At 62.6% G+C, this 429,078-nt stretch carries 362 protein-coding genes, 2 pseudogenes and 1 riboswitch (1 of these 365 cut by a window edge); of the genes and pseudogenes, 200 read left to right on the top strand and 164 right to left on the bottom strand.

The features are described 5' to 3' along the window. From ctaD (NP945_RS17725) to NP945_RS17760, 8 genes are all read right to left on the bottom strand, one after another. Positions 1 to 177, bottom strand: the 5' end (the start) of a protein-coding gene (gene ctaD, locus NP945_RS17725) for a cytochrome c oxidase subunit I (protein WP_256747093.1). Its footprint begins 1,794 nt before the window's first position; only the first 177 of its 1,971 coding nucleotides appear in the window; its start codon is at positions 175 to 177; its stop codon lies beyond the left edge, outside the window. Then, entirely contained in the window at positions 174 to 1,166 is a 993-nt protein-coding gene (gene coxB / locus NP945_RS17730) for a cytochrome c oxidase subunit II (RefSeq protein ID WP_127331652.1), read from the bottom strand. The genes ctaD (NP945_RS17725) and coxB (NP945_RS17730) overlap by 4 nt, the downstream gene beginning before the upstream one ends. 14 nt (positions 1,167 to 1,180) lie before the next feature. Beyond that, positions 1,181 to 1,714 carry a c-type cytochrome gene (locus tag NP945_RS17735; RefSeq protein WP_127268117.1) on the bottom strand — a complete coding sequence of 178 codons (534 nt, stop codon included), beginning with the start codon at positions 1,712 to 1,714 and terminating at the stop codon, positions 1,181 to 1,183. Then, a complete protein-coding gene (locus tag NP945_RS17740; protein ID WP_256747094.1) occupies positions 1,711 to 2,502 on the bottom strand; it encodes a substrate-binding domain-containing protein in 792 nt (263 codons plus the stop codon). The genes NP945_RS17735 and NP945_RS17740 overlap by 4 nt, the downstream gene beginning before the upstream one ends. Positions 2,503 to 2,560: 58 nt before the next feature. After that, the gene (locus NP945_RS17745) at positions 2,561 to 4,441 is read right to left on the bottom strand and encodes a methanol/ethanol family PQQ-dependent dehydrogenase (RefSeq protein WP_306283211.1); all 1,881 of its coding nucleotides are present in this window, start codon (positions 4,439 to 4,441) and stop codon (positions 2,561 to 2,563) included. Continuing rightward, positions 4,438 to 5,382 (bottom strand): heme-binding protein, encoded by a 945-nt coding sequence (locus NP945_RS17750; RefSeq protein WP_372337977.1) that lies wholly within the window; start codon positions 5,380 to 5,382, stop codon positions 4,438 to 4,440. The genes NP945_RS17745 and NP945_RS17750 overlap by 4 nt, the downstream gene beginning before the upstream one ends. Before the next feature lie 562 nt (positions 5,383 to 5,944). After that, positions 5,945 to 6,937: an IS481 family transposase gene (locus NP945_RS17755; protein WP_256747095.1), complete on the bottom strand. Its 993-nt coding sequence runs from the start codon at positions 6,935 to 6,937 to the stop codon at positions 5,945 to 5,947. Between the two features lie 239 nt (positions 6,938 to 7,176). Next, entirely contained in the window at positions 7,177 to 7,851 is a 675-nt protein-coding gene (locus tag NP945_RS17760) for a GntR family transcriptional regulator (protein WP_127323185.1), read from the bottom strand. Between the two features lie 288 nt (positions 7,852 to 8,139). Here NP945_RS17760 and NP945_RS17765 point away from each other — a divergent pair, with 288 nt between their 5' ends. From NP945_RS17765 to atzF, 8 genes are read left to right on the top strand one after another with little or no spacing between them, the layout of a single operon-like run. Next, a complete protein-coding gene (locus NP945_RS17765; RefSeq protein ID WP_127395360.1) occupies positions 8,140 to 9,267 on the top strand; it encodes a BMP family ABC transporter substrate-binding protein in 1,128 nt (375 codons plus the stop codon). Positions 9,268 to 9,296: 29 nt separating this feature from the next. Next, the gene (locus NP945_RS17770; protein WP_256747277.1) at positions 9,297 to 10,427 is read left to right on the top strand and encodes an ABC transporter permease; all 1,131 of its coding nucleotides are present in this window, start codon (positions 9,297 to 9,299) and stop codon (positions 10,425 to 10,427) included. Then, positions 10,427 to 11,353, top strand: coding sequence for an ABC transporter permease (locus tag NP945_RS17775; protein WP_127321988.1), 927 nt, complete (start codon positions 10,427 to 10,429; stop codon positions 11,351 to 11,353). Before NP945_RS17770 ends, NP945_RS17775 begins: the two co-directional genes overlap by 1 nt. A gap of 14 nt (positions 11,354 to 11,367) precedes the next feature. After that, positions 11,368 to 12,069, top strand: coding sequence for a cysteine hydrolase family protein (locus NP945_RS17780; protein WP_127321989.1), 702 nt, complete (start codon positions 11,368 to 11,370; stop codon positions 12,067 to 12,069). A gap of 10 nt (positions 12,070 to 12,079) precedes the next feature. Continuing rightward, entirely contained in the window at positions 12,080 to 13,603 is a 1,524-nt protein-coding gene (locus NP945_RS17785) for an ABC transporter ATP-binding protein (RefSeq protein ID WP_127321990.1), read from the top strand. Then, positions 13,603 to 14,271, top strand: coding sequence for a cysteine hydrolase family protein (locus NP945_RS17790; RefSeq protein ID WP_127330531.1), 669 nt, complete (start codon positions 13,603 to 13,605; stop codon positions 14,269 to 14,271). Before NP945_RS17785 ends, NP945_RS17790 begins: the two co-directional genes overlap by 1 nt. Beyond that, positions 14,264 to 14,614, top strand: coding sequence for a cupin domain-containing protein (locus NP945_RS17795; RefSeq protein WP_127330529.1), 351 nt, complete (start codon positions 14,264 to 14,266; stop codon positions 14,612 to 14,614). The genes NP945_RS17790 and NP945_RS17795 overlap by 8 nt, the downstream gene beginning before the upstream one ends. Then, positions 14,611 to 16,473 carry an allophanate hydrolase gene (atzF, locus tag NP945_RS17800; protein WP_236383264.1) on the top strand — a complete coding sequence of 621 codons (1,863 nt, stop codon included), beginning with the start codon at positions 14,611 to 14,613 and terminating at the stop codon, positions 16,471 to 16,473. The genes NP945_RS17795 and atzF overlap by 4 nt, the downstream gene beginning before the upstream one ends. Positions 16,474 to 16,700: 227 nt before the next feature. Here the strand turns inward: atzF and NP945_RS17805 are convergent, their stop codons facing one another. Beyond that, complete coding sequence (locus tag NP945_RS17805; RefSeq protein ID WP_256747096.1) at positions 16,701 to 18,425, bottom strand: hypothetical protein; 1,725 nt, start codon at positions 18,423 to 18,425, stop codon at positions 16,701 to 16,703. Between the two features lie 438 nt (positions 18,426 to 18,863). On the opposite strand from NP945_RS17805, the gene NP945_RS17810 reads away from it, so the two are divergent. The 5 genes from NP945_RS17810 to NP945_RS17835 all read left to right on the top strand — a co-directional run bounded on the left by NP945_RS17810 (position 18,864) and on the right by NP945_RS17835 (position 22,987). Next, a complete protein-coding gene (locus tag NP945_RS17810) occupies positions 18,864 to 19,052 on the top strand; it encodes a hypothetical protein (RefSeq protein WP_127322616.1) in 189 nt (62 codons plus the stop codon). A 275-nt stretch (positions 19,053 to 19,327) separates the two neighbouring features. After that, positions 19,328 to 19,756 (top strand): hypothetical protein, encoded by a 429-nt coding sequence (locus tag NP945_RS17815; protein WP_245466439.1) that lies wholly within the window; start codon positions 19,328 to 19,330, stop codon positions 19,754 to 19,756. Positions 19,757 to 20,233: 477 nt separating this feature from the next. Continuing rightward, complete coding sequence (locus NP945_RS17820) at positions 20,234 to 20,416, top strand: hypothetical protein (RefSeq protein ID WP_256747097.1); 183 nt, start codon at positions 20,234 to 20,236, stop codon at positions 20,414 to 20,416. 15 nt (positions 20,417 to 20,431) lie between these two features. Beyond that, positions 20,432 to 21,340, top strand: a complete 909-nt coding sequence (locus tag NP945_RS17825; RefSeq protein ID WP_127322614.1) for a LysR family transcriptional regulator — start codon at positions 20,432 to 20,434, stop codon at positions 21,338 to 21,340. Positions 21,341 to 22,153: 813 nt separating this feature from the next. Further along, complete coding sequence (locus NP945_RS17835) at positions 22,154 to 22,987, top strand: NAD-dependent epimerase/dehydratase family protein (RefSeq protein WP_256747098.1); 834 nt, start codon at positions 22,154 to 22,156, stop codon at positions 22,985 to 22,987. Here NP945_RS17835 and NP945_RS17840 read toward each other — a convergent pair. Both NP945_RS17840 and NP945_RS17845 read right to left on the bottom strand, forming a co-directional pair. Then, positions 22,943 to 23,806, bottom strand: coding sequence for an ATP-dependent DNA ligase (locus NP945_RS17840; RefSeq protein ID WP_256747099.1), 864 nt, complete (start codon positions 23,804 to 23,806; stop codon positions 22,943 to 22,945). The genes NP945_RS17835 and NP945_RS17840 overlap by 45 nt on opposite strands. Before the next feature lie 347 nt (positions 23,807 to 24,153). Continuing rightward, the gene (locus NP945_RS17845) at positions 24,154 to 24,297 is read right to left on the bottom strand and encodes a hypothetical protein (RefSeq protein WP_164762814.1); all 144 of its coding nucleotides are present in this window, start codon (positions 24,295 to 24,297) and stop codon (positions 24,154 to 24,156) included. Between the two features lie 455 nt (positions 24,298 to 24,752). Here NP945_RS17845 and NP945_RS17850 point away from each other — a divergent pair, with 455 nt between their 5' ends. Beyond that, positions 24,753 to 29,777: an autotransporter domain-containing protein gene (locus NP945_RS17850; protein WP_256747100.1), complete on the top strand. Its 5,025-nt coding sequence runs from the start codon at positions 24,753 to 24,755 to the stop codon at positions 29,775 to 29,777. A gap of 312 nt (positions 29,778 to 30,089) precedes the next feature. On the opposite strand, the gene NP945_RS17855 is transcribed toward NP945_RS17850, so the two are convergent. Both NP945_RS17855 and NP945_RS17860 read right to left on the bottom strand, forming a co-directional pair. After that, entirely contained in the window at positions 30,090 to 31,883 is a 1,794-nt protein-coding gene (locus NP945_RS17855; protein WP_256747101.1) for a PAS domain S-box protein, read from the bottom strand. Positions 31,884 to 32,341: 458 nt separating this feature from the next. Further along, positions 32,342 to 33,403 (bottom strand): aromatic ring-hydroxylating dioxygenase subunit alpha, encoded by a 1,062-nt coding sequence (locus NP945_RS17860; protein WP_256747102.1) that lies wholly within the window; start codon positions 33,401 to 33,403, stop codon positions 32,342 to 32,344. Between the two features lie 797 nt (positions 33,404 to 34,200). Here NP945_RS17860 and NP945_RS17865 point away from each other — a divergent pair. The 7 genes from NP945_RS17865 to NP945_RS17900 all read left to right on the top strand — a co-directional run bounded on the left by NP945_RS17865 (position 34,201) and on the right by NP945_RS17900 (position 42,478). Beyond that, the gene (locus NP945_RS17865) at positions 34,201 to 35,388 is read left to right on the top strand and encodes a magnesium transporter (RefSeq protein WP_127332122.1); all 1,188 of its coding nucleotides are present in this window, start codon (positions 34,201 to 34,203) and stop codon (positions 35,386 to 35,388) included. Positions 35,389 to 35,914: 526 nt separating this feature from the next. Next, a complete protein-coding gene (locus NP945_RS17870; protein WP_164781824.1) occupies positions 35,915 to 37,129 on the top strand; it encodes a M48 family metallopeptidase in 1,215 nt (404 codons plus the stop codon). An 89-nt stretch (positions 37,130 to 37,218) separates the two neighbouring features. After that, a complete protein-coding gene (locus NP945_RS17875) occupies positions 37,219 to 37,944 on the top strand; it encodes a FecR domain-containing protein (RefSeq protein ID WP_189526157.1) in 726 nt (241 codons plus the stop codon). Between the two features lie 87 nt (positions 37,945 to 38,031). Beyond that, positions 38,032 to 39,975, top strand: coding sequence for an adenylate/guanylate cyclase domain-containing protein (locus tag NP945_RS17880; protein ID WP_256747103.1), 1,944 nt, complete (start codon positions 38,032 to 38,034; stop codon positions 39,973 to 39,975). Between the two features lie 644 nt (positions 39,976 to 40,619). After that, on the top strand, positions 40,620 to 41,123 hold the full coding sequence (locus NP945_RS17890; protein ID WP_128308788.1) for a hypothetical protein: 504 nt from the start codon (positions 40,620 to 40,622) through the stop codon (positions 41,121 to 41,123). A 172-nt stretch (positions 41,124 to 41,295) separates the two neighbouring features. After that, positions 41,296 to 41,955, top strand: a complete 660-nt coding sequence (locus tag NP945_RS17895) for a L,D-transpeptidase (RefSeq protein WP_127807741.1) — start codon at positions 41,296 to 41,298, stop codon at positions 41,953 to 41,955. A gap of 10 nt (positions 41,956 to 41,965) precedes the next feature. Continuing rightward, a complete protein-coding gene (locus NP945_RS17900) occupies positions 41,966 to 42,478 on the top strand; it encodes an OmpA family protein (RefSeq protein ID WP_127807740.1) in 513 nt (170 codons plus the stop codon). On the opposite strand, the gene NP945_RS32005 is transcribed toward NP945_RS17900, so the two are convergent. Together NP945_RS32005 and NP945_RS17905 are read right to left on the bottom strand one after the other, a co-directional pair. Further along, on the bottom strand, positions 42,376 to 43,350 hold the full coding sequence (locus NP945_RS32005; RefSeq protein ID WP_372337978.1) for an NAD-dependent epimerase/dehydratase family protein: 975 nt from the start codon (positions 43,348 to 43,350) through the stop codon (positions 42,376 to 42,378). The two genes, NP945_RS17900 and NP945_RS32005, sit on opposite strands and share 103 nt — an antisense overlap. Before the next feature lie 1,235 nt (positions 43,351 to 44,585). Further along, positions 44,586 to 45,815: an acetyl-CoA C-acetyltransferase gene (locus NP945_RS17905; protein ID WP_306283212.1), complete on the bottom strand. Its 1,230-nt coding sequence runs from the start codon at positions 45,813 to 45,815 to the stop codon at positions 44,586 to 44,588. Positions 45,816 to 45,896: 81 nt separating this feature from the next. Here NP945_RS17905 and NP945_RS17910 point away from each other — a divergent pair, with 81 nt between their 5' ends. The 14 genes from NP945_RS17910 to NP945_RS17975 all read left to right on the top strand — a co-directional run bounded on the left by NP945_RS17910 (position 45,897) and on the right by NP945_RS17975 (position 60,102). Continuing rightward, positions 45,897 to 47,834, top strand: coding sequence for an acetoacetate--CoA ligase (locus NP945_RS17910; RefSeq protein WP_256747105.1), 1,938 nt, complete (start codon positions 45,897 to 45,899; stop codon positions 47,832 to 47,834). Then, a complete protein-coding gene (locus NP945_RS17915; RefSeq protein WP_127330595.1) occupies positions 47,831 to 48,982 on the top strand; it encodes a thiolase family protein in 1,152 nt (383 codons plus the stop codon). Before NP945_RS17910 ends, NP945_RS17915 begins: the two co-directional genes overlap by 4 nt. Next, positions 48,982 to 49,422 carry a Zn-ribbon domain-containing OB-fold protein gene (locus NP945_RS17920; RefSeq protein ID WP_256747106.1) on the top strand — a complete coding sequence of 147 codons (441 nt, stop codon included), beginning with the start codon at positions 48,982 to 48,984 and terminating at the stop codon, positions 49,420 to 49,422. The genes NP945_RS17915 and NP945_RS17920 overlap by 1 nt, the downstream gene beginning before the upstream one ends. Next, entirely contained in the window at positions 49,419 to 49,871 is a 453-nt protein-coding gene (locus tag NP945_RS17925) for a MaoC family dehydratase (RefSeq protein WP_127330591.1), read from the top strand. Before NP945_RS17920 ends, NP945_RS17925 begins: the two co-directional genes overlap by 4 nt. Before the next feature lie 5 nt (positions 49,872 to 49,876). Next, positions 49,877 to 51,112, top strand: a complete 1,236-nt coding sequence (locus NP945_RS17930; RefSeq protein WP_245466443.1) for a nitrate/nitrite transporter — start codon at positions 49,877 to 49,879, stop codon at positions 51,110 to 51,112. Positions 51,113 to 51,184: 72 nt separating this feature from the next. Beyond that, positions 51,185 to 52,021: a GntR family transcriptional regulator gene (locus tag NP945_RS17935; protein ID WP_127330589.1), complete on the top strand. Its 837-nt coding sequence runs from the start codon at positions 51,185 to 51,187 to the stop codon at positions 52,019 to 52,021. Positions 52,022 to 52,218: 197 nt separating this feature from the next. Continuing rightward, complete coding sequence (locus tag NP945_RS17940; protein ID WP_127330587.1) at positions 52,219 to 52,995, top strand: SDR family NAD(P)-dependent oxidoreductase; 777 nt, start codon at positions 52,219 to 52,221, stop codon at positions 52,993 to 52,995. A gap of 27 nt (positions 52,996 to 53,022) precedes the next feature. Beyond that, positions 53,023 to 53,682, top strand: a complete 660-nt coding sequence (locus NP945_RS17945) for an L-fuculose-phosphate aldolase (protein WP_127330585.1) — start codon at positions 53,023 to 53,025, stop codon at positions 53,680 to 53,682. 63 nt (positions 53,683 to 53,745) lie between these two features. Further along, entirely contained in the window at positions 53,746 to 54,747 is a 1,002-nt protein-coding gene (locus NP945_RS17950) for a sugar ABC transporter substrate-binding protein (protein WP_027035479.1), read from the top strand. A 102-nt stretch (positions 54,748 to 54,849) separates the two neighbouring features. Further along, entirely contained in the window at positions 54,850 to 56,343 is a 1,494-nt protein-coding gene (locus NP945_RS17955; protein WP_128306845.1) for a sugar ABC transporter ATP-binding protein, read from the top strand. Then, positions 56,340 to 57,371 carry an ABC transporter permease gene (locus tag NP945_RS17960; protein ID WP_256747107.1) on the top strand — a complete coding sequence of 344 codons (1,032 nt, stop codon included), beginning with the start codon at positions 56,340 to 56,342 and terminating at the stop codon, positions 57,369 to 57,371. The genes NP945_RS17955 and NP945_RS17960 overlap by 4 nt, the downstream gene beginning before the upstream one ends. Further along, positions 57,368 to 58,351, top strand: coding sequence for an ABC transporter permease (locus tag NP945_RS17965; RefSeq protein WP_256747108.1), 984 nt, complete (start codon positions 57,368 to 57,370; stop codon positions 58,349 to 58,351). The genes NP945_RS17960 and NP945_RS17965 overlap by 4 nt, the downstream gene beginning before the upstream one ends. A gap of 21 nt (positions 58,352 to 58,372) precedes the next feature. After that, complete coding sequence (locus NP945_RS17970; protein WP_256747109.1) at positions 58,373 to 59,338, top strand: carbohydrate kinase family protein; 966 nt, start codon at positions 58,373 to 58,375, stop codon at positions 59,336 to 59,338. Further along, complete coding sequence (locus tag NP945_RS17975; RefSeq protein WP_127330579.1) at positions 59,335 to 60,102, top strand: SDR family NAD(P)-dependent oxidoreductase; 768 nt, start codon at positions 59,335 to 59,337, stop codon at positions 60,100 to 60,102. Before NP945_RS17970 ends, NP945_RS17975 begins: the two co-directional genes overlap by 4 nt. 334 nt (positions 60,103 to 60,436) lie before the next feature. Here NP945_RS17975 and NP945_RS17980 read toward each other — a convergent pair whose 3' ends face one another. Then, entirely contained in the window at positions 60,437 to 61,867 is a 1,431-nt protein-coding gene (locus tag NP945_RS17980) for an NAD-dependent succinate-semialdehyde dehydrogenase (protein WP_256747110.1), read from the bottom strand. A 112-nt stretch (positions 61,868 to 61,979) separates the two neighbouring features. Here NP945_RS17980 and NP945_RS17985 point away from each other — a divergent pair, with 112 nt between their 5' ends. The 9 genes from NP945_RS17985 to NP945_RS18025 all read left to right on the top strand — a co-directional run bounded on the left by NP945_RS17985 (position 61,980) and on the right by NP945_RS18025 (position 71,469). Next, positions 61,980 to 62,660 carry a GntR family transcriptional regulator gene (locus tag NP945_RS17985; RefSeq protein ID WP_256747111.1) on the top strand — a complete coding sequence of 227 codons (681 nt, stop codon included), beginning with the start codon at positions 61,980 to 61,982 and terminating at the stop codon, positions 62,658 to 62,660. A 3-nt stretch (positions 62,661 to 62,663) separates the two neighbouring features. After that, the gene (locus NP945_RS17990) at positions 62,664 to 63,656 is read left to right on the top strand and encodes a proline racemase family protein (RefSeq protein WP_256747112.1); all 993 of its coding nucleotides are present in this window, start codon (positions 62,664 to 62,666) and stop codon (positions 63,654 to 63,656) included. 28 nt (positions 63,657 to 63,684) lie between these two features. Then, complete coding sequence (locus tag NP945_RS17995; RefSeq protein WP_256747113.1) at positions 63,685 to 64,527, top strand: transporter substrate-binding domain-containing protein; 843 nt, start codon at positions 63,685 to 63,687, stop codon at positions 64,525 to 64,527. Positions 64,528 to 64,601: 74 nt separating this feature from the next. Beyond that, complete coding sequence (locus NP945_RS18000; protein ID WP_256747114.1) at positions 64,602 to 65,258, top strand: amino acid ABC transporter permease; 657 nt, start codon at positions 64,602 to 64,604, stop codon at positions 65,256 to 65,258. Next, complete coding sequence (locus tag NP945_RS18005) at positions 65,255 to 66,115, top strand: amino acid ABC transporter ATP-binding protein (RefSeq protein WP_306283213.1); 861 nt, start codon at positions 65,255 to 65,257, stop codon at positions 66,113 to 66,115. Before NP945_RS18000 ends, NP945_RS18005 begins: the two co-directional genes overlap by 4 nt. A gap of 84 nt (positions 66,116 to 66,199) precedes the next feature. Then, a complete protein-coding gene (locus tag NP945_RS18010; protein WP_256747115.1) occupies positions 66,200 to 67,675 on the top strand; it encodes an aldehyde dehydrogenase in 1,476 nt (491 codons plus the stop codon). A 14-nt stretch (positions 67,676 to 67,689) separates the two neighbouring features. Beyond that, on the top strand, positions 67,690 to 69,381 hold the full coding sequence (locus NP945_RS18015) for a GMC family oxidoreductase (protein ID WP_256747116.1): 1,692 nt from the start codon (positions 67,690 to 67,692) through the stop codon (positions 69,379 to 69,381). A gap of 19 nt (positions 69,382 to 69,400) precedes the next feature. Then, a complete protein-coding gene (locus tag NP945_RS18020) occupies positions 69,401 to 70,183 on the top strand; it encodes an HpcH/HpaI aldolase/citrate lyase family protein (protein WP_256747117.1) in 783 nt (260 codons plus the stop codon). A gap of 20 nt (positions 70,184 to 70,203) precedes the next feature. After that, on the top strand, positions 70,204 to 71,469 hold the full coding sequence (locus NP945_RS18025) for an FAD-binding oxidoreductase (protein ID WP_256747118.1): 1,266 nt from the start codon (positions 70,204 to 70,206) through the stop codon (positions 71,467 to 71,469). Between the two features lie 604 nt (positions 71,470 to 72,073). Here the strand turns inward: NP945_RS18025 and NP945_RS18035 are convergent. From NP945_RS18035 to NP945_RS18055, 5 genes are all read right to left on the bottom strand, one after another. After that, positions 72,074 to 73,384, bottom strand: a complete 1,311-nt coding sequence (locus NP945_RS18035; RefSeq protein ID WP_256747119.1) for an HlyD family type I secretion periplasmic adaptor subunit — start codon at positions 73,382 to 73,384, stop codon at positions 72,074 to 72,076. Further along, a complete protein-coding gene (locus NP945_RS18040; RefSeq protein WP_256747120.1) occupies positions 73,384 to 75,129 on the bottom strand; it encodes a type I secretion system permease/ATPase in 1,746 nt (581 codons plus the stop codon). Before NP945_RS18040 ends, NP945_RS18035 begins: the two co-directional genes overlap by 1 nt. A gap of 101 nt (positions 75,130 to 75,230) precedes the next feature. Continuing rightward, positions 75,231 to 76,622 carry a family 16 glycosylhydrolase gene (locus NP945_RS18045; RefSeq protein WP_256747121.1) on the bottom strand — a complete coding sequence of 464 codons (1,392 nt, stop codon included), beginning with the start codon at positions 76,620 to 76,622 and terminating at the stop codon, positions 75,231 to 75,233. Positions 76,623 to 77,218: 596 nt separating this feature from the next. Beyond that, entirely contained in the window at positions 77,219 to 77,482 is a 264-nt protein-coding gene (locus NP945_RS18050) for a hypothetical protein (protein ID WP_127396655.1), read from the bottom strand. Next, complete coding sequence (locus NP945_RS18055; protein WP_256747122.1) at positions 77,466 to 77,729, bottom strand: hypothetical protein; 264 nt, start codon at positions 77,727 to 77,729, stop codon at positions 77,466 to 77,468. Before NP945_RS18055 ends, NP945_RS18050 begins: the two co-directional genes overlap by 17 nt. Positions 77,730 to 78,298: 569 nt before the next feature. Here NP945_RS18055 and NP945_RS18060 point away from each other — a divergent pair. Beyond that, entirely contained in the window at positions 78,299 to 79,381 is a 1,083-nt protein-coding gene (locus NP945_RS18060) for a RelA/SpoT domain-containing protein (protein ID WP_256747123.1), read from the top strand. Here the strand turns inward: NP945_RS18060 and NP945_RS18065 are convergent. Both NP945_RS18065 and NP945_RS18070 read right to left on the bottom strand, forming a co-directional pair. Next, positions 79,378 to 79,595 (bottom strand): annotated as a pseudogene (locus NP945_RS18065) (IS1595 family transposase); the annotation flags it as partial. The gene NP945_RS18060 and the pseudogene NP945_RS18065 overlap by 4 nt on opposite strands. A gap of 157 nt (positions 79,596 to 79,752) precedes the next feature. Further along, positions 79,753 to 82,659, bottom strand: coding sequence for a trifunctional glycosyltransferase/class I SAM-dependent methyltransferase/polysaccharide deacetylase (locus NP945_RS18070; protein WP_256747124.1), 2,907 nt, complete (start codon positions 82,657 to 82,659; stop codon positions 79,753 to 79,755). A 903-nt stretch (positions 82,660 to 83,562) separates the two neighbouring features. On the opposite strand from NP945_RS18070, the gene NP945_RS18075 reads away from it, so the two are divergent. From NP945_RS18075 to NP945_RS18090, 4 genes are read left to right on the top strand one after another with little or no spacing between them, the layout of a single operon-like run. Beyond that, positions 83,563 to 84,237, top strand: coding sequence for a hypothetical protein (locus NP945_RS18075; protein ID WP_031212622.1), 675 nt, complete (start codon positions 83,563 to 83,565; stop codon positions 84,235 to 84,237). A gap of 7 nt (positions 84,238 to 84,244) precedes the next feature. Then, on the top strand, positions 84,245 to 86,923 hold the full coding sequence (locus NP945_RS18080) for an OmpA family protein (RefSeq protein WP_256747125.1): 2,679 nt from the start codon (positions 84,245 to 84,247) through the stop codon (positions 86,921 to 86,923). A 13-nt stretch (positions 86,924 to 86,936) separates the two neighbouring features. Then, a complete protein-coding gene (locus NP945_RS18085; RefSeq protein ID WP_023809564.1) occupies positions 86,937 to 87,431 on the top strand; it encodes a Rab family GTPase in 495 nt (164 codons plus the stop codon). A 3-nt stretch (positions 87,432 to 87,434) separates the two neighbouring features. Next, entirely contained in the window at positions 87,435 to 88,505 is a 1,071-nt protein-coding gene (locus NP945_RS18090; RefSeq protein WP_256747126.1) for an adenylate/guanylate cyclase domain-containing protein, read from the top strand. A 77-nt stretch (positions 88,506 to 88,582) separates the two neighbouring features. On the opposite strand, the gene NP945_RS18095 is transcribed toward NP945_RS18090, so the two are convergent. The 5 genes from NP945_RS18095 to NP945_RS18115 all read right to left on the bottom strand — a co-directional run bounded on the left by NP945_RS18095 (position 88,583) and on the right by NP945_RS18115 (position 96,270). Beyond that, positions 88,583 to 89,263 carry a peroxiredoxin-like family protein gene (locus NP945_RS18095; RefSeq protein WP_256747279.1) on the bottom strand — a complete coding sequence of 227 codons (681 nt, stop codon included), beginning with the start codon at positions 89,261 to 89,263 and terminating at the stop codon, positions 88,583 to 88,585. Positions 89,264 to 89,282: 19 nt separating this feature from the next. Continuing rightward, positions 89,283 to 92,579, bottom strand: a complete 3,297-nt coding sequence (locus NP945_RS18100) for an adenylate/guanylate cyclase domain-containing protein (RefSeq protein ID WP_256747127.1) — start codon at positions 92,577 to 92,579, stop codon at positions 89,283 to 89,285. Between the two features lie 687 nt (positions 92,580 to 93,266). Continuing rightward, positions 93,267 to 94,646: a hypothetical protein gene (locus tag NP945_RS18105; protein ID WP_128308238.1), complete on the bottom strand. Its 1,380-nt coding sequence runs from the start codon at positions 94,644 to 94,646 to the stop codon at positions 93,267 to 93,269. Then, positions 94,646 to 95,170: a GNAT family N-acetyltransferase gene (locus NP945_RS18110; protein ID WP_256747128.1), complete on the bottom strand. Its 525-nt coding sequence runs from the start codon at positions 95,168 to 95,170 to the stop codon at positions 94,646 to 94,648. Before NP945_RS18110 ends, NP945_RS18105 begins: the two co-directional genes overlap by 1 nt. A 74-nt stretch (positions 95,171 to 95,244) precedes the next feature. Continuing rightward, complete coding sequence (locus NP945_RS18115) at positions 95,245 to 96,270, bottom strand: hypothetical protein (protein WP_256747129.1); 1,026 nt, start codon at positions 96,268 to 96,270, stop codon at positions 95,245 to 95,247. A gap of 1 nt (position 96,271) precedes the next feature. Between NP945_RS18115 and NP945_RS18120 the strand changes: the two genes are divergently transcribed. After that, positions 96,272 to 97,687: an adenylate/guanylate cyclase domain-containing protein gene (locus tag NP945_RS18120; RefSeq protein WP_256747130.1), complete on the top strand. Its 1,416-nt coding sequence runs from the start codon at positions 96,272 to 96,274 to the stop codon at positions 97,685 to 97,687. A gap of 129 nt (positions 97,688 to 97,816) precedes the next feature. Here NP945_RS18120 and NP945_RS18125 read toward each other — a convergent pair whose 3' ends face one another. The 7 genes from NP945_RS18125 to NP945_RS18155 all read right to left on the bottom strand — a co-directional run bounded on the left by NP945_RS18125 (position 97,817) and on the right by NP945_RS18155 (position 107,682). Then, entirely contained in the window at positions 97,817 to 98,296 is a 480-nt protein-coding gene (locus NP945_RS18125; RefSeq protein WP_127380495.1) for a class I SAM-dependent methyltransferase, read from the bottom strand. A gap of 208 nt (positions 98,297 to 98,504) precedes the next feature. Then, positions 98,505 to 99,686, bottom strand: coding sequence for an ABC transporter permease (locus NP945_RS18130; RefSeq protein WP_127319624.1), 1,182 nt, complete (start codon positions 99,684 to 99,686; stop codon positions 98,505 to 98,507). Continuing rightward, complete coding sequence (locus tag NP945_RS18135) at positions 99,683 to 100,681, bottom strand: ABC transporter permease (protein ID WP_127326880.1); 999 nt, start codon at positions 100,679 to 100,681, stop codon at positions 99,683 to 99,685. Before NP945_RS18135 ends, NP945_RS18130 begins: the two co-directional genes overlap by 4 nt. A 2-nt stretch (positions 100,682 to 100,683) precedes the next feature. After that, complete coding sequence (locus NP945_RS18140) at positions 100,684 to 102,582, bottom strand: ABC transporter substrate-binding protein (protein WP_256747131.1); 1,899 nt, start codon at positions 102,580 to 102,582, stop codon at positions 100,684 to 100,686. Continuing rightward, positions 102,579 to 104,474: an ABC transporter ATP-binding protein gene (locus NP945_RS18145; RefSeq protein WP_127320273.1), complete on the bottom strand. Its 1,896-nt coding sequence runs from the start codon at positions 104,472 to 104,474 to the stop codon at positions 102,579 to 102,581. Before NP945_RS18145 ends, NP945_RS18140 begins: the two co-directional genes overlap by 4 nt. Positions 104,475 to 104,631: 157 nt before the next feature. Next, the gene (locus NP945_RS18150; RefSeq protein ID WP_256747132.1) at positions 104,632 to 105,966 is read right to left on the bottom strand and encodes an adenylate/guanylate cyclase domain-containing protein; all 1,335 of its coding nucleotides are present in this window, start codon (positions 105,964 to 105,966) and stop codon (positions 104,632 to 104,634) included. A 552-nt stretch (positions 105,967 to 106,518) separates the two neighbouring features. Beyond that, positions 106,519 to 107,682: a DUF3095 domain-containing protein gene (locus NP945_RS18155; RefSeq protein ID WP_245463554.1), complete on the bottom strand. Its 1,164-nt coding sequence runs from the start codon at positions 107,680 to 107,682 to the stop codon at positions 106,519 to 106,521. Positions 107,683 to 107,774: 92 nt separating this feature from the next. Here NP945_RS18155 and NP945_RS18160 point away from each other — a divergent pair, with 92 nt between their 5' ends. Further along, complete coding sequence (locus NP945_RS18160) at positions 107,775 to 108,863, top strand: glycosyltransferase family 4 protein (RefSeq protein WP_256747133.1); 1,089 nt, start codon at positions 107,775 to 107,777, stop codon at positions 108,861 to 108,863. After that, positions 108,860 to 109,621 (top strand): polysaccharide deacetylase family protein, encoded by a 762-nt coding sequence (locus tag NP945_RS18165; protein WP_256747134.1) that lies wholly within the window; start codon positions 108,860 to 108,862, stop codon positions 109,619 to 109,621. The genes NP945_RS18160 and NP945_RS18165 overlap by 4 nt, the downstream gene beginning before the upstream one ends. 1 nt (position 109,622) lies before the next feature. On the opposite strand, the gene NP945_RS18170 is transcribed toward NP945_RS18165, so the two are convergent. The 3 genes from NP945_RS18170 to NP945_RS18180 are packed head-to-tail and all read right to left on the bottom strand — an operon-like array spanning position 109,623 to position 113,696. Further along, the gene (locus tag NP945_RS18170; RefSeq protein WP_127320283.1) at positions 109,623 to 110,477 is read right to left on the bottom strand and encodes an MBL fold metallo-hydrolase; all 855 of its coding nucleotides are present in this window, start codon (positions 110,475 to 110,477) and stop codon (positions 109,623 to 109,625) included. 23 nt (positions 110,478 to 110,500) lie between these two features. Beyond that, positions 110,501 to 110,947 carry a cyclic nucleotide-binding domain-containing protein gene (locus tag NP945_RS18175; protein ID WP_127292062.1) on the bottom strand — a complete coding sequence of 149 codons (447 nt, stop codon included), beginning with the start codon at positions 110,945 to 110,947 and terminating at the stop codon, positions 110,501 to 110,503. A gap of 34 nt (positions 110,948 to 110,981) precedes the next feature. Further along, on the bottom strand, positions 110,982 to 113,696 hold the full coding sequence (locus tag NP945_RS18180; RefSeq protein ID WP_236383182.1) for an ABC transporter ATP-binding protein: 2,715 nt from the start codon (positions 113,694 to 113,696) through the stop codon (positions 110,982 to 110,984). Between the two features lie 230 nt (positions 113,697 to 113,926). Here NP945_RS18180 and NP945_RS18185 point away from each other — a divergent pair, with 230 nt between their 5' ends. Then, the gene (locus NP945_RS18185; protein WP_164762521.1) at positions 113,927 to 114,601 is read left to right on the top strand and encodes a class I SAM-dependent methyltransferase; all 675 of its coding nucleotides are present in this window, start codon (positions 113,927 to 113,929) and stop codon (positions 114,599 to 114,601) included. A gap of 37 nt (positions 114,602 to 114,638) precedes the next feature. On the opposite strand, the gene NP945_RS18190 is transcribed toward NP945_RS18185, so the two are convergent. From NP945_RS18190 to NP945_RS18240, 11 genes are all read right to left on the bottom strand, one after another. Then, positions 114,639 to 115,790 carry a glycosyltransferase family protein gene (locus tag NP945_RS18190; protein ID WP_256747135.1) on the bottom strand — a complete coding sequence of 384 codons (1,152 nt, stop codon included), beginning with the start codon at positions 115,788 to 115,790 and terminating at the stop codon, positions 114,639 to 114,641. Continuing rightward, positions 115,787 to 117,031, bottom strand: a complete 1,245-nt coding sequence (locus NP945_RS18195; RefSeq protein WP_256747136.1) for a glycosyltransferase — start codon at positions 117,029 to 117,031, stop codon at positions 115,787 to 115,789. Before NP945_RS18195 ends, NP945_RS18190 begins: the two co-directional genes overlap by 4 nt. 1 nt (position 117,032) lies before the next feature. Continuing rightward, positions 117,033 to 118,247 carry a glycosyltransferase family protein gene (locus tag NP945_RS18200; protein WP_127396319.1) on the bottom strand — a complete coding sequence of 405 codons (1,215 nt, stop codon included), beginning with the start codon at positions 118,245 to 118,247 and terminating at the stop codon, positions 117,033 to 117,035. Positions 118,248 to 119,306: 1,059 nt separating this feature from the next. After that, the gene (locus NP945_RS18205; protein ID WP_256747137.1) at positions 119,307 to 120,407 is read right to left on the bottom strand and encodes a class II histone deacetylase; all 1,101 of its coding nucleotides are present in this window, start codon (positions 120,405 to 120,407) and stop codon (positions 119,307 to 119,309) included. Between the two features lie 10 nt (positions 120,408 to 120,417). Continuing rightward, positions 120,418 to 122,001: a GMC family oxidoreductase gene (locus tag NP945_RS18210; protein ID WP_236383179.1), complete on the bottom strand. Its 1,584-nt coding sequence runs from the start codon at positions 121,999 to 122,001 to the stop codon at positions 120,418 to 120,420. A gap of 10 nt (positions 122,002 to 122,011) precedes the next feature. Beyond that, positions 122,012 to 123,079: a branched-chain amino acid ABC transporter permease gene (locus NP945_RS18215; protein WP_236383177.1), complete on the bottom strand. Its 1,068-nt coding sequence runs from the start codon at positions 123,077 to 123,079 to the stop codon at positions 122,012 to 122,014. Positions 123,080 to 123,104: 25 nt separating this feature from the next. Continuing rightward, entirely contained in the window at positions 123,105 to 123,992 is an 888-nt protein-coding gene (locus tag NP945_RS18220) for a branched-chain amino acid ABC transporter permease (protein ID WP_256747138.1), read from the bottom strand. A gap of 4 nt (positions 123,993 to 123,996) precedes the next feature. Continuing rightward, a complete protein-coding gene (locus NP945_RS18225) occupies positions 123,997 to 124,725 on the bottom strand; it encodes an ABC transporter ATP-binding protein (RefSeq protein WP_256747139.1) in 729 nt (242 codons plus the stop codon). After that, on the bottom strand, positions 124,722 to 125,546 hold the full coding sequence (locus NP945_RS18230) for an ABC transporter ATP-binding protein (protein WP_127317773.1): 825 nt from the start codon (positions 125,544 to 125,546) through the stop codon (positions 124,722 to 124,724). The genes NP945_RS18225 and NP945_RS18230 overlap by 4 nt, the downstream gene beginning before the upstream one ends. 70 nt (positions 125,547 to 125,616) lie before the next feature. Further along, positions 125,617 to 126,915: an ABC transporter substrate-binding protein gene (locus tag NP945_RS18235; protein ID WP_256747140.1), complete on the bottom strand. Its 1,299-nt coding sequence runs from the start codon at positions 126,913 to 126,915 to the stop codon at positions 125,617 to 125,619. Positions 126,916 to 126,970: 55 nt separating this feature from the next. Beyond that, entirely contained in the window at positions 126,971 to 128,404 is a 1,434-nt protein-coding gene (locus tag NP945_RS18240; RefSeq protein ID WP_256747141.1) for an amidase, read from the bottom strand. A 131-nt stretch (positions 128,405 to 128,535) separates the two neighbouring features. Between NP945_RS18240 and NP945_RS18245 the strand changes: the two genes are divergently transcribed. From NP945_RS18245 to NP945_RS31855, 16 genes are all read left to right on the top strand, one after another. Then, the gene (locus NP945_RS18245) at positions 128,536 to 129,504 is read left to right on the top strand and encodes a LysR family transcriptional regulator (RefSeq protein WP_127317779.1); all 969 of its coding nucleotides are present in this window, start codon (positions 128,536 to 128,538) and stop codon (positions 129,502 to 129,504) included. 498 nt (positions 129,505 to 130,002) lie between these two features. Then, positions 130,003 to 130,980 carry a cytochrome c oxidase subunit II gene (gene coxB, locus NP945_RS18250; protein WP_236383171.1) on the top strand — a complete coding sequence of 326 codons (978 nt, stop codon included), beginning with the start codon at positions 130,003 to 130,005 and terminating at the stop codon, positions 130,978 to 130,980. After that, complete coding sequence (gene ctaD, locus NP945_RS18255) at positions 130,977 to 133,505, top strand: cytochrome c oxidase subunit I (RefSeq protein WP_256747142.1); 2,529 nt, start codon at positions 130,977 to 130,979, stop codon at positions 133,503 to 133,505. Before coxB (NP945_RS18250) ends, ctaD (NP945_RS18255) begins: the two co-directional genes overlap by 4 nt. A gap of 7 nt (positions 133,506 to 133,512) precedes the next feature. Then, positions 133,513 to 133,887, top strand: a complete 375-nt coding sequence (locus NP945_RS18260; protein WP_236383169.1) for a hypothetical protein — start codon at positions 133,513 to 133,515, stop codon at positions 133,885 to 133,887. After that, a complete protein-coding gene (locus tag NP945_RS18265) occupies positions 133,884 to 134,504 on the top strand; it encodes a cytochrome c oxidase assembly protein (RefSeq protein ID WP_256747143.1) in 621 nt (206 codons plus the stop codon). The genes NP945_RS18260 and NP945_RS18265 overlap by 4 nt, the downstream gene beginning before the upstream one ends. Further along, positions 134,504 to 135,586: a c-type cytochrome gene (locus tag NP945_RS18270; protein WP_256747144.1), complete on the top strand. Its 1,083-nt coding sequence runs from the start codon at positions 134,504 to 134,506 to the stop codon at positions 135,584 to 135,586. Before NP945_RS18265 ends, NP945_RS18270 begins: the two co-directional genes overlap by 1 nt. Before the next feature lie 38 nt (positions 135,587 to 135,624). Further along, entirely contained in the window at positions 135,625 to 136,959 is a 1,335-nt protein-coding gene (locus NP945_RS18275) for a sorbosone dehydrogenase family protein (protein ID WP_256747145.1), read from the top strand. Between the two features lie 226 nt (positions 136,960 to 137,185). Beyond that, positions 137,186 to 138,382, top strand: a complete 1,197-nt coding sequence (locus tag NP945_RS18280) for a helix-turn-helix domain-containing protein (protein WP_236383165.1) — start codon at positions 137,186 to 137,188, stop codon at positions 138,380 to 138,382. Positions 138,383 to 138,485: 103 nt separating this feature from the next. Continuing rightward, positions 138,486 to 140,513, top strand: a complete 2,028-nt coding sequence (locus tag NP945_RS18285) for a hydantoinase/oxoprolinase family protein (protein ID WP_256747146.1) — start codon at positions 138,486 to 138,488, stop codon at positions 140,511 to 140,513. Positions 140,514 to 140,516: 3 nt separating this feature from the next. Then, a complete protein-coding gene (locus NP945_RS18290) occupies positions 140,517 to 142,484 on the top strand; it encodes a hydantoinase B/oxoprolinase family protein (protein ID WP_127380462.1) in 1,968 nt (655 codons plus the stop codon). 162 nt (positions 142,485 to 142,646) lie between these two features. After that, a complete protein-coding gene (locus NP945_RS18295; RefSeq protein ID WP_256747147.1) occupies positions 142,647 to 143,498 on the top strand; it encodes a xanthine dehydrogenase family protein subunit M in 852 nt (283 codons plus the stop codon). Further along, positions 143,495 to 143,992, top strand: a complete 498-nt coding sequence (locus NP945_RS18300; RefSeq protein ID WP_256747148.1) for a (2Fe-2S)-binding protein — start codon at positions 143,495 to 143,497, stop codon at positions 143,990 to 143,992. The genes NP945_RS18295 and NP945_RS18300 overlap by 4 nt, the downstream gene beginning before the upstream one ends. After that, on the top strand, positions 143,985 to 146,333 hold the full coding sequence (locus tag NP945_RS18305; RefSeq protein WP_256747149.1) for a xanthine dehydrogenase family protein molybdopterin-binding subunit: 2,349 nt from the start codon (positions 143,985 to 143,987) through the stop codon (positions 146,331 to 146,333). The genes NP945_RS18300 and NP945_RS18305 overlap by 8 nt, the downstream gene beginning before the upstream one ends. Before the next feature lie 12 nt (positions 146,334 to 146,345). Further along, positions 146,346 to 147,077: a LamB/YcsF family protein gene (locus NP945_RS18310; protein ID WP_256747150.1), complete on the top strand. Its 732-nt coding sequence runs from the start codon at positions 146,346 to 146,348 to the stop codon at positions 147,075 to 147,077. Between the two features lie 94 nt (positions 147,078 to 147,171). Then, a complete protein-coding gene (locus tag NP945_RS18315) occupies positions 147,172 to 148,554 on the top strand; it encodes an aspartate aminotransferase family protein (RefSeq protein WP_256747151.1) in 1,383 nt (460 codons plus the stop codon). Then, the gene (locus tag NP945_RS31855; RefSeq protein ID WP_306283214.1) at positions 148,551 to 149,219 is read left to right on the top strand and encodes a nuclear transport factor 2 family protein; all 669 of its coding nucleotides are present in this window, start codon (positions 148,551 to 148,553) and stop codon (positions 149,217 to 149,219) included. Before NP945_RS18315 ends, NP945_RS31855 begins: the two co-directional genes overlap by 4 nt. Positions 149,220 to 149,375: 156 nt before the next feature. Here the strand turns inward: NP945_RS31855 and NP945_RS18330 are convergent, their stop codons facing one another. The 10 genes from NP945_RS18330 to pxpA all read right to left on the bottom strand — a co-directional run bounded on the left by NP945_RS18330 (position 149,376) and on the right by pxpA (position 158,581). Then, the gene (locus NP945_RS18330; RefSeq protein ID WP_256747152.1) at positions 149,376 to 150,569 is read right to left on the bottom strand and encodes an ABC transporter substrate-binding protein; all 1,194 of its coding nucleotides are present in this window, start codon (positions 150,567 to 150,569) and stop codon (positions 149,376 to 149,378) included. A 43-nt stretch (positions 150,570 to 150,612) separates the two neighbouring features. After that, a complete protein-coding gene (locus NP945_RS18335; RefSeq protein ID WP_256747153.1) occupies positions 150,613 to 151,704 on the bottom strand; it encodes a branched-chain amino acid ABC transporter permease in 1,092 nt (363 codons plus the stop codon). Between the two features lie 4 nt (positions 151,705 to 151,708). Continuing rightward, positions 151,709 to 152,614 (bottom strand): branched-chain amino acid ABC transporter permease, encoded by a 906-nt coding sequence (locus NP945_RS18340; RefSeq protein ID WP_027036291.1) that lies wholly within the window; start codon positions 152,612 to 152,614, stop codon positions 151,709 to 151,711. Position 152,615: 1 nt separating this feature from the next. Further along, positions 152,616 to 153,350 (bottom strand): ABC transporter ATP-binding protein, encoded by a 735-nt coding sequence (locus NP945_RS18345; RefSeq protein WP_027036290.1) that lies wholly within the window; start codon positions 153,348 to 153,350, stop codon positions 152,616 to 152,618. Beyond that, a complete protein-coding gene (locus tag NP945_RS18350; protein WP_027163992.1) occupies positions 153,347 to 154,099 on the bottom strand; it encodes an ABC transporter ATP-binding protein in 753 nt (250 codons plus the stop codon). The genes NP945_RS18345 and NP945_RS18350 overlap by 4 nt, the downstream gene beginning before the upstream one ends. Before the next feature lie 249 nt (positions 154,100 to 154,348). After that, on the bottom strand, positions 154,349 to 155,320 hold the full coding sequence (locus NP945_RS18355; RefSeq protein WP_256747154.1) for a biotin-dependent carboxyltransferase family protein: 972 nt from the start codon (positions 155,318 to 155,320) through the stop codon (positions 154,349 to 154,351). Continuing rightward, positions 155,310 to 156,185 (bottom strand): allophanate hydrolase subunit 1, encoded by an 876-nt coding sequence (locus tag NP945_RS18360; protein ID WP_256747155.1) that lies wholly within the window; start codon positions 156,183 to 156,185, stop codon positions 155,310 to 155,312. The genes NP945_RS18355 and NP945_RS18360 overlap by 11 nt, the downstream gene beginning before the upstream one ends. A gap of 9 nt (positions 156,186 to 156,194) precedes the next feature. Then, complete coding sequence (locus NP945_RS18365; protein ID WP_256747156.1) at positions 156,195 to 157,559, bottom strand: acetyl-CoA carboxylase biotin carboxylase subunit; 1,365 nt, start codon at positions 157,557 to 157,559, stop codon at positions 156,195 to 156,197. Next, the gene (locus tag NP945_RS18370) at positions 157,559 to 157,792 is read right to left on the bottom strand and encodes an acetyl-CoA carboxylase (protein ID WP_013533152.1); all 234 of its coding nucleotides are present in this window, start codon (positions 157,790 to 157,792) and stop codon (positions 157,559 to 157,561) included. The genes NP945_RS18365 and NP945_RS18370 overlap by 1 nt, the downstream gene beginning before the upstream one ends. A gap of 66 nt (positions 157,793 to 157,858) precedes the next feature. Further along, the gene (pxpA, locus tag NP945_RS18375; RefSeq protein WP_236383150.1) at positions 157,859 to 158,581 is read right to left on the bottom strand and encodes a 5-oxoprolinase subunit PxpA; all 723 of its coding nucleotides are present in this window, start codon (positions 158,579 to 158,581) and stop codon (positions 157,859 to 157,861) included. A 135-nt stretch (positions 158,582 to 158,716) separates the two neighbouring features. Here pxpA and NP945_RS18380 point away from each other — a divergent pair, with 135 nt between their 5' ends. Next, on the top strand, positions 158,717 to 159,622 hold the full coding sequence (locus NP945_RS18380) for a LysR family transcriptional regulator (protein WP_023808975.1): 906 nt from the start codon (positions 158,717 to 158,719) through the stop codon (positions 159,620 to 159,622). Positions 159,623 to 159,872: 250 nt separating this feature from the next. Here the strand turns inward: NP945_RS18380 and NP945_RS18385 are convergent, their stop codons facing one another. After that, entirely contained in the window at positions 159,873 to 160,613 is a 741-nt protein-coding gene (locus tag NP945_RS18385) for an NADPH-dependent F420 reductase (RefSeq protein WP_256747157.1), read from the bottom strand. Between the two features lie 209 nt (positions 160,614 to 160,822). On the opposite strand from NP945_RS18385, the gene NP945_RS18390 reads away from it, so the two are divergent. Next, on the top strand, positions 160,823 to 161,572 hold the full coding sequence (locus NP945_RS18390; protein ID WP_256747158.1) for a TetR/AcrR family transcriptional regulator: 750 nt from the start codon (positions 160,823 to 160,825) through the stop codon (positions 161,570 to 161,572). A 193-nt stretch (positions 161,573 to 161,765) separates the two neighbouring features. On the opposite strand, the gene NP945_RS18395 is transcribed toward NP945_RS18390, so the two are convergent. The 3 genes from NP945_RS18395 to NP945_RS18405 form a co-directional block, all read right to left on the bottom strand. Beyond that, the gene (locus NP945_RS18395) at positions 161,766 to 162,905 is read right to left on the bottom strand and encodes an alpha-hydroxy acid oxidase (protein WP_256747159.1); all 1,140 of its coding nucleotides are present in this window, start codon (positions 162,903 to 162,905) and stop codon (positions 161,766 to 161,768) included. Positions 162,906 to 163,008: 103 nt separating this feature from the next. Further along, positions 163,009 to 164,106: an isocitrate/isopropylmalate dehydrogenase family protein gene (locus NP945_RS18400; RefSeq protein ID WP_127319961.1), complete on the bottom strand. Its 1,098-nt coding sequence runs from the start codon at positions 164,104 to 164,106 to the stop codon at positions 163,009 to 163,011. A 25-nt stretch (positions 164,107 to 164,131) separates the two neighbouring features. Then, the gene (locus NP945_RS18405; protein ID WP_256747160.1) at positions 164,132 to 164,875 is read right to left on the bottom strand and encodes a glucose 1-dehydrogenase; all 744 of its coding nucleotides are present in this window, start codon (positions 164,873 to 164,875) and stop codon (positions 164,132 to 164,134) included. Between the two features lie 141 nt (positions 164,876 to 165,016). On the opposite strand from NP945_RS18405, the gene NP945_RS18410 reads away from it, so the two are divergent. After that, positions 165,017 to 166,513, top strand: a complete 1,497-nt coding sequence (locus NP945_RS18410) for an aldehyde dehydrogenase (protein ID WP_256747161.1) — start codon at positions 165,017 to 165,019, stop codon at positions 166,511 to 166,513. A gap of 97 nt (positions 166,514 to 166,610) precedes the next feature. Here NP945_RS18410 and NP945_RS18415 read toward each other — a convergent pair whose 3' ends face one another. The 9 genes from NP945_RS18415 to NP945_RS18455 all read right to left on the bottom strand — a co-directional run bounded on the left by NP945_RS18415 (position 166,611) and on the right by NP945_RS18455 (position 178,314). Then, positions 166,611 to 167,507 carry a LysR family transcriptional regulator gene (locus tag NP945_RS18415; RefSeq protein WP_027036279.1) on the bottom strand — a complete coding sequence of 299 codons (897 nt, stop codon included), beginning with the start codon at positions 167,505 to 167,507 and terminating at the stop codon, positions 166,611 to 166,613. Positions 167,508 to 167,631: 124 nt separating this feature from the next. Continuing rightward, complete coding sequence (locus NP945_RS18420) at positions 167,632 to 169,131, bottom strand: sugar ABC transporter ATP-binding protein (protein ID WP_256747162.1); 1,500 nt, start codon at positions 169,129 to 169,131, stop codon at positions 167,632 to 167,634. 3 nt (positions 169,132 to 169,134) lie between these two features. Beyond that, a complete protein-coding gene (locus tag NP945_RS18425; protein WP_256747163.1) occupies positions 169,135 to 170,229 on the bottom strand; it encodes a strictosidine synthase in 1,095 nt (364 codons plus the stop codon). Continuing rightward, positions 170,226 to 172,343 carry an SMP-30/gluconolactonase/LRE family protein gene (locus NP945_RS18430; RefSeq protein WP_256747164.1) on the bottom strand — a complete coding sequence of 706 codons (2,118 nt, stop codon included), beginning with the start codon at positions 172,341 to 172,343 and terminating at the stop codon, positions 170,226 to 170,228. The genes NP945_RS18425 and NP945_RS18430 overlap by 4 nt, the downstream gene beginning before the upstream one ends. 12 nt (positions 172,344 to 172,355) lie before the next feature. After that, a complete protein-coding gene (locus tag NP945_RS18435; RefSeq protein WP_127320431.1) occupies positions 172,356 to 173,372 on the bottom strand; it encodes a sugar ABC transporter substrate-binding protein in 1,017 nt (338 codons plus the stop codon). 35 nt (positions 173,373 to 173,407) lie between these two features. Continuing rightward, on the bottom strand, positions 173,408 to 174,361 hold the full coding sequence (locus tag NP945_RS18440) for an ABC transporter permease (protein WP_245491240.1): 954 nt from the start codon (positions 174,359 to 174,361) through the stop codon (positions 173,408 to 173,410). 393 nt (positions 174,362 to 174,754) lie between these two features. Then, positions 174,755 to 175,579, bottom strand: a complete 825-nt coding sequence (locus NP945_RS18445; protein WP_256747281.1) for an alpha/beta hydrolase — start codon at positions 175,577 to 175,579, stop codon at positions 174,755 to 174,757. Positions 175,580 to 175,589: 10 nt separating this feature from the next. Beyond that, positions 175,590 to 177,071: an NAD-dependent succinate-semialdehyde dehydrogenase gene (locus tag NP945_RS18450; RefSeq protein ID WP_256747165.1), complete on the bottom strand. Its 1,482-nt coding sequence runs from the start codon at positions 177,069 to 177,071 to the stop codon at positions 175,590 to 175,592. A 16-nt stretch (positions 177,072 to 177,087) separates the two neighbouring features. Further along, entirely contained in the window at positions 177,088 to 178,314 is a 1,227-nt protein-coding gene (locus NP945_RS18455) for an iron-containing alcohol dehydrogenase (RefSeq protein WP_128302544.1), read from the bottom strand. Between the two features lie 176 nt (positions 178,315 to 178,490). Between NP945_RS18455 and NP945_RS18460 the strand changes: the two genes are divergently transcribed. The 10 genes from NP945_RS18460 (at position 178,491) to NP945_RS18505 (ending at position 192,332) form a co-directional block, all read left to right on the top strand. Continuing rightward, the gene (locus tag NP945_RS18460; protein ID WP_127267874.1) at positions 178,491 to 179,192 is read left to right on the top strand and encodes a GntR family transcriptional regulator; all 702 of its coding nucleotides are present in this window, start codon (positions 178,491 to 178,493) and stop codon (positions 179,190 to 179,192) included. A gap of 11 nt (positions 179,193 to 179,203) precedes the next feature. Continuing rightward, complete coding sequence (locus NP945_RS18465) at positions 179,204 to 180,796, top strand: sugar ABC transporter ATP-binding protein (protein WP_256747166.1); 1,593 nt, start codon at positions 179,204 to 179,206, stop codon at positions 180,794 to 180,796. Further along, positions 180,793 to 181,782 (top strand): ABC transporter permease, encoded by a 990-nt coding sequence (locus NP945_RS18470; RefSeq protein WP_245469691.1) that lies wholly within the window; start codon positions 180,793 to 180,795, stop codon positions 181,780 to 181,782. Before NP945_RS18465 ends, NP945_RS18470 begins: the two co-directional genes overlap by 4 nt. 54 nt (positions 181,783 to 181,836) lie before the next feature. Further along, positions 181,837 to 182,787 carry a substrate-binding domain-containing protein gene (locus NP945_RS18475; protein ID WP_023808960.1) on the top strand — a complete coding sequence of 317 codons (951 nt, stop codon included), beginning with the start codon at positions 181,837 to 181,839 and terminating at the stop codon, positions 182,785 to 182,787. Between the two features lie 72 nt (positions 182,788 to 182,859). Continuing rightward, positions 182,860 to 183,453: a DJ-1/PfpI family protein gene (locus tag NP945_RS18480; RefSeq protein ID WP_013533129.1), complete on the top strand. Its 594-nt coding sequence runs from the start codon at positions 182,860 to 182,862 to the stop codon at positions 183,451 to 183,453. A 1,282-nt stretch (positions 183,454 to 184,735) separates the two neighbouring features. After that, positions 184,736 to 187,471 carry an AMP-binding protein gene (locus NP945_RS18485; protein WP_372337979.1) on the top strand — a complete coding sequence of 912 codons (2,736 nt, stop codon included), beginning with the start codon at positions 184,736 to 184,738 and terminating at the stop codon, positions 187,469 to 187,471. Beyond that, positions 187,468 to 188,451, top strand: coding sequence for an NAD(+) synthase (gene nadE / locus NP945_RS18490; protein ID WP_256747283.1), 984 nt, complete (start codon positions 187,468 to 187,470; stop codon positions 188,449 to 188,451). Before NP945_RS18485 ends, nadE begins: the two co-directional genes overlap by 4 nt. Before the next feature lie 3 nt (positions 188,452 to 188,454). Beyond that, entirely contained in the window at positions 188,455 to 190,476 is a 2,022-nt protein-coding gene (asnB, locus tag NP945_RS18495) for an asparagine synthase (glutamine-hydrolyzing) (RefSeq protein ID WP_256747167.1), read from the top strand. Beyond that, entirely contained in the window at positions 190,473 to 192,026 is a 1,554-nt protein-coding gene (locus NP945_RS18500) for a class I adenylate-forming enzyme family protein (protein WP_164762524.1), read from the top strand. The genes asnB (NP945_RS18495) and NP945_RS18500 overlap by 4 nt, the downstream gene beginning before the upstream one ends. Positions 192,027 to 192,065: 39 nt before the next feature. Next, positions 192,066 to 192,332 (top strand): acyl carrier protein, encoded by a 267-nt coding sequence (locus NP945_RS18505; protein ID WP_027036262.1) that lies wholly within the window; start codon positions 192,066 to 192,068, stop codon positions 192,330 to 192,332. A gap of 57 nt (positions 192,333 to 192,389) precedes the next feature. On the opposite strand, the gene NP945_RS18510 is transcribed toward NP945_RS18505, so the two are convergent. From NP945_RS18510 to NP945_RS18540, 7 genes are all read right to left on the bottom strand, one after another. Continuing rightward, positions 192,390 to 193,082 (bottom strand): class I SAM-dependent methyltransferase, encoded by a 693-nt coding sequence (locus NP945_RS18510; protein ID WP_164898619.1) that lies wholly within the window; start codon positions 193,080 to 193,082, stop codon positions 192,390 to 192,392. 114 nt (positions 193,083 to 193,196) lie between these two features. Then, positions 193,197 to 194,459: a polysaccharide biosynthesis/export family protein gene (locus tag NP945_RS18515; protein WP_256747168.1), complete on the bottom strand. Its 1,263-nt coding sequence runs from the start codon at positions 194,457 to 194,459 to the stop codon at positions 193,197 to 193,199. Next, complete coding sequence (locus NP945_RS18520; protein ID WP_256747169.1) at positions 194,446 to 195,705, bottom strand: hypothetical protein; 1,260 nt, start codon at positions 195,703 to 195,705, stop codon at positions 194,446 to 194,448. The genes NP945_RS18515 and NP945_RS18520 overlap by 14 nt, the downstream gene beginning before the upstream one ends. Continuing rightward, on the bottom strand, positions 195,702 to 196,706 hold the full coding sequence (locus NP945_RS18525) for an SDR family NAD(P)-dependent oxidoreductase (protein WP_256747170.1): 1,005 nt from the start codon (positions 196,704 to 196,706) through the stop codon (positions 195,702 to 195,704). Before NP945_RS18525 ends, NP945_RS18520 begins: the two co-directional genes overlap by 4 nt. A gap of 85 nt (positions 196,707 to 196,791) precedes the next feature. Next, positions 196,792 to 197,466: a sugar transferase gene (locus tag NP945_RS18530; protein WP_256747171.1), complete on the bottom strand. Its 675-nt coding sequence runs from the start codon at positions 197,464 to 197,466 to the stop codon at positions 196,792 to 196,794. Beyond that, complete coding sequence (locus NP945_RS18535) at positions 197,463 to 198,599, bottom strand: DegT/DnrJ/EryC1/StrS aminotransferase family protein (protein WP_256747172.1); 1,137 nt, start codon at positions 198,597 to 198,599, stop codon at positions 197,463 to 197,465. The genes NP945_RS18530 and NP945_RS18535 overlap by 4 nt, the downstream gene beginning before the upstream one ends. 39 nt (positions 198,600 to 198,638) lie before the next feature. Continuing rightward, positions 198,639 to 199,361, bottom strand: coding sequence for a sugar phosphate nucleotidyltransferase (locus NP945_RS18540; RefSeq protein WP_128302539.1), 723 nt, complete (start codon positions 199,359 to 199,361; stop codon positions 198,639 to 198,641). 510 nt (positions 199,362 to 199,871) lie between these two features. Between NP945_RS18540 and NP945_RS18545 the strand changes: the two genes are divergently transcribed. Then, positions 199,872 to 200,546, top strand: a complete 675-nt coding sequence (locus NP945_RS18545; protein WP_256747173.1) for a response regulator transcription factor — start codon at positions 199,872 to 199,874, stop codon at positions 200,544 to 200,546. Here NP945_RS18545 and NP945_RS18550 read toward each other — a convergent pair. Further along, positions 200,539 to 202,281 carry a PAS domain-containing protein gene (locus NP945_RS18550; protein WP_256747174.1) on the bottom strand — a complete coding sequence of 581 codons (1,743 nt, stop codon included), beginning with the start codon at positions 202,279 to 202,281 and terminating at the stop codon, positions 200,539 to 200,541. The two genes, NP945_RS18545 and NP945_RS18550, sit on opposite strands and share 8 nt — an antisense overlap. A 213-nt stretch (positions 202,282 to 202,494) precedes the next feature. Here NP945_RS18550 and NP945_RS18555 point away from each other — a divergent pair, with 213 nt between their 5' ends. Next, the gene (locus NP945_RS18555; RefSeq protein WP_127267495.1) at positions 202,495 to 203,202 is read left to right on the top strand and encodes a helix-turn-helix transcriptional regulator; all 708 of its coding nucleotides are present in this window, start codon (positions 202,495 to 202,497) and stop codon (positions 203,200 to 203,202) included. An 82-nt stretch (positions 203,203 to 203,284) separates the two neighbouring features. Here NP945_RS18555 and NP945_RS18560 read toward each other — a convergent pair whose 3' ends face one another. From NP945_RS18560 to NP945_RS18590, 7 genes are all read right to left on the bottom strand, one after another. Next, positions 203,285 to 204,325 (bottom strand): glycosyltransferase family 2 protein, encoded by a 1,041-nt coding sequence (locus NP945_RS18560; RefSeq protein ID WP_127267494.1) that lies wholly within the window; start codon positions 204,323 to 204,325, stop codon positions 203,285 to 203,287. After that, positions 204,322 to 205,689: a lipopolysaccharide biosynthesis protein gene (locus NP945_RS18565; protein WP_128307787.1), complete on the bottom strand. Its 1,368-nt coding sequence runs from the start codon at positions 205,687 to 205,689 to the stop codon at positions 204,322 to 204,324. The genes NP945_RS18560 and NP945_RS18565 overlap by 4 nt, the downstream gene beginning before the upstream one ends. A gap of 183 nt (positions 205,690 to 205,872) precedes the next feature. Further along, complete coding sequence (locus NP945_RS18570; protein WP_256747175.1) at positions 205,873 to 208,104, bottom strand: exopolysaccharide transport family protein; 2,232 nt, start codon at positions 208,102 to 208,104, stop codon at positions 205,873 to 205,875. A gap of 1 nt (position 208,105) precedes the next feature. Continuing rightward, the gene (asnB, locus tag NP945_RS18575; RefSeq protein ID WP_256747176.1) at positions 208,106 to 210,103 is read right to left on the bottom strand and encodes an asparagine synthase (glutamine-hydrolyzing); all 1,998 of its coding nucleotides are present in this window, start codon (positions 210,101 to 210,103) and stop codon (positions 208,106 to 208,108) included. Next, complete coding sequence (locus NP945_RS18580) at positions 210,103 to 211,362, bottom strand: O-antigen ligase (RefSeq protein ID WP_256747177.1); 1,260 nt, start codon at positions 211,360 to 211,362, stop codon at positions 210,103 to 210,105. Before NP945_RS18580 ends, asnB (NP945_RS18575) begins: the two co-directional genes overlap by 1 nt. Beyond that, positions 211,359 to 212,567 carry a glycosyltransferase family 4 protein gene (locus NP945_RS18585; RefSeq protein ID WP_256747178.1) on the bottom strand — a complete coding sequence of 403 codons (1,209 nt, stop codon included), beginning with the start codon at positions 212,565 to 212,567 and terminating at the stop codon, positions 211,359 to 211,361. Before NP945_RS18585 ends, NP945_RS18580 begins: the two co-directional genes overlap by 4 nt. Before the next feature lie 490 nt (positions 212,568 to 213,057). After that, the gene (locus NP945_RS18590; RefSeq protein WP_256747179.1) at positions 213,058 to 214,821 is read right to left on the bottom strand and encodes a calcium-binding protein; all 1,764 of its coding nucleotides are present in this window, start codon (positions 214,819 to 214,821) and stop codon (positions 213,058 to 213,060) included. A 455-nt stretch (positions 214,822 to 215,276) separates the two neighbouring features. On the opposite strand from NP945_RS18590, the gene NP945_RS18595 reads away from it, so the two are divergent. Next, complete coding sequence (locus NP945_RS18595; RefSeq protein ID WP_256747284.1) at positions 215,277 to 217,028, top strand: type I secretion system permease/ATPase; 1,752 nt, start codon at positions 215,277 to 215,279, stop codon at positions 217,026 to 217,028. Then, a complete protein-coding gene (locus NP945_RS18600; protein ID WP_256747180.1) occupies positions 217,021 to 218,397 on the top strand; it encodes an HlyD family type I secretion periplasmic adaptor subunit in 1,377 nt (458 codons plus the stop codon). Before NP945_RS18595 ends, NP945_RS18600 begins: the two co-directional genes overlap by 8 nt. Before the next feature lie 174 nt (positions 218,398 to 218,571). On the opposite strand, the gene NP945_RS18605 is transcribed toward NP945_RS18600, so the two are convergent. Then, a complete protein-coding gene (locus tag NP945_RS18605) occupies positions 218,572 to 219,522 on the bottom strand; it encodes a LysR family transcriptional regulator (protein ID WP_023808937.1) in 951 nt (316 codons plus the stop codon). 93 nt (positions 219,523 to 219,615) lie between these two features. Between NP945_RS18605 and NP945_RS18610 the strand changes: the two genes are divergently transcribed. From NP945_RS18610 to NP945_RS18775, 34 genes are all read left to right on the top strand, one after another. Beyond that, positions 219,616 to 220,521, top strand: a complete 906-nt coding sequence (locus NP945_RS18610) for a dioxygenase (protein WP_256747285.1) — start codon at positions 219,616 to 219,618, stop codon at positions 220,519 to 220,521. 3 nt (positions 220,522 to 220,524) lie between these two features. Continuing rightward, the gene (locus NP945_RS18615) at positions 220,525 to 221,484 is read left to right on the top strand and encodes a VOC family protein (RefSeq protein WP_127266441.1); all 960 of its coding nucleotides are present in this window, start codon (positions 220,525 to 220,527) and stop codon (positions 221,482 to 221,484) included. Further along, the gene (locus NP945_RS18620; RefSeq protein ID WP_023808934.1) at positions 221,481 to 222,140 is read left to right on the top strand and encodes an alpha/beta hydrolase; all 660 of its coding nucleotides are present in this window, start codon (positions 221,481 to 221,483) and stop codon (positions 222,138 to 222,140) included. Before NP945_RS18615 ends, NP945_RS18620 begins: the two co-directional genes overlap by 4 nt. Further along, positions 222,137 to 223,201 carry a maleylacetate reductase gene (locus NP945_RS18625; RefSeq protein WP_372337980.1) on the top strand — a complete coding sequence of 355 codons (1,065 nt, stop codon included), beginning with the start codon at positions 222,137 to 222,139 and terminating at the stop codon, positions 223,199 to 223,201. Before NP945_RS18620 ends, NP945_RS18625 begins: the two co-directional genes overlap by 4 nt. Before the next feature lie 26 nt (positions 223,202 to 223,227). After that, positions 223,228 to 224,502 (top strand): ABC transporter substrate-binding protein, encoded by a 1,275-nt coding sequence (locus NP945_RS18630; RefSeq protein ID WP_127318886.1) that lies wholly within the window; start codon positions 223,228 to 223,230, stop codon positions 224,500 to 224,502. Between the two features lie 59 nt (positions 224,503 to 224,561). Beyond that, positions 224,562 to 225,278, top strand: coding sequence for an ABC transporter ATP-binding protein (locus NP945_RS18635; protein WP_127266437.1), 717 nt, complete (start codon positions 224,562 to 224,564; stop codon positions 225,276 to 225,278). Then, a complete protein-coding gene (locus NP945_RS18640) occupies positions 225,278 to 225,979 on the top strand; it encodes an ABC transporter ATP-binding protein (protein ID WP_256747181.1) in 702 nt (233 codons plus the stop codon). The genes NP945_RS18635 and NP945_RS18640 overlap by 1 nt, the downstream gene beginning before the upstream one ends. 67 nt (positions 225,980 to 226,046) lie before the next feature. Next, entirely contained in the window at positions 226,047 to 226,910 is an 864-nt protein-coding gene (locus NP945_RS18645; RefSeq protein ID WP_127266435.1) for a branched-chain amino acid ABC transporter permease, read from the top strand. 8 nt (positions 226,911 to 226,918) lie between these two features. Further along, positions 226,919 to 227,968, top strand: coding sequence for a branched-chain amino acid ABC transporter permease (locus NP945_RS18650; protein ID WP_127318880.1), 1,050 nt, complete (start codon positions 226,919 to 226,921; stop codon positions 227,966 to 227,968). After that, positions 227,968 to 229,722 (top strand): FAD-dependent monooxygenase, encoded by a 1,755-nt coding sequence (locus NP945_RS18655; protein ID WP_127326953.1) that lies wholly within the window; start codon positions 227,968 to 227,970, stop codon positions 229,720 to 229,722. The genes NP945_RS18650 and NP945_RS18655 overlap by 1 nt, the downstream gene beginning before the upstream one ends. 10 nt (positions 229,723 to 229,732) lie before the next feature. Beyond that, positions 229,733 to 230,623, top strand: coding sequence for an intradiol ring-cleavage dioxygenase (locus tag NP945_RS18660; protein WP_256747182.1), 891 nt, complete (start codon positions 229,733 to 229,735; stop codon positions 230,621 to 230,623). Beyond that, positions 230,623 to 231,441 carry an SDR family NAD(P)-dependent oxidoreductase gene (locus NP945_RS18665; RefSeq protein WP_256747183.1) on the top strand — a complete coding sequence of 273 codons (819 nt, stop codon included), beginning with the start codon at positions 230,623 to 230,625 and terminating at the stop codon, positions 231,439 to 231,441. The genes NP945_RS18660 and NP945_RS18665 overlap by 1 nt, the downstream gene beginning before the upstream one ends. A 74-nt stretch (positions 231,442 to 231,515) precedes the next feature. After that, on the top strand, positions 231,516 to 232,823 hold the full coding sequence (locus tag NP945_RS18670; RefSeq protein WP_256747184.1) for an ABC transporter substrate-binding protein: 1,308 nt from the start codon (positions 231,516 to 231,518) through the stop codon (positions 232,821 to 232,823). A 25-nt stretch (positions 232,824 to 232,848) separates the two neighbouring features. Then, a complete protein-coding gene (locus NP945_RS18675) occupies positions 232,849 to 233,577 on the top strand; it encodes an ABC transporter ATP-binding protein (protein WP_127266429.1) in 729 nt (242 codons plus the stop codon). Then, positions 233,574 to 234,302, top strand: a complete 729-nt coding sequence (locus tag NP945_RS18680) for an ABC transporter ATP-binding protein (protein ID WP_127266428.1) — start codon at positions 233,574 to 233,576, stop codon at positions 234,300 to 234,302. Before NP945_RS18675 ends, NP945_RS18680 begins: the two co-directional genes overlap by 4 nt. Further along, entirely contained in the window at positions 234,289 to 235,152 is an 864-nt protein-coding gene (locus tag NP945_RS18685) for a branched-chain amino acid ABC transporter permease (RefSeq protein ID WP_256747185.1), read from the top strand. Before NP945_RS18680 ends, NP945_RS18685 begins: the two co-directional genes overlap by 14 nt. Beyond that, positions 235,149 to 236,174 (top strand): branched-chain amino acid ABC transporter permease, encoded by a 1,026-nt coding sequence (locus NP945_RS18690; protein WP_256747186.1) that lies wholly within the window; start codon positions 235,149 to 235,151, stop codon positions 236,172 to 236,174. Before NP945_RS18685 ends, NP945_RS18690 begins: the two co-directional genes overlap by 4 nt. 12 nt (positions 236,175 to 236,186) lie before the next feature. Further along, positions 236,187 to 237,203 carry a zinc-binding dehydrogenase gene (locus tag NP945_RS18695; RefSeq protein WP_128287377.1) on the top strand — a complete coding sequence of 339 codons (1,017 nt, stop codon included), beginning with the start codon at positions 236,187 to 236,189 and terminating at the stop codon, positions 237,201 to 237,203. 27 nt (positions 237,204 to 237,230) lie between these two features. Beyond that, positions 237,231 to 238,019, top strand: a complete 789-nt coding sequence (locus NP945_RS18700) for an alpha/beta fold hydrolase (RefSeq protein WP_128309786.1) — start codon at positions 237,231 to 237,233, stop codon at positions 238,017 to 238,019. A gap of 25 nt (positions 238,020 to 238,044) precedes the next feature. Beyond that, entirely contained in the window at positions 238,045 to 239,265 is a 1,221-nt protein-coding gene (locus NP945_RS18705; protein WP_256747187.1) for an acyl-CoA dehydrogenase family protein, read from the top strand. 63 nt (positions 239,266 to 239,328) lie between these two features. Beyond that, positions 239,329 to 239,877 (top strand): flavin reductase family protein, encoded by a 549-nt coding sequence (locus tag NP945_RS18710; protein ID WP_127319879.1) that lies wholly within the window; start codon positions 239,329 to 239,331, stop codon positions 239,875 to 239,877. A 387-nt stretch (positions 239,878 to 240,264) separates the two neighbouring features. Beyond that, the gene (locus tag NP945_RS18715) at positions 240,265 to 241,800 is read left to right on the top strand and encodes an FGGY-family carbohydrate kinase (protein ID WP_256747188.1); all 1,536 of its coding nucleotides are present in this window, start codon (positions 240,265 to 240,267) and stop codon (positions 241,798 to 241,800) included. Continuing rightward, positions 241,797 to 242,573, top strand: a complete 777-nt coding sequence (locus NP945_RS18720; protein ID WP_127269804.1) for a DeoR/GlpR family DNA-binding transcription regulator — start codon at positions 241,797 to 241,799, stop codon at positions 242,571 to 242,573. The genes NP945_RS18715 and NP945_RS18720 overlap by 4 nt, the downstream gene beginning before the upstream one ends. Further along, complete coding sequence (locus NP945_RS18725; RefSeq protein ID WP_372337981.1) at positions 242,570 to 244,282, top strand: glycerol-3-phosphate dehydrogenase/oxidase; 1,713 nt, start codon at positions 242,570 to 242,572, stop codon at positions 244,280 to 244,282. Before NP945_RS18720 ends, NP945_RS18725 begins: the two co-directional genes overlap by 4 nt. Before the next feature lie 423 nt (positions 244,283 to 244,705). Further along, complete coding sequence (locus NP945_RS18730; RefSeq protein ID WP_127269800.1) at positions 244,706 to 245,716, top strand: sugar-binding transcriptional regulator; 1,011 nt, start codon at positions 244,706 to 244,708, stop codon at positions 245,714 to 245,716. 33 nt (positions 245,717 to 245,749) lie between these two features. After that, positions 245,750 to 246,406: a DUF2291 domain-containing protein gene (locus NP945_RS18735; RefSeq protein WP_127269798.1), complete on the top strand. Its 657-nt coding sequence runs from the start codon at positions 245,750 to 245,752 to the stop codon at positions 246,404 to 246,406. After that, positions 246,403 to 247,944 carry a sugar ABC transporter ATP-binding protein gene (locus NP945_RS18740; protein ID WP_127318214.1) on the top strand — a complete coding sequence of 514 codons (1,542 nt, stop codon included), beginning with the start codon at positions 246,403 to 246,405 and terminating at the stop codon, positions 247,942 to 247,944. The genes NP945_RS18735 and NP945_RS18740 overlap by 4 nt, the downstream gene beginning before the upstream one ends. A 26-nt stretch (positions 247,945 to 247,970) precedes the next feature. Then, positions 247,971 to 249,101, top strand: a complete 1,131-nt coding sequence (locus NP945_RS18745; RefSeq protein WP_127382043.1) for an ABC transporter permease — start codon at positions 247,971 to 247,973, stop codon at positions 249,099 to 249,101. Between the two features lie 38 nt (positions 249,102 to 249,139). Next, positions 249,140 to 250,081 carry a D-ribose ABC transporter substrate-binding protein gene (locus tag NP945_RS18750; protein WP_013533072.1) on the top strand — a complete coding sequence of 314 codons (942 nt, stop codon included), beginning with the start codon at positions 249,140 to 249,142 and terminating at the stop codon, positions 250,079 to 250,081. 96 nt (positions 250,082 to 250,177) lie between these two features. Further along, positions 250,178 to 251,737 (top strand): FGGY-family carbohydrate kinase, encoded by a 1,560-nt coding sequence (locus NP945_RS18755; protein WP_256747189.1) that lies wholly within the window; start codon positions 250,178 to 250,180, stop codon positions 251,735 to 251,737. Next, complete coding sequence (locus tag NP945_RS18760; protein WP_256747190.1) at positions 251,734 to 253,251, top strand: glycerol-3-phosphate dehydrogenase; 1,518 nt, start codon at positions 251,734 to 251,736, stop codon at positions 253,249 to 253,251. Before NP945_RS18755 ends, NP945_RS18760 begins: the two co-directional genes overlap by 4 nt. Next, entirely contained in the window at positions 253,251 to 254,189 is a 939-nt protein-coding gene (locus tag NP945_RS18765; protein ID WP_127318206.1) for a sugar phosphate isomerase/epimerase, read from the top strand. Before NP945_RS18760 ends, NP945_RS18765 begins: the two co-directional genes overlap by 1 nt. A gap of 57 nt (positions 254,190 to 254,246) precedes the next feature. After that, entirely contained in the window at positions 254,247 to 255,014 is a 768-nt protein-coding gene (locus NP945_RS18770; protein ID WP_127269794.1) for a triose-phosphate isomerase, read from the top strand. Positions 255,015 to 255,047: 33 nt separating this feature from the next. After that, positions 255,048 to 255,485: an RpiB/LacA/LacB family sugar-phosphate isomerase gene (locus NP945_RS18775; protein ID WP_013533067.1), complete on the top strand. Its 438-nt coding sequence runs from the start codon at positions 255,048 to 255,050 to the stop codon at positions 255,483 to 255,485. Positions 255,486 to 255,510: 25 nt separating this feature from the next. Here NP945_RS18775 and dhaL read toward each other — a convergent pair whose 3' ends face one another. From dhaL to oiaX, 4 genes are all read right to left on the bottom strand, one after another. Further along, positions 255,511 to 256,152 carry a dihydroxyacetone kinase subunit DhaL gene (gene dhaL / locus NP945_RS18780; RefSeq protein ID WP_127269792.1) on the bottom strand — a complete coding sequence of 214 codons (642 nt, stop codon included), beginning with the start codon at positions 256,150 to 256,152 and terminating at the stop codon, positions 255,511 to 255,513. A gap of 27 nt (positions 256,153 to 256,179) precedes the next feature. Continuing rightward, a complete protein-coding gene (locus tag NP945_RS18785) occupies positions 256,180 to 257,187 on the bottom strand; it encodes a dihydroxyacetone kinase subunit DhaK (protein ID WP_256747191.1) in 1,008 nt (335 codons plus the stop codon). Positions 257,188 to 257,317: 130 nt separating this feature from the next. Next, complete coding sequence (locus NP945_RS18790) at positions 257,318 to 258,652, bottom strand: four-carbon acid sugar kinase family protein (protein WP_256747192.1); 1,335 nt, start codon at positions 258,650 to 258,652, stop codon at positions 257,318 to 257,320. 4 nt (positions 258,653 to 258,656) lie between these two features. Further along, positions 258,657 to 259,907, bottom strand: a complete 1,251-nt coding sequence (gene oiaX / locus NP945_RS18795; protein ID WP_256747193.1) for a 3-oxo-isoapionate-4-phosphate decarboxylase OiaX — start codon at positions 259,905 to 259,907, stop codon at positions 258,657 to 258,659. Positions 259,908 to 260,081: 174 nt separating this feature from the next. On the opposite strand from oiaX, the gene NP945_RS18800 reads away from it, so the two are divergent. Beyond that, positions 260,082 to 260,795: a transcriptional regulator NanR gene (locus NP945_RS18800; RefSeq protein WP_127318194.1), complete on the top strand. Its 714-nt coding sequence runs from the start codon at positions 260,082 to 260,084 to the stop codon at positions 260,793 to 260,795. A gap of 10 nt (positions 260,796 to 260,805) precedes the next feature. Here NP945_RS18800 and NP945_RS18805 read toward each other — a convergent pair whose 3' ends face one another. From NP945_RS18805 to NP945_RS18840, 8 genes are all read right to left on the bottom strand, one after another. Then, positions 260,806 to 262,644, bottom strand: coding sequence for a hypothetical protein (locus NP945_RS18805; RefSeq protein WP_256747194.1), 1,839 nt, complete (start codon positions 262,642 to 262,644; stop codon positions 260,806 to 260,808). Beyond that, positions 262,641 to 263,675, bottom strand: a complete 1,035-nt coding sequence (locus NP945_RS18810) for a Gfo/Idh/MocA family protein (RefSeq protein WP_256747195.1) — start codon at positions 263,673 to 263,675, stop codon at positions 262,641 to 262,643. The genes NP945_RS18805 and NP945_RS18810 overlap by 4 nt, the downstream gene beginning before the upstream one ends. Before the next feature lie 2 nt (positions 263,676 to 263,677). Continuing rightward, on the bottom strand, positions 263,678 to 264,742 hold the full coding sequence (locus NP945_RS18815; protein WP_027036223.1) for an ABC transporter permease: 1,065 nt from the start codon (positions 264,740 to 264,742) through the stop codon (positions 263,678 to 263,680). Further along, a complete protein-coding gene (locus tag NP945_RS18820; RefSeq protein ID WP_256747196.1) occupies positions 264,735 to 266,291 on the bottom strand; it encodes a sugar ABC transporter ATP-binding protein in 1,557 nt (518 codons plus the stop codon). Before NP945_RS18820 ends, NP945_RS18815 begins: the two co-directional genes overlap by 8 nt. Continuing rightward, positions 266,288 to 266,932 (bottom strand): DUF2291 family protein, encoded by a 645-nt coding sequence (locus NP945_RS18825; protein ID WP_127398397.1) that lies wholly within the window; start codon positions 266,930 to 266,932, stop codon positions 266,288 to 266,290. The genes NP945_RS18820 and NP945_RS18825 overlap by 4 nt, the downstream gene beginning before the upstream one ends. 95 nt (positions 266,933 to 267,027) lie before the next feature. Then, positions 267,028 to 267,969 (bottom strand): D-ribose ABC transporter substrate-binding protein, encoded by a 942-nt coding sequence (locus NP945_RS18830; protein WP_128308740.1) that lies wholly within the window; start codon positions 267,967 to 267,969, stop codon positions 267,028 to 267,030. A gap of 325 nt (positions 267,970 to 268,294) precedes the next feature. Further along, the gene (locus tag NP945_RS18835) at positions 268,295 to 269,122 is read right to left on the bottom strand and encodes a phosphogluconate dehydrogenase C-terminal domain-containing protein (protein WP_127269048.1); all 828 of its coding nucleotides are present in this window, start codon (positions 269,120 to 269,122) and stop codon (positions 268,295 to 268,297) included. A gap of 279 nt (positions 269,123 to 269,401) precedes the next feature. Next, positions 269,402 to 270,076 carry a GntR family transcriptional regulator gene (locus NP945_RS18840; RefSeq protein WP_013533053.1) on the bottom strand — a complete coding sequence of 225 codons (675 nt, stop codon included), beginning with the start codon at positions 270,074 to 270,076 and terminating at the stop codon, positions 269,402 to 269,404. Positions 270,077 to 270,295: 219 nt separating this feature from the next. Here NP945_RS18840 and NP945_RS18845 point away from each other — a divergent pair, with 219 nt between their 5' ends. The 7 genes from NP945_RS18845 (at position 270,296) to NP945_RS18875 (ending at position 278,781) form a co-directional block, all read left to right on the top strand. Continuing rightward, positions 270,296 to 271,423 carry a sugar ABC transporter substrate-binding protein gene (locus NP945_RS18845; protein ID WP_256747197.1) on the top strand — a complete coding sequence of 376 codons (1,128 nt, stop codon included), beginning with the start codon at positions 270,296 to 270,298 and terminating at the stop codon, positions 271,421 to 271,423. 80 nt (positions 271,424 to 271,503) lie between these two features. Next, on the top strand, positions 271,504 to 273,036 hold the full coding sequence (locus NP945_RS18850; RefSeq protein WP_256747198.1) for a sugar ABC transporter ATP-binding protein: 1,533 nt from the start codon (positions 271,504 to 271,506) through the stop codon (positions 273,034 to 273,036). Beyond that, positions 273,033 to 275,117 carry an ABC transporter permease gene (locus tag NP945_RS18855; protein WP_256747199.1) on the top strand — a complete coding sequence of 695 codons (2,085 nt, stop codon included), beginning with the start codon at positions 273,033 to 273,035 and terminating at the stop codon, positions 275,115 to 275,117. The genes NP945_RS18850 and NP945_RS18855 overlap by 4 nt, the downstream gene beginning before the upstream one ends. 13 nt (positions 275,118 to 275,130) lie before the next feature. Next, positions 275,131 to 275,937 carry an SDR family oxidoreductase gene (locus NP945_RS18860; RefSeq protein ID WP_027036215.1) on the top strand — a complete coding sequence of 269 codons (807 nt, stop codon included), beginning with the start codon at positions 275,131 to 275,133 and terminating at the stop codon, positions 275,935 to 275,937. Positions 275,938 to 275,948: 11 nt separating this feature from the next. Further along, positions 275,949 to 276,896 carry a 3-hydroxyacyl-CoA dehydrogenase gene (locus NP945_RS18865; RefSeq protein WP_256747200.1) on the top strand — a complete coding sequence of 316 codons (948 nt, stop codon included), beginning with the start codon at positions 275,949 to 275,951 and terminating at the stop codon, positions 276,894 to 276,896. After that, on the top strand, positions 276,893 to 277,855 hold the full coding sequence (locus NP945_RS18870; protein WP_256747201.1) for a 3-keto-5-aminohexanoate cleavage protein: 963 nt from the start codon (positions 276,893 to 276,895) through the stop codon (positions 277,853 to 277,855). The genes NP945_RS18865 and NP945_RS18870 overlap by 4 nt, the downstream gene beginning before the upstream one ends. Before the next feature lie 47 nt (positions 277,856 to 277,902). Further along, positions 277,903 to 278,781, top strand: coding sequence for an SMP-30/gluconolactonase/LRE family protein (locus NP945_RS18875; RefSeq protein WP_127319829.1), 879 nt, complete (start codon positions 277,903 to 277,905; stop codon positions 278,779 to 278,781). A gap of 129 nt (positions 278,782 to 278,910) precedes the next feature. On the opposite strand, the gene NP945_RS18880 is transcribed toward NP945_RS18875, so the two are convergent. Then, positions 278,911 to 279,672, bottom strand: a complete 762-nt coding sequence (locus tag NP945_RS18880) for a GntR family transcriptional regulator (protein WP_081738640.1) — start codon at positions 279,670 to 279,672, stop codon at positions 278,911 to 278,913. Positions 279,673 to 279,821: 149 nt separating this feature from the next. On the opposite strand from NP945_RS18880, the gene NP945_RS18885 reads away from it, so the two are divergent. From NP945_RS18885 to NP945_RS18910, 6 genes are all read left to right on the top strand, one after another. Then, a complete protein-coding gene (locus NP945_RS18885) occupies positions 279,822 to 281,069 on the top strand; it encodes an enolase C-terminal domain-like protein (protein ID WP_256747202.1) in 1,248 nt (415 codons plus the stop codon). Positions 281,070 to 281,131: 62 nt separating this feature from the next. Then, entirely contained in the window at positions 281,132 to 282,208 is a 1,077-nt protein-coding gene (locus NP945_RS18890; RefSeq protein WP_128364341.1) for an ABC transporter substrate-binding protein, read from the top strand. 13 nt (positions 282,209 to 282,221) lie between these two features. Further along, positions 282,222 to 283,712 (top strand): sugar ABC transporter ATP-binding protein, encoded by a 1,491-nt coding sequence (locus tag NP945_RS18895; protein ID WP_256747203.1) that lies wholly within the window; start codon positions 282,222 to 282,224, stop codon positions 283,710 to 283,712. A 97-nt stretch (positions 283,713 to 283,809) separates the two neighbouring features. Next, on the top strand, positions 283,810 to 284,679 hold the full coding sequence (locus tag NP945_RS18900; protein WP_372337982.1) for an ABC transporter permease: 870 nt from the start codon (positions 283,810 to 283,812) through the stop codon (positions 284,677 to 284,679). Beyond that, positions 284,676 to 285,614: an ABC transporter permease gene (locus NP945_RS18905; RefSeq protein ID WP_256747204.1), complete on the top strand. Its 939-nt coding sequence runs from the start codon at positions 284,676 to 284,678 to the stop codon at positions 285,612 to 285,614. The genes NP945_RS18900 and NP945_RS18905 overlap by 4 nt, the downstream gene beginning before the upstream one ends. After that, positions 285,611 to 286,315 (top strand): cyclase family protein, encoded by a 705-nt coding sequence (locus NP945_RS18910; RefSeq protein ID WP_256747205.1) that lies wholly within the window; start codon positions 285,611 to 285,613, stop codon positions 286,313 to 286,315. The genes NP945_RS18905 and NP945_RS18910 overlap by 4 nt, the downstream gene beginning before the upstream one ends. 7 nt (positions 286,316 to 286,322) lie before the next feature. Here the strand turns inward: NP945_RS18910 and NP945_RS18915 are convergent, their stop codons facing one another. After that, positions 286,323 to 287,339: a Zn-dependent oxidoreductase gene (locus NP945_RS18915; protein ID WP_256747206.1), complete on the bottom strand. Its 1,017-nt coding sequence runs from the start codon at positions 287,337 to 287,339 to the stop codon at positions 286,323 to 286,325. Between the two features lie 374 nt (positions 287,340 to 287,713). On the opposite strand from NP945_RS18915, the gene NP945_RS18920 reads away from it, so the two are divergent. Then, the gene (locus tag NP945_RS18920; RefSeq protein WP_256747207.1) at positions 287,714 to 289,153 is read left to right on the top strand and encodes a DHA2 family efflux MFS transporter permease subunit; all 1,440 of its coding nucleotides are present in this window, start codon (positions 287,714 to 287,716) and stop codon (positions 289,151 to 289,153) included. 107 nt (positions 289,154 to 289,260) lie between these two features. Here NP945_RS18920 and NP945_RS18925 read toward each other — a convergent pair whose 3' ends face one another. Genes NP945_RS18925 through NP945_RS18935 form a run of 3 tightly spaced genes read right to left on the bottom strand, consistent with a single transcriptional unit; the run spans position 289,261 to position 292,983 of the window. After that, a complete protein-coding gene (locus tag NP945_RS18925; RefSeq protein WP_256747208.1) occupies positions 289,261 to 290,523 on the bottom strand; it encodes a RhtX/FptX family siderophore transporter in 1,263 nt (420 codons plus the stop codon). Beyond that, positions 290,520 to 290,900 (bottom strand): hypothetical protein, encoded by a 381-nt coding sequence (locus tag NP945_RS18930; protein ID WP_127272286.1) that lies wholly within the window; start codon positions 290,898 to 290,900, stop codon positions 290,520 to 290,522. The genes NP945_RS18925 and NP945_RS18930 overlap by 4 nt, the downstream gene beginning before the upstream one ends. A 1-nt stretch (position 290,901) precedes the next feature. Then, on the bottom strand, positions 290,902 to 292,983 hold the full coding sequence (locus tag NP945_RS18935; RefSeq protein WP_245466257.1) for a TonB-dependent receptor: 2,082 nt from the start codon (positions 292,981 to 292,983) through the stop codon (positions 290,902 to 290,904). A gap of 356 nt (positions 292,984 to 293,339) precedes the next feature. On the opposite strand from NP945_RS18935, the gene NP945_RS32010 reads away from it, so the two are divergent. The 4 genes from NP945_RS32010 (at position 293,340) to NP945_RS18955 (ending at position 298,501) form a co-directional block, all read left to right on the top strand. Then, positions 293,340 to 294,269 (top strand): AraC family transcriptional regulator, encoded by a 930-nt coding sequence (locus tag NP945_RS32010; RefSeq protein ID WP_164748649.1) that lies wholly within the window; start codon positions 293,340 to 293,342, stop codon positions 294,267 to 294,269. Between the two features lie 149 nt (positions 294,270 to 294,418). After that, the gene (locus NP945_RS18945) at positions 294,419 to 295,075 is read left to right on the top strand and encodes a GntR family transcriptional regulator (RefSeq protein WP_127266983.1); all 657 of its coding nucleotides are present in this window, start codon (positions 294,419 to 294,421) and stop codon (positions 295,073 to 295,075) included. An 80-nt stretch (positions 295,076 to 295,155) separates the two neighbouring features. Continuing rightward, entirely contained in the window at positions 295,156 to 295,944 is a 789-nt protein-coding gene (locus NP945_RS18950) for a DeoR/GlpR family DNA-binding transcription regulator (protein WP_127266984.1), read from the top strand. Positions 295,945 to 296,026: 82 nt separating this feature from the next. Next, the gene (locus NP945_RS18955) at positions 296,027 to 298,501 is read left to right on the top strand and encodes an FAD-dependent oxidoreductase (RefSeq protein WP_256747209.1); all 2,475 of its coding nucleotides are present in this window, start codon (positions 296,027 to 296,029) and stop codon (positions 298,499 to 298,501) included. On the opposite strand, the gene NP945_RS18960 is transcribed toward NP945_RS18955, so the two are convergent. Beyond that, on the bottom strand, positions 298,498 to 299,367 hold the full coding sequence (locus tag NP945_RS18960) for a LysR substrate-binding domain-containing protein (protein WP_128308101.1): 870 nt from the start codon (positions 299,365 to 299,367) through the stop codon (positions 298,498 to 298,500). The two genes, NP945_RS18955 and NP945_RS18960, sit on opposite strands and share 4 nt — an antisense overlap. A gap of 152 nt (positions 299,368 to 299,519) precedes the next feature. Here NP945_RS18960 and NP945_RS18965 point away from each other — a divergent pair, with 152 nt between their 5' ends. The 9 genes from NP945_RS18965 to NP945_RS19005 all read left to right on the top strand — a co-directional run bounded on the left by NP945_RS18965 (position 299,520) and on the right by NP945_RS19005 (position 311,666). Continuing rightward, the gene (locus NP945_RS18965) at positions 299,520 to 301,226 is read left to right on the top strand and encodes a Na/Pi cotransporter family protein (protein ID WP_256747210.1); all 1,707 of its coding nucleotides are present in this window, start codon (positions 299,520 to 299,522) and stop codon (positions 301,224 to 301,226) included. 139 nt (positions 301,227 to 301,365) lie between these two features. Continuing rightward, positions 301,366 to 302,565: a 2-aminoethylphosphonate--pyruvate transaminase gene (locus tag NP945_RS18970; protein ID WP_256747211.1), complete on the top strand. Its 1,200-nt coding sequence runs from the start codon at positions 301,366 to 301,368 to the stop codon at positions 302,563 to 302,565. 24 nt (positions 302,566 to 302,589) lie between these two features. After that, positions 302,590 to 303,849, top strand: a complete 1,260-nt coding sequence (phnA, locus tag NP945_RS18975) for a phosphonoacetate hydrolase (RefSeq protein ID WP_256747212.1) — start codon at positions 302,590 to 302,592, stop codon at positions 303,847 to 303,849. 262 nt (positions 303,850 to 304,111) lie between these two features. Beyond that, positions 304,112 to 305,569, top strand: coding sequence for a phosphonoacetaldehyde dehydrogenase (gene phnY, locus NP945_RS18980; protein WP_127811141.1), 1,458 nt, complete (start codon positions 304,112 to 304,114; stop codon positions 305,567 to 305,569). A gap of 72 nt (positions 305,570 to 305,641) precedes the next feature. Beyond that, positions 305,642 to 307,000 (top strand): aspartate aminotransferase family protein, encoded by a 1,359-nt coding sequence (locus tag NP945_RS18985; protein WP_256747213.1) that lies wholly within the window; start codon positions 305,642 to 305,644, stop codon positions 306,998 to 307,000. A gap of 2 nt (positions 307,001 to 307,002) precedes the next feature. Next, complete coding sequence (locus NP945_RS18990; RefSeq protein ID WP_256747214.1) at positions 307,003 to 307,146, top strand: hypothetical protein; 144 nt, start codon at positions 307,003 to 307,005, stop codon at positions 307,144 to 307,146. Positions 307,147 to 307,388: 242 nt separating this feature from the next. Next, positions 307,389 to 308,414 carry a putative 2-aminoethylphosphonate ABC transporter substrate-binding protein gene (locus NP945_RS18995; protein ID WP_127266991.1) on the top strand — a complete coding sequence of 342 codons (1,026 nt, stop codon included), beginning with the start codon at positions 307,389 to 307,391 and terminating at the stop codon, positions 308,412 to 308,414. Between the two features lie 122 nt (positions 308,415 to 308,536). Further along, positions 308,537 to 309,670, top strand: a complete 1,134-nt coding sequence (locus tag NP945_RS19000; RefSeq protein ID WP_127270136.1) for a putative 2-aminoethylphosphonate ABC transporter ATP-binding protein — start codon at positions 308,537 to 308,539, stop codon at positions 309,668 to 309,670. Continuing rightward, the gene (locus tag NP945_RS19005; protein WP_127320015.1) at positions 309,654 to 311,666 is read left to right on the top strand and encodes a putative 2-aminoethylphosphonate ABC transporter permease subunit; all 2,013 of its coding nucleotides are present in this window, start codon (positions 309,654 to 309,656) and stop codon (positions 311,664 to 311,666) included. The genes NP945_RS19000 and NP945_RS19005 overlap by 17 nt, the downstream gene beginning before the upstream one ends. Positions 311,667 to 311,693: 27 nt before the next feature. Here NP945_RS19005 and NP945_RS19010 read toward each other — a convergent pair whose 3' ends face one another. From NP945_RS19010 to NP945_RS19045, 8 genes are all read right to left on the bottom strand, one after another. After that, complete coding sequence (locus NP945_RS19010) at positions 311,694 to 312,149, bottom strand: MaoC/PaaZ C-terminal domain-containing protein (RefSeq protein WP_256747288.1); 456 nt, start codon at positions 312,147 to 312,149, stop codon at positions 311,694 to 311,696. Continuing rightward, positions 312,146 to 313,219: a Gfo/Idh/MocA family protein gene (locus NP945_RS19015; protein ID WP_256747289.1), complete on the bottom strand. Its 1,074-nt coding sequence runs from the start codon at positions 313,217 to 313,219 to the stop codon at positions 312,146 to 312,148. Before NP945_RS19015 ends, NP945_RS19010 begins: the two co-directional genes overlap by 4 nt. Beyond that, a complete protein-coding gene (locus tag NP945_RS19020; protein ID WP_127269444.1) occupies positions 313,215 to 313,544 on the bottom strand; it encodes an L-rhamnose mutarotase in 330 nt (109 codons plus the stop codon). The genes NP945_RS19015 and NP945_RS19020 overlap by 5 nt, the downstream gene beginning before the upstream one ends. A gap of 9 nt (positions 313,545 to 313,553) precedes the next feature. Beyond that, complete coding sequence (locus NP945_RS19025) at positions 313,554 to 314,666, bottom strand: mandelate racemase/muconate lactonizing enzyme family protein (RefSeq protein ID WP_256747215.1); 1,113 nt, start codon at positions 314,664 to 314,666, stop codon at positions 313,554 to 313,556. A 5-nt stretch (positions 314,667 to 314,671) separates the two neighbouring features. Further along, positions 314,672 to 315,769 (bottom strand): ABC transporter ATP-binding protein, encoded by a 1,098-nt coding sequence (locus NP945_RS19030; RefSeq protein ID WP_127811136.1) that lies wholly within the window; start codon positions 315,767 to 315,769, stop codon positions 314,672 to 314,674. A 4-nt stretch (positions 315,770 to 315,773) separates the two neighbouring features. Then, positions 315,774 to 316,640, bottom strand: a complete 867-nt coding sequence (locus NP945_RS19035) for a carbohydrate ABC transporter permease (RefSeq protein ID WP_127267476.1) — start codon at positions 316,638 to 316,640, stop codon at positions 315,774 to 315,776. A gap of 2 nt (positions 316,641 to 316,642) precedes the next feature. Further along, a complete protein-coding gene (locus NP945_RS19040) occupies positions 316,643 to 317,539 on the bottom strand; it encodes a carbohydrate ABC transporter permease (protein WP_023808865.1) in 897 nt (298 codons plus the stop codon). A gap of 134 nt (positions 317,540 to 317,673) precedes the next feature. Further along, complete coding sequence (locus NP945_RS19045; RefSeq protein WP_127267477.1) at positions 317,674 to 318,993, bottom strand: sugar ABC transporter substrate-binding protein; 1,320 nt, start codon at positions 318,991 to 318,993, stop codon at positions 317,674 to 317,676. A gap of 169 nt (positions 318,994 to 319,162) precedes the next feature. Between NP945_RS19045 and NP945_RS19050 the strand changes: the two genes are divergently transcribed. Both NP945_RS19050 and NP945_RS19055 read left to right on the top strand, forming a co-directional pair. Then, positions 319,163 to 319,948, top strand: coding sequence for an IclR family transcriptional regulator (locus tag NP945_RS19050; RefSeq protein ID WP_127267478.1), 786 nt, complete (start codon positions 319,163 to 319,165; stop codon positions 319,946 to 319,948). Positions 319,949 to 320,013: 65 nt separating this feature from the next. After that, positions 320,014 to 320,853, top strand: coding sequence for an amidohydrolase (locus tag NP945_RS19055; RefSeq protein ID WP_256747216.1), 840 nt, complete (start codon positions 320,014 to 320,016; stop codon positions 320,851 to 320,853). A 9-nt stretch (positions 320,854 to 320,862) separates the two neighbouring features. On the opposite strand, the gene NP945_RS19060 is transcribed toward NP945_RS19055, so the two are convergent. From NP945_RS19060 to NP945_RS19095, 8 genes are all read right to left on the bottom strand, one after another. Beyond that, complete coding sequence (locus tag NP945_RS19060; protein ID WP_256747217.1) at positions 320,863 to 321,834, bottom strand: ABC transporter permease; 972 nt, start codon at positions 321,832 to 321,834, stop codon at positions 320,863 to 320,865. A gap of 1 nt (position 321,835) precedes the next feature. Continuing rightward, entirely contained in the window at positions 321,836 to 322,786 is a 951-nt protein-coding gene (locus NP945_RS19065) for an ABC transporter permease (RefSeq protein ID WP_256747218.1), read from the bottom strand. Beyond that, positions 322,783 to 323,541 carry an ATP-binding cassette domain-containing protein gene (locus NP945_RS19070; RefSeq protein ID WP_256747219.1) on the bottom strand — a complete coding sequence of 253 codons (759 nt, stop codon included), beginning with the start codon at positions 323,539 to 323,541 and terminating at the stop codon, positions 322,783 to 322,785. Before NP945_RS19070 ends, NP945_RS19065 begins: the two co-directional genes overlap by 4 nt. Further along, positions 323,534 to 324,271 (bottom strand): ATP-binding cassette domain-containing protein, encoded by a 738-nt coding sequence (locus tag NP945_RS19075; protein ID WP_256747220.1) that lies wholly within the window; start codon positions 324,269 to 324,271, stop codon positions 323,534 to 323,536. Before NP945_RS19075 ends, NP945_RS19070 begins: the two co-directional genes overlap by 8 nt. 72 nt (positions 324,272 to 324,343) lie before the next feature. Continuing rightward, positions 324,344 to 325,531, bottom strand: a complete 1,188-nt coding sequence (locus NP945_RS19080) for an ABC transporter substrate-binding protein (protein WP_256747221.1) — start codon at positions 325,529 to 325,531, stop codon at positions 324,344 to 324,346. Between the two features lie 26 nt (positions 325,532 to 325,557). Continuing rightward, positions 325,558 to 326,727 carry an extracellular solute-binding protein gene (locus tag NP945_RS19085; protein WP_256747222.1) on the bottom strand — a complete coding sequence of 390 codons (1,170 nt, stop codon included), beginning with the start codon at positions 326,725 to 326,727 and terminating at the stop codon, positions 325,558 to 325,560. Then, positions 326,724 to 327,884 (bottom strand): CaiB/BaiF CoA-transferase family protein, encoded by a 1,161-nt coding sequence (locus NP945_RS19090; RefSeq protein ID WP_256747223.1) that lies wholly within the window; start codon positions 327,882 to 327,884, stop codon positions 326,724 to 326,726. Before NP945_RS19090 ends, NP945_RS19085 begins: the two co-directional genes overlap by 4 nt. Before the next feature lie 2 nt (positions 327,885 to 327,886). Then, a complete protein-coding gene (locus tag NP945_RS19095; RefSeq protein ID WP_127270127.1) occupies positions 327,887 to 328,438 on the bottom strand; it encodes a MaoC family dehydratase in 552 nt (183 codons plus the stop codon). 199 nt (positions 328,439 to 328,637) lie between these two features. Here NP945_RS19095 and NP945_RS19100 point away from each other — a divergent pair, with 199 nt between their 5' ends. Further along, entirely contained in the window at positions 328,638 to 329,735 is a 1,098-nt protein-coding gene (locus NP945_RS19100) for a lactonase family protein (RefSeq protein ID WP_256747224.1), read from the top strand. A 41-nt stretch (positions 329,736 to 329,776) separates the two neighbouring features. Here the strand turns inward: NP945_RS19100 and NP945_RS19105 are convergent, their stop codons facing one another. From NP945_RS19105 to NP945_RS19115, 3 genes are all read right to left on the bottom strand, one after another. Continuing rightward, positions 329,777 to 330,763, bottom strand: a complete 987-nt coding sequence (locus NP945_RS19105; RefSeq protein WP_256747225.1) for a Tim44 domain-containing protein — start codon at positions 330,761 to 330,763, stop codon at positions 329,777 to 329,779. 67 nt (positions 330,764 to 330,830) lie between these two features. Beyond that, entirely contained in the window at positions 330,831 to 331,133 is a 303-nt protein-coding gene (locus NP945_RS19110) for a zf-TFIIB domain-containing protein (RefSeq protein WP_127270121.1), read from the bottom strand. Between the two features lie 233 nt (positions 331,134 to 331,366). Then, the gene (locus tag NP945_RS19115) at positions 331,367 to 332,356 is read right to left on the bottom strand and encodes a zinc-dependent alcohol dehydrogenase family protein (protein ID WP_256747226.1); all 990 of its coding nucleotides are present in this window, start codon (positions 332,354 to 332,356) and stop codon (positions 331,367 to 331,369) included. A 102-nt stretch (positions 332,357 to 332,458) separates the two neighbouring features. Between NP945_RS19115 and NP945_RS19120 the strand changes: the two genes are divergently transcribed. Further along, a complete protein-coding gene (locus tag NP945_RS19120; protein ID WP_256747227.1) occupies positions 332,459 to 333,361 on the top strand; it encodes a LysR family transcriptional regulator in 903 nt (300 codons plus the stop codon). Between the two features lie 20 nt (positions 333,362 to 333,381). Here the strand turns inward: NP945_RS19120 and NP945_RS19125 are convergent, their stop codons facing one another. The 7 genes from NP945_RS19125 to NP945_RS19155 form a co-directional block, all read right to left on the bottom strand. Then, positions 333,382 to 335,409 (bottom strand): CocE/NonD family hydrolase, encoded by a 2,028-nt coding sequence (locus tag NP945_RS19125; RefSeq protein ID WP_256747228.1) that lies wholly within the window; start codon positions 335,407 to 335,409, stop codon positions 333,382 to 333,384. 48 nt (positions 335,410 to 335,457) lie between these two features. After that, positions 335,458 to 336,435: an ABC transporter ATP-binding protein gene (locus NP945_RS19130; RefSeq protein WP_128307266.1), complete on the bottom strand. Its 978-nt coding sequence runs from the start codon at positions 336,433 to 336,435 to the stop codon at positions 335,458 to 335,460. After that, positions 336,432 to 337,415, bottom strand: coding sequence for an ABC transporter ATP-binding protein (locus NP945_RS19135; RefSeq protein WP_256747229.1), 984 nt, complete (start codon positions 337,413 to 337,415; stop codon positions 336,432 to 336,434). Before NP945_RS19135 ends, NP945_RS19130 begins: the two co-directional genes overlap by 4 nt. Continuing rightward, positions 337,412 to 338,251, bottom strand: coding sequence for an ABC transporter permease (locus NP945_RS19140; protein WP_127395805.1), 840 nt, complete (start codon positions 338,249 to 338,251; stop codon positions 337,412 to 337,414). The genes NP945_RS19135 and NP945_RS19140 overlap by 4 nt, the downstream gene beginning before the upstream one ends. 28 nt (positions 338,252 to 338,279) lie before the next feature. Further along, positions 338,280 to 339,227, bottom strand: coding sequence for an ABC transporter permease (locus tag NP945_RS19145; protein ID WP_127327013.1), 948 nt, complete (start codon positions 339,225 to 339,227; stop codon positions 338,280 to 338,282). Between the two features lie 52 nt (positions 339,228 to 339,279). Continuing rightward, the gene (locus NP945_RS19150) at positions 339,280 to 340,839 is read right to left on the bottom strand and encodes an ABC transporter substrate-binding protein (RefSeq protein WP_256747230.1); all 1,560 of its coding nucleotides are present in this window, start codon (positions 340,837 to 340,839) and stop codon (positions 339,280 to 339,282) included. A gap of 312 nt (positions 340,840 to 341,151) precedes the next feature. Continuing rightward, complete coding sequence (locus tag NP945_RS19155; RefSeq protein WP_256747231.1) at positions 341,152 to 342,144, bottom strand: membrane dipeptidase; 993 nt, start codon at positions 342,142 to 342,144, stop codon at positions 341,152 to 341,154. 195 nt (positions 342,145 to 342,339) lie between these two features. Between NP945_RS19155 and NP945_RS19160 the strand changes: the two genes are divergently transcribed. After that, on the top strand, positions 342,340 to 343,611 hold the full coding sequence (locus NP945_RS19160) for an FAD-binding oxidoreductase (protein ID WP_256747232.1): 1,272 nt from the start codon (positions 342,340 to 342,342) through the stop codon (positions 343,609 to 343,611). 4 nt (positions 343,612 to 343,615) lie between these two features. Here NP945_RS19160 and NP945_RS19165 read toward each other — a convergent pair whose 3' ends face one another. Beyond that, positions 343,616 to 344,533: a LysR family transcriptional regulator gene (locus tag NP945_RS19165; RefSeq protein ID WP_256747233.1), complete on the bottom strand. Its 918-nt coding sequence runs from the start codon at positions 344,531 to 344,533 to the stop codon at positions 343,616 to 343,618. A gap of 128 nt (positions 344,534 to 344,661) precedes the next feature. Between NP945_RS19165 and NP945_RS19170 the strand changes: the two genes are divergently transcribed. After that, positions 344,662 to 345,999 carry an aromatic ring-hydroxylating dioxygenase subunit alpha gene (locus NP945_RS19170; RefSeq protein WP_256747234.1) on the top strand — a complete coding sequence of 446 codons (1,338 nt, stop codon included), beginning with the start codon at positions 344,662 to 344,664 and terminating at the stop codon, positions 345,997 to 345,999. Positions 346,000 to 346,084: 85 nt separating this feature from the next. Beyond that, entirely contained in the window at positions 346,085 to 347,731 is a 1,647-nt protein-coding gene (locus NP945_RS19175; RefSeq protein ID WP_256747235.1) for an acetolactate synthase large subunit, read from the top strand. Between the two features lie 43 nt (positions 347,732 to 347,774). Here NP945_RS19175 and NP945_RS19180 read toward each other — a convergent pair whose 3' ends face one another. The 8 genes from NP945_RS19180 to NP945_RS19215 all read right to left on the bottom strand — a co-directional run bounded on the left by NP945_RS19180 (position 347,775) and on the right by NP945_RS19215 (position 356,905). After that, positions 347,775 to 348,944 carry a substrate-binding protein gene (locus tag NP945_RS19180; RefSeq protein ID WP_127327020.1) on the bottom strand — a complete coding sequence of 390 codons (1,170 nt, stop codon included), beginning with the start codon at positions 348,942 to 348,944 and terminating at the stop codon, positions 347,775 to 347,777. Positions 348,945 to 349,026: 82 nt separating this feature from the next. Then, on the bottom strand, positions 349,027 to 349,728 hold the full coding sequence (locus tag NP945_RS19185; RefSeq protein ID WP_256747236.1) for an ABC transporter ATP-binding protein: 702 nt from the start codon (positions 349,726 to 349,728) through the stop codon (positions 349,027 to 349,029). 2 nt (positions 349,729 to 349,730) lie between these two features. Next, positions 349,731 to 350,435, bottom strand: coding sequence for an ATP-binding cassette domain-containing protein (locus tag NP945_RS19190; RefSeq protein ID WP_127327022.1), 705 nt, complete (start codon positions 350,433 to 350,435; stop codon positions 349,731 to 349,733). Continuing rightward, positions 350,432 to 351,418, bottom strand: coding sequence for a branched-chain amino acid ABC transporter permease (locus NP945_RS19195; RefSeq protein ID WP_127320913.1), 987 nt, complete (start codon positions 351,416 to 351,418; stop codon positions 350,432 to 350,434). Before NP945_RS19195 ends, NP945_RS19190 begins: the two co-directional genes overlap by 4 nt. Further along, entirely contained in the window at positions 351,415 to 352,272 is an 858-nt protein-coding gene (gene urtB, locus NP945_RS19200; RefSeq protein ID WP_256747237.1) for an urea ABC transporter permease subunit UrtB, read from the bottom strand. Before urtB ends, NP945_RS19195 begins: the two co-directional genes overlap by 4 nt. Before the next feature lie 4 nt (positions 352,273 to 352,276). Then, entirely contained in the window at positions 352,277 to 353,398 is a 1,122-nt protein-coding gene (locus NP945_RS19205; RefSeq protein WP_256747238.1) for a class II histone deacetylase, read from the bottom strand. A gap of 84 nt (positions 353,399 to 353,482) precedes the next feature. After that, entirely contained in the window at positions 353,483 to 356,206 is a 2,724-nt protein-coding gene (locus NP945_RS19210; protein WP_256747239.1) for a LuxR C-terminal-related transcriptional regulator, read from the bottom strand. Further along, complete coding sequence (locus tag NP945_RS19215) at positions 356,207 to 356,905, bottom strand: GNAT family N-acetyltransferase (protein WP_256747240.1); 699 nt, start codon at positions 356,903 to 356,905, stop codon at positions 356,207 to 356,209. A 169-nt stretch (positions 356,906 to 357,074) separates the two neighbouring features. Here NP945_RS19215 and NP945_RS19220 point away from each other — a divergent pair, with 169 nt between their 5' ends. Genes NP945_RS19220 through NP945_RS19235 form a run of 4 tightly spaced genes read left to right on the top strand, consistent with a single transcriptional unit; the run spans position 357,075 to position 361,406 of the window. Continuing rightward, positions 357,075 to 358,370: an ArgE/DapE family deacylase gene (locus NP945_RS19220; RefSeq protein ID WP_256747290.1), complete on the top strand. Its 1,296-nt coding sequence runs from the start codon at positions 357,075 to 357,077 to the stop codon at positions 358,368 to 358,370. Then, positions 358,367 to 359,425, top strand: a complete 1,059-nt coding sequence (locus NP945_RS19225) for a phosphotransferase (RefSeq protein ID WP_256747241.1) — start codon at positions 358,367 to 358,369, stop codon at positions 359,423 to 359,425. The genes NP945_RS19220 and NP945_RS19225 overlap by 4 nt, the downstream gene beginning before the upstream one ends. Further along, positions 359,426 to 360,736: an aspartate aminotransferase family protein gene (locus NP945_RS19230; RefSeq protein WP_256747242.1), complete on the top strand. Its 1,311-nt coding sequence runs from the start codon at positions 359,426 to 359,428 to the stop codon at positions 360,734 to 360,736. A 13-nt stretch (positions 360,737 to 360,749) separates the two neighbouring features. After that, entirely contained in the window at positions 360,750 to 361,406 is a 657-nt protein-coding gene (locus tag NP945_RS19235) for a GntR family transcriptional regulator (protein ID WP_127327028.1), read from the top strand. An 8-nt stretch (positions 361,407 to 361,414) separates the two neighbouring features. Here NP945_RS19235 and NP945_RS19240 read toward each other — a convergent pair whose 3' ends face one another. The 5 genes from NP945_RS19240 to NP945_RS19260 are packed head-to-tail and all read right to left on the bottom strand — an operon-like array spanning position 361,415 to position 366,144. Beyond that, positions 361,415 to 362,719, bottom strand: coding sequence for an FAD-binding oxidoreductase (locus NP945_RS19240; protein WP_127276523.1), 1,305 nt, complete (start codon positions 362,717 to 362,719; stop codon positions 361,415 to 361,417). Next, on the bottom strand, positions 362,716 to 363,699 hold the full coding sequence (locus tag NP945_RS19245) for a branched-chain amino acid ABC transporter permease (RefSeq protein WP_256747291.1): 984 nt from the start codon (positions 363,697 to 363,699) through the stop codon (positions 362,716 to 362,718). Before NP945_RS19245 ends, NP945_RS19240 begins: the two co-directional genes overlap by 4 nt. Continuing rightward, on the bottom strand, positions 363,696 to 364,604 hold the full coding sequence (locus NP945_RS19250; protein ID WP_127327031.1) for a branched-chain amino acid ABC transporter permease: 909 nt from the start codon (positions 364,602 to 364,604) through the stop codon (positions 363,696 to 363,698). The genes NP945_RS19245 and NP945_RS19250 overlap by 4 nt, the downstream gene beginning before the upstream one ends. Next, complete coding sequence (locus tag NP945_RS19255; RefSeq protein WP_127381440.1) at positions 364,601 to 365,350, bottom strand: ABC transporter ATP-binding protein; 750 nt, start codon at positions 365,348 to 365,350, stop codon at positions 364,601 to 364,603. The genes NP945_RS19250 and NP945_RS19255 overlap by 4 nt, the downstream gene beginning before the upstream one ends. Beyond that, positions 365,347 to 366,144, bottom strand: a complete 798-nt coding sequence (locus NP945_RS19260; protein WP_256747243.1) for an ABC transporter ATP-binding protein — start codon at positions 366,142 to 366,144, stop codon at positions 365,347 to 365,349. The genes NP945_RS19255 and NP945_RS19260 overlap by 4 nt, the downstream gene beginning before the upstream one ends. 126 nt (positions 366,145 to 366,270) lie before the next feature. Between NP945_RS19260 and NP945_RS19265 the strand changes: the two genes are divergently transcribed. The 7 genes and pseudogenes from NP945_RS19265 to NP945_RS19295 form a co-directional block, all read left to right on the top strand. Further along, entirely contained in the window at positions 366,271 to 367,005 is a 735-nt protein-coding gene (locus NP945_RS19265; protein ID WP_127270675.1) for a GntR family transcriptional regulator, read from the top strand. Continuing rightward, positions 367,002 to 367,484, top strand: coding sequence for a DUF3830 family protein (locus NP945_RS19270; protein ID WP_127270673.1), 483 nt, complete (start codon positions 367,002 to 367,004; stop codon positions 367,482 to 367,484). Before NP945_RS19265 ends, NP945_RS19270 begins: the two co-directional genes overlap by 4 nt. Then, positions 367,485 to 367,838, top strand: coding sequence for a TIGR04076 family protein (locus tag NP945_RS19275; RefSeq protein WP_127270671.1), 354 nt, complete (start codon positions 367,485 to 367,487; stop codon positions 367,836 to 367,838). Further along, complete coding sequence (locus NP945_RS19280; protein ID WP_127811104.1) at positions 367,835 to 368,890, top strand: aldo/keto reductase; 1,056 nt, start codon at positions 367,835 to 367,837, stop codon at positions 368,888 to 368,890. Before NP945_RS19275 ends, NP945_RS19280 begins: the two co-directional genes overlap by 4 nt. Further along, positions 368,887 to 369,315, top strand: coding sequence for a DUF4440 domain-containing protein (locus NP945_RS19285; protein WP_127266587.1), 429 nt, complete (start codon positions 368,887 to 368,889; stop codon positions 369,313 to 369,315). Before NP945_RS19280 ends, NP945_RS19285 begins: the two co-directional genes overlap by 4 nt. 48 nt (positions 369,316 to 369,363) lie before the next feature. Then, complete coding sequence (locus tag NP945_RS19290) at positions 369,364 to 370,623, top strand: ABC transporter substrate-binding protein (protein ID WP_013532975.1); 1,260 nt, start codon at positions 369,364 to 369,366, stop codon at positions 370,621 to 370,623. Positions 370,624 to 370,740: 117 nt separating this feature from the next. Further along, positions 370,741 to 370,914 (top strand): annotated as a pseudogene (locus NP945_RS19295) (FAD-linked oxidase C-terminal domain-containing protein); the annotation flags it as partial. 22 nt (positions 370,915 to 370,936) lie between these two features. On the opposite strand, the gene pcaQ reads toward NP945_RS19295, so the two are convergent. Continuing rightward, a complete protein-coding gene (pcaQ, locus tag NP945_RS19300) occupies positions 370,937 to 371,854 on the bottom strand; it encodes a pca operon transcription factor PcaQ (RefSeq protein WP_127266585.1) in 918 nt (305 codons plus the stop codon). Positions 371,855 to 371,946: 92 nt separating this feature from the next. On the opposite strand from pcaQ, the gene pcaD reads away from it, so the two are divergent. The 6 genes from pcaD to pobA are packed head-to-tail and all read left to right on the top strand — an operon-like array spanning position 371,947 to position 376,760. Then, positions 371,947 to 372,756 (top strand): 3-oxoadipate enol-lactonase, encoded by an 810-nt coding sequence (gene pcaD, locus NP945_RS19305; RefSeq protein WP_256747244.1) that lies wholly within the window; start codon positions 371,947 to 371,949, stop codon positions 372,754 to 372,756. Beyond that, positions 372,749 to 373,156, top strand: a complete 408-nt coding sequence (gene pcaC, locus NP945_RS19310; RefSeq protein ID WP_256747245.1) for a 4-carboxymuconolactone decarboxylase — start codon at positions 372,749 to 372,751, stop codon at positions 373,154 to 373,156. Before pcaD ends, pcaC begins: the two co-directional genes overlap by 8 nt. Further along, positions 373,146 to 373,901 carry a protocatechuate 3,4-dioxygenase subunit beta gene (gene pcaH / locus NP945_RS19315; RefSeq protein WP_256747246.1) on the top strand — a complete coding sequence of 252 codons (756 nt, stop codon included), beginning with the start codon at positions 373,146 to 373,148 and terminating at the stop codon, positions 373,899 to 373,901. The genes pcaC and pcaH overlap by 11 nt, the downstream gene beginning before the upstream one ends. Next, on the top strand, positions 373,902 to 374,516 hold the full coding sequence (pcaG, locus tag NP945_RS19320) for a protocatechuate 3,4-dioxygenase subunit alpha (protein WP_256747247.1): 615 nt from the start codon (positions 373,902 to 373,904) through the stop codon (positions 374,514 to 374,516). A gap of 19 nt (positions 374,517 to 374,535) precedes the next feature. Next, on the top strand, positions 374,536 to 375,588 hold the full coding sequence (locus tag NP945_RS19325) for a 3-carboxy-cis,cis-muconate cycloisomerase (RefSeq protein WP_256747248.1): 1,053 nt from the start codon (positions 374,536 to 374,538) through the stop codon (positions 375,586 to 375,588). Continuing rightward, positions 375,588 to 376,760, top strand: a complete 1,173-nt coding sequence (gene pobA, locus NP945_RS19330; protein ID WP_256747249.1) for a 4-hydroxybenzoate 3-monooxygenase — start codon at positions 375,588 to 375,590, stop codon at positions 376,758 to 376,760. The genes NP945_RS19325 and pobA overlap by 1 nt, the downstream gene beginning before the upstream one ends. Positions 376,761 to 376,770: 10 nt before the next feature. Here pobA and NP945_RS19335 read toward each other — a convergent pair whose 3' ends face one another. Next, positions 376,771 to 377,241, bottom strand: a complete 471-nt coding sequence (locus NP945_RS19335; protein WP_127266578.1) for an NUDIX domain-containing protein — start codon at positions 377,239 to 377,241, stop codon at positions 376,771 to 376,773. Positions 377,242 to 377,414: 173 nt separating this feature from the next. Here NP945_RS19335 and NP945_RS19340 point away from each other — a divergent pair, with 173 nt between their 5' ends. Further along, the gene (locus tag NP945_RS19340; RefSeq protein WP_127266577.1) at positions 377,415 to 377,948 is read left to right on the top strand and encodes a sterol desaturase family protein; all 534 of its coding nucleotides are present in this window, start codon (positions 377,415 to 377,417) and stop codon (positions 377,946 to 377,948) included. A gap of 21 nt (positions 377,949 to 377,969) precedes the next feature. Here the strand turns inward: NP945_RS19340 and rsgA are convergent, their stop codons facing one another. After that, on the bottom strand, positions 377,970 to 378,980 hold the full coding sequence (rsgA, locus tag NP945_RS19345; protein WP_164898490.1) for a ribosome small subunit-dependent GTPase A: 1,011 nt from the start codon (positions 378,978 to 378,980) through the stop codon (positions 377,970 to 377,972). On the opposite strand from rsgA, the gene NP945_RS19350 reads away from it, so the two are divergent. Together NP945_RS19350 and NP945_RS19355 are read left to right on the top strand one after the other, a co-directional pair. Beyond that, positions 378,979 to 379,299, top strand: coding sequence for a hypothetical protein (locus tag NP945_RS19350; RefSeq protein ID WP_256747250.1), 321 nt, complete (start codon positions 378,979 to 378,981; stop codon positions 379,297 to 379,299). The genes rsgA and NP945_RS19350 overlap by 2 nt on opposite strands. Positions 379,300 to 379,390: 91 nt before the next feature. Continuing rightward, positions 379,391 to 380,425: a LacI family DNA-binding transcriptional regulator gene (locus tag NP945_RS19355; RefSeq protein WP_127266575.1), complete on the top strand. Its 1,035-nt coding sequence runs from the start codon at positions 379,391 to 379,393 to the stop codon at positions 380,423 to 380,425. Here NP945_RS19355 and NP945_RS19360 read toward each other — a convergent pair. The 3 genes from NP945_RS19360 to NP945_RS19370 form a co-directional block, all read right to left on the bottom strand. Beyond that, the gene (locus NP945_RS19360) at positions 380,413 to 381,372 is read right to left on the bottom strand and encodes an alpha/beta hydrolase (protein ID WP_127266574.1); all 960 of its coding nucleotides are present in this window, start codon (positions 381,370 to 381,372) and stop codon (positions 380,413 to 380,415) included. The genes NP945_RS19355 and NP945_RS19360 overlap by 13 nt on opposite strands. A gap of 10 nt (positions 381,373 to 381,382) precedes the next feature. Further along, positions 381,383 to 382,531, bottom strand: coding sequence for a Gfo/Idh/MocA family protein (locus NP945_RS19365; RefSeq protein WP_256747251.1), 1,149 nt, complete (start codon positions 382,529 to 382,531; stop codon positions 381,383 to 381,385). A gap of 259 nt (positions 382,532 to 382,790) precedes the next feature. After that, positions 382,791 to 383,552 carry a DeoR/GlpR family DNA-binding transcription regulator gene (locus tag NP945_RS19370; protein WP_127319228.1) on the bottom strand — a complete coding sequence of 254 codons (762 nt, stop codon included), beginning with the start codon at positions 383,550 to 383,552 and terminating at the stop codon, positions 382,791 to 382,793. 162 nt (positions 383,553 to 383,714) lie between these two features. On the opposite strand from NP945_RS19370, the gene NP945_RS19375 reads away from it, so the two are divergent. From NP945_RS19375 to NP945_RS19430, 12 genes are all read left to right on the top strand, one after another. After that, positions 383,715 to 384,515, top strand: a complete 801-nt coding sequence (locus NP945_RS19375; RefSeq protein ID WP_023756676.1) for a class I fructose-bisphosphate aldolase — start codon at positions 383,715 to 383,717, stop codon at positions 384,513 to 384,515. 3 nt (positions 384,516 to 384,518) lie between these two features. Further along, positions 384,519 to 385,472 (top strand): PfkB family carbohydrate kinase, encoded by a 954-nt coding sequence (locus tag NP945_RS19380; protein WP_256747252.1) that lies wholly within the window; start codon positions 384,519 to 384,521, stop codon positions 385,470 to 385,472. A gap of 88 nt (positions 385,473 to 385,560) precedes the next feature. Continuing rightward, positions 385,561 to 386,706 carry an ABC transporter ATP-binding protein gene (locus NP945_RS19385; protein WP_127319222.1) on the top strand — a complete coding sequence of 382 codons (1,146 nt, stop codon included), beginning with the start codon at positions 385,561 to 385,563 and terminating at the stop codon, positions 386,704 to 386,706. Between the two features lie 108 nt (positions 386,707 to 386,814). Continuing rightward, on the top strand, positions 386,815 to 388,062 hold the full coding sequence (locus NP945_RS19390) for a sugar ABC transporter substrate-binding protein (protein ID WP_127266568.1): 1,248 nt from the start codon (positions 386,815 to 386,817) through the stop codon (positions 388,060 to 388,062). Positions 388,063 to 388,199: 137 nt separating this feature from the next. Further along, a complete protein-coding gene (locus NP945_RS19395) occupies positions 388,200 to 389,096 on the top strand; it encodes a carbohydrate ABC transporter permease (protein WP_023808791.1) in 897 nt (298 codons plus the stop codon). Positions 389,097 to 389,101: 5 nt separating this feature from the next. Further along, the gene (locus NP945_RS19400; RefSeq protein WP_027036113.1) at positions 389,102 to 389,944 is read left to right on the top strand and encodes a carbohydrate ABC transporter permease; all 843 of its coding nucleotides are present in this window, start codon (positions 389,102 to 389,104) and stop codon (positions 389,942 to 389,944) included. Between the two features lie 63 nt (positions 389,945 to 390,007). After that, positions 390,008 to 390,829 (top strand): sugar phosphate isomerase/epimerase, encoded by an 822-nt coding sequence (locus NP945_RS19405; RefSeq protein ID WP_256747253.1) that lies wholly within the window; start codon positions 390,008 to 390,010, stop codon positions 390,827 to 390,829. A gap of 11 nt (positions 390,830 to 390,840) precedes the next feature. Then, positions 390,841 to 391,917 carry a Gfo/Idh/MocA family protein gene (locus NP945_RS19410; protein WP_256747254.1) on the top strand — a complete coding sequence of 359 codons (1,077 nt, stop codon included), beginning with the start codon at positions 390,841 to 390,843 and terminating at the stop codon, positions 391,915 to 391,917. Beyond that, positions 391,917 to 392,735, top strand: a complete 819-nt coding sequence (locus tag NP945_RS19415; protein WP_256747255.1) for a sugar phosphate isomerase/epimerase — start codon at positions 391,917 to 391,919, stop codon at positions 392,733 to 392,735. The genes NP945_RS19410 and NP945_RS19415 overlap by 1 nt, the downstream gene beginning before the upstream one ends. Continuing rightward, positions 392,735 to 393,568: an alpha/beta fold hydrolase gene (locus NP945_RS19420; protein ID WP_256747256.1), complete on the top strand. Its 834-nt coding sequence runs from the start codon at positions 392,735 to 392,737 to the stop codon at positions 393,566 to 393,568. The genes NP945_RS19415 and NP945_RS19420 overlap by 1 nt, the downstream gene beginning before the upstream one ends. After that, positions 393,565 to 394,287, top strand: coding sequence for a ribulose-phosphate 3-epimerase (locus NP945_RS19425; RefSeq protein WP_127319210.1), 723 nt, complete (start codon positions 393,565 to 393,567; stop codon positions 394,285 to 394,287). Before NP945_RS19420 ends, NP945_RS19425 begins: the two co-directional genes overlap by 4 nt. Then, positions 394,284 to 395,312 (top strand): ROK family protein, encoded by a 1,029-nt coding sequence (locus NP945_RS19430; protein WP_128364476.1) that lies wholly within the window; start codon positions 394,284 to 394,286, stop codon positions 395,310 to 395,312. Before NP945_RS19425 ends, NP945_RS19430 begins: the two co-directional genes overlap by 4 nt. A 69-nt stretch (positions 395,313 to 395,381) precedes the next feature. Here NP945_RS19430 and NP945_RS19435 read toward each other — a convergent pair whose 3' ends face one another. Further along, a complete protein-coding gene (locus NP945_RS19435) occupies positions 395,382 to 396,710 on the bottom strand; it encodes a dicarboxylate/amino acid:cation symporter (RefSeq protein WP_256747257.1) in 1,329 nt (442 codons plus the stop codon). A gap of 167 nt (positions 396,711 to 396,877) precedes the next feature. Between NP945_RS19435 and NP945_RS19440 the strand changes: the two genes are divergently transcribed. From NP945_RS19440 to NP945_RS19450, 3 genes are read left to right on the top strand one after another with little or no spacing between them, the layout of a single operon-like run. Next, on the top strand, positions 396,878 to 398,836 hold the full coding sequence (locus tag NP945_RS19440; RefSeq protein WP_256747292.1) for a sensor histidine kinase: 1,959 nt from the start codon (positions 396,878 to 396,880) through the stop codon (positions 398,834 to 398,836). Beyond that, positions 398,833 to 400,236, top strand: a complete 1,404-nt coding sequence (locus NP945_RS19445) for a sigma-54 dependent transcriptional regulator (RefSeq protein ID WP_256747258.1) — start codon at positions 398,833 to 398,835, stop codon at positions 400,234 to 400,236. Before NP945_RS19440 ends, NP945_RS19445 begins: the two co-directional genes overlap by 4 nt. Continuing rightward, positions 400,220 to 400,648 carry an N-acetyltransferase gene (locus NP945_RS19450; RefSeq protein ID WP_128309491.1) on the top strand — a complete coding sequence of 143 codons (429 nt, stop codon included), beginning with the start codon at positions 400,220 to 400,222 and terminating at the stop codon, positions 400,646 to 400,648. The genes NP945_RS19445 and NP945_RS19450 overlap by 17 nt, the downstream gene beginning before the upstream one ends. Positions 400,649 to 400,729: 81 nt before the next feature. Here NP945_RS19450 and NP945_RS19455 read toward each other — a convergent pair whose 3' ends face one another. The 3 genes from NP945_RS19455 to NP945_RS19465 all read right to left on the bottom strand — a co-directional run bounded on the left by NP945_RS19455 (position 400,730) and on the right by NP945_RS19465 (position 405,009). Then, entirely contained in the window at positions 400,730 to 402,454 is a 1,725-nt protein-coding gene (locus tag NP945_RS19455) for a Na/Pi cotransporter family protein (protein ID WP_127272615.1), read from the bottom strand. A 78-nt stretch (positions 402,455 to 402,532) separates the two neighbouring features. After that, positions 402,533 to 403,681, bottom strand: a complete 1,149-nt coding sequence (pstS, locus tag NP945_RS19460) for a phosphate ABC transporter substrate-binding protein PstS (protein WP_256747259.1) — start codon at positions 403,679 to 403,681, stop codon at positions 402,533 to 402,535. 212 nt (positions 403,682 to 403,893) lie between these two features. Next, positions 403,894 to 405,009, bottom strand: a complete 1,116-nt coding sequence (locus NP945_RS19465) for an anhydro-N-acetylmuramic acid kinase (protein WP_256747260.1) — start codon at positions 405,007 to 405,009, stop codon at positions 403,894 to 403,896. Between the two features lie 371 nt (positions 405,010 to 405,380). Between NP945_RS19465 and NP945_RS19470 the strand changes: the two genes are divergently transcribed. The 4 genes from NP945_RS19470 (at position 405,381) to NP945_RS19485 (ending at position 409,256) form a co-directional block, all read left to right on the top strand. Next, entirely contained in the window at positions 405,381 to 406,073 is a 693-nt protein-coding gene (locus NP945_RS19470) for an SDR family NAD(P)-dependent oxidoreductase (protein ID WP_127268226.1), read from the top strand. Positions 406,074 to 406,259: 186 nt separating this feature from the next. Beyond that, on the top strand, positions 406,260 to 407,099 hold the full coding sequence (locus tag NP945_RS19475; RefSeq protein WP_256747261.1) for an ABC transporter substrate-binding protein: 840 nt from the start codon (positions 406,260 to 406,262) through the stop codon (positions 407,097 to 407,099). Between the two features lies 1 nt (position 407,100). Next, positions 407,101 to 408,462: a dicarboxylate/amino acid:cation symporter gene (locus tag NP945_RS19480; protein WP_128288129.1), complete on the top strand. Its 1,362-nt coding sequence runs from the start codon at positions 407,101 to 407,103 to the stop codon at positions 408,460 to 408,462. Then, on the top strand, positions 408,459 to 409,256 hold the full coding sequence (locus tag NP945_RS19485) for an aspartate/glutamate racemase family protein (protein WP_128363788.1): 798 nt from the start codon (positions 408,459 to 408,461) through the stop codon (positions 409,254 to 409,256). Before NP945_RS19480 ends, NP945_RS19485 begins: the two co-directional genes overlap by 4 nt. Positions 409,257 to 409,292: 36 nt before the next feature. Here NP945_RS19485 and fhuB read toward each other — a convergent pair whose 3' ends face one another. The 6 genes from fhuB to NP945_RS19515 all read right to left on the bottom strand — a co-directional run bounded on the left by fhuB (position 409,293) and on the right by NP945_RS19515 (position 417,844). Then, positions 409,293 to 411,299, bottom strand: a complete 2,007-nt coding sequence (gene fhuB / locus NP945_RS19490) for a Fe(3+)-hydroxamate ABC transporter permease FhuB (RefSeq protein ID WP_256747262.1) — start codon at positions 411,297 to 411,299, stop codon at positions 409,293 to 409,295. Next, on the bottom strand, positions 411,292 to 412,170 hold the full coding sequence (locus NP945_RS19495) for an ABC transporter substrate-binding protein (protein WP_256747293.1): 879 nt from the start codon (positions 412,168 to 412,170) through the stop codon (positions 411,292 to 411,294). The genes fhuB and NP945_RS19495 overlap by 8 nt, the downstream gene beginning before the upstream one ends. Positions 412,171 to 412,204: 34 nt before the next feature. Then, positions 412,205 to 414,394, bottom strand: coding sequence for a TonB-dependent siderophore receptor (locus NP945_RS19500; RefSeq protein ID WP_256747263.1), 2,190 nt, complete (start codon positions 414,392 to 414,394; stop codon positions 412,205 to 412,207). A gap of 136 nt (positions 414,395 to 414,530) precedes the next feature. After that, on the bottom strand, positions 414,531 to 415,415 hold the full coding sequence (locus tag NP945_RS19505; protein WP_256747264.1) for an AraC family transcriptional regulator: 885 nt from the start codon (positions 415,413 to 415,415) through the stop codon (positions 414,531 to 414,533). A 127-nt stretch (positions 415,416 to 415,542) separates the two neighbouring features. Further along, positions 415,543 to 416,898, bottom strand: coding sequence for a glutamine synthetase family protein (locus tag NP945_RS19510; protein ID WP_127321330.1), 1,356 nt, complete (start codon positions 416,896 to 416,898; stop codon positions 415,543 to 415,545). A gap of 247 nt (positions 416,899 to 417,145) precedes the next feature. Beyond that, a complete protein-coding gene (locus NP945_RS19515; RefSeq protein ID WP_256747265.1) occupies positions 417,146 to 417,844 on the bottom strand; it encodes a GntR family transcriptional regulator in 699 nt (232 codons plus the stop codon). A gap of 385 nt (positions 417,845 to 418,229) precedes the next feature. On the opposite strand from NP945_RS19515, the gene ftsZ reads away from it, so the two are divergent. The 6 genes from ftsZ to NP945_RS19545 all read left to right on the top strand — a co-directional run bounded on the left by ftsZ (position 418,230) and on the right by NP945_RS19545 (position 426,877). Beyond that, complete coding sequence (gene ftsZ, locus NP945_RS19520) at positions 418,230 to 419,264, top strand: cell division protein FtsZ (protein WP_256747266.1); 1,035 nt, start codon at positions 418,230 to 418,232, stop codon at positions 419,262 to 419,264. A 219-nt stretch (positions 419,265 to 419,483) separates the two neighbouring features. Continuing rightward, positions 419,484 to 420,869 (top strand): SWIM zinc finger family protein, encoded by a 1,386-nt coding sequence (locus NP945_RS19525; protein ID WP_256747267.1) that lies wholly within the window; start codon positions 419,484 to 419,486, stop codon positions 420,867 to 420,869. Next, positions 420,866 to 422,293, top strand: a complete 1,428-nt coding sequence (locus NP945_RS19530; protein ID WP_256747268.1) for a DUF5691 domain-containing protein — start codon at positions 420,866 to 420,868, stop codon at positions 422,291 to 422,293. The genes NP945_RS19525 and NP945_RS19530 overlap by 4 nt, the downstream gene beginning before the upstream one ends. A 31-nt stretch (positions 422,294 to 422,324) precedes the next feature. Next, positions 422,325 to 423,404 carry an AAA family ATPase gene (locus tag NP945_RS19535; protein WP_027036087.1) on the top strand — a complete coding sequence of 360 codons (1,080 nt, stop codon included), beginning with the start codon at positions 422,325 to 422,327 and terminating at the stop codon, positions 423,402 to 423,404. Positions 423,405 to 423,408: 4 nt separating this feature from the next. Further along, the gene (locus tag NP945_RS19540) at positions 423,409 to 425,658 is read left to right on the top strand and encodes a DUF5682 family protein (RefSeq protein ID WP_256747269.1); all 2,250 of its coding nucleotides are present in this window, start codon (positions 423,409 to 423,411) and stop codon (positions 425,656 to 425,658) included. Further along, on the top strand, positions 425,651 to 426,877 hold the full coding sequence (locus NP945_RS19545; protein ID WP_256747270.1) for a VWA domain-containing protein: 1,227 nt from the start codon (positions 425,651 to 425,653) through the stop codon (positions 426,875 to 426,877). The genes NP945_RS19540 and NP945_RS19545 overlap by 8 nt, the downstream gene beginning before the upstream one ends. Before the next feature lie 60 nt (positions 426,878 to 426,937). Here NP945_RS19545 and fba read toward each other — a convergent pair whose 3' ends face one another. Both fba and NP945_RS19555 read right to left on the bottom strand, forming a co-directional pair. Next, the gene (gene fba / locus NP945_RS19550; protein WP_013532928.1) at positions 426,938 to 428,002 is read right to left on the bottom strand and encodes a class II fructose-bisphosphate aldolase; all 1,065 of its coding nucleotides are present in this window, start codon (positions 428,000 to 428,002) and stop codon (positions 426,938 to 426,940) included. A gap of 162 nt (positions 428,003 to 428,164) precedes the next feature. Further along, positions 428,165 to 428,632 (bottom strand): 6,7-dimethyl-8-ribityllumazine synthase, encoded by a 468-nt coding sequence (locus tag NP945_RS19555; RefSeq protein ID WP_256747271.1) that lies wholly within the window; start codon positions 428,630 to 428,632, stop codon positions 428,165 to 428,167. Positions 428,633 to 428,709: 77 nt separating this feature from the next. After that, positions 428,710 to 428,854: riboswitch (FMN riboswitch) on the bottom strand. Positions 428,855 to 429,078 lie beyond the last annotated feature (224 nt).

The raw sequence follows: 429,078 nt of genomic DNA on the forward strand, positions 1-429,078 counted from the left end.
GCTCGAGAGCGCTCCGACGATGCCGGACGGCGTCCGCCAGGTGCGCTCGAGCCAGCGATGCAGGCTGGCATCATCCATGCCGGTATCGCGGGGGCCGTCACGTTCGGGAGCAAGGTCGCCCTTGGCGGGGTCTGGTTCCGGGATGTGGCGGTCGCCTGTGACATCGGCGCTGCTCATTTCAGCCCCTCGAGATAAGCGACGATTGCGTTGAGCTCGTCGCCGTTGAGATCTGCCACTGGCATGTGGGAACCCGGCTTGATGCCTTGCGGGTCGGCTATCCAGGCGGCGAGATTGCCGCGGCTCATCGTCAGCGTTCCGGCCGCCAATGTTTTCCGGCTGGCGATGTGGGTGAGGTCGGGAGCCACCGTTCCGCCGGCCGGCGTTCCCCCGATCCTATGGCACATCACGCAGGGGCGTTTGAGGAACAGGTCCGCGCCGGCCTTGGCTTCGCCGCTCGCCGGCGCGCCGGCCGGCTGCAACTGGTCGTTCAGCCAGGCATCGAATTTCGGGCGCGGCTCGGCGATGATGAAGGTGCCCATATTGGCGTGCTGCGCACCGCAGAATTCAGCGCATTGACCGCGGTAGACGCCCGGCTTGTCCGCCTTGATATCCAGCACGTTCATGTGGCCGGGGATAAGATCGAGTTTGCCGGCCAAGCTCGGGATCCAGAAGGAATGGATCACATCGGTCGAGGTCAATAGCAGCCGCACCGGCTCGCCGGCAGGGATATGGATCTCGTTTGCCGTCGTCAGGATGCGGCTCGGCGTAGCATCCTCGTAGCGCAACTCCCACCACCACTGGTGCCCGGTCACCCTGATTGTCAGCACAGCCTCCGAGCCGATCGCAGCCAGCGTCCTGTTGGCGAAAAAGCTTAGCAGCGTCAGTCCGATCAGGATGATGGCGGTCAGTCCGACGGCGGACGCGACCACGCGCATCTTGCGGCGTTCGGCCGCTTCGTCGAGTAAGAGGGGTTCATCGCCGGGACGCGATCGCATAACCAGCGGTGCTGCGAGCGCGATCATCACCAGCACCCACACAACCGCGCAAAGCGCGGTGAAGAACCAGATCAGCCAAGCCAACTCGTCGGCTGCGGGGCCTTTCGGATCCAGCGCCGACTGCCAGCCTGCGCATCCCTGCAGAAGCAGGAGACAGAGAGCGAAGGTCATCGAAGCCGGGCGCCTCACGGTGATTTGCCCAGTGTCGCGGCATCCGGCAGGCGGTTTTCCGAGGGATGCACCATCATGCCGTCATTGCGTTGCGGCGCGGCGGAGGAGGGCGCGTTGCCGCCCAGTGCACGCACATATGCCGCCAGCTCCCATATCTGGTCATCGGGTATCTTCTGGCCGAAGCTCGGCATCCCGTTCGGCCTGCCGTCGCGGATCGTGGCGTGGATGCTTTCGATCGAGCTGCCGTAGAGCCACTTCTCGTCCATGAGTGCCGGGCCCATGCCGCCACCGCCATTGGCATGGCAGCCCGAGCAGTTGAACCAGCCGAACAGGCGTTTGCCCTCGCTCATGTGGAAGGCGTTGGCCTCGAAGCTCGCCGCCTTGTTATCGGTGGGGGAGGGTCGCTGTCCGCCCGGCTCCAACGTGGTCACGGGCGTCGGCTGCTCACCTGAGCCGAGCGCCGATTGCGGTCGCGTGTCGCGCTCCTCGCGCTGGCAGGCGACCAGGGCCAGCGTCAAGGGCAGTAACATCGCCAGAGCCTGCCTCATCGCGCCGGACTCCCGGCCATGTCCAGACGCGGTACGCCGTATTGCGCCAGAACCGCGTCGATCTCGGCCTTGTGTCTGGCAAGCGCGCTATTCACATCGCCACGCAGCGCATCGTCCTCGCGCCGAACACCCATTGAGATGTCGTACATTAGCGGCAGTTGCGGTCCGTCGATGCGAGGCGTGACCGGCGTGATCCGGAGCGACACCTTTTGCCTCTGGGCGAAATAGCCGGCGAGCGGACCCCAAACCACGGCAAGATCGATCTCGCCGTTCGCAACAGCTTCGACGATGCGCGCCGGAGGGTTGGGAGCGGAGTAGTCGCCATAGACGGGGTAGCCGATGAGGTGCCCGACGATGCCGCGGCGGCCGAGCGCCTGGACAGGCGGCGAGTTGGCGCCATCGTCGCCGATGAGCTGAACACCGATACGCAATCCTGGCAACCGCGGGTCGTTGAAGGAGGCCACGTCCGGGCCGTCCTGGCGGGTCACGAAGACATAGGACGAACGGTAATAAGGCGTGGTCGTGCGCAGCATTTCGAGATTGGCAGGCGTGCCGGGCACGAGATCGCAAAGGCCTGCCTTCAGCGTGTTGCGGATGAAGCCACGGCGCTGCGCCCACCAAGTATACGTCAGCTTGGCGCCGAGATCAGTGGCGATAATTTCCGCGATCCTGTTCTCGAAGCCTTGACCGGCCGCGTTGGAAAACGGCATGTTGTTCGGGTCGGCGCACACTCTCAACTCACGTGGACTAGCAATAGCCGGCAAGAGCAACAAGGCGAGCCCGGCCATGCCGATCGCCACCCGTTGGAACGCCTTTCGCGCCGGACGTACGGTCAAGTCCAATCCATCAAGGCAGCCGGAACACATAAAGCGTGCCTCCCACCGTGGTAGCGTTCTTTAGATCCTTCATCGCGTTGACGAAGCCAAGTGCCGCGGTGGCATCGCGTGGGTCGAGGTCGCCGGAAACGATGGCACCGGCCCAGCCACCGACGCCTGACAGAATTGCGACATATTGGTGCCCATCGGGGCCGCGATAGGTTATCGGCTGGCCGATGATGCCGGACGATGTCTTGAATTGCCAAAGGAGATCGCCAGTCCTGGCGCTGACCGCCTTGAACCAGCCTTCCATGGTGCCGTAAAAGACGACATCGCCGGCAGTGACGACGGTGCCGCTCCACACCGGAAAGTTCTCCTTCAGGACCCAGGCCGGCTTGGCGGCGGCAATATCCCAGGCGGTGAAGGCACCACGATTGCCGCCCGGCCCGGGGATCATGCGTACGTTCATGCCGACATAGGGCGTGCCTGCGATGTAGTTTACCTCGACGCCTTCTTCATCCATGCAGAGATTGTTGTGGGGGATGTAGAGCAGGCCGGTCCTCGGCGAAAAGGCCGATGGCTGCCAGTCCTTGAGGCCGGACGCTGTCGGGCAAATGTCTCGCACCACCTTGCCGGTGCCGGTTCTCTTGTCGGGGTTTGCAATCAGGCGGCCGGTCTTCAGGTCGACGCCTTTGCTGGAATTAACCGGACCGTAGGCTGTGGCGGACAACACCTCGCCAGTGGTTCGATCAAGGATATAGAGGTAGCCGTTGCGTTCCGGTCGGACGAGGACCTTGCGCGGCTTGCCTTGCCAGGTCATGTCCAGAAGGATCTGCTCGTTGATCCCGTCATAGTCATGGAGGTCATGCGGGCTCCACTGATAGAACCACTTCGCCGCTCCGGTATCGGGATCACGCGCGAAAATACCGGACGTCCATTTGTTGTCGCCGGGCCGCAAATCCGGATTCCACGGTCCTGGATTGCCTGTGCCGTGGAAGATCAAGTTCAAGGCCGGATCGTAGGAGATCCAGCCCCACATATTGCCGCCGCCGATCTTCCAGGCTTCCGGCGGCCATGTCGTCACGCCAAGGTCTGTGCCCTTGTCCATGTCATAGTGGGGCTTGAAGTCCGGGCCGATCAGCACATCCTTGTCGGGTCCAGTGCCATAAGCCGTCCAGACAATATGCCCGTCTCCGGCATCCAGCGCCTTGACCCAGCCGCGGACGCCCATTTCGCCGCCGGAATTGCCGACCAAAACTTTGCCCTTCACCACCAGCGGAGCCATGGTGATGGTCTCGCCGATGTTGATGTTGCCGATATGAGCGTTCCAGATTGGTTTGCCTGTGTTGGCGTCGAGGGCGATCGTGTGGCCGTCCAGCGTGTTGAAGAAGATGCGCCCGTCGGCGAAGGCCGCGCCGCGGTTGACGACATCGCAGCAGGCCACCCCTTGTGCCGCCGGCTCGGGGTTGGGCTCGTACTTCCACTTCATCGGCGCGCCGGGCCTGGAAAGGTCGAGCGCGTAGACGATGTTGGGAAAGGGCGTGACGATATACATGATGTTGCCGACAACCAGCGGCGCTGCTTCCTGGCCCTTGTTCACGCCGGTGGAGAAGGTGAAGGCGACCTGCAGGTTCTTGACGTTGCCTTCGTTGATCTCGGTCAGGTCGCTGAAGCGGGTCGACGCGTAGTTCTTGGCCGGCATAGTCCATTGCCCGTCATCGGGTGGCGCGGCGGCGGCGGGCGGCGCAATAGCCGCCGCCGATGGCGGCTCCGAGGCACCGCTCAGGAATGGGCCGCATGCCAGCAGCATCACCGAGAGTATGCAGGTGCGAAAAGAATTCTCGGTCGCCGATGCGCGGGCGCCTCGTCCTTCGTTAACGCGCGCCTGTGCCGGGTGCAGCATGCCTTTCATTTGTGGATCGAGCCTCCCACCCCGGCGCCGAGCGCCGCCGCGATGTCAGCCTCGGTGCCGGCACAAAGCGGATGGCCCCAGCCCGAGGCGCTTTTGCCGCCGGGATCCAGATCGTAGACGATGGCGTCCTTGCGATTGGGATTGACTCCGGCGGGAACCTTGTCGAGGCCGAGCGCCGCGCGAACACGCCAGGCGACATTGTGATCGGCGCATGAGGAATCTCCGGAGACCCCGATGCCTCCGACGATGCTCTTTCCGTCATAGAGGGCAAGCCCGCCGCCAAACACAACGACGCCTCCAATCGGCTTGCCGACGAGCGGATCGCTGGCGCTTCCGAACGTTTTGGGATCGCCCGCATAGGCTGCGGCCTGGTTGACCGGATTGGTCTCCTGCAAGCCGAAAAGCGGCCCGCCAGGTTGCGCCCCCGCGTAGAGATTGGCCGTCGATAGGGCCATTTGCGCCAAGCTGAGCCCATTGGCCGTATTGGCCTTCTCTGCCGCGACGAGGCGACTGCCCGGCCATTGGGAATCGGCGGTGGGACCGCTGAAAGCGATCGCGCACACGGCGCCGTCGCGGGCAACGACAGCCGCCCATTCGTTGGTCTCAAAGCCTCCGTTGGCAGGTCCGCCGCTCGCTTTCACATTGGCCTTGAGGACAGCGAGCAGCTTATCGTGGTGGGCCGGGCAGGGCGCCTGTGCCATGGCTTGGCCCTGTGGGGACAGGCCACCCGCCAACACCAGGCCAAAGGCAGATAAGAAAAGCTGACAGCGGTACATTGTCCTGCCCATTGGTTCGAGCATCAAAGAATCATGGAGCACTCTGTCAGACTGGAGAATGCGAGAAAGAATCCGTGATCCAATGCCGTCGACGTCTAACTTGGGCGATGCAGGTATGTTCCTGCTTTTGGAAAAAATGCACAGTTCCCGTCCGGTGAATGGCAAGGGTTGCCGTCTGTCCCGCCGGCGGCCGGCTCATCGCACCTAGTAAGCACTTGGCATTATCGGAGAAGCGGAGCGGTTGCGGGACCATACGGACGATCCACCCGGACTCGCGACAACGGCTCATTTTGCGATGAAAAATGCCTTAGTTGAGAAAGCGACGGTACTTTTTGAGGCGACTTGGGCACGCTGGTGGACGTCATAAAATTCGAAAATCGCCCGGATAGTCCCGATAGTTGGTGAAACCTCGAAATATTTTTTGTGGCGATTTTCCCTTTAGAATCAAGAGCGTAATTTTTGACGGTTCTAATGTCGGAATTTTAGCAGTTCTGGAAAATATTTGACAGCGATTTCAAAGGGTTATACGCTGGTTAAACAATCGAGTGGGAGTGAGGGTACAAACGGCGGCAATAGCGTAGTTTCGGCGGCGAATTTCGCCGTCGCGCAGTGTTGTTGCAGTCCGTACCTTACTCCGCAGAGCTGGCGTTCTCCGTTTCTGCCTCGGTGGTTCGATCTGCGCCCAGTTTCCGGATGATGTAAAATCGCTTTAGAGGGCGGGAGTGCTCTAGCTGTTTAGTCCCGGCATTTGCTGGAGCGGATCGAGTTTGAAGCGTTCCGGTTGTGACGCCCACGCCTTGCAGATGAACTCGTAGGGCGTAAGGCCTTTGAGGGTCTTGAGCCTGCGACCGAAGTTGTAGGCCGAGATGAAGTCGGCAAGGTGCTGGCGGAGTTGGTCGGGGCTCTCGTAATAGAAACGCCTGACGGTTGCATCCTTGATAGTCCGGTTCATCCTCTCGACCTGGCCGTTGGTCCACGGATGCCTTGCCTTGGTCGTTCGGTGCTCGATGTCGTTCGTGGCGCAAGCGTATTCGAAGGCATGGGCCCAGAAGCGTTCGCCGTTTGCGATGGCCTCCTTGATCAATGGCACGGCCGAACCGCCGGCGCCGGGCGTCGTGAACTGGATACCGTTGTCGGTGAGGACAGTGTGGACCTTGTAGGGCACGGCCGCGATCAGGCGCAGTAGGAAGTCTCTCGATATGGCGGTGGTGGCCTTCTCATGCAGTTCGACGAAGGCGAATTTCGAGGTGCGGTCGATAGCGACGAACATGTGCAGCTTGCCCTGTTCTGTGCGCACCTCGGCGACGTCGATGTGGAAGTAGCCGATCGGATAGCTCTTGAACTTCTTCTTCGCCGGCTTGTCGCCTTCTACGTCCGGCAGGCGGCTGATGCCGTGGCGCTGCAGGCAGCGATGCAGTGATGAGCGCGTCAGGTGTGGGATCGTCGGTTGTAAGGCATAGAGGCAGTCATCGAGTGGCAACAGAGTGTAGCGCCGGAAGGCGACTATGACGGCCTCCTCCTCGGGCAAGAGCACTGTCGATCTAGGCTCTCTCGGACCGGTCGGCAAATCTGCCACCGAGGTCCGTTCCCGCCATTTGGCAACAGTCTTTTGGTTGACCCCGTAGCGCTTCGCCAGCGCCCTCAGGCTCTCTTGACTATGCTGTATCGCTCGACGGACCGCCTCTGTCGTCGTGGCGCTCCCATGAAGAACCTGGCCCATAGCGCATCCCTTGATTCGGAGGACAAGGATGCCCATCAAAATCTGGGATCAAACATCTAGTCCCTCATCGCTCACGCCTCGACGTAGAATACCAACTGGGGCACGTATATCGGTCTGGTTGACCATGCTGCTTCAAAGCCTTGCTGCCGAGCAGCGTAGCGCCTCATATCAGCCGTTGCGCGATACTGTGCGCCGCCTGGAAGCAGACATCGTCCCGAGATTCGGGATGTTCGGAATTTTCAGGCCACGTCCCGCCGAACTGGCTTGCCGCCATCAGCCGCGAACACCGCGCTCGCCTCGCTGACGATAGAGACATGATCCCTGGCGGCCTTGCCCGCAGCAGCGCCGTCTCCGCGCATGATTGCGGTGACGATTAGCTCGTGTTCCTGCCAGGATTTGGCCAACCGTCCGGGCAGCATGAACTGAGCGCGCCGGAAGGGTGCCAACCGGCTGCGGGTCATCACGGTGAGATCGTGGATATGCGGGTTGTGGGCACCACGATAGAGCCGGGTGTGGAACTCGGTATTGAAATACTCGTAGTCCTCCTCGGCGCCCAGTTGCACCATCCGCGCCGAAGCCTGATGCTCGATTTCGAGCGAGCGGCGCTCGGCACTGGTCATGCGCTCGGCCGAGAAGCGCGCGCAGATCGCCTCCAGTTCGGCCATGCTCTCGAACATCGAGGCGAGATGCTCTTGCGTCACGACAGCCACGATAGCACCCCGGTTGGGCCGCCTTTCGACCAGCCCCATGGCGCTGAGGTGGCCGAGCGCCTCCCGGACCGGGGTGCGTGATACGTCGAAGCGGGCGGCGAGGGAGGTCTCGTCGAGCTTTTCGCCGGGGCGTAGGTAGCCGGTGACGATCCGGTCCCCGATCGCCCTCACCATCTGATCCACGGTCTTGCCCGACCTGATCAAGTTGCGCTTCCCCGACAAATCTCCTCCGCCCCGTCTTCTTGTGGAGGGTCGACGCAGCGGCCCATCGACTCAACATACCCCTGTATGCCTCTATTTTAATCTGCCTGTCAAATTGGCTGTTTTCAAGGCAAGAAGTGCATGCAATTGCCCGCTACATAAGCAGGCTCTTTTAAAGGTACGATTGATTCCATTAATTAATTTCGCCAAAGAAACTGGCATGGCGATTGCATGCACTTTGTTGACGGCATGTTAACCGGCCCGGAAAGGGTCTACAGGGGAGCATTCACAATGACCGCGAGATTCACGCTTAACCGCCGCGAGCTACTCAAGACCTCCGCCGCTGGAGCCGCACTCGGGCTTGCGTCCGCTGCCTTCCCCATCAGCAGGGCCTTTGCCGCTGCCGCCACCGTCGGCTTCATCTATGTCGGGCCGAAGGACGACTACGGCTACAACCAGGCGCATGCCGAAGGGGCGGCGGCGTTGAAGGGTATCGAGGGCATCTCCATCGTCGAGGAGGAGAACGTGCCGGAGACGGTCGACGTCCAGAAGACGATGGAATCGATGATCAATCTCGACGGCGCCTCGCTGATCTTCCCGACCTCGTTCGGCTATTTCGACCCCCACATGCTGGCCATGTGCACGAAATTCCCCGACGTGCAGTTCCGCCATTGCGGTGGCATGTGGGACAAGGCCAAGCACCCGATGAATGCCGGCTCCTATTTCGGCTATATCGGTATGGGCCAGTATCTCAACGGCGTTGTCGCCGGCCACACCTCCAAGACGAAGAAGCTCGGCTTCGTCGCCGCCAAGCCGATCCCGCAGGTGCTGCTCAACATCAATTCCTTCCTGCTCGGCGCGCGCTCGGTTGATCCGACCATCACTTGCCAAGTCATTTTCACCGGCGAATGGTCGCTGGCGGTCAAGGAAGCGGAAGCCACCAACGCACTGGTCGACCAGGGCGCCGACGTTATTAGCTGCCATGTCGATAGCCCGAAAGTGGTGGTCGAGACGACCGCCGGCCGTGGGGCCTTCGTGTGCGGCTATCACGCCAACCAGAGCCCGCTGGCGCCGGAAAAATACCTCACCGGGGCCGAGTGGAACTGGGCCAAGGTCTACAAGATGTTCGTCGACGACCTCGTCGCCGGCACGCCACTGCCCAACTTCACGCGCGGTGGCCTGGCCGACGGCTTCGTCAAGATGAGCCCGCTCGGTCCCGCCGTCGGCGAGCCGGCGCGCAAGCAGTTCGACGCCACGCTGGCCGAAATGATGAACGGCGGCTTCGCCGTCATCAAGGGACCGCTGAAGAGCAACAAGGGGGCTGTCGTCGCCACCGCGAGCCAAGCATTCCCGGAGACCGCGATCGAGCTCGAAAGCATGGATTATCTGGTCGAGGGCGTCGTCGGTTCGACCGCCTGATCTGAGGGGGTGGGGCGATGACGGACACGATGACAGGGGCCGGCATGCCGGCACTCTTCAGCGCCAAGGCCTATTCGGCGGCGGTGGAATGGATTGCGCGGCGGGCGGAGGCTTTGGTCATTCCGCTCGCGGCGCTGATCGTCGGCATGGCGCTGTTCAGCCTGTTCATTGTGCTCGTCGGCAAGTCGCCGATCCTGCTCTACGAGACCATGTGGCGCGGCGGCTTCGGCTCCTGGTTCTCGGTCCAGAACTCGCTGTCGCGCGCCGCTCCCCTGCTGCTGGCCGCGCTCTGCGTGGCCCTGCCGGCCCGGCTCGGCCTCGTCGTCATCGGCGGCGAGGGTGCAATCGTGCTCGGCGGCGTCGCCGCTGCGGCAGCCGGCACTGCGCTCAGCGGCGGGCCATCGTCAATCGTCATTCTTGCCATGGGCGTGGCGGGCATGGCCGCCGGCGGCATCTGGATCGGTGCCGTCGGCGCGCTGCGCCATTATCGGGCCGTCAACGAAACCATTTCCAGCCTGCTGATGGCCTACATCGCCATCGCGCTGATGAACCAGCTGGTGGAAGGGCCGTTGCGCGACCCGGCCTCGCTCAACAAGCCGTCAACGCAGCCGCTGGCGGACATCTACCGCATCGGCAACATTCCGGGCATGGACGTGCATTGGGGGCTGGTTGTCGGTGTCGTCGCCTGCATCCTCTCCTGGTTGCTCATCGAAAAGACCCGCTGGGGTTTTGCCGCGCGCATCGCCGGCGGCAATGTGCGGGCAGCACAGGTACAGGGGCTGGCCGTCGGGCCGCTGATCGTCGGCTTCACCGCGCTCGCTGGCGGCTTTGCCGGGCTTGCCGGCATGCTGGAGGTCGCCGCCGTGCAGGGGAGCGCCAACGCCTCGCTTTCCGCCGGCTATGGTTACACCGGCATCCTTGTCGCCTTCCTGGCCCGCCACAATCCGCTGGCCATCATTCCGTTCGCCATCCTGCTTGGCGGCATCGACGCCTCGGGCGGGCTGATACAGCGCCGCATGGACCTGCCCGACGCCACGGTGCTGGTGCTGCAAGGCATGATCTTCATCGTCATCCTGTTCAGCGAAACCCTCTACGGCCGCTTCAAGGCCTTCAATCCCGATCTTTGGAAAAGACCCGATCTCGTGAAGGGAGCCGCCTGATGGACGCGACCGAGATCGGCCTCTGGGGCGTGCCGCTGGCCGTGCTCGGCGGCGCCATCCGCGTGTCGACGCCCTTCATCTTCGTCTCGCTGGGCGAGGCGATCACCGAGCGTTCGGGTCGCATCAATCTGGGGCTCGAAGGCACGCTGGTCTTCGGTGCGATGACCGCCTATGCGGTGGCGGTGATGACGGGCTCGCCATGGCTCGGCCTCATCGCCGCCGCCTTCGCCGGCCTGTGCTTCGGCCTGTTCCATGGCTGGATCTGCAGATTCCCGAAAGTCAACGACATCGCCGTCGGCATCGCGCTGATGCTGTTCGGCTCGGGTCTCGCCTTCTTCTTCGGCAAGCCGTTTATCAAGCCGAAGGCGCCCAATCTGCCGGCCATTCCCTTCGGCGGCTGGTCCGACATTCCGCAGGTGCAAGCCGCACTCGACGTCAACGTGCTGTTCCTGATCGGCGCGGTGCTGTCGGTCATCCTGTGGTGGGCGTTCCGCAACACCCGCGCCGGCCTCATCGTGCGCGTCGTCGGCGACAGTTCGGACGCGGCACGCGCCATGGGCCTCAACCCCGATACGGTGCGGCTGCTCGCCACCGGTGTCGGTGGCGCGCTGGCCGGCATCGGCGGCGCCTACCTGTCGCTCTACTATCCCGGCAGCTGGACCGAACGCATCTCGTCGGGCCAGGGCCTGATGGCGGTGGCGCTGGTCATCTTCGCGCGCTGGAACCCGCTCGGCTGCTTTGCTGCAGCGCTTTTGTTCGGCGGGGCGGGAGCTCTCGGCCCGGCGCTTCAATCGGTCGGCGTCACGCAGGGCTACTACATGTTCTACGCCGCTCCCTACATCCTCACCCTCATCATCATGATCGCCACCTCGTCGCCGACACGAACGCTTGCGGGCGCGCCGGGCGAATTGTCGATCACCAAATGACTGGAGTTTTGCCGATGAACGCCAGAGCCGAAGTCACTCAGCATACGATCGACGCCGAGCCTTATCCTTGGCCCTACAATGGCGACCTGCGGCCCGACAACACGGCGCTGATCATCATCGACATGCAGACCGATTTCTGCGGGCCGGGCGGCTATGTCGACCATATGGGCTACGATCTGTCGCTGGTGCGCGCACCGATCGAGCCGATCAAGTTGGTGCTGTCGACGATGCGAGCCAAGGGCTACACCATCATCCACACGCGCGAGGGGCACAGGCCCGATCTCGCCGACCTGCCGGCCAACAAGCGCTGGCGCTCGCGCCGCATCAATGCCGGCATCGGCGACCCTGGCCCGTGCGGGCGCATCCTGGTGCGCGGCGAGCCGGGCTGGGACATCATCCCCGACCTTTACCCGACCGAGGGCGAGCCGATCATCGATAAGCCCGGCAAGGGCTCGTTCTGCGCCACCGACCTGGAGCTCATCCTCAATCAGCGCGGCATCGAGAACATCGTGCTGACCGGCATCACCACGGATGTCTGCGTGCACACCACCATGCGCGAGGCCAACGACCGCGGCTATGAATGCATGATGCTGGAGGATTGCTGCGGGGCGACCGACTACGACAACCATCTGGCGGCGATCAAGATGATCAAGATGCAGGGCGGCGTCTTCGGCACGGTGTCGAATTCCAAGGCGCTTGTCGCGCAGTTGCCATGAGGAGGCCGCGATGAATGACAGGAAAGCGGTCGGCGTCGAGACCATCGGCATGACCATGCGCTTCGGCGCCTTCACGGCGCTGGATGCCGTGTCGGTGAAGGTGCCGGCGGGCTCCTTCCACGCGCTGCTCGGCGAGAACGGCGCCGGCAAGTCGACGCTGGTCAAATGCATGATGGGTTTTTATCACCCGACATCAGGCGACCTGCTGGTCGATGGCCGCGAGGTGGCGATCGCTAGTCCGCGCGACGCCTCGGCGCTCGGGCTCGGTATGGTCTATCAGCATTTTACGCTGGTGCCGTCGCTGACCGGTGCGGAAAACCTCGTCATCTCGCGCGAGAAGGTTCCGGGCATTATCGATTGGCGTAGGGAACGAGCCGACCTTGCCGTGTTCATGGAGCGCATGCCGTTCAAGCTGCCGCTCGACGTTAAGGTGGCGGAACTCGCCGCCGGCGAAAAGCAGAAGCTCGAAATCATCAAGCAGCTCTATCTTGGCCGCAGCTTTCTAGTGCTGGACGAGCCAACCTCGGTGCTGACGCCCGGTGAGGCGCAGGAGGTGCTGGGGCTGGTGCGCGACATGACCAAGGCCGGCGACCTCACCGTGCTGATGATTTCGCACAAATTCCATGAGGTCACCGCCTTCGCCGACGATGTCAGCGTGCTGCGCAAGGGCAGGCTGACGGGAACCGGCCGCGTCGCCGATCTCGACCACAAGGCGATGGCGGCGATGATGATCGGCGACCAGCCGATCGCCGCGCTCGACAGTCGCGCGGCGCCGAAACCCGATGCCGAGATCGTGCTCAAGGTCAAATCGCTGAAGGCGCCGGACCGCACCGGGCTGAAGTCGATCCGCATCGAGAATCTCGGCGTGCGTTCGGGCGAGATCGTCGGCATCGCCGGCATTTCCGGCAATGGCCAGAAGGAATTCCTCGAGGTCCTGGCCGGCCAGCGGCCGCGCGACGGTGGCGAGGTGCTGGTACGCGGCTCCGCCTATGCGGCGACGCGGGCCGAGGCGCGCGCGCTCAATGTGCGGCTCATCCCGGAAGAGCCGCTGAAGAATGCCTGCGCGCCAAAAATGACGGTGGCCGAGAACATCTCCTTCCGCACCTTCGACATCGACGGCAACGGCAGGCCGGTGAACTGGATCAGCGCCAGCGCCATACGCGCGTTCAGCGCCAAGCTGGTCGAGCAGTTCAAGGTCAAGACCGCCTCGCTATCCTCGCCCATCGCCTCGCTGTCGGGCGGCAATGTGCAGCGCGCCGTGCTGGCGCGCGAACTGACCGGCGAGGTCGACCTGCTGATCGTCTCCAACCCGTGCTTCGGCCTCGACTTCTCGGCGGTGGCCGAAATCCGCGCCCGCATCATGAAGGCGCGCAATGCGGGTGCGGCAGTGCTGCTGATGTCGGAGGACCTCGACGAGCTTTTGGAACTGTCCGACCGCATTTTCGTCATGTCGGACGGCGCGCTGGTCTACGAGACGCCGATCGCGCAAGCGAGCGTGCAGACCATCGGCGAGCATATGGCGGGACATCACTGATGGCGGAGATTGATGCGCAGCCGTTCGCCTTCTCCTTCAAGCCGCAGACGATGGCGCTGGTCGTCATCGACATGCAGCGCGATTTCGCCGAGCCCGGCGGCTTCGGCGCCAGCCTTGGCAACGACGTCAGCCGGGTGGCCGCGATCGTGCCGACGGTGAAGAAACTGATCGAAGGTTTTCGCGCCGCCGGCCTGCCGGTGATCCACACCATGGAGTGCCACCGCGCCGACCTGTCGGACCTGCCGCCGGCCAAGCGCAATCGCGGCAATCCGGCGATCCGCATCGGCGATGTCGGGCCGATGGGCCGCGTGCTGATCGTCGGAGAGCCGGGCACCGCAATCCTCGACGAGCTTGCGCCGCTGCCGGGCGAGATCGTCATCGAAAAGCCCGGCAAGGGCGCCTTCTACGCGACCAGCTTCGGTGGCGAGCTGAAGCGGCTCGGCGCACAGCAGCTGGTTTTCGCCGGCGTCACCACCGAGGTCTGCGTGCAGACGACGATGCGCGAGGCCAATGATCGCGGCTATGAGTGCCTGCTCGCCGAAGACGCGACGGAAAGCTATTTTCCCGAATTCAAGGCGGCGGCACTAGCCATGATCCGGGCGCAGAGCGCCATCGTCGGCTGGACGGCAACGACCGACCAGGTGCTCGAGGGAATTGCCAATGCCTAATTTTGCCTTTGCCGGCCTGCTCGACGGCGGCTGGCGCGATCTCGCGTTCGAATATTTCCGCGACGGCATCAGCGTGCACTGGCTGCTGAAGGGCGGGCCGGTCGAGCCGTCGGTCGCGATCCTGAAATACCGGTCCGGCGCCAGCGTGCCGCGACACCGACATGTCGGGCTGGAAACCATCGTCGTGCTGGAAGGCACCCAGAGCGACGAGAACGGCGACTATCCCGCCGGCAGCGTCATCCTGAACCCGGTCGGCACCGAGCATTCGGTGTGGACGAAGGACGGTTGCGTCGTGCTGATCCAGTGGGACCTGCCGGTGATCATTCTGGAGGAGACGAAATGAGCGATATCCATTTCGACATAGCGAGCCTTCACGCAGCCTATCGGGGAGGCCTCGCCGTTGGCGATGTGATCGCGACGATCTTTACCCGCATCGAAGCGGCCGACGACCCGGGCATCTTCATCCATCTCGCCGCCAAGGCGGATTTCCTAGCCCAGGCCGCGGCACTCGGTCCGTTCGACCCGGCGACAAAGCCGCTCTGGGGCATTCCCTTCGCCGTCAAGGACAACATCGACGTCGCCGGCATGCCCACGACGGCCGCCTGCGCCGAATACACCTATTGGCCCGAGAAAGACGCCACCGTTGTGGCGCGGCTGAAAGCGGCCGGTGCGCTGGTCGTCGGCAAGACTAATCTCGACCAGTTCGCCACCGGCCTAGTCGGCGTGCGCACGCCCTGGCCGATCCCGCGCAATGCCATCGACGAGGCGCTTGTGCCAGGCGGCTCCTCCTCGGGGTCGGCGGTGGCGACGGCGCGCGGCATCGTCTCCTTCGCGCTTGGCACCGACACCGCCGGCTCCGGCCGCATTCCGGCCGGCCTCAACAACATCGTCGGGCTGAAGCCGACGGTCGGCGCGTTGTCGGCCGCCGGCGTCGTGCCGGCCTGCCGCACGCTCGATTGCGTCTCGGTGTTCGCGCTGACCGTCGATGATGCGTATAGGGTGTTCTCCGTTGCCGCCGCGCGCGACGCTGCCGATCCTTATTCGCGTGACATCGCCGTCCAGCCGCTCGCCGCGCGCCAACCGGTGCTGACCGTCGGCGTGCCTGTAAAAGCGGAGCTCAAATTCTTCGGCGATACGGCCATGCAGACTGGTTTCGAAGCTTCGCTTGCCATTCTGTCGCGGCTTGGCTGCCGGCTGGTCGAAATCCCCTTCGGCGATTTCTACGCCACCGCCAACCTACTCTATGAGGGTGCCTGGGTGGCCGAGCGCTATGCGGCGATCCGCGATTTCATGGAAGCCAACGAAGCCGCCTTGCATCCGGTGACGCGCAAGATCATCGGCGGCGCCAGTAACCTGTCGGCGGCAGACGCCTTCCGCGGCCTCTACGCCTTGCAGGCCTACAAGGCGAAGCTCGCCCCGGTCATCGCCTCGGTCGACCTGTTCTGCGTGCCGACCGCCCCAACGCACTATACCACTGCTACCGTGCTCACCGATCCCGTCGAGACCAACAGCCGGCTCGGCACCTACACCAATTTCGTCAATCTTCTGGACATGTGCGGCATCGCCGTGCCGACCGGCAAGCGCGACGACGGGCTGCCGATGAGCGTGACGCTGCTTGCGGCCGCCGGAGCGGACGGCCTTGTAGCATCCGTCGCGCGCGATCTCCATGCCGCGAGCAGTCTCACCCTCGGCGCGACTGGCTGGCGGCAGCCGAGCGCGCAGCCTGTCGGCGCATCAGTCGAAGATGGCACTATCGAGTTGGTGGTGGTCGGCGCTCACCTCTCGGGAATGCCGCTCAATGGCCATCTCAAGGAGGCTGGTGCCCGGTTCTGCCGGGCAATGAGGACGGCATCTTCATACAAGCTATATGAGCTCGCGGGCCAGACCACGCCCAAGCCGGGACTGGTCCGTGTTGAAAACGGCGGCACTGCGATCGAGGTAGAGGTTTGGCGGCTACCTGCCGACGCATTCGGCCACTTTGTGGCCGCCATCCCGTCGCCCCTGGGCATTGGCAATATAGAGCTTGATGATGGCAGCACCGCCAAAGGTTTTCTAGTGGAATCCGTGGGCTTGCTAGGCGCTTTTGATATCTCGTCATTTGGGGGCTGGCGCCGCTTTCTGTCAGATCGTTCCCGCTTGAACACTTCGTCAACGGAATATGCGGAGGCAAGAGCAGGTGGCGACACCGCCCGCGGCGGTTAAACTTGTGATATCCTTGATCGCGAAGCCGGAAGCTGCCGTTTCGCTATCGGCCCCGCTTCTGCCTTCACCTCTCGTTTCTCGAGTGCCCAATCAAAACCGAGGAGTAACACGATGGGTTACTCGATTTGATCCCGCCACACACGGTCGCGCACCATGGAATATCGGAAAGACCGGTAGGACGAAGCGGCTAGCTCTGCCCGCGAAGATTCTTCGTCCCGTTTCGGCGATCAATCCCGGCGTGGGTCGTAAGGCTTGGCGGCCCGTTGAGCGACGCGCTCGCGGTACCTCGCGTCGGTTCCACTTCGGTTTTCCGGCTTGGTAAGCGTTTCGACAGGCTTCCCGAGGACGACCAGCAGCGTGTCCCATTCTTCCTGGCCGAGCGTCTTGTAGCCGTACTTCAGACCCGGCGAAGCCAAGAGCTGCTCGATCTCAGGCCGCGCGAAAGAGGCCGCAGGGCCAATGCGGCGAAAGCCGCTTCGCACGGCATCGGTAGCCGCGGTCAGGTCGCTGAAACCATACTTGTCCGGATCGTAGACGGAGTACTCGCGCAGCAGCCGCAACAGGTCGGGCACGGCATCGACGCCGCGGTCCCCCTGGCGCTTGATCAGGCCGGTGGCAAAGCGGCTGACCTCCGGATCTGCGAGAATCGCGCGCTCTTCGGGCAGAGGATCGGTGTATGCACCCACAGGGAGGCCGGCCAGGGCATTGATCCAGTGGCGCGCCTCCTCCTTGTCGGTGGCCGCGAGGTAGCGGCGGGCGGCGAGCCGCCGCAGATCGGCGGAGTCGCCATCGACCTGTTTGATGATCGCCCACAGCCCGTCTGGGGATCGCACCCGTGGGTCCTCCAAGACGCGAACCAGCAGGCGCCGGTCGCTTTCGCCGAGCGGCTGGTCGTTCGCGCGGAACGAGTCCATCCATTGATTGGCGAGCGCGAACACGGGACCGCTCACCGGCTTACGCGGATCGTCGAGCGCTCTGGCAAGTTCCTCGCGCGTTCTCGCTTTCGCCGCTTCCATATTCACGCCGCGCGAAACGCTGGTGTGGTCGAGCAGCAGCCGGTTGACCGGAACCTCGGCGTACATCCTTCCGTCACCGAGCCGCAGACGCGCCCAGCCGAACCGGAAGTTCTCGATCCCGCCCGAAGTCCCGATCAGCAACGGCGCCGCCGGGGCAAAGATCGACAGGATCGACTGCCGCAGCAGCACCTGTTCACCGGCGTCGGTGATGGTGAGCGCCTTGCGGTGGGGTGCGGAGGGTTCGAGCGACCAATCCACCCGTCCCGATCGGGGCTTGGAATCGGGCGCGGCAGGGCCGTCCTCGATAGCGATGGTGAAGTCGGGTTCGGGGGCGTCGTCGCTTTGCAGCAGCGCCTTGCCCTCTGACATCATCAGGTTCCATTCGGATTCCAGCGCGCGCTGAGGGGCGAGCGGATCGGAGGCATCGTAGCGCCGCTCTTCCAGCAGGCCATGCCCGATGACGGTGCTTCGTTTTCCGGGCGTCGAGTCTGGCACGACGCGGTAGGTATAGGAATGACCGCGAAGGGTCTGGACGCGGACCGAAGTGACGCCCGGGGTCTTGAGCAAGGCCGCGCACAATGCATCGCAACGGCCCTCGAACGGGCGGGCGAGGAGAATATCGCCCTTGAGCGCAATCGGTGCGTTCGACTGAATGTCCGGCTCCTCCAGGCTGGCCAGCATGCCCCTCGCCCAGGTGAGGCCTGGCTGGGGGATGGTCCAAAACAGTGCCAGCGTCGCGGCGCCCGACATGACGTTCAGAGGAACGCCTGAAAGGAAACTTCCGAGCAGCAAGCAGAACAGCGCGAAAGCGATGCCATACATGAAGGCCGTTGGCATCGACCCGAGGATGAGCCCCGGGATGATCAGGAAACTGCCGATGATGACCAGCCATGGCATTGTCAGCGCCACGAACGCGCCGACGCCGGTGATGATCAAGTAAGTCTTCAACCACATGCGCGGAACCTTACCGCGCAGAATTCAAAAAAATGATAAAGCTACTGATCTCGGGTCGGTGCCGTCTTTCGGCATCCACCCGTTGACGGGATCTCGTTACGCTCACCTCAAAAGGCTGTCGACCGTCCGCCTTTGGGGGTTCTGGCGCCCACATCACATGACCGACTCGGGTCGCAAGGGGAACGCCAGCTTCTAGCCCATCGCGCCCAAACCGGAAGGACAGCAGACGGCCCCAAAGCTGCCGGACTCCAATGCGCCTCATGTCGGCCGTTGAAGTCCAACTTTGCCACGACCTGAAATGCCCAGGGTCGGAGGACGCGAAGACCGAAATCGCCTTTGGGCGGCAGCGGTCCGATGGCCGATTGTCCCGGAACCTCAGGCCGATCGAAGAGTTGCCATTGCTTCACAAAGGAGAGGCTGATGGTGGAAAAATCGGTCGACAAGAAAGTTGGCAAGCGCCCCGGCAAGGAGCTTGAAGCAGACGCGCGAGGCCAATCAGAAGAGCACCACAAAGGCGGAAAGAACGACGGTGTCTCAAGCGCCAATCCGCGCGTTTTATCAGGCGAGAAGGATGGCGACGCCACATTTCCTCTAAAGCGGGAACAGTGACAGCAGCGTCATTCCAGCGCTGACCGAACCAAATCTCGCCCACGGTTGTCTGCGACTGATTGCGCCCCAGCTGGCCTCGGGAACGAGGCTGGACCAGATAGCTCTGATGTCGCAGCCGATTCAGGGTACAATTTCCGCAATACAGAAACTCTGGCGCTGAAACCAGTGGTTCCAGGCCTAATGAAGAGGACGTCTCATCTCTGGCCTAAACGCGTTGTCGCGCGAAGGTGTTTGGGTGGTGATTATGTTGTTTTCTGTGGAAGAGGCCACCCTCAGTGGCGGTCGTTTTTGTGTGGATAAGACGTGCATGGCCTATTGGTTCTGCGCGTCATGCCGCGCACTCTCACGCAATGAAGGCGGAGTATGTTGAACTGGTTTTGTTCGAGCAGTCTTTCGCCAATATCAATCGGCCGTTTGCCGATCGAGTGGCTGACGTCGCGGAAAAGACTGGTGGCTCTGTTCTGTTCGATATTCGCGTCGAGGACGACACTCGCATTCAAAGGATGGCAGCTATCGGTTATGGCGCAAACGGAACCGTAGCGATCATGATGAACAAGCAGGGACAACTTAGCACCACGCCGGTGAATGGGAACGACGACATTCTCGTTGCCGAACTTACTGCTTGGTGTTCGCTACCGATGGCTAAACAGGTCTGCGTTAGTTACCATGGTGCAGCCGCGCGCCTGCTTGCTAACCTTCTTTGAAACGAAACGTGTTGGCGCGTTTGACACAAGGAGCCACCTCAATGGGCGGGCCAGGCGCCGGGGCCTCAGCGTAAGGGTGTGGCCCTACGATATCTCCAGCGCACGTATGCGGGTTGGTACCCTACTCCGGCGCAATTTCAAATGTCGGGTTTCTTTACTAGCGAATCGTCATTGCCGCACCAAAGACGCAGTTCCAAGAACAGATTTTGTACTCTTGGCGACAGTCTCTACCCCTGCTGGTATTACAAAGACTGTAGACTTGCGCACAATCCGAACCGCAGCTTTTATGCTCGCCTACGTCCGCTAGAGCGCTTTCATCGATGCTGTCCTTAGAGGTCACACCACATTGATGATTATAACCTGGCAGGCCAGATGACGCGGTCGCGTCGCCACATTGTTCGACGGCGATCGCCGATACATTTGCAAGGGCGACAAGACCGAGAGAAGCTAATATTACAATTGATATGTGGCGCATGATTGCTCCATTCGATCGATGAATTAGTTGAAGAAAGTGGAACAAACATTATTCCATCTTTCATTGCCTTTAAAAAATCAATGTCGCTTGAAGATGCTTCTTCGACAGGATTAATTATCCTCGATGACGGCGCTGCTGTCTTGTGCTATGTTTTGTTCAGCCTGCTGCAAGAATTGCAGCGGTGATGCCGGGGGCTGCCGATGCGTTACCTGAACTCCGCTCACTATATCGATGTGGTGGCCAAGACCGGTTCGATCCGCGCCGCCGCGGAATTGCTCGCCATAACCTCGACGGCGCTCAATCGGCGTATATTGGCGATGGAGGCCGAACTCGGCGTTGCCATTTTCGAGCGACTGCCTCACGGCGTGCGATTGTCCAGCGCCGGCGAACTTCTAGTGCAGCACATGCGCAACCAGTTATCCGATATGGAGCACGTGAAATCGCAGATTGCAGACCTTGCTGGCGCCCGGCGCGGCCATGTGGCGATCGCCTGCAGCCAGGCGCTATTGCCCTACCATCTGCCGATGCAGATCTCACTCTACCGCAAGGAACATCCGAATGTGACCTTCGGAGTGCACCTGCGCGACCGGGAGGAGGCCGAGCGTGCCTTGGTCGATCACACGGCCGACATTGCCATCGTCTACGAGCCAACCCGGCTGGCTGCCTTCATGACACTAATACGGGTGCACCAGCCGGTGCATGCGGTTATGCGGCCCCATCATCCGCTGGCTTCTCACGAGACGGTGCGCTTGCGCGCTTGCCTCGACTATCCAATCGCGCTTCCCACATCAAGTTACGGTGTGCGCTACCTGCTCGACATCGGGGCGCAATCGTCATCGCTGCAGCTGGAGCCGGTGATTCAGTCAGACAGCTTCGAATTCCTGCGCAACCACGCTATCTCAGAGGATATCATCACCTTCCATTTCCCGATTGGCCTATCCCACCAGACGATGACCGGTGACATGATCTCCCGGCCGCTCGACTTGCGCGACGTGCCCGCTGGCATGCTCTATGTCGGCCAACTCAAGGGCCGCACCCTACCGGTGGCCGCTGCACGTTTCGCCGACCAGCTTTCCGCTTCGCTGGCGCAGCAGTATGAGGTCTCGTGATGGCGCCTATTAGGGGTCAGAACAAGAGCAGTGCCGGGCATCTTGCATCCTATCAAATGAATGCAATCGAAGGACGACCTATTCCCGGAACGCTCGGTGAACCTGGCCCGACAAGGCTTCAGCACGTAGGACCAAACGTTGCGATCGCCTGTCTGAATGTGGACCTCCGCAGGCATGCCAGGCTGTAGCCGCCTTCCACGCGGGCATGCTTTTGGTCGTCGAGCGTCGTCCTCCCACGAAATAGGAAATCTTGCGCTGTTGGTCCTTGATCAGATCGGCTGAGACTCTCTGCACGGTCCCCTTGCATTCCGGGGTCGTATTTGCGTCGCACGCGGAGAAGCGCATGGAAACCGGCTGTCCGGGTTCGACGTCATCGATGCTGGCGGGCGCGACCATGCCTGTCGACCACGAACCTGTCCTGTTCAGGAACAATCAGCATGATGGTCTCGCGGGGACTGATCACGCCGCCGACGTATGGACGGCACGCTCCTGGACAAGTCCTGACTGGGGAGCGCGGATTTCGGTCCGCGCAAGCTGGTCCTGCGCCACTGTCTTCCGCTCGACGAGTTCGGCCTCCTTGCCATCGAGTTCGCGCAGTTCCTCGTTTGCCTCCGGTCTGGTGCTGCACCTTTTTGGGGTTGCTTTCGACGACCACGGTGCCCGATGCGATCACGGCCCCGGCGAGCGAGGTCGTTGCGGCCAAAGCGCCGACGCGCCGACAAGCACAACGCAGACTGTCAGCCACAGCAGGGCTTTGCCCGGATGCCTTCGCCGGATTTCTCCGGAGCGCACACCGAGCCGGAACCTGGAAGTTTGAACGGCGAGATCATTTCGGCCAAGGAAGACAGCATGTCTTCCAGCTATATGAGATTGTGCTTTTCCGGGGAGAGGACCAAGTTATCGGGAAAGGGCGTGGTCGGCTATCGAATCAGTGCTCAAACTGCGATGGAAATCCCGCAACTTCAGATGCCGATGATCAGACCTCTCAAACGTTCTACGCAATCCCAACAAGTGCTGGTTACGGGAGGTTCCGGCTTCCTCGGTATGTACTGTATTTTGCAGCTGCTCGATCTTGGATACCGGGTTAGATGCACTGTACGCTCGCTGACACGCGAACCAGAAGTTCGTCGTACACTCGAGCAGATGGGCGCATCATCAATTGGCGCTTCTCTTTCCTTCATCGAGGCAGATTTGAGTGCCGATCCCGGCTGGGATGATGCCGCCGCCGGTAGCTCCTACGTGCTACATGTCGCCTCTCCATTTGCCGTTGGACAAAAGGATGGCAATATTGACACCATCGGCATCGCCAGATCTGGCACACTACGAGTGTTGCGAGCAGCACATGAAGCGAAGGTTAAACGGCTGGTGATCACATCGTCATTCGTTGCCATGAGTTACGCTCGCGATATGGACACCGCTGAATTCACTGAGGCCGATTGGAGTGACTTGAGCATTCCCACTCTTACCGCCTACGTCAGATCGAAGACGTTAGCCGAAAAAGATGCCTGGGATGATCGCTACATCCCGACAGTCGAACCCGCCACAGGCGCCGGCCACCCCTCGCACCGGTCGATTCCCGAGATGTGCATCGTGGGCGATGCGTCATGCCTTTGCCTCCCGGATCGCCCGCAGCGTGGCGTGGCGTAGTTTATTTTCGCGCTTAAGGGTCTTCACGCGTCCGACAAGGCCAGGTTTGATCCATTCGGCATCGGGCTTGTCGGCGCCCCTCGGTGGCGAGCCTTTCCCCTCTTGCACCTTGGCATAGAGGCGTTCCCGCATGGCTTTGGTCAGGGCGATGTTTGCCGAGCCGACGTAGCGGCGTTCCGCATCGCGGGTTGCCATCAAGGCGAGTGGAGCCGAACCGGGCGTTCGCTGCACGCCTGCAACTTCAAAGTCGACTTCCTCACAGCATTTCGTTTTCACCCAGGCTTCGGTGTCGCCTGACCGATAGCTGCTCTCTTCCCGCTTCGACACCATGCCCTCTAGGCCAATCCGATCAACCGCGGCATAAAAGTCAGCCCCGCCGCCATGCACATGGTGGCTGTACTGGATCACGCCTTTAGCGGTGCCGACGAGTTCGAGCAGCTTTTCCCGACGTGCCAGCAACGGTTCGCGACGCAGATCGATGCCGTCATGGTGCAGCAGATCGAAGGCAACGAAGATGATCCGATCCGGCGCCCATCGCATCGCCGACCGCAGCGAATGGAAATCCGACACGCCTTTCTCGTTAAGGACGATTGCCTCGCTGTCGATGATTGCCGACTTCGGAATGGTTGCCGCCGCCTCGACAATCGTCTTGTACGTCGATGACCAGTCGTAGCCCCTTCGCGTGATCGCTCTGGCCTTGCCGTCCTCAACAATCACCTGGGTACGATAGCCGTCATATTTGATTTCGTGAATCCAGTTGTCCCCTGTCGGCGGCACCTCGACAAGCGTGGGGAACATCGGCCGGATGAACTTCAACATACGCAAACTCCGACTGACCGAGTTTAAATTAGATTAAACTAAAATGGTTGCAAAGGAACGCACCAGACGCTTGGGCAGCTCCGGGGCACATTGAGGAGCGTCATCTTGATCCAGCGGCTGCAATCGCTGGAGCGCCACCTGGCCGGCGTCAAGGAACGATTCCGCCCTCCCGGTGTTTCAATCTCATGACAAACATCACGAAAAGCCGAATCGCGATGGCGGCCGAAGTCGCAAGTGTCAAGCAGCGCCTCAAACGGGACGAACTCGCGATTGAGCGCTCGGAAAAGATGGTGGCCCAAAACATCGAGCGGTCCGGCAGGATTCGGCGTCGAGCGCCGCCACCTAGATTAGCATCGTGTTAAAGCCACTCGAATGTGGCCAAGCACCACTTCGCCGATCTCGCTTTTGTCGGTCTTCTTCAACGTCAGCGCGAAGACCACGGTCTCGCGCGCTGGCATGTGCGGGTAGAGCGCATGGTTCGGGAACACCATGGCGAGGTCGCGCGACTTCGGCGCAACGTCGACGGGCCGACCAGGATGACGAATTCACCTGACCTCATGTCGACTGACACGCCATGAATAACTCGGACCGTGCCATAGGCTTTCTCGATACCTGATGCGGTGAGCGCACTCATGCGCCTTTGGCCTTAGAAAGAGACCTTGTCGCTGCCTTTCAGCCTCAAGAGACAGCATTGCAAGCCTTCGGCAGAGCAGAATCAGCTTGGGCAACGGATCGGTCCGTTGGCAAATTCGGGTCCGATGTCGGCCTCGCGCGGACCTTTGACCAAATCGGCGCTCGCCGTAGTCGCAACGGTTGCGCCGAGGTGCTTGGCAAGCTGGATCGCGACACCTCCCCGCCGCTAAATTGAGCCATGTTGTGCCCTGTGGCCTGGGTTGTGTTGGCCATGCGAACGTGTAAGTTGTAGCTAATTTAGGGGTAGGGTGAAATGGAATACGGTTCCAGGAAGGTCACCCTGTTGGGCGGCCTGGCATCGACCAGGCGGATCCGGATGCTTCTGGCTTCCACGGCGGTCGCGACCAGTCTCGCAACGCTGGCGACAGGCATTCCCGCTTCGGCCCAATCCGTGTCGATCTCCGGCGACGTGGATCCGACCCCCGCCGCATCGCCCAATTGGAACGTAGGGGGCCAGCTGTTTGTCGGCAAATCCGGCACCGGCACGCTGGACATCGAAGCCGGCGGCACGGTCGCCAGCACATTCGGCTTTGTCGGTCGTGACCCTGGCTCCATCGGCACGGCGACTGTGACGGGCACCGGCTCCACCTGGACAAACAGCGGCGAGCTCACTGTCGGCCTTTTCGGCAACGGCACGCTGAACGTCGAGGACGGAGGCAAGGTCACCGACTTTAACGGCTACATCGGATATCACTCGGGTTCTACCGGCACGGTGACGGTAACCGGCGCGGGCTCCACCTGGACGAACAGCGGCTGGCTCTTTATCGGCTATGCCGGTGGCGCCGGCACACTGACCATCGCGGCCGGCGGCGTGGTCACCAACACGGCGGGCTCCATCGACTCCGGCACGGCGACGGTGACGGGCGCCGGCTCCACCTGGACGAGCAGCCTCGATCTTACTGTCAACGGCACGCTGAACGTCGCGGCCGGTGGTGCCGTAACCAACAAGCAGGGCTTTATCGGCAATGGCTCGGACTTCTCCGGCACGGCGACGGTGACGGGCACCGGCTCCACCTGGACGAACAGCGGCGAACTTTATGTCGGCTTTAACGGCGGCGCGACGCTGAGCGTCGAGGACGGCGGCGCTGTCAGCAACACGAATGGCTATATCGGTACTTTCGCAAGCTTCACCGGCACGGCGACGGCGACGGTGACGGGCGCGGACTCCACCTGGACGAACAGCGGTGCACTTTATGTCGGCAGTTCCGGCACCGCGACGCTGAACGTGGAGGCCGGCGGCGCTGTCAGCAACACGGACGGCTACATCGGGGTTTTCGCAAGCTCTACCGGCACGGCGACGGCGACGGTGACGGGCGCGGACTCCAGCTGGACGAACAGCGGCGACCTTTATGTCGGCCGTTCCGGCACCGGCACGCTCGACGTCGAGGAGGGCGGCGCCGTCACCAACGCGGTCGGCTACATCGGATACGACGCTGGCTCCACCGGCACGGCGACGGTGACGGGCGCGGACTCCGCCTGGACGAACAGCAGCGAACTTTATGTCGGCCGTTCCGGCACCGGCACGCTCAACGTCGAGGATGGCGGCGCCGTCACCAACACGGTTGCCTACATCGGATTTAACGCAGGTTCCACCGGCACGGCGACTGTGACGGGTACCGGCTCCACATGGTCGAATAGCGGCGTACTCTACATAGGCAGTAGCGGTGATGGTACGCTCAACGTCGAGCACGGCGGCGCCGTGACCAACACGGTCGGCTACATCGGATACCTCGCTGGCTCCACCGGCACGGTGACTGTGACGGGCGCTGGCTCCACCTGGGCGAACAGCAGCGAGCTTCTTATCGGTCGTTCCGGCAACGGGACGCTGAACGTCGAGGATGGCGGCGCCGTCACCAACACGGTCGGCCGCCTCGGATTTCAGCCGGGTTCCACGGGCACGGCCACGGTAACGGGCGCGAACTCCACCTGGACCAACAGCGGCGACCTTTATGTCGGCGATTTCGCCACCGGCACGCTGACCGTCGCGAACGGTGGCCTGGTCAGCGATGCTACAGGGGCTATCGGAGTGACCTCGAGCGGCACGGCCATTGTAACGGGCGCCGGCTCCACCTGGAAGAACAACGGCACGTTCTATGTCGGTTATGGGGGCACTGGCACGCTGACCGTCGCGGATGGTGGCGCAGTGAGCACCGGCAATGGGGCAGGCATTGCCCATATCGCCGTTCAGAGTAGCTCGACTGGCACCCTCAACATCGGTGCGGCCGCTGGGCTGCCGGCCGTCGCGCCAGGCACGCTGCAGGCTGCGGAGGTTCGCTTCGGCGCGGGAGCGGGAACTCTCACCTTCAACCATACCGGGACGGGCTACACGTTCTCTCCGGCGATCACCGGCGCGGGGGCCATCGGACAGGTCGCGGGCACGACGATCCTGACCGGAAACAGTTCCGGATTCACCGGGACGACGACGATTTCGGGCGGCGTGCTGCTGGTAAACGGAACGCTTGGCGATTCGAGTTCCTCGATCGACGTCCTGACGGGCGGCACGCTCGGCGGCTCGGGCACGGTGGGCACGACGACAGTCGCTTCGGGTGGCACGATCGCACCGGGCACCTCGATCGGGACGATGACGGTGAACGGCGACATGACCCTGCAGCAGGGCAGTCGTCTGGCCTACGAGGCGGCAGCACCGGGCGCGGATTTTACGACCGGTCAGGCGGATAGCGTCATGGTCAACGGAAACGTGACGCTCAACGGAGCCGTGCTCGATGTCGCCAATGCTGGCGGCTTCGGCCCCGGTCTTTACCGTATCGTCGACTACACGGGCACACTCACCGAGAGCAACGGCGGACTCACTCTGGGCGCCGTTCCGCCCGCATCGACGCTGTCGATCCAAATGCTGACGGCCGACAAGCAGATCAATCTCATCAACACCACCGGCCTGACGCTGAACCTTTGGAACGCCAACGGCCAGGCCGACGCCACCCACATGGGCGGCGGCGCTGGCAGTTGGTCGAACATGGCGCCGAATTGGACCGATGCGACGGGTGCGCTCACGGCGGCCATGCAGCCGCAGCCCGGTTTCGCCGTCTTCGGCGGCGAGGCAGGCACCGTAACGGTGGACGGCAGCGCCGGCGCAGTCCAGACGACCGGCATGCAGTTCGCGTCGGGCGGCTACGTGCTCACCGGCGACACGCTGACGCTGGTGGCAGACGCCGATCATCCGGCGCCGGTCGAAGTGCGCGTCGGCGATGGCAGCGCCGCAAGCAACGGTTATGTGTCGACCATCTCCAATGTGATCGCGGGCACCGATGGATTGCGCAAGACCGGCGCGGGCACGCTGGTGCTTTCCGGAACCAACATCTATTCGGGCGGCACTACCATCGAGGCCGGCACGCTTGCGCTCTCGGGAGCGGGCTCGATCGGACCGGGTTCGCTGCAGATCGATGCCGGCGTATTCGACATCAGTGGTATTGGCGCTCTCGACATGACGATCCACAATCTTAGCGGCTCCGGCGGCACTGTCCAACTGGGCACCAAGGCCTTGACGATTGTCCAGGACCAGGATGGCAGCTATGGCGGCATCCTTTCGGGCACCGGCACGTTCATCAAGACGGGTGCGACATTTTCCTATGATGGCGACGGTTCCGGCTTCACCGGCACCACTTCCGTGGCCGGCGGCACCCTCCTCATCGGATCGGACGACGTACATTCCGGGGCAAGGCTCGGCGGCAACCTTGATGTGACGAATGGTGCCGTGCTTGGCGGCCACGGGACGGTCGGCTCCGGGGCTGGCAGCGTGGTGACTGTTCAAAGTGGCGGCACACTGGCGCCAGGCGCCTCTATCGGCACACTAACGGTTGACGGGGATCTCGTCTTCAACGCTGGCGCCAGCTTGCAGGTCGAGGTCGACCCGGCCAGCAGTTCCAGCGATCTGGTTCACGTAACCGGCGCGGCGACCATCGGCGGCGGCTCTGTCGCCCATATTGGTGTCGACGGCGGCTACAAGCCGTCTTCGACCTATACGATCCTCACCGCCGACGGTGGCGTTTCGGGTCAGTTCGACAGCGTGACTTCGGACTTTGCCTTCCTTGATCCGTTCCTGGCCTATGATGGCGACGACGTGAATCTGACCCTAAATCGCAACAACGTTGCCTTCACCGACTTTGCCCAGACATTCAACCAGAAGAGCACGGCCGGCGTGCTCGAGACGCTCGGATCGCTGAGCGCGCTCTACCAGGCCGTCGTTGTTCTAGCCAATGACGACGAAACGGTACGCCAGATCTTCGACCAGTTGTCGGGCGATGGATATCCCAGTGCCAATGGCGTCCTGGTGGAGGATAGCCAGCACGTTGCCGAGGCCGTCAATGCGCGCATCCGTTCGGCCTTCGGCACGGTCGCGGCCAGCGATGCGCCTGTCATCGCCTATGGCGAGGTGGCGCAGGGAGGCAGCAAATCCAATGAAGCCATCCATGGCATGCTGTTGCCGGCCACCACGGATCGCGCCGCCGCCTGGGCAACCGCCTTCGGCTCATGGCGCGACAATGACGGCGATGGCAATGCTGCGCCGATCTCGTCTTCCACCGGCGGTTTCCTCACCGGCATCGACAGCGCCTTCGGCGATAACTGGCGGGCAGGCGTCATCGCCGGCTTCAGCCATTCGAGCTTCAATGTCGATGATCGCGCGTTCTCGGGCGACAGCCAGAACTGGCATCTCGGCCTCTATGGCGGTGGCCAATGGGGCGCTTTTGGCCTTCGCGCCGGCGCGGCCTACACCTGGCACGACATCTCAATGGGCCGCCACGTCGCCTTCGCCGGCTTGGATAACAGTCTGAGCGCCGATTATGATGCCGCCACCGCACAGGCCTTTGCTGAGATCGCCTATGACCTGAAGGCCGGGCAGTTCGGTTTCGAACCATTCGCCGGACTTTCTTACGTGACACTCCACACCGACGGCTTCAGCGAGACAGGCGGTGCCGCGGCCCTGACGGCGTCCAGCACCAACACCGATGTGACGTTCACCACCCTCGGCCTTAGGGCATCCAGCAACTTCGATCTCGGCGGCACCGCTGTCACGGCGCGCGGTACACTTGCCTGGCGCCATGCATTTGGCGACGTTACACCGATCTCCACCTTCGCCTTCGCTGGCTCCGACACGTTTGCCATCGCCGGCGCCCCGATCGCAAGGAATGCAGCGTTGATCGAGGCCGGCATCGACGTCGCACTCAGCCCCTATGCGAAGCTTGGCTTCGCCTATCAGGGCCAGTTCGCATCGGCCATGAAGCAAAACGGCTTCGATGCAAATCTGATGGTCAAGTTTTGAGGGACCTAAGGCGAGGCAGAGATCCATTCGCCTGCCTGCGATAACAGGTCACTTTCTAGTAAGCAAGAAGCTGACCGTCAGCCCGCGGCCCATGACAACGAGCTCAGGTGACTGATCTAACATCGGAAGTGACGCCGGCTTTTTGTGACAAGTCGCCTCAGGCATGGGACGACATGACCGATTTGAAGGTCAGGGCGGCAACACTGGGGTTTCCCGCCTCGATAAAGGTCGCAGCAAGCGAATCTACTGGTGACCGCCCGACCAGGGCGCCACAGATGAAGGCAAAGGCGGCCGAGGTCGAAACGTTGACGGCTAGCCCCTGTTTGCAACGGCCGGCTCCACGGCGGTCAACGGGGCTTCCAAGCTCCAGGTGACCCCATGCGGGCCGTGCTCAAGCTTTCCCTGTCCCCCCACTGCCGCAGGTGCCACCCGCTTCAATACCACGGTTCCAAAGCCGCCCTGTCCGATGCTCTGAACTTCCGGCCCATCGGTTTCAGCCCAGGTGAGATGGAGGAGCCTCGAAGCACCGGACCCGGTAATGGTCCATATGACTGAGATCTGGCCCTTATCCGCTGAGAGGACGCCATATTTGGCCGAGTTGGTAGCCAGTTCATGGAAAGCGATCCCGAGATACTGCACCGCATTGGCATTGAGGACTAACAATGGGCCCGACATGGCGATAACGTCTCCCCGTGGGAATGGCTGGGCTTGCGCCGCCAAAAGGTCACTGATCGTGGCGCCCTTCCAGTCCGCCGCAACCAGCAGGTCGTGGGAGCGCGACAGCGCCATGATGCGCTCGCGCACCTGGTATTCAAATTGCTTTGGCGTCTCCGATCGCTTGTTGGTCTCACGGATCATCGACAGGATGACTGAATACTGGTTTTTCACCCGGTGATTGACCTCGCGCATCAGCATGTGGATGCGTTGCTCGCTTTCCCTCGCCAACGTGATGTCCCGGGCAATCTTCGACGCGCCGACGATTTGCCCGGCTGCGTTACGCACGGGCGATATCGCCAGCGAAACCGGAACCAGGCTGCCATCCCTGCGCTGCCGTGTGGTTTCGAACGGTTCGACGCGTTCGCCACGCCGAATGCGTTCGAGGATACGAGGTTCCTCGTCCTGGTGGTTATCCGGAATCAGCATCGTCACCGACTGACCGATCGCTTCGTCAGCGGTATAGCCGAACAGCCGTTCGGCGCCCTGGTTCCAGCTCTTGATGATGGTGTTGAGATCCTTGCTGACAATAGCGTCGAACGAGGATTCCACAATCGCTGACAGATGCTGCTTGGCCTCTTCGGCACGTTGGCGGTCCGTCAGGTCCAATAGCATGTTCACGGCACCTATCAGGGTGCCGTGCTCATCCCGCAGCGGCGTGGGATAGGGCAGGAACGGGAAAAAAGATCCGTCCGGTCGCTGCGCCACGGCCTCCTGGTTGCGGACCGGCCGGTTTTCGTTGAGAGCGATCGCCATTGGGCACTCGTCGTGGGGCAGTTCCTTGCCGTCGGCAGTGAACAGCTTGAACGTCACGCACCATTTGTCCTTGCCGACGTTAGGCTCCCGTCCTGCCAGCTCGGCAGCAGCGCGATTATAATAGGTTATCGTACCGTCTTGGTCAGTTGTGTAGATGGCGACCGGAAGGGCGTCGAGGATCTGGTGATAAGTATTGTCTTGATGCCTCAGTTCGGTGCGGGCTCGCTCCAAGTCGGTCACATCGACTGTGAAGCATCTGGTGTTGATTAGCTTGCCGTCACGAAAATGGCCGCTCGAGGTGATTTCGACATGCTTGATGGCTCCGTCGCGGGCTCTCAGACGCGCCAGATATCTCGCGATCTTTTCGCCCTTGGTGAGGCGTTCCAGAATGTCCTCGATGACCGGCCGGTCGGGGTAGAAGTCGGCGATGTGCCGGCCGACATAGTCTTCTGCGGGATAACCGAGGAGGTCGAGCTCAGCTGTGTTGGCGTGCAGAATGATGCCATCCTCGCTCACCAGATGGAGAGCAACCGCGCCGTTCTCGAAAAAATCCTGATAATCAAAATTCGGACTGTCAGTGCCGGACATTTCCGGGTTCTTGAAGGCGACAACGTTCGCCTGCGGCAGTTCATTCATATTTCTGGCCCCGATATCAATTCAACCAGCTGTAACGTAGCTTGTGCCGGTATCGTTCCAAAGTCGCCGTTTTCGGGTGTGTTGCACGGCCGGCCAGCTTACCATTCTTATCGCACGCGACTTCATGCCAAGTCCTTGGTCGCTTACCACGAAACCTTGATCGCCCGGGCCAGAAGATCACCGGATAGCTGTGCTCGGCCGGCCGTGCGACTGGTTTAACGCAGGGGTTGCCGGAGCAGCAGCCGCGCCTCACGGAATCGGTGCCGATCGGGCCAATCAGCTCCAGCCCGCTAAACTTGGTCGTCAAAGCCGCGTGCGCCGATCTGCTCTCCGCATTGAGCGAGCTCCGATTGCCACGACGCTCGTAACTCGTCTTACCGTGCCCGCCCTATTCGACTGGGCCGGAGGGCTCTCGTGCCGGCGCCGAGCTATCCGGCGGACAAGGACGCCAGGGGCGCTCACAGCCCCAGTGCCGCAGCGACACGTTCCTGGAAATACTGCACTCCCCGCTCATGCCGCCCCGAGAGCGGGCCGGAGCTATAGGCCCCTGCGGCATAGTTGCGATGCGTATCGGCGCAGATGGCGTAGTCCTCGAGTACCACGGCCAGAGTGCCTTGCACAGATTTCGCCCTGCTCTCGGATGCTTCTGCAGCGATATCGGCAAAGAAGAAATGGTAATGCTGGTCTGTGTGATGCGGTGAGGTCGGGTTGATCCGGCTAACGTTCATGCCGCCATCGAAAAGCGATAGCGTCCAATTCGGCCACATCCAAAGCCATTTGCCGCGATAGAACAGACCGTCTTTCGGCGGTGCGGTCATCCGGACATAACCGGGATGGGCGGTGGTCTGGAAAGCTTCGAAGTCGATGGCAGCGTAGAACGAGGGATGTGTGCCAGGGATGTGGTAGCCTTCGACGAAATTGTCGGTGTAGATCTTCCAGTTCGCCGTAAAGCTGACGGTGGCCTGATCGGTGGCGGCATAGGTCTCCAACGGCTCGTCCGCCAGTTCGTCGGGCAGAGAGCCAAGTTGATCCAGAAGACTTTCCTTCGGGTCGAGTGCCGCGAAGAGCAGCCCGCGCCATTCCGACAACTGCACCGTCTCCAGCGGCCAGTCTTCGGCGATGATCGCGGGATCCTTGCCATACCATGGGGCCTGCACCAGCCGTCCGGTGTCGGCGAAGGACCATTTGTGATAGGGACAAACGATCAGCCCACATTTGCCCGCGCCATCGGCCAGAAGTTTCGCCCCCCGGTGGCGGCAGACGTTCTTAAATCCGCGCAAGGTCCCGTCCCGGCCCCGGATGGCAAAGATCGGCGTGCCGGCGATGTCGATGGCAAGGTATTGACCGGACGTCGCGACCGAGGCGACAGGCCCCATGAACTGCCAGGTGTGCGCGAAGATGCTGCACCGTTCCTGCTGCCAGATATCATCGCGTACATAAAGCGACGGGTCCAGGTTCAGGTATTGCACAGGCGGAGTGTCGAGTGGCAGCTGGTCGGGCCGCAAGGGGTCTGGCGTCATAGGCTAACCTCCAGTTGCGGCAATCCTGTCGTAAGCGGGGCGGCATCGCAAGAGAATTGGCTCTGCTGCGCACAGCCTGTAAGCCGGCGTGCAATTTTGCTCTAAAGCAGATTTGCTGGAGTGGCGGTCGTTTCCAATTCGCCGACCTAGTTGTCGACCGCGATCATCACGTGGGATGCTTAACCGCAGCACAGGTCCCAGGTCGACTTCGAGCCCAGTTGGTCGTCCGCCTGGTGGACGGCGGGTATCAGAATAGTGCCGTTCGCTCGCGAACGACGGGGGATGGAGTCGTGAGCTGACGAGAGAAACTTTGCCCGAGGACGCCAAGCTAGAACGGCAGCTTACCGCCGAGCGTTCGGCACGCCGAATCCTGATGTTGGCTTAAGCGTATCTCAGACATTCAGTCTGACCAGACTTTTGCGAATGGCGTCTTTGCGCTTCGTCTCGGTCATTGAGATATTAGCAGCCGCTTCCAAGAAGCAGACATCACAGTGACCGCGCCATAGCTCTCGATGCGCAACGATATCAGACTCTCCAACCCGCCATTGCCCACATGCATTTCCCAGGACGGCCATTGATCGCTCAGGCAGGAATTCCGGACCGGTCCGGATCACCCAGGTGAGATGGCGTCTGCCGGGTCGACGCTTGCGTCAGGCGGCGTATCTCAACTCGTTTTAGGCCGCAGTAACTTCGAGAGCCAAGGCGGACTGCTGGGGCAGGAAGAAGCTGGGTATTTCCACACTGGTGCGATCCGGTACTTAACATATTATGTGACCTTCAACTGGGGGTTATAGCGAATGAAAGATGAGACCGGCGTTCAGAAGTTGGTGCGCACACTGCGTGCCCGAGCACCCGACGACGCAGCTGAATTGCTGGCCAGAGAGTCTCCCGAGTTCATCCGCGACACACTAGAGCTGTTGCCAGAGGGGCACGCCCGCAAGGTGGCCGAGCATTTGCCATCGCATATGCGGCCCATCAGGCCCCCTGACGATGGCGAGGATTTCGCGATCCCCGAGTCGCTTGTCGAGGTAATGGACCCGATTTCCGCCAGCGTTCCTGTCGGGACGACGGTTGCTGCCTCGGTGGAAGCTGTCAGACGCGCCCAGGTGCCGACCGAACTCACTTATCTCTACGTCACGGACGAGGGCAATAAACTGGTTGGCCTGGTGGTCCTGCGCGATCTGATGCTGAGCGAACCGGACGCCATTGTCGACCAGATCATGCTGCCCAAGCCGTTCGCTCTTGATGTAGGTCTCTCTTTGAGCAACGCCTGCAAGGCAGCGGTACGGCGTCACTACCCTGTCTATCCGGTGGTGGACGCGGAGAACCGGCTGCTCGGGCAGGTTCGCGGCTGGCGCTTGTTCGAGCAGCAAGTCATTGAGATTTCCGCTCAGTCTGGCCAAATGGTAGGTGTCCAGAAGGAGGAGCGCTCTTTCACGCCGCTGTTTTCAGCCTTCTTGAAGCGTCATCCGTGGCTGCAGTTGAACCTCCTGACGGCCTTCATGGCCGCATTCGTGGTCAGTTCGTTCACAGGAACCATCGAGAAGATCGTCACGCTGGCGGCATTCCTCCCGGTCTTGGCCGGGCAGAGCGGAAACACGGGCTGCCAAGCACTGGCTATGACGCTGCGTGGCCTTGCGCTGGGGGATGTGGACAAACGACCGAAGCTGCACTTGGTGGTGAGAGAGGGCGCGCTCGGGATCGCCAACGGCTTGCTTGTCGGCCTTCTTGCGGCTGCGGCGATGTGGTTCTACGCCTCGAGGCAACCGGAGTCGGCGGCCCAAGCGCCCATGTTAGCACTTGTGATCCTGCTTGCCATGTCCGGATCGTGCCTCATGTCTGGAATCTCCGGCGTGCTGATCCCGTTGGGCCTGCGCCGGGTCGGCGCCGACCCGGCGGTCGCTTCGGCGATCTTCCTCACCACCTTGACCGATATTGTAGGCATGGGCCTGATGCTGGGGCTGGCCACCATACTCGTGCTGTAGCGAGGTACGTTCCTGGGAAATTGGGGCAACAAGCTGATCTCGTCGCGTTCAGCGAATTGCGAGAGCCAGGCCGCATCGCGCAATCGTGAGAAGCACCCTCCGGCAGCTCTCTGACCCCTTGCGCAACGCGCCGGAAGACCTTTGGATAGGCCGTGGATGACCTTGAAGCCTATTCAGTGACCAGAACACGCGCAGAATCGCGCAAGCAATATTAACCTCGTCGGTTTGCGATCCGCCACTCAGGATCTGGTTGTTTGCTACTGGTGCCGAATCCTTCAATTACGTCCAGCAACTCCAAGCAGACGTTTTTGCGACCAGCGCAGCCAAAAATAGGAATAAGCCTGTTAGCTTGTTGCGCAGCTGCAACAGCTGCTGAGGCTCGCGTGATCTGGTGGCAGTTCAGTCGCCTTTTTTCTTGTAGTCATGCGATTCCTTCGCACTAGTCCGGTCGGGGTGGGTTCTCGGCATGCAATCTTCGTCTCGCACGATTTTCGGCTTCGCCGCAGCGCTGCTTTTTAGCGGGGTATTGCCGGCCGGCGCACAAGGTCTTTTTACGGCCTATGACGATGCGTTTTCGGCCCGCATCGCCAGTCCGGCCGACAATGGAACGCTCGCCCAATTCGTCACGGTTGCGGTCAACGCGGGCCAATACGATCAGGCGATCTCCTCAATCGAGCAGTATCTGATCCAATACCCCCGCGATGCGCGCGCCCGGCTTGCCGCCAGCCGGTTGTACTATCATGTCGGCTCCTATGAATTGGCCCGGCGGCAGGTGCAGTACGGCATCGAAGTCGGCGGTCTGACCGCGGGTGAGCAGCAGGAAGCTGTTCGCCTCCTCGGCCGGATCGATCGTGCGTTGCGTGGCGTCACCTGGGAACTCGCCCTGACCGGCGGCGTATTCAGCGCATTCACCAATTTTGCGCCGGGCGGGGCGCAGGACGAGGAAAGCTTCGTCTCGCCCTACGGGCGGGCGGAAGGCTTTGTCCGGTGGGACCTCGGCACGCCAAGTGCCGACGCGCTGGTGCTTTCAGGGTCGTTGACGGCGACAGAGCGTTTTTTCACGGAAGACCTGTCGGTTCCGGGTAGCGATAAGACTTTTGTCCACGGCAACGCAGCGATTACCTGGGACAAGGGGCTGCCCAATAGTGGGATCGATTCGCTTCGCCTGCTGCTCTCCGCGTTTACCGTTACAGACCGTTTCGACAGCGATATTCAGGAAACCGGCATTGGCCTTGGTGGACGTTTCCTCGTTCGACCGACGGTCGAAACGACGCTCTTCGCCGGTGGCGGCTACATCGATCTAAGCGCCTCGCAAGGCATTTTCGCCGACAGCAGGGTCTTCTATGAGGCAGGCGGCAGCTACCGCTTCCGCAATGGCCAGGCGCTCGGACTGCGCTTTGTCGGCTCGAACGACTTCGCTTCCGGATCTGGAGAAATCGGCCGCAGCTACTCAGGCGAGGTCCGCTATGGCGGCCTGTTGATGAACGTACCGGATCTTTTCGCATGGTCACACCAGATCGCCTTCTCGGCCGGCCACAGCGACATTCCCGATCTCTCGGTCGGCATCGGCACAAATATTAAGAGCGACTTCTGGCGCATTGCCTCGGAAAGCGATTTTCAGCTGACTGAAGCCCAGAAGATCAGCGTTGATCTCGCCTATCGAGAAACCACTTTCGCCATCGCCAACCGCGACCGAAAATCGTTCGAAATGCTCATGAGCTATACGTTGACGCTCAATTGAAAGAGGCCTCGATGAGGTACCGTCAGATCGCTCTTTTTATCGCCTGCCTTGCTTTCACGGTACCATCCGCCGCTGAGACAGTCGGGTCGATGACAGCCTATCAGACCAACATCGTCCGCAACAACGGTGGGACAATGAACGTTGGTGCTGGCGTCGAACTCGGCGACCAGTTGCGCAGTGACCCCACCGGTCTTGGAATGCTGGTGTTCCGGGATGAATCGAGCGCCAAGATTGGTCCGAACACCAGCCTGACAATCGATGAATTCGTCTACAATCCGGGCTCCGGTTCCGGAAAGATCGATATCGGGATGAACAGCGGCCTGGCACGTTTTTATGGCGGCCAAGTTTCTAAAGGGGGCGTCATGCAGGTTGCGACGCCGCACATGGTGCTCGGGGCGAGAGGCGGCATCATCGAAGTGCTGGTGGCAGCCGGCCAGACTGTCGGCATATTGCGCGCCGGCCGCATGACCTGCACGATCAGTGGCAAACGGCTGGTCATCACAAACCCGGGCTACGCCTGCACGTCGGCAGATGGCAAGCTGCTGACCGGCTACGGTGGCATCGACACCTTCCCGATATTGGACAGTATTGACCGGATAGCGGGCACCGGCCTGCCAGGGGCACCGGGTCCTGGGTTGGACGTAAGCGCAATTTGTGCATCGGCACTCGGCGGCTCGCTCGAAGTCTGCGGGTCCACGGACGGCGCATTGCCAGGAGTGGTCTTGGAATTCCCTGACAGCCCAATGCCACCTGCGGGCAGCGGGGGGCGGAGGGGCGAGTGTGAGGGTGAGCGTTGCTGTTACTACTGCGATTAGACTGGCCCCACGATGAGCCGCTTGGTCGGTAGTCCCTGGGCTGATTGGCGGCAAGCTGGCAGGCGCAAAATATCCGGCCTTGTGGTCGTGCTCCTGCTGCTCGCTTGCCATTTGGCTTTTGACGCACCGTTGTCGCGTCTGCGTGAGCGGACGTACGACTTCTATCAGTTTCTCGCCCCACGCCAGACGACGAGCAATCCTGTCGTGATCGTCTCGATAGATGACGCCAGCCTCAAGGCACATGGGCGATGGCCCTGGAATCGTGGCCTCTTGGCCGATCTGGTCGATGGCATCACCGAATCCGGCGCGGCGGTGGTCGGGCTTGCGCTGGTACTCCCCGAGGCCGACAACTCGCCTGAAGGCATCGCCGGAGACAAGCACTTAGCAGCGGCGCTGGCCAAAAATCGAACGGCGCTTGCCGTCAGCCTAGGCAATGAGGCGACAGTTTCAGAAGCAGAACCCAAAGCCGGCTGGTCGATCGTCGGGCAAGTACCCGATACACTTCCCGGCTTCACCGGCTTGACCGGCTCGCTTGCCGAATTCTCGAACACTGCCGCGGGCCTCGGCGTGATTCGCACCTTGCCTGATCCCGACGGCGTACTGCGCCATGTGCCGCTGCTCTGGCTTCGCAACACCGCTCAAGGCGTGCAGTTGTGGCCGTCCTTCGCACTCGAGCTCCTGCGCCTTTACGCTGGACAGGACGGGTACATAGCCCGGATGAATGCAGCCGGGTTCGACGCACTCAGGATGGCCGGCGCCATTGTGCCGCTCGAGCCGGAGGGGAGCATCCGCCTCTGGCAAACCGCCACCGATGCGCCCCGCCTGTCTGCCAGCACTATCCTCTCGGGCCATGGCGATCCGCGGCTGCGCGACGCCATCGCCATTGTCGACCTGTCGGCTGTGGGACTGACGCAGTACCTGCCCACGCCAAGGAGTCCAGCACGATCAGGAGCGGACATCCACGCCGATGCGGTTGGCCAGATGCTTGCCGGGCGCTACCTGGCCGAGCCAACGCACGCGCGTATGCTTGAGCGGCTCTGGTTTCTCCTCAGTGCCGTCGTTTTCATCGGGCTGTCCGGAGTGCTCGCCGGGCGTGTCGTGCTTGGCGCCCTCGCACTGGCGCTGCTGGCCGTCACGCCGTTTGTGTTCGGCGCTCTCGAGTACAGCATGCAGGGTGCACTCTATGACCCGCTGCAGCCGGCGCTTGCAACGATCATGGTTGCGGGCTTCGAAGGCTATGTCCTCTACAGGCGCAGCGAGCAGCGCCGGTCCACCTTGGCGCGACAGTTCTCCCAATATCTGTCGCCCTCCGTGGTGCAGCGCCTCGCAAGCTCGGACACCGAGGCAATCCTGTCTGGCGAGAAGCGCGAGATCACAATCCTGATCAGCGACATACGCGGCTTCACGACGATGAGCGAACAGCTCGATACCCATGAGATCGCCAAGGTAGTCAACCATTTCCTTGGTATTGCGACCGATGAGATACTCAAGCGCGACGGCACCATCGACAAGTTCATGGGCGATGCGGTGCTGGCCTTCTGGAACGCGCCGCTTGATCAACCCGATCATCGCGAGCGTGCGCTCGACGCGGGTCTTGCCCTGATCGAGCGGGTGAAGCGCGAAGATGCCGCCTTCACTGCGGATGGCCATCGCTCGATCGAAATCGGCGTCGCCATCGAGACCGGCATCTGCTCGGTAGGCAATTTCGGCTCCGAACGACGCTTCGATTACACCGCAATCGGCTCCCCGGTGAACCGCGTGGCACGTCTCGAGTCCACGACCAAGAAGCTGGGCATCCCCCTGGTGCTCGGACCCGGCTTTGCGGCAGGAGCATCGATGCCGGTCGTCCAGGCGGGCGCCTTTGAGCTCCAGGGTTTCAAGGGCGAGGTGCCGGTTTTCACTGTTCCGGAGATGCAAGCTGCTCACCAAGGTGTGAGCCGCGAAGTAGAGATCCAACAATCTGGCGCCCCTGGCGCGGTGGTTGGTTCGCCGCCATCCGTGCAAATGACACCGCCTGATGTTGCGCCCTGAACCCGAAGCACACGCTGACCGGATTCAGCCGATCGCAGGGGTGCCGTCCTGCATCGTGAACTAAGACCGCTGGGGAGGGCCTAGGTGCCATCAGGCGGCATCCGGCCTGCGCAGCCGTTGTTTTTGACGGCGGGCGTCTCGCACGCCTGCAGGATTAGGCCAATTTGGTCGGCCGCAAAATACCGGAGCTGAAAGTAGCCCATCTATTCCTGAAAGCTGCCATTCTAGTTGCGGCCCCACGCTCATCAACCGTCTGCCGGCGCGCAGCGGTCATCCAACAGAACACCGGCCGACCTGTTCAGTTCGAGTTGATGAGCGACGCACGCTCCAGCCTTCTCGCATGGCTGGAGCGACGCGGTAGAAGATGCCCTGGAACTGCTGAGGCTACGGAAACCTACAGATGCAGCTCCATTTCCGAGTGGAGCCGCGTATGCTAAGCGCCTTGTTTCGGTCGTTGAGGCGAACTCCTGCGATCCCATATGTGGACATAGTTGCTGAAGACGCTTTGAACCAGACTCGCGTGGGAGTGAGGTTGCAAAACGCCTCCTCCGGGTGAGAACTCCCCGCAGAGAGCCGCTTCTTCAGACAGGCTCCGACCAGGCCGCAGGATAGGCGAGGCAGCCCCAGAATTTGGAGACCAGAACATGGCAAGCGGGGAGCAGCAAGACAAATCAGCGGCGGAAAAGGCAGTATGGCCGCTTCTCTTTCTAACGGCGGCGCTGCAGGCGTATCTGGGTCTGTCGTTGGTAGCCTATGTGTTCATGGGCGTGTCAAACCCGGGCTCCGGGATGGCCGGATGGACAGCGGCCATGACAGGCGGGCTCCAGACGATTGCGGCCATGGCGGCCTTTGTGCTGGCTCTTCGAGGCGATCTTCGCGGCACTAACCTGGCGTTAGCCGGCAGCATCATGCTGGGCTGGTTTTCGATGCTGCCTTCGGTCGCTGAGCAAGGGCTCGACTTTGGCGGTGACGACTGGGGTACCCCGGTCTATTTCGTGGTCTCCCCCATCATCGCGATCGTTACGGCAACGCTAGCTTGGCGCAACCTATACCTGGTCCCGGCAGCTTTCATCGTAACAGCACCGACCTTCATCGGCATTTTGGTCGTCATCGTCTTCGGAATCGCCATCGCTTTATACGGCTTCTGAATGCGTGGCAGGTTCGAGGCTCGAAGTCGCAAGGATTGGCTTCGGCCCGTGAATCCGAGGCGTATCGAAGGTCCGGCTTCGGGTCGCATCCGGCCCGCTGCAGCATTTTCCACTTTGAGGCGAAATCATTCTCGACTATGGTCTGCCAGACTTAAGGCATGGGGGATTGCCGATGGTTTTATCACGCAGGGGAGTCGTGATCGGCGGCCTGGCGCTGGTCGCGGTCGGTGCAACCGGCAATATTGTTCTAGCCGCGACGGCAAAATCCTTTTTCGCCGGTGACGCCAGCGACAACAATTTTGTCTATCGCAAGACCAACTTCGCCAAGATCGACAAGAGATGGCATCGCCAGATCGTGAAGTATTTCAGCAGCGAGCCGGTCGGCACTGTCGTGGTCGATACCCGCCACCACTTCCTCTACCTCATCATGGAAAACAAGACCGCCATCCGCTACGGCGTCGGCGTAGGCAAGGACGGCTTCAAATGGTACGGCCGCGCGACGATCGACCGCCGCGCGCTGTGGCCACGATGGGTCCCGCCCCCCGAAATGCGTAAGCGCAAGCCGGACCTACCGCCGATGGTCGCAGGCGGCGCGTCCAACAATCCGCTCGGGCCGCGCGCGCTCTATCTGTACCGCGACGGCGCCGACATCGGCTACCGCCTGCATGGCACCCTGGAGCCATGGAGCATCGGCACCGACGCTTCCAGCGGCTGCATCCGCATGTTCCCGGAAGACATCATCGACCTCTACCAGCGGTGCCCGATCGGCACCGCGGTGGAGGTGCTGCCGCACATCGCCGACCAGGCGCCCGCTTCCACAACTGTCGAATGATTGGCGCCTGATGAACCGCATGATTGAAAACACGCGCCGGCTGCTCGCTGCCAGCCTGCTGGTGTTTGTCGCATCCTGCTCGACCAGCAACACGCTGGCCCCTTCCACGCCAGACGTCACCAACGCCGAGATTGCCGGCTTCCAGAACGTGCAGCCGGGCAGCGAGGAGGATTTTATCCTCAATGTCGGCCGCCGCACCTATTTCACACAAGGTTCGGTTGCGCTCGATTCTGTCGCCAAGGCCACCCTCGACACCCAGATCGCCTGGTTAGCAAAGCATCCGCGCTGGCTGCTCAAGCTGCAGGGTTTCGCCGACGATCCCGGCGCAAGTGAAACGGCGCTGTCGCAGCAGCGCGCCGATGCGGTGATGGACTACCTCGCCGCGGGCGGCATAGACCGCAATCGCATGTGGGCCAAGGGCTACGGCAAGGAGAGGCTCGTCCGCGACTGCCCCGACGCCGCCTGCAGGTCGCAGAACCGCCGCGTTGTGTCTAATTTGCGCGATGAGAGGGACGAGTCGTAGGTGGCAGCAGTTTTGCTTGTCATCGGAGGCCGTAGGCAGCTTTGTCCCCGTAAAGCAGACATGCCGGCGATAGCACTTGCCGCAGGACTGACCAAAGCGAGAAGTCGCATCGCCCAGTTTGGCATCTCAAATCGCGGCGCTTTTGCTCCATGAGCACCCAGCCGCGACCTGAGCACCCGGGCTATCTCGTATATGCTCATTGTTTCACCCGCTATTGCAACGAACCGCTCGCCATTTGCTGCAGGATCGGTCATAGCGCGAATGTGTAGATCGGCGACGTCGCGGACGTCCACGATCCCGTAGGAAAGCTTCGGAGCTAACGGCAGATTTCCGTCCAGCATACGTTGGATGAGTGAAATTGACGGAGAATAGTCGGGGCACATGACCGGCCCCAATATCACCGTCGGGTTTACTGCTGTAAGCTCTGGCCCACCTTTTCGCCTCACAAAATCCCAGGCATCTTTTTCGGCTAACGTCTTCGATCTGACGTAGGCGGTAAGAGTGGGAATGCTCAAGTCACTCCAATCGGCCTCAGTGAATTCAGCGGTGTCCATATCGCGAGCGTAACTCAAGGCAACGAATGACGATGTGATCACCAGCCGTTTAACCTTCGCTTCATGTGCTGCTCGCAACACTCGTAGTGTGCCAGATCTGGCGATGCCGATGGTGTCAATATTGCCACCCTTTTGTCCAACGGCAAATGGAGAGGCGACATGTAGCACATAGGAGCTACCGGCGGCGGCATCATCCCAACCGGGATCGGCACTCAAATCTGCCTCGATGAAGGAAAGAGAAGCGCCAATTGATGATGCGCCCATCTGCTCGAGTGTACGACGACTTCTGGTTCGCGTGTCAGCGAGCGTACAGTGCATCTAACCCGGTATCCAAGATCGAGCAGCTGCAAAATACAGTACATACCGAGGAAGCCGGAACCTCCCGTAACCAGCACTTGTTGGGATTGCGTAGAACGTTTGAGAGGTCTGATCATCGGCCATCTGAAGTTGCGGGATTTCCATCGCAGTTTGAGCACTGATTCGATAGCCGACCACGCCCTTTCCCGATAGCTTGGGCCTCTCCCCGGAAAAGTACAATCTCATATAGCGGGAAGACATGCTGCCCGACGACTATGCAGAGTGGGTCAAACCACGTCCACCTCCTCCCCATCTGAGAGCAAACCGACCGGCGCTATTTCCTCAAGCTGATCAAATGCAGGCGCGCCGAATCATCGCACCGCGCGGGCGCAAAGCGGCTGGAATGCTTGGACCGCTTCAAATGCCCGCACTCAATCGCTTTTCCGGACCTTCGCGTAACGACAGTTCGGTTCGAGCCATGATAGGCTTTGCGCCTCGAGAATGGTGGCGTCATCGCGCGGCGAACGGCCTTCTTGCGTATCCGGCGAAGGGTGACAAAGTGGGCAGTCGAACTTTTTGAGAGGGTGACGATGGCGTGAGGGGCGCTGATGGCAAGCGCAGGCGCTTTGCTCGACACAACACGGCCGCCCGTCAGGCGATGTATCTTAGTGCCAGCGGGGTAGTTGGAGCGCTAGCATGCCTGGTCATCGGGCAAGTTTCCGTTCACTTGAACCCGGCGGGTGCTCCCGCAATAGCGGGTTGGCGATGCATATTCTCGCCATCGTGATTGTGTTCGCTGTGCGCGAACCGTTCCGTTTGCCATCTTGCAGCACTTCTCGCCCGCTCGCCAAGATGATTGCCGTTGGCTGCGTCCTCGTTCTCGCAGCCGCTCTTTATGTCATCGCGCTGGCAGACTTCCCCCACAGGGTTGATGGAGATGCAGCGGCGCAGGCGAACAACGCTATGGAATTTTTGGGCGCTTCGCCGCCACCCATTGTGGGTGTGGGCTGGTTTGGCCGCGCGAATCTCTACTACTTCCTTGACTCGATAGCATTAGCCATGTTCGGCCCCACGCTGTTCGGCATGCGCATTTTCGGTGCAATCGGAGGTATCCTCGCGGTTCTTTTTACCTTTCTATTTGCGCGATCAGTGATTGGCTTCCGCTACGCAATCCTCGCGCCGGGTCGAAATCTTGGAGGTGGCGTGGCCAGGCCATTGTGCACCGCTTTCACACGACAGCTGCTTAGAGTCTCGGATCACCGCTCCAGGCAGATCGCCACGCCTTGGCCGCCGCCGATGCAAAGTGAGGCCAGGCCTTTGCGGGCCTTGCGCCTCGTCATCTCGTGGAGCAGCGTCACTACGATGCGGCAGCCGGACCCGGCCAACGGATGGCCGAGCGCGATGGCGCCGCCGCTGATGTTGATGATCTCCTCGTTCCAGCCCATCTCGCGATTGACCGCGATGGCCTGTGCGGCGAAGGCTTCGTTGATCTCCATGGCGTCGAGGTCGGCCGCCTGCCAGCCGGCCTTCTGCAGCGCAAGGCGTGAGGCAGCGACTGGTCCCAGCCCCATATCCATCGGCTCGACCCCCGCTGAAGCATAGGACGCAACTCGGGCGAGGGGCGTTAGCCCGAGTTCGTTCATCCGTGTCTCCGACATAACCAACACGGCGGCAGCACCATCGTTGAGCCCGGAGGCGTTGCCGGCGGTGATTGTCCCCGCCGGATCGAAGACCGGCTTCAGCCGGCCAAGTCCTTCGAGGGTGGTCGAGGGGTTTGGATGCTCGTCACGGTCGATGACGACATCACCCTGCCTTGTCTTTACCGAGACAGGGACAATCTCATCGTCGAACCTTCCCGAGCGGATAGCGGCGTCGGCCTTCTCCTGCGAACGCAACGCGAAACGGTCCTGCTCATCGCGCGTGATCTGGCAACGCTGCGCCAGGGACTCGACCGTGACGCCCATATGGACCTGATGGAAGGCGTCCCACAGCCCGTCGGTGATCATCGAATCCTTGACGATCTGGTCGCCCATGCGCACGCCGCCGCGAATGCCTGGAATAAAATGCGGCGCGGACGTCATCGAGTCCTGGCCGCCGGCGATGATGCAATCGGCGTCGCCGCAGCGAATGGCCTGCGCGGCAAGATGGATCGATTTCTGGCCAGCGCCGCACACCTTGTTGATCGTCATCGCGGGTACGCTGACCGGCAGGCCGGCCCTGAGCGATGCCTGTCTTGCCGGGTTCTGCCCGGCGCCGCCGGTCAGCACCTGGCCCATGATCACCTCGCCGACGGCATCAGGCGCAAGCCCGGTTTCGGCCAGCATCGCTTGAATCAGCTGCCCACCCAGTTCCGCGGCGGAGAGGCCGGCGAGCGCGCCGTTGAGCTTGCCGATCGGCGTGCGTTTGGCGGCGACGATGTACACTGCATCCGGCAATTTCCTGTCCTCCATTGGTGCGGCACAGAGGGCGTGTTCGCCGCTTGACATTCTGGTTATAACCAATAATCTGAAAGTGACTTGCAGACAAGATGACGGCTTCGCGCCGGCCTGCATTCCGGGAGGAAATTCATGTCATCCGTGCTTTGGACGCCGGCGCCGGCCGCGTTCCAATTCTCGAATCTTGCGCGCTTCGCGACAGCCAACGGCTTCAGCCCGCACGACTACGAGACGATGCATCGCTGGTCGATCAGTGACCTTGGCGCGTTCTGGCGGGCGGTGTGGGACTTTGCCGGCGTGACCGGCGATCCGGGCACGCGATCTTTCCTGCGCGACGACCAGGCGCCGATGACGCGGAGCCAATTCTTTCCCGACGCATCGCTTAATCTCGCGGAGAATCTGTTGCGGGGCGACGATGATCGGGTCGCGGTCATCGAGGCCGACGAGAGCGGCCATTTCCGCACCGTCACCCTCTGTGAGTTGCGCGGGCGCGTCGCCAGGATAGCGCATGGCCTGCGCGCGGCCGGCGTGGCGAGGGGCGACAGCGTCGGCGGTATACTGCCCAACCGTCTCGAAGGTCTCGTGGCGCTTCTGGCGACTCTTTCGGTCGGCGCCGTCTGGTCGTCCTGCTCGCCGGATTTCGGCGCGGCGGCGATCGTCGACCGTCTCGGCCAGATCGGCGTCAAGGTGCTGTTTGCAGCATCCCGCTACCGATACGCGGGCAAGCAACACGACATTTCCGACCGGCTGGCCGAGATCGTTGCGGCGATGCCGACGGTGACCAAGCTGGTACTGATCGGCGACGATAAACCCGTCATGCGGACGGCTGTCGCTTTCGAGGATTTCGGCGCAGACGCTCCGCTGGCCTTCGAACGCGTGCCCTTCGATCATCCGGCCTATGTGCTCTACACTTCAGGCACCACGGGTGCGCCGAAGGCGATCGTCCATCGCACCGGGGGCGTGCTGCTCCAACATCTGAAGGAGCATCTGCTGCATGGCGACGTCCGCCCCGGCGACGTGATGAGCTGGTACACCAACACGGCCTGGATGATGTACCATTGGTTGATCTCGGGCCTCGCCTGCGGCGCGGCTGTTGTGCTCTATGACGGCGCGCCGATCCTGAAGACCGCTGATGGCCTCGACGCCAGCCCGCTGTGGACAATGGCGGAGCGCGCACGCGTCACCCATTTCGGCACCAGCCCGAAATATCTGGCGACACTTGCCGCCGAAGGCTACGCGCCTGGGCGCTTGCACGACCTGTCATCGCTGCGCTCGCTGCTTTCGGCCGGCGCGCCGGTCTCTCCCGGCCAGTTCGACTGGGTCTACGAGAATGTGAAGCACGACATGATCTTCGCCTCGATCTCGGGCGGCACCGAGATCATCGGCTGTTTCCTGCTCGGTTCGCCGCTCCACGCCGTTCGCCGTGGCGAACTGACGGTGAAGGGGCTTGGCCTTGCGGTGGCGGTGATGGACGAGCGTAACGCGCCGGTCATCGGCCGGCAGGGCGATCTCGTCTGCACCGAACCGTTCCCGTCCATGCCGCTGACCTTCTGGGGCAAGGACGGCGACGCGCGCTACCACGCCACCTATTTCGCCGCACGCCGGGAAATCTGGACGCATGGCGATGTCGCCGAGATGAGCCTGCATGGCTCGGGGATCATCCATGGCCGCTCGGACACGACGTTGAAGCCCGGCGGCGTGCGCATCGGCACGGCCGAAATCTACGCCGCCTGCGAAACCTTTGCCGAGATCGAGGATTGCCTGGTGTTCGGCGCGCCGGTCGAAGGCGATGAGGAGATCGTGCTTTGCGTCAAGCTCAGCGACGGTTTTGAGCTGACGCCTGAGTTCGCTGGGCAGATCCGCCGCGCCATTCGTGCGGGCGCATCGCCGCGCCACGTGCCGCACCGCATCCATGCGGTGCAGGCCGTGCCCTACACGCTCAACGGCAAGAGGGTGGAAGGGGCCGCCCGCACCACACTCGAGGGCAAGCCGGTGAAGAATATGGCTTCGCTCGCCAATCCCGCATGCCTCGAGGAATACCGCGCGCTCGACCGGAGCAAGGCGGCATGATCCGGGCCAAGGGAGCGATCGTCGGCATCGGCGAATTGAAACCGCAACGCCTGACCAGCGGCGTGGCGACGCTGGAGATGATCGCCGAGGTCTCCCGTCTGGCCGTGCTCGATGCCGGGCTGGAGCCGGCGGCGATCGATGGGCTGCTGGTCGGGCCGCAGGTCGGCGAGACGCCGCAGCATGTTCCGGCGACCGTCGCTGAGTATCTCGGGCTGGCGCCGGCCATGGCCAATGTCGTCGACCTCGGCGGCGCTTCGGGTGCCGGCATGGTCTGGCGCGCAGCGGCGGCGATCGAGGCCGGCATGTGCGAGACAGTGCTGTGCGTCCTCGCCAACAACCGCGAAGAGGTTGCACCGCGATCGCCCAACCGCAATCCGATCCGCGAGTTCGACGTGCCGTTCGGCGCTTCGGGCGCCAATATCTCCTACGCGCTGCTGATGCAGGCGCATATGGCGGCGCATGGCTCGACCGCCAGGGATTTCGCGCTGATTGCCGCGGCGGCACGGGCCAACGCACAGCTCAACCCAGACGCGATCTTCTTCGGCAAGCCGGCGGATGTGGAGATGGTGCTGGCCTCGCCGATGATCTCTTCGCCGCTGCATCTCTATGAAATCGTCATGCCAGTCGCCGGCGGCGAGGCAGTTGTCGTCACCTCGGCCGAGCGCGCGCGTTCGCTGCGCAAGCGTCCCGTGCATTTGCTGGGGGCCGGCGAGAAGGTCACGCATCGCGCGGTCAGCCAGGCGCCCTGCCTCACCTCCGGTCCGCTGAAGAGCGCCATGGCGCGGGCCTTCGCGCAGTCCGGCACCAGGGCCGATGACATGGATCTCCTGTCGCTCTACGACTGCTACACGATCATGGTCGCCACGACGATCGAGGACGCCGGTCTCTGTGCGCCGGGCCAGTTTGGCGCGTGGCTGCGCGACCACGATCTTTCGCACCAAGGCGACAAGCCGCTCAACACGCATGGCGGCCAGCTCGGCTTCGGCCAGCCCGACCTTGCCGGCGGCATGACGCATGTCGTCGAGGCCGTGCGTCAGCTGCGCGGTGAGGCGGGCGAACGCCAGATCGGCAAGGCCGAGCTCGCGCTGGTCACCGGCAATGGCGCGACGATGAGCGAGGCGACCGCGCTCGTGCTGGGAGCCGCCTGATGTCCGTCGATCTCAATGGCTTGAAAACCCCCGGTCCGACGATCACCGCGTTGACCCAGCCATTCTGGGATGCGGCGGCACAAGGCCAGCTGAAAATCCAGCACTGCGAGGACTGCGGCAAGCCCGTATTTTACCCGCGGCCGATCTGCCCGCATTGCTGGAGCAAGCGCCTGGTCTGGAAAGAGGCGTCGGGCAAGGGCCGACTGAAATCCTTTTCGCAAGTGGGCAAGCCGGGCCATCCCGGCTGGCTGCCGGCCGCTCCCTATGTGGTCGGGCTGGTCGAATTGGCCGAAGGCCCGACCATGCTGAGCTTCATCCTGGCCGGCGCGCAGCCACCACACGTCGGAGACGCGCTGCTGCTCGCACCGACAGCCATCGGCGGTCGCGTCCTGCCAGCCTTCAAATCAGTGGAAACCGCAACAGAGGAGAAGCCGCAATGAGCACCGAGACGAAAGATGGCTGGGTAGGTGTGGTCAAGGGTCGTCCGGAAGTCGGCGCCTTGGCCGAGCGCACGCGCCGCACGCGCGCCAGCGATATCGAGGCCTTCACCGATATCACCGGCGACCGCAATCCGCTGCACTATGACCGCGCGCTGGCCGAGAAATCGGTGTTCGGCAAATTGATCGTCCAGGGCGGCGTCACCTCAGGCATCCTCAATGCGCTGGTCGCCGAAGACCTGCCTGGACCAGGGACCGTGTTCCTTGAAGTCGCCTGGAAGTTCGTCAAGGCCGTAGGCGTTGACGAGGAGATCACCGGACGCGTCGAGGTCAAAGAGGTGCGCCCTGACAAGCCGATCTGCAAGATCGAGACATCAGTGCGCAACGGCCAGGGCGAGCTTTGTCTCACCGGCACGGCCACGGTGTTCACCGTTCCGCTGCTAGGCGCGTGAGTGCGGTGGACGACAGCCGTCCTGGCATGGCGGCCGACAGCGAACGCTGGCGCGTGCTGTCGCTGCTTTGCCTGGCTGTCGTTCTGTCGCTGACCACCTGGTTTTCGGCGACCGCCATCCTGCCCGAGCTGAAGCAGGAACTGGCTATCGGTTCTGGCGCCGAGGCGTGGCTGACCAACGGCGTCCAGGTCGGCTTCGTGATCGGCGCGCTGGCGGCGAGCCTGGTCAACCTTCCCGACCTGGTGCGGCTCAGCCGCCTTATGGCCGCCGCAGCTTTTGTTGCCGCGCTCGCCAATGCCAGCCTGCTGTTTCATCCCGACCCGGGCGGTGCCATCGCCGCGCGCATCGTCACCGGCGCAGCACTTGCCGGGGTCTATCCGCCGGCGTTGAAGCTGGTCGCAACCTGGTTCACGCGCGACAGGGGGCTGGCGCTCGGCGCGGTCATTGGCGCGCTGACCATTGGCTCGGCACTGCCACATCTCTTCCGCGCCGCCTTGAGCGCGCTCGACTGGCGGCCGGTGGTCGCCGCAGCCAGCCTGGCGACGGCGATCGGCGCACTGCTGTTCCTGCAGTTCGCCAGGGAAGGGCCTTATCCCTTCGGCAAGGCGGTGTTCGAGCCGTCGCGCATCGGCCAGGTGTTTCGCGAAAAGCCGCTGCTGCTCGCCAATCTCGGCTATCTCGGACACATGTGGGAACTCTATGCCATGTGGGCGTGGCTGCTTGCCTATACGCGTGCCGCCTTCGAGGCGCAGGCCGTTGGGACGACGGCAGCCGCGTCGCTATCGACCTTCTTCATCATTGCGTCCGGAATTCTCGGCTGCCTGCTCGGAGGCTATCTGTCGGACCGGATCGGCCGAACGGCGACCACAGCCGGCATGATGATCGTCTCGGGAAGCTGCGCACTGCTCATGGGCTTCCTGTTCACCGGGCCGCTCTGGCTGTTCATGCTGGTTGCCATCGTCTGGGGCATTTCGGTGGTCGGCGATTCCGCGCAGTTTTCAGCTGCCGTCACCGAGCTTGCCGACCGCCGCTTCGTCGGCACGGCGCTGTCGGTGCAGCTCGGCGCCGGCTTCGCGCTGACGGTGCTGGCCATCTGGTTGACGCCGCGCTTCGCCGACCTTGTCGGCGGCTGGCGCTGGGCCTTCCTGCTGCTGGTTCCCGGGCCGCTTCTTGGAGCCGTGGCCATGCTGTGGTTGCGAAACTTGCCGGAGAGCGTGAATATGGCTGGCGGGCTCCGTTAGGGAGGACGCTGCCGCTTCTTGAGTCGCGGCAAATCATTTTGCGGCGGGACCGAAATGGAACAAACGACCAGAATGCGTGGGCGTCCTCGCTACGACCAGGAAGATGCCGGAGCGGCCGAGGCGTTCCGCTCGATCGGCTCCAAGGTCGAGCTCAACCGCGACGAGGCGGCACCGCTGTGGGTGCAATTGCGCAACCAGGTCGAGGAAGCCATCAACACCGGTCTGCTGGCGGCCAATTCGCGCATCCCTTCCGAGCAGGCGCTGTGCGACTTCTTCGGCGTCTCGCGTCCGGTCGTGCGTGCCGCGATCGGCTCGCTGTCCAGCGAAGGCCGCATCATCAAGATGCCGCGCAAGGGCATGTTCGTCGCCGCACCGCGCGAGCATGTCGACTTCATGACCGCCAATCTCGGCGTGTTCGACGACCTGACGGCGAAGGGCCACAAGGTCTCGACGCGCACGCTCGAAATCTACCGGTGCCCGCCGAGCGAGAAAGAGTCCAAAGTCTTCGGCATTCCCGCCAATGGCAGCGTGGTCCGCATCAGCCGCGTCTACATGACCGACGGCGCGCCGATCACCATGACACGCATCAGCCTGCCGGGGCACAGGGTGCCGGGGCTCGAAAACATCCTTTCGGAAAACCAGTCGATTTTCGGCACCATCCGCGCGGTGTTCGGCCTGACGGTGAAGCGCGCCGACCGTTGGCTGCGCGCGGCATTGCCCACCAAGGAAGAGGCCGAGGAGATGGGCGTCGCCGCCAACACACCGCTGATCGAAATCGAGTCGATCGCCTATGATGCCGACGGTGCGGCGCTCGAATATTACGAGGCCTTCTACAACTCTTCCGTCGCCCGCATCCACATGGCGGTCGAGCAGCCGTCGGCGACAGTGAACGGCGTCGATCGCACCTGAATATGATCCGTCAAAACATTCTGTTTTCTGGTTATAACCAGATTGACGAACCCGGGAAGCTTCTGTAACGTCCTTGCCATGGGTCGGGAGGAGCCTGACCCCTAACGCATTATCAGGATCGATCGGCTTGCGACGCCACGTTGGTGTCGAGGGGAAGGTTTTGCCCGCGTTCAAGCCTCGCCTGATGGAGGATTAGCATGGACTACCGGTCGCAATTCGACCTGACGGGCGAGGTTGCCGTCGTCACCGGCGGTGCCAGCGGCATCGGTCTGGAGGCCGCCAAGGCGCTCGGCACCTGCGGCGCGCGCATCGTCCTGCTCGACATGAATATGCAAGGCCTGGATGCAGCCGCCGAGGCGCTTAAGGGGGCCGGTGTCGCAAGCGTCGATGGCCGCGTGCTCGACGTCACCGATCCACGTGCCGTCGAGGCGATAGCCGCCCGGATCGTCAGCGATTTCGGCCAGGTCGACATACTGGTCAACAGCGCCGGCATCGCCCGCCTCAACACCGCGCTCGACACATCCGACGAGGAATGGCGCCAGGTGATGGATGTCAACGTCAACGGCGTCTACTGGGCCTCGCGTGCCTTCGGCCGCTCCATGGTCGCCCGCAAGAAGGGCTCGATCGTCAATCTCGGCTCGATGTCGGGCCTGATCATCAACCGTCCGCAGACCGCGCCCTCCTACATGGTGAGCAAGGGCGCCGTGCACATGATGACCAAGGCGCTTGCCGTCGAATGGGCAAAATCAGGTGTGCGCGTCAACGCGCTCGCGCCAGGTTATGTCGGGACGGAGATGACGCTGAAAATGCGCGAGCGCCCCGAACTCTTCAACACCTGGATCGACATGACGCCGATGGGCCGGCTCGGCGAGCCGCACGAGATCGCTTCGGCGATCCTGTTTCTCGCCTCGCCGGCGTCGAGCTACGTCACCGGCGCGATCCTGTCGATCGATGGCGGCTACACGGCCTGGTGACGGGCCGAGCAAGGATTGGAATATCGCATGATCGTTTCGGACCTAGAGGCACGCCAGGCAATCATCGACGCCTGCCTCGAGATGAATGCGCTGGGCATCAATCAGGGTACGTCAGGCAATGTCAGCCGGCGCCATGGCGAAGGCATGCTGATCTCGCCGACCAGCACGCCTTACGAGACACTGGTGCCCGAGGACATCGTCTTCATGGCCTGGGACGGCGAGGTCGACGGGCGCCTGCCGCCCTCGAGCGAATGGCGCTTCCATCTCGACATCATGAAGGCGCGGCCCGAGGTCAACGCGGTCGTCCACGCGCATCCGACCTACTGCACGACCATCGCCATCATGGGCCGGAAGATACCGGCGATCCACTACATGGTCGCGGTCGCCGGCGGCAGCGACATTCGCTGTGCGCCCTACGCCACCTTCGGCACGGCGGAGCTCTCGGCGCATGCGGTGGAGGCGCTGCGCGACCGCAAGGCCTGCCTGCTTGCACAGCACGGCATGATTTCGGTCGGCTCCAGCCTCAGCCAGGCGATGTGGCTGGCGGTCGAGGTGGAAACGCTGGCGCGCCAGTATCACGGCGCCCTTCAGATCGGCGAGCCGCCGATCCTGTCCGAGGAAGAGATCGAAAACGTCATCAGCCGCATGGCCAGCTACGGCCTGCGCGACAAGGAGGCTGCTGCCTGAGCGGCGGTCATCTGACAGAATCCTCCGGGAAGGTCCGGAGCGATCAACAAGGGAGGAAATGAAATGACCGGATCAATGAAAGGCCTCGTCAAAGCGCTCGCTTTGGGGTTGGCGGCGGCTTGCAGCCTGGCTGCCATCTCGAGCGTGAGTGCCGAGGAACTGTCGCTGAAGGGCAAGCGCATCGGCGTTTCCGCCATCGGCACGGACCATTACTGGGACCTGATGGCGTTTCGCGGCATCCAGGACCGCGTGAAGGAGCTCGGCGGCGAAGTCATCGCGCTCGATGCCGGCCGCAAGGACCAGCAGCAAATCGCGCAGCTGCAGACGCTGATCGCGCAGAAGCCCGACGCCATCATCGAGCAGCTCGGCAACCTCGAAGTGCTGAACCCGTGGCTGCAGAAGATCCGCGACGCCGGCATCCCGCTGTTCACCGTCGACACCGCGACGCCGCACGCGATCAACAACACCACGTCCAACAACTACAATATCGGCGCCGAGATCGCTCTGCAGATGGTCGCCGACATGGGCGGCAAGGGCAATGTGCTGGTCTTCAACGGCTTCTACAGCGTGCCGGTCTGCAAGATCCGCTACGACCAGCTGAAATATGTGCTGACCTCGTTCCCCGATGTGAAGATCGTCGAGCCGGAACTGCGCGACGTCATCCCGAACACCGTGCAGAGCGCCTATTCCAACGTCACCGACATGCTGACCAAGTCGCCCGAGAAGGGCTCGATCGGCGCGGTCTGGGCCTGCTGGGACGTGCCGCAGATCGGCGCCACGCAGGCGGTCGAAGCCGCCGGCCGCAACGAGGTCAAGACCTATGGCATCGACGGCAGCCCGGAAGTCATCAAGATGGTGATGGATCCGAAGTCGTCCGCCGGTGCCGTGGCAGCGCAGCAGCCCTATGAAATCGGCAAGACATCGGTCGACAATGCCGCCAGATATCTTGCCGGCCAGAAGGTCGCGCCCTTCACCTTCGTGCCCGCGGTGCTGATCAACAAGGAAAATGCCGCCGAAAAGGGAAAACCGTTCCTCGACGCGGCCGAGAAGGCTGGCGTTAAATAGGCTGAGCGAAACGGCGGGCGGGCATCCAGCGAAATGGCTGCCCGCCACCATCAACCAGGGTTGACGGCCATGCAGACAGCAAAGCGTGAAATTGCTGTATCGATGAGCAATATATCGAAGCGGTTCGGTCCGGTGCGAGCGCTGGAGAACGCGAACCTCGAGATCGTGCGCGGTTCGATCCTCGGCCTTGTCGGCCAGAACGGCGCCGGCAAGTCGACGATCATCAAGGTGCTGGCCGGTATCATCAAACCGGACAGCGGAACTATTGTCATCAATGGCGAGACCGTTACCGCCCTTTCGCCGGCATCGGTCGAAAAACTCGGCGTGCATTTCATCCATCAGGACAGGCTGCTGGTGCCGACCGCAACCGTCGGCGAGGCGGTGTTCCTCGGCCACGAAATCGGCTTCGGCCCCTTCGTCAGCCGCCGCGCCATGGAGCGCAAGGCAGCCGATCTGTTGCAGCGGTTCTTCGGCATGGAATTGCCGGCGGGAACCCTGGTCAAGGACCTGACGACGGCACAGCAGAAAGTGGTGCAGATCACGCGGGCGCTGGCGCAGAAAGCCTCGGTGCTGGTGCTCGACGAACCGACGGCGGCCCTGGTCAAGCGCGAGGTGGACAGTCTGTTCGACGTGCTGCGGCGGCTGCGCGACGACGGCATCGCGGTGGTCTTCATTTCCCACTACATGCAGGAAATCGAGAAGCTCTGCGACCGCGTCACCGTGATGCGCAATGGCACCGACGTCGGCATGGTCGACCCGCGCGAGACATCGATCGACGAGATCATCTCGATGATGATCGCCCGCGATGTCGGCGAGATGTTTCCCAAGCGTTCCGTCGTCTTGGGCGCGCCGGTGCTCGAAGTCGCCAATCTGCGTCTCGGCGGCGGTTTCGAAAACATCGGCTTCAACATTCGCGCCGGCGAGATCGTCGGCCTCACCGGCCTGCTCGGATCCGGCGCCAAGGAAATCGTGCAGTGCCTGTTCGGCCTCAAGACCGCCGAGGGCGGCTCGATCAAGGTCGAGGGGAAGGCGCTGTCGCTGTCGACGCCGGTCAAGGCGGTGCGCAGCGGCATCGCCATGCTGCCCGAGGATCGCCGCGCCCATGGCGTGGCGCTCGGCCTGTCGGTGCGCGAGAATGTTTCGCTGGCCAGCCTGCGCCGCTATTCGAGAAACGGTCTGGTCAGCCGCGGCAACGAGAACCAGGCGGTCGATGGGCTGATCAAGGAGCTGTCGATCAAGACGCCGCATCGCGATGCGCTGGTGCGCGAACTCTCCGGGGGCAACCAGCAGAAGGTGGCGATCGCCAAGTGGCTCAGCTGTCAGTCGCGGGTCTATGTGCTGGACGAGCCGACGGTGGCCGTCGATGTCGGCGCCAAGGTCGAGATTTACAATCTGTTGAACCGGCTGGCGGGCGAGGGTGCGGCGATCCTACTTCTATCGTCCGACCTGCTCGAGCTGGTCGGCGTCTGCGACCGCGCGCTGGTCGTCTATCGCGGCCGGCTTGCCGGCACCTTCTCCGGCCCGTCAATGAACAGCGACGCGCTGCTCGCGGCCTCGTCAGGCGCCCGCTCGAATGCTGATGGGTTGGCGGCATGAGCGCGACAACTCTCCACACCGAGGCCGGCGCGTCCGACGAAACCCGCGCCACCGGCAAAAGTGCTGGCCGGCGCTTCGCCACCATCGTCGTGCGTCTCGGCGCGATTGCCGCCTTTGCTGCGATCATGGCCTATTTCGTCGTCTTCGCGCCGGGCTTCACCTCGACCTTCAACCTCATCAACGTGGTCGAGCAGTCGGCGATCCTGGGCGTACTCGCCTATGGCATGACGACCGTCATCATCGGCGGCGGCTCCGATGTCACCGAAGGCGGTATCGACCTGTCGATCGCCGCCAATATGGGGCTGTGCGCCGCCGTCTACGCGACGCTGCTGTCGACGGGCCATGGCGACTTCATCTCGGTGCTCGCGGCCATTGCCGTCGGCATGACGGTCGGGGCGCTGAACGCCCTTGCCGTGGTCGGCCTCGGCATCCTGCCGCTGCTGGCGACGCTTGCCGTACTCAATGTCGCGGCCGGCATGGAACTCACGCTCACCCAGAACACGGTTGTCGGCGCATCCTCCCCGCTGCTCGGCTTCCTGGTCTCTGGCAGCTTTTTCGGCATCTCGGCGCTCGCCTGGGCGTTGATCGTCTTCTCCGCGATCATCATCGCCATCATCCATGGCACGGCGTTCGGGCTGCGGCTTTACGCGGTCGGCGGCCATCCGGAAGCGGCGCGGGCGGCAGGTCTCAGCGTTCCGGTCTATGTCTCCTTCACCTATGTCCTGAGCGGCTTCTGCGCGGCGGTGGCGAGCATCCTTACCGTTTCGCGGCTCTCGGCCAGCACACCTGGTTCCGGCGAACTGCTTTTGTCGGTGCTGGCGGCCGCCCTGCTCGGCACTGTCTTCTCCCGCCGCTTCGTGCCGACCATGGGCGGCACGCTGCTCAGCGTGCTGTTCATCGGCCTGCTCGCCAACGGCTTCCAACTGCTCAACGTTTCAAGTTACTGGGTAAACGGCGTGCAGGGCGCGCTGATCCTGCTGGTGGTGGCCATCACATCCTTTGCCCGCGGCTCGGAGGGTTCACGATGAGCAACTCGGCCAATGACCGCGCCAAGATGGGCCTGCGCGCCTTCCTTGCCAAATACAGCATGCTCGTCGCTTTCGCGGCGATCGTCGTCTTCTTCGCGGTGGCGAGCCCGACCTTCCTGACGCCGGCGAACCTCTTCAACGTGCTGGTCAACAATGTCGTCATGCTGGCGATCGTGGCGCTCGGGCTCACCATTGTCATCTCGTCCGGCGGCATCGATCTGTCCATCGGCGTGTCCGTCGACATGGCAAGCATGGTCTTCGTCATGCTGCTCGCCGCCGGCTATGGCGGGGTGGTCGGCGTCGGCGGCGGGCTGGGTGCAGCGCTCATCGTCGGCATCCTCAACGCAATTCTCATCACCAGGCTCAACATCAGCCCGTTCCTGGCGACGCTTGGCGTGCTGTTCATCGGCCAGAGCACGCAGCAGCTTGCCACCAGCGGCGGCCAGCCGATCTACCTCACCAGCGGCTATGCCGGCGACCAGTTCAACGCCATCGCCCGCACCGCTCTGTTCGGCGTGCCGACACCGGTGATCGTGCTGATCTTATCAGCCATCGCGGTCCACGTGCTGCTGCACCGCTCCGTTTTCGGCCGCTATGTGCAGGCGATGGGCGCGCAGCCCGGCGTCGCCTGGTATTCCGGCATCCGCGTGCCGCGCGAATTGTCGATGGTGCATGTGCTTTGTGCGCTGCTCGCCGGCGTCACCGGCATCCTGCTATCGGCGACGGTGAAGTCCTACGTGCCGCTCTCCGGCAACGCCTTCCTGCTTGACGCGATCGGCGCCACCTTCATCGGCACGACCCTCAGCCGCGAACGCAAGCCTTCGGTGGTCGGTACGCTGCTCGGCGTGTTGCTGCTCGCTATCGTCAAGAACGGGCTGCTGCTCATCGGCTGGAATTTCTACTGGCAGCAGGTCGGCATCGGCGTGCTGGTCTTCCTGGTGCTGGCCGTGAGCTTCGGCCTGCGCCGCGCCACCCATTGAGTTCGAAAGGTCAAGTCAGCCATGCCACAATTCGACATCAGCTCGATCGGCTTCTATGTCCTCGACATTCTGGGACGCCCGGTTTCGCGCATCCCCGAAGGTGGCCGCGCCGACTATATCGAGGAGATCCGCATGACCGTCGCCGGCACGGCCGGCGCGACCGGCATGGACTGCGCCATCCTTGGCCTGAAGACGCGGGCCGTCACCACGCTCGGCACCGACGACATGGGCGACTGGTTCCTCGCCAAGCTCAAGAAATATGGCCTCGAGTGCGGCCTCGTGCGCCGTGACGGCAGCGTGCAGACGTCCTCCACCATCCTGCCGGTGCGGCCGAACGGCGAGCGTCCGGCATTGCATGTGCCGGGCACCGCCACTTTGTTCGAAGTCGCCGACGCCGATCTCGACGCTGCCTTGGATGCAACCGTCGTCCATGTCGGTGGCACCGGCCTGTTGAAGCGTTTCGACGGCGAGCCGACGGTCAAGCTGTTGAAGCGCGCCAAGGAGCTTGGCCGCATCACCACCTTCGATCTCATCCAGGCGACGCCAGAGACCTGGGAACTGGTCGAACCGTGCCTGCCCTATATCGACTATTTCGTGCCCAGCATCGACGAGGCCGGCGAGATGGCGCATGACCGCGATCCGGACCGCGTCGCCGCCTTCTTCAAGGCAAGGGGCGTCAAGAATTGCATCCTCACCCTTGGCGCCGACGGCGTCCATGTCTCGCCCGAGCATGGCGAGGATTTTCATCTGCCGGCCTTCGAGGTCGAGGTCTTCGACACCACGGGCTGCGGCGACTCCTTCACCGCGGGCATCATCGTCGGCATCGTCAAGGGTTGGGACCTCAAGCAATCCGCGCGTTTTGCGAGCGCCGTCGCCGCCAAGGTGGCGATGGGACTCGGTTCCGACGGCAAACTCGTTTCATTCGACGACACGGTGGCGGCGATGAACTCGCTCCCCGTCAAGACATCAAAGGTGGAAGCAGCATGACCATTCTTCCTGAGGCCAAGGGCAAGACGGCCCTCGTCACCGGCGCGAGCCGCGGCATCGGCAGGGCGCTCGCGAAGGGGCTCTCCGAAGCGGGTTTCGATGTTGCCATCACCGATTTGCCGTCGCAGGCGGCGGAACTCGACGTGACCAGGGGCGAGATCGAGGCGGCCGGCCGCAAGGCCTATGTCTACACGATGGATGTCAGCAAGAAAAAGGAGATCGAAGCGACGGCGCAGGCGTTGCTTAAGGCCGCTGGCAGCATCGACGTGCTGGTCAACAATGCCGGCATCCTGAAGCCCAGCCTGCTCCAGGACCTCGACGAGGCCAACTGGGACGCGCATTTCGATATCAACGCCAAGGGCGTGCTGATGATGTGCCAGGCGGTGCTGCCGCATATGCGCGCCAAGAAATCGGGCCGGGTGATCAACATCGCCTCGATCGCCGGCCGCCAAGGCGTGCCGACGCAGGGCCACTACGCGGCGACCAAGGCGGTGGTGATTACGCTCACCCGCGTGCTCGCACAGGAAGTCGGCATGGACGGCGTCACCGTCAATGCGATTTGCCCTGGCATCATCCTGACCGAGATGGGCAAGAACAATCTGGGCAGCGAGGCCGCGATCCGCCACTGGGAAGAGGTCGCGGCGCTGAAGCGTCTCGGCGCGCCAGAGGATGTCGTCGGGCCGGTACTGTTCTTCGCTTCGGACCTGTCGGCGTTCGTCACCGGACAATCGCTCAATGTCGACGGTGGCATCTACTACCACTGATCCTCGCAGGGCTGGCCCACGTGATCGCCATGACGGCCCGGCGTGACGCGAACGAGACTATGCTGATGCAAAGGTCGGTTTTCTGCCAGATCATCCTGGAGGCTGCCAGTCCGCTCCCGGCCCAATGCCGCCGCGCTCGCAGCGTTGTGGGAAATGATTGACCTTCGTTGTGGATTGATTGAGGCACCCCTCTTACCGAACCAGTCGTCTTCCTGCCCTTTGGTTCGCCAGCCCATACGAGAGAATACGACGGAAACGGTTTGGCGAGCCACCCGTTAACATATTGATTTCATATAGAAAAACGGTAACGAGGACTGCCATCGAATGCTGCACGCTACATCTCGGTCACGAACTTCGTCCGCAGATAGGCGTCGAGGCCTTCGATGCCGCTTTCCGACCCATAGCCGGATTCATTGACGCCGCCGAACGGCGTTTCCGGTGTCGACACCATCATATGGTTGACGCCGACCATTCCGGCTTCCAACGCCGCCTCGGTCTTTTGGGCAAGAGTGAGATTGCGGGTGAAGACAAAGGAAGCCAGTCCGTAAGGCAGCGAATTTGCCCGCTCGATCATGTCTTCGAAAGTCGAGAAGGTGGTCGTTGGCGCGATCGGCCCGAACGGCTCCTCGGACATGATACGCGCCGTGTCGGGCACCTCTTTGAGCAATGTCGGAGCATAAAAATAGCCTTTGTTGCCGACACGTTTGCCGCCAGTGACGATAGTCGCGCCTTTCGCCGTTGCATCGCTGACGAAAGCGTCCATGGCGTCGAGTCGTCGCGGCGCAATCATCGGCCCCATCTGCACAGAGCTGTCGAGACCGTCGCCAATCCTGAGCTTTTCGGTGCGGGCGGCAAAGCCTTCGATGAAGCGGTCGTAGACAGCCTCATGCACGTAGAAACGGGTCGGTGAGGTACACACCTGGCCGGCATTGCGGAACTTGAACGTGACAACCGTATCGAGTGTCTTGTCCAGGTCGGCATCCTCATAGACGATGACGGGAGCATGGCCGCCAAGCTCCATGGTACAGCGCTTCAATGTGTCGGCGGCCTGTTTCTGCAGCAGCTTTCCAACCGCGGTCGAGCCGGTCAGCGAGACCTTCTTGGGGATCGGCGAGGCGATCAGGTAGGATGAGATCCGGGCAGGCTCGCCGAACACGATGTTGAGCACGCCCGCCGGAAGTCCGGCGTCCTGAAAGCAGCGGGCGATCGCCACGGCAGTTCCGGGCGTTTCCTCGGCCGGCTTCAGAATGATCGAGCAGCCGGCGCCAAGCGCGCCCGAAATCTTGCGGATGACATTGCTGGCCGGAAAGTTCCAAGCGGCGAAGGCAACGACCGGCCCGACCGGCTCCTTGAACGCCATCTGCCGCACGCCTGGCAGCCGGGCAGGGACGATGCGGCCATAGGCGCGCTTGCCTTCCTCGGCATACCAGCGGGTCGCGTCCGCTGCGAACTGCACCTCGCCCGTGGCCTCGGCCAGCGCCTTGCCATTTTCCATCGTCAGCGTGCGGGCAATGGTGTCCTTGCGCTGCTCGATCAAGTCGGCAGCCTTGCTCATGATGGCCCAGCGCTGCATTGCGGTCATGAACTTCCACAGCTTGAAACCTTTGGCCGAGGCGGCAAGAGCGCGGTCGAGATCGGCCTCCGTGGCGTGCGGCACGCCTGCCAGCACCTCTTCGGTGGCGGGGTTGATCAAGTCTTCCGTCTTGCCGTCCGATCCCTGGCACCACACGCCGTCAATCAGCAACTCGATCTTTTCTGGATACATGTCCTCGCCCTTTCAGCCCGGTGGTCTGCGGAAAATCCACCGGCAGATTGCATGTCACAAGAAAAATTCCGCGATGGCTTGACCTGTACATTGTATACAGTATGGTGTCGACATGATTTTAGCGCGCATCCAGAAATTATCGGTTGCCATCCCGGAGAACCTTGCCGAGATGCTGGAGGAGGAGATCATCTTCGGCCGCCTTAAGTCCCGGGAGCGATTGACCGAGGAAATGGTGGCCGCGCGCTACGGCGTCAGCCGGTCGCCGGTGCGCGAGGCGCTGAGGCTGCTTGAGCGGGACGGCCTGGTGATGCGCGAGGCCAGGCGTGGCATCTGGGTCTCGCCGATGTCGCAGCGCGATTTCGACGAGGTCTACACCTGCCGTATCGAACTTGAAGGGCTAGTCGCCAAGCAAGCCGCCGAATCCGCAGACATTGAGAAGAAGGCCGAGTTCAAGAGCCTGTTGTCGGAGCTGAAGCAGGCCCAGGCCAGGAACGATGCGCGGCAGTTCTTCATCGTCGACGTGCGCGGCTCCTTCCTGACCTACACGCTGGCCGGCAACAAGACGCTGACACGCCTGCTTGGCGGGCTGGAAAAGCAGGCCTTGCGTTACCGCTATCACGCCTACGAGCAGGATCCGAAGATCATCCAGCTGTCGCTTGACGACACGGCCCGCATCTATGATGCGATCACCGCCGGCGACGGCGAAAGCGCCAAGGCGATGACCGAAAACCTCATTCGGGAAATCTGGCAGAGCATGCGGGCCGGCATTCGCGACGCCTTCGGAGAGGGCTAGGTTGTGTCCAGCTTCTCGTCAGCGTTCAGCGTCATCGATTCCCATACCGCCGGCCATCCCACACGCGTCATCCTGAGCGGCGTTCCGAAACTCTCCGGTTCGAGCGTGCGGGAGAAGCGCGACCATTTCCGCGATCGCTTCGACCATCTACGCCCGGCACTGCTGCACGAGCCTCGCGGCCATGCCGCCATGGTCGGTCTCGTGCCGGTCGCCTCGGATGTTGCCGACTATGGCGCGTTCTTCATCTCGTCTTACGTCTATCTCGACATGTGTGGTCACGGCACGATCGGCTTTGCCAGGACGCTGGCCTTCACCGGGCAGATCACGGCTGAAACCGGTGACAGCTTCACCCTGGAAACGCCGGCGGGGATCGTCACGGTCCATTTGATCTGGAACGAAGACGGCTCGCTGGACCGCGTGCGCATAGCCAACGTGCCGAGCTATGTCGGGCTCGACCATCTCAGCGTGACCGTCGAGGGTGTCGGCAACGTCGATGCCGCGATCGTCTACGCCGGCATGTGGTACGCGCTGGTGGACGCGGCCGCACTCGGTTTCAAACTGCTTTCGGATAATGCATCGGCCTTGATGCGGGCCGGCGCCGGCATCAAGGACGCGATCAAGGCGGCAACGAAGGACCTGCCGCTGCTGGCGGGCGCTGCCGCGCCGAGCGTGCTTTTCTACGATGCCGACAGCGAGAGTTCGGCAACGCACTTCCTGGTTCTGGAATCAAACAAGTTCGACCGCTCACCCTGCGGCACCGGGACCTCGGCGCGTCTGACATATCTGCTGCAGAATGGGCTGATCGGCCCCGACCAGACCTACCGTGCCAGTAACATATTCGGCGTCCCGTTCGAGGCACGCCTGCAAGAGCGCCTCCAGGCCGAGGGCCGGGACGCGATGATTGTCGAAATCGAAGGCGCCGCCTTCATCACCTCGACCCAGACCATCTTCTTCGAGAAAGGCGATCCTCTCTCGCAGGGATTTCTATGCCGCTAACAACCAATAATCAGAAAAGGGGAATGAAATGAAACTCACAGTCATTCGTACGTTCATGGCCGCCTTGACCATCGGCCTTGGTCTGCTCTCGGCACCCATCGCGGCTTCGGCCGAAGACAATCCCTCCGCCGTCATCGAACAGATCCGCGCCAGCGGCGTGCTGAAAGTGCCGGTGATGACCGGCGAGGAGCCGGGTTATATCAAGGACCCGGCGACGGGCCAATGGAGCGGCTTCTACTACGAATTCCTCGGCGAGATCGCGACCCAGCTCGGCGTCAAGCTCGAGCCGGTCGAGACGACGTGGGGCAATCTGGCCGCCGACTTCCAGTCCAACAAGATCGATATCGCCATCGGCGTCAACCCGAACCCGAAGCGTGGCCTTGTCGTAGACTATCTGTGGGAGCCGCTGTTCACCGACGCTTGGGCCGTGCTGACGCCTCCCGGCAAGCCGGTCAAAACGTGGGCCGAGCTCAATTCGCCCGACAAGACCGTCGTCGTGCAGAAGGGCAGCACCATGCAGGTCGTTGCCGAGGCCTTGTTGCCGAAGGCCAAGATCACGCCGGTGGAAGATCGCGGCCTGGCGCTGATGGAACTCCAGGCTGGCCGTGCCGATGGCGTCGTCTTGTCCGTTTTCGACGCCTTGCAGATCACCAACCAGAAGATCGGCAATGTCTCGCTTCCCGAACCGATCCTGCGCAATCCGGCAACGCTTGCCGTGGCGCGCAAGCCCGGCAATGCCGGCTACATCAACTTCCTGACGAACTGGATTTTGCAGGAGCGTTCGCTCGGCCTCGCCCAAGGGAAACTTGCCCGCGCCTGGGAAGCCCGTGGCATCGATCTGTCGATCCTTCCGGCAGGCTTCTCCTTCTGATCGCAACAGCCTGGCCGCCGCATAGCGCAGCGGTCAGGCCACCACTGGACGTGCATCGAACCAGTGAGGGCGCCATGTTCGACTATACAGTCATAACCAACAACATCGGGTTGCTCTGGCAGGGCCTCCTGATGACGCTCTACTTTACCGTGATCACGATCGGCGCGGGCATGCTGATTGGCCTTTTCATCGGGTTGATCCAGCTGAGCACCTTCCGACCGCTGGTCATCCTCGGCCAGATTTATGTCGAGTTCTTCCGCAACATCCCGCTGCTCGTCACGCTGCTCTGGGTCTACTACGCCTTCCCGATCTTCGCTGGCATCAATGTCACGAAATTCTGGGCTGGATTCATCGGGCTGAGCTGCTACGTCGGCTCCTTCTACGCCGAAATCCTGCGTGCAGGCGTCCAATCGGTCGATCCCGGCCAGACAGATGCGGCGACCGCGATCGGCATGTCCTATGGCCAGCGCATGCGCCGGATCATCCTGCCGCAGGCCTTCCGCAAGATGATCCCGCCGCTAGCCGGGCAGTCGATCATCCAGATGAAGAACACGACGCTGCTATCGACGATAACGGTTCCCGACCTTCTCTATCAGGCGAGCTACATCTCGAGTTTCACCTATCGGCCGATGGAGGTTTACACTGCCGTAGGCGTCATCTTCCTGATCATCCTGGTTCCGCTGACGCTGCTGTCCCGGAAACTCGAGAAGAGCGGGGCGAGCATAAAATGAGCATCACTCAATCGAATGTTCCCATGCCGGCGAAGAGCGACAAGCCGGTTCTGCGGCTGGACAGCATCTGCCTGAAGTTCGGCGACAAGCGTGTGTTGAACGGCATCGATCTCTCGGTCGTCGAAGGCGAGGTGGTTGTGCTGATCGGCGCCAGCGGATCGGGAAAGACCTCGCTGCTGCGCTGCATCAACCTGCTCAATGTTCCGAGCAGCGGCAGCATTGTCATCGATGACGAGACGCTGTTCAGCAGGCAGGCCGATGGCAAAGACGCCCCGGTGCCGGCCCAGGAGGTCAACCGCATTCGCTCCAAGACCGGCATGGTCTTCCAGCAGTTCAATCTCTTCCCGCATATGACGGCGCTCGAAAACGTCATGGAAGGCCCGGTGATCGTCAAGAAGGAGCCGAAGCAGCAGGCGCGCCAGACGGCCCTGAAGCTTCTCGATCTCATGGGGCTGGCACAGCACGTGGAAAAGTATCCGCGCCAGCTTTCTGGCGGCCAGCAACAGCGCGTGGCCATCGCCAGAGCCATGGCGATGCAGCCGAAGGTGATGCTGTTCGACGAGCCGACCTCGGCACTCGATCCCGAACTCGTTGGCGAAGTGATGAAGGCGATGGTCGAGCTGGCCAGGAGCGGCATGACCATGGTGATCGTCACCCACGAGCTCGGCTTTGCTTTCGAGGTCGCCGATCGGGTCGTCTTTCTCGATCAGGGGCTGGTCGCCGAGGAAGGGCCACCCTCCAAGGTGCTGCTGCATCCCGAACATCCGCGTCTGAAGAGTTTTGTTGGACGCTTCCATGAATCGGCGGATCTGCTTCGCCCGTTCCTGGAGGCGCGTGAGGCCGAGAAGGCGTGTTGAAGGCAGCCCTCCTCACGCACAGCAGTCAAGCGGACAGCGTCGAATCCGCCCCTTTCGAGTTGGCCGCATAAGGAAATTTCAGTGATGTTGAGTTTTGATCCCGGCACGATCGCCGTCCCCAGGGGCCATCATATCGGCGGGCAGTTCATTGAACTGCCTGGCGCGGAGATCGAGGTTCTGCGCCCGTCCGATCTCCAGCCCATGGGGATGATCACCGATGGCGGCGAGGCAGTGGTGCAGCAAGCCGTCGATGCCGCGAAAAAGGCGCTGGCGCAGAGCCGTTGGGCGAAGATCGCGCCGCGCGATCGCGCCGCCGTGCTCATGCGGTTCGCGGCCCTGATCGAGGAGAACGCGACCTATCTCGGACAGCTGGAAGCGATGGGGTCGAGCCGGCTGATCTCGATGACCATTGCGCGTGACGCGGTGCGTACCGCTGGCGTTGTGCGCTATTACGCCGAGTTTTGCGACAAGATCGAGGGCACGGTCACCGCGACCGAGGCGAATGCGCTGAGCATCGTCAAGCACGAGCCCTACGGCATTGTCGGCGCGATCGTTCCCTGGAACTTTCCGATGATCACCGCAGCCTGGAAATTCGCCCCGGCGCTGGCCGCCGGCAATGCCGTGGTGATGAAGACATCGGAACTGACGCCGCATAGCCTTTTGGCGCTGGCGGAGTTTGCCGCGAAGGCCGGGCTTCCGGCAGGCCTGTTCAATGTCGTTAACGGCTATGGTCATACGACCGGGGCGGCGATCGTTCGCCATCCCGATATACTGAAAATCTCCTTCACCGGCTCGACGCAGACCGGGGCGGCGATCATGATCCTGGCCGCCCAGTCCGGCATCAAGCCCGTCACGCTCGAACTCGGCGGCAAGAGCCCGCAGCTGGTGCTGGCCGATGCCGGCGACATCGATGTGGTGGCTGGCCGTGTCGCCGCGGCCTTCATGGACAATGCGGGCCAGGTCTGCACGGCTGGTTCGCGACTGATCGTCGAGGACAAGATCGCGGACCAGCTTATCGAGCGCGTCATCGCCCGGACCAAGGCGATCAAGGCGGGGCCGACCTGGGACGAGACGACGACCTTCGCGCCGATCATCAGCCGCAAGCAGCTCGAGCGCATCGATGCGATGGTCCGCGCCAGCGTCAGTGAGGGTGCCGCGGTCGTCACAGGCGGCACGGTGCTGGAAGGGCGCAACGAAGGCAGTTTTTTCGCGCCGACGATCCTGGAGAACGTCACCGACGACAATGTCGGTTTCAAGGAGGAGTTTTTCGGCCCGGTGCTGACGGTACGCAGTTTCACCGAGCTGGAAGAAGGCCTCGCCCAGGCGGCGCACCCGGTCTACGGGCTTGCCGCCAGCGTCCACACCACGGATTTGAAGAAGGCGCTCAAGGCGGCGGATTCGATCGAGGCCGGCATGGTCTGGATCAACCAGCATGGACGCGGGCCGGAGTTCACCCACCCGGCCGGCGGCTACAAGAGCTCCGGTTTCGGCAAGGATATGGGCCGTGCCGGTATCGAGGCGTTCCTGCGCCAGAAGGCCATCTGGGCCAATTACGCTTGAGCGAGCGCAAGCACATGCAATTCGATTACATCATTGTCGGCGGCGGCTCGGCGGGCGCCGTGCTTGCCAGCCGCCTCTCGGAGAACGGCACCAAGCAGGTGGCGCTTTTCGAAGCCGGTCCCGACACGCCGCCGGACGATGTTCCCGAAGTGATCGCTGACAGCTACCCCGGCCTGTCCTATTTCGACCCGAAATACCATTGGACGGAACTGCGCGTCTTCAACCGCTCGCCGAAGCAGAATGCGCAGTTGGTCAAGACGGCCAAGCTCGAACAGGCCAAGGTGATGGGCGGTGGCTCCAGCATCAACGGCCAGTTCGCCGTGCGCGGTATGCCGCACGACTATGATGAATGGGAAGGTCTCGGCCTGCCCGGCTGGGGATGGGACGGCATGCTGCCCTATCTCAAGAAGCTCGAGCGCGATCTCGATTTCGATGGCGAGCTTCACAACAAGACCGGCCGCATTCCGATCCGCCGTGTCTTTCCAAAGGATTGGGCCGGCTTCACCAAATCAGTGCTCAAGCAGACGGAAAGGGAATATCCCTACCGGCCGGACTATAATGGCAGTTTCGAGGACGGCTCGTTCCCGCTGCCGCTGTCGAACGAGAACGATCGACGCGTGTCGACAGCGATCGGCTATCTCGACCCCGAGGCGCGCGCCCGGAAGAACCTGCACATCTTCGCCAATGCCTTCGTTGAGAGGCTGGTGACCAGGGGGACGCGTATCACCGGCGTCGAGGTCACGATCGCTGGCCGCACAAAGATCTACAACGCCAACGAGACGATCGTTTCAGCCGGCGCCCTGCATTCGCCGGCCATCCTGCTTCGTGCCGGCATCGGGCCGGCGGCGCAGCTGAAGCGGCTGGGCATCGAAGTGGTCGCCGATCGCCCCGGTGTAGGCGAGAACCTGACCGATCATCCGCATATAGCCGTCGGCGCGCATTTCAAGAAATCCGCGCGGCTCAAGCCCGGTCAGCGGCGCCACATCTTTCTGGGTGTCAGATATTCCTCGAACCATGCCGATTGCCATCCCGGTGACATGCTCCTGATGCCGGTCAACCGCGCCGGCTGGCATCCGCTCGGCAAGGCCATGGGCGCGCTCAATGTCTGCGTCAACAAATCCTATTCGCGCGGCACCGTCACTCTGAAGTCCCCCGTGCAGACCGATGAGCCGGTCGTCGATCTCAACATGGCCTCCGACGGCCGCGACCTGATGCGCCTGGTCGATGGCTTCAAGCGAATCTGCAAAATCATGCAGTCGCCCGATGTCCAGCAGCACGTCAACACCTGGTTCCTGGCCGGCTACAGCGATGAGGCGCGAGCGCTCAGTGTCCGCAAGCCGTCGAATTGGGTCAAGACCGCGACCGCGGCCTACCTTTTCGACTATGCGCCGTTCTTCCGCGAGACCTTGCTCAGGCGCAAGTTTGGCACCACCGACCGCATTCAGGCAATGATGAAGAATGAAGATCTGATCGTCGATTGGGTCAAGCAGTCCGTCTGGTCGGGCTGGCATGTCTCCGGCACCTGCAAGATGGGCGCAGACAACGATCCGCTGGCGGTGCTCGACGCCGAATGCCGCGTCCGCGGCGTTGAGGGGCTGCGGGTCGTTGACGCTTCGATCATGCCGACGATCATTGCCGCCAACACCAACATCACGACGATCGCCATCGCCGAAAAAGCGGCGGACTTGATTTTGCATTCCCGATAATCGAAAGGACATCAATTCTATGCGCAAGAACAAGGTGAAGGACATCTGGGCCGCCGGCGGCGAAGTGGTGACGGGCTGGCTCGGCATTCCATCGTCGATCTCGGCGGAACTGATGGCCAATCAAGGCTGGGATGCCCTGACGGTCGACCTCCAGCATGGTGCGACCGATTATGCCGACGCTGTGCCGATGCTGCAGGCGATCTCGACCACGGAGACAACGCCGATGGTGCGGGTGCCGTGGAACGATCCGGCGATCATCGGCAAAGTGCTCGACGCCGGCGCCTATGGCGTGATCTGCCCGATGGTCAACACCGCCGAGGAAGCGGATGCCTTCGTCAAGGCCTGCCGTTATTTCCCCAAAGGCGGTCGCAGCGTCGGCCCGCTGCGCGCCTCGCTCTATGCCGGCGCGGATTACTTCCAGCACGCCAACGACACCATCATCACCATGGCGATGATCGAGAGCGAGCAGGCGGTGAAGAACCTGGAAGACATCCTGAAGACGCCTAACCTCGACGCTATCTTCGTTGGACCGTCGGATCTGGCCGTGACCATGGGCGAGGCGCCGGGCTTCGATCCGCGCTATCCCGCCGTCTACGAGGCGATCGAATACATCGCAGCGAAATGCAAGGAAGCCGGGGTCATTCCCGGTATCCATTGCGGTTCGGTCGCCTATGGCGTCGACATGCGCAAGCTGGGCTATCGTTTCATGGCCTATCTCTCCGACTTCCGCATGCTGCAGCAAATGGTGGCGCGCTCGCTTCCCGCCTTTCGTGCAGGCACGCCGACCGCAGTAGCACCCTGATCGACACCGGATCGACCGCCATGACATCGACGAGCGTGCGGGGCAGCAAGGTGACGGTCATCGGTGCCGGCATCATCGGTGTCTGCACCGCGAATTACCTGCTTGAGCAGGGCTTTGCCGTCGAGGTGATCGATCCTGTCTTGCCGGGCTCGGAGGAGCAGTGCTCCTTCGGCAATGCCGGTGGCATCTGCCCGGGATCGTGCATTCCGAATTCGATGCCGGGCGTGCTCGGCAACGTGCCGAAATGGCTGATGGATCCCGAGGGGCCTCTGATCGTGCGGCTGGCCTACCTGCCGCACGCGCTGCCCTGGCTGCTGCGCTTCCTCGCCGCCAGCCGCAAGCCGCGTGTCGAAGAAATATCGGCGGCGATGCGCTCGCTGCACCGCTATACATTCGAGTGCTACGAGCCGCTGATCAAGGCCGCCGGGTGCGAGGATCTTCTGCAGAAACGCGGCCAGCTCTTTGTCCATGAAACGGCCGACGGTCCATCGAAGGGCGCCTATGGCCTCGGGCTGCGTCGCGAGCATGGCGTCAAGGTCGACATCCTCGATGCCGACGAAATCCGGCAGCTCGAACCGGCCCTGGCGCCGATCTTCAAGAGCGCTGTCTACCTGCCCGAACAGGGACAGTGCCCAAATCCTGGCCGGCTTGTTGCAAAGCTCGCCGAACATGCGGCGCGTCAGGGCGTCCGCTTCATCAGGGCGAAGGTGATCGGCTTCGACATGGCGGCTAACGGTCCATCGGCGCTGCGGCTGGAAGGCGGCGAGCGCATGCCGGTCGAGACCGTGGTGCTTTGCGCCGGCGCCTGGTCGGGCGATCTTGCCGGGAAGCTCGGCGACCGCATTCCGCTCGAGAGCGAACGCGGCTACCACGTTGTGGTCAAGGGCGCCGACACCGGCCTGCGCATCCAGACGATCTCGGCCGACCGCAAATTCGTTGCCTCGCCGATGGAGGATGGCCTGCGGATCGCCGGCAATGTCGAGTTCGCCGGCCTGAAGGCGCCGGCGAACTTGAGCCGGGCGGATGTTCTCCTGAAGCAGGCGAGGCCAATGTTCCGGAGACTGGAGGTCGGCGAGGTCACGCGCTGGATGGGGCACCGGCCGGGAACCCCCGACAGCATTCCGGTCATCGACCGGGCGTCGCGGGCGAAGAACGTCATCTATGCCTTCGGTCACGGCCATCAGGGCCTCATCGGCGGTGCCGTCACTGGCAAGATCGTGTCGGAACTTGCTGCCGGTTTCCCGCCTGCGATCGATCTGACGCCCTTCCGGGCGGATAGGTTCTGATCCAGAGCGTGCCGCTGTACCGGCAAGCCTTTCCGTTTTTGCATGGGGAAACGACGTGACCGCGAACACCAATACACAGGCCGCGAACCCGATCGATCCGCAACGCGCCTACGCCGTGCTGATCTGCGACCTGGTTGACCTGCGCTTCGGCCCTGACGGCAAGCCCGAACCGGGCGAAGTGCGTGCGCATATCGAAGCCAAGGGCGGCCGCTTCCACGCAGGCGCGCTTGGCGACAAAGCGGATCTTGAGCATGGCCGCGTGCATTTCTTCTACCTACCGGACCTCAGCCCCCGCGAAGAGCTGATCGAGGCCGCCGGCGACGGACGCTATGACGCTGTCATCGCCGCAGCGACTTTCCTTCCCGCGGAAACTGTTTTTCCGCTGGCCGGCGTGCGGATCGGTGCCGGCACCGGCAATATGGGCTCGCGCTCCTGGGGCGGCGGCAGCGGCGAGGGCGGCACGGCAGTGCTGATGAACACGCCCGGCATGGTGGTCATCGATTTCGGTTGTGACACCCGAGCCCGCCGGCAGCATCACGCAGGCGGCAGGCCCAATGAAGAGCTCGAGACGGGGAGCGGCCGGTCGTTGCAGCCCGGGCGCGTTTCACTCCTCCCGGAATGCTCGCTGGATCTGATCGGCCAAGGGCTTGACGAGATAGGACAGCATCGTGCGGCTGCTGGTCGAGAAGAACACCTCGACCGGCATGCCGGGCGCCAGGGTCAGTCTTTTGAGTCTGGCAAGTTCCGTGCGCGGCAAAACGATATGCACGGTGTAATAACCGGCGCCGGTGCGCTCGTCGGTGCTGAGATCGGCGGAGATCTTGCTGACGGTTCCGTTGAGTTCAGGCGTTGTGCGCTGATTGAAGGCCGAAAGCCGCAGCGTCGCCTCCTGCCCCTGTTTCAGCTGATCGATGTCCTGTGGCGCGACACGGGCTTCGACGGTCAGTTGGTCCGCGACCGGCACGATGAGCATGACCGGTTCGCCCGCAGTGATGACACCCCCAATCGTATGTACGGCAAGCTGAAGGACGACGCCGGCCTGCGGGCTGCGAATGTCGATGCGCTTGAGCTGGTCTTCGGCCGATACCTTGCGTTCGACGAGTTCCGAGAGTTTTGCCTGGACCTCACGCAGTTCGGTGGCGACTTCGCTGCGCAGATACTGATCGATCTGGATGATTTGCAGGCGGATTTCCGACGTGTGGCCTTTCGACTGCGCTATCGCGGCGGTCAGCTGCCCATGTTCAGCCTCCAGCCGCACGGCCTCGCGCTCGAGAGCGGTGATGCGATCGATCGAGACCAGCTTGCGCTGCCATAGTGTGCGCATGCCCGCGAGCTCGGTTCCGATCAGCTTGATTTCCTGGCTCTTGGCGTCCTTTTGCTCGGTCAGGCCGGAGACTTCTTCGGCGAGCTGGGAGATACGTTCCGCCAACTGCGCCTTCTGGCCAGCGCGTGCCTGCCGGCGGAACTCGAAGAGCGACTGCTCTCCGGCCATTGTGCCGCTGACATCCGGATCGTCCCGCCGAGACATCAGCGACGGCGGAAAACCGATGGCGTCCGCACCGTCGCGCTCGGCCTTGAGACGTGCCAGGCGGGCATCGAGTTCATCCGCGCTCTTGGTGACAATGGCCAGATTGGCGCGGGTGACGGTTTCATCGAGATGAATCAAAACCTGTCCCGCTTGCACGGCATCGCCTTCGCGCACGAAGATCTGGCCGACCACGCCGCCGGTTGGATGCTGCACCTTTTTGACGCTGGAATCGACAACCAGCTTTCCCGAGGCAATGACTGCGCCGGAGAGGTCGGTCACCGCTGCAAGGCTGCCCGCTCCACCGACCAGAAGGATGGAGGTCGCAACGCCGCCGAGCAGATAACGTCGAATGGTCCGATCGATCACCGATGTCGCCCTCTCCGCCATCAGAGCGCCGCCTCTTCAGGACTTGAGACAACTTTTAACGGAACACTGATGGGGCGGGTCACCTTGGTCATGATCTCATTCTTCGGGCCAAAGGCCTGGATACTGCCGTTCGTCATGACAAGGATCTGGTCAAGGCTTTGCAATGCACTCGGGCGATGCGCCACCACGATGGCCATGCCGCCTCTGTCGCGCACGCCCTGGATCGCCGCCGTCAAGGCGGCTTCGCCGTCGGCATCGAGATTGGAATTCGGCTCGTCGAGTATGACAAGAAACGGATCGCCATAGAGGGCACGCGCCAAGGCGACCCTCTGTCGCTGGCCCGCCGAAAGCGCCGACCCGGCCTCGCCGATACGCGTTTCATAACCTTCAGGCAGGTGAACCACCAGATCATGAACACCGGCGGCGCGCGCGGCGGCCAGTATCTTGTCCGAGGGGGGCTGGGGTTCGAAGCGAGCTATGTTCTCGGCAATGGTGCCATCGAACAACTCGACATCCTGCGGCAGATAACCGACATGCTTGCCGAGTTCTTCCGACGACCACTGGTCGAGCGTCGCACCGTCGAGCCTGACGGTACCGAGCACTGGCAGCCAGACACCGGCGATCGCTCTGACGAGCGAGGATTTCCCCGAAGCGCTCGGACCAATGATGCCGAGGCCGGCGCCCTTCTGCAGCACGAAGCCCGCATCCTGGACGACAAGGCGACGCTCGCCCGGCGGCGCCACACTGATGCCCTCTACCGAGAGGCGAAACGACGGTGGCGGAAGCGAGACACTTGTTGCTGCCTCGGGCAGCAGCCCCAGAAGCTGAGTCAGGCGCGCCCAGGCCTGTCGGGCGCTGACAAAGCTCTTCCAATGCGCGATCGCGAGTTCGATCGGCGCCAGCGCCCGGCTCATCATGATCGAACTGGCGATCATGATGCCGCCCGTCGCCTCCTGATGGATGACGAGCCAGGCGCCAATCGCCAGGATGCCGGATTGAAGCATCATGCGCACGACTTTCGATGTCGTTCCGAGCGTCCCCGCCAAATCGCTCGCCTTGGCATTGGTGCTGAGATAGTCGGCGTTGATGCCTGACCAGCGCTCGGCGATGCGTGGGCCAAAACCCATTGCCTGAAGCACCTCGACATTGCGGCGCGTCGCCTCCGCCAGCGTGTTGCGCGCAGCGGCCTGTGTGTTGGCACGTTTCGCGGGCTGCCTGGTGCGCACCTCCGCAAGCAAGGTCAGGCCAAACAGAATGACGGCGCCGAGCAGCGCGGTCATGCCGATCCAGAAATGGAACAGGAAACAGATTGCGAGGTAAAGCGGCATCCAAGGCAGGTCGAACAGCGCGGTCGGCCCAGCGCTCGACAGGAACGACCGGACCTGATCGAGGTCCCGCAATGATTGCAAGCCATCGCCGGTGAGCTTCGTGCGCAACGGCAGACGCATCAGTGCGATGTACACCTGCCCGCTGAGCCTCGCATCGAGCGCCATGCCGATACGCACCAGCAGCCGCGATCGGATCAGTTCGAGGACGCCCTGAAAGACGAACAGCGTGCCCGCAAACACGCAAAGGCCGACCAACGTCGGCACGCTGCGGCCGGGAATGACGCGATCGTAGACCTGCAGCATGAAGAACGAGCCGGTCAGCGCCAGGACGTTGACGACCCCGCTCATCAAGGCGATGCCGGCGAATGCCCGGCGAAAGGAAGCGAATATCGCCGTGAGCGTCGTTCGCGGCGGCTCAGATGGGTGGATGTGAGACATCTTCCTTCACCTCGGGTCCAGCGCGGGCGCAAGCGGCAATGAACGCGTCCAAGACCGGTTGGCGAAGGGTGTCGGTTTCACTCCATCTTCCAGCATGGCACCTAGATGAACCAATCATTCAGCGCGTAGGCATGGACATAGTCGACGTGCATTTCAGAAGGGGTGGCAAGCCCGTCGGCGGGCGCTCCCGCCATGCCGCCGACAGCCTGGTTGACCAGCATATACATTGGCTTGTGCATGTCGGCAGGCGTTGGTGCGCGGGCAACTTCGACATCGTCGAAATACCAGACCAGCTCGCTCGGGGTCCAAAGCACCCCATATTTGTGGAACCCTTCGGTATCCGCTGCATATACGGTCGATGTCACTTTCGTATGCGACCCCGTCGCGTTCGAGTGGCTGGTCAGGGTGAGCTTGTTGGGATCCTGGCCGACCATCTCCACTGCGTCCAGTTCCGGCGGCCAGGAGCCATCCGCCGGAAGAAGCCAGAAGGCCGGCCATGCACCCTGCTTTTCGGGCATGTCGGCTCGAATTTCGAAATAACCGTAGGTCTGTGCGAAGGAATGGTAGGTCGTCAACAGACCTGACGTGTAATCATAGTTGTTTATGTAGGGCTTGATCGCGTCGGGAGCCCGGGCGGCCGTAATGGTGAGAACACCGTCCTGGACGCTGAACGGGTTGACCGAACTCGTGGGGGCGTAGCTGGTGTCGATATACCACTGAAGCTCACTGTTGGTGGTGAGCGAGCTGCCGTTCGGAGCACCCCACCAGAAGTTCGTGTCCCAGGTCCCGCTAGAACCGCTGTGCAGGTTCAAAGTATTGAACTCGTCCGAGAAGGTGAGCGTCAGATGCGACTTGTCCAGGGCGAGATCGAACTGGTTGGCGCTGAACTGGTCGATGGTCTTGTTGGCGAAGACGAGAAACTCGGTTGGCGACAGGGTGAGTCGGACGTTCGATCCCGACTGCACCATGTTGGCGTGCACCTGGTCGAAGGAGGTGAAGCCGTAGCCTTCGACGCGCACAATATCGTCGGCGCCGAAGTCGAGAATGAGGTCGCTGCCATTGCCCGGTTTGACGACAAAAATGTCAGCGCCGTAGCCACCCTTGAGAACATCGTCGCCTTTCAAGCCGTCGAGCGTCTGCTGGCCGGAACCGCCGACGATGATATTGTTCAGAGCGTTTCCGAAGGCATATTGTTTATCGCCCGTGACCGTCAGATTCTCAAAATTCGCCGGCAGCCTGTAGCTCATCCAGGTCGAGATCGTATCGATGCCCTCGTTGGGCAGCTCCACCGCTTTGTTTTTCGCGGAGTACAGGTAGTAAATATCGTCGCCCTTGCCGCCATACATCGTGACGCTGACGCTGCCGTCGCCATACAGCGAATCGTTATAGATGCTGCCGTAGAGGGCCGGGCCCGAATTCGTTGCCGAGTACCACTTTGCGGAGGACCCACTATAGGGGAGCGGAACACCCTTGGCGTTGGTTACGGTGGCCATTTTACTCACAGCTCCGTTGGTTTGTTCCAAGCCCTAACACGATGGAAGGCAAAAGGAGCCGATACGTTTTGTCTTCCGACTTCGGAGGGTTACCAAAGAGTAAATGCGGGGGGGCCGACGCGTCCGTCAGGCCGTCGGTGGGGAACTTGAGACTGTTTTCGACGGCGCACTCAAACCACAATTAAGGCGTCCGAAAGGGCGGCGAACTTGCGCCAGCAACGCCGGCGTTAGCGGGCGCCGGCGATGGGGGTCGCTCCGGGTTGACGGTTGCACCACCGTCTCGCAGAAGTCGATTTGGGGCGGGTGATGCGGACTACGCGAAGCTGCGCCGGAACCAGTCGAGCGTTTCGATGACGTAGGCGGTCGCGCCGCAATCAGTTCCCTTCGGTTTCCTCTCGGGCCACCAAAGGCCGACGAGAATGGAAATCGGTATTCACTATGATGCCGCATTCGCGGCCGCTGCCTCGAAATGCGGGAAAGACCGTCTGGACCGCTCGCCGATCCAAATAATGCAGAAAGCTACATTGATGCTCCGAGACGCCCAAGCGGGCGCAGGCGACCCTAGCTGCCCAAACACTGGCGTCATTCATCGCAGTTCAGAGCCCAAGGGTCTGGCCTGTTTCCATCTGAAGGAAATCTGCCGACGAATTCCGGAACACCGCGTCTTGGAACGCATCGACGGCAGAGCCGTGGGTGACATCGACCAGCACGGCCGCTGCGGCTTCAACCTTGTCGGCCGCTTCGTCAACCTTGTTGAAACGCATCAGCATTCGATCGTGGAGCATCGACAACCGCGTGGCGTGATAAAGCACGCTGCGCTTGTGGTAATCCGAGTCCAGCGGCTCAAACAGTATTGTCATGACGGCAACTCCTCGCCATTTCATGTCCATTCGGGGTGATTTGGAGGCCGCCCACGTATAGATATTGGTCTGGCGCTCCCGGGGCCTCCGTCACGCGCTGTTGAGCTGCCCGGATCCTGCAGCACAGGGCGATATTCACCACGCCATTTTTCCTGTCCGTTTCTTCCTCTGCGCGCTTCAACGATTTCTCGGCGCGTTTGACGCGCAATCTTGAACTGCCAAGTTCGAAATCAAGAATTTCAGCCATCGTTCCGCTTCCTATGCGGTTGCGGTCCCTCGGCTGATAATTACGGCTGTTCTGTTTGGTTCCGGCCAATTGCGACTCGGCTCCAGATTTTACAGGAGCCAGGCCGATCTGGCCCTGCCGATTTAAATCTCTCCGGCAATGGGCTTGAGCGCATCTTCTGTCGCAGGCTCCAGCGGGACGTCGGCGACGTTCCGGAGCATCAAAGCGGCGCGCCGAAGGACGATCTGAAATCCGCCCCGTTCGAGGTCTTGCCGGAGATTGCCAGTGACATAGTTCGCCTGCGCCAAATGGCCGACCTTGTGGTCGTGTGCGGTGGCGATGGTTCGGTGTCGGCGGCGGCGATGCCTGTAGTGGAAAGCCGCCTGAGCGTGGCGGCATGTAAGTCCGCGTCATGTCCAGGGGCGCGATCTAGGCAGATACGGCCGAGACGGTATCTCGCTCGCGGAGATCCGATGTCGCGCGCTATGGTACTTCGCTTACCCAAACGGATATGACTCTTGGGATCTGATTCCCCTGCGATAGTCCCGCCAGTCCAGAATGAGGCGGGCTACCATGACTTCTTGGCTCCAATGACTGAGTACCCGCGCCTTGCCTACAGCATGAAAGCCGTTCGCAAGGCAGGCGACCGGCTGGCAAAACCTATTCAGTTCGGACGAGACATCACTGTCGGCCAGTATGTGGACGCACTCGAAATCTTCTCAATAGCCAATAGCTGGCGCGACTCGCACTTTCTGCCGATGCGCAGCGTTCGGTTCTCTGTCCGTCATCACATAAGAGCCCTGCGACTGGAGGGCGACATGGCATCCCGGCCAAAGCGCATGGCATCCATTCGTCGGAAGCTTCGAGAGTCCACCACCAATTTGGACACCATGAACGACATCGGCGGTTGCCGGGCGATCATGGCCGATATCAAAGGTGTTCGCTCGCTTCTCGCATCGATGCGAGACAAGTTCCCCCATGAGATCCACTCTAGGGAGTTTAACTATATCGATGAGCCGAAGCCGGACGGGTATCGAAGTCACCATGTTGTTTTCAAATACCGATCCCGAGATGCCGACACCGAGGCTTTCGACGGACGACGCATCGAGTTGCAAGTTCGTACCAAGCTTCAGCACTCATGGGCAACTGCGGTTGAGGCTGTCGGGCTATTCCGGGGCCAGGATTTGAAGCACGGAGAGGGCGACCAAGATTGGCTTCGCCTTTTCCAGCTTATGTCGGCGGAATTCGCGCACGTTGAGCAGTGCCCCGTTCATGTAAGTATTCCGGATCACAATGACCGGGTTCGAGAATTGCGGGATCTCAACAAGCGTATAGATGCGATCGGCATACTAAAAAAAATCAAGAATACTACCAGATGCCATGAGAATTTTATAAAGCAATCGGAAAAAACTAGATACTATTTGCTTCAATATGGGAAAGATAATATACTGACTATCGATCATTTCAGGTCAATTATATCCGGCGCGCGAAAATTGAAAGGGATCGAACAAAAAATCGAGCTAAGGGGCAGTGAGGTGAAGGCTGTCTTGGTCGAGGTGGATAAGAAAGAAAAGCTTGCTGAAATGTATCCGAACTACTTCGGAGACGTTTACTTATTTGCTCGTAATCTGAAATCCATCTGCTCGGGAAAAGCGGCTACCGAATACAGTTAGCCTGCACTGGGTCGGCTTAAGCGGCGTCGCTTCCGTATGAAGTAACCCGAGCGTTTGCCGACGATACCATCAAGGCTGCGACCGGCCCACGCATCGTCGTTCATGCCAGGGGCTGCGCGTGAATTATGGCGGAAGCCATACTCGGAGAGGTAGCGGTGCAGATGCTTTCTGCGCAGGGCTGATAGGTGCCACGCATGCCACGCTTGAATATGCTGATGCGCCGGGTATTTTGGCAATGTTTACTCAGCCGCCGGGGCAGGTCATTCCGATCTCGGGGTGACATCGAGCGATCGCGGCAGTCTGGCGAGTGCGGAGCGTTTCGTCGATCTTGCGCACGTGAGCGGGACCGATGACCGTGACAAATTCACCGTTTAATCGAGCATGGCCTCGACGGTGGCGACAAACTCGTCGAGCGAGCGATCCCCGCGAATCTCGATGCGTGGGAGGTCGATGGGATCGCAATTAAGGTCCGCCGGCCCGTGTCTGCTGCCGAAGCCGATCCGATAGCCGGACTCCTTGGCCAGTCTGCCGAGCCGTCGGTCGGTGACAGAGAAGGGTGCCGCGAACGCCGAGATTGGCCGACCGGTCCAACGTTCGATGAACATACGAGAGCGCAGCAGTTCGGCGGCCAAGTCAGAACTCGACAGACCATCGATCGCGCGATGCGTCGCGAGATGGCTTCCGAAGAACGCACCTTCGGCGGCGAGCCGCCGCACCGTCCCGGCATCCATAAGCTGCGTCGGCGGACCGTTTACGGAATCCCACTGCGCGCTTTCACCCACCAGGTCAGTCACCAGGAACACTTCCGCGGTCAGGTCGTTCGCGCGCAAGGTTGGCCAGGCATGGTCGGCAAAATTCTGGAAGCCGTCATCGAAGGTGATGAGCACTGGGCGGCCAGCGAAAGGCTGACGGTTGGCGATGGACCGTTCCAGTTGCTCGGATGTGGTTGCGTGAAAGCCATTGGCGCGCAGCCATGCCATCTGGCTGGCGAATGCGGCGGGCGTTAGCCGAAAACGGGCGAGGGCGGCCGGACCTTCTTCGGCGACGCTGTGGTACATGAGGACAGGGATACGTGGCCGCCGCTCGCTGCGCGCGACGTCGCGGCGCAAGGCCCGCGCCCCGCCCCAGACGATATTTCGGGCGACCCCGAGTCCGATAGGCGCGCGGATCGGCGCATGATCAATCCTCGGTTCCGTCACCACATCGTCCGGTGACAGGCGGCGGAATCGGTCTATGCGATAGAGCTCGGTCTGGATCGACTGCTCGAGGACGAGACCTTCGGTCGCTGCGAGCGCCTCTGAGATCGCTTGTGCCCCGAATGTGTTCCAGTCGAAGCCCGTCCTTTCAACATTGTCACGCAGCACGAATGCGTGGGCGCTGATGAAACTGCCGCCAGGCGCCAACGCCTCTGCGAATTTTTTGGCAATGCGCCGCAACTCGGCGAGATCATCCAGATAGTAGAGCACTTCCGAACAGAAGATCAGATCCATCTCACCCGGCAGCGTGTCGGCGGAGAAATCCAGTACGCCGAATTCAATATTCGGCTGATCGCTGCATCGCGCGCGGGCCCGTCCGACGGCTATGGCGGAGATGTCGGTTGCGGTCAGATGGCCCACTCGCGGCGCCAGCTGCCGCGTGAAGTGGCCCTCCGCGCAGGCCAGCTCAAGCGCCCGTCCGATGGGACCCGCAGGCAGAATCTCGAGCTGCCGCTCATATTTTTCCTGCTCATAGGACGAACCGTAGTTCCAGGGATCCTCGGTCGCGAAATAGCCATTCCAGAACGACGTGCGATCCTTGTCGTGCCTGTGCCGTGCGCGGCGCGGCGCCGCGGGAGGCTCCGCTGGTTCGGCGCTCGACCGGACCAATTCCCGCGCTTGCGCAGCCAATCGCGCGAGTTTGCCGAAGTGGCTGTCCGGATCAGGCCCGCGTTCGGCTGTGCCTGACAATGCCCCGGCTGGAAGCGTGTTCGGAGTGTTGGCGCCAGCCTCCTTTTGCGGTGCGAAATACCGGATCAGTTCAATCCAATGATCCCTTGTCACTGTCCCGAGCACGCCGAATTGTACGACGGCCTCGATGTGGCCATCCATCATCAGGTAGGCATAGATTTGGTCGATTCCTTCCGGCAGTTCGGTCGAGGTCGGATTTCGAGCGTCGACGCGGATTCCAAGTGTTCGCGCCAGCCTGCGCGGCGCGCCAAGATCGTCGGCGTCGAGAAGCATTTGCTCAAGCTGGTACTGGATGCGGCGAGCCGCCGCGGGATTGGCCCAGACCTTGCCGAGTTCGGTAATCAACTCGGTGATGGCGCGGCCGAACCTTCCCCACCTGGCAGCCAGTTGCGCCGGCACAGACAGGCTTCCCACCGCAAGGCCGTTGACGGCTACCTTGGCGATCTCACTCGCCCACTTGCGTCCGGCCGGAAGCGCGCGCAGTGACTGCGGGTTGATCGAGCCCGAGCCGCCGCCGCAATCCGACGCGGCGTTCCACAATGCGAACCACGCGAGTGCTTCGGAAGCGGTGCGGCCATCCGCCGAGTTCGCTCCGTTGGAGTGGATAGTCACCGGGTGTTTGACTCTGGAGTCGGCAGAGAAGCCACGGGCGATCACGATTTCCGCGTCGGCCAGCATCTGAGATGAATTGCGGGTGAGCGAGTTGGAGCTAGCCCGGTAAAAGGCGAGCGGCTCGTCGACCATTACCCAATTTCTGCCGAGACGGGCGAGGCGCTGCCACAGATCCCAGTCGTCGCATGTGCGCAGCGACACATCGAAACCGCCTAACTCGACGATTGTCTCCCGGTCGACCAGCAGCGCGTGAGTGGCGATGGCACACCGGCGGGCAAATGTTTCAAAGGGCTGGATCGCAACCTCTGACGAGATGCTCAACGGAATAAGTTCGCCATCGGGCATCACGCACTGAGAGCCGCAATAGGCGGCCACTGAATCGGGCGCGGCCTCCAGTGCGGCTAGCATTTTCGCGAGGAAGCTGGCGTCTACCCAATCGTGTGCATCCAGAAACATGAGCCAGTGGCCGCGCGCCGCCGAAATCCCGCTATTGCGCGCGCCGGCGGGGCCATGCGCGCAAGAACTCAACGTCCGAAATCGGGCATCTTGCTCCACATAACCGGCAATGATCGCGGGGGTGCGGTCCGTGGAGGCGTCGTCGACGATGATCGCCTCCCAATCCACGATTTCCTGATCGAGGAGGCAATCGAGTGCGCGCGCCAGCGTTACCTCTGCGTTGTGCGCAGGAACCACGATTGAAACCAATGGATTATGCGCCATGCCGTCTTACCCACGCCTGGTTCGAAGGTACAAGAGTCCCAAGACATAGCCGGCGATTTCCCGCCAAAGGAAACGGTCATCGATGATGCTGCGTCCAAACAGTCTCCCGTGAACTCTTCCGAGCCGTCGCGCCGCCATTTGGCTGCAGGGCGAGCTTGCTCCTGTCCTGCTAGCGACGATAGAAGCCTGGCGCAGCATTTCATCCGTGCCGCCGAGATCGGGCGCCGGCTGTCGCAGATGCACGTCAAAACCAAGCATGCCGCATACTCATGTCGATCCCTGAAATCGGCACCATGACCACAAGCTGCGGTCCCTGGCACTTGGCTATGGCAAACTGGCGTCCTTTGCAATCGACGACGCAACAATGCAAGCCCACTGAAGCTTTGGTTGAATGACTGCCAGCTATTGGGGCCTATTGCTCTCTCCTATCGACCGAAACACCGCGATTCCGGGCTGCATTCTCGATCGGCGATTCCTCGTGTGAAAAGAAGATGCTCCTTCTACTGTTGAGCTCGCGCCGGAAGCTGATGGTGGCAGTATATAGCGGAGCGAGAGGCAATATGCTGCCCGCTGGAATAGCTATTTTAGCAATTTCTAATAAAAACTTGTTACTTAAATCTGCCTAAATAGATATACATAATCCCATTGTATCACTCGGCTTCATAGTAGATTTCGCCCGATAGCCAATTAGGTTAAATGGCTATGGTTGCTATCACAGAGAGGGGTGAGAGCAACACCTAGCGGTACTGGTGCTTTTTCTGCCAGTGCAAGAGGTGTAAAAAGAGCACCCAAATTGGCTTGCGCCAAGAAGATTCCGGCTTGCAGGTCGCGGATTTTGCTGGCATCTTCATCTGTTTATGGGTCTCTGCACTGTGGCAGGTGTTCAAATAGAGGGGTATAAGGATGGCCAAGGAATCTTCGAGTACTTCGAGTGCCGTTTCCTCCGCAAACAAGGCGGACGCAAATTTGATTGGTAATGCAGACGGAAGCGGGCTGAACTTCATGGCGGCCCAGGTTCGCGAAAACGGGGGCGCCGGCGACGCCGTAGGTGTCGACAAGATACGCGATCTGCTGTTCGGCAACCAGATGCAGGACTATGACCGCCGTTTTTCCAAGCTTGAAGAACGGGTGTTGCAACGCTTCAAGGATGTCGAATCCGAAGCCAAGCGCAATCTTGAGATGTACGAGTCAAATGCAAAGAAGCAGATCGATTCGCTCGCGGCGCAATTGCGGAACGAAAAAGACTCACGAGCCGATGCCGACAAGGAGATTGACCGGAATCTTCGCGAGCAAAACCAGGCACTTGAAAAGCAGGTGCGTGCGTTGTCGGATCAATTGAGCGCGCTTGAGCGGGACGTTTCGGACCGGATAAATCGAAACGATCATTTGCTGCGTGAGGAAATCAAGCAGAAGAATGAAGGCGTTCAGATGCTGATTGAGAAAATGTTTGCCGATCTCAGCAACGTTAAGACCGACCGAAATCTTTTGGCTGGCCTGTTTGTAGAGGTTGCGAAATGTCTGAATCAGGATCCCGTCGGCAGCAAGGGCAACTCGGATCGTAGCTGGAAAGTGAGTTGATGGGACCTTGACGTCAACCGTCGACCCAATCAGTCTTCCACAAAGAACAGCCTCGAACGATACAGAAATTGATCGCGAGGCTCTGGCTCGTCTTTTGGTCGAAATTGCCCGGAACGTTGATCCGGACTATCGTGCGCGTTTCGACGGAGTCCCAACCGCCGATCCTCGCATGGAAACGCTGCGCCAGTTGCTGGTCAGCCGCGAAATTTCGGAGCTTTCACGAGTTACGCATCTGCTGGACGAACCCGAGCAGCTTGCGGCAGCAGTGGGCGACATTCTTCCCAGTGCGGCCGCGCGAGCGCCTCATGCGCAGCTCGGCGAGGCGCTTGCGCCTGCTGTCGAAAGGGCTGTGCAACGGTCAATCCAGAAGAGCCCGCGCACACTAACGGATATATTATACCCGGTGTTTCTGCCGGCAATTCGCAAGTCGATCGGGGAAAAGATCGACCAGACCTTTCAGTCGCTGAACGAAACTCTAAGACATATATTTACCTGGCATGGGCTAAAGTGGAGACTTGAATCTTGGAGGACAGGAGCAAGCTTTTCGGAAGTTGTTCTTAAACACTCTCTTGTTTATCGTATAGAGCATGCCTTTCTCATTCACCGCAATTCCGGTCTTTTGATAGCGCATGTAACCGCCGATAATGCAACGAGCGAAGATCCTCAGCTCATCTCTTCGATGCTTAGTGCAATTCAGGATTTTGTGAAGGACTCGTTTAACGAGAAAGAGCAGAGCGGCCTGGACACAATTCGTTTTGGCGACCTTCGTCTCTGGTCAGAAGTTGGACCGTTTGCGACCCTGGTTTCGGTGATCCGGGGAAATCCGCCAGAGGGATTGCATGAAATAGTTCGCGATGTATTGCTTCGCATCCATGAGGAATCCTCACAGGCTTTAGAGCAGTTTGACGGCGACGGTTCGCAGTTGGCCAGCGTAGAGGCGCAGTTGCAGACCTGCGTCGAGCTCAAGCAGGAGGAATCAAATGAGGGATTTCCGTGGCTGGTGGCGGCCGTTGCCCTGCTGCTTTTGAATCTGGCAGGCGGTTGGTACTTTCTTTCCTGGCAATCAGCGCAGCGCTGGCAAGCTTATGTATCGCGCTGGCAGGCTTACGTGACGCGGCTGGAGGCCCAGCCGGGCATCATCGTTGCCGAACAACAGGCGCGCGATGGCCAATTCTATATTGCCGGCCTGAGAGACCCGCTTGCCGCCGACCCGCAGTCGCTGTTGTCTGGAACGCAGGTCGATCCCGCACGGGTGCATTCGCAGTGGCAATTCTATCAGAGCCTTGAACCGGAGTTCGTGCTGAAACGGCTGACGGCGTCGCTGGCTCCGCCGGATTCAGTACGACTATCAATCGACAATGAGCGCATCGTTGCCGAGGGTGAGGCCCCCGACACCTGGATAGATCGGGCGCGTGCAGCGGCCCGACAGCTTTCGGCAGGCGGACCGGAATTCGACATCTCCAAGGTTCGTGACGTAAGCCCCGAAGTACTCGAGGCGAAGCGCTGGCAGGCCTATGTGTCGCGACTGGAGGCCCAGCCGGGCATCATCGTTGCACAACAAAAGATACGCGACGGCCAATTCTATATTGCCGGCCTGAGAGACCCGCTTGCCGACGACCCTCAGTCGCTGTTGTCTGGAACGCAGGTCGATCCCGCCCGGGTTCATTCACAATGGCAATTCTATCAGAGCCTTGAGCCGGAGTTCGTGTTGAAACGGCTGACGGCGTCGCTGTATCCGCCAGATACAGTACGACTTTCGATCGTCAATGATCGCATCATTGCCGAGGGCGAGGCTCCCGACACCTGGATAGATCGGGCGCGCGCAGCGGCCCGACAGCTTTCGGCAGGCGGACCGGAATTCGACATCTCCAAGGTTCGTGATGTGAGCCCCGAAGCACGCGCGGCGGAGCACTGGCAGTATTATGTGTCGCGACTTGAGGCCCAACCGGGAATTGTCGTCGCCCAACAATCGGCCAGGGGTGGACATTTCTATATTTCCGGCCTGCGAGACCCGCTTGCCGCCGACCCGCAAGCTCTGCTGTCCGGAACGGAGGTCGATCCTGCCCGCGTTCATTCACAGTGGCAATTCTACCAGAGCCTTGATCCGAAGTTTGTGGTGAAGCGGCTGACGGCGTCGCTGACGCCGCCGAAATCGGTCCGACTTTCGATCATCCAGGGTCGCATCGTTGTCGTGGGCGAGGCTCCTGCCGCCTGGATCAACCGGGCGCAGGCCGCCGCTGAACAACTTTCGGCGGACGGAGTGGTTCTGGATGTCTCGCAGCTGCGTGAACTGGACCTTGCAGAGCTCAATCATTTGAGAGAGGCCATCCAGACGACCGATATTTTCTTCTCTTCCGGCAAAGTTGTGCCGGGACCAGAGCAGACGCCGGTTCTCGACAGATTGGCGGATCAAATAAAGGAATTCGCCCAAAGTGCCCGCAAGTCAGGCGTAACTGCGCGGTTCATGTTGACCGGCCATTCGGACACCACGGGCCGTGAGACGGCCAACGCGTCGATCAGCGCCGCCCGTGCCGAGACAGTTCGTGCGCTTCTCAAAAAGCGCGGCGTCGCTCCGGAACTGCTGCTGGTTCGGGGTGCGGGTACCTTTGAACCGGCGGTGCCTGAAAATAGTCAGGCTGGTAGCTCCACCAATCGCCGGGTTTCGGTTACGGTAAACCTGGACTAGGGCGGAGCCCAAGATGTTGCAAAAAAAGATCTGTATGCTGGGCGGGTTCTCTGTCGGAAAGACGAGCCTGGTCCGCAGGTTTGTGAAAAGCATCTTTTCAGAAACCTACTTGACCACGGTGGGAGTGAAGATCGACAAAAAGAGTGTCGCACTCCCGGACAAAACAGTGGATCTGATTTTATGGGATTTGGCCGGCGAAGATGATATCGGCTCATTCCGCGTCAGCCATGTGCGAGGTGCGACAGGCCTCGTGCTTGTCGTCGATGGAACCCGCGCCGCTACCCTTACCGCCGCGCTCACGCTGCGCGAGCGGGTCGAGGCTGAATTCGGTGCTATGCCGTTCGTATTGCTTTTCAACAAATCAGATCTGGCCGATCGGTGGGTAATACCGGATAGAGAAATCGACGAACTGAGGCAACGTGGATGGCAGGTCTATCTGACAAGTGCGCTCTCGGGTGAGCATGTCGATGATGCGTTTCTAAAACTCGCTTCGATGGTCACCAAATAGACCATGCAAAGATTGCCAAGAGAGATCGGAAACTGGATTTACGATTTCTTCTACAACGAGCGTGCTATTGCGTATGTGAAAATTGACGCCCAGCTGCGGACAGCGGCGAAGGGCGGTAACGTTGAACATTACGGGCTCTCATCCCTTCGCATCGGTAAGCCTGTTGCCGATCAGCTTGAATTCATGGAAGGTTTGCTGCCTTGCCCGGAGCTTCCATTTCATATGCCTATGGTCGAACTGCCCAGCGGGCGTGTCGCGGACCTTCATCTTTTTGCTGATGATGACCGCGTGTGGCTGCTCTTTCTTGATGCCACTGCCGAACGCGACAACAAGCAGCGGCTTCAACAGAAGGCTTATGAAATGACTCTTCTGCAAGAGAGGGAGCGCCAACTCAACGAGAAGTTACATTCGGCCAATGAGGCGTTGAGGAAGAGTCAGGAGGGATTGTCGCGTGAATACCAGCGCGCCGAAGCCCTGCTCCTCAACATTCTTCCGGCATCGATCGCGGAGCGGTTGAAAGCGCACAAGAAAATTGCAGACAACCACGCAGAGGTGAGTGTGCTTTTTGCCGACATCGTCGGTTTTACGGAAAGAGCGCGCAGCGTCGGAGCGGTGACGACGCTCGCTATCTTGAATTACTTCTTCAAGGCGGCGGATCGACTCGCGGAACGACACGGCTGCGAAAAGATCAAGACAATCGGCGATTGTGTGATGGTGGTCGCGGGCCTGCCCACCGCGCGATCCGATCATGCACAAGCCCTGGCGCACTACGCAGTTGAACTGCGCAAGGCGGTCAAACGCGAGAGCTTCGCAGGAGAACCGATAAGACTGAGAATTGGAATTCACTCGGGACCGATCGTCGCTGGCGTCATAGGCAAAAGACGGTTCGCCTATGACTTGTGGGGCGAGACCGTTAATCTCGCCTCGCGTATTCAAACGTCCGCGGAGCCCAGTGAAATCCGTATTTCCGATGCAACGCGCCAACTGCTGGGACCAAAATTTGCTTGCGATCCACTTGAGGAAACGGAATTGCGTGGTGCAGGTCGTGTACGAATGTGGCGGCTCCCAGCCTGATTGTCGCTCGCCGACGCTGGAGCGCACTGAATCTCATGCCGCAAATTATTAACGTGAAGATTTGACCCAACGGGACCTCATTGGGCGACTTGCGACACAGCTGACATCAGTTCCTTCGGGTTGGGCGCCCCAAACATGTATCGCCCCCCCTCCGGAACCTCCGTGAAACTCCAGCGGACAATTCCCTGCCTGTCCAGCAGGAATTGACCGACCAATTGTCCGTGTCCTGTTGCGATCATCTGTTCGTCGGCTTCGGTCACTTCGTAAGGGTCCTTCCTATCGAGGATTTCGCTCGCTGCAAAAGGATTCATGGGACCGGGCAACTCGCCTGGTATGTCGACCCGCATATCCTTTGCTGCTGCCATCGAGACCTTGTACGGCCAGTTCGTCTCGTTTTGGGTGAATTCGAGATTGGGTAGTCCAAAAGCACGATGTGAAGCGCGTTCAGGGTCGGAGGCCGCAAGCAGGTTCGGCATCGGGTGGTAGCGGAAATAGAGACGCGCCCGTTCGATCGGCGTGTTGACCACCGTCAGGCTCTCCACGCCCCTTTCGCGCAGCTCCGGATCAAGCCGCGCCTGGGCGGCGATGTGGCGCCGGCAGAAGGCACAATGCAGACCTCGAAACAGGCCGACCAGCACTGGTTTTTGCCCGCGAAAGTCGTCGAGCGCGATCTTGCCTTCCTGGGTAATGGCGTCAAGCACCAGGTTCGGCGCACGGTCGCCCGGTTGAAGCGGTACCAAGTCACTAGGCGCGGACATTTCCAACCCCTAACCCCGGCTAGTCGAGAAAAGGCAGCACCACAAGCGCTTCCGGGTCGAGCCCGTGCTGGGCGCATATACCCTGCGCCAGGGAAAAGTAGCGTTCGGCCTCGGCCAGATTGTCGAGGTCCAGATTAAGCGTTGCGAGACCATCATAGCACGGAAAGAGCAGTTGGGGCTCGCCCATTTCGCGGGCGACGTCCAGTGCTTCGTGGAACAGGCCAACCGCCAGTTCAGGACGGCCGTTGCACTGGTGGATCTGCCCAAGCACGATCAACGGCACCGGCAGGTGCTCGCGCTGGTCGAGCGCCCGGTCGATCTCGATAGCCTTCTCGGCGGCAGGCACGCCCTCCGTTGGACAGCGATCCGTGAAAGTACAACAAGCGACCGCCAGATTGGCGAGGAGGCGGGCCTGGAAACCCAGATCACCAATATGGCGCGCCACGTCCAGACCGCGCCGACAGACCTCCATTGCCTTTGCCGGATCGATAGTCGTGTAAAGCACGCCGAGATTGGTGTAGCCGCGGCAGGCCGCACCCAGCAGACCGGCGGCTTCGGCCAATTCAATGCTGCGCTCGACCTGGCCAACGGCTTCACGGTTTCGTCCGAGGCGAGCCAGCGCAACAGCCTTGGTATTAAGTGCCTCGGCGGTCACAAGAGTGGCATCGCGTCCTACGTCGGAAACATGCTCCGTCGTCAAAGTGCGTACGCAATCCAGCGCCGCGTCCGCCCATTTTGCCGCGAGGGAGTGATCTCCGCTCCGGAACGCCTGTCGGCCACGTTCTTGCCAGAGATGCGCCTGCTCGATCGGGGCATCCGCTCCATCGAGGAGCGCTGCCGCTTCAGCATAGCGGGATTCTGCGCTGTCCCGCTTGCCGACGTCCCAGAGCAGCCGACCGACCTTACGCAAAACTCGCGCCGAAGCGACACGATCTGCCAACTGGCGGTATGCCAGCAACACCGCCTCGTAGTGGTGGTGCGCGACCTGGCGGCGGCCTGCCGGGCCGCTCAGATCGGCAATGCGCTCTGCAATTGCCAGTTTGAGCGGTGTTTGCCCGATCGCACCCAATGCGGTCAGTGCTCGCTCATAGAAACGAAGGGCGTCATCGTTGGCGTATATCATGCGAGCGCGATCACCCGCCGCCTGCAGGTAATGCGCGCCCCTCTCCCGCTCGGCGCTCTGTGCGAAATGATGACCGAGCACGGCCAAATCCTCGAGCCGTTCCGGCTTGTCGCCGCACAGTTGCTCCAAGGCAGCACCGACCCGTCCGTGGATGTCGGTCCGGCGTTGCAGGAGCAGATTCTGGTAGATCACGTCCTGCAGCAATGTTTGCGTAAAGCGGTAGCTTTGCGACGAGCCCGAACCAGATCCGGCAACTTCCTCGATGATTTCCGCATCGCAAAGCAGTTCGCAGCCGGCTTCTAGCCGGCCGGGGTCGGATGTAACGGTTTTCAGAAGGGTGGCATCGAAGCGCGGGCCAATTACCGCGGCTTCCTGGGCCAACCGGCGCACCTCTTGGGGCAACCGGTCGACCCGAGCAAGCAACATTGCCTGGATCGTGGCGGGAATGCCGGTTGCGACTTCGCCTGCCACAGTCCGCCATTGCTGGCCCTCGCGCATCAATACACCGCGATCGATAAGGCCGCGAACGATCTCCTCTAAAAAAAGCGGGTTGCCGCCCGAGCGATCGAGGATCTGGCCGAGAAGCCCTCCTGCGGAGTTTACCCAGCCCTCGCCAAAAAGCGCCGCCAGCAGACTGCGTCCGTCATCATTGTTGAGCGGCGAAAGCCTGAGCGCCGTGTGACTGACCCGATTTGAATCGAGCTGGTCATTGTCCGGCGCTGGACGATGGGTGACCAGCAACATCAACCGTGTGCGTTCCAACCTGTCCATCACGAAACGCAGTGCCTCAAGTGACGCGGCGTCGGCCCAGTGCAGGTCTTCCACGACAATCAACAGCGGCGACAACGCAAGCCGCCGCTCGATGATTGTGCGGACTGCGTAAAGAATTTGCCGCCGCAGCTGCTCGGGTTCGACATGCTGCAAGGTGGCATCGGGGTCGCCAAGGCCAAGCACATGGTAAAGCAAAGGCATCAGTCGCTTCGCCTCTTCGCCCTGCAGGCCGAGATCGGTAAGCAAGGCTGCGAGCTTCCCCCTTATTTCATCCCCATTTTCGTTCTGCATCATCCCCGCAGCGCTGCGCACAACTGCGTCCAAGGCGCCAAATGATTGTTCGCCCAGCGGTGAGCACGCGGCCTGCCGCACGGCGACGTTGCGAAAACGATCCTCGTCGCCGACGCGGGCGACGAACTCCTTCACCAGCCGCGATTTCCCGATACCGGCTTCTCCGACGAGGCGGACAAGTTGGGCCGAGCCGTCGCACGCCTGGTCAAGGCTCGCCAACATTCTATGAAGCTCCGCACCGCGACCAATCATCGGCGCGCTGAGGCCGAGCGCCTCGAGCCCACGTGCTGCACGCGGGGCCGCAAGCGGTGCATCCAGTCGATGGACGAGCACACTGCCGGCCTTGCCGCGAAGCACGACATCGCCCAGCGACTCGTAAGAAAAGGCATGCCGGGTCAGCCTGTGAGTGAGTTCGCCTACCAGCACCTCACCCGGTGCGGCCAGCGATTGCAGGCGCTGCGCCGTATTCACGGTGTCGCCGGTCACCGAATAGGATTTGGCGGTGCCGATGCCCAATCCGCCAGTAACCACCGGACCGGTGTTTATGCCGATGTGGAGTAACAGAGGCGAGCCGGAGTGGGGGGTGCCTTCACCGAGCCGCGCCGTCCGGGCGATCATGTCGAGAGCGGCGCAAAGCGCACGTTCCGGGTCGTCTTCATGCGCCACCGGCGCACCGAACAAAGCGAGCAGCGCATCGCCGATGAATTTGTCGACGAAACCGCCAAAGTTCCGCACGGCCGCCGTCAATTCCTTGAACAGCGCGTTCTGCAAACATTGCATCACCTCGGGGTCGAGCTGTTCGCTGAGTGTCGTGAAGCCGCAAAGGTCGGCGAACAGGACCGTTACCGTCCGGCGATCGGCGTCAGAGACGGGATGCAGCCCATAGCTTTCGATGTTCGGAGGCAGCGACAGGATTCGAGAAGGCGGCACGATGGTCCCGCTTGGTTTCGGAACAGGCCGTTCGGCGGCTTTTGCGGACGCACCAAGGCTTGCCCCACATTTCGGACAGAACTCGAAATCAGGTGCGCAGGGGTAGCCGCAGCTGGCGCATGGCACAGGCTGGCGCCTGCCACACTTCGGACAGAAGGCGTAACCGCCCTCAATCTCGAAACCGCAGCCCGAGCAGTCCATGGAAACCTCACCCGAGCATGATGCCGAAAAGTGTGAAGCGGTTTTCGGACCACATCCTGCTCTGTCTCTTTGACCTAGAGATGGATTCAGATTTCAGGTCGATTCGGCCTGCAATCATCCGGCTCTTGGGGCCATGACTCGTGATCTCGCCACGCCCTTCACGGCCAGGGTATTCACAATGATGAACCGATAGCCGTCAACCGGCAAGCGGCAGCAAATGGGCATCCGTGGGTCCGGTGGCGGAGCGTTGCCGATTCGGACGGCTGCTTGGCCGTCGTTGCGAAGTTCTCTCTTAGCCCTCCGTCTTCCTGCTATCATGGAGATAAGGAGACGGACCTTGAGCGAGAATCGCAGACTAGTCGCAATCCTGGCTCCAGATGTGGTTGGATACAGCCGGTCGCCAGCGCGGACGAAGATTCGCCTCGCGTCTGGAGGGCGTCGCGGCGCCCGGCGCCATCTGCCTGTCCGAGGACGCCTATCGCTAGGTCAAGGCGAGGCTCGACCTCTCGGTCAGCGATCTCGGCACGCGTGGGCGGCATGGCAGGAACTGCTCGCGTCAATCCTGACTATTCGCTGGAATACCGTCGCAAAGTCTTGCCTTACAAGAACCATGCCGATTTCGAACTCATGATCGACGGCTCCGCAAGGCCGGAATAGTGCAATGACAAATGAGGGCATGCGGTCGGATCAGACGCCAAAGGCTCGGCCGATCTTGCGCCATCGGGCGTTTTCACGAACCAGTTTCAGGTCGTCGGTCGTCTCGGCAAAGGTGTGCGAACGGTAGTGCCCGAGCAGGTCAGGAAACAGCCTCCCTGCCGGCAGGCCGGCAACCTGTTCGCGGACCGACATTTTTTCATCGATGACCCGGGTGCCCCAGGCATTTTCCCGAACCTGCAACTCGGCAGCCAGACCGCGCTCTTCCGGCGCGGTTTCATCCAGCGCAGCCAGCAGGATCGAGTGGAAAAGCGCTACATAACCGATCTGCCTCAGCCCGCCCACCACCCGCACGCGAGGCAATATGGCAAGAACGAGGAACGTCAGGAACAAGTTCGGCAGCAGCACGCCGTCCAGCAGCGCCTGCTTGAGATGCGCCCGCTCGAACGGGATGGAAAGACCATTCGGCCTTTCAGGCTCGATCAGGTGCCCGTTCTCGAAAACAAGCTTGCGCACGCGCTCCTCGCGAATGCCCCAGAAATAGGCCGTGGCATTGGGCAGGAATCGGCCAAATGGGCCCGATTCGGTCTCTTGCAGGGTACGTTCGAGACGCTGACGCCTTGCGGGCTCAAGGAGCAGCTTGGAAAGAAGGCTGCCGTCATGGTCCAGATGCCGCGCCACGACGGAAGCCGCGAGCCGGTCATCGATGAACACCGGCCGAGCCATGCCGGAACGATCCCAATCGGCGACCAGATCCTCGTTGAGGTCTGTCAGTGCATCGGCGGCGGTTCCAAACACCTTGTCCTGGCTGGCGAGCAGTGTGCCCAGCCAGCGGCTGGCATCCGTTTCGTCGCCCACCGCTTCGAGCGCCCGCTTGTTGAGGGTGACCGGGCCGGCCGCGCAGGCGCTTTTGCGGCATAGTTTGTGGCGCCCCATGCCAAACAAGTTGACCTTGTCGTCGCCGACATCGAGCCATCCCGGCCCCTCCCGGCCAATTGTCTCCATGGTCATCGTCGTTCCCATGAAGCCGACGAACGCCGACAGCCCGTTTTCGACCGCGCCGAGCCAGGCAAACAGGAGGGCATCGAAGGTGATCCTGTCCATCAGCAGCAGGCAGTGGAGGCCGGACTGAATCACCGGTCTGTGGTCGAATTCTTCAAGGGCCTTGCCGACCTCTTCAGGCTGCATGATCAAATCAAGGCGCTGATGCAGTACATCAAGCAGGATCGAACGGGCAGCGATCGCCGGACCCGAAGCAGGCCTTGCCACCGGCCGCCACAGATGGCGGGCGTATTCGGAAACCGGTGCATTCCAGTTCTGCTCGATGTCACGCACGACTTCCGGGCAGAGCAGTGACAGCACTGCCAGAACATCCACCGGAGCCTTAAGGGTCGGATCAAAGTCCCTGGTCATCAGAACCGCAGCCGGGCCATGCTCAGAAGGTCGTGATACCGTCCTTCGGTAAAGCCGGCCTTCACATGCCGGCCTTCGACCTCGAAGCCGTGGCTTGTGTAGAGGCGGATGGCCGGTTCATTGTCGGCATAGACGGTCAATTCGACTCGCTTCAGGGCGCGCCAGTTGTCGGCCACGTCAAGCAGCGCGCCAAGTATGGCAGAGCCGATACCCTTGCCGACAAAGCCATCGTCAAGGCCGATATTGATCTCGCCGATGTGCGAACGGCGCGGCGAACCCTGCACGATAAGGCTGCCATGGCCGACGACCTTGCCGTCCAGCTCGGCAACGATCCAGGTGGTTTCCTGGCCGGACTTGGTGATACGCCGTTCTACCTGCTCCACCATCTCGAATGGCACCCTGAGCGTGCCCCAGCGGAAGCCCGGCATGTTGAAGATGGCGCAAAGCGCCTCCGCATCGCTTGGCCGAATGGCCCGGAGTTGCGGCTGGATTTTCTTTGGGAATGGCGAGGTCGTGCTGGTCATGGCTTTCCCGGCAAAGGCAATAGGCCCGGCACGATGCACCGGACATCATCTGAAAATCCAGCCATCTCATCATCCTATGATGCCGATTGCGCGCTGAAGTACCGGGAGACGGCGTAGAGTTTGAAGATGCCGCTGATTCCGATCCAGCCGAAAAGGGCGAGCCAGCACAATGTTCCCGTCGCCGTCCAGTCGATCCGGTGCACTGCGGCCTCGGTGATGACAAGGCCAAGGATGGCAAACAAGCCGACCAGAAACTGCGCCAGACCGAGCACCAGCAGCTCTTCGCGCGGCGCGCTTTTCCAGACGAGATATGTGCCGCCCGCTCCGGCGAGGAAGATGGCGCTGTAAACCTGAGCGTGGAAGGCGTCGATCGGCCACGGCCAAAAGCCGCCGAATGTCAGGGGAAACAGCAACAGACCGACGCCATAGAGCCCGAGGATCGCCATTTCCATCGACATATAGCCGCGCCATGCAGAGTTTAAGGTCACGCCCTTTGCGGAAGGACGGCCCCCGGCCCGTAACAGGAACAGCCCGGATACCGCGACCGAAGCAAGATAGACCAAGAACCAGAGCCAGGGCGCTTTCCGCTCGAAGTTGAAATAGCCGAGATTGATGAACGAAGCCGCCGAAACGATGACGGTGAAGATGAAGGCCATGACAAGCACTAGCCTGCCTGGCGACCAGCGATTCCAGACCAGCAGCGCCGCCATCACGGCCATTTCGGCGGTGTAGAAGCCGCCGAGGAAGCGGGCGTTGAACGGCGTGACGGCCCAAGGCCAGCGCGGCCTGACCAGCGCAGGCGCGAAAAAAAGGCCGGCGCCGACAATCAGGACGATGATGACCCCCGCCGAGAAAAGCCGCAAGGCCGCGGGAAATGGCGGGTTGTCGGGTGTCGGCGCGGGAGAAAGTCCCAAAGATGAATACCCCATGGCCCCACCATAGTACCGCTTGCGATCGGTGAAAATCCCGACGGAATTGACACGTCGGCGGGCTTTTCCATTCGAATGGCCGTACGATCCGTTTCGAAGTAAGATGGAGCGCTCGGAACGAAGACCGGTTCCGGTCAACCACCTCGGGGGTGCATTTTCCGGAGCCTGCACGATGACCGAAATTCAGGATCTGTTCTCGCTTTTGCGGCAATCGACCGATGTCGATCCCCAGGCAATCGACGCGATCCGGCGGACCATCGCGGAAGGCAAGGATTATGAACTTTGCCGCATCAATGTGCCGGCTTTCGCCAGCAAGCATGGCCTCGACGAGGAACGCGCCATCAGCGCCTTCCTCCATGCGGCGCGGGTAGGCATCTTCGACATTTCATGGAATGTTCTGTGCCCCGGCTGTGGCGGCGTGCTCGACACCAACGCTACGCTGAAAACCCTGCAGAAGGACGAATACACCTGCGCGCTATGCTCCGAAGGCTATTCGCCGACCCTCGATGAGATGGTCGAGGTGACATTCACCGTCAGCCCTCGCGTGCGCAGGATTGCCGCCCACAATCCACACGAACTGCCGTTGGTGGAATATTTTCGCCAGATTTACTGGGGATCCGGCGTCGATCTGCCGGAAGAGGATTTGGCGAAAAACATAGAAGCGTTCTCGCTGGAGGATATCGAATTGGCGCCGGGTGAAAAGGCGGTTCTGCCCATACAGCTTCCGTCCGAATTCATCATCGTCTTCGAGCCGGTCACCCATTCAGCGCAGTTCATCGACGCGAAGGGCGAACCAACAAAAGAGCGGCGAAGCCTGTCGTTGGCTTTCGACCGCGACCATGTCCAGAACCAGACACTGGAAATGCAACCCGGTCCGCTGCGTATTTCGCTGGAAAACAGGACCGACACCCGCGTGCTGCCGGCAGTCTTCATCGCCGGCGAGGCATTGCATAATCTCCTGGGCAAACGCCGGCCTTTTCTGACCGCCAAGCGCCTGCTCACCAACCAGACGTTCCGCGACCTCTATCGTACGGATACGCTCGACATCAACCAGCGCCTGAAGATCACCAGCCTCACCTTCCTGTTCACCGACCTGCGCGGATCGACCGCGCTTTACGAGCGGGTGGGCGACCTTTCAGCCTTCGATCTCGTGCGCGTGCATTTCCAGGTTCTGCACGAGATCGTCGCGGCGGAGGCAGGCGCGGTGGTGAAGACCATCGGTGATGCGGTGATGGCGACATTCGCGACGCCTGATCGCGCGATGGCTGCGGCCCTCAGGATGCGTGATGCCATGCGTGCGCTCAATGACAGAAGCGGGCGCGAGGATCTGCTGCTCAAGATCGGTGTCCATGCCGGCCCCTGCATCGCCGTGTCCATGAACGAGCGACAGGACTATTTCGGCCAGACGGTCAACATTGCTTCACGAGTCCAGAACCTGGCCAACGCACAGGCTATCTTCGCAACCCGCGCGGTGGTCGACGACAATCTCACCGCCGATCTGTTGCGCAGGAACGCTCTGACGCCCGTGCCTCACGAAGTCTCGCTGCGCGGCATCGAGCGGGAGATCGCGGTGTATACAATCCCCTGAGCAATTGGGCCGTCCAGAGCAATCCCAGGGAAAGTGTAAACGGTTTTTCGGGAAAAACGCGTAGCACTTTCCCTTGGAATTGCAGTAGAGCAGCGTTTGCGTGAAAAGATGAGGCGCGCTCTCGGCCGCTCACACGCGCTTGCAGAGGAAATAACGATCGGCGGGCTCTGAAGTCGGCGCCGGGAGGCGTTGCAGCAGCGGGTGATCGAGCGGCGTGCCACTGACCGCGAAGCCGCCGACCCGAAGCAGGCTCGCAATCAGATCGGGAAGCCAGGTAGCAGTCACTGCATCCCGATCGTCATAGCCGGTGCCGATGTCGGCATGAACAAGGGCGGCTTCGATGCCAATGAACTTGCGGGCCGTCTCGCGTATTTCGCCGAGCACGAGGTTTTCGGCTTCGGGAATTGAGCTGGCATGTGCGCCGACTTCGCGGTCGAACACCACGATCCGGCGCCCGGGCAGGCGCTCTCGCAGATGGTGGAACGTCCGACCGTTGCCGAGGCCGAGCTCGAATACAAGCCCCTCCATCTTCGCCACCTCGACGCAGACTTGGTCGAGAATGTCGCGCTGTGCGGTCATCCTGCTGATGAAATTCTCGAGGCGACTCATATGCTTTTGTGTGTCCTGAACCAGCAAGAGATCGTCAATGCCGCCGACAAGAACTGTTCACGGGTGAATCCCGAAGGCGCAGTGCCAAACTCGATCACGTGTCGGCACATATAGAGGCGGACCATGAACACTGCAACAACCGTACAGGCAGCCGGCAAGGATCATACCGGGTGGAATAGGCGGCACGGCGCGCGGCAAAATAACAACCTCACTTGTAGGGATCTGCGGCGTCCCGCAAGCCGTCACCGAGGAAGTTAAACGCCATGATGACGAGAATGACGGGAAGCATCGGCAAAAGCAGCCATGGATAGAATGCGATCACGCTGACGCTGCGCGCCTCGGTGAGCAGGATGCCCCAGCTGGTTATCGGCGCTCTCAGGCCGAGCCCGAGGAAGCTCAGCGCCGTTTCGCCCAGGATCATGCCGGGAATGGAGAGCGTCGCCGTCGCGATCAGATGCGACATGAAGCCGGGAATGAGATGCCGGCCGATGATGCGGCTGCTCCCGGCGCCCATCAACTGCGCGGCCAGAACGTAATCCTCCTCGCGCAAGGCCAGAAGCTTTGAACGCACGGCCCGCGCCAGTCCGGTCCAGTCGAGCACTCCGAGGATCACGGTGATGCCGAAATAGATCAGGATCGGACTCCAGGTTATCGGCATGATCGCCGCCAGGGCCAGCCATAGCGGAATGCTGGGAATCGATTGCAGAACTTCGATTATCCGTTGAACGATCAGGTCGAAGATACCGCCGTGATAACCGGCCAGTCCGCCGATGACGATGCCGAGCAGGAAGCTGAAACTGATGCCGACGAGGCCGATTGTCAGTGAAATGCGTGCGCCATAGATCATGCGCGAGAGCACGTCGCGCCCCAGCCTGTCGGTGCCGGCCAGAAAGAGCTGGCCGTTTTCGGCAGCGCAGACAAAATGCCTGTCACCTTCGATCAGGCCCCAGAACCGGTAACTGTCGCCCTTGCAGAAGAAACGGAGCCGCTGAACATCGCCCTGGTCGTCGATGTAGTTCCGCTTGAGCGTGTCCATGTCCAGCGTCATCTGGCGGCCATAGACGAACGGCCCGACGAACTCGCCGTTGTGGAACAGGTGCACCTGCTGCGGCGGCGAATAGATATAGTCCATGTTGCGCGTGTGCAGATTGTACGGCGCCAGAAACTCGCAGATCAATATCCCGAAATAAAGCACTATCAGGAATATGCCGGATACAAGGGCAAGCCGGTGCATGCGGAATTTCCACCACATCAACCGCAACTGCGACGCCTGAAAGACCTTCGACTGCTCCGCCGTCATCGCCTCGACCGACTGCAGGTCAAAGGGCGCGCTGGAAACGTAGTGTTCTAGTGGAGCACCCGGAGCGGGGAGCGGCGAATCCGTCTTCATTTGGTGCTGCCGCCCTGCAAACGAATTCGTGGATCAAGCACCGCCAGCGCCAGGTCGGAAATCAGGACACCGATGACTGTCAGGAAGGCCAGGAACATCAGGAACGACCCCGCCAGATACATGTCCTGGCTTTGCAAGGCCTTGATCAGCATCGGCCCGGTCGTTTCCAAAGACAGCACGATCGCCGTGATTTCGGCGCCGGAGATGATGGCCGGCAGGATAGAGCCGATGTCAGAAATGAAGAAATTGAGCGCCATGCGCAGCGGATATTTGACCAGCGCCTTGAACGGATGAAGGCCTTTGGCGCGCGCGGTCACCACATATTGCTTGTGTAGCTCATCGAGCAGATTGGCGCGCAGCCGCCGGATCATGCTTGCCGTGCCCCCGGTGCCGATGATCAAGACCGGGATCCAGAGATGGGCGAGTATCGACTTCGCCTTGGCCCAGCTCATCGGCTCGCTGAGATATTGCGGGTCCATGAGATGGCCGAGGGACGTGCCGAACCAGATGTTGGCGAAATACATCAGGATCAGCGCCAGCATGAAGTTCGGAATGGCAAGGCCCAGGAGGCCGAAAAAGGTCAGGCCGTAATCGCCCCAACTGTATTGATGCGTCGCGGAGTACATGCCGATCGGAAAGGCGATGAGCCAGGTGAAGATGATCGTGACGAAGGAAACCAGCACGGTCAGCCACATTCGGTCCCCGACGACGTCGCGAACCGGCAGCTCATATTCGAAGGAATAGCCGAAATCGCCGTGCAGCATCCCGCCGACCCAGTAGAAGTAGCGAATGATCGGCGGCTTGTCGAAACCATATTCCTTCCGCATCATCTCGATGCGATCGGAATCCACCCCTTCGCCCTGCGCCCGAAGCTCGGCGACATAGCTGTCGAAATAGTCGCCGGGGGGAAGTTCGATGATCGTGAACACCAGCGCTGATATCACCAGCAGCGTTGGAACCATCACAGTAATGCGCCAGACAATATATCGAAGCACGCTCAGGACTCTCCAAGCCAGAATGTATCCGGCATGTAGACACCGAAATAGGCGGTCGGATCGTAGCCGAAGAGCGCCTTGTCAGGCAGATTGCGCAGCCGTGAGGACACCAGAATCGGCTGATGCGTTCCGTTCACGGTCCCGATCGAAAACACCTGATCGGTGTAGATCGACAGCATCGAATTCCAGATTTCGGCGCGCTCTGTCGCTTCGGTCGATGCGTTCCAGCGCTTGAGCAAAGCCATCAACTCGATCACTTCAGGAAGATCGGGCGCCTCGCCCATCTTGCCGTGAGACAAGTAGTGAGCACCCCAGAGCGGCCATTGCAGTTGATCGTCGATGGTGGGGGCCAGCTGGCTCGGGTTCATGTCGGCGGTCGGCACGCCATTGTCGATGCCCGACCACATCGACATCATGACCTGGCCGCCAAGCGCGCGGCTGCGGAAGATGTCGCGCTGCGAAGTCCGGATGAACAGGGCGATGCCGATCTTTCGCCAGTGATCGGTGATGAGTTCGAGCGCGTCGGTTTCCAGTGTGCTTTCGCCGGCGGTTTCCACGATTATCTGGGCAGAGCGTCCATCGGGAAGTATCCGCAAGCCGTCATCGTCACGTGCCAGAAGCCCGACCTCGTCGAGCAGTGCATTGGCCTGCTCGGGATCATGGGCAACCCAAGCTTTAGCGAATTCCGGCCGGTAGAGCGGGCTCTCGGACAATACGGTATCGGCGCTTTCCTGCGCCAATCCGTAGAACACGGCCATATTGATCTCGCGCCTGTCCACGGCGAGCGAAAGTGCGCGGCGCACGCGCACGTCACGCAGAAGGCCACGCCACACCTGGTCGGCGCAATTCAGATTCGGCAGCAGCGCCAGCCGAGAACCCTGTGTACGTTTCCACAGGTGCATCTTCACCGGATAGCGCTTCTCCGCGTCTTTCAGGAAGGAGTAGTCGCTGAAGTCAATTCCCATGCATTGCAGGTCGCTCTCGCCCGCACCGGCCTTGGCGGAGATGATCGCCGATGAGCTGACATTCATGATGATCCGGTCAACATAGGGCAGTTGCCGGCCGTTCTCGTCTATTCGATGAAAGAACGGGTTGCGCTCGAAGATGAATTGCTCGGCCGGCGGCTTGGTCCGGTTCTGCCAGGGGTCGAGCGTCGGCAGTTCCGGGTTCTCCGGGCGATACTGCCGCGACATGCGAATATGCAGGAGCGTCCATTTCTGGGTCCGGTTCTCCTTCATCAGGCCGGCGAGCCGGAATGAATCCTGATATTTCTTGTGGAACTGCTTGAGATAGGCGGCCGGCAGGACAAGCGATAGCGGCGAAGCGGCAGCGAGCTTGGGCAGGAAGTCTGGATTGGGCGCATCCCAGCTGTAGCGGACCGTCAACGGATCGACGATCTCGAAGCGTGGCGGCTTGCCGTCCGCCAGCAGGGCGGGGGCGAGCCCGCCTTGCGAAAGCTCGTCGTTCAGCCAGACATCTTCCCAACAATAGCGAAAATCCTCCGTCGTCAGCAGGCTGCCGTCAGACCATTTGTGCCCTTCCCGTATCTTGAAGGTGAAGACGCGATCATCCGCTACGTCGAAACGTTCGAGAATGTCGGGTTGCATGTTGAGCTTTTCGTCATAGCCGACCAGGCGAGAATACCCGTAGATCGTCATCATCCGGATATCTTTCTGGCTGCCGATGATTGTCCGCAGCGTGCCGCCATACTGGCCGGGCAGCCGGCCCATTGCAGCGAGATTCAGCGCGCGCGGACTCTTGGGCAGGCGCTCAGCGAGTGCCGGCAGCGCCTTGACCGTCAGTTGTTGCCGAAGAAATTCCGGCTCCAGATCGCCGGCGCGCGACGTCCCTGGCAGAAAGGCCGAAGCCATGAGACCAAGGACGGTGCGCCGGCTGATCAATGGCGTAACTCACTGATATCGGCCGAATGTCTCGCCAGCACGAGGTGGCCACCGCCAAGATCGAGTGGTGACAGCCTATCTTCGTCGCCCTCGTCGCGGAATTGCGGTCCCCATGCGCTGGTGTCGGAAGCTCCGCTGAGCTTCAGCGTCTTGAAATCCATCGGCCTGTCGAGATCGGGGAAAGGTACCGCGGCGACCAGGGAGCGCGTGTAGGGGTGGATTGGTTTCCTGAGCAGAATTTCGCGCGGCGCAAGCTCGACGATACGCCCGCCGCACATCACCGCGATGCGGTCTGCCATGTAGTCCACCACCGCCAGATTGTGGGATATGAACAGGTAGGTCAGGCCCAGTTCTTTTTGCAGGTCCTTCAGAAGATTCAGGATCTGCGCCTGGACAGAGACATCGAGCGCCGAAACCGGCTCGTCGCAGATCAGGAGTTCGGGCCCTAGCGCCAACGCACGCGCGATGCCGATGCGCTGACGTTGCCCGCCGGAGAAACTGTGCGGATAGCGCTTTATGAAGCGCGGATCGAGCCCGATTGCCTGCATCAGGCTCTTGACCGTGGCGAGTCGGGACGCCGCATTGCCACGTTGATGGATCTCCAGCGGCTCGCTCAAGATGTTCTCCACCGTCATGCGAGGTGAAAGCGACGAAACCGGGTCCTGGAAGACCATCTGGATTTTCGCGCGCAATATGCGCAGGGCATCTCCCTCTGCGCCCAGGACGTCGGTCGGTCCATCGCGGCCGTTGAAGATCACAGAACCGCCGCTGGGGGTGATGGCCCGCATGAGGATCTTGCTGACGGTTGTTTTGCCACAGCCGCTTTCGCCGACCAGACCCAGACACTCACCCCGCCTGATGTCGAAGCTCACGCCGTCCACGGCGCGAACAGAGGTTTGATGACCCCCGCTGAACCATCCGGACTTGCGGGTGGTGAAGGTCTTTGTCAGATCCCTCACCGAAAGCAGAATGTCCTCCGGCCCCTTCGATGCCGGCGCAGTCTGCTTGCCGAGCAGGTTCCCAACGTTCACCGGCACCTCGCGGAGCGCCTTTAGCCTTTCACCAGGCTTCAGGTCGAAATGCGGAACGGCTGCCATCAGGCCCTTCAGGTAAGGGTGGCCCGGCCGGCGGAATATCGCCTCGACAGGCCCCATTTCCATGATCTCGCCATGGTACATGACCACCACCTCGTCGGCGACATTGGCGACCACGCCAAGGTCGTGCGTGATCAGCAGCATCGCCATGTTCAGCTTGGTCTGAAGCCCGCGCAGCAAATGCAGGATTTGCGCCTGGATGGTGACGTCCAACGCCGTCGTCGGCTCGTCGGCGATCAACAAAGCAGGCCGGCAGATGAGCGCCATGGCGATCATGGCGCGTTGCCGCAATCCTCCCGAAAGTTCAAAGGGATACATGTCATAGGCGCGTTTGGGATTGGGGAAGCCGACAAGGCCGAGCATTTCCTCGGTCCGCGCCTTGCGCTCCGCCCGAGCCATAGGCGTATGAATCTGCAAGGATTCGCTGACCTGGTTGCCGATCGTGTGCAGCGGCGACAGCGATGTCATTGGCTCCTGAAAGATTTTGCCGATGCGGCTGCCTCTCAACGCCCGGATTTCGGTTCCGTCACGCTGCATCTGCAGGATATCCTGCGTCGTTCCGGGCTTTTCAGGATCGGAAAACAGGATACGGCCGCGAACATGGGCCGTATTCGGCAAAATGCCCATCACTGCCTGGCTGAGAACCGATTTTCCGGAACCGGACTCTCCCACAAGCGCGGTGACCTTGCCGGGCAGGACGCGGAGATTTGCGCGCCTGACGGCATGCAACGGTCCCCCGATTATGGCAAAAGAGATGCCAAGATCCTCGATCCGCAGCAGATCAATGCCCGAATTCATCCTCACACCAGCCCCACTCTGGCAGTCTGCCGGGCGGCAGACCCAAAAAACGAGACTAGCGTATTGCCAGCCTAGAGCAACTTGGATTCGAATCGAATTCCGCGACGGAACCGGCGACCGGGCTGCACACCAAGGCTTTCGGACCGGATCGTGTCGGTTACTGAAGCTTTCTCCGGTCGCTTGCCGACAACCGCGCGGCATCGCGATGAAGCAGCATGACCTGCTCGGCGTCCGATATCCGGTCGTGAATCGGCGCAGCGTCTTCATCGAGAGCGAGAGCACCCGACAAATCGGGTGAAAGCACCGTCAGCTTCTGCTTGCTACCCGCCAGTTCCTCCGTGCCGAGTGTCAGCCAACTGTTGTCGCCGCAATAGCTGGCGAAGTCCTTGCTGGCGAGAACGCTGTGCGGATATTTCTTGGTCAGGGTCTGGAGACGCTGGACCTCGTTTACAGCCGAGCCGAAGACAGAGAATGTCAGCCGGTCGGTAAGTCCGACGTTGCCGAACATCACATTGCCGACATGCAGGCCGATACCAAACTTAATGTCGCCCAACCCCTGCTCCTTTCTGCGCAGATTGAGCTCCATCATGCGCGCGCTGGCCTTGTGCGCTGCCGCAAGAGCAGCTTGGCAGGCGATCTCGGACTGCGAGCGATGCCTTTCGCAGGGGTAGACGGCGATGAAGCCATCACCCAGGAAACTCATGATCTGCCCGCCTTTGCGATTGAAAGGCGCAGCGATGGCATCGAAAAACTGGTTCAGCGTATCGATGTAGATTTCGCGACCGGAGGTTTCGGCAAGCCTTGTCGACCCGCGCATATCGCCCATGACCAGTGCGGCCCGGATTGTGTCACCTTCGCCGCGCTTGATCTGGCCATCCAGCACACGCCTGCCGGCGTCGCCGCCAAGATAGGTGGTCATCATGTTGTCGGCGAGCTTGGTGAGCACCGCCATCTTGGTGGCGATAGCGAGATAGTTCTGGATCCGCAATAGCGCCGAAATCATGCCGTCGCTGAAGCCTGAAGCACTGTCGGTCGACCAAGACCCCATCATGCCCTGACTGGTATCGCCGTTGAAGGGATGCACGAAAGCCATGTAGTCGGTGACGCCTATACGCCCGAGGTCATCGAAAACAGGAAACTCCGACCGCACCGACGGGTCGAGCCGGCGCCGCAGGTGGTCGAGCTTGTTGCTGAGCAGATGGTAGTATGGGCTGGTCAGGAATCTGTCGGAATGAACGCCGTTCTCACTGCGGAAGCCTTCCACTTCCAGGCCCTGGCCGCGAAGCCAGGTAAAGCCAAGCGCGTCATAAAGCGGATGAAGCATCGAAAAGCTCAAATGCACCCGCTTCAGCGGCAGGCCGGCAGCAGCCAGCCGTTCACAAAAGCCCTTTACCAATGTTTCCAGGTCGTTGCCCGCCAGCGCCGATTGGCTCAGCCAGTCGGCAACTTTATCCATGAGAATGGTGGAAATTTCTGCTTGCGCTGTGCTCATGCCATCTCAAACCCGTCGAAGACGAGCCATCTCCTTTGATCCGCCACACAATCGAAGTCAGTGAAGCCGGCTTCGGCGACGAAAGCCGGCGAAGAATTTCCTAAATAACTCCTTGCAGGAAGGAAGCAGGCGTAAAACAGCATCTATCACCTGGAACCCTATGTGGCGAGGCTTCCGGCGGAGTGCAATCTCGATCCTGACATCGGGCAAAGAATTCGCCGTCTCAGACACCGTCGGGCCTCGTCACTGCCTCAAGTAGGATTGGCCGTTGTTCAGGCTCTCGACCTTCCGGGTTTCGATGTCGAAGCTGGAAAACCGGGGACCCGGCACGTGCGATCGCAACCGACAGCGGCAACCCGACATAGCCAGCCCGATCACGCTGACATGCGCGGCGCGCCTCGAAATCCGGTTAAGAAGACGGTCATAGCGTGAGGCGTCCAAAAAATCTGCTTTCCCGTCAATTCGGACAGGTTACCCGCTCCCATGGCGAGGCTCACCGGTGCCAAGAACCATGAGTGAGGGCATATTGCGGAACTCGAATTCCGCAAGCAGTCAGCAGACCTGCGCCTTCGCCTTCAGGCTTGCGGCAGCCATCGCGTAGCCGCCGGCGGCGCCATCGATGAAGTGAACGTGATCGCGCTGCAGCGGCGAGATGACGAGGCAGGTCATCAAGGCGGACTTCTGGCGGTGCAGGCCATAATTGCAGATGCCCGCTTCTTCCGCCTGCTTCAGCCGGTCTTGGATCCGATGCAGCACATCCGCGTCAACGTCGATGGTCATCTTCAAGCCGTCGTCGAACTTTCGGAAATCCGAATTGCTGGCCACCTCGCGTTTGTAGACCTTCGGATCGAAACGGCCAATCGTCCAGCCAAATCGATCGGTTGCAGCCGTAAGCGTCATCAGGAACACGATCCACAGCTTCGACCGCCACCGCCATCCTGCCGGGGCCATCGCCCGCGCCTCGACATCCAGGCCGGCGGGCAGCAGACTGTAGCCCGGGCCGTCCACCGGCACCGGGTGGCCATCGCGCTCTTGCCTGCCGGCGAGGGCGATGATGTCGGAAGCCAGAAACTGAAACCCGCGCAAGTCGCGCGACGCCCCCGGTGTGGCTATGATCGAGACGATTTCGCCATGCCGGGCCTCGATCGGGTTCCAACGGCAGGAGAGGCCGGTCAGATCCGGCCGCGCGCCGGCCGGCGCAGGATCGATGCGGTAGCGCCCCGCTTTCATCTCAGCTTCCGCCCAACTGCCGCCACCGCCGGCGAACATGGCATAGAAGGCCGCTTCGGAAGCCCGGAACCTCGCCACGCGAACGTCGAGGCCATGCGCCCTTATGTCCCCTATCGGCACGATCGCGGCGCGCAAGGTAAGGCCCAGTTCGTCCGCCACCCACCTTTGGACGGCCGCCAGCGCGTTGCGGGCGATCTCCAGCGCCGAGCCGGGAAACGCCACGAGCGCGCCGTCGCCGCCGAAGACAAAGGGGAGGTCTTGCCGACCCAGCGCATTGAGCAGCGCCGAAATGACGCTTGCGCCGGCCATATTGACGGTTTTATAGCGCCCCGCCTCGATCGCCTTGGTCGAGCCGACAATGTCGGCAGTGGCCAGCGCCCAGCCATCGGGGAGGGGCCGATAGTTATCGATGTCGGCAACGCTTTCGAACTTTGCGAAGACCGGCAAAGAAGCGACAAACGGGTCGGACGCGACAGCTGTTTCCATGGCCATTAGATAGCATATTCCACGGCTTGAAGGTGAAGTCGATTACGCTTGGAAATTGACTTGCGCAGGCTTTCCGGTGATAGGGTCGCGCGATGCGAATTGCCTTCTACGCGCCGCTGAAGTCACCCAATCATCCCGTTGTTTCCGGCGACCGCCAGATGGCACGGATGCTTGTCAAAGCGCTGGAGTACGGAGGGCATAGCGTCGAACTGGCATCTGAGTTGCGCTTCTATCTACGCCAGCCGGAGTCGAAAAGTTTCGAGGCACTAAAGATCGAGGCCGCAGAGGAAGCCGTGCGGCTGACCAAGCTTTGGGATCGTGACGGCAAGCCCGATCTCTGGTTCACCTACCATCCTTATTACAAGGCGCCCGACTTGATCGGGCCGGAGCTGGCGTCGGCCTTTGCTGTCCCCTATGTGACAGCGGAAGCCTCCTATTCCAGGCGACGCGATGCCGGCTTGTGGGCCGATAGCCAAGCATTGGTGGCGCGAGCCATCGAACAGGCGGCGATGAACATCTGCTTCACCCAAAGGGATCGTCAGGGACTGGCGGATGCTATTCCCAAGGCCGCTTTCGGTATGCTTTCGCCCTTCATCGACACATCGGCATTCCGGGAAATCCCGGCACGGGGTTGTCCGACGCGCCTCATTGCCGTCGCCATGATGCGCCCGGGCGACAAACTGGGCAGCTATCGCATGCTGGCGCAAGCGCTCGGCTTGATAGGTCATCTGCCCTGGACCATGTCGGTCGTCGGAGACGGCCCAGCCCGCGACGAGGTCGAAGCGCAATTCGCCGGCCTGCCCGCCGATCGTATCGAATGGATTGGCTCGATCGAGCCGGCCGCCGTGCCAGATGTCCTTTACACCGGGGGAATCTATGTCTGGCCGGGTTATGGCGAGGCCTACGGCGTTGCCTATCTTGAAGCACAGGCCGCCGGCCTTCCGGTGGTGGCCCAGGACATCGCCGGCGTGCCGGAGGTCGTGCGGGATGGCCAGACCGGGTTTCTAACCCCGCCGGGCGATGTCGCGGCGTTCGCTTCCGCCATTGAAAGGCTTCTGGCCCGTGACGACGAAAGAACCATCATGGCCGCGGAAGCCAGGCGTTTCGTTCTCGAAGAACGTTCCCTCGGTGGCGCAGCTGCGCGTCTGGCCGGACTTATTGCGAAGGTCCCGGTCTCATGACGTCCGATCCGATCTGGCAGCCCTTGGTGGAAGAGCTGGCGCGCCTGCAACGGGCGGGCCGCAAGGCGGAGTTCTGGCTGCGCGACGACGACGCCGTGGATCCGACGCCTGCGCTTAATCGGCTGCTCGACCTCACCGGTGAATTCGCGGTTCCGGTCACTCTGGCCGTCATTCCGGCCCTGACCGACGCGAAGCTTGTCGCCCGGCTTGACGAGGCCCCGCATGCCACGGTCGCGATCCATGGCTGGGCGCACCGAAATCATGCGCCCGAGGACCAGAAAAAGCAGGAGCTCGGCGCGCATCGGCCACGCGAGGCGGTGCTCGATGATCTGGCTCGCGGACTGTCGCGAGTAACCGGCCTGCACGGCGCACGTGCCGTTCCGATGCTGGTGCCGCCATGGAACAGGATCGACGCCGGCGTGGTATCCGACCTTGGATCGATAGGTTTTGCGGCCTTGTCAGTCTATGGGCCGCCGAAGCCGGCTTCATTGGCGGTCATCAACAGCAATGTCGACATCATGGATTGGCATGGCACGCGCGGCTGCCTCGATCATGGTCTATTGGTCCAGGCTATCATCACACACTTGCAGCATGCATCCGACGGCGAGCCGATCGGCCTGCTCACCCACCATCTTGTACATGATGAATCGGCCTGGCTTTTCCTCGAACGATTGTTCACAGTCACCGTTCAGGCTGAACCCTGTGCATGGCTTCCGATCAGGACATTGATCGGGCGCCGCGCGGGTAAAGGAAAATAGCTCAGCGCTTTCTGTGCGATGAGACCGGGAATTTGAGCATCTGGCCATCCCGCGCGGCAAAAGCGCCGGCAAACCTGTCCTTGGCCAGCTTCTCCATCTCGTCCAGTTGCTCGTCGGTGCGTGTCGGATCGTGGTGAAACAGCGCAAGCGCCCGTGCACCAGCAGCCTCACAGAGCTTGACGCCCTGTTGCCATGTCGAGTGCCCGTTACCGCGTCGGCGTTCCATTTCCTTCTCGGTGTAGGTGCAATCGTAAATGACGAGGTCGGCATCTTCGATCAGGTCGAGCACCGACTGATCAAGTTTGTCCGGCTCGTGCTCGGTGTCGGTGATCACCGCCACGACGCGGCCGCCCCATTCGATCCGGTAGCCTATGCAGCCTCCCGGATGGGTGAGACTGCCGGTCCGAACCACCACCCCTTCGCGCGGCCGAAGCACGTCTCCGGATACAAAATCGCGGCAGTCGAGATTTGCCTTGCAGACGTTCATTTTCACCGGAAACCACGGCGGCCGTATGAACTCATCGATAATCTGCCGGGTCGTCATGCGTCCTGCAAGATGCCCGGACCAAAGCGTAAGCTTGACGCTCGGGTCGAAGATAGGCGCAAAAGCCGGCAGCCCGATGATGTGATCGTAATGGCAATGGGTGAAAAGCAGGTCGAAATCGGTCACATCCGACGCCTGAAGCGCCCTACCGGCAGGCCGCAGGCCAGAACCTGCGTCGAACAGAAGCGTATGCTTGCCGCATCGCATCTCAATGCAGATTGTGTTGCCGCCATAGCGAGCGAATTCTGGCCCGGATACAGCAATGCTGCCGCGCACGCCCCAAAATCTGACCAGGAAAAAATCGTCGTCCATGCTACCTTTCGCTCATCATAGCTCTAGGCGCTTCGTGCGTCGATCAGATCCGCGGTCGTATGGCTTAGCCGATCGGCAAGAACCCGCAATATCTCGATGGTCATTTCCGGGAACTCCTTCATAAGCCTCAGGAAATGATCCTTGCGGATTCTCAAGGCCTCCAGATCACTTGCCGCGCTGACGGTGGCAGTGCGGGAGCTGTTGCACAATATGGCGATCTCGCCGACGATCGAATTTGGCAGCAGTTCGGCAACCTTTATCGGCCCGCTGTCGGAATCGACCAGAATATCCGCCCTGCCTGAAAGGATGACATAGGCAGCGTCTGCCTCGTCGCCCTGCCGGAAAAGAATCTGGCCGGCGCTGTAATTCACGCGATCGGATGTGAACGCGAGCAGCTTGAGCTTTGCCGGCTCAATGCCGGAGAACAAGGGAACGCGTTGCAGCATTCCAACTTCATCCTTGAGCAGCATTGTCGCAAACCTTCCTAAATTCGCGTCTGCCAGACTATGACAGAAGTTCCTTGAAGATACCGTTCTCTGCCAAAAGTGTCTCGTGTGTACCGTCTTCCACCAATTGCCCCGAGTCAAAGACGATAACGCGATCGAACATCATCGCCATTGCCGGACTCGTCACGACCCACACAATTGCCGGCGAATGGCCGTCGCGTCTGGCTTCCTCGAGCACGTTTCGCAGCACCTTGTCCTGAACGCGCTGGTCGAGCGCCGACAGCGGCCGGTTGAGAATGAGAAAATCGGGACGCTTGAGCAGAGCCCGGGCAACATCGAGCTTCTGTCGCTGTCCGCTGGTCAGCCGCCTTCCACCGGCGCCGACGTTGAAGTCCAGGCCGACATCCAGAAGCTCGGCATAAAGCCCCAGCTCGTCAAGAATGTCATAGACGATGGAGCGTATGCGGTCCGGCGCGTCGGGATGGTTGTTTCCCACACGGCCGAATAGGACATTGTCCATGACGGTGGCCGCGGCAATGTATTTGGCAGGATCATACCGTTCGATCGCGTTGTGCAGCTCGGGCGGCAGGTTTTCATAGAACCGGTTGCGTGCGGCGACGATCTTGCTCATCAACTCGTCGGTCAGCAGGCCGAAGCGGTGCCGGGGCTCGATATAGGCAAAGCTCAAGGTGATGATCATGGCGCGGTCGGCCTCCGAAACCGCCTCGTAGGGGCGGTTCTTGAGCCGCTGCAGCAAGGTCTCGTAGGCGGGGATCTCCTCGGCGCTCATGAAGGCGAGCTGCTGGAAGAACTGGTGATCTGGCGGCAGGTCGGCAAACAGCTCGATCGCCTGTTCGGCGATCTCCATGCCCATCTCGTAGAGCGTGCTGTCGAGGCCGGCCTGCTTCAGCACGGAAGCAAAGTAGGGATTGGCCGCCAGAGCCTTGTCGGCCAGTTCGGGGCCGGCGGCGGCGCCGAAAAGCAGGTTCTGGCCGATCGTCGCTTCCGTGTTGTAAGCGCCCGGCTCGAAAGGAACCACCAGTTCGCGCAGCCCTTCCTGTTCGAGCCGGGTTCGCAGCGCTGCACGCAGTTCGACGATCCGCCCGGCGAGCTTCGTGTGACGCGTGAGGTCGGCCGAAGAGCGCAAGCCAAGATCCAGAATGTCGCGCGACAGAAGAACCGCGTCGAGCACCCGGCGCACCGCTTCAAAGAGGTCGTGCGGGCCGGTAGCACCGGCGGAAGCATAGTCGATCCAGTCGCTGTGGACGTCGAAATCCGGATTGCCCGACCGGCGCGCCTCGTCCATGTTCCAGCGCTGCTGGTCTGCCGCGGTGCCGTCATAAGTCACCGATGTCAGCGGTGCATGCTTCAACCCGTAGAGCAAGTTATCGCGCAGGCTTGCTTGGAACAGGAAAACATCCGACGAGGCGTAGGACATGCGCCGGCCGGTCACGGCTTCGGGGAGTTCAAGCAGGTCATCGGCGCCCAAAGCGACCTTTCCACTCTCTGGCCAGTTCAGACGCGCGAAGGCTTCTGCTAGCGCCTCTGCTCCGCCTGTCGGGGTGCTGACCAGCGCAACCGTCTCAGCCGGCTTGACCTGCATGGAGACACGGTTGAGGAGCATTGCACCGCCATCGTCTGCCATGGACAGACCGACCGCCGACAGCGGGTTTGTCATCGGACCGGGATCGTCGATCGCCAGTGCCGCGATTCCCGGCGCAATGATATCCTCGACGGTGAACTGTTCAACGACCTGCTGATATTTGACCTGGACATCCTGCCGATCCTGATCCCAGTCGATCAGTTCCTTCATCGGTCCGGGCAGGTCCTTGTAGGCTCCGATCACCGCCACGAGCTGACCGACGTCCAGCCGGCCCCCTATGACCAGATACCCGCCGATCATGTAGAACAGAAAGGGCGTGAGCTGTGCGAGAAAATTGTTGAGGAACTTTACCATGAATTTCCATTGGTAAAGATCGAAGCGGATCTTGAAGATGAGCCCTAGCCTAGCAGCTATGTCGGCGCGCTCGTAGTTCGACGTGTCGTGGACGTGAACCGCGCCGATACCGTCGACGATTTCGCCAACCCGGCCGGAAAGCGCGCGCGCCGTCAACTGCCGTTGGCGCCCAAGCACGAGGAGCCGCCGCCGCATCCGCGGGATGAGTACGATCTGGATGATCACGATCACCATCGCTATCATTCCGAGCCAGACGTTCTGGACCATGATGAACAGCATGGCCGTCAGCGCCTGGCCGCCGAGCAGCACCGGCTGCAGGAAGGCATCGCCGATAAAGCCGCCCAGCGGCTCCACCTCATCCTTCACCATGGTCGCCACTTCGGCGGATTTCACCCGCTTGAAGTAAATCGGCGGAAACCGCAGCACACGATCGATCAGATCGAAGCGAATACGCCGCAGCATGCGTTCGCCGAGGCGGCCCTTGTAGGTGTTGATGTAGAGTTTGAACAGGCCGTTGATGACGACCAGCAAGAGGAACACAAGGCTCAGGGCAAGCAGCGTCTCCTTGCGGTCCAGCTGAAAACCGGAGAAGAACTGGACCTCGCCAATGAACGGCAGGTTATAGTGCAATTTCATGAAGGGCAGGGTCGCGCCGGGTTGCTCGAACCCCTTCCCCTGGATCGGGCCGTTGACGATCAGCTTCGGCAGGTCGAAGGACATGAAATATGGGATCATCGAAAGCACGACGATCATCAATATCCAGATCTGCTGCTTCCGGGTGTGCGTCCAGATATAGCGGGCTAGGCTGGGTTCCATATGCGGCTGTCAGTTTGGAGGAAGCAGGCGGTGAAAGCACCTGCTGGCAAACGATGTATCGGCAATGTCTTCGCGGATGGACGCCGCTGGTCCGGACAGACGCAACCGGCCCCCTTCGTGACCGTGCAACGGCGAAACGGCTGGTGGCATAGTCTCATCCGCAAGTCGAACAGCCTTGGGTGAGGCAATATTGCGTTGTGTAGCCCGAAATCCCAACATAGAAGACGAATATGATGGATGTCACGCAAGCACGCAATGCCGGCATTGACGGGCACGAACAAGCCTTGGACCTCGCCCGGGGAATTGCCGCCTATGTCGACCACCCTCTTGTCGCCGGGCTGGCGCGGGTCATCGCCAAGCATCCGACGGCCGATATCGCCAACGCCTTCAACCACAAGCAGGTCGCCTGCAAGATGTGGGCGCTCGACAAGCTGTTCGAAAACGACGGCGGCCGGTTCGGGCGCATATGGGTTCTGGGCGGATGGTACGGCGTATTGCCGGCAATGCTTTTCAACGACGCCCGTTTCGACATTGCGGCGATCGACAGCATCGACATCGATCCTGAAGTCGGGCCGGTCGCCCGGACCCTGAACCGGGAAGCCGGCGACCGCTTCCGGGCGCTGACGGAAGATATGTACGCACTCGACTATGCGGCCGGTCGGCCCGACCTGGTGGTCAATACGAGCTGCGAACACATAGCCGACCTGGGTGCCTGGCTTGCCCTGCTTCCGCGGGGCACGAAGGTGCTACTGCAATCGAACGATTACTTCAGCGAGCCGACGCACATCAACTGCGTGGCTTCGCTTGCAGCCTTCGAAGCAATGGTGGCGCTACGGGAGATCAGGTTCTCCGGCGAACTGCCGACAAAAAAATATACCCGCTTCATGCTGATTGGAACAGTTTGAAGCGCGTTGCGCGAATCCAACCGAGATATGACCTGCGCTAGGATTTCGAGGACCAGGCTCGATGCCGCTCGCGCAGGATTTGCGCCGAGTGACGGGCGCCTTCCAGATCGAGACGATGCGCGGCTGGCGTCGGTCCCGCAAGCGCCTGTTCGATCGCTTGCGCCAGACACTCAGGCGTCAGGTCGTTTTCCCTCAGAACCGTCGCCAAACCCAGTTCTTCGAGCATCAGGGCTCGAACCGTCTGTTCCGTTTCCCCGCCGGCTGCAAAGGGAACGAGCAGCGAGCGACAGCGCGCGCGCAGGACATCGCAGACAGTGTTGTAACCCGCCTGCGAGACCGACAGGCGGGCGCCGGTCAGCAAGCTGGCGAAATCCTCGCGAAACCGAAAGATGGACAGGCCCGGCGTGGCATCGCGTGTAATCGCGTCAAACTCGTCCTTCGGCAGGTTTGGGCCGGTGATCAGACACCATTTCCAGGCGTTGTTGGCATTCCGCGCTGATGCGATGGTGGACCGGACAAGGCTCTTTCCGGCGGCCCCGCCGCCAACCGACACCACAACGTCGAAACGCTCGGAGGCCGCGGGCGCTGGTGGCGCGGCAACGAGCCCCGTGTACGCAACCTCGGCCCTGATCGCTCCCGCCAGTGGAAATGTCTTGTCTAGGGTTGCGAAAGCCGGATCGCCATGGACCATGACAAGGTCAAAATGCCTGTTAACGAGATCGACCGTTTCCTCGTTTCGGCCCGGCTTGACGCGCTCCTGAAGGATATCACGGACGGACGTCACCAGCAGCGGTCTGGGCGACGCCGCGTCGATGGCCTCGATCAGCGGCAAGAGTTCGAAACGCATCTGCCGGCGCCCAAATGGAAACGCCTCGACAATGACGATATCAGGCCTGCAATCCCGGAATGCCTGCAGCAGCATCTCTGAACGCCGTTTCTTGAAATCATCGTCAATGGGCTTGCCCTGCAGGTCGACAAGGCCGGAAAATCCTTCATCACCGGAGGTAACAGATGGCAGGGTTACAGATATTGCCCCCAATCCCGGAAACCCCGCGACCGGCGCTCCGCCAGTGACGATGGTTACGTCAAACCCGTCATCGACCAGAGCCGCCGCGACGCGGCTGGAGCGCGCGAGATGGCCGATGCCGAGCAGGTGCTGGACATAGAAGAAAGCGCGCAGCCGCTTCATTCGGCGGCCCGCCACTCCCGTTCGAACAGCTCCTTGAGCTGTCCAATGCTTGCCATGTGATCGAAATTGCCGCGCACGCGCGCCTCTGCGGTGTCGCCGAGGCGGGCACGCAGCACGGGATCACGGATCAGTCGCTCCAGCGCCTGTGCCAGGGCAATTGGGTTTTCCGTCGGAACCAGTAGCCCGGTTTCATCCGGCGATAAAAGCTCCGGCACGCCGGAAATATCGGTCGACACGCAGGCAAGCCGCTGGCTGGCCGCCTCCACCAGAACATTCGGCAGACCATCGCGGTCACCATTTGCGGTGATCCTGCAGGCCAGGGCGAAGATATCGGCGCGGCGGTAGTGCTCAAGCACCTCTTCCTGCGCGAGCGCGCCTTTCCAAGAGATGCGACCATCCAGTCCGAGTTTTTGCGCCAACGCCTTGAGCCGCTCCAATTCCTCGCCGCCGCCAATATGCTCGAAACGCCACGCTAAATCACCGGGCAAGAGGGCAAGGGCCTCCAGCAAGGTGTCGTAACCTTTCTTTGCAACGGCGCGCCCGACACTCAGAACGATAACCGGTTTGTCCGGCGCCGAGCCGTCATGCTGTTTTCGTGCCTCGCCGAAAATGCCGAAGCGATCAAGGTCGAGCCCATGATAGCTCAAATGCACTGACGAGTTGCCGTCGGCGAGTTTTTTCAGACGGTCGAAGCCCGTTTTCGTGCAAGTTACCGTCCAGCGCGCCGAGGAAAGCTTGCTGGCCAGATCCCAATCCGCCGAAGTCCAGATATCCTTGGCATGGGCCGAGCAGCTCCAGGGCAGACCAAGAAGCTGGCTGGCATAGCGCGTCACCGATGCCGGCGTGTGCGCGAAATGCGCATGCAGCCATACCGCGTCTTCGGGCCATTCGGCCGCTAGCACGAGCGCTTGCCCGAAACGGCGCGCGCGATTGCGCGTAAAGTCGCGCGGCATATCGACGGCCAGCGATCCCAGTGCACGCCAGAAGCCCGGCCGCTGCAAACAAGCAGAAAGCGAGCGAACCACGCGCAGCGGCTCTTCATGCAGATATTCCGGCAGATAATGGACGGGCGCTTTGATCTCGTCATGCACGGGGTGGCGTTTTGCGTCGGTCGGCCGCCTGAGCGCAACGAGTATCAGATCGAACCCCGCACGCTCCAGTCCGAGCAGTTCCTGCGCGATGAAGGTTTCCGACAGCCGCGGATAACCCTTCAGAACCACGACGATCTTGCGATGTTGCAACTCAGTTCATGCCTTCAATAACCGAAAGGTGAGGGCCAGCCTGCCGGTCGAGCAGTTCCGCGACGATTTCGGAAATATGAGGGAGCCCTTCCAGGGTCAGATGTGGATTACTCTGGGATGGACGAGGCCGATTCGGCAGCGCCACCAGTGCATCGGCAAACCGCTGGGAGTCCTTGGCTTCCTCCGGCAAAAGCATTTCGATGAGGCCCAGTTCGGCCGCGCGCCGCGCGCGGATCAGTTGTTCCTGGCGGGGTTCGATGCGCGGCACGATGAGCGCCGGCTTGTCGAAAGAAAGTATCTCGCAATAGGTATTGTAACCGCCCATCGCCACTACCGCCTTGGCGCCGGCAATCAGGTCTTCCATGCGGTTGTCGAACTCGATAATCTTGATGTAGGGGATCGTGGCCCCCTTCTTCAGCAACTTGTTGCGCTTGCGAGCCGGCATGTAAGGCCCAAGCACGATCAGCGCCTTGTGCTGCAATTTCGGATCCTGCTGATAAGCGTCGATGACGTCGTGAATCAATTCGGCCCCGTCGCCGCCGCCACCGGTGGTAACCAGGATATAGTCGCCCTCTGGCCGGTGGCCGGGCAACTGGTTCCGCTGCAGGCTCCGTTGCAGGAAACCGACGAATCTCATTTTTGCCCTGACAGCCGGCGGCACATCCAAACCGGTCAATGGGTCGTAGAAATCCGGCGGGCCATAGGCCCAGACCTTGTCGTAGAACAGGCCTATCTTGCGCATCACATCCCTGCGCGCCCACTCTGCTTCGAGCAGATGCGGTGCATCCATCACCTCGCGCAGGCCAAGCACCAGCGTGGTGCCCCGCGTCTTGAGGTAGGACAGCGTGTCCTCAATCTCACCGCGCAGGCCGAGCGGTTCCTTGTCGACGATGAAGATATCCGGCCGGAAGGTCTCGGCTGTGTGGCGGATGATCGACTGACGCATCCTTAGCGTCTCATGCAGATCGATGTCCTTTTCCAACGAGGTGTATTCGCCGTTGCGCAACTTGATGACGCTGGGGATCTTCACGAAGTCGACACGGGCGCGGTAGTCGAAGGCGCCGGCGATAGTCGCACCCGAAATGATAAGCACCTGAAGCCCACGGAAATCCTCGACTAGCGAATGCGCAATAGTCCGGCAGCGCTGCAAGTGGCCGAGCCCGAACGTGTCGTGGCTGTACATGAGAATTCGAGCGTTTTCTGCGTGCTGGGTCATTCTTGAACGTCTCTTAAAATTCTCGCCTTGAGACCGTGAGCGCCCCCCGGCTTCGAAACCATCCCGGGTGTGAAACACATGGCCGCAATTTCAATTTATATCGCTTCTATGGAATGCCGTTCAGATCTGCTTTCTGATCGCCAGTCCGGAACTAGGTGGGTTGGCGAATATCGCCGCGAGGAGTGAGCAGAGACTTCCTGTTGTATTGTGGGATGGATCGAGGAGGAAAACGATGTCAAAAAAATCGGCAGAAGTCATCCCTCTTGATTCCAATCCGGACTGCTAAAAACGATTTCCCCTATCTTGCCCATATAGCCAATTGCTTGATCGGTATACGAAAGGACAAGGTCGCTGGGCGTCGCACGGCGCATTGTTGTAGAGCTCATTCGTGCGCCATTGCACTCGCCTTAGACCAAAGGTGCTGCCCATTATTCTCTTGACGGGCGGTCTGATTGTGATTCACCGACCAGAAATTGAGCCATCTGTCGCCAAGCTAGCCGGAATTTTAGCAATAATCGAGTGGATGCCAGCGCGGTCGCGCCACACCGCCCGCAGCAGGGTGTGTGCGACACCGGTTGCTTGTCGATCATTATGACCCATGCCAATGCCCTATTGGAGCGGTGACGGTACTTTTTTTAAACGGCTTGGGCAGGCGGTCGAACGTCTTGAGGTACAAAAATCGCCCAATTGGTCCCCGATAGTTGGTGAACCCTCGAAAAATTCTTTGCGGCGATTTCCCTTTAGGACCAAGGTGTAATTTTTTGACGGCTCTGGTGTCGGTCTCTTATGGGGCAATAGAAACATTCTAGTGTAATTTCAATTAGTTATAGGCTGTTTGAACAATCGAGTGGGAGTAGGGGTTAGCGTAGTCTGGAGTGCTCCGGCGTAGTTTCTCGCAAAAAACGACGCGCTTTAAGTCTTTGTTTTCGTGCATGTCGTTGTCCCAAACCGGAACTTTGGGCGACATGCATTAGCCTACCGTCAGCGCATGCCCGCATTTGCGAGATTGGCCGCCGGTGTGTCTTGAGATCGCCTCATTGGCTGACCGCAATCAGAATTCTAGGCGATGCCGCCCAAAAGTTCCTCCGCCCTGGAAACAGCGGCCGCCTGATGTGGCTGCAAGGGTTGGCCGGCATAGCTTTCGAAGACCGGCAGGAACGGGTCGTCGATATGCGTCCTGATGCCGGACAACTGCTCCATCACCGCCAGGCCGCAATAGGGAACGTAGGAGGCGGAATAGCCGCCTTCGTGCGACATCATCAGGCGCCCGCCGCAGAGGTCGTCCGCTGCCTGCATCAGCATCCGCGTCATGTCGCGGTAGCTGCCGCTATGCAGCATCATGCGCCCCAGCGGATCGGCCGCCGAGGCGTCGAAGCCCGACGGCACGACGATAAGATCAGGCTTGTAGCGATTGAGCGCCGGCAGCACGACGCGTTCGAAGACGGACATGTAAACGCCGTGGCCGCAGCCGGCCGGCAGCGGTACATTGATGTTGTAGCCTTCGCCCTTGCCCTCGCCGCGTTCGTTGTGAAGACCGCTGTCATGTGGATAAAGCCCGTCCTGATGGATCGAGATGGTCAGTACCGACGGGTCCGAATAGAAGGCGGACTGGGTGCCGTTGCCGTGATGGACATCCCAGTCGACGCTGGCGACCCGCTCGAAGCCATGTTTGGCCCGGTTCTTCAGGATAGCGACCGGAACGTTGCCGAACAGGCAAAAGCCCATGCCTTGCCCGCGCTCGGCATGATGGCCGGGCGGTCGTACCAGCGCATAGCCATTGTCGACATCGCCGCTCAACACCGCATCCATCACCGCTGCCGTGCCGCCGGCGGCCAGACAGGCGATCTCGTAGCTGCCATGGCCGAAGGGGGTGAGATAGCTCGCATCGCCGCCGCGCCCATCACTAAGCAGCTTGATGCGGCTGATGTAGTCGCGGTCGTGAAACAGGGCGAGGTCATCCTCGCTCACCGCGATGGAGGCGATTTTGGACAGTTTCTCGGTCAGGCCCGAAACCTCCATCAGATTGCGGAATCGGCGTTTCGTGTCGGCATTCTCCGCATGCTCGCCCGGCTCGATGGTCAGGCTCGGCTGAAAGAACTGCGCGGCATTGCCGGTCTCGTGCCAGAGATAGAGTTCGTGGAAATTCCAGCCTGTCGTCATGTTTTGTCTCCTAGCCCGCCAGGATCATTGACGCGGCGCGTTCGGCGATCATGATCGTCGGCGCGTTCGTGTTGCCCGACACCATTTTCGGAAAGACCGAGGCGTCGGCGATGTAAAGCCCGTCCAGCCCATGAACCTTCATCGACGTCGGATCGACGACGGCCATCGCATCTGAACCCATGCGGCAGGTGCTGGTCGGGTGATAGAGCGTCGTGCAGTGGCCGCGTATATAGTCGGCGATCTCGGCGTCGCTCTCGCATTCGGCGCTCGGCGTGATTTCGCCGGCGAGCATTTCGGCAAGCGGCGACTGCGCCGCGATGCGCCGGCTGATGCGGATGCCTTCGACCAGCGTCGCGATGTCCGAGCCATCCTCGTCGCTGATGAAGTAACGTGGGTCGATCGCCGGATATTCGATCGGATTGGCCGAGCGCAGGCGAATCTCGCCGCGGCTGTCTGGCCGCTGCAGCGTGGTGTGCAGCGTGATGCCGGGTCTGGACGAAAGGAACCGAACATAGTCTCGATGCGGGCTGATGGCGCCGTAAAGCTGCAGGTCCGGCTCGATATCGGGCCGGCTCTTGACGAAGCCGCCCGCCGCCACCCAGGGTGAGGAACGCGGGCCGCTGCGCGATGTCTGCCATTCGGCGAAGTCGCGCTGCAGCGTCTCGTCGGTCCAGGCGCCGACGCCGATCTTGTCCTTGGTATAGAAGGTGATCGGAATGTTGATGTGGTCCTGCAGATCCTTGCCCACGCCCGGCAGGTCGTGCACGGGAGCAACGCCGACCTGGGCGAGTTCGTCGGCCGGCCCGATGCCCGAAAGCAGCATCAGCTGGCAACTGCCGATCGAGCCCGAGGACAGCACCACCTCGCTGTCGGCGAAAGCGGTCTCAGGTTCGCCATTGACGAGATAGCGGATGCCCTTGACCCGGCCCTTCTCGACGATCAGGCCCGTCGCCAGCACACCGGTTTTCACGGTCAGGTTGGGTCGTTCCCGCGCCGGGCGCAGATAGGCCTTGCCGGTGCCCCAGCGTTCGCCATTCTTGATGGTGAACTGGAACAGGCCGACGCCTTCCTGCTCGACGCCGTTGAAGTCGCGGTTCTGCTTGTAGCCTGCGGCCTTGCAGGCCTCGATCCAGGCAAGCTCGTTGGGATCGACATGTCCGACATTGCCGATATGCAGCGGCCCGTCGGCGCCGTGCAGCGGGTCGTTGCCGAGTTCGGCATTGCTTTCACTGGCCTTGAACACCGGCAGCACGTCAGCCCACGCCCAGCCGGGGCAGCCCATCGCCGCCCAGCCATCATAGTCGGACGGCAGGCCGCGAATATAGATCATGGCGTTCAGCGCGCCGGAGCCGCCGATCATCTTGCCGCGCGGCCAGAACACCCGCCTGCCGCGGCAGCCGGCCTGCGGCTCGGTGTAGTAGCCCCAGTCGACTTCCGTGTTGAACATGGTCGGCCAGTCCGACGGCACGTCCGAGGCGAGCGGCGCCTCGCGCCCGGCCTCCAGCAGCAGCACCTTGCGGGCAGGATCGGCGCTGAGCCGGTTTGCCAGCACGCAGCCGGCCGAGCCGGCGCCCACTATGATCGTATCGAACATCGTCAGTCTCTCACTTTCCGGCCGGGGTCGGGCTTTGCACAATGCTGCTTGCTGCTGGCTTGCTGTCGGGGCTGGCGCGACGGCGCCCGAGCCAGTCGATGACATCGCCAAAACGGCCGACCAGCCCCTTGGGCATCAGCACCACCGACAGGGCGATGATCAGGCCGAGCCCGAGCGTGCGGAACTCGCCGCTCTCTCGCATCAATTCGTCAGCCAGCACCAGCACCACCGTCCCGACCAGCGGTCCCCAGAACGTGCCGACGCCGCCGACCACGACGATGGCGATGATGAACATAAGTTGCGACATCGACAGCACACCGGGGCCGATCGCCTGGAAATGCGCGGCATAGAAACCGCCGGCCAGCCCGGTGAAGAAGGCGGAGATGCCGAACACCAGAAGCTGCGCCTGGAAGCGGTTGACGCCGCGGGCCACCGCATAGCCCGGATTGTCCTTCAGCGCCCGGAAGGCAAGGCCGATCGGGCTTTTGACGATCGCGTAGGTGAAGACCATGGTGAGCGCGAACAGCACCGCGATGATGGCGTAATTGCCGACCAGCCACTGCGCTCGGAGCAAGGCCCTGGTGCCGAGGTCGCCGAAGCGGGCAAAGCCGACGGCGCCGCCGGTGAACTGGCGGCAGACGGAGCCGACCATGACGAAACATTCGGTATCGGTGACGATCAGCAGATACATCGTCTGGGCGATCGCCAGCGTCAGCAGCGCCACATAGACGCCGGTCAGGCGAAGGCAGGCGAGGCCGACGACCAGCGAGAACAGCACGGCGCCCAGCGCGCCAGGCACAAGTGCTGCCCAGACGTTCCAGCCGAAATAGAAGCAGAGCATCGCCGTCGCATAGCCGCCGAAGGCAAAGATCGCCATTTGCGCCAGCGAGAAGATGCCCGAGAAGCCGAACAGGAGGTTCCACTGCGAGGCGATCGTCGCATAGAACAGCGCCAGCACGATCTGGCCAAGGATGTAGCGGCTGTCGACCAGGAACGGCAGCGCGATCGCAGCCGCGATCAGCATCAAGCTGATGGCAAGATCAGTCCTGGCCGAGCGGGACATGGAGGAACGGGACATGGGACGTGTCTCTGTCATGATGCCCTCACATGCGCCGGATTTCGGCGTGGCCGAAAAGGCCGGACGGCCGCCAGATCAGCACGCCAATGACGACGAACAGCAGCGATGGAAAGCCCCACCTGGCGCCCAAGGCGTACTGGACGAAGGATTCGAGCAACGCCAGCCCAAGTGCTGCTGCGATGGCGCCCGGCAGATTGCCGAGACCGGCGACCACGCACATGATGAAGGCCTTCAGCATCGGGTCGTTGCCGAGTGGCGGCGACAATTGCGTCATCGACGAGACCATGACGCCGCAGATGCCGGCGAGCGCGCCCGACAGCATCAGCACCTGCAGGTAGACGCGGTTGACGGCGACGCCCATGAGTTGCGCCGCGTCGCGGTTCTGCGCCGTCGCTCGGATCGCACGGCCCATCCGCGTGCGGCCGAGCGCCGCCGAGACGACCACCATCATCACGACCACCACAGCGATGATCAGAAGGTTCTGCCAGGGCAGCGTCAGCGGCCCCAGGCGTAAGGCACCGGCGATCGAGACCGGCTGCTTCAGCGGCTGCCCGCCATAGGTCAGGAGGATGGCATTCTCGAGGGCGATGCCGATGCCGACCGTGGCGATCATGACGTTGGCTTCGAATGTCGATTTGTCGTTCTGCAGGAGATTGCGAACGATCGCGAAATAGAGGATGGCGCCGGCCAAAGCACCGGCGACGATAGCACCGGCGAAACCGACCGCGACCGGCAGGCCGAGCGAGGTGATCACCGTGAAGGCGACGTAGCCGCCAAGCGTCAGCATCGCCGCATGGGCCATATTGAGCATGCCCATCGAACCCCAGACCAGCGACAGCCCGACCGTCGCCAGCGCATAGAGCGCGCCCGAGGTGAAGCCGGCGACGAGAATGGCCATGAGAACGTCGGTCATGGCGTCAGCCTCCGAGATAGGTAGCGAGGAGTTCGTCGCGCGCCATCAGTTCGGCGGGCTTGCCTGACCAGACGATGGCGCCGTCGTCGAGCAGATGCAGGCGGTCGGCGAGGTCCTCGACCCGGGCCGGGTTCTCCTCCACCAGCAGGATCGTGCGCCCAGCCTTGCTCAGTTGCGAAATGACGTCGTAGACCTGATCGATGATCAGTGGCGCGAGGCCAAGCGACGGCTCGTCGATCAAAAGGATACGCCCGCCCATCATCAGGCCGCGGCCTATGCCGACCATGCGCCGTTCGCCGCCCGACAGGCTCGAGGCGATCTGGTTGCGACGGTCGGCAAGCTTCGGCAGAAGCGCGTAGACCTCGTCCAGCCGACGCGCGATCTCGGCCTTGTCCGGCGCGAGATAGCCGCCCATCAAAAGGTTTTCGAGCACGCTCATCTGCGCGAACAGCATATCGCCCTGCGGCACGTGGGCGACGCCCAGCATCGCCGTCTCATGCGGCTTGCCGGACAGGCGCCGGCCGGCGATGCTGATCTGACCACCGCGCAGCGGCACCAGGCCGGAAATGGTCTTGAGCAATGTCGACTTGCCATGGCCGTTCGGGCCGACGACGGTGACGAATTCACCGGCATGAACGGTCAGCGAAATGCCCTTGAGCACGTCGAGTCCGTCATAGCCGCAGACGATGCCGTCGAGTTGCAGGACAGGTGGTTTTGCGGCTGCGCCCGTCATGGCGTTCCCCCCACCGCCGGATTCGTCGCGGCAGCTTGCTCATCGAAGAATTTCTTCAGCCGTTTCTGCGTGCCCTGGCCGAGATAGGTTTCGACAACGGTCTGGTCCTCGGCGACCTTGTCCGGCCGGCCTTCGAATATCACCTTGCCATGGTGCATGATGATCACGCGGCTGGAGAGCGCCAGGAGAAAGCGCATGACGTGCTCGATCAGGACGATGGTCAGTCCCTGGTCGCGCAGTTTCAGCACCATCGCCATGATCTGGTCGATCTCGGCGACGTTGAGCCCGCCCACCGGCTCGTCGAGGAAGAGCATTTTCGGCCGGGTGGCGATGGCGCCGGCAATCATCAGCAGCTTGCGGTCGAGCACCGGCAGCCGCGCCACGGTCTCGTCGGCCTTGGCCGCAAGCCCGACGAAGTCCAGCGCTTCGATCGTTGCCTGCCGGACATCCTCGCCGAGGCGGAAGCCGGCCAGCCTTCGCCGCTGCCGGCCGAAATAGGCGGCGATCTCGATGTTTTCGCGAACGGTCAAGCTGTCGAAGGCGGCATTGAGCTGGAAGGTGCGGGCGATGCCGAGTTGGCAGATGCGGTCGGCCGGAAGCGCCGAAATGTCGGTGTCGCCGAAATGCACCCGGCCGCCACTGGCCGGCGTGATCCCGGTCACCACGTCGAAGAAAGTTGTCTTGCCGGCGCCGTTTGGCCCACCAATGCCAACGATCTCGCCCGCATTGACCACCATCGACACGCCGTCGACGGCGGCCAGCGAGCCGAACCGTTTGACCACACTGTCACAAACCAGCATCGGACCGGCGGCCTCAGTCATATTTCTCACCCAATGGAGCCGGTCGGGCAAACGGCCCGGCCGGTGTCGTTGGTTTCATTTCCGCGTCCGGTCACTTGATCCATGGCGGCAGGATGAAGCTGTCCGTGGCATAGAGCACCGGCGCGATCAGCTTCGGATCGGTTTTGTAATCCTGATGCTGCAGGAACTGGTGCGGCATGCCAAGCGACGGATCGGCTACCTGCGTAGGATAGCAGAAGGCCGATTGGCCGGCCGGATCGGCCCGGTAGGTGCCGTTGACCCCGCGATAGACCAGGCGCTTCATCGCATTGGCCACCTTGGTGGTCTGCGCCTTGTCCATCGGTTCGCCTGGACCACCGGCGATTGCCGCGGCAAGCGCCCACATCCACAGGCCGTCATAGGTCTGCGATCCCGTGATGTAGGCCGAGTTCGGACCGAATTTGGCCCGGTAGCTCTCGCGGAACGGCTTGGAGAAATCGTCCGGCAGGCAGCCGATCACCGTCGAATAGACGACGCCGTTGACCGCCTCGCCGCCGATCTCGCGGAAAGCCGGCAGCGATGGTCCGTACTGCATGTAGATCAGGCTGTTGATCGGCTCGGCGAGGAACTGGACCATGAACTGCGCCAGGTCCTGCGGCAGGAAGTGCGTGACCAGGATCGCCGCCGGCGGGTCCTGGCGGAGTTTCGCCAGCGTCGGTCCCCATTGGTTGGTCGGGAACGGAACGGTCTCGAACAGACTAACCTCGAAGCCGTATTCGGCGGCCTTGTCGCGGATCGCGTTGGCGATGACGATCGAATATTCGTTGGCAGACGGGATGATGGCGATCTTCTTGTTGGGCGCCTTCCATTTGCCGTCCGCGGCAAGCGTCTTGAGGAAGTTCAGGCAGCCCGGTCCATACCAGAACTCCGGCGGATCGCCCTGGAAGGAGCTGTAATAGCGGGCAGGGTCGGTCTTGAACTTCTCATTGTGCGAAATCAGCGTGTTGTAGTGCATCATGATGACGTCGTTGTCGGCGGCGACGTCCATCTCGATCATGTTGGTGCCGAGATTGTAGCCATTGATGATGACCGGCGCCTCGAAGCGGTCGATCAGGCGCTGCATCGACTGGCTGACGAGGTCGGCGCCCATTTCCTTGGTGTCTTCGATGTGGATCTCGAGAGGCCGGCCGAGAATGCCGCCCGCCGCATTGATCTCCTCGGCGGCAAGTTCGAGACCGTTCTTGAACTCGATGCCGTCGGCGGCGGCGATGCCGGACATCGGCAGGGCCGAGCCGACCGGAATGGGCTTGGTGTCCTGGGCGATCGCCGCAGTGTTCATATCGGCAAGAAGCGCGGCACCGGCCGCACCCGCGCCGACCGCGCCCTGCAGCATTGCACGTCTGTTCATCATGGCAAAGTTCCCCTTTTTTGGCGTTGGTTAGAGTCTTTTCTTCATGCGAAATCTTTCACACCAGATCTTTCTGGCGAAACGCGTGGGTCATGGGCACGAAAGCGGCTTCCAGGTCGGCTGCCGCCGAAAGCACGCGGGCATCGTCGCCGCGCGCGCCGATGATCTGGAAGCCGACGGGCAGGCCCGCCTCGGTCATGCCGCAAGGGATGACGCAGGCGGGTTGCTGGCTGAGATTGATCGGGTAGCTGAACGCCGCCCATTCGATCCATCGCGAGAGGCCGCTGCCCAGAGGCACTTCAAGGCCAACGTCGAAGGCTGGAATCGATGTCCCCGGCGAAACGATGAAATCATAGTCGTCCAGCAGCCGGTCCATGGCGGCGCCGAATTCGGCGCGCTCCAACTGTGCGGCGACGAGCGTATGGACGTCGAACGCCGCCCCAGCCTGTGCGATCTCCAGGAAGCCCGGATCGATGCCCGCCCGTTCGCTCGGCGGAACCAGCGCCAGCCGCGCCGCGGCGCCGGTGAACCAGTGATGCTGGAACAGATCGAGGAGATCGCCACCGGGAAGATCAATCGGCTCGACCGTCGCGCCGAAGGCGTCGAAACACGTCAAGGCGTGGGAGACGACGGCGGCGATCCCGGAATCCAGCGCTCCTGAAGGCGGCTTCGACCAGTAGCCGATCCGGGCGCCCCGCAAAACTTCTTCGATCCGGCCAAGCGGCGCCAGCGTTCCCACGCCTTGCTGCCAGTCGCTGATATCGCGGCCGGACATGGCGCCGGCCATGACGGAAAGATCGAGTGCTGTCCGCGCCATCGGTCCGATATGGGCGACGGTTCCGAACGCGCTGGACGGATAGGCGGGCACGCGGCCGAAGGTCGGCTTCAATCCGGCGATGCCGGTGAACGAGGCCGGAATGCGGATCGAGCCGCCGCCATCGGTACCGAGATGGAAGACGCCGGCGCCGGTGGCGGCGGCCACCGCCGCTCCGCCGGAGGAACCGCCGGGCGTCTTTTGCGCATTCCAGGGATTGCGCGTGATGCCGCAGAGGCCGCTGTCGGTAATCGCCTTCCAGCCGAATTCGGGCGTCGTCGTCTGTCCGATGAAGACGGTGCCGGCTCTGCGCAGCAGGGCAACGGCGGGGGCATCCTTGTCATAGGCGGCGGAAGTCGTCGTCCTGCTGCCGTAACGCACGCTCCAGCCCTCGACCCAGACGATGTCCTTCAGCGTCGTCGGTATGCCGTCGGCCGCCGACAGCGGCTCGCCTGCCCGCCATCGTTTCTCGGAAGCACCTGCGGCCTCGATCGCACCCTTGCGGTCGATCATGGTGAAAGCGTTGAAAAGCGGATTGATCGCTTCGGCGCGATCCAGCGCCGCCAGCGTCACCTCGACGGGCGACAGCGATCCAGCGCGGTAGGCGGCGCTAAGCTCCGCAGCAGCCAGGCGGCACAGATCATCGGCGTCGGCAATGGGAGACAGCCCATTCGGCATGCAGTTCGAACCCCTCACTTCATGGCCGCTCTTCCGGCAGCCTTGTCAGCCCAGGCAATCTGGCGGGTTTTTTCATCACCATAAAATGTATTGTTGTGGGGAATATTCGCTATTTAATGTAACAAAGAGCCATGAATCTGACCATTCGGCAATTGCGCTATGTCTGCGAAGTCGCCCGCCTTGGCAGCGTGCTGGCGGCCTCCAGATCGCTCTACATCTCGCAATCCTCCATCCTCGCGGCGATCACTCTGGCCGAGGCCGGGATGGGGGCGCGCATTTTCGACAGGCGGCCGGCGCGCGGCGTCTCCATCACGCCGGCCGGCCAACGCTTCGTCGCCGCCGCCCGCATCATGCTGGCGGCGGAGACGGAGTTCAACCGGTCGATCGGAGACCTCAACGGGCGCGTGCCGAAGGTCCTGCGCATCGGCTGCTTCGAGCCGTTCGGCGCGCTGTTCATGCCGGAGATGCTGCGCAGCTACCTCGACAACGTCGGCGATGTCGAGATCGACCTTGTCGAGGCCGACCAGGTCCAGTTGCAGGAACGGCTTGTCGCCGGCCAGATCGATCTGGCCATTCTCTACGACATCGGTCCAATCGGTATCGACAGCGTCACCCGCATCTGCAAGGTACCGGCGCATGCCGTGCTCAATGCAGACGATCCCCTTGCCGCGCGCGACGGCATCTGGCTGGCGGAACTGGCGGCACGGCCGCTGGTGCTGCTCGACCTGCCGCACACGGCGACCTATCTCCTGACCCTGTTCGACGTGCTGGCGAAACGACCGGAGGTGCGCTTTCGCACGCGCTCTTATGAAACGGTGCGCTCGGCCGTCGCATCCGGCTTCGGCATGGCCGTCCTCAACATGCGGCCGATCGGTCGCGCCACCGCCGATGGCGAGGAGATCGTTCGAAGACCAATCCTCGATGAACTGCCGCCACCCACGCTAATCGTCGCCGACATGTACGGGTCGGCAAAGCCACTCTTCGTGCGTGTCTTCATCGACATGTTCCATCGCTTTTTCAGCGCGGTGGGCCCTTCGGGCTTTTCGGTGACGACGCCGGAGCGCGAACCTTTTCTACTGGTCGCCAGGGACGATGGCTGAGCCGCCCCCCTGGCGTTGCGGACATTTACAGGACCGGCATTGCAACCGCGCCGGAGGCGCGGGTTCCTGATCGAGATGTTCGAGATCGACGGGCGGCTCGGCGACAACTCTTCGGTGCGCGCCCACGTTTCACCCAACACCAATGCTCGGTCGCCTGCTCGCAGGTTGGAGCGGAGACGGTACTTTTCGAGACGGCTTGGGCACGCCGTCGAACGCCGCAAAGTGCAAGAAATCGCTCGATTGGTCCCGATAGTTGGTGAACCTTAAAATAGGTGGCTGCCTGCTGAGACGTACAAAGGATCGCCGGAATCGAGCCTACCGGCGCGACAAATGACGAAACCGGCGCACAGATTGCATGAGCACTGGCCATTGCCGCTAAACTGAAATTTCGGCGCAACCACTCGGTTGCGGGCGCGTTTGTGAGCAAGGGCATCGATCGGAGGGATAGATTCGTCAACAGTTCCAAGCACAAGCGCCCGGATTACGAAACTCGCTGCGGTGCGCTGGCTCGCGCTGTGGTTATGCTTGGGAACCTGTTCCAGCTGCTCGGGGGCCCAGTCGGCGCTTGATCCGGCCGGAGAGGAAGCGCGCCAGATCGCTGACCTTTTCTGGCTCATGGCCATTGCTGGCGGTTTTATCTGGCTGACGGTCATCGGTCTTCTGGCCCACGCGACACGTCATGAGCGCACTCCCATAGACGAGCGTGTTGCAAGCCGGCTGATTTTCTGGGGCGGGGCAGCCATTCCTTCGCTACTCCTCTTTCTCTTGCTAGGCTATGCGCTTTGGTTGATGCCTGGACTGAGACCTTTCGCACGAGCCGGCGAAGCCAATGGTCTCAGGATCGAAGTGACCGGTGAGCAATTCTGGTGGCGGGTCGCCTACCACCCGGCTGACGGCGGAGTTCCTATTCTTTCCGCCAACGAGATCAGGCTGCCGGTTGGCGAGCGCGTCGAGTTCTTGCTGAAAAGCACCGACGTCATCCATTCCTTCTGGATTCCCGCGCTCGGTGGCAAGATGGACATGATCCCGGGTCGCGTGAATCGGCTCTCGTTGCTGGCGACCAAACCTGGCACCTACCGCGGCCCTTGCGCGGAATATTGCGGGACCTCGCACGCGCTGATGACCTTCACGGCCGTCGCCATGCAGCCCGCTGCCTTCCGGGAATGGCTGGCTGTGCGGGCGAACCCTTCGCCCGGCGCATCCTTGCCCGGACGCGACATATTCCTTCGCAACGGCTGCGGCGCGTGCCACCGCGTTGCGGGCACACAAGCTGAGGGTGGTGTCGGCCCGGATCTCTCGCATATGGGTTCGCGGGGAACGATTGGTGCCGGCGTATTGCCCACCGACGATGAGGCCGTTCGTAGCTTCATCGCCCATCCGCATTTGATCAAGCCGGGTTCGAAGATGCCCGACTTCAACATGCTGCCCCAACAGGACATCGCCGAAATCGCCGCCTGGCTGAAGGGGCTCGAATGACAACCCTCAAAGCCCGCATCAAGCGAAACGCCTTGCCCTCCGCAGAGAAGATCGAGGAAGAACAGCTGCGCCTCGTCTGGAAGACGCCGATCGGCTGGCGTTACTGGACTTCGGTCAACAATACGCAGGTTGGCCTCTGGTACGGGGGTGCGGCCTTTGCCTTCATGCTGTTTGGCGGCGTTCTGGCGCTTCTTGTGCGCACGCAACTCGCGGTTCCGGGAAACAATTTCCTCTCTGCCGACTTCTATAACCAGGCCTTTACGCTGCATGGCACCGTGATGATGTTCCTGTTTGCCGTGCCTATCTTCGAGGCCGTCGCCATCTTTCTGCTGCCGCCAATGCTCGGTGCGCGTGAACTGCCATTTCCCCGTCTCGGCGCCTTCGGCTTCTGGAGCTTTCTGATCGGCGGTGTCTTCGTTTGCGGTTCGATCTTCTTCGACGCCGCTCCCTCTTCAGGCTGGTTCATGTATCCGCCTCTTGCCACTGACAAGGCATATTCCGGCATTGGTGCCGACATCTGGCTGCTGGGCCTCTCCTTTATCGAAGTCGCCTCCATTGCTGCGGCGGTCGAACTGATCGTCGGCATCATGAAGTGCCGTGCGCCGGGCATGCGCATCAACCTAATGCCACTGTTCGCCTGGTACCTGCTGATCGTCGCGGGCATGATACTATTCGCTTTTCCGCCGCTGATCGCCGGCGACATCCTGTTTGAGATGCAGCGCATGTTCGACTGGCCGTTCTTCGACCCGACGCGGGGCGGCGACCCACTGCTGTGGCAACACCTGTTCTGGATCTTCGGGCACCCCGAGGTCTACATCATCTTCTTGCCCGCCATCGCGCTGATGGCGATGATCGTGCCAACCTTTTCGCAACGTCCGATCGTCGGCTATTCCTGGATCGTGCTTGCCGCTGTCGGCACCGGCTTCCTATCGTTCGGCCTCTGGATCCACCACATGTTCGCGACCGGCCTGCCGCAGATCTCGCTGGCATTCTTCTCGGCCGCCTCGGAAGCGGTCGCGATTCCAACCGGCGTGCAGATCTTCGTCTTCATCGCCACCATGCTGGCCGGACGTGTCATCTTCTCGGTGCCGATGCTGTTCGGCGCCGGCGGGCTCGCTATCTTCGTCATCGGCGGGCTGACCGGCGTGATGGTCGCGCTCGTGCCGTTCGACTGGCAGGCGCACGATACCTATTTTATCGTCGCACATCTGCATTACGTGCTGATCGGTGGAATGCTGTTCCCGCTGGTCGCCGGCGTTTACTATTATTACCCGCTGATCAATGCGCGGATGCTCTCGCCCCGTCTCGGGCGCACCGCCTTCTGGCTGATGTTTGCCGGCTTCAACGTCGCGTTCTTTCCGATGCATCTCAGCGGCCTGCGCGGGATGCCGCGCCGCGTCTTCACCTACCCCGAGGGGATCGGTTGGGACTGGCTGAATCTCATCTCCACGATCGGCGCCTATGTTTTCGCGGCAGGGGTGCTGGTGGTTGTCTTCGATGTTGTACGGCCGAAGCATCGCGAACCCCGCAGCGAGCAGAATCCGTGGAAGGCGGGCACGCTCGAATGGCTGAACGAGCCCGAGGAGAACTGGGGCGTTCGATCCATTCCGATCATCGAGAGCCGGTATCCGCTTTGGGACCAGGCGGATCTGATGCAAAAGGTCAATGAGGGCGCCTATTATCTTCGCAGTGCCAAGGAGAATCGCCGCGAGACGCTCATCACCTCGGTGCTCGACGCCCATCCGCTACAGTGCCAGCGCGTGGCGACATCAACCACGATCACAATAATCTCGGCCGCATTGCTCGGCGGCGTCTTCGTCGCGCTCACCTTCGAACTCTGGATCCTCGCCCTGTTGTCGGGCATCGGTACGCTCTCTGCCGTTCTGTGGTGGCTCTGGACCGGCACCGGCGAAACCCCGGAAAAGAAGACCAAGGATGTCGGCCTTGGATTGCGCTTGCCGCTCTATGCCTCCGGTCCGGATTCTGTTGGCTGGTGGGCGATGTTCATTACGATGGTTGGCGACGGAACTGCCTTCGCCAGCCTCATCTTCGGCTATTTCTTTTACTGGACCATCCATCCCGACTTCACTCTGGGGCAGCCGGGTCCCGGTATGCGGTGGCCGATGATCGCGCTGTCTCTCTTCGTCGCCGCATGGGTCGCGATGCTTGGTGCGCGCCGACTGAACGCAAGCGGGTGGATCGACGGCGCACGCGTTGCGCTTGTTGCCGCGTTTCTGCTGACGCTTGCTGCCTCTGCAGCCGGTTTTGCCGGACCCTGGCAGCATGACATGCAGCCGACCGCGCATGTCTATCCGGCGATCGTCTGGATTCTCGTCATCTGGGCGCTTGCTCATGCCGCGGTCGGATCCGTCATGCAGCTCTATTGCCTTGCGCGCAGCCTCGCCGGTCGCCTGACGCGGGAGCACGACATGGAACTGCACAACGTCGCGCTCTACTGGCATTTTATGGCGATCACCGCTGTCATCACCTTCGCCGTCATCGGTCTTTTCCCGGAAGCGATGTGAGACGGTGATGCGCATCATTCCCAAAGAGGTCGAAACGCTCTGGACGCTCTTCACCGCGCCCGTGATCTGGGCCGGACATTTCCTCGCCTGTTACGCACTGGCCGCAATCTGGTGTGCCAAGCGCGGTGACCTCGGTTTCGCTGTCGTCCAGGCTGGCATAGTGGCTATGACGCTGGGGGCACTCGCGATGATCGTCTTGTCCGGGTGGCTCGCCTGGAGGCAGTGGGGCTTCGGCACGAACGACCCGCCGCACGACGATCCCACAGCGACGGACCGCAACCTCTTCCAGGGGTTTGCCACGCTACTGCTTTGCGGCCTGAGCTTCGTCGCCGTGCTTTACGTGGCGCTGCCGCTGCTCTTCATCGACGGATGCTCCTCATGAGGACGGCAAGCCTGTTGCTGGGCTTCGTCACCCTCGCGCTGGTCTGGGCGGGACCGCTGCTCGATGCGTGGCGTGGCTCGTTCGCGGCTCACATGCTTGTCCACATGGGCGTCGTCGCGATCGCGGCGCCGCTGATAGCAATCGGTATTGCCAGGACGATACGCTCCGTGGCCACCGCCGCTCCCCTTATCGCCTCTCTCGTCGAACTGATTGTCGTCTGGGGCTGGCATGCGCCGGCTGCGCGCCAGTGGGCCGAGACATCGACCATCGCCACCATGATCGAGCAGGTGTCCTTCCTTGGCGCCGGGCTGTTCCTGTGGCTGACGTGCATGGCGCCGCGCAATGCCGATGCGCCGGCTAGGGACGCTGCCGGCGCCTTCGCGTTGCTCCTGACCTCCATCCACATGACGTTGCTTGGCGCGCTGCTCTCGCTCGCCTCGCGACCGCTCTATGGCCTCGGCGAAGTGACGTGCTTCGGCCTCGTGCTCGGGGCGGGGCAGGACCAGGCGCTCGGCGGCATCATCATGTTGATGATCGGCGCTGCCGTTTACCTCGCTGGAGGCGTCTTCCTGCTTGCCAGGCTCCTAGGCGGCAAAACCGAGAGGCTGGCTGGCTGATGCACGTCAACTGGAAACACTTGGCGAGAGGCCTGGCGGTTTTACCCGTCGCGGTGCTTTTCGCGACCTGGATCGGCTTCTTCAACGTTGGCGCCTCGACCGGCCACTGGAAGGTGACCGAGTGGTTCCTGCACTTCGCCATGCGCTCGGCCGTACGGACATACGCACTCACGGTCAAGGTGCCGGACGAGCTGCCGCGCTACGCTATTCAGCCGGCTGCCGGCCATTTCGCCCGCGGCTGCGCCATCTGCCACGGCGCGCCCGGCGAACCGCGCTCGCCCGCCGTCCTTGCGATGCTGCCGCAGCCGCCGGACCTTGTCGGCAAGGTTGGCGAATGGACGAACGCCGAACTCTTCCGCATCGTCCAGCACGGCGTGCGCTTCACCGGCATGCCGGCCTGGCCGACGCAGCAGCGCGACGATGAAGTCTGGGCGATGGTCGCCTTCCTGCGCGAACTGCCGACGCTGGACGAGGCGCGGTGGCGCGACCTTGCTTATGGCAGTAGCGAACCGTCGACTGGCCAAACACAAGGCCTCGAACGCGCACTCGCCGACTGTACCCGCTGCCACGGCACGGACGGGCTCGGCCGGAGCCCCGCAACGCCCGTCTTGGCCTCTCAGCGCGAAACCTATCTTCTTGAAAGTTTGAGAGCCTACGCTGCCGGCCACCGCCAGAGCGGTGTCATGGGAATTTCTGTCACCGCTGTCGACCCTGCACTCCTCGCCGATCTCGCGCGGCATTTTTCCGCGCTGCCTGCGCCTGCAACGTCGACGCAACCGGACCGTGCCCGGATCGCGCGTGCAGATGAGATCGCGCGACGCGGCATCCCGGAGCGCGACGTTCCGGCATGCCTGGGTTGCCACGGTCGTCCGGACCGCAACCCCATCTATCCGGAACTGTCCGGACAGCCCGCCAAATACATTGCGACCCAGCTCGAGCTTTTCCGGGAGGAAAAGCGCGGCGGCACGCGCTTCGCCCATCTGATGCGCAACGCTGCTAAAAACCTCTCGGACGAAGATATTGCCGCACTGGCCGCCTATTTCGCGCAAATGTCGCGTGCCGCCGCAACCGGAACGCCCTGATGGCGTTACGTCACTGTCCCAATCCTCGGGAATATCCAATGCGAAAAATTCTGGGCGTCTTACTCGTCATTGTCGCCTTCGTCGTAATCGCGGGGGCGGGCTTGTTCTTCTTCTCGCGCGAACAGGCCACCGTTCCGATCGAGCAGACCTACGGTCCAAACCCGACGCTTGCCGAACCCAATCCGACCTGGATACCCACTGTCCACGTTGCCGAGGCGACCCCTTGGCCCCAAGGCAAGATGCCGGTCGCCGCCAAAGGCTTCGCCGTCAACGAATTCGCTGGCGGCCTCGACCATCCGCGCTGGCTGCACGTGCTGCCCAATGGCGACGTGCTGGTCGCCGAAAGCAATGCGCCGCCAAAACCTGACGAAGGTTTTTCCATACGTGGCTGGTTCATGAAACTGTTCCAGAGCCGGGCTGGCGCCGAGGTGCGGAGCGCCAACCGTATCTCGTTGTTACGCGACGAGAACGGCGATGGCGTGGCTGAGACCAGGACAGTCCTCCTCAGCAGCCTCTTCTCGCCCTTCGGCATGACGCTGCTCGACGGCAAGCTCTATGTCGCCAATGCCGACGCGGTCGTCGCTTTCCCCTATCGCGATGGCGCCACCGAGATCACTGCTCCGTCCGAGAAGATCGTCGAGCTTCCAGCCGGCCGCAATCACCATTGGACCAAGGACGTCATTGCCAGTCCGGACGGAACGAAGCTCTATGCCACCGTGGGCTCCAACTCCAATGTCGGCGAAAATGGCATGGAGGAGGAAGAAGGCCGCGCCGCCGTGCACGAAATCGACCTCGCGACGCGGCAGACGCGGCTCTTTGCGTCGGGTCTGCGCAACCCGAACGGCCTGTCCTGGAACCCTGAAAGCGGGGAACTCTGGGCGGTCGTCAACGAGCGGGACGAGATCGGCAGCGACCTCGTTCCCGACTACATGACATCGGTCAGGGATGGCGCCTTCTACGGCTGGCCCTACAGCTATTTCGGCCAACACATCGATGTCAGGGCGGAGCCACCGCGTCCGGACCTCGTTGGCAAGGCGATCGTGCCCGACTACGCACTCGGGGCGCACACCGGGTCGCTTGGGCTCACCTTCAACACCGCCGACCTGTTCGGCCCGCACATGAAGAATGGCGCCTTTGTCGGCCAGCATGGTTCATGGAATCGCATGCCGCGAAGCGGCTACAAGGTGATCTTCGTGCCGTTTGCCGACGGCAAGCCGTCGGGGCCGCCGCAGGACGTGCTTACCGGATTTCTGAGCAACGATGACAAGGCATTCGGCCGTCCGGTCGGCGTCGCCATCGACCGAACTGGCGCATTGCTGATCGCGGATGATGTGGGCAACAAGATTTGGCGGGTGATCCCGGCGGCCGACTAGGCCGCCGCATTGCTTCGCGCGTGGAAGGGTTTGGGCTCATGCCAAAACGACCGAGGAGCCGAGCGGATCGGCGCCATTTTTGGCGGAACAGGGTTTCTCGGCCGCGGGCTCGTGCAAAGTTGCCTGGCGAAGAAGTTTCGGATGCGCGCTGTGTCCCGCCATCCTCATCGCGCGAAACCAAACACGGCGACGACCGCGCCTAAGGTGCACGAGCCGGTCGAGGCCGATGTATGGTTCCAATTTGGCTTGCGGTTTGCGCGCCCAAGGCTGGTTTGATCAACTGCACACCAGGACCGTGACGATAACTGAAACCGTCGCGAGCTCCGGCTCTTGGGCCAACGGCCACATAAGTTTATTCGTTTTTGACCAATACGCGCCGGCGGATTCCTGTAATCTTCAGAAAAACACCGGGCTAACCGGGGCCAACCAGAAAGGTCGGGGAATGAAATACGTCGTCGATACGATCGGCGGTCCCACAGGCGGTGATGCCTGGCAAGCCGCTGTTACCGAAGCCTATTTTCCGCTCGACACCGAGTATCGGAACCGTCGTGAATTTTCGGGCACGCTGGAAACCTTCTCGCTTGGGCTCGTCAGCGTGTCTAAAATGCGCTGCGATGCCGTAAGCTATCGCCGCCATCGCCGCCACTTCCTCAACGAACGTGACGCCAGCCTGCTCATCACCATCCCGGAGATGTCGGAGGTGAATTTCTCGCAAGGGTCGAGGACCGTCAATTGCGGTCCGGGGGGCTTCCTCGTTGAGAGGGGAGACGCGCCTTACGAATTCTGGCACGGCAAGCCAAACGCGCTGTGGGTCCTGAAGGTGCCATCGTCGAGCGTTCGGGCGCGGATCGGGTCTGCCGAACGGCTCAGTGCGCTCAGTTTCGACGCGACCCAGGGCGTCGCCGCGCTCTTCCTCGACACGGTGCGAACCACGATCGGCCATGTCGATGAGATCACTGAAGTCGCTCGTGAGATGATGGGCAGGCACATCCTGGAAATGCTGTGCCTGTCGATCGTGAGCGACGATCGCGTGCTGGACAGCAGCATCTCGTCGATCCGGGCCGGCCATTTGCATCGTGCCGAGCAGTATATTCGCGACAATCTGAAGAATTCCGGCCTCGGCCCGCAGGCGGTGGCCGATGCCTGCGGGATTTCCCTGCGTTACCTGCAGGTTCTTTTTCAGGACAGCAACCAGTCGATCAACGGCTTCATCCGCGACGCCCGGCTTGAACTTTGCGCCGAGGAACTGATGTCGGTGACCAACATCAGCAGCGTTGCCGAGATTGCTTACCGCTGGGGCTTTGCCGACCAGTCTCAATTCTGCAAGCATTACCGGACGCGGTTCGGTTGCGCACCGACCGATACCCGTCGCGAAGCAGCGAACCGGGCAGGCCGCGCTTCGACCTCAAGAGAGCGGCACTAGACCCGGCGAAATCCGGGCCAATTCCATAATCTATTGCGACGCCGCCCCGGCAAGGGCGGCGAAAGCCGGGCCTTGCCCGCAAATATCCCGCGAAGGAACTGTCATGAGCAGAATAAGAGTTGCCGTCGATGTCGGAGGGACTTTCACCGACATCTGCATCATGGACGAAGACAGCGGCGCGATCCGCATCGAGAAGACCGCCTCCACGCCTGACGATCCCATGCAGGCGATCATGAATGGCGTGGAGCAGGGCCGCATCGATCTTTCGGAGGTGACGCTGTTCTCTCATGGTACGACGGTCGCCACCAATGCGCTGATCACCCGCCGCCTGCCACGCACCGCAATGGTCTGCACCGAGGGTTTCCGTGATGTTGTCGAGATCCGCCGCGCCAACAAGGAAGACCTCTGGGACACCTACAAGGATGTCGCCAAGCCGTATATCCCGCGCCGCGACCGGCTGACAGTCCGGGAACGGGTCAGTGCCGAGGGCACGATCCTGGAAGCACTGGACGAAGAGGCCGCTCATCGCGTCGCGGAAATTCTCGTCAAACGGCAGGTCAAGTCCATCGCCGTCTGCTTCATGAACTCCTATGTCAACGGCGCCAATGAGCGCCGCATGCGTGAGATTCTGAAGGAGGCCATGCCGGATCTGCCGGTCTCGATCTCCTCGGAGGTGATGCCGGAAATCTTCGAGCACGAACGTTTTTCCACCACCATGGCCAACGCCGTCTGCGCCCCGGTCGTCGTCGATTACGTGTCGCGTCTCGGAGAAAAGCTTGCCGCCGCCGGATACAAACGAGATCTCCTGTTGCTGCACAGCGGTGGCGGGGTCATGACGCCCGCGAGCGTCAGGGATTTCTCGGCCCGGCTCGCGGGATCCGGCATCGCCGCCGGCGCGATCGCAAGCCGCTTCATCGGAAATCTCTGTGGCTTCCCGAACTCGATCGGCTTCGACATGGGCGGCACCAGCACCGACGTCTCGCTCGCATGGAACGGGGAGTCGCGCATCACAAAAGACTGGTACATCGAATTCGGATATCCGATCCGCTTCCCCTCCATCGAGGTGCTGACCATAGGTGCTGGCGGCGGGTCGTTGGCATGGCAGGACGAGGGCGGCAGCTTGCGCAACGGACCGCAGTCCGCCGGCGCCTTTCCGGGCCCGGCCTGCTACAAGAATGGCAACCGCACCGCCACCAACACCGATGCCAATGTCGTGCTCGGTCGTCTCGGCACCAGCCTTGCGGGCGGCAAGATCACGCTCGACCCCGCTCTGGCCACCCGAGCGGTTCAGGAGACGGTGGCGGAACCCTTCGGCATGGAACTCCACCAGGCGGCCGAGGCGATCATCGCCGTCGCCAACGCCAATATGGGCAATGCCGTCCGGCTTCTCTCCATCAGCCGAGGCTATGACCCGCGCGACTTTGCACTGGTCGCATTCGGCGGTGCTGGCGCTTTGCACGGAGCGGCCGTGGCCAAGGAGCTGTCGATTCCAACCGTGATCGTACCGCCCAATCCCGGCGTCACCTCCGCGCTCGGTTGCCTTCTCGTCGACGTGCAGCATGATTTCTCCGAAAGCTTCATGGCCGATGCTTCGACGGTCTCGCCCGCCGAGATGCAGACGGCCTTTGTTCTGATGGAAGAACAGGCCGTTGAGCGCCTGACCCATGAGGGCGTGGCGCGCGAAGACATGGCGCTGCAGCGTACGGTCGAGATGATGTACCAGGGCCAGTGGCGCTCGCTCGCGGTGTCAGCCCCGGCGCGGATCGAGAGCATCTGCTCGCTGATCGAGGCATTCCACAACGAACACGAACGCGAGTTCAACTACCGCCGCGAAGAGGCGCCGGTGTCGATCTTCCGCATCGCGGTCAAGGCGATCGGCATCGTCCCGAAAGCCGAGATACCGCGGCATGAAGTCTTGCCTCATGTGCCCGAGCCCCTCGGCCGCCGCGGCGTCTGGTTCGACGGCGTATCTCATGACGCGGCTGTCTATGAACGCGACCAACTCAGCGCCGGCGCTGCCTTTGCGGGACCGGCCATCGTCGAACAGTTCGATTCCACCACCGTGGTCCCGCCGGGAATGAGCGCGACTGTCGACGGCTTCCTGAACATTCTCATCGTGACGAAAGGCTGAGACATGACAAAGCTGATTGAAACGAGCCCTGGCCTCGATCCGGTAACGTTCGAGGTGCTGAAGAACTCCTTCATCACCACCGTCGACCAGATGGCCGAACAGATGCTTCGCACCTGCTATTCCTTCGTCATCTACAACCGAGACTTTTCGAACGCCCTGCACGACGCCGATGGCAACTCCGTCGCCCAGGGCAACTACGACATCGCGGTCCATGTCGGCACACTGCACAACACGTGCAAGGAGGTGATCCGGGTCTTCGAAGGCGATATGGCACCCGGTGACGTCTACGCAATCAACGATCCCTATGCCGGCGGTACGCATTTCAGCGATGTTAGGCTCGTCCGGCCGATCTTCGATGAAGACAAACTGATCGGCTTCTCCCAGTCGAACGGCCACTGGTCGGATCTCGGCGGCTCGGTGCCGGGTTCCTTCGACGTCACCGCCCGCGACATGTTCCGCGAAGGCCTGCGGATCACGCCGTTGCGCCTTTTCCAGCGCGGCCGCTTCTGCTCCGACGTCGCCAACATGATCGCGGCCAACACGCGCGATCCCGCATCGATCATTGGCGACATCCATTCCCAGGCGCAGGCGACGCAGGCCGCCGAGCGCGAACTGTTGCGGCTGGTCAAGAAGTACGGACGCGGCCAGGTCATGCGCGGGATGGAGGAGGTTCAGGACTACGTCGAACGTGCCGTGCGAAAGCGTCTCGCGGAGTTGCCCGACGGCACCTGGGAGACGGTCGACTACATCGACCGGGATCTCGGTGCCGGCGAAGGCATGATCCCGATCCGCATCAAGATGACGATCAAGGGCGACACGATCCACTACGATTTTACGGGAAGCCATTCGACCATTGCCTCGATGTACAATTCCGCCCCGGGCGCGACCTTCTCGGCCGTGGTCGCCGGCATGAAGACCTTCTTTCCGGACCTCCCGCTCAACAGCGGGTTTTACCGGATGATCGAGGTAACCGCGCCAAAGAACAGCATCGTCAGCGCGGAATGGCCGGTGGCGGTGACCGGGTTCCTGATGCCGTTCGAAAAGATCATGAACGCGATCTTCGAGATGTGGTCGAAGATCATGCCCGAACGCGCTATCGCCTGCGCCTTCAACCTCGAATATCTGCTGGCCGGGGGACGGGACGCGCGCAAACCCGAAAAGCCGATCTTCATGTTCTACGAATGGCTGCCCGGCGGTTGGGGCGGGCGCAACGGCAAGGATGGTGCCGATGTCACCACCGCCTGCTTCGGAACCGGGCTGATGTCGCAGCCGAACGAAGGCAACGAGCGGGTGAATCCCACTCGGACACTCGAGTTCCAGATCAAGCAGGATTCAGCCGGGCCCGGCAAATGGCGGGGCGGCGTCGGCGTGCAGAAGACTTCGTTGCTGCTTGAGGCTGAAAATGCCGTCATGTCCTATATTTGCGACCGCGAGCGCGCTGTCGTCTGGGGTGTCGAAGGAGGCCTGCCGTCGATGCCCCACGGCTTGACCATGAAGCGCGCCGGAGAAGAGACCGAGATTTGGCTCGGCTCCGTATTCTCCGATTACTCCGTCCACACAGGCGACCAGTTCGCTCGTCCGACGGCCGGCGGCGGCGGTTTCGGCGATCCATTGGAGCGCGAGCCCCGCAAGGTGATGGAGGACGTGATCGACGACTACGTTTCCCTGGAGCGCGCCAGGACTGATTACGGCGTGGTGATCCGCGAAATCGACCGCGACCTGTGCCAGTACGAAATCGACGGGACAGCAACCGAAGCCTGCCGTGCCGACATCCGGGCGAAACGGAAGGACTGGGCACGCATGGATCCCGAGGAGGTCGCGCGCAAATACCGCTCCGGCGAGATCGATACGCTCGATGCGGTTCGGCACTATGCCGTGATCCTCGACTGGGAGACTGGCGAGCTGCTCCCCAAAACCACCGCCCAGTTCCGGGAAAGTTTTGAGAAACGGACCGTCGCCCACTGGGTCTGAGCACTAACGAGCGCGCCGCAATCTTGCGGGCGCTCGCGGGATGCCCGAGTTATCTGTTTTTTCGATACGATATTCAAAGAATTACTATTTCACAGGAGCCTAAAGCTGGAGCAACAATGCTGCAGCGCCGCGAAAGTTGGCTGCTTCCGAGGGGTATGACAGATGGCACCAAGCGTGGAACGATCGTTCACCGCAGCCAGCACGATTGAAGAGGCAATGGCCGCACGCCGACAAGGCGCGGCGGTGCTTGCCGGCGGCACCTGGATGATGCGTGATCCACGGCGCGGGGTCGATCTTCCCGAGGCGTTGGTCGCACTCCACCGAATACCCGCCTTGTCCAAGGTCGAAATCGCACCGGACCATGTCGTGATCGGCGCAGCCGTTAGCCATGCAGTCCTTGGCCGCGCGTTGCACGGGGCGGTGGGCTTCGAAGGTCTGGTTGCCGCGGCGGAGACTGCGGCCAATCCCGGCATCCGAAGGGTCGCCACCGTGGGCGGCAACCTTTGTGCCCTGGACTTTGCCGCCGCCGATCTCCCCCCTGCGCTTCTCGTCTGTGAGGCGACGGTGGAACTGGAGACGTTCGAAGGCCCAAAACTCATCGGTATTTCGGATTTCCTCAAAGACAGGCACGCGCTGCTGGCCGAAGCGATTGTGACGAGAATTCATCTGCGCCGCGACCTTGTCGCCAGTGCTCATATCCGCCTGCCGCTTCGGAAAGCCGGCGACTATCCGGTCGCCATCGTCTCGCTTGCGGTAGACAAGGACAAACGATGTCGCATCGCCGTCGGCTCGGTGGAGCCGGTAGCGCGGCGCTGGACGGCGCTCGAACAGGCCATGGCGGCGGACTCTGCCTCTGCGTTCGATCCGGAACGCACCGCCGAGCTTGCGCTGGAGCACAATGATTTTCAGGGCCGCGACGGCAAGGAAGCGGAGGGTTGGTACCGGCGCCAGGTTCTTGCGCCGCTGGTCAAGCGCGGTGTTGCCGCACTTCTCAAGACCGGGCGCCTGGTATGACCGTGATATTCCAACTGAATGGCGAGGACTGCCGCTTTGATGGCGATCCGATGACGCCGCTCGTCGACATCCTGCGGCAGGAACGATTCCTGACGGGGACCAAAGCCGTGTGCCGCGAAGGCTTCTGCGGCGCGTGCACCGTGCATGTTGACGATGAGGCGGTGCCGTCCTGCCTGAAGCCGATTGGCCTGGTCCAGGGATGCGCGGTGACGACCATCGAGGGATTGAGTTACGGAAACCAGGCGCTGCACCCGCTCCAGGCCAATTTCGAGGCCGCCGATGCCGTGCAATGCGGCATGTGTTTCCCGGGAATGGTCATGAGCCTTTCGGCGTTCGTGCGTGACAATCCGCATGCGAGCCGTCCCGAAATCAAGGCGGCGATGGTCGGCAACATCTGCCGCTGCACCGGATATGAGCGGATCGTCGACGCCGTGGCCGACTGCCTCGACCAAGCGCGGAAGGCTGGCCAGTCGGTGGGAGGCATCCATGTCTGAGCTGTCCGCCACCGTGATGAATCTTCCCCGCCGGGATGCGCAGGACAAGCTGCGCGGGCGCACGAAATACACCAACGACCGGGTTCGCCCCGACATGTTGCATGCCGTGCTGCTGCGGTCGACCGTTCCCGCTGGGCGTATCCGCAAGCTCGATGTTTCGGCGGCACTTCGCTGTCCTGGTGTGCGCGCGGTGGCGACCGGCGCCGACGCGCCAGGGCTCTACGGCATCGGCATTGCCGACCATCCGCTCCTGGCCATCGACACCATCCGCTATCATGGCGAGCCAATCGCCGTCGTCGCCGCCGAAACGGAGAAGCAGGCGCGGGCGGCGCTTGCTGTCATCGTGCTCGAGGTCGAGCCGATGGCACCGGTGTCCACCATGGCCGAAGCGCTCCAGCCCGCCGCCCGTCTCGTTCACGAGGGCTGGCGCGGCTATGAGGTGATCACCGAGGGCGGTGCACGTGCCGGCAACATCGCATGGGAGGCAAAATCCAGCCGCGGTGACGTCGATGCGGCCTTCGCCCGTCCCGACATACGCATTGTCGAGAGCAGCTTTACCGTCGGCCGGCAGAGCCATGTGCCCTTCGAACCGCGCGTTGCCATCGGCTCCTGGGAGGACGGTCGTGCTCACATCCAGACCTCGACGCAGGTGCCTTGGACCGTGCGCAACGTCACCGGAAGGGTCATGCAGCTTGCGCCCGGGCGCGTGCGGGTCACCGTGCCGCCTGTCGGCGGCGGGTTCGGCCTGAAATTCGATGCGTCCATCGAGCCGATCACGGCACTTCTGGCGCGGATGACCGGGCGCACGGTGGTCTTGGAAAACACCCGGCAGGAAGAGATGGCAACCTGCCTTTGCCGCGAGAATGCGGAAATCCGCATTCGCTCCGCGGTCACCGCCGAAGGATACATCGCCGGGCGCGAGGCGGTCGTGCTGATGGATTGCGGTGCGTATGGCGGCGAACAGGTTTTTCTGACGACGATGACGGCGCACACGCTGGGCGGCAATTACAGGGTCGGCGCGATGCGGCTCGTCAGCCGCGCCGTGTACACCAACACACCGCCCAACGGCGCTTTCCGAGCTTGCAACGGCGTCTACAACACATTCGCATTGGAGCGGCACACCGACGAAATCTGCGATGCGCTAGGCTTCGACCCAATGGAGTTCCGGAAGAAAAACGTCCTGGGAGATGGCGATCTCGGTGCCACGGGCCAGGTTTTCGAGGCCGACGTGCTGGGTCCGATGCTCGATCGCATGGAGGCGTTACGCGCCAGTACCGGTACATCAGAGGCCGAGGCCGACGGCAGGCTCTATGGAATTGCGACCACGGTCGGCACATGGTTCGTTTTCGTCGGGCCTTCGGCGGCGACGGTGAATTTGAACGCCGACGGTAGCGCAACGCTGGTCACCTCGGGTGTGGAGATCGGATCGGGCACGATGGTGCAATCCCTGCCGCAAATCGTGGCCGGGCAACTCGGCCTCGCTCCCGACCAGGTGATCGTGCGCGAAGCCGATACGGATGCCGCCGGTCTCGATGTCGGCGTTGGCGGTGGGCGCACCACCGTCTCCATCGGTGCGGCAAGTGTGGCTGCCTGCGCGGAAGTGCGGGAGAAGCTGCTGCGGACCGCCGGTGAGATGCTCCAGACCCGACCGGAAGACTTGGTGCTGCGGGATGGTCGTGTCGAGATCACGGGACGTCCCGGTTCCGGCATGTCGATCCCCGCTGTCGTCGCCCATGCGCAGGCAACCACCGGCCCGGTCACCGGAAGCGGAGCTTTTACCGCCAGGAACACTCCGGCAATGTCCGGCTGCGCGATGGGGCACTTCATCGATGCACTCGACATCCCCGTCTTCGTCGTTCACGAGGCCGAGGTGGCGGTTGATCCGGATACCGGTCATGTCGAGGTGCTGGCCTATCGCGTGGTGCAGGATGTCGGCCGCGCACTCAACCCGCGCGCGGTCATGGGCCAGATACAGGGTGGTGTCGTGCAGGGTCTCGGCTACGCCCTGCATGAGGAGGTGACGTTCACCGCTGACGGACGCATCGCGCAGGACGATTTCGAGACCTATCGCCTGCCGCTGGCGCAGGACGTGGTTCCGGTCGCCGCCGACCTCTACGAGGGCGCACCGTCGATCGGGCCTCTAGGCACCAAGGGCGCGGGCGAGGTCCCGATCCTGGCCGTGGGCGCGGCGATCGGCTGCGCTGTGGCACGCGCTATCGGCAAGCCGGTGCGGCAGCTACCACTGACGCCGCCGCGCGTGCTTCGACTGCTGCACGAGCGCGAACCGCCGCCGGAATTCCCGCACATCGCCCCCGGCTGGGCGTCGAACACTCTGGGCTGAGGCAAGCAAACCATGGTCACCCTGAACTGCGACATGGGGGAAAGTTACGGCAACTGGCGTTTCGGCGACGATGCTGGCATCATGCCTCACATCGATTGCGCCAACATCGCATGCGGCTTCCACGCCTCCGATCCATGGACGATGCTGAAGACCGTGCGGCTCGCGCTTTCGCACGGAAAGAAGGTTGGCGCGCATCCGTCCCTTCCCGATCGCGAGGGATTCGGCCGGCGCGAGATGAAACTTCAACCGGAGGAACTGACAGCCGCCTTCCTCTACCAGATCGGTGCGCTGACAGGAATGCTGGCCACCGAGGGCGGGCAGCTCAGCCATGTCAAGCCGCATGGCATCATCTACGGCATGGCCGCGTACGACATGGACACTGCCCAGGCAATTGCCGCGGCGGTCAAGCCGTTCGGCGTCCCGCTCTTCGGCCTGGCGGGAACCTGTCACGAGACGGCGGCAGCCGAGCTCGGCGTTGCCTTCGTGGGCGAGTTCTTTCCCGATCTTGCCTACGCTCCCGGCGGCAGCCTGATCATCCCGCGCGTCCAGTCGGCCATCGACCTGACGCTTGCCGAGCATCGCATGGTGGGGGCGCTTACCCGACGCGAACTCGTCACGACAGACGGTACGATCCGCCCGGTCGACTTCGACACCGTCTGCATCCACTCCGATCCTCCGAATGCGCGCGACGTCGCCGCGCTGATGCGGCGGATCATCGACACCCATTCCAACAGCCTGCCATGATTCGTTTCCCGAATCGTGAAAGCTCCACGCATGGGATCGAGGACTATCTCGAACTCACCGCCCGAACCATTTCCCCAAGCCGCTGAGGACTTCCATGGATGCGCTTTCCAACTCTCTCGCCGCCGCCGACATCGCCACCTCCATGCACCCCTACACAAACCTGCGTCAGCACGAAGAAACCGGGCCGCTGATCATCAGCCGCGGCGACGGCATCCGTGTGTATGACGAACGCGGCAAGGAATACATCGAAGGGCTCGCCGGGCTGTGGTCAGTGGGCGTCGGCTTTTCGGAAAAGCGGTTGGCCGATGCTGCCTATCAGCAAATGCTGAAGCTGCCCTACTATCACACCTTCTCCTCCAAGGCGCATGAACCGTCCATCCGGCTCGCGGAGAAACTCGTGGAGATGACGCCGGAAAACCTGACGCGTGTCTTCTTCACGTCGTCGGGCTCGGAAGCCAACGACACCATCGTCAAGATGATGTGGTTCATGAACAACGCGCTGGGCCGGCCAAAAAAGAAGAAATTCCTGGCACGGACCAAGGGCTACCACGGCATCACCGTCGCCTCCGGTAGCCTGACAGGCCTGCCGGTCAACCATCGCGACTTCGATCTGCCGGCGATTCCCGTTCGCCACCTGACCTGCCCGCACTTCTATCGCTTCGGCATGGAAGGCGAAGACGAAGCCGCCTTCACGGCGCGCCTGCTCGCCGAGCTGGAAGCGGTGATCGCGGAAGAAGGGGCTGACACCATCGCAGCCTTCATAGGCGAGCCGCTCATGGCAGCCGGGGGCGTTCTGCCACCGCCGGTCGGGTACTGGGAAGGCGTGGAGAAAATCTGCCGGGCAAATGATATCATTCTGATAGCAGACGAGGTGATCTGTGGTTTCGGGCGGCTTGGTACGCCCTTCGGCGCTCAGAAATACGGCTTCACGCCTGATATCATGACGGTCTCCAAGCAAATCACGTCGTCTTATATGCCGCTTGCCGCCGTCATTTTCTCCGATGCGATCTATCAAGCGATCGCCGACAACACCGCAACGATCGGCAATTTCGGCCACGGCTTCACTGCGTCGGGTCATCCGGTCGCGACGGCGGTGGGTCTCGAAAACCTCGCCATCTTCGAGGAGCGGGACTTGATCGGAAACGCGGCCCGCCTTGAGACGTCGTTCCAGGCCGGCATCCGCTCATTCGCCGATCACCCGCTTGTCGGCGAAGCGCGGGGCACCGGTCTTATCGGCGCCGTGGAGCTGGTGGCAGACAAGGCGACGAAACGCCCTTTCGCCAAGGTTGGGCGCGCAGGGAGTATCGCAGCAGGGATCGGCCACGAGGAAGGCCTCATCTTCCGCGCCATCGGCGATCAGCTCGCGCTCTGCCCGCCGATGATCTCGACAGAAGACGATGTGAAGGAAATCATGACGCGCATGGGCCGGACGCTTGAGCGCCTGACCGGTGCGGTTGCCAAGGAGGGGCTTGAATGACCCGCATGAAAGCCGAACCGGTTGTTCATATCGACGACGAACGCTTTCGGGTCACCGAATGGCGCTTTGCCACCGGGGCCGAGACCGGCTGGCACATCCACGGACATGACTACGTCATCGTGCCGCTTACGGACGGCAAGCTCGGTCTCGAAGGCCCGGACGGCGCGCAGTCGCAAGCCGCTCTCACCCAAGGTGTGCCCTATTCGCGGCGGACGGGTGTGGCCCACAACGTCATCAATGCCGGCGATGCGCCGCTCGCCTTTCTGGAGGTCGAGGTCGTTGAGGCTGGCGACCTCGCAGCCAGGCGGCTCGCCGTGCTCGACCGGTTCCTCGCGGCATGGAACGCCCGCGATGTGGGCGCGCTGATGGACTGCATGGCTGAGAATTGCGCTTTCCACGGCTCGGCTGGACCCGATGCCGAAGGCCGCAAGCATGTGGGGCGTGACGCCGTGCGCGCCGCCTATGCAGCGCTGTTCGATGCCTTCCCGAAAGCCGCGTGGACCAAGGGAAGGCACGTCGTGACGGGCGACACCGGACTTTCATCATGGCGCTTCGTCGGCACCACGGCAGCGGGGCAGCAAATCGAAGTCGACGGCTGCGATATCTTCGCTTTCTCGGGGGAACTCATAGCGCTCAAGGATTCCTACCGCAAAGCGCGAGGGTAGCGAAAATCTGAATTCATCGGGCGACAAGGGCGGTCCAAGCGGGCCGCCCTCATTTTTTGTCCAAAGGCAAGATCCTCAAAGACGAAAAGCCCGGTCGTCCCAGAGGAACAGGGCCTTTCGTAGATGAAGGGCCGGACTTATCCGGCCCATCTTCTCCTACTTGAGCAAGGCTTCCATCGGTACCGGCTCGGAAATCGTCCAGTTGCCTACAACACCCGGCTTGCCGGCCTTGGTCTCGACGATCAGGTACCGCGTCTGGTTCTGGTGATGCAGTTCCGGCGAGAAGGTACGAGGCCCGAACAGCGTCGGCTCATTCTTCATCTTTTCCAGTTCCGCGACGACCGCGTCGGCATCGGCCGTGCCTGCACGCTCCACCGCCTTGGCCCAGACGTCGACCATGACGTAACCCGGAAAGACATACTGGCTCGAGGGATCGGCGCCTGTCTTCGCCTTGTAGGTGGCATTGAACTTCAGCACGGCCGGATTGGGATCGTCGCCATAGATCGATCCCTGAACGGGGACGTAGAAGTTCGTCAGATCGGGCACAGCCGAGAGCCAATAGCTACCGTCGACGCCCGATCCATTCAGGATCATGGAGTTGATACCCGCGGCGCGAAGCTGCTTGATGGCCGAGACAGCGCCCGGCATCATCGTGCAAAGCATGATCGCATCCGGCTCCTTCGGCAGAGACTTGATGCGGGTGATCTGCGCGGCGATGGAGGCGTCCTCGTTCTTGAAGGTGTCTTCACCGACAAGCTTCGCGCCCTGGGCTTCGAGCTTCGGCATCATCCAGTCGAAGCCGTCGCAGATGCCCTTGTTGTAGGCCGTCCAGGTATCGAGCAGACGGTAGAAGTCCTTTGCGCCCTTTTCCTTGAATGCCCACTCGGCCATGGTTGCGCCCTGCACGGCCGCCAGCACCGACGCGGAGAAGCTGTGCGGGCCGACACCCTGGATACCGGCCTTGACCGATTCCGCGCACAGGAAGAAGGAGATACGGCCCGCGTCCTCGGCCGCGAGCGCAGCCGGCGATCCGAAGTCGTAGTCGCAGGACACGACCACGAGATCCGCACCCTGGTCGAGCACGGAGAGGCCCGCCTTGGCGCCTTCGGCCCGGTCGGACTTGGTGTCGGTCTTGACAACCTTGATCTGCTTTCCAAGCAGGCCGCCAGCCGCATTGATCTCGTCGATGCGGATCAAGGCCGCCTCCTGCGCAGGCTTGTCATAAGCTTCCATGAAGCCCGACTCCGCAGTGGCGAAGCCGATGACGATAGTCTTGTCATCGGCCAGCGCCGGATATGCGATGGACATCGAGGCCAGAGCGGTTGCGACAATTCTCATTTTGTATGTCATGCACGTCTCCTTTTTTGTTTTCCGGTCGGGCTTGTGCCGCCGGTCACTTGTTGCGACTGCTGCGAGGTAAGGTGAGCTCGCGGTTGCCCATGAGTCCGGATGGGCGAAGCGCGAGGATCACGATCATGATGACGCCGAGGGCTATTTCCTGAACCCCTTTCGGGAGGGCGAAAGTGGACTCGCCGAGCGATACGCCTGCCTCCAGCCAGCGCAGCGCCTGGATGAGGGCGGACAGCAGGACGACACCCACCACACCCCCCGACAGGCTGCCCATGCCGCCGACGACGAGCATGGAAAGGGTGATGAAGGTGAGACCGAGATAGAATGTATCGGGTGTGACCACGCCGATTGAATGAGCCATGAGCGCACCGCCCAGCCCCATCACCGCGCCCGATACGACGAACGCCACCAGTCTTTCCCTGGGAATGTCGATACCGGAAGCCGCGGCGGCGGTGGGCTCGTCGCGGGCAGCACGAAGGGCCAGGCCGGACCGGGAGATCGCGTGCGCCCAGGCGATGAAGATTGCGGCCACGGCGCCGATGAGATACGGCCAGATCATGCGCACGATCGGAATGCCGACGACCGATGAGGTCGCTCCGGTCACGCTCTCCCAGTTGGAATAAATTGTGTTGATCATGGCGAGCATCGCGAAGGTCGCGATCGAAGCCGCGATGCCCGATAGCCGCATCAGCACCCGCCCGAAGATGAGAGCGGCGAGGGCGGCGAACAATGCCGCCAGCACGGCCGATTGCCAGTACGGCAAACGGGTCGCCAGCAGCCATTCGGGCAATCCCGGCAGCGAACCGCGTTTCATCATCGGATTGATGGTGAGCCATGCGGCCGCGTAGGCGCCAAGGCAGGTGAAGCCGATATGCCCGAAGCTGAGAACGCCCGAATTTCCGATAAAGATGTATAGGCCCACGACGAGGATGACACGGACGAACACGTCGATCACCGTCTGGTTGAAGGGCCGCGATCCGGTCATCACCGTGATCAGCGCGATGGCCAGCAGCAGCAGAGAAAGCAGGACCGGCGTCAGGATTGTGCGGCGGGCAAGCGCGAAGCGGGCGGGCTTTCGCTCGGCAGCCGCGGCACCGGCAGCGGTAGAGTTGGTGAGGGAGGCGGCGACACCCATGAAATCAGACCCTTTCCTTGGTGCCGCGCGCGGCAATAAGCCCTTGCGGGCGGAAGAGGAGAACGAGGATGACCGCTCCATAGACAAAGGCATCGCGGAACGGCCGGGCGTCGATGGGCAGCATGACCTGCATGATCACCGAGGCGGCACCCAGCAGGAAGCCGGCGAGCACGGCTCCCCCGAGGCTGCCGAGGCCGCCAATGACGGTGGCGATGAAGGCCATCAACATGATCGAGGCGCCCATCTGGATGTCCAGCGTGCCTGTCTGGGCGCCAAAGATCAGTGCAATGGCGGCGGCCAACGCGCCGGAGAGGGCGAACGCGCCCATGATAACCCGGTTCGCACGCACACCCAGCATGCGGGCCATCGAGAAGTTCTCGGCCGCCGCCCGCATCTCCAGGCCGAAGCGGGTTTGACGCAGGAACAGTGTCAGGCCGATCAGGATGACCATCGTGGCGACGATCGTTATGAGCTGGAGGAGGGGAAGCCTGGCACCGAGGATCTCCACCGGCTGGGACAGTTCGGGCAGCAGCGAGATCGATTTCGGCCGACTGGAGAAAAGCATGAGCAGGAAGTAGCGAATGACGAAACCGAGCGCGAAGGAGGCGATCATCATGGTTGCCGGATTTGCTTGGCGGAACCGCCTGAAGACAACGATTTCGCACAGCACCGACAGCCCGGCCCCGCAAAGGAGCACGAAGGGCACCAGCAGGTACCACGGCAATTGGCCAGCGAAGACGATGGCCATGGCGTCTGTTGACGGCCATAGCAGCGCGAAGACGCAGAAGGCGATGACGTCGCCATGCGCGAAGTTCACCAGCCGCATGACGCCGAAGATGAGGGCAATGCCAAGCGCCCCAAGCGCGTAGAGCGAACCAAGCGAGAGTGCGTCGAACAGGATCTGGAGCATCTCAGTGGTCCTCGTAACCGAAATAGGCAGCCTGGATCGCCTCGCCATTGCCGAGCGTCCGCGCGTCGCCATCGAGCACGATCTGTCCGCCACGCATCAGGATCATCCGCCCGCCCACCATCATCGCCCGGGCCGAGCTCTGCTCAACGATCAGGAGCGTGAGCTGGCGCTGCGCACGCAGCGCGATCAGCCGCTCATAGACCTGGTCGTTGATGTTGGGGGCGAGGCCCAGCGAAGGCTCGTCGATGGCTACAAGCCGCGGATTGGTCATCAACGCGCGTCCGATGACCAGCATTTGCTGCTGCCCGCCGGACAGCAATCCCGCCTGCCCATGCCGCCTCTCTTTCAGCATCGGGAAGGTTGCGTAGACGGCTTCGAGTTCGTCGGCCGCTCGGCTGCGCCAGCCGCGTTCGCGGGCGTGCATGCCGGTTCCGACCAGAAGGTTCTCTTCGGTCGTCAGCGAGCCGAAGACATCGCGCCCCTCCGGCACCATGGAGAATCCGAGCCGGGCGATGTTCTCCGGCGCCTGGCCGGTGATCTCATGACCTGCAAGGTCGATCCGGCCGCCCGCCACTGGCGTAACACCGGCGATCGCGCGCAGCAGCGAAGACTTCCCGGCTCCGTTCGGGCCGGTGATGAACAGGATTTCTCCCTCGTCCATGGAGAAGGAGACATTGCGGACCGCCGTGAGACGGCTGTAGCGGATAGTGATATCGGAAAGGGCGAGCAGGCTCATTCCATCGCCTCCAGCACAGGCAGGTCGGTGTTCGCGGCCGTGCCCATATAGGCGTGGCGCACCTTCTCGCTGTCGCGGATCGCGGCAGGCGGGCCTTCCTCGATGATCGCTCCGGAATCGAGCACGACGATATGCTGGCAAAGGCCGAGCACCAGCCCGACATTGTGCTCGATGAGCAGGACACCACAGCCGAGATCGCTGGCGATATGTCTTATCAGGGCCGAAAGCTCCCGCGCCTCCAGCGCGCTCATGCCAGCCGCGGGCTCGTCGAGCAGGATGTACGCGGGCCGTCCCATCAGGGCGCGGCCAATGGCGACGCGGCGCTCGTCCGTATATGGCAACGTTCCGGCGATGCGGGTGCCCAGCGCACCGATGCCTATCCAGTCGAGCATCGCTTCCGCTTCGGCGATGGCAGCGCGCCGGCTCATTCCCAGACCAACGCCGGTTACCTCCAAATTGTCCAGCACAGGCAGGTCGCGGAAGAGCCGCCCACCCTGGAAGGTGCGGGCAATGCCGCGCCGCCGGACCTGATGCGGCTTGAGACCTGTGAGTGCTGCCCCGTCGAGCTTGATGGTGCCTTCCGTCGGTGCCTGGAAGCCGGTCAGCACGTTGACGAGCGTGGTCTTGCCAGCGCCATTCGGGCCGATGAGGCCACTGATGCGGCCGGGCGTAATTTGGAGGTCTACCGATGACAGGGCCTTCAGCCCCGCAAACGATACCGAGACATTCTCCGCGCTCAGATGACTCATGACCCTTTCCTTCTTTCTACCGACGGAAAGGCGCGAAGCATCCGGCCTTGCGGCCAGTCACGTTGCAAATGTCTTCCCCTGTCGGTTCCGGCGGTCTCTAGCGGACTGCTCGGGTGCCAAATTCACGCCGTTGCCCGGCGTCGTCTTGTCGTTTCGCGCACCGGATTTTGTCTTCCGCCACGCACGGTCGGTTTTGGCCGGCCGATCTCCTCGCCACCGGCTCCTCCGCCGGCATTTTCCCGGCTGACGTCAGCCGGCCAGATGCCCTTCAGCACGCGCCAGCGCGGCGCGCTGTTCGGTTCGCGCGGCAAGCGCGTCTTCCAGCGTCACCGGAACGAAGCGCGCCGGGGTGTGCGGCTGGAGCTGGGCGATAAGGTCCATGTCGGCCGATATCACCACGCCCAGCATCATGTACCCGCCACCCGAAACCGCGTCCCGGTGAAGAACGATCGGCTCCGTGCCACTCGGCACCTGGACGGATCCGTAGGGATAGCAGGCATCGACGATGTTCGAGGGGTCGGAGCCCGCACCGAAAGGCTGCTCGCGCTCGACGAATTCCAGCGGCGTCCCACCCCGGAAGCGATAGCCGATGCGGTCGGCTTCGGGTGCGACCTTCCAGGTTTCCTCAAAGAACCGAGTGCCGGCAGCTTCAGTGATCCGATGCCAGTACATGCCGGGAAGCATTCTGAGTTCCGCCGGACTATTGCCCGCGCGGCGCAGATTTGCAGGCAGTGAAAGACCGGCTTTGCCGGAACCTTCGCCGAGGGGAAGCTCATCACCCGCCTTCAGCGTGCGGCCCTGATGGCCGCCGAGTGCGCCCAGAATGTAAGTCGAGCGCGAACCGAGAACCACGGGTACGTCGATACCGCCGGAGACGGCCAGATAAGCGCGCGCGCCGCCCTTGAGGAAGCCGAAGGAAAGCCGGTCACCGGCCATCACCGGAAAACTTTCCCAGGTCGGCCGTTCCTCGCCATTGAGTTTGGGGGGGAGTTCTCCTCCCGTGACGGCGACGACCGCGGATTGGGTGAATTCGAGTTCGGGGCCCATGAAGGTGGCTTCGAGCACCGCGGCACCCGGATCGTTGCCGACAAGCAGGTTTGCGATGCGTGTGGCAAAGCGGTCCATGCCGCCGCCTTCGGGAATGCCGACATGGTAGTGGCCTGGTCGGCCAAGGTCCTGCACGGAAGTGGAGAGGCCGGGAGAGATTACCTTAACGGCCATTGATAAGCTCCATCAGCTTTGCATTGGTGCCGTAAATATCGCTGTTGAAGTCCTTCAGGCTGAAGGTGCACTCGCGAACCGTCGGCTGCCACCGATTGGCTTCGATTTCCTCCAGCGTGGCGTCGTAGTCATCGCGGCCAATGGCCTTGAACTTGACGATGTCGCCTGGCTTGAACAGGCACATATCATCTGAGAGGTAGCGCACCTTCCTGGTCGGGTCGTAGATCGGAGCCGGGGTTATGCCATACATCTGGTAGCCGCCAGCGCCGCGCACCGAATAGATCGCTGCAAAGCAGCCGCCATGGCCAATGGTGAGCTTGGGAGTGTCGGTGCGTGGACGCAAGTATTTCGGCGCCTGAATCTGTTTCTTGCGCTCAACCATCTGGTACAGGAAGGGCAGTCCGGCGACGAAGCCGACCATCGATACGAACCAGGGCTGGCCGGAATAGGCCGCGATAAACTCTTCCACCGTGGCGTAACCGTTGATGCGTGCCGAATATTCAAGATCGGTGGAGGAGGGGTCCTGATGGCGCTCGCGGAAGCGCAAGCAGGTTTCACGCGTCCATGGATCCTGGAAATAAACCGGCAGTTCGATGATCCGGGTCTTCAGCACCGGGTCCGCCTTCGAGGCCGCCTCTTCCATCGACTTCAGTTCGCTGAGCAAATCCTGCGGCTTGATGATGTCGGGGTTGAAGCGAATCTGGAAGCTGGCGTTGGCTGGGCAGATCTCGGTGACACCTCGGATGCCTGCCGTACGCACCGCGTTGGTCATCGAAAGGCCGGTAAAGAAGGAGGTGAGCGACATTTCCTCGGACACCTCGCCGAAGATATGTTCGTCACCGCCGAAGTTGAATCGTATCGACATCGGTCCTCCTTAACCCGCCAATGCTGCGGCGTTTTCGATGAGCCAGCCTTCCAGCCAGCGGGTATGCACGTCTCCCGCCCGCACCGCCGGATCGGCGGCCAGCGCAAGAAACAGCGGCTTGGTGGTCTTGAGCCCGCCGATCTTCAACTCGTTGAGCGCGCGGATCAGGCGCACTATCGCCGCCTCGCGCGTCTCTGCATGCACGATCAGCTTGGCAAGCAGCGAGTCATAGAAGGGCGGCACCTGATAGCCTTGATAGAGCATCGAATCGAAGCGTACGCCCGGACCGCCGGGAATGCGAAGCTCGGCCACCTGCCCGGGGAATGGAGCGAACTCCTTCGCCGGGTCTTCGGCATTGAGCCGGACTTCGATCGCATGCCCCTTGACGGAGACATCGCCTTGCCGAATCCGCAGCTTCTCGCCGCCGGCGATGCGAAGCATCTCCGCAACGAGGTCGATGCCGGTGATCGCTTCGGTGACCGGGTGCTCGACCTGGATACGGGTGTTCATCTCGATGAAGTAAAAGCGATCTGCTTCATCGTCATAAAGATACTCTACCGTGCCGGCACCAGAGTATTTGACCGCCTTGGCCAAAGCGACCGCCGAAGCGCAGAGATCCTCGCGCAGCCTGTCTGAAAGTGCGCGAGACGGCGCCTCCTCCCAAACCTTCTGGCGTCGCCGCTGCAGTGAGCACTCCCGCTCGTAGCAGTGAATGGCATCGCTTCCGTCCGCCAGCACCTGCACCTCGATATGGCGGGCCTTGCCGATCACTTTTTCCATGTAGAGGCCACCGTCGCCAAAGGCGGCGAGGGCTTCTGCTTCGGCCTGAGGAAAGGCTTGTTCGAACTCGGCGAGCGAGTTGGCGATGCGGATGCCCCGCCCGCCGCCGCCTGCCGCCGCCTTGATCATCACCGGAAAACCGGTTGCGGTCAGCACCTCGTGGCCAGCCTTGAGGCCCTCGACCCGGCCAGCCGAGCCAGGCACCACAGGGACACCTGCAGCGGCGGCGGCCGATCGCGCCGAGACCTTGTCTCCCATCATCCGGATCGCATCTCCCGACGGGCCGACGAAGACCAATCCAGCGCCTGTGACCGCGTCGGAAAACGCGGCATTCTCGGCAAGGAACCCATAGCCAGGATGAACGCTGTCGCAACCGGTATCGCTGGCAGCCTTCAGAATTGCTTCGACATTGAGATAGGACTTCTTTGCTGCTGGTGGGCCGATGTTGACCGCTTCGTCCGCAAGCTGGACGTGGAGCGACACGGCGTCTGCGGCCGAATACACCGCCACGGTGGCGATCCCCAAATCTTGCGCGGCCCGGATGATCCTGACCGCTATCTCGCCCCGGTTGGCAACCAGAAGCTTTTTCAGCATCAGTCGAGATCCGCAATAGGTGCGCCGGCCATGATGGGGTCCTCATTGTCGGCAATGAAGCGGATGTTCGTACCGGCCGTCTCGGCCCTCACTTCGTGGAACGACTTCATCACTTCGATGAGACCGATTACGTCTCCGGCGGAAACCGCGTCGCCATCCGCCTTGTAGGGCGGCTGGTCTGGCGAGGCGCTCCGATAAAAAGTGCCGGGAAGAGGCGAAAGAATCTGGGCCATAAAAAGCTCCGGAAAACTGCAGACAGACTAATTTGGAACCGCCTGCGCGGGCGGGTTCGGTCGAGTTCAGTGCCAGGGGGCGATTGCGGTGCGCACGGCCCTGGCTATTTCGATGGCGTTCGGCGTATCGGAATGCACGCAGATGGTTTCGCAGCGTACGGGGAAGAAACTGCCGTCCTCTGCCGTGCCCTCGCCCTCCTTGATGGCGCGGATGCACCGCTCGGCCATCTCTGCGGGGTCCTTGGCGTCATGAACGCGTGTCAAGATCAGCTTGCCGGAGGCATCGTAGTCGAGATCGGCATAGAACTCGGCGACGAATGGGATACCGCGCTCTTGATAGATCTTCTCATGCAGGGTGCCCGTCATGCCGAAGAGGGGTACGCCGAAAATCTCTGCCGCGTCGCACACGCCATGGGCGATTGCCTCCTGCTGCATGGCCATGAAGTAGAGGCTGCCATGCGGCTTGATGTGGTGGAGTTCCACACCCTCGGCCCTGAGGAAGCCGGCAAGCGCTCCCACCTGGTAAATGATGGTGTTCCTGACTTCTTCGCGGGTCATCCGCATCTCGCGCCGGCCGAAACCCTGAATGTCGGGCAAGCCTGGATGGGCGCCGATCTTTACGCCACTCGCCTTGGCGCTGCGGACGGCGGCGTGCATGTGATCCGGATCGGAGGCATGAAAACCACAGGCGACATTGGCAACGTCGATGATGGGCATCATGCCCATATCATCGCCAACCTTGTAGAGGCCAAAGCTTTCGCCCATGTCGCAGTTTAGCGTCACCGCCATCGCATTGTTACCCCTCGAAGCTGCCGTCTTTGCGGCGTTGCAGCATTTTTTGCGCATGCGAGGGCGTTTGTGAAATAGTAGTTTATTGATTGTCATATCAAAAAAACAGATAATGGTTCTGGGCCGGAGCGCACCATGACCATCACCTTGAAACAGCTTGATTATTTTATCGCGACCGCCGAGAGCGGACAGGTCAGTCATGCTGCGGTGGAACTCAACATCTCGCAATCGGCCGTCACTGCGGCGATAAAGACGCTTGAGGCTGACCTGGGCGTACGGCTTTTGGAGCGTAACCACGCTGGCGTAAGACTGACGATGGAGGGCGCGAGGTTTCTTGAACATGCGCGTGTTATCACCGGGGCCGTCGCTGCCGCCGTCCGAAGCCCGTTGCGCGATAGGAAAGGCCTGGCGGGCAAGCTGCGGCTGGGCATGACCTACACGGTCGTCGGCTACTACATGTCGCGCCACTACGCGCGGTTTCGAAAGACCTATCCCGAGATCGAGGTCGAGGTGCTGGAATTGCCTCGAGACGCTCTCGAAAGCGGCTTGATGTGCGGGGATATCGACATGGCCGTGATGCTGGTGTCCAACCTGGAACACACCAAGGAGTTGGCGCAGGAGGTCTTGATGCGGTCGAACCGCCGGCTCTGGCTTTCGGCTGATCATCATCTGCTCGCGCGGCGGGAAATCAGCCTCGCCGATGTGGCGGCGGAAGACTATGTCATGCTGACGGTGGACGAGGCACGCACGACAGCCGCCCGTTACTGGGATGCCGCGGGCCTTTCGCTCCGCGCCGTCCTTACCACCAGTTCGGTCGAGGCCGTGCGGTCGCTCGTGGCTGCCGGCATGGGGGTCACTGTCCTGTCCGACATGGTTTACCGCCCCTGGTCCTTGGAGGGGCAGCGCATCGAAGTGCGCGGGCTTGTCGAGCCCATCCCCACTATGGATGTCGGCCTGGCCTGGTCGCGTGACAGATCAATCGAACCGGCAGCGGCGGCCTTCCGGGCCTTCATGTCCGTGACCATGGGCGGCGGCGGCTAACCGCCTGCCGTCAGGCAGGCGCTATGGCTCAGGCTCGCTGGATGGGTAGCGGAGCGTGGGAGTTGATGCCTCGCATCATCAAGGGGGATTTCACCTTTGTCGCAAATAACGCCAAGGGCTTCACAAAACTCTAAAGAGCCGGTTCACGCCGGCCTCGTCATCGTCGTCTGGCAGGTTGTTCCCGACAAACAGAAGGAACTCCTGGAGAGTCTTCTTGGTCACCACCTCGGGCCGGAACCGGAAAAGTCTCTCATCGGAGGGCGGTGACTTCACGGTTGCGGGCTACGATCTGCTCGTGGCGGAGGGGGGGCGTCGCCTCCATGAAGCCCTTGATCAGTGCGTCGCGAGCTCCGGGTGCGCGCGCCTTTTCCGCCGTGGACAGCGCATGCTGAAGATCAGGCAACGTCAGTTCCGTGCAGTAGGCTGGCGTGCCCGGTTGCTGGCGCCAGGAACTCGCGAGATCGCCGGCATCAAGTGCGTCGAAACCGGTCTCGTTCACCAGTTCGCGTGCGATCGCTTTGGCATGCGCATCATCACCTGCGACGGGGATCGCGATCCGTTCGGCCGTTCCGGCCGCTGCGCCACCTTCGGCGAGCGTTTGGGCGAGGACCGCATTGAACGTCTTGACCACCGGCCGGCCGAGTTGTTCGCTGGACCAGACGCTTTCCGGCTTGCCATCGTCAACCTCCGCGATGTTCCCGTCGCGCATAGGATAATAATTGGAGGTGTCGATCACGACCACGTCGGCTGGTACATCGGCAAAGATGTTGGCGACATCGGGAATCTTCGCAAACGGGATCGATAGAACGATCGCCTCGACATCCCTGGCTGCTTCGTGCGCGGCAACCGGGAGCGCACCAACCTTCATCGCCTTCTCGCGGATATCATCAGGCCCCTTCGAGCCCGCCAGCTTCACCGCGTGTCCGGCCGCTGTCAGCTTTCGTGCGATGGTGGTGCCGATATTTCCCGCGCCGATAATGCCGATGTTCATGTCGATTTCCTTCCAGATAATTGTGATTATGAGTTCAGCGCATGATGCGCGGATCGATCCCGTGTTGAGCGGGACATCCAGATGGTCGCGCAGGGTAGTGCCGCCATACGACCGATGGAACAGCCCGCCTCGAACTTGGTATAGCTCGCTCGCGGCATCTACTGACTGCGCGCGCCAGGCCCCAGGCAGGTTGCCGTACCGTTGCCCAGATGCATGCCGGTATCATCTGCCTGATCATCGTCCTCGTTTCGCCGGCTCATGCCGACCTGTTAGAACAGTCGACCACGGGCTATATGGAGACTGTCTCCGCTTCGACTTTAGATATGGAGAGTGTCTCCGATCTTCAAGGGTTCAAAGTCATGTCTCAATCGTCGATCGCGTCAGCCCTCCGCAGGGACGCGCAACACAATCGGGCGCACATTCTCGAGGTGGCGCGACAAGCGTTCGGCAACGACAGTGTTGACGTTTCGATGGATGCTATCGCGAAGCTGGCGGGCGTGGGGGCAGGGACGCTCTACCGCCATTTTCCAAACAAAGACGCCCTCCTGGCTGCGCTGCTAGTTCTTCACTATGAAAGCCTCGACCATCGTCGCGTTGAAATCGAAGCCGGGGAGAGCGATGCAGGCCGCGCACTCGAACTCTGGGTTGAAGCTCTCGGCGACTGGATGCTGGCTTATGAGGGCTTGCCTGAACCGTTACGGGCCGCTTGCCGAGTAGAATCCCCGCTGACGCCGACCTGCCATGCTGTCATCGCGACGACGGAGCGAATCCTGAAGGCTGCACAGGACGAAGGGCTTGCACGACGGACGATGACCGGGCGCGACATTTTTTTCGGAGCACTGGCGATCGCTTGGGCGAGCGGCGCAACGGCAGCGGGCGAAGACACTCGGAACGTGCTTCGCGACGTCCTGAAGAACGGATGGATGGAACCGAAAACAGCACCGGGCGGCGGAGTTTAGTCCGCCTATCCGACTGCGCAGCCTTTCGAATTTCATAACGACTGCCGCCAGCCCGTGTGCATCAAACAAACGCTTTCTGAATAGGCTGCCGTCGTCTGGATGGACGGCGGCTTTTGGGCCTGGGAAGAGCGGCGTGCGAGGGCGGCAATTGGTGCTGAAACTTTGCGACCAAGCGTGAGCACACGTCTTGGCGCTATGCTATGATTTCTGATCCCGCTTCCTGAAAACGGGGGATTCCGCAGAGCCTGAGGCAAGTCACCACTTCGTCCAGGAGGATATCGAGTGCCTTGGCCACACCGGACTCGCCAGCCACGGCGCCGAACAGGGCGGCCCGGCCGATCGCCGCGACGGTGGCGCCGCGTGCCTTGGCCTTGATGATGTCCGTGCCCGTGCGGATACCGGAATCGATGAGGATCGGGACTTGGGCGCCAAGTGCCTCACGGATGGCGGGCAGGGCATCGATGCTCGATACAGCACCGTCGAGCTGACGGCCTCCATGGTTGGACACCCAGATGCCATCGGCACCAGCCGCGACCAGTCGCGACGCGTCGCCCGGGTGCAGGACGCCCTTGACCAGCAGCCGGCCTTTCCACCAGTCGCGGATCTGGCGGAAATCGTCCCAGTCGAAACCTGCATGGAGGCTGCCGCCAACACGCGCGGCGATCGTCAGGCTGGCGCTGTTGTCACAGAGATAGCCGCGGACGTTCTCGAACTGGGGCAGACCGCCGCTCAGCAGGCGCAGCGACCAGCCAGGATGAAGCATGCCTTCCCAGAGATGCCGGGCCGAAGGCCGCAGTGGGATGGATATGCCGTTCCTAAGATCCTTTTCGCGCTTGCCCCCGGCTTGCAGATCAACGGTCACCACCAGCGTCGAATAGCCAAATTCTTCCGCTCGCCTCACCAGTTGGCGATTGAAGTCGAAATCCTTGAGCACATAAAGCTGGAACCACAGCGGCCCCTGTACGGCTCGCGCCATGCCTTCGATGCTGGCCGTGGCCATGGTGGAGAGTGTGTAGGGGATGCCGCGAGCGGTTGCCGCCCTCGCGATGGCAATGTCGGCTCCGGGCCTGACCAGCGCGCAGGAACCCATCGGGCTGATCACGAGCGGTGTCGGCAAGGTCTCGGACCAGAGCGTCGTGGAAACGTTCGGATGCGAAACATCGGTAAGCACGCGCGGCAAAAGTCTGATCTTTTCGAAATCGCTTCGGTTGGCGTTAAGGGTGAGTTCCTGCCCCGCCCCGCCATCGATGAATTCGAAGATGGATTTCGGCAGGCGACGACGGGCAAGCCTGCGAAAATCCTCGACCGAAACCTGGCGATCGAGAGCGCCCATCTCAAGCCTCGCCCTCGTGCCGGTCGGCAATGAATATCCGGCGCATGAGCGTCTGGCCGACCTTGCGAGGTCCAACAAGATCTATCTTCACCTTGATCATCAGTCACGCCGCTGCCGCGAGCCGGTCGCAGATCGAGCGGGTTATCTCGCTGGTCGACGCCCTGCCTTTCAGGTCGGCGCTCAGAAGCCCGTTGGCCAGGCAGTCCTCGGTCACGCGACGGATGCGCGCCGCGGCCTGGTTGAGCCTCTCGTCGCCATGTTTGTGGCCGAGCCAGTCGAGCATCGAGGCTGCCGACAGGATCGTCCCATACGGATTGGCGATACCTTGGCCGGCAATGTCGGGCGCCGAGCCGTGCGCGGCCTGGAAGAAGCCGTTGGCCGCGCCGATCTCGGCTGAAGGCGCCATGCCCATCCCGCCCACCGTCGCGGCGGCGAGGTCGGACAGGATGTCGCCGAACATGTTCTCGCTGACGATGACGTTGAAATGGCCCGGTTTCAGCACGAGATGCATCGCCATGGCGTCGACCAGCGCGTGCTCGGTCGCGATATCGGGATAGTCCTTCGCCACTTCGTCGAAGACGGAGCGGAAGAAGGCATAGCTGCGCAGCACGTTGGCCTTGTCGCAGCAGGTGACCCGGCGCACGCCGTCACGAGGCGCGCCGCCCGACTGGCGCGCCAGTTCGAAGGCCTTGCGCACGATGCGCACGATGCCGGAGCGGGTCTGCACCAGCGTGTCGACCGCCACTTCGCCGCGCAACAGGGCGCCCGATCCCCGCGCGGCGTAAAGCCCTTCGCTGTTCTCGCGCAAGATGATGTAGTCGATATCGCCGGCCTTCACTCCGCTCAACGGGCTAGGCACGCCCTCGAAGAGCCTGATGGGGCGGACGTTGGCATAGAGATCGAGTTCGAAGCGCAGTCTCAGCGTGAAATCCAGGCCTGCTTCGGTTCCATCGGGATGGACGACGCCCGGCAAGCCGCCCGCACCATGCAGGATGGCGTCCGCCGCGCGGCAGGCCTGGAAGGTCGGCTCGGGAAAGCTCTGGCCGGTCTTCAGGAAATGCTCGGCTCCGGCCGGGTATTCGCTGAAGTGCAAGGGGTTGCCGGGACCAAGCGCTGCTTTCACCACTTGAACCGCTGCGGCGCAGACTTCCGGGCCGATGCCGTCGCCATGCACCACGGCGATTTCGTAGACAGGCTTCATCGCCAACTCCCAAATGGTCTAACGCTCAGATGCACTTGCCGCCGTCGACATTGAGGTCGACGCCGGTGATCATGCTGGCCTCGTCGGAGCACAGGAATGCCGCGGCGTTGCCCATGTCCGCCGGCGTAGACAGCCTGCCGATCGGAATGGTGGTGACGACGCGGGCGCGGTTTTCCTCGCCGGAGCCGATGAAGGTGGACAGAAGCGGCGTGTCGCCGGCAACCGGGTTGATGGCGTTGACGCGGATGCCGAAGGGGGCGAGTTCCACGGCCATGGCCCGGGTGGCGGCAATCGCCCAGCCTTTGGAAGCATTGTACCAAGTCAAATTCGGGCGCGGCGAGACGCCGCCGGTGGAGGCGACGTTGAGGATGGCGCCCGATTTGATGGATTTGAAATGCGCAACGACCGCACGGGCGCCATTGTAGATGGATCGCATGTTGACGTTGGCGATCCGGTCGAACATCTCTGCGTCCATCGTCTCGAGCGCCAGGGGCGGCTGGGCCACGCCGGCATTGTTGACCAGTATGTCGAGACCGCCAAAGGCCGAGCGGGCCAGGTCTGCCGCCGCTTCGAAGCTTGCGAGTGTCGAGACGTCGCCAGTGATTGGCCGCACATTTTTGCCGACTTCGGCAGCAACGCGGGCCGCGGCGGCCTCATCACGGTCCATCAACACGACCCGCGCACCTTCGGTGACGAATTTCCTGACGATGCCTTCGCCAAATCCTGAACCGCCGCCAGTGACGATGGCGACCTTGCCAGCAAGTCTCATATCTGTTCCTCCGTTGCCGGCACCATCGGGGAAGTCGCGTACATTGCACAGTCCGATTATCTGAACGCCCTTTTAGCTTTCCTTGTTTGAGGTCGACCGGCGTGGGAGGCATAGTCGCCACGGAATTGTGAGGAGGAAGGGATGACGCTGAATTTCGACCCGCGGGCGAAGGCCACGGCGCTCTACCACGGCGAATTCCGGCCGATGTTCGTCGGCGGCAGGTGGGTTCCGGCACAATCCGGCCAGGAGATGCAGGCGCTCAACCCGGCGACTGGCGAAGTGCTGGCCACCGTCCCGCGTGGCTCGGCCGCCGACATTGATGCGGCGGTGGCCGCTGCGCGCACGGCTTTCGAAGGGCCGTGGTCAAAATTCTCGCCCTATGAGCGGCAGTGCGTGCTTCTGCGCATCGCCGATCTCTTCGAGACTCATTGGGAAGAGCTCAGCGTTTCCGACACTCTCGACATGGGACTGCCGATCACGCGCACGCTCGCCAACCGGCGGCGCGTCATCGGCATGCTGCGCTTCTATGCGGGCATGGCGACCGCGCTGCATGGCGAATCCATAGACAATTCGATCCCCGGCGAGATCGTCAGCTTCACAAGGCGCGAGCCGGTGGGCGTTGTCGGCGCGATCATCCCCTGGAACGCTCCGACCGCCGCGTCGATCTGGAAGATCGCGCCGGCGCTCGCCACCGGCTGCACCATCGTGCTGAAGCCCTCGGAGGACGCCTCGTTGACGCCGCTGCTGATCGCCAGGCTGATGCAGGAGGCCGGCGTTCCCGACGGCGTCGTCAACGTCGTCACCGGCACCGGGACGGAGGCCGGTGCGCGGCTCGCTGAACATCCCGACGTCAACAAGATCGTCTTCACCGGCTCGACGCTGACCGGCCAGGCCATCGCGCGGGCGAGCGTGACCAACCTCAAGCGCGTTTCCCTGGAACTCGGCGGCAAATCGCCGATCATCGTCTGCCGCGATGCCGACATCGACAAGGCGGTTCCTGTCGCCGCGATGGCGGTGTTGGTGCATTCGGGCCAGATCTGCATCGCCGGATCGCGGCTGTTCGTGGCGCGCGAAATCCATGACGAATTCGTGCGCCGGGTCGCCGAGTTTGCCGGCAGGCTTCGCATCGGCCATGGCATCGAGGCGGAAACCGAAATCGGCCCGCTCATCAATGCCAGGCAGGCCGGCAAGGTGGTGGGCTATATCAAGGCCGGCCGCGACGAAGGCGCGGAACTGATAGCGGGCGGATCTCGACTGACGGGCGAGCCCTACGACGGCGGCAATTTCATCGCGCCGACCGTCTTCGGCGCGGTGTCGGACAAGATGACCATCGCGCGTGAAGAAATCTTCGGTCCGGTGATTTCGGCGATGCCGTTCGACACGCTCGACGAAGCCGTGGCGCGGGCCAATGCGACGCCCTATGGCTTGGCAGCCGGCATTTTCACCACCCATCTGGGCACCGCGCACAAGCTCGCCCGCCGCATCAAGGCCGGCTCGGTGTGGGTCAACATGTACCACGCCATCGACCCGGCGGTGCCGTTCGGCGGCATGAAGATGTCCGGCTACGGCCGCGAGGGCGGCATCGAACATCTGCATGAATATCTGGAGACCAAATCGGTCTGGATCCAGACCGACTGAGGGTGCGCTGATATTCAGGTGAGGCCGGGCTGCGAATGACGGCGTTCCCGCACTATTCTCGGCGCTCGTGCAAGGTGCCTGTCCGAAGGCGCGATGCTCAGTTTGCCAGTTCGCGCAAATTGGTGCGGATGAGGTTCATCAGCTGTTCGGAGAAGGAGTGGTGCACATAGCCCCGCGCGGTGATGATGCCGACGGAGCGGTGGGCGTCGCGATGGTCGATCGGCACCACTCGCATGCGCTCGTCATTGCGCGAAATGGCGATGCCGGGCACCACGCAGACGCCAAGTCCCGAACACACCAGAGCCACCGCCGTCTGTGCGCTTTCGACCTCGTATTGCGGCTTGAGCTCGATGCCTTCCGCCGCCGTCAGCCGATCGACAAGGCCGCGCACGGCGGTCTTGCGGTTGAGCAGGATGAGCGGATAGCGCAGCAGGTCGGAGAGCAGCAGCTTCTTTTCGCCGCCGTATATTTCCGTGGGAATGCAGGCCATCAGCGGATCGTCGAGGATAGACTCGAACTGGAAGTCCGTCAGGTTTGGCAGTTCCGGGCCGATGTAGAACTCGACCTCCTGCTGTTGCAAAAGGCCAAGCGCGGCCTGCGGTGGGCTCTCGATGACCTCGACGATGCTGCGGGGATAGCGCAACTTGAATGTCGCCAGGATATCGCCCAGCCGGCTTGCCGCGAGCGTCGGGGCGCAGGCGATCTGCACCTTGCCCTTGCGCCGAGCGGCGACCTCCGTCAGCCGGTCGAGGCTGGTCTGCACCTGTGACATCACATTGGCGATCTCCTCGAACAGAATCTGGCCTTCCGGCGTCAGGCTTGCACGCTGTGCGGTGCGGATAAACAGCGAGATGCCGATCTGCTCCTCAAGGTCGCGAATCTGCATCGAGACCGCCGATGGTGAACGGTTGCTCTCCTCGGCAGCACGACGGAAGCTGCCGTTTTCGGCGGCAAGCAGGAACGTCTGCAGAAGTTTGAGGTTAATGCTGGGCATATCCGCTCGGGCAGGGTGATCTGACCCCTGACCTATTCAGACGCGGAACCGATTGCAAGGCAATAGGACCGGCCAGACATTGGTCCTGGCTTGACCGGCAAAAGTGTCTCTCTTGTCGGGCCGCTCAATGAACCGCGGCGAACATGACGCGCTCCTCGGTGGCCTCCGACAGCATCATCTCCTCGACCACGCGGCCGCGCTTGACCACCAGAATGCGATCCGAAACGGCGAGAATTTCAGGCAGATAGGACGAGATGACAACGACGGCCATGCCTTGCTCGGCGAGATCGCTGATGAGCTGGTGGATCTCGACGATGGCGCCGACGTCGACACCGCGTGTCGGCTCGTCGAAGATCACCAGCCTCGGCTTCTGGATCAGCGATTTGGCGATCACGACCTTTTGCTGGTTACCGCCGGAGAGCTCGATCATCCGGGCTCGGTCGCTGGTCTGCCGCAGGCTCAGGCGTTCACCCCATTCGCGGGCAAGTTGCCTGGCCCGCGCCAGCGACACCATGGAGACGGGATTGGCGCCCTCGGTCAGTTCACCCATTTGCAGGTTCTCGCCCGCGGTCATGGTTTCGAAGAAACCGTCGACCTTGCGATCCTCGGTGACATAGACGATGCCGTCGCGCACCGCAGGCCTGGGCACCCGGTAGCGCACCGACTTGCCGAGCAGGCGGATCTCGCCGCCGTGGAAGATGTTGCGCTTCAACAGTCCAGCGACGACCTTGGCCATTTCGGTGCGGCCGGCGCCGACAAGGCCGAACATGCCGGTGACCTGGCCCGAAAACACCGAGAAGGAAGAGTTGCGCACCAAGCCGGCGCAGGACAGGTTCTCGACCGAAAGCACCTTGTTGCCATAGGGCCGCGCCGTGCGCTTGACCTCGCCATGCAGCGTTTCGGTCAGCGTACGGCCGACCATGGCCTGCACGATCGAAGCGCGGGTGAAGCCCTTGGCTTCGCCGGACGCGACGATCTCGCCATCGCGCATGACCGTGATGCGGTTAGCGACAGCAAGCGCCTCTTCCAGCGCATGGGTGATGAAGATGACGGCGATGCCCTCCTTCACCAGCCGCTGCAAAAGTTTGAAGAAGTGGCTTTTCTCTTCGGGCGTCAGCGTCGCGGTCGGCTCGTCGAAGATGATGACGCGGGCCTTGTGGTGGACGGCGCGCGCGATCTCCACCATCTGCTTGTGCGCCGCGCCCAGCGTGCTGACCTGCGCGGACGGGTCGACCTGGAAGCCCATGCCGGCGAGGAACTGCCGCGCCTGAATGTAGAGGCCGCGCAACCGGTTGAACATCTTCTCTTCGCCGAGATAGAGATTCTGCGCCACCGTCATGGCCGGCACCAGGTTGGTTTCCTGGAACACCATGGCGATGCCGGCGCGCAGCGCTTCGGCGGGCGTGGCGAAGGACACATCCTTGCCGTCGAAGGTCATCTTGCCCTCGGTCAGCTTGAAGACACCGGCCATGACCTTGGTCAGCGTCGACTTGCCGGCGCCGTTTTCCCCGAGCAGCGCATGGATTTCGCCCTTGCGCAGGTCGAAATTGACATTCTTGAAGGCCGGAATGCGCGCGAACGCCTTGGCGGCGTCCCTGAGTTCAATGATGTTGGCGTCCGACATCGCTTAGCCTCGCTTGCCACTGGCGGCGCTCGCCACGCGCACGATCCGCGATCCGCCGCGCGAGGCGACCAGAAGGTCATCGCCCAGCTCGCAGGCGCTCAGCGTCCCGTGCACCTTGCCGTCGGCGCGCGAATGGAAACTCGACAGCGGCTTCATGTTCTGGTCGCAAAGGACCACCAGCCCGTAGGACCTTGTCACCGCGTATGGCTTCAGCACGTTCATCTGCTTCAACTGGCTGCCTTGCATGGGCTCGCGATAGTCGCGCCATGACCCGAGCGACGGCGCCATCCAGTAGGCCTCGGGGACTTCCGCCAGCATGCGGGTGCGGTAGGTGTCCTCGCGCAGGATGAACTCCACCAGCTGGTTGCGCACGGAATAGAAGGTCAGCCAGTAGCCGGCGTTGAAGGCCGGAGCGATACGCGCGGGGTAGGCCGGCAGATGCTCCAGCACGGGCAGCGTCGCCTTGGTGGCAAGGTCGATCGCCAGCACGCGGTGGCGCCAGGCCTCCGAGACGTAGATGCGGTTGGAGCCGGTGGTGGCGATGCCGGCCGGCCAGGCCAAGCCATCCCTGATCAGCTCCAGCCGGCCGTTTTTCAGATCGAGCCGCCAGACCGAACCGGATACGCTCTTCTGCATCAGGTCGCGACGCCAACCGCTCGCCTGCACTGAGGCCGAGCCGTTGGCCACCAGTAAGGTGTTGCTGTCGAGGAAGGTGAGAGCGGTGATGCAGGAGAGGCGCCGAGCCTCCTCGCCCGTCGCCCCGCGCCCGTCATGCAGGCCGCCGCGGATGACGACGCCCTTGCCGTCGATGGCCATCGCGGTCATGCCGCGGGCATGGGCGAGTGCTGTGATCTCGCCCGGAAATTCCTGCAAGGTTTCGGCATGGCCGTCGGCGCTAAAGCGCATCAGCCGGTTGGCGCTGCTTGCCAGGAGGCCCTTTTCGGTGCGCACGAGATTGTCGGCCTCGGCGAGGCCGGCGAATTGGCCGGCTTCCTCCAGTCCTTGGTTGGGCAGCAACGGCCCGTCGAGCGTCGGCACGGTCACGGCCCACTCGCCACGGCCGAGAAAGCGGTCAAGAAGCTGGTTCAAACCGCTCATGACTTTTTGCCCCAGTAGGAATCCGAGCTGAACCAGTCGGGATCGACGCTTTTCAGGGGCAAAGTGCCCATGCGGTTGTTGAAGATGCCGCAGAGATAGAGGATGCCCTTGTGCTCGCGCATAGAGGTGATCATCGGATGCTTCTCGCCGGCCTGGTCCCACAGGCTTTCGAGGATCTGGCCGTTTTCGTCGAAGCGCAGCACGCAGCCGGTGTTGAGATTGGGCATCAGCCACGCATCTTCCGATACGCGCCGCGCCATGCGGCGGCGGAAGCCCGGCATTTCAAGCGAGAGATCCAATGCCGGCGTGCGCATGCCCATCAGGGCCAGCCAGTAGGTGCCGTCGGAGGCGCGGTTGATGTTGTCGGGATAGCCGGGCAAGCCCTCGATGACGCGCTCGACCTGGCCCTTCTTCGGGCCATCGAAATAGTAGCGGCTGATGCGGCAGGCCCAGCTTTCGGCGAACAGCACCGACTGGCCGTCGAAGGCCGTGCAGATGCCATTGGGGAAGACGAGGTTCGACAGCAGTGTGCGTGTCGAACCGGATTTCGGATCATGGACGATGATGCGTCCATTGCCGCGGCTTTCCAGCGCGTCGGCATACCAGTCATGCATCTCGAAGCGCACTGTCGCTTCCGAGAAGACGATGCGGCCGTCCGGCAGGATGTCGCAGTCGTCGGCGAGCTTCATGGTGGAGTCGTCGACCACCGAGGTCAGTGAGCGGTTGGTCTCGGCGGTCAGCAGTTTTACATGCCCGGCCTGCGAGACCTGGTAGAGGCCCATGCCGGCGACGCAGATGACGAGATTGTCGTCGCGGTCGAAAGCCATGCCGAGCGGCGAGCCGCCAATATGTGCGAACACTTCGCTGTCGGTGTAGTGCGGCGGCTGGAAGCGCAGGATATCGCCTTGGCGGCTGCCGGTGTAGAGGCGGTCCTGCCGGTCGAAGATCACATCTTCCGCGCCGTCGAGAAAGCCGAGGCCGATGACGCCGACGTCCTTCAACCGGTCGTTCACCGCCATCGGCGCGCCGGGCGCGGTCGAGATCGCCTGCGGCATCTTGGCGAAGGTCGGCGAGATGTAGACGCTGCGCAGGATCTTGTGGCGGTTCTTCACCCAGCGTACGTCGAGAAGCACCGACAAGAGCAGCACGATGCCGAGGATCAGGAAATTGACCGGGCCGGGCACGGCCAGCGCAAGCAGGCTGTTCGACAGGACAAGCACGAAGACGGTGCCCATCAGCGCCTTGGCGACCGAGCCGCGCCCGCCGCCGAGCGAGATGCCGCCGAGCACGGTCGCGGTCAACACCTGCAGTTCGAGCCCGGTGCCGATGTCGGAAGCAGCACTGCCGATGCGGGCCGAGAAGAAGAAGCCGGAGAGCGCCACCAGCACCGAGCACAAGACATAGGCGCTGAACAAGATGAAGCGCACATTGATGCCGGCATTGTAGGCAGAGCGCCGCGCGCCGCCGACCGCGAACAGCCGCCAGCCATAGCGGGCGCGCGACAGCACGAGATGGATGATCAGCGCGATGACGACGAAGACCACACAGGATGTCGGCACGCCCCAGATCGTGCCGAAACCAAGGAAATCATAGGCCGGCGAATCCGAACCGCTGGTGACGATCCGCGTCGAGACCTGCGGGAAGACGATGTCGAAGGTCGAGCGGTAGATGATGAGCGTCACCAGCGTGGTGAGAAAGGCCCGCATGCGCAGGAAGCCAACCAGGAAGCCGTTGATGGCGCCGCAGACGACGCCGAGGCCCAGGCACGCCAACAGGCCGGTACCAAAGCTCCACTGCTCGACATTCATGCCATAGAGCGTGACCAGCACGGCGAGCGCGAAGGTCGACCCGACAGACAGATCGATGCCGCCCGATACCATGACGATGGTCATGCCGAGGACGACCAGCCCAAGCTCGGCTGTCTGGCCGCTGAGATTGGTCAGCGTCGCCAGATCGAAGAAGCCCGGCACGATCGAGCCGAAGATCGCGCACAAAATGACCAGCGCCGTGAAGGGGATGACGCTGTCGATCCACTTCTTGGTCAGGATCTCCCCGACCACGTGGTCGGGGAGCAGGCGGTAGCGCCAGCGCACAAGGCTTTCGGCCATGCTCATCAAGGAAGTCCGTTACTTGAGCTCGTCCAGCTTCCAGCAATTCCTGCCGGTCGCATTGGCCTTGTCGACGCGGGTGATCGGGCCGAAGAAGATGGTCTTCTCGCTGCCCGCTTGCCGCTCGGGCTGCTGCAGCAGCTCGGAAATCTGCTGTGCGGCGATCTCGGCCTGGATCGGGGCATTAAAGTTGAAGATCACGTCGAGCAGCCCGTTCTTGATGCTCTCGCAGCCCGTGGCGCTGCCGGCGCCATTGGTAACGATCGTCACCTGGTCCTGTTTGCCGGCGGCCGCGACGGCGGCGCCTGCGCCGACCTCGGCATTGTCCCAGATGCCCATGATGCCGCACAGGTCCGGATGCTGCTGGAGGACCGTCTCGGTGATCTGGCGGGCCTTTTCGCTCATGTAATCGGCCGGCTGGTCGGAGACGAGCTGCAGCTCGGGATTGGCCTTCAGCACCTCGTCGATGCCGGTGCGCATGTAGATGTTGGCGGCGCCCGTCTGGACACCGGCGAGCCAGACCACCTTGTGCGAGACGGCATTGGGGCCGGTGCAGTGTTTGGCCAGTTCGCCCATTTCGAGACGGCCCATTTCGATCCAGTCGTTGCCTACATAACTGTCGGTCTGGGTGGCCGACTGCATGTTGACTTGCAGCACCTTGATGCCGGCCGCCTGCGCCTGTTTCAACAGGCGTGCGTAGGTCTGGACATCGGGGTTCTGCACGATGATCAGGTCCGGCTTCTCGGCGATGGCGCCCTGCATGGCGCGGATGCCGGCATTGGTGTCACCGGAGGGATCGCGCACTTCAAGGCTGAAGCCGTAGCGTGCCGCGTGACGCTGCCACACCACCACCCATGCCTGGTTGAGGTCCATGCCCTGTGAGATCGGCACGAAGATGACCTTCTTGCCCTTGAGCGCCTCGAGATACGTGGAGCGGCCGACCTGGTCGGTTTCCTGCGCCGTGGTGATTTTCGCCGCGCCCAGCAGCGCGAGCGCTGTCATGCCCGCGAACAGGCAGTTCTTGAACAATTTCATGTTTCTCCTCCCAGATTTATGTCTCGGTTCTTGTTTCAGATGTCGCCGCTTTGCGAGGTCTGCTCGTCGCGCGGATTGATGATGGCGTCGATCGCCAGCGCGCCCAGCAGGATCACGCTCTTGATCAGGTTCTGGCTGGTGTAGCTGAAGTTCAGGATCGTCATCCCGTTGGTCAGGATGCCGACCAGAATGGTGCCGACGATGACGTTGCGTACGCCGCCCTGGCCACCGGAGAGGCCGATGCCGCCCAACACGACCACCAGCAGCACGTCGTAGATCAGGCTGGAATTGTAGAGGCGGGTGTCGATGCCGGTGACCAGCCCCAGCATGATGATGCCGGCGGTATAGGCAATGAGGGCGCTGATGACATATTGCGTCACGATGATCGGGCGCGTCGGTAGCCCGGTGGTGCGGGCCGCGTTCGGGTTGTCGCCAGTGGCATAGACCAGCCGGCCGAAGCGGGTCTTCCTCAGGAAGAAACCCATGAGCGCGGCCACAGCCGCGAAGATGATCACCGACATCGGGATGCTGAAGATGGTTCCGTTGCCGACGAATTTCAGCCAGCCAATATCGGAGGGGGCATAGAGCACGTCGGACGCAAAGACGATGCGGCCAGAGCCGTAGACCGAGGATGCGATGGCAAGGGTGGCGAAGATCGGCGGAATTTCGGCCACTGCCACCATGACGCCGGTGAACAGGCCGATGACCGCGACCAGGATGGCGCCGCACATGATGGCCAGCGTGAAGTCGACGCCCCAGGTGGAGATCCAAATGCTGAAGGCGACGCCGACCACCATCACCGCCACCATGGTCAGGTCGATGCCGCGCCCGACGACGATGAACCCCATGCCGACGGCCAGCGTGCCGAGGATCGAGACATTCTTGAGAATGGCAAGGATGTTGCCTTGGCTCAGGAAATTGTTGAGCGTCGCCGAGAACACCAGGAACAGGACGGCCGAGATCGCGCCGACGACGAGTTCCTGGGACATTTTGATGCCCAAGCGCGCGGTGTCGGATTTGCCCGAACCAGCCAAGTCAGTTCCTCCCTCGCTGCCGGTTTGAACCAGCGGCGTGCCAAAGCGGCCTTGCCCCAGGGGCTTTGCCGCGACGACGTTTCCTCCACAGCCCTAAGCCGGCTGCTTGCGTTAAGACCATCGCGACTCAGGGCGGCAGGGGCAATTTCGATTTTCTGATGCGCTGTGCAGTTCGTCAGTGTGGAGAAAGAGGATGAGGAATCGTCGCTTGTGTCCTCTGCCGGATTTCACCTGCCGCTAAGCTCAGTCCGATGCCGGTAGCGTGCCGCGATCCCGTGACGGTACTTTCTTGAGTGACGGGAGTGTCTGGCCCGGCAGTCAAGCGGCTCTGTTTCCCCAGGTTCCGTCCTATAGGCAGTTTCCCTCGATCATCGCCATCAGGCAATCGCCACATTGTGTGCCGCTGATGCCCAGATCACGCACGCTGTTCATGTGGTTTCGGTCATTCAGGCGGAGGTCGCAGACAAAGTGCCCCTGCGCGCGCAAGCGCTTTCCGAAGTCTGCGGCCTGCTGGTGAAAAGGTGACGTTTCCTGATCTCCCACGAGAATGGTCGCTGCCGTCTCCGGGTCATGCCACCGCGTCATTGGGGTGAAGGCAGCTGCCTCCTCATCGGTGATTCCGATTAGCGGCTGGAGGAAGGACGTCTGAAGGGGCTTGAGGTCGTAAAGGCCGCCTAGCAGCAGCGCCGCACGTATGCGCGATGGCATTGGCGTCTTTTCGAACAGGAATGTGGCCAGGTGTGCGCCCGCCGAATGACCACTTACGCTTAGCCGGGCAGGGTCACCGCCATGAGCGGCTATATTGTCCAGCACCCATTGTTTGGCGCGCCGGACCTGGGCGACGATTGCCGCCATCCTGAATTCGGGCATCAGCGCATAGTCGACGATGACGGCGATCGCCCCAGCTTTGGTGACTGTGTTCGCTACATAAGAATAGTCGCTCCTGGAGAACATGCGCCAGTAGCCGCCATGGATGAAGATGTGCACGGGAAGATCCCTGCGCGCGCCGGGCGGAAAGAAGAGGTCCAACCTTTCGGCCTTGCCCTCGCCATAGGCGATATCAGCCGACATTGGCAGGGTCGCCCGGGTTTCGGCGCTGCGGCTTACTATGTCGGCCACGACATCGTCAAAGTCGGCCACATGGTCGCGCGTGCGGAAAGGGTCCTTTGACATGACTGCCGGTTCAGAAGGTGACGGCAATATATTTAGCCTCCATGAACTCGGCGATGCCGTGGTGCTGGCCGCCTTCGCGGCCAAGGCCACTCTGCTTGACGCCTCCGAATGGTGCGGCCGGATCCGACATCAGTCCTCGGTTGAGACCGATCATGCCGGCCTCGATCCCCGACGCCACCCGCATGCCGCGTCCAATATCGCGTGTGTATATATAAGCGGCCAGGCCATATTCCGTGTTGTTAGCATGTGCGATCGCCTCGGCCTCGGTGTCGAAGCGTGTGATGGGTGCCACCGGGCCGAAAATCTCCTCGTGCGCCATCTCCGCATCGGGCGGCACATCGGACAGCACTGTGGGCGGATAGAAGAACCCTTCTTCCTCCGAAATCGCCCCGCCGCAAAGCACCTTGGCCCCCCGGCCCACGGCGTCCTTGACCAGGCGGTCGATCTTGTCGACAGCCTTTCTGGTGATCATCGGCCCGCATTCTGTGTCTGCATTCGGTCCCGCTCCCACCTTAAGTGCCGCCATGCGCTTGCGGAGCCCGTCGGCAAAAGCATCATAAATTCCCGATTGTACATAGAGGCGATTGGCGGCGGTGCAGGCTTCGCCGGCGTTGCGCATCTTGGCGATCATCGCGCCGTCGAGGGCGGCGTCGAGTTCGGCATCGTCGAAGACGACAAACGGGGCATTGCCGCCGAGTTCCATCGAACACGAAATGACATGCTTTGAAGCCTCGCCGAGCAAGGTTCGGCCGACACCCGTCGACCCCGTGAAGGACAGTTTCCTGACGCGTGGATCGGCGAGCATGGCCGAAGTCAGCGGCCCGGGACTGGTCGTGGTCAGCACGTTGACGACGCCGGCAGGCACGCCGGCTTCGCTGTAGAGTGCCGCCAGCGCATAGGCCGTCAGCGGTGTTTCACTTGCCGGCTTCAGGACGACAGTGCAGCCTGCCGCCAGCGCCGGCGCGATCTTGCGGGTCGCCATAGCGGCCGGAAAATTCCACGGTGTGATCAGCACGCAAATTCCGATCGGCTCATAATCGACCACGATGCGATTGCTGCCGGAGGGCGCGGTGCCGAACTCACCGGTGATGCGGACCGCTTCCTCAGCATTCCAACGGAAGAACTCGGCGGCGTACGCCACTTCGCCGCGCGCGTCGCGCAGCGCCTTGCCGTTCTCCAGGGAGATCAGCATGGCAAGCGTTTCGGAGCGTTCGACCATGAGCTCAAAACAGCGCCGAAGGATTTCCGAGCGTTTGCGCGGCGCAGTTTCCCGCCATCCCTTAGCTGCTTTGGCCGCGGCCGCGACGGCGGCGGTGGCGTCCTCGACCGTCGCATCGGGAACCGCCGCGATCACCGCCCCGGAGGAGGGATCGACGACATCGATGAGCCGACCGTCGGAGGACGGCCGCCAAGTGCCGTCGATGTAAAGTCCGTGCGAAAAACCGCGCACGTCATAGCCATCCTGGTCGAGTTGCTGAGCCTTCAAATTCATCGCTTTGTTCCGTTCTTCACATAACGCAGGCGGCGAGGTCGCCGTCATGGGCAGCCTGGACGAGGCGTCGCATCGTGCCGAGATCGAAGGCACGCGGATTGTTCTTGATCAGGCGGTCGATGCCGAGCGCTTGCTCGGCTGTCCAGTCAAGCTTATCGGCGGGGAGGCCTAAATCCGCCAGTGTCGGCGTAATACCGATCGCCGCGAACAATCGCCTGATCTCCTCGATTGTGGCGGCTGCCATCTCGGCGGCGGTTCTGGCCTTGGTCTCCAAGCCAAGTGCCGCGCCGATCTCTGCCATCTCGTGAGCGGCGACGCGGCTGTTATAGGTCATCACGTAAGGCATCATTGTCGCCACGCCCAAACCATGGGCGGTGTGGGTGAGGGCGCCTGCCGGGTATTGCACGGCATGCGCCGCCGCCGTGCCGGCGGTGCCGAATGCGCAGCCCGCCGCCAGCGCGCCCATCATGACATCGGCGCGCGCGTCGGCATCGGTGCCGTCGCTGCAGGCTTTCTCAAGGCTCCGACCAAGCAGTTTTATCGCGAGCAACGCGAAATGGTCGGTCAGCGCAGTCTTGCCGATGAAGACATGCTGTTGCGGCAGATTGGGGTCTTCACCGCGCCGCATGGCGGTGAAGGCCTCGATCGCATGGGTCAGCGCGTCAGCGCCGGCGATCGCGGTCAGGCCAGGCGGACAGGTCATAGTCAGTTCGGGATCGCACAGAGCGACGGCGGCGATAAGGTGAGGGCTCGATATGCCGACCTTGAGCGTCCGGTCCGGGTCGGAAATCACCGCGACCGGCGTCACCTCGGAGCCGGTGCCGGCCGTGGTGGGCACGGCGATCAGCGGCAGTGTCGGACCCGGCACCTTGAACTCCCCGTAATAGTCCTGGAGCTTGCCGCCATGGCTGAGAAGCAGGGTGGTGCATTTGGCGAAATCGAGACAGCTGCCGCCGCCGATGCCGATCACCATGTCCGGCCTGAACCCCTTCGCTTCCTCGACACAGATGCCGACCGTGTCGCGTGGCACGTCGGGCAGAACATGATCATGCACCAGAACCTCGATCGAGGCTGACTGAAGGGACTTGATGATGTCGGCGAATACCATTGTGCCCGCGAAACGCTCATCGGTGCAGACCAGCGCGCGTCGGCCGAACCGGGCGGCGACCGTCGGCAGCACATGGCGCTGCCCTTTCCCGAACAGGATTTCACGCGGCAACCGCAGGGCGGCGAAGAGGGTCATGATCGGTCCTTTGACGGCGGCTGACTGGAAACGGAGGCATTGAACTGGGCTTGGATCGGACGGTCTAAGAGCGTGTCTCTCGCCCCTAAAAAATATCCGCTTTAAAATCGTATAGGATATAGGATTGCATCGACGGAACCATCGTGTTAGCAGTCCTCACTGTCAAGAGGCAAAATATGCAGACCGCAAACTTACCCGACCCAAGCGACGCCACCATTGGGGCTGGTCGCATCCAGCGCGCCAACAGTCTCGTCGAAGATGTCTATGAAGCCATCTTCGCGCAGTTGATGGCGCTGAAAATCCCGCCAGGCTCACGTATTACAGTCGATAGCCTGGTCAAGGAATTCAACGTCTCGCACACGCCGATCCGCGAAGCCCTTGGCCGGCTCGAAGGCGAAGGCCTCGTGCTCAAGACGCATTTGATCGGTTATCGTGCCGCACCCCAGATCACCCGGCGCCGTTTCGACGAATTATACGAGATGCGTCTGCTGCTCGAACCGCATGGCGCCGCAAAGGCCGCCGCAATGATGGACGAGGCCAAGTTCAATGTGTTGCTCGAAGCCGCCGGCGTGATGTCTCGCCGCGAAGGCAAGGATGATCGCGTACGCTATTCGAACTTCGCCAGGCAGGATGCGATCTTCCACGACAAGATCTTGGAGTTTTCTCAAAACGAACTCATCCGCGAGACGTTGAGCCACCAGCACACGCACTTCCACATCTTCCGCCTGATGTTTCATGCACGTGTGACCGAAGAGGCACTTGACGAACACGAGGCGATTCTTGCCGCGTTCGGCTCTGCCGATCCCGATGCCGCCGCAAAGGCGATGCGCATCCATATAGAGCACTCGCGCGATCGCCTGCTCCCGGCATTCGATTGAGGTCGGAACGGATGTCCATTGCCGCGAATATCGCCGGGGAGGGCGGGAGCACGTTGTCCAGCAATGCGCATGGTTCGCTCGAACCGGTGCTGCGCGCCCAGCAATTGTCCAAGCAATACGGCCCGGTGACGGTGTTGTCGGACATCACCCTAGACGTCCTGCCCGGTGAGATCCACGCCATCATTGGCGAGAACGGTGCCGGCAAGTCGACGTTGATGCGGCTGCTGTCCGGCTATGTCGAGCCAAGCCACGGCACATTGTCGATGAACGGACATGCGGTGAAATTTGCCAAGCCCAGCCAGGCACAGGATGCCGGTATCGCTTTGGTTCACCAGGAGATCCTGCTCGCCGAGGGGCTCACGGTCACCGACAATCTGTTTCTCGGGCGAGAGCTTTCGCGTGGCCTTGTCGTGGATGACCGCACCATGCGCCGGCTGGCGGCCGAGAAACTGGCGCAGATCGGCTGCGCGGTCTCGCCAAGGGCATTGGTGCGCGACGTCTCGCTGGCAGACCGGCAGATGGTGCAGATCGCTCGCGCTCTGCTTGACGACTATAAATTGGTTATCTTCGACGAGCCGACCGCCGTTCTGACCGGTGGCGAGGTCGAGCGCCTGCTGGAGATCGTCCTGCGACTGAAGGCTCACGGCATCGCCGTGCTGTATATCAGCCACCGGTTGGACGAGGTGCAACGGGTGGCCGACAAGGTGACCGTTCTGCGTGACGGCAAGATGGTCGGCACCTATCCCGGCAGGACGCTGAGCCAGATGGATATGGCGCGGCTGATGGTCGGGCGCGAACTGGCAGCACTCTATCCCGAAAAAACCGTGGCGCCTTCGGATGTGCCGATGCTGAGCGTCAGCAACGCCACCGTTCCCGGCTATGTGGAGGACGTGTCGTTTACGGTCCACAAGGGCGAGATCCTTGGGTTTGCCGGCATGGTCGGGGCGGGCCGCACCGAACTTTTCGAGGGCATTATCGGCCTGCGCCCGGCGACCGCCACCGTTGAACTCAAGGGCAAGTCGGTCCATTTCCAGTCGCAACGCGCGGCGATCGACGCCGGCGTCGGTTACCTGACCGAGGATCGCAAGGGCAAGGGACTGCTGCTGCAGGAGCGCCTGGCGCCTAACCTGACGCTGTCGGCGCTCGGTGTGTTCCATCCCGGCCTCTCGATGGGTCGGCGCCGCGAAGCGGAGGCCCTGGAACAGGCCGTGGAGGCATATGACATCAGGCTGAACAGCCTCGGCGCCAAAGCGGGCCAGCTTTCCGGGGGCAATCAGCAGAAGCTGCTGCTGGCGAAGGTGCTGCTGACCGATCCTTCGGTGGTCATTATCGACGAGCCCACGCGTGGCATCGACATCGCCAACAAGGCGCAGATCTATGCCTTCATCCAGGAGCTTGTGGCGAAGGGCAAGGCCTGCATCGTCATCTCTTCGGAGATGCAGGAATTGATCGGCATCTGCGACCGCATCCTGGTGATGCGCGAAGGCCGCATCACCGGCGAGGTCAGCGGCGCCGAAATGACCGAAAGCAACGTGGCGGTACTGGCGACCAGTGGCCCCAAGCCAGGGCCAAAAGCCAAGGGAGGCACAGAATGGTTGTCATGACCGAATCCGCACCCGGGCGTCGCGCCCTGGATCTCAATGTCAGTTGGACCGACATCGGACCCTTCCTTGCGCTGGCGGCCCTCCTGGTCGTGGGTTACCTCATCAACCCCGATTTCCTGTCCGCCACCAATCTCGCCAACGTCATCACTCGCAGCGCCTTCATCGCCATTATCGCGGTCGGCGCGACATTTGTGATCTCGTCCGGCGGGCTCGATCTTTCCGTCGGCTCGATGGCCGCCTTCATCACCGGCATCACCATCATGTTCATGAACACGGTGGCGCCGCATGCCGGTATCTGGGCTATTCCCGCCGGCATGGCGGTGGCGATCCTGGTCGGCCTGCTGTGCGGGCTTGCCAACGGCCTCATCGTCACGGTCGGCAGGATCGAACCGTTTATCGCCACGCTGGGCACGATGGGGATTTTCCGGGCGCTGATAACCTATCTGACCGACGGCGGCACGATACCGATCGACCGATCGCTGCGCGAGGCCTACCGGCCTGTCTATTTCGGCACGGTTGCCGGCATCCCGGTTCCAATCCTCATATCCATCGCCGTCGCCGCGGTCGCATCCTTCATCCTGTACAAGATGAAATACGGCCGCAAATGCGCGGCGGTCGGCGCCAATGAGGATGTCGCCCGTTATTCCGGCATCTCGGTGATCAGGACACGGACCGTCGCCTATATCGTCCAGGGTGTCTGCGTGGCCATTGCCGCGATCTGCTACGTGCCGCGCCTGGGCGCCGCAACGCCGACGACCGGACAGCTTTGGGAACTGCAGGTCATCACCGCAGTGGTGATCGGCGGCACCGCGCTGCGCGGCGGCAAGGGCCATGTGTGGGGAACAGTCGCCGGCGCCGTCATCCTGGAGCTCATCGCCAACCTCATGGTGCTGTCGGACTTCGTCTCCGAATACCTCGTCGCCGCTGTTCAGGGCGTCATCATCATCATCGCCATGCTCATCCAGCGGTTTTCTAATTCGAAATAGCGCCGCGTCCGGACCACGCGGATCAACGTTCTTGTAGGTCCAAGGGAGAAGACAATGTTCAGTAGAAAATGGATTGCGGCGGCGACACTTGGCGCGCTGCTGCTGGCCGGCCAGGCCATGGCGCAAGACAAGAAGGTCATCGCGGTGTCGATACCGGCAGCCGACCACGGTTGGACGGCGGGCATCGTCTATCACGCACAAGCGGCGGCCAAGGAAATCAATGCCGCGTTCCCGAACGTCGAAGTGGTCGTGAAGACGTCGCCGTCGGCGGCGGAGCAGGTCAGCGCGCTTGAGGACCTGTCGGCCAGCCGCAAGCTGGACGCTTTGGTGATCCTGCCTTACAGCTCAGAAGAGCTGACTCAGCCGGTCAAGGCTATCAAGGACATGGGCACGTTCATCACCGTCGTCGATCGCGGTCTGACTGACGCCTCCGTCCAGGATCTTTACCTCGCCGGCGACAATATCGCGGTTGGCACCAACACAGCCAAGTTCATGATCGACAAGCTCGGCGGCAAGGGCGACGTCGTTGTGCTGCGCGGCATTCCGACCGTCATCGACGACGAGCGCATCAAGGGCTTCCAGGACACGATCAAGGGTACGAACCTGAAAGTCCTCGACATCCAGTACGCGCATTGGAACAGCGACGAGGCCTTCAAGTTGATGCAGGACTATTTGGCCAAGTACCCCCATATCGATGCGGTCTGGGCCAATGACGACGACATGCTGCTTGGCGTGCTCGAGGCGGTCAAGCAATCGGGCCGGACCGATATCAAGCTGGCGCTCGGTGGCAACGGCATGAAGGACATCGTCAAGAAGGTGATCGACGGCGACGCCATGACGCCGGTCGAGACGCCATATCCGCCGTCGATGATCAAGACCGCGATCTACATGACCGTCGCCAACCTGATCGGCCAGGCACCCGTCCGTGGCACCGTCAAGCTCGACGCGCCGTTGATCACCCAAGCCAACGCCAAGGAATACTATTTCCCTGACTCGCCATTCTAACCCTATCCGATTTCACCGAAAGGCAGGGCGCGGTCTGCGCCTTGCCTAGCTCAAACACTGAGAGGAAGAGCCATGCCAGGCAAAAAGATACTGATGCTGACCGGTGAGTTCACCGAAGAATACGAGATCTTTGTCTATCAGCAGGCGATGGAAGCCGTCGGTCACACCATCCACGTGGTATGCCCAGACAAGAACGCCGGAGATCTGATCAAGACCTCGCTGCACGACTTCGAGGGCGACCAGACCTACACCGAAAAGCTCGGCCACTATGCGCTGATCAACAAGACTTTCTCGGAAGCTGAGAGGCAGCTCGATCAATATCATGCCGTCTACTGCGCGGGCGGCCGCGGCCCGGAATACATCCGCACCGACAAGCGCGTGCAGGCGATCGTGCGCCATTTCCACGAGGCCAAGAAGCCGATCTTCACCATCTGCCACGGTGTGCAGATCCTGATCGCTGTCGACGGCGTGGTGCGTGGCAAGAAGGTCGCAGCACTCGGCGCCTGCGAGCCTGAAGTGACACTGGCGGGTGGCACCTATATCGACCTGTCGCCGACCGAGGCCTATGTGGACGGAACAATGGTTTCTGCCAAAGGCTGGACGGCGCTTGCTGCGTTCATCCGCGAATGTTTGAAGGTGCTGGGAACGGAAATCCGCCACGCGTAAGCTTCTGGAACCGACGCATTCCCCAAGGGATGCGTCGGTTCTCTTCAATAGCGCCTTCATATCCATATCAATTCGGTCGGGATCGCGGCTGTCGAGCGCACCGGTATAGGCGAGATGCTCAAGGAGTGCCGCCTGGTTGCGCTGCTTTCGTCCTTCTTGTGCTGGCGCGCGGCGCTGTTTCGGCGTCCGGATTAGAGGTCGTGTCGTCGACCGTGCGGCCCGTCGTCGCCCCAAGCGATCACGCTCGGTGCCGAGGTCCGGTGAACAAGTTCCCACAAAACCTTCTGACGACCGTTCGATCGGCGCTCAGGCGCGACGTCACCATGAAAGCGGGATGCGCCTGAGTTCAGGCCTGCGTCAGTCAAGCTGGCATCGCGGGCAAATGGTCTCCCGGCGTCCGGGTTGGTCATCGGCCTGACGAAAAGAACGGCGTCTAGGAACGATTCCGGCCGGCTGCCGTTGCCTAACATTAGATATCTCTTATGGAAGTTGCGAAATGCCGCTGTGTCAGAATCTATGCCCTCTTGAAATGACGTTCAAATGCCCGCGTTGCGGATTGGCTTTGCTGAAACCCGGGCGCTGGTTTCAGGTTGCATCCAAATATCGCTGCGAGGGGTGTCACAGCGAAATCCGGATTACTTATCCCGACAAGATTGCACTGTTCCAGAAGCATGCGGCGCAGCGCGAGGCTCCACCTTCGCCAAAGCATAGCTCAGTCCTGACCAAGTCATTCAGCGGCTAGGCCATGGTCCTGCCAGGGGCGGCGGGGCGACTGAACGCTGACTGCCGGCGGCAGGGTTGCCTGTTGCATGGAACGAAATCCGTTCCCTGCGGTTGGAAGGTCATGCCTCCAGCTACACGCAATTGAACCGGCCATGCCCTGCAGTCAGGAGCAGTGATGCAAACATACCTGGTAGAGCAAATGGAAGGGGACGACGTGGTTGCGGCGAGTAATGTCAATGCGTCCAGCCCGTTCACGGCGGCGACTATATCAACAGGACGCCAGGTTACCCTGCGGACATGGGAAAACAACTGGGTTCGTGTCACGGATGAGCTTGGAGGGGAAGTATTCGCATACTGCTTCGTTTCAGGCACTGGCGAAGCGGACCGCAGCGCACAGCCCGACACTTCGGTAAGGTAGCACAGCCGAGCGAGCGCAGGCTGGCATGCTCAACTTCGAACGATTTAAGCGATCAAGACCGCCTCGCGCATCATCCGAATGATTGATGAAAAGATCATGCCGCGGGGCGATAAGCGGCAACAATCCTAGCGTGGGGCCCTTATGTCTCTGGCGCATTTAGAATCTTCGAGGGCGATTCAAACGGTGCAGGCTGACTACCAAGCGGTGGTCTCTTGTCGATGGTCAAAAGTTCCCGATCATGCTCTTGACGAGGGCGGGCCCGTTCTACGTCTGCATCAACGGATGGGAACTGGCTTCGTCGATATTCCGGTCTTTGATCACCTGAGGGAAATCGCCGGGCGTTATTCCGAGAAATTAGCCGCCAGCGACGGCACCAACCGACTGACCTATTCCGAGCTTTTTCGGGCGGTCGAGGCCTTGGCCAGCCGGATTGAAGCCGTCGTTCCCGACGGAAATGCGGTTGGAATACTTCAGGCCAACTCGGTCTGGTACACCGTTGCCATGCTGGCCAGCATGGCATCCGGTCGACCGTCAGTGCCGCTTAACGTGCGAGATCCGGACTCGCGCATCAACGAAATCGTCGCCGACGCGAGGCTCTCCGCCATAATTGGCGACAAAGGCCTCCACGGCCTTGATCTGCCCCAGCACGTTGCCCGGATCGAGATAGCGCAATCGTTGCAGGCAACGCTTCGTCCAGCTGGACACCGTACCGTTTCTGTCGATGCACCGGCAATCGTGCTTTATACCTCCGGCAGCACGGGCCGCCCCAAGGGGATTGTCAACAGCCAGCGGAACTTGCTGTGCCGAGTGCAGCAATATGTCGACGCGTGCCACATCAATGCGCAGGATGTTTTCCTGCCCCTGACCGGCCCGGCAACCATCGCCGGTTGTCGGGAAATCCTTGCCGCTCTTCTTACGGGTGCTACGTTGCAGCTTGTGGAGGTCGAAGCCGTGGGCCTGCGCGCGGTTCGCGGCCGCATGCAATCGGAAGGCGTGACGATCACCTATCTGGTGCCGGCATTGCTTCGCGCTCTCCTGGCGGATGAGCCCGCGGACGCCTTTGGTTCACTCAGGGTTGCCCGAATTGGAGGCGAGAAGGTGTCCTCGGCCGACATCCGCCTGGTGCGCAAGGCTGTCCCGCCAACTTGCCTGGTGCAGATCGGCTATTCATCGACGGAAACGACTGGATCGCAGTGGTTCTTGCCGCACGATTGGCCGGAATTCGATTCCTCAGCTCCCGTCGGTTGGCTGCTTCCGGGTATCAGCTTCGCGATTGTCGATGAAGAGGGTTACCCGGTTCAGCCCGGCAAGATCGGAGAACTGTTGATCAGAAGCCCGTATGTCGCACTCGGATATTGGGAAAATGGGGCAGTCGTTCCGTTTGAAATAGATCCCGACGACCAGACGCTTCGTATCTTTGCGACGGGCGATCTTGTGCAAATTGGGAGTGATGGCCTGTTGCGGATCATCGGTCGCAAAGGGCGCCAGATAAAGGTCAATGGGCGGCGCGTTGAGCCGGCCGAACTCGAACGGGTTCTGCGTGGCGCGCCGTCGGTGAAGGATGCCGTGGTTATCGTCACCCCGGCGAATGAACTGGTTGCGTTCGCCGTCCCGCACGGCGGGGCGGGAGCCAGTTTTTGCGACGAGCTGCGCCAACTTGCCAGGACAAAATTGCCGCCGGCGCTTTGCCCGCTGCGGCTCCACGCAAGCGCCGAGATACCGCGACTGGCCAGCGGAAAGATCGATATGGCAATGCTGGCTGCAATCGACCTTTCGGTTCGGGAAACAACGCCCCCACCGCAAATCGCCCATGCGGGAAATGAAGTTCCTGCTCATCAGATAGTACGGCGTGCCTGGACCAAGGTCCTTAAGACGCGGGTCGCCCTGGGGTGCTGGGATGAAGCGGGGGGAGATTCGCTTAAGCTGCTCCATTGCGTGATGGAAATCGAAAGCGCGATCGGGCAGGAGCTCGGATTGGAAGCCTTCACGGTTGGAATGAGCTTCGATGAGATGGTTGCAGCGGTCATTTCCGCTCAACGAGGCGGAGAGCACGCGCCCGCCTGGAAACACGAGCCTCCGCTGCTTTTCCTTTTCCCCGGGTCGGTCGGTTATGGTCCGAGCCTTGCTTCGTTCGCATCGGCAATAAGCAAGGTCGCCAGGGTGTCTCCCATCAGATATCCGGCCCTGGGCATGATCCTGCAAGGTCAGAACACTGTCGCCGCAATGGTCGAAGCTGCAATCGATCATATCAACCGCGTGCAGCCTACCGGCTGTGTTCGCCTGCTTGGCCACTCGCTCGGAGGAGCGGTCGCTTTTGAGGTTGCCGCGCGTCTGCTTGATCAAGGGCGAGCGGTAGCGTTCACGGGCATTCTGGATACCAGTCTGGTTGGCGAGCGCAGCAAGCGTTGGGAGACCATTACCCGGACATTTCACCGGATCCGAACCAATCGTATATCGGCTAGTCGGGTGGCGTGCCGCGCGCTTGCCAAGGTCGCGGTCAAAATGCACTGCGAATCCCGGCTTGCCAGCTTCCTCGACCGCTATGCCGAGGGTCAGTTCAACCCGACGAGCTTCAGAACCAAACTGGAACTGCAGGAGGTTCTGCGGGCGCGCGCCTTCTTCCAATGGCTGGCAGAACCCAGGCCGATACTGCCGATCACCGGCACCTTGTTCCGTTGCGCGCGGCCCGGAATGCCGCTTGCACTCGGGTGGGACCGGGCATTCGTCCATCTGGACGTCATTCCGATCGCCGGCACTCACATCGACATGGTCGTGGAGCCCCATCTGACCATCAATCGCCCGCTCATCGAAAACGCTGTGACCGAGACCTACTCTTCAGTCGAGTCACGCCAACAGGAGGCAGTGTCATCGACCTGATCGGGGAATTCAGCAGCGATGTGCTGGCGCTCGATGCCCGGCTGGAGATCGATCGCATCGTCGAGACTTTGCGCGAACAGGTTCTCGGCACACAACGGCGTCGCGGAGTGGTCGTCGGGCTCTCCGGAGGCATCGACAGTTCGGTCGTCGCAACGCTGTGCGCACGGGCGTTCGGGAAGGACAAGGTGCTCGGCCTGTTCATGCCGGAGCGCCATTCGTCAGGCGACTCGTTGAGGCTTGGCCGCAGCGTCGCCGGGCAGCTTGGCATCGACACAATCCTTGAAGATATCGAGCCGGCGCTTGAAGGCATCGGCGCCTACGCCCGACAGATCGAGGCCATCCGAACTGCCGTCCCTGGATATGGCGAAGGCTGGAAATGCAAGCTGGTCATGGCATCGGTGCTGGAGAGCAGCGGCCTCAATATCACGCGCCTTACGGTCGAGGATCCGCACGGAAAGATCGACACCGTGCGTCTGTCGCCGGCGGCTTACCTGCAGATCGTCGCTGCCACCAACTACAAGCAGCGGGTTCGCAAGATGACCGAGTATTATCATGCGGACCGCCTCAACTATGCAGTGGCAGGCACGCCAAACCGGCTCGAATATGACCAGGGCTTCTTCGTCAAGCAGGGCGACGGCGTCGCCGATGTGATGCCTATCGTCCATCTCTACAAGACCCAGGTTTACCAGCTGGCGGAATATCTCGGCATTGACAAGGAGGTGCGAACAAGGCCGCCGACCACGGACACGTTTTCCATGGCGCAAACCCAGGAGGAGTTCTACTTCGCCTTGCCCTATCAGCTGATGGATTTGTGCCTCTACGGCACGAATCACGGAATTTCGGCCGGCGTGGTTGCCGCCGCCGCTGGCCTCACTGCCGCGCAAGTCGAGAAGGTCTATAAGGATATCGTCAGCAAACGCCGCGCTGCCCGCTATCTTCACGCACGGCCGCAGCTGCCCGCTGCGATGGACAGGGATTGACCCATGTGCGGCATCGCCGGAATTGTGGCGCTGAACGCGGCTGCGGAGCCTCCTTCACGAGCCGCGCTTCTGAGAATGGCAGCCGCGCTCTCCCATCGAGGTCCGGACGAAAGCGGCCTTTATCGCGACAGGCGAGCGGGGCTGGCGCATACCCGCCTGTCGGTCATCGATCTCTCGACCGGACAGCAGCCCCTCGCCGACACAGGCAATACCACCTGGATCGTGTTCAACGGCGAGATCTTCAATTACGTCGAGCTGCGTGACCAACTCATAGCCCTGGGACATCGTTTCCGCACCCGCAGCGATACGGAGGTCGTCGTGCATGCCTACCGCGCCTGGGGCGTGGGCGCGTTCGAGCGGCTGAACGGGCAATGGGCACTCGCCATTTGGGACTCGCTGACAGGCCGCCTCGTCCTGTCGCGCGATCGGTTCGGCATCTGCCCGCTGCATTTGTGCGAACACGCTGGCCGCCTGCATTTCGCCAGCGAAGTTAAGGCCATCTTCGCAGCCGACCCGGCGATACCGCGGGCCTTCGATCCGGCGGGGGTCGACCAGACTTTCACGCTGTGGACGGTCGTACCGCCGCAAGGCGTATTTCAGGGGATACAGGAACTTACCCCCGGCCATGTCCGCATCTATGACAATGGCAGCGTTCGTGAGCACGCTTTCTGGAAACCTTGCTATCCCGAGAGCGAGGACCTGGCCCATGGCACCTTCAGGGGCTCGCTGGAGGATGCGGTGGACGAAGTGCGCGGCGCCTTGCAGGCCGCGACGGCGCTTAGAATGGTCAAGGCGGACGTGCCGGTCGGCTGCTACCTTTCCGGCGGGCTCGACAGCTCACTTGTCGCCATGCTCGGGAGGCGCTTCGCCGGCGCGCCGCTCCAGACTTTCTCGTTGCGTTTTGCTGACGCCGAATATGATGAAACCCGTTACCAGCGGCTGGTTGCCGGTGCGAGCGGCGGCGAGCACCACGAGGTGATGGTTTCGCGCGGTGACATCGCCGAGATCTTCCCGGATGTGATCCGTCATGCCGAGCGTCCGATTCTCAGGACCGCGCCGGCGCCGTTGTTCCTTCTCTCGAGGCTGGTGCGCGAACATGGCATCAAGGTCGTGCTGACCGGCGAGGGGGCCGACGAGATGTTCGCCGGCTACGACCTGTTCCGTGAAGGCAAGGTCCGCCGCTTCTGGGGGCGGCAGCCCGCATCCGCCCGACGCGCGCGACTGCTGGAACGCCTGTATCCTTATCTCAGCCGCTCGCCGGTCAAGCAGCAGGCGATGGCGCGCCAGTTCTTCGGACACGGTCTCCATGCATATAGTGCGCCCGGCTTCGCGCATGATACCCGCTGGCGCACCACCAGCGCCATCAAACGGCTGTTCTCGGCCGACATGCACGCAGAAGCGGCGCGCCACGACGCAGTGGCGGACCTGCTCTGCCGTCTGCCCGAAGAGTTTCCACGATGGGGTCCTCTCGCGCAGGACCAGTATCTTGAGATCAGGACGCTGATGTCGGGCTACCTGCTCTCCTCTCAGGGTGACAGGATGCTGATGGCCCACTCCGTCGAGGGGCGCTTCCCGTTCCTGGACGACAGGCTCGTGGCCTTGGCGAATTCGCTACCGGCCGACTACAAGCTGCGCATTCTGGATGAGAAACACGTGCTGAAGCGTGTGGCGAAATCGATCGTCCCCGCGGAAGTCGTGGCCCGCAAGAAGCAGCCCTACCGGGCGCCCAACGCACTTTGCTTCATGGGCGATAGCGCACCCGCCTATGTCCGCGAAGCACTCTCGGAGACTGCCCTGCGCGCGGCGAATGTCTTTGATCCGAACTCGGTCGCGCGCCTGCTGGACAAATGCGCTGCCAAGACCGGCGATGGCGATCTGTCCAACTCGGACAATATGGCGTTGGTCGGCGTGCTGTCGACGCAGCTCCTCCATCAGCAGTTTGTCGCAAGCCGTCCATCAAGCGGGCGTGCGGTCGACCTCAGGATAGATGTCGATCGCCTGCACAGGGAAGAGGTGCTGGTATGATGCATGGCGCCGTCCCTCTGCTGCACGACTACCTCAGCCATTCGGCCGGCCGGCTCGGCGACAAGGTGGCGCTGGTGTGCGGCGGGCACCGGCTCGCCTATGATGAGCTTGAGACACGTTCCAACGCGGTCGCCCATCATCTCGTCACGTCCGGGGTCGCCCCCGGTGACCGCGTCATGATCTTCGCCGACAACACCGTCGAGACCGTGGTCAGCTTCTGGGCGGTTCTCAAGGCAAGCGCCGTTGTGTGCATCGTCAATCCGCTCACCAAGAGCGACAAGCTGGGGTATTTGCTCAACGATTGCCTGCCGGCAGCATTGATCACCGACAAACATTTGCAGGCAATCTTTACTGAACCGGCGCGTAACTGTCCGTCGCTGCGGCGGCTCATCGTCTCCGGTCCGGTGGACGTCGCCGAGCTCCGGGGATTGCCGCATGCCGTGCGCTGGGATGAGGCGGCTGCCGGCCACGGCAAAGCGCCGGCCCGCCGCCGCATCGATATCGATCTCGCAGCCATCATCTACACGTCGGGCTCGACCGGCGAACCCAAAGGCGTGATGCTGACGCACAGGAACATGATGGCAGCCTGCACGTCGATTGCCTCGTACCTCGAACTTGGCGAAGACGATGTGATCCTCAATGTCTTGCCCCTGGCCTTCGACTACGGCCTCTATCAGATGATAATGGCATTCCGTACCGGGGCGCGCTTGGTCCTCGAGCGCTCGTTTGCCTTCCCCGCACAGATACTTGCGATCATCGAAAGGGAGAGAGTTACAGGCTTTCCCGGCGTGCCAACCATCTTTGCCGCGCTGTCGGATCTCAAGACGCTGAAGGCAGATGATTTTGCAAGCATAAGGTATGTCACGAACACTGCCGCGGCACTGCCGCTCAAGCACATTCGCCTGCTCCAGGAACTGTTTGCCGATGCTCGCATCTATTCGATGTACGGCCTGACCGAATGCAAACGCTGCACCTATCTTCCGCCGGAAGATCTTGCTCGAAAACCGTTGAGCGTGGGGATCGCCATCCCGAACACCGAAATGTGGATTGTCGATGAGGATGACCGAAGGGTCGGTCCCAATGTCGTCGGCCAGCTGGTCATTCGCGGGGCAACGGTCATGAAGGGCTACTGGGGTAAGCCGGAGGCTACCGCGAGGAAGCTCAAGCCTGGTCCTTTGCCCGGCGAGCAGGTTCTGTACACCGGCGACTACTGCCGAATGGACGAGGAAGGGTACCTCTATTTTGTCGGCCGCAGCGATGAGATCATAAAATCGCGGGGAGAAAAGGTAGCGCCCAGGGAAGTCGAAAACGTGCTGATGGAAATCCCGGGAGTACGGGAAGCCGCGGTCGTTGGAGTTCCCGACGACCTGCTAGGGCAAGCAGTGAAAGCGTTTGTCGTCATGGAGCAAGGAACGATCATGGGCGAAAAGCAGCTGCGGATGGAATGTCAGAAGCGGCTGGAAAACTTCATGATTCCGAAGTCCATCCAGATTGTGTCCAGTCTACCGATGACGGACACGGGCAAGCTCAAGAAAATAGCGCTTTCATAAAGCGACACCTGGAAATCATTTGGATCGGAGGCCAATTCAATGCTGAGCACGAACAACAGAATTGACACCTACAGCGATCAGATACGCGCCTTTCTGGCGTCAAATTTCTACGTGGCCGACCCGCGTGCCCTGGAGGTTGAAACGTCGTTGCTCGACCAGGGCATCATAGACTCGACTGGAGTGCTTGAAGTTATCGGCTTCGTCGAGGAGACATTCGGCATCACTGTCGAGGACAGTGAACTTCTGCCTGAGAATTTCGATTCCATCCAGGGAATTGCACGTTACGTGCTCAGCAAGGAAAACTGATCGCTGGGCCGCTTTAAGGGCGTCCTCCCAACCGAGCGCGCAAACCAATGGCGCGGCTCACGCTGGCGCTTTGGCCCGTGCACAAACCACCCTGGCTTCACCGGCTTTGTTTGCAACCGCGCGAATGCTCTCGTAGGCTTTGGAACGCTCAACCAAACTCATGACCTGCCGGTCCTGGCCAAGCCCGACCTCGAAAAGCAGCATGCCACCTTGCCGCAGATAGCGCCGCGCCTCCTTGATCACCCGCATGTGAATGCTCAGGCCGTAAGGCCCGGCAGCGAATGCCTCACGTGGTTCAAGTTCCATCAGATGCGCGCGGTCGTTTTCGAGCCGCTTCTCGGAGATGTAAGGCGGGTTGCAAACGACCAGATCGATCGTGCCTTCGAGCTCCAGACCCGAGAAGGAATTGAACAGGTCGCCCTGCAGCACCGAAATGCGTCCGGCCAGGCCAAGATGGGCGACATTCCGGCAGGTGGTTTCGACACAGCTGTCAGTGAGATCGCTCGCCCAGACGCGCGCGGTGGGGACCTTGTATCCAATGGCGCAGGCGAGATTGCCCGCTCCGCAGCACATGTCCACGACACGCGGGACCGGCCGATTAAGTTCACGAAGCACATTGAGGGCGGTGCTGCCGAGCAATTCCGTCTCCGGGCGAGGGACGAGCGCGCCGGGCGCGACAACCAACTTCAGCCCCATGAAGCCGATGCGGCCGGTGATGTAGGCGCTGGCGACATCTATTTCACCAATCACGACAAACCCGCTTTCTTGATTTTCCCATGCCCGATTTCTCAGGTCGCCCGGGTCTTCATGCCGTGAGGCGAGGCATCAGCCACTGTCGTTCCCGAGTCGGTTCACGTCGCGTAACTACTGGATCGCCGCGCTCTGCAGGTCGCTGCTGAACCTCACCTCGATGGTGTCTCCAGGCGCGACCTCAGTGTCCTGGTCGACCGGTCGACTTCTCGACGCGTCGCCGGCTCCACCGGTTATTGTGATCCGCGCCTGGAAGGTTTCGCCGGCGACCGGCAGCGGAAGAGCGGACGCCCCTGATGGCTGAAGCTTCTGGCTGGCTGCGTGGAGCCTTGCAGTGGTCTCGGCGAGGCGAAGGTCGGTGTCCCTCAACTCGTTCAGAAGGCCGATCCTTCGTTGATTTTCATTGCGTTCCTGCTGCCTGACGAAGTCTTCCTGCTGGCGCCGCGTTCTCATGAGTTCGACCGAGGTCTCGAGCGCCCGGCTCGACGACATCAGCACTGCACGTCTGACGTCGGCGAGCCTGCTGTTGGTCAGGTTGCCCGATTCGAACGATTTGGTGACCCGCGCCAGATCGTCCTCATCCTGTTTCACCGCTGCCGCTTCCGTCTGCTCGCGCTTGAGCAGAACCTCGACCTCAGCCTCGGCATCCTTGGCTGTCTTGTCGAGATAGCTTTGCTCCTGTTGAAAATTGTTCAGCGAAATTCTGAGACCCTCCGCTTCCGCCTGCGCGACCGCCGATATCAATACATTCGACAGGGGCGAGCCCTGCGGCGGCTGCATGTCAAATTCTGCCTGGTTCTGAAGTTCGGCGCGGATGCGGGCGCCATGAAAGTAGTCCCTGATGTAATCCCCCCAGATCGACTCGTAGTCGCGTCGCAGATCAACGGGATCAGGTCCGCTTTGGCTTGCCCGCGACCGCAGAAGGCTGAAACCGCCGGCGACCGCAATCGCCTGCCGGACTGTCATGAGTGGCCGGTAAGCCTGCTGCCCTGGCGTCAGCACATCGCCAGTCACGTAGATCGGCCGGTACTCCGCGATCACGGCCGTGACGTCGCTCGGCTTGATGATGATCATTTGCTCCCGTCCATCAGGCAGACGCTGGTGGACGATCTTGGTTGGCAGCACCGCTTCCATGCGCGTCTGCAATTCGGCCGGCGTCAACCCGCCAACCGGGATCATCCCGAACTCGGGCAGCGCGATCGAGCCATCCATCTGGACAACCGCGCGTTGCGTTCGTTCCGCTATGGAGGCAATTCCTATCTCCACCGTGTCGCCGGGGGAGAGCTTGTAAGCCACCGGCGCTTCGGCCGCGGTTGCGCTGCTCAAGGCCAGGCACCCGGCAAGCGCTGCAAAGGAAATTCGGCTAATGAAGGCCATTGATGGCAATCTCCCCTTGTTTCAGATCCGGCTGCTGCGGCCAATCGAGATGGGCGACGAATTCGTAGACCGGCCCGCCCGGCACCCCCCAATTGCTCGACCAGATCACTTGCGACCCATCGGGGGACGGGGAGGCGTGTGTCTCGCTCCAATAGTCGAACGGAGCGTTTCGCGTCTGCACGATCCGTCGGACCTCTCGACTGCCGTCGACACGCAGCGCGATCACCTCGCGCGAGTATGGAGCCCATTCCGGCTGGCTTCGAACCTCCTCGGGATTGCCCCCGTAACTCATAAATGCCCATTCGGGCCTGTCCAAAGCACGCAGCGATGCATGCTCGGCCTCGCCGAACTTCATGAGCGACATGACCTTTCCATCTGACAGCCGACGTTTGATCACCTGATATTTGTCGGGGCTGGATTTGCTGATTCCGACGTAAATTTCGCTACCATCCGCGTCGAGAGTCATATCGCCATGGCCGGGCCGATGATGGTCCTTCCACGTCTGGCGCAAGGTGCCGTCGATTGCGAAAATGGCTCGCTGCTCGGTGCCGTCGGCCAGGTTTTGAAAACACAGGATGTTTTCTCCAAGCGGAGAAATGGTGCAGGAACTGGTCGTTCCAGCAACCTGGGCGAGACCGATGTCCGGGTATTTCAGACGCCGGTCGAGGTCATATGCGAAGACGACGGCAGCACCATCATCGCGGGTCGCGCGTACGGCAATGCGGCTGCCGTCACGACTTGGATTTCCCTTGGACGGGCCGAATTTAAGATCCCGATATTTCGCAGCGGCAAAAACTATGTCCTCACGATTGCTGCGGGGCGCCCAGGTCGAGATATTCTGATCATCGACACAAATCATCAGGTCCGCGTTTCGAGGGTGCCATTCGCACTCACCCGGCTTGTTGCGATGGAACAAAGGAACGTAGTTTTTCCCGTCGAGGAAGCACATGCCGTTGCAGCCGTTCATGAGGACGAGGAGGCTCTGATCGGCATTCCACGCTTGCGCGCTCGAGTACCGATGACTGCAATATATTTTGCCGCAGACAATTCCGCCGCCAAGAGCTCCGGGCTTGGTGATCCGAGTGAAGCTGATCCCTGTCGCCGGATCGGTTGCAGGTTTCAGGTAAGCGGGCAGATCCATTGCCGGCTCCGTGCCTGCCGCACCGCTCGGCCGGTTTCCGGCTGTGTGTAGCGCCAGCAGAGCGGCCATCAGCAGCACAGCCGGTATGAGCCGCGGAAAGGTCATGTCATATAGCTCATTTCGCGACGGACGCGGCCCTCGCTGAGGCGCGAACGCCACCACTCGATGGTTCTTTCCAGACCGTCACGCAGGCTTGTATGCGCCCGCCATCCGACTTTACTTTCAAGGTTCGAGGAATCGGCGAGCAACGCGCGAACCTCGGAGTTCTGCGGCCGCATCCGGCTTTCGTCGCGACGGACCGGTTTCCTGGTGCCACTCAACTCGAGCACCAACTCCAAAACGTCCGAGACACTGACGGCGCGCTGGCTGCCGGCATTGTAGGCATGGCCAAATTCAAGCTTGGCGGCCCCTGCCGCCACAAATGCCGCCGCAGTGTCTTCCACAAAGGTAAGGTCGCGGATAGGGCTGGTGTCGCCGACCATGATCGCCGGACAGTTCTCGTCCAGAGCCTGCCTTATGATGGTCGGCACGATGGCCCGCTCGCTCTGGCGCGGCCCGTATGTATTGAACGGTCGCAGGATGACCACCGGCACATCGAAGGACCTGGCATAAGACGCCGCCATCATGTCCGCGCCAATCTTGGATGCGGAGTAGGGGGACTGTCCCTGCAACGGGTGGGATTCGTGGATCGGCATGGTCAGAGCGGTGCCATAAACCTCGCTCGTGGACGTATGCACAATGCGCTCGGTTTCCCAGTGGCGTGCCGCTTCGAGGACATTCACGGTGCCCAGCACATTGGTCTCCACATAGGATTGGGCAGCAGCGTAGGAATAGGGAATCGCAATCAGCGCAGCCAGATGAAACACCACCGCCTGGCCGCGCACGATCCGGTTGATGAACGCGCTGTCACGAACGTCGCCACGAATGCATTGCAACTGGCTTCGAACGTGGTCGGGCAAATCATCCAGCCAGCCATGGCTGTCGAACGAGTTGTAGAGGGCCAGTGCCGTGACATCGGCACCTTCGTGCACCAGCGCTTCCGTGAGGTGGGATCCGATAAATCCATCCGCACCGGTGACCAGGACCTTCCTGCCGCGATAGCTCACGACCGTGCACTCCTTCGATCGTGTGAGCCGTCAAACTGGCGAACGAACAACAATCCATTCATGCCAAACTCCTCGCTTGCCAACTCTACCCACTTGCCGCGGGAGGCAGGGACACACCGAAAACCGCCCTAAAGCCCCGCATTATCCAGACGAGGTCCGATACAATCGTGCGCCGCGGATAGTAGGCGAGGTCGATCGTTGCCTTGGCCGGGAACAGGACCTCTCGATAAAACAGGAGCGGATCAAGGGAGGGCGGGTAAAAACAGGCTTCGTGACGGAAGAGAACCTGGGTTGGGCCGAGCAGGCCAGGCTTCCACTGTAGGACAGCTTCATTGCCGCCGCGGAAACAATCGGCGAAGGCAAGGCTTTCCGGCCGCGGCCCGACAATTGCCATGTCCCCCGTGAAAACGTTCCACAGTTGGGGCAGTTCATCAAGTTTCGTTGCCGCGAGAAAACGGCCTACCCGCGTCATGCGGCTGTCATCGTTCATGGTCAGCGCAAGGCCGAAAGGATCGGCTGTTGTCCTGAATTTGCGGAACTTGTACATGCGAAACGGTTTTGCGCCGGCGCCCAGGCGCGTCTGTACGAAAAACACCGGCCAACCACCTTCGACAAAGAGTGCAACGGCAATCAGGAGCATCAGTGGAGCGAGTACAATTCCCGCTGCTGCAGCGAGGATGATGTCCATCGCGCGTCTGGCAATTCCGTGGCTGGTGCCAGCTACGGCGGGCCGATGCATCGTCACGTCGAGTGCGTTCATGCCGCGGCTCCCGCACGCCCGCTGCTTTCAATCGCGGTGGCTAGTGCAACAACCACCGACTCGATCGCACTTGCCGTAATTTGCGGGTGTAGTGGAATCGTCAGCTCCCGCTGCGCGAAGTCCTCGGTCTTCGGCAGATGGATTTCACTGAACATTTGGCGATAAAGCGTCATCTGGTGCACGGGCGTATAGTGGATTGTGGTCTGTATTCCCTTCGTTCGCAGATGGTCGATTACCGTTTGCCGGTCGATGTCATGCGGCAGGAGGACAGGCATGATGTGGTAGGCCGAGGTCCGCGGTTTGCCGAACGGGACTGTCACAGCCGAGCAGTAATCTGCGATCAGACGCCGATAGAGGACGACCAATATGCGCCGGATTTCATTCCATTCCTGCAGATTTTGAAGTTGGACCAAGCCAATAGCGGCGCGCAATTCGTCCATGCGATAATTGAAACCGAGCATCGTCACGTCGTATTGCGGCGTGCGGCTGTTCAGCCGCTGATGTGTGCCACTGGTCATTCCATGTCCGCGAGCCTGGCGGATCGTTTCACGGAGCTGTGCATCCCGGGCAATAACGGCCCCACCTTCCGCGGTGGTCATGTTCTTGTTGCCGTAGAAGCTGAAGGCCGCAGCCGCACCGTAAGTCCCCACCTCCTTAAGGCCGGGAGCATGCGCGGCATCCTCGACGATATGCAGTCCTCGCACACGGGCAAATCTCTGCCATTCTTCCCGGTCGGCGAGATAGCCGGCAAAGTGGACGAGAATGACAGCCTTGGTGCGTCCGGTGCACTTGGCCTCCGCGTCGCTTAGGGACATCAGTGGCACTTCGGCCGACTCTATGTCGACGAATACCGGTGTTGCTCCTACGTAGAGCACTGCATTCGCGGTCGCCACGAAGGTCAGCGAGGGAACCAGCACTTCGTCTCCGGGGCCGATCCCAAGTGCATGGAGAATGAGATGCAGGGCGGCGGTGCAAGAGCTGACGGCGACGCAATCGACCGCATCGTGCACGGCTGCGAAGGCCTCTTCAAAGGCTCTTACCTGGTCCCCCATCGTCAGCCACCCACTGTCGACAACTTTGGCCAGGGCTGCCTTTTCCGGAAAGCCAAGAATAGGAGCGCTGACCAAGAGCATTACGACCTCCTCATGTTGGCGCGGCAGGGCGTTCAGCCCTCAAGCGGCCGCTGCCGAGACCTCGATCGATGCGGACTGCTCTTCCCAGGCGATGGTTTGTGCGTTTTGAAAATCTTCAACGCGTCCGATATCCAGCCAAAGCCCGTCATGTTTGTAGACGTGCACATTCGTGCCGTTTTGCATCATCTGCAGCATGAGGTCGTCGAATCCAAAGGCGATGCCGTCAGGTATAAAACGAAAAACGTCTGGATTCATGCAATATATTCCCATACTTACCAGATGAGTCAGTGTCGGTTTCTCGCGGAATACTTTAACAGTGTTCCCGACCTCGTCGATGACGCCGAAGTCCATCTTGATGATGCGGGAAGCTGTGGCTATGGTGACTGGATCCGTATGAGTGCGGTGTGACGCCACAAACCGGCTGAGACTGAGATCGGTAAGTACGTCCCCATTGAGAACAATGAACGGCTCGTCCAGTTCCTCCCTGATCAGGGAGAGCGGGCCAATAGTGCCGAGAGGTTCCAACTCCTGGGTATAGCGTATCCTTAGATTCCACTGTGATCCGTCTCCGCACACGGTGCGGATCAAGTGCCCCAGATAGCCGGTCGTGACGTAGACTTCCTGAATGCCGTTCCGTCGCAGCCACTTCAAAAGCAATTCAAGAACCGGTCGAGCACCGATCGGCATGAGAGGCTTGGGCAAGATGGATGTGAAAGGCCGAAGGCGTGTTCCCATTCCACCGCACTGAATGACCGCTTTCATCTCGTCCTCCTGTTGATACGACTGTCGCGGTGTGATGGGTCCAGCCCACCCGGCCGGAAGGTACGCCAGTGTTGGCTTCGCCTCTCCGGAGTGCAGCGATGGTAAGTGGCGCCCGAGAAGGCGTCGTCGTGCATTTGAATGGCACTTTCCCGGCCTTTTGATTTCAATATTCCAGCCGGCAGGGCATGGCGCGGCAGGGCGATCAATCAGAACTGGGGAGCTGTGGCCGCTCGATTGGCAACTGCTGTGCACATGTCCGGCGCCGGTAACGACCTTCTCGGAAGGGAATTGCTACGTTCGTACGAAAAAAACACTTCATTATCTGGCCCTGAAATGTGTGCGAGTGTAAGCTATATTAGAATGTTGAAATGTGCGGATGGGCGGCGGCGAGCGTCGACATACGGGGGATCAGCGGGGCGGCTGATCTGTGTTGGGTCACCGTGCAGTCCATCCAAAGGGAGGTTTCGGCAGCTAGGGACACATGCGGGGCTGCCAAAAGGTGGGTGGTTCATGTATCGTATTATCATCGCCGACGATCACGGCTTGTATCGTCGTGGGCTGCGACTGGCATTGATGGCCGGCATTCCGGACTTGGAAATATTCGAAGCGGCATGTTTTGATACCGTCATAAGCCTGCTTGAAGATCAGGCGCCCGTTGATCTCGCCGTCATCGACCTGCACATGCCGGGACTGTCGGGTCAGGATGATCTTCGCGACGTCTTACCGGCTCATCCCGACACACGGTTTGCTATTGTCTCAGGGACGGATTCACGCGCCGAGATTCTAACTGCCCTTTCGATTGGGCTTCATGGCTATATCGTAAAATCCCAAACGGACGAGGAGGTGGTCCTGGCGGTGAACGAAATCCTGGCCGGCCGCATTTACGTTCCGGCACTTCTTTCACAAAGGTCCAAGGAGTCGGTACGCCTTCCGTCCGAGGCTCCCATGCAAATGCCCCACAGGACCATCAGCGTCAACAATCTGGGGAGGCTTACGTCCAGACAGAAGGAAGTCCTCAGGTTGATGGCCGAAGGTTACTCGAACAAAGAGATTGCCCGCTCTCTTGAAATTGCGGAAGCGACGACGAAGATTCATGCTGCCGCCGTCCTGCGCGAGCTTGGAGCACGAAATCGGACGGAAGCCGCGGTCTTGCTGAAGACATGGGCCGCCAGAGACATCAACTAGCGCCGATTGCTTTTGGCGGCAGCCGGACCGAATATTTTAGTCCGTGATCCAGCATCTCGAGCTTGGAAGAGTGGCCCACGATAGGCTCACCGTCGGCTCCAATAATCAACGACCCAAAACCACGCCGAGCCGAGGTGGAGACCCGGCGCTCTCCCGATTCCGACCATTCGAACACTATGTCGGCGCCGGGCTCCTGGGCTGCGAATTGCCACACGACCTCGATCCGGCCTGCCGGAGTGCCGAGAGCCCCATGCTTCACGGAATTGGTCGTAAGTTCGTGAACGATCATTGCGAAGCTCTCAGCCGAACCCTCTGCCATTTTTACTTCGGGTCCACTGATCGAAACGTTGTGCGTCCCCATATAGGGCTGCAATTCCTGAGCAATGAGGTCACGGAGGGAAGCCGACAGGCTGCCATCGCGTGAAAGAAGCAGATGCGTCGCCTGGAGTGCGCCGATTTTTTCGATCAGTGTCTGCTTGTAACGGGCGATATCGTTGTCGGGGGCACCGACCATATTTACAAGCGCCGTGATCACCGGAAACAGATTGTTGAGCCTATGGCGCTGTTCAAGCATGGCCTGCTCTCGCTTCTTCGCCGCAGCCCGCAGCAGAATGGTTATGCGTCGATCGGTGAGATCCGCGGCGACTCCTATTCGCTGTGCACGACCGTCGCGCAATTCGTCCCGGCCCCGAAGAGCAATCCAGCGGATATGCCCGCCAGCTCGCCTGATGCGGATCTCCGCGTCATAGTTGGCGCCTGATGCAAGCTCTCCCGGGGCCGTCAGATTAGGCAAGTCGGCCGGGTGAACGACAGCGGCCAATTCCTGCAATGGACGGCTCGGCGCGGGTGCCAGTCCCATCATTTCCCAGAACGCGGCTGAGCCATTCACGGATCCGCTCTCGAAATCTATACGCCACGTTCCCAACCGGCTGGACGACAGCGCCAGGTCCAACCATTCCTTCTGAGCCCGGAGTGCCTCGCGGGCGGTTCGCTCTCCAGATATATCGTCCACCATTACAAAGATGCTTTGAGGGAGAGCATCGGCTGGCACGGCCAAAGACAGCGCCAATCTTGTCCACAAAACCGTGCCGTCCTTTTTCAGGAGACGGATCTCCGAGCCGAAAGAAGTCGTGTCCTTGAGGCGAGTCAACGCTTCCGCCAAAGTGTGGTTGTCGTCAGGGTGGACGAGTGCCCTGAGCGGTAGACTCGAAAGCTCTTCCTCGACATACCCTGTCATCTCACAGAGACGTTTGTTGGACCGTTGCAACTCTCCGTTCTCGCTCATGTTGGCAAAGCCGATAGCGGCACGTTCGAATGCCCAGCGATAACTGTTTTCGGTTGCCTCCAAGGCCACGAGTCTAGCCTCTGCAACCTGCAAAAGGGTGCGGTAGTCCTGCCTCTGCCGGTGGAAAGTCAGGGCGATCATCCCCCCTGCAACGAGCAGCAGAATGGCCCTAATCCAAACCTCGACGTTAATTGGGTTGCTCAGGATATCCCGCGCCAACAAGCCGACGGCCACCATCACAAACGTTGCCGCAAGGGCAATCAGGCGATCTTCGAGATATGAGATGGCAATAATGGTGGGAACAAATTCAAAAAAGCCGATGTCGTATGCCATGGAGGCGGGCAGCGCCGTCTCGACCGCAAGTGTCGCGATCAGGAGCGACATCGAGGCAAGGTGGGTTAGCAACTTGCTTGAGCTGTTCGGATGCAAATTGAGCGAAAGCAAACGCATGTGCCAAACTATAACCTTCTGACTAGTCCGTCGAGATTAGACCGAAAAGCGTACAGACTAGTCCGACCGCAGGATTGTTCCCTGGGATTGTAGCGCGCATTTTGTCCGATGTCGGGGGCGGATCGGACCGCAATTCTCCAAGCGACCTGACTGACATGTTGAAGGCACCTCCTTTTGACAGGGAGGCGTTGCCGTTTTGCGGGAGGTAAGAAAATGGCACTGGTTGGTAGGCAAGATGATGGAGTTCTTGGTCGCCAATATGGAGGTTTCGGGGGAAAGCCCGTCTCGGCCTTGAGAACGCAGGGTGGCCATGGTTCCGCCTGGCACCAAGCACCACAAAGGTTCGACGGCGTGGCCGTCGAGCCAAAGCAGAGCAGCCTTGCATCTGTTGTGGGAATGCTTGATCGCATCGGGTGTGGCTATCTGATCCTGAACAGCGACAGGAAGGTCATGGAGTGGAATTCAGCCGCTCAAAACACCTTGGAGCGCGAGGGCGAGGCAGCTGATACGGCCGGCAAGGTGTCGGTTGCTCTGAGGCGGCTGATCGCAAACGTGCCGGGGAATTTTCTTCCCGGCACGCTTTCATGGGTGGTGATCCGCGGCATGGGCGACAGGCCCTTGGTTTTAAACGAGAAGGGCATAGCAACGCCTGACGCGACGAGTATCGTGGCGCTGCTGGATCGTGAAAACAGATCCGGGCCAAATCCCCAGACGCTGCAAAGAATGTTTGGTCTGACGAGTGCCGAAACGCAACTCGCGCTGCGCTTGGCGCAGGGCGATGCCCCTTTGGAGATAGCCCGCAAGCGGCGCTTGAGCCGGACCACGATAAGGTCACAGCTGGCGTCGCTGTTCGCCAAGACCGAAACTCGGCGCCAGGCGGAACTGGTAGCTCTTCTTGGGCGCATATGCGTCCTGCCGTGAGATAACGGCCGTACCATGCGCGCGCGCAACAGGCTTGTGCGCGCGCAATCTGTTGCCGGCGTGCTTGTCCGCCAGACTCACCCTACCGCCGTCGTGTGCGCACCCGGCCCAATCTTGGGCGGATTGCAAACACGTGGTTAAGCACGTGCCAGCCCGCCACCTTCATGACGGAAGGCCGGAAGATCTGAATCCCGTCCAGGAACGTGGTCAACCAGGACTGCTGGTGGAACCTCATGGGAATACGAGCAACCCGCAATGCCCGCAGCAATGTCTCGGGAGGCGGGAGATGGTTGCGGTCCTTGATGAGATTCCAGTTAAGCTGCTTGACGGCGAGGGTCACTTCGTCGACCTCGCGGAAACTCTTTGACGTTGTAATGCTTGGATGGTTCGTCGCATCGTAAAAGGTAAGCGGATCGCTTATCGCCACCATGTCCCCATGGCTGGCTAGATCGACGAAGAACAGTTGATCCACTCCGGCCGGAATCTCTTTGTGCGTGCGCATCAAGCAGCCGGCACGAATGACGTCGCTGTTGATCAACAATGTGGATGGAATAATCCCCAGGCAGCGTGTCGCACGCACCAGATAGAGGTCCATCAGGCACTGCTGGCTGGAATAAAGCGAGATCGGTTCCTGCTCCTTGGGGACTTGGCGAAATCGCACTCGCTTGTCCTCGATTATGTTTGCCGCTGACGTCATGAAGGCGACTGAGGGGTACTGTTTGGCAACTTCGGCGAATGTCCTGAGTGCACCTGGCGCAAGCCAATCATCGTCATGCAGCAACTTGATCCATCGTCCGGAGCAAGCCAGCATAGCGTTGTTGGTGTTCTCCACCTGACCGCGACCTCGACTGTTTTCGATAATGCGGATGCGAGGTTCGCTCCGTGCGTAGTCGGTCACGATAGCCCAGGTCTCGCCCTCCGGTCCCTCGTCGTCGCTCACGACCAACTCCCAATCGGAGTAATCCTGGCCCAAGACGCTGTCGATCGCCCTGCGGATCGTATCCGGTCGACGAAAAGTTGGTATCCCGACCGAGATAAAAGGGCGTGACCATGAGACATCGGCCCGGTCATGCTGGGTGACCGCAACTGCCGCTTGAAGGTTGTCAATCGACGACGAATTCATGGTGTTTTTTCCTCGAGACATTCATGTTGGACGCACGTTGCAGCGCCTGCTGGTTGAGGGTCGTGGGTCAACAGGTACAGTGATGCTGCCATTTTCAGAGCGAAACCCGACGCGCCGCCGGCGGCCATGAAATAGATGACGGTGACTGGCTGCCAGCCCGCCTGGGCGCCGGCGAGCAGTGGGCCAAACACGAGAACCGCCCGTGCGAGGTCGATGACCAGTCTTGTTCCTTGCCGCCGTAACAGAGCGGGAACGTCGCTGAGCGGAGTCGACAACGCCTGTGCCGCGCCCATCAGCGCCAGTGCGGTCATGATTTCCGCAGTGGGCATCCAAGGCTCGCCCAGAAGCGGAACGACCACATAAGGCGCGGCGAGGCCGAGCAGCAAGATTGGCACCGCGGTAAAGGCGGCGGCCAGCAGGAGAAGCCCGCGCGCCACACCAAGCAGGTGTCCACGATTGCTGTTCCGGTTTGCTTCGGCGACAAAAACATTGCTGAGCGGTGTGGCGATCAGCGTCACCGGACCGGTGACCAGCCGCGCGGCCACGCCCAAATATCCGGCAAATGCGGTGCCGAACAGCCCGCCGACAAGGACTGCTGGAAGATTGTTGATTGCTATGCTCGCGAGCGTTGCGGGAATATCGAACAGAGGAAATTTGTATTCCCGCCGAGCCTTTTCCAGCACCGCACGCCAAGGTGCCCAGGCGATGCCACGCAAATCCTCCCAACTCATCACCCGACAGCCGATCAGCCCGATGAAGACGAACTGGCTCAGAATATGCGCATGGATCATGGCTTCGCCGCCGAGGTTGGCGATGCCGAAAGCCAATTGCAGTGCAGCCATGCTCGCCGGCAGGATCAGGCGCCCGAGAGCAAAATCGCGCAAAAGCCCGGCACGCAGACTCCAGCAGTTCATGGCTTCGACCAGACCTGCGCCTCCCATTCCAATCGGAATGAGCCAGGCGAGCGAGCCGAGGCGATCGGGAGCAAGGTTCGACAGCATCTGTCCGGCCGAAAAGGCCAGGACGGTCGTCACGAACACAGCCAAGAGAACAAGCTTGACCGTCACATAGGCCTGCGCGCTCCCCTTGACCCCATAGAGCGAAGCCTCGAAGCGCAATGCCGCGACCCCGGCGAGTATATTCACGATCGACAGGTAAATCGTAAAGACGCCGAAATCGGCCGGCGAATAGAGCCGCGCCAAAACCGGGATTGCAGCAAGAAGGGTGAGCTGGCCGACAATCGCCATTGCCGACACTCCGCTTGCCGCACGAATGATCGAGCCGATCGGGCTCGGCCGAACAACGATGATGGCTGTGCCGGCCGCAGGAACCGTCTTGGGTCTCAGAAGGTCGCTTGGTGCCATCGGTTCGCGCTTCCGAGGGAGGCAAATATCGGGGATTTCCGGAGCCTACGATGCACACCGGACCTTGCCATCATTCACCTGAATGACGCGCTCTGCTGACAGGCTGCACCGTGAATCGTCCTGGCCGCTCCCTGGATGAACCGCCCCCGGATCGTTCGTAGCCCAAGGACGAGCCTGTGGCCGTCATGCTATTTGCTCGCGCAAGAGGTCAGCGCTGTCCTCGAGCCGATATCCGGCATGTTTCTTCAGATTCACGCGCGTGAGGACACTGCCGACAGGTATCGCAAGAGAACCGTTGCCCTGAAGGAGTTCCAGCACCCCGCGAGCGAGGGTGCGTGGCGTTTTCCTCCACCGGATGGCGAAAAGAACCACGTCCGCCCATCCGGGCAGAAATTTGGCTTCCGGCCGCCCCAGCGCCGACGGCAGGTTTATGATCACGATGCGATAGGTCGCGTGCAGATCCGCCATCACTTTGCCTCCATCCTCGCACGATAGCAGCGCCAGCAGGTCGTCCGACGGAGCGGCGGTCATCACGTCGATCCCGATTTCATGCAGCCTGGCAACGGCACCTTCCAGGTCGCAGCGATTGCAAACATAGTCAGCGAAGGAATGGCGGTTCTTGCGCTCGCTGAACTGGTGCAGGAACTCGAGCGTGAGCTGAACGCCCTTGCGTTCAAGATCGACCAACAGGACTCGACCGCCCAGTCGCGTGCCGGCGAGCGCCAGGCTCCACGCGAGCTCGGTCCCGCCATCCTGCGGCATACTGGAGGTGACAAGCGCCGTGTACGACGAACGAGCCCTTAGCGCATTTGGTGCCGCCGCGATCAGCAACGACGTCACGGCGCGGCTATATGCGGACCTGCGCTCCCCCAGCACGAGGTTTCGCAGTTGTTTGGCATGCATTCCGCATGCTTCGGGGATCTGCCCCATACATGGAACCTTGAGCACCGCTTCCGCCTCGGCCTCGCCACGGAAAGTCCGGTCAAAATGATTGCGCATCGTGACGTACATCGCCCCAAGGATAGCGAATAGGATCATCCCGGGGGGAACCAGGAAGATGGCTGGCAATGTCTGCGGGATAGTCGGCGGCCAAGCCGCAGACAGGATCGAAATTCCAGCCGAGGGAACTCCGATACGCCGCGTCAAATCCTGTTGTCGACCAAGGAGTTCGTTATATCGCTGGGTCAGCAGGCTGACCTGCGGCTCGAGAGCCCGCAAGCCGGAAAGCCGGCTGGCGGTGTCGGCCATGACCGCATCCAGGATGTTCTTTCGGCTTTCGAGAGCGGCGATCTGTGCACGGAAAATGTTTGCATCGGCAGCAATCTTGTCGACGCCTTGTTCGATCTTGCTTTGCGTCGTGGCTCTGAGTTCCTGGTCTGCCGGCGCGAGAGCCTGTCGAGCCGCAAGGTCGGCAAGTTCAGGCGCGCCAATAGCTTCGGCCAGGGTGATGAGAGTGGCCCCTTGCTCTCGAAGCTGCTGGACGTACCGTAGCCGAGATTCCACGGCGGCGAGATCCGCCTTTGACATCGACAATTGCTGGCTGAGGTCGGCCCGTTCCCTGGCTGCATTGTCCGCCGAGCCTTGGTCGATGGCTCCGTGGCTCAGCCGATATTTCTCAAGGCGGTCAGCCGCTGCCTGCAGATCATTTTGCAGCCCGGGCAGACTGGCGGTGATTGCATCGAGCTCTTGCTGGTCGGATGCCTGCCTTTTCTTCGTTAGGGTGTCGACATAAACTTGAGCGAATGTGTTGGCCACGAGCGCCGCCCGGGCGGGGCTGTCATCGGCGAAAGCGACGGAGATCACTCTCGATCGCAGCTCCTGCCCGACCCGCATGCCTCGCCGCAAAGCTCTCAACTCGGAGGCATCCACGGCTTGTGGACCGTTGGCTGCCTGGTCCGCCCCTGGCCACAGCCGGTCCAGTAGACCGCCGGCAAGTGAGCGTGTCCTCGGGGGAGGGGTGGCAGACGGTTCAAGCCGTGAATTCCTGCTAGCGGAATTGTCCTGTCCGGTTTCCGCCGCACCTGTCTTGCGCAGTGCCGCCATGACGCGGCGCAGGTGATCTTGCGACGATAGCATCGTGATGTGGTCATCTATGCTTGAATCAACGAGGTCCTGCGAAGACGGGGCGCCGACGGGCAGTGAACCGCGCGAGGGGGCGTCGACGATAAGCTGGGTTGTTGACTCGTAGAGAACTGGTCGAAGGCTTCCCAGCAACCCCGCCAACAAGCCGCCCAACACAGCGAAAGCAATAATAGACCATTTTCTCCTTGCCAAAATCACGAAGAGTTGGCGCGACGCGGTGGGCGGCTCGACATATTCACGCAATGACCGCACGTGCACTCTGCCTTCGAGAACCGGTGCTGGCAGTTGATTGACCCGTGGCAGCTGGATCGGGCTGATTGCGGAACCTACCATCTTACACTCCTGCCAGGTCGAGTTCATGAGTTGGGCCGGTTTGCTGTGCTTGCCGATTGGCCTTGCTCCGCCAGGCCTGGAACATCAACGCGGACCACAATTCGCGGGAGCGGTTCTGGCCATCAATGTGATCGCGCCAGCAGGCGTCGATCTTCGCGGTGTCCAATACGTCACTGCTTTCGGTTCGCATATCGGCGAGAAGATCGGTGGCCCAGTTGCGCAGCGGACCCCGCAGCCATCCAGCAATAGGGACATCGAAGCCTTGTTTCGGACGCTCGATCAGGTGCTGCGGGAGATAGCGGCGTAGCAATTGGCGAAGGATCCATTTGCCGGCGCCATCACGAACTTTCATGTTGGATGGCAGCCGCCAGGAGAATTCGACAACGCGGTGGTCAAGGAGAGGACACCGACCCTCAAGGCTGTTGGCCATGGTGGCACGGTCCAGCTTCACCAAGATGTCGCCAGGCAAGTAGCCCGCCATGTCATCGTAGAGAAGACGGGAGAGCAGGTCGTCAAGCGGCGGATCGCCGTAGCCGTAGGTTGGTTCGGTCGGCCGCTGATATCCCAGGTTTTCAGCCTGTGGCCGCGCCAGCCGCTGAAACAATTCGTCTTCATTCGCCGCCGTCAGCAGCCGGGCGAGGCGTTCCATTCGGTCGCTCCGGATAAAATGCCTCGCGCTCGCAGAGAGCGGCAGTTTGCCAACGACATCGTCACGTCCGGCGCGTGCGAAAAAACCTGCTCCTGCCGCCAAGGTTCGGCGCAGTTGTCGGGGCAGGCGCAGGTGCCGTTTCAGCCGCTCCGCCATAAAGTGGCGCCCGTATCCTGCGAAGCACTCGTCACCGCCGTCGCCCGACAGCGCTACGGTGACGTGCTGACGAGCGAGCCTGGCAACGAGTAAGGTCGGTATTTGTGATTCATCGGCGAAGGGTTCATCCCAGACCTGGGGCAACTCGGGAATGACGTCACGTGCGGCGCTTGGCGAGAGGTGAAGTTCGGAGTGGTCGGTACCCAGATGACGGGCAACGGCCGCTGCATATGGAGCTTCATCAAAGCCGCCCTCTGCGAACGAGATCGTGAAGCTGCGAACCGGCTTGCAGGATTGGGCCTGCATCAAGGCGATCACGGCTGAGCTGTCGATGCCCCCCGACAGGAAGCCGCCCAGAGGCACGTCGGCGATCATGCGTTCCCGCACAGCCAGCCGAAGCCGGTTGTCCAGTTCGTCAATGAGGTCTTCGTCCGTGCCGATGACGGGGTTCCGTCGCCCATCGGCAGCGACGTCAGCCAGCGACCACCAGCGGTGAACGCATCGGGAAAGACGGTCCGCGCTGCGGTCTTCGGCAAAATTCGCCGCCGTGACGGAAAGGACAGAACCAGGCGGCAGTTTGAACACGCTTCGCCAGATACAGCGATGGTCCGGCACCCATCCCGTCGAAAGCATTGCCGCGGCGGCATCAAGATCAAGGTCGGGAGAAAAGCCCGGAAAGCAATTGATCGCCTTCAGCTCAGAGGCGAAAACCAGCGCATCTCGGATCGATGCGACATAGAGGGGCTTTTTGCCCATTCTGTCGCGGGCCAGATGCAGGGTTCTTGTCTTGAGATCCCACAATGCGAAGACGAACATCCCGGCAAAGCGATTGAGGGCGGCCTCAAGCCCCCAATGCTCGATTGCGCACAGCATCACTTCGGTGTCGCTGGCGCCTTGAAAGGTTTGGCCCGCACTCTCGAGTTCGCAACGCAAATCGCGAAAATTGTATATCTCACCGTTGAAGGTGATCACGTACCGACCGCTGGCGGAATGCATCGGCTGGTGCCCGGCGGCTGACAGATCGACAATTGCCAACCGCCTGTGGCCCAGTGCGATTCCAGTTTCGCGGTCGATCCAGAGCCCCTCGCCGTCCGGCCCCCGGTGACGCAGCGATGCAGTCATCCGCCCGATCGCTCCGAGCGGCTTTATGTCCGCGGCGTCGGAAGCCAATAGAATTCCCGCGATCCCACACATTAGGACACCCTCGGTTCAGCAAGCTGCCGCCGAAGTGCGGTCGGATTTCCGGCAACGAGGCAGAAAGCCAGCGAAAACCACACGATCGGATGGCGAATGATCAGGTGAGGCATGCTGAAGATTATCGTCGAGACACCAAGCACCAGCAGGGCGTCGAATCCTCCTCGCCAGGCGAAGGACATGGCGGCTCCCCCGATCCAGACCAACGCGATGACGGCGAGCAATCCGCCCTGCAGGTAAAGGTCGAGAACGGTATTGTGCGCTTCGAAAGGTCGCTGCAGAAATTGACGGTCGACGACGGGTGGCCGCTCAAGGTGAGGACCAGGACCCAGTCCCAGCGACCCGGATTTCAATCCTTTTTCCACGGCCTCCTGCCACAAATAGAGCCGGAGTTCGAACGTTTCGATGGTCCCTTCCCCGCCTTCGTCTTTGGTGAGGTTCTTGGCAAAATTGGCGACGCTGGTCTCTTCGGTGAGCGCGTACGGCGTCATTGCAAGCGCTAGAGGCAAGGAACCCGCCAACAGCAGAATTGCCGCCATGCGGGGCATGCTGGCGCGGCCACTCGTTGCTATCCATGCACGAAGCCGCAATCCGATAAAGATGAGGCAGCTCAGGATGCTGGTGTAGAGATAGGTGTCGCTCTTCGTCAGCCGGCCGACATAGAAGGTCAGGAGCAGGCATGAGAATGCAAGCAAACGAGCCCATGGATTGCGGGTGGTCGTAGCAAGATGCAAAGCCAGTGGGCCAAAAAGCGCGCAATAGAGCGCAAGTTGGTTCGGGTTCTCGGACCAGCCACGGAACCGGTCCCAGAACCAAGGATCGACGCCGGACTGGTGGATCGCACCATAAGCCAAACCAAGCTGTATCACAAAGGCCCCATTGGCAAACGCGACCACGCACCATGCGCTGCGGCGCAGATGCCGATCGGCGTCCGGCTCCGCCGCGGCCAGGCACGTAAAGCTTGCCAGCAACACATAGGCCATAACGTCATGCATCAGCCCGGTCAGATAAAGAACGGTGGTCAGGTAACCGACGATCGTGCCGATCCCCAAAGCGAGCGACAGGAGCAGCCAGAAGCTCGCCAGTTGGACAAAAGCGGGTGTGATCTGGAGACGACCGCCGGCGAGTATTCGTCCAATCGCCAGCATGATCCAGATCGCGATGAACAATTCGCCATAGCCGAGCGGCAATCCCGGAACGCCTAGTTGCGTCGCATAGGACATAGCAACGCCCAGGGCGAGCAAGGCGTCCCGGATCATTGATGTGCCCCGCCTCGGTGATTTGCGAGGCCGCCTCCAAGCCCAACGGCAGGGAGCGGTCGCATGTGCCCCGCGCGGAGTGTGTTGTCGTAAAGATCGCAGTACTGGTCGACCACCAGTGGCAGGGCAAATTGCCTCCGGACAAGTTCAACAGAACGGGCGCCCATCGCCTTGGCCGCCGCGCGGTCGGACAGCAAGTCTATCGTTCGCGAGGCGAGGGCATCGGCATCATGCGGCGCAACCAGGTAGCCATTCCATCCGTCTTCGACGATGTCGCTGCAGCCTGGCATCCTTGAGGCCACGATGGGCAGTCCCGCCAGCCCCGCCTCCAGCAATACACGCGGAACCCCCTCACGATACTGAGTGGGAAAGGCGAATACATCGGCCATGCCAAGGAGATCGGCGACATCGCGTCGTGGACCCAAGGCCAGCACATGAGGTGCATGCCGATCGAGCTCCGATTTGTCGATTGCGAATGAGCCCTCGGATTCTCGTGGGCCGACGAGCACAAACCGCGCCGCGGGCCTTGCGGACAGGATGCGAGGGATCGCATTGAGAAGGGTCGCCACGCCTTTCTGGCGCGTCAAACGGCCGACGAAGATCACCACTTCGGCGGACTGAAGGCCGAGGTCCTTTCGCATCTTCGCTGCTGAGGACCCGAGATGGCGCACCGTTGCGAACGCATCGACATCGATTCCGGAACTGCGTATCAGTCGCGAAGTTCCGCGGCCGATCAGCCGAAAGCGCTCGAAGAACAGTTGGTCGTCGCGATTTTGGAATACGGTCGCTGCCGTCCAGGAAGACGCAAGCCATTGCAGTGCGCAATAGACCGGACGCAAGGCCAGGGCTCGAGGCTCCAGCGATGAGAACGTCCACCCCAGTCCGTTGATGGTGCGAATGACCGGAACAGTTCCCCGTACCGAAAGGGGCGTCAACAGATTTGGCTTGGTGTCGAAGCTCTGGATGATGTCAGGCTGAAGCTCCTGCATCAAGCGGCGCATCGTTCGGAGGGTGCGCCATTCCCCGCCTCCGCTTGCAAAGCGGTCGAAGGAGAACCTGTGATGCGAAATGTCATGCCGAAGAAACGGTACGGGAGAACCGCTCGAGACCGCCGTAACGCGAAAGCCTTTCTCTCGCAGCGCGATGAGGAAGGGAACTCTCAAGGCGTGATCCTCGCCTCCCACGCAGACCAGGTGCGGGTTCATCTGCCTCTCCCAAGCGCACATGGCCGATTGGCTCTCGATGCTGCCATGGCCCGGTTTTCATCACCTCTGAGCGCATGCCGCCCGAGTGCACGCTAGGGGGACACCAGGTGCCTGTCCTCGTCCGTTTGAATGACACAGGTGATGTTTGGAAGGGTGGCGACCAGCGAGGCGAGATTCCCTCGCGATTGCCGGAGCGTTCATGTGACTCGTGTCTTGCGGGATGAGCGCGGTGGCTGGTCTGCATCACCTTGGTTGTCCAAGGTTTTCGAGTGTCCAATTGCGGCGGCGTGGCGCCTGAGCTCCGCGGTTCGCTGATGGCAAAAAGTCTTTGATGCGTGGTTGCGCTGGGCCGTCAAGCCGGCCTTCGGCCCGCGTCACCCGGTCTTCAGGACGGAACCCGCACCAGCTGTTGGTCCACTCATCCGGAACATCTGTCGGCGAGGCTCAGGGGCCTCGCCGACTTCTTAAAGCATTTCTTCGCTGGGCTGGTTCAGGTGACCAGGAAAGACGATGCGGTAATCGACAGATGCGGAGAGAGGCTCGCGAAATGGATCTGGTTTGCGCCTCCGACGCCGTCGCTGTCGAAAGAAAGAGCTCCCGTCGAACTGTTGTAGATAATGTGATCGGAATTGTCATGCGCGGTTTTGCCGGCAAAGAAAGCGTCCGACGAGAGGCCCCCCTGATCGAGACCGGCAAAGATGGAATGATCGAGGTGGATCTTGTCCTGGGCTTTGTTGAAATCAGTGATCCTGTCGACATTTCCAGCACCAAGGGCGGTACTGAACACGAAGGCATCACTGCCGCGGCCACCGGTCAAAGTATCGGCTCCACCGCCGCCGTCGATCTTGTTGGCGCCGGCGTTGCCTTTGACGGTTTGAGCGAACTCATTGCCCGTCAGGTCGATCGCGGCCTTGCTGGACGCCTTGCTGGTCGCGAGTTGTTCGATGTACGAGCCAGCCGATAGGGCGAAACTCACAGAGGCGAGGACTTTATCGATGCCGCTGCCCTTCTGCTCCACCACCTTGTCGTGAGCATTGTCGACGGAGTAGGTGTCATTGCCACCATATCCGGTCATCTTGTCGGCGCCACCGCCACCATTGATCTTGTTGGCGCCGCCATTCCCGTAGATGGCTTGGCCGAATTCATTGCCGGTCAGGTTGATGGCCGTCCTGCCCCCAGAGCTGGCAGTGGAGAGCTGCTCGATATGTGAGCCCGCCGTAAGAGCGTAACTGACCGAGGCCATGACCTTGTCAGTGCCGCCGCCTGGCGCTTCCATCACCTTGTCATGGGCATTGTTGACGAGATATTTGTCATTGCCCGTGGTCGCGTGAAAAACGTCTGCGCCGCGCGTGCCATGGAAGACATGATCGCTGTCCGACGGGGCCGGCGCGGCCGGAACTGGAGCGGCGGCGTCTGTCGGAGGCGTGGCCGGAGCAGGGGCGGCGACGTCGGTTGGAGGCGGGGTCGTGGTATCGATCGGATCGGTTACTGGCGGGGCGGCCGAGCCACCGGTGCTTTGGAGGTTGTGCTGTTGGAACAAAGCCTGCAACTCCGGCGAATTTTCCAGAGCTGTGTCACCGTTCTGCGAGCCCCAGGCATAGGCATAATCGAAAGCAGGCGACGGAACCAGTGCTGCCCAATGATCTATCATCGTTTGCATCTGGTCCGGCGTCGGCATCTGATGCTTCCCGCCCGTGTCGGTCGTCCAGTTGCCACCGCCAAAAGTCTGGTAGACCGGAATGATTTTGTCGATGGGGATGCCGGACTTGACGGCCGCAGCCACGGCCCTGTCGATCATGTTGTAGTCGACCGTGCTCACGTCATCGCGCACCGGGTAGGGGTCCAACCCATAGTAGTCGATGCCGGTATTTGCCGGATTATACGTGTTGGAAAAATCCGGGTTCGTTGGAGAGCCCATATTCATCATGGTGATGAAGGTCTTGGCGCCTGGAAAATGGGAATGGATCCAGTCCGACTCCGCCTTCAGGGTTTCGGCACTTGCATATGTGCCCCATCTGCCGGTGGGATCTGGCTCGTCCATCAGGAAGAACCCGAACACCTTGGGATTGTTGAGAAAGGGCGTAACTTGTTCGATGAAAGAGGAGGTGACGCCGTCGTGGGCGCTGAGATAGACGAGGCCTTTCATGCCGTCCGGCAAAGCATTGACCTGCGAGAGATATTGAACATCGACCAGGTTGAACCCGGCGGCTGCGACTTCGGTGGCTGATCCACCGGACGCATAATGGAGTGTCATCCAATGATCCTTTGGTTGATTCGATTTATGCCCCGCGTCTGCTTAGGTGATTGCTACATTAGGATGAAATCAAATACGAAACACAGCGAGATAGAATGTTTGATTGATCTAAGTAGTTGCTCAGTAGAAGGTATTTTGCTCGGCCGACCGTGGCACCTTTGAAAGTGTTTGGGAGCAAGGACATACGCCTCTTTTGCCGGCTCCGTTCTGACCAGTTCCTTTAGCGAAAATCGTCATTTTTCGGGAAGTTATCCCCAGACAGGGAGACGTCGGCGGTCGCGTTTCGCTGGTTCACGCCACGAATCCGCTGCATTTTCCTCAAAGTCGACGTATGTAAGCAGAGCATAAATAAGGGGGGCGACGGATAGCGGCTGCTATGCGCACTAAGAAAGGTTTGAGCCATTACAACTTACGGAAGTAACGGCGCGGCAGTGTCGCGCGAACGGCCGCTGGTCATGAAAACATCGGGGGCCGGATCTCCCGAGCTACGTTCCGCCATTCTCGCCTGCATGCCTGGGCTGCTTGGCGTGGCGCTGTTCTCGGCAGTGATAAACATTCTCGCTCTGACCGGTTCGGTCTATATGTTGCAGATCTACGATCGCGTTCTGCCGTCGCAGAGCGTTCCCACCCTGGTGGGGTTCACGATCGGAATGCTGGGTCTGTATGCGGTCTATGGGCTTCTGGATTTCGTGCGGCTTCGCGTGTTGGTCCGCATCGGCAGCCGTCTCTATAGGAATTTGCAGCAAAAGGTGTTCTCCATCTCCCTGTCCCTGCCGCTTAAGGCAGGGCGTGATGCGGACCGTCTGCAGCCTTTGCAAGATCTCGACCGACTGCGCGGCTTTCTCTCCGGAACGGGACCGACGGTCATATTCGACGCCCCGTGGATCCCCTTTTATCTGCTGATCATTTATTTGCTCCATCCTTCGCTCGGCCTGCTGGCGACGGTTGGTGCGATCGCGGTGGTCCTCTTAACAGGGATCGCGGAAGTGTTTAGCCGAGGCCCCGCCGCGCGTGCCTCGGAGGAACTGCTGTCGCAGCGGGCGCTTGCCGATTCCGGCCGCCGCAACGCCGAGGTCGTTCACGCAATGGGGCTGTCTGGTCGATTGGCTCGACGCTGGAGCGACGTCAGCCGCGCCTATCTCGCCCAGCAGGAACGTCTCTCTGACGTCGTTGGTGGCGCCAGTTCGCTGTCGAAGGCCCTGCGGATGGCGTTGCAGTCCTGTGTTCTCGGTCTCGGCGCTTACCTGGTGATCGGCGGCGAAGCTTCACCTGGGGTGATCATCGCATCTTCCATTTTGCTTGGCCGCGCCTTGGCTCCGGTCGATGCTGCGATAGCAAACTGGAGAGGCTTTCTGTCGGCCCGGCGCAGCTATTCCGAGCTGGCGGCGGTCATGGCGGCATTCGGCCGCCAGGACGAGCCAATGGAGTTGCCTCGGCCGCAGGCGCGGTTTGCGGTCGAGCAATTGACCATTGCGCCGCCCGGCTTGCCAAAGCCAACCGTGGTCAATGTGAGCTTCCATCTGTCGAGAGGCGCTGGGATGGCCGTAATCGGCCCAAGCGGTTCCGGCAAGACAACTTTGGTGCGTTCGTTGGTCGGGGTGTGGAAGCCGCTCCATGGCTCGGTGAGATTGGACGGCGCCTCTCTCGATCAATGGAACTCGGAACAGCTCGGCGCCCATATCGGCTACATGCCGCAGGATGTGGAGTTGTTTGACGGCACGGTAGCAGACAACATTTCGAGGTTCCGAGGCAAGACGGATCCAAAAGGCGTCCTTGCGGCGGCAAGAGCAGCCGGCGTCGAGAAAATGATAATGCAACTCCCCCACGGATTTCAGACCCGCATCGGCGAGGGCGGAGCGGCCCTGTCGGCAGGGCAGAGGCAACTCGTGGGTCTCGCCCGAGCACTTTATGGCGAGCCGTTTCTTGTCGTGCTCGACGAACCGAACTCGAACCTCGACGTGGACGGGGACGCTGCCCTGGCCGGCGCCATACGGGCAGTGCGTCAGCGCGGAGGCATCGTCATTGTCGTTGCGCATCGTCCCTCAGCTCTCGCCAACATCGATCAGGTACTGGTTATGTCGAATGGGACGGTTCATGCCTTTGGCTCGCGCGAAGAGGTCTTGGCGAACGTGCTCCGACCGTCACCGCCTGTTCCACCTCGGCCATCTTCTTTGGCGCCGATACCGGGGGTTGCCGGGCATGCATGAGGCTCTGCTCGAAACATTCGTCACCTTCTCGTCGTATGCTCGGACCCTTCGTGGCAGCAAACCGCCTGCCGTGAGCGCGCCAGATCTGTCGGACGGTATACGGGCCAACCTGATATTCGGCTTGGCGATTACCGGTCTGCTGGTTCTTGGCGGTGGTCTGTGGCTGGGGTTGACCAACATCGCCGGCGCTGTGGTTGCACCAGCCACCGTGGTGGTGGAAACCAACGTCAAGAAGGTCCAGCATCAAACCGGAGGCACAGTGGGCGGGATCTTCGCGCAGGACGGAGATCATGTACGAGCCGGCGACGTGCTGGTCAGACTGGATGACACGCTGACTCGTGCGAACCTGCAAATCATCAGCGAGGATCTCGATCGCGCGACCGTCCGCCTCGCTCGGCTGGAGGCGGAGCGAACGGGCCTGGCGGAAATGCAACTGCCGGTCGACCTGAAGGCGCGAATGAACCAACCGGAGCTGGCTGCGCTCGTCAATGGCGAGCGCGCTCTCTTTGAAACGCGCGCTTCGGCTTTGGCTGGACAGAAGGCACAGTTGAGAAGCCAATCCCAGCAACTTGAACGTCAGATCGACGGCCTTAAGGCGCAACAGAGCGCGGTGGATGAATCGGTTGCTCTGCTGAACAAGGATTTCGCGGACGTTGATTCCCTCTACGCCAAAAAACTCGTCTCCAAGGAGAGGCTAAGCAACATCAAGCTGGATGCCACCCGGGCCAGGGGAGAATCGGGGCGCCTCGCTGCAGCAGTAGCTGAAGCGCAGGCGCGCATCAGCGAAACGGGGTTGCAGATGCTGCAACTGGATGACCAAAGGCGCACTGACGTGACGACCGAACTCCGCGAGACGGAAGCTAAGCAGACCGAACTCAACGAACGGAGGATTGTGGCCCAGGATGAATTGACCAAGACAACGATCCGCGCGCCGCAGTCCGGAACGATACAGGAATCGGCTGTCCATACCGTCGGCGGCGTTATCGCGCCTGGCGAGATGCTCATGACCATCGTACCTGATGCCGATGATCTTGTGGTGGACGCGCTGATCCCGCCGTCGCGGGTCGACGACGTCCGCCCGGGGCAGCCGGTATCGATCCGTTTTCCGGCGTTCGACGTGGGAACCACTCCGGTCTGCCAAGGGTCAGTGAAACACATCTCGGCAGATCTGATTAAAGATCCGCAACGTCAGCTTTCCTATTTCTCGGCGCGTATCAAGGTTGAAAGCAAATCGAACTGCCTGACCGAAGCGAAGGTGCTGAGGCCAGGTATGCCCGCCGAGGTTCATATCCGCACCGATGAACGCAATGTCTGGTCCTATCTGTTGAAACCCTTTGTGGACCAGATGTCCAAGGCGTTTACGCAGTGATGGCGAGGTGGAGGAGGGAGAGCCAATAGGATATCGGGATTTCTGGCGGCCCGACGGCTTTTGGGGGCGGGCGGCCGTCGAGCCTAACCGGCGACGCGGGGATGAAGCGCCTCCGGCTGGAGGAAACATGCGCGTTATGTGACGCCACCGCATCATTCGAATAGCCAGGCTGGATTACCGCCCCCAGACGACGGCATTCTCGTGCCGTTTGATGATGTGCTTCAGATTCTCGAAGGCGGTCGTGACGTGGCCGGCGAAGCGCTCTGCCGCGGGCGAGCGTGGCCCGCTGACCCGGCGCAGGATTCCAAGCGAGCGGCTGGGCTGCGGAATTTCATAGGGTAGCACCGTCACCCGGTTTTCCTTGCGCTGCGCGAAGACCACGGAGAACGGCAGTACCGCCAGCGCATCGGTTTCGGCAAGGAAGTTGATCACGCTCATCAGCGAGCCTCCCGAATAGCGGACGTTGAGGTCCGACATGCCGATGCTCATCAGGATCATCTGCAGGTCCGACATCAGCGGAGAACCGGGTAGCGGGGCAACCCAGGGAAAGCTGGTCAGGTCATGCGCCCTGAGGCGGCGATTTCGCAGCAGGGGATGGTCGGGCCGGCAAGCCACGACGTTGCGTCCGGGCAGGATTTCCGTGAATTCGAAGCCGGGTCCCAGGTCGAGCACGCCGATCGGCACGATCCCGAGATCGATCTGGTTGCTCTCCAGCGCCGCGACCATCTCGGGCAGGTTCATGTAGCTTTGCTGGACGGTGACCTCGGGCTCGAGCTTCTGGAATTCTCCGATCATCCGGCTGATCATCGCATCCATGAAGAAAGGCACACCGCCGACACGGACGACGCCCTTGGTGCCTTTCATGAAGCCCTGCACCGCATCCGAGGCCTTGCGCGACGCGGTGATGATCGTGCGGCCCTGCGCCGCCAACTGGAAGCCGAGCGGCGTCGCCTGCAGCGGCCGGCGACCCTTGAGGAAAAGCGGCTCGCCCACCCGTGCCTCCAGCATGGCCAGCGATCGGCTGACTGCCGGCTGGGTCAGGCCCAGCATGGCGGCTCCTTCCGACACGCCGCCGGCATCCAGCACCGCGGCGAGCTGCATGAGGTGGCGCTCGTTCAGCTTCATAGCAAAACGCTATACAAGGGACGTCACATCTCATCAAGCACCGCGTCGGGCCGTGCTATTCCGCTTGGCAAGGGGAAGGGAGGCCCCGGCGGAATGCACGGCCAGCACGACCCGAAGCGAGATGAATTCTCCAAGGCGATCTCGACGCAGGCCGAGGAATTCTCACGGCGCCTGACGGCAATGGGCCAGTCCCGCCTGGCGGCGGCGGCACAGGCAGCCGTCGACGGTTTGCACGCGCTGATCGTCGAGTTGCGGCCCTCCGGCGAGGAATTCCGGCAGGCGATCGATTTTCTGACCGAGGTTGGCCACTACGCCGATGCGCGGCGCCAGGAATGGGTGCTGTTCGCCGACGTCCTGGGCGTGTCTTCGCTGATCGAGGATCAGAACAGCCCGCGCCCTGTTGGGGCGACCCCAAACACCCTGGCCGGCCCCTTCTACCGGGCCGACGTGCCGGAGATGCCGCTCGGCGCGAACATCTCGCGCGATCACAAGGGTGAGCCGCTGGAAGTTGCCGGCCGGATCGTCGCGCTCGACGGCGCGGGGATCGGCGATACGATGGTCGAGATATGGCAGGCCAATGCCGAGGGTCTCTACGAGAACCAGGAACCTGATAAGCAGCCTGAATTCAATCTGCGCGGACGCTTCCGTACCGATCCGCAGGGGCGGTTCCGCTTCACGACGGTGAAGCCGAAGGGCTACACGCTGCCGTCGGACGGCCCAGTCGGCCAATTGATGTCGGCGCTTGGCCTTGGCCTCGAGCGGCCGGCCCACATCCATTTTCGCGTCTCGGCGGAGGGCTTCGAAACGCTGACGACCCACATCTTCGACCGGTCGGACCCCGCGATCGGCCGGGATGCCATCTTCGGGGTCAAACCCGAACTCATGGCCGAGTTCCGCGCGCTGCCGCCCAACGGAGGAAAACGGAAGCACGCGCTCGACCTCAACCTCGTGCTCTGCCCGCAGCGGCGGGGCGAAACCGAAACCTCTGGGAGGAGATGACCGATGGCACGTGTCAGCGGCTACCACCATTTGACGCTCTCGACGGACAGCGCTCAGGAAGATTTTGATTTCTATACCAAGGCACTGGGCCTGCATTCGGTCAAGCGCACCGTCTTGTTCGATGGCGTCATCCCAGTCTATCACCTCTATTACGGCTCGCCCAACGGCGATGCCTCGACGATCATCACCACCTTCCCGTTCCGCAAGCCAGGCGTCTATGGCCGCCGCGGGTCCAACCAGTCGCGCACCATCATGCAGTCGATCCCCAAAGGGGCCGTGGATTTCTGGGTCGACCGGTTGAACGCGCGCGGCATCGAGGCCATCAAGATCACCCGTTTTGGCGCCGACCGTGCGGCTTTCGCACATCCCTGCGGCATCCCGCATGAGCTGGTGGAAAGCGACAGGGATCCACGCGCGCCCATCGCCAACGAAACGCAGGGCATCGGCAAGGCCCACGGCATCAAGGGAATCTACGGCGCCGTGGTGGCGGTGATGGACCGCACCGCCATGGACGACTTCCTGACCATCGCATTGCCGATGGAGAAAGAGGCCGACGACCACGAAGGGCTGGTGTTCCGCGTGCCCGACGCGGCCGGCGTCGCTCAGCGCGTGGAGGTCATTGTCGACCGCGACAGCCCGCAGGGCACCTGGACGCTGGCGGGCGGCACAATCCACCACCTCGCCCTCAACACCGGCGACGAAGAGAACCAGTTGAAACTGCGCGCCCATATAGAGGGCCTCGGCTTCACCGATATTTCGGAGCAGAAGGACCGCAACTACTTCAAGTCCTGCTATGTCCGCTCCCCCGGAGGCGCGCTGTTCGAAATTGCCTGGACCACGCCCGAAGGCTGGGCCAAGGACGAGCCCCCGGGCCAGATCGGCAAGACGCTGGTCTTCCCGCCATGGTTCAAGGACCGCGAGAGTGAATTGCAGGCCGGCCTGGAAGAGGCGGATTTCACGTGAGTTCAGGCAGCGGTCCGCTCCGGCTTGGGCCAAGAGGTCCGGAGGCGAAGGCGATTTGCGTCTTCGTCCACGGCCGCGGCCAATCGCCCGAAGAGATGCAGTCGCATGTGCTGTCGCGGCTTTCCGCGACCGCCGTGGCCTTTATCTTGCCGCGTGCACCACACGGCATGTGGTGGGAGGCGCGTGCCGTCGACCCGTTGACGCCGGTCGCCCGCGCGCAGCTTTCCGACGCGCTCGACCACCTTGCGGCCGCAATGGTCGCGGCGCGGGCCGAACTGCCCGGACTGCCGCTTCTTCTCGCGGGCTTCTCGCAAGGGGCGTGTCTGTCGATCGAATATCTCTGCGCGGGGCTGCCGCCGCCGGACGCTTTGGCGGCCTTCACGGGCTGCCGTGTCGGCGTTCCGGCGGACGAAAGATCCGAGGCGGCGCCGGCCGGAATGCCGATCTATCTTTCCGGCGGCGATGCCGATCCCTGGATACCAGTCTCGGCGTTTGCCGATGCCGCGCAATCGCTGGGCCGGATTGGCGCGAGCCTGCGGGCCGATCTGTTCCCGGGACGGGGCCATGAGGTCTCGGACGCCGAGATCGTCATGCTGGGCACGATCCTCGACGACCTCGCGGCCGGGCGCGGCCCGCGCATGGAGGCGGCGCGATGATGGACAGCTTCACCTTTCCGGGCCTGACGACACGGGTGGTCTTTGGTGCCGGCACCATGGCTCGCGTCGAAGAGGAAGTCCGGCGGCTCGGCCATGACAAGGTGATGGTGCTTTCGACACCGCATCAGATGGGCGATGCGGAAAGACTGGCCGCAAGCCTTGGTGGCCTCGCCGCCGGGATATTTGCCGGCGCGGTCATGCATACCCCTGTCGATGTCACGGAAAAGGCCGTCGATGCCTTCCGCAGCAGCGGCGCTTCGGCGGTCGTCAGCCTCGGCGGCGGCTCGACCACCGGGCTCGGCAAGGCCATTGCCGTGCGCACCGGCGCCGACCAGGTGGTCATTCCCACCACCTATGCCGGCTCGGAAATGACCGACATCCTCGGCGAGACCGCGGCCGGCGAGAAGACCACCCGCCGCTCGCCGGACATCCGCCCCGAGACGGTGATCTACGACGTCGATCTGACATTGAGTCTGCCGGTAGGTCTCACCGTGACCTCGGCGATGAACGCGATCGCCCATGCGATGGAGGCCTTCTATGCCCCCGATCGCAACCCGGTGATCGTGCTGATGTGCAGGGATGCCATGATTGCCTTCCGGGACGGCATTCCAAGGCTGATCGGCAATCCGCAGGAGCGCGCAGCGCGGACGCAGGCGCTCTATGCGGCCTGGTGCTGCTCGACCGCACTCGGCTATGTCTCGATGGCGCTGCACCACAAGCTGGCGCATGTCTTCGGCGGCTCGTTCGATACGCCGCATGCCGAAACCCACGCCATCCTGCTGCCCTACACGACCGCCTTCAACGAAGCGGCGGTGCCTGATCTGTTGCGCCCCATCACTGAGGCATTCGGTGGTGGCTCGGCGGGCGGCGGGCTCTGGGATTTCGCACAGTCGGTCGGCTCTCCGCTGAGCTTGAAGGCGATCGGCATCGAGGAGACCGATCTCGACCGCGCGGCGGCGATCGCGGTCAAGAATGCCTATGCGAATCCGAGGCCAATCGATCGGGGATCGATAAGGGAACTCCTTCAGGCGGCGTGGGAGGGACGCCGTCCGGGGGCTTGAGAATAAAACAAGAGGGAGGAACTGCAGTGATCACAAGACGCAGCCTACTGAAAGCCTCGGCGGCGACAGGCCTGGCGCTCGCCGGTTCGCGCCTGGCGACGCCGGCCATCGCGCAAGGCGCCAAGATCCGCCTGGGCTATGTTTCGCCGCAGACCGGACCGCTTGCCGGCTTCGCGGAGAGCGATGCCTACAACATCAAGGCCTTCCTCGCTTCCGAGGCGGGCAAGAACTTCGAGGTCATCGTCAAGGACAGCCAGTCGAATCCCAATCGCGCGGCCGAGGTGGCGAAGAGCTTGATCGTCGATGACGAGATCAACCTGATGCTCGTCGGCTCGACACCCGAGAACACCAACCCTGTGGCCACCACCTGCGAGGCGGAGGGCGTGCCGGTCATCTCGACGATGGCGCCGTGGCAGCCCTGGTTCATCGGCCAGCAGGGCAATCCGGCCGATCCGGCCTCGTGGAAGCCTTTCAACTTCGCCTATCATTATTTCTGGGGTCTCGAAGACATCATCGCCGTCTACACCGGCATGTGGAAACAGCTTTCCACCAACGGCAAGGTGGGCGGGCTGTTCCCCAACGATGCCGACGGCAATGCCTGGGGCGACCCGAAGAATGGATTGAAGCCCGGCCTCGATGCCGCCGGCTTCAGCCTTGCCGATCCTGGCCGCTATCAGAACCTTTCGGACGATTTCACCGCGCAGGTCAACGCCTTCAAGGCCGCCAATGCCGAGATCGTTACCGGGGTGGTCATTCCCCCCGACTTCACCACCTTCTGGAACCAGGCCCGCCAGCAGGGCTTCAAGCCCAAGGCGGTGACGGTCGCCAAGGCGATCCTTTTTCCGCAATCGGTCGAGACGCTCGGCGATGCTGGCCACAACCTCTCGTCCGAGGTCTGGTGGTCGGCCTCGCATCCGTTCAAATCGTCGCTGACGGGCGAGAGTTCGGCCGAACTCGCTGCGGATTTCACCGCCAAGACCGGCCGTCCCTGGACCCAGCCGATCGGTTTTGTCCATTCGCTGTTCGAGGTGGCGGCCAATGTCATGGGCCGCGTGTCGGATCCAACCAACGCCGAGGCGATCGCGGCGGCGATAGCGGCCACCGACATGACGACGGTGGTGGGCAAAGTGGCCTGGAGCGGTGCGGGATTGCCACCTTTCGCCGCGAAGAACGTCTGCAAGACACCGCTCGTTGGCGGGCAGTGGCGCAAGAAGGCCGGTGGCGGCTTCGATCTGGTGATCGTCGAAAACGCCGGCGCCTCCGAGATACCCACCGCCGGCAAGATGGAAGCCCTGGCCTGACGCTGCCGAGGGCGGCTGATACCGCCGCCCTCGTTCGGCGCGACCCAAGGATGACAGTGATGATACTCAGGCTGGAAAACGTTTCGAAGTCCTTTGGCGCCCTGAAGGTTGCGGATTCCGTGACCGTTAGCGTACCGCGCGGCGAAGCGCTGGGCATTATCGGCCCGAACGGCGCGGGAAAATCGACGCTCTTCAACCTGATCACCGGAAACTTGTTTGCCAATGAGGGTCGCATCGAATTGCTCGGCCGCGACGTGACCCGTGCTCCGGCGATGGAGCGGGTGCGCATGGGCGTTGGCCGCAGCTTCCAGATTCCGCAGCCTTTCGAGGGGCTGACCGTGTTCGAAAATCTCTTGACCGCTGCCGCCTTCGGTCGCGGCGGACGCGAGGCCGAGATGGTCGACGATTGCGCTGGTATCCTCGAGGAGACGGAGCTTCTCAGGAAGGCCAATTTCGTGGCCGGCTCGCTGAGCCTTCTCGACCGCAAGCGCCTCGAACTCGCCCGCGCCCTGGCGACAGGCCCTGAGCTTCTGCTTCTGGACGAGATCGCCGGCGGTCTGACGGAGGGCGAATGCAAGGCCCTGGTCGCGACGATCAAGGCGATCCACGCCAGGGGCACGACAATCATCTGGATCGAGCATGTGCTACACGCCCTGAATTCGGTGGTAGAGCGGCTTCTCGTGCTGGATTTCGGGCGTGTGATCGGGATCGGTGCGCCTGATGAGATCATGGCCTCGAAGGCGGTTCGCGAAATCTATCTGGGGCTTGAGGTCTGATGCTGGAAACGCGTGGCCTCACCGCGAATTACGGCCAGTTCCGGGCGCTGTTCGGTGTGGATATCAGCGTGGCCGCGGGCGAATGCGTGGCGATCATCGGCGCCAATGGCGCCGGGAAATCCACGCTGATGCGCTCGATCACGGGCGTGATCGGCAACGAGCCCGGCATGGTGCTGCACAGAGGCGAGCCGATCGGCGCGCTGTCTTCGGCCCAGATCATGAAGCGCGGCATCGCCATGGTGCCGGAGGGGCGCCGGCTGTTCCCTTCGCTCACCGTCGAGGAAAACCTGCTGGTCGGCGGGCAAGCGCGCCAGGTGCCGGGGTCGTGGAACCTCGACGCCGTCTATGACCTTTTTCCGATCCTGCGCGAGCGTCGCAAGAGCCCCGGCACAGCGCTCTCGGGCGGCCAGCAGCAGATGGTGGCGATCGGCCGGGCGCTGATGTCGAACCCCCAATTGCTGCTCTGCGACGAGATCAGCCTCGGCCTCGCGCCCGTCGTCATCCGCGACATCTACGCAGCCCTTCCCAGGATCCGCGAAAGCGGCGCCGCGATCGTGCTGGTGGAGCAGGATATCGGCAAGGCGCTGGCGGTCGCCGACCGCGTCTACTGCATGATGGAGGGTCGCGTCACGCTGGCCGCCAGGACGGCCGAGGTCACGCGCGAAGACATCCATTCTGCCTATTTCGGGGTGGCGTCATGACCAGGGATCCGAGATTCCGTCATCTGCTCGCACAGCGCTCTCATGGCCTGATCGAGGTGGCGCAGCGATGATCTGGCTGGACACCCTCGTGCAGGGGATTCTGCTGGGCGGGCTCTATGCCCTGTTTGCAGCGGGATTGAGCCTCGTCTTCGGCATCATGCGGCTGGTGAATCTCGCCCATGGCGACCTCATCATTCTTGCCGCCTATCTGGTTTTGATGGGCGTCACGCTGCTCGGCCTGTCGCCCTGGATCGCTGCCCTGGTCGCCATGCCGGCGATGTTCGCGCTCGGCTGGCTGCTGCAGGCCGCCGTGCTGAACCGCGTACTGGGCAAGGACATCCTGCCGCCGCTTTTGGTCACCTTCGGCCTGTCGGTCGCCCTGCAGAACGGCCTGCTCGAGGCCTTCTCCGCCGACAGCCGCCGCATTCCGGTGGGCGCGTTGGAAGGGGCATCGCTCGATCTCGGGCTGGTCACGGTGGGGATCATGCCGCTGATGACCTTTGCCTCGGCGATCGTGATGATCATTGCCCTGAACGGGCTCTTTTACCACACCGCGCTCGGCCGTGCCTTCCGCGCCACCTCGGACGACGCCGTGACGGCGGGGCTGATGGGGATAGAGCCGAAGCGGATTTTCGCGATCGCCACCGGGATCGCCATGGTCGTGGTGACGCTGGCGGCCCTCTATCTCGGCATGCGGGCAAACTTCGATCCTTCGATCGGGCCGGCGCGGCTGATCTATGCCTTCGAGGCGGTGATCATCGGCGGCCTCGGCAGCCTATGGGGAACGCTCGCGGGCGGGATCATCATCGGCGTGGCGCAGACGTTTGGTGCCGCGCTCAATCCGGAATGGCAGATCCTGGCCGGCCACATCGCCTTCCTGGCCGTGATGCTGCTCAAACCGCGCGGGCTTTTTCCGCGCGCAGTGGATTGAGGGGCGGCATGTATCGACTGACAACCCGCACCCGCGCCGGAACCGTAACCGCGATCACGGTGCCGATCGTTATTGTCGCCGCGCTCGCGCTGCCTGCCGTGGCCTCGCGGGGCGTCATACAGGATCTGTTCTTCATCCTCACCATGCTGACGCTGGCGCAGATATGGAACCTTCTGGCGGGCTATGGCGGCCTGGTCTCGGTGGGTCAGCAGGCCTTCGTCGGCATCGGCGCCTACGCGATGTTCGCCGGCGTGATCCTGCTTGGCTGGAATCCGGTCCTGGCGATCCCACTGGGGGGGCTTGCGGCGCTGGTGCTGGCGGTTCCGACGGCCTTCTTCGCATTCCGTTTGCAGGGCGCCTATTTCGCCATCGGCACCTGGGTGATCGCTGAAGTGACGCGCCTGCTGGTCGCGCAGTGGAAGGCGCTCGGCGGCGGCACCGGCACTTCGCTGCCGCGCGAGGCGACGAGCAGCATCCTGGGCACCGATGCGATCAGGGCGCTGTTCGGCGTCCGCGAGGCCGCGGCACGCGACGTCCTGGCCTACTGGCTGGCCTTGGCGCTGGTCGTGGCGGTGACCGGCGGCATCTATTGGCTGCTGCGCAATCGCCTCGGGCTGGCGCTGGCGGCGGTGCGCGACAATGTCGACGCGGCGCAATCGGTCGGCGTCGATACTGGTCGGCTCAGATGGGCGGTCTTTCTGATCGCCGCGGCCGCCACCGGGCTGACCGGCGCGCTGATCTTTCTGCAGACGGCCCGCATCTCGCCGGGAGCGGCCTTTGCCGTCACCGACTGGACCGCCAACGTCATCTTCATAGTCGTCATCGGCGGCATCGGCACCATCGAGGGGCCGATCCTCGGTGTGCTGGTCTTCTTTGCGCTGCGCTCGGCGCTGGCCGACTACGGCAGCTGGTACTTGATGACGCTCGGCCTCATCGCCGTCGTCGTAATGCTTTTTGCACCAAAGGGGCTGTGGGGCCTGATCGCGTCCCGCAAGGGCCTGCACCTGTTTCCGGTTCGCCGCAGGCTGACCGGTCCGAAGATCGAGGGAGGAATTTGATGGCGGATATCGAAACCGACGTGCTGATCGTCGGCACTGGCCCGGCCGGCTCGGCCACCGCCGCGCTGCTGTCCAGCTACGGCGTCGCCAACATGATCGTCAATCGCTATCGCTGGTTGTCGAACACGCCGCGTGCCCACATCACCAACCAGCGCACGATGGAAGTGCTGCGAGACCTTGGGCCGGAGGTAGAGGCCGAGGCCATGATGCACGCCTCCCCGCAGGAGCTGATGGGCGAGAACGTGTTCTGCGAAAGCCTGGCCGGCGAGGAGATCGGCCGCATGAAGAGCTGGGGCGTCCATCCGCTCTCCAAGGCCGAACATCTCCTGTCGTCTCCCTGCTTCATGAACGATCTGCCGCAGACCTTCATGGAGCCGATCCTGTTCAAGTCGGCCTGCGCCCGCGGCACGCAGGCCCGCATGAGCACGGAATATGTCAGCCATGTCCAGGATGCGGACGGCGTGACGACGACCTGCCACGATCGGCTGTCGGGCAAGGATTTCACCGTGCGGTCGAAGTTCCTCGTCGGCGCCGACGGCGGCAACTCGCTGGTGGCCGAGCATCTGGGCCTGCCGCTCGAGGGCAAGATGGGCGTCGGCGGCTCGATGAACATCCTGTTCAGGGCTGATCTCTCGAAATATGTCGCCCACCGGCCGAGCGTCCTCTACTGGGTCATGCAGCCCGGCGCCGACGTCGGCGGCATCGGCATGGGTCTCGTGCGCATGGTGCGGCCGTGGGACGAATGGCTGATCGTCTGGGGCTACGACATCAACCAGCCGCCGCCTGAAGTGACGCCGGAACTGGCCACCAGCGTCGCGCGTCAACTGGTCGGAGATCCCGCGCTCGAGATCGAGCTCCTGGGCGCCAACACCTGGACCGTAAACAACTGCTTCGCCACGCACATGCAGAAGGGGCGGGTGTTCATCATGGGCGATGCCGCGCACCGGCATCCGCCCTCGAACGGGCTCGGCTCGAACACATCGATCCAGGACGGGTTCAACCTCGCCTGGAAGCTTGCCAAGGTCGTCAAGGGGCAGGCGGGGGTCGGGCTTCTGGACAGCTTCTCGGCCGAGCGCGCACCGATCGCGCGCCAGATCGTGACACGGGCGAACCAGTCCATCGCCGAATTCGGACCGATCTTCGAGGCGCTCGGCATGGACGGCGGCGTGGATCACGACAAGATCCACAGGAACATGGAGGCTCGCGCCGATGCGACGCCCGTCGCCGAAGCGCAGCGCGAGGCGCTCCGCAAGGCCATCGCCTTCAAGAAGTACGAGTTCGACGCCCATGGCGTCGAGATGAACCAGCGCTATGCCTCCGGCGCGGTGGTGACCGACGGCCAGGGCGAGCCGCCTTTCGAGAAGGATCGCGAGCTGCATTATGCGCCGACAACGTGGCCCGGTGCGCGCTTGCCGCATGTCTGGGTCTTCGAGCGCTCCGGCAGGAAAGTCTCGACGCTCGATCTTTGCGGGCATGGCGAGTTCACGCTGTTGACCGGCATTGGCGGCGAGGCGTGGGTCGCAGCGGCGGAGACGGTGGGCGCGGAACTCGGTCTGCCGATCCGCAGCCATGTGATCGGCCCGCGTCGCGCGATCGAGGATCATACCGGCGACTGGGCCGGTGCGCGGGAGATCCGCGACAACGGCTGCTTGGTCGTTCGTCCCGACCATCATGTTGCCTGGCGTTCCGAAACGCTGGCGGCCGATCCGGCGGCCGAACTGCGCCGGGTCTTGAAATCCGTTCTGGCGCGCTGAGGAGGATCGCATGATCGACGAACACGAATCCGGCTATTTCACCGAAGCGAACTCGGCCGAGGTCGTGGTGGCGCGCAACAGGAACGCCAAGGACGAGCGGCTCAAAGAGGTGATGGAGGTCATCACCCGCAAGCTGCACGAGGCGGTGAAGGAGATCGAGCCGACACAGGAGGAATGGTTCGGCGCGATCATGTTCCTGACGCAGACAGGCCAGATCTGCAACGAGTGGCGGCAGGAATACATCCTGCTGTCGGATGTTCTCGGTGTCTCGATGCTGGTCGATGCGATCAACAACCGCAAGCCGTCGGGCGCCTCGGAATCCACGGTGCTGGGACCCTTCCACGTCGCCGACGCCCCCGAACTGCCGATGGGCTCCAACATCTGCCTCGACCAGAAGGGCGAGCCCATGTTCGTGCATGGCCACATCCTCGATACCGAGGGCAACCCGATCGCAGGCGCCAAGATCGACGTCTGGCAGGCCAATGACGAGGGCTTCTACGACGTGCAGCAGAAGGGCATCCAACCCGACTTCAACCTGCGCGGCGTCTTCCGCACCGGCGCGGACGGGCGCTACTGGTTCCGCGGCGTGAAGCCCAAATACTACCCGATCCCGGACGACGGCCCGGTCGGCAAGCTGCTGGGCGCGCTGGGGCGTCACCCAAATCGTCCGGCGCATCTCCACTACATCGTCGAGGCCGCGGGCTTCGAAGCGCTGACCACGCACATCTTCGACCCGGACGACCCGTACATCGATTCAGATGCCGTCTTCGGCGTGAAGAAGAGCCTGCTCGCCGAATTCCGCAAGGTCGAGGACGCCGAAGCTGCCGCCAGGGTCGAGGTTGCGGCCCCGTTCTACGACGTGGAGTTCGATTTCGTGCTGTCGCACAAGGGAGGAAACTGATGGCCGCACTTGAAAAGATGTTCGATGTCAGAGGCAAGTCGGTGATCGTCACCGGGGGCGCCAGCGGCATCGGGCAGGCCTATGCCGAGATCATGGCCGAGCACGGAGCGAAGGTCTGTATCTTCGACCTGAACCCTGCCGGGCTTGACGCGACCGTGGCCGCGATCAGGGCGGTGGGTGGCGATGTCTGGGGCCAGGTTGTCGATGTCGGCGACCGCGCGGCCATGGCCGCAGCCTTCGACAAGGTCGCCGGGAAGGCAGGCTCGATCGATGTCGTGTTCGCCAATGCCGGGATCGATGCCGGGCCGGGCTTCAACACCCCGACGGGCGAAAGGAACCCCGAGGGCGCCATCGAGAACCTGCCCGACGAGCACTGGGACAAGGTGATCGAGATCAACCTGACCTCGGTCTACACCACGATCAAGCATGCCGTCCGGCACATGAAGCCGAATGGCGGCGGCCAGATCATCGTCACGTCGTCCATTGCATCGCTAATCAACGAGAGCATCGTGGGCACGCCCTACATGCCCGCCAAGGCTGCGGTGAACCATCTCGTTCGCCACATGGCGATGGAGCTTGGCGCCTACAACATCCGCATCAATGCCATCCTGCCCGGACCGTTCATCACCAACATCGCCGGCGGCCGGCTGCGCAATCCGGCGGACCGCAAGGCCTTCGAGGCCCAGTCGCTGCTCGGTCGGATCGGCGACCCGGAAGAGATCAAGGGCCTGGCGCTTTATCTGGCGTCGCCGGCCGCGTCCTACGTCACGGGCTCGCTGATCGTTATCGATGGCGGTTCACTGCTGAGGATGACCTGAAGCCGCAGTGAATGGAGACCGGCACCGCCGATTAGGGCGGAGCGGGGAGAGCTTAACAATGGGAGGAACCGACAATGACCTACTACAACAAACTGGTGAAATCGGGCTTGCGGCCCAGCCGCCGAAGCGTCCTGAAGGGGATTGGAGCCGGCCTTGCCGCCAGCACGCTGGGCATGCCGGCCTATGTGCGCGCCGCGACGGCGGGGAAGATCAAGCTCGGCTATCTCAGCCCGACGACCGGACCGCTCGCCCTGTTTGGTGAAACGGATGGCTACACCTTGCAGAAGATCCGCGCCCTGCTCGGCGGCCAGCTGCAATGCGCCGACGGCAACACTTACGAAATCGAGATTCTTGACCGCGACAGCCAGTCCAATCCGAACAAGGCATCGGAAATCGCCGGCAATCTGATCCTGAACGACGAGGTGCATCTGCTCGTGCCGGCCTCGACCACCGACACGATCCTGCCCGCGGCCGAGCAGGCCGAGCTTTATGAAACGCCCTGCATTTCCTCGGGCGCTCCCTGGCAAGCGGTGATCATGCCGCGCGGCGGCGGCAAGCAGACCTTCGACTGGACCTATCATTTCTTCTGGGGCCTCGACGAGGCGTTGAACACCTTCGTCGGGCTCTGGAACCATCTGGAGACCAACAAGAAGGTCGGGATGCTGTTCCCCCAGAACATCGACGGCGAGACCTGGGGCAACGACGAATATGGCTTGCCAGCGCCGACCCGCAAGGCCGGCTACGAGGTCGTGGTGCCCGGCTATTTCCAGCCCCGCACCAATGATTTTTCCGCACAGATAGCCGAGTTCAAGAAGCAGGGCTGCGAGATCATCGGCGGCATTACCTATCCCGACGATCTGAAGACCTTCGTCACCCAGTGCAACCAGCAGGGCTTCAAGCCGAAGGCGGTCACGGTGGCGGCGGCGCTCTTGTTCCCGGGTGGCGTCGAGGCCATGGGTCCTCTAGGCAACGGCATGTCCTCGGAGGTCTGGTGGACCCCGGCCTTCCCGTTCAAGTCGTCGCTGACCGGCCAGGTCAGCAGCGACATCGCCAGCGAATGGGAAGCCGATACGAAGCGCCAGTGGACGCAGCCGCTGGGCTATTCGCATGCCTTGCTCGAGGTCGCCCTCGACATACTGAAGCGCTCTTCCAATCCGCTCGACCGTGCGGCCAATCGTGACGCTCTGGTCGCTACCGATCTGCAGACGCTGGTCGGTCATATCAAGTTCGACGGCTCGCCCCACAAGAACATCTGCAAGACGCCGATCTTCGGCGGCCAGTGGGTGAAGGGCGAGAAATGGCCTTATGACCTGAAGATCGTCGACAACACTGTCAATCAGCTCTTCGCGCCGCAGCAGGCTATCCAGCCGATCGCCTGGTGACATGAGCGGGAACGCGGGCAGAGTTATGGGTAGGGAAATCCTGCTGAAAGCGCACGGCGTGTCGAAGTCCTTCGGCGCTGTCCGCGTCCTGCATGAGGTGAGCTTCGACGTGCATCGGGGCGAGGTGCTGGGCATCCTCGGCCCGAATGGGGCGGGCAAAACGACGCTGTTCAACATGATCAGCGGCGATTTGAAGACGTCCGGCGGCGAGATCCAGCTCGGCGACACCGCGCTTCGCGGCGAGCCGCCCTTCCGGCGCTGCCAGATGGGGATCGGGCGGACCTATCAGATCCCGCGTCCCTATTCCGGCATGACCACCTTCGAAAACCTGCTGGTCGCCGCCGCTTTCGGCGGCGGCCGGTCCGAGAAGCAGAGCTATGCTTTCTGCGCCCAGGTCCTGCGCGATTGCGAGCTCTCCGACAAGGCCAATGTCTCGGCCGGCGCGCTCACTCTGCTCGATCGCAAGCGGCTGGAGCTGGCGCGCGCGCTGGCGTCGGATCCGAAGCTGCTGCTGTTGGACGAGATCGCGGGCGGGCTGACCGACGATGAATCGAAGGCGCTGGTGGCGCTGGTGCGCCGCATACGCGACCGCGGCATCACCATTGTGTGGATCGAGCATGTGCTGCACGCGCTGCTGGCGGTGGCCGACCGGCTGTTGGTGCTGAACTTCGGCGAGAAGATCGCTGAAGGCGTGCCAGCCGAAGTGATTGCGCTGCCCGAGGTCCAGCGCGTCTACATGGGGATCGAGGCATGACGGCCGTTCTTTCCACCCACGGCCTGTTGGCCCGCTATGGCGATTTCCAGGCGCTCTACGGCGTCGACATCGAGCTGCACCAGGGTGAGGCCGTGGCCTTGATCGGCGCTAACGGGGCAGGAAAATCCACACTCCTGCGTTCGATCATGGGCTTGCTCCCGGTTGCGCGCGAGATGGTGCTGCTGCACGGCGAGGCCGTTGGCGGCACCACCACCGACCGCATGGTCCAGAAGGGTGTCGCCATCGTGCCGGAGGGCCGTCGGCTCTTCACCGGCATGTCGGTCGAGGACAATCTGCGCGTCGCCATCGACCAGGCCGCGCGCATGGGCGCTAAGGGCGGATGGACGCTGCCGCGGTTGCACCTGCTGTTCCCGATCCTAAAGGAGAAGGCCCGCACGCAGGTCCAGAGCCTCTCGGGCGGGCAGCAACAGATGGTGGCGATCGGCCGCGCGCTGCTCTGCCAGCCGCGCGTGCTGCTCTGCGACGAGATCAGCCTTGGTCTTGCGCCGAAGGTGATCCGCGAGATCTATGCCGCCTTGCCCGAAATCCGCGCCACCGGAACGGCGATGATCGTGGTCGAGCAGGATGTCGGCCTCGCCCGAACCGCTACGGACCGCCTCTACTGCATGCTGGAGGGGCGCGTGACCCTGACCGGCAGGTCCGCCGAAATCACGCGCGAGCAGATCGGCAAAGCCTATTTTGGAGCGGGCCATGGAGTGGTTTGACGCCTTGGTGCAGGGGGTCCTGCTGGGCGGCATGTATGCCCAGTATGCGCTCGGCATGGCGCTGATGTTCGGCGTCATGCGGATCGTCAACATCAGCCATGGCGATCTGGTGATCCTTTTGTCGCTGATGGGCATTTCGATAGCCACGGCCTGGGGTCTGGGACCGCTGCCTGTGCTGATCTTACTGGTGCCGCTCGCGGTGCTGATGGGCTGGGTGCTGCAGAAGGCCGTGCTGAACCGCGTGGTGGGCAGCGATCCGCTGCCCTCGCTGATCGCCACCTTCGGACTGTCGATCGCGCTGCAGAACCTGATGCTGCAGATATGGTCCGCGAACAGCCGATCGCTGCCCGGCCATGGAATAGAGAGTCAATCCATCGAGATCGGCGGTATCTATGTCGGCCTCCTGCCGCTGATCGTGCTGGCCGTCGCCACGGGGTTGACAGGAGGCCTCGACCTGACTCTGAAGCGCACGCGCTTCGGTCGGGCGCTCCGCGCCGCGTCGGCCGATGTCGAGGCAGCGGCGATGACCGGCATCAATCCGCGCGCCGTCTATGCGATGGCGACAGCGGCAGCGGTCGGCATCCTCGGCTTTGCAGCCGTCTTCCAGGCGTTGCGGTCGACCGTCGCGCCGGCCGACGGACCTGCCCAGCTGATCTATGCCTTCGAAGCGGTGATCATCGGCGGCATGGGGACGGTATGGGGCGCCTTCGCCGGCTCGATGGTCCTCGGCATCTCGCAGGCCATCGGCTTCCGCATCGATCCGGGCTTCGGCGTGCTCGCCGGACATATCGTCTTCCTGATCGTGCTGGCGACCCGCCCGCAGGGCTTGTTCGGAAAGGCATTGTCATGAGTGCGATCCCCTATGTGGCAACCGAGGTGCCTGAGGTCCTGGTCCAGCGCCAGAGCCGGTCCGGTCGCATCGCGATGACGCTGGCTGTGCTGGCGCTGATCGGTGTCGCCGCCATGCCATGGTGGGCCTCGACCGGCACGATCCGGTCGATTCTGGTGCTGTGCTGCTACATCGCCGTCGCTCAGATGTGGAACCTGCTCGCCGGCTTTGCCGGCCTCGTCTCGGTGGGTCAGCATGCCTTCATGGGAGCGGCCGGCTATGCGCTCTTCGTGTTGGCCCAGACTTACGGCATCAATCCGTTTGTGGCGGTCTTCCTTTCGCTGCTGGTGCCGGCCGCGCTGGCCGTGCCGATCTACCTGCTGCTGCATCGCCTGGATGGCCCCTATTTTTCGATCGGCACATGGGTGGTGGCCGAGGTCTTCCGGCTGACCGCCTCGAACCTGCCGCTCGTCAATTCCGGCGCGGGCATGTCGCTTCGCGTGATGAAGGACTATTCGGCCTTCGAGCGGAATGTCGCCATGTCGCTGCTCTGCGCGGGGATGCTGCTCGTCACGCTGGGCGGCAGCTACTGGCTGCTTCGCTCGCGCTTCGGCCTTGCGCTGATCGCCATGCGCGACAATCCGGTCGCGGCCGCAAGCCAGGGCGTGAATGTCGTCAAGCTGCGCTTCCTGATCTACGTCGCGTCGGCGGTCGGCTGCGGTCTTGCCGGGGCGATCTATTTCATGGCGCAGCTCCGCATCACCCCGGGTTCGGCCTTCGATCCGATGTGGGCCAACGTCGCGATCTTCATCGTCATGGTCGGCGGAATCGGCTCCATCGAGGGCGTTCTGATCGGATCCCTGATTTTCTTCATCGCGGACCGCTGGTTCGGCGAATACGGCGCGACTTATTTCGTTGTCCTCGGCCTGATGACGCTTCTGGTCGCGCTCTACGCCCGGACGGGCATCTGGGGCCTGATCTCGAAACGGTGGGATGCACCATGGTTCCCGATCCGACGCAAGCTCGTCGACCCGAACCGCTGACGAGGAGGATTCATGAAAGCCGCCATCTTCGATAGGGTCGGCGTCCCGCTGCGGATCGGCACGGTGCCGGACCCGACGCCGGCACCGGGCGAGGTCGTCTTGCGTGTCGCCGCCTGCGGCATCTGCGGCAGCGATCTGCATATCACCGAGGACCCCGTGCCTTTCGGCATCGAGGCAGGCTTCGTGCTCGGCCATGAATTCTCTGGGGACATCGTCGCGGTCGGATCGGAGGCAACAGGCCTTCGGATCGGTGACCGTGTCGCCGTCGCGCCTATGCGCGGTTGCGGACACTGCGAAGCCTGCGAGCGCGGCGATCCGGCGCGCTGTCGCGAGATGGAGCTGATCGGCGGCGGCTATGCGCAATACGCGACCGTGGCCGCACGCCAGTGTCATATCCTGCCCGGCGATGTGGCGCTCGAGGATGGTGCGTTGGCCGAGCCACTGTCGGTCGCTCTGCATTGCATCGTCCGCTCGGGCATGAAGCCGGGGGATCGGGTCGCCATCCTGGGCGCTGGGCCGATCGGACTGCTCGTCGCCTTCTGGGCGCGGCGGATGGGGGCGTCGCGTGTCGTGGTGGCCGACATCCACGGCCATCAGCGCGAGCGTGCGCTTGCTCTCGGCGCGACCGGCTTCGCGCTTTCGGGCGAAAAGCTGACCGAAAACCTCGCCGATCTCTGTGGCGGAGCGCCAGACATTGTCTTCGAATGCGTCGGCAAGCGCGGCCTCATCGGCGCGGCGGTCGAAGCGGTGCGGCTGCAGGGCACGGTGGTTGGCGTCGGCTTGTGTATCGGCGGCGACGAATGGGATCCGTTCATTGCGCTGACCAAGGAAGTGAACCTGCTGTTCTCGGTCTTCTTCCATCAGCGCAACGAATTCGGCGTCGCCCTCGATGCGCTGCGCGGCGGACCTTTCGCACCGCAAGCTCTGGTCACCGACCGGATCGATCTCTCGCCAGTTCCGCAGATATTCGAGAGCCTTCGCCGCCGCACCACGCAATGCAAAGTGCTGATTCAGCCGGACCTTGTTTGAGGCCGCACCTGTTTGAGGAGAGTGAAAATGGCCGTTCAATTCGAAACGCTCGAATACGATATCGGCGGCACGGAAACGGTGGTGAAGGCCATCGGTAGAGGCAAGCCCGTGCTGTTCCTGCACGGCGCCTCGACGCTTGAAGGCTTCGGCTTCGCGGAGGGCCTCGCCGACCGCTTCCGCGTGCTCTGCCCGAGCCATCCGGGCTTCGGCTTTTCTGGCCCGGCGCCGCATGTCGCTGCGATGTCCGACCTGGTTCTGCACTACCTGAACCTGCTCGATGTTCTGAACCTGCCGGAGAAGCCTCATCTCATCGGCTTTTCCATGGGCGGCTGGATGGCGACCGAGCTCGCCGGCCTTGCGCGCGAGCGTTTCGACAAAGTGGTGCTGATCGCTCCCGCCGGGCTCAACGACCCCGCGCATCCGGCCACCGATCTGGGCGCGGTCGCGCCGCAGGAGCTGCCGGCCTATCTGGCGCATGACGTCTCGGTGGCGCTGCGCTATTTCCCGGACGGCTCAGACCCCGCCTTTGCCGAGGCCTTCGGCGCCGACCGCGTCCGCGAAGGCGAGACGCTCGGCCGGCTGCTGGCGCCGTTCGGCATGGGCCATCCGAACCTGCGGCGCTTTCTGGCGCGTATCGCCAATCCGACGCTGGTCGTCTGGGGCACCAGGGACCGTCTGCTGCCGGCTGGCCAGGCGCCGCTCTTCGTCGAAGCCCTGCCCGACGCACGCCTGATCCTGGTCGAGGATGCCGGCCATTTCGTCATGCAGGAGAAACCCGAAACACTCAGGAAGATCGGCGATTTCCTCGCCGGCTGACCGCATTGAAAAGGAGGAGAAGACAATGAACAAACCCATCAAGCACGGCTCGTGGGGGACGACCACCGACTATCGCGACTTGCTCAGCAAGATCACGGAGATCGGGCCGGCCCTGGAAGCCAACGCTACCGCCGATGAGGAGAATGGCGAACTGACTGCGGCCACGTTCGAGCTGCTGAAGCCGCTGCGCATGTCGCATATCTTCGCCGCGGAGAGCCTCGGCGGTGCGCAGCTGCGACCCACCCAGGGTCTCGAACTGCTGGCGGCGATCACCTGGCACTCTGGGGCGGCTGGTTGGGTTTCCATGGTGCATTGCTGCATCGGTGCGATGTCGGCAGCCTTTCTGCCGGACAGCGCGGTCGAGCGGTTGTTCGCGCCGGGCACCGAAAACCGGTTCTCGGGGCAGGGCGCGCCGCTCGGTATGCTGAAGAAAGTCGATGGCGGCTACCGGCTGAATGGCAAGTGGAGCTATGGCAGCGGCTTCAGCCACGCCACCTACAGCCACAGTGCCGCCTTCGTCGACGACGGCACCGGCAAGCCCGCCAAGGACGAGAAGGGCAACTTGATCATCATGTGCGCCCATGCCCCGATCTCTCAGCACAAGCAACTCGGCAATTGGGACGTTCTGGGCCTCGGCGGCACCGGCAGCATCGACTATGCGGCCGAGGACGTCTTCATCGCCGACGATCTCGTCTTCCCGATCCTGACCGCACCGCCGCTGCGTCAGAAGGAGTTCTTCAGTCTCGGTGTCGTCGGCCTCGCCGCAATCGGGCATACCGGTTGGGCTCTCGGTACTGGGCGGCGGATGCTGGACGAGATCGCCAAGTTCGCCCGCAGCAAATCGGGTCGCGCCGGCCTGATCGGCGAGAGCGAGAAGTTCTGGCACGATTATGGCCGCGCCGAAGCCCGCTATCGCGCTGCCCGCGCCTTTGTCTTCGAAACCTGGCGCGACATCGAGGCGACGGTCGAAGCCGGCAACAGCGTATCGACGCGGCAGATCAGCCTTGTCCATCTGGCCAAATCCGAGATTCACGAGGTTGGCGTCGATATCTGCAGCTTCGCCTACCGCGCGGGCGGCGGCGCGTCGCTGCGCGCCGGCGTGATCCAGCGCACCTTCCGCGAGATGATGGTGGCGGCCAACCATTTCACGATCGCGCCGTCGATCGTCACCTCGGCCGGTCGCGACATCGGCGGCCTGTGGAGCGATCGCACCTGGCAGTTCTACGACCTGATCGAGAAGAAGTAGTCCGCAAGGGCCGGACGGCAGACGCCGTCCGGCCCTTATTCACGCTGCAGAAGAGAGACGTCGATGAGCTTCCCGCATCCGATGACCAACGCCTTCCGCGAAGCCTTTCGCCACCATCCGGCCGGTGTTGCCGTGATCACGGCCGATCCCGGCGACAGGCCGGTGGCGATGACCGTATCCTCGCTGATCTCGGTAAGTGCCGCGCCGCCGGTCGTCGCTTTCTCGCTCTCGATGAAATCGACTTCGTCCGAGCCCTTGCTGCGGGCCGAGACCATGGTGATCCACCTGCTGCGCTTCACTGATATCGACCTGGCGCAGCTCTGCGCGTCGAGCGGCGCGGAACGTTTCCCGCCGGGAGGCGCCTGGGCGCGGCTGCCCACCGGCGAACCGCGCTATACCGGCGTTTCGACCTGGTTCCGCGCCCGTCGGCTCGGCGTTCTGCCGATTGAGGGCGCGACGCTTGTCGCGGCCGAACTCCTTGACGGCGAGGTGCTGCCGGACGAGGTCCCTCCGGAGGCGCATTCGCTGGTTTATCTCGACCGTCGCTGGCATCGCCTGCACAAGGAACTGGACGGGGTGGCTGAGCTTCTTGAGTCGTCGCGTTTTCTTTGAACGGCGCCGAAGCGGCGCGGGTTGTCCGGTCGTTGCGCAGGAACTCGCAAAGCCAGTCGAAGCGCGTTCGTCAATCTACCGTGCTCTCTGGCTCCCAGCGCGGGGTTGAAGGCTATCCGGCCAGTTGGGCACTAGCCGGAACTTCGTCCGCATCGGATGCGGTACGAGGGGATGGCAATTTTCGTCGCAGATAACGTCAGACATATCCGCAAAATATCTCACGTATTGACGTTAACTTAACATGCTATTATGGTCTTTTTACCGCGTCGGATGCGTCGCTTTTGTATCACCGTTGCTCGTTGATCGTCGTCATGCCTGTCATCCCTATCCCAACCTGCAGGTTTGCCTTGCAGCGCCCTTCACCAGTTGCTGAAAGCGGCGGCGCCCATGCCCAGTCTGCTCGGAATCGATAACGGTCTCACGGTCACCAAGGCGGTGATCTTCGATGCCGATGGCACGCAGTTGTCGGTGGCGCGTCGGCGCGTCCCGCAGTCGATGCCCCATGCGCGCTGGGTGGAGCGCGACATGGCAAGGCTATGGCAAGCCACCGCCGATGCCATCCGCGAAGCGATCGCATTGTGCGGCCGGCCCGCCAACGATATCAAGGCGGTGGCGGCGACCGCACACGGCGACGGTCTCTATTTGCTCGACAAGGATCGCCGGCCGCTAGGCCCCGGTATCCTGTCGCTTGACAGCCGCGCCGGCGAGATTGTCGAACAATGGTCGGCGGATGGGGTCTTCCAAAATGCGTTGGCGCGTACCGGACAGGCGCCGCACGTTTCGGCTCCGTCGGCGCTGCTGGCCTGGATCAGGAAGAACCAACCCGACCGCTATGGCCGCATCGGGCATATACTGGCCTGCAAGGACTGGCTGCGCTTTTGCCTGACCGGCACGATCGGCACCGACCGTACCGAGGCCAGCACCTCATTCACGGATTTCCGCACGCAGGATTACGCGCTGGAAGCGATGCGCATCTTCGAACTGGACGATCTTTTCGACGCGCTGTCGCCGATGGCGCATTCGGCCGAGATCGCCGGCCACGTTACCGCCGAGGCCGCCGATATGACCGGCCTTGCCAAGGGGACACCGGTGGCGAGCGGCCTGCATGACGTAACTGCCTCCGCACTTGGCATGGGCGGCCATGAGGAGGGTGTGCTTGCCATTGTCGCCGGGACCTATTCCATCAACGAAGTGGTCTCTTCGCAACCGCGCGTCGACCCGCGTTGGCTCTGTCGCAACGCCATCGACGCCGGCCGCTGGAACAACATGGCGATCTCGCCGGCCTCGACCGCGAACTACGATTGGTTTCTCGACACGTTCTGCCGCTCGGAACAGGAGAGGGCATCGGTCGGTGGTGGCTCGATCCACGAGGTTTTGGCAACAGAGATCGACGAGGCGCTTAAAAAGCGGTCGACCATCCTGTTTCATCCCTATCTGTTCGGCTCCCCCTTTGGCGATGTCGCCAGCGGCAGCTTTGTCGGCCTTCATGGCTGGCATAATCGTGGCGATATGCTCAAGGCGGTTCTGGAGGGCATTGCTTTCAATCATCGTACCCATGTCGAAGCCTTGCGCGACGGCTTTGCCATCAGCGAAATCCGCCTGACCGGCGGCGGCTCGCGCAATCCGGCCTTCGTCCAGATGTTTGCCGATGTGCTGAACGCCCCGGTCATCGTTACCTCGACCGACGAGGCCGCGGCGTTTGGCGCTGCGCTTTGCGCGGGTGCGGCGGTTGGCATCTTCGCGACGCCGCAAGAAGGCGCCCGGCAGGTCGGCATGACGGCGCGCCAATACGAGCCAGTGCCGGCCTCGAGTGCTGTGTTCAACGAGCGCTTTTCCCTCTATGGCCGCATAGCCGGTGCGCTCGCGCCGCATTGGCCCGACATCGAGAAGCTGGCGCGGCCAGACACCGAGGGGACCGCATGATCAAGGCCGACGAACGACGCGAAGAGATCGCCGACTATGTGATCAAGCTCGGCCAGGTGCGCATCGACGATCTGGTCGAGCATTTCGGCGTGTCGCGCATGACCATCCACCGGCACATCGACCGGCTGGCGCAGCAGGGCGTGTTGCGCAAGCTGCACGGTGCGGTCACGGTTCAGCCTTCCGGTCTCTACGAAAGCGCCTTCCGCTACCGGGTGACGGTCAACCGGGCCGAAAAGGATGCGCTGGCGCGGACAGCACTCGATTATATCGAAGCTGGCCAGGTGGTGATGCTGGACGATTCGTCAACGGCAAATGCGGTCGCTACGCTCCTGCTCGACGTCAAGCCGCTGACCGTCATCACCAACTCAGTGGCGACGGCTGCACTGCTGACCCATGTCGACGAACTCGACTTCATCTGTCTCGGCGGCCAGTACCACAACACCTACAACGCCTATATCGGCATCGTCTGCGAGAACGCGGTGGCACAGCTTCGCGCCAATGTGCTGATCTGTTCGGCTTCGGCCATCACCGGAACCACCGCCTTCATCCAGGATCCCAATGTCGTGCGGGTCAAGCAGGCGATGATGGCCGCATCGGTCAAGCGTATCCTTCTGATCGACCATGCCAAGTTCGACAGGATCGCGCTGCATGTCTTCGATGATCTGACCAGCTTCGATGTCGTGCTGGCGACCGAAGGCCTGGGCGATGCGCGGGCGCAAGCCCTCGAACGGGCCGGCGTGAAGCTGCGCATCGTCAAGACGAAAGCGCCATGAGCTCGAGCGAAGCAATACGTACGGAAAATCCAGCCGGGCGTCTGGCCGCCATGGCCGGAGCCGGGGAGGTCGACGTCGTCATTCTTGGCGCCGGCATCAACGGGGCAGGGCTGTTTCGCGATCTGTGCGCGCAAGGCGTCAGCTGCCTGATCGTCGACAAGGCGGATTTCGGCTCCGGCACGAGTGCTGCGCCATCGCGGCTCATTCATGGCGGTCTGAAATATCTCGAAACCGGCGAGTTCAGGCTGGTGGCGCAGTCGACGCTCGAACGCAATCTGCTTTTGAAAAACGCGCCGCACTATGTCAGCCCGCTGCCGACCGTCATCCCGATCTTTTCCTGGAGCAAAGGCATGCTGGCGGCGCTGCGGACGCTGTTCGGCTCGACCAGCGCGCCGCGCAGCCGTGGCGCCGTCCTGATCAAGATCGGCCTGATGATCTATGATTTCTATGGCTCGCGAAATCAGGTCATGCCGCGTCACCGCATGGTCGGGCGGCGCCAGGCGCTCAGTGAGATGCCGGCGCTCAACCCTTCGATCGTCGCCACCGGCACCTACTACGACGCCAAGATAAGCCATCCCGAAAGGCTGGTGCTCGAACTGATCCTCGATGGGCTGCAGGCAAACGCGGCCTCCGCCAGCGCGAACTACACGGCGCTGGCGAAGTCTGCCGATGGCGTGCTGACCTTCCAGCCGGAAAACGGCGCGGCCTTTTCGGTGCGGCCGAAGCTGGTGGTCAATGCCGCCGGTCCATGGATCGACGATGTCAACGATTCGCTAGGCGCGCCGTCGAAGATGATCGGCGGCACCAAGGGCTCGCACATCCTGTTGAAGCACGACGAGCTGGTCAAAAGCCTGGCCGGACGCATGCTGTATTTCGAAGCCGATGACGGCCGCATCTGCCTTGTCTACGACTATCTCGGCCTGGCGCTGGTCGGCTCCACCGACATCAAGGCCGACAACCCCGACGCGGTGCGCTGCGAACCTGACGAAGTCGAGTACCTGCTCGACAGCGTACGGACGCTGCTGCCGGGGATGGCGTTCGAGCGCGACCAGATCGTCTATGCCTATAGCGGCATCCGGCCGCTGCCGGCCTCGGATGCATCGGTGCCGGGCTTGATCAGCCGTGACCACTCGGCGCCCGTCGCCGAGCCGGATCGGAACAGACCTTTCGCAGTCATCTCGCTGATCGGCGGCAAGTGGACGACCTTTCGCGGCTTCGCCGAGGAAGTCGCCGACACCGTGCTCGGCCGCCTGCAGCGCAGCCGCAAGGTGACGACGCAGACCATGCCGATCGGCGGCGGCAGGGATTTCCCGGCTGATGCTGCAGCGCGAGCAAGTTGGCTGGCTCTGGCTCACTCGGAGACGGGCGCTGGAGAACGGCGTCTCGAGGCGCTGCTGTCGCGATATGGCACCAGAGCCACGCAGATCGCCACACATGAGCCGGATGATGAGGGCCGACTGCCGGATTCAGAAAGCTACAGCCGATCGGAAATTGACTACATCGTCCGCACCGAGTTCGTCGAACATCTGGCCGATATCGTCATGCGCCGCAGCACCCTGGCGATATCAGGGTCACTGACGGGCCGGGATCTGCAGGAGATTGCGACGATTGCCGGACGGGCGCTGGGTTGGAGCGCCGGGCGCCTCGCAGAGGAAGTCGAGGCCGCCGCCCTGGAACTCGAGGACCGGAACCTGATGCGGCTGGGCTGATCATTCCGTCGCCGATGCTCTTTCCCAAGGCAATCCGGTCGGTTTGCCTAAGGATGCGTCGCATCCCCAATCGCTCAACTCACAGGCGGATTGGGATTTTGCCGATATCAGATATTATTCTGGAGAAACAGTTGGTTAGCAAAAAACTGGATAGCCGATGGCTGTGCAATTCTACTGGCTCATGCACGAAATAACACAGATTGACGTTAAATTAACATAGCCGTATGATCAGGTAACATGCTCACCTCCTAATAGGTCGATGTTGCCCGCCGAAATGCCGGCAGACCGGCGTTTCGGGAAGGGCGAGACCTGTGAATTCCCCATATGTGCATGCGCCAAATCCGGCGAGGGATTGACAGCGATGCAGGGATGTGAAAATTTTTGCACACAAAGATAATAATATCATCTCAGGGAGGAGATGTCTTGAAATCCGGCGGAGCCACTAACCGCGATCATGAGTCCAGCCTCGCCACCCGCGCGGCCTGGCTTCACTATGCCGGGGGTCTGACGCAGGCCCAGGTGGCCAAGCGGCTCGGCCTGACCAGCCTCAAGGCGCATCGGCTCATCACCCGGGCCACCCAGGATGGCCTTGTCAGGGTGATCATCGACGGCGATGTCGGCGAATGCATCGACCTCGAGCAGCAGCTGATCACTGCTTACGGGCTCGACTACTGCGAGGTTGTTCCTGATCTCGATCAGGACGAGCTGCCGCTGAAGGCGCTTGGGATCGCCGGCGCTCAGTTTCTGAAACGAGAGATCGATCGCGGCGAGGACATGCTGATCGGCGTCGGCCATGGCCGTACCCTTGCCGCAAGCGTCGAGTATCTGACGCGCACCGCCGCTGCCCATATCCGTTTCGTCTCGCTGCTTGGCGGCGTGACGCGCAAATTCGCGGCCAACCCGCACGACGTCATGCATCGGCTGGCCGAGCGGACCGGCGCGCAGGCTTATGTGATGCCGGTGCCTTTCGTCGCCAACACCGCCGAGGACCGTGAAGTGCTGCTTGGCCAGCGCGGCATTAGCGATGTCTTCGACCTCGCAAGCCGGTCCGACCTGATGTTCGTCGGCATAGGGACCGCCGAGCGGGAAGCTTCGTTGGTCGCTACCGGCATGATCGAACATTCCGAAATCGATGAGGTGAAACGCGATGGCGGCGTCGGCGAGCTGCTCGCCCACTTCTTCGACGACAAGGGGCGCCCGGTGGAAACGGCGCTGTCGGACAGAATTCTCGCGCTTCCGCGGGACCAGTTGAAGGGCCGCCGGATCGTCGCCGTCGCCGGCGGCAAGATCAAAGTGCGTGCCATCAAAGCGGTGCTCGAAAGCCGCTATCTGAGCGGCCTGATCACCGACGAGTCCACCGCTCGTGCCCTTGTCGAACAGAACAAACCCAATGGCGCGAAGCGCCATGTGAACGGAGGATCGTCAAATGCGTGACAAGCGCGGATCAGCCTTGCTAGCGGTTGCGTCATGAGCGCGAAAGCCGCCACCGCATCGACCAGGCCGGCTTCGCCCGCCCTGCGTCGGGCACTTGCCGGCGCCGCGGTTGTCGTCCTGCTCGGCGCCATGGCGCTCGACACCAAGGTGGTCAGGATCGGCTCTGCCGGCGATGTCCGCAGCGCCGTGTTTTCCGCCGCTGACTACGGCAAGTCGGAGTTTCCCAAGGTGCAGGCCGATGTCGAGGCACGCGCCGCCGACGCGGTGACGGTGGCTGCTGCTATCGCCAAGGACAGGGCGACGGCGGAAAAGGAATATGGCGTGCCGGCGGGCGTCGGACCGGTCATCTCGGTCAAGTTCACCGGTGTCGTCGGCGAAGGAAAATCCGGCATCTACAAGGTCGCCGTCGAAGGCGTGCCGGACACGCTGATGATCCGGGTGCAAACGGGACCGGCGATCAACGGCACCGAGCTTCGCGACGCCACCGGCAAGATCACATTCGGCCAGTTCACCAACCAGATCGAATACCAGGACGCCGGTTCGGCGCTGAACAACGAGATGAAGAAGGAAGTCCTGGCCAAGGTCGACACCAGCACCTTGACCGGCAAGACCGTATCGGTGGTCGGCGCATTCAAGCTGGTCAACCCGAAGAGTTGGCTGGTCACTCCGGTGAGGCTGGAGGTCAAATGAGCGCGGCTGCAGACACCGGACCCGCGACCGGCGACGCCGTGCTTTCGGCGCGCAACATCGTCATGTCGTATGGCGGCGTTCATGCGCTCAAGGGCGTCAATTTCGACATCCATCGCGGCAAGGTCACGACGCTGTTCGGCGAGAACGGCGCCGGCAAGTCGACGCTGATGAAGATCCTGTCCGGCGTCGTCACGCCGACATCCGGCGACATCGTGCTCGACGGCAATCTCGTCAGCTTTTCCTCATCCTCGGACGCGCGCGATCGCGGCATCTCGATCATCCACCAGGAACTCAGCCTGGCGCCGAACCTCAGCGTTCGCGACAACATCTTCATGGGCCGCGAACTGCGCACCAGAACCGGCCTCGACTTCGCCGAAGAATCGCGCCAGGCGCGCGCGCTGATGGCCGATCTCGAAGAGGACATCGACCCGATGACTCTCGTCGAGGATCTGCGCCTGGGTCAACAGCAGATCGTCGAGATCGCGCGGGCGCTGTCGGTCGATTCACGCATCCTCATCATGGACGAGCCGACCTCCGCGCTCAGTGCAACCGAGGTCGAGGTGCTGTTCAAGGTGATCCGCGATCTGACCAGCCGCGGCGTCTCCATCGTCTACATTTCACATCACCTCGAAGAGGCGCTGCAGATCACCGACTACGCCGTTGTCCTGCGCGACGGCGCCATAACGGCGACGGCCGAGGCCAGGGACATCGACCTCGAGTGGATCGTGCGCAACATGGTCGGTGAGAACTTCGATCTCGGCTCGCCGCCGACCGGCCATGCGTTCGGTGAGGTCGCCCTTTCGATCGAGGATGTCAGCGTCGTTGACACTTCGGGCTCAGGTTATTCCGTCGTCGATCACTTGTCGCTGGACGTCAGGGCCGGCGAGATCGTCTGCATCTACGGGCTGATGGGCGCCGGGCGCACGGAGTTGCTGGAGGCCGTCGCTGGACGGGTGCCGATGGCGGGCGGCCGCGCGCTGCTGGAAGGCGAGGACGTCTCGGGGTTGAGCATTGCCCAGCGCATCTCCAGAGGGCTTGTGCTGGTCCCCGAGGACCGCCAGCGCGACGGGCTGGTGCAAACGATGACCGTCGGCCGCAATCTCTCGCTTGCCAGCATCGAGGCGTTCGCCAAGGGGCTGTTTCTGTCCCGTTCCAGGGAGAGAGAGCTGGTCGAAGACTCGATCCGCAAGGTGACTGTCAAGACCGCAGGTGGCAACGCCATGATCGGATCGCTGTCGGGTGGCAATCAGCAGAAGGTCGTCATCGGCAAGATGCTGACGACCAACCCCAAGGTCATCCTCCTCGACGAGCCGAGCCGCGGCATCGATGTTGGCGCCAAGGCCGAGGTCTTCCGCTTGTTGAGCGAACGCGCCGCTCAAGGGCTTGCGGTCGTCTTCTCGACCTCTGAGGTCAACGAATGCCTCAGCATTGCCCACCGCATCGTCGTCATGCGGCGTGGCAGGATTTCAGCTGAATTCGGCGCCAACGCCACCAAAGAGCAGATCATGGCCGCCTCCGGCGAAGCCGTGGTCGCCTGATCACCAGAATCTCGGAGCCCAGACCCATGACCGACGTCAGCCAGGCCAGAAAACAGTCCAGTCCAAGCGCGAGCGAAGGCTTCGATCTCGCCAAGTTGCTGCTCGAGGGCCGGGCCTTCTTTGCCCTGATCGTCATCATCGTCGTCTTCTCGATCCTGTCGCCCTACTACCTCTCGGTGGCGAACTTCCTGACCATGGCTTCGCATGTCGCCATCTTCGGAATCCTCGCGATCGGCATGCTGCTCGTCATCCTCAATGGCGGCATCGATCTGTCGGTGGGGTCGACACTGGGTTTGGCCGGCGTCGTTGCCGGATTCCTGATGCAAGGGGTGACGCTGACCTGGCTGGGCGTCGTTCTCTATCCGCCGGTCTGGGTGGTTGCGGTGCTGGCCTGCATGCTGGGCGCGGTCGTCGGGCTGATCAACGGCGTGCTCATTGCGCGCTTCAAGGTTCCGGCGTTCGTCGCCACGCTCGGCGTCATGTACATGGCGCGCGGCCTGGCGCTGCTGATGACCAGCGGCCTGACCTATAACAATCTCGGCGGCAAGCCGGAGCTCGGAAACACCGGCTTCGATGCGCTTGGCTTCAACCGCTTGTTCGGCGTGCCGACGGGCGTCGTGGTTCTCGTGGTCATCGCGCTGATCGGCAGCATCGTGTTGAACCGCACCGCCTTCGGGCGCTGGCTCTACGCCTCGGGCGGCAACGAGCGCGCGGCCGAACTGTCCGGCGTTCCGGTCAAGACGGTGCAGATTTCGGTCTATGTGCTGTCAGGCATCTGCGCCGCTATTGCCGGCCTGATCCTGTCATCGCAGTTGACGTCGGCGGGACCGACCGCGGGCACCACCTACGAATTGACGGCCATCGCGGCCGTCGTCATCGGCGGCGCGGCACTGACCGGCGGCCGTGGCAACATCCGCGGAACCCTGCTCGGGGCCTTCGTCATCGGCTTCCTGTCCGACGGTCTGGTGATCATCGGCATCTCATCCTACTGGCAGACAGTGTTCACGGGCGCGGTCATCGTGCTCGCCGTGCTCCTCAATGCCGTTCAGTATCGCCGCCGTAGCAAGCTCCCAAGCGCGACAGGTGGCCAACCGACTTCTCAGAAACGGGGGAAGGCCGAACCGGCCAATCCTGCCCAAGGGAAGACTGCCAGGTGAACTGGCAGCAACACCGCGTAATCATTGGAGGAATGTACATGAAAACCATGCTGAAAAGTCTGCTCGCCGCCGCGATGGTCGTCGGGTTCACGGCCGCCGCGTCAGCCGCGGGCCTGATCTCGATCATCGTCAACGATCCGGCCAACCCCTACTGGCTGACTGAGGGCAACGTCGCCAAGGCCGAGGCCGAGAAGCTTGGCTATACAGCCAATGTCGGCGCCCACAAGGGCGATACCAATACCGAAAGCAATTTGATCGACACCGCCATCACCAACAAGTCGGTGGCGATCATCCTCGATCCGGCCAACGCTGACGGCTCTGTCGGTGCGGTGAAGAAGGCGATTGCAGCCAACATCCCGGTGTTCCTCGTCAATGCCGAGATCAATCAGGAAGGCCTCGCCAAGGGTCAGCTCGTTTCCAACAACGCGCAAGGCGCTGCTCTCGGTGCCCAGCAGTGGGTGCAGGCCGTCGGCGAAAAGGGCAAATATGTCGAACTGCTCGGCGCCCCGTCTGACAACAACGCCGCTACGCGCTCGAACGGTTACGCGACTGTGCTGAGCCAGTACCCGGATCTCGAAAAGGCTGCTTCGCAGGTCGCCAACTGGGATCGTACCCAGGGCCACGACAAGATGCAGAGTATGCTGCAGGCCAATCCCGACATCATCGCCGTGATCAGCGGCAATGACGAGATGGCGCTTGGCGCGGTTGCGGCGCTGAAGGAAGCCGGCAAGCTCGCCGGCATCAAGGTCGGCGGCTTCGACGGCTCCCCGGATGCGGTTGCGGCGATCAAGTCCGGCGAACTGCAGTACACCGTGCTTCAGCCGGTCGCCATCTTCTCGGCCAAGGCCGTGCAGCAGGCGGACTCGTTCATCAAGACCGGAGCCACCGGCGCGGCGACCGAGAAGCAGCTGTTCGATTGCCTTCTCATCACCAAGGACAATGTCGACAAGTACACCGCTCCCTTCGTCCTGTCGGAATGAAACCAGCACAGGGGGTGTCCTTGCGGACACTCCCTGCCTCTTCTACGAAATGACTACCCTCGTGAACGGCCTTCGCAACCAACCGGAATTTGCGGCATGAAAGACCTGCTGATCGGCATCGACGCGGGAACGTCGGTGATCAAATCGATCGCTTTCGACCTGTCCGGGCGGCAGCTCGCCATGACGTCGGTGCCCAACAGCTTCGTCACGCTGGAAGGCGGCGGCGCCGAGCAGGACCTCGACCAGACCTGGCGCGACATGGCGCGGACCGTTCGCGATCTCGCGGCCAAGGTTCCCGACCTCGCGCAACGAACCGCAGCGGTGGCCATCACCGGGCAGGGCGACGGAACCTGGCTGATCGATGGCGAGGGCTTGCCTGTCTCGCGCGCCTGGCTGTGGCTCGATGCCCGCGCTGGACATTTGGTGGACGAGATGCGCGCCGATCCCCGGGATCGCAGGCGGTTCGAGTTGACCGGCACGGGTCTCAATTCCTGCCAGCAAGGCGCCCAGCTTGCCTTCATGAAAAAAAACCATTCCGACATGCTGGAGCGGGCGGCGACCGCCCTGCATTGCAAGGATTGGCTCTACTTCAAGATGACAGGCGAACGCGCCACGGATCCCTCCGAGGGAACCTTCACCTTCGGCGATTTTCGGTCGCGCAGCTATTCCGACGAAGCCCTCGACATCCTGGATCTGACGACGCATCGCCGCCTGTTGCCTCCCATGCTCGAAGGCACCACCGACCATCATCCGTTGTCGCGATCGGCGGCGGCAGAGACCGGCCTGCTCGAAGGCACCCCGGTGGTGCTGGGTTACGTCGATATGGTCATGACGGCGCTCGGAGCCGGCCTCTATGATCCCTCGGGCAATGTCGGCTGCACGGTCATCGGCTCGACCGGCATACACACGCGCTTCGCAGCCACGCCCGACGATGTCGTGCTGAACGACGATGGCTCCGGCTACACGATTGCCATGCCTATTCCGGGCGCCTTTGCACAATTGCAATCCAACATGGCGGCGACGCTCAACATAGACTGGGTGCTTGGCCTTGCGCGCGACGTGCTCGCCACGGCTGGCGGCAAGCCTTCTCATGACGAGTTGCTGAAGGCCCTCGACGCTTGGGTGGAAGCATCGGAGCCTGGTTTGCTGATCTACCAGCCCTACATATCGCTGGCCGGTGAAAGAGGACCGTTCGTCGATCCTGACGCACGCGCTGGCTTCATCGGCCTTTCGGTCAGGCACGGGTTTGGCGATCTGGCACGCGGCATCCTCGAGGGACTGGCCTTCGCCGCACGTGATTGCTACCAGGCGATGGGCGCCGTGCCGGGCGAAATCCGCCTGTCGGGCGGCGCCGCGCGCAGCCCGTCCCTACGCCGCATCATCGCAGCGGCGACAAGGGCACAGGTGCGCACCAGCAGTCGCCAGGAAGCCGGCGCGGCAGGCGCCGCGATGATGGCCGCGGTCGGCCTCGGCGTCTATGGCTCGATGGAAGACTGCGCCGCCGAATGGGTGACGCCGCTTCTCGGCGACTGCGATGCCTATGACGAGGCGCTTTCGCAAACCTACGATGCCCTTTTCCCTTCCTTCGTTGCAGCGCGTCAGGCGCTTCGGCCGGTGTGGAAGGGCATGGCGCACCGCACAGGAGCAAGATCTTGAGCAATACAACAGATGTCGTCGATCTCTTCGTGATCGGCGGCGGCGTCAATGGAGCCGGCATAGCGCGTGATGCGGCAGGTCGCGGGCTGTCCGTCATCCTGTGCGAAAAGGACGATCTCGCGCAAGGCACGAGCTCGCGCTCCGGCAAGCTGGTGCATGGCGGCCTGCGCTACCTCGAATATTATGAATTCCGGCTGGTTCGCGAAGCACTGATCGAACGCGAGGTGCTGCTCGAGGCGGCGCCGCACATCATCTGGCCGATGCGCTTCGTTCTTCCGCACAGCCCGCAAGACAGGCCGGCATGGCTGGTCCGGCTCGGGCTGTTTCTCTACGACCACCTTGGCGGCCGTAAACGCCTGACGGGGACAAGAACACTGAACCTCAAGACTGCGCCGGAAGGCGCGCCAATCAAGGACGAGTTCAAGCGCGGTTTCGAATATTCCGACTGCTGGGTCGACGATGCGCGCCTGGTGCTGCTCAACGCCCTGGATGCCAGGCAGCGCGGTGCCAGAGTGCTCACGCGCACCGCCTGTGTCGCGGCCCGCCGCGAAAACGGACTGTGGTCGATCGACATGCAGGATGGTCGCACGGGTGCGGAGACGAAGGTCCGGGCGCGGGCGCTGGTCAACGCGGCAGGCCCCTGGGTCAACGACATTGTCAGCCGCGTCGCCGGGCAGAATTCCACCCGCAATGTTCGTCTGGTGAAGGGCAGCCATATCGTCGTGCCCAAATTTTGGGAGGGGCGGCAAGCCTATCTCATTCAGAACAACGACAAGCGGGTGATCTTCGTCAATCCGTATGAGAACGATCTGGCGCTGATTGGCACCACCGACATTCCCTACGAAGGCAGGCCCGAGGAAGTGGTCGCCGAGGCCAGCGAAGTCGACTATCTGATCAAGGTGGTCAATCGCTATTTCAAGCGGCAACTGACGCCACAGGACGTGGTCTACAGTTTCTCGGGCGTGCGTCCGCTCTATGACGACAATGCCGACAATCCAAGCGCGGTGACGCGCGACTATATTTTCGAACTCGACGCCTCCAATGGCAACGCGCCGCTGCTTTCGGTGTTCGGCGGCAAGATCACCACCTTCCGCAAGCTGTCGGAACACGCGCTGGAAAAGATCCAGCCGTTTTTTCCGACGATGAAGAAAGCCTGGACAGCCAAAATTCCCTTGCCGGGAGGCGACCTGCCCAATGCGGACTTCGAGCAGTTCCTGAGCGATCTGCATTCCGAGTTTTCATGGCTCAGCCCGTCGCTGGTGAAGCATTACGCGCGAAGCTATGGCACCCGCGCCAGGCAATTGCTCGCTGGCGCACAGCGCGAGGCGGATCTCGGCCGCCGCTTCGGTCCCGACCTGTATGAGCGGGAGGCAAGGTTCCTGGCCGAGACCGAATGGGCCGGCACATCAGCCGATATTCTGGAACGCCGCACCAAACATGGCCTGCATCTCGATGCGGCCGAGCGGAAAGCATTCGAAGACTGGTTCGATAACATCATGGCGACGGCAGACTGATGGCCTTCACGCTTTCCCTCAACACCAATCCACTGGTCAACCGTTTCGCCGATCCGGACGATCTGATCGACGCGATCGCCTATGGCATCGGCATCCGCGACGTGCAGCTGACGCATGAATTCGTCAATCCGGGCTGGCCAGCGGCGACGATTGCCAAATTCCTGCGCCTGTTCAACAGCGCCTTGGCGCGGACCGGTGTCAGGATCACCTCCGGCATGACCGGACCCTACGGCCGGCTCAACCATTTCGGCCATCCGGATGCGGATGTCCGGCGCTACTATGTCGACTGGTTCAAGACCTTCGCCGACATTTCCGCGGAACTCGGTGCGTCGGGCATGGGCACGCAGTTCGCCATCTTCACCCACAAGGACTTTGACGATCCGCAACGGCGGGCGGCACTGCTCGATATCGCGCTCGAATGCTGGCGCGAGGTGGCCGAGCACGCCAAGGCGGCGGGTCTGTCCTATCTGTTCTGGGAGCCGATGTCGGTGGGCCGCGAGTTCGGCCACACGATCGAAAGCTGCGCCACGCTGCAAGGCGCCATCGATGCGGCGAAGCTGCCCATACCGATGAAGATGATGGTGGATATCGACCATGGCGACGTGACCTCGGCCGATCCTGCCGATACCGATCCCTATGCTTGGGCGAAAGCGTTTCCATTGCAATCGCCGATCATCCACATCAAGCAGTCGTCGATGAATAAGGGCGGGCACTGGCCGTTCACGGCCGCCTACAACAAGGATGGCCGCATAGTGCCGCAGAAGCTGCTGGACGCGGTTCGGCAGGGCGGTGGAACCGACAATGAAATTTGCCTTGAACTTTCCTTCAGGGAGAGGGAACCAGTCGACCATCAGGTTATCGAGATGATCCGCGAGTCGGTGGATTTCTGGGCCCCTCATATCGACAGCGGTCGCGACAGTCTCAAGCCCCGGACCTGAGCGAATACGTCGCCCGAAAGCCGGCTTCGGCCGCAAAAGTATCGAAGGAGAAGAAGAATGGCCCCATATTGGGTCGGCACGAGCTGGAAGATGAACAAGACGCTGTCGGAGGCGTTGCAGTTCGCCGATGCGCTGGCGGCCTTTGTGCCCGATTTCGATCTGGCAATACAGCCCTTCGTCATTCCGCCGTTCACCGCAGCGCGCCAGGTCAAGGCCGCGCTGGCCAACACCCGCGTCAAGATCGGTGCCCAGAACATGCATTGGGCCGATGCTGGCGCCTGGACGGGGGAGATCTCGCCGGTGATGTTGAAAGATTGCGGGCTGGATGTGATCGAACTCGGCCATAGCGAGCGCCGCGAGCATTTCGGCGAGGCCGATGCGACTGTGGGACTAAAAACGGCGGCCGCTGTCAGGCACGGTTTCGTGCCGCTGATCTGCGTCGGCGAGACGCTGGCTGAGCGTGAATCAGGCCGCGCCGAGGCGGTGCTGACGGCACAGGTTCTCGGCGCGCTGCAAGAGCTGAGCGGCGATCAACTGAAGGCGGAAATCCTCTTTGCCTACGAGCCCGTCTGGGCAATCGGCGAGAAGGGCATTCCCGCAAGCGCCGACTATGCCGACAGGCAGCAACAGCTGATCAAGAAGGTTGCCGCCGACCGGCTGCCGATTGCTCCACCTGTGCTTTATGGTGGCAGCGTCAATCCAGGCAACGCGGCCGAACTCATCGGCCAGCCGCATATCGATGGCCTGTTCATCGGCCGCTCGGCGTGGCAAGCGGAAGGCTATATCGACATTCTGAAAAAGGCGTCGGCCGCCATCGCGCGCTGACTGCCAAAAGACCTAGCAAAGGAGCTCATCATCATGAAGATCGCACTCGGAGCCGACAGCGCCGGCAAGCCGCTGCTCGACGTCATCGCCAAGCATCTCGCCACCAAGCCGGAACTGCAGGTCGTCGACCTAAGCCAGGCCGGATTCTACGCCGATATCGCCGCCTCGGTCGGCCACGAAATTCTCGACGGCAATTACGACCGGGCCATCCTGTTTTGCGGCACCGGCATCGGCGTCAGCATCTCCGCCAACAAGGTCCCGGGCATTCGCGCCGCATTGACCCACGACACCTATTCCGCCGAGCGCGCCGCCAAGTCCAACAACGCCCAGATCATCACCATGGGCGCCCGCGTCATCGGTCCCGAACTAGCGAAATCGATCGCCGACGCATGGTTGGCCTCGGAGTTCGATCCGAATGGCCCCTCCGCCACAAACGTGCAGGCCATCGACAAGCTCGACGCCAAGCGCTGAAAGACGCGGGGAACCCGTTACTGAGTTAACTGGTCAAGGCGACCCGCATCGCCTCGATCACGGTAACGGCGGACGCTGCGCCCGGGTCCATGTGGCCAAGCGAGCGTTCGCCGAGGCGCGATGCCCGGCCTTTCGTGGCGACCATCGACTTAGTCGCCTCCGCGCCTGCGTTTGCCGCTTGTGCAGCAGCTTCGAGACTGCCCGCCAGATCCTTGCCGGAGGTCAGCGCTTCGCCCGCTGCCTGCGCAGCCGGCGCCCATGCATCGATCATCGTCTTTTCGCCAGGCTCGGCCTTGCCGCGATCCTGAATGCCCTTGGCCATAGCCTGGAACAGGGCGACCACGTCCGAATCGTCGAGCGTCGTCTTGCCCTTGACGGCTGCCGCGCCCCGCATGAACGCGGTCGCATAGAGCGGCCCGGAGGAGGCGCCGACGGCATTCAGGAACGATTTGGCAGCGGTGTTCAGCAAGGTGGTCGGGTCGGTTGCCTCTGCATCCAGTGCGGCGACGGCATCGCGTGCAGCGGAAAATCCAAGCTCCATCGCGATGCCGTGGTCGGCGTCGCCGATAACCCCGTCAAGCGCGCACAGTCGGTCCCGGTCGGCGGACATGGCGGTTGCGATCGCCGCGAACATCGCGACAAGGTGGGCGGTGTCGATTGTCGTCATGTCTTAGTCCTTGCCACAGAAGTGGGTTTAGCCGGCGCGAAACATGGCGCAGTCGCAGGGGTGATCCAGCATCGTCTGCAACTCGCCGTCGAGTTGGTGCAGCGTGATCGATGCACCAGCCATTTCGAGCGAGGTGCAGTAATTGCCGACCCAGCTTGCGTGTATGGACACACCGATCTCATCGAGCCTCTGCTTCACGCGCCGGTTCATGATGTAGAGTTCCATCAGCGGCGTTGAGCCCAGCGAATTGACGAGCACCGCGACCATGTCGCCGCGCGTAGGCGCCATCTCGTCGAGGATCCTGTCCAGCATCTCGTCGGTGATCTCGTCGGCTGTTTTCAACTTTTCGCGCGCGATGCCCGGCTCGCCATGGATGCCCATCCCGATCTCCATCTCGTCCGGCCCGATCTCGAAATTCGGCCGGCGGGTCTGCGGCAGCGAACAGGGCGACAGCGCCACGCCCATGGTGAAGGTGTGGTCGTTGGCCTTGCCGGCGATGCGCTCGCATTCGTCGAAGGACAGCATCCGGTCGCAGGCGGCACCGGCCGCCTTGAAGATGAAGAAATTGCCGGCGACGCCGCGCCTCTTGTGCCGCTGGTCGCGCGGTGCCGAGGCGACGTCGTCGGTGCTCAGCACCGTGCGCACCTCGATGTCGTCCATGGCGGCCATCTCGGCTGCCATGTCGAAATTCATCACGTCGCCGGCATAGTTGCCGTACATGAACAGCACGCCGGCGCCGCCGCTGACTGCCTTTGCGCATTCGAGGATCGGGTCCGGCGGTGGCGAGGCGAAGACATTGCCGATGGCCGCCGCATCGGCCAATCCCTTGCCGACGAAGCCAAGAAAGCTCGGCTCGTGGCCCGAGCCGCCGCCAATGACGAGGCCCACCTTGCCCTGGCGCGGTCCGTCGCAGGCGATGATGGAGCGTGGGCTACCCTCCACGCTTTTGAGATGGCGGGGATGGGCTGCCAGGATGCCTTCCAGCATCTCGTCGACGGCGCGGTTGCCGGCATTGATGATCTTCTTGGTCTGCACCCGGCATCCTCCCGATTTCGGCATTTTCGCAGATAATACCGGGTGTTACCGGGATTTCCACCCGGCAAGGAGCATTTCGTGCGCAGAGGTGTTCCCGCAGGCTATCACCTGGACGTAGGCGTTAGTTGTTTCAACCGCCGAGGCCGTCGCGGATGGCTGAGAAATAGCGATCGGTTCCGACCTGGCCGCCCTTGAGCGCGACCTCCAAGCCGTCGATCGCCTTGACGCGCGCGTGAGCAACACAGAGCGGCGAACCCGGCGAAGCGGGCAGCGGCATGCGGATTGTCAGGGCATCGACACCCATCTCGCCCAGCGCGTGGCTCGACGTATCGCCGCCGGCAATGACCACGCGCCGCAGGCTCTGTTCGATCGTCAGGTCGCGAAGGATTTCTCCGAGTCCGCGGCCAAGCCTGTGGCGGGCGCCTTCCTGCCGGTCGATTTCGGCGCCCCTGTCGGCATCGGGGCCAAGCGCGGTGTAGAGGATGACGCTGCGCCCGGCTTGCAGACTGGCACGGCCGCTTGCCATTGCGCGCGCGATCGCCTGCTGCGAAGCCTCCGAAACCAGTTCGACTGGATCGACCTCGATGCCGTCGAAACCGTCGGTCAGGGCATGCCGGATCTGCCGTTCGGTGGTCGGCGAGCAACTTCCCGACACGACGGCTATCCGCTCGGCTGCGCCCGGTGGCGTGAAGCCATGTCCGGCGCTGACGATGCCATTCGACGCCCATTCGGCCAGCAACGCATACTCGACCCCGGACGAGCCGACGACAAAAGAACCGCTGGGCTTGCGAACGCGCCACAGCTCCTTGCCGGCAAGGGCCTGGGTTTCCAGATTGTCGACATCGACAAGCACGATGCCGGTGCCGTTTCCGATCATGCGATCGAACGCCACCGACCGCGACGCCGACTGCAGCGTCGCAAGGTCGACCAGCCCCGAGCTCAGCGCCGTCTGCCGCGACAGATGGATCAGCAGGTCCGACTCATCCATCGGCGTCGTCGGGTGGCGGCTCATCACCGGGTGGCGGTCGATGCGGAAATATTGGTCGCGATAGGCGGCGAACAGGTGCCCGAAGGCGGTGTAGCGCTTGAGCTGCGGCGCGCCGACCAGCAGCGGCACGCTGGCTTGCGCGAACACCGAGCGGCCGATCTCGGTGGCCCGGCCGATGCTGCCGATCGTCGGGCTGGAATCGAAGGTCGAGCAGACCTTGTAGTGACAAATCTCGGCATTCAGTGTCTTCAGCCAGGCAAAGGCATCGCGCAGATATGTGTCCATCCATCGCGGTGTCTCGCTGCGGCTGGTGCCGGCGAGGCCGATCGCCCGGCAATGGGCAAATCGTGAAAGCAAGGCATCGTCCGGCTGGCGCATGAACAGCACGGTCGGCACACCACCGAGCTCGAGCGCCTCCATCACATCGGTCGAGCCGGTCAGGTCGTCGCCGTAATAGCTGAGAAGCAGGTCCTGCATCGTCTCAGGCTGCCTTGCCGTCGCCGAATTTTTCGATCGACCGCGCCAGTTCGGGATGGTTCAGGGCGAAGTCCGCCAGCGGAATGCCGTCGACCGCCGCTTGCCAGGCTTGCTGCACGGCACGCACGCCGGCGCCCGGCCCGTCCGGATGGCTGACGATGCCGCCGCCGCAGAGATAGAGAAGATCGACCGTCCGGCCGGTCCGCGCATATGTCTCAGAAGCCTGGCCGCCCCACTGGCCAGAGCCCGCCACCGGCAAGGCGCAGTCCTCGGGTGAAAAGATCGGTGTCGTCACCGCCTTGAACGATTCGACGAAAGAGTCATCCGGTTCCCAGTATTTCGAGGCGATGCCGTTGATCTGGAATTGGTCGACGCCGAGCAGTCGCCAGAATTGCTGCCAGACCTTGAAGTCCATGCCTAGCCCGGGGTGCCGGGTGAGGATGTCCCAGCCGTTGCGGTGAGCATGCAGCACCAGACTGGAGCGCTTCCTCAGGAACGCCATGCCACCGAAGCCGATCGAATTGATGTTGATAACAGCGCAATTGCCGCCAGCCTTCGCCACCATATCGTGGTTGCGCATCATCTCATCGGGGTCGGCATGCGAGATGCCGAAGGCATACATCACCTTCTTGCCGGTCTTCTGCTCGTGGTCGAGGATCAGCGGCACGATCGCCTTCACTCGTTCCGACAGGGGCGAATAGGCCGGGCTCATCAGCTTCTCGTCGTCCTTGATGAAGTCGACACCGGCGGCGATCAGTTCCGCCACCATTGCCGCCGTCTCATGTGGCCGCAAGCCCAGCGCCGGCTTGACGATGGTGCCGATGATCGGACGATCCGTCACATTGGTCAGCCGACGGCTGCCGGCGACACCGAACTGGGGGCCGGGATGCGCGCCGCGATACTCCTCCGGCAATTTCATGTCGACGATGCGAATCCCGGTGAGGCCCTTGATCGAATAGGTGCCGCCGATGGCAATGGTCATCAGTGCCGAAAGGTCGGTGCCGATGGCATCGAATGGAAAGGCGATATCGACATCGGCGCGCCTGAACGGCCCGTTGCCGCTGTCGGGAAGCGACGGCCGCTCGGCATCGGCCAGAGGCCGTATCGCCAGCACGCGCGCCGCCACCCGGGCTTTCAGTTCCTCGGTCTCGCCGGGCAGCGCGACGAAGGTGCCGGTCGACTGATCGCTGGCGATCTTGGCCGCCAGGACTTCGATGCTTCCAGGCGTTTCGATGCGGTAGGTGAGCGTGATCATGGTCCGCTGTCTCAAGCCGAGGCGTTCGAAAAAGGTTCACCGGTGTTTCAAATCTGGTATAATGAGTACATAAGTATTGCAAGTCATATCCGGCAGCGGGATCGACAGACGGCAATTCCGGGAATTGTGGCGGCAGTGTTAGATAAGACCGGGTCAAGGGAGTGATTCGCGACGATGAACCGTTCGGAACCGATTGTCCGGCGCAAGCTTTCCGATGAGGTCTTCTTGCGGCTGAAACGCCTGATCACCAGCGGCGAGCTGATGCCGGGCGACGACATGCCGTCGGAGCGCGAACTGATGGAGCGCTTCGAGGTCGGCAGGCCGGCGATTCGCGAGGCGATGCAGGCGCTGAGCAATATGGGCCTGGTGGCGATCTCGCATGGCGAACGCGCCAAGGTGCTGCAACTCACCGCCAAGTCGATCATCAAGCAGGTCGACGGCGCCGCCAAGATCATCCTGTCGTCGTCGAAGGACACGCTTGAGCACCTGAAGACCGCGCGCATCTTCTTCGAGCGCGGCATGGTCAGGGAAGCCGCCGAAAAGGCCACCGCCGAGGATGTGCAGCGGCTCAGGGCCACCGTTGCCGAACAGCGCGGCTTTCGCGGCGATTCCGAAGCCTTCATCTCCGCTGACATGAAGTTCCATACACAGATCGCCGCCATCTCCGGCAATCCGATCTATATTGCCGTCAGCGAGGCGATGCTGGGCTGGCTGAAGGAATACCACACCGAAATGCTGATCTGGACCGGCAAGGAAAAGTTCACGCTGACCGAGCACGAAGAGATCATCGGCCGCATCGAGAAAAAGGATGCCGACGGCGCCGAGAAGGCGATGATCAAGCATCTCGAACGCTCGCGCGCGCTCTATGTGATGAATTCTGAAAAATGATCTCGGCGGTTCAGCCGATCCGAAGGATCGCGTAAGGCGTCATTGCGACCTGGCCTCGGCCAAAAGCTGAAATGTCGACCTGCACGTCTTCCGCCGTCAGGTTCGCCAGCCACGCGATTGTCTTGCCCGAGGCGGAGCGCCCGGCCAGCGCCAGCACCTTGGTTTCATCGCTCGTCCTTGCCGACACATGCGCAAGGCCGGCCAGCTCGCAAAGACCCTTGATGGGCTGGAAGATTGGCCGGTGTGATCCTTCCGCGACAGGTTCCCCTGATGAAGCGAGCACGCCGAAAGGTCCAGTGAAGCTGGAAAGTGTCAACATCTCCAGTCCGACCGGTGCGACACGCGCGGCATAGCCGATCGTCCATGCAGCAGCGAACTGACCGGTGTGGCGAGGATCGCTGTCGGCCATGGCAACGCGCTGTCCCCCGGGATTGGGCTTGGTCGCGCTGCCATAGGGGTTCTGGCGCATGGCAATCGTCGACGGGCCGATCCGATAGGGCTTTGCCCCGAAGATCGCCCGCGCCGATCGGGTGATGAAAGGCAGCGCCTCCAGCGATTGCATGATGCTGAGATCGTCGGCGGCATGCACGATCGGGCAAGTACAATGGGTGATGAAATCGAGCTGGTCCGCCGGCACGCGCTTGCGGTTGAGTTCGGTGAAGTAGCTGAACATGCCGCCGCCGAGGCGGATATCCGGAAAGGCGCGCCGCGCGGCCGCGTAAACGTCCTCGAGCGGCGGACAGTCCGGCCACGTGCTGCCCGGCGGTGTCGACTGCCGGTCGACCGAAGGCGACAGGGCAATGGCCGAGAGTTTTAGCCCGGCCTGGCGCACCAGGTCGGCGACACCTGACATCTCGGCGTCAAGATCGCCGGCGCACACAACGACGCATTCGAGGGTCGTTGCGGCAGCGTGGGCATTTGCGAGCCGGGCGAAAGCGCGCAAGGCGTCGAGCCCGTGGCCGCGCGTCGGATCGTAGTGAAACAGCAGCTGTTGTGGGCCGAGTGTCGTCAGCGTGGAGAGGTTCGCCAGTGCCGTCTCGACATCTTCGGGATAGATGACCACGCCGACATCCGGCAGCGTTGGCCCGGCTTCGCCGAGTTCGACGCGGACCGGTTCGCTGGCCACGGCGGCAGCCGGCGCTTTGCCTTCACCTGCGATGCGCAGGCTGATCGTCTGGCGCAGGGTTTGGCCGGCAGGCAGCACATAGGGCCAGGGCAGCGCCAGCGGTCGCACATAGGTCTTGTAGGAGGCGTCCGACCAGTTGCGCTGGTCCTCCATTTCGAAAGTATCGCCTTCCATCCGGCATTCGGCGGTGACGCCAGGCCGAACCTGATGGGTGATGGCGCGGATATCCTTGAAAGGCTGCCAGGGGTCTATCAGTTCGGGAAGCTTTGTCGCCTCCACGCTGCCGTCCGTATGCTCGACCTTGACCGGGCTGCCGGCGAGGTCGGCGATCGGGTGAAGGATGCAGAAGCCGCAGCGGTTGGTTTCGAAATCGCTCTCGGGAAGGGCGCTGACCTCGAAGACCAGACGGCCATCGGCGGAGCCTTTGATGGTGGCGCGGAAGCCGAGCCGGGTTCCATCGGGGGCCAGGCAGCTTGCCGAATAGCTGACCGAAAAAGCGTCGGCAGCCTGGTCGATGATCAGGTCCGTCAAATTTGGCTCATAGGTGCCCCAGTCGCGGTCACGCACGATATAGGCGACGGCGCGCAGCACTTCGGTGCCGCCATGGCTGATGGTGCGTAGATTGCCGTTGACGAAGTCGGCGCTAAGCGCGCCCGCGCGCAGCCTGATCGGCTCGGCTTCGACCGTACGCGTGCCGTAGAGCAGGAAGGCGTCGGCGGTCATTTCAGCGAGGCGTCGAGTTGCACCGGTTGCCGGCTCGCGGCACCGGCGTAAGCCGCCTCGACCAGCGCGAACGTCTTGAGATTGTCCGCGCCCGAGGTCGCCGGTTGTACGCCCTTTGCCAGGCAATCGACCCAGTGCTGCTGGATGGCGACGACGCTTTCCTGGATGTTGTGCCAAGGCCGCGACGCCCACGGCAGCAGCGGCGGCGAAACGTCGGTGACGGCCGTGCCGCTCTTGCCGGTGACGGTCAGCCGATATCCCTGCGCCAGCCGGATCGTGCCGTCGCTGCCGTCGATCTCGATCAGCGTCTCGGGAAACGGCTCCGTGGCGAGCTTCGTCGCGTAGCTGCAGTCGACCACCGAGGTAGCACCGCTGTTGTGATCCATCAGCATCGTCGCGACGTCCTCGCCCGATATGCCGGGGTTGATGCGCACCGTCCGCGTCGTGATCGTGGACACATCGCCGAGCAGGAAGCGGGCGATGTCGAGGATGTGGATGCCGAGATCCTCGATGATGAAGCGCCTTCCCGTCGCCAGATAGGGCTGGCCGGAAAACACGTCATAGGCGGAGCGGAAGGAGATGCGACCGAAGAAGGGCATACCGATCTCGCCGCTGTCGAGCACGGCGCGCACCGCCTGGATCGGCGACTGCCAGCGAAAATTCTCATGCACCATCAGCGGCACGCCGGCTTCCGCGCATGCCCCGACCATCGCCTTGGCATCGGCGAGCGTCGGCGCGAACGGCTTTTGGCAGATCACCGGAACGCGATGAGCGGCCGCCATTTCGACAAGCGGACGATGGCTGGGCGCGGTGGTGGCGATATCGACGAAGTCGAGGTTTTCGCCGGCAAAAAGTTCCCCCGCATCGGTATAGCGCTTCGCAATGCCGAATTGGTCGCCGACGATCCGCAACCGTTCCGGGTCACGGTCGCAGATGGCGACGATCGAGGCGCCCGCTATGTCGCGCCAGGCATGCATCTGGTTGACGGCAAAGAAGCCGCAGCCGATCAGCGCTCCTCGCAACTCCGCCATGCTCAGCCTGCCTTTGCCATCTGCATCAGCGTCACCCGACTTTGCAGCCGGCGCTGCGCCTGGTCGACGACGACGGCAACGATGATGACGAGGCCCTTGATCACCATTTGCCAGAACGAACTCACACCCATCATCACCAATCCGTCCGAAAGAATACCGATGACGAAGGCGCCGACGATGGTGCCGCCGATCGTGCCGCGCCCGCCCGACATCGAGGTGCCGCCGAGCACCGCCGCCGCAATGGCGTTGAGCTCGAAACTTTCGCCTGTCGCCGGATGCGAGGCCATCAGCTCGGACGAGATGATCAGGCCGACGATCGCCGCGCAGAAACCGGAGAACATATAGACGAACATCTTCACCATGTTGACACGGACGCCTGAAATCCGCGACGCCCGTTCATTGCCGCCGACGGCGAAGATGTGGCGGCCAAGCGGCGTGTATTTGGCGAGATAGGCGGCTCCCAGTGCAACGACGATCAGGATCCAGATCGCCACCGGCAGGCCGAGCAGCCGGCCGGCGCCGAGGAAACCGAAGCCGGTGGTTCCCAGTTCCGGCTTGCCGACGAGGTTGGGGAAGGTGCGGCCGTCCGACGACAGCAGCGCCAGCCCGCGCGCGACATAGAGCACGCCGAGCGTGGCGATGAACGGTGCAACGTTCAGCCTGGTGATCAGCAATCCGTTGACGGCGCCGATCAATATGCCGACGGCCAGTGTGATCAGCGCGATCTCGAAGACGTTGAAATAGATGGTGTAGCCGATCTGCAGGTCGATGCCGTTGAGCACGAGATAGCCGGCCACCATACCGCACAGGCCGACGATCGAGCCGACCGAAAGGTCGATGCCGCCAGTGATGATGACGAAGGTCATGCCCATCGCCAGGAATGCGTTCAGCGCCACGTGCTTCGACATCAGGATCAGATTGGCGGTCGATAGGAAATTCGGCGCCGCGATCGAGAAGAAGATCAGCACGGCGATCAGCGCGATGAACGTCCGAAGCTTCATCACGGTCAGCAGCACCGAGCCGCTGGAAGTGGAGGGAGCGGCCGCTTTGGCTGGGATGTCAGTCATGGGCGGTGCTCTCCGTGCGTGGGGTCGGTCCGTGGCCAAGCGCGGATGCAGCCACGAGTGCCGCCTCCGTCGCTTCGGCGCGATCGAACATGCCGGTCAGTTTTCCGTTGCTCATCACCGCGATGCGGTCGGACAGCGCCATCACCTCATCGAGATCGGAGGTGGCGAACAAAATCCCCAAACCGTCGCGGGACAGTTTGCGCATGGTGCGGAAGACGTCGGCCTTGGCGCCGACATCGATGCCTCGGCTGGGCTCGTCCATCAGCAGCACCTTGGGTTCGGTGAGCAGCGCCTTGCCGATCACCACTTTCTGCTGGTTGCCGCCCGACAGCGACGACACCTCCTGCGCAGGGTCGGCGACCTTGATCGCCAGCTCCCGCACCATCTGCGTCACCGCCTGCCTTTCGCCGGCGCCACGGATATGGAACAGGCGGGCAAAGCGCGACAGGCTGGCCAGCGTCAAATTGCTGGCGACTGACAGGATCGAGACCAGCCCTTCGCGCTGACGGTCTTCGGGGATCAATGCCAGGCCACGCCGGATGCGCCGCGTCGTATCGCGCTCCTTGACCTTCATACCGCCAATGAAGATCTCGCCCGTCGAATGGCCGTGACGGCCCATGATGCAGTCGAACAGTTCGCTGCGACCGGCGCCCATCAGGCCGTAAATGCCGAGGATCTCGCCGGCACGCAGCGACAGCGAGACATGGTCGACGGCAAGTCCGCCGGTGGCGCGCGGCAGGCAGATCTCCTCGGCACGAAAAATCTCCTCGCCTGGAAGATGGCCGTCGGCCTTGGCGAAGTCCTTGGCGTCGGAGCCGATCATCTGGCGAACGATCCACTGCGTGTCGACGTTCTTCATCTCTTCCTGGCCGGTGATGCGGCCGTCACGCAGCACGGTGATGTAGTCGCCGATGCGGATCAGCTCTTCGAGCCGGTGCGAGATATAAACGATCGCCACGCCGCGTGCCTTGAGGTCGGCGATCACCTTGAACAGGATCTCGACTTCCGCAGCGCTCAGCGCCGAGGTCGGCTCGTCCATGATCAGGATGCGCGCGTCGAGCGAGACCGCCTTGGCGATCTCGACCAGCTGCTGCTGACCGATGCGCAGATCCTCAACCAGCATGTCTGGCCGTATGCCGGCTTGCAGGCGTTCCAGAAATTCCGCAGCGCGGTTTTCCTGTTGCTCGCGGTCGATCTTGCCGAAGCGGTTGGTGATCTCCCGGGTGGCGAAAATATTCTCGGCGACGCTCATATTGCCGAACAGGTTCAGCTCCTGGAACACCATGCCGATGCCGCGGTTCACCGCGTCCGCGGACGAGGAGAAGGAAACCTCTTCACCTTCCAGCAGGATGCGGCCGGCGGTCGGCCGTTCGACACCGGCGATGATCTTCATCAGCGTCGACTTGCCGGCGCCGTTTTCACCGACCAGCACGTTGACCGCGCCCTTGCGCACCTCGAAATTGGCGCGCTTGACCGCAACGGTGCCGGAATAGACCTTGGAGACGTCCTCGAGCTTCAGGATGATTTCGCGCTCAGCTGTCGCGCTCATGGCTTCGGCCCGATCTCTGCCTCCGCCGGCGTCACCAGCGGCAGGTCCTGGCCGCTCCCCAGCGTATAGGCGCCGAGCACCTTGGCGCTGCGGCCTTGCAGCGCATCGCGTGGCAGCTTGGAGAGCACCGTCTTGTCGGCATAAGCGTTGAACGCCTTGCCGAACTGGGCGAAGTCGATCTGGTTGGTGAAGTCGTTGAACTGGATGAAGTCCAGGCTGTCGCGCAGCGCGGTACCGCGCACCGCCGGTCCGATCTGCACTCGTGCATCGGCTTTGCCGTCGCCGTCGACATCGACGTCGACGGTTGCTGCCCGCGACTGCGTGTTGGCCGCGACGATCTTGCCTTCCAGGCGAACCGCGAAAGTCCAAGGCGAATTCGCCTGCTTGTTCGGATTGCCGTATTTGGCGCCGGCAGCCGATGGATCGGTTGTCGCCAGGGTGTGAACCTGCGCAAACGGTCCGGCTTTCTGCTGGAGATAGGGCACGACCTTTGCCGCCCATGTCTCTTCGACCATCTTGTCTGGATTGAAGGCGGGAGCGTTGTCTCCGGCTTCCGATTTCGTAGGCAGGATCTTGCAGGCGGTCAGGCTGATGCCGACCATCACGGTAAGGGTCGGCCAGTTCGGCTTGGTGTTCAGCATGGCGGCCTGTCGTTCAGCATCGTGGGCGGCCCACGGAAAATGGCGGCGAGGGGCGAAAACCGATGTTCGCCCCTCGCTATTGAAATCACGCTGGCTCAGTTCGTCAGCGCGAAGGTCTCCAGCTTGGCGGCATTGTCGCCATTGATCAGAACGCAGTCCATCAACTGCTTTTCTTTGGCCGGCGACTTCTTGTTCTTGATGAAGTCGTTGGCCTGCTCGACCGCCATCTGCGCCTGCGCGAAGGCCGGCTGCAGGACGGTCGCCTTGATGCCGCCCGACACGATGGAGTCGCGAACATCGTTCGATCCGTCGAAACCGACGACGATGACATCCTTGCGGTTCGCCGCGGCAAGTGCCGCATAGGCGCCCATCGCCATCGTATCGTTGCCGGAGATCACGCCCTTGATGTCGGGGTTGGCCTGCAGGATCGATTCCATCTTGGAATAGGCTTCCGTCTGGCTCCAGTTGGCCGACTGCTGGGCGACCATCTTCAGGTCCGGATAGTCGTCGATGACGTCGTGATAACCCTTGGAACGAATGCCGGCATTGGTGTCGGATTCCTTGCCGACCAGCTCGACGAAATTGCCCTTCTCGCCCATCAGCTTGACGAATTCCTGCGCGCCGAGCTGGGCGCCCTGGTAGTTGTTGGAGACGATCTGCGCCACGGCGACGCCGGTGGCGTTGATCTCGCGGTCGATCAGGAAGGACGGAATGCCTGCGTCCTTGGCCTTCTGCACGGCGGCGACGGTGGCGTCGGCGCCTGCATTGTCGAGGATGATCGCCTTGGCGCCACGGCCGATCGCGGTGTCGATCAGCTCGGACTGCTTGTTGGCGTCGTCGTCATGGACCAGCACCAGCGCCTCGTAGCCCAGTTCCTTGGCCTTGGCTTCCGCGCCGACGGCTTCCGCCTTGAAGAACGGATTGTCGTGCGAGGGCGTGATGATGGCGATGAGATCCGCCGCGTAGGCGGGCACTGCCGTGCCAAGCGCCAGCATACCGGCGAAAGCCGCAAGCGTCATTCTGCGTGTGAGTTTCATGAAGTCCTCCCGTTTGAAAAAATGCCTTGATCGGCCAATGGCTTTGTCTGCATCCGAATTCGTCAGGCAGCGCGGGCCGCGGGTCGCTTGGGTCGAAAACCGTTGCCGGCATACCCAAGACGGATCGTTGCTCCCCAGCCCTCCTCCACTCGCCCAGGCATCTGCTCCCTGCGAAACCTTGTCGATCCGAGCCATGAACAGCTAAGCCAACTGGTATGATGAGTCAACCACAAATTCAGGTGACATGTACCTGATGAGCTACCAAAACCGAGGGCGGCAATGATATGCCGGGCCGTCGAGGTGCTGCGTCAAGCACCTGTCTTTCTCAGGTGATCCGCTGAATGCTGGCGGCGATTTCTTCCGGTTCGAACACGCGCTTCCAGTCGTCACGCATCAGCACCGGCTTGCCGAACTCGATCGCCTTGTTGCAGGCGTCCGAGAAAACGCCCTTGGTCTCGCCGAAAATGACGGCGCCGAGCACGTTCATATGGCCGAGCAGGAAGTCGAGTGCCGCCTGCTGGTCGACGCCGCGCGCCACGACCTCGTCGACGGCTTCTTTCATGACCACCAGCAACGAGGCGCACACCGTCTCCGAAAGGCCAGGCTCGAGCAGCGCCATCTGTTCGACGCTGACGCGGTGCGAACGCATCACCGGCGCCCAGATGATCTTCGCGATCGCCTCGCCCTTGGCGTAGTCTTCTTCCGGCCCCTGCATCAGGGCGCTGACCATATGCTGCTTGGCCTTCACGCCGCCGAAATAATCCTTCTTGGCTGCCATGTCGGTCTCGTCATTGAAGATCGGCGGATGGCAGGGGTGAGTGACGAAATAGGTGAGGTCAGGCCGCTTCGGCAGATGGCCGGCGAAAGGTGCCGCCGCGTCGAGCACCACCACCATCGTGCCTGGCGCCAGCTTGCTCTCGATGCTGGCCGCTACCTTGCCGATATGCGTGTCGGGGACGGCCAGGATCACCACATCGGCGTCCTTGAGCGCCTCGTCGGCACTGACCGTATCGAAACCCAGTCCGGTCTTCAGCCGTTCGCGGCCGGCATCGCTGACCTCGACATGGCGTATCGTGTAGGGCGACCCGCGAAAATTGGTCGACAGGCGGTAGCCCATTTTCCCGCCAGCCCCGAACAGCGCAATCGTTGTCATCTGGTCACCACTCCTGTTCTTCGCCGACGGCATCGCCCGTCGTCAACTGATCAACTGGTATAATCACGCTACCAGATTTTGGCAATCCGATAATGACCATGCGTGCGTTCGCCGCGTCATCGGCTGCCGCCGGCAAGCTCCAGCACGAGAACCATGGATGGCGCGCTCGGGATATGATCTCTAGAGAAGCCCGCGCTTGCCCGCTGAGTGCGCATGAGTGCTGCTCTGCCATCCCCAGAAATAGGAGGCATGTGATAGGGGTCGGAGGCGGGCCGGGCGCTACTTCAAAAGATCGACCAGCATGTCGAAAGCCGCATCGATATCGCCGCGAACCGCCGCCTGAACTGCCTGCTCGTCCCGGTCGCGCAGGGCCGCAAACATCTGTTGATGGTATGTGTTCGCGGTCGAGTAGGACCCATGCAGCATATTGAAATAGGGGCTGATCTGCAGCCATAGATCCTTGATGATCTTGAGCAGGGTTTCGGATCCCGCTGCTCGGTAGATTGCGAAGTGGAAGGTGTAATTCGCTCTGAGATAGGCCTTTACGTCGTCCGCGCCATTCGCGCGTTCCAGCGAGTCCAGATCGCGCGCGAAAATCGCAAGATCCGCATCACTCCGGTTCTGTGAGGCCCAGCCGGCGGCGATGGCCTCTATCTCAAAACGTACATTGCGCAAATCGGTGAGCCGCTCGCGGCTGAGCGCCGGAATACCAATGGAGCGCCCGGATACCACGGTCAGCGCGTTGGCTGCCGTCAGGCGCCGCAGCGCTTCCCTGACCGGCATCGGGCTGACGCCAAAGGCGTCGGCGAGGCTCTGAACCGTGACCATCTCGCCCGGTACGATGCTGCCGTCGAGGATCAGTTCGGTGACCTGATTGTAGACCCGGTCCTGCAGAGTTTCCTTGGACAGTGGAATGATCTCGACACCAGGCTTCCTGAACGCCGATCCAGCCATCTCCGGTCAACCTTCCCGCCCAAGGGCGACACTATTGCTTGTGTCGGAATGCAAGGTTCGTGGTGCCACGTCAAGCGGCCAACATAGCCCGTTTTGATATAAACGATTTCATCATTGATATTTGATCAAATCATGCTACGGTCGCTGGCATCGAATGGCAAGGGTTACGTTTTGTGCCCTTGGGAGGCATTCGGTCGTTCTGTTTGGGAGGAGTTTCACATGGGTATCGGATCGAAAGTCCGGCGGCTCGCGCTGCTGGCTGGGATGGCTGCATGCGCCTTCGGCCTATCCGCCGCGCAGGCAGCCGAGAAGCACAAGATCTTTCTCAGCATGAGCTACATCGGCAATGATTGGCAGGCGGAGGCAGCCAACATGGTCAAGGCCATGGCCGCCCACAAGAGCCTGGCCGACAAGGTCGACCTGCAGGTCCAGGTCGCTGGCCCCAACGCGCAACGCCAGATTCAGCAGATCAACGCAATGGTGCAAAGCGGCGCCGAGGCCATCGTCGTATATCCGATCTCGCCGACCGCGCTCAACCAGGTCGTCAAGAATGCCTGCGACAAGGGCGTGAAGGTCTTTGCCTACGACGCCGAGATCACCGAGCCTTGCGCCTACAACGTCCACATCGACCAGCTGGAAGCCGGCAGGGTGACCGCCGAATGGCTGGTCAAGAAGCTCAACGGCAAGGGCAACATCATCGCCATCACGGGTGTCCCGGGAACATCCGTTGACGATCAGCGGACAAAAGCCGCCAAGGAAGTCTTCGCCAAATATCCTGATATCAAGATCGTCGGCGAGGCTGTCGGCATGTGGAGCCAGGCGGTCGCCCGCACCGAGCTTTCGAAAATCCTGGCCACCCGCAATTGGGACGACATCAACGGGCTGTGGATGCAGGTCGGCTGCTTCACCGCCAACTCGATGCAGCTCGAGGCCGGCAAGAAGACCAGCGAACTCCTGCCTTGTGCCGGTGAGGGCTCCAATGGCGGCCGCATCCAGATGCTGCCGGAGGGCACCGAAGTCGAAGGTGCGGCCGCGCCCTACGCACCGGCCGGCGCACAACGCATTTCCTACGCCTCGCCGCCTTATTCGGGTGCGCTGGCGCTGAAGCTTGCCGTCGAGGCGATCGAAGGCAAGGACGTGCCTAAGACCACCATCCTGCCGCTGCCGGTCGTCACCAATGAGACGATCAAGCTGTGCGACGAAGGCACATGGGCGGAGATGAAGGCCGGCTGCAACGCCTTCAAGCCGTCGCTGGTCTCCAATCCGGGCTGGTTTGCCTCGATCTTCTCGGACCAGACACCCGAGGTCGGCCTTAATGCTGCCCTCGTCGGACAACCGGAGAACTAAGCCTCCCAAGGCGCGTGTGACGATGCACGGACAGTTGTCCGTGCATCGTCAATCCATGCCAATCCCGGCGATCGAGGACAATGACAGAACATTCCGAGCTCCCCGCCATCGAGATCGACGGCATCAGCAAGGCGTTCGGCCCGACCGTCGCGCTGGACAGCGTGTCGTTTGCGATCGCGCCCGGCAGCGTCCATGCCCTGCTCGGTGAAAACGGAGCGGGCAAGTCGACACTGGTGAAGCTGCTCTCCGGGCTGGTCCGGCCAAGCCAAGGCCATGTCCGTGTCTTCGGCAAGGAGATCGCTTACGGCGCCCCGCGCGCAGCCCATGCGCTCGGTATGCAGACTGCGTTCCAGGAGATGACGCTGGTGCGCGACCTCTCCGTCCTCGACAATATGATGCTGCCTTACGCCCCCGTGGGCGTCTCCGGCCTGATCCGCCGCGGTGCTGCCCGCAAGGCCGTCCGTCGCCATATCGAAGATCTCGGTTTTTCCGTCGATCTGGATGCCGAGGTGGGTGAACTTGAGCTTTCGGTGCGCCAGAAGATCGAAATCGCCCGTGCCGTCTACCGTAAGCCGCGCATCCTTTTGCTCGACGAACCGACCTCCACGCTCGCCGGCCGCGACGTCGATTGGCTGGGCGCGATCATCGCCAGGCTGAAGGCGGCGGGCACCACCATCGTCTTCATCACCCATCGCATGCGCGAGGTCCGCGCCTTTTGCGACACGCTGACGATCTTGAGAAACGGCCGCCACATCGTCACCGCGCCGGTCGCCGATGTCTCGGATGCCGACGTCATCGAAAAGATCATCGGCCGCAGCATCGAACAGACCTTCCCGCCTAAGCCGGACAGCGCCCAGGCTTTCGGGCCGCCGGTTCTGGGCGTGCGCGACCTCAAGGTCGGGCGCAAGCTCGACGGCGCCGGCTTCGATCTGCGCAAGGGCGAAATCCTCGGCGTCGCCGGGTTGCAGGGCATGGGCCAGCAGGACCTGTTCCTGGCCTGTTTTGGCATGGCCGAGATCGAGCGCGGCCACATCCTCGTCGACGGCCGCAAGGTCTGGCTCGGTTCGCCGGCCGACGCTTTGCGCCCCAACATGGCCATCGGCCTGGTGCCGGAAGACCGCAAATCCGAAGGCCTGTTCCTGAAACTGTCGGGCAGCCAGAACGCCACGCTGCCGGTGATATCGCGCTTCACACGGCTAGGCCTTGTCGACGCGCAAGCCGAGACCCGCTCCGTCGAGGCGGCATTCGCCACTGTCGAGGTCGACCGCCGCGCGCTTTGGACGCGGGCCGGTGCGTTTTCCGGGGGCAACCAGCAAAAAATCGCCATCGCCAAATGGCTGGTGGCGCAGAGCCGCATCCTTCTGTTGTTCGATCCCACCCGAGGCATCGACGTCGGCACCAAGCACGAGCTTTATGTGATGATGCGAAACTATGTGGCTTCGGGCGGTTCGATCCTGCTGCACTCGACGGAGATCCCCGAACTCGTTCACCAATGCGACAGAGTCCTGGTCCTCTATGACGGGCGCATCGCGGCCGAACTCGAAGGCGACGCCATCACCGAACCGGCCATCATGCGCCCGGCGCTCGGGCAAGCCGGGGAAGCCGCCGCATGAGCAGCGCAGCATCCTTATCCCCTGTTCCCGGCGGCTTCGGTCTGCGCCGCGCGCTGGTGCGCAATCGCGGCGCGCTGATCGCCGCGGCCGTCCTGGCGATCCTGCTCTTCGTCGTCGACTGGATCAGCGCCGGGCCGCTGACCTATTTCGACGTGTCGTTCCTGTCGAGCGGCGGCGCCACCTCGGCGCTCGCCGCGATCGGTCAGACCATCGTCATCCTGTCGGGCGGCTTCGACCTGTCCGCCGGCGCGGTGATATCGCTGGTCAATGCCGTGCTGGCATCGAGCATGGACCCGATGGCGCCGGGCGCCAGCATCATCCTGTGGACCGCCGTCGGGATCGGCGTCGGCATGGCGGTGGGCGCCTTCAACGGCTTCTTCATCGCCGTGCTGCGCATGCAGCCCATCGTGGTGACGCTGTCGACCATGTTCATCCTGCAAGGCGTGACGCTGCTGGTGATGGACAAGCCCGGCGGCTTCGTGTCGCCCGATCTCGGGACCCTCTATTTGGGTGACGCGATCGCCGGCTGGCTGCCGATGCCGCTGGTGGTGATCGGCGTCGTCCTGCTCGCCTGGTTCTGGCTGAAGGGAACCCGCTTCGGCACAGCACTCTACGCGGTCGGCAGCGATCCGGAGTCGGCCGCTTCCGTCGGCATCAATGTCGTGCTGGTGCGCTTTGCCGTCTATGTCATCGCCGGCGGCTGCTATGGCCTTGCCGGCGTCTTCATCAGCGCCCAGACCGGCAGCGGCGATCCGCTGGTCGGCAATCCGCTGCTCTTGTCGATGTTCGCGGCGGTCGTCGTCGGCGGCACGCGCCTCGGTGGCGGGCAGGGCGGCCCGGTGGGCTCTGTCTTTGGCGCCTTTATCCTGATGATCGTGGTGAACATCCTGCTGGTGCTCAACGTATCGGCCTATTATTCGACCATTGCCGAAGGCACCATTCTGGTGCTGGCGGCACTTGCCGGCTCGATCTCGCATGCATCGGTGCTTGCCGTGCAATTGCGCGCCGCGCGCGCCCGGCTTGCCGCCTGGCGCGCCGGCATATTGCCCTCGCAACTCGAGCGCGTGGACCGGCGTCTCAAGACCGCCGAACCAGCCCATGCCCAGCGCAGTCCGGCATCGCCGCGCCCTGCCTTCCACCTGCGCAACGCGGAAACGCTGCGCTATGCGCTGCCCGCCTATGTCTGCCTGCTGCTCATCGTGGTCGTCACGCAGGTCTGGCTCGGCCGAGCCATCCTCAATCCGGGGTACTGGAATTCGCTGCTGGTGCTATCGTCCTTCCTAGCCGTACTGGCGCTCGGGCAGGGAACCGTCATTCTGACCGGGGGCCTCGACCTCTCCGTGCCGTGGACGATCGGCATCTCCGGCATCATCCTGGCAGGCATGGTCAACGGCTCCGACGCCGCCCTTGTCTACGCCTTGCCGGTCGTCCTGGTGATGGCCTGCGCCATTGGCTTCGCCAATGGTTTCGGCATCGTCTATCTCGGCATCTCGCCGATCGTCATGACGCTCGCCACCAACGGTATTCTGCAAGGCTGTGCGCTGCTCTATTCGCAGGGAACGCCGGCCGGGTTTTCCTCGCCGATGCTGCGCTGGGTCATGACGGCCAAGCTTGCCGGCCTGCTGACCCCAATCGTCCTGCTGATGGTCGTCTTTGTCGTCGCGGCGGTATTGCTGCTTGGCCGCACCCCGTTCGGACGACGCGTCTACGGCATCGGCAATGGGCTGCGCGCGGCGCGCTTGTCGGGCATCGGCGTCGAGCGCACGCTGATCCTGGTCTATATGCTTTCGGCCGTCTGCGCGGCTGTTGTCGGCATCATGCTGACCGGCTTTTCGGGTCAGGCAAGCCTTGGCATGGGCGACGACTACCTGTTGCCGTCGATCGCTGTGGTGGTGGTCGGCGGCGCGCTGATCACCGGCGGACGCGGCCACTATCTCGGCATGCTCGGCGGCGTGTTGTTGCTGACCGCACTGCAGATGCTGCTCGCCGGCACCACGCTTCCCTATGCCACGAGGGCAATTCTTTACGGACTGGTCGTTCTGGGCGCCGTCATGGCGCTGCGCGAACGGCGGCTGCAATGAGAAGGACAGGACCATGAGCACAAGGGCGCCGGCATCGGCGGACGAATTTTTGACCGGGCTGAAAGGCCAGCGCGTGCTGGTCACGGCGGGCGCCGGCGGCATCGGGTTTGCCATAGCCGACACGCTGTCACGCCTCGGCGCTCGCATCGTCGTCTGCGATGTTTCCGACGAGGCGTTGGCCGCTGCTCCCGGCAAGATCGACCTTGTCGCTGCGGTCAAGGCCGATGTCTCGCGCGACGAGGATGTCGACCGCCTGTTCGAGGCGGTCGAGAAAAAACTCGGCGGGCTCGATGCGTTGATCAACAATGCCGGCATTGCCGGGCCGACCGGCGGTGTCGACGAGATCGACCCTTCCGACTGGCGGCGCTGCATCGACATCTGCCTGACCGGCCAGTTCCTGTGCGCTCGGCGCGCCGTGCCGCTGATCAAGGCGGCGGGCGGTGGTTCGATCGTCTCGATGTCGTCTGCCGCCGGCCGCCATGGCTACGCCTTCCGCACACCCTATTCGGCGGCCAAGTTCGGTGTCATCGGTTTCACGCAGAGTCTCGCCAAGGAGCTCGGACCGCACGCCATCAGGGTCAACGCCATCCTGCCCGGCATCATCGAGGGGCCCCGCATCGAAGGTGTTATCTCGGCGCGCGCCAAGCAGGTCGGCATCAGCCACGAAGAGATGACGGATCGTTATCTCCAAAACATCTCGCTGCGCCGCATGACCAGCCCCTATGATGTGGCGTCGATGGTCGCCTTCCTGCTCTCCGATGCGGGGATCAACATTTCCGGCCAGTCGCTCGGCGTCGACGGCAATGTCGAAACACTTTGAGGAGCCTATCCATGGCCAATGTCGCAATTGTCGGAAGCGGGTTCATCGGGCGGGCCTGGGCAATCAGCTTTGCCCGCGCCGGCCATGATGTGCGGATGTGGGACCAGTTGCCCTCTGCCACGGGTGGCGCCCGCGACTACATTGCCGGCGTGCTTGGTGATCTCGCCCGGAACGACCTGTTGCGGGGACAGGCGGTCGACGCCGTGCTCGGCCGGATCACCATTGTCGCCGAGCTGGCAGAGGCGCTGGCTGGTGCGGTCCATATCCAGGAGAACACGCCTGAAAACCTCGAGGTGAAGCGGGAGGTGTTCTCGCTGATCGACAGCCTTGCCGATCCGCAAACAGTCATCGCCAGTTCCACCTCGGCGCTGTTGCCGTCGAAATTCACCGACCATCTGCAAGGGCGGCAGCGCTGCCTGGTCGTGCATCCGATCAACCCGCCCTATCTCATTCCGGCGGCCGAAATCGTGCCGGCGCCATGGACGTCCGCCGAGACGGTCGAGACAACCCGCGCCTTCCTCATCGACGCCGGTCATGCGCCCCTGGTGATGAACCGCGAACTCGACGGCTTCATCATGAACCGCCTGCAAGGCGCATTGCTGGAGGAGGCTTTCCGGCTTGTCGCCGACGGCTACGCCAGTGTCGAGGATGTCGACATCGGCATCCGCGACGGGCTGGCGCTGCGCTGGTCGTTCATGGGTCCATTCGAGACCATCGATCTCAATGCGCCTGGCGGCGTGCGCGACTATGTCGAGCGTTATCAGGGCATCTATTCCAACATCTTTCCCCAGACGCAGCGACGCGTCGACTGGGCCGGCAAGGTCATCGACACGGTCGAGGCTGATCGCCGCAAGCGACTGCCACAGCAAAGCCTGGGCGACCGGCAGGTGTGGCGTGACCGCCGGCTCATGGCGCTCGCCGCCCACAAGAGAAAATCGGACCAGGAGTACGGACAATGACCGAAACGAGCCGCAAGCCGGGTGCTGCGCAGACCAGGGGCAAGGTCATCATCACCTGCGCGGTGACAGGTGCCATCCACACGCCGACGATGTCGCCTTATCTGCCGATCACGCCAGACCAGATCGCTTCGGAGGCGATCGCGGCTGCCGAAGCCGGTGCCGCAATCCTGCATCTGCATGCGCGCGATCCGGAAACCGGCAAGCCCGACCAGACGCCGGAGGCCTTCGCTCGCTTCCTGCCGCGCGTCAAGCAAGGCACCAACGCCGCCATCAACATCACCACCGGTGGCAGCCCGTACATGAAGGTCGAGGAGCGCGTGCGCCCGGCCGCCCAGTTCAAACCGGAAGTCGCCTCACTCAACATGGGCTCGATCAATTTCGGGCTCTATCACCTCGCCGACAAATACGAGACCTTCAAGTTCGACTGGGAAAAGCCGCATCTGGAAGCGACCCGCGACCTCGTCTTTCGCAACTCGTTCAAGGACATCGAGTACATCCTGGCGACCTGCTACGACAACGGCACGCGTTTCGAGTTCGAGTGCTACGACATCGCCCATCTCTACAACCTTTCCCACTTCGCCGACCGCGGGTTGGTGAAGCCGCCTTTCTTCGTGCAGTCGGTGTTCGGACTGCTCGGTGGTATCGGCACCCATCCCGAAGACGTCGCCCACATGAAGCGCACTGCCGACCGGCTGTTCGGCGACCAGTTCCGCTGGTCGGTTCTCGGCGCTGGCGCCAGCCAGCTCCGCATCGCCGCGCAATCGGCAGCGCTTGGCGGCAACATCCGCGTCGGGCTGGAGGACAGTCTGTGGGCTGGCAAAGGCAAGCTTGCCAAATCGAACGCTGAGCAGGTCTTGCTGGCCCGCAAGATCATCGAAGGGCTCGGCATGGAGGTCGCGACGCCCGACGAGGCACGCGAGATCCTGTCATTGAAAGGCGGCGACAAGGTCGCTTTCTGAGGCGGCCCGGGCAATCGCCGCGAGACGCAAAAACGGAGGAGGACGGCATGAAGATCGAAGTCGTGGTGGACGTGAAGACCACACTGGGCGAGGGGCCGCTGTGGGACGTCGAACAGGAACGACTCTACTGGATCGACAGCTTCGACGGGCGCGTGTTTCGGGCGACCGCCGACGGACGCGAGATCCGGTCATGGGACGTGCCGATGAAGATCGGCTCGATGGCGCTGCGTAAGGATGGCAGCGGCGCCGTGGTGTCGCTGCAGCGCGGCTTCCATCTGCTCGATTTCGCCTCCGGCGATGTGACGCTGATCCACGATCCCGAGCCGGACAAGCCGATGAACCGGCTCAACGACGGCAAGGTCGACCGGTACGGCCGTTTCTTCGCCGGCTCCATGGATACGATGGAAGAGGGGCCGTCCGGCGGGCTCTACAGGCTCGATCCGGACTTCTCCGTCACCCGGATCGATTCCGGCATCATCTGTTCCAATGGTCCATGCTGGAGCCCCGACGACCGCACCTTCTATTTCGCCGACACCTGGACCGGCGAGATATGGGCCTACGACTACGACATCGCGACCGGTGCCGCCACCAACAGGCGCACCTTCGTGCGCGTCGACACCAGCCGGGGCGGTGCGGCGGACGGCTCGACCGTCGATGCCGAGGGCTATCTGTGGAATGCGCTGGTCTATGACGGAAGACTGGTGCGCTATGCGCCCGATGGCAGCATCGACCGCGTCATCGATATGCCGGTCAAGAAGATCACCAGCGTCATGTTCGGCGGGCCGAAGCTGGACACCCTCTACGTCACCTCGATGGCCAAGCCGCCGCTGCCGCGTTTTCCCGGCGACGGCGTTTTGCGCGGCAGTCTGTTCGCCATCACGGGCCTTGGCATCACGGGCGTCGCGGAGCCGCGCTTCGGCGGTTGACGCCAGGCAAGCGAAGCGCCCGTAGCATACGCGGATCAGGCCTTGGCGCGCAGGAATTCCTCATCAAAAATGTGGCAGCACGTCCGCGGCGCTGCTCTTCACCCAATGGCACAATGAGCGGTCAATGGCTCATTGGCCAAAGAGGTCCGGGCGGGCCACGTTGAGCCGTTGAACCGTGCGGAGCACTTCGCGCAAATGCGCCGCCATACGCGCGCCTGCCTGCTTTGCCTCGCCGGTCTCCACAGCCTCAAAGATCGCCACATGCTGAGCGAGCAGCGTTTCAAGGTGGCCGGGTTCGGGCAGGCTCAGATAGCGCACACGGTCCATCTGCAGCTTGACCACCTGGATCACCCGCCAGCTCTTGGGCAGGCCGGCCTCTTCGCAAAGGCTGCGATGGAAGCCCTCGTCAAGCTCAAGAAACAGCTCGCGGTCGCCCTCGGCCACCGCCTTGGCCTGTTGGGCAAGGTTCACCCTGCCTGCCGCGATGAAGGCGCTCGAACCGTGTCCGGCCAGCTTCTGCACGACGGAGACTTCAAGCGCCTCGCGAATGAACTGCGCTTCCTCGACGTCACTTAGCCGGATCGGCGCGACGAAGCTGCCGCGTTGCGGCAGGATGTCGATCAGCCCTTCATCGGCAAGCCGGATCAGCGCCTCGCGCACGGGTGTACGGCTGACACCGAGCTGCTGGGCAAGGTCCTGTTCGCTGAGCGCTTCCGACGGCAACATCGCCAGCGTCGTGATGGCGCGGCGCAGGCGCTCGTAGATCTGCGGTGAGATCGGCATGCGATTGTTGACCGGCTCCAGAACCCGCGAGGGTTCGCGCTGACCGGCGTTTTTCAGCCTGGCAGCATTGCCTGAAAATCTGGTCGCCCCCGAAAGCTTGGTCCCCATGACGAATCCGTTGCTGTGAATGGCGCTGCACTGCTCCGGTCATGACACTGCGCACGCCCCAACTCAAGCGGCAAGCAGGATTGACGCTGTATTGACATACTACCATGGTAGTGTGTATGACGCCGGTAGGCCAGGGGAGAGGAGCCGGCATGAAGATCACGGACATCAAGGCGACCACCATCACCGTTCCGCTGGAAGCAGCATTGCGGCACAGCAACGGTACGCATTGGGGACGCTTTGTCCGCACCGTGGTCGAGGTCGAGACCGACGAAGGCATTGTTGGGCTCGGCGAGATGGGCGGCGGCGGCGCCGGCGCCGAACTCGCTTTCGCCGGGCTGAAATCCTACCTTGTCGGCCACGATCCCTTCGACCTCAACCGCATGCGCTACGCCATCTGCAATCCGACGGCGTCGCTCTACAACAATCGCACGCAGCTCCACGCAGCGCTGGAATTCGCCTGTCTCGACATTATCGGCAAGAAGCTCGGCGTGCCGGTCTCCCAACTGCTTGGCGGGCGTGTGCGCGACCGGATCGGCTTTGCTTCCTATCTGTTCTTTCGCTATGCCGACCGCCGCAGCGGCAAGGGCGAGGTCCGCACCATCGATCAATTGCTCGAACATGCCCGCGCGCTCAAGGCCGAGCATGGTTTTCACGCCCACAAGCTCAAGGCCGGCGTGTTTCACCCCGACTACGAGTTGGAATGTTTCAGGGCGCTCGCCGCCGAATTTCCTGCCGACACGCTGCGCTATGATCCGAACGCAGCCCTGTCGGTCGAAGAGGCGCTGCGTTTCGGCCAGGCCATCTCCGATCTCAGGAACGACTATTTCGAGGACCCGACCTGGGGCCTTGCCGGCATGCGCCGCTTGCGCGAGAAGCTCTCCATCCCGCTGGCCACCAACACCATCGTCATCGATTTCGAACAGCTCGCCACCAATGTGCGCGATCCTGCGGTCGACGTGATCCTGCTCGACACCACCTTCTGGGGCGGCATCCGCGCCTGCGTGCGCGCGGCGCAGATCTGCGACACGTTCGGCCTCGGCATTGCCGTGCATTCCTCTGGCGAACTCGGCATCCAGCTCGCCACCATGCTGCATCTTGGCGCTGTGCTGCCCAACCTGGTCTTCACCGCCGACGCGCATTATCACCACCTTGCCGACGACATCATCGTCGGCGGCAAGATGCGCTACGAGAATGGTGCGATCGCGGTGCCGGAGGCACCGGGCCTCGGTGTCGAGCTCGATCGCGACAAACTCGCCACCTATGCCGAGCTCTATCGCTCGCTGGGCGGCTATGCCTACGACCGCGATCCCGGCCGTCCGGGCTGGTATCCGCTGCTGCCCAACACGAATTTCGCCGACCATTTGAATGATGCCGTGCCCGATCTCGGGCTGGGCTGACATTTTTCGTTCGAAAGGATCGGCGGGAGGACGCTATGACTTTCAACCGGAGGAGAACAACAATGAGCAGGACCACAGCCTTATTCCTTGCAGCCATGCTCGGCTGCACCAGCTTTGCAACGCTGGACGCGCGCGCCGATGACGGCGTCGCCAAGGGCGACACTTCGGCCAAGAAGATCGCCTTCAGCAATTCCTACGCCGGCAATTCCTTCCGCCAGGTGATGATAAAGAGCTTCGAGGAAATGGGCGCCAAGGCCGTGGCCGACAAGCAGGTCGCCGCAACAGCCGTCGTCAGCTCGAACAATTCGGTGACCGAACAGGCCAGCCAGATCGAGAACCTGATCCTGCAGGGCTACGACGCGATCATCGTCCTTGCCGGCTCCGACACCGCACTCAACGGCGCCATCAAGGATGCCTGCAATGCCGGTATCACGGTCGTTGCCTTCGCCAGCGGCGTCACCGAGCCTTGCGCCTATGTCGTCGACTACAACCTTGACTCCTATGCCAAGGCAGAACTGGATTTCATCTCCAGCAAGCTCGGCGACAAACCGGCCAACATCCTCGAGATCCGCGGTATGGCCGGCGACGGTTTCGACAAGCGCCTGCATGAGGGCGTCGAGAAGGCGATGAAGGCGCACGCCAGCTACAAGGCTGTCGGCGAGGTCTATGGCCAGTGGACGGCGACCGTGGCACAAAAGGAAGTGTCGGGCATCCTGCCGTCGCTGCCTCAGGTCGATGCGGTGCTGACGCAGGGCGGCGACGGCTATGGCGCGGCGCAGGCATTCAAGGCCGCCAACCGGCCGCTGCCGATCATCATCATGGGCAACCGCCAGGACGAATTGGCGCTGTGGAAGCAGGAGCATGATGCCGGCGGCTACGAAACTTTCTCGCTGGGCGCCACGCCCAGCGTCTCGCAGGTCGCGTTCTGGGTCGCGCAGCAGATCCTGGCCGGCAAGCAGGTGCCGAAATTCGTCGAGGTGCCGCTCCTGCAGATCAATCAGCCTGACCTCGACGCCTGGCTGAAGACGGTTCCCGCAGGCGGCGTTGTCAATGCCGAATATCCGCAGGAGCTGGTGGCCAAGATCATCGACGCCAACGTAAAGAAAGAACCTCTGCCCGGCGTACCCGCGCCGAAATGAGCAGCATGGCCGAATGATGAACGATCCCACGTCGCCCAAAAAGGACGCAGCAGAGAGAGGCGATGCTGACAGCCCTCTTGTCGAGGTAGGCAATGTCCGCAAGAGCTATGATGCCGTGCATGCCTTGGGCGGCGTGGATTTTCATCTGAACCCCGGCGAGGTCGTTGGCCTGGTCGGTCACAACGGCGCCGGCAAGTCGACGCTGATGAACGTGCTGGCCGGCACCATCGAGCGCAGCAGCGGCAGCTTTCGCGTCGGCGGACGTGAGATCGGTGCCTGGAGTGCGGCCAGTGCCCAGCAGGCCGGTCTGCGCTGTATCTTTCAGGAACTGTCGCTCTGCGCCAATTTGACGTCGGCGGAAAACACCCGCATCGTGCACAGGTCCTTGCGTGGGTTGGGCTGGCGGCGGCGCGCGCGCCAGGTAATCGGTCCGGTGCTGGACGAGATCTTCCCTGGCCACGGAATCGACCTCGACAGGAAGGTCGCCGACCTGCCGATCGGCGAGCGACAGATGGTCGAGATCGCTCGCGCCTTCACGCAGACCAGCATCAAATTGCGCGCCGTCATTCTCGATGAGCCAACCTCGGCGCTCGGCCATGAGGCGACGGAGCAACTGCTCACCCACATTCGTCGTGCCGCCGGACGTGGTATCGCCTGCATCCTGATCACCCATCGACTGAACGAGATCCTCGCCGTCTGCGACCGCACCGTCGTCATGGTCGACGGCAAGGTCGTCGCCGAGCGGGCGACCGCCGGCCTGTCGCGCGCCGCGCTTGTCGAATTGATGGGCAGCATCGAGCGGCCCCGCGACCGCTCCGCAGGCAAGGCGTCGTCGGTGCAAGCTCCGGTTATCCGGCATGCCGGCCGCGACACCGCTGATCTGACCATCGAAGTCGGCAAGGGCGAGATCATCGGTTTCGCCGGGCTCGACGGCCACGGCCAGCGCGAGCGGCTGCGCGCGATGTTCTATGCCGCGCGCCGGCAGCGCGAGGCCTTGCCGGGTGCCTATGTTGCCGGCGACCGCGGCTCTGAAGGCGTGTTCTCACTGTGGTCTATCGCCGACAATCTGACCATCCGCAGCCTGAATGCGCTGACGCGGGGCGGCATGATTTCAGGCGCCGCCGCTCGCAAGCTGGCCGAGACCTGGTCGGAGCGGCTCAAGGTAAAGGCGCCTTCGATCGACACGCCGATCATGTCGCTGTCCGGCGGCAACCAGCAGAAGGTGCTGTTCGCTCGTGCGCTGGCGTCGGACGCCGAGGTGATCTTCCTCGACGATCCGATGCGCGGCGTCGATGTCGGCACCAAGCAGGAGGTCTACCGGCTGATCCGCGCGGAGGCCGAGAACGGACGCGCCTTCGTCTGGTACACAACCGAACTCGAAGAGCTGACCAATTGCGAGCGCATCTATGTCTTCCGCGAGGGCCGCGCCGCGACCAGGCTGGAAGGCGAGGCCATCGAGACCGGCCGTATCCTGCAGGCGTCGTTCGGAGGCGAGCATGTCTGACGCGGCTGCCCGTGTTCCCGCCCGTTCCTCTTCCAATGCGCGCCCGGCCTTGCTCAATGCCTTGCAGGTCGGCCTGCCGGCGATCGCGCTGCTGGTTATGCTGGCCATCATCTTCAGCATCCGCCCGGCGGCGATGAGCTATTTCGGCTTCCATCTGCTGTTCAAGCTCTCGGTGCCGCTGGTCTTTGCCGCGCTGGCGCAGATGATGGTGATCATGCTGGGCGACATCGACCTGTCGAACGGCGCCTTTGTCGGGCTGATCACCTGCGTCACGGCGCTCTATCTCGGGGACGCGCCGGCAATCGCGGCGCTGTGCTACATCGTCCTGATCGCCGCCTATGCCGGTTTCGGCCTGCTTATTCATGCCCGGCAATTGCCCTCGATCATCGTGACGCTGGGCATGTCCTTCATCTGGCTCGGCATCGCCGTCATCCTGCTGCCGGCACCGGGTGGCTCGGCACCCGCATGGCTTGCCGCCTTCATGAGCTGGCAGCCGCCTTTGATGCCGCTGTCGATCTGGCTGGCGGCACTGGCGGCGCTCGCCGGCCATCTCGTCATCTCACGCTCCTCCTATGGCGTGGTGCTGCGCGGCGCAGGCGGCAATCCGCGCGCCGTCGAGCGTGCCGGCTGGTCCGTTATCGGCATCCGGGTCGCGGTCTATGCGGTCGCCGGCCTGCTCGCCTGTCTGGCCGGGCTGACACTGACCGGCCTCACCACATCGGGCGACGCCAATGTCGCGCCGGCCTATACGCTGCTCGGCGTTGGCGCGGTGATCCTCGGCGGCGGCGCCTTTACCGGCGGCGTCGTCTCGCCGGTCGGCACGGTGATCGGCGCTCTGACGCTGTCGCTCGCGGGCTCGCTTCTGTCTTTCCTGCAGGTGCCGCCGACATGGCAGATCGGCGCCCAGGGCGTCATCCTGTTTCTCGTGCTGGCCGGGCGCGTGCTTTTGTCGGAGCGGACGCGATGACCCGGAGATTGAGCCTCGCGCCGTGGACCTACGGCTTCATCGTGGCGCTCGCAATGTGGCTGGCCACGACAGCCTACTCGGGCATCGGCAGTGCCGGCGCCACGCTGTCGGGCGCGCTCGCCTTCGGTGCCTTCAGCGTGGTGGTGGGAACCGGGCAGATGTTCGTGGTCGCTTCCGGGCCGGGCAATATCGACCTGTCCGTGCCATCCGTGCTGACGCTGGCCGCCTATGTGTCGATGACGGTGATGCAAGGGTCCGACGGCATGCTGCTGCCTGGCCTGCTTGCAGCACTTGCCGTCGGCGCTGTCGCGGGTGCCGCGAACTTCCTTGCCATCGTCGCGCTCAGGCTGCCGCCGATCATCGCCACGCTCGCCTGGAGCTTCGTCTTCCAGTCGCTTGCCTTCAATCTCGGCGGCCAGGCGACGCTGAAGCCGCCGGCAGGCCTTTCCCGGTTCACCTCGATGAACCTTGGCGGCGTGCAATTCATGCCGATCGCGGTGATGCTGCTGACGCTGGCCGCCATGATCGCTCTCAAACGCACGGTCTGGGGCCGGCAAGTGCTAGCCACCGGCCAGAGCGAACCGGCGGCGCGGCTTGCCGGCATCAACGTCGCACGGGTGCGGTTGATTGCCTATATGCTGTGCGGCACGGCGGCGGCGCTCGCCGGCTTCCTGCTTGCCGGCTTCAGCGGCGGGGCAGCACTCAACATGGGTGACGCCTATCTGATGGAATCGATCGCCGTGGTGGTGCTTGGCGGCACCAGCGTCGCTGGTGGGCAGGCCAACGCGGTCGGCATATGGGGGGCTGCGTTGTTCTTCAACCTGATGTCCACCATGCTCAACACCTTTGGCATCCAGGCAGGCGTGCGCTTCCTTTTGACCGGCGTGCTGATCATCCTGATCGTCGCTCTCGTGCCGAGGCCTCGCGTCAGATGACATCCGCCACTGACACGCTCGCCAAGCTGTTCGAAATAGAGGCGGTTTCCTTCGTCGATCTGACGCATCCGATGAAGCCCGGCATGCCGGTGTGGCCGACGCACCCGCATTATTGCCAGGAGATGGTGGAATCCTATGACCGCGGCGACGTCGCCTGTAACCATGCGTTGGCCATGAGCGAGCACACCGGCACGCATTTCGATGCGCCGGTCCATTTCATCCGCGGCGGTGCTGCCATCTCCGGCATTCCGGTCGAGCGTTTCTTCGGCCGCATGGTGACGATCGATGCGCGTGGCTGTCGTCCCCGGCAGGCGGTCGAGCCGGATGCTATCTTCGCTTTCGAGGCCGAACAGGGCCGCGTACGGCAGGGCGACGCCGTGTTCTTCCATTTCGGCTGGGACCGGTTCTGGGCCGATCCGGCCACGTTTCTCGCCGACTGGCCCGGCCTGTCGCGGCAAGCAAGCGAATTGCTGGTCGAGCGCGGTGCGCGCATCGTCGGCTCGGACTGCCTGTCGATCGATTGTTTCGGTAGCGAGGATTTCCCGGCGCACAACACGTTGCTTTCAGCCGGCATCCTGATCGGCGAGAATTTCGCACGGCTTGGTGACTTGCCGCCTCGGTGCTTCCTGATCAGCTTGCCGCTGGCGATCGAAGGCGGTACCGGATCACCGCTGCGCGCCGTCGCGCTGGTCGAGGGCTAATTCCGGCTTACGAGAAGTCCAGCTGAACCTTGAGCGTTCGCTCCGGTTCCTTCTCGATCAAGTCGAAGGCTGCGCGTGCATCGGCCGCCGCGAACACCTGCGTGATCATGCCTTGCGGATCGAGCCGCTTGTCGGCCAGCCATTCGACGACGCGCGGCAACAGCCGGCGGTTCAGGCGCGAGCCGACGATGGTCAGTTCCTTGCGCACCACTTCCTGCTGGCTGAGGTTGGATGGGGCGTCCGAAAAGCCGAGCAGGCCGATGCGGCCCGCCGGGCTGGCCAGCCGGCAAGCCTCGTCGAGAAGTGCGGGAATGCCGGCGCCGTCAATGACCAGCGTCGGGCCAAGACCGTCATTTTCACCGCGCACCGCGGCCGGCACGGGATCGCGCACGGAGTGGATCACCCTGTCGGCACCGAAGCGGAGCGCTCGCTCCAGGCGGGCTTCGTCGATATCGGCAACGATGCAGCGTGCGCCCTTGAGCTTGGCGACCTGCAGGACAGTGACGCCGACCGTGCCGGCGCCATAGATCAGCACCGTGTCCTCGGGTCCGCAACCGGTACGATCGAGCACATTGGCGGCGATGGAAAACGGCTCGGCCAGTGCCGCCAGCCCAAACGGCATATCCCTTGGAACCGGTATGACATTTGCCGCCGGCACCGCGACGAAGGCGCGAAAACCGCCGTCGCGGTGAACGCCCATCACTTCGAGGTTGGCGCAGACGTTGGAGCGGCCGACCCGGCAGGGATAGCAGTGGCCGCACGACACCACGGGATCGACCACCACACGGTCTCCCGTCGCAATGCCGGTCACATTGCGTCCGAGCGCTGTTACGGTGCCGGCGAATTCATGGCCGATGATACGTGGATAGACGGCGAACGGATTGGAGCCATGCAGGATGTGAATGTCGGAGCCGCAGATGCCGGCACGGCTGACATGAACGACGACTTCGCCTGCCCCGGGCTGGGGTATCGTGCCCTGCCGGACTTCCAGCGACTGCGGCGCGCGAACGAGAACTTCAAGCATGGCCTCACCACTTGTATACTAGTCGACAAGTGGCTCAATCTCGCTGCTTCGTCAAGCGCTCATGGCTGCTGTTAGACAGCCTCTTACCCGACACGTTGCGACACGAAATCGGAACTGGCGTTCACTGAAACGCAAATGCCCTGGCGTCCGCAGTTTGGACGCTCAAATGCGCTGTCTTGCCGGTCTCCTCTCGAAGGGGGGCAGTCAAAATTTGTTGACTTCCATCAAGGAGGAAATGACTACCGCTTGCCTATCCGTCGGACCATAAGACAGGCTGTGCGATCGGGGCCTCGGCCGGCTTGCCGCACGGAAGGCGACCTTGCCTTTGAACGCGGACGCGCCATCTGGAATGGGGCAGCCGCCTGCATGACGGAATGGCAACAGCATTGGAACAGCCTCAATTTGCCACCGAGCGCGATCCGAGGCTGAGACTGATTATTCCAATCATCGTCGCCATCGCCTTTCTGATGGAGCAGCTCGATTCCACCATCATCACCACCGCGATCCCTGCCATCGCGCGCAGCCTCGACACGACGCCGGTCAGGCTGAACCTGGCGATCACCACCTACATCCTGACGCTGGCCGTATTCATTCCCGTCAGCGGCTGGTTCGCCGACAGGTTCGGCGCACGAAAAGTGTTCGCGCTGGCGCTTTTCACCTTCACCCTCGGCTCGGCCCTGTGCGGCATGGCCAACAGTTTCGGCATGCTTTTGGCGATGCGCGCCCTGCAGGGGCTGGGCGGCGCCATGATGACGCCGGTCGGGCGGCTGATCCTGCTGCGCAGCTTTCCGCGCAGCGGGCTTATCACCGCCATGACCTACACGACCTTGCCCGCCATCATGGGGCCGGTGATCGGGCCGCTGCTCGGCGGCCTGTTGACCACTTACGCGTCGTGGCGCTGGATATTCTATGTCAACGTGCCATTCGGTTGTCTCGGCATTCTGGCGGCGCTGCGCTTCGTCGACGATTTCCGCGAGGAGGCGGTGCAGCGCTTCGACTTCGCCGGGTTCCTGATGGTGGGATGCGGAGTCGCGCTGCTGCAGTTCGGGCTGGAAAGCATCGGGAGGCCGATCATCTCCGTTTCGGCGACAGCGTTGGTGTTGGCCGCGGCGATCCTGCTGCTGCTCGCCTTCGGGTGCTATGCGCGCCGCGTCGTTGCACCGGCAGTCGATCTGACACTGTTTCGATTTCGCTCGTTCTGGGTCGGTACGCTCGCAGGCGGCCTGTGCCGCGTTGGCCTTAATGGCGTGCCTTTCCTGTTGCCGCTGATGCTGCAGGTCGGCTTTGGCATGAGCCCGGTCACCTCGGGCTCGCTGACATTCGTCGGCAGCTTCGGCGCCTTGCTCATTCGGCCGCTGCTGTCGCCGCTGTTGCGGCGCTTTGGCTTCAATGTCGTGCTCATCGGCAGCGCGGTGGTCGGCTCCGCCGCTGTCGGGGGCTTCGCTTTGATCGAAGCCGATACGCCGCACTGGATGATCGGCCTTTACGTCTTTGTCTTCGGGGTCATCCGGTCGGCGCAGTTCATGACCTCCAACACGCTGTCCTATGCCGACCTGCCGGACGACAAGCTCAGCCGCGCCACCAGTCTCGGCGGCGTCCTGCAGCAACTCAGCGTTTCCCTGGGCGTTTCGATCGCCGCCATGGTGCTGGGCCTTGTCGCAGGAGAAACCCACATCGTGACAGCGGAACGCTTCCACCAGGTGTTCCTGCTGACCGCGGTCATCCCGCTGCTGTCCGTCCCCGGCTTCCTGTACCTGCGTGCCGAGGACGGCGTGCAGGTCAGCGGCCATGTTCGACCACGAAATTCTCGTTGACGCCGCGCCTTCGGCTGTCCTGGAGACATCGAGCCCGCCTGTCTGCCTGGCTGCCACCAATCGGCCCGGACCAGCTCGTGGCGCTCGATGTCTTCCATGCTGGAATTTCAGGCGAAGTCCGCTCCCGCGCTTTTCTTCGAGAGCCGCGAAAGAAGGTGAACAGTCAGCACGACGGCCAGACCGGAGACGAGCGTCGAGAGGGTGAAAAGTGCGCCATAGCCGATGCGGTCGGCGATCGCACCGGCCATCATCGAGCCGATCAGGTAGATGATGATCTGGGCGCAGGACAGAATGGTGAAGTCCGTTCCAGGCTGATCTTTCGATGACACCGCCATGAACAGGCTGTAGAGCGCCACAATCTCCATATAGCGGATCAAGGTCTGAAACCCCGCCGCTCCCAAAAGAGTCCATATGCCCGTGATTTCGCCGGCCGCATGCAGGGAAAACAACAGGAAGCAGATCGTGCGCAAGGCGCCGAGCAGCAGCAGCGTTCGGCCGGCGCCGGAACGTCGAACAAGCATGGCCGCTATGAAGGATCCGGCAATGCCGGCCGTCGCCGCAGAAATACCGCTCAGATATCCGATCGCCGACAGCGGCAATCCGACGTCGACGAGATAGGATCCCTCCATGGATTTCACCAGCCCTTCGCTCGCCCGGTAGGTCAGTGCGATCATCAGGACGGTCACGGCTTCCGGGCGCTTGAGAAAGCTGGAGATCGAAGGTTTCGCCCGCGGTTCGGCGTTTTTTGTAGCGGTGTCCTCCGGCATAAAGGCGATCGCAATCAATGGCAGGGCTGAGACCGCCGCGATCGTCAGCACCATCGCCTGCCAGCCGACCCAGCCATAGAGAAGCAGGGAAACGGTGCCGCCGACGATGACGCTGAGTGCGACCGCTCCGCCCTGGATTGCGTTTCCAACGGCGCGATCCTCTTGCCTCAGGGCTAGCGTGGCATAGCCGTCGGTTGCAATGTCCTGCGTCGAGGTCAGCACCGCGATCGCGAAACCTATTGCGAATATGGCTTTCAGATTGGTCGGTTCCACAAGGGCGAGTGCCGCAATGGCGATCACAGTCCCGATCTGCGTGGGAAGAATCCATCCGCGGCGGTGCCCGATCGCCATCGGCCTGATCCGATCGACGAGCGGTGCCCAGAGGAATTTCACCGTCAGCGGGATCATCAGGACGGCAAGCATGCCGATGGCCGTTCTCGACACGCCAAGCTCGCGCATGATCGGCGGCACCGCGGCGACCAGGAGATAACCCGGAATACCCTGGGCGAGGTAGAGACCCGCCAGCACGGCGAACAGCCGCAAACGCTGCCAATCCCGCCGCTCTGCCGGCCGGCTGATGGTCTCGGATGCGAGCCCGCTCATGGCCGAACTGCCTTGTCGAGATGTTTGGCGGCGAACTGCCGCGCTTCCTCTCTGTCGCTGGTGACGTGGACCGGAATAGCCCAGAGCCGCTCGAACGATTGCCGCGATCGTGGGTTGGGATTGTCACGCACCAGTGCCAAGGCCCGGCATGCGCTGGAGATGCGCTGCCGCGTGGCCTTGGCCCATGCGGCCTGACGGACTTCCCCCTCTCGGGAGAGATGAGTGCTGCCGGCAATATCCACCACGATGGCATAGGGTCCATCGAGGTTGCCGATCCGGTCGAGCGCCTCGAGGTAGTCGGCCTCGTCGGTTGCCGCGTGCGGAGGGTAGAGGCGCAGGTCGACGATGCCGTCCTTGTGCATCTCGAAACGAACCATCTCAGAAGGTGACCTTGTAGCCGAGCGATACCGTGCGGCCGAAACCATTGACGACATTGTTGCGCGTGGCGCTAGCTGTCGGATTCATGTAGTTGGTGTCGAAGACGTTCTCGACGCCGACACTGAGATCGCCCTTGCCGACCTTGTGGCTCGCAAGGATATTTACCAGTGCCGCGCCCTTGATCTCGGGTACGGTCGTTATCTTGTCCCGGCTGGTGAAGAACTGGACCTCGCTGCGAAGATTGAGGCCGTTGTCGAAGACATAGGTCCCGTAGACCGTGCCGTGCACCGGGGTCGCTATCCTGTTGTTCGGCAGCCACGCATCGATATTGCCATCGCCGTCATTGTCGTAGCGCCCCTCGGTATAGCCAAGGAGGCCACCGACGGTGAGGTTGCCGGTCAGGTTCCACCATGCGGTGACTTCGACGCCCCAGATTTCCTCCTTCTGCTGCGACACGCGGTTGGAGGCGATGTCGTAGTTCACGCCTTGGTCGGAGGTGGACAAAAAGGCCGACAGCGAGCCGCCATAGTCGACATCGCCGCCGCGAATGCCGATCTCGTAATTGTTGACGACCTGAGGGCTGGGAGCGATGTCAGCGTAGCTGACCGTATAGTCGGGTGCGCCTGCGCCGGGACATGCCAGCGCCCCGTAGGCGTCGCACAGTTCGGCACTGCTGTTGGCGCCGGCTCGCCGCGTGAAGCTGCCGATGTCGGTCAGCGAGAACCCCTGCGAGAAGCCACCGTAAAGCTGGACATCGGGCGTGAGATCGAATGTGCCGCCGACATTGAAAGTCAGATTGTCGTAGTCAAAGGACCCGCCGATGACGTTGATCGCCGGATATGGCCGGTTGATGTAAAAGATGGCTGGGCGGTTGAAATCCTCGATGTCGAGGAAGTAGCGTTCGTAGCGCAATCCACCTTGCAGGCGCAGCCGGTCGGTCACAGGGACCTGCAACTGGGCAAAGCCGGCGACCGAGTTCTGCTTCATCGGACTGATGACGTCCCAGCCGTTCTCGAGTTTCTGGAAGGTCTTGTCGTGGATGAAGTCCAGGCCCCAGGTCAGCGTCGACCCCTCCAGCAGCATGTCGAGAGGGGTCTCGACCGTAGCGGTGACGCCGGCGCGCTTGCTGAAGAGCGTGGTCTGGGCAAAGCTGGCCTGCGGGTTGAGCGGGTTGCCCGAATAGTAGACCTGATTGTTCACGAAGCGATCGAAGCGGGTGAAGGGAAAGCGCTTCTCCATATCGTTGTAGAACGACTTCACTTCGAGCGATCCCAAGGCGAAGGCGGTGTCGGTATAGCGCGCGGTGAAATATTTTGAATTCTCTTCCACGGATTCGCCCGTATACGGCGCCGTGTAGTCGGGCGCCGCTGGAGTGGCCTGGAAATTGGAAAACCAATCCGGATTCTGTTCCATGCGGACCAGTTCGCCGGAGACCTCGAAACGACGGGCCCCGTCCTCATATCCCAGTCTTGCATAGAGGTTGCCGAAGTCGGTGCGATCGCCCCCGCCTTGGCCGAGCATGGCGTCGGACGGCAGTTCGCGACCGTCTCCGTCATAGGTCCGGCGCGTCCGCTGGCCGCTGGCCGAGAACATGTAGTCGAATTTGCCGATCTTCTGCGTCGCCGAAACCGAAACTTCCGGCGCCAGGGACTTGCCGGGATTTGCAGTGAACGCCTTCACCTTGGTCTCGACGGTGACGGTTGGTCTTTCGGTCGCGTCCCGCCTGGTGATGAAATTGATGGTGCCGCCGGTCGCGCCGGAGCCGTAAAGGCTGCTTGCCCCGTTGACCACCTCAATGCGCTCGACTTTGCCGAGATCGATAAGCGAAAGCGTTCGTGAAACGTCACGCAACGGGGTGTTGCGGGGAATGCCGTCGACGAGAATCAGCACGCCGCGACCGCGAAAGCTTTCCGAGGCACCTGAAATCGTCTGGTTTGCGATCGAAAAACCGGGAACCAGCTTGGAAATCAGGGTCGCCGGGTCGCTCGTCAGCTTGAGCTGCTGTGCCAGCTCATCACCCTCGATGACCTGGACGGACCCGGGAATGCTGGAGATCGGCTGCTCCGTTCTGCTCGCCGTCACCAACACTGTTTCCAGCTGTATCGCGGGTGCCGAATCTCCAGTGTTCTGCGCCTGCACGGGCATGGTCGTGAAAGCAAGTGGCAGCAGTGCGAGGCAAGTTCCCGCGATCAGTTCCTTCCGCATAGTCGCACTCCAAATTGGCCCCTCGGGTGCCGCAAAGGCATTGAGGGCCACAAATCGCTGGCTCCCTTTTCCCGGATCGATTAAATATGTCTCAATTACTCATGTTATCGATCAGGGCGATGGCGCGCTTGGAGTGAAGCGAAGCCGGCACTGCTGAAAACGAACTCCGACGATCCGAATTGAAAATGTTGCAGTTATATCACAGGTCGACCAACCCCAGCGGGATCAGCCCGGTGAGCTTCGACATGTCGGGTCACGACGACGCGGAAGCCGAGCGGTTGTGCGCCGGCCATTTTTTAACGGTCATCGGGGAGGTCGCGATCGAAACAGGGCTGGGTGTCCTCTCCGCCGTGCGTGGCGTGACATGTGGCCTCGCCGATCTGAACGTCATGACGTGTTTCTTCCCGCCCTCGCCGTTACGGGTGCGGGGGATTGGAATGCCGGGTTCGGACAAGGTGCTCATGTTGCGAAGCATGGAAGGTCCGCTGGTCGTTGAGCAGGATGGACGGAAGATAGAAGCCGCGCTTGGAGATTTCCTCTTTGTATCCGGTGAGATGGCCTACGACTGGTATCTGCCGGAAGGGGGCAGGCTGGACTGCGGCAGCCTGCCCGGCGCCGCTTTCCGCGTTTCCGGCGAGACGCTTTCCAGGCTGATGCTGCGACCGATCCCGAGAACGTTTCCTCCGCTCCAGCTTCTGATCACCTACGGCGCTTATCTGTTGATGCGTGGCCCGCATTCTGCCAACGAGGCGGAGATGGCCAATGCCCATTTCAACGAAATACTTCCGCTCGTCGTCGCCTATCTGGAAACCCCATCAACGGTGGAACGTGACCGGCTGCACCCTGTTAAACGCTATATCGATGATCACCTGGGGGATGGCGATCTGAGCATTTCCGCTGTGGCCGCTGTCCTCGATGTTACACCACGATATGTCCAGAAGTTGTTTCAGCGCGAAGGGACGACATTTTCGAGATATCTTCTCGAACGGCGCCTGGCCGAGGCGCGCAAGCTGCTGTTGCGGGGAACGGGAACGCTTTCGATAGGCGCCACTGCCTATGAAGTCGGTTTCGGGGATATCTCCTACTTCAACCGCACCTTCCGAAAGCGTTATGGCGTGGCGCCTTCCAGCGTTCGGGATGAAGCGCGGCAGACCCTTGGTTGAGTGGCCAATAGCCCGGGCAGAGACCGTCGGAATAGTGCGGCGAACCCTTGGGGCGTTGCCGATACTGCGTATACGAGGATACCTACATCCGTTAAGCTGAGCGCCGCGTCAAACGGGAGCATCGATTGCAAGGATTTGCGGAAAGCGTGATGCAGGGGCCGCGAACCGTGGCCGAACAGGTCGCCAATGTCCTGCGCGAAGCGATTGCCGGTGGAACCATCAAGGCGGGCACTCCGCTGCGCCAGGACGAATTGGCCGAGCAGTTTGGCTTCAGCCGCATGCCAATTCGTGACGCCCTTCGCCAATTGGAAGCCGAAGGCATTGTTTCCATCCATCCGACAAAAGGCGCGCAGGTCGCCCGGATGGACGGCGCCGAGATCGGTGAAATCTACGCACTGCGCGAACTGCTTGAATGCGAGGCGGTGCGGCTTTCGCTTCCCAACCTCGCCGGCGCGAAGCTCGACGAGGCGGAACAGGTGCTCGACCAGATCGACGCGGAGCGCAATGTCGGCCGATGGGGTGCGCTGAACCGTGCCTTTCATCTGGCTCTCTACGACGCCTGCGGTAACCGTCGATTGCTCGGCCTGATCGAGGCGCACCACAATGCCGCAGATCGCTACGTCCGCATCCTCCTGTCGAACCTGGATTATCGCAGCCGCTCGCAGACGGAGCACCGCGACCTGCTGGCCGCCTGCAGGGCGCGCAAGGAGGACAAGGCCATAAGCATTCTGAGGCGGCATCTTCGCGAGGGAAGCGAGACGCTGGTCAGCGCGATCAGGGAAGATGGCCTGTCGCGAAAATCCTGACGGCGTGGCTTGAGCTCCGGTTGCCTCTGCGCGCGATCACTGCCACATATTGCAACATCGATACTCGATCCAGGATCATCATGTCCCCCGACAGCAGCCTGCCGGCGCGCGCCCTTGCTCCACGTCGCCACGAAGAGATCCTGCGGCGGCTGGGCGCTCACGGGTCTGTCAGTGTCGCCGAGCTGGCCGGGTTCTTCGATGTCTCACGCGAAACCATCCGCCGCGACCTGAAACTGCTGTCGGATAAAGGGCAGCTCGGCATCGTCCATGGCGGCGCTGCCCGTTTCGAGCCGAGCGAACCGGCAATGAGCCTGCGCAGCCAGGAGAATGCCCGGGGCAAGGCTGCGATCGGCAGGATAGCTGCCGGTCTTGTGAAGGACGGCATGGTGGTGTTCCTCGATTCCGGCACCACCACGCTGGCCGTCGCACAAGCCATGACCGACCTGCGCGATCTCACCATCTGCACGGCGAGCCTCCCGATCGCGCTTCTGCTGTGCCACGTCTCAGGCATGCGCGTGCATATGCTGGGTGGCGAAGTCGATCCCGGCGAAGAAGCAGCCTCCGGCATCGACATGCTCGAAGCCATGGCGCGCTTTCGCGTCGACATCGCCTTCCTCGGTGGTGGCGCGCTGTCGCCCGACGGCGAGGTGACCGATTTCACCCGCGCCGGCGCCGAACAGCGCAGCCGCATGATCGCGCTTGCCGCCAAAACCTACTTCGTTCTCGACAGCAGCAAGTTCGCAAAGCTGACGCCGCTCAGGATCCCGAATTTTCAGCACGCCGCCGGCGTGATCGTCGATGCGAAGCCGCAGGCCGACATCGCCGAAGCGCTTGCGCGCAAGGGGCCTGAGCTGATGGTTGCATCTTGATGTGATATTTTGTGGCATTTTGTGTTGATATTTGAAATTCGACTGCTATGATCCGGCTCGTGTCAAAACGGCAGGATCTCCCATGACAAACCAATTCCCCACCCAGGCGCGCGTCGTCATTGTCGGCGGCGGCATCATCGGCTGCTCGGTCGCATATCATCTGACGAAGCTCGGCTGGACCGATGTCGTGCTGCTCGAGCAGGGGCAACTCAGCGGTGGCACCACCTGGCACGCCGCCGGGCTTGTCGGCCAGTTGCGCAGTCACTCCAACATGACCAGCCTGATCAAATACTCCACGCAGCTGTATGGCGAGCTGGAAGCCGAGACCGGGCTTGCCACCGGCTGGAAGAATTGTGGCTCACTGTCGGTGGCGCGGACCGCCGACCGCATGACGGTGCTGAAGCGCACGGCCGCATCGGCACGCGCCCAGGGCGTCGACATCGACGTGATTTCGCCGAAGGAGGCGGCGGATCTATGGCCGGTCATGGCGACCGACGATCTGGTCGGCGCCGTCTGGCTGCCGGGCGACGGCAAGGCCAATCCGACCGATCTCACGCAATCGCTCGCCAAGGGTGCGCGCAATCGCGGCGCGAAAATTATCGAGCGGGTCAAGGTCACTGGTATCAGCCAGAGGAATGGTGTCGCCTGCGGTGTCGAGACGGATCGCGGCAACATTGCCGCCGAGATCGTCGTCAATTGCGCCGGCCAGTGGGCGCGCAAGGTCGGGCTGATGTGCGGTGTCTCGGTGCCGCTGCATTCGGCCGAGCACATGTACATCGTTACCGGCAGGATCGAGGGCGTGCATCCGGACCTGCCCGTGATGCGCGACCCCGACGGTTTTATCTACTTCAAGGAAGAGGTCGGCGGCCTGGTCATGGGCGGCTTTGAGCCGCACGCCAAGCCGTGGGGCATGAATGGCATTCCCGAAAATTTCGAGTTCGCGCTGTTGCCGGACGATTGGGATCAGTTCGAGATCCTGATGGAAAACGCGCTGGTCCGCGTACCGCAATTGGCGGAGGCCGAGGTCAAGAAATTCTACAACGGTCCCGAGAGCTTCACGCCGGACAACAATTTTCTCCTTGGCGAGGCGCCGGAGCTGAAGAATTTCTATGTCGGCGCCGGCTTCAATTCGATGGGCATCGCCAGCGCCGGCGGCGCGGGCAGGGCGCTGGCCGAATGGATCGTCAACAGCGCGCCGACCATGGATCTATGGCCGGTCGATATCAGGCGTTTCGCCTCCTTCAACAACAATCCGCGCTGGCTGCACGACCGTGTCAAGGAGACGCTCGGCCTGCACTACGCCATGCCGTGGCCGAATCGCGAACTGGACACCGCAAGGCCGTTCCGCCGCTCGCCACTCTACGACCGGCTTGCCGCCAGGGGCGCCTGCTTCGGCTCCAAGATGGGCTGGGAGCGCGCCAACTGGTTTGCCGCACCGGGAGAGAGGGCCGAGAACGACTATGCCTTCGGCCGTCAGAACTGGCACGAGGCGGTCAAGCGCGAGATGAAGGCGACACGCGAAGCCGTCGCCGTCTTCGACCAGACCTCTTTCGCCAAGCTCCTCGTGCAAGGCCACGATGCCTGCGCCGCGCTCAACTGGATCTGCGCCGGAAATATCGACGTACCGGTCGGTATGTCTGTTTATACGGGCGTGCTCAATGCACGTGGCGGCTATGAAAGCGATCTCACCGTGATGCGGCTTGGCGTGGAGAAATTCCTTATCGTCACCGGTTCGGCGCAAGCCATCCACGATGCCGACTGGATCGTCAAAAACATCCCGTCCAACGCGCATGCAATCTTGACCGATGTCACCTCGTCCTACGCGGTACTGGCATTGATGGGGCCGCGCTCGCGCGATCTGCTGGGCAAACTCTCCTCGGCCGATCTCTCCAACGCCGGCTTTCCCTTCGCCACCATCCGCGATATCGATATCGGCTATGCCACCGCCTATGCCAACCGCATGACCTATGTCGGCGAACTGGGCTGGGAACTGATCGTGCCGACCGAATTCGCCGTCGGCGTCTATGAGGCACTGCATGAGGCTGGCAGCGAGTTTGGCCTGATCGATGCCGGTTACTACGCGCTCGACGCCTTGCGTATCGAAAAGGGTTTTCGCGCCTGGGGTCGTGAGCTGACGCCAGATATCAATCCCTGGCAGGCTGGGCTTGGCTTCGCCGTCGCGATGGACAAGCCAGGTGACTTTATCGGCCGCGACGCGCTGGTTGAGACGAAGCCATCAGCACCGGCAAGACGCGTCGTGCTGTGCACGCTCGATGATGCCGAGCCGATGCTGTGGGGCGGCGAACTGATCCTGCGCGACGGCAAGCCGGTCGGCGAAGTCCGTTCGGCCGCCTACGGCCACACGCTTGGCCGCTCGGTGGCGCTCGGGCTGATCGAGAACGAGGCGGGTGTCGATGCTGCGTTTCTCACCGGTGGTCGTTTCGAGATCGACCTTGCCGGCGTTCGCCATGCCGCGACAGCACATCTGCGCAGCCCCTACGATCCGAAGTCGGAGCGGGTGAAGGCTGATGTGGTGGAGGTTCGCGCTGCCGCCTAATCCGCCGACATGGACCTTGCCATATCCAGGAACGCCCGCACCAGTTTGCCGCCGCTGCGTTCACGCAGGCAGATCAGCGCTTCGTCCATCAGGGTCTCGGGAGCATCGATGGTGATCGGCACCAGCCGCGAATCCTGGCCGAATTCGGCCGCCGAGACAAAGCCGATGCCGGCGCCCGATGCGACGATCTCGCGGACCGCTTCGCGGCCCTCGGCTTCGATCGCCGGCCTGAGTTCGATTTTCGAGGCGGCTGCGAGATCTTCGAGTTTCTGACGCGTCTTCGAACCGCGCTCGCGCATGACCAGCGATTCCTGCGCGAGTTGCTTGAGGGTGAGCGACTTTTTCGCGGCCAGCGGGTGGTCGACGGATGCAAACGCGATGATCGGCGTCGAGTTGAGTTTCAGCACCTCGAAATCGCGCCCTGTCGGCACCTCGCCCAGCACGCCGATGTCGGCATCGTAGCTGTAGAGGCTGCTGATCACCGTCTCGGTGTTGCCGGCGCGCACCGAAACCTGCACGCCGGGGTAGCGGGCCCGGAAGCTGCCGAGAATGTGAAGCAGATGATGTGCGGCATCGGCGACGATGCGTAGCGTGCCGGAACGCAGCGCGCGCGACTCCGTCAGCAACTCCAGCGCCTGTTGCTCGGTATCGAACATGCGGTGGGTTATCTCGAGCAGCTTTTGGCCCGAATGGGTCAGCGTGACCTGCTTCTTGTTGCGGTTGAACAACAGCACATCATACTCTTCCTCGAGCTTGCGCACCTGGTCCGAGATCGCCGGCTGGGTCAGGAAGAGCGCTTCGGCAGCGCGTGAAAAGCCACCGGAGATGGCCACCTGGTGAAAGGCCCGCAATTGGACGTAGCGCATCTTACGTGCCTCCGACATTTCTGAAATCGCCAACATCCTATCATAAGTACAGATTATGAAAAGATAGAAATGAACGATTTGACTTATGTTTGGGCAGCCATCAGCCTGAGTGTGGGTCGACGTCTCTGCCGGCCGTTGGCCGGGAGGTCGCCATGCAATTTTCCATCATCTTGCTGCACTTGGCGGGTGCCGTCATGCTGCTGCTCTGGGCCGTGCGCATGGTGCGGACCGGCGTCGAGCGCGCCTGCGGCCCTGCCTTGCGCGATGCGCTGAGACAGGCGCGGGGTGCGCGGATCAGGTCGGCGGGCGTCGGCACCGTGCTTGCCGTGCTGCTGCAAAGCTCGACCGCAGTCGCCATCCTGGCGGCCGGGTTTGCCGTCAGCGGCATGGTTTCGGTGTCGGCGGGGCTGGCGATCCTGCTGGGCGCCGACCTCGGTTCCGCTCTGGTCGTCCAGGTGCTGTCGTTCGATCTGAGCTGGCTGGTGCCGGCGCTGATCCTGGTCGGCGGCGCCATGGCCCTGAAGTTCGAGGCGCGCGGCATCAAGCAGGGCGGACGCATCCTGATGGGCGTCGCCTTCGTTCTGTTGTCGCTGCATATGATCGGCGAGGCGACCGCACCCATGCGGCAGAGCACCTTGCTGCCACTGGTGATCTCCTACCTGCGCGCGGACTATTTCACCGCCTTCGCCGCTGCTGCCCTGTTCACATGGCTGATCCACTCCAGCGTAGCGGCGATCCTGCTGTTCGTCACGCTTGCCGCGCAAGGCGTCTTGCCGGTCGAGGTCGGCCTGTTCTTCATCCTCGGCGCCAATTGCGGTGGTGCGCTGATTGCGGTGTGGCTGACACGCGGCGATGCCGTCGAGGCGCGCCGTGTCCCGCTTGGCAATCTGATCTTTCGCGGCACGACGGCGCTCGCCGCCTTGTTTGCGCTTCAGGCCGTGACCTTCCCGGCGCATCTGTTCGGCGTAACCGAAGGCCGCCAACTGGTCAACCTGCACCTTGCCTTCAATCTGGTACTCGTCATCGGCTGCTTGCCGTTCACCGGCACGATGGAAAAGCTCGCCACCTTGCTGATCCCCGACAGGCCAGCGGCAAAGGCAGGGGAGGCTGGGGACCTGATGTCACGCCGCACCAGCGCGCTCGACCGCACCGTCATGCGCACACCCGGTCTCGCTCTGGCCAGTGCGACCCGCGAGTTGCTGCGCGTGGGCGAAGTCGTCGAGGTGATGCTGCGCCCGGTGATGGATTTCTTCGACGTCGGCACCGCCGACCAGATACGCCAAGCCCAAAAACTCGATGAGGAGGTCAACCGCGCCCACACCGAGATCAAGCTCTACATTGCCGAAGTCAATCGCGGCAGCATGAGCGCGGCCGAGGCGCAGCGCGGCATCGAGCTCACCGACTTCGCCATCAATCTCGAACGCGCCGGCGATATCGTCGCCAAGAACCTGCTCGTGCTCACCCAGGAGCTGCGTGACAAGAACCTGCGCTTTTCCCGCGACGGCTGGAGCGAACTAGCCGGGCTTCACAACCGTGTCATGGCCAACATGCAGCTTGCGCTCAACGTGCTGGTGTCGAGCGATCTCGAATCGGCGCGGCAACTCGTCGTCGAGAAGGAGCGGATGCGCAGACTGGAACGCAGGAGCCACGACCGTCACCTCAAGCGGCTGCAATCGGGAATGCCGCAGAGCATCGACACCAGCGACATCCACCTGGAGGCGGTGCGGGCGCTGAAGGAGATCAACTCGCTGATGGCTTCTGTCGCCTATCCGTTGCTGACGCAGAGCGGTGATCTGCTCGAAAGCCGGTTGGCGAAAGGCGCTGGGGCCGCGGAAGCGATGGCTCCGGCGCTGGCCTGACGGGCGACATTCTCCGCTGGCGAGTGGCAATCCTTACCATCGTTAGAATCGATACATCGATACAAAATGACGATTTTACAAATAGATCATTCAGGCCAAGAATAAGGCCACATCGAACGCAGATCGAGCGGAGGACAACATGCTCGCCGAGACGAAATTTGCCGCGGAGCCGCTGGCCAGTCCGGCGCTGGGCGAGCCGTATCTTCTGACCCCAGGGCCGCTTACCACGGCCTATTCGGTCAAGGAGGCGATGTTGCGCGACTGGGGATCGTGGGACGGCGACTTCCGCGCCATGACATCGGATATGCGTCGCCGCCTGCTGGCGCTGACCGGGGACAGGAACGATGAGTTCGACTGCGTGCCGATGCAAGGCAGCGGTTCCTTCTGCGTTGAAGCGATGCTGGGTTCGTTTGTGCCCAGAGATGGCAAGGTTCTGGTGCTGGCCAACGGCGCCTACGGCCTGCGCGCCGCGCAGACCATGCAGTATCTCGGCCGCGCCTACACGCTGATCGACAAGGGCGACTATCTGCCGCCGCGCGGCGACGAGGTGGCGGCGGCCCTCGCGGCCGACCCTGATATCACCCATGTCATCGCCATCCATTGCGAGACCAGCTCCGGCATCCTCAATCCGGTCGCCGAGATTGCGCAAGCCGTCCACGCCAAGGGTCGCAAGCTGCTGGTCGATTCCATGAGCGCGTTCGGCGCCGTAGCGCTCGACATCAACGATATCCGCTATGAGGCGATGGTCTCGTCCGCCAACAAGTGCATCGAGGGCGTTCCGGGCTTCGGCTTCATCATCGCCCGCAAGAGCGAGCTGGAGGCTGCCAAAGGCAGGAGCCATTCGCTGTCGCTCGACGTCCACGCCCAGTGGGCGCACCTCAACAAGACCGGCCAGTGGCGCTACACGCCGCCGACGCACGTCGTCGCTGCCTTCCTTGAAGCACTGCGCCAGCACGAGGCCGAAGGCGGCGTCGCCGGCCGTGGCGCTCGCTATACGAGGAACCGCGACGTCATGGTGGCCGGCATGCGCGACCTCGGTTTCGAGACACTGCTCGGGGATCGCTGGCTGTCGCCGATCATCGTCACCTTCTTCAACCCGGCCCATGCCAGTTTCGCCTTCGACCGCTTCTACGATCTGATGAAGGACAAGGGCTTCATCATCTATCCGGGCAAGCTGACCGCCGTCGATAGCTTCCGCGTCGGCTGCATCGGCCAGATGGACGAACATGTCATGCGCCGCGTCGTCGAGGCGGCGGCTTTTTCACTGCATGAAATGGGCGTCGACACCGCCGCTCCACCCGCCGCGGCACTCGCCGAGCGCGCCAAACTCGCCGCCTGAAGCGGCCGATTTCGAGGATATCAGATGAACCAGATGTCTCCCATCAACGTCGCGGTCAACGGCCGCACCTACGCCTGGCCGCGTGTGCCGGCCATCGCCATCTGCCTTGACGGCTGCGAGCCGGCCTATCTCGACGAGGCGATCGAGGCCGGGCTGATGCCGGCGCTGGTCAGGATCAAGCAGAAGGGCACGGTGCGTTTTGCGCACTCGGTCATTCCGAGCTTTACCAACCCCAACAATCTGTCGATCGCCACAGGAAGGCCACCGTCGGTGCACGGCATCTGCGGCAACTATCTCTATGAGCGCGAGACCGGCAAGGAAGTGATGATGAATGACCCGCGCTTCCTGCGCGCGCCGACCATTTTCCAGGCCTTCTACGATGCCGGCGCCAAGGTCGCCGTGGTCACCGCCAAGGACAAGCTGCGTGCCTTGCTTGGCAAGGGCCTTGCCTTCGATGAAGGCCGCGCGCTGTGCTTTTCGGCGGAAAAATCTGACACCACCACCAGGGCCGAGCACGGCATCGACAATGCCTCGAAGCATTTTGGGCTGCCGGTGCCGGAGGTCTATTCGGCCGAACTGTCGGAATTCGTCTTCGCCGCCGGCGTCCAGCTGCTGAAGGAGTTCCGCCCCGACATCATGTACCTGACGACCACAGACTATGTGCAGCACAAATATGCGCCGGGCGTGCCACAGGCCAACGCCTTCTACGAGATGTTCGACAAATACCTGACCGAGCTTGATGCACTGGGCGCGGCGATCGTCGTCACCGCCGACCATGGCATGAAGCCCAAGCACAAGGCGGACGGTTCGCCCGACGTCGTCTATGTCCAGGACCTTCTCGACGAGTGGCTGGGCAAGGACGCCGCACGCGTCATCCTGCCGATCACCGACCCCTATGTCGTGCATCACGGCGCGCTCGGCTCGTTTGCCACCGCCTATCTGCCTGATGGCGCAGATCAGGCCGGCATCATGGCCCGGCTGGCGAAGATCGACGGCATCATGCTGGTCGTCGACAGCCCGACGGCGTGCGAGCGCTTTGAGCTGCCGGCAGATCGCATCGGCGACATCGTGCTGATCTCGACCGAGAACAAGACGATCGGCACCTCAGAACATCGCCATGACCTGGCGGCTCTGAACGAACCGCTACGGTCGCATGGTGGGCTGACCGAGCAGGAGGTGCCGTTCATCGTCAATCGTGTGCTGCCGGAATTGCCTGATGAACCTGTGTTGAGAAACTTCGACGCCATTTACTACGCCACAATGGCGGCGGCACTGGCGGGCTGAGTGAGTTGGATCGCCGGGAGGGCGTGTCGCCGTCCATGATGGCGCTGGTCGACCCCCACTCCGACCCTTCGGGCCACCTCTCCCCCGATCGACGGGGGAGAGGAAGGGCGCTGAGCTCGCCGGCCTTGGCTCCCTTCCTCTCCCTCCGGAGGGGGGAGAGGTGGCGCCGCGAAGCGGCGACGGAGTGGGGGAAGCCATTGCAAAGACGCGATGGCCTCGCCGACAAAGATCAATGTGCTCTCCGAGCACCGGGAAAACTCACATGACCAAGCTCGACCCAGCCATCACAGTCCGCCACGAGCCGATGCGCATTGCCGGCAAGAAAGTTGATGCCGACGGCGTCGTCGAGGTGCGCTACCCCTGGAACGACACCGTCATCGGCACGGTGCCGGCCGGGCGTGCCGAGCACGCGCGAAAAGCATTCGAGATCGCCGCCAGCTACAAATCGAAGCTGACGCGCTACGAGCGTCAGCAGATCCTGTTCCGCGCCGCCGAGGCATTGGCGTCGCGCCGCGAAGAAATCTCCGATCTCATCACGCTCGAGCTCGGCATCTCCAAGACGGACTCGCTCTATGAGGTCGGCCGTGCCTATGACGTGTTCACGCTGTCGGCGCAGATGTGCATCCAGGATGACGGCCAGATCTTCTCCTGCGACCTCACCCCGCACGGCAAGGCGCGCAAGATCTTCACCACCCGCGAGCCGTTGAAGGCGATCTCGGCGATCACGCCGTTCAACCACCCGCTCAACATGGTCTCGCACAAGGTGGCGCCGGCGATCGCCACCAACAATTGCGTGGTGGTCAAGCCGACCGAATTGACGCCGATGACGGCGCTTCTCCTGGCCGACATTCTCTATGAAGCCGGTCTGCCGCCCGAAATGCTGTCGGTGGTGACCGGCTGGCCCGCAGACATCGGCAACGAGATGATCACCAACGACAATATCGACCTGATCACTTTCACCGGCGGCGTGCCGGTCGGCAAGATGATCGCCCGCACCGCCGGCTACAAGCGCCAGGTGCTGGAACTCGGCGGCAACGACCCGCTAATCATCCTCAACGATCTCTCCGACGAGGATCTGGCCAGAGCCGCGGATCTGGCCGTCGCCGGCGCGACAAAGAACTCCGGCCAGCGCTGCACCGCGGTCAAGCGCATCCTGGTTCAGGAAAGCGTCGCCGACCGCTTCGTGCCGCTGGTGCTGGAGCGGGCGAAAAAAATCCGCTTCGGCGATCCGATGGACCGCTCGACCGACCTTGGCACCGTCGTGCACGAGAAGGCGGCGGCGCTGTTCGAAGCCCGCGTCCACATGGCCGCCGAGCAGGGCGCCGAAATCCTCTACAATCCGGGTCGTCAGGGCGCGTTGCTGCCGCCGATCGTCGTCGATCGCGTTCCTCACACATCCGAATTGGTGATGGAGGAGACGTTCGGCCCGATCATCCCGATCGTTCGCGCGCCGGACGACGATGATGCGCTGATCGCACTGTCCAACTCGACCGCCTTCGGCCTGTCGTCGGGCGTCTGCACCAACTCTTTTCCGCGCATGCAGAAATACATCGCCGGCCTTCAGGTCGGCACCGTCAACATCTGGGAAGTGCCGGGCTACCGCATCGAGATGTCGCCCTTCGGCGGCATCAAGGATTCGGGCAATGGCTACAAGGAAGGCGTCATCGAGGCGATGAAGAGCTACACCAATGTGAAGACATTTTCGCTGCCCTGGTCCTGACCGGGCGGCATTGACGGATAAGACAACCGAGGGAGCGTTCGCCGCTCCCTCATTCGCGTTTCGGAGACCATGATGGCCGCGATCAAAGAGCTTGTGCACACCGAAGGCGATTCCAACACCACAGCGGCTCGCGGCCGGTGGGATGCCGGGCAGGACGATCCGCGGATCCGCGGCTTGCTCGATCGCGACGCGGCTGCCTTCATGCACCAGAGTCTGTCCAGCCCCTGCCTTTCGACCATCGCGAAGGCGCAAGGCATCTGGATCGAGGACACCGCTGGCCGCCGCTTCATGGATTTCCACGGCAACAGCGTGCATCACCTCGGCTACGGCCATCCAAGGCTGGTCACGGCGATCAAAAAGCAGCTCGATGAGCTCTGCTTTGCGCCGCGCCGCTTTACCTGCGAGCCCGCCCTCGAGCTGGCGGAGAAGCTGGCGGCATTGGCGCCCGGCGATCTCGGCAAGGTGCTGTTCACCACCGGTGGTTCGGATGCCATCGAGGTCGCGCTGAAGATCGCCCGCGCCGCGACCGGCCGCTTCAAGACGGTGTCGTTCTGGGATGCGTTCCACGGGGCCGGCTTCGGCGCTGCAAGCGTCGGCGGCGAGGCGACCTTCCGCTCGCACATATCAGGCCCGATGATGACCGGCACCGAGCACGTCGCACCCTGGGACGGCTATCGCTGTCCCTATGGCCACGATTCCCTCGAAGCCTCGGGGCTCGCTTGCGCCAACATGATCGCCTATGTGCTCGGCCGCGAACAGGACGTGGCGGCGGTCGTCGCAGAACCGATGCGGGCGACGCCCAACCCGCCGCCGCCCGGTTTCTGGAAGCGGGTTCGCGAAGCCTGCGACCGGCACAGCACGCTGCTGATCTTCGACGAGATCCCGACCGGGCTGGGCAAGACGGGAAAATTCTTCGCCCACGAGCATGATGATGTGACGCCCGACATCGTCGTCCTCGGCAAGTCGCTCGGCGGCGGCATCCTGCCGATCGCCGCCGTCATCGCGCGCCGCGACCTCGACGTCACCGGTGGCTTCGCGATCGGCCACTACACCCACGAGAAGAACCCGGTGACGACCCGCGCCGCACTGACGACGATCGACATCATCCTGAAGGAAGGATTGGTCGAACGCGCGGCCGAACTTGGCCGGCACATGCTGGAGCGTATGCAGCACCTGATGGCGCGCTCGCCCCATGTCGGCGACGTCAGGGGCAGGGGACTGATGGTCGGCGTCGAGCTCGTCGAGGATCGCGATACGCGCGAGCCGGCGCGCGATCTCGCCGAACGCGTCTTCTATGCTTGCCTGGGGCAGGGGCTGAGCTTCAAGGTCAGCCAGGGCAATGTGCTGACGCTGTCGCCGCCGCTGGTCATTTCGAAAGCTGATCTCGATCGTGCGCTCGACATCCTCGAGACCGCCGTGCTGGCGGCCTGACCATGAAGGCCGTGCGCACCGACCGCGAGCTCGAATGCCCTGAAATCGACGCGGGCTTGCGGGCGAGGGGGGTCGATCTGGTGGTGACTGTCCGCTCGTCCGACCCGCGTTTGCGGGCACAGACAACGGGCGTTTCGTTCGGCTGACCGTTGCCAATCGTGGGCTTTCGCAAGCGCGAAATCGCGGCCGCAACAGGCATGCGACAGTTCCATGACAACTATCAGGAGAAGTTTGCCTGTCATAAAATAAATAGATTTTACTTATCGATCACCAATCCCCAGAGTTGACCCAACGACGACATCCACAAGCGCTACAGGGCCGCAATGTCCACCGGCGCGATCGTCACAGTGCATCGCAGAATGTGCCAACAATCAAAGGGGAACTGAGCATGAAATCGCGCAACGCAACTATCGCAATGGCCTTCGCCGCGGCATTGATGTCATCCGCCGCCTTTGCCGAAACCTCCGAACTGACAGTCTATACCGCCATTGAAGCCGAAGATCTCGCCCGCTACGCCGAGACTTTCACAAAGAGCCATCCCGACATCAAACTGAACTTTGTCCGCGACTCCACGGGTGTCGTTACCGCCAAGCTGTTGGCCGAAAAGGACAATCCGCAGGCCGACGTTGTCTGGGGCCTTGCCGCTACATCGCTTCTGGTGCTGAAGACCGAAGGCATGCTTGAGCCCTACGCGCCAAAAGGCGTCGAATTGCTCAAGCCGAAGTTTGTCGACAAGGACACGCCACCGGCCTGGGTTGGCATGGACGCCTGGGCGGCTTCGATCTGCTTCAACACCGTGGAGGGCAAAAAGCTTGGCCTCGCCGAGCCGACCAGCTGGAAAGATCTTACCAAGCCGGAATACAAGGGTCACATCGTGATGCCGAACCCGGCCTCGTCCGGCACCGGCTTCCTCGATGTATCGAGCTGGCTGCAGTTGTTCGGCGAGAAGGATGGTTGGGCCTATATGGACGCCCTGCATCAGAATATTGATGCCTACACGCATTCTGGTTCGAAGCCGTGCAAAATGGCCGCCGCCGGTGAAACCGTAATCGGCATCTCGTTCGAGTTCCGCGCCGCGAAATCGAAGAAGGAGGGCGCTCCCCTCGATATCGTCATCCCGTCCGAAGGCATCGGCTGGGACATGGAGGCATCCGCGATCGTTGCGGGAACGAAAAATCTCGAAGCCGCCAAAACGCTGCTCGACTGGTCGATCAGCAAGGAGGCCAACGAGATGTACAATGTAGGTTATGCGGTTCTGGCTATGCCGAATGTCGCCAAGCCGGTCGAATTCCTGCCCGCAGATATCGAGTCCAAGATGATCGACAATGACTTCGAGTGGGCGGCCAACCACCGCAAGGCCATTCTCGACGAGTGGACGAAGCGCTACGACGCCAAGTCTGAGCCCAAGAGCTAGACGCAGAGCATTTCGACAGGGCGCCGTCAGAGCGGCGCCCTTCTCGTAACTCTTCCCGGATGGTCAAAATGAGACACGAACCCGTCGCTGATCTATCGGCAACGCTGGCCGAGGTGCATCCCATGACCGCTGCCGGCAACACGGCTTACCTGCGGATCGAACATCTCTGGAAGGCCTTCGGCGAGTTCCATGCGCTGAAGGACATCTCGCTCGACATCAACGAAGGCGAATTCATCTGCTTTCTCGGCCCTTCGGGTTGCGGCAAGACCACGCTGCTGCGCGCCGTCGCCGGCCTCGACCTGCAGACCAGAGGCGTCGTCCGCCAGGGGGGCAGGGATATCTCAACGCTGCCGCCGTCAAAACGCGACTACGGCATCGTGTTTCAGTCCTACGCGCTGTTTCCCAATCTGACGATTGAAAGGAACATCGCCTTTGGCCTGGAAAACACCAAACGGCCGCGCGCCGAGATCGATGCCCGCGTCAAGGAATTGCTCATGCTGGTCGGCTTGCCCGATCAGGCGAAGAAATACCCAGCGCAGCTTTCCGGCGGGCAGCAGCAGCGCATCGCGCTCGCCCGGGCCATCGCCACCTCGCCCGGCCTGCTTCTGCTCGACGAGCCGCTGTCGGCGCTCGACGCCAAGGTGCGCGTGCACTTGCGCCACGAGATCAAGGGGCTGCAGCGCAAGCTCGGCGTCACCACGATCATGGTTACGCACGACCAGGAAGAAGCATTGTCGTTGGCCGACCGCATTGTAGTCATGAACCATGGCGTCATCGAGCAGGTCGGCAGCCCGACTGAAATCTATCGCCATCCCAGGACGCTGTTCGTCGCCGATTTCATCGGCGAGACCAACAAGTTCGATGCGACGGTAGGAGCAGATTCGGTAGGCTTCGGGACGAAGGCTTTCAGATGCGCGCCGCACAGCTTTGCGAACGGCGAAGCAGTCGTCGCCGCCATTCGACCGGAAGACGTGATTCCACACGGGCCGGGTTCGCGCTCGCCTGGAGCACCCGATGTGGTGAAGACTTCGGAAAACCTGATCGAAGTGACCGTCGGTGAAATGGAATTCCTGGGTTCGTTCTGGCGCACCCGGCTGCGCGGCGGAGAGCTTGGAGACGAGATTCTGATCGCCGATTTCTCGGTCAACGCCACGCGGCGTCTCGGCCTCGCCGAAGGCGGAGCGCTAACGGTGGAACTGCCCGCCGACCGACTGCTTGTCTTCCCGCAAGGAGAGCGCCATGGCGGCGGCAACTGATATCCTGATGCCGTCCGGTCGGGCGCTCCGACAGTCGCTCGACAAGGACGAGTTGATCAAGCGCGGCCTGCTGGTCGTCATCTCGTTCTATCTGGTCCTGTCGCTGGCAGCCCCGCTCTACGTGATGCTGTCGAAATCGTTCTCGACCTACAGCTTCGATCTTGGCGCGTTCGAATTCCAGGTCAGCGACAAGCTCGGCAATTTCGGCGAGCCAGTGACGGCCGCCGCTCTGAACGAGAAACTCGCCGCGGTCCCGCCAGAAAAGCTTGCGACCAGTTCCGATGGTCGGCTACCGGCCACCAGCTTCTTTCCGGATTTCAGTTTCCGCAGCCCGGTCAAATACAAGGTCCGCGGCACGACCGATGACGCTTATTTCCTGATCGGCACGCAACTCCACCGCGGCACCGAATGGCAGGAAGTCGATTCGAACACCTTTCGGCGCATTATGCTGAGGCCCGCGCGCGAGCTTGGGTTGGACAACTACACAACCTACTTCTCGACGCCAACGCTGTTCCGCTCGATCCAGAACTCCTTCCTGATCGCGCTGATCAGCACCATCATCACGGTCGGCATAGCCTTCGGCTTCGCCTACGCTTTGAACCGAAGCAAGATGCGCTTCAAGGGCCTATTCAGGCTCATCGCCATGGCTCCCATCCTGGTGCCGTCGCTACTGCCCGGCATCGCCCTCATCTATCTGTTCGGCAACCAGGGCCTGTTGAAAAGCCTGCTTGGCGGCATATCGATCTATGGTCCGTTGGGGATTGTCGTCGGCTCGATATTCTTCACCTTTCCCCATGCTCTGATCATTATCTCGACGGCACTGGCGATCTCCGACCAGCGCCAATATGAAGCCGCCGCTTCGCTGCGCGCCAGCAAGTGGCGGACGTTCTGGGTCGTTACCATTCCGGGCGCGCGCTACGGTTTGATCTCCGCGGCGTTTGTCGTGTTTACGCTCGTCATCACCGATTTCGGCTTGCCGAAGGTCATCGGCGGCCAGTTCAACGTGCTCGCCGTCGATATCTACAAGCAAGTGATTGGTCAGCAGAATTTCGAGATGGGGGCGGTGGTCTCGGTCATCTTGCTGATCCCGGCCATCGCCGCCTTCGTCGTCGACCGCCTGGTCCAGCGCAGGCAGGTTTCGCTCCTGTCGGCCCGCTCGGTGCCTTACGAGGCAAAACCCAATCGCCGCTTCGACCTGGTCTGTCTGGCTTATTGCAGCCTGGTCGCGTTGTTCATCGCCGGCATCATCGGCATTTGCCAGTACGCCGCGCTGGTCAAGTTCTGGCCCTACGACCTCAGTCTCAGCCTGAAGAATTTCGCGTTCGGTCGCATGGATGGCGGAGGCTGGGCTTCTTACTACAACTCGATCACGCTCTCGTTGCTCACCGCTGTGTTTGGAACCGTCATCGTCTTCGTCGGCGCTTACATCGTCGAAAAGACCGAAGGCTTCAGGACCGGACGGGCAGCCTTCCACTTCCTCGCCATGCTGCCGATGGCGGTGCCGGGGCTTGTGCTTGGCCTGGCCTATATTTTCTTCTTCAACAATCCGGCCAATCCGCTGCACGCGATCTACGGCACAATGGCGATCCTGGTCGTCTGCACCGTGACGCACTTTTACACGGTCGGTCATTTGACGGCCCTGACGGCGCTGAAGCAGATCGATCGTGAGTTCGAGCCGGTCGCGGCCTCGCTGAAGCAGCCTTTCTATCGCCTGTTCACGCGGGTGACAGTGCCGATCTGTCTGCCGGCAATCCTTGACATCTCGATCTATCTTTTCGTCAACGCCATGACGACGGTTTCCGCGGTGGTCTTCATCTATACAACACACACGGCGCTCGCCTCGGTTGCAGTGCTCAACATGGACGACGCTGGCGACACCGCGCCTGCTGCTGCCATGGGCATGATGATCTTCTACACCAACGCATTCGCGCGGATCATTCACTTGGCTGTTTCGAAAGGTATCCTGAAAAGAACTCAGGGTTGGCGGGTACGATAATGAAATGCTCTAGGACTTTCCCAAGTCTCAGCCCTGCGTCGGCCTGCGTTCGACGATGTAGATGTGGTCGGCCGCCAGCACCACTTCGCCGCGCTGGTTGATCACCTCGCAGCGTTCGATCACCCGTCCCGACCCCGGCCTCTTCGGGTCGTCTTCCCTGGCCGTAATTGTGGTGCGCGTCCGGATCGTGTCGCCGATGAACACCGGCTTGATGAAGCGCAACCGGTCGTAGCCGTAGGAAAAGGCGACAGGGTTGATGACGGTTGCCGTCAGCCCGATGCCGACCGAGAACACCAGCGTGCCGTGCGCGATGCGCTGGCCGAATGGCGTCGTCTTCATGAACTCGACGTCCATGTGGTGCGGGAAGAAATCGCCGGTGTGGCCGGCATGGACGATGAAGTCGGTCTCGGTGATGGTGCGGCCGCTGGTCAGGCGCGACGCGCCAATCTCATAGTCTTCGAAATACTGTATCTGTTCCATCAGGGTCTTTCCGCGATCGGCGTCGCCGGTGCCGCACTCGACTGATACGCCGCCTCGACCAGCGCCATCGTGCTCCAGGCATCCTCGACCGGACTGATCAGCATAGCATCTTCTCCGGTGGCAAAACGCTGGACATTGGCCATGCGGCCGACGAAGGCGTCTGGAAACCACTCGCCGGCCAAGGGCACCGCGACCCAGTCCGTTCCACCCTTGGGGTAAATCTCCAGCACATCCGGTTCACCTGTGGGATAATCGAGGTTGAGACCCAGCTTGAGATAGGCGGCACCTTCTGTGCCGCAGATGCGGAACTCGCAGGCTTGGTGCCGGCGGCCGAACTTGTAGTCGTGGTTGATCGACAGCGCGCAGCGCACGGTGTCGCCATAGTCGAGAATGGCGCTGGTGCGTGTCTGCGCCACGGCATGGTTCGGATGGCCGAGCGTCTTGGCGTGCACACCCTTGGGGTCGCCGAGCAATTGCCGGATCAGGTCGAGATAGTGGATCGAATGCATGGCGATCTCGACGCGCGGCGCCTTGAGCAGGAATTCCCAAAGCTGCCATGGTGTCGCCAGCGCCAGCCAGGCGTCGAAGTCGACGATCTCGCCGAGCCAGCCCTTGCCGATAGCACCCTTGAGCGCCAGCATCATCGGCGCGAAGCGCAATTGGAAGTTCACCGCTGCGTGCAGCTTCCGGGCACGGCAGATCTCGAGGATCGCGGTCGCCTCGGCAAGATTGCTGCCCATCGGCTTCTGGATCAGCGCCACTGCGCCATCAGGCAAGGACTTCAGCACACCGGCATGACGCGACGGCGGGGTGGCAAGATCGAAGATCGCGCCCTCGACGGCAGCAGCTTCTTCGACCGAGCCAAAGGCCGTCACGCCCCATTGGCTGGCCAGCTTTTCAGCCCTGGCGTGGTCGGGATCATAAAGCCCGGCTACTGGAAAGCCGGCCTTCCTGTAGGCCGGGAAATGCGCGTCGCCGACGATCGATCCGGCGCCGAAAGTGACGATCGGCCGGGGTTTTGAGGGTTTTGGCCAGGATTGAACGAGCAAGGCAGGGTCGAAACCGCCTTCAATCATGATGGAAGACCTCGTCCATCTCGGCCCACCACTCGCCCTCTTTGCGCGTCGCCAGCGGCTCCTGGCATGGCATGCAGACCGCCCACCATTCCTGCGTCTTCGGATCGGCCGCCATCTTCGCCATGTCGGCTTCGTAGTCGCTGCCGTGATATTCGAAAGTGCTGAACAGCAGGTTCTCCGGCCGCTTCAGGTAGATCGAATAATTCTTGATGTTGCAGGCGGAGATCATGGCCAGCACGTCGGGCCAGACGGCGGCATGGAGGCGGACATACTCATCGACCTTTTCCGGCTTCAGTCGCAGAACCATCCCCATCCGCTGCATATCAGTCTCCTATTTCGTGATCGCCGTGGTGAATTCGGCGATGCTCATGGCCTTGACCGCGTCCCAGTCCCAGTCGATGCCGATACCCGGTTCGTCGGGCGCCAGCGCCTGGCCATCCTCGATCCGCAGGCGCTTGCCGGTCAACTGGTCGAGCTGCGGAATGTACTCGACGTATCGGCCGTTCTGAACAGCGCAGGTCAGGCTGACATGCAGTTCCATCAGGAAATGCGGGCAGACCGGAATGTCGAAGGCCTCCGCCGCGTGCGCGATCTTGAGCCAGGGCGTGATGCCGCCGATGCGGCCGACATCGACCTGCACGATCGAGCAGGCGCCTTTCTGCATGTATTCGCGGAAATGGCGGATGGAATAGAGCGACTCGCCGATCGCGATCGGCGTCGGCGTCGAGTTCGACAACCGCACATGTCCGTCAATATCGTCGGCCGGCAGCGGCTCCTCGATCCAGGCGAGGTCGAGTTCGCGCAACCTCGCGGCGCGCCGGATCGCCTCGTCGACCGAAAAACCCTGATTGGCGTCGGTCATGATCTCATAGCCGTCGCCGACCGCCTTGCGCACCGCCGACAGGCGGGCAAGATCCTCCGACCCGTGCGGCCTGCCGATTTTCACTTTCGAGCCGCGAAAGCCCTTCGCCTTGGCGGCTAGCGCATCGTCAACCAGCGCCTGCGTCTCGATGTGCAGCCAACCGCCTTCGGTCGTGTAGAGCGGGCAGCGATCCTTGGCACCGCCGGCCAGTTTCCACAGCGGCAGGTTCTGTTTCTTGGCCCGCAGATCCCATAGTGCCGTGTCGATCGCCGCGATCGCTATAGCGGTGATCGCGCCAATCGTGGTGGCATGCGTGGCGAATTCGAGATCGTGCCAGATCGCCTCGATCATGTCGGGGTCGCGGCCGATCAGGCGCGGCACCAGATGGTCTGACAAAAGCCGCATCACCGACGAGCCGCCGGTGCCGATCGTGTAGCTGTAGCCGGTGCCGATCGCACCGTCGGAATCGGTGACGGTGACGATAGGCGTTTCCTGGCTGACGAAGCTCTGGATGGCGTCGGTGCGTTTGACCTTGGGCACAAGGTCCACCATCCGAAGGTCGACTTTCTCAATTTTGGTCATGCCGATCAGCTCCGCAATGTCTTTCCGGTCTCGGTGGCAAACAGATGCGCCTGCGACATGTCGAGGCTCATGGCGACGCGCTCGCTCGGCCGCAGTGGCCTCGGGTTCAGCATGCGCGACACCCAGTCCGTACCGTTGAATTCGACGAACACCAGCGTCTCGTTGCCGAGCGGTTCGGTCACGGTGATCGGCAGTTCGATCTGGTGGACGTCTGCCGCGCCACCGGAACTGATGCCATGGCCGGTCGGATAGATGTCGTCCGGCCGTAGCCCGAACACAACCTTGTCGCCGGTCGTGACATTGGCCTTGAACTGAGCGGGCAGCGGCAGCTTTTCGCCGTTGGCGAAAACCATCTGGCCGTCGTCGATCGTGGCCTCGTGCAAATTCATCGGCGGCGAGCCGATGAAGCCGGCAACGAAGCGGGTCGCCGGCCGCCGAAAGACCTCGTCGGGCGTGCCGACCTGTTCGATATGGCCGTCGCGCATGATGACGATGCGATCGGCCAGCGTCATCGCTTCGACCTGGTCGTGGGTGACGTAGATCACCGTCGACTGCACCTTGGCATGCAGCTTCTTGATCTCGGTGCGCATCTGCGTGCGCAATTTGGCATCGAGATTGGAAAGCGGCTCGTCGAACAGGAAGACGTCAGGATCGCGCACGATGGCGCGGCCCATGGCGACGCGCTGGCGCTGGCCGCCGGACAGTTGTGAGGGGCGGCGATCCAGCAGCGTGTCGAGGCCGAGGATGGCCGAGGCCTCGGCGACGCGGCGCTCCATGTCTTCCTTGGCGGCACCTGCGATCTTCAGAGAGAAGCCGAGATTTTCGCGCACCGTCATGTGCGGATAGAGCGCGTACGACTGGAACACCATCGAGATGTTGCGCGAGCGTGGCGGCAAATCGTTGACGATGCGCCCGCCAATCTCTATCGAGCCGGCGCTGATCTCTTCCAGCCCGGCGATCATCCGCAGCGTCGTCGACTTGCCGCAGCCGGACGGGCCGACCAGCGCGATGAATTCGCGGTCGGCGATATCGAGATCGATGCCGTGCACGATCCCGACAGTGCCGTAGCGCTTGGTCAGCTTGGTGAGGGTAACGGTTGCCATGGTATCAGCCTTTCACCGCGCCGGAGGTCAGGCCGCCGACAAGGTGTTTCTGGACGACGTAGGTGAGGGTGAGCGCCGGGATGATCATCACCACGGCCAGCGCGCACATGCCGCGCCAGTCGATGGTGAACTCGGCCGTGTAATCGAGCAGCCCGACCGGCAGCGTCTTGGCGCTCACCGAACGGGTCAGCTGCGAGGCCAGAGCGAACTCATTCCAGCAGGTCAGGAAGGCGAAGATCGCGGCCGACGCGATGCCCGGCCCGGCAAGCGGGAACTCGACCTGCCAGAACGCCTGCCAGCGCGTGCAGCCATCGATCTGCGCGGCCTCCGCGAGGTCCTTGGGCACCTGACGGAAGAAGCCGTCGATCAGCCAGATCGTGAACGGCACGTTGAGCGCGACATAGGCAAGGATAAGCCCGAAATGGGTGTCGATGATGCCAAGCCGCACATAGAGGAAAAACAGCGGCAGCGAGAGCGCAATGCCCGGCACGGTGCGCGTCAGCATCAGCCCGAGGAAGACGCTCGATTTGCCGCGGAAGCGGTAGCGCGCGAACGCATAGCCGCCGGCCATGCCGATGGCCACCGCAATGACCGTCGAGGTCACCGAGATGATCAACGAGTTGCGGAAATATTCGATCACTGGAATGCCGCCTTTGCCGATACCGCTGAACATGGCGACATAGGCGTCGAACGAAATCTCCTGCGGGATCCAGACCGGCGGCTTGGCCATGATCTCGACCGCCGGCCGCAGCGACGAGAGGACGATCCACAGGCCCGGCAGGCAGATCGTCAGCATCGCCAGGAACAGGCCAATGCGATAGACGATGCCCAGCAGCCGGCGCTTCAGGCGGGCGGAAGAATTCTCGTCCATCTTCACCACTCCGCACCAATCTGCGTGCGCGCCGCGGCGAGCTTGTTGAAGAAGTAGACGGTGAAGGCGATCGACAGCAGGATCGAGAAATAGGCCATGGCGTTGGCCATGCCCATGCGCCCGTCGCTGTAGGCGGTGCGGGCCACCAGGGTCCATAGCAGTTCGGTGCGGCCCGCCGGTCCGCCATCGGTCATGATCTTGACGATGTCGTAGGCGCGCGCCACGTCGAGCGAACGGATAGTCATGGCTATGTAGGCGAAAGGCATGACGAACGGCCACGTCACATAGCGGAATGTCTGCCACGGCGTGCAGCCGTCGACACGCGCCGCCTCGATCGGCTCCTTGGGCATGGCGAGCAGGCCGGCGAGGATCAGGATGGCGAAGATCGCCGTCGACGACCAGATCTCGGCGATCGAAATGGCGATGAAGGCGAGATGGCCCTCGATCAGCCACGGTATGGCGTCTTGCGTGATGCCGAGCGACTGCAGCGCATTGTTCACCAGGCCGATATTGTCGTTGAACATGAACTTGAACTGGAAGCCGACGAGGATCGGCGAGAACATCATCGGGAACATCATCAGCGTGCGCAGGATGCGCTGGCCGCGTGTCGCTTTCTCGACCAGCATGGCAAGCCCAAGGCCGAGCAGCATTTCGAGATTGAGCGCGATGGTCAGTAGCAGCACCGTGCGGCCGAACGCCCACCAGAAATCGGTGTTGGACAGGATCGAAAGATAGTTCCGGATGCCGATGAAGACGTAGAACGTTTCGGGCCGCGTCAGGCGGAACGGCGTGAAGCTGGAGTAAAGGGACAACAGCAACGGCACAACGACAACCGCCGCCAGCACGATCATGGCCGGAAGCAGCAGCAGGAATGGCGCGGATGGCTTGAAGCCCTTCATCAGAATCCTTGAGGTGTTTGCATTTGGACGGCGGTGCGTGGGCCGGGGGCGATGGGTTAGCGCAAACCGCTGGCCGCGAAAACGCGATCGCCTCCCCCATTTCTGGTGGGGGAGGCAGCCCTGGGAGCCCGTTTCTAGAGCTTGCCGGCGTCCTGGAGGATTTGCGTCGCCTTGGCGGCTGCATCGTCCAGTGCCTGCTTGGAGGTTTTGTCGCCGAGGATCGCCGCCTGCAACTCGGGATAGACGGCGTTCGAGATCTCGATCCATTCAGGCGTCTGCGGCACGGCAAACGCGTGCTTGGCCTCTTCCTGGAAGGCGGTAAGAACCTCCTTCTTGTAAGGATCGTTTTCGGCCTGCTTCAAAACCCAGTCCCACACTGCGGTACGGGTCGGCAGCGGCCCGGCGGCGGCCTCGAGCTTCTGGCTGTCTTCGTTGGTCAGCCACCACACCAGGGAAGCCGCGGCCTCCTTGTTGGGGCAGTTCTCGGTCACCGAGAAGCCATGGAAACCGGACCAGCCGGTGCGCTTGCCGGACGAGCCCTTCGGCGCGACCTTGACGCCGACATTGCCGGCGACCTTCGACGACTTCGGGTCGTTGAAGAAACCGGCCCAGCCCGGCCAGTCGAGGTTGATAGCGACGGTGCCGGACGCAAAGCCCTGGCCGAGATCGTCCCAGAGGTAGTTGGTCGTGCCGGCCGGCACGGCCTTGGCCTTGTAGAGGTTGACGAACCAGTCGAGCGCCCGGATGCCGGCGTCGGAATTGAAGACCGGCTTGCCATCCTTGTCGAGATACTCGCCGCCTTCAGCGACAACCATCTCGTAGAAGCGGCCGTTGATCGCCTCTTCTTTGCCGGCGAACTGCGTGCCGTAGAAATTGGGTGGGTTGGCGAAGAACTGGGCTTGGTCGGTCACTTCCTTCCAGGTGTCCGGCGGCACCAGATCATAGCCGTATTTCGCCTTGAACTTGGTCTTGTTGTCGGCGTTCTCGTACAGGCTCTTCTGGTAGTAGAGCGCCGAAACGTCGAACTGCGCACGCGGCAGCATCTCCAGCTTGCCGTCGATGGTTGCGGACGTGATCGTCGACGGCACGAAAGCGTCGATCTCTTCCTTGGGCAGCAATTTGCTGAGGTCGGTGTAAAGGCCCGTATATTGCGGCGCGAAGGACGAATGGTTCCAGCCGACGCACCAGTTGGTGCTGCCGGAGGCGATGTCGGACTTGAGCTCCTTGTCGATATCGAAGCCGTTCTTCTTGGTCAGGATGTTGACCTTGGCGCCGGTCGCCTTCTCCCATTCGGGAATGCGCTCGTAGAGCTTTTCATATTGCTGGCCGCCGATCAGCTTCACGTCGACGGTCACGCCTTCGAACTTGCCGGGCAGGTCGCCGGCAAGGGCAGCGCCCGCACCTGACGCGAGCAACAATGCACCGGCGCACACGCCGGACAGCAGTCTGTTCATTGGTATCCTCCCTTGGCGCCGCCTCCGCGGCGACCGCAACTCGTCTGATGACAAGAAGTGCTACATTCATATACAAACAAAACATTCATAGACACGTCAAGGCGAAATTTGTTTCCGCCGCGCACGTTCCTGCGTATATGAAGGGTGAAATTCACTGGAGGATGAGCCCATGGACGACAGCGAAGACGAGCGCTATCGCGCGCCGGCGCTCGACAAGGGGCTCGATATCCTTGAACTGCTGGCGGGCGTCGACGGCGGCCTGACCCAGGCCGAAATCGCCAAGAAACTCGACCGCAGTCCCAACGAATTCTATCGCATGCTCGACCGGCTGGTGCGGCGCGGCTACGTCACGCGCCTCGATGGCGACCGCTATTCGCTAACGCTCAAACTGTTCGGTCTGGCACAGTTGCACGCGCCGGTACGGCGGCTGGTCTCCTATGCGACGCCGCTGATGCGTGAACTTGCCGAGACATCGCAGCAGGCCAACCAACTCGTTGTTTTTGATCGCGGTTCTGCCGTCGTCATCGGCCAGCAGGAAGCACCGAACTACTGGGGCATATCGATCCGGGTCGGCTCCCATATCAGTTTGTTCGACACCGGATCGGGACATGTGCTGCTCGCCTTCCGCTCACCGGAAGAGCGCCAGATGATGATTTCCGAACACGTCCGCAGCACCGACAAGACGGCGCAATCGACCGAGTTCTTCACCCGTCTCGACCAAATCCGCGACCGTGGCTACGAGATGATGGCCTCGATGCAGACAGCCGGCGTCTTCAACCTGTCGGCCCCGGTCCGCAGTTCCGACGGCAAGGCGATCGCCGCGTTGTCGATTCCCTACATCACGGTGGTCAACGCGCCTTCCGCGCCCGACATCACCAGGACGATCGAACTGTTGCTGGCGACGTGTGAAAAGCTGTCGCACCTCGCTGGATCAGCAGTCGGCTCATCGGCATGAATTCTTATTTGAATGAAGAATTCCCCCGTGAGATGATTTAAAAAGCCAGAGGGAGGAGCCTCACCATGATCATCGATACCCATCTTCACCTGATCGATCGCTCGGCCCTGCGCTATCCCTGGCTCGCCGGCGTGCCGGCGCTCAACCGCGATTTCTCTTATGAAGACTACGCGACGGAGGCGCAGCGTGTCGGCGTCGGGCGTGTGCTGCATATGGAGGTCGATGTCGATCCAGCCGACATCGAAGCCGAGACCGCTCGTGTGGAAGAACTGTCACGGCAGTCCGGCAGCATGCTGGCCGGGGTGATCGCGTCCTGCCGCCCTGAGGAAGGGGACTTCGCGGCCTATCTCGAACGGCAGCGGGCAAACCTGTTCGTAAAAGGCTTTCGCCGCGTCCTCCATGTCGTGCCCGACGAGCTCTCGGAAGGTGCGGTGTTCCGCGACAACATCAAGCGGCTTGGCGGCACCGGCCTGACTTTCGACCTCGTCGTGCTGCCGCACCAGATCCCCAGGGCGATCGCGCTTGCCGACCTGGCACCCGATGTCCAGTTCGTCCTCGATCATTGCGGCGTCCCCGACATCAAAGGCAAGAGCGAACATCCATGGCGCGAGCATATGAGCGACATCGCCCGGCGCCCGAATGTCATGGCCAAAATCTCCGGTGTCGTCGCCTATGCCGATGCCGGCAGCTGGACGGTTGAGACGTTGCGGCCGTACGTCGAGCACACCATCAATTCATTCGGCTGGGACCGCGTCGTCTGGGGCAGCGACTGGCCGGTCTGCACGCTAGGCGGCGGCCTGTCGACCTGGGTGGCGGCGACCCATGCATTGCTCTCGGGCTGCAGCATTGGGGAGCGCGACAGGCTGTTGTCCGGCAATGCCCGCAAGCTGTGGCGGCTCGACTGACTGGTCCTTTCAGATGGTTGTCGAGACGTGCCGTTCGCGGCCATAGAGCGAAACCAGCAGTACGATGACGAAGCCGAGCGCGGCCTGCACCGCTGCGGGCTGGAAGCCGAGGCCGATCAGCAGCGTGTTGATCTCGGTCAGCACCAGCACGCCGGCGATCGTGCCGAGATAGCTTCCCCGGCCGCCGACAAGTGCTGCGCCTCCTACGACGACCGCCGCGATGGTCTGGAACAGATAGGGCTGGCCGACATCGCCATAGGCCGAACCGGTGAAGCCGAGCAGCAGCACCCCTGCCACGGCGGCGAAGAAAGCGCTTGCCGCATAGGTGATGACCCACATGCGAACCGGGTCAATCAGCGCCAGTGGCGCCGCGCCCGGATTGCTGCCCAGCGCGTAGAGCCGGCGGCCATAGGGCGTTCGCTCCAGCACCAGCACGACGAGTGCGGCCAGCACGACCAGGCTCGGCACCAGCCACGGCACCGGCAGCGGTCCGGCCGATCCGCCGATCGACACGAAGCTGGAAACCGCTTGCGGCGCGGAGCCCGATGGGAAGCCGGCTGTCCACAGCAGCACCAGCCCTTGCACGACCATGCCGATGCCGAGCGTGACGATCAGCGGCTGGATGTCGAGACTGCGCGAGATCAGCCCGTTCAGCCCGCCGATGATGAGCGCCAGCGCACCGACAACGCCGCAGACCACAACAAAATTCCAGCCGTCGCCATAGAGCTGCGCCGCCACGACATTGGCAAAGCCGATGACGAACGGGATCGACAGATCGATGCCGCCCATGATGACGACCAGCGTCTGCCCGATCGAGGCGACGGCAAGCAGCGAAGCGAGCACCAGCATGGCGCGTATCGCAAACGGCGCCGAATAGCCGGGAATGAGGAGCGTGCCGGCAAGGTGCAGAAGGGCGGCGACGCAGAAGGCGCCGACGACGCGGGCGTTGGTTGTGGCGAAGAGGTTTTGGCGCAAAACCATGTCAGCGTCTCCCCATGGCAAGACGTTCCTGCAGCGCTGTCAGCATCACGGCCAGCACCAGGATCGCGCCGTAGGCGATCTGCAGCACGAAGGTCGAGACGTTGAACGTCGTCAGCACGCTTTGCAGCAGGAAGATGTCGATGGCGCCAATGGCTGCACCGGCGACGCCGCCACGCCCGCCGGCCAGGCTGACGCCGCCGAGCGCTACGGCGGCGATGGCGATCAGCGTGTAGGTCGGCCCGATGTTAGGGTCGGCGGAGCCGATCAGCGCGGTCAGCATCAGCCCGGCGCATCCGCCCAGGATGCCGGTCATGACATAGGCGATGAAGCGCACGCGCGTGACATCGACGCCGGCGGTGTAGGCCGCGCGGTCGTCGCTGCCGACCGCCATCAACTGGTCGTAGTAGGGGGTGCGCCGCACCAGCCACCAAGCGATGAACATCAGTGCCAGCGGAAGCATCGAGAGCGGGCCGGACAAGGCCTTGAGCCAAGCCGGCGCCGGGCCGATCGGCGCCGGCAGGATCGTCAGCGTGACGCCGGTCAGGATCAGATAGGTGCCGAGCGTGGCGACGATCGGCTGGATGCGCACGATTGTCGCGAGAAAGCCGTTCGCAGCACCCACCAGCGCGCCGACGAGCAACGCCGCCGGAACGAGCACCAGGGGCGATGAGATGCCGGCGCCGAGGAACAGCACCTGGATCGTCAAAGCGTTGACGAAGCCCATCAATGGCCCGACCGAGATGTCGATTCCGCCACGCCCGGCGAGGATGACAGGCGTGGACGCAATGGCCGCACCGACCAAGGGCGCCGCCAATCCGACCAGCGCGCCCCAGGAACCCGGCTGGAACCGCCCGGGGCTGAGGATAAGATTGATCGCAAGCAGCACGACCAGCAGCACCACCGCGAAGCCGAAATTTCGCCCAAGGGACAGGAGGCGCGCAACAGGGTTCATGCCGCACGTCCGAACATGGCTGATATCACGCTGTCGGTGGTGAGCGCGTCGCCAGAGATCTCGGCCGCGACTTCATTCTCACGGAACACCAGCACGCGCTGGCACAGGAGAAGAATCTCCTCGATTTCGCTGGATAGGATGACGAGGCCCATGCCGTCGGACGCCAGCCCGCGAAACACGTCGTAGAGCACATGCCGCGTCGCCACGTCGACGCCACGCGTGGGATCGTTGAGGAGCAGGATCGCGGGCTCCAGCGCCAAGGCACGCGCCAACAGCACCTTCTGCTGGTTGCCGCCCGAAAGAGTGGTGATCGGCGCATCGGGCCGGGGTGCGGCGATCGACAGTTTTTCGCGGTAGATGTCGTACCGCGCCTTGCGCGCCGCGGGGCTGATCAGCCCGAGCCGAGTGTCGCGCGACAGAGTCGAAACGGCGAAATTGTCGAGCACCGACTGCGTCGGGAAAATGCCGTTGGCGCGTCGGTCGCGCGGCAAATAGGCGATGCCGCTGGCGACAGCCTTGCGAAACCCGGTAATCTTGCGGGAGGCACCCGATGAACCGAGTTCGATCGAGCCGCCATGGGGCGGTTCCAGGCCGGCAAGCATCTTGAGAAACAGCTCCTGGCCATGACCATCGAGACCGGCAAGCCCGACGATCTCACCCGGAGCGATTGCCTGCGTGATCGGGCTGGCGCCGGGCGCGATGACGAGTTCGCGAACGGCAAGACCACCAAAATCGAGAGCAGTGCGATCAGCCATGCGCCAATTCCGCAGCGGTACGTGGCGCCATCGCCTTGAGAAGTTCCGCCGGCGTGGAAGCGCCGCGCTCTTCGGTGCGCACGACGCTGCCGCCCCGCAGGATCGAGATGCGGTCCGAAAGCGTCATCACCTCATCCATGCGGTGGGTGATGAACAGGATCAGGCAGCCTTCGCCGGCAAGCGCACGCATCAACGAAAAAACCGATTCGCGGTCGGCGAAGTCGAGCGCGGCGGTGACCTCGTCGAGGATCAGGATCTTTGGGTTGCGCACGATCGCGCGGGCGAGAACGACCAATTGCTGCGCGGCAAGCGGCAGCAGGCCGGCTGGCTTGTCGAGGGGGACGTCGGTGACCGCGAAGCGCTTCAGCGCGGCTTCCGCCCGGTCACGGCGCTCATGGCGGGGAACGGCACGTCGGACCAGTCCGTCGAGGCCGAGCAGGATGTTGTCGGTTACGCTGCGGTCCGGCGCGATCAGCACCTCCTGGAATACCGTGGCGAAGCCTTGCGCCTGGAAGGCCGATGGATTGGCGCCAGAGAATGGCTTGCCGTGCAGCAGGATCACGCCGCTGTCCGGCTGGACGATGCCGGACAGCAGCTTGACCATCGTGCTCTTGCCCGAACCGTTCTCGCCCAGAATGGTGTGGATGGTTCCCGCCCGAAACGCGATCGATGCGTCCGAGAGCGCGATCGTCTCGCCATAGCGTTTGGATATGGTTTTGATTTCAAGCATGTAGCATTTCGATGCTGGCAGACCGGCTCCCCGAAAGGAGCCGGCCTGTTGAGAGACTGGTTCGCGCAGGCGTCACTTTGCGCAGGCGTCGGGTACCTTCGAATAATCCCAGCCCTTGGTCGGCGCCGGGTTCGAGAAATAGGCGTCGAGCCATTCCTCCGGCATCGGATCTTTCGGCGGGATCGGGAAGATCGACACGGCATCGGTCGTCATGCAGTCCTTGTACCAGGCACCGAGATCGGCGGTGTGGACAGGCGGGATCGGGATCAGCAGCGTGTTCAGCTTCGGCTTCTGTCCGTCGAGCATGCGCTCGCCGACGCGGAACAGCGTTTGCGCGGTCCAGTGCGGCAGCACCGCATGGCCTTCGAAGCGGTACTTGTCGGGGTTGGCCTTCCAGTAGCCCAGCGCATCGCCGGTGATCGAGCCGGTGATCAATGGCGCCGGCCGGCCGGCTTCCGCGAAGGCTTCGGCAACGACACGGCTCTCGCTGCCTGTCGTCCACACCGCATCGATCGGCGCCGGGTTGGTGGCGATCGCCTGCAGCACCACTGTCTTGGTGACGTTGGCCGTCCAGTTGCCGTTGACGTTGCGCGAGATCTTCAGCTTCGGATTTTCGGCCAGCGCCTTGTCCGCGCCCTGGCGCTCCTGCACCACGATCGGGTGTCCCGCGATGCCTTCGACCAGAAGGATGCTGGCGCCGTCCGGCTGCGCCTTGCCGATCGCCGCCATCATGTCATAGCCCCAGCGCGCATAGTTGGAATCGACATTGATCGCGTTCGGGCTGGTCACCGAGCCGGCCGCCGTGATGAATGGAATGCCGGCCTTGGCGGCAGCGTCGATGGCGTCGTCAAGCGCCGTCGCCGAACCCGGGATCGAGGTGATGATCGAGCACTTCTTGTCGATGAAGGCGCGGATCTGGTTGATCTGCTGGCTGGCGTCATTGTTGGAGTCCGACACCTCGAAGCTGGAGACGGTGCCGTCGGCGATTAGCCCGTCGACAAGGCGCTTCAGTTCCTTGGTCACCGTGACCCGCCACGGATTGCCCTGATATGATTCCGAGTGGCACCATTTCCACGGCTTGGGCGGCGCGGTGAAATTGTCCCAGGCCGAGGGCAGCACCTTCTGGGGCGCGCCGTCATACTGCGCCTTGAGTTCGGTCGGCAGCCCGCCGATGACGCCTTGCACATCCTGGGCAAAGGCGGTCGTTGCAAGCGAGGCAAGCGCCGTTGCGGCCAGCAGGCCGCGGATCATTCCTGTCATTCTTGTTCTCCTCCGTTCGGTTTGGTTCAGGCTCCTCCACCGGCAGCGCCGGACACCTGCGCCGGGAAACTCTCCCGAAACAGGCGATTGAGATCGGCAACGACCTGTCGGGCTTGATGCCGGGAGGTCATGCCGGAAAGGATGCGTTCGGACGCGGCCTGCTGGAACGCCATGTAGCCGTCATGGCGTGGCCGCACCCATGCGCCCTCCAGCGTCGCGCGCGTATCCCGATAGAAGTCGCCGGTCGCTTCATTGACGGCTTGATCTTCCCAGGCCGCTGCATGGCCGGGCTGGCCCCCGGCGGCGGCATAGGGGCCGCGCTGGACATCGTCGCTCGCGACCCAATAGGCGAAGTCGATCGCGGCATCCCTGGCTTTGGAAAAGGCTGAAACCGCTATGCCGGTGCCGCCAAGCGCCGAACCGACAGGGCCGCCGGAACCGATGACCGGAACATCGGCAAAGGCCAGCCGGTTCGCCCGAAAGCCATCCGTCGCATAGGACACGTAGCCATAGATCAGTGGCGCGCAGACGAACCTGGAACTGGCCTCCGCCATACGTTCGGAGACGGCAATCGGGTCCATCTCGAAACACGCGGGATCGACCAGCGCTGTGATCTCGCGCATTGCCTCGAAGACTTGGCTACCGATCTCCACATCGATCAGATCGTTGGATGGATCGGTCGTGCAGGCATGCCCTAGATTGCCGGCAAGCGTGTAGAACACCATCAACACGTGAGGCGGCCGCAGCGGCAGCAGCACGCGGTCTTGACGGGCGAGATCGAGCACCTCGCTCCAGCGCGCCGGTGGCGCACTGATCGCATCCGGCCGCCATGCCTGGACCTGGGTTGCCGCATCAATCGGGAAAGCCCATTGCCGTCCTTGCCAGTTGTAGCTCGGATAGGACTGGCCGACGCTGTCCGAGGCAAGGGCCGTGCGCTCCGCCTCGCGGCCGGTGACATCCAGCGGCTCGAGGCAACGCTCCGCCGTGATCTGGCCGACATGCGGATGGTCGATGACGATGAGATCATAGGCGCGCGCGAGTTCCTCGACCGGGAAGGATTCGAAATCCTGAAGCGAGCGCTTGTCCCACTCGATCACGACGCCGGTCTTCTGCTGCCAAAGCGACGAGCAGGCGACCATCGGATCGTAGCCGCGCGGGTGGCTCCAGGTCATACCTTTGAGCTTGGGCGAACTCACAGGCCGAACTCCGCGCGGATCGCAGCACTGTGCTCGCCGATGCGTGGTGCTGCCCGGTCGACCTTGGCTCTGATGCCGTCGACCCGGAGCGGCGAACTGGTGGTGAGGATCGAGACGTCATCCTCGCGCGTCACCGTCTGCAGCATGTCGAGGGACTGGAACCCTTCGCTCGCCAGCATCTCCGGCCAGGTCAGCACTTTGGCGCACCAGATGTCGGCCGGCTCGAGGAGATCAAGCCACTCATCGATGGTCTTGGTCGCGATCCGCTGCGCGATGATCGCCTTGATGTCGTCGCGCGCGGTGAACCAGGATGCCGGCTTGTCACGATAGGGTGCGAGTTCGCTGAGCGACAAGAGATCGGCCAGCTTGGGGATCGGCGTCATGGCGATGGCGAGGTAGCCGTCCTTGGCCGGATAGACACCGTAAGGCGCCGACAGATAGGCATGCGCACTGCGGAAACTGGAGCGCCTGGGCAGCCGGCGGCCGTCATTGAGATGCGTGGTCAGCACCTCGAACTGGAAATCGACAAGCGCTTCCAGCAGGCTGGTTTCGATGTGGCTGCCCTGACCGGTGATACCGCGCCGCACCAGTGCGGCCAGAATGCCCTGCGCACAGGCCGCACCGGCCAGCATGTCGCCGATGGCGAGGCCGAATGGCACCGGCCCCTGGTCCTCGTCGCCGTTCAACCACATCACGCCGGAACGCGCCTGCGCCAGGAGATCCTGGCCCGGGCGTTTGACCCACGGGCCGTCCTCACCATAGCCGCTGATCGAGGCATAGACCAGGCGTGGATTGATCTTGCGGACCGCCTCGTAGTCCAGGCCGAGCCGTTCGATGACGCCCGGCCGGAAATTCTGGATCAGCACGTCGGCCTTGGCCAGAAGGCCGCGCAGCGCCTCGAGGTCGGCCTCGTTCTTGAGGTCGATGGCAAGACTTTCCTTGGCCCGGTTGATGGCATGGAAGATGGTGGAATCGCCGCCGATCTCGGTGTCGCTGAGATAGAGCCGGCGCGACAGGTCGCCGCCATCCGGGCGCTCGATCTTGATGACGCGCGCGCCGAGATCGAGCAGCCTCAGCGAGCAATAAGGCCCGGACAGGAACTGGCTCATGTCGACGACGACGAGACCGGCGAGCGGCAATTCGGCTGCTGCCGGCATCGTTATTTCTCCGTCTTGCCGACGAAGTCGGCCGGGTTGCGGTACTTCACCGTCTGCAGATGCTCGCAATAGAGAACCAGCTCGCCTTCGCCCTTGAACACCTCGTAGCTGGCGCGGATCAACCCCATCTCCTGGTAGCGGGGCTTCTTGTCGAGATTGGAGCGGATCGAATAGATCGTGTCGCCAATGAAGACGGGTTTTATGAAGCGGAGCTTGTCGTAGCCATAGGAAAAGGCGTTGACGCAGTTGGTGGCGACCAGTCCCAGGCCAGCCGAGAAGACGAAGGCGCCGGCGATCAGCCGCTTGCCGAAAATGCCTTCGCTCTCGGCAAACATCTGGTCCTGCACATAGGGGTGGATGTCGAGCACCAGCGTGTTGAACAAATGGCTGTCGCCTTCGGCCATGGTCCGTCGCAACGAGCGGATCTTCTGCCCGACCGGCCAATCCTCATAGAACCAGTTTTCGGCGTTCCATACCGGCAGCGCGGCATGATCCGCCGGCATGTTCTTGGGATGCGTCGAGGCGACACCGACGGTGGATGCGAAATCGTTCATGACCGAATCCGCCAGTCCTGCCGAAGGGACCGCGCAACCATTTGAACACGCATCAAGGCGCCTGAATCCAAGACGTCTCCTCCCGTCAATCTTCTTTTGTAAATAGTATTTTCACATATGGGGTTGCGTTGCAAGCGTGAACAGGCGAAATTTTGGCTGCTCCCGCGCGCCGAAGCGCAGGCGGGCAGGGAGGAAAATCATGCGCAAGGATTGTCTGGTCTTTGTCGGCAGCCTGAATCGCGAGGCGCCGTATTTTCAGGGCGCTCGGGGCGTCGGTCTCGGCGTCTACAGCTTTGACGAGGAAACGCTGGAAACCCGAAAACTGGCTGAAGCCGATGACGTCGACAATCCAACCTTCTTCTCGGTGACGCCGGACGGTTCACACGTCTACGCCAATTCGGAAGTCTTCACCTGGCGCGAGGGAACTGTCTCCGCCTACAGCTTCGATCGTGCCTCGGGCGCGCTCACCTATCTGAACAAGCAGCCATCGCTGGGCAGCATCACCGCCCACAACACCATCACCCGCGACGGAACAAAACTGCTGGTCGCCAATTACGGCATGGGCGGGGGCGGCCCGGACCGCGCCGTGGCGGTTTATGGTTTCGAAAAGGACGGCGCGCTGACGGCCCCGCTGGCCAGCGTCTCGCATTCCGGCACCGGCCCGAATGCGGCACGACAGGAACGCTCGCACGCCCACAGTATTACCGAAACCATTGCCGGCGGGACAGCCATCGTCGCCGATCTCGGCATCGACCGGCTGGTGTCCTACCGGATCGAGCTCGACGGCAACCTGACCAAGCTTGCGGAATCCGCTTTGCCGGCGGGCGCCGGTCCACGCCACCTCGCACTGCATCCGAACGGACGCTTCGTCTTCGTTATGAACGAGCTGGATTCGACCATCGTGGCGATGGCGCTGGACGAAGCCTCGGGCAAGCTCACGCTCATCGACGCCAAGCCGGCGGTGCCGGCCGAGGCGCGCGACAGCAACCATTGCGCCGACATCCAGATCTCGCCGGATGGCCGTTTTGTCTACGGCTCCAACCGTGGCCATGACAGCGTCGTCATCATGGCGGTCGACCAGCAGACGGGTTCGCTGAGCCTCGTCGGCTATATCTCTTGTGGTGGCGCGACGCCGCGCAATCTGGCGCTGACGCCGTCAGGCGGCCATCTGTTTTCCGCCAACCAGAACGCCGACCGCATCTCGATCTTCGCTCGCGACGCCGAGACCGGCATACTCAGCGACACCGGGCGCGCCATCGAGATCGGCACGCCGATGTGCGTCAAGATCGTGCGCTGAACGCCGACAACTGTGAAGCCTTGGACAAAATCGCCCTGGGCTCAAGCCTGTTGTATTGCCGAGAGCTTCCAGTTCGAGCCATTCTCACGCACGAATGTCCACAGCTCGGTCGTCTCTGTCGGATGATCATCGTCGCCCGCGACGACCTTGCCGCTGGCCCGTTCGCGCGTGACGTCACGAGATTCGTAGCGCAATGCGGCCGTGGCGTACTCGCGGTCATCCTCACGCCAGCTTTCAGCGACGTCGGCCTGCAGCAACGTGATGTCCGTTACCTCGTTCCTGAGACCTTTCTGGGCATTGTCGGCCAGCTCTTCCGACAGATAGGATACCATTTCGGGGGTAACAGCCCGGCGCAGAGCGGCATGGTCTTCGCGCCCGAATGCTTCCTGGACATCGGTCAACAGCTGCTGGAATGCGTCGAGGTCGGTCTGAGCCAGCGTGATCTCATCAGAACCGATGGCCGGAGAGCTTCCGCCCGAACCACCGCCAAAGCCGGGAATTGTGAAGGAGCCTGCAGTCTGCTGCCCTGCCGTTGCGCGGTTCTCAAATCTCGAAGCCTGGGCATTGCCGACACCGGCGAGCGCTGCCGCAGGACCACGCGCCGATTGCGAGCGGAAGAAGCGGATAGCCAGCATGATCGCGCCACCGATGAGCAGGGCCTGAAGCAGGAAACCGAACATTCCGGCCAGGCCGCCGAAGCCTTGGCCGACGAGCAGGCCGATCAGGCCGCCGAGCAGCAGGCCCCGCATCATCGTTCCCCCGAAGCCGCTCATGAAGCCGGGCCTCTGCGGGCCGGCCTGTGGCTGCCGGGCCGCGTTGTTCACACCGGTGTTGGGCGTCATCGAACGCTCGACTGGAGCGGTCGGGGCCGGTGCGGTCCTGGTCGGCGGTGCCGATTGGAACGTGCGCATGCCACGACTGCCGAAACTGCCGCCGCGGCGCGCCTCGGCATGGTCTATCGCGACCATCGAAAACGCCAGGAACAGTCCTGCAAAGAGGGCTGCAAATCGGCTTGTACGGGAAGTCATCGGAGATGAACCTTTGTCTCTGCGGTTTCGGAAATTTCAGCCGTCGCCGGGTGCCGGCGTTATACGGTCAATCGAACAACTCTTCGAAAAATGATTTCTTCCGCTTTGGATAGCGGTGGCCGTGGGAGCGGGAATAATCGTCGTCGCGGCCCTGGCCGTGTTGCGGCTGGGAGAACGCTGCCGGCTGTGGCTGCGGCGCCGGCGCCGCTTCCCTGCCGGAACGCTCGATGATCTTGTCGAGTTCTCCCCGATCAAGCCAGACGCCGCGGCACTGCGGACAGTAGTCGATTTCGATACCCTGGCGTTCGCTCATCACGAGCGCAACGCGGCAGGAGGGGCAAGTCATGCCAAGGAGAGAAGGAGATGTCATACGGCGCTCCAAACCAAAAAAGAAGGAACCCGCTCGACCGAAAAGGATGAAAACGGGCCCGTTACAGCGGTCCGACATCACAGTCGCCAAAGCGACAGTCAGAGGGGCCCGGCCCGCAGGGGACAATTAGGAATGCAGCGCCGCGCCTTCAAGGGGCGATATTGCCCGCAAGAGTGATTTGTTCGCCATCTCTGCTCAGACCGTGACCACGATTTCAAATCGTCACCACGATTTCAGATCGTCACCACGATCTTGCCGAACTGCTCGTTCGACTCCAGGTGGCGATGCGCCTCGACGATTTGGTCGAACGCGAAGGTCCTATCGATGATCGGCTTTAGAGTCCCGGTCTCGAGTCCTGCGAGGATGAAAGCCTTGGCGGCCTCCAGTTTCGCCGGGTTGCCGGTGATCTCGTGGACGAGGTAGCCGCGCAGCGTCAGTGTCTTGGCCAGCACTGCGAATAGCGGAAACGGTGTCGGCGCGTGGCTCAGTCCGCCATATTCGATGAGGATGCCGCTATGCGACATGGCCGCCGTCAGCGGCTCGAAGATCGGGCCGCCGACCGCATCGAACACGACGCGCACGCCTCGCGGCCCGGCGATCTGGTTCAACCGCGCCGCCAGATCTTCCTCCGTCGAGGCCACGACTTCGGCCGCGCCGGCCTCGAGCAGCGCCCGCATCTTCGCCGATGTTCGCGTCACCGCAATCGTCGTCGCGCCCACACTGTTGGCGATCTGGACCGCGGCAAGCCCGACACTGCTCGACGCCGCGGTGATCACCACGTGGTCTCCGCTGCGCAGCCCGGCGATATCGATCAGCGCGCCATAGGCGGTGAGGTATTGCATCCAGACCGCCGCTGCCGTTTGCCAGTCGAGCGACGGCGGGTGCTTGACGATAAGTTCCGCGGGATAAGTGGCAAGCTCGCCATAGGCCGGCCAGCGGATCATCGATTGCGGCGGGATGACACTGACGCCGTCGCCCGGCGCGAATTCCTTCACGCCGTCGCCTATAGCCTCGATGACACCCGCCGCTTCGAGACCAAGCCCCGAGGGCAGCTTCGGCGTCTCGATATAGGCACCCGCGCGCAGCAGCGCGTCGGCGCGGTTGAGGCCGAGCGCCTTGACGCGGATTTGAACTTCGCCCGGACCCGGTCGGGGAAGCTCGGCATCCTCGATGCGCAGAACCTCAGGGCCGCCATGCTGGTGAAAGCGAACCACACGTGTCATTCGGGATACTCCAAATCAACTGGACCGAATGAGCTATGCAGTTAGGCTGCCCGGGGATAAATGGCTGCAAGAGAAGAACAGTAGAAACCAGGAGTTCCGAATATGGATCGGCTCGAAAGCATGGCTGTGTTCGTCAAGGCCGTCGATCTCGGCTCGTTCGCGGCAGCAGCGGTCGCCCTTGACGTCTCGGGACCGATGGTTGGCAAGCATGTCCGGTCTCTCGAAGAACGGCTTGGCGTTCGCCTGCTCAACCGGACCACACGCCGGCAGAACCTGACCGATTTCGGCCGCGCTTACTATGAACGCTGTCGGGTGGTGCTGGCCGAGGCCGACGCCGCCGATGCGCTCGCCGCCGACCAGTTTTCGGAGCCACGCGGAAAACTGCGCGTCACCATGCCGGCGCATTTCGGTCGCCACTGCGTGACGCCCGTGCTGCTGAAACTCGCCCGGCAATATCCGATGCTGGAACTCGATCTATCTCTCAGCGATCGCTTCGCCGATCTTGCCGAGGATGGCTACGATCTCGCCATTCGGACCGGTGCTCTGGGCGACAAGGCGGGGGTGATCGCACGCCGCGTCGCGCGCCAGGACATGGTCGTCTGCGCCGCACCTTCCTATCTTAGAATTCATGGCGAACCGCGACAGATCGAGGATCTCGCCGATCATCAGGCAATTGTCTATCGCCGGCTTGGTCAGGTCGTTCAGCCGTGGCTGTTTGCGCAAGGGGGGCAACCCGCGCTCGAGATCACACCAACCGGCCGGCTGCGGCTCGACGATCTCGACGCCATTGGCGATGCGGCTGCCGACGGCATGGGCCTTGCCTGGTTGCCCTGGTGGCTGGTGCGCGAGCGCATTGAAGCCGGCGCGCTGGTCGCACTGTTGCCGGACCAGCCTCGATATCTCTACGACTGCTACGCCCTTTGGCTGCAGACACCGCATTTGCCGCTGAAGGTGCGGCTGGCCGTCGATGCGCTGGCCGCCGCCTTGCCGAAGTCGATGGCTTAGACGAAGCGTCGCAGCCGCTTTCAGTTGAGATCGCGCGGATACTCCTTGACCTCGTTGCGGTCGACGATCCGCTCGCCTCCGTCATGGGCAGTGATATGGGTCTCGATCCGCCAGACATCGCGCAGCGCCCTTACCGTCGCCTTTACCGAAAGCCGCGCCTGCCAGTCGCCGCGACCATAGGACTTGTCCCAGGTGCAGGTGCCGACCGCCGAGTTCGGATCGTCGGGGTGGATGATGAACCGGTCGACATGCCTCGCCGAGAGCACCATTCCCGTATGCGGATGCCGCACCGTGCCGCCATCATTGACGACCTGGTAGACGGTCTCGCCGGTGACCTGGTCCGTCGACACCGAGCGCTGAAAACCGTCGCCCTTGGCCAGCACCTCCTGCTCCATCGGCGCGGCGCTTTCCGGAGTCAGGAAAACCCCCAGTGTGTCGTCCAGCTTCTGCTGCGCGCGCACCGGCAGGATCAGCCGGCTGTCGCCGCAATGGATCGACAACGTCGCCTGCTCGGCCGTCGGGAAGACGATCGGCCAATGCGATGTCGCCAGCGCCAGCCGGATACGCTCGCCGACCTCGAAACTCTGCCCGCAGCAGCGCAGCTTGATGCGGACGGTCTCCGCCTGGCCCGGCACCATGGGTGCGATGTCCAGATCATCGTTGCGATGGCTCAGATTGAGAATACCGTAGCTGATACGCGAGGCGGCACCTTCAGGAAATACCTGCGACAGCGTGGCGGACAGAAGGGCGACGGGCTTGTCGGAGGAGAGTTTAACTTCGAATTCGGGGAAGCCAAGGATCTCGATCGCCTCGGTCAACGGCACCGTCTCGAAGATCAGGGCATTGCCTTCCTCCGTCCGCTGGTCGACCGGCAAGGTCGGCATGACGCCATAACCGCACCAGGCGCCGGACGACAGGCCGGCCGTCTGCGGCGATGAAATCTCCAGAACCGCGTTTTCGCCCTTGGCTTCGCTCAGCACATGCGGCGCAAGGTGCAGCACCTTTTCGCCGACGCCGGGTCCCGGCCACGCCGGTTCCGCCACCCAGCGGCCGGGCCGCTCGTCATAGATCGCCGCCGGCCGTGCGGGATCCTGGATCCAGGCGCGCAGCATCGGCTCGTCGGCAATGCCGGTGTCGATGCCCTTGAGATATTGATCCCACCAGCGCAGGCACTCCTGCAGGAAGCCGATACGCGGGCCGGGCATGGCGAAGTGCGGATATTTGTGGCCCCAGGGTCCGATCAGGCCCTTGCGAGGACCGCTCAGCTTTTCCAGCATCCGGAAGATCGGATTGGGATAGCCGTCGGCCCAGCCGCCGACGGCATAGACCGGGATCCCGACATCGGCATAATCCTCGCAGATTGAACCGTGCTTGTAGAAATCATCGCGGCGCTGGTGTTCGAACCAGTCCTGCATCCAGATGCCGTTGCCGTTCAGCCGTTGCTCCCAAAGATCGCGCCAGCGGTCGCCGACAACAAGCGGATCCGGTGGCGTCATGGCGATGGCCCAGGCGGTGGTTCCCCACATCAGATTGTCGCACATCATCGCGCCGCCGAGATAATGCACGTCGTCATTATAGCGGTCGTCGGTCGAGCACAGCGAGACGACGGCTTTCAGCGCCGCCGGTCGGCGGGCGGCGACCTGAAGCCCGTTGAAGCCGCCCCAGCTGATGCCGATCATGCCGACACTACCCGAGCACCAGGATTGCCCAGCCAGCCATTCGATGACCGCCAAACAGTCATCCTGCTCCTGCTTCAGATACTCACCCTTGCACAATCCCTCGCTGTCGCCCGAGCCGCGCATGTCGACCCGCACGCCGGCATAGCCGTGACCGGCGAAATAGGGATGCGTCAGCGCATCGCGCTCCACCGTTCCGTCACGCTTGCGATATGGCAGATATTCGAGGATCGCCGGCACCGGATCGGCCTCCGCGTCTTCCGGCAACCAGATGCGTGCGGCCAGCTTGACGCCGTCCGGCATCGGAATCCACAAATTCTCGATCTCGCGGACTTTGCGCGGGAAATCGGTGACGACGCGGATATCTTGCATGGCGGCTCCTCTCAACGCCCCGGCCGACACTTGCGCCGGTGGCGATCCTTATGTGTTCAGCGGGAAATGGCAGGTCAGACGGCTGTCGCCAACTGCGACCGGGACGGGGACATCCACCGCGCAGCGGCCCTGGGCCTGCGGACAGCGTGTGTGAAATTCGCAGCCTGAAGGGCGCGCCAACAAGGACGGAACGTCAGCCGGCAGCGTGATGCGCTGATGCACCCTGTCGGGATCGGGCTCTGGATTGGCCGAGAGAAGGGCCGCCGTATAGGGATGATGCGGCGCGCGGAAGATCGCTTCGGTTTCGCCCTGTTCGATGAAGCGTCCGAGATACATCACCGCCATGCGGTCGGCGATCTGGCGCACGACATGCAGATTGTGGGTGATGATCAGCATCGACAGGCCCATGCGGTCACGCAGGTCGTTGAGCAGGTTCAGCACCTCTCCCTGCACCGAGACGTCGAGGCCGGCTGTCGGCTCGTCGGCGACGACCAGCACCGGGTCCAGCGCAATCGCCCGCGCCACACCGACGCGGCGCGCCTGGCCGCCGGAAAGCTGGTGCGGGTAGCGGTCGGCGAAATCGCGCGGCAGCCCGACCAGTGCGAGAAGCCGCGTGACTTCGGCGTTGAGATCGCGATCCGACAGTCCGTGGATGACGAAAGGTTCCGACAGCAGCGAGCGCACGCTGAGCCGTGGTGACAGCGATCCGACCGGATCCTGGAACATCATCGGCATGCGCCGCCGCACCGGTTTCATGGCGGCATTGGACAGGCCTTGCAGTTCCTGCCCTTCAAACAGGATCGTGCCCGCTTTCACCGGCTGAAGACCGTTGAGCGTGCGCGCCAGCGTCGTCTTGCCCGAGCCGGATTCGCCGACCAATGCGAAGGTGCTGCCTCGTTGAAGCGTGAAGCTGACACCGGACACCGCCTCGATCTCGGTGGCTCGCCCGGCAAGTCTGGCGGACAGGCCGCCAACCCGGAACGAGACACGCAGATCGCTGACACGGAGCAGGTCGTCGGAACTCATGCGTTCATCGCTCCCAAGGGAATGTCCGCATGCCAGCAGCGGGCGATGTGAGACCCACCGAGGACTGCGCTGGGAGGCGTCGTCAGGCATTGGGCGTCGGCGCGATCGCAGCGCGGCTGGAAGACGCAGCCGCTCGGGCGGCGGCGCAGGTCCGGCAAGGTCCCGGCGATGGTCGGCAGGCGGGCAACCCGCTGCGACAGCCGGGCCGGATCGCAGGCCAGCAGCTTCTGCGTGTAGGGATGTCGGGCGTCGTGGAATATCTCGCGGGTCGTGCCGCTCTCCACCACCTCACCGGCATACATCACGATCATCTCGTCGCAGAGTTCGGCAATCACGCCCAGATGATGCGAGATGAACAGCACCGAGCAGCCGATGTCGCGCTGCAGATCCTTGAGCAGTTCGATAGTGGCCACCTCCAGCGTGGCATCGAGCGCAGTCGTCGGCTCGTCGGCGATCAGCAGCGCCGGTTCCATCATCAGCGCCATGGCGATGGCGATGCGCTGCTTCATGCCGCCGGAGAACTCGTGCGGAAACTGCGTCAGCCGGCTTTCCGGATCGGGAATGCGAACCTTGCGCAGCATTGCGACCGAGCGCGCATCCTTGTCCCGCTTCGACAGGTTCGAGCGATACTGGATGTCGCGCATCTGGCGCCCCACCGAAAGCACCGGGTTGAGCGCACCCATCGGGTCCTGGAACACGGTGGCGATCCTGAGGCCGCGCAAGCCGCGCATCGCGGTGGGGTCGAGCCGGGCAAGGTCCTTGTCGCCCTCGAAGATGATCTCGCCCGATGTGATTTCACCATTGTCGGCGAGCAGGCCGAGAATGGCGTTGATGAGCGTCGATTTCCCGCAGCCGGATTCGCCGACCACGCCGACGCTGCGGTTGGCCGGCACGGAAAAGCTCACCTGCTTCAGCGCCTCCAGTGGCCCACTCTCGGTGTGGAAGGCGACGCTCAGATTCTTGACCTCGAGAACCGTCATGAGCGCCCCTTCAGCCGGGGATCGAAGAGGTCGCGCAGCGTCTCGCCGAAGAAGGTGAAACCGAGTGTCGTCAGCACGATCGGCAGGCCGCCGGCAATCACGATCCAGTAGGAATCGCGAATGTTGGCGAAGCCGTCATTGAGGATCGCGCCCCAGCTCGGCGTCGGCGGCCGCACGCCGAGCCCGAGAAAGCTCATGCCGGCCTCGATCGCCACCACCACGGGAATGTCCATCGATATCAAGATCAGGATCGGGCCGATGATGTTGGGCAGGATATGGACGCGCAGGATGCGGCCCGCACTGGCGCCCATCGAGCGCGCCGCCATGACATGTTCGGCTGATTTGAGCACCAGCGTCTGGGTTCTGATGATGCGGGCATAACCCGGCACATTGACCAGCATCACCACCAGCACCACCGCGTAGAGCGAGGGGCCGAACAGGGTGACCAGCGTCAGCGCCAGCATGACGGTGGGAAAGCTCTTCACCGCGTCGAAGATCAGCAGCAGCACATTGTCGAGCCAGCGCGGCCCATAGCCTGCGATCAGCCCCAGCACGACGCCGACAACCAGCGACACCGCTGTCGCGCCCAGCGCGATCAAAAGCGCGACGCGCCCGCCATAGAGCACCCGGGTGAGAAGATCGCGGCCGAGATGGTCGGTGCCGAGCAGATGCAGGAGGCTAGGCGAAGCGAAACGTTCGGCCGGCGATATCTTGCTCGGCGCATAGCTGGTCAGGCCGCTGGCGAACACCGCCGACAGCACCACCACCGTCACCAGCGTCAGGCCGATGGCGCCCAGCGGTTCGCGCATGATGCGGCGCACGGTGCGCCATATCATGCCGAGACGGAAGCTGCGGGATGGCAGCTCAGTTGAAACTTGATCTGACACGGGGATCCAATAGGCCGACCAGAATGTCGGCCGCTACGTTGACGAGGACGAAGAAGACCGTGGTGACCAGCACGGCTCCGGAGACGATGGGGTAGTTGCGCACCGAGATCGCCTCATAGACCAGCTTGCCGATGCCGGGGCGGGCGAAGACGATTTCGGCGAAAACGGAAGACGACAGCATATGGCCGATGCCGACGCCGAGCAAGGTGATGGTCGGCAGCACGGCGATGCGCAGCGCGTAGGTGTAGACGATCCGGTGCTCGGTCAGGCCGAAGGCGCGCGCCGTGCGGATATGGCTGGCCTCCAGTGTCTCCAGCATCGAGGCGCGCACCATGCGCGAGATGTAGCCGATCCAGCCAAGGCCGACCGCCAGAGACGGCAGGATGAGGTGCTGAAGCCGGCTGGCGAGGTCGCCCGGTTCGCCGGCGCCGATCGCCGGCAGCCATTGCAGGGCGACCGCAAACACCAGCAGCGAATAGATGGCGACGACGAAGGATGGCACGGCGATCATCGCCACCGACAGGACCCCGATCACCTGGTCGACAAAGCCGCCGCGCCGCACCGCTGCGATGCAGCCAAGCGGGATGCCCAGCGCCACCGACCACGTGATGCCGCCGACCACCAGCGCCAGCGTGAACGGAAGCTGTTCCATCACCACGTCCAGAACTGGCCGATCTGATAGCACCTCGGTGCCGAGATCGCCGCGCAGGACCGATCCGTAGAAATGTAGGAACTGCCGCCAAACCGGCTGGTCGAGGCCCATGCGTACGCGCAGCGCCTCCATCATCTCCGGCGTCGCGCGCGGCCCCAGCGCGACGGAGGCCGGGTCGCCGGGAATAAGGTAGACCATGGCGAACATCATCATCATGGCGACGCTGATGATGATGGCGCCAAGCCACAGACGCTTGAGGGCGTAGCGGATCATTTCCAGTACCTGTCGGACGGTCTTTGGCGGGAACGAGCCCCGCCCGCCGATGTCATGCCGGTTTGAAGTCGGTGAACACGGGTTCGCCGTTCGGCTTCAGGCCGGCCACTAGCGTGTCTCGATTCATGATGCCGGTGACCTCATGCGTCAGGAAAACGTAGTTGCCGTTCTCCTCCATCAGGTCCTGCAGCTTCTTGTAGATGACATCGCGTTTTGCCGGGTCGAGCTCGACCATGCCCTCGGCGTTGAGCTTGTCGAATTCCTCGCTTGAAAAACGCTCCCAGTTCCACACACCGATCTGGTCGCGGGTAAACCAGGCGGTGGCCCAGCTCGGATCCGGCTGCATGGAGAAGCGGCTGATGATCATCTGCAGCTTTTTCCAGTAGTCGCCTTCCTTGGCGCCAAGCGTCCAGAAAGTGCCGCTGTCGTTCTGCTTGATCTCCACATTGAGGCCGACATCCTGCAGGTTCGACTGCACGACCTGCGCTGCGGTCAGCCGCTCGGTCTTGTTGAGGATGTCGAGCGTGATCGTCGTGCCGGCCAGCCCTTCCTTGGCGATCATGTCGCGGGCGCGGTCCGGATCGAAATCGAACAGGTTCTTCTCGCGATGGCCGGGCAGGCCGGGCGCGATGATGCCGGTGGCGGTGGCGGCGGCGCCGAAATAGGCGGCGTCGACCACTGCCTTGCGGTCCACGGCGTACTGAACCGCGCGGCGCATGTTCGGATTGTCGAAAGGGGCGACATCCTGGTTCATGCCGAGCCAGACAAAGGCCAGCGAAGGCTTCTCGACGACGGTCGTCTTTGGCGGCGGTGTCTGCTTCAGCCGCGAGATCGAGGAGACCGCGGTCCAGGTGTAGTCGAGGTCGCCGGCCTCATAGCCGAGTTCGGCGGTTTTCTCGTCCTCGATCGGATGGATGTGGATTTCCGCGAAGGCGCCTTGCTCGTACTTCCAGTCGGGATTGCGGACCAGCACCGTGCGCTGCTTGGGCAGCCATTCCTTCAGGATGTAGGGGCCCGACTGGGCCACCGGCTTGACGCCCATCTTGCCACCGAGCTCGGTGATGGCGCGCTTCGACAGGATGGTGCCGGACGGCGTCGGCAAGGTCGACGTCCACAGCGGCGCGAAGGCCTGCTTCAGGTGGATCAGCCCCGACAGCTTGTCCTTGACCTCGACCTCCTTGAGCGTTGCCCAGTCGCCGGAATAGGGGCTTTTATTGGCGGGGTCGGCGATGCGTTCGATCGAAAACTTGACGTCTTCGGCCGTCATCTGGCCGTAGCCGTCGGTGAAGCCGATATTGTCGCGCAGCTGGAAGGCGACGGTCAGCGGATCGAGCTGCTTGATCGTTTCCGCCGCCATCGGCCGCCAGCCCCAGCTGTCGCCCGGCGTGGTGACGACGAGGCCTGCGAAGATGACGCTGGTGATGTCGCCTTCGGGGGCCGCCAGCCGGAAACAAGGGTCGAGCGTCTGGATGTCGGCGTAGGAGCGCACCTTCAGGATCGGACCGTCGCTCGACCAGGAAATTTTTGGATTGACCATTGAGGCGAGGCCGAAAGCGCCGGCTCCGGCGAGCAGGCTGCGGCGCGAAATCCTGGTGTCGGCTAGAATGGACATGCTCTACCCCTCTGCTGTTTTCGTTGTTTTGCTTTCCAGCCGTTGGCCATTCTCCAAGCCGGGCCGAATGTGTCTGTCAGCTAAAACTGCTAATAATAGACATCTATGTCTAGCGAAAATTTTGCCGGCATGTCCGAATCTTGGATACGGACGATCTTGCGGGAAATCTCGATATCCGATCCGACCCCGCCGCTGCGTCGGCATGGGCAAGCGGCTAAGCGCGAAATGTGATCGCGCACACGGTGCGGCCTGGCCCGCCATTCGGTGGGGCCTGGATCAAGAGCTGGAGCGGAGACGCGCTCTCCGCTACCTTCACTTCCAGATTTCAGCCGCCAGGCGCACGAAATTGCCGCCCAGGACGTTGCGCACGGTCTGCTCGGACTGGCCGCGGCGCAGAAGCACATCGGTCAGTTCGCGCATCTGACCTGGAGCCGAGTAGGTAGTCGCCCCCTCTGGATATTCGCTCTTGGGCCAGAATTGCGGGTTGTCGGAAATGATGCGGTCGATGCCTTTGACATCAACCGGAAAGGCGTAGTCCAGCCCGATGCCGACATGATTTGGGCCAGCCAGGTCGACGAGATATTCGATGTGGTCAGCCAGCCTGTCCGAGTCCGTCCGCCCTTCTCCCAGGAAACGATTGAGCCCGACGATCGCGACGATGCCGCCGGTGCGCGCGCAGGCCTTTATCTGCTCGTCGGTGATGTTGCGGCCATGGCCGCACAGGGCCTTGGCGTTGGAGTGCGAGAAGATGACAGGGCGGTTCGAGTATTCCATCACCTCCATCGAGGTGCGGTAGCCGGTGTGGGTGACGTCGACGAACATGCCGAGACGGTTCATCTCGTCGATGACCTCGCGGCCGAACGCCGTCAGGCTGGTCTCGACATCGTGGCAACCGCCGCCGGCGAGGTTGTTCCTGTTGTAGGCGAACAGGATCTGGCGCACACCCAGATGGTGATAGAACTCGACCATTTCGATGCGGCCGTCGAGCGCGTTCATGCCCTCGATGTCGAAGCTGATCGCCAGTTTGCCCTCGAGCTTGGCCTTGCGGATTTCCGCGACGGAGGAGACCAGCGTGTAGTGCTCGGGATTGGCAAGGATCCAGTGACGGAAATTTGCGAGCGTCCGCACTGTCTGCTCCCAGGGCAACAGGTCGAAGCCGACATCGATCGACAGATAGTCGATGCCGGCGTCGCGCCAGATCTGCAGATTGTTCAGGTCCGCAGCCGGATCCGGCATGAAGCCGGAATGCGCGTCCCATATGATTTCACTGTCGAAAATGGCCTTGGCGGCAGTCGAAACGCTCACTTTTTTCCTCGCTCTCTCGGCAACACCAACAACGGAAGGCCAGATCAAGCGGCGTTCCGGACGTGTGATCCAGATGCAGTGCGCATCAAGTATCAGGCCACAGACACATGTGTCTAGACAGCTCCGAACGGGCCTGTATGGTCGCCGTCGCTGCATGTCGCTCCGACCGGACCATCGGCAAAAGGGAGAACAAAGATGAGCTCAAACGGAAGCCATGGCGGGAGCGATAGCAGGCATATCGCCGTGATCGGCGGCGGCATTATCGGCTGCAGCGCGGCTTTCCATTTGCTGCGGTCCGGCGTGCGCCGGGTGACGGTCATCGATGCGGGTCAGCCGGGTGCCGCGACCACCAGCGCCGGCGCGGGCTTCGTCTCCCATTGGTCCGCCGGCATGATCCCGCTCGGTGAAGAAGGCCTTCAACTGCAGCAATATGGCCTCGATTTCTATCGCAGGCTGCACGAGGTCGGCGTCGAGATCGGTTATCGGCCGAACGGCACCTTGATCATGGCGCTGACCGAGGACGGGCGCGAGCGTTTCGTCCGACCGGTGCTGGACTCACCCTATGCCCCACCGGAAATGCAGGATTTGAACGCCGCGCATATCGGCCAGAAGATGCAGGGCCTCATCGATCCGGCGCGGGTCCATTCGGCCGCCTACAATCCGCATGGCATCCAGCTCGACACCAAGCTGGCGATGGGGGTACTGACCGGCCAGATCAGCGAGCTCGGCGGTGTTTTTCGCAGCGGCACACGCGTAACGGCCGTCCATGATGCCGGTGACCGGGTGACCATCGAGACCGATCAGGGCAGCCTTGAGGCTGACGGCGTGATCGTTGCCGCCGGCGCCTGGAACAACCAGGTCATATCAGGCCTCGGCTGGAAGTTGCCGCTGCTGCGCGTCGTCGCAACGCGCATCGTCACCGACGATCGTGGGCTGCCGTCGACCATTCCCACGGTCCAGTGCCGCGAATTGCGGCTGTGGCTGCGCGAAACATTCGGCGCCGTCATGTGGGGAACCGGCCGGCATTACAAACCTCTCTACAAGACCGACGACAACGAGATCGAACCTGGCCAGCCGCACAATATCGAGCTGATGCGGGAGACCTCCGAGCAGGAGCTTGCCGAGTTGCAGACTGTGTTCCCGCCGCTGCGCGGTTCGACGATCGCGAGCTGGGCGCAAGGCGTGCCGTGCTACACGCCCGACAACGGCCTTGTCGTCGGCAAGGTGCCCGGCAGCGACAATGTCGTGGTCGTCGGCGGCGACAATGAGAGCGGCGTCACCCATGGACCGGGTCTTGGCCGGCTATCCTGCGAGCTGGTCCTCGGGCACACCCCGTTCGTTTCCGCCGAGCGGTTCCGTGTCGATCGCTACGCCTCCGATGCCTTCAAGTCGGAGGCCGAGATCGAGGCCGCCATGCCGGCCTGGGGCGCGCGTCATGAAGCGTCGCGGTTTGGTCGCGAGGCCTGATCTGTTAGCTGTCCCCGACGCTTGCCTGCAAGCTGTCGCCGACGCTGGCCAGCAGCGCCTGCGCCACCGCCCTGACCACCGGGCCGGCATTCTTCCTCATGACGATGTGGAAGGAGCCGGCGTGGCGACGCGAGGTTTTCGTCAGCCGGACGAGCTGGCCGCGACGCAGATGCTCGTCGGCAAACCCCGCCCAGGCGAGCGCAGCTCCGCGCCCGGCGATCGTTTCATGGATCATCGACATGTAGCTGGTGAACCGAGGCCCATCGAGTTTCCGCTCGGTTCCGATCCATGACTGCCAACTGTCGATCGCGCCGGGCGGCGTCACCTGGTGCAGCAGCGGCACCGCCAGGAAAGCCTCGGGGTCCTCCGAGGCGAGCCCCGGGTAACGCGCCAGGAACGCCGGTGCGCAAACCGGGAACCATTCGCCGTCGAGCAGTTTGTCGGCCACGAATTCGGACCATTGCCCGGCTTCGCCGAAACGGATCGACAGCGCCACTTCGGGCTGGTCGAAATCCCTGTAATCGGTGGATGTCTGCAAAAGCACCCGGTCGCCGGCCACCCGCGAGGTGATGAGGTCGAAGCGCGGCATCAGCCATGCCTGCGCGAAATCGTGGCTGCAGCCGACCACGAATGTATCGCTGTCGTGCGCGGTCAAATCCTCGACCGCTTGCCTGATGGTGCCGAGACCCTCGCGGATCGCTTCGGCCAGCGTGTTGCCGGCCCCGGTGACGGCGACGCGGTTGCCTCTGCGCGTGAACAGCTCGACCGACAGCTGGCGCTCGAGATTGGCGACATGCCTGCTAACCGCCGATTGTGCGATGTTGAGCTCCTGCGCGGCCAGTGTCAGCCCGCCATGCCTGGCGGCAGCCTCGAAGACGACCATGGCGTTCAGCAGGGGAAGCGATGTTTTGAGGGTTTTCACGGTCCGGACCTACATTCATGCCTTTTCGATATGAAGGTCTATCATATCTGTATTTGCTGCAAGCCTTTCCGCATCGCACACTCTATCGAAACATCATTCTAACGCCAGCGAGCAGAAAGGTGTTTGCCGTGCAGGCCTACACACCGAACAGCCAGCCTATCGACAGAAGCGAGACCGTCAGGCTGATCGACCGGCAACGTCCGGACTGGTCGCTGGAACAGGCCTTTTATGCCGACCCGGCGATCTTCGCGCTGGAACGGGACTTGTGGTTTCCGCGCCAATGGATGCTTGTCGCCCATGCCAGCGAGGTTCCCGAAAAGGGCCGCTACATCGTGCGCCAGCTGTTCGACGAGGAGATCATCGTCGTGCGCTTCGGCGACGCCGAGGACGACATCGCGGCCTACTACAATGTCTGCACCCATCGCGGCTCGCGGCTCTGCGCCAAGGATGGTCGCGGCAAGCTTCTGGTCTGCCCCTATCATGCCTGGTCGTTCAGGCTGACCGGCGAACTGCAGTCGCGGCAGGATCTGCCGGCAAGCGTCGATCCGGAAGCGCTGGGACTGCACCGCGTGCCCTGCAAGAGTTTCGGCGGCCTCGTCTTCTGTGGCCTCGATGCCAGTTCGCTGCCCGACATCCAGCCTGTCGCGGACGGGCTGACGGGCGGCTTGCGCGAAAACGGCCTCGACCGTGCACGCATCGTCGCCCGCAAGAATTATCTGACCAAGGCGAACTGGAAGCTGGTACTCGAGAACTTTCTCGAATGCTATCACTGCCGGCCGGCTCATCCCGAATATTACCGCGTCAACGGCCATGTCAAAGTGACCGCGACCCGCGATGCCGACAAGGCGGTCGAGTGGCAGAACGAAATCGAGGCCTGGCACAGCGTCATCGGCGATGCCGAATTCCACAAGGGCGCATGGCAAGCAGGCGACCTCGACACGATGCCGTTTGCCATGCACCGCAAGCCGATCGGCTCCGGCCGTAACACGCTGTCCAATACGGGCGAGGGGGTCTCGTGCCTGATGGGTGGTCGTCACGCCTATGATGGCGGCGAAAGCGGCTTTCGCCTCGGACGCCTGTCGTTTGCAAGTGCTGCCAATGATTATGTCACGCTGTTCCAGATGATACCGCGCAACGCCATGGAAACAGACGTCATCCTGACCTGGCTCGTCGACAAGGATGCCGATAACGACGTCGACGCCGATGCGATCAGTTGGATGTGGGACGTCACCACGGTGCAGGACAAGAAGATCACCGAAGACAATGCCGACGGCATCATGTCGCGCGCCTACCGGCCGGGCCCCTATACGCCGCTGGAAAGCCAGACCTCGTTCTTCGTGCAGACCTATCTGTCGGAACTGCGTTCGCTGATCACCGGCACGCGCGGCGCGACCGTCAGCCAGTGGTCCGCGCCGAAGGAACTTTTCGCATCGCCGAAAGCGGCGAGCTGCAACACGCGCCTCTGACCCGCGGCCGAAGATGCCTCTTTGAGGCGTCGCATTCCGATGCCATATGAAGGTGGCCGACGGAATGTTGCGGGAGAGACAGTTTATGACCAAAGGTTCGGACTTGTTCGTCGCGGCCCTCGAGAACGAAGGGGTCGAACGGATTTTCGGCATTCCCGGCGAAGAAAATCTCGATATCGTCGAATCCATCCGCCGCTCCTCGATCCAGCTGATCCTGACCCGCCACGAGCAAGCAGCCGCTTTCATGGCCGCCACCTATGGCAGGCTCACCGGCAAGGCAGGTGTGTGCATCACCACGCTTGGCCCAGGCGCGCTCAATCTTTCGACCGGTTCGGCCTATGCGCTGCTCGGCGCGATGCCGATGATCATGATCACCGGCCAGAAGGGCATCCTGTCATCCCGGCAGGCGCGCTTCCAGATCGTCGACATCGTCGCGGCGATGAAGCCGCTGACCAAGCTGTCGCGCCAGATCGTCTCGCCGAAGGTGATCCCCTCGCTGGTGCGCGAAGCTTTCCGTGTCGCCCAGGAAGAACGTCCCGGCCCCGTACATCTGGAACTGCCGGAAGACATTGCGGCGGCCGAGTGTGAGCCGATCGCACTGGTGCCGACGCACCCGGTCGAACTGCCGCTGGCCAGCCCGGGTGCGCTTGATCGCGCCGCCCTTATGATCATGGAAGCCAGGCGCCCGCTGCTGATGTTCGGCGCGGCGGCGTCGCGTCCGCGCGTGACCCCCGATGTCGCGCAGTTCGTGCTGCGGACGCAAATTCCCTATTTCACCACGCAGATGGGCAAGGGAACCGTGCCCGGCGGCACGGAGCTCTATATAGGAACGGCAGCCCTTTCGGAGCGCGACTACGTGCACGAGGCCATCGAGCAGGCCGATCTGATCATCACCATCGGTCACGACACCGTGGAGAAGCCGCCCTTCATCATGGGAGCGAAGGGGCCGAGGGTCATTCATGTCGGCTACCAATCAGCCGATGTCGAGCAGGTCTATTTCCCGCAAGCCGAAATCGTCGGCGACCTCGGCCCTTCGCTGGCGCTGCTGGCCGACCGCATCGAGGGCAAGATCCCCAACGCGCAGGTCCTGCTGCCGCTGCGCGAAGGCATTCTGAGCCGGATCGCCGCGCGCGCCACCGAAGATCGCTTCACGCCGCAGCGCATCGTGCACGACGTGCGCGCCGTGATGCCGGCCGACGGGATTCTCGCCCTCGACAACGGCATGTACAAGATCTGGTTTGCGCGCAACTACCGGACGCGCATGGCAAACACGATCCTGCTCGACAATGCGCTGGCCACCATGGGCGCGGGCTTGCCGTCGGCGATGATGGCGGCACTGCTCTATCCGCAGCGCCGTGTCATGGCCATCTGTGGCGATGGCGGGTTCATGATGAACAGCCAGGAACTGGAAACCGCCGTCAGGCTCAAGCTCAACCTGGTCGTCCTGCTGCTCGAGGACCACGCCTACGGCATGATCCGCTGGAAGCAGGCGGTCGATGCGTTCCCGGATTTCGGCATGACCTTCGGCAATCCCGATTTCGTCAAGTATGCCGAGGCCTATGGCGCCAAGGGGACCAGGGTTGCGGAGATCACCGACTTGCGGCCGGTGCTGGAACAGGCCTTCACCGGCGGCGGCGTGCATCTCGTCGTCGTGCCCATCGACTATTCCGAAAACACCAGGGTGCTTGTCGACGAACTGCGCGAGCGGCTGCCAGCGCCGCAGACGCCCTGACGGCAGCGACAAGCCGCCGTCAGGATTGCTTGGGCGGAAGACCCTACACCTTGCAGTAAGGCGTCACCGGCTCGATGGTGCCGAAGTCCTTAGCGATCTCGTAGCCGATGCCGTCGGCCGCCGCCTTGCCTACATAGGAATGGCACAGCGTGTGGTTGTTGGTGGCGTCGACACGGATCTTGCCTTGCGGTGCGTCGAACTCGATCGACGGCAGCGCGGCCAGCACATCATCGTCCTTCAACGATCCAGCCTTCTCGGCGGCCAGCGCATAGAGATGCAGGCCGTTGTAGCCGGCCTCGCCGATGCCGTTGACCATCTTCTCCTGACCGAATTTCTCGCGGAAGCTCGAGATGAACTTCTTGTTGACCGGGTTGTCCAGCGCCATCCAGTAGGGTTGCGGTGCATAGGTGCCGGCCGCCACGCCGGGCGGCAGCGCGTCCTTGTTGAAGACCTCGTCGAGCGGGGCGATCAGCGGCTGCTTGATGTCGAAGCTGCGATACTGCTTGAGCTGGGTGACGGCGTCGTTGCCGACCACCATCGACCAGACGACATCGGGCTTCAGTGACTTGATCTTCTGGAAGGCCGGGCCGAAATCGGTGGTGCCGAACGGATAGTAGTCGGCGCCGATGATCTTGCCGCCGGCCTTCTCATAGGCCGCCGTGATCGCCTCGGTCATCTTCTGCGGCCAGGCATAGTCCGAAGCCATGACATAGATCGTCTTGCCGAGGTTCTCGGCCACCCATGGCATCATTGGGTCGACCTGCTGCATCGGGATCGGGCCGGTGGCGACGAAGTAGCGGTTGCATTCGCCGCCTTCGAAATTGGTCGGGTAGAAGAACAGCTTCTTGGCCTTCGAGGTGACCGACAGCGTGGCGCTGCGCTCGGGCGAAATGATCGTGCCCATGATCACGTCGACCTTGTCTTCGTTGATGAGCTTGCGCGCCTTGTCGATGGAGCCCTTGGTCGTGGTCTGGTTGTCCTCGATGATGAGCTCGACCTGGCGTCCGCCAATGCCGTTGGCGGCGTTGAGTTCGGCGGCGGCCAGCTTGTAGCAATTGAGCAGCGTCTCGCCGAGAATCGCCTGCAGCCCGGTGATCGGGATCGACAGGCCGACCTTGACGGTGTCGGCGGCGCGCAGGATCGACGGCGCGCCGACGATGGCGAAGGCGGCCGCGGCGCCGCCGGATTTCAAGACAGTTCTTCTGCTTATCATTGTTGTGTTCCCTTCCAGTCCCAGGCGCGCCCCATGCACGCCTTACAAGTCAACAAGCTCCCAGGCGCGCTTCAGGCGCGCTCTATAGGGCCAACAGGTCCTTCAGCAGAGTCTCGTCGGCGAACGCCTCCGGCGCGCCTTCATGGACGATCCTGCCCTTCTCCATCACCAGGCAGCGGTCCGATGCCTTGAGAACGAGATCTAGATTCTGCTCGACAAGAATGATCGCGATGCCGCGCTCGCGGGCGATGCGCGGCACCAGTTCGGCGATCGACTGCACGATGTTCGGCTGGATGCCTTCCGAGGGTTCGTCGAGCAGCAGCACCGACGGCAGGCCGCATAGCGCGCGACCGATCGCCAGCATTTGCTGCTGGCCGCCCGAAAGTGTGCCGGCAACCTGCGCTTCGCGCTCCCGCAGGATCGGAAAATAGCCGAAGATGTCGTCCGGAATGCCGCCATCGCCACGCTCCTTGGCGGCGCGGGTGCCGACCTCCAGGTTTTGCCGCACCGTCAGCTGGTTGAAGATCCCGCGCCCCTGCGGCACATGCGCGATGCCTGCCCGCGCGCGGCGGAAAGCTGGCGCGTTCGTGAGGTCTTTATCACCGAGAACCACCGCGCCTCCGCTCGCCCGCAAGCCGCCGGCGATGACGCGCAGCAGCGTCGTCTTGCCGGCGCCGTTGCGGCCAAGCAGGCCGACGACTTCGCCGGACGCGACACTGAGGTCGATGCCGTTCAGCACCGGGAGCAGGCCGTAGCCGGCCGAGACGGCAAGTGTCCGCAGCATGCTCAGCGCCTCCCCAGATAGACGTCGCGGACCATCTCGTCGGTCTCGATGTCGTGGAAAGGACCGCTGCGCAGCCGGCGTCCCTGATGCAGCACCAACGTCTCGCAGTTCAGCGCCCGCACGAAGCGGATGTCGTGCTCGACGGCAACGATCGAGAACTCGCCCTTGAGGCGCAGCAGCATCTGCGCCGTCGCCAGCGTCTCCTGCGGCGTCATGCCGGCAGTGGGTTCATCGAGCAACAGCAGGCGCGGCTCTATCGCCAACGCCATCCCGATCTCCAGCCATTGCTTCTGGCCATGCGCGAGCTCGCCGGCCAGCGTGGCGGCACGGTTACCGAGCGCGACCAGTTCCAAGAGTTCACCAACCGGGCGCACTGGCGAAGGCGCGCCCCAGCGCGCGACCTTCAGATTGTCCTCCACCGAGAGGTTCGGGAAGACCGAGGGAATCTGGAATTTGCGGGCGATGCCGAGCCGGGCGATGCGATGCAGCGGCAGTCCGGCAATGTCGTGGCCGAGGAAGCGCACGCTGCCGCTGGTCGGACGCAGCGTGCCGGTCAGCACGTTGAGGAAAGTGCTCTTGCCAGCGCCGTTCGGCCCGATGATGCAGCAAAGCTCCTTGTCTCGTACGGTGAGGTTCAGAGCCTCCAGCGCCTGCAGTCCGCCAAAGCGGATACCGACATTTTCAGCCTGCAGCAGGATGTCGCTCATTGCGCGCGCCTCCTGCCCTTGAACAGGCCTTTCAGCCGCGCGTAGATCGACAGGATGCCATCCGGCAGGACGAAGACGATGATGACGAAGACACAGCCGAGCAGAAGGGGCCACAGGCTCGGGTTGAAGCTGCTGATCGTCTGCTGCGCGCGCTGAATGAAGATGGCGCCCAGTACTGGCCCAAGCAGCGTGCCGCGTCCGCCGACCGCCACCCAGACGATGACTTCCGTCGACAGAAGCAGCCCGGACAGATCGGGTGCCACCAGCCCGGCCATACAGACATAGAGGGCGCCGGCAAGGCCGGCGATCGCCGCCGACAGGACGAAAGTGACAAGCAGCCGCAACGGCGCATTGTGGCCGAGCGCGGCCGCCCGGATTTCATTGTCTTGAATGGCGGTCAGCACTGTGCCCCAGCGGCCACGGCTGATCAACCAGAGCGCCAGCACCGTCATGGCGACGATGGCCGAGACGAAGATGTAGCTGGGCAGATCCTGGCTGAGATCGACGTGCAGCCCGCCAAGATCGAACTCGATCGGCGGGATGCCGATCAGGCCGCTGTCGCCGCCGGTAACCGAGCTCCAGGAGACCGCGGCCTGCTGGCAGATGACGCCCATGGCCAGCGTGACGATGGTGAAATAGCTGCCACGGATGCCGCCGAAGAACAGGAAGTAGCCGATGATGGCGGCGACGAAGGCCGCACCCGCCACCGCACCCATGATGCCGAGTAAGCTTCCAAAGGGGATGGCATCATTGAGTGTGACCAGCGCCATGATGTAGCCGCCGATGCCGAAAAAGGCGGCGTGGCCGAAACACAGGATTCCGGTGCGGCCCCAGAAGAAGTCGAGGCTCGCCGCGAAAAGGCCGAAGATCAGCGCGTCGCGGATCACCGTCAGCTGATAGCCGCCGGCAAAGAACGGATAGATGATCGCGAGCGCCACGCAGGTGGCGAAGATCAGCAGCCAGTTGCGATCACGGGCGATCATCGCGACGCTCCGTTGAACAGACCGTTGGGCCGCAGACGGACAGCGACGATGGCCGCCAGCAGCACGATCGCCTGCGCCAGTGACGGCGAGATCTGGTAGTTGAGGATGCTGGTCAGCCCGCCGACAAAGACGCTTCCGGCGACAAGGCCGCCGATCGAGCCGACGCCGCCGACGATGACGACGAAGAAGGCATTGGCGAGATAGTTCACCCCCATCTGCGGCAGCACGATCGCCAGCGGCGCGACCAGTCCGCCGGCGAGGCCGGCGATGGCCGCGCCGAAGGTGAAGGCAATGGCGTAGGTGCGCCTTGTGTTGATGCCGACGCCCTCGGCCATCTCGCGGTTCTGGATGACGGTGCGGATGTCGAGCCCGAAGGACGTCCGGCTGATCAGCAGGATGACGCCCAGCAGGGTCAGCATGGCGATGCCGATCAGGATCAGCCGGTAGGCCGGATAGACGGTGAAGAAGAGATCGAGCGTGCCCTCGATCGGCGGCGTCACCGGCTTGGCGCCGAGACCGAAGGTCAGTTCCAGCCCTTGCTGCAGGATCAGGCTGACGCCCCAGGTGGCGAGAACGGTCGAGACAGGCCTGGAATAGAGATGGCGGATGATGGCGAATTCGAGGATACAGCCGACCACCGCGCCGGCGATGGGCGCGGCGGCCAGGCCCAGCCAGAAAGAGCCGCCCATGCTCTGGACGAAATAGACAGCGAAGGCGCCGACGGTGACGAACTCGCCATGCGCCAAATTGGTCACGTTCATAAGCCCGAAGCTGATGGCCAGCCCGAGCCCGACCAGCATCAGGATGCTGATCAGCGTCAGCGCGTTGAGAAGCGTGGTGACGACAAAATCCATCGCGTCAGGCCGCGCTGGCGAGGCGTTGGCGCAGGCCGGCGAGCAGCCCCTCTGCGGCATCGATTACAGCGGCCTGGTGCGGCTGCAGATCCTGCCCGGCCCATTCGTCGATATGCTCCGACAGCGGGTCGATCACTTCGGTGCGATGATTGGCCAGCGTCTCGATGACGGCATGGCCGCAGAACGGCACGTAGCCTTCGGAGTAGCCGCCTTCATGGGTCATGATCAGGCGTCCTTGCGAGGTCTCGGCGGCCAACGCCACCATGCGCGCGGCGAGCCGCCTGAAGCATTCGCTGTTGAGCATCATGCGGCCGAGCGGATCAAAGCCTGACGCATCGAAGCCGGAAGCGACGATGACGAGGTCCGGTCTGTAGGCGCGCAGCGCAGGTGCGATGACGCGGTCGAAAGCCGCTTCATAGGCGCCGGTGCCGCTGCCCCCCGGCAGAGGTATGTTCATGTTGTAGCCTTTGCCGGCATCTTTCCCGTTGTCGGCCAGCGCACCGCGCCCGGTCGGGTAGAGATTGTCCTGATGCACGGAAATGGTCAGCACCGACGGGTCGGAATAGAACACCGTCTCGGTGCCGTTGCCGTGATGCACATCCCAGTCGACTATCGCCGCGCGCCCGAGCAGGCCTTCATGCTGCAGCCGGCGCACGGAGACGCCGATGTTGGAGAACAGGCAATTGCCCATCGCCTGGTCGGGCTCGGCATGGTGTCCCGGTGGCCGCGCCAGCGCATAGGCATTGTCGACGCGGCCGGTCAGCACGGCGCGCATGGCGGCATAGGTGGTGCCGGCCGACAGCAGCGCGATGTCGAAACTGTTGAGGCCGATCGGCGCCTGCGGCCCGGCGAAGCCGGATCCGCGGTCGCTCAGCATGCGGATATCGTCGACATGGCGTTGCGTGTGCACGCGCAGCAGGTCCTCGATCGAGACTGGCTCTGGGATGATCGGCACCAGATGACGCGACAGGCCACTGACCTGGATGAGGTTGTTCAGCCGGCGCTTCGAGCCGGGCGATTCCAGATGGCGGCCGGGTTCCACGAAACGGCCGGGCGGCATCATGTCGGCGCTGGGGCCGGTGTCGTGCCACATCAGCTGTTCGTGAAAAACGTAGCCTGTCGCCATCCGCAGCGTCCTCTGAAAACCAGGTGACGCTAGCAGGCTGACGATCATGTGGCCCGACCCGAAAGAGGGGTTGTGCCCGTTATTCTATACCCCTCCTTTCGGAGGGGGATGGGCGCCTGCTGACCCTTGCGCGGCGCGCACCGCCTGCACCCGGTTGGATACCGCAAGCTTGCCGAAAATGTTCTTCAGGTGCCATTTCACCGTGGTTTCGCTCACCGACAGCGCCAAGGCGATATCGCGATTGGACATGCCCTCAGTGAGATAGCGCAGCAGTTCGGCCTCGCGCTGGGTGAGCTGTTCCTTCTCAGCGGCTGGTGCGGCCAGCTTGCGAGTCGCGACAGGCATTGTCTGCGCGGCGTCGATGATGCGCGTGGCATAGGCTGACAGTGCTGGATCGGTCTTTGCCTGGGCCGCACGCAGCCGCATCAACCCGTCGATAACAGGCCTTCCCTCGTCGACGAAGGAACGGATGAAGCCTGACGGCTGGGCAAGACGAAGTGCTTCGAGAAGATAACGGTCCGCCACGCGTTGGTCATGGGTGGCGCTGACTGCCTTGGCGCGCAGGATCAGCGCGAGGATATGGCGGCGCATGCGCCCGCTGCTTTTCGTTCGCACCAACAATTCGTCGAAAATTCGGGCGGCCGCGGCATAGGATTTCTCGGCCGTCAGCAGGCGGCCTTCGGCGAAGAACTCGAACTCGTTGGCGGTGGTGATGGCCATCGAAGCCTCGGTCCCTTCGCCGCGATGCTCGGTCAGCAGCGCGCGCGCCTCGACATTGCGGTTCTGGTCGAGCAGCACACGTATGCGGTCATGCACGATCATCGATGCCAGGCGGCGATAGACGGTGCCGCGCACGCGTTGATAGATGCGCTCAAGCATATCCAGTGCCGCTTCGGTGCGGCCGGTCAGCTGCAGCACGCGGGCATAGGTCGGCACGCTGGCCAAGGGATAGACGATGACCGCCGCGCCTTCGATCTGCGGTCCGAGATTCTCGACCAGCGTCAACGCCTCGCCCGACGCATTGGTCTCGTAGGCGAGTTCGGCAAGCAGCGTTCCGGCTAGGGCTTCGGCATAGGAGTTTGCACCGATCCGCGCCCTGGCCTCGATGATGGCGTTGCGCAGCAGCCGCTCTGCGGCGGGCAGGCGGCCCGCCGAACGCTCGATCACGGCCATGTAGCAATTGGCGATGGTGACGCCGAGCAGGCTGCCGCTTCGCTCGTGCGCCCGTCGTGCCGCGTCGATGGCGGCGCGGGCACCTTCGAGGTCGCCCAGCGCATAGAGGTTGTAGCCTATGACGTTGGCGGTCGCGCCCTCCATGAACCAGGCATCGGGCGCAATGACGCGCAGGGCCGCAAGGGCTGTGTCGCGCGCCTGATCGAACTGCTCCAGCGTGCTGTGCACGGCAGCGGCGAGGACCACGAGCTCGGCCTTTATCGTCGTGCCGGTCATGGTGCCAGGGTCACTGCCGTCGGCCGGTCCGGCCTCGACCAGCTTGCGCGCGTTGCTAAGCGTCTGCTGCGCAATCTCGGGTTGGCTGCTGTGCACCGCCAGCCACAGCACGACGAGTTGCAGCCGGATGCGCTGGTCAATCAGCGTCCTCGGCAGCAGCGCAAGCAACTGACGCACATAGAGGAGCTGGCACTGGGCGATGAGGTCGAGCGCATTGTTCTCGACGAACACCGCCGCGCGGGCATGGTCGCGGGCGGCCAACGCGTGCCCGATCGCCTCTGTCAGCATCTTGCGCTCGCCGAACCATTCGGCGGCCGCCAGATGCAGCGGCGCGATCATCTCCGGTTCGCGCCGCTCCATTTCGCGGCTGAGGAAATCGCGGAACAGATGATGGTAGCGGAACCAGCGCCGTTCTTCGTCGAGCGGCACCAGGAACAGGTTGCGCGTCTCGATCTCGGTAATCGCCGCCTCGGCATCGGCCGCCCGCATCACCGCTCGGCAGGCCTCGGCACTGAAGCGTTCGAAGATCGAACTGTAGAGCAGGAATTTTGCGATTGCCGGCGGCAGTTCCAGGAACACTTCGCCCATCAGGAAGTCGGCGACGTTTCGGTTGGCGCCGGTGAAGTTGCCGATGGTTTCGGGTGCATGTGCGGCACTCAGCGACAGCGAGGCCAGTTGCAGGCCGGCGGCCCATCCTTCGGTGCGCGAGCACAGGGTTTCCACCGCACCGCTGCTGACGCTCAAGCCCAGCTTGTCGTTGAAGAAGGCTTCCGCTTCTGACGAGGCGAAGCGCAGATCGTCCGGGCCGATTTCGAAGACGTCGCCAAGCACCCGGAGCTTGCCGAGCTGCAGGTCGGGCAGGCTGCGCGAGCCGATGACGAAGGCGACGTTTGCCGGCGCCTGCCGGGTCAGACGCTCCATGAACCGCTTCACCGCCGGCGCCTCGATGGCGTGGTAATCGTCGAAGAACAGGGTGATGTCGGCCTGGCGCGCCGCCAGACCCGCCACAAGCGCCGAGAGCACGACATCGAGCTGGGGGATCGGGCTCGACTGGAAGGCAAGATCGAGTTCCGCCGGACTCTGGACCAGTTGGCGCAGCGCGCCCACCAGATGCGACAGGAAGGCGCCCTCGTCATTGTCCGTCGCTTCGCAAGACAGCCAAGCGGTCAGCCGACCGTGGCGCGCGACTTCCGCGGCCCATTGCGCCATCGTCGTCGATTTGCCGAAGCCGGCGGGCGCGGCGAACAGCACGATGCGCGTGTCGATATGGCGCTCCAGCGTCGACAGGATGGTCTCGCGGCGAACCCATCGGCGATGGTGCGGCGACGCTTGGCTGACGGATTGCGGGGCTGTTCTCATCTAGGTCCGCGCAACTTGTCGCTTTTCCGGGGAAAGCGCGGCTCCCTTGCCATTGCTCCACTCCGTTTCGATCAGCGGAATCTGCGGTGCGGCATCGCGCGGCAAGGTTCCCTTGATCCGGGGATCGTCGACGATCTCAAATCCGGTCGCGAACGGCACGAACCCGCAGGCACTGTAGAAGCCGATGACGCTGTGATGATCGAAGCTGCTTGTATGCAGCCAGATGCGGCTCGGGTTGAGACGCCATGCGAGGTCCAATACCCCAGCCATCAGCCGCTTGCCGAAACCCCTGCCGGTCAGGGACGGGAACAGGCCAAAATAGATGATCTCGATCTCGCTGCTGTCGGCGACGAAGAATTCGACCATACCGAGATGGGCGCCGGTCTCGTCATGGCCGTAGTAGAGATGCTGGCGCGGGTCAGCGAAATGCTCGGTGATTTCGGCATCGGACATTTCGGAAACACGGTCCCAAAGCCAGGGCGCGCCGATCTCGAGGAAGATCGCCCGATAGGAAGCGCAGTCGGGCGTCGTAATCCGTGTCATGGCCAAGGGGTGCGCGAGATCGGGCTGCGGCGAGCGCGCCTCCATCCACGTCACCGCATTGGCAAGCTTGCCCGCCGGCAGGCGATGGTAGCCAATGGCGAGATCGGTGATTTCGGCCGGCATCGTGTCTTCGGTGATCAACGCATTCCCCGTCATGTCTTCCAGAGATAGCAGTATCGGCTTGCTGCATCCGATGCCAACTCCCCAAGACCATGGCAGCATCGAACGGCAAACCTTGGACTGAAAGTTTGGCGCGTATGCCTCTTGCATTTCACAGGAATGGCATATGAGATATGATACACCATTCAGAAGAAAGTGAAATATGATGCCTGAGCGGATTGCGGACGAGGCCATTCTGAGCGCGGTCGATGACGGCTTCGCGCGGCAGGTAGCGTTTCTGCAAGAGCTCGTGCGTTTTCCTTCACAGCGTGGCGAGGAACATGCCGCACAATCGTTCATGGCGGCTGCCTTTGAGGCTGACGGCTATGCCGTCGACATGTGGCGCGTCGATGTCGATGCGATTCGCGACCTGCCGGGTTTTTCACCCGTGGCAGTTTCTTATGACGACGCCTTCAATGTCGTTGCCACGCATACGCCGCGAAACGCGACCGGCCGCTCGCTGATCCTCAACGGCCATATCGATGTCGTTCCGACCGGACCGCTCGACCGCTGGGTGCGCGATCCCTACGACCCGGTGATCGAGGACGGCTGGATGCATGGCCGCGGCGCCGGCGACATGAAGGCCGGCCTGTCCGCCTGTCTCTATGCGCTGACCGCCTTGCGCAGCCTTGGCTATCAGCCGGCCGCGAACGTTTACCTGCAGTCGGTGGTCGAGGAAGAATGCACCGGCAATGGCGCGCTTGCCTGCCTGCAGCGCGGCTACCGCGCCGACGCCGCCTTCATTCCCGAACCGCTGGAGCCGAAGCTGATGCGGGCACAGGTCGGGCCGATCTGGTTCCGGGTCGAGGTCGACGGCGATCCGCAGCACGCGTCGGGTGCATTCTCGGCCGGCGCCAATGCCATCGAAAAGGCCTTCGTCATCATCCAGGCGCTGAAGCAACTCGAAATCGTCTGGAACGCGCGCAAGGTCGACGACAAGCATTTCCATGATCACCCGCACCCGATCCGCTTCAATCTCGGCAAGATCGAAGGGGGCGAGTGGACATCGAGCGTTCCGGCGCGCTGTGTCTTCGAGATGCGCGTCGCCACCTATCCCGGCCAGAGGCTCGAAGACGCGAGAGCCGAGCTCGAGGCCTGTATCGCCGAAGCGGCGCGTGCCGATCCGTTCCTGGCCAATCGTCCGCCGAGCCTCACCTACAACGGCTTCATGGCCGAAGGCTATGTGCTGGAGGGTGCCGACGAGATGGAATCCGTGCTGCGCCGCAGCCATACCGCCGTCTGGGGCGAGCCGCTGGCGGAACACGTCACCTCGGCGACCACGGATGCGCGCTTCTTCGGCCTCTATGCCGACACGCCGGCGATCGTCTATGGCCCGATCTGCCGCATGCCGCATGGTTATGACGAGGCGGTCGATCTCGGCTCGGTGCGCAAGGTCACCCAGACCATCGCGCTGTTCATCGCCGACTGGTGCGGGCTTGAACCTATCGAGGCTAAGCCATGAATGCGGCCGTCCCCGATGCGTTCGGCGAAACACTCGCCGAGGACGCGCCTGATGTTTCGGCGGCCGAAGCGCTCGCCATCCTGCGCCGGTACTATGGGCTGACCGGCACCGCGCGTCCGCTGCCTGGCGAACGCGACCACAATTTCCACATCCAGGCCGACGGCGAGCGTGAGTTCGTTCTAAAGATCTCCCATCCGGCGGAAGAGGCCGGCTTCACCGATTTCCAGAACAAGGCGCTCGACCACATCCTTGCAGTCGACCCCACCTTGCCGGTTCCCTCGGTGCGCAAAAGCCTTGAAGGCGAAGCGCAATTTGCGGCCAGTGTTGGTGGATCGGCGCCGCGCATCATCCGGCTGGTGACTTATCTGCCCGGTCAGCTGCTGTCGCGCTCGCCGACTTCCGATGCGCAGGATCGCAATCTCGGCGTCTTCCTCGCCCGCCTTGGCCGGGCGCTGCGCGGCTTCTTCCACCCGGCCGCTGGCAACGACCTGCTCTGGGACATCCGCAAGGTCGCCAAGACACGGCCGATGATGGCGCATATCAGTGATCCGAGCCGGCGGGCGATGGTCGAGCGCGCGATCGACTCCTTCGAGCAGCATGCGGCGCCGGTCATCCCGACCCTGCGCGCGCAGATCGTTCACAACGACATGAACTCCTACAATGTGGTGATGGACGCGTCGCGGCCGGAGATCGTCAGCGGCATCCTCGATTTCGGCGACATGATCCATTCGCCGCTGATCTGCGACCTCGCCATCGGCGCCGTCTATCGCTGGCCGGCGCAAGGCCATCCGCTGGCGCCGGCCGCGCGCTTCGTCGCCGGCTATCAGTCCGTGCAGCCGCTCGAGGAGGAAGAGATCAGCATTCTCTTCAATCTGATCCGTGCCCGCCTTGCGCTCATCGTCAACATCGCCAGTTGGCAGGCCGAGCGCTCCCCGGCCAAGCGCGACTATGTGCTGCGCCTCGCCACCGAGGTCTGGGCCTCGCTTGAAAAGCTGGATGGTCTGTCATCCACCGATGCCCGCCGCTATTTTCTCGACAATTCCAATCCGGAGTAAATGCTCGTGTCCCAGTCCTCGCCATATCCTTCAAATGCCGACGCGGCAGCATCGGAGCGCGCGCTGCTCGAGCGCCGCGCCAGGCTGCTCGGGCCGACTTATCGCGCCTTCTACCGCAACCCGATCCATCTGGTGCGTGGCAGCGGTGTGTGGCTCTACGATGCCCAGGGTCGCAGACTCCTCGACGCCTATAACAACGTCGCCTCGGTCGGACACTGCCATCCGCGTGTCGTCGAGGCGCTGTCGGCGCAGGCCGCCACGCTCAACACCCACACACGCTATCTCAGCGAGATCATCCTCGACTACGCGGAGAAACTTCTCGGCACCGTGCCGGCCCACCTCGGCCATGCCATGTTCACCTGCACCGGCAGCGAGGCCAACGACCTCGCCATCCGCATCGCCCAGCATTCCAGCGGCGGCACCGGCGTGATCATCACCGACTTCGCCTATCACGGCGCCACCATCGCGACGGCGCAACTGTCGCCGGCGGCGGTCGGAGGTAAGGGCGTGCCCCCGCAGCACCGCACCGTGGCAGCGCCGGACACGTTCCGCGACCATGGCCGGGCCGCGCATGATTTCGCCAGAAATGTCGCGGCCGCCATCGAGGACATGGGCGCAAAGAATATCCGGCCGGCAGCGCTGCTTCTCGACTCGGCCTTTTCCAGCGACGGTATCTTCTTTCCGGATGCGGCGGTGATGCGCGAGGCGGCCGACCATGTAAAAAAGGCCGGCGGCATCGTCATTGCCGATGAGGTCCAGTCTGGCTTCGGCCGGCTCGGCCAGGGCATGTGGGGCTTCGCGAATTACGGCGTCGAGCCCGACATCGTCACGATGGGCAAGCCGATCGGCGATGGGCACCCGATGGGTGCCGTGCTGGTGCGGCCGCAACTTGTCGCCTCCTTCGGCTCGAACACCGGTTACTTCAACACTTTTGGCGGCAATCCGGTCGCTGCCGCCGTCGGCCTCGCCGTTCTGGAGGTGATCGAAGGTGAAGGACTGATCGAGAATGCGCGCAATGTCGGCGCCTATACGGCTGAGCTGCTGCGCGCCCTGCAGAGCCGGCATGGCGCGGTCGCCGATATCAGGCACAACGGCCTCTATTTCGGTGTCGAGCTGACGGCGGACGGTGACGAGGCGCTGGCCGCCACCAAGACATCGGCGGTCGTCGAAGCCATGCGCGAGGACGGCGTGCTGATCTCGTCCTGCGGTCCGCGCGGCAATGTGCTGAAGATCAGGCCGCCACTGCCGTTTGCCAGGGACAATGCCGAGCAACTGGCCGAGACGCTCGATCGCGCGCTGTCGAACTGGTGATCGGGCCGATCGCATGCTGAAGCTCGAACATCAAACCCTGAATGACCGCGCTTATGGCGCGCTCAAGCAGGAGTTGATTTCAGGCGGCTTCAGCCCGGGGCAGACGCTGGTTATACGCAAGCTCGCCGAGACGTTCGGCATCTCGACCACGCCAATCCGCGAGGCGCTGCAGCGGCTTGTCGCCGAGCGACTGCTCGAGATGCAGAACAACCGCTCGGTCATCGTGCCGTTGCTGTCCGCGCCTGCCTTCGAGGAACTGACGCGCATCCGTATCGCCGTCGAGGGACTGGCGGGCGAGATGGCGGCGACCAGGATGAGCGAAAGCGGGCTGGCTGACATACAGGCGACGCTCGCCGGCATGCAGCGTGCCATCGAGGCCGGCGACGCCAGGGCCTATCTCTCGTTGAACGAGGCGTTCCACTTCGCCATCTACCAGCATGCCGGCGCGCCGATCCTTTTGAACATGATCCGCGACCTCTGGGGGCGGGTTGGGCCTTATCTCAAGCTGCTGATGCAGGCCGATCGCTACATCCCGCACTCCAACGACGCGCATCGCAAGATCGTCGCCGCACTGGAGCAGCGCAGCGGCCCCACTGTGCGGGTCTTCATAGAAGAGGACATCGCGATGGCGGCCGCCGTGCTGTCGGCAAACCTTGACGCTGCCAGGTAGCCGTCGGCCTAGCTCGTCCCGTCCAGCCGGTCGCGCAGCATGCTCCAGCCGAGCAGCATGTTGGGCGCGTGCCGCAGCAAGGCATGGAACGGGATTGGCGCCGGCGACGCAAAGGGCAGCGGCAGGTCGCGGGCCTCGGTTCCAGAGGCCCAGTCCGCCAGCACCTTGCCCATCGCCGTTGTCATCGCGATGCCGCGGCCGTTGCAGGCGCGTCCGGCGATCAGGCCCGGACCGAGGTCGATCAGGTGCGGCAGGAAATCCGGTTCAACCGCTGCCATTCCCGACCAGCTGTAGGCAAGCGGCGGCAGGTCGGGCAGACCGAGATGCCGACCAAGCCTTCGCCAAATCGTCTGCGGTACGCGCGTGTCGGCACCAGCGCCAAGGATGTTCATGCCGCCGCTGATCAGCCGGTTTTCGGCGTCGAAGCGGAAGGTGAACAGATTGCGTCTGGTGTCACCGACGCCTTGCCCGCCGGGAAGCAACCGGCTGCGTACTTCACGAGGCAATGGCGCTGTCGCGATCTGGAAGACTTTCAGCGGGAAATAGGTTCGCTGCAATGACGGATTGAGGGACCAGCCATAGGCGTTGGTGGCGATCAGCACCTTGCCGGCGCGTACTGAGCCAGATGGGGTTTTCAGCATCCAGCCATCGGCTATGCGATCAACCGAGGCGACGCGCGTCTGCTCGAAGACCTTCGCGCCGGCTTTCTCCGCCGCATCGGCAAGCCCGCGCGCATAGGCGACCGGATTGAGCACGCCGCCGCAACGATCCATCCAGCCGCCGGCATAGCCCGGCACGCCCGTCAGGGCTTCGATTTCCTGCCGATCCAATGTGACTGCCGGCCGGCCAAGCTGTGCCCATTGCCCGGCACGTGACTTGACCTTCTCGAAGGCGGCAGGCGAATGCGCAGGCTGGATCCATCCGTTCTGCACGGCGTCGCAGTCGATGCCGTGCTGCCGGATCAGGCGGAAAACCAGGTCGGCGCTGCCGGCGGCGAAATCGATCAGCCTTTCGCCGCGCGACGGTCCGAGATGGGCCAGTATGTCGACTGGATCCATTTTGGCGAAGTTCGGCACGACAAAGCCCGCATTCCTGCCGGTCGCACCCCAGGCGATGAATTCGGCTTCGAGAACGGCGACGGAAAGGCCTTTCCCCGCCGCGTGCAGCGCGGTGGAAAGACCGGAAAAGCCACCGCCGACGATGGCCAGGTCGACAGCGAGCCCGCTCTGCAGCGCCGGCCGCTCGCGGCGGTTGCGGCTGACGGCATGCCACAGCGAAGCGCCATGCGTTTCCCGCCGAACCGTGGCATTCATGACGGCGAAATGCTCCTGGCCGTCGCCGCCTTCGCCCGCTTACCTAACCAGGACCGCCGCGGTCTGTCGCCGAATAGGCCGTTCGGCCGGATCAGCAGTATGACGCAGAGCATGACGCCGATGGCGGCGATCTGCAGCGCGGCGGCGCGAGCCTGCTGTTCCGGCGGGAAGAGGATGCTGGTCAGCGTGCCCGATCCGGCCCATATCGCCCACACCAGGATGCTGCCGATGACGGCGCCGAGATTGCTGCCCGAGCCGCCGACGATCAGCATCACCCAGACCTGGAAGGTCAGGATCGGCAGATAATTGTCCGGCGCGATGAAGCCGGTGAAATGCGCCTGCAGCGCGCCGGCCAGCGCCATGATGGCGCCGCCGACGGCAAAGGCCTGGACGCGGTAGAAACGCGCGCTCTTGCCAAGCGAGATCGCCGCCCGCTCATCCTCGCGCAACGCCTTCAAGACCCGCCCCCACGGGCTGCGCGACAAATGTTCCAAGGCGAGATAGGCGATCAGCGTCACCACCGAGACCACGGCAAGGTTGGACAGGTTGAACAGCAGCGGCGTCTCGGCAAGGCTGCCGAAGGGGCGCGGAATAAAACCGATGCCGAACGGGCCGCCGGTCAGTTTCTGCGCGTTGAGCGCGACCAGTTGCACCACCACGGCGACGCCGAAGGTGGTAATCGCCAGATAGTCGGATCTCAGCCGCAGCGTCGCCATGCCGGTCAGCGCTGCGGCGATGCCGCCGACGACCATGGCGCCCGCCCAGCCGACAAGGATCGGCAGGCCGAAGCCGCCCAGCCGCGCGGCATCGTCCGGTGTGGTCAGCAGCGCCGATGTGTAGGCGCCGATGGCAACGAAGCCGGCGAGGCCGACATTGAACAGCCCGGTCAGGCCCCATTGCAAATTGAGCCCCAGCGTGACCAGCGAGAAGATCAGCGCGGTGGTCAGAAAGAAGGCGCCGTAGCCGAGCAGATCCATCAGCGTTCCCTCACACCAAAGAGGCCGATCGGTCGCACGAACAGCACCGCCATCAGGATGATGAAGGAAACGGCGGCGCGCCACTCGGCGCCGATCAGCTGCACGGCACCGGCTTCGGCGAGCCCGATGATCAGGCCGCCGAGCACCGCACCGGGAATGCTGCCGATGCCGCCGAGAATGGCGGCGGCGAACATCGGCAGCAGCATGTCGAAGCCCATGAACGGGCGGATCTGCACCAGAATGCCGATCATCACGCCGGCGACGCAGGCGAGAGCGCCGCCGATGACCCAGGTGACGCGCACCACGCTGGCGACATCGATGCCGACGATGCGGGCCAGCGCCGCGTTCTGGCTCAAGGCCTGCATCGAGCGGCCGGTCTGCGTGCGCGTTATCAACAGATGCACGCCGAGCACCAGCACCGCGGTCAGCAGCAAAAGCGCGATCTGGTCGGGTGTGATGCGGATGCCGAAGCCGACCGGCATGGCGATCTGGATCGCGCGGCTGAAATAGGTCGGCCGCGAGGTGAAGGTGAATTCGAGCAGGCTTCTCAGCGCCATCGAGGCGCCGAAGCTCGCCATCACCACGATGATCGCCTGGCCTTGCGAGCGAAGCCGCGAAAACAGCACCTTGTCGAGCAGCAGCGCCAAGAGCGCGGTGAAGGCCATGCCGATAACGAGCGCAACAATGAGCGGCCAGCCGAAGGACAGCGGTGCGATCGGCGCCACCTTGCCTACTGTCGCACCGATGGCGCTGACGACGGCCAGCGTCGCATAGGTGCCCCATGCCATGAAGTCGCCATGGGCGAAGTTCGAGAAGCGCAGGATCGAATAGGTAAGCGTCACGCCGATGGCGCCGAGGCCGATCATCGAACCCGTCAGCAATCCGTCGACGACAAATTGCAGGCTCATGCCTCACCTCCTTTCCCTGCCTTAGATGGGCGCTGGCCGAGATAGAGTTCGGCGACCACCGGATCGTTCCACAATTCGGAGGCGATGCCCTCGTGCCGGTCCTTGCCTTCGACCAGGACATAGGCGCGGTCGCCGATGGCGAGCGCCGCCTTGGCATTCTGTTCGACCAGCAGGATGGTGACGCCGGACTTGCGGATGCCGGCCAGCATCTCGAACACCATCGAGACGAATTTCGGCGACAGGCCGGCCGACGGCTCGTCCAGCACCAGCACTCTGGGGTGGACGATCAGCGCCCGTGCGACAGCGAGCATCTGCCGCTGTCCGCCCGACAAATTGCCGGCGGCGGTGCGGCGCTGGCGGACGAGGTCTGGGAAGGCGGCATACATCTCCTCGATGCGGGCAGGGATTTCGCGCCGCTCGAGGACGCCGCAGGCGACCCTGAGATTGTCCTCGACCGACATCAGCGGGAAGATGTTTTCGGTCTGCGGCACGAAGGCCAGTCCAAGCCGCACCATGGTGTGGGCAGGCGCAGCGGTAATGTCCTTGCCGTCCAGAAACACCGTGCCACCGGTGATCGGGACGAGGCCGGCGATGGCCTTGATGAAGCTCGACTTGCCGGCGCCGTTGGGGCCCAGCACGACGACGATCTCGCCTTTTTTGACAGTGATCGAGGCGCCGCGCACGATCGGCACGCCGGGCTCGTAACCGGCTTCGAGGTCGCGGACATCGAGGACGATCTCGCTCATGCCGCGCCTCCGAGATAGGCCTCGATGACACGTGGGTCGCGAGCGACTTCTTCGGCCGTGCCTTCGCTGAGCAGCTGGCCGCTCGCCATGACGAGGACGCGATGGCAAAGCCGCGTCACCATATCGATATTGTGCTCGATCAGCAGGAAGGTGATGCCACGCGCGTTGATGTCCCGGATGCGGTCGATGATGACCTCCAGCAGCGTCGCGTTGACGCCGGCCGCCGGTTCGTCGAGCAGTATGATCGCCGGGTCGGCCATCATCACGCGGGCGAGTTCGAGCAGCTTGCGCTGGCCGCCGGAAAGCACCCGCGCCGGCTCATGCGCGAGATGGGTGAGGGTGACCAGTTCCAGCAGTTCGAGCGCCTTTGTCCTGGCGGCTCTTTCCTGCGCGGCGACGCGCCATGGCGTGATGAAATTGGCGAGCAGCTTTTCGCCGGCCTGGCCCTGTGCGGCCAGCATAATGTTTTCGATCAGCCTCAGATTGGGCAGCGGGCGCGGGATCTGAAAAGTTCGGCCAAGGCCATGACCGATGCGCAGGTGCGCGGCTTCGCCCGAGACAGGCGTGCCGTTGAGTAGGATCTCGCCGCTGGTCGGCAGGATGCTGCCGGCGAGCAGGTCGAACATCGTCGTCTTGCCTGCACCATTGGGGCCGATCAAGCCGAGGATTTCTCCCGCTTTGACGTCAAACGAGACATCGTTGACCGCGACAAGGCCGCCGAACCGCCTGACGACATTCCTTGCCGTCAGAACCGGCGCGCGGGTTTCCCCTTGCCGTTTGGTTGCCTCGCTCATCAAACCCTCTGGCCGAAGACGATCGTCGCCGTCTCCTGATTATGATTTGTGATCACACTTGCTTTGATCACGCTATTCGGCTTTAATTTCTTCCGCAAGCCGAAAACCGGCCAAGAACGGAATTCCATGCAAAAGGCTGCCATCGAAAAGAACAACGAGGCGATCGCGGCCCAGCTTGCGCCGGTCGGCCGCGAGACCGTGCAGGACCGTGTCTACTCCGAATTGCGCCGCGCTTTGATCGGCGGCCTGTTCGAGCCGAGCCAGGTGCTGACCATCCGTGGCCTGGCCGATGCGCTGGTCACCTCGACCATGCCGGTGCGCGAGGCGCTCGGCCGGCTGATCACGGAAAAGGCGCTGGAGGCGCTGCCCAACCGTTCGGTGCGCGTGCCGCCGATCACGCTCGAACGCCTCGATGATCTGTTGCGTGCGCGCATCCTGATCGAGGGGGAGGCGATAGCGCTGGCCGCCGCCCGCATGGGCCCGCGCCAGATCGCCACCATCGAGACCATTCTCGGTGAATGGGACGAGATGCGGGCGCTGAAGCACAAGAAGGACGTCGATCGCGAGGTGACGCTCAACCAGAGCTTTCATTTCGAGATCTACCGCTCCTGCGGCTCAGCCGTGCTGATCCCGATGATCGAGAGCCTGTGGCTGCAATCGGGGCCCTGCATCCGCGTCGCTATCTATGCCTTCTCGGAGGCCGGCGAAGTCGACACCGCCCAGTATCACCGCCGCATCGTCATGGCGCTGTCCACGCAGGATGCGCAGGCGGCGCGCGAATCGCTTGTCGCCGACATCAGCCGCCCCTTCACCTTCCTGCGCAGCAAGCTGCAGGCCGCCGCCGCGAAAGACCAGACATGACCGCCATCAGGATCACCGAGCCGCGCTCGCAGCTTTCCGTCACGGCGCTGCTGCTGCCCGAGAAGGCACCGGAAAACGCTGCCTTCCTCTCGGCCTATCTCGGCACGCCACGTGTCGTCCCTGGCATCCATGCGATGTGGACGGGGCCGGAAATCTCCTGTCCGGTTCCCGCGGCCGATCTCGAGGGCCAGGCCTATGCGAAACCGTTGCCGGCCGAGAACGCGACGCTGACGCCGCAGCCGGGCGACATCGTGCTTTCCTACGTGCCGCCACGCATGTGGGGCGGCAATCCCAATGCGATCTTCGACATCGGCCTCTACTACGGGCAGGGCGCGCGGCTCTTGTTCCCGATCGGCTGGCTGGCCGGCAGCGTGGTGGCGCAAGTGCGCGTCGAAGAGCGTGACCGGTTCGCCGCCGCTTGCGGTGTCATCCGCCGCAACGGCGCCTGCGATGTTACCTTCAGCCTGATGGAGGCTTGAATGGCCGACGACAGTTTCGAGCTGTTCGATCTTCGCGTCGAGGCGGTCATCCCGGAGGGCAAGCCGATCTATTGCGGCGCCAAGGAAGGCGACTATTTCGAACTTAAGGGCGAGATGCTGTCGATGCCGGCAGGGCAGGGTTTTTCGATCTATTCGCTGGCCGCCGTCTTGCCTCTGCTGGCGGCCAAGCAGCGCCCAACCCACCCGAACGACTGGATGACCTCGGACGCGGAGATCGCTTGTCCCGATCCCAATTGCGCCAGCCGGCTGAGGATCGTCAGGATGGCCAAGCGGCGGTTCAGCCACGCCGAGACCACGGCGGTGCCGCTGCCTAAAGAGGATGACCTGAGATGAGTGCCAAGACCTTCGAACTCGGCTCTGGCTACACCATCTCGCGCGTCATCCGCGGCGGTTGGCAGCTGGCCGGCGGCCACGGCGCCATCGACCGCAGCCAGGCGGTGGCCGATCTGATCGCCACCTTCGATGCCGGCATCTGGACCTATGATTGCGCCGACATCTACACCGGCGTCGAGGAATTGATCGGCGCCGCGCGCCTGCGACTGGCCAGTGAGCGCGGCCTCGATGTCGCCGCCCGGATGAAGGTGCACACCAAGCTGGTGCCCGACCTCGAACGGCTGGCCAGCATCAGCCGCGACTACATCAGGAGCATCGTCGACCAGTCATTGCGGCGGCTGAAGACCGAGCGGCTCGATCTCGTTCAGTTCCACTGGTGGGATTATGACCAGCCTCGCTATGTCGAGGCGATGGGCTGGCTCGACGAGCTTCGGCTTGAAGGCAAGGTGCGCAATCTCGGCACCACCAATTTCGACACGCCGCGCCTGGCTGAAATCCTTGCCGCCGGCATACCGCTGGTCAGCCAGCAGCTGCAATATTCGGTGCTCGACCAGCGGCCTGGCAACAGCTTGGCGAACCTCGCCGCCAAACACGGCGTCAGCTTCCTCTGCTATGGCTCGGTGGCCGGCGGCTTTCTCAGCGACAAATGGCTCGGCGTGGCCGAACCGGCCACGCCGCTCGAAAACCGCTCGCTGGTGAAATACAAGCTGATCATCGACGATTTCGGCGGCTGGGGCCTTTTCCAGCACCTGCTTCAGGCGCTGAAGGCCGTTGGCGACCGCCACGGCGTCGACATCGCCACCATCGCCAGCGCCTGGGTGCTGGAGCAGCCGCAAGTGGCGGCCGTCATCGTCGGCGCCCGCAACCAGGCGCATGCGCTGGCCAATGCAAAGATCATGGACGTTGCGCTCGACGCCGAAGACCGGGCGCGGATTGCCGCCGTCATCGCGCAAGGCACCGGTCTCGAGGGCGACGTCTACACGCTGGAGCGCGACCGTCACGGCCGTCACGGCTCGATCATGCACTACAACCTCAATGCGGGGAAGAAATGAGCGACGAGCCCTCCCTGTTTTCACGCGCCAGCGCCGAAATCATCGACCTGCACCGCTTCTTCGTCGACTGGTTCGTCGCTGCGCGCGCCAACACGGTGGACTTCGGCCGCTTCGAACGCGCCATGGGCAAAGACCTCAGCATGGTGGCGCCGGACGGGCAGATCCTCGACCGCGAAGCGGTCATCGATCATGTCCGCGCAAGCCGCGCTTCCTGCGACGATGGTTTTGCCATTTCGATCGAGGACATCCGGCCCGGCTGGCAGGACGCCGATACCATCGTCGTCCTCTATGTCGAAGCGCAGCTGCGCGCAGGCAAGCACAGCCGCCGCCAGTCCAGTGCCGTCTTCACCACCAGTTCATCGGCGCCCAACGGCGTTGAATGGCGACATCTGCATGAGACCTGGCTGCAGGTGCCGGAACGCTGAACAGGCTCCAGAATTCAAATACAGTCGAGTAACGAAAGGGGAACAACAATGACAAAGACGATACTCCAACTCACCACCGCGCTCGCCCTCGTCACGATGGCGGGTGCTGCGCAAGCCGCCGATTGCAAGATCACCGTCGGCCTCGTCATGGAGCTGACCGGCCCGGCCGGCGAATACGGCCAGGCCGGCGCCAAGTCGGTCGAGATGGCCTTCCGCGACATCAACGGAGCCGGCGGTGTGCGCGGCTGCGATCTCGTCACCGACACGCGCGACAGCCAGAGCCAGGGCAACATAGCGGTCGACGCAGCCACCCAGCTGGTCCAGGTCAAGAAGGTGCCGGTCATCATCGGCGGCATCATCTCCTCGGTGTCGATCCCGATTCTGACTTCGGTCACCGCACCAGCCAAGATCGTCCAGGTCTCGCCGGCTTCGTCCTCGCCGACGCTGACCGCGCTCGGCCGCGACGGCAAGACCAACGGTATCTTCTTCCGCACCATCACCTCGGATGCGCTGCAGGGCGTTGCCGCCGCCAAATACGCCATCGACAAGGGTTTCAAGAAGCTGTCGATCATCCATGTCAACAACGATTTCGGCGTCAACATGGTGGCCGAATTCTCGCGCGCCTACAAAGCGCTCGGCGGCACCATCGTCTCCGACACGCCTTACAATGAGAAGCAGTCGAGCTATGCCTCGGAAGTCACGGCGGCGATGGCCGGCGAGCCCGACGGCCTCTATCTCGTCAGCACGCCGGTCGACGGCGCTACGGTCGCCCGTACCTGGATCTCGCAGGGCGGCGTGCAGAAATTCCTGCTCAATGACGGCATGAACAGCCCTGATTTCATCGAGTCCGTCGGCGCCGACTATCTGAAGGAAGCCTACGGCACGTCCTCCGGCACCAGCCCGACGGCCTCGACGGAGTATTTCACCAAGAACTACAAGGAATTCTCCGGCATCGAACCGACCAATCCGGCGGCCGACCGCTCCTATGACGCCGGCGCGATTGTTGGTCTGGCCATCGCCATTGCCGGTTCTGAGGACCCGGCCAAGATCAAGGATGCGATGTACAAGGCCGTCGATCCGGCCGGCACGCCGATCTTTGCCGGCAAGGAAGAGTTCGCCAAGGCGCTCGGCCTGATCAAGGACGGCAAGCCGATCCGCTATGAAGGTGTCATCGGCCCTGTCGCCTTCGACAAATATGGCGACATCACCGGCCCGTTCCGCCTGTGGAAGATCGTCGACGGCAAGGTGGCAACGGACGGTGAAATGACCACCGACGATGTCAACGCGCTGCAAGCCAAGCTTCAGTAAGACAACTCTCCGGTATCGATCACGATCCATCGTGATCGATACAGGACGATTGTCCTGGTTTACATTGCCGACGGACACGGACGACGTCGCTTTGCGTGGACGAGCGTTTGCCCGGCAGGCGGCGTTTCGGCCGAACATGGCATCGGCCTCGACAAGAAGAAGTGGCTGCATCTGGTCCGCAGCGACGCCGAGATCGCCACGATGCGGCGGCTGAACGCAGCGCTTGACCCGAGAAACATCCTCAATCCGGGACGGGTCTTCGACCTCGACCCGACTGCCTTCTGCCGATGAAGATCCCGCACAGCCTGACGCATCAGCCGCTTTGCCTTGCCGCTTCGCGGATGGTCTGCAGCAGGATGGAAAAGGCCGGCGAGGGCGCGGTGTCGGTCCGCATGGTCAGGCCGACCGGTCCCTTGGTTTCCTCGGTGTTGACCGGCAGGGCGACGAAGGCGCCGCTGCCGAGTTCATTGGCAACGACGCCAGCCGAAATGATCCAGACGGCATTGCTTTGCCGCAGGAAGGCGCGGCCGAAGGAGTCTGAAACGGTTTCGATCTCGGTTGCCGGCGCCGTCATGCCGTTGGTGATGAACAGGCGGTCGACAAAGGGGCGGATGACCGATTCCCGCGTCGGCATCAGCATCGGGAATTCGTCGAGCCGTGCGAACACATCCTGTCCCGGATCAAGCAGCGGATGTCCGGCTCGCACCACGAACAGCACCGGTTCAGAATAGAGGTGCTCGAAGAAGAAGCCGGTCATGTTTTCCGGCGCCGCCAGCCTTCCGACGACGAGATCGAGCGCTCCGGTGCGCAACTGTTCGAGCAGCACGGCGTTCTCGCCGGTGACGATCTTGATCGCCGCACCTGTGTCCTCCTCGAGGAACAGGCCCATGGCGAGCGGTATCACCCGCGCCGACACTGTCGGCAGCGCACCGATGCGGATCGGGTGCCGGCTGACCGCTCCGTCCTGGCGGACGGAATCGACGCCTTGCTTGAGTGCCGTGATCGCCGTTCCGGCATGGCGAAGAAAGATCTCGCCAATGCGCGTCAGTCGGATGCCACGGCCGTCGCGCTCGACCACCGCAACCCCCAGCGCCCCTTCCAGCTCGCGCAATGTCTTGGTCACTGCCGGCGGGCTGACATGCAGCAAGTCAGCCGCTCGTGCCACGCTTCCCTGCCGCGCGACCTCCAGGAATGCCTGCAAATGGCGGAACCGGATCCGGCTCTCGGACATGAATTAATAACCCATGAGTTAATGAAACGACGCAAAATATCATTTTACCGAACCAAACGCCTTGTGCAATGTGGGGGCGGAGGACCGAAACCGTGCCATTCCTCACCATCGGCGGCATCACGCTGCACCATCGCCACATCAGGGCGAGCGGCAATGCGCGCCCTATCATATTCATCAATTCACTGGGCACCGACTTCCGGATCTGGGACGAAATTGTCTCGGCGCTCGATGGTGAAATGCCGCTGCTGGTCTATGACAAGCGCGGTCACGGGCTGTCCGACATCGGCGACATCAGGTCGATCGACGATCATGTCGATGATCTCTCGGCCCTCATCGATCATTTCGAATTGAGCAAAGTCGTGCTGTGCGGCCTGTCGGTTGGCGGCATGATCGCGCAGGGGCTCTATGCCAGGCGACCTGAAATCGTCGAAGGCCTGATCCTTTGCGACACGGCGCACAAGATCGGCACGACGGACAGCTGGAACACACGCATCGCAACGGTCGAAAGCAAGGGCATCCAGGCGATTGCCGATGGCGTGCTCAAAATGTGGTTCACCCCCGCCTTCCACGCAGCGCGTGTGGCCGAGCTCGACGGCTATAGGAACATGATGACCAGGCAAGCGCTCGCCGGTTACATCGGGACCTGCGCTGCCGTTCGCGATGCCGATTTCACCGATGCCGCACGCCGCATCGCGGTGCCGACACTCTGTGTCGCGGGCGACCAGGATGGCTCGACGCCGCCCGATCTCGTCCGCTCGCTGGCCGAGCTGATCCCCGCCGCGCGCTTCGAGATCATCCGCGACGCCGGACACATTCCTTGCGTCGAACAACCTGAAGCGCTGGTCGCCCTGATCCGCAGTTTTATCGCGTCGCTTGCCCCTGGGACAGCAACCCATGGATGAAGCCCCCGGCGACGCAGCCAGATATCGCAAGGGGCTTGCGGTGCGGCGCTCGGTACTCGGCGACCGGCATGTCGACCGGGCCGAAATCGCCGCCACCGATTTCGACCAGCCTTTCCAGGAGCTGATCACCGAGGCTGCCTGGGGAACCGTGTGGGCGCGGCCGGGCTTCACCAAGCGTGAGCGTTCGATCGTCACGCTGGCGCTGCTGGCCGCACTCGGCCATGATGAGGAGATCGCCATGCATGTGCGCGCCACCGCCAACACCGGTGCGTCGCGCGACGACATCTGCGAGGCGTTCCTGCATGTCGCCATCTATGCCGGCGTGCCGGCCGCCAACCGTGCCTTCAAGATCGCCAAGGAGGTGTTTTCGGAAATGGACGGGAGCCAGAATGCCCGCTGAGTCCGGCTCGACCCGGAGGCCCGAGACCGGCGCCTTCTTCCAGCGCGACCGGACATGGCATCCGCCGGCTCTGACGCCGAACTATAAAACCTCGGTGCTGCGCTCACCGCAAAAGGCGCCGCTGTCGTTCGACAACACGCTGTCGGAGATTGCAGGCCCGGTCTTCGGTCACGCCATGCTCGGCGAACTCGACGCCGACCTGATCCACAATTTCGCCAGGCCCGGCGAGAGCGCGCTCGGTGAGCGCATCCTCGTCTATGGGCGGGTGCTCGACGAACGTGGCGTTGGCGTGCCCGGCGCGCTGCTTGAGTTCTGGCAGGCCAATGCCGGTGGCCGCTATCGCCATAAGAGGGATGGCTATCTGGCGCCACTCGATCCGAATTTTGGCGGTTGTGGCCGAACTATTACAGGCGAGGATGGCTTCTATGCGTTTCGTACCGTCAAGCCCGGTCCCTATCCCTGGCCGAACGGGCCGAACGACTGGCGGCCTTCGCACATCCATTTCTCTGTCTTTGGTCACGGCTTTGCGCAGCGGCTGATCACGCAGATGTATTTCCAGGGCGATCCGCTGATCTGGCACTGCCCGATCGTGCGCGGCATCCCCGACAAGGCGGCCATTGAGACGCTGATCGCAACGCTCGACATGCAAGCGACGATCCCCTTCGACGCGCGCGCCTACAAGTTCGACATCGTTCTGCGCGGGCGCCGCGCGTCGCGGTTCGAAAACAGGCTGGAGGGCAATTGATTGGCCCAGTCGTTCGACCGGCTCAGGGAGAGCCCCTCGCAGACCGCCGGACCCTACGTTCATATCGGGCTGACGCCCAATTTCGGTGGCATCGGCTGCGTCTACCCGACCGACCTCGGCGCGACCATGGTCAACGACAAGACCAAGGGCGAGCGCATCGGCCTGCGCATCCGGGTGCTCGACGGCACTGGCACGCCGCTCAAGGATGCGCTGATCGAGATCTGGCAGGCGGATGCCGACGGGCTCTACAATTCGCCGGCAGAACCGCGCGGCACGGCCGATCCCAACTTCTTCGGCTGGGGCCGTTGCCCGACCGACATGGACACCGGCCTGTGTGCGTTCGAGACGATCAAGCCTGGCCGCGTCCCGTTCAACGATGGTCGCCTGATGGCGCCGCATATCACGCTCTGGATCGTCGCCCGCGGCATCAATCTCGGCCTGCACACAAGACTGTATTTTTCCGATGAGGAAAAGGCCAATGCTGAAGATCCGATCCTTGCGCGGGTCGAGCACCGCCTTCGCGTGCCGACGCTGATCGCCGAGCGCCAAGGCGATATGTATGTCTTCGACGTCCATCTCCAGGGGGAGAAGGAAACGGTCTTCTTCGACAGCTGATGCTCAGGAGGCCTGTGACATGACTGTATCGCCTTTCGACCATCCGCTGCTCTCCGCTCTTCTCGGCGACGAAGAAGCGGCGAGGCATTTTTCCGTCGAGGCGGAAATCGAGGCCATGCTGGCCTTTGAACAGGCGCTGTCGCAAGCGGAGGCCGATAACGGGATAATCTCCAAGGATGCGGGGGCAGCGATCGTGGCGGCGCTTGGCACCTTCCGGCCGAACACGGCTCTGCTGCGAGCCGGGGTCGCCAAAGACGGCGTCATGGTGCCGGAGTTGGTGCGCCAGATCAGGGCGGCGGTCGGCGAACCGCATGGCCAGAAAGTGCATTTCGGCGCGACCAGTCAGGACGTCGTCGACACGGGCCTGATGCTTCGGCTGAAACCCGTCGTCGAGCATCTCGATCTGCTGTTGACCGAAACCGTCATGCGCCTCGCCTCGCTCGAAGAGCGTTTTGGCGGCAGGGCGCTGACCGGCATGACGCGTATGCAGAAGGCGATTCAGATCAAAGTGCAGGATCGTGTGGCAGCGTGGCAGGGGCCGCTGCAACGGCATCAGGAAAGGCTGCCGGAACAGTCGAGACGCTTGCTGGTGGTGCAGTTCGGCGGTGCCGCCGGCACACTGGAAAAACTAGGCGACAAAGGAAAGGCAGTGCGCGCAGCCCTGGCCGTCAGGCTTGGTCTTGGCGACGCACCGCAATGGCAGAACCAGCGCGACGCGCTCGCTGATTTTGCCGGTTGGTTATCGCTGCTGACCGGCAGCCTCGGCAAATTCGGCCAGGACATCGCTCTGATGGCGCAAGATGGAACCGAGATCAAACTTTCCGGCGGTGGCGGCTCGTCTACCATGCCTCACAAGCAGAACCCGGTGAAGGCCGAAGCGCTGGTGGCGCTTGCCCGTTTCAACGCCACGCAGCTTGCCGGCCTGCATCACGCGCTCGTGCATGAGCAGGAGCGGTCGGGTGCTGCCTGGACCCTGGAGTGGCTATTGCTGCCGCAAATGGTCGTCGCAACGGCCGCGTCGCTGCGCCTTGCCGCCGAACTGGCCGCACAGGTCGAAAGTCTCGGCCACTGATGCGCACGCAAATCGTCGTCATCGGGTCCGGGCCGTCCGGGTTGCTGCTTGGGCAATTGCTGGCCGGCATCGGCGTCGAGACGGTCATTCTGGAACGTGCGAGCCGCGAGCACGTGCTTGGCCGCGTGCGGGCAGGGGTGCTCGAACAGGGCACCGTCGAATTGCTGGAACAGGCCGGCGCGGCGGCAAGGCTGCATGCCGAAGGGCTGCCGCATGCTGGCATCTCGCTTGCCTTCGACGGACGCTTGCATCGCATCGACCTCGAGGCGCTGACCGGCGGCAGGCATGTCACCGTCTATGGCCAGACCGAGGTGACGCATGATTTGATGGACAAGCGCGACGCGGCAGGGCTGACCACGATCTACGAGGCGGCAAATGTCGCTCTGCACGATTTCGACGGCACCGCGCCTTTCGCCACCTATGACAAGGATGGCGTCACGCATCGCATCGACTGCGACTTCGTTGCCGGCTGCGACGGTTATCATGGCGTCAGCCGCAAATCGGTGCCCGAGCGTGCGCTAAAAATCTTCGAGCGGCAGTATCCGTTCGGCTGGCTCGGCGTGCTGGCCGAGGTGCCGCCAGCCGACCGCGAACTGGTCTACGCCAATCACGAGCGGGGTTTTGCGCTGTGCTCGATGCGCTCGACGCATCGCAGCCGCTACTATGTGCAGTGCCCGCAGGACGATCGCGTGGAGGCGTGGTCGGATGAGCGCTTCTGGGACGAGTTGCGCCGCCGCTTGCCGGAGCAGACGGCGGCAAATGTCGTCACCGGCCCATCCTTCGAGAAATCGATCGCGCCGCTGCGCTCCTTCGTTGCCGAGCCAATGCGCTTCGGCAGGATGTTCCTGGTTGGCGACGCCGCCCATATCGTACCGCCGACCGGGGCGAAAGGGCTCAACCTCGCCGCCAGCGACGTGCGCTATCTCTTCGCAGGTTTGCGCGACTTCTACGTCGAGAAGTCACATGATGGCATCGATGCCTATTCCGGCAAGGCGCTGGCACGGGTCTGGAAGGCGGTGCGCTTTTCCTGGTGGATGACGACGATGCTGCACCGTTTTCCCGACACCGGCGATTTCGGCCAACGCATCCAGGAGGCCGAACTCGACTACCTCATGCACTCGCGCGCCGCATCGACCGCGCTCGCCGAGAACTATGTCGGCCTGCCTTATTGAGGGCTGCGGATCATCCCGCGCCTTGCTGCCTGGCAAGATCCAAAAGCATCGGGCGCTGCCCCTTGAGGATTTTCACCTCGGCCTCGGGCAAGGTGAACCAGCCCGCTCTGTCGACCTCCGGGAACTCCTTCAGGGATCCCGACCTTGGCGGCCATTCCATGGTGAAGCTGTTGCTCTTGATGGAGGTCACATCGATGTCGATGGTCGCCTCGACGGACCAGGCCGAGACGATCTTGCCGCCCGGTTGCCTGTAGTCGCCGAGACGAGTGAAGTATCCATCGACCTTGACGCCAAGCTCTTCCTCGGTCTCGCGTTGCGCTGCCGTCAACTCATCCTCGTCCTCGCCGACGAGGCCCTTCGGTATCGACCAGGCACCATCGTCCTTCTTCGCCCAGAAGGGTCCGCCCGGGTGAACCAGCAACACCCTGAGATCGTCGTCGCTGCGGCGATAGATCAGCAATCCCGCACTGCGTTTTGCCATTTTTGTATGTCCGTTTGCGAAGCTGGCAGCCTGCCGATGGTCCTTGAATCGTTGACGCGAACCTTGCACCAGGGGATTGCGACGCTATGTCAGGCGCGGCTGCATTGCACCTCACCCGCGAGTCCGGCAATCTGATACCATCGCCTATTTGGCGGCTCGAAGGCTAGGTGACGATGCAACTCGGTCTTATTGGCTACTACAGCGACTTCGTCGTGTATCCGCTGGTAATCGCCGTGCTGGCAGTGGCTGGGCTGCTCGAGGCCGGCGAAGAGGGTGCGCCGGGCTGGATAGGCACGGTCCTCGCCTGTCTCGGCCTCTGGACGCTGATCGAGTATGTGCTGCACAGGTTCGTTCTTCACCACATTCCCTACATCAAGGACCTGCACGACCGTCACCATGTCGAGGAGCGCAGTTCGGTGGGCACGCCGACCTGGCTCAGCCTCGGGGTGCATGCGCTGGTCGCGTTCCTGCCGGTATGGATGATCTCGGATTTAGCAACCGCGAGCGCGGTAAGCTGCGGGTTGATGCTGGGGTACCTCTGGTACATCAGCATCCACCACATGATCCATCACTGGCATCCCGCGCATCCGAGCTATCTCTACACGCTCAAGCGTCGCCACGCGGTCCATCACCACATCGACGAAGCGGCCAATTTCGGTGTGACGTCGGCGTTCTGGGATCGCGTTTTCGGGACGGCGCGGCTCTGAAGCCAGTTCAGCCTCGGCCGTTCAACGCCTCTTGCCGCGACCGCCGGGAGACTTGGCTCCGCGGGGTCCGCTCTGAGCCGGCGTGTTGTTCTGGTTTTCGTCGGACAGTTTTCGCCAGCGGGCAAGGCGCTCCGGATCGAGCGTTCCGGCCTTCAAGGCAGCCTGCACAGCGCAGCCCGGCTCATGCACATGCGTGCAGTCGCGGAACTTGCACAGTGGCGCGAGTTCGGTGATTTCGGCAAACAGCGTGTCGATGCCGGAGGCGACGTCACTGACCTGCAAAGTCCGCATGCCCGGCGTATCGATCACCCAGCCGCCGCCGGCAATGGCGTGCAGCGATCGCGACGTGGTGGTGTGGCGTCCCTTGGCATCGTGCTCGCGAATGCCTCCGGTCTGCTGCGGCGATTGCTGCCCCGATCCGGCCAGCGTGTTGACCAGCGTCGATTTGCCGACGCCGGAGGAGCCGATCAGCGCCACCGTCTGGCCGACACCGCACCAGGCAGCCAGGATGGTTGCCGCATCCGATGTCCGGGGGTTCAGCGTCACGACCGGCAATCCACGCTGCAACGCGGCAGCCTGCCTTGCATATGTCTCGGCGTCTTCAGCGGTATCGGCCTTGGTCAGCAGGATCACTGGCGTCGTTCCGGCCTCATTGGCGAGCGCCAGATAACGCTCGAGCCGGGCGGGATTGAAGTCGGCATTGCACGAGGTGACGATGAACAGCGTGTCGACATTGGCCGCGGCAAGCTGCGGCACCCTGCCGCCCTGGGTGCGGCGCTCCAGCACCGTCTTGCGGACCAGGCGGCGCTGCACAAGGTGTTCATGCCCATCGACCAGTACCCAGTCGCCGACCGCATAGTCGCCGGTGTTCGCCTGCGCCGGCAGCGTCAGATCGACCGGCCCTGCCTGGGACAGTCCGGTCAGGCGATCGCGGTGGACGGTGGCGATCCGCGTCGGGACAAGATCGGCGTCGCCGGGTTCGAGCTGGTCGCCAAAAAAATCCGTCCAGCCCAGGCCGGCAAGCGATGGCATGGAGTGGTCCGTCACGGCTTTGACCACGGCGTCGCGGACATCGGACAGTATCCCTGGCAGGTGGCGAACGGGCGAGGCGATTGCCCAAGCCGTGTATGGGCGGCATGGCGTCATTTGGCAAGCAGGCCCGGAGCCGAGAGCGAGCGGCAAGCTTCTGCAGCCCTCGATCGTCGAACTGACCATCAAGTCGACGAAACAGCGCTATCCGAAAGCGTTTGGCGGGAAAAAACGGCGGCGAGTCGCCTCAGTTTTTGAAACGTTAATGAATAATTTGACGCATGCAATATTTCTGGGTTCTATTGGTAACTGTGAAAATTGACTGAATAAGTTCCATCCAGGATTGTCGCATCCGGTCAACGGCCGCATGACTGGGGGCGGGCCGATCATGGCAGGGGATCAGGAATATATCGATGGCGGAGAAGACGCACCGCACGATGGATGACTTCGCCCAGGCATGCGGCGTGTCCCGGCCGACGCTGTCCAAATATTTCGACGATCCGGCGAGCGTGAAGCCGGCGACGCGGGCGCGCATCGAAGCCGCCCTGCGCTCCTCGGACTATCAGCCCAACCTTTTCGCCCGAAATCTCAACCGCAAGCGCACCCGCAACATCGGCATCGTCGTGCCGACGATCACCGATCCGTTCTACGCCGAGATGGTCAGCCGCATCGAATTTCGCTGCCGCGACGAAGGCTACTGGCCGATCGTCATCTCCTCGCATGGTTCGCCGAAGCTGGAGGCGGAGTCGGTCAGGACGCTGCTGTCACTGAAGGTCGCCGGCGCGATCATCGCCCCACTGGGTCTGGCTTCCGACCGCGGCGTCTTCGACAAGCTCGGGCAGGACATTCCGATTGTCTATTTCGACACCTATATCGAGGGCGATACGCCGTTCGTCGGCAACGACAACCGGCAGAGCGTCTCGACCATCGTCGACTATCTCTGCCGTTCGGGTGAGCCGCCGGTCTATCTCGACATCCCACACGTCAACCACAACTCCGGCGAACGCCAGGAAAGCTACATCGTCGCGATGGAGACCGCCGGGTTCAAGCCGGTCGTCATCGAAGGCACCCGCGATTACACCTGGGACTTCGAACGCATCGGCTACGAGCAGACGGAAAAAATGCTGCAGGCCGGCGCCTTGCCCGGCCGCACCATCCTGTGCGCCAATGATCGCCTCGCCTTTGGCGTGATGGCGGCTGCGTTCTCGCGCGGCCTGAAGGTCGGCCGCAGACCCGATTGCGATCTGCGGGTTGCAGCACACGACGATCATCCGCTGAGCCGCTACACCTGCCCGGCGCTGACCACCATGGCGCAGGATTTCACCGCCATGGCCGGCCGCAGCGTCGAGATACTGCTGGCTCTGCTGGACGAAGCCGATCCGCCGAAGCAAGGCCTGGCCCGCACTGTCAAGCTCGGCGCCACCCTGGTGATGCGTCAGTCGGCCTGATCGTCAGCGACCTTCTCGAAGTGGCGCCAGGCAGCCACCGCCTCGGCCACCGCTTGCCGGGCAGCGGGAATATGGCGTCCCATTGAGACGAAGCCATGGATCTGGCCCGGCCACTGCCGGAGGATCACCGGCACGCCCGCGGCTTGCAGGCGCGCCGCATAGGCTGCCCCTTCGTCGGCGAGGATGTCGCGGCCGGCAAGCGCCACAAAAGCCGGCGCCGCGCCGGCGAGGGCAGGCGCCAGCAAGGGCGAGACGCGCCAGTCCATGATGTCCTCGGGCGTTCGCACATAGTGGTCGCGGAACCATGCCATGGTGGTTGCGGTGAGCCCGAAGCCGTCGCCGAAACGCTGGTAGCTATTCGATGCCTGCCGCGCGTCGGTGTTGGGATAGATCAGGAGTTGCGCCGCAAGCTGAGGCGCAAGCCCATCGCGGGCAAGCAGCGCCAGCACCGTGGCGAGATTGCCGCCGGCGCTGTCGCCGGCAACGCCGATGCGTCTGATGTCGATGCCGAGACCGGCGGCATTCCCCGCTATGAAGCGCAGTGTCGCCAGGCAATCCTCGAGCCCGGCGGGAAATTTGTGCTCTGGCGCCAGGCGATAATCGGGACAGACAATGACGGCACCGCCGAGATTGGCCATCAGGCGGCAGATCTCGTCATGCGAATCGAGGTTGCCGATGACCCAGCCGCCGCCATGCAGGTAGAGCAGCGCCGGTGCCCCGCTTTGCGGTGCGCCGATGCCGCGATGGATGCGGAGCGCTATAGGTCCATTCGTCCCGTCGATCTGCCGTTCCTGGGTCGCAGCGACCGGCTCGTGCTCACCCTGTAACGTCGGGAACGAGGCGTTGTAGGCAGTTCGCGCCGCCGCCACGCTGCCGGTCTCGAATGGCTCGCCGCCGGCTGCACGACCAATTTCGAGGACGCGCAGCGCATCCGGATCGAGCGTCATGGTCATGTCCTCAGGCCAGCAGGCTGCTCGCCTCTTCCTCGGTCAGCAGGGCCGGCTGCACGACATCGCCCGCGATGGCGATTGATCCCTGTGTTTCACCGGAGCGCAGGATAGCCTCCATGATCTCCAGTACATGCAGCGCGAGGCTGCCGGAGGCCCGTGGGGTGTTGCCGGTTTGAAGCGAGCGCACCAGATCGGCGACGCCGAGCATGCGGTAGTTGGCGCGGTCGGGCGCGGCATAAGGCCAGTTGCGGGCGCCGTAGAGATCGCCCTCGCTGGCGAAATCCTGCCAGTCGGTGCCGCGTTCCGACAGCGACACCGTGCCGCCGAACGTGTCGGGATCGGGCAGGCGCAGCGAGCCCTCCGTGCCGTGCAGTTCGATCGGATGGTTGGAGTGGCGAAAGACGTCCCACGAGGCGCCGAAGGCGACGGTCGCGCCGGAGCGGAACTCGAGCAGCGACAGCACATTGGTCGGCGTGCCGACCTTGAATGTGGTGTTCTTGAATGGCCCTTCGGCTGATATCAGCCTTTCTTCCTGGCCGCGTGTCGCCATTGCCATGACGCGCTCGACCGGGCCGAGCAGATTGACCAGCATGGTCAGATAGTACGGACCCATGTCGAACACGGGGCCACCGCCTGGCTGGTAGTAGAATTGCGGGTTGGGGTGCCAGTGCTCCATGCCGCGGCCCATCATGAAGGCGGTGCCGGTGACCGGACGGCCGATGGCGCCGTCATCCATCAACCGGCGCGCACGGCGCCCGGCAGCACCGAGGAACGTGTCGGGCGCCGAGCCGAGCAGCAGGCCGCGCGACCGCGCCTCGTTGACCAGGCGTTGTCCGTCGGCGGCCGAGGTGGCGAGCGGCTTTTCGGTGAAGACGTGCTTGCCGGCCGAAAGCGCGGCAAACGAAATGTCGAAATGCGCCGCCGGAATGGTCAGGTTGAGGACAAGATCGATCTCCGGGTCGGCCAGCAGCGCATCGACGCCGAGTGCCTGGATGCCATATTCCTTCGCCCGCACCGCCGCCATGTCGGCCGAAATATCGGCACAGGCGCGCAATTCGATCCCGCCAAAAAGCCCGGCGTTGCGCAGGTAAGTCATCGAGATGTTGCCGCATCCGATGACGCCGATCCCGAGTTTGGTCCTTGATGTCCCGTGCATTTTCGATCCTGCCTCCCAATGCGCTCATGGCCTGCCGGATCCGCCCAGCCGTTAGGCGGATCGCATTCGCAAAAGGCTATACAACATTTTAAATATTGACGCGCGTAAAATTTTTATACAACATGCGAAAATGCTGGTGCGATATCGGGAGGCTGCCAGTCCTGGGAGGAGAAAATGACCGAAAGAACGGCCGTCGATGCGGATCCCGTGGCTCATGCGCGCATCGGATATTTCCGCCGCGGCCAAGACCGCGACGGGGTCAGGCATAGATCACCTTGGCCCCGGTCCTATCAAGCTGGCTGCGTATCGGGTCGGACAGGCCATCGTCGGTGATCACGACATCGACGCTCGACAGCGAAAAGGCCTTGGACGTTCCGCTGACGCCCCATTTGCTCGAATCCGCAAGGAGGACAACGCGCCGGGCCATGCGCACGAGGTTTCGCTTCGTTCGCGCCATGTCTTCGTTCACGTCGACCACATCCAGTGACGAGTCAATCGCATGCGCTCCAACAAAGACCTGATGCGCTACCAAGCCGCCGAGAGCCGTGTCGGCATCGGTGATCAGTGTGCTCACCGTGTCTGGATAGACCCGGCCGCCGATCATGTGAACGTCGAGCCCGGGCCGATGCATCAGATGCTGCACGATATTCATCGCCGTGGCCGCGACCACGACATTGCTGAGCGGCGGTAACAGCATGGCAACCTGCATCAATGTCGAGCCGCCGTCGAAGATGACCGATTGGTTGTCCTCGAACAGTTCTACCGCTGCCCGGGCAATGCGTTTCTTTGCATCGAGGTTCGTTTGCATCCGCCGGGCGAACGCGGCCGTGGTCGAATCCGTGGTCCGGGTCACCGCGCCTCCGCGGGTCTTGGTCAGCAGTCCCTTACGGTCCAGTATCTCGAGGTCGGAGCGCACCGTGACTTCCGATACGCCAAAATCGTCTGACAGGTCCTTGATGCGGACCTGTCCGCTACGTTGCACTTCACCCAGGATCGATTGGCGTCTCTGCTCTGACAACATTGCCCTGTCCTTGCCTCCATCCGCCAAGCAATCACCCTGGCCTCGGTTCACTCTACCAAAAATATGCGAATTCGAAAGCTTTCGAAAGATTGCATTTGTCTTTTCTTTCGCAAACACTGGGTGCAGGATTTTGAAATCAATCGATTGGAGAATTTTGGACTCATGAGCCTCGGAACCAAGGTGCGCCTGGCGCGCCTCTTCTCACATCCATCGGGGAATCTTTTTGGCGGCGCGGTCGACCACTTTGTCGGCTATGGCGACGTGCGCAAAGGAGGTCTTGCCGATCTGCCGGGCGCCCTTGCACGTGTCATGGTGGGCAAACCCGACTACGTCAGCATCCAGCCTGGCACCGCGCGCCATCTGTGGCCGCAATATGCGGGCAAAGCTTCCCTGGTGATCCAGGCCGGCTGCTTCACTCCCGACGATCGCATCAGTGAACTGATTGCAACGCCCGAGGATGCGGTGCGCGCTGGCGCCGATGCGTTGGCCGTGGCCATTCCGGTGCGCGGCGCGACCGAGGGCAAATACATACGCTGGCTGACCGATTCGGTGAATGCGGCGGCCCGTTACGGCATGCCGGTGGTGGCGCATATCTACCCTCGCGATTTCACCGACGGGGCAAAAATCGTCTTCACCCCCGACGAGATCGCCTATGCGGCACGCATCGGCTACGAGTCCGGCGTCGACGTGATCAAGATCGGTTACACGGGCGATTTCGAGTCGTTTCGAGAGACCGTTCGGACCTGCCCGGTGCCGGTTGTGATCGCCGGTGGTCCGAAGACCGACACGCTGCTCGGCGCCCTTCAGCAGACGGCGGACGCCATCCGTGCCGGCGCGCGCGGTGCCGTGGTGGGCCGCAATCTCTGGGGGCATGGCGATCCGGAAAAGGCAGCGATTGCCTTTCGGGGCGTCATCCATGACGGCCTTTCGGCGCAAGACGCCTTGGCGAAGGCGGGTGCCTGAACGATGCCCACCGTCGTCCCTTCAATCCTCGGCTTCGGAGCTATTGCGATCGACGACATCGTCTATGTCGATCAGCCGTTGTCGGCGGGCAAGGGGAAGGTTCTGCAAAGTGCCCGAGCTTTCGGGGGAAATGTCGCGACGGCGCTTGCCGCCGTCGCGCGGCTCGGCGGAAGCGCCGGCTTCGTCGGATGGCTGGGCAATGCCGCCGACGACGCCGTGCTGTGCGATCTCATTGAGAGCGGTGTTGAAACCGCATTCGCGCCGCGCCACCCGCACGCGCGCCCGGTGCGCTCGCGGATCACCGTCGGTTCGGATGGGGAGCGGTTCATCGCGTATGACGACGAAGCGATGCTGGGCACCGCGCCGGACTTTCCGGACGAGGTCCTCAGCCGCGCGACCGTCCTGATCGTCGATAGCTATGCGATCCGGTCGCTGGATGTCGTGGCTCGGGCTCGCGATCTCGGCCTTGCGATCCTCGGCGATATCGAATGGAGCAGCGGCCCAGCCACGGAGCGGCTGATCGCGCTCTGCGACCATCTCATTCTTCCACTCGGCTTTGCGCGGACCGCCACGGGGCGCCGATCGCCGGCCGAGATGCTCGATGCATTGTGGTTGCCGTCGCGGTCCGCCGTGGTTCTGACGGATGGTGGCAGGGGCGTGTACTATCGCGGACGCGACGAGACAGGGCTCTGGCACCTGCCTCCGCACCGGGTTGCCGTCGTCGATTCGACCGGCGCCGGTGACTGCTTTCATGGCGCCTATGCCCTTGCATTGACGCGCGGGGCCGACACCGCAGGCCGGGTCGCATTTGCGGCCGCGGCGGCGGCCCTTTCGATAACGGGGCGGGGCGGGCGCGAGGCGCTTCCGACCGGCGACCGGGTCACGGAACTCCTGGCATCGACGAACGCGCCGTCGGCAGTCGAACTGAAATATGCGCGGCTCGATACCGGAACATAGCCCGAACTATCCGAGGAAATATTTCGCAGGTGAACATAAGCCGAGGACAATCATAAAATCAGTGGCTTAGACTTGTGGAGGGAGGAATATGGCAGAAGTCGTTCTTGAGAATATCTGCAAGACATACGGGAACAATTTTCACGCGATCGACCAATTGAACCTGTCGGTCAAGGACGGTGAGTTCTTGATTCTCGTCGGGCCGTCCGGCTGTGGCAAATCCACCGCGTTGCGGATGATCGCGGGATTGGAGGACGTCACCAGCGGCAGCCTTCGGATCGGCGGTGTCGACGTCGTCGACATGCCGCCCAAGGACCGCGACATCGCGATGGTCTTCCAGAGCTACGCCCTCTACCCGCATATGACGGTGTTCGAAAACATCGGCTTTTCGATGCGGCTGGCAGGCAAGCCGAAGGCCGAGCGCAAAAAGCGCGTGGACGAGATCGCCAAAACCCTTCAACTGACGTCTCTGCTGGACAGCAAACCCGCGAACCTTTCAGGCGGGCAGCGTCAAAGGGTTGCCATGGGCCGCGCCATGGTGCGCGAGCCGGCAGCCTTTCTCATGGACGAACCGCTTTCCAATCTGGACGCGAAACTGCGTGTTCAAATGCGCGCCGAAATCACCAGTCTGCAAAAGCAACTCGGCGTAACGACCATATATGTGACCCACGACCAAACCGAAGCCATGACGATGGGCGACAGGGTCGCGGTGTTGAAAGGCGGCGTGCTGCAGCAGGTCGACACACCCAAGAGACTCTATGAATCGCCGGTGAACGCCTTCGTTGCCGGCTTCATCGGGTCTCCTTCGATGAACCTTTTCGAGGCGACCCTGACGGGCGACGAACTGATGTCCGGCGCCCTGGCCATCCGGCTGCAGGATGCAGCCTTCGTGCGCAGGCCGGGCTTGAAGTCGTATGCGGGGCGCAAGGTCGTGTTCGGCATACGACCGGAGGATCTCTATGACAGCAGCCTCGAATCCGGCCGCAAGTATCAGACGATACCGGCAAAGGTGACCTCGATCGAAGAACTTGGATCCGAACAAATCGTCCATCTCGACATCGACGCGGTCCGGGTGGACTCCGGCGACCCTGACGCGGTGCAGGATTTCGGCCTGGCGTCGAATGCGGTGGCGAAATTCGAACCGACCAGCAAAGTCCGTTCCGGCTCGGAAATCAGGTTGGCCCTGGATGATACCAAGCTCCATTACTTCGACCCGGAGACGCATCTGGCAATCTGAGTATCAGCGAAGACCCGCGGGTGAGGGTGAGGCGCCTGCGTAAGAAGACTTCTGAATAACCAGACGATCGGCCGCATTGTGCGGGCGAATATAAAGAAGGAGGAGAGAATGACGTTTCGTATTAAACCCGCGATGCTGAAAATAGCCGCGGCCGCATGGTTGCTTGGCGCAACCGGCGCCATGGCGGATACGACGCTGGAATTCACCCAATGGTGGGAGCCCGAATTGCCGGCCGGCTCGCTCAGGGCAATCATGGATGACTTCGAGGCCGCAAATCCCGGAATCAAAGTGACGCTGGTCAGCGGCCCCTACGCGACCACGCGTGACCAGATCTCGGTTGGTGCTGCAACCGGAACGCTCAGCGACGTCGTCGGTCTCGACGGTGCCTGGGTGAACAATCTGAATGCGCAGAGCGCACTCGCCGACATGAATCCGATGATGGATGCGAGCGGTTTCGACAAGAGCCAGGTCGCGGACATCGTCAAGGTGGACGGCAAGGCGGTGATGTTTCCCGTGGCTTCCTTCGTCTATCCGGTCTTCGTGAATTTGGACCTTGCTGCCCAGGCAGGCGTGACCAAGCTGCCGTCGACCCGTGCGGAGTTTCTCGAAGCCGCCAAGAAGATGACGATCGCCGACAAGAATCAGTATGGCTGGGTGCTGCCCCTCTCGCTGCAAACGCCATCCGGCGTCCAGAACGACATGATGTCGTGGGTTTGGGCTTCGGGTCAGTCGATGATGGCGAACGGCAAGCCGGACCTTGAGGGCAAACCGGTGGTGGATATGCTCACCTTCGTCAAATCTCTCAACGACGCCGGAACCATCTCGCCCGGCATCGCCACCAAGACCGAGCAGGAAAAGGTCGAGGAGTTCGTCAACAACCGCGTCGGGATGATGATCGACTCGCTCGCGCATGTGAACCTCATCCGCAAGCGCAATCCCAAGCTGAACTTCGACCTCATCCCGGTCCCGGTCGTGGAAAACTATACCGGCAAGCGCGGCCTTCCCTATGCCTCCTGGGGCATCGGCATCTCTGCTGCCTCGAAACATCAGGAAGAGGCCTGGAAACTCGTCCAATATGTGATGAGTGAAAAGGTGAACGCCAAGCTCGTGTCGCTTGCAAACGCCTTCCCGGGCAACGTCAACGCCAAGCCCGATTTCGTGACCTCGGACAAGGCTTTCGGCAAGGCTTTTGAAATCTTCAAGACCGGTTATCTCGCCAATGAGTTCACGGGCCTGCCGGTGGCAGAAGACCTGATGACCCAGTTCGACGTGCAAGCCCAAAAGATGCTCGCCGGCGAGCAGTCTCCGGAACAAGCAGCCGCCGCCGCTCAGAAGGGCTGGATGGCGAAATTCTGATCGGCCTGTTCCCGTTTGCTATCTTCGACCGGGTGGCCTGACTTCGGGCAGGCCACCCGGCAACAACGGATCGGCAATTTGAGTGGACCTGTTTTTGAAGCTTACCTTCTCTTGAAGGCGTATCCCAAGGTTGGCACATGACCCGGCAAAAGCGCTCCCACCACAAGCTCAAACGAGCGGTCGCACCCTACCTCTATCTGTCGCCCTCGCTGCTCATAATCGGGCTTCTGATGCTGCTGCCGATGGTGACGGTGATTGGCTACTCGTTCCAGAACAGCGCGGTGCTGCGTCGTGACCCATCCTTTGCCGGACTGAAACACTACCAGGCGATCTTCGACGACCCCGTGTTCTGGGCTTCGCTGTGGCACACGCTCTACTTCACATGCATGAGTGTCATTTTCCACATGACCATCGGCATGGCCTTCGCGCTCATGCTGAACAGCGACCGCATCAATCCGACGCTGCGCAATATCCTGCGCGTGCTCTATATACTGCCTTGGCTGTTCACCGCGGTGATTATCGCCGTGATCTGGCGCCTGCTGCTTGAGCCGAACGGTGTCGTGAATAGCATTCTCATGCAAATCGGCATCATCGGTTCCAAGGTCGAATGGTTTTCCTCGCCTGAGACCGCGCTGCACGCCGTCACCTTTGCCAACATCTGGGCGGGCTATCCGCTCTTCATGGTCAGCCTGCTCGCGGGTTTGCAGGGCATTCCCAAGGATTTCTACGAGGCTGCCGATATCGACGGGGCGAAAGCCTACCAGAAGCTGATCTTCATCACCATTCCGCAGCTGATGCCGATCATCATCAGCATCTCGCTGCTTGACTTCATCTGGACCATGCAGGTCTTCCCATTAATCTGGATAACGACGGGCGGTGGCCCGATCTACTCGACCGAGGTCCTCAGCACCTACACGTACAAGCTGGCGTTTTCGAGCTACAACCTGTCGCAGGCTTCAGCCAGCGCTGTGGTCATCTTGCTGATCTCTCTCGGCCTGACGCTGTTCTATATTCGCTATCAGAAGGCTCGGTAGTCATCATGAGAAAAAGGCATACGCCGAAAGACAGGCTGATCACCGTCGCGCTCCATGTAGCGCTTGCAGCGGGGCTCTTTTTCGCGGCATTTCCGATCTACTGGATGCTGAGCAGCTCGTTCAAATCGAATACCGAAATCTTTGCCCTGCCACCAACCATCCTGCCAAAGGCCTTCACGCTGGAAGCGTATGCAGCCATCCTTGGCGACCCGGTAAAGCTGCGCTTCTTCTTCAACAGCTATTTCGTGGCGGGAGCGGTGACCGTGCTGACGGTGCTGATCGCCTTGCTGGCGGCCTACGGGTTCAGCCGCTTCAACTTCCGCGGCAAGGGCATCCTGAACACAATCATCATCAGCACGCAGACGATTCCGCCGATCACACTTTTGATCCCCTTCTTCGGACTTGTCGTCTCATACGGCATCTTCGATACCTACGTCGCACTGATCCTGACTTACCTGGTGTTTACGCTGCCCTACGCGATCCTGCTGATGACGGGATATCTGAACACCTTGCCCCGCGATCTCGATGAAGCCGTGGCTGTCGATGGCGGCTCCAGTTGGACAGCGCTTTGGCGGGTGATTGTCCCGATTTCACTGCCTGGTATCGTGGCGACGTCGGTCTACACCTTCCTGTTGTGCTGGAACGAATTTCTCTTTGCGCTGACGCTGACGAAATCGACGTCCATGCGCACCGTCCCGATCGGCATCCAGCTGTTGATGGGGCAGCATGCCTTCGAATGGAACCAGATGATGGCGATGAGCGTGCTCGGCTCGCTACCGCTCTTGCTCATCTACCTCGTTGCCCAGAGGTACTTCCTCGCCGGCATGACCGCGGGCTCGGTCAAGTAGGATGTCCATCCCACGGCGACTCAGGGTGGCATCAAGCAATAGGCGATATCAAGGAATGAAAGGATGAACGTGAAAGACCTCAAAGTCGGCTGCCAGACCTTCACCTGGGAAATGCTGGGAGACCGGTTCACCGGCGGCCCTGACGATCTGCTGAAGGCGATCTCTGACGGTGGCTATGCCGGCATCGAGATCACCGACACCATGATCGGACATTATGGCGACAAGCCGGAGGAGTTCGCCGCCGCGCTGAAGGCGTCGGGGCTGACGCTGGTTTCCTTCGCCTTTGGCTCGAACAGTGGTTTTACGCTGAAGGAGGAGATCGGCGCCGACCTCGAAACCGCCAAGCGCTGGATCGATTTCGCCGCCGCCTTCCCGAATGCGCTGGTATCGATGGGCTCGGCCACGATGGTGTCCGACGGCCCGCGCGAGGATAAGTTCGCCATCGCCGCCGAGGTTTACAACAAGGCCGGCGAGATCGGACGCAAGGCCGGCCTCCAGGTTGCGGTGCATCCAAGCTCGCACCACAACACGCTGCTGTTCGACCGCGCCGACTACGACACGATCTTTGCCTTGCTCGACCCCGACCTGGTCGGCTGGGTACCGGATACCGGCCATATACTGCGCGGCCACAAGGACATGTCCGATACGCTGCGCACCTACCGCGACCGCATCCGCTACATCCACCTCAAGGACGTCTATGCCAACGGCACCTGGGCCATGCTCGGCAAGGGCGTCTGCGACACGCCTGCGGTCATCGAGATCGCCAACACCGCACCGCGCTTCAACGGCTGGCTGGTGCTGGAGGAAGAATCCGAAACGGCCGCCGCCGATCCTGCCGGCGCGGTCAAGACCAACCGCCAGACGATGCGCAGCTACGGCGCCTGAAGAACGAGACGATGATCAAGAAACAGGACAGACGCCTCAGGGTCGGCGTGCTCGGCTGCGGCCCCATCGCGCAGTTCGCGCATCTGGAATCCTGCGTGAAAGCTGGCAATGCCGACCTTTACGCCATCTGCGATGCGGCACCCGATCTGCTTGCCCGCATGGGCGCGACCTATGAGCCGCAGAAGATGTATTCCGACTATGAGGCAATGCTCGCTGATCCTGAGCTGGAAGCGGTGATCGTCGCCACGTCGGACGCCTATCACGTGCCGATGTCGATCAGGGCGCTCAACGCCGGCAAGCATGTTCTCTGTGAAAAGCCGATCGGCACCTCGGTCGAGGAGGGCGAGGCGCTGGCCGAAGCGGTCAGGCGCTCGGGCAAGATCCTGCAGGTCGGCCACATGAAGCGCTTCGATCCGGCACTGGAGACCGCGCGCGACTTCGTTCGCGACGAGATCGGCGAAGTGCTGGCGCTGAAGGCCTGGTACTGCGATTCCACCCATCGCTACACCAACACCGATGCCGTGCAGCCGCTGCCCGTCACCAGCAGGCTAGCCAGGAAGCCAGCCGGAAATCCCAAGGCCGATCTCAGGCAATACTTCATGCTGGCCCATGGCTCGCATCTCGTCGACACGGCGCGTTTCCTGTGCGGCGATATCGTCGCCGTGCGCGCCCGCCTCAATGAGAAATTCGGCGCCTATTGCTGGTTCGTCGAAACCGAGTTCGCCAGCGGCGCGCTCGGCCATCTCGACCTGACGGTTGCCGTGCGCATGGACTGGCACGAAGGTTTTCAGCTCTATGGCGAGAACGGCTCCGTTATCGCCAGGACATTCAACCCTTGGTACTTCCGCGCCAGCGAGGTGGAGATATTTCACGAGAAGACCGCCACGGCCCACAAGCCGCTCGGCGCCGATGGCCATTTCTTCCGCCGCCAGTTGGAAGGACTTGCCGACACGGTGCTGAACGGCACGCCGATGCGTGGCGCCAATGTCGAGGACGGCATCGCCTCGATCCGCGCCATGGTCGCCATCGCGCGTTCGGTGGTATCAGGCGAGCGAGTCGAACTCGCCTCGGCTTCGGGGGCGGTGTGATGCGTCTCGGCATTTTCGCCAAGACTTTTCCGGGCACTGAACCGGCAGCCGTGCTGACGGCGGTGCGGCAAGCTGGCTATGAGACGACGCAGTTCAATCTGGCCTGTGCCGGCCTGCCGTCGATGCCGGATGCTGTGCCGGCGGACGCCATCGCCTCCGTCCGTGCCGCCGCGCAGTCGAACGGCGTTTCACTCGCAGCACTGTCGGGCACCTACAACATGGCGCATCCCGACAAAGCCGTGCGCGACGATGGCCTTCGGCGTCTCGCCGTCGTCATCGAGGCTGCTGCTGCCCTCGGCATCCCGCTGGTCACGCTCTGCACCGGCTCGCGCAACGCCGCCGATCAGTGGGCCTATCATCCCGACAATGCCGATCCGGCCGCCTGGTCCGACATGGCCGCCGAGATGGCGAAGGCGCTGGCGCTGGCCGAAGGTGCCGGTGTCGATCTCGGCATCGAGCCTGAGCAGGCCAACATCGTCACCTCGGCCAGGGATGCGACCCGGCTGATCGCCGAGATGGGATCGAAGCATCTGAAGATCGTGCTCGATCCGGCAAACCTGTTCGAACACGCCACGCCCGGCGAGGCGCGAGCTATCGTTGCCGCCGCGATCGACGAGGCCGCCGGCCACATCGCCATGGCGCATGCCAAGGACCGTCATGGTGACGGTCGCTTTGCCACATCAGGACAAGGCATTGTCGATTTTCCGGATTTTGTTGCACGGCTAAAGGCAGCGGGCTTCGACGGACCGCTTGTCACCCACGGCCTGTCCGCCGACGAAGCCCCCGATGTCGCCGCCTTTCTGCGAAGGCTCCTCTGATGGGCGCCGCCCCGACGATCCTGCTTCGCGACGATGCAGCGCTTCGTGTCTTCGACACGGGGCAGGGCAGGCTTCCCGTCGTCTTCCAGCATGGCCTCGGCGGTGACGCAGCGCAGGTCGCGCAGAACTTTCCCGATGGTCCTTCATACCGTCGGCTGACCGTCGAATGCCGCGCGCAGGGCGGTTCCGGCGCCGGTAGCAAGCGCCCGTTTTCGATCGCGATGTTCGCCGATGATGTGCTGGCCGCCGCGGATGCGGCCGGCCTCGACCGTTTCATCGCCGGCGGCATCTCGATGGGTGCGGCCATTGCCTTGCAGCTTGCCGCCCGGCACCCGGACCGGGTCGCCGGTCTCGTGCTTGTGCGCCCTGCCTGGGCTTTCGAGGCGGCGCCGCAAAACATGCGCCCTTACGTGGAAGTGGCGGAGCTCATCCGCAGCCGTCCTTTATCGCAGGCGCGAGATATCTTCGCGGCGTCCGCGACGGCCGCCCGCTTTCGCACCGAAGCGCCGGACAATCTTGCTTCCCTGCTCGGCTTCTTCGCGCGCGAAAACGCGCCCGTCTTCGCCGAGGTGATGCAGGCGATCGCAGAGGATGGACCTGGCGTGACGCGGGCAGCCGCCGCTGGCCTTGCGTTCCCTACGCTCGTCATCGGCAGCGGCATCGATCTCGTCCATCCGCTGGCCGCCGCCCGCAGCCTCGCCGACGCCATCCCCAATGCGACCTTTGCCGAGGTGATGCCGAAGGCCACCGACAAGGAGTGCCATTTCGCCGAAATTCGCGCCGCCATCGCGGACTTTCTCGACATGAATTTCAACAACCAGGACCAGTCATGATCTCGAAACCTCTCTCAGGCCCGGCCGCCATCGCCGCATTGCCGCGCGACCGGATGATCGCCGAATTCTCGCTCTGGTCGGCCAATCTCGCCAATTTCGAAAACGACTTGAAGCGCATCGAGCCCTATGTCGATCTTCATCATATCGATGTGGCGGACGGTCATTTCGCACCGTCCTTCCTGTTCTTCCCCGATCTCGTCGCCCGCATTGCGGGGCTGACGGCGAAACCCATCCATGTCCACCTGATGGTCGATGAAGCAATCGTCGAGGCGCAGACGCGCCAGTTCATCGAAGCCGGCGCCGACATGATCAGCGTCCATGCCGAGAATGGCGAAGCCGGATTGCGCGCCGTGCGGCTGGCGCGGGAGCTCGGCGCCGAGGCCGGCGTCGTACTCAGGCTGGAGACGCCTGTAGAAGCAGTGACGGCCTTCGTCCCGGAAGTCGCCTTCGTGACGCTTCTTGGAACCGCAATCGGCGTCAAGGGACAGAGCCTGTCGGACAAGGCCTGCGACAGGCTGGGCGCTGCCCGCGCCATCCTGAGAGAGGCCGGCCGCGAGGCACAAGTGGTTCTGGCGGCCGATGGCGGCATCCGCCACGAGACCGTGCCGTTGCTGCGTGCCGCCGGGGCCGAAACCGTGGTTCTCGGTTCGCTCGCCTTCGGTGACAAGGACCTCGCCGGCCGCATTGGCTGGCTGCACGGCTTGAAGGTCGCGGCATGACATCAGAAGCCGCCCTTGCGATCGATCTTGGCGGGACGGAGCTTCGCGCCGCCCTGGTCGACCGCGACGGCAAGATCCTGGCATTCGCGGCGGTGCCGACGCAGGCGCAGGCCGGTCCCGATGTGGTAATCGGCCAGATCGAGGCGTTGGCGGCGACAGTCCATGCCGAGGCCCCGGCACTTTCGATCGTCGGCGTCGGCGTCGGTGCACCGGGGCCGCTCGATCCGCTGGCCGGCATCGCCGTCGGCCCGCCGACGCTCGCCGGCTGGCTGGACGTGCCGCTTGCCGACATCCTGGAACGGCGGCTCGGCCTGCCGGTGCGGCTGGAGAACGACGCCAATGCCGCGGCGCTCGGCGAATGGCGCTTCGGCGCCGGCCATGGCGCTCGCTCGCTGGTCTTCGTCACGGTTTCCACCGGCATTGGCGGCGGTGTCGTCGTCGACGGGCGCATCCTGCATGGCCGCCGTGGCCTTGCCGCCGAGATCGGTCACATGACCATCACCAATGAAGGCGAGCGCTGCGTATGCGGTGTCGTTGGCTGCTTCGAGGCCATCGCGTCGGGAACGGCACTTGGCCGCCGCGCCAGCGCCGCCACGGCAGCCGGAGACGGCTCTACCTTGCGACGCTTGTCAGCGGACGCGGAGGTGACCGGCCGCCATGTCGTCGAGGCGGCACGGCTGCAGGACGCTCTTGCCTCGGCCTTGCTGGAGGAGGAAGCGCGCTGGCTGGGCATTGGCTTCACCAATCTCCTACATCTCTATTCGCCCGATGTGCTGGTCGTCGGCGGTGGCATCGCCAATGGGCTCGACCTGATGCTGCCGACCATCGAGGCGACCATCAGGCAACGGGCTATGCGCGCCTATCGCGACGTGCCGGTCGTTCAGGCCCAGCTCGGCCGCCATGCCGGGCTCGTCGGCGCCGCCAGCCTTGTGCTGTTCGACGACGGGGGCACTTTGGCAGCCCGCATGCCTGTCGGCCCAAGCACGTTTCCGGACACGCCGCTGAGCAAGACCGGCACGGTCTGACGTTGCGACCTGCATGACAAAGGCCAGAGGCAGCACGCCTCCGGCCTTTTACGCATTGACCGCGCGTCATTACTCGGCGGGAACAACGTCCGCCGGCAGGCTATCGTCGGCCGTGCCCGCCAGCGCTCTGGCCAGCTTGGCCTCGTCGAGTTCGCCTTCCCAGCGAGCCACCACCAGCGTGGCGACAGCATTGCCGACGAAGTTGGTCAACGCCCGGCACTCCGACATGAAGCGGTCGACGCCGAGGATCAGCGCCATGCCGGCGACCGGCACCGCCGGAACCACCGAAAGCGTCGCCGCAAGGGTGATGAAGCCGGCCCCGGTGATGCCGGCGGCACCCTTGGAGGAAAGCATGGCCACCAGCAGCAGCAGGATCTGGTCACCCATAGACAGGTGGATGTTGGTCGCCTGTGCGATGAACAGCGCCGCCAGCGTCATGTAGATGTTGGTGCCGTCGAGGTTGAAGGAATAGCCGGTTGGGATGACCAGGCCGACGACCGAGCGCTTGGCGCCGGCCTTCTCCATCTTTTCCATCAGCGAGGGCAGGGCGGCTTCCGATGAGGAGGTGCCCAGCACCAAAAGCAGCTCTTCCTTGATATAGCGGATCAGCGACAGGATGGAGAACCCGTTGTAGCGGCAGACCGCGCCAAGCACGACGAACACGAACAGGAACGACGTCACGTAGAAGGTGCCGACCAGCATAGCGAGATTGATCACCGCGCCGATGCCGTATTTGCCGATGGTGAAGGCCATCGCGCCGAAGGCACCAATGGGGGCCGCCTTCATCAGCACGCTGACCAGCTTGAAGATCGGTGTCGTCAGCGCCTGCAGGAAATTGAGCACGGGCGTGCCCTTGTCGCCGACCAACGCCAGCGCGATGCCGAACAGCACCGAGAAGAACAGCACCTGCAGGATGTCGCCGTCGGCGAAGGCGCCGACGATGGTCGACGGGATGATGTTCATCAGGAAGCCGGTGACCGACTGGTCGTGCGCCTTGGCGGCGTAATTGCTGATGGTCGAGGCGTCGAGCGTCGCCGGGTCGATGTTGAAGCCGGCGCCCGGCTGCACGACATTGGCGACGACAAGGCCGATGATCAGAGCCAGCGTCGAAAAGGTGAGAAAATAGAGCATCGCCTTGCCGGCGACACGCCCGACCTTCTGCAGGTCGCTCATGCCGGCAATGCCCGTAGTCACGGTCAGGAAAATGACGGGGGCGATGATCATCTTGACCAGCTTGATGAAGGCGTCGCCGAGCGGCTTCATGCTCTCGCCGACCGACGGATAGAAATGGCCGAGCAGGATGCCGACGGTGATCGCGACGAGCACCTGCACGTAGAGTTGGGCATAGAAAGGCTTGCGCTGCGCGGAAGACGCGCCTGAATGGTCTGCGATGTGCATCGAACTCTCCCTGGCCGGATGGGGCGGAGCGCCCTGCGTGACTTCTCCCATCGCGGCGCTCCGGTCGCACGCCGCTGCCAGGGAGTTTTGCAAGCGCTGTGCCAGTTCGCGGAAAGGCCGGAACCACGGGATTTCCGCCTTTGTCTGACGTCATGCGGCCAAAGCCTGTGCGGATTTCCGCACAGGCAGTGTTTGCCTGGGCGGATTTTCGCATTACACTGGCCGAAAGGCCGCGAGCAAAGGGGAGAGGGCAGACGCCGCAAGCAGGCACCGATAGCGGATCCCCCGGATTTGCCGGCCGTGGATTGCTGCGCGAGGCCGTGGCGCGGCTGCGCGATGGCCGCTGGGTTGCCGTGGTCGTCGCTCTTGCCTTTCTGGCCGGCGTGATCGCCATTGCCGGGCGCATCGCCTCCGGCCAGGCGGCCGATAATCTGCGCGAGACGGCACTCGCCGCACTGCCGCTGGCGGCGGGAACCCTGACCGGCGAAATCGAAAAGCAGCGCCTGGTTCCACTGGTGTTGGCCAGAGACGATGCGGTGCGCGGCGCTCTGCGCCGGGCCGGAAAAATGAAAGAAAAGGCCCTCAACGACAAGCTCAAGTCGATTGCCGGCGATGCCTCGGCATCCGCCATCTACATCATCGATACGGCAGGCATCGCTATATCAGCCAGCAATGCCGACGAACCGGCGAGCTTTGTCGGCATCGATTACAATTTTCGGCACTATTTCCAGGAAGCGATGAGCAAGGGTGCTGCCAGCCAATATGGCCTCGGCACAATCAGCGGCAGACCGGGGCTGTACCTTGCCAGCCGCGTCGACGATGGCGGCAAGCCGCTTGGCGTTGCGGTGCTGAAGGTCGAACTCGACGGCGTCGAAGCCAATTGGCGTTCCAGCGGTTTCCTTGTGTTCATCACTGATGAACGCGGCGTGGTGCTGGCTACCAGCCAGCCCGACTGGCGGTTCCGTGCGCTGGCGCCACTGTCGGCCGAGGACACCGCCGCAGCCCACGAGCAGCTCCAATTGGCCGATGCAGGCTTCGAGCCGCTGCCGATCCGGCGCGGCGCTGGTGACGGCCTGGCGACGATCGACAACGCGGGAAAACCGCGCCAGTTCGTCGAGGTGGTGCAGGATTTGCCCGCTGCTGTTCCTGGCTGGCGTCTCTGGCTGCTCACTCCCGCCGACGCTGCTCTTTCATCGGCCGCCAACACGGCGCGGCTCACCACGCTGCTTGGTCTGCTGCTGATGGGCCTGCTTGCCTACGTGCTGACCCGGCGCCGGCGAACGCGCAGGCTGAGGCAAGAGGCGCTGGCGCGGATGAATGCCGAACTGGAGAGCCGAGTCAGCACGCGAACGGCCGAGTTGACCCGCTCCAACACCGCACTTGCCGGTGAAATCGCCGAGCGCGAGAATGCTGAAGCCAAGGTGCGCCGGCTGCGCGACGACCTCGCCCAGGCCAACCGGCTTTCCATCCTCGGCCAAATCGCCGCCGGCGTGGCGCACGAGATCAACCAGCCGGTCGCCGCTATCCGCACCTATGCCGAGAATGCGGGCCGCTTTCTCGAAACCGGCAAAACCGAACCGGCCAGCGGCAATCTGACGTCGATCGTGTCGATGACCGAGCGCATCGGCGCGATCACCGGCACCTTGCGCACTTTCGCCCGGCGGCCGGGTGTCGCCGCTTCGCCGCTGCCGGTGCGCGAGGCGATCGACGGTGCGCTGTCGCTGCTGTCCGGCCGCATCCGCGATTCCGGCGTGACCATCGTCAAGCCGCGGGGCACCGCCTCGCCGGCGGTCATGGCGAGCCGCATCCGGCTGGAGCAGATCCTGGTCAATCTGTTGCAGAATGCGCTGGACGCTATGAAGGACCAGCCCGATCCCCGCATAGAGATCCAACTTGCCGAGCACGACGACAGGGTGCTGATTTCGGTGCGCGACAACGGCCCAGGTCTCGGCCCGGAAGCAGCCGGCAATCTGTTCATGCCGTTCCAGACCACCAAGGAGAAGGGGCTTGGCCTCGGGCTGGTGATCTCGCAGGAGATCGCCCAGGAATTGGGCGGCACGCTGCGGCTCGATCCCGGCAATGGCATCGGCGCATCCTTCACCATCGATTTGAGGCGAATTGAATGATTGAGGGATCAGGGCTGGTGGCGCTCGTCGACGACGATGCGGACCTGCTGCACGCCACAACGCAATTGCTCGAGCTTGCCGGCTTCGCTGTGGTCGCGCGCGACGCCGCCGAGGCAGCGCTTGCCGTTGTCGACAGGACCTTTGAAGGCGTGGTGGTCAGCGACATCCGCATGCCGGGCATGAACGGGCTGCAGCTGTTCGATCGCATCAAGGCGATCGACCCGGACATACCCGTGATCCTGGTCACCGGCCATGGCGACGTCGATCTCGCAGTGGCCGCGCTCAAGGACGGTGTCTACGATTTCATCTCGAAACCCTATGCCGGCGACCGCCTTGTCGAGGCGCTGAAACGGGCGAGTGAGAAGCGACGGCTGGTGATGGAGAACCGGCGGCTGCGCGAAGCCGCGGCCCTCGCCACTGACGGCCTGCCGCTGATCGGCGAGGCTCCTGCCATCAAGCGACTGCGCGAGACCTTGCGCCAGATTGCCGACATGAACGTCGATGTGCTGGTCGAGGGAGAAACGGGAACCGGCAAGGAAGTGGTGGCGGACCTCCTGCACAGATGGGGGCGACGGCGCGCAAAACCCTTCGTGGCACTGAATTGCGGTGCGCTGCCGGAGACGGTCATCGAGAGCGAGTTGTTTGGCCATGAGGCGGGCGCGTTCACCGGCGCGCAGCGGCGGCGGATCGGCAGCATCGAGCATTCCAGCGGCGGCACGCTGTTTCTCGACGAGATCGAATCCATGCCGCCGGCGCTCCAGGTCAAGCTGCTGCGCGTGCTCGAAACACGCAGCCTCACTCCACTTGGCTCGAACGACATCAGGCGCATCGATCTCAGGGTCGTCGCCGCGACCAAGGTCGATCTGGGGCGGTCGGACCAACGCGGTGATTTTCGCGAGGATCTGTATTTTCGCCTTAACGTGGTGACGCTGCGCATCCCGCCGCTGCGCGAGCGTCGCGGCGATATCCCGATGCTGTTTGGGCATTTCCTCGGCAAGGCGGCAGAACGGTTCGGCCGGCCCGTCGCCAAGGTGAATGCAGCTGTCAGCGATCATCTCCAGTCGCATGACTGGCCAGGCAATGTGCGCGAGCTTGCCCATTTTGCCGACCGTGTTGCGCTCGGCCTCGGTCCGGAAGATGAGAGGAGGGCGGTCTCCGCGCATTCGCCGGAGCCTACGGCAGCATTGCCCGAACGGGTCGGCCAATACGAAGCACAGCTCATCCGCGACGCGCTGCGCGACCATGGTGGCGAGGTGCGCAGCGCCATCGATGCGCTCGGCGTACCGCGCAAGACCTTTTATGACAAACTCAAGCGCTACGGCATTGCCGCATCAGAGTTTCGCAATGGCGGCGACGCCGACACGCAACCATCTCGGAAAAGCGATGAACACGACGCTTGAAACGACGGCAAATCCCTTGCCGGAAGAACTCGCCTTTCTCGGTGAACGGCTGACGGCGTTCAACGACGGCGATGTCGGCGCATCCGAAAGGAAGGCGCTTGTGGTGTTTGTGCGCGACGAGGATGGCGCGGTCGTCGCCGGCATTTCCGGTTACACCGCCTGGGGCTGGCTCTACGTGCAATGGCTCTGGGTCGATGAGCGGCTGCGCGGCCAGCACATGGCCGGCAAGATGCTGGATGCGGCCGAACACGAAGCGGTGGCGCGCGGCTGTCGAAACGCCTGGATCGACACCTTCAATCCGAACGCCGCCAAGGTCTACCAGCGTCAGGGTTACGAGCCCTTTGGAACGCTTGCCGATTTCCCTATCGGCCGCAGCCGCATCTTTCTACAGAAGAGGCTGGCGTTGGCCTGATCCATCCCGGCGGAACCGGGATGGACTGTCTTCCTGCCTGACCCGCAATCCGAACGAAGGTGGTTATGGTCCGGCGGACCGTTACTCGGCCGGAACCAGGCCTGGGTCTCCCATCGGGCTTGCTCTGGTTTCCTTGCGTGCCGACGCACGGGCGAGCACGCTTTGGCGGTTTACGGATCTGCGCTCGGCATCGATGCGATGGATCAGGATTTCCGCACGCTCGATCGACCCGAGCAGGGCCAGGATCGTGCCGCGTTCGGCGGCACCGGCATTCGGTCCGAGCGCCAGCGTGCGGGCACGCAGTTCCTCGACCCCGGGCAGATTTACATGGCCGGCCGGCATCTGCGGGCTGGAAATTCCGTAAGTAGGCAAGATTTCGCGCAGCGACGTGTCGAGCTTGTTCAGCGCGACGTCGACGATGGCTTGCGCCGGGTTGCTGAACTTCTCGCGCCTGACGCGGCGCGCCACCTGATGCATTGATTCCGTCAGGGCGGCCGTGAAGTCGGCTTCCTCGATCAGGCTGGCGATCAGATCGAGCTGTTCGTAAGGCAGATCCTCCTTCATCAGCGCGGCGGTGTAGGCGCGGATATCGCGGCTGAGGATGTCGGTCGCCAGATAGTGCTCGCCCGGATCCGACGGCGCCTTCTTGGAAGAGCGTGCGATGTCGAGGAACATGGCGCCGGCCTCCAGATGGCGGGCCGTCTCTTGCTGCACGGCGGGAATGGCCTTGGCAAAATCGCTGGCCAGTTTGCGGTCGAGGAATTTCGGCGTCGAGAAATCCTCCGCGTCGTCGGCATCCGTGTGGCCGACACGCGATAGCACCCGCTCGAACACGCCGATGAACGGGAATAGCAGCACTGTGTTGAAGACGTTGAAGAAGGTCGAGTAGAGGCCGACCGCGACCGGCACCAGGGGGAAGGTCTCCTTGCCGTCGACAATCACCGGAACGGCCGGATCGCCGCCGAAGAACTGCATGGCCCATTCCAGCACCTGGATGGAGACGAAGAACAGAGGGATGGTGATGCACACCCCGATGATGTTGAACGAGATGTGCGCATAGGCGGTCCGCTTGGCGTTCTTCGAAAGGTTGAGCGAAGCCATCCACGACGTGATCGTGGTGCCGAGATCGGCGCCGAGCGAGAAGGCGACGGCGGTTGTCCAGTCGAGAATGCCCGCCGCGCCAAGGCCCATGACGATGCCGATCGTCGCCGAGGACGAGTGGATCATCGCGGTCACGCCGGCGGCGATGAACACGCATTTGAAAAGGTTGAGGTAGGAGTCGGCCGTCAGCGTCTGCAGCAGCGCCATGACTTCCGGCAGGTTGCGAAGCGGACGCAGGCCGCCGGTCATCAGGTTGAGGCCGTAGAAGATCAGAGCGAAACCCATGCAGGCGAGCGCTATGTTCTTCACCTTTTCGCTTTTGGCGAAGCAGTAGACCAGCGAGAACACGCCGGCCAGGATCAATCCGAGCGGACCGAGCGGCAGGGCGATGAGCCCGTTGCCGAGCGTGGTGCCGATGTTGGCGCCCATGATCACGCTGATCGCCGGCCGCAGGGCGATGACACCGGCATTGACCAGCCCGACGACCATGACGCTCATCGCCGTCGACGACTGGATGACGCCCGTGATCAGCGTTCCCGCCAGCACGCCTTTGACCGGCGTACCGGCTGCCTTGGCGAGAAAGTCGCGCATCCGGTTGACCGACAGCGCCTGGATGCCGTTTGCCATGAAATCCAGACCGAGCATGAAGATGCCCAAGCCGCCGATCACCGGCACGAGGATGTCCTTGAAGATATCTATGTCCATTTCAGGCAGGCCCCCAACAAGTCGCCACGACGACGCGGTATGAAGTTCAGTTGCTGCGCAAGGCAGCTTTCGTTCGGGTCAGTTTCCGACCGGCAATTGCCTTGCCCAATACTGTTCGATCTGGCCAATGAGCGCTTTCGGCAGCGGCACATAGCCGAGTGCGGTGGCGTCGCCGGCACCTTGCGCGAAGGCGAGCCGGAAAAGATCATGCACGCGGCGATAGCGATGTTCCGAACGCCCCGCGACCTGGACAACGGCGAACACCGCCGTGCTGATCGGGTACGCACCATCTCCGCTGCGATTGGTGAGGGAGGCGAAGAAGTCGGTCGTTTCCCCCCAGGCGACGGAGGTGGCCGCTGCTTGCACGCCCTGCGGGTCCGGTTTGACGAACTTGCCGGATTTGTTCTGGACCGCTGCGAAGGGAAGGCCGGCGCGAAGAACCTGGCCGTATTCGGCGTAGGCAATCGCCCCCTTGCTCGCAGCCACGGCACGAAGAAGCGCTTGCGTACCTTCCGCGCCTGTCCCGAGCGGCCAGTCGATCAGAGTGTCGGCTCCAAGCTTCGTCTTCCAGTCTTCGCTTGTCGATGACAGAAACTCGGTGAAGACATAGGTTGAGCCCGAACCGTCCTGCCGGTGGATGACGCTGATGGCGAGATCGGGAAGGGCTATGTCGGGATTGAGCACCCTTATCGCAGGATCGGACCAGGACTTTATCTTGCCCAGATAGATGTCGGCGATCACCGGGCCGGAGAGGTGCAGACCTTGCTCCGGCAGGCCATCGAGATTGGCGACCACCGCGATCCCGCCCATGACGATCGGAAATTGCTGCTGGCCGTTCCTGGCGAGATCATCAGCCTGCACGGGAACATCCGTGGCGGCGAAATCCAGTTCGGGCTGCGCAAGCCGCATCAGGCCGGCAAGGGATCCGACCGGTTCATAATCGACGGTCCAGTCCAGCGTGAAGAAGTCGCCGCCGTCGGCGCGTGCAGCCTTGTATGTCGTTGCCCACTTGCCGATGATCGGCGCGGCCAGTGTCGACCCCGCACCGCGAATGGGCTCAGCCCGCGCAGCGGATCCGATCATGGCCCCGATGATTGCAAGGGCGAGCGCAGTTGCCGCCCCCGAAACCGTCGGCCGTGCACCGCGCAATAAGGCTAAACCTGCTGACAACATAAATTGAATCCCAACTATACTGCCGCCGCTATGTAGGCGCGCATCAATGGCCATACGCCTGCGAAATGAGGCGTCAGCTGAAAACAAGATCGCTGTTGTCTTGTATTAATTCTTCTTAACGGTTGGATGACAGTGGGTCCCGGCGGAAAAGCTTTTCGACTATTCCGAAGAACTTTCGACTGCAAAACCTGAGCAAAAAGCCGCATCGCCTGAAAGTCGGCCGGGCGGGAAAGGTCATCCCATCCCGTTCCGGGATGGAAGAGGCTCTAACCGGCGAGTTTTCCGCCCTGCATCGGCCGCGGTGCGCCGGTCGTGCTCGGAAAGCTGATCGGCAGGCCGCGCAGCACGCGCACCGCCAGGAAAGCAAAACACTCCGCCTCGACCGCGTCGCCGCTCCAGCCGAGGCTCTCGGCCTGCACCACTTCGACGCCGGCACGGCTGGTCAGCATCGCCATCATGGTCGGGTTGTGGCGGCCGCCGCCGCTGACCACCAGTTTTTTCGGACGGCTTGGTAAGAGGTCGAGTGCCTTGCCGACGGCTCCAGCGGTAAAGGCGGTCAGCAGTGCCGCGCCATCCTCCGCATCCAGCCCGTCCGCCATGGCGGCGCCGAAGTCGAAACGGTCCAGCGATTTGGGATAGGGCTTGGTGAGATAGGGGTGCTGCAGCAGCTTGGCCAGCCGCGCCTCGTCCACCTTGCCCGCACCGCCGAGCGCGCCGTCGCGGTCCATCTCGCCGAGCCCCTTCGACTTGATGAAATCGTTCAGCGGCGCGTTGGCGGGGCCGGTGTCGAAGGCAACGACATTGTCGGCGCCATCCCACCAGGTGATGTTGGCGACGCCGCCGAGATTGAGTACGGCCACCTCGCCATTGGCGCCGGCGCCGCGCATCAACGCCGTGTGATAGACCGCGGCCAGCGGCGCGCCTTGCCCCCCGGCGCGCATGTCGGCCGAGCGGAAATCGTAAGCGACCTTGGTACCCAATATGGCATGCATCAGCTCACCATCGCCGAGTTGCCTTGTCTGGCCCAGCCGTCCAGCCTGCGGCGCGCGATGCAGAACGGTCTGGCCGTGAAAACCGACGACGCCGATATCGGCCATCGTCATGCCATAGCCTTCGACCAATTCCTTGACGGCTGCTGACTGGGCACGCGTCAGGGCTTCCTCCGCGGTGCGGAAGATCGCCGGCTCCGGCCCGTCAAAGTTCCATGCCCGCGCCTCCGTCAGCGTCTCTTCCAGCAGGGAGCGGATCGACGGAGGATAGGGCATCAGCCGATAGGTGCCGAAATCCTCGATACGTTCGCCGTCGGTCTTGATCAGCGCGACGTCGATGTTGCCGTCCAGCACCGTGCCGGTCATCAGGCCGACGGCCCAGATTGGTTCCATAATCGTTTCCTTGTTGAGCATAATCTTTTCCGAAAACCGTTTCCCACTTTTCGGGACCACGCTCCAGTCCCATTGATGAGATCGCCGACAGCTTTACGAAACCTGACGATTCTACCGCCAAAATGTTGGTCTAATGAATCCGGGCGGCGGGCAAGGTCCAAGCCTTGTCCCTTTCGAAGTGGCGGTCTCGGTGCTGAAGGCCGAGCGGCTTTCGTAGCTCCACAGGCGATGTTGGACCGCGCAACGTCGTTTCTGCAGCCCGTCTGGTTCAACAGCCAACGAGATGCCACCTCTTGCCTGTCAGCCCCGAAGGCGCGACCTTGTCTGGTCTGGCGAACGCTTCCGCCGAAATCCGCAAGGGAGAGAAAATCATGACCTCATCCAATGTGGCCGTTATTGCAGGCGCGGGCGCTGGTCTGAGCGCCTCGCTTGCGCGCCTTCTCACCCGGGAAGGCTTTCGCGTGGTTCTGGCCGCCCGTAACGTCGAGAAGCTCAGCGCTCTGATCGGCGAAACCGGTGCTCTGGCCGTTGAGACGGATGTCGCCGACGCTGCGTCCGTCGCCAGGCTGTTCGACACCGCCGACAAGGCCGGCACGCTGGCGCTCGTGGTGTTCAACGCCAGCGCACGCACACGCGGCCCGATCGCCGAGCTCGATGCGGAAGCGGTCAAACAGGCATTGCTGGTCGGCGCCTATGGCGGCTTCCTGGTCGGCCAGCAGGCGGCGCGCCGGCTGCTTGTCCGGGGATCCGGTTCGATCCTGTTCACCGGCGCCACTGCCAGTGTGAAGGGCTTTCCCGGCTCGGCCGGCTTTGCCATGCCGAAATTCGGCCTGCGCGGCCTGGCGCAGTCCATGGCCCGCGAACTCGCCCCGCAGAACATCCACGTCGCCCATTTCATTATCGACGGCCAGATCGCGCCGCCCGGACAGGCAGCCGATCCCGACCTACAGGACCGCCGCCTGTCGCCGGACGCTATCGCCGAGGCCTATCTCGCGGTCCATCGCCAGCATCGCAGCGCCTGGAGCTCGGAGCTTGAGTTACGGCCTTGGGTCGAGACGTTTTGACAATCCAGACGATCGCCCGGCGGGAAGCAACGCGATCCTTCCGCTTTTCCTAATATATTAGGCAATGCTGATATTTTGTGGCGCTAAGCTGCTTGTCCAATACATAAAAAGGCTCAGTGTAATATACACGTTTGTTTAACGCGGGTTGTGCATGTTGCAGCTTTCCCGGGTTAATTGAGAACGCGCATGTCGGTTACACGTCGTACACTGCTTGCGGCCGGGAGCGGCGGGTTGCTGATCTCGCAAGCCCGCGCAGCCAGCACTCCGGGACAGCAGGCGGAGAACGCCCCTCAACCTATCGCGAGCGGCGATGCATTGCGCATCGCAATGCCGGCCTTCGCTTCCAATCCGTTCTTTCCGGCCGACGAATCGGGGGACCATGGCATAGACATGGAGCTGGCCCACGGCATCGCCGCGGCGCTTGGCGTCGAGCCGGTATTCGACCGATCCGCCGCAACGTTCGACGATATCGTCAGTCAGGTCAGTTCCGGACAGGCCGACATGGCGATTGGCAAGCTCAGCCGGACGCTTCAGCGCGGCCGGTCGATCATCTATTCCCGCCCCTACGCCATGCTGCGGCAAGGGCTGATCGCCAACCGCCTCAACCTGGCGCGTATCGCGCAAGGCAAACCGGCCGAACAGATAGTCCGTGATTTCTCAGGCGATCTTGGCGTGATCGAGGGCTCTTCATTCGCCACCTATGCGGCCACGACCTTCCCGCATGCGCAAATCCACCGCCTGGCAAGCTGGGATCTGATCATCGATGCGATCCGAAACGGGACGATCGACATGGCCTATCGCGATGATTTCGAGATCAAGAAGCTGATGGTCGACGATCCGTCGATGACGGTTGTCGCGCGCTCGATCACGCTGACCGACAAGGTCGATACGATCGCAGTCGGCGTGCGGCCCGACAATCCGCACCTCGCGGCCTTTGTCGATCTCTATCTCGATCTCGCGCGGGGTCAGCAGATTCTCAACACGGATGAGATCATCGCCCGTTATCGCCTGGGGAGCAAAGCCTGACATGGCCATCTCCGAGGTAGCCGGACCCCTGCCTTTCGACTGGCGCCTCGCAGCAAGGCGTATCCTGCGATCTCCGGTGACGACGATTGTGATGATTGCTGCAGGGATAATGTGCGGCCTCTACTATCCAGACTTTGCCCATGCGATCAGCCCTGTCGCACAGCTCTACCTGAATTTCCTCAAGATGGTCGTCCTGCCCTATTTGGTCTCGTCGGTCATCTTCTCCATCACGGCAATGGTCCAGGACCCGAAATCGGTCCGCTACCTCGGCAAGGTGGGTATGGCCGTGCTGGTCGTGTCGTTCCTGAGCGTGCTGGTGAGCGGCACCCTGTCGCTGATCCTGCAGCCGGGCCAGATCGAGAATCCGCAGTCGCGCATCGAGCTTGGCGAGTTCATCAATTCGCAAGGCAGCGTGTCCACCGATCTCGCCTTCCCGTTCCAGCCGCCGCCCTCCAATGGCGACCCCAATGGCGGGCACTCGATCCTGCTCGACCTGGTGCCGAACAACGTCTTCAACGCGCTGGCCTCGGGCCAGACCATCCAGGTTTTGCTGTTCTGCCTGCTTTTCGGGCTCGCGATGGGGAAGATTCCCCAGCCTTCGTCCATGAGCCTGACCCAGGCGCTCAACGCGGTCTACCGGGCCTGCACGGTGCTCACCAACTGGTTCATCTGGGGGTTGCCTTTTGCAACTTTCATCCTGATCGCGGACCAGACCGCGTCGACCGGAACCAAGCCGCTCACGCTGATGGGCGGTTACCTGCTGGTTATGGGTCTTTCCTGCCTCATATTCGTTGCCGGGGCCTTTGCCATTATCGCCATCCGGTCGCGACGAAGCTACTGGACCACGATCAAGACCTGCCAGCCCCTTCTCATGGTGGCAATCACCACACGCTCTACGGTCGCCTCGCTGCCTTGGGTCATCAACCTTTTGAGCGAGCGCCTGCGGTTCAGCCTGGTGGTGGTCGAACTGCTCGTGCCGCTGCAGGCGGCATTGCTGCGTACAGGCCCGGCGCTGCTCTACACTTCGGGTGCGCTGTTCATCGCCCAGCTTTACGGCCACCAGCTTGCAGTCTCGGACCTCGTGCTCGTCGGCATCATCTCAGCGCTTCTCGCGCTCACCACCGGCGGTATGGGCAGCCTGCTCATCCTGTCCCAGATGTCCATCGTCTGCGGCTACCTGAAGCTTCCCTTCGAGGCGGCGTTCGTCCTGTTCGTCGCGGTGGATGCAGCCGTCGACACGTTCATGACGCTGGCCAGCGTTTGCACCGTCGCGGCGAGCACGGCAATGATCGCTCCCAGCCACAGGGAGACGACGCAGCCTGACGCCGCCTCGGACCAGCTCGAAGCCGAGCCTGTCAGATGATCGACGACAGCATCCGTCCCCAGCTCGGCATTATCGGCGGTCTTGGGCCGCTTGCTTCGGCTGATTTCTACTTCAAGCTGACCCGGATGACCCAGGCGCTCAGAGACAACGAACATGTGCCTGCCGTGATCCTCAGTGTCCCGCAGCTGCCCGACAGGACCGAAGCGATCCTTGCCGGCCATGATGGGCCGCTGGCGCCTTTGAAAGCCGCGGTCGCGACGCTCAATGCGCTCGGCGTCGCCCGCATCGCGATGCCGTGCAACACCGCCCACCATTGGTACAGCCAACTGGCGGCGAATTCGCGCGCGGAAATCATCCATATCGGAGATGCTGTGGTGACGCAGACGCGTCGCAGCCTGGATCAGGGCCGGGTTGCTGTTCTCGCCACCCAAGGCACGCTGGTCTCCGGCTTCTATCAGGACAGGATGTCGGCAGCGGGATTTGAGCTCTGCCTTCCCGCGAACACCGAGTTTCAGGCCTGCGTCGACAGCGCGATCAGCCTCGTCAAGGCGGGTTCGATCGCGGATGCGGCGGTTGAAACCGAGCGCGCGCTCGACATCGCGCAAGCGGCCGGCGCCGATGCAGCCCTGCTCGGCTGCACCGAACTGTCGGTGGTGGCCGCCAGCCTCAACGATATCAATGGATTGGTCGTCATCGACAGCAATGCGGCCTTGGCGCGAGCCTGTCTGACACGGTTGGGCTTCGGTGCCCAGGAAGCCCGCGGCCTGCCGACCGTATCGCGGCTGCCGGAACATGACCGATCGATGCGCGCCAGCTTGGCCGCACTGGCCTAGCCCTATGGATAGAACCTCATAGCATTTCGGAACCCGTTAGCCTTGGCGCGGCACGCCCTTGGCAAGCAGGTAGACGAGATACGGCCCGCCAAGCAGCGAAGCGAACAGGCCGGCGGGCAGTTCGTAGGGAAAGGCCGCCATGCGCGACAGCCAGTCCGATACGATCATCAGCAAGGCGCCCAGAAGCATCGCTCCGGCGAGATGGACGCGGGCGCGGGAAAAGCCGACCAGACGGGCAAGGTGTGGCGCGATCAGGCCGACGAAGCTCAATGGCCCGACGACCATGGCGGCCAGCGCGGTCAGCAGCGCGGCAACGATGATCAGCATCAGCCGTCCGCCGGCAACCGGCACGCCCAGCCCGCGTGCGCTGTCGGACCCGAGCGGCAGGATGTCCAGCCAGCGGGCGGCAAGGAACAGCGGCAATGTCAGCGGCAACAGACAGGCGAGTGCTAGCCCTGCATCGAGCGTCGACGCCTGGCCGGTCGAGCCGCTCAGCCAGCGCAACAGGATGTAGGACTGCGCGTTGCCCATGGCGATCGTCGCGGTGATCGCAGCGCTGCACAGCGCGCTCATGGCGATCCCGGCAAGCAGCAGCCGCTCGGCACCGAACTTTGCTCGTGCGGCAAGGGCCAGCATGGCAATCAAGGCCACCAGTGAGCCCAGGGCTGAGCCGGCGAGCTGCCAGCCGAGATCGGCCGTGGCGCTGACCATCAGCACGGCTGTCAGGCCGGCACCGGCGCCGGTGCCGACACCAAGCACTTCGGGGCTCGCCAGCGGGTTGCCGGTGACCCGCTGGATGACGACGCCGGCGGCCGCGAGCATGGCGCCGGCGGCGGCCGCCACGCCGATCCGCGGCGCACGCCACGCGGCGAGATCGGTTAACAGGTCTCCCCCAGCAATAGACCAGCCGTCCGGGCCGCGCCCGACGACAAGCGCCACGATGGCAGCGACAAGCGCCAGCCCAAACAGAAGCAGGATGATGAGCCGGGGCCGGCTGGCCTTGCGCGGTGCTGCCCCCTTGGAGCCGAGATGCGGCCATTCGAGAAGGCGCAGCCGCGGCAACAGCCACAGCAGCAGCGGACCGCCGAGCAGGGCGGTGCCGGCGCCGGTCGGAATGCGTTCGCCACCGGAACCGGCGGCCAGCTGTACCAGCCCGTCCGTCAGCCACAGCAGCACGGCGCCGATCAGCGGCGCGGCGATCAGTTTTTGGCGCAGTGTGCGGGCGCCCGAAAGCGTGGCCAGCGCCGGCGCTGCAAGACCGATGAACCCGATGACGCCAACCTCTGCCGCGACTGACGTCGCCATCCACACGGCAAGCGCGATGATGAGAAAGCGGCTTGAGTGACGGGCGACGCCCAGGCCGCGTGCCGAGGCATCGTCGAGACCAAGAATGGTCAGCGGCCGCAGCAGCATCAATGCGGCAACCGCGCCGGCCACCAGCCTGACCGTCAGCGCGATGGTCGGCTCCCAGTCCTGCTGGACCAGCGATCCGCCGCCCCAGATGAACAGCGAAAACAGGTAATCGCCATTGGCGAGGATCAGTGCTGCGCTGACGGAACTGGCGGTCAGCGCCACCATCATCCCGGCGAGCATGACCGACACCGGCTCCAGCCCGCGCCGCCAGGTCAATGCCAGCACCAGCAGCACCGTGGCGATGCCACCGGCGAAAGCGACCAGGCCCTGCGACCGCTCCATCAGCAGCGGTGCGTAAAGCGAGACGATCGTCATCGCCAGTTGCGCGCCGGCCGAGATGCCAAGCGTCGACGGTTCGGCCAGCGGGTTGCGCAGCACATGCTGCAACAGCAGGCCGGACAGGCCGAGCACGGCGCCGGCCAGCACCGCCACGGCGGCGCGCGGCAACGTGCTGTAGAGCAGGATGACACGATCGAGATCAATGCCGTCGCCCGGCGGCGCGGCCGGCCACTGCATGCCGACCCGCCATGCGAACAGGAGCGCTGCCACAGCCGCGAGGAGGCCCCACAGGGCGATTGCCAACAGCGCGGCACTCGTCGCGGCGCGATCGCTTTTAGTGCGCTCAGCCATGGGCCTGCCCGGCAAGGGCGGCCGTCGCCAGACGCGCGAAGCGGCGTGCCGATGGCAGGCAGCCAAAGTGGTTGACCGGCTCCAGGACGGCAACGCGGTTCTGGCGCACCGCCGGCAGAGCGTTCCACAAGGCATTTGTCGGAAGCGAACGCCCGACATCCGCCGGCAGTGGCGAAACGATCAGGATCGACGCCTCGGGCACGCGCGCCAGCGCCTCCAGTCCGACGGGTGCCGCCGCGCTGTAGCTCGTCTCGTCGGTCCATGCATTGACCAGGCCGAGAAGCGTCAGCACATCGCCGAACATGGAATCGCTGCCGAAGGCGCGAAAATGCCTGCTATCGCCTAGGCTGATGACGAAGACCGGACGCCCGGAAGCGCGCGGCAAGGTGCCGCGCAGCCGCGCGATTTCATCAGCGGTCTCATCGGCGTAGCGCTTCGCCTCGGCCTGCTGTCCCAGCCTTTCGCCAAGCGCCAGCGTCGCCGCCTCGGCGAGCATATAGGGCGGTACCCCGGCCTCGTACACCGCTTGCGCAAACACCGGCGCGATGCGTTCGAGCATCGGGCGCTGGTATTCGTAGAAATTGGAGATCACGATGACATCAGGCGCGACGATGCGCAGCAGCTCGTAATTGGGCGCGCCGCGCAGCCCGAGATCGGTCACCGATTGGGGCACTCTCGGCTCGACCGCGATCTTGCGAAACTGGATCAGTTCGGTCGCCGCCACCGGCTCGATGCCGAGTGCCAGCAACGTCTCCAGCATGCCCCAGTCGATCGCGGCAACCCGCATCGCCGCCGCCCTGGCGGCGACCGGTGGCAGCAATGCCGCGGCCGCCAGCGCAAGCACCTGCCGTCTGTTGGGCAGATGGATCATCACTGGCTTGTTTGGCAAGCTGTAACCAAGTCGACTACCAAGTCGTATGCGCCTTCAGCTTGAACGAGCGGCCTTCGCCATAGGAACAGGTCAGCGTCGTCTGGCAGCTCGACACATAGGTCTTGTCGAAGAGGTTGGTGATGTTGAGATCGATCCCCCAATTCTCCTTCTCGTAGCCGAGTTTCAGATCGGCCAGCGTGACCGCCGGCACTTTGGCCGTGTTCTCATTGTCGGCCCACGAAGAGCCAACATAACGCAGGCCGCCGCCGATCGAGATGCCGTCATACCAGTCGCCGCGGAACGTATAGTCGACCGAGGCGGAAGCCATAATCTCGGGGACGATGAAGGGTGTCTTGCCGATGAGCGCCGGGTTGGCGTCCTTGGTGATGTCGATGTCGTAGGCCGTGAATGCACCCGTGACCCGGAAATCGTCGGTCACGTTCACTTTGCCTTCGAGTTCAACACCGCGAGAGCGCACTTCACCGGTCTGCATCTGCGTGAACAGAGTGACATTGGAAGGGACGTTCTGGCGCGTCAGGTCAAACAGCGACAGGGTGAACAGGCCATCGACAAAGGTCGGTACGTATTTCACGCCAACTTCGTACTGCGTGCCTTCCTCCGGCTTGAACAGATTACCCAACGCGTCGGTGCCGATGATCGGGTTGAAGAAGGTGGCGACGCTGGCATAGGGGATAACGCCATTGTCGAATTCGTAGGCCAGTCCTGCTCGCCCGGAGAAATCTCCGACAGTCTGGCTCTGTGAACTGGAGCTGCTGCTGTAGTAGGTCGGACGATTGTCGGCGTCGAGCCAGCCACGGTCGTAGCGGCCGTTCAGCGTCACCAGCCAGCCATCGCCGAAGCGCAACTGGTCTTGGGCATAGAAGCCGAGCTGTTTTTGCGTCAGGTCCTGGTTGAGGTAGCTGACACGTGGCGTCAGTGGCGAGCCGTAAACTGGATGGAAGGCGTCGATCGGGTTGTCATAGTTTTCGTCGTAGAGGCCAGACGACTGGACCTGGTCGATGTTGTAGTATTTGAAATCGATGCCGGCGAGTATCGTATGTTCGACAGGACCGGTCACAACCTTGCCTTCGATCTGGTTGTCGACAAGGAAGGTCTTGGCCGTGGTGTCATGGTCGAAATTTATGCGGGCCAGATCGGTGGGCCCTCCGATGGTTGACCAGCCATTCGGATAGACGCTGACCTCATTGATATCGGCGGCGGTGAAGCGGGCGTTGGAGCGCACCGTCCAGTCATTGTCGAATGTGTGTTCGAACTCGTAGCCTATCGAGCCCTGTTCCCGCTTGTAGAGATCGACGCTCGGCTCGGTGAAATTCGCATCCGGGTCGATGCGGCCATAATTCACGCCGTCGACAATGTGGTCCGTCACCGTCCCGCTATAGGGCAGGAAGCTGCCGCCATTGTGGTTCTCGTCGATGTGGCTGTAGTTGGCCAGGATGGTCAGCGTGGTTGCTTCGTCCGGCTTCCACGTAATGCTCGGCGAGATGAAACCGCGCCAGCCATTTTGCAGGTCGCTATAGGTGTCGCCGCCGGCGACCTTGCCCGTCATCCGGTAGCTGACCGCGCCATCCTTGGCGACGTCGCCAATGTCGAAGCCGAGATAGACATTGCCGGCGTCGTTGACGCCGGTTTCGACATAGCGCGTGCGTTCGAAGTCCGGCCGCTTGCTGACATAGTTGACCAGGCCACCGGGATTGCTGCCGCCATAGAGCACGGAGGCAGGCCCCTTCAGCACCTCGATGCGCTCCAACCCGAAGCTGTCGACATAGAAGCCGCCAAAACCGTAGCTGAACAGCTGCAGCCCATCCATGTAGGTGCCGGTGGCCGTCGCCTGGAAACCACGGATGTACAGCCAGTTGGTGTCGCTGTCGGGGCCGAAGGGCTGCGCGAAGACGCCGGCCGTGTAGCGCAAGGCCTCATCAGCCTTCTGCGCGCCCTGGTCGTCGATCTCTTGACGGCCGACCACCGACACGGATTGCGGGATGTCCTTGATGTCGGTCGCCGTTTTGGAGCCGGTCCTGCTTTTTTTGGCGACGACGCCCTTAACCGGTCCGGCCGCGCCGTCGCCGGCGTCGCCCTCGACCACCACCGGTTCAAGCTGGGTGCTGGTTTGCACCGATTGTGCGAACGCGGCCATTGGCGGGATCATCGCGGCCGCGGCGACGCTGGCCGCCAGAAGCGCCTTCATCCGGTAAGTTCTGCTCATCAGGAAAGTCCCCGCCTGTCGACATTGAGATACTTGATCATTTATCTCAACTTATCTGCGGGTCATTGGACGGAATTGGGCAGTTTGTCCATTCTTGTCCAAACGAGGGACATCACGGTGTGATGTTGCGGAAATGTCACTGGCGACTGGTGCTCCTCATCCAGGCGCCGGGCGTCAATCCGACAATCGACTTGAACACACGCGTCAGATGAGCCTGGTCGAAAAACCCCGTTGCCTCGGCGATGTCGCCAAGTGAAGCGGCGTCGCGCGCCATCATCGCCTTGGCCCTGTCGACCCGCGCCTGCATTTGCCAGCGATGCGGCGGCACGCCCGTCGCCGCCTTGAAGGCATGGCTCATCGCGGTTTCGGACAGGCCGGTCAGCGCGGCGAGATCGGCAAGCCGGATCCTGTCCAGGCAATGCGCGTCGATGTAGTCGGTGACGAGGCGCAGCTTGCGGCGCGAGAGCGGCGACCGTCGCCTGGCGGTATCAGGCTGGTCTATCTGGAACAGGCTTGCGAACAAGGCATTGAGCAAGCCCTCGCCATAGAGATCATGCAGAGGCCGGTCGTTGCCGCATTCGGCGGCAATCATGCCGGCAAGCATGGCGATCCGGTCGTCGCGAAACTGGAAGCGCGACATCCGCAAGGCCTCGTGGTCAAGGCTTCGGCCGAAGCGGCGCGTCAGCGCTGCGGCGTCGAAATGCAGGTCGAGATGCCGGATCCGCCGTAGCCCCTCGACCCGGCCGCGGATCGGCACGCCGGCCGGTATGTAGGCCATGGAAAAAGCCTGGTCGTGGCGGCGCAATTCGCCCTTGGCGTCTTCGACGAAGAAAGCGCCATCGCCATCCACATCGAGCGCGACGAACAGCCGGGGGTCGGGAGAGACGTAATAGCCTTCGGCCTTGTCACCGCATGAGACATCCCAGAGGTCGGCGACCACGCCGTCCCAGACATGCCATTTCAGATCGCCAATGACTGAAAAGCCCTCAATCCGGCTTTCCATGCGCGCAACGAAGGTCAAGTCCTGTGATCCCAACCATAACATGATAAAAACCATCATGTTTATGCCCGGTTAGCGACCCCACCGCAAGTGCTTTGCGGCTGCTCGAAAAATCGGCCGGAACCAATGCCGCTGGGGCCGTCAGGCCTCAAACACTTTCGAGGTATGTCTCGATTTCGAAATCGCTGACATTGAGCGCGAACGTGTTCAATTCCTGGCGTTTGCAGGCAACGAAGGAGTCGCGCAGGATGGCTGGAAAAATCTCCGCCACATGCGTCCCGCTCTCGAAGGCGGCGATCGCGGATGCCCAGTCCGGCGGCAGCTTTGCCGGCGGGAGTCCCTGACCGTCGGTGCCGATCGGATCGCCTGGCGATATTTGTCTTTCAATGCCCGTCAGTGCGGCGCCCAATATGGCCGCTAGCACCAGATAGGGATTGGCGTCGGCTCCCGAAACGCGATGCTCGATGCGGCGCGCACCGGTTGGCCCGCCGGGAATGCGGATCGCCACCATACGGTTCTCATAACCCCAGGCGACTGCGGTCGGCGCATAGGATCTCGGGCGCAGCCTGCGGTAGGAGTTGAAGTGCGGCGCGAACACCAGCGTGCTTTCGGCCATTGCCGCAAGCAGGCCGCCGACCGCATGGCGCATGGTCTCAGAACCCTGGTCGGTGCCGTCATCGAAGATGTTGCGCCCTTCGCCGTCGAGCAGGCTGAAATGAACGTGAAAGCCGTTGCCTGCCCGGTCGCCATAGGGCTTGGCCATGAAACAGGCGGCAAAGCCGTGCTTGCGGGCAATGCCCTTCACCGTGCGCTTGAACAGCACCGCATCGTCAGCCGCCCGCAAGGCGTCCGCGACATGGTTCAGATTGATTTCGAACTGACCGACGCCGTTTTCGGCGATGGCCGTGTCGACGGGAATGCCTTGCGTCCGGCAGGCCTCGTAGACGTCATGGATGAAGGATTCGAAGTCGTCGATCTCGTCGATCGACAGCGCCGCGTCGGAATCGAGACGGCGTCCGGTTACCGGCGAGACCGGTCCGACCGGCCGCTGCGACTGCGGATCGACGAGGTAGAATTCGAGTTCCGTTGCCGCGACCGGGGTCAGGCCCAAGGCCTTGTAGCGATCGAGGATGCGGGCCAGCGCCCGTCGCGGGTCGCCGAGATAGGGCGCGCCGCTTTCGTCGGCCAGCCAGAGCGGGACAAGCGCCGTCGGATGCGCCGTCCAGGCCACCGGCAGAATGCCGCGCCCCGTCCACTGGCACAGTCCGTCGGCATCGCCGGTCGAGAATACCAGTGTGTTGCCTTCGATGTCCTCGCCCCAGACATCGAGCCCGATCAGCGAAAAAGGCATGCGCAGCTTGCCTTCCAGCGCCTTTCTTGCCTGCTCGACGGGAATGCGCTTGCCGCGCATGATGCCGTTGAGGTCGCACACCGCGGCTCTCAGGCTCTGGATGTCGGTCCTGCTATCAAGCCAGTTCAAAACGTCCGCAATTGCATCGCTCAATTTATGACCTCTGGTTTTCGAAGGTGCCGCAACCTGACCGGCTGCACTGTCCCTGATAAAAATAGCTTGTGAGTTTTAGGAAAACAAACTTGGCTGTCGCCAAGCGCTTTTCCTTATTTTTTCAAGTCACTAGCTGGGATGTCGGGAGGCATTTCAAAACCAATTGCGCGATCTGCGATCGCAACATAGAGGCAAGGGGCCGGAAAGCCAAGGGGCGTCGCCCGAATCCGCACAAACGCGACACACATCAGTTTCTCGCCTGCGGAAATCTCGCCTGCTGCAGGATGTGCGAGGCGCCTTCGTCGATGTCGCGCACGATGGCGGCGCGGGCGCGCTCGCCATCCTGAGCCTCGATCGCCGCTACGACTTCCTCGTGAAAGTCAATGTCGAGAATGGAGGCGAGGTCATCCTCGAACCCCGTGGCGAGATTCCTGAGAAACGGGCCGACCTGCATCCATACGGTCTCGATCAGGAAGATCATCTGCTCGTTGCCGCAATGGCGATAGATCGAGAATTTGAAGTCGTGGTTCTTGCGCAGATAATGGTCGATATCGCCCTTGCGGGCCGCCAATGTCAGTTCGGTGGCGTGGCGTCGGATCGTGCGCAGATTGTTGCCGTTGATGCGTGTTGTCGCCAGCTCGGTCGCCGAGCCTTCGAGGATAGTCCGCACCGCGGTCAATTGCGAAAACCGGTCGGCCGATATTGCCGGCACTTCGACGCTGCCGTTCGGCATCGGGCTGAGCGCCCGCAGCGCTTGCAGCCGCATGAAGGCGCTGCGCACCGGCATGTCGCTGGTGCCGAGTTCCCTTGCGAGTTTTCGCGATGTCAGCTTCTGGCCCGGCGTGAACTGGCCGGACATCAGTGCCCGCACAAGCTCAAGATAGACTTTTTCATGCAAGGGAACGGTGTCGACGGCGGTCAACCCGAATTGTGTTTTGTCGGCCATCGGCGGGGCGCTGCTTCATCGGTTCAGAAATCTGTGCGGCCGGCTGGTTTCGCCGCTGGGGATTCTGCGTGGCCGAGCCCGGCGAGAACGCCGAAGTCAGCGACTTATCAAGCACATGATAGACGCTTCGATCGTTGCGCGGCAAGCGACGCGTCGCGCCAAGGCTCACGGCTTGATTGTCAGGCACACGGCGTCTCTGCCACGCTGTGCAAAACGGTCATCACAAATCTTGACCTCGCATGCACTTGCACCTCTGGCCGCTGTCTGGCTTTTTGGGCTACCCATCGCAACGGAGTGATTCGCATCATGCCACTCGATTGCAAGGTTTCAAGGCAGTCTGCGGGTGGGTCGTGAAGCGCGCGCAATTGGCGAAGGAGACACAGGCATGGCCGAGTTCAAGAAGCCCGAAATCTCCGAGATGAGACCCAAGATCACCGTGATCGGCGTTGGCGGCGGCGGTGGCAATGCCGTCAACAACATGATCGCCGAGCAGCTTCAGGGCACTGAATTCATCGCCGCCAACACCGACGCCCAGGCGCTGACCATGTCGAAGGCGACGCGGCTGATCCAGCTTGGCGCCCACGTCACCGAAGGATTGGGCGCCGGATCGCTTCCCGAAATCGGCCGAGCCGCGGCCGAGGAATCGCTCGACGAGATCATGGACCATCTGGCCGGCACGCATATGTGTTTCGTCACCGCCGGCATGGGCGGCGGCACGGGAACCGGTGCGGCTCCAATCATCGCCCAGGCGGCGCGCAAGGCCGGCATCCTGACGGTGGGCGTCGTCACCAAGCCTTTCGCCTTCGAGGGCAGGCGCCGAATGCAGATGGCCGAAGAGGGCATCGAGCGGCTGCGCGAGAGCGCCGACACGGTCATCGTCATCCCGAACCAGAACCTGTTTCGGATCGCCGATGCCAAGACCACCTTCGCCGATGCGTTCGTCATTGCCGACCGGGTGCTCTACGCCGGCGTCAGCTGCATCACCGATCTCATCGTCAAGGAAGGCTTGATCAATCTCGACTTTGCCGACGTCAAATCGGTGATGCGCGACATGGGCCGCGCCATGATGGGCACCGGCGAGGCCTCCGGTGAGGGCCGGGCGATGAAGGCGGCCGAAGCCGCGATCGCCAACCCGCTGCTCGACGAAGTGTCGATGAAAGGCGCCAAGGGCGTGCTGGTCTCGATATCGGGCGGCAGGGACATGACCCTGTTCGAGGTCGACGAGGCCGCCACCCGCATCCGCGAAGAGGTCTACGAGGATGCCGACATCATCGTTGGCGCCATCTTCGACAAGGGCATGGAAGGCCGCTTCAGGGTCTCGGTGGTGGCGACGGGTCTCGACCGTGCTTTTGGCACCGAGGATGCCGAAGCCGGCATCGCGCGCGACCACGCCGGTCAGCCGGCGCGGACGCTTCAATAAGTCATATCGCGCGTTTATCCTCGCCAGGAGATAATTTCTCGGGGGAGACATCGCTGAATAGCAATTGCATTGCCGACGGATCAGATTGACTGGCGCAACTATTGTGTTCAGCTGTATCGATCTCGGTACCGCTGCTGCTACAAGAATCCGTCATAGACGGCCATCTATACTGGCTACCCGTATCGTTCGAGCGACGAGAGGCGCGGCTTGGAATTCGACTTGAAAACCATCGAAGCGCTTGCGCCCGATCAGGCGTCGTTGAGCGCCGCGTCCAGGTTGACCAGGCAATCGAACTGGCCACGGCTCGAAAAGATCGATCAACTGGGGCTCCTCTGGGGGGAATGCCAGGGTTCCGGCTCCAATCCCTATCGTGTGGTCGTCGACACCGGCGACCATGGCTACAAATGCACCTGTCCGTCGCGGAAATTTCCCTGCAAGCACACTTTGGCGCTGATGTGGATTGCAGCCACCACGCCGGCCAGTTTTACCGCCGCAGGCTCGACCCCGGAATGGGTGAATGATTGGCTCGGTCGCCGCAGGAAGGCCTCGCCGCAGCCGGCGGCGCCAGCGCCCGGTGCGGGAGGCAAGAGCATTGGCGAGGCCTCGCGCGACGACGAAAGCGCTGATGTCGAGGACGCCGCTGCGGTCGAGCGCCGCGAGGCAGCGCAGCGCAAGCGGACGCTGGATACGCAATCCGCGGTGTCGGCGGCGTTGGATGAGCTGGATCAATGGATCGCTGACCAGTTGCGGCTTGGCCTGGCCGGTTTTGTCGACAACAGCAGTGACCGTTGCCGCCGGATTGCGGCACGGCTGGTCGACATGAAGGCGACAGCGCTTGCCGGCCGCATCGACGAGATTCCGTCACGGCTGATGGGTCTGCGCAGCGAGGAGCGCCCGGACGCGGCGATCCGCGAACTCGGCAAGCTCGTGCTGGTGGCCAAGGCCTGGCGATCGACACCAGGCGACGCCGAACTGAGGCGGCTCGTATCGACGTCCGAAAGCCGTGAGCAGGTTCTGGCCAATCCCGATGCCAAACAGGTCGAAAGCGTCTGGGAGGTGCTTGGCGAGAAGATCGAGTCGCGCCGTGACGGTCTCGTCAGCCATTCGACCTGGCTGCTCGACCTGAAGAGCGCGAGCCCGCAATTTGCCCTCTTGCTCGACTATTTTTCGGCCTCGGCCGGTCGCCGGTCGAACGCCTTCACACCGGGCGACCGGTTCGATGCCAGGCTGGTCTTTTACCCGGCACGCCAGCCGCTGCGGGCCTTGGTGGCGGACCGCAAGGGCGACGTCCCGACAGGTGAGTGGCCCGATTTCGGCTTTCACACAGCCGATCCGCTCGCGGCGCATGCTGCTCACCAGAACACAGCCCCTTGGCTCACCGATTGTCCTGTCATGCTGCCGCCCGGCGCGATCCTGCTGGACGATCGGGGCGCTGCCTGGTGGCAAGCCGCCGGCGATCCGCATGGTATCGCCTTGCCGATTGCCGACACCGTCAATCCAACGCTGCTTGGGCTGGACCTTATGGCAACGGCAGCACTTTGGAATGGCAGCCGGCTTGACCTGCTGGCGGCGCAAAGCGGTTTCGGGAGGCTTGACCTGTCGTGAACGAGATCGAGCAGACCGGCCTGGCGGCCATGCGCGACTGCTGGATCACCGGCGGGACCACCTTCGACCTGGCTCCGGGCGCGTGGAAGGAGATCGCCGGCGGTGCCAGCTCCGACGAGCGCGAACGCCGGCTGCTGGCGATCGCCGCACAAGCTCTCGACACCGCCTTGCGGCCAGCCGCGCCAAAGATGCTGAAACGCCGCCCGCAATTGCCCGAACTCGCCTTGCCGATGCTGCCGGAACGGCTGCGGCCGCTATTGCGAGCCGCGCTCAAGCATGCCGCCGACACAAGAAGTAAGTCGCGTGTGGTCACGCTCGTCGCCAGCCGCGGCTTCGTGCTGCATCCGATGGACTGGATGCCAGCCGCGTCGGATCAGAGCAGTCCGGACGTTTATGCACCCTGGGTCGACTGGCAGGCAGGCGCGGACGGCGAAAAATCTGCAAGCCAGGAGCATCTGACGGTGGAAAACTGGGATGACTTCTATCCCGCCGCACGCCGCACCGCGCTCGCCGATATGCGCCGCACCGCACCGGCTTCGGCTCGGCAACTGATCGAAACCAAGGCCTCCGGAGAGCCGGCGGAGATCAGGATTGCACTCGTGGACCTGTTGCGCTTCGGCCTGGGTGCCGATGACGTGCCATTCCTGAAGAGCCTCTCCGCCGATCGTTCCGGCAAGCTGCGCGAGCTCGCTGGCCGGTTGCTGGCAAGATTGGGAGAGCACGGCTCGCCAGGCGATGGCGGGCCGGAAGATCCGACGGCCGAACTCGCTGCCTTCATCGCTGAAGGCAAATCCGGGTTCATCCGCCGCCGCACCACCTACACGCCGGCAAAACTCAAATCGCCGGCGCAGGAAAGACGTCGCGCCGAACTGTTCGAGACCTGTAACCTGGTCGACCTCGCCACGCGCTTCGGCACCACCGAATCCGAGTTTATCGGGGCGTGGCAATTCGGCGCCGAGAGCAATGCCGATATCCTTGTTGCCCGAATGGTCGCCGCATCGGGCAGCGACGCCGCGGTGACGCACATGGCGGATACGCTTGTCGCCGAACGTGACAAGCCCGCACTCTTCGTCCTCCACCTCATGGCGCGTCTGGACAGCCGCAGGAAGCGTGTCCTGGTCAGGTCGATCCTGAAGGACACGCAACATCTTGGCGCGCTCAATCTGGCCGAGGGCCTCGAAGCAAGCTGGCTGGAATGGGCCGACCTGACAAACGGCCAGACGCTCGCGGCGCTTCGCTCCGCTGTTGCAGGAAACGATGACGCTGTGAGGCGAGGCGTCGACCAAGCCCTGGAAACTATGGGCTTTCTTGCCACGGCGGCAACTGCGGAGAAATTGATCGGAGACGTTGTTGCGGCCGGTATGGCGCCGGCGGCGCCGTCTCTGGGTCTTCTGCGGCTCAACGCGTCACTGGCCGAGCATTGAACCAACATATGATCAATCCGGAGAACAGCAAATGAACGCAGCCATCCGTCTTCCGGTCGAGCAGGCCTATGCCGCCGAATTGCAGGCGCTCTCGCGCAATGACGACCGGCAAAGGCCTGCCGGATGGAGCCTTTCACCAAAGGCGGTCCTTACCTACCTGCTTGGCGGAAAGGCTGACGACGGGACAGTGATAACGCCCAAATATGTCGGCCGCCGCCGGCTGATGGAAACCGCGGTCGCGACGCTCGCCACCGATCGCGCGCTGTTGCTGCTGGGTGTCCCCGGCACGGCCAAATCCTGGGTGTCGGAGCATCTTGCCGCCGCCATTATGGGCGATTCGACCCTGATCGTGCAGTGCACGGCCGGCACCGACGAGAACCAGATCCGCTATGGCTGGAACTACGCACAGCTTCTGGCAAAGGGCCCGAGCCAGGACGCGCTGGTGCCGACGCCGCTCTACCGCGCCATGCAGGACGGCAAGCTTTGCCGCCTCGAGGAACTGACGCGCATGGGCTCCGATGTGCAGGACACGCTGATCACCGTCCTGTCCGAAAAGATGATGCCGATCCCGGAACTTAACACCTCGATCTACGCGCAGCGCGGCTTCAACATCATTGCCACCGCCAACAACCGCGACAAGGGCGTCAACGAGTTGTCGTCAGCGTTGAAGCGCCGCTTCAACGTCGTCGTGCTGCCCTTGCCCGAAGACATGGCGGAGGAAGTGGCAATCGTCTCCAAGCGGGTCGGAGAGATGGCCGGCGGTCTCGACCTGCCGGTGCCGAAGAATGTCGGCGAGGAGATCGCGCGCGTGCTGACCATTTTTCGCGAGTTGCGCTCCGGCGCTACAGCCGACGGCAAGGTGACGTTGAAGACGCCGTCCGGTTCGCTGTCCACGGCCGAAGCCATTGCCACCATGGTCGGCGGCCTCAGCCAGGCGGCCTGGTTCGACAGCGGCAAGCTCGGCGCCGAAGGCCTTGCCGCCAGCCTCGTCGGCGCGATCGTCAAGGATCCGGTGCAGGACAAACTGGTGCTGGAAGAATATCTGGAAACCGTGCTCAAGAAGCGGCCGGACTATGCCGGCTACTACGCGGCCTTGAACGCGGCAATCTGACGCCATGGCGCTCAGCGACGTTTCCTATTTCGGCATACGCCATCACGGGCCCGGCTCCGCCGACAGCCTGGTGCAGGCGTTGCAGGAGTTGAAACCGGTCGCCGTGCTGATCGAAGGACCGGCCGACGCCAGCCCGCTGTTGCCGTTGCTCGCCCGCCCCGAAATGCAGCCGCCGGTGGCGCTGCTCTGCTATCCCGAAGACGATCCGGCCTCGACAAGCTTCTGGCCCTTCGCCGAATTCTCGCCGGAGTATCAGGCGACGCTCTGGGCCGTCGCCAACAACGCAGCAGTGCGCTTCATCGATTTGCCGTCGTCAGCCCGCACTGCGCCGATTGAGGCCGTGGGGGAAACCGAGAGCGATGGAACGGAAGCCAACGTCGAGGCTGACTTGGCGCCGCATCTGCGGGACCCGATCGGAACGCTGGCACAAGCTGCCGGCTATGAGGATGGCGAAAGCTGGTGGTCTGATATCATCGAGCAGAACCCGCAGCCGGGTCCCATCTTCGCGGCAATAGCCGACGCGATGACGACGCTGCGGGACGGCGAAGGTCCGCTTGCGGCGTTTGAGGCGAAACGCGAAGCGCATATGCGGCTTGAGATCGCCGCCGCGCGAAAGGAATTCGATGGGCCGATCGCCATCGTTTGCGGTGCTTTCCATGTGCCGGCACTGCAGGCGACGCGACCGCTGAAGGAAGACCAGGCGCTACTCAAAGGGCTCGCCCGCCGCAAGAGCATGATGACCTGGGCGCCGTGGACGGGGCCGCGCCTGGCGCTGGGCTTCGGTTATGGCGCCGGCGTTGTCGCGCCCGGCTGGTGCAAGCATCTGTGGCAGACGCGCGGGCAAGGCGACTCCTCGGTCCTGTGGCTGGCGAAGATCGCGGCGGTCCTGAGGGCCAAGGGGCACATGGTCTCGACCGCCTCGCTGATCGAAGCCGAACGGCTGGCCCGCACGCTGGCTGTGATCCGTGAACGGCCAAAGCCCGGTTTCGAGGAATTGCGTGACGCCGCGATCGCCGCCCTGTTCAACGGGGAAGCGCTGCTGTGGGCGCTGGTCGAAGCCGAATTGCTGCTGGGCGCCGATGTCGGTGAAATTCCGCCAGACACGCCGCTGGCGCCGCTAATCGAGGACCTGCAGCGCAACCAGAAGGCGGCACGGCTGAAGCCCGAGGCGCTGGAGCGCGAATTATCGGTCGATCTGCGCAGCGAGAGCGGGCTGTTTCGGTCGACCTTGCTGCACCGGCTGTCCGTGCTTGGCGTGCATTGGGGCAAACTCATCGACAGCGGCCGTAGCCGCGGCACCTTTCGCGAGCGTTGGACGCTGTCGTGGGAACCTGAGTATGCCGTTCGACTGGTGGAGAACCTGGTCTACGGACCAACCATCGAAAAGGCGGCCAATGGTCGGCTGATCCAGATGATCGGCGCGGCGACGTCTCTTGATGCGATGGCCGCACTGGTCCAGGGCGCCATCACGGCAAACCTGTCGGAAGCGTCGATCGCCGGTCTCGCGGCCTTGGAGGAACGGGCAGCCCGCAGCAGCGAATGCCTGGAAATCCTGACATCGGTGCCGCCGCTCGCCGACATCATCCGCTATCGCGAGGCTCGCAAGACGGAAACCGCCCGTCTGTCCGGTCTGCTGGAGCGGCTGATCGTCGAAGGCGGGATCGCGCTCGCCTATGCCGCCCGCGACCTCGATGCCCAGGCATCCACGACGCTGGTCGGCGCCATGCGCAAGGCCGACGAAGCGATCAGTCTGGTCGAGCCTGAACAGGACGTGCTGGACGCCTGGCGCAATGGGCTGGCTGCGGTGCTCGATGGATCGCGCTCGACGGCGCTGGTGGCAGGCTGTGCCGCGCATCTGCTCTACGAAGCCGGCCATCTGTCAGCCGACGCGGCAACCGGTCTGATCGCACGACGCCTGTCTCCAGGAACGCCGGTCACCGAGGCTGCAGGGTTCTTCGAGGGTTTCTTCAGCACTGCCGGCCAACGGCTGATCTACGACGAGGGCCTGCGCGGTGCGGTGGATGCCTGGCTCGCATCCCTCGACGAAGACGCCTTCATTGCGCATCTGCCGTTGCTGCGCCGGGTCTTTTCGCATCTGGACTCGATGGAGCGGCGGCGGTTGATCGAAGCGGTGCTCGGCCGCGCCGCACGCCTGCCTGCCGGACTGACGCCGACTCCGGATGGCGGCGAAGCGTGGCGCCGCCATCTTGAACGGCTCGGACCCTTGCTGACGGGAGGGAGCGGCAATGGATGACGAGGCCGAAATGAGCGAACCAATCCAGGCCGGCGACGGACGGGAGCGCCGCTGGCGCCTGGCGATCGGTGCCGATGAGGAAACCTCGTCAGCGCTGTCCGACACCGACAAGCGGCTTTCGGCGGCGCTCGATGCGCTTTACGGCGATGGTGCCGGCGATGCGGCCGCCGATCCGCGCAAGCGGCGCGGCGGCCTCGGCCGCTCGGCGCCAAGGGTGGCACAGTGGATGGGCGATATCAGATCGTTCTTTCCCGCACAGGTCGTCCAGATCGTCCAGAAGGATGCCTTCGAACGGCTCAACCTGAAGCAGATGCTGATGGAGCCGGAATTCCTCAAGGCGATCGAGGCCGACGTCAATCTCGTCGCCGACCTGATTTCGCTGCGTTCGGTCATGCCGGCCAAGACCAAGGACATTGCGCGTACCATCATCGCCGATATCGTCGCCAAGCTGATGCAGCGGCTGGAGCAGAAGACAGCCGAGGCGATCCGCGGCGCGGTCGACCGGTCGCAGCGCACCAGCCGCCCACGCCAGCGCGACATCGACTGGCCGCGCACGATCTCAGCCAACCTTCGCCATTACCAGCCCGAGCACAAAACCATCGTGCCGGAGAAGCTGGTCGGCTTCATGCGCAAACAGCGAAGGCTGGTCGACCTGGATGAGGTGGTGCTGTGCGTCGACCAGTCGGGCTCGATGGCAAGCTCGGTGATCTACGCCTCCATCTTCGCCGCGGTGATGGCTTCCCTGCCGGTCGTGCGGACCAAGCTTGTCTGCTTCGACACGGCGATCGTCGATCTGACCGAGGAGCTCAGCGATCCTGTCGAAGTCCTGTTCGGCGTGCAGCTGGGCGGCGGCACCGACATCAACCAGGCCGTGGCCTATTGCGCAGACCGCATCGAACGGCCGACCAAGTCACATATGGTGCTGATCACCGACCTTTATGAGGGCGGCAACGGGCAGGAATTGCTGCAGCGGCTTGCTGCACTCGTTCGCTCCGGCGTAAACGTCGTGGTGCTCCTGGCGCTGACCGACCAGGGCAGGCCGGGTTATGACCCGAAGATGGCAGGCTCGGTGGCCGCCCTCGGCATTCCGGTTTTCGCCTGCACGCCGGATCTGTTTCCAGACATGATGGCGGCGGCATTGCGTCGGGAAGATATCGGCGCATGGGCGGCCGGCGCCGATATCAAGCTGGTTCGTGCCGAGGCCGAGACTCCGGAGTAAAACAGCCGTCGCCAGAGCTGCCAGGATGCTTCTGGCAGCTCTGGGATAAATCGCTGGAGCTCAGCCGAACTTCGGGTCGAGGCTGCCCGACTTATAGCGCTTGGCCATTTCGGCGACCGGCAGCGGCTTGATCTTCTGCGCGTTGCCGGCGGTGCCGAACTGTTCGAAGCGCTCCTTGCAGAGCTTGCGCATGGCGGCCATTGCCGGCGTCAGATACTTGCGCGGATCGAACTCGCTCGGGTTCTCGGTCAGCACCTTGCGGATCGCGCCGGTCAACGCCATGCGGTTGTCGGTGTCGATGTTGATCTTGCGCACGCCGTGCTTGATGCCGCGCTGGATTTCCTCGACCGGCACGCCCCAGGTCGGCTTCATCTGGCCGCCATATTTGTTGATGATCTCCTGCAGGTCCTCGGGCACCGAGGACGAGCCGTGCATGACCAGATGCATGTTCGGCAGCCGGCGGTGGATCTCCTCGATGACGTTCATGGCCAGCACCGCGCCGTCGGGCTTGCGCGAGAATTTGTAGGCGCCATGGCTGGTGCCCATGGCAACCGCCAGCGCATCGACATGGGTGTCCTTGACGAACTCGACCGCCTGTTCCGGATCGGTCAAAAGCTGGTCGTGGCTGATGGCGCCTTCGACGCCGTGGCCGTCTTCCTGCTCGCCGCCGCCGCTCTCCAGCGAGCCGAGCACGCCGATCTCGCCTTCGACGGACACGCCGCCCCAATGCGCCATGTCGACGACGCGCTTGGTGATGCCGGAATTGTAGGCGTAGTCGGCCGGCGTCTTGCCGTCTTCCTTCAGCGACCCGTCCATCATGACGGAGGTGAAGCCGTACTGGATCGCGGTGACGCAGGTGGCTTCGTTGTTGCCATGGTCGAGATGCATGCAGACCGGAATGTCGGGATGGATTTCGACCAGCGCGTCGATCAGCTTGGCCAGCACCACGTCATTGGCATAGGCCCGCGCGCCGCGGCTGGCCTGCAGGATGACCGGCGACTTGGTCTCCTCGGCGGCCTCCATGATGGCGAGGCCCTGTTCCATATTGTTCATGTTGAAAGCGGGCACGCCGTAGCCGTATTCGGCGGCGTGGTCGAGCAATTGTCTCAGTGTTATGCGAGCCACCCAATAGTCTCCCGTATCTGGTTTCAAGCGCAACGTCGCGGGCCGGCCGGTTGCCGGTCGGCCCTTGATGCTTCTGGCGGGATTTCAACGGAACCGCAACCTTCAGAGCTCTTCTCGATCGCAATTCTTGTTGCAGGGCTGAAATCCGGCCGTTTTGGTGACTTAAGCCGCGATCAACTCCCGCGCCGCCAGGAGTTGCACGCAGGCGTTCGCCGCTTCCTTGCCCTTGACTGTGAAGTGCTCGAAGAAGAAGCGGTGGTGCTCGGCGCTGTAGTTGTGCGGGGTGAGCACCGCCGACAGCACCGGCACGCCAGTCGACAGCTGCACGTTCATCATGCCGTCGATGACAGCACTTGCGACGAACTCATGCCGGTAGATGCCGCCATTGACGACAAAGGCGGTGCCGAGGATCGCGGCATAGCGGCCGGTCCCGGCCAGGGTCTTGGCATGCAGGGGAATTTCATAGGCTCCCGGCACGTCGAAGACGTCAACGGTGAAGCGCTCGCCTCCGATGTCAGCCAGTGCCGCTTCGAAGGCCTGCACGCACTGGTCGACGATGTCGGCATGCCAGCGCGCGCGGATAACGGCGATGCGAGTCTTTTCGTAGTCTTTATGGGAATGCTGATTCATGGGTCCATCCTTCCGTTTCGAACCAGAATCAGGACGCACGATACGGATTAAGCCCGCGAAGAGCGGGCCGGCTTCCGTTTCGTTCTCTTCCATCCGGACTCTAACCGTCGGCTCCGGTATCACACCGGATCTGCTGACCTTTCCGAAACCGGAAAGCGCTCGCGGGCTTGGGTCGAAACCTTTACCGCCGGTGGGGACTTTCACCCCGCCCTGAGAACATTAACGGCTTTGTATGAAAGGGCAGGGCGCTGCTGTCAACCGGGGACACCTATCAGGGCAATCGCTCCAGAACCAATGAGAGGTTCCGACTTGTGGCGGAGACCACCAATTGCCGAGTCGGCGCCGCCCCTTGTATCTGCACGAGATGATTATGTGCGATGGAAGCGATTGAGCCTCGGGCCGGATGGCCATCCGGCCCGAGGCTTGGCGAAGTCGCCCGCTGCCCC

Origin of the sequence: Mesorhizobium sp. LMG17149, from assembly GCF_024518695.1 — a bacterium.
GTDB lineage: Bacteria > Pseudomonadota > Alphaproteobacteria > Rhizobiales > Rhizobiaceae > Mesorhizobium.

Excerpts from the sequence above, each read along its gene's own strand:
- coxB (WP_127331652.1), bottom strand. The coding sequence starts at position 1,166 with ATGACCTTCGCTCTCTGTCTCCTGCTTCTGCAGGGATGCGCAGGCTGG.
- NP945_RS17735 (WP_127268117.1), bottom strand. The coding sequence starts at position 1,714 with ATGAGGCAGGCTCTGGCGATGTTACTGCCCTTGACGCTGGCCCTGGTC.
- NP945_RS17740 (WP_256747094.1), bottom strand. The coding sequence starts at position 2,502 with ATGGCCGGGCTCGCCTTGTTGCTCTTGCCGGCTATTGCTAGTCCACGT.
- NP945_RS17745 (WP_306283211.1), bottom strand. The coding sequence starts at position 4,441 with ATGAAAGGCATGCTGCACCCGGCACAGGCGCGCGTTAACGAAGGACGA.
- NP945_RS17755 (WP_256747095.1), bottom strand. The coding sequence starts at position 6,937 with ATGGGCCAGGTTCTTCATGGGAGCGCCACGACGACAGAGGCGGTCCGT.
- NP945_RS17765 (WP_127395360.1), top strand. The coding sequence starts at position 8,140 with ATGACCGCGAGATTCACGCTTAACCGCCGCGAGCTACTCAAGACCTCC.
- NP945_RS17770 (WP_256747277.1), top strand. The coding sequence starts at position 9,297 with ATGACAGGGGCCGGCATGCCGGCACTCTTCAGCGCCAAGGCCTATTCG.
- NP945_RS17775 (WP_127321988.1), top strand. The coding sequence starts at position 10,427 with ATGGACGCGACCGAGATCGGCCTCTGGGGCGTGCCGCTGGCCGTGCTC.
- NP945_RS17780 (WP_127321989.1), top strand. The coding sequence starts at position 11,368 with ATGAACGCCAGAGCCGAAGTCACTCAGCATACGATCGACGCCGAGCCT.
- NP945_RS17785 (WP_127321990.1), top strand. The coding sequence starts at position 12,080 with ATGAATGACAGGAAAGCGGTCGGCGTCGAGACCATCGGCATGACCATG.
- NP945_RS17790 (WP_127330531.1), top strand. The coding sequence starts at position 13,603 with ATGGCGGAGATTGATGCGCAGCCGTTCGCCTTCTCCTTCAAGCCGCAG.
- NP945_RS17795 (WP_127330529.1), top strand. The coding sequence starts at position 14,264 with ATGCCTAATTTTGCCTTTGCCGGCCTGCTCGACGGCGGCTGGCGCGAT.
- atzF (WP_236383264.1), top strand. The coding sequence starts at position 14,611 with ATGAGCGATATCCATTTCGACATAGCGAGCCTTCACGCAGCCTATCGG.
- NP945_RS17810 (WP_127322616.1), top strand. The coding sequence starts at position 18,864 with ATGGTGGAAAAATCGGTCGACAAGAAAGTTGGCAAGCGCCCCGGCAAG.
- NP945_RS17825 (WP_127322614.1), top strand. The coding sequence starts at position 20,432 with ATGCGTTACCTGAACTCCGCTCACTATATCGATGTGGTGGCCAAGACC.
- NP945_RS17840 (WP_256747099.1), bottom strand. The coding sequence starts at position 23,806 with ATGTTGAAGTTCATCCGGCCGATGTTCCCCACGCTTGTCGAGGTGCCG.
- NP945_RS17845 (WP_164762814.1), bottom strand. The coding sequence starts at position 24,297 with ATGGTGTTCCCGAACCATGCGCTCTACCCGCACATGCCAGCGCGCGAG.
- NP945_RS17850 (WP_256747100.1), top strand. The coding sequence starts at position 24,753 with ATGGAATACGGTTCCAGGAAGGTCACCCTGTTGGGCGGCCTGGCATCG.
- NP945_RS17855 (WP_256747101.1), bottom strand. The coding sequence starts at position 31,883 with ATGAATGAACTGCCGCAGGCGAACGTTGTCGCCTTCAAGAACCCGGAA.
- NP945_RS17860 (WP_256747102.1), bottom strand. The coding sequence starts at position 33,403 with ATGACGCCAGACCCCTTGCGGCCCGACCAGCTGCCACTCGACACTCCG.
- NP945_RS17865 (WP_127332122.1), top strand. The coding sequence starts at position 34,201 with ATGAAAGATGAGACCGGCGTTCAGAAGTTGGTGCGCACACTGCGTGCC.
- NP945_RS17875 (WP_189526157.1), top strand. The coding sequence starts at position 37,219 with ATGACAGCCTATCAGACCAACATCGTCCGCAACAACGGTGGGACAATG.
- NP945_RS17890 (WP_128308788.1), top strand. The coding sequence starts at position 40,620 with ATGGCAAGCGGGGAGCAGCAAGACAAATCAGCGGCGGAAAAGGCAGTA.
- NP945_RS17895 (WP_127807741.1), top strand. The coding sequence starts at position 41,296 with ATGGTTTTATCACGCAGGGGAGTCGTGATCGGCGGCCTGGCGCTGGTC.
- NP945_RS17900 (WP_127807740.1), top strand. The coding sequence starts at position 41,966 with ATGAACCGCATGATTGAAAACACGCGCCGGCTGCTCGCTGCCAGCCTG.
- NP945_RS32005 (WP_372337978.1), bottom strand. The coding sequence starts at position 43,350 with ATGCACTGTACGCTCGCTGACACGCGAACCAGAAGTCGTCGTACACTC.
- NP945_RS17905 (WP_306283212.1), bottom strand. The coding sequence starts at position 45,815 with ATGTCAAGCGGCGAACACGCCCTCTGTGCCGCACCAATGGAGGACAGG.
- NP945_RS17910 (WP_256747105.1), top strand. The coding sequence starts at position 45,897 with ATGTCATCCGTGCTTTGGACGCCGGCGCCGGCCGCGTTCCAATTCTCG.
- NP945_RS17915 (WP_127330595.1), top strand. The coding sequence starts at position 47,831 with ATGATCCGGGCCAAGGGAGCGATCGTCGGCATCGGCGAATTGAAACCG.
- NP945_RS17920 (WP_256747106.1), top strand. The coding sequence starts at position 48,982 with ATGTCCGTCGATCTCAATGGCTTGAAAACCCCCGGTCCGACGATCACC.
- NP945_RS17925 (WP_127330591.1), top strand. The coding sequence starts at position 49,419 with ATGAGCACCGAGACGAAAGATGGCTGGGTAGGTGTGGTCAAGGGTCGT.
- NP945_RS17935 (WP_127330589.1), top strand. The coding sequence starts at position 51,185 with ATGCGTGGGCGTCCTCGCTACGACCAGGAAGATGCCGGAGCGGCCGAG.
- NP945_RS17940 (WP_127330587.1), top strand. The coding sequence starts at position 52,219 with ATGGACTACCGGTCGCAATTCGACCTGACGGGCGAGGTTGCCGTCGTC.
- NP945_RS17945 (WP_127330585.1), top strand. The coding sequence starts at position 53,023 with ATGATCGTTTCGGACCTAGAGGCACGCCAGGCAATCATCGACGCCTGC.
- NP945_RS17950 (WP_027035479.1), top strand. The coding sequence starts at position 53,746 with ATGACCGGATCAATGAAAGGCCTCGTCAAAGCGCTCGCTTTGGGGTTG.
- NP945_RS17955 (WP_128306845.1), top strand. The coding sequence starts at position 54,850 with ATGAGCAATATATCGAAGCGGTTCGGTCCGGTGCGAGCGCTGGAGAAC.
- NP945_RS17960 (WP_256747107.1), top strand. The coding sequence starts at position 56,340 with ATGAGCGCGACAACTCTCCACACCGAGGCCGGCGCGTCCGACGAAACC.
- NP945_RS17965 (WP_256747108.1), top strand. The coding sequence starts at position 57,368 with ATGAGCAACTCGGCCAATGACCGCGCCAAGATGGGCCTGCGCGCCTTC.
- NP945_RS17970 (WP_256747109.1), top strand. The coding sequence starts at position 58,373 with ATGCCACAATTCGACATCAGCTCGATCGGCTTCTATGTCCTCGACATT.
- NP945_RS17975 (WP_127330579.1), top strand. The coding sequence starts at position 59,335 with ATGACCATTCTTCCTGAGGCCAAGGGCAAGACGGCCCTCGTCACCGGC.
- NP945_RS17980 (WP_256747110.1), bottom strand. The coding sequence starts at position 61,867 with ATGTATCCAGAAAAGATCGAGTTGCTGATTGACGGCGTGTGGTGCCAG.
- NP945_RS17985 (WP_256747111.1), top strand. The coding sequence starts at position 61,980 with ATGATTTTAGCGCGCATCCAGAAATTATCGGTTGCCATCCCGGAGAAC.
- NP945_RS17995 (WP_256747113.1), top strand. The coding sequence starts at position 63,685 with ATGAAACTCACAGTCATTCGTACGTTCATGGCCGCCTTGACCATCGGC.
- NP945_RS18000 (WP_256747114.1), top strand. The coding sequence starts at position 64,602 with ATGTTCGACTATACAGTCATAACCAACAACATCGGGTTGCTCTGGCAG.
- NP945_RS18005 (WP_306283213.1), top strand. The coding sequence starts at position 65,255 with ATGAGCATCACTCAATCGAATGTTCCCATGCCGGCGAAGAGCGACAAG.
- NP945_RS18010 (WP_256747115.1), top strand. The coding sequence starts at position 66,200 with ATGTTGAGTTTTGATCCCGGCACGATCGCCGTCCCCAGGGGCCATCAT.
- NP945_RS18015 (WP_256747116.1), top strand. The coding sequence starts at position 67,690 with ATGCAATTCGATTACATCATTGTCGGCGGCGGCTCGGCGGGCGCCGTG.
- NP945_RS18020 (WP_256747117.1), top strand. The coding sequence starts at position 69,401 with ATGCGCAAGAACAAGGTGAAGGACATCTGGGCCGCCGGCGGCGAAGTG.
- NP945_RS18025 (WP_256747118.1), top strand. The coding sequence starts at position 70,204 with ATGACATCGACGAGCGTGCGGGGCAGCAAGGTGACGGTCATCGGTGCC.
- NP945_RS18035 (WP_256747119.1), bottom strand. The coding sequence starts at position 73,384 with ATGGCGGAGAGGGCGACATCGGTGATCGATCGGACCATTCGACGTTAT.
- NP945_RS18040 (WP_256747120.1), bottom strand. The coding sequence starts at position 75,129 with ATGTCTCACATCCACCCATCTGAGCCGCCGCGAACGACGCTCACGGCG.
- NP945_RS18045 (WP_256747121.1), bottom strand. The coding sequence starts at position 76,622 with ATGGCCACCGTAACCAACGCCAAGGGTGTTCCGCTCCCCTATAGTGGG.
- NP945_RS18050 (WP_127396655.1), bottom strand. The coding sequence starts at position 77,482 with ATGACAATACTGTTTGAGCCGCTGGACTCGGATTACCACAAGCGCAGC.
- NP945_RS18055 (WP_256747122.1), bottom strand. The coding sequence starts at position 77,729 with ATGGCTGAAATTCTTGATTTCGAACTTGGCAGTTCAAGATTGCGCGTC.
- NP945_RS18060 (WP_256747123.1), top strand. The coding sequence starts at position 78,299 with ATGACTGAGTACCCGCGCCTTGCCTACAGCATGAAAGCCGTTCGCAAG.
- NP945_RS18070 (WP_256747124.1), bottom strand. The coding sequence starts at position 82,659 with ATGGCGCATAATCCATTGGTTTCAATCGTGGTTCCTGCGCACAACGCA.
- NP945_RS18075 (WP_031212622.1), top strand. The coding sequence starts at position 83,563 with ATGGCCAAGGAATCTTCGAGTACTTCGAGTGCCGTTTCCTCCGCAAAC.
- NP945_RS18085 (WP_023809564.1), top strand. The coding sequence starts at position 86,937 with ATGTTGCAAAAAAAGATCTGTATGCTGGGCGGGTTCTCTGTCGGAAAG.
- NP945_RS18090 (WP_256747126.1), top strand. The coding sequence starts at position 87,435 with ATGCAAAGATTGCCAAGAGAGATCGGAAACTGGATTTACGATTTCTTC.
- NP945_RS18095 (WP_256747279.1), bottom strand. The coding sequence starts at position 89,263 with ATGTCCGCGCCTAGTGACTTGGTACCGCTTCAACCGGGCGACCGTGCG.
- NP945_RS18100 (WP_256747127.1), bottom strand. The coding sequence starts at position 92,579 with ATGGACTGCTCGGGCTGCGGTTTCGAGATTGAGGGCGGTTACGCCTTC.
- NP945_RS18105 (WP_128308238.1), bottom strand. The coding sequence starts at position 94,646 with ATGACCAGGGACTTTGATCCGACCCTTAAGGCTCCGGTGGATGTTCTG.
- NP945_RS18110 (WP_256747128.1), bottom strand. The coding sequence starts at position 95,170 with ATGACCAGCACGACCTCGCCATTCCCAAAGAAAATCCAGCCGCAACTC.
- NP945_RS18120 (WP_256747130.1), top strand. The coding sequence starts at position 96,272 with ATGACCGAAATTCAGGATCTGTTCTCGCTTTTGCGGCAATCGACCGAT.
- NP945_RS18125 (WP_127380495.1), bottom strand. The coding sequence starts at position 98,296 with ATGAGTCGCCTCGAGAATTTCATCAGCAGGATGACCGCACAGCGCGAC.
- NP945_RS18130 (WP_127319624.1), bottom strand. The coding sequence starts at position 99,686 with ATGAAGACGGATTCGCCGCTCCCCGCTCCGGGTGCTCCACTAGAACAC.
- NP945_RS18145 (WP_127320273.1), bottom strand. The coding sequence starts at position 104,474 with ATGAATTCGGGCATTGATCTGCTGCGGATCGAGGATCTTGGCATCTCT.
- NP945_RS18150 (WP_256747132.1), bottom strand. The coding sequence starts at position 105,966 with ATGAGCACAGCGCAAGCAGAAATTTCCACCATTCTCATGGATAAAGTT.
- NP945_RS18155 (WP_245463554.1), bottom strand. The coding sequence starts at position 107,682 with ATGGAAACAGCTGTCGCGTCCGACCCGTTTGTCGCTTCTTTGCCGGTC.
- NP945_RS18160 (WP_256747133.1), top strand. The coding sequence starts at position 107,775 with ATGCGAATTGCCTTCTACGCGCCGCTGAAGTCACCCAATCATCCCGTT.
- NP945_RS18165 (WP_256747134.1), top strand. The coding sequence starts at position 108,860 with ATGACGTCCGATCCGATCTGGCAGCCCTTGGTGGAAGAGCTGGCGCGC.
- NP945_RS18170 (WP_127320283.1), bottom strand. The coding sequence starts at position 110,477 with ATGGACGACGATTTTTTCCTGGTCAGATTTTGGGGCGTGCGCGGCAGC.
- NP945_RS18175 (WP_127292062.1), bottom strand. The coding sequence starts at position 110,947 with ATGCTGCTCAAGGATGAAGTTGGAATGCTGCAACGCGTTCCCTTGTTC.
- NP945_RS18180 (WP_236383182.1), bottom strand. The coding sequence starts at position 113,696 with ATGGAACCCAGCCTAGCCCGCTATATCTGGACGCACACCCGGAAGCAG.
- NP945_RS18185 (WP_164762521.1), top strand. The coding sequence starts at position 113,927 with ATGATGGATGTCACGCAAGCACGCAATGCCGGCATTGACGGGCACGAA.
- NP945_RS18190 (WP_256747135.1), bottom strand. The coding sequence starts at position 115,790 with ATGAAGCGGCTGCGCGCTTTCTTCTATGTCCAGCACCTGCTCGGCATC.
- NP945_RS18200 (WP_127396319.1), bottom strand. The coding sequence starts at position 118,247 with ATGACCCAGCACGCAGAAAACGCTCGAATTCTCATGTACAGCCACGAC.
- NP945_RS18205 (WP_256747137.1), bottom strand. The coding sequence starts at position 120,407 with ATGACGACAGGCTGGAATTTCCACGAACTCTATCTCTGGCACGAGACC.
- NP945_RS18210 (WP_236383179.1), bottom strand. The coding sequence starts at position 122,001 with ATGTTCGATACGATCATAGTGGGCGCCGGCTCGGCCGGCTGCGTGCTG.
- NP945_RS18215 (WP_236383177.1), bottom strand. The coding sequence starts at position 123,079 with ATGTCCCGTTCCTCCATGTCCCGCTCGGCCAGGACTGATCTTGCCATC.
- NP945_RS18220 (WP_256747138.1), bottom strand. The coding sequence starts at position 123,992 with ATGACCGACGTTCTCATGGCCATTCTCGTCGCCGGCTTCACCTCGGGC.
- NP945_RS18225 (WP_256747139.1), bottom strand. The coding sequence starts at position 124,725 with ATGACGGGCGCAGCCGCAAAACCACCTGTCCTGCAACTCGACGGCATC.
- NP945_RS18230 (WP_127317773.1), bottom strand. The coding sequence starts at position 125,546 with ATGACTGAGGCCGCCGGTCCGATGCTGGTTTGTGACAGTGTGGTCAAA.
- NP945_RS18235 (WP_256747140.1), bottom strand. The coding sequence starts at position 126,915 with ATGATGAACAGACGTGCAATGCTGCAGGGCGCGGTCGGCGCGGGTGCG.
- NP945_RS18240 (WP_256747141.1), bottom strand. The coding sequence starts at position 128,404 with ATGCCGAATGGGCTGTCTCCCATTGCCGACGCCGATGATCTGTGCCGC.
- NP945_RS18245 (WP_127317779.1), top strand. The coding sequence starts at position 128,536 with ATGAATCTGACCATTCGGCAATTGCGCTATGTCTGCGAAGTCGCCCGC.
- ctaD (WP_256747142.1), top strand. The coding sequence starts at position 130,977 with ATGACAACCCTCAAAGCCCGCATCAAGCGAAACGCCTTGCCCTCCGCA.
- NP945_RS18260 (WP_236383169.1), top strand. The coding sequence starts at position 133,513 with ATGCGCATCATTCCCAAAGAGGTCGAAACGCTCTGGACGCTCTTCACC.
- NP945_RS18265 (WP_256747143.1), top strand. The coding sequence starts at position 133,884 with ATGAGGACGGCAAGCCTGTTGCTGGGCTTCGTCACCCTCGCGCTGGTC.
- NP945_RS18270 (WP_256747144.1), top strand. The coding sequence starts at position 134,504 with ATGCACGTCAACTGGAAACACTTGGCGAGAGGCCTGGCGGTTTTACCC.
- NP945_RS18275 (WP_256747145.1), top strand. The coding sequence starts at position 135,625 with ATGCGAAAAATTCTGGGCGTCTTACTCGTCATTGTCGCCTTCGTCGTA.
- NP945_RS18280 (WP_236383165.1), top strand. The coding sequence starts at position 137,186 with ATGTATGGTTCCAATTTGGCTTGCGGTTTGCGCGCCCAAGGCTGGTTT.
- NP945_RS18285 (WP_256747146.1), top strand. The coding sequence starts at position 138,486 with ATGAGCAGAATAAGAGTTGCCGTCGATGTCGGAGGGACTTTCACCGAC.
- NP945_RS18290 (WP_127380462.1), top strand. The coding sequence starts at position 140,517 with ATGACAAAGCTGATTGAAACGAGCCCTGGCCTCGATCCGGTAACGTTC.
- NP945_RS18295 (WP_256747147.1), top strand. The coding sequence starts at position 142,647 with ATGGCACCAAGCGTGGAACGATCGTTCACCGCAGCCAGCACGATTGAA.
- NP945_RS18300 (WP_256747148.1), top strand. The coding sequence starts at position 143,495 with ATGACCGTGATATTCCAACTGAATGGCGAGGACTGCCGCTTTGATGGC.
- NP945_RS18305 (WP_256747149.1), top strand. The coding sequence starts at position 143,985 with ATGTCTGAGCTGTCCGCCACCGTGATGAATCTTCCCCGCCGGGATGCG.
- NP945_RS18310 (WP_256747150.1), top strand. The coding sequence starts at position 146,346 with ATGGTCACCCTGAACTGCGACATGGGGGAAAGTTACGGCAACTGGCGT.
- NP945_RS18315 (WP_256747151.1), top strand. The coding sequence starts at position 147,172 with ATGGATGCGCTTTCCAACTCTCTCGCCGCCGCCGACATCGCCACCTCC.
- NP945_RS31855 (WP_306283214.1), top strand. The coding sequence starts at position 148,551 with ATGACCCGCATGAAAGCCGAACCGGTTGTTCATATCGACGACGAACGC.
- NP945_RS18330 (WP_256747152.1), bottom strand. The coding sequence starts at position 150,569 with ATGACATACAAAATGAGAATTGTCGCAACCGCTCTGGCCTCGATGTCC.
- NP945_RS18335 (WP_256747153.1), bottom strand. The coding sequence starts at position 151,704 with ATGGGTGTCGCCGCCTCCCTCACCAACTCTACCGCTGCCGGTGCCGCG.
- NP945_RS18340 (WP_027036291.1), bottom strand. The coding sequence starts at position 152,614 with ATGCTCCAGATCCTGTTCGACGCACTCTCGCTTGGTTCGCTCTACGCG.
- NP945_RS18345 (WP_027036290.1), bottom strand. The coding sequence starts at position 153,350 with ATGAGCCTGCTCGCCCTTTCCGATATCACTATCCGCTACAGCCGTCTC.
- NP945_RS18350 (WP_027163992.1), bottom strand. The coding sequence starts at position 154,099 with ATGAGTCATCTGAGCGCGGAGAATGTCTCGGTATCGTTTGCGGGGCTG.
- NP945_RS18355 (WP_256747154.1), bottom strand. The coding sequence starts at position 155,320 with ATGGCCGTTAAGGTAATCTCTCCCGGCCTCTCCACTTCCGTGCAGGAC.
- NP945_RS18360 (WP_256747155.1), bottom strand. The coding sequence starts at position 156,185 with ATGTCGATACGATTCAACTTCGGCGGTGACGAACATATCTTCGGCGAG.
- NP945_RS18365 (WP_256747156.1), bottom strand. The coding sequence starts at position 157,559 with ATGCTGAAAAAGCTTCTGGTTGCCAACCGGGGCGAGATAGCGGTCAGG.
- NP945_RS18370 (WP_013533152.1), bottom strand. The coding sequence starts at position 157,792 with ATGGCCCAGATTCTTTCGCCTCTTCCCGGCACTTTTTATCGGAGCGCC.
- pxpA (WP_236383150.1), bottom strand. The coding sequence starts at position 158,581 with ATGGCGGTGACGCTAAACTGCGACATGGGCGAAAGCTTTGGCCTCTAC.
- NP945_RS18380 (WP_023808975.1), top strand. The coding sequence starts at position 158,717 with ATGACCATCACCTTGAAACAGCTTGATTATTTTATCGCGACCGCCGAG.
- NP945_RS18385 (WP_256747157.1), bottom strand. The coding sequence starts at position 160,613 with ATGAACATCGGCATTATCGGCGCGGGAAATATCGGCACCACCATCGCA.
- NP945_RS18390 (WP_256747158.1), top strand. The coding sequence starts at position 160,823 with ATGCATGCCGGTATCATCTGCCTGATCATCGTCCTCGTTTCGCCGGCT.
- NP945_RS18395 (WP_256747159.1), bottom strand. The coding sequence starts at position 162,905 with ATGGGCGCTCTCGATCGCCAGGTTTCGGTCGAGGATTTTCGCAGGCTT.
- NP945_RS18400 (WP_127319961.1), bottom strand. The coding sequence starts at position 164,106 with ATGAAGCCTGTCTACGAAATCGCCGTGGTGCATGGCGACGGCATCGGC.
- NP945_RS18405 (WP_256747160.1), bottom strand. The coding sequence starts at position 164,875 with ATGAGACTTGCTGGCAAGGTCGCCATCGTCACTGGCGGCGGTTCAGGA.
- NP945_RS18410 (WP_256747161.1), top strand. The coding sequence starts at position 165,017 with ATGACGCTGAATTTCGACCCGCGGGCGAAGGCCACGGCGCTCTACCAC.
- NP945_RS18415 (WP_027036279.1), bottom strand. The coding sequence starts at position 167,507 with ATGCCCAGCATTAACCTCAAACTTCTGCAGACGTTCCTGCTTGCCGCC.
- NP945_RS18420 (WP_256747162.1), bottom strand. The coding sequence starts at position 169,131 with ATGTCGGACGCCAACATCATTGAACTCAGGGACGCCGCCAAGGCGTTC.
- NP945_RS18425 (WP_256747163.1), bottom strand. The coding sequence starts at position 170,229 with ATGAGCGGTTTGAACCAGCTTCTTGACCGCTTTCTCGGCCGTGGCGAG.
- NP945_RS18430 (WP_256747164.1), bottom strand. The coding sequence starts at position 172,343 with ATGAGCATGGCCGAAAGCCTTGTGCGCTGGCGCTACCGCCTGCTCCCC.
- NP945_RS18435 (WP_127320431.1), bottom strand. The coding sequence starts at position 173,372 with ATGAAATTGTTCAAGAACTGCCTGTTCGCGGGCATGACAGCGCTCGCG.
- NP945_RS18440 (WP_245491240.1), bottom strand. The coding sequence starts at position 174,361 with ATGTCCCAGGAACTCGTCGTCGGCGCGATCTCGGCCGTCCTGTTCCTG.
- NP945_RS18445 (WP_256747281.1), bottom strand. The coding sequence starts at position 175,579 with ATGTCAAAGGACCCTTTCCGCACGCGCGACCATGTGGCCGACTTTGAC.
- NP945_RS18450 (WP_256747165.1), bottom strand. The coding sequence starts at position 177,071 with ATGAATTTGAAGGCTCAGCAACTCGACCAGGATGGCTATGACGTGCGC.
- NP945_RS18455 (WP_128302544.1), bottom strand. The coding sequence starts at position 178,314 with ATGACCCTCTTCGCCGCCCTGCGGTTGCCGCGTGAAATCCTGTTCGGG.
- NP945_RS18460 (WP_127267874.1), top strand. The coding sequence starts at position 178,491 with ATGCAGACCGCAAACTTACCCGACCCAAGCGACGCCACCATTGGGGCT.
- NP945_RS18465 (WP_256747166.1), top strand. The coding sequence starts at position 179,204 with ATGTCCATTGCCGCGAATATCGCCGGGGAGGGCGGGAGCACGTTGTCC.
- NP945_RS18470 (WP_245469691.1), top strand. The coding sequence starts at position 180,793 with ATGACCGAATCCGCACCCGGGCGTCGCGCCCTGGATCTCAATGTCAGT.
- NP945_RS18475 (WP_023808960.1), top strand. The coding sequence starts at position 181,837 with ATGTTCAGTAGAAAATGGATTGCGGCGGCGACACTTGGCGCGCTGCTG.
- NP945_RS18480 (WP_013533129.1), top strand. The coding sequence starts at position 182,860 with ATGCCAGGCAAAAAGATACTGATGCTGACCGGTGAGTTCACCGAAGAA.
- NP945_RS18485 (WP_372337979.1), top strand. The coding sequence starts at position 184,736 with ATGTCTCTGGCGCATTTAGAATCTTCGAGGGCGATTCAAACGGTGCAG.
- asnB (WP_256747167.1), top strand. The coding sequence starts at position 188,455 with ATGTGCGGCATCGCCGGAATTGTGGCGCTGAACGCGGCTGCGGAGCCT.
- NP945_RS18500 (WP_164762524.1), top strand. The coding sequence starts at position 190,473 with ATGATGCATGGCGCCGTCCCTCTGCTGCACGACTACCTCAGCCATTCG.
- NP945_RS18505 (WP_027036262.1), top strand. The coding sequence starts at position 192,066 with ATGCTGAGCACGAACAACAGAATTGACACCTACAGCGATCAGATACGC.
- NP945_RS18515 (WP_256747168.1), bottom strand. The coding sequence starts at position 194,459 with ATGGCCTTCATTAGCCGAATTTCCTTTGCAGCGCTTGCCGGGTGCCTG.
- NP945_RS18520 (WP_256747169.1), bottom strand. The coding sequence starts at position 195,705 with ATGACCTTTCCGCGGCTCATACCGGCTGTGCTGCTGATGGCCGCTCTG.
- NP945_RS18530 (WP_256747171.1), bottom strand. The coding sequence starts at position 197,466 with ATGAACGCACTCGACGTGACGATGCATCGGCCCGCCGTAGCTGGCACC.
- NP945_RS18535 (WP_256747172.1), bottom strand. The coding sequence starts at position 198,599 with ATGCTCTTGGTCAGCGCTCCTATTCTTGGCTTTCCGGAAAAGGCAGCC.
- NP945_RS18540 (WP_128302539.1), bottom strand. The coding sequence starts at position 199,361 with ATGAAAGCGGTCATTCAGTGCGGTGGAATGGGAACACGCCTTCGGCCT.
- NP945_RS18545 (WP_256747173.1), top strand. The coding sequence starts at position 199,872 with ATGTATCGTATTATCATCGCCGACGATCACGGCTTGTATCGTCGTGGG.
- NP945_RS18550 (WP_256747174.1), bottom strand. The coding sequence starts at position 202,281 with ATGCGTTTGCTTTCGCTCAATTTGCATCCGAACAGCTCAAGCAAGTTG.
- NP945_RS18555 (WP_127267495.1), top strand. The coding sequence starts at position 202,495 with ATGGCACTGGTTGGTAGGCAAGATGATGGAGTTCTTGGTCGCCAATAT.
- NP945_RS18560 (WP_127267494.1), bottom strand. The coding sequence starts at position 204,325 with ATGAATTCGTCGTCGATTGACAACCTTCAAGCGGCAGTTGCGGTCACC.
- NP945_RS18565 (WP_128307787.1), bottom strand. The coding sequence starts at position 205,689 with ATGGCACCAAGCGACCTTCTGAGACCCAAGACGGTTCCTGCGGCCGGC.
- NP945_RS18570 (WP_256747175.1), bottom strand. The coding sequence starts at position 208,104 with ATGGTAGGTTCCGCAATCAGCCCGATCCAGCTGCCACGGGTCAATCAA.
- asnB (WP_256747176.1), bottom strand. The coding sequence starts at position 210,103 with ATGTGTGGGATCGCGGGAATTCTATTGGCTTCCGACGCCGCGGACATA.
- NP945_RS18580 (WP_256747177.1), bottom strand. The coding sequence starts at position 211,362 with ATGATCCGGGACGCCTTGCTCGCCCTGGGCGTTGCTATGTCCTATGCG.
- NP945_RS18585 (WP_256747178.1), bottom strand. The coding sequence starts at position 212,567 with ATGAACCCGCACCTGGTCTGCGTGGGAGGCGAGGATCACGCCTTGAGA.
- NP945_RS18590 (WP_256747179.1), bottom strand. The coding sequence starts at position 214,821 with ATGACACTCCATTATGCGTCCGGTGGATCAGCCACCGAAGTCGCAGCC.
- NP945_RS18595 (WP_256747284.1), top strand. The coding sequence starts at position 215,277 with ATGAAAACATCGGGGGCCGGATCTCCCGAGCTACGTTCCGCCATTCTC.
- NP945_RS18600 (WP_256747180.1), top strand. The coding sequence starts at position 217,021 with ATGCATGAGGCTCTGCTCGAAACATTCGTCACCTTCTCGTCGTATGCT.
- NP945_RS18605 (WP_023808937.1), bottom strand. The coding sequence starts at position 219,522 with ATGAAGCTGAACGAGCGCCACCTCATGCAGCTCGCCGCGGTGCTGGAT.
- NP945_RS18610 (WP_256747285.1), top strand. The coding sequence starts at position 219,616 with ATGCACGGCCAGCACGACCCGAAGCGAGATGAATTCTCCAAGGCGATC.
- NP945_RS18615 (WP_127266441.1), top strand. The coding sequence starts at position 220,525 with ATGGCACGTGTCAGCGGCTACCACCATTTGACGCTCTCGACGGACAGC.
- NP945_RS18625 (WP_372337980.1), top strand. The coding sequence starts at position 222,137 with ATGATGGACAGCTTCACCTTTCCGGGCCTGACGACACGGGTGGTCTTT.
- NP945_RS18635 (WP_127266437.1), top strand. The coding sequence starts at position 224,562 with ATGATACTCAGGCTGGAAAACGTTTCGAAGTCCTTTGGCGCCCTGAAG.
- NP945_RS18640 (WP_256747181.1), top strand. The coding sequence starts at position 225,278 with ATGCTGGAAACGCGTGGCCTCACCGCGAATTACGGCCAGTTCCGGGCG.
- NP945_RS18645 (WP_127266435.1), top strand. The coding sequence starts at position 226,047 with ATGATCTGGCTGGACACCCTCGTGCAGGGGATTCTGCTGGGCGGGCTC.
- NP945_RS18650 (WP_127318880.1), top strand. The coding sequence starts at position 226,919 with ATGTATCGACTGACAACCCGCACCCGCGCCGGAACCGTAACCGCGATC.
- NP945_RS18655 (WP_127326953.1), top strand. The coding sequence starts at position 227,968 with ATGGCGGATATCGAAACCGACGTGCTGATCGTCGGCACTGGCCCGGCC.
- NP945_RS18660 (WP_256747182.1), top strand. The coding sequence starts at position 229,733 with ATGATCGACGAACACGAATCCGGCTATTTCACCGAAGCGAACTCGGCC.
- NP945_RS18665 (WP_256747183.1), top strand. The coding sequence starts at position 230,623 with ATGGCCGCACTTGAAAAGATGTTCGATGTCAGAGGCAAGTCGGTGATC.
- NP945_RS18670 (WP_256747184.1), top strand. The coding sequence starts at position 231,516 with ATGACCTACTACAACAAACTGGTGAAATCGGGCTTGCGGCCCAGCCGC.
- NP945_RS18675 (WP_127266429.1), top strand. The coding sequence starts at position 232,849 with ATGGGTAGGGAAATCCTGCTGAAAGCGCACGGCGTGTCGAAGTCCTTC.
- NP945_RS18680 (WP_127266428.1), top strand. The coding sequence starts at position 233,574 with ATGACGGCCGTTCTTTCCACCCACGGCCTGTTGGCCCGCTATGGCGAT.
- NP945_RS18685 (WP_256747185.1), top strand. The coding sequence starts at position 234,289 with ATGGAGTGGTTTGACGCCTTGGTGCAGGGGGTCCTGCTGGGCGGCATG.
- NP945_RS18690 (WP_256747186.1), top strand. The coding sequence starts at position 235,149 with ATGAGTGCGATCCCCTATGTGGCAACCGAGGTGCCTGAGGTCCTGGTC.
- NP945_RS18695 (WP_128287377.1), top strand. The coding sequence starts at position 236,187 with ATGAAAGCCGCCATCTTCGATAGGGTCGGCGTCCCGCTGCGGATCGGC.
- NP945_RS18700 (WP_128309786.1), top strand. The coding sequence starts at position 237,231 with ATGGCCGTTCAATTCGAAACGCTCGAATACGATATCGGCGGCACGGAA.
- NP945_RS18705 (WP_256747187.1), top strand. The coding sequence starts at position 238,045 with ATGAACAAACCCATCAAGCACGGCTCGTGGGGGACGACCACCGACTAT.
- NP945_RS18710 (WP_127319879.1), top strand. The coding sequence starts at position 239,329 with ATGAGCTTCCCGCATCCGATGACCAACGCCTTCCGCGAAGCCTTTCGC.
- NP945_RS18715 (WP_256747188.1), top strand. The coding sequence starts at position 240,265 with ATGCCCAGTCTGCTCGGAATCGATAACGGTCTCACGGTCACCAAGGCG.
- NP945_RS18720 (WP_127269804.1), top strand. The coding sequence starts at position 241,797 with ATGATCAAGGCCGACGAACGACGCGAAGAGATCGCCGACTATGTGATC.
- NP945_RS18725 (WP_372337981.1), top strand. The coding sequence starts at position 242,570 with ATGAGCTCGAGCGAAGCAATACGTACGGAAAATCCAGCCGGGCGTCTG.
- NP945_RS18735 (WP_127269798.1), top strand. The coding sequence starts at position 245,750 with ATGAGCGCGAAAGCCGCCACCGCATCGACCAGGCCGGCTTCGCCCGCC.
- NP945_RS18740 (WP_127318214.1), top strand. The coding sequence starts at position 246,403 with ATGAGCGCGGCTGCAGACACCGGACCCGCGACCGGCGACGCCGTGCTT.
- NP945_RS18745 (WP_127382043.1), top strand. The coding sequence starts at position 247,971 with ATGACCGACGTCAGCCAGGCCAGAAAACAGTCCAGTCCAAGCGCGAGC.
- NP945_RS18750 (WP_013533072.1), top strand. The coding sequence starts at position 249,140 with ATGAAAACCATGCTGAAAAGTCTGCTCGCCGCCGCGATGGTCGTCGGG.
- NP945_RS18755 (WP_256747189.1), top strand. The coding sequence starts at position 250,178 with ATGAAAGACCTGCTGATCGGCATCGACGCGGGAACGTCGGTGATCAAA.
- NP945_RS18765 (WP_127318206.1), top strand. The coding sequence starts at position 253,251 with ATGGCCTTCACGCTTTCCCTCAACACCAATCCACTGGTCAACCGTTTC.
- NP945_RS18770 (WP_127269794.1), top strand. The coding sequence starts at position 254,247 with ATGGCCCCATATTGGGTCGGCACGAGCTGGAAGATGAACAAGACGCTG.
- NP945_RS18775 (WP_013533067.1), top strand. The coding sequence starts at position 255,048 with ATGAAGATCGCACTCGGAGCCGACAGCGCCGGCAAGCCGCTGCTCGAC.
- dhaL (WP_127269792.1), bottom strand. The coding sequence starts at position 256,152 with ATGACGACAATCGACACCGCCCACCTTGTCGCGATGTTCGCGGCGATC.
- NP945_RS18790 (WP_256747192.1), bottom strand. The coding sequence starts at position 258,652 with ATGCAGGACCTGCTTCTCAGCTATTACGGCGACGACCTGACCGGCTCG.
- oiaX (WP_256747193.1), bottom strand. The coding sequence starts at position 259,907 with ATGATCACGCTCACCTACCGCATCGAAACGCCTGGAAGCATCGAAGTC.
- NP945_RS18800 (WP_127318194.1), top strand. The coding sequence starts at position 260,082 with ATGAACCGTTCGGAACCGATTGTCCGGCGCAAGCTTTCCGATGAGGTC.
- NP945_RS18805 (WP_256747194.1), bottom strand. The coding sequence starts at position 262,644 with ATGACCGCCGACGCCTTCCTGCTCTACGGCACGCGTACGGTCGAAGCC.
- NP945_RS18810 (WP_256747195.1), bottom strand. The coding sequence starts at position 263,675 with ATGGCGGAGTTGCGAGGAGCGCTGATCGGCTGCGGCTTCTTTGCCGTC.
- NP945_RS18815 (WP_027036223.1), bottom strand. The coding sequence starts at position 264,742 with ATGACTGACATCCCAGCCAAAGCGGCCGCTCCCTCCACTTCCAGCGGC.
- NP945_RS18820 (WP_256747196.1), bottom strand. The coding sequence starts at position 266,291 with ATGAGCGCGACAGCTGAGCGCGAAATCATCCTGAAGCTCGAGGACGTC.
- NP945_RS18825 (WP_127398397.1), bottom strand. The coding sequence starts at position 266,932 with ATGCTGAACACCAAGCCGAACTGGCCGACCCTTACCGTGATGGTCGGC.
- NP945_RS18830 (WP_128308740.1), bottom strand. The coding sequence starts at position 267,969 with ATGAAACTCACACGCAGAATGACGCTTGCGGCTTTCGCCGGTATGCTG.
- NP945_RS18835 (WP_127269048.1), bottom strand. The coding sequence starts at position 269,122 with ATGACAACGATTGCGCTGTTCGGGGCTGGCGGGAAAATGGGCTACCGC.
- NP945_RS18840 (WP_013533053.1), bottom strand. The coding sequence starts at position 270,076 with ATGGCTGGATCGGCGTTCAGGAAGCCTGGTGTCGAGATCATTCCACTG.
- NP945_RS18845 (WP_256747197.1), top strand. The coding sequence starts at position 270,296 with ATGGGTATCGGATCGAAAGTCCGGCGGCTCGCGCTGCTGGCTGGGATG.
- NP945_RS18850 (WP_256747198.1), top strand. The coding sequence starts at position 271,504 with ATGACAGAACATTCCGAGCTCCCCGCCATCGAGATCGACGGCATCAGC.
- NP945_RS18855 (WP_256747199.1), top strand. The coding sequence starts at position 273,033 with ATGAGCAGCGCAGCATCCTTATCCCCTGTTCCCGGCGGCTTCGGTCTG.
- NP945_RS18860 (WP_027036215.1), top strand. The coding sequence starts at position 275,131 with ATGAGCACAAGGGCGCCGGCATCGGCGGACGAATTTTTGACCGGGCTG.
- NP945_RS18865 (WP_256747200.1), top strand. The coding sequence starts at position 275,949 with ATGGCCAATGTCGCAATTGTCGGAAGCGGGTTCATCGGGCGGGCCTGG.
- NP945_RS18870 (WP_256747201.1), top strand. The coding sequence starts at position 276,893 with ATGACCGAAACGAGCCGCAAGCCGGGTGCTGCGCAGACCAGGGGCAAG.
- NP945_RS18875 (WP_127319829.1), top strand. The coding sequence starts at position 277,903 with ATGAAGATCGAAGTCGTGGTGGACGTGAAGACCACACTGGGCGAGGGG.
- NP945_RS18880 (WP_081738640.1), bottom strand. The coding sequence starts at position 279,672 with ATGGGGACCAAGCTTTCGGGGGCGACCAGATTTTCAGGCAATGCTGCC.
- NP945_RS18885 (WP_256747202.1), top strand. The coding sequence starts at position 279,822 with ATGAAGATCACGGACATCAAGGCGACCACCATCACCGTTCCGCTGGAA.
- NP945_RS18890 (WP_128364341.1), top strand. The coding sequence starts at position 281,132 with ATGAGCAGGACCACAGCCTTATTCCTTGCAGCCATGCTCGGCTGCACC.
- NP945_RS18895 (WP_256747203.1), top strand. The coding sequence starts at position 282,222 with ATGATGAACGATCCCACGTCGCCCAAAAAGGACGCAGCAGAGAGAGGC.
- NP945_RS18900 (WP_372337982.1), top strand. The coding sequence starts at position 283,810 with ATGCTGGCCATCATCTTCAGCATCCGCCCGGCGGCGATGAGCTATTTC.
- NP945_RS18905 (WP_256747204.1), top strand. The coding sequence starts at position 284,676 with ATGACCCGGAGATTGAGCCTCGCGCCGTGGACCTACGGCTTCATCGTG.
- NP945_RS18910 (WP_256747205.1), top strand. The coding sequence starts at position 285,611 with ATGACATCCGCCACTGACACGCTCGCCAAGCTGTTCGAAATAGAGGCG.
- NP945_RS18915 (WP_256747206.1), bottom strand. The coding sequence starts at position 287,339 with ATGCTTGAAGTTCTCGTTCGCGCGCCGCAGTCGCTGGAAGTCCGGCAG.
- NP945_RS18920 (WP_256747207.1), top strand. The coding sequence starts at position 287,714 with ATGGCAACAGCATTGGAACAGCCTCAATTTGCCACCGAGCGCGATCCG.
- NP945_RS18925 (WP_256747208.1), bottom strand. The coding sequence starts at position 290,523 with ATGAGCGGGCTCGCATCCGAGACCATCAGCCGGCCGGCAGAGCGGCGG.
- NP945_RS18930 (WP_127272286.1), bottom strand. The coding sequence starts at position 290,900 with ATGGTTCGTTTCGAGATGCACAAGGACGGCATCGTCGACCTGCGCCTC.
- NP945_RS18945 (WP_127266983.1), top strand. The coding sequence starts at position 294,419 with ATGCAGGGGCCGCGAACCGTGGCCGAACAGGTCGCCAATGTCCTGCGC.
- NP945_RS18950 (WP_127266984.1), top strand. The coding sequence starts at position 295,156 with ATGTCCCCCGACAGCAGCCTGCCGGCGCGCGCCCTTGCTCCACGTCGC.
- NP945_RS18955 (WP_256747209.1), top strand. The coding sequence starts at position 296,027 with ATGACAAACCAATTCCCCACCCAGGCGCGCGTCGTCATTGTCGGCGGC.
- NP945_RS18960 (WP_128308101.1), bottom strand. The coding sequence starts at position 299,367 with ATGCGCTACGTCCAATTGCGGGCCTTTCACCAGGTGGCCATCTCCGGT.
- NP945_RS18965 (WP_256747210.1), top strand. The coding sequence starts at position 299,520 with ATGCAATTTTCCATCATCTTGCTGCACTTGGCGGGTGCCGTCATGCTG.
- NP945_RS18970 (WP_256747211.1), top strand. The coding sequence starts at position 301,366 with ATGCTCGCCGAGACGAAATTTGCCGCGGAGCCGCTGGCCAGTCCGGCG.
- phnA (WP_256747212.1), top strand. The coding sequence starts at position 302,590 with ATGAACCAGATGTCTCCCATCAACGTCGCGGTCAACGGCCGCACCTAC.
- phnY (WP_127811141.1), top strand. The coding sequence starts at position 304,112 with ATGACCAAGCTCGACCCAGCCATCACAGTCCGCCACGAGCCGATGCGC.
- NP945_RS18985 (WP_256747213.1), top strand. The coding sequence starts at position 305,642 with ATGGCCGCGATCAAAGAGCTTGTGCACACCGAAGGCGATTCCAACACC.
- NP945_RS18990 (WP_256747214.1), top strand. The coding sequence starts at position 307,003 with ATGAAGGCCGTGCGCACCGACCGCGAGCTCGAATGCCCTGAAATCGAC.
- NP945_RS18995 (WP_127266991.1), top strand. The coding sequence starts at position 307,389 with ATGAAATCGCGCAACGCAACTATCGCAATGGCCTTCGCCGCGGCATTG.
- NP945_RS19000 (WP_127270136.1), top strand. The coding sequence starts at position 308,537 with ATGACCGCTGCCGGCAACACGGCTTACCTGCGGATCGAACATCTCTGG.
- NP945_RS19005 (WP_127320015.1), top strand. The coding sequence starts at position 309,654 with ATGGCGGCGGCAACTGATATCCTGATGCCGTCCGGTCGGGCGCTCCGA.
- NP945_RS19020 (WP_127269444.1), bottom strand. The coding sequence starts at position 313,544 with ATGCAGCGGATGGGGATGGTTCTGCGACTGAAGCCGGAAAAGGTCGAT.
- NP945_RS19025 (WP_256747215.1), bottom strand. The coding sequence starts at position 314,666 with ATGACCAAAATTGAGAAAGTCGACCTTCGGATGGTGGACCTTGTGCCC.
- NP945_RS19030 (WP_127811136.1), bottom strand. The coding sequence starts at position 315,769 with ATGGCAACCGTTACCCTCACCAAGCTGACCAAGCGCTACGGCACTGTC.
- NP945_RS19035 (WP_127267476.1), bottom strand. The coding sequence starts at position 316,640 with ATGGACGAGAATTCTTCCGCCCGCCTGAAGCGCCGGCTGCTGGGCATC.
- NP945_RS19040 (WP_023808865.1), bottom strand. The coding sequence starts at position 317,539 with ATGAAGGGCTTCAAGCCATCCGCGCCATTCCTGCTGCTGCTTCCGGCC.
- NP945_RS19045 (WP_127267477.1), bottom strand. The coding sequence starts at position 318,993 with ATGAACAGACTGCTGTCCGGCGTGTGCGCCGGTGCATTGTTGCTCGCG.
- NP945_RS19050 (WP_127267478.1), top strand. The coding sequence starts at position 319,163 with ATGGACGACAGCGAAGACGAGCGCTATCGCGCGCCGGCGCTCGACAAG.
- NP945_RS19055 (WP_256747216.1), top strand. The coding sequence starts at position 320,014 with ATGATCATCGATACCCATCTTCACCTGATCGATCGCTCGGCCCTGCGC.
- NP945_RS19060 (WP_256747217.1), bottom strand. The coding sequence starts at position 321,834 with ATGGTTTTGCGCCAAAACCTCTTCGCCACAACCAACGCCCGCGTCGTC.
- NP945_RS19065 (WP_256747218.1), bottom strand. The coding sequence starts at position 322,786 with ATGAACCCTGTTGCGCGCCTCCTGTCCCTTGGGCGAAATTTCGGCTTC.
- NP945_RS19070 (WP_256747219.1), bottom strand. The coding sequence starts at position 323,541 with ATGGCTGATCGCACTGCTCTCGATTTTGGTGGTCTTGCCGTTCGCGAA.
- NP945_RS19075 (WP_256747220.1), bottom strand. The coding sequence starts at position 324,271 with ATGCTTGAAATCAAAACCATATCCAAACGCTATGGCGAGACGATCGCG.
- NP945_RS19080 (WP_256747221.1), bottom strand. The coding sequence starts at position 325,531 with ATGACAGGAATGATCCGCGGCCTGCTGGCCGCAACGGCGCTTGCCTCG.
- NP945_RS19090 (WP_256747223.1), bottom strand. The coding sequence starts at position 327,884 with ATGCCGGCAGCAGCCGAATTGCCGCTCGCCGGTCTCGTCGTCGTCGAC.
- NP945_RS19095 (WP_127270127.1), bottom strand. The coding sequence starts at position 328,438 with ATGAACGATTTCGCATCCACCGTCGGTGTCGCCTCGACGCATCCCAAG.
- NP945_RS19100 (WP_256747224.1), top strand. The coding sequence starts at position 328,638 with ATGCGCAAGGATTGTCTGGTCTTTGTCGGCAGCCTGAATCGCGAGGCG.
- NP945_RS19105 (WP_256747225.1), bottom strand. The coding sequence starts at position 330,763 with ATGACTTCCCGTACAAGCCGATTTGCAGCCCTCTTTGCAGGACTGTTC.
- NP945_RS19110 (WP_127270121.1), bottom strand. The coding sequence starts at position 331,133 with ATGACATCTCCTTCTCTCCTTGGCATGACTTGCCCCTCCTGCCGCGTT.
- NP945_RS19115 (WP_256747226.1), bottom strand. The coding sequence starts at position 332,356 with ATGACACGTGTGGTTCGCTTTCACCAGCATGGCGGCCCTGAGGTTCTG.
- NP945_RS19120 (WP_256747227.1), top strand. The coding sequence starts at position 332,459 with ATGGATCGGCTCGAAAGCATGGCTGTGTTCGTCAAGGCCGTCGATCTC.
- NP945_RS19125 (WP_256747228.1), bottom strand. The coding sequence starts at position 335,409 with ATGCAAGATATCCGCGTCGTCACCGATTTCCCGCGCAAAGTCCGCGAG.
- NP945_RS19130 (WP_128307266.1), bottom strand. The coding sequence starts at position 336,435 with ATGAGTTCCGACGACCTGCTCCGTGTCAGCGATCTGCGTGTCTCGTTC.
- NP945_RS19135 (WP_256747229.1), bottom strand. The coding sequence starts at position 337,415 with ATGACGGTTCTCGAGGTCAAGAATCTGAGCGTCGCCTTCCACACCGAG.
- NP945_RS19140 (WP_127395805.1), bottom strand. The coding sequence starts at position 338,251 with ATGATATGGCGCACCGTGCGCCGCATCATGCGCGAACCGCTGGGCGCC.
- NP945_RS19145 (WP_127327013.1), bottom strand. The coding sequence starts at position 339,227 with ATGATCCGCTACGCCCTCAAGCGTCTGTGGCTTGGCGCCATCATCATC.
- NP945_RS19150 (WP_256747230.1), bottom strand. The coding sequence starts at position 340,839 with ATGTCCATTCTAGCCGACACCAGGATTTCGCGCCGCAGCCTGCTCGCC.
- NP945_RS19160 (WP_256747232.1), top strand. The coding sequence starts at position 342,340 with ATGAGCTCAAACGGAAGCCATGGCGGGAGCGATAGCAGGCATATCGCC.
- NP945_RS19175 (WP_256747235.1), top strand. The coding sequence starts at position 346,085 with ATGACCAAAGGTTCGGACTTGTTCGTCGCGGCCCTCGAGAACGAAGGG.
- NP945_RS19180 (WP_127327020.1), bottom strand. The coding sequence starts at position 348,944 with ATGATAAGCAGAAGAACTGTCTTGAAATCCGGCGGCGCCGCGGCCGCC.
- NP945_RS19185 (WP_256747236.1), bottom strand. The coding sequence starts at position 349,728 with ATGCTGCGGACACTTGCCGTCTCGGCCGGCTACGGCCTGCTCCCGGTG.
- NP945_RS19190 (WP_127327022.1), bottom strand. The coding sequence starts at position 350,435 with ATGAGCGACATCCTGCTGCAGGCTGAAAATGTCGGTATCCGCTTTGGC.
- NP945_RS19195 (WP_127320913.1), bottom strand. The coding sequence starts at position 351,418 with ATGATCGCCCGTGATCGCAACTGGCTGCTGATCTTCGCCACCTGCGTG.
- urtB (WP_256747237.1), bottom strand. The coding sequence starts at position 352,272 with ATGGATTTTGTCGTCACCACGCTTCTCAACGCGCTGACGCTGATCAGC.
- NP945_RS19205 (WP_256747238.1), bottom strand. The coding sequence starts at position 353,398 with ATGGCGACAGGCTACGTTTTTCACGAACAGCTGATGTGGCACGACACC.
- NP945_RS19210 (WP_256747239.1), bottom strand. The coding sequence starts at position 356,206 with ATGAGAACAGCCCCGCAATCCGTCAGCCAAGCGTCGCCGCACCATCGC.
- NP945_RS19215 (WP_256747240.1), bottom strand. The coding sequence starts at position 356,905 with ATGACGGGGAATGCGTTGATCACCGAAGACACGATGCCGGCCGAAATC.
- NP945_RS19220 (WP_256747290.1), top strand. The coding sequence starts at position 357,075 with ATGCCTGAGCGGATTGCGGACGAGGCCATTCTGAGCGCGGTCGATGAC.
- NP945_RS19225 (WP_256747241.1), top strand. The coding sequence starts at position 358,367 with ATGAATGCGGCCGTCCCCGATGCGTTCGGCGAAACACTCGCCGAGGAC.
- NP945_RS19230 (WP_256747242.1), top strand. The coding sequence starts at position 359,426 with ATGCTCGTGTCCCAGTCCTCGCCATATCCTTCAAATGCCGACGCGGCA.
- NP945_RS19235 (WP_127327028.1), top strand. The coding sequence starts at position 360,750 with ATGCTGAAGCTCGAACATCAAACCCTGAATGACCGCGCTTATGGCGCG.
- NP945_RS19240 (WP_127276523.1), bottom strand. The coding sequence starts at position 362,719 with ATGAATGCCACGGTTCGGCGGGAAACGCATGGCGCTTCGCTGTGGCAT.
- NP945_RS19250 (WP_127327031.1), bottom strand. The coding sequence starts at position 364,604 with ATGAGCCTGCAATTTGTCGTCGACGGATTGCTGACGGGTTCGATGATC.
- NP945_RS19255 (WP_127381440.1), bottom strand. The coding sequence starts at position 365,350 with ATGAGCGAGATCGTCCTCGATGTCCGCGACCTCGAAGCCGGTTACGAG.
- NP945_RS19260 (WP_256747243.1), bottom strand. The coding sequence starts at position 366,144 with ATGAGCGAGGCAACCAAACGGCAAGGGGAAACCCGCGCGCCGGTTCTG.
- NP945_RS19265 (WP_127270675.1), top strand. The coding sequence starts at position 366,271 with ATGCAAAAGGCTGCCATCGAAAAGAACAACGAGGCGATCGCGGCCCAG.
- NP945_RS19270 (WP_127270673.1), top strand. The coding sequence starts at position 367,002 with ATGACCGCCATCAGGATCACCGAGCCGCGCTCGCAGCTTTCCGTCACG.
- NP945_RS19275 (WP_127270671.1), top strand. The coding sequence starts at position 367,485 with ATGGCCGACGACAGTTTCGAGCTGTTCGATCTTCGCGTCGAGGCGGTC.
- NP945_RS19280 (WP_127811104.1), top strand. The coding sequence starts at position 367,835 with ATGAGTGCCAAGACCTTCGAACTCGGCTCTGGCTACACCATCTCGCGC.
- NP945_RS19285 (WP_127266587.1), top strand. The coding sequence starts at position 368,887 with ATGAGCGACGAGCCCTCCCTGTTTTCACGCGCCAGCGCCGAAATCATC.
- NP945_RS19290 (WP_013532975.1), top strand. The coding sequence starts at position 369,364 with ATGACAAAGACGATACTCCAACTCACCACCGCGCTCGCCCTCGTCACG.
- pcaQ (WP_127266585.1), bottom strand. The coding sequence starts at position 371,854 with ATGTCCGAGAGCCGGATCCGGTTCCGCCATTTGCAGGCATTCCTGGAG.
- pcaC (WP_256747245.1), top strand. The coding sequence starts at position 372,749 with ATGGATGAAGCCCCCGGCGACGCAGCCAGATATCGCAAGGGGCTTGCG.
- pcaH (WP_256747246.1), top strand. The coding sequence starts at position 373,146 with ATGCCCGCTGAGTCCGGCTCGACCCGGAGGCCCGAGACCGGCGCCTTC.
- NP945_RS19325 (WP_256747248.1), top strand. The coding sequence starts at position 374,536 with ATGACTGTATCGCCTTTCGACCATCCGCTGCTCTCCGCTCTTCTCGGC.
- pobA (WP_256747249.1), top strand. The coding sequence starts at position 375,588 with ATGCGCACGCAAATCGTCGTCATCGGGTCCGGGCCGTCCGGGTTGCTG.
- NP945_RS19335 (WP_127266578.1), bottom strand. The coding sequence starts at position 377,241 with ATGGCAAAACGCAGTGCGGGATTGCTGATCTATCGCCGCAGCGACGAC.
- NP945_RS19340 (WP_127266577.1), top strand. The coding sequence starts at position 377,415 with ATGCAACTCGGTCTTATTGGCTACTACAGCGACTTCGTCGTGTATCCG.
- NP945_RS19350 (WP_256747250.1), top strand. The coding sequence starts at position 378,979 with ATGGAGTGGTCCGTCACGGCTTTGACCACGGCGTCGCGGACATCGGAC.
- rsgA (WP_164898490.1), bottom strand. The coding sequence starts at position 378,980 with ATGCCATCGCTTGCCGGCCTGGGCTGGACGGATTTTTTTGGCGACCAG.
- NP945_RS19355 (WP_127266575.1), top strand. The coding sequence starts at position 379,391 with ATGGCGGAGAAGACGCACCGCACGATGGATGACTTCGCCCAGGCATGC.
- NP945_RS19360 (WP_127266574.1), bottom strand. The coding sequence starts at position 381,372 with ATGACGCTCGATCCGGATGCGCTGCGCGTCCTCGAAATTGGTCGTGCA.
- NP945_RS19365 (WP_256747251.1), bottom strand. The coding sequence starts at position 382,531 with ATGCACGGGACATCAAGGACCAAACTCGGGATCGGCGTCATCGGATGC.
- NP945_RS19370 (WP_127319228.1), bottom strand. The coding sequence starts at position 383,552 with ATGTTGTCAGAGCAGAGACGCCAATCGATCCTGGGTGAAGTGCAACGT.
- NP945_RS19375 (WP_023756676.1), top strand. The coding sequence starts at position 383,715 with ATGAGCCTCGGAACCAAGGTGCGCCTGGCGCGCCTCTTCTCACATCCA.
- NP945_RS19380 (WP_256747252.1), top strand. The coding sequence starts at position 384,519 with ATGCCCACCGTCGTCCCTTCAATCCTCGGCTTCGGAGCTATTGCGATC.
- NP945_RS19385 (WP_127319222.1), top strand. The coding sequence starts at position 385,561 with ATGGCAGAAGTCGTTCTTGAGAATATCTGCAAGACATACGGGAACAAT.
- NP945_RS19390 (WP_127266568.1), top strand. The coding sequence starts at position 386,815 with ATGACGTTTCGTATTAAACCCGCGATGCTGAAAATAGCCGCGGCCGCA.
- NP945_RS19395 (WP_023808791.1), top strand. The coding sequence starts at position 388,200 with ATGACCCGGCAAAAGCGCTCCCACCACAAGCTCAAACGAGCGGTCGCA.
- NP945_RS19400 (WP_027036113.1), top strand. The coding sequence starts at position 389,102 with ATGAGAAAAAGGCATACGCCGAAAGACAGGCTGATCACCGTCGCGCTC.
- NP945_RS19405 (WP_256747253.1), top strand. The coding sequence starts at position 390,008 with ATGAACGTGAAAGACCTCAAAGTCGGCTGCCAGACCTTCACCTGGGAA.
- NP945_RS19410 (WP_256747254.1), top strand. The coding sequence starts at position 390,841 with ATGATCAAGAAACAGGACAGACGCCTCAGGGTCGGCGTGCTCGGCTGC.
- NP945_RS19415 (WP_256747255.1), top strand. The coding sequence starts at position 391,917 with ATGCGTCTCGGCATTTTCGCCAAGACTTTTCCGGGCACTGAACCGGCA.
- NP945_RS19420 (WP_256747256.1), top strand. The coding sequence starts at position 392,735 with ATGGGCGCCGCCCCGACGATCCTGCTTCGCGACGATGCAGCGCTTCGT.
- NP945_RS19425 (WP_127319210.1), top strand. The coding sequence starts at position 393,565 with ATGATCTCGAAACCTCTCTCAGGCCCGGCCGCCATCGCCGCATTGCCG.
- NP945_RS19430 (WP_128364476.1), top strand. The coding sequence starts at position 394,284 with ATGACATCAGAAGCCGCCCTTGCGATCGATCTTGGCGGGACGGAGCTT.
- NP945_RS19435 (WP_256747257.1), bottom strand. The coding sequence starts at position 396,710 with ATGCACATCGCAGACCATTCAGGCGCGTCTTCCGCGCAGCGCAAGCCT.
- NP945_RS19445 (WP_256747258.1), top strand. The coding sequence starts at position 398,833 with ATGATTGAGGGATCAGGGCTGGTGGCGCTCGTCGACGACGATGCGGAC.
- NP945_RS19450 (WP_128309491.1), top strand. The coding sequence starts at position 400,220 with ATGAACACGACGCTTGAAACGACGGCAAATCCCTTGCCGGAAGAACTC.
- NP945_RS19455 (WP_127272615.1), bottom strand. The coding sequence starts at position 402,454 with ATGGACATAGATATCTTCAAGGACATCCTCGTGCCGGTGATCGGCGGC.
- pstS (WP_256747259.1), bottom strand. The coding sequence starts at position 403,681 with ATGGCCATTGATGCGCGCCTACATAGCGGCGGCAGTATAGTTGGGATT.
- NP945_RS19465 (WP_256747260.1), bottom strand. The coding sequence starts at position 405,009 with ATGGAACCAATCTGGGCCGTCGGCCTGATGACCGGCACGGTGCTGGAC.
- NP945_RS19470 (WP_127268226.1), top strand. The coding sequence starts at position 405,381 with ATGACCTCATCCAATGTGGCCGTTATTGCAGGCGCGGGCGCTGGTCTG.
- NP945_RS19475 (WP_256747261.1), top strand. The coding sequence starts at position 406,260 with ATGTCGGTTACACGTCGTACACTGCTTGCGGCCGGGAGCGGCGGGTTG.
- NP945_RS19480 (WP_128288129.1), top strand. The coding sequence starts at position 407,101 with ATGGCCATCTCCGAGGTAGCCGGACCCCTGCCTTTCGACTGGCGCCTC.
- NP945_RS19485 (WP_128363788.1), top strand. The coding sequence starts at position 408,459 with ATGATCGACGACAGCATCCGTCCCCAGCTCGGCATTATCGGCGGTCTT.
- fhuB (WP_256747262.1), bottom strand. The coding sequence starts at position 411,299 with ATGGCTGAGCGCACTAAAAGCGATCGCGCCGCGACGAGTGCCGCGCTG.
- NP945_RS19495 (WP_256747293.1), bottom strand. The coding sequence starts at position 412,170 with ATGATCCATCTGCCCAACAGACGGCAGGTGCTTGCGCTGGCGGCCGCG.
- NP945_RS19500 (WP_256747263.1), bottom strand. The coding sequence starts at position 414,394 with ATGAGCAGAACTTACCGGATGAAGGCGCTTCTGGCGGCCAGCGTCGCC.
- NP945_RS19515 (WP_256747265.1), bottom strand. The coding sequence starts at position 417,844 with ATGGCCGACAAAACACAATTCGGGTTGACCGCCGTCGACACCGTTCCC.
- ftsZ (WP_256747266.1), top strand. The coding sequence starts at position 418,230 with ATGGCCGAGTTCAAGAAGCCCGAAATCTCCGAGATGAGACCCAAGATC.
- NP945_RS19535 (WP_027036087.1), top strand. The coding sequence starts at position 422,325 with ATGAACGCAGCCATCCGTCTTCCGGTCGAGCAGGCCTATGCCGCCGAA.
- NP945_RS19540 (WP_256747269.1), top strand. The coding sequence starts at position 423,409 with ATGGCGCTCAGCGACGTTTCCTATTTCGGCATACGCCATCACGGGCCC.
- NP945_RS19545 (WP_256747270.1), top strand. The coding sequence starts at position 425,651 with ATGGATGACGAGGCCGAAATGAGCGAACCAATCCAGGCCGGCGACGGA.
- NP945_RS19555 (WP_256747271.1), bottom strand. The coding sequence starts at position 428,632 with ATGAATCAGCATTCCCATAAAGACTACGAAAAGACTCGCATCGCCGTT.